Source organism: Paenibacillus sp. FA6, from assembly GCF_051550225.1.
GTDB lineage: Bacteria > Bacillota > Bacilli > Paenibacillales > Paenibacillaceae > Paenibacillus_AQ.
The window spans coordinates 1672468-2133840 of the sequence record NZ_CP188820.1 but is presented as its reverse complement, the minus strand read 5'-3'; the positions used below and the strand labels follow the sequence as shown (position 1 = coordinate 2133840).

The 461373-nt window shown below is 40.5% G+C and carries 431 protein-coding genes, 12 pseudogenes and 1 riboswitch (2 of these 444 cut by a window edge); of the genes and pseudogenes, 151 read left to right on the top strand and 292 right to left on the bottom strand.

From position 1 onward, the window contains the following. Positions 1–389, bottom strand: partial view of a thiamine diphosphokinase gene (locus ACP8HI_RS09925; RefSeq protein WP_438350927.1) — the 5' portion only. Its footprint begins 253 nt before the window's first position; 389 of the gene's 642 nt are visible here — the first part of the coding sequence; the start codon lies at positions 387–389; its stop codon lies off the left edge, out of view. A gap of 179 nt (positions 390–568) precedes the next feature. Between ACP8HI_RS09925 and ACP8HI_RS09920 the strand changes: the two genes are divergently transcribed. Then, positions 569–1033, top strand: a complete 465-nt coding sequence (locus ACP8HI_RS09920; RefSeq protein WP_438350926.1) for a low molecular weight protein-tyrosine-phosphatase — start codon at positions 569–571, stop codon at positions 1031–1033. A gap of 179 nt (positions 1034–1212) precedes the next feature. On the opposite strand, the gene ACP8HI_RS09915 is transcribed toward ACP8HI_RS09920, so the two are convergent. After that, positions 1213–1944, bottom strand: a complete 732-nt coding sequence (locus tag ACP8HI_RS09915) for an alpha/beta hydrolase (protein ID WP_438350925.1) — start codon at positions 1942–1944, stop codon at positions 1213–1215. Between the two features lie 245 nt (positions 1945–2189). On the opposite strand from ACP8HI_RS09915, the gene pdhA reads away from it, so the two are divergent. The 4 genes from pdhA (at position 2190) to lpdA (ending at position 7075) form a co-directional block, all read left to right on the top strand. Beyond that, positions 2190–3257 carry a pyruvate dehydrogenase (acetyl-transferring) E1 component subunit alpha gene (pdhA, locus tag ACP8HI_RS09910; RefSeq protein ID WP_438351768.1) on the top strand — a complete coding sequence of 356 codons (1068 nt, stop codon included), beginning with the start codon at positions 2190–2192 and terminating at the stop codon, positions 3255–3257. Between the two features lie 81 nt (positions 3258–3338). Then, complete coding sequence (locus ACP8HI_RS09905; protein ID WP_438350924.1) at positions 3339–4316, top strand: alpha-ketoacid dehydrogenase subunit beta; 978 nt, start codon at positions 3339–3341, stop codon at positions 4314–4316. Positions 4317–4349: 33 nt separating this feature from the next. Next, a complete protein-coding gene (locus tag ACP8HI_RS09900; protein ID WP_438350923.1) occupies positions 4350–5648 on the top strand; it encodes a dihydrolipoamide acetyltransferase family protein in 1299 nt (432 codons plus the stop codon). A gap of 2 nt (positions 5649–5650) precedes the next feature. Then, on the top strand, positions 5651–7075 hold the full coding sequence (gene lpdA, locus ACP8HI_RS09895; RefSeq protein WP_438350922.1) for a dihydrolipoyl dehydrogenase: 1425 nt from the start codon (positions 5651–5653) through the stop codon (positions 7073–7075). 549 nt (positions 7076–7624) lie between these two features. Here lpdA and ACP8HI_RS09890 read toward each other — a convergent pair. Further along, the gene (locus ACP8HI_RS09890) at positions 7625–8068 is read right to left on the bottom strand and encodes a carboxymuconolactone decarboxylase family protein (protein ID WP_438350921.1); all 444 of its coding nucleotides are present in this window, start codon (positions 8066–8068) and stop codon (positions 7625–7627) included. A 209-nt stretch (positions 8069–8277) separates the two neighbouring features. Continuing rightward, the gene (locus ACP8HI_RS09885; RefSeq protein WP_438350920.1) at positions 8278–8580 is read right to left on the bottom strand and encodes a hypothetical protein; all 303 of its coding nucleotides are present in this window, start codon (positions 8578–8580) and stop codon (positions 8278–8280) included. Between the two features lie 261 nt (positions 8581–8841). Between ACP8HI_RS09885 and ACP8HI_RS09880 the strand changes: the two genes are divergently transcribed. Continuing rightward, positions 8842–8976: a hypothetical protein gene (locus tag ACP8HI_RS09880; RefSeq protein ID WP_438350919.1), complete on the top strand. Its 135-nt coding sequence runs from the start codon at positions 8842–8844 to the stop codon at positions 8974–8976. A 163-nt stretch (positions 8977–9139) separates the two neighbouring features. Here the strand turns inward: ACP8HI_RS09880 and ACP8HI_RS09875 are convergent, their stop codons facing one another. Beyond that, complete coding sequence (locus ACP8HI_RS09875) at positions 9140–9409, bottom strand: DUF2642 domain-containing protein (protein ID WP_438350918.1); 270 nt, start codon at positions 9407–9409, stop codon at positions 9140–9142. 134 nt (positions 9410–9543) lie between these two features. Between ACP8HI_RS09875 and ACP8HI_RS09870 the strand changes: the two genes are divergently transcribed. The 3 genes from ACP8HI_RS09870 to ACP8HI_RS09860 are packed head-to-tail and all read left to right on the top strand — an operon-like array spanning position 9544 to position 10427. Further along, positions 9544–9693: a hypothetical protein gene (locus ACP8HI_RS09870; RefSeq protein ID WP_438350917.1), complete on the top strand. Its 150-nt coding sequence runs from the start codon at positions 9544–9546 to the stop codon at positions 9691–9693. A 45-nt stretch (positions 9694–9738) separates the two neighbouring features. Further along, positions 9739–9954: a hypothetical protein gene (locus ACP8HI_RS09865; protein ID WP_438350916.1), complete on the top strand. Its 216-nt coding sequence runs from the start codon at positions 9739–9741 to the stop codon at positions 9952–9954. After that, positions 9951–10427: an ASCH domain-containing protein gene (locus ACP8HI_RS09860; protein WP_438350915.1), complete on the top strand. Its 477-nt coding sequence runs from the start codon at positions 9951–9953 to the stop codon at positions 10425–10427. The genes ACP8HI_RS09865 and ACP8HI_RS09860 overlap by 4 nt, the downstream gene beginning before the upstream one ends. Position 10428: 1 nt before the next feature. Here the strand turns inward: ACP8HI_RS09860 and ACP8HI_RS09855 are convergent, their stop codons facing one another. Beyond that, positions 10429–10614 carry a hypothetical protein gene (locus ACP8HI_RS09855; RefSeq protein WP_438350914.1) on the bottom strand — a complete coding sequence of 62 codons (186 nt, stop codon included), beginning with the start codon at positions 10612–10614 and terminating at the stop codon, positions 10429–10431. A gap of 117 nt (positions 10615–10731) precedes the next feature. Between ACP8HI_RS09855 and ACP8HI_RS09850 the strand changes: the two genes are divergently transcribed. After that, positions 10732–11013: a hypothetical protein gene (locus ACP8HI_RS09850; protein WP_438350913.1), complete on the top strand. Its 282-nt coding sequence runs from the start codon at positions 10732–10734 to the stop codon at positions 11011–11013. A gap of 329 nt (positions 11014–11342) precedes the next feature. On the opposite strand, the gene ACP8HI_RS09845 is transcribed toward ACP8HI_RS09850, so the two are convergent. Next, positions 11343–11588: a glycine zipper domain-containing protein gene (locus tag ACP8HI_RS09845; protein WP_438350912.1), complete on the bottom strand. Its 246-nt coding sequence runs from the start codon at positions 11586–11588 to the stop codon at positions 11343–11345. A gap of 662 nt (positions 11589–12250) precedes the next feature. Here ACP8HI_RS09845 and thyA point away from each other — a divergent pair. Both thyA and ACP8HI_RS09835 read left to right on the top strand, forming a co-directional pair. After that, positions 12251–13045 carry a thymidylate synthase gene (gene thyA / locus ACP8HI_RS09840; protein ID WP_438350911.1) on the top strand — a complete coding sequence of 265 codons (795 nt, stop codon included), beginning with the start codon at positions 12251–12253 and terminating at the stop codon, positions 13043–13045. A 19-nt stretch (positions 13046–13064) separates the two neighbouring features. Beyond that, a complete protein-coding gene (locus ACP8HI_RS09835; RefSeq protein ID WP_438350910.1) occupies positions 13065–13550 on the top strand; it encodes a dihydrofolate reductase in 486 nt (161 codons plus the stop codon). A 131-nt stretch (positions 13551–13681) separates the two neighbouring features. On the opposite strand, the gene ACP8HI_RS09830 is transcribed toward ACP8HI_RS09835, so the two are convergent. After that, positions 13682–13948, bottom strand: coding sequence for an AbrB/MazE/SpoVT family DNA-binding domain-containing protein (locus tag ACP8HI_RS09830; RefSeq protein ID WP_438350909.1), 267 nt, complete (start codon positions 13946–13948; stop codon positions 13682–13684). A 455-nt stretch (positions 13949–14403) separates the two neighbouring features. On the opposite strand from ACP8HI_RS09830, the gene ACP8HI_RS09825 reads away from it, so the two are divergent. Next, positions 14404–16656 (top strand): DNA topoisomerase 3, encoded by a 2253-nt coding sequence (locus ACP8HI_RS09825; protein WP_438350908.1) that lies wholly within the window; start codon positions 14404–14406, stop codon positions 16654–16656. 20 nt (positions 16657–16676) lie between these two features. Here the strand turns inward: ACP8HI_RS09825 and ACP8HI_RS09820 are convergent, their stop codons facing one another. Continuing rightward, positions 16677–17438 (bottom strand): HAD family hydrolase, encoded by a 762-nt coding sequence (locus ACP8HI_RS09820; protein ID WP_438350907.1) that lies wholly within the window; start codon positions 17436–17438, stop codon positions 16677–16679. A 12-nt stretch (positions 17439–17450) separates the two neighbouring features. Further along, positions 17451–18368: an ArsR/SmtB family transcription factor gene (locus tag ACP8HI_RS09815; protein ID WP_438350906.1), complete on the bottom strand. Its 918-nt coding sequence runs from the start codon at positions 18366–18368 to the stop codon at positions 17451–17453. A 119-nt stretch (positions 18369–18487) separates the two neighbouring features. Here ACP8HI_RS09815 and ACP8HI_RS09810 point away from each other — a divergent pair. The 5 genes and pseudogenes from ACP8HI_RS09810 (at position 18488) to ACP8HI_RS09790 (ending at position 23836) form a co-directional block, all read left to right on the top strand. After that, positions 18488–19595: pseudogene (locus tag ACP8HI_RS09810) on the top strand (MFS transporter). Between the two features lie 86 nt (positions 19596–19681). Continuing rightward, complete coding sequence (locus ACP8HI_RS09805) at positions 19682–20407, top strand: phosphonate ABC transporter ATP-binding protein (RefSeq protein WP_438350905.1); 726 nt, start codon at positions 19682–19684, stop codon at positions 20405–20407. Between the two features lie 128 nt (positions 20408–20535). Further along, positions 20536–21747, top strand: coding sequence for a hypothetical protein (locus tag ACP8HI_RS09800; protein ID WP_438350904.1), 1212 nt, complete (start codon positions 20536–20538; stop codon positions 21745–21747). Next, complete coding sequence (locus ACP8HI_RS09795; RefSeq protein WP_438350903.1) at positions 21744–22442, top strand: response regulator transcription factor; 699 nt, start codon at positions 21744–21746, stop codon at positions 22440–22442. The genes ACP8HI_RS09800 and ACP8HI_RS09795 overlap by 4 nt, the downstream gene beginning before the upstream one ends. Next, positions 22439–23836, top strand: a complete 1398-nt coding sequence (locus tag ACP8HI_RS09790) for a sensor histidine kinase (RefSeq protein WP_438350902.1) — start codon at positions 22439–22441, stop codon at positions 23834–23836. Before ACP8HI_RS09795 ends, ACP8HI_RS09790 begins: the two co-directional genes overlap by 4 nt. A 100-nt stretch (positions 23837–23936) precedes the next feature. Here the strand turns inward: ACP8HI_RS09790 and ACP8HI_RS09785 are convergent, their stop codons facing one another. Then, positions 23937–25157, bottom strand: a complete 1221-nt coding sequence (locus tag ACP8HI_RS09785) for a glucose-1-phosphate adenylyltransferase (RefSeq protein ID WP_438350901.1) — start codon at positions 25155–25157, stop codon at positions 23937–23939. A gap of 186 nt (positions 25158–25343) precedes the next feature. Between ACP8HI_RS09785 and glgB the strand changes: the two genes are divergently transcribed. The 5 genes from glgB to ACP8HI_RS09760 all read left to right on the top strand — a co-directional run bounded on the left by glgB (position 25344) and on the right by ACP8HI_RS09760 (position 32126). Continuing rightward, positions 25344–27263 (top strand): 1,4-alpha-glucan branching protein GlgB, encoded by a 1920-nt coding sequence (gene glgB, locus ACP8HI_RS09780; RefSeq protein ID WP_438350900.1) that lies wholly within the window; start codon positions 25344–25346, stop codon positions 27261–27263. After that, positions 27260–28687 (top strand): glycogen synthase GlgA, encoded by a 1428-nt coding sequence (gene glgA / locus ACP8HI_RS09775; RefSeq protein WP_438350899.1) that lies wholly within the window; start codon positions 27260–27262, stop codon positions 28685–28687. Before glgB ends, glgA begins: the two co-directional genes overlap by 4 nt. Positions 28688–29084: 397 nt before the next feature. Continuing rightward, complete coding sequence (locus ACP8HI_RS09770) at positions 29085–30551, top strand: ABC transporter substrate-binding protein/permease (protein ID WP_438350898.1); 1467 nt, start codon at positions 29085–29087, stop codon at positions 30549–30551. Beyond that, positions 30538–31260: an amino acid ABC transporter ATP-binding protein gene (locus tag ACP8HI_RS09765; RefSeq protein WP_438350897.1), complete on the top strand. Its 723-nt coding sequence runs from the start codon at positions 30538–30540 to the stop codon at positions 31258–31260. Before ACP8HI_RS09770 ends, ACP8HI_RS09765 begins: the two co-directional genes overlap by 14 nt. Positions 31261–31475: 215 nt before the next feature. Then, the gene (locus ACP8HI_RS09760; protein WP_438350896.1) at positions 31476–32126 is read left to right on the top strand and encodes a 3D domain-containing protein; all 651 of its coding nucleotides are present in this window, start codon (positions 31476–31478) and stop codon (positions 32124–32126) included. Positions 32127–32254: 128 nt separating this feature from the next. On the opposite strand, the gene ACP8HI_RS09755 is transcribed toward ACP8HI_RS09760, so the two are convergent. After that, positions 32255–33124 (bottom strand): polysaccharide deacetylase family protein, encoded by an 870-nt coding sequence (locus ACP8HI_RS09755; RefSeq protein ID WP_438350895.1) that lies wholly within the window; start codon positions 33122–33124, stop codon positions 32255–32257. 158 nt (positions 33125–33282) lie between these two features. Between ACP8HI_RS09755 and ACP8HI_RS09750 the strand changes: the two genes are divergently transcribed. From ACP8HI_RS09750 to ACP8HI_RS09715, 8 genes and pseudogenes are all read left to right on the top strand, one after another. After that, entirely contained in the window at positions 33283–33978 is a 696-nt protein-coding gene (locus tag ACP8HI_RS09750) for a dihydroorotate dehydrogenase electron transfer subunit (RefSeq protein ID WP_438350894.1), read from the top strand. Next, positions 33971–34903, top strand: coding sequence for a dihydroorotate dehydrogenase (locus tag ACP8HI_RS09745; RefSeq protein WP_438350893.1), 933 nt, complete (start codon positions 33971–33973; stop codon positions 34901–34903). The genes ACP8HI_RS09750 and ACP8HI_RS09745 overlap by 8 nt, the downstream gene beginning before the upstream one ends. Positions 34904–34945: 42 nt before the next feature. Next, on the top strand, positions 34946–35305 hold the full coding sequence (locus ACP8HI_RS09740) for a hypothetical protein (protein WP_438350892.1): 360 nt from the start codon (positions 34946–34948) through the stop codon (positions 35303–35305). A 38-nt stretch (positions 35306–35343) separates the two neighbouring features. Beyond that, positions 35344–36015 (top strand): PspA/IM30 family protein, encoded by a 672-nt coding sequence (locus tag ACP8HI_RS09735; RefSeq protein WP_438350891.1) that lies wholly within the window; start codon positions 35344–35346, stop codon positions 36013–36015. 160 nt (positions 36016–36175) lie between these two features. Then, positions 36176–36580, top strand: coding sequence for a DUF350 domain-containing protein (locus ACP8HI_RS09730; RefSeq protein WP_438350890.1), 405 nt, complete (start codon positions 36176–36178; stop codon positions 36578–36580). A 32-nt stretch (positions 36581–36612) separates the two neighbouring features. Then, a complete protein-coding gene (locus ACP8HI_RS09725; protein WP_438350889.1) occupies positions 36613–37119 on the top strand; it encodes a DUF4178 domain-containing protein in 507 nt (168 codons plus the stop codon). Between the two features lie 11 nt (positions 37120–37130). Continuing rightward, positions 37131–37901: a DUF4247 domain-containing protein gene (locus tag ACP8HI_RS09720; protein ID WP_438350888.1), complete on the top strand. Its 771-nt coding sequence runs from the start codon at positions 37131–37133 to the stop codon at positions 37899–37901. Positions 37902–38195: 294 nt separating this feature from the next. Continuing rightward, a pseudogene (locus ACP8HI_RS09715) lies at positions 38196–38570 on the top strand (copper amine oxidase N-terminal domain-containing protein); the annotation flags it as partial. Here ACP8HI_RS09715 and xerS read toward each other — a convergent pair. Then, positions 38519–39598 carry a tyrosine recombinase XerS gene (gene xerS / locus ACP8HI_RS09710; protein ID WP_438350887.1) on the bottom strand — a complete coding sequence of 360 codons (1080 nt, stop codon included), beginning with the start codon at positions 39596–39598 and terminating at the stop codon, positions 38519–38521. The pseudogene ACP8HI_RS09715 and the gene xerS overlap by 52 nt on opposite strands. 160 nt (positions 39599–39758) lie before the next feature. Here xerS and ACP8HI_RS09705 point away from each other — a divergent pair, with 160 nt between their 5' ends. The 4 genes from ACP8HI_RS09705 (at position 39759) to ACP8HI_RS09690 (ending at position 47950) form a co-directional block, all read left to right on the top strand. Further along, entirely contained in the window at positions 39759–40244 is a 486-nt protein-coding gene (locus ACP8HI_RS09705) for a GNAT family N-acetyltransferase (RefSeq protein WP_438351767.1), read from the top strand. A 106-nt stretch (positions 40245–40350) separates the two neighbouring features. Further along, positions 40351–40698 (top strand): DUF805 domain-containing protein, encoded by a 348-nt coding sequence (locus ACP8HI_RS09700; RefSeq protein ID WP_438350886.1) that lies wholly within the window; start codon positions 40351–40353, stop codon positions 40696–40698. A 397-nt stretch (positions 40699–41095) separates the two neighbouring features. After that, positions 41096–46813, top strand: a complete 5718-nt coding sequence (locus ACP8HI_RS09695; RefSeq protein WP_438350885.1) for a bacterial Ig-like domain-containing protein — start codon at positions 41096–41098, stop codon at positions 46811–46813. A gap of 363 nt (positions 46814–47176) precedes the next feature. Further along, on the top strand, positions 47177–47950 hold the full coding sequence (locus ACP8HI_RS09690) for a DUF2935 domain-containing protein (protein ID WP_438350884.1): 774 nt from the start codon (positions 47177–47179) through the stop codon (positions 47948–47950). 85 nt (positions 47951–48035) lie between these two features. Here the strand turns inward: ACP8HI_RS09690 and ACP8HI_RS09685 are convergent, their stop codons facing one another. Beyond that, a complete protein-coding gene (locus ACP8HI_RS09685; protein ID WP_438350883.1) occupies positions 48036–48812 on the bottom strand; it encodes an exonuclease domain-containing protein in 777 nt (258 codons plus the stop codon). 379 nt (positions 48813–49191) lie between these two features. Between ACP8HI_RS09685 and rbsK the strand changes: the two genes are divergently transcribed. Genes rbsK through rbsB form a run of 5 tightly spaced genes read left to right on the top strand, consistent with a single transcriptional unit; the run spans position 49192 to position 53873 of the window. Beyond that, positions 49192–50070: a ribokinase gene (gene rbsK, locus ACP8HI_RS09680; RefSeq protein WP_438350882.1), complete on the top strand. Its 879-nt coding sequence runs from the start codon at positions 49192–49194 to the stop codon at positions 50068–50070. 3 nt (positions 50071–50073) lie between these two features. Next, positions 50074–50472, top strand: a complete 399-nt coding sequence (gene rbsD, locus ACP8HI_RS09675; RefSeq protein WP_438350881.1) for a D-ribose pyranase — start codon at positions 50074–50076, stop codon at positions 50470–50472. A 17-nt stretch (positions 50473–50489) separates the two neighbouring features. Next, entirely contained in the window at positions 50490–51971 is a 1482-nt protein-coding gene (locus ACP8HI_RS09670) for a sugar ABC transporter ATP-binding protein (RefSeq protein WP_438350880.1), read from the top strand. Between the two features lie 2 nt (positions 51972–51973). After that, positions 51974–52939, top strand: a complete 966-nt coding sequence (gene rbsC / locus ACP8HI_RS09665) for a ribose ABC transporter permease RbsC (RefSeq protein ID WP_438350879.1) — start codon at positions 51974–51976, stop codon at positions 52937–52939. A 16-nt stretch (positions 52940–52955) separates the two neighbouring features. Beyond that, the gene (rbsB, locus tag ACP8HI_RS09660; protein ID WP_438350878.1) at positions 52956–53873 is read left to right on the top strand and encodes a ribose ABC transporter substrate-binding protein RbsB; all 918 of its coding nucleotides are present in this window, start codon (positions 52956–52958) and stop codon (positions 53871–53873) included. A 134-nt stretch (positions 53874–54007) separates the two neighbouring features. Here rbsB and ACP8HI_RS09655 read toward each other — a convergent pair whose 3' ends face one another. After that, on the bottom strand, positions 54008–54766 hold the full coding sequence (locus ACP8HI_RS09655; RefSeq protein ID WP_438350877.1) for a class I SAM-dependent methyltransferase: 759 nt from the start codon (positions 54764–54766) through the stop codon (positions 54008–54010). 135 nt (positions 54767–54901) lie between these two features. Between ACP8HI_RS09655 and ACP8HI_RS09650 the strand changes: the two genes are divergently transcribed. The 10 genes from ACP8HI_RS09650 (at position 54902) to ACP8HI_RS09605 (ending at position 63569) form a co-directional block, all read left to right on the top strand. After that, complete coding sequence (locus tag ACP8HI_RS09650; RefSeq protein WP_438350876.1) at positions 54902–56509, top strand: ABC transporter substrate-binding protein; 1608 nt, start codon at positions 54902–54904, stop codon at positions 56507–56509. Then, positions 56509–57456: an ABC transporter permease gene (locus tag ACP8HI_RS09645; RefSeq protein ID WP_438350875.1), complete on the top strand. Its 948-nt coding sequence runs from the start codon at positions 56509–56511 to the stop codon at positions 57454–57456. Before ACP8HI_RS09650 ends, ACP8HI_RS09645 begins: the two co-directional genes overlap by 1 nt. An 8-nt stretch (positions 57457–57464) precedes the next feature. Further along, complete coding sequence (locus tag ACP8HI_RS09640) at positions 57465–58265, top strand: ABC transporter permease (RefSeq protein WP_438350874.1); 801 nt, start codon at positions 57465–57467, stop codon at positions 58263–58265. Between the two features lie 19 nt (positions 58266–58284). Further along, a complete protein-coding gene (locus ACP8HI_RS09635) occupies positions 58285–59067 on the top strand; it encodes an ABC transporter ATP-binding protein (RefSeq protein ID WP_438350873.1) in 783 nt (260 codons plus the stop codon). A 19-nt stretch (positions 59068–59086) separates the two neighbouring features. Further along, positions 59087–59854 (top strand): ABC transporter ATP-binding protein, encoded by a 768-nt coding sequence (locus ACP8HI_RS09630; RefSeq protein ID WP_438350872.1) that lies wholly within the window; start codon positions 59087–59089, stop codon positions 59852–59854. A gap of 186 nt (positions 59855–60040) precedes the next feature. Next, a complete protein-coding gene (locus tag ACP8HI_RS09625; protein ID WP_438350871.1) occupies positions 60041–60472 on the top strand; it encodes a GntR family transcriptional regulator in 432 nt (143 codons plus the stop codon). After that, positions 60465–61154 carry an ABC transporter ATP-binding protein gene (locus tag ACP8HI_RS09620; RefSeq protein WP_438350870.1) on the top strand — a complete coding sequence of 230 codons (690 nt, stop codon included), beginning with the start codon at positions 60465–60467 and terminating at the stop codon, positions 61152–61154. The genes ACP8HI_RS09625 and ACP8HI_RS09620 overlap by 8 nt, the downstream gene beginning before the upstream one ends. Beyond that, positions 61151–61978: a hypothetical protein gene (locus ACP8HI_RS09615; protein WP_438350869.1), complete on the top strand. Its 828-nt coding sequence runs from the start codon at positions 61151–61153 to the stop codon at positions 61976–61978. The genes ACP8HI_RS09620 and ACP8HI_RS09615 overlap by 4 nt, the downstream gene beginning before the upstream one ends. Before the next feature lie 11 nt (positions 61979–61989). Beyond that, complete coding sequence (locus tag ACP8HI_RS09610; RefSeq protein ID WP_438350868.1) at positions 61990–63255, top strand: hypothetical protein; 1266 nt, start codon at positions 61990–61992, stop codon at positions 63253–63255. Positions 63256–63320: 65 nt separating this feature from the next. Continuing rightward, complete coding sequence (locus ACP8HI_RS09605; RefSeq protein ID WP_438350867.1) at positions 63321–63569, top strand: hypothetical protein; 249 nt, start codon at positions 63321–63323, stop codon at positions 63567–63569. A 114-nt stretch (positions 63570–63683) separates the two neighbouring features. Here the strand turns inward: ACP8HI_RS09605 and ACP8HI_RS09600 are convergent, their stop codons facing one another. Then, positions 63684–65756 (bottom strand): 5'-nucleotidase C-terminal domain-containing protein, encoded by a 2073-nt coding sequence (locus ACP8HI_RS09600; protein ID WP_438351766.1) that lies wholly within the window; start codon positions 65754–65756, stop codon positions 63684–63686. 309 nt (positions 65757–66065) lie between these two features. On the opposite strand from ACP8HI_RS09600, the gene ACP8HI_RS09595 reads away from it, so the two are divergent. The 3 genes from ACP8HI_RS09595 (at position 66066) to ACP8HI_RS09585 (ending at position 69843) form a co-directional block, all read left to right on the top strand. Beyond that, positions 66066–67517, top strand: a complete 1452-nt coding sequence (locus ACP8HI_RS09595; RefSeq protein WP_438350866.1) for a UDP-N-acetylmuramoyl-L-alanyl-D-glutamate--2,6-diaminopimelate ligase — start codon at positions 66066–66068, stop codon at positions 67515–67517. 507 nt (positions 67518–68024) lie between these two features. Beyond that, positions 68025–68309, top strand: coding sequence for a hypothetical protein (locus tag ACP8HI_RS09590; RefSeq protein WP_438350865.1), 285 nt, complete (start codon positions 68025–68027; stop codon positions 68307–68309). Between the two features lie 4 nt (positions 68310–68313). Then, positions 68314–69843, top strand: a complete 1530-nt coding sequence (locus ACP8HI_RS09585; protein ID WP_438350864.1) for a Ppx/GppA phosphatase family protein — start codon at positions 68314–68316, stop codon at positions 69841–69843. On the opposite strand, the gene ppk1 is transcribed toward ACP8HI_RS09585, so the two are convergent. Next, complete coding sequence (ppk1, locus tag ACP8HI_RS09580; protein ID WP_438350863.1) at positions 69809–71908, bottom strand: polyphosphate kinase 1; 2100 nt, start codon at positions 71906–71908, stop codon at positions 69809–69811. The genes ACP8HI_RS09585 and ppk1 overlap by 35 nt on opposite strands. 361 nt (positions 71909–72269) lie before the next feature. Between ppk1 and ACP8HI_RS09575 the strand changes: the two genes are divergently transcribed. After that, positions 72270–72668 carry a GNAT family N-acetyltransferase gene (locus ACP8HI_RS09575; RefSeq protein ID WP_438350862.1) on the top strand — a complete coding sequence of 133 codons (399 nt, stop codon included), beginning with the start codon at positions 72270–72272 and terminating at the stop codon, positions 72666–72668. Between the two features lie 118 nt (positions 72669–72786). Here ACP8HI_RS09575 and ACP8HI_RS09570 read toward each other — a convergent pair whose 3' ends face one another. Beyond that, entirely contained in the window at positions 72787–74010 is a 1224-nt protein-coding gene (locus ACP8HI_RS09570; protein WP_438350861.1) for an MFS transporter, read from the bottom strand. 212 nt (positions 74011–74222) lie between these two features. On the opposite strand from ACP8HI_RS09570, the gene blaI reads away from it, so the two are divergent. From blaI to ACP8HI_RS09555, 3 genes are all read left to right on the top strand, one after another. Further along, on the top strand, positions 74223–74597 hold the full coding sequence (gene blaI, locus ACP8HI_RS09565; protein WP_438350860.1) for a penicillinase repressor BlaI: 375 nt from the start codon (positions 74223–74225) through the stop codon (positions 74595–74597). 32 nt (positions 74598–74629) lie between these two features. After that, positions 74630–76189, top strand: coding sequence for a M56 family metallopeptidase (locus ACP8HI_RS09560; protein ID WP_438350859.1), 1560 nt, complete (start codon positions 74630–74632; stop codon positions 76187–76189). A 417-nt stretch (positions 76190–76606) separates the two neighbouring features. Further along, a complete protein-coding gene (locus ACP8HI_RS09555; protein WP_438350858.1) occupies positions 76607–77653 on the top strand; it encodes a glycoside hydrolase family 53 protein in 1047 nt (348 codons plus the stop codon). 131 nt (positions 77654–77784) lie between these two features. On the opposite strand, the gene ACP8HI_RS09550 is transcribed toward ACP8HI_RS09555, so the two are convergent. Further along, complete coding sequence (locus ACP8HI_RS09550; protein ID WP_438350857.1) at positions 77785–78738, bottom strand: alpha/beta hydrolase; 954 nt, start codon at positions 78736–78738, stop codon at positions 77785–77787. Positions 78739–79007: 269 nt separating this feature from the next. Between ACP8HI_RS09550 and ACP8HI_RS09545 the strand changes: the two genes are divergently transcribed. From ACP8HI_RS09545 to ACP8HI_RS09510, 8 genes are all read left to right on the top strand, one after another. Further along, the gene (locus ACP8HI_RS09545) at positions 79008–79946 is read left to right on the top strand and encodes a tyrosine-type recombinase/integrase (protein WP_438350856.1); all 939 of its coding nucleotides are present in this window, start codon (positions 79008–79010) and stop codon (positions 79944–79946) included. 149 nt (positions 79947–80095) lie between these two features. After that, positions 80096–81187, top strand: coding sequence for a DUF3900 domain-containing protein (locus tag ACP8HI_RS09540; RefSeq protein ID WP_438350855.1), 1092 nt, complete (start codon positions 80096–80098; stop codon positions 81185–81187). A gap of 66 nt (positions 81188–81253) precedes the next feature. Continuing rightward, positions 81254–81880, top strand: coding sequence for a LysE family translocator (locus tag ACP8HI_RS09535; RefSeq protein WP_438350854.1), 627 nt, complete (start codon positions 81254–81256; stop codon positions 81878–81880). Positions 81881–82039: 159 nt separating this feature from the next. After that, positions 82040–83338 carry a hemolysin family protein gene (locus ACP8HI_RS09530; protein WP_438350853.1) on the top strand — a complete coding sequence of 433 codons (1299 nt, stop codon included), beginning with the start codon at positions 82040–82042 and terminating at the stop codon, positions 83336–83338. A 161-nt stretch (positions 83339–83499) separates the two neighbouring features. After that, entirely contained in the window at positions 83500–84894 is a 1395-nt protein-coding gene (locus ACP8HI_RS09525; protein ID WP_438350852.1) for an amino acid permease, read from the top strand. A 305-nt stretch (positions 84895–85199) separates the two neighbouring features. Beyond that, on the top strand, positions 85200–86483 hold the full coding sequence (locus ACP8HI_RS09520; protein ID WP_438350851.1) for a VPS10 domain-containing protein: 1284 nt from the start codon (positions 85200–85202) through the stop codon (positions 86481–86483). 539 nt (positions 86484–87022) lie between these two features. Beyond that, entirely contained in the window at positions 87023–87448 is a 426-nt protein-coding gene (locus ACP8HI_RS09515) for a DUF2500 domain-containing protein (RefSeq protein ID WP_438351765.1), read from the top strand. A 17-nt stretch (positions 87449–87465) separates the two neighbouring features. Further along, entirely contained in the window at positions 87466–88215 is a 750-nt protein-coding gene (locus tag ACP8HI_RS09510; RefSeq protein ID WP_438350850.1) for an SDR family NAD(P)-dependent oxidoreductase, read from the top strand. Positions 88216–88325: 110 nt separating this feature from the next. On the opposite strand, the gene ACP8HI_RS09505 is transcribed toward ACP8HI_RS09510, so the two are convergent. The 3 genes from ACP8HI_RS09505 to ACP8HI_RS09495 all read right to left on the bottom strand — a co-directional run bounded on the left by ACP8HI_RS09505 (position 88326) and on the right by ACP8HI_RS09495 (position 91618). Continuing rightward, positions 88326–89726 carry an ABC transporter substrate-binding protein gene (locus ACP8HI_RS09505; protein ID WP_438350849.1) on the bottom strand — a complete coding sequence of 467 codons (1401 nt, stop codon included), beginning with the start codon at positions 89724–89726 and terminating at the stop codon, positions 88326–88328. Positions 89727–89846: 120 nt separating this feature from the next. Next, positions 89847–90665: a carbohydrate ABC transporter permease gene (locus ACP8HI_RS09500; protein WP_438351764.1), complete on the bottom strand. Its 819-nt coding sequence runs from the start codon at positions 90663–90665 to the stop codon at positions 89847–89849. Between the two features lie 2 nt (positions 90666–90667). Then, on the bottom strand, positions 90668–91618 hold the full coding sequence (locus ACP8HI_RS09495; RefSeq protein WP_438350848.1) for a carbohydrate ABC transporter permease: 951 nt from the start codon (positions 91616–91618) through the stop codon (positions 90668–90670). Between the two features lie 226 nt (positions 91619–91844). Here ACP8HI_RS09495 and ACP8HI_RS09490 point away from each other — a divergent pair, with 226 nt between their 5' ends. The 4 genes from ACP8HI_RS09490 to ACP8HI_RS09475 all read left to right on the top strand — a co-directional run bounded on the left by ACP8HI_RS09490 (position 91845) and on the right by ACP8HI_RS09475 (position 94942). Next, positions 91845–92216, top strand: coding sequence for a cell wall hydrolase (locus tag ACP8HI_RS09490; RefSeq protein WP_438351763.1), 372 nt, complete (start codon positions 91845–91847; stop codon positions 92214–92216). Between the two features lie 60 nt (positions 92217–92276). Then, the gene (gerQ, locus tag ACP8HI_RS09485) at positions 92277–92726 is read left to right on the top strand and encodes a spore coat protein GerQ (protein ID WP_438351762.1); all 450 of its coding nucleotides are present in this window, start codon (positions 92277–92279) and stop codon (positions 92724–92726) included. A gap of 311 nt (positions 92727–93037) precedes the next feature. Continuing rightward, the gene (locus tag ACP8HI_RS09480) at positions 93038–94357 is read left to right on the top strand and encodes a hemolysin family protein (RefSeq protein ID WP_438350847.1); all 1320 of its coding nucleotides are present in this window, start codon (positions 93038–93040) and stop codon (positions 94355–94357) included. 99 nt (positions 94358–94456) lie between these two features. Further along, a complete protein-coding gene (locus ACP8HI_RS09475) occupies positions 94457–94942 on the top strand; it encodes a hypothetical protein (RefSeq protein ID WP_438350846.1) in 486 nt (161 codons plus the stop codon). A gap of 249 nt (positions 94943–95191) precedes the next feature. Here the strand turns inward: ACP8HI_RS09475 and ACP8HI_RS09470 are convergent, their stop codons facing one another. From ACP8HI_RS09470 to ACP8HI_RS09435, 8 genes are all read right to left on the bottom strand, one after another. Continuing rightward, positions 95192–96679: an ABC transporter substrate-binding protein gene (locus ACP8HI_RS09470; RefSeq protein ID WP_438350845.1), complete on the bottom strand. Its 1488-nt coding sequence runs from the start codon at positions 96677–96679 to the stop codon at positions 95192–95194. A 62-nt stretch (positions 96680–96741) separates the two neighbouring features. Continuing rightward, entirely contained in the window at positions 96742–97503 is a 762-nt protein-coding gene (locus tag ACP8HI_RS09465; RefSeq protein ID WP_438350844.1) for a response regulator transcription factor, read from the bottom strand. After that, positions 97478–99244 carry a sensor histidine kinase gene (locus ACP8HI_RS09460; protein WP_438350843.1) on the bottom strand — a complete coding sequence of 589 codons (1767 nt, stop codon included), beginning with the start codon at positions 99242–99244 and terminating at the stop codon, positions 97478–97480. Before ACP8HI_RS09460 ends, ACP8HI_RS09465 begins: the two co-directional genes overlap by 26 nt. Positions 99245–99385: 141 nt before the next feature. Beyond that, positions 99386–100882: an ABC transporter substrate-binding protein gene (locus tag ACP8HI_RS09455; RefSeq protein ID WP_438350842.1), complete on the bottom strand. Its 1497-nt coding sequence runs from the start codon at positions 100880–100882 to the stop codon at positions 99386–99388. A gap of 86 nt (positions 100883–100968) precedes the next feature. Then, positions 100969–101898, bottom strand: a complete 930-nt coding sequence (locus ACP8HI_RS09450) for a carbohydrate ABC transporter permease (protein ID WP_438350841.1) — start codon at positions 101896–101898, stop codon at positions 100969–100971. 12 nt (positions 101899–101910) lie between these two features. Next, entirely contained in the window at positions 101911–102873 is a 963-nt protein-coding gene (locus tag ACP8HI_RS09445; RefSeq protein ID WP_438350840.1) for an ABC transporter permease, read from the bottom strand. Between the two features lie 333 nt (positions 102874–103206). Next, on the bottom strand, positions 103207–104004 hold the full coding sequence (locus ACP8HI_RS09440) for a DUF4367 domain-containing protein (protein WP_438350839.1): 798 nt from the start codon (positions 104002–104004) through the stop codon (positions 103207–103209). After that, the gene (locus ACP8HI_RS09435) at positions 103985–104572 is read right to left on the bottom strand and encodes an RNA polymerase sigma factor (protein ID WP_438350838.1); all 588 of its coding nucleotides are present in this window, start codon (positions 104570–104572) and stop codon (positions 103985–103987) included. The genes ACP8HI_RS09440 and ACP8HI_RS09435 overlap by 20 nt, the downstream gene beginning before the upstream one ends. 249 nt (positions 104573–104821) lie before the next feature. Between ACP8HI_RS09435 and ACP8HI_RS09430 the strand changes: the two genes are divergently transcribed. Next, positions 104822–105826, top strand: a complete 1005-nt coding sequence (locus tag ACP8HI_RS09430) for an aldose 1-epimerase (RefSeq protein WP_438350837.1) — start codon at positions 104822–104824, stop codon at positions 105824–105826. A gap of 77 nt (positions 105827–105903) precedes the next feature. On the opposite strand, the gene ACP8HI_RS09425 is transcribed toward ACP8HI_RS09430, so the two are convergent. Continuing rightward, on the bottom strand, positions 105904–106389 hold the full coding sequence (locus ACP8HI_RS09425; RefSeq protein WP_438350836.1) for a double zinc ribbon domain-containing protein: 486 nt from the start codon (positions 106387–106389) through the stop codon (positions 105904–105906). Positions 106390–106535: 146 nt separating this feature from the next. Between ACP8HI_RS09425 and ACP8HI_RS09420 the strand changes: the two genes are divergently transcribed. Next, positions 106536–106976: an AlkZ-related protein gene (locus tag ACP8HI_RS09420; RefSeq protein WP_438350835.1), complete on the top strand. Its 441-nt coding sequence runs from the start codon at positions 106536–106538 to the stop codon at positions 106974–106976. A 90-nt stretch (positions 106977–107066) separates the two neighbouring features. After that, entirely contained in the window at positions 107067–108212 is a 1146-nt protein-coding gene (locus ACP8HI_RS09415; protein WP_438350834.1) for a phosphodiester glycosidase family protein, read from the top strand. Between the two features lie 146 nt (positions 108213–108358). Here ACP8HI_RS09415 and ACP8HI_RS09410 read toward each other — a convergent pair whose 3' ends face one another. From ACP8HI_RS09410 to ACP8HI_RS09400, 3 genes are read right to left on the bottom strand one after another with little or no spacing between them, the layout of a single operon-like run. Next, positions 108359–109123, bottom strand: a complete 765-nt coding sequence (locus tag ACP8HI_RS09410; protein WP_438350833.1) for an SDR family NAD(P)-dependent oxidoreductase — start codon at positions 109121–109123, stop codon at positions 108359–108361. A 44-nt stretch (positions 109124–109167) separates the two neighbouring features. Then, a complete protein-coding gene (locus ACP8HI_RS09405; protein WP_438350832.1) occupies positions 109168–110400 on the bottom strand; it encodes an aminopeptidase in 1233 nt (410 codons plus the stop codon). A gap of 29 nt (positions 110401–110429) precedes the next feature. Continuing rightward, entirely contained in the window at positions 110430–111662 is a 1233-nt protein-coding gene (locus ACP8HI_RS09400; RefSeq protein WP_438350831.1) for an aminopeptidase, read from the bottom strand. A gap of 138 nt (positions 111663–111800) precedes the next feature. Between ACP8HI_RS09400 and ACP8HI_RS09395 the strand changes: the two genes are divergently transcribed. The 14 genes and pseudogenes from ACP8HI_RS09395 (at position 111801) to ACP8HI_RS09330 (ending at position 121432) form a co-directional block, all read left to right on the top strand. Further along, positions 111801–112109: a hypothetical protein gene (locus tag ACP8HI_RS09395; RefSeq protein ID WP_438350830.1), complete on the top strand. Its 309-nt coding sequence runs from the start codon at positions 111801–111803 to the stop codon at positions 112107–112109. A 174-nt stretch (positions 112110–112283) separates the two neighbouring features. After that, positions 112284–112628 carry a rhodanese-like domain-containing protein gene (locus tag ACP8HI_RS09390; protein WP_438350829.1) on the top strand — a complete coding sequence of 115 codons (345 nt, stop codon included), beginning with the start codon at positions 112284–112286 and terminating at the stop codon, positions 112626–112628. Between the two features lie 95 nt (positions 112629–112723). Continuing rightward, a complete protein-coding gene (tlp, locus tag ACP8HI_RS09385; RefSeq protein WP_438350828.1) occupies positions 112724–112951 on the top strand; it encodes a small acid-soluble spore protein Tlp in 228 nt (75 codons plus the stop codon). A 110-nt stretch (positions 112952–113061) separates the two neighbouring features. Then, positions 113062–114306 (top strand): DUF445 domain-containing protein, encoded by a 1245-nt coding sequence (locus tag ACP8HI_RS09380; protein ID WP_438350827.1) that lies wholly within the window; start codon positions 113062–113064, stop codon positions 114304–114306. Positions 114307–114356: 50 nt separating this feature from the next. Next, positions 114357–115265, top strand: coding sequence for an aldo/keto reductase (locus ACP8HI_RS09375; RefSeq protein WP_438350826.1), 909 nt, complete (start codon positions 114357–114359; stop codon positions 115263–115265). A gap of 95 nt (positions 115266–115360) precedes the next feature. Continuing rightward, on the top strand, positions 115361–116101 hold the full coding sequence (locus ACP8HI_RS09370) for an AzlC family ABC transporter permease (RefSeq protein WP_438350825.1): 741 nt from the start codon (positions 115361–115363) through the stop codon (positions 116099–116101). After that, on the top strand, positions 116074–116400 hold the full coding sequence (locus ACP8HI_RS09365; RefSeq protein ID WP_438350824.1) for an AzlD domain-containing protein: 327 nt from the start codon (positions 116074–116076) through the stop codon (positions 116398–116400). Before ACP8HI_RS09370 ends, ACP8HI_RS09365 begins: the two co-directional genes overlap by 28 nt. A gap of 254 nt (positions 116401–116654) precedes the next feature. After that, a complete protein-coding gene (locus tag ACP8HI_RS09360; protein ID WP_438350823.1) occupies positions 116655–116807 on the top strand; it encodes a hypothetical protein in 153 nt (50 codons plus the stop codon). A 12-nt stretch (positions 116808–116819) separates the two neighbouring features. Continuing rightward, positions 116820–117554: a carbohydrate binding domain-containing protein gene (locus ACP8HI_RS09355; protein WP_438351761.1), complete on the top strand. Its 735-nt coding sequence runs from the start codon at positions 116820–116822 to the stop codon at positions 117552–117554. A 10-nt stretch (positions 117555–117564) separates the two neighbouring features. Then, positions 117565–118020 (top strand): annotated as a pseudogene (locus tag ACP8HI_RS09350) (alpha-amylase); the annotation flags it as partial. 243 nt (positions 118021–118263) lie between these two features. Next, positions 118264–118938, top strand: coding sequence for a hypothetical protein (locus tag ACP8HI_RS09345; RefSeq protein WP_438350822.1), 675 nt, complete (start codon positions 118264–118266; stop codon positions 118936–118938). A gap of 45 nt (positions 118939–118983) precedes the next feature. Beyond that, positions 118984–119538, top strand: a complete 555-nt coding sequence (locus ACP8HI_RS09340) for a peroxiredoxin family protein (RefSeq protein WP_438350821.1) — start codon at positions 118984–118986, stop codon at positions 119536–119538. Between the two features lie 216 nt (positions 119539–119754). After that, positions 119755–120903, top strand: coding sequence for an SGNH/GDSL hydrolase family protein (locus ACP8HI_RS09335; protein WP_438350820.1), 1149 nt, complete (start codon positions 119755–119757; stop codon positions 120901–120903). Between the two features lie 76 nt (positions 120904–120979). Continuing rightward, positions 120980–121432 carry a putative iron-sulfur cluster-binding metallochaperone gene (locus ACP8HI_RS09330; protein ID WP_438350819.1) on the top strand — a complete coding sequence of 151 codons (453 nt, stop codon included), beginning with the start codon at positions 120980–120982 and terminating at the stop codon, positions 121430–121432. Positions 121433–121631: 199 nt separating this feature from the next. Here ACP8HI_RS09330 and ACP8HI_RS09325 read toward each other — a convergent pair whose 3' ends face one another. Beyond that, positions 121632–121955 (bottom strand): DUF3139 domain-containing protein, encoded by a 324-nt coding sequence (locus ACP8HI_RS09325; RefSeq protein WP_438350818.1) that lies wholly within the window; start codon positions 121953–121955, stop codon positions 121632–121634. Between the two features lie 670 nt (positions 121956–122625). Between ACP8HI_RS09325 and ACP8HI_RS09320 the strand changes: the two genes are divergently transcribed. Continuing rightward, the gene (locus tag ACP8HI_RS09320; protein WP_438350817.1) at positions 122626–123339 is read left to right on the top strand and encodes a class I SAM-dependent methyltransferase; all 714 of its coding nucleotides are present in this window, start codon (positions 122626–122628) and stop codon (positions 123337–123339) included. An 81-nt stretch (positions 123340–123420) separates the two neighbouring features. Here the strand turns inward: ACP8HI_RS09320 and ACP8HI_RS09315 are convergent, their stop codons facing one another. Beyond that, a complete protein-coding gene (locus ACP8HI_RS09315; RefSeq protein WP_438351760.1) occupies positions 123421–124788 on the bottom strand; it encodes an aldehyde dehydrogenase in 1368 nt (455 codons plus the stop codon). A 146-nt stretch (positions 124789–124934) separates the two neighbouring features. Here ACP8HI_RS09315 and ACP8HI_RS09310 point away from each other — a divergent pair, with 146 nt between their 5' ends. Beyond that, on the top strand, positions 124935–125978 hold the full coding sequence (locus ACP8HI_RS09310) for a serine hydrolase domain-containing protein (protein WP_438350816.1): 1044 nt from the start codon (positions 124935–124937) through the stop codon (positions 125976–125978). An 81-nt stretch (positions 125979–126059) separates the two neighbouring features. Here ACP8HI_RS09310 and ACP8HI_RS09305 read toward each other — a convergent pair whose 3' ends face one another. Beyond that, positions 126060–127664 carry a glycoside hydrolase family 43 protein gene (locus ACP8HI_RS09305; protein WP_438350815.1) on the bottom strand — a complete coding sequence of 535 codons (1605 nt, stop codon included), beginning with the start codon at positions 127662–127664 and terminating at the stop codon, positions 126060–126062. Positions 127665–127838: 174 nt separating this feature from the next. On the opposite strand from ACP8HI_RS09305, the gene ACP8HI_RS09300 reads away from it, so the two are divergent. From ACP8HI_RS09300 to ACP8HI_RS09270, 7 genes are all read left to right on the top strand, one after another. Beyond that, positions 127839–128720, top strand: coding sequence for a helix-turn-helix domain-containing protein (locus ACP8HI_RS09300; RefSeq protein WP_438350814.1), 882 nt, complete (start codon positions 127839–127841; stop codon positions 128718–128720). A 176-nt stretch (positions 128721–128896) separates the two neighbouring features. After that, positions 128897–130732, top strand: coding sequence for a UbiD family decarboxylase (locus tag ACP8HI_RS09295; protein WP_438350813.1), 1836 nt, complete (start codon positions 128897–128899; stop codon positions 130730–130732). Positions 130733–130918: 186 nt separating this feature from the next. Next, a complete protein-coding gene (locus tag ACP8HI_RS09290) occupies positions 130919–132277 on the top strand; it encodes an extracellular solute-binding protein (protein WP_438350812.1) in 1359 nt (452 codons plus the stop codon). Positions 132278–132336: 59 nt separating this feature from the next. After that, positions 132337–134166: a cache domain-containing sensor histidine kinase gene (locus ACP8HI_RS09285; protein ID WP_438350811.1), complete on the top strand. Its 1830-nt coding sequence runs from the start codon at positions 132337–132339 to the stop codon at positions 134164–134166. Beyond that, positions 134159–134944 (top strand): response regulator transcription factor, encoded by a 786-nt coding sequence (locus ACP8HI_RS09280; protein WP_438350810.1) that lies wholly within the window; start codon positions 134159–134161, stop codon positions 134942–134944. Before ACP8HI_RS09285 ends, ACP8HI_RS09280 begins: the two co-directional genes overlap by 8 nt. Before the next feature lie 41 nt (positions 134945–134985). Further along, positions 134986–136593, top strand: coding sequence for a glycoside hydrolase family 3 protein (locus ACP8HI_RS09275; RefSeq protein WP_438350809.1), 1608 nt, complete (start codon positions 134986–134988; stop codon positions 136591–136593). A 239-nt stretch (positions 136594–136832) separates the two neighbouring features. After that, complete coding sequence (locus tag ACP8HI_RS09270) at positions 136833–137021, top strand: hypothetical protein (protein ID WP_438350808.1); 189 nt, start codon at positions 136833–136835, stop codon at positions 137019–137021. A 5-nt stretch (positions 137022–137026) separates the two neighbouring features. On the opposite strand, the gene ACP8HI_RS09265 is transcribed toward ACP8HI_RS09270, so the two are convergent. After that, positions 137027–138466, bottom strand: a complete 1440-nt coding sequence (locus ACP8HI_RS09265; protein ID WP_438350807.1) for a PLP-dependent aminotransferase family protein — start codon at positions 138464–138466, stop codon at positions 137027–137029. A 163-nt stretch (positions 138467–138629) separates the two neighbouring features. Between ACP8HI_RS09265 and ACP8HI_RS09260 the strand changes: the two genes are divergently transcribed. The 15 genes from ACP8HI_RS09260 (at position 138630) to ACP8HI_RS09190 (ending at position 157839) form a co-directional block, all read left to right on the top strand. Continuing rightward, positions 138630–141176: a hypothetical protein gene (locus tag ACP8HI_RS09260; protein ID WP_438350806.1), complete on the top strand. Its 2547-nt coding sequence runs from the start codon at positions 138630–138632 to the stop codon at positions 141174–141176. A 39-nt stretch (positions 141177–141215) separates the two neighbouring features. Further along, entirely contained in the window at positions 141216–141935 is a 720-nt protein-coding gene (locus ACP8HI_RS09255; protein ID WP_438350805.1) for an ABC transporter ATP-binding protein, read from the top strand. After that, complete coding sequence (locus tag ACP8HI_RS09250) at positions 141925–143298, top strand: ABC transporter permease (protein ID WP_438350804.1); 1374 nt, start codon at positions 141925–141927, stop codon at positions 143296–143298. Before ACP8HI_RS09255 ends, ACP8HI_RS09250 begins: the two co-directional genes overlap by 11 nt. A 29-nt stretch (positions 143299–143327) precedes the next feature. Further along, positions 143328–144413 (top strand): efflux RND transporter periplasmic adaptor subunit, encoded by a 1086-nt coding sequence (locus ACP8HI_RS09245; protein WP_438350803.1) that lies wholly within the window; start codon positions 143328–143330, stop codon positions 144411–144413. A gap of 177 nt (positions 144414–144590) precedes the next feature. Beyond that, a complete protein-coding gene (locus tag ACP8HI_RS09240; protein WP_438350802.1) occupies positions 144591–145274 on the top strand; it encodes a response regulator transcription factor in 684 nt (227 codons plus the stop codon). A 1-nt stretch (position 145275) separates the two neighbouring features. Then, on the top strand, positions 145276–146295 hold the full coding sequence (locus ACP8HI_RS09235; protein WP_438350801.1) for a sensor histidine kinase: 1020 nt from the start codon (positions 145276–145278) through the stop codon (positions 146293–146295). A gap of 80 nt (positions 146296–146375) precedes the next feature. Continuing rightward, positions 146376–147059 carry an ABC transporter ATP-binding protein gene (locus ACP8HI_RS09230; protein WP_438350800.1) on the top strand — a complete coding sequence of 228 codons (684 nt, stop codon included), beginning with the start codon at positions 146376–146378 and terminating at the stop codon, positions 147057–147059. Continuing rightward, positions 147056–149659, top strand: coding sequence for an ABC transporter permease (locus ACP8HI_RS09225; protein WP_438350799.1), 2604 nt, complete (start codon positions 147056–147058; stop codon positions 149657–149659). The genes ACP8HI_RS09230 and ACP8HI_RS09225 overlap by 4 nt, the downstream gene beginning before the upstream one ends. 203 nt (positions 149660–149862) lie before the next feature. Next, positions 149863–150774: a helix-turn-helix transcriptional regulator gene (locus tag ACP8HI_RS09220; protein ID WP_438350798.1), complete on the top strand. Its 912-nt coding sequence runs from the start codon at positions 149863–149865 to the stop codon at positions 150772–150774. Positions 150775–150895: 121 nt separating this feature from the next. Continuing rightward, positions 150896–152008, top strand: coding sequence for a DNA alkylation repair protein (locus ACP8HI_RS09215; protein WP_438350797.1), 1113 nt, complete (start codon positions 150896–150898; stop codon positions 152006–152008). Positions 152009–152175: 167 nt separating this feature from the next. Beyond that, positions 152176–152850: a response regulator transcription factor gene (locus tag ACP8HI_RS09210; RefSeq protein ID WP_438350796.1), complete on the top strand. Its 675-nt coding sequence runs from the start codon at positions 152176–152178 to the stop codon at positions 152848–152850. Further along, positions 152847–154214, top strand: a complete 1368-nt coding sequence (locus ACP8HI_RS09205; protein ID WP_438350795.1) for a sensor histidine kinase — start codon at positions 152847–152849, stop codon at positions 154212–154214. The genes ACP8HI_RS09210 and ACP8HI_RS09205 overlap by 4 nt, the downstream gene beginning before the upstream one ends. A gap of 209 nt (positions 154215–154423) precedes the next feature. Then, complete coding sequence (locus tag ACP8HI_RS09200) at positions 154424–155404, top strand: alpha/beta fold hydrolase (protein WP_438350794.1); 981 nt, start codon at positions 154424–154426, stop codon at positions 155402–155404. A gap of 199 nt (positions 155405–155603) precedes the next feature. Next, on the top strand, positions 155604–156581 hold the full coding sequence (locus ACP8HI_RS09195; RefSeq protein ID WP_438350793.1) for an alpha/beta fold hydrolase: 978 nt from the start codon (positions 155604–155606) through the stop codon (positions 156579–156581). Positions 156582–156897: 316 nt separating this feature from the next. Beyond that, a complete protein-coding gene (locus ACP8HI_RS09190; RefSeq protein ID WP_438350792.1) occupies positions 156898–157839 on the top strand; it encodes an alpha/beta fold hydrolase in 942 nt (313 codons plus the stop codon). Positions 157840–158458: 619 nt separating this feature from the next. Here ACP8HI_RS09190 and ACP8HI_RS09185 read toward each other — a convergent pair. The 3 genes from ACP8HI_RS09185 to ACP8HI_RS09175 form a co-directional block, all read right to left on the bottom strand. Further along, positions 158459–158593: a hypothetical protein gene (locus ACP8HI_RS09185; protein WP_280175227.1), complete on the bottom strand. Its 135-nt coding sequence runs from the start codon at positions 158591–158593 to the stop codon at positions 158459–158461. Positions 158594–159085: 492 nt separating this feature from the next. Next, positions 159086–160486 (bottom strand): hypothetical protein, encoded by a 1401-nt coding sequence (locus tag ACP8HI_RS09180; protein ID WP_438350791.1) that lies wholly within the window; start codon positions 160484–160486, stop codon positions 159086–159088. Then, complete coding sequence (locus ACP8HI_RS09175) at positions 160449–160949, bottom strand: hypothetical protein (protein ID WP_438350790.1); 501 nt, start codon at positions 160947–160949, stop codon at positions 160449–160451. Before ACP8HI_RS09175 ends, ACP8HI_RS09180 begins: the two co-directional genes overlap by 38 nt. A gap of 484 nt (positions 160950–161433) precedes the next feature. Here ACP8HI_RS09175 and ACP8HI_RS09170 point away from each other — a divergent pair, with 484 nt between their 5' ends. Together ACP8HI_RS09170 and ACP8HI_RS09165 are read left to right on the top strand one after the other, a co-directional pair. Beyond that, positions 161434–162276, top strand: a complete 843-nt coding sequence (locus ACP8HI_RS09170) for a sialate O-acetylesterase (RefSeq protein WP_438350789.1) — start codon at positions 161434–161436, stop codon at positions 162274–162276. Continuing rightward, positions 162273–162836: a PadR family transcriptional regulator gene (locus ACP8HI_RS09165; RefSeq protein WP_438350788.1), complete on the top strand. Its 564-nt coding sequence runs from the start codon at positions 162273–162275 to the stop codon at positions 162834–162836. The genes ACP8HI_RS09170 and ACP8HI_RS09165 overlap by 4 nt, the downstream gene beginning before the upstream one ends. 700 nt (positions 162837–163536) lie before the next feature. On the opposite strand, the gene ACP8HI_RS09160 is transcribed toward ACP8HI_RS09165, so the two are convergent. Further along, complete coding sequence (locus tag ACP8HI_RS09160; RefSeq protein WP_438350787.1) at positions 163537–164460, bottom strand: ketopantoate reductase family protein; 924 nt, start codon at positions 164458–164460, stop codon at positions 163537–163539. Between the two features lie 148 nt (positions 164461–164608). On the opposite strand from ACP8HI_RS09160, the gene ACP8HI_RS09155 reads away from it, so the two are divergent. Then, on the top strand, positions 164609–165160 hold the full coding sequence (locus ACP8HI_RS09155; RefSeq protein ID WP_438350786.1) for a TetR/AcrR family transcriptional regulator: 552 nt from the start codon (positions 164609–164611) through the stop codon (positions 165158–165160). 945 nt (positions 165161–166105) lie between these two features. Here the strand turns inward: ACP8HI_RS09155 and ACP8HI_RS09150 are convergent. The 4 genes from ACP8HI_RS09150 to ppsA all read right to left on the bottom strand — a co-directional run bounded on the left by ACP8HI_RS09150 (position 166106) and on the right by ppsA (position 170354). Then, entirely contained in the window at positions 166106–166504 is a 399-nt protein-coding gene (locus ACP8HI_RS09150) for a VOC family protein (RefSeq protein WP_438350785.1), read from the bottom strand. A 180-nt stretch (positions 166505–166684) separates the two neighbouring features. Further along, the gene (locus tag ACP8HI_RS09145; protein ID WP_438350784.1) at positions 166685–167107 is read right to left on the bottom strand and encodes a VOC family protein; all 423 of its coding nucleotides are present in this window, start codon (positions 167105–167107) and stop codon (positions 166685–166687) included. Between the two features lie 220 nt (positions 167108–167327). Then, on the bottom strand, positions 167328–167432 hold the full coding sequence (locus ACP8HI_RS09140) for a DUF6254 family protein (protein WP_015735743.1): 105 nt from the start codon (positions 167430–167432) through the stop codon (positions 167328–167330). A 264-nt stretch (positions 167433–167696) separates the two neighbouring features. Then, positions 167697–170354 (bottom strand): phosphoenolpyruvate synthase, encoded by a 2658-nt coding sequence (gene ppsA / locus ACP8HI_RS09135; RefSeq protein WP_438350783.1) that lies wholly within the window; start codon positions 170352–170354, stop codon positions 167697–167699. Between the two features lie 107 nt (positions 170355–170461). Here ppsA and ACP8HI_RS09130 point away from each other — a divergent pair, with 107 nt between their 5' ends. Then, a complete protein-coding gene (locus ACP8HI_RS09130; protein ID WP_438350782.1) occupies positions 170462–171670 on the top strand; it encodes a sugar efflux transporter in 1209 nt (402 codons plus the stop codon). A gap of 196 nt (positions 171671–171866) precedes the next feature. Here the strand turns inward: ACP8HI_RS09130 and ACP8HI_RS09125 are convergent, their stop codons facing one another. The 16 genes and pseudogenes from ACP8HI_RS09125 to ACP8HI_RS09050 all read right to left on the bottom strand — a co-directional run bounded on the left by ACP8HI_RS09125 (position 171867) and on the right by ACP8HI_RS09050 (position 187745). After that, positions 171867–172865: an NADP-dependent oxidoreductase gene (locus tag ACP8HI_RS09125; protein ID WP_438350781.1), complete on the bottom strand. Its 999-nt coding sequence runs from the start codon at positions 172863–172865 to the stop codon at positions 171867–171869. Positions 172866–172992: 127 nt separating this feature from the next. Then, positions 172993–174066 (bottom strand): alkene reductase, encoded by a 1074-nt coding sequence (locus ACP8HI_RS09120; RefSeq protein ID WP_438350780.1) that lies wholly within the window; start codon positions 174064–174066, stop codon positions 172993–172995. A 38-nt stretch (positions 174067–174104) separates the two neighbouring features. Then, positions 174105–174803: an SDR family oxidoreductase gene (locus tag ACP8HI_RS09115; protein WP_438350779.1), complete on the bottom strand. Its 699-nt coding sequence runs from the start codon at positions 174801–174803 to the stop codon at positions 174105–174107. 260 nt (positions 174804–175063) lie between these two features. Beyond that, the gene (locus ACP8HI_RS09110) at positions 175064–175642 is read right to left on the bottom strand and encodes a TetR/AcrR family transcriptional regulator (protein ID WP_438350778.1); all 579 of its coding nucleotides are present in this window, start codon (positions 175640–175642) and stop codon (positions 175064–175066) included. A 280-nt stretch (positions 175643–175922) separates the two neighbouring features. Then, positions 175923–176048, bottom strand: a pseudogene (locus ACP8HI_RS09105) (hypothetical protein); the annotation flags it as partial. A 154-nt stretch (positions 176049–176202) separates the two neighbouring features. Continuing rightward, entirely contained in the window at positions 176203–177096 is an 894-nt protein-coding gene (locus tag ACP8HI_RS09100; RefSeq protein ID WP_438350777.1) for a hypothetical protein, read from the bottom strand. Positions 177097–177112: 16 nt separating this feature from the next. Next, a complete protein-coding gene (locus ACP8HI_RS09095) occupies positions 177113–177355 on the bottom strand; it encodes a hypothetical protein (protein WP_438350776.1) in 243 nt (80 codons plus the stop codon). Between the two features lie 904 nt (positions 177356–178259). Beyond that, the gene (gene cysC, locus ACP8HI_RS09090; protein ID WP_438350775.1) at positions 178260–178787 is read right to left on the bottom strand and encodes an adenylyl-sulfate kinase; all 528 of its coding nucleotides are present in this window, start codon (positions 178785–178787) and stop codon (positions 178260–178262) included. A gap of 18 nt (positions 178788–178805) precedes the next feature. Continuing rightward, positions 178806–179660, bottom strand: a complete 855-nt coding sequence (locus ACP8HI_RS09085; protein ID WP_438350774.1) for an STM4011 family radical SAM protein — start codon at positions 179658–179660, stop codon at positions 178806–178808. Continuing rightward, on the bottom strand, positions 179657–181033 hold the full coding sequence (locus ACP8HI_RS09080) for an STM4012 family radical SAM protein (protein WP_438350773.1): 1377 nt from the start codon (positions 181031–181033) through the stop codon (positions 179657–179659). The genes ACP8HI_RS09085 and ACP8HI_RS09080 overlap by 4 nt, the downstream gene beginning before the upstream one ends. A 20-nt stretch (positions 181034–181053) precedes the next feature. Continuing rightward, complete coding sequence (locus ACP8HI_RS09075) at positions 181054–181839, bottom strand: STM4013/SEN3800 family hydrolase (protein ID WP_438350772.1); 786 nt, start codon at positions 181837–181839, stop codon at positions 181054–181056. A gap of 37 nt (positions 181840–181876) precedes the next feature. Further along, positions 181877–183076: an STM4014 family protein gene (locus tag ACP8HI_RS09070; RefSeq protein ID WP_438350771.1), complete on the bottom strand. Its 1200-nt coding sequence runs from the start codon at positions 183074–183076 to the stop codon at positions 181877–181879. A gap of 2 nt (positions 183077–183078) precedes the next feature. Then, positions 183079–183921: an STM4015 family protein gene (locus ACP8HI_RS09065; protein ID WP_438350770.1), complete on the bottom strand. Its 843-nt coding sequence runs from the start codon at positions 183919–183921 to the stop codon at positions 183079–183081. A 163-nt stretch (positions 183922–184084) separates the two neighbouring features. Then, a complete protein-coding gene (locus ACP8HI_RS09060; protein ID WP_438350769.1) occupies positions 184085–185392 on the bottom strand; it encodes an MFS transporter in 1308 nt (435 codons plus the stop codon). 616 nt (positions 185393–186008) lie between these two features. Beyond that, positions 186009–186167, bottom strand: coding sequence for a hypothetical protein (locus ACP8HI_RS09055; RefSeq protein ID WP_438350768.1), 159 nt, complete (start codon positions 186165–186167; stop codon positions 186009–186011). A 189-nt stretch (positions 186168–186356) separates the two neighbouring features. Then, positions 186357–187745, bottom strand: a complete 1389-nt coding sequence (locus ACP8HI_RS09050; RefSeq protein WP_438350767.1) for an RHS repeat domain-containing protein — start codon at positions 187743–187745, stop codon at positions 186357–186359. Between the two features lie 314 nt (positions 187746–188059). Here ACP8HI_RS09050 and ACP8HI_RS09045 point away from each other — a divergent pair, with 314 nt between their 5' ends. Continuing rightward, positions 188060–188326, top strand: a complete 267-nt coding sequence (locus tag ACP8HI_RS09045) for a hypothetical protein (protein WP_438350766.1) — start codon at positions 188060–188062, stop codon at positions 188324–188326. A gap of 122 nt (positions 188327–188448) precedes the next feature. Here ACP8HI_RS09045 and ACP8HI_RS09040 read toward each other — a convergent pair whose 3' ends face one another. From ACP8HI_RS09040 to ACP8HI_RS09015, 6 genes are all read right to left on the bottom strand, one after another. Then, positions 188449–189156: a DNA alkylation repair protein gene (locus ACP8HI_RS09040; protein ID WP_438350765.1), complete on the bottom strand. Its 708-nt coding sequence runs from the start codon at positions 189154–189156 to the stop codon at positions 188449–188451. 136 nt (positions 189157–189292) lie between these two features. Next, complete coding sequence (locus tag ACP8HI_RS09035; protein ID WP_438350764.1) at positions 189293–190465, bottom strand: MFS transporter; 1173 nt, start codon at positions 190463–190465, stop codon at positions 189293–189295. 315 nt (positions 190466–190780) lie between these two features. Then, positions 190781–191566 (bottom strand): ABC transporter permease subunit, encoded by a 786-nt coding sequence (locus ACP8HI_RS09030; protein WP_438350763.1) that lies wholly within the window; start codon positions 191564–191566, stop codon positions 190781–190783. A gap of 15 nt (positions 191567–191581) precedes the next feature. Then, complete coding sequence (locus tag ACP8HI_RS09025; RefSeq protein WP_438350762.1) at positions 191582–192463, bottom strand: ABC transporter ATP-binding protein; 882 nt, start codon at positions 192461–192463, stop codon at positions 191582–191584. Next, on the bottom strand, positions 192444–193394 hold the full coding sequence (locus ACP8HI_RS09020; RefSeq protein ID WP_438350761.1) for an ABC transporter ATP-binding protein: 951 nt from the start codon (positions 193392–193394) through the stop codon (positions 192444–192446). Before ACP8HI_RS09020 ends, ACP8HI_RS09025 begins: the two co-directional genes overlap by 20 nt. A 13-nt stretch (positions 193395–193407) precedes the next feature. Then, positions 193408–194052: a TetR/AcrR family transcriptional regulator gene (locus tag ACP8HI_RS09015; RefSeq protein ID WP_438350760.1), complete on the bottom strand. Its 645-nt coding sequence runs from the start codon at positions 194050–194052 to the stop codon at positions 193408–193410. Between the two features lie 174 nt (positions 194053–194226). Between ACP8HI_RS09015 and ACP8HI_RS09010 the strand changes: the two are divergent. Then, positions 194227–194406, top strand: a pseudogene (locus ACP8HI_RS09010) (helix-turn-helix domain-containing protein); the annotation flags it as partial. 91 nt (positions 194407–194497) lie between these two features. On the opposite strand, the gene ACP8HI_RS09005 reads toward ACP8HI_RS09010, so the two are convergent. After that, the gene (locus ACP8HI_RS09005) at positions 194498–196201 is read right to left on the bottom strand and encodes an ABC transporter substrate-binding protein (protein ID WP_438350759.1); all 1704 of its coding nucleotides are present in this window, start codon (positions 196199–196201) and stop codon (positions 194498–194500) included. Between the two features lie 187 nt (positions 196202–196388). Here ACP8HI_RS09005 and ACP8HI_RS09000 point away from each other — a divergent pair, with 187 nt between their 5' ends. Continuing rightward, a complete protein-coding gene (locus tag ACP8HI_RS09000; protein WP_438350758.1) occupies positions 196389–197249 on the top strand; it encodes a helix-turn-helix domain-containing protein in 861 nt (286 codons plus the stop codon). A gap of 79 nt (positions 197250–197328) precedes the next feature. Here the strand turns inward: ACP8HI_RS09000 and ACP8HI_RS08995 are convergent, their stop codons facing one another. Both ACP8HI_RS08995 and ACP8HI_RS08990 read right to left on the bottom strand, forming a co-directional pair. Further along, complete coding sequence (locus ACP8HI_RS08995; RefSeq protein ID WP_438350757.1) at positions 197329–198852, bottom strand: glycoside hydrolase family 43 protein; 1524 nt, start codon at positions 198850–198852, stop codon at positions 197329–197331. 190 nt (positions 198853–199042) lie between these two features. Then, entirely contained in the window at positions 199043–199951 is a 909-nt protein-coding gene (locus ACP8HI_RS08990; RefSeq protein ID WP_438350756.1) for an ArsR/SmtB family transcription factor, read from the bottom strand. Positions 199952–200125: 174 nt separating this feature from the next. On the opposite strand from ACP8HI_RS08990, the gene ACP8HI_RS08985 reads away from it, so the two are divergent. Next, on the top strand, positions 200126–201622 hold the full coding sequence (locus ACP8HI_RS08985) for a glycoside hydrolase family 43 protein (protein ID WP_438350755.1): 1497 nt from the start codon (positions 200126–200128) through the stop codon (positions 201620–201622). Positions 201623–201787: 165 nt separating this feature from the next. Here the strand turns inward: ACP8HI_RS08985 and ACP8HI_RS08980 are convergent, their stop codons facing one another. The 4 genes from ACP8HI_RS08980 to ACP8HI_RS08965 all read right to left on the bottom strand — a co-directional run bounded on the left by ACP8HI_RS08980 (position 201788) and on the right by ACP8HI_RS08965 (position 206716). Next, positions 201788–204958, bottom strand: a complete 3171-nt coding sequence (locus tag ACP8HI_RS08980; RefSeq protein WP_438350754.1) for an ATP-binding cassette domain-containing protein — start codon at positions 204956–204958, stop codon at positions 201788–201790. Between the two features lie 276 nt (positions 204959–205234). Continuing rightward, positions 205235–205975, bottom strand: coding sequence for a type I methionyl aminopeptidase (gene map / locus ACP8HI_RS08975; protein WP_438350753.1), 741 nt, complete (start codon positions 205973–205975; stop codon positions 205235–205237). 1 nt (position 205976) lies between these two features. Then, a complete protein-coding gene (locus ACP8HI_RS08970) occupies positions 205977–206393 on the bottom strand; it encodes an SRPBCC family protein (protein ID WP_438350752.1) in 417 nt (138 codons plus the stop codon). Beyond that, positions 206390–206716: an ArsR/SmtB family transcription factor gene (locus tag ACP8HI_RS08965; protein WP_438350751.1), complete on the bottom strand. Its 327-nt coding sequence runs from the start codon at positions 206714–206716 to the stop codon at positions 206390–206392. The genes ACP8HI_RS08970 and ACP8HI_RS08965 overlap by 4 nt, the downstream gene beginning before the upstream one ends. Before the next feature lie 150 nt (positions 206717–206866). Here ACP8HI_RS08965 and ACP8HI_RS08960 point away from each other — a divergent pair. Beyond that, positions 206867–206992 (top strand): annotated as a pseudogene (locus tag ACP8HI_RS08960) (Tn3 family transposase); the annotation flags it as partial. A gap of 87 nt (positions 206993–207079) precedes the next feature. On the opposite strand, the gene ACP8HI_RS08955 reads toward ACP8HI_RS08960, so the two are convergent. The 4 genes from ACP8HI_RS08955 to ACP8HI_RS08940 form a co-directional block, all read right to left on the bottom strand. After that, entirely contained in the window at positions 207080–209149 is a 2070-nt protein-coding gene (locus ACP8HI_RS08955; RefSeq protein WP_438350750.1) for an iron ABC transporter permease, read from the bottom strand. Then, positions 209146–210168 carry an ABC transporter substrate-binding protein gene (locus ACP8HI_RS08950; RefSeq protein WP_438350749.1) on the bottom strand — a complete coding sequence of 341 codons (1023 nt, stop codon included), beginning with the start codon at positions 210166–210168 and terminating at the stop codon, positions 209146–209148. Before ACP8HI_RS08950 ends, ACP8HI_RS08955 begins: the two co-directional genes overlap by 4 nt. Positions 210169–210719: 551 nt before the next feature. Continuing rightward, positions 210720–213521 carry a sugar-binding domain-containing protein gene (locus tag ACP8HI_RS08945; protein WP_438350748.1) on the bottom strand — a complete coding sequence of 934 codons (2802 nt, stop codon included), beginning with the start codon at positions 213519–213521 and terminating at the stop codon, positions 210720–210722. 15 nt (positions 213522–213536) lie between these two features. Then, complete coding sequence (locus ACP8HI_RS08940) at positions 213537–213746, bottom strand: hypothetical protein (RefSeq protein WP_438350747.1); 210 nt, start codon at positions 213744–213746, stop codon at positions 213537–213539. A gap of 591 nt (positions 213747–214337) precedes the next feature. Here ACP8HI_RS08940 and ACP8HI_RS08935 point away from each other — a divergent pair. After that, positions 214338–214508, top strand: coding sequence for a hypothetical protein (locus ACP8HI_RS08935; protein ID WP_438350746.1), 171 nt, complete (start codon positions 214338–214340; stop codon positions 214506–214508). 180 nt (positions 214509–214688) lie between these two features. On the opposite strand, the gene ACP8HI_RS08930 is transcribed toward ACP8HI_RS08935, so the two are convergent. From ACP8HI_RS08930 to arsC, 27 genes are all read right to left on the bottom strand, one after another. Beyond that, positions 214689–214985 carry a helix-turn-helix domain-containing protein gene (locus ACP8HI_RS08930; protein WP_438350745.1) on the bottom strand — a complete coding sequence of 99 codons (297 nt, stop codon included), beginning with the start codon at positions 214983–214985 and terminating at the stop codon, positions 214689–214691. Positions 214986–215158: 173 nt separating this feature from the next. Beyond that, positions 215159–215764 (bottom strand): pentapeptide repeat-containing protein, encoded by a 606-nt coding sequence (locus ACP8HI_RS08925; RefSeq protein WP_438350744.1) that lies wholly within the window; start codon positions 215762–215764, stop codon positions 215159–215161. 335 nt (positions 215765–216099) lie between these two features. Next, positions 216100–216687, bottom strand: coding sequence for a sugar O-acetyltransferase (locus ACP8HI_RS08920; protein WP_438351759.1), 588 nt, complete (start codon positions 216685–216687; stop codon positions 216100–216102). 259 nt (positions 216688–216946) lie between these two features. Further along, positions 216947–217498, bottom strand: coding sequence for a CueP family metal-binding protein (locus tag ACP8HI_RS08915; protein WP_438350743.1), 552 nt, complete (start codon positions 217496–217498; stop codon positions 216947–216949). Positions 217499–217569: 71 nt separating this feature from the next. Then, entirely contained in the window at positions 217570–219963 is a 2394-nt protein-coding gene (locus ACP8HI_RS08910) for a polyprenyl synthetase family protein (protein ID WP_438350742.1), read from the bottom strand. Between the two features lie 96 nt (positions 219964–220059). Then, entirely contained in the window at positions 220060–221022 is a 963-nt protein-coding gene (locus ACP8HI_RS08905; protein ID WP_438351758.1) for an NAD(P)H-dependent flavin oxidoreductase, read from the bottom strand. A gap of 15 nt (positions 221023–221037) precedes the next feature. Further along, on the bottom strand, positions 221038–221364 hold the full coding sequence (locus ACP8HI_RS08900) for a CHY zinc finger protein (protein WP_438350741.1): 327 nt from the start codon (positions 221362–221364) through the stop codon (positions 221038–221040). Then, positions 221365–222168: an energy-coupling factor transporter transmembrane component T family protein gene (locus ACP8HI_RS08895; RefSeq protein ID WP_438350740.1), complete on the bottom strand. Its 804-nt coding sequence runs from the start codon at positions 222166–222168 to the stop codon at positions 221365–221367. Next, positions 222168–223016, bottom strand: coding sequence for an ATP-binding cassette domain-containing protein (locus tag ACP8HI_RS08890; protein ID WP_438350739.1), 849 nt, complete (start codon positions 223014–223016; stop codon positions 222168–222170). Before ACP8HI_RS08890 ends, ACP8HI_RS08895 begins: the two co-directional genes overlap by 1 nt. After that, a complete protein-coding gene (locus ACP8HI_RS08885; RefSeq protein ID WP_438350738.1) occupies positions 223001–223801 on the bottom strand; it encodes an energy-coupling factor transporter ATPase in 801 nt (266 codons plus the stop codon). Before ACP8HI_RS08885 ends, ACP8HI_RS08890 begins: the two co-directional genes overlap by 16 nt. After that, complete coding sequence (locus ACP8HI_RS08880) at positions 223802–224626, bottom strand: SDR family NAD(P)-dependent oxidoreductase (protein ID WP_438350737.1); 825 nt, start codon at positions 224624–224626, stop codon at positions 223802–223804. It lies immediately after the preceding gene. Then, entirely contained in the window at positions 224626–224964 is a 339-nt protein-coding gene (locus tag ACP8HI_RS08875; RefSeq protein ID WP_438350736.1) for a MaoC family dehydratase, read from the bottom strand. Before ACP8HI_RS08875 ends, ACP8HI_RS08880 begins: the two co-directional genes overlap by 1 nt. Then, positions 224961–225341, bottom strand: coding sequence for an FAS1-like dehydratase domain-containing protein (locus ACP8HI_RS08870; RefSeq protein WP_438350735.1), 381 nt, complete (start codon positions 225339–225341; stop codon positions 224961–224963). Before ACP8HI_RS08870 ends, ACP8HI_RS08875 begins: the two co-directional genes overlap by 4 nt. Continuing rightward, positions 225338–226489, bottom strand: coding sequence for a thiolase family protein (locus ACP8HI_RS08865; RefSeq protein WP_438350734.1), 1152 nt, complete (start codon positions 226487–226489; stop codon positions 225338–225340). The genes ACP8HI_RS08870 and ACP8HI_RS08865 overlap by 4 nt, the downstream gene beginning before the upstream one ends. Further along, positions 226486–227967 (bottom strand): AMP-binding protein, encoded by a 1482-nt coding sequence (locus ACP8HI_RS08860; protein ID WP_438350733.1) that lies wholly within the window; start codon positions 227965–227967, stop codon positions 226486–226488. The genes ACP8HI_RS08865 and ACP8HI_RS08860 overlap by 4 nt, the downstream gene beginning before the upstream one ends. Positions 227968–227997: 30 nt before the next feature. Beyond that, complete coding sequence (locus tag ACP8HI_RS08855; RefSeq protein ID WP_438350732.1) at positions 227998–228552, bottom strand: biotin transporter BioY; 555 nt, start codon at positions 228550–228552, stop codon at positions 227998–228000. A 260-nt stretch (positions 228553–228812) separates the two neighbouring features. Continuing rightward, entirely contained in the window at positions 228813–229364 is a 552-nt protein-coding gene (locus tag ACP8HI_RS08850) for a GNAT family N-acetyltransferase (protein ID WP_438350731.1), read from the bottom strand. Between the two features lie 325 nt (positions 229365–229689). Next, a complete protein-coding gene (gene metE / locus ACP8HI_RS08845; protein ID WP_438350730.1) occupies positions 229690–231978 on the bottom strand; it encodes a 5-methyltetrahydropteroyltriglutamate--homocysteine S-methyltransferase in 2289 nt (762 codons plus the stop codon). Between the two features lie 804 nt (positions 231979–232782). Then, positions 232783–233418, bottom strand: a complete 636-nt coding sequence (locus tag ACP8HI_RS08840) for a homoserine/threonine efflux transporter (RefSeq protein WP_438350729.1) — start codon at positions 233416–233418, stop codon at positions 232783–232785. Positions 233419–233453: 35 nt separating this feature from the next. Next, positions 233454–234272, bottom strand: coding sequence for an AraC family ligand binding domain-containing protein (locus tag ACP8HI_RS08835; protein WP_438350728.1), 819 nt, complete (start codon positions 234270–234272; stop codon positions 233454–233456). A 166-nt stretch (positions 234273–234438) separates the two neighbouring features. Further along, a complete protein-coding gene (locus tag ACP8HI_RS08830) occupies positions 234439–236505 on the bottom strand; it encodes a serine hydrolase domain-containing protein (protein ID WP_438350727.1) in 2067 nt (688 codons plus the stop codon). A gap of 147 nt (positions 236506–236652) precedes the next feature. Further along, positions 236653–237792 (bottom strand): toxic anion resistance protein, encoded by a 1140-nt coding sequence (locus tag ACP8HI_RS08825; RefSeq protein ID WP_438350726.1) that lies wholly within the window; start codon positions 237790–237792, stop codon positions 236653–236655. Between the two features lie 22 nt (positions 237793–237814). Then, positions 237815–239503 (bottom strand): VWA domain-containing protein, encoded by a 1689-nt coding sequence (locus ACP8HI_RS08820; RefSeq protein WP_438350725.1) that lies wholly within the window; start codon positions 239501–239503, stop codon positions 237815–237817. A gap of 12 nt (positions 239504–239515) precedes the next feature. Continuing rightward, positions 239516–240253: a hypothetical protein gene (locus ACP8HI_RS08815; RefSeq protein WP_438350724.1), complete on the bottom strand. Its 738-nt coding sequence runs from the start codon at positions 240251–240253 to the stop codon at positions 239516–239518. A gap of 240 nt (positions 240254–240493) precedes the next feature. Continuing rightward, positions 240494–242821: a bifunctional glutamate--cysteine ligase GshA/glutathione synthetase GshB gene (gshAB, locus tag ACP8HI_RS08810; RefSeq protein ID WP_438350723.1), complete on the bottom strand. Its 2328-nt coding sequence runs from the start codon at positions 242819–242821 to the stop codon at positions 240494–240496. A 5-nt stretch (positions 242822–242826) separates the two neighbouring features. Further along, on the bottom strand, positions 242827–244185 hold the full coding sequence (locus tag ACP8HI_RS08805) for an MATE family efflux transporter (RefSeq protein ID WP_438350722.1): 1359 nt from the start codon (positions 244183–244185) through the stop codon (positions 242827–242829). A gap of 62 nt (positions 244186–244247) precedes the next feature. Next, the gene (gene arsC / locus ACP8HI_RS08800; RefSeq protein WP_438350721.1) at positions 244248–244670 is read right to left on the bottom strand and encodes an arsenate reductase (thioredoxin); all 423 of its coding nucleotides are present in this window, start codon (positions 244668–244670) and stop codon (positions 244248–244250) included. A 272-nt stretch (positions 244671–244942) separates the two neighbouring features. Here arsC and ACP8HI_RS08795 point away from each other — a divergent pair, with 272 nt between their 5' ends. Continuing rightward, a complete protein-coding gene (locus tag ACP8HI_RS08795) occupies positions 244943–245308 on the top strand; it encodes a hypothetical protein (protein ID WP_438350720.1) in 366 nt (121 codons plus the stop codon). A 45-nt stretch (positions 245309–245353) separates the two neighbouring features. On the opposite strand, the gene ACP8HI_RS08790 is transcribed toward ACP8HI_RS08795, so the two are convergent. The 9 genes and pseudogenes from ACP8HI_RS08790 to ACP8HI_RS08750 form a co-directional block, all read right to left on the bottom strand. Then, a complete protein-coding gene (locus ACP8HI_RS08790) occupies positions 245354–245920 on the bottom strand; it encodes an NADPH-dependent FMN reductase (RefSeq protein WP_438350719.1) in 567 nt (188 codons plus the stop codon). Positions 245921–246036: 116 nt separating this feature from the next. Beyond that, on the bottom strand, positions 246037–247092 hold the full coding sequence (locus tag ACP8HI_RS08785) for an LLM class flavin-dependent oxidoreductase (RefSeq protein WP_438350718.1): 1056 nt from the start codon (positions 247090–247092) through the stop codon (positions 246037–246039). 27 nt (positions 247093–247119) lie between these two features. Further along, the gene (locus ACP8HI_RS08780) at positions 247120–248061 is read right to left on the bottom strand and encodes a ring-cleaving dioxygenase (protein ID WP_438350717.1); all 942 of its coding nucleotides are present in this window, start codon (positions 248059–248061) and stop codon (positions 247120–247122) included. A 53-nt stretch (positions 248062–248114) separates the two neighbouring features. Then, the gene (locus tag ACP8HI_RS08775) at positions 248115–248558 is read right to left on the bottom strand and encodes a MarR family winged helix-turn-helix transcriptional regulator (RefSeq protein WP_438350716.1); all 444 of its coding nucleotides are present in this window, start codon (positions 248556–248558) and stop codon (positions 248115–248117) included. Positions 248559–248694: 136 nt separating this feature from the next. After that, positions 248695–249814: pseudogene (locus tag ACP8HI_RS08770) on the bottom strand (VWA domain-containing protein); the annotation flags it as partial. 34 nt (positions 249815–249848) lie between these two features. After that, entirely contained in the window at positions 249849–250364 is a 516-nt protein-coding gene (locus tag ACP8HI_RS08765) for a hypothetical protein (RefSeq protein WP_438350715.1), read from the bottom strand. A gap of 109 nt (positions 250365–250473) precedes the next feature. Beyond that, complete coding sequence (locus ACP8HI_RS08760; protein ID WP_438350714.1) at positions 250474–251472, bottom strand: phosphotransferase; 999 nt, start codon at positions 251470–251472, stop codon at positions 250474–250476. A gap of 168 nt (positions 251473–251640) precedes the next feature. Beyond that, positions 251641–252201: an AAA family ATPase gene (locus ACP8HI_RS08755; RefSeq protein WP_438350713.1), complete on the bottom strand. Its 561-nt coding sequence runs from the start codon at positions 252199–252201 to the stop codon at positions 251641–251643. 113 nt (positions 252202–252314) lie between these two features. Next, positions 252315–252905: a GNAT family N-acetyltransferase gene (locus ACP8HI_RS08750; protein WP_438350712.1), complete on the bottom strand. Its 591-nt coding sequence runs from the start codon at positions 252903–252905 to the stop codon at positions 252315–252317. A 465-nt stretch (positions 252906–253370) separates the two neighbouring features. Here ACP8HI_RS08750 and ACP8HI_RS08745 point away from each other — a divergent pair, with 465 nt between their 5' ends. Beyond that, on the top strand, positions 253371–254099 hold the full coding sequence (locus tag ACP8HI_RS08745; protein WP_438350711.1) for a CAP domain-containing protein: 729 nt from the start codon (positions 253371–253373) through the stop codon (positions 254097–254099). Between the two features lie 110 nt (positions 254100–254209). Here ACP8HI_RS08745 and ACP8HI_RS08740 read toward each other — a convergent pair whose 3' ends face one another. From ACP8HI_RS08740 to ACP8HI_RS08665, 16 genes are all read right to left on the bottom strand, one after another. Then, on the bottom strand, positions 254210–254347 hold the full coding sequence (locus ACP8HI_RS08740) for a GrpB family protein (protein WP_438350710.1): 138 nt from the start codon (positions 254345–254347) through the stop codon (positions 254210–254212). 198 nt (positions 254348–254545) lie between these two features. Next, a complete protein-coding gene (locus tag ACP8HI_RS08735) occupies positions 254546–254713 on the bottom strand; it encodes a hypothetical protein (protein ID WP_438350709.1) in 168 nt (55 codons plus the stop codon). After that, on the bottom strand, positions 254713–255498 hold the full coding sequence (locus tag ACP8HI_RS08730; protein ID WP_438350708.1) for a phosphotransferase: 786 nt from the start codon (positions 255496–255498) through the stop codon (positions 254713–254715). Before ACP8HI_RS08730 ends, ACP8HI_RS08735 begins: the two co-directional genes overlap by 1 nt. A gap of 206 nt (positions 255499–255704) precedes the next feature. Continuing rightward, positions 255705–256547: a GNAT family N-acetyltransferase gene (locus tag ACP8HI_RS08725; protein WP_438350707.1), complete on the bottom strand. Its 843-nt coding sequence runs from the start codon at positions 256545–256547 to the stop codon at positions 255705–255707. A 225-nt stretch (positions 256548–256772) separates the two neighbouring features. After that, positions 256773–257360, bottom strand: coding sequence for an HAD-IA family hydrolase (locus ACP8HI_RS08720; RefSeq protein ID WP_438350706.1), 588 nt, complete (start codon positions 257358–257360; stop codon positions 256773–256775). Between the two features lie 373 nt (positions 257361–257733). Further along, on the bottom strand, positions 257734–257895 hold the full coding sequence (locus tag ACP8HI_RS08715) for a thioredoxin domain-containing protein (protein ID WP_438350705.1): 162 nt from the start codon (positions 257893–257895) through the stop codon (positions 257734–257736). A 297-nt stretch (positions 257896–258192) separates the two neighbouring features. Then, positions 258193–258738 carry a GNAT family N-acetyltransferase gene (locus ACP8HI_RS08710; protein ID WP_438350704.1) on the bottom strand — a complete coding sequence of 182 codons (546 nt, stop codon included), beginning with the start codon at positions 258736–258738 and terminating at the stop codon, positions 258193–258195. A 63-nt stretch (positions 258739–258801) separates the two neighbouring features. Then, positions 258802–259707, bottom strand: coding sequence for a serine/threonine protein kinase (locus ACP8HI_RS08705; RefSeq protein WP_438350703.1), 906 nt, complete (start codon positions 259705–259707; stop codon positions 258802–258804). 174 nt (positions 259708–259881) lie between these two features. After that, entirely contained in the window at positions 259882–260067 is a 186-nt protein-coding gene (locus ACP8HI_RS08700; protein WP_438352011.1) for a hypothetical protein, read from the bottom strand. Positions 260068–260509: 442 nt separating this feature from the next. Then, entirely contained in the window at positions 260510–261547 is a 1038-nt protein-coding gene (locus ACP8HI_RS08695) for a stalk domain-containing protein (protein ID WP_438350702.1), read from the bottom strand. A 391-nt stretch (positions 261548–261938) separates the two neighbouring features. Next, positions 261939–263429: an extracellular solute-binding protein gene (locus ACP8HI_RS08690; protein ID WP_438350701.1), complete on the bottom strand. Its 1491-nt coding sequence runs from the start codon at positions 263427–263429 to the stop codon at positions 261939–261941. A gap of 122 nt (positions 263430–263551) precedes the next feature. Next, a complete protein-coding gene (locus tag ACP8HI_RS08685; protein WP_438350700.1) occupies positions 263552–264475 on the bottom strand; it encodes a carbohydrate ABC transporter permease in 924 nt (307 codons plus the stop codon). Positions 264476–264493: 18 nt separating this feature from the next. Then, positions 264494–265450, bottom strand: a complete 957-nt coding sequence (locus tag ACP8HI_RS08680) for an ABC transporter permease (protein WP_438350699.1) — start codon at positions 265448–265450, stop codon at positions 264494–264496. 204 nt (positions 265451–265654) lie between these two features. Further along, a complete protein-coding gene (locus ACP8HI_RS08675; RefSeq protein WP_438350698.1) occupies positions 265655–267265 on the bottom strand; it encodes a response regulator transcription factor in 1611 nt (536 codons plus the stop codon). Between the two features lie 19 nt (positions 267266–267284). After that, positions 267285–269105, bottom strand: a complete 1821-nt coding sequence (locus tag ACP8HI_RS08670; protein WP_438350697.1) for a sensor histidine kinase — start codon at positions 269103–269105, stop codon at positions 267285–267287. Then, positions 269098–270681 carry an extracellular solute-binding protein gene (locus tag ACP8HI_RS08665; protein ID WP_438350696.1) on the bottom strand — a complete coding sequence of 528 codons (1584 nt, stop codon included), beginning with the start codon at positions 270679–270681 and terminating at the stop codon, positions 269098–269100. Before ACP8HI_RS08665 ends, ACP8HI_RS08670 begins: the two co-directional genes overlap by 8 nt. A 311-nt stretch (positions 270682–270992) precedes the next feature. Between ACP8HI_RS08665 and ACP8HI_RS08660 the strand changes: the two genes are divergently transcribed. The 11 genes from ACP8HI_RS08660 to ACP8HI_RS08610 all read left to right on the top strand — a co-directional run bounded on the left by ACP8HI_RS08660 (position 270993) and on the right by ACP8HI_RS08610 (position 280422). After that, positions 270993–271811, top strand: a complete 819-nt coding sequence (locus ACP8HI_RS08660) for a sugar phosphate isomerase/epimerase family protein (protein WP_438350695.1) — start codon at positions 270993–270995, stop codon at positions 271809–271811. A gap of 30 nt (positions 271812–271841) precedes the next feature. Continuing rightward, the gene (locus ACP8HI_RS08655) at positions 271842–273416 is read left to right on the top strand and encodes an FAD-dependent oxidoreductase (RefSeq protein WP_438350694.1); all 1575 of its coding nucleotides are present in this window, start codon (positions 271842–271844) and stop codon (positions 273414–273416) included. A 26-nt stretch (positions 273417–273442) separates the two neighbouring features. After that, complete coding sequence (locus ACP8HI_RS08650) at positions 273443–274507, top strand: Gfo/Idh/MocA family protein (protein WP_438350693.1); 1065 nt, start codon at positions 273443–273445, stop codon at positions 274505–274507. A 263-nt stretch (positions 274508–274770) separates the two neighbouring features. After that, positions 274771–275073, top strand: a complete 303-nt coding sequence (locus tag ACP8HI_RS08645) for an urease subunit gamma (protein WP_036651925.1) — start codon at positions 274771–274773, stop codon at positions 275071–275073. 17 nt (positions 275074–275090) lie between these two features. Next, the gene (locus tag ACP8HI_RS08640; protein WP_438350692.1) at positions 275091–275414 is read left to right on the top strand and encodes an urease subunit beta; all 324 of its coding nucleotides are present in this window, start codon (positions 275091–275093) and stop codon (positions 275412–275414) included. Continuing rightward, positions 275411–277123, top strand: coding sequence for an urease subunit alpha (gene ureC, locus ACP8HI_RS08635; protein WP_438350691.1), 1713 nt, complete (start codon positions 275411–275413; stop codon positions 277121–277123). The genes ACP8HI_RS08640 and ureC (ACP8HI_RS08635) overlap by 4 nt, the downstream gene beginning before the upstream one ends. Before the next feature lie 11 nt (positions 277124–277134). Then, complete coding sequence (gene ureE / locus ACP8HI_RS08630; RefSeq protein WP_438350690.1) at positions 277135–277590, top strand: urease accessory protein UreE; 456 nt, start codon at positions 277135–277137, stop codon at positions 277588–277590. Further along, entirely contained in the window at positions 277583–278269 is a 687-nt protein-coding gene (locus tag ACP8HI_RS08625) for an urease accessory protein UreF (protein WP_438350689.1), read from the top strand. The genes ureE (ACP8HI_RS08630) and ACP8HI_RS08625 overlap by 8 nt, the downstream gene beginning before the upstream one ends. A gap of 31 nt (positions 278270–278300) precedes the next feature. Continuing rightward, complete coding sequence (ureG, locus tag ACP8HI_RS08620) at positions 278301–278912, top strand: urease accessory protein UreG (protein ID WP_438350688.1); 612 nt, start codon at positions 278301–278303, stop codon at positions 278910–278912. A 1-nt stretch (position 278913) separates the two neighbouring features. Continuing rightward, positions 278914–279738, top strand: coding sequence for an urease accessory protein UreD (locus ACP8HI_RS08615; RefSeq protein WP_438350687.1), 825 nt, complete (start codon positions 278914–278916; stop codon positions 279736–279738). A 201-nt stretch (positions 279739–279939) separates the two neighbouring features. Continuing rightward, a complete protein-coding gene (locus ACP8HI_RS08610) occupies positions 279940–280422 on the top strand; it encodes a hypothetical protein (RefSeq protein ID WP_438350686.1) in 483 nt (160 codons plus the stop codon). Between the two features lie 82 nt (positions 280423–280504). Here the strand turns inward: ACP8HI_RS08610 and ACP8HI_RS08605 are convergent, their stop codons facing one another. The 14 genes and pseudogenes from ACP8HI_RS08605 to ACP8HI_RS08540 form a co-directional block, all read right to left on the bottom strand. After that, entirely contained in the window at positions 280505–281104 is a 600-nt protein-coding gene (locus ACP8HI_RS08605) for an ABC transporter ATP-binding protein (RefSeq protein WP_438350685.1), read from the bottom strand. Continuing rightward, positions 281094–282017, bottom strand: coding sequence for an ABC transporter ATP-binding protein (locus ACP8HI_RS08600; protein ID WP_438350684.1), 924 nt, complete (start codon positions 282015–282017; stop codon positions 281094–281096). The genes ACP8HI_RS08605 and ACP8HI_RS08600 overlap by 11 nt, the downstream gene beginning before the upstream one ends. A gap of 38 nt (positions 282018–282055) precedes the next feature. Beyond that, on the bottom strand, positions 282056–282898 hold the full coding sequence (locus tag ACP8HI_RS08595; RefSeq protein ID WP_438350683.1) for an ABC transporter permease: 843 nt from the start codon (positions 282896–282898) through the stop codon (positions 282056–282058). Then, positions 282895–283887: an ABC transporter permease gene (locus ACP8HI_RS08590; RefSeq protein WP_438350682.1), complete on the bottom strand. Its 993-nt coding sequence runs from the start codon at positions 283885–283887 to the stop codon at positions 282895–282897. The genes ACP8HI_RS08595 and ACP8HI_RS08590 overlap by 4 nt, the downstream gene beginning before the upstream one ends. 10 nt (positions 283888–283897) lie before the next feature. Continuing rightward, complete coding sequence (locus ACP8HI_RS08585; protein WP_438350681.1) at positions 283898–285520, bottom strand: ABC transporter substrate-binding protein; 1623 nt, start codon at positions 285518–285520, stop codon at positions 283898–283900. 708 nt (positions 285521–286228) lie between these two features. Continuing rightward, on the bottom strand, positions 286229–286969 hold the full coding sequence (locus ACP8HI_RS08580) for a class I SAM-dependent methyltransferase (RefSeq protein ID WP_438350680.1): 741 nt from the start codon (positions 286967–286969) through the stop codon (positions 286229–286231). 167 nt (positions 286970–287136) lie between these two features. Further along, positions 287137–288468: a serine hydrolase domain-containing protein gene (locus ACP8HI_RS08575; protein WP_438350679.1), complete on the bottom strand. Its 1332-nt coding sequence runs from the start codon at positions 288466–288468 to the stop codon at positions 287137–287139. Between the two features lie 341 nt (positions 288469–288809). Further along, positions 288810–288986, bottom strand: coding sequence for a VOC family protein (locus tag ACP8HI_RS08570; RefSeq protein WP_438350678.1), 177 nt, complete (start codon positions 288984–288986; stop codon positions 288810–288812). Between the two features lie 147 nt (positions 288987–289133). Then, entirely contained in the window at positions 289134–289589 is a 456-nt protein-coding gene (locus tag ACP8HI_RS08565) for an NUDIX hydrolase (protein ID WP_438350677.1), read from the bottom strand. A 210-nt stretch (positions 289590–289799) separates the two neighbouring features. Then, positions 289800–290150, bottom strand: a complete 351-nt coding sequence (locus ACP8HI_RS08560; protein ID WP_438350676.1) for a hypothetical protein — start codon at positions 290148–290150, stop codon at positions 289800–289802. Between the two features lie 120 nt (positions 290151–290270). Next, on the bottom strand, positions 290271–290738 hold the full coding sequence (locus tag ACP8HI_RS08555; protein ID WP_438350675.1) for a VOC family protein: 468 nt from the start codon (positions 290736–290738) through the stop codon (positions 290271–290273). 243 nt (positions 290739–290981) lie between these two features. Beyond that, positions 290982–291358: pseudogene (locus ACP8HI_RS08550) on the bottom strand (GNAT family N-acetyltransferase). Positions 291359–291453: 95 nt separating this feature from the next. Further along, a complete protein-coding gene (locus ACP8HI_RS08545) occupies positions 291454–292050 on the bottom strand; it encodes an AAA family ATPase (protein WP_438350674.1) in 597 nt (198 codons plus the stop codon). Between the two features lie 822 nt (positions 292051–292872). After that, entirely contained in the window at positions 292873–292989 is a 117-nt protein-coding gene (locus tag ACP8HI_RS08540; protein ID WP_438350673.1) for a YjcZ family sporulation protein, read from the bottom strand. 286 nt (positions 292990–293275) lie between these two features. Between ACP8HI_RS08540 and ACP8HI_RS08535 the strand changes: the two genes are divergently transcribed. Both ACP8HI_RS08535 and ACP8HI_RS08530 read left to right on the top strand, forming a co-directional pair. Further along, positions 293276–293515, top strand: coding sequence for a glycine zipper domain-containing protein (locus ACP8HI_RS08535; protein WP_438350672.1), 240 nt, complete (start codon positions 293276–293278; stop codon positions 293513–293515). Positions 293516–293779: 264 nt separating this feature from the next. After that, positions 293780–294040: pseudogene (locus tag ACP8HI_RS08530) on the top strand (transposase); the annotation flags it as partial. Between the two features lie 125 nt (positions 294041–294165). Here ACP8HI_RS08530 and ACP8HI_RS08525 read toward each other — a convergent pair. From ACP8HI_RS08525 to ACP8HI_RS08350, 36 genes and pseudogenes are all read right to left on the bottom strand, one after another. After that, complete coding sequence (locus ACP8HI_RS08525; protein ID WP_438350671.1) at positions 294166–294747, bottom strand: NUDIX hydrolase; 582 nt, start codon at positions 294745–294747, stop codon at positions 294166–294168. A gap of 276 nt (positions 294748–295023) precedes the next feature. After that, positions 295024–295494, bottom strand: coding sequence for a hypothetical protein (locus ACP8HI_RS08520; protein ID WP_438350670.1), 471 nt, complete (start codon positions 295492–295494; stop codon positions 295024–295026). Positions 295495–295820: 326 nt separating this feature from the next. Then, positions 295821–295967, bottom strand: a complete 147-nt coding sequence (locus tag ACP8HI_RS08515; RefSeq protein WP_438350669.1) for an NUDIX domain-containing protein — start codon at positions 295965–295967, stop codon at positions 295821–295823. A gap of 834 nt (positions 295968–296801) precedes the next feature. Next, a complete protein-coding gene (locus ACP8HI_RS08510; protein ID WP_438350668.1) occupies positions 296802–298595 on the bottom strand; it encodes a stalk domain-containing protein in 1794 nt (597 codons plus the stop codon). A 228-nt stretch (positions 298596–298823) separates the two neighbouring features. Then, the gene (locus ACP8HI_RS08505; protein ID WP_438350667.1) at positions 298824–299582 is read right to left on the bottom strand and encodes an aminoglycoside N(3)-acetyltransferase; all 759 of its coding nucleotides are present in this window, start codon (positions 299580–299582) and stop codon (positions 298824–298826) included. A gap of 194 nt (positions 299583–299776) precedes the next feature. Beyond that, positions 299777–300238, bottom strand: a complete 462-nt coding sequence (locus ACP8HI_RS08500; RefSeq protein WP_438350666.1) for a GNAT family N-acetyltransferase — start codon at positions 300236–300238, stop codon at positions 299777–299779. Positions 300239–300323: 85 nt separating this feature from the next. Continuing rightward, the gene (locus tag ACP8HI_RS08495) at positions 300324–301112 is read right to left on the bottom strand and encodes a class I SAM-dependent methyltransferase (protein ID WP_438350665.1); all 789 of its coding nucleotides are present in this window, start codon (positions 301110–301112) and stop codon (positions 300324–300326) included. 210 nt (positions 301113–301322) lie between these two features. Beyond that, the gene (locus ACP8HI_RS08490; protein WP_438350664.1) at positions 301323–301700 is read right to left on the bottom strand and encodes a hypothetical protein; all 378 of its coding nucleotides are present in this window, start codon (positions 301698–301700) and stop codon (positions 301323–301325) included. Between the two features lie 409 nt (positions 301701–302109). Next, a complete protein-coding gene (locus ACP8HI_RS08485; protein ID WP_438350663.1) occupies positions 302110–302991 on the bottom strand; it encodes a GNAT family N-acetyltransferase in 882 nt (293 codons plus the stop codon). A 397-nt stretch (positions 302992–303388) separates the two neighbouring features. After that, entirely contained in the window at positions 303389–303790 is a 402-nt protein-coding gene (locus tag ACP8HI_RS08480) for a hypothetical protein (protein WP_438350662.1), read from the bottom strand. Between the two features lie 252 nt (positions 303791–304042). Next, positions 304043–304303, bottom strand: coding sequence for a hypothetical protein (locus tag ACP8HI_RS08475; RefSeq protein ID WP_438350661.1), 261 nt, complete (start codon positions 304301–304303; stop codon positions 304043–304045). Between the two features lie 272 nt (positions 304304–304575). Then, a complete protein-coding gene (locus ACP8HI_RS08470) occupies positions 304576–305577 on the bottom strand; it encodes an NAD-dependent epimerase/dehydratase family protein (protein WP_438350660.1) in 1002 nt (333 codons plus the stop codon). A gap of 23 nt (positions 305578–305600) precedes the next feature. Next, positions 305601–305738, bottom strand: a complete 138-nt coding sequence (locus tag ACP8HI_RS08465) for a hypothetical protein (protein ID WP_438350659.1) — start codon at positions 305736–305738, stop codon at positions 305601–305603. Positions 305739–305965: 227 nt separating this feature from the next. Continuing rightward, entirely contained in the window at positions 305966–306118 is a 153-nt protein-coding gene (locus ACP8HI_RS08460; RefSeq protein ID WP_438350658.1) for a VOC family protein, read from the bottom strand. Positions 306119–306420: 302 nt separating this feature from the next. Then, positions 306421–306849: an NUDIX domain-containing protein gene (locus ACP8HI_RS08455; RefSeq protein WP_438350657.1), complete on the bottom strand. Its 429-nt coding sequence runs from the start codon at positions 306847–306849 to the stop codon at positions 306421–306423. A gap of 319 nt (positions 306850–307168) precedes the next feature. Beyond that, positions 307169–307843, bottom strand: a complete 675-nt coding sequence (locus tag ACP8HI_RS08450; protein WP_438350656.1) for a methyltransferase domain-containing protein — start codon at positions 307841–307843, stop codon at positions 307169–307171. A gap of 396 nt (positions 307844–308239) precedes the next feature. Beyond that, entirely contained in the window at positions 308240–308689 is a 450-nt protein-coding gene (locus ACP8HI_RS08445; protein WP_438350655.1) for a hypothetical protein, read from the bottom strand. Between the two features lie 216 nt (positions 308690–308905). Further along, complete coding sequence (locus tag ACP8HI_RS08440) at positions 308906–309394, bottom strand: hypothetical protein (RefSeq protein ID WP_438350654.1); 489 nt, start codon at positions 309392–309394, stop codon at positions 308906–308908. A gap of 222 nt (positions 309395–309616) precedes the next feature. Then, a complete protein-coding gene (locus ACP8HI_RS08435; RefSeq protein ID WP_438350653.1) occupies positions 309617–310111 on the bottom strand; it encodes a CHAP domain-containing protein in 495 nt (164 codons plus the stop codon). 205 nt (positions 310112–310316) lie between these two features. Further along, entirely contained in the window at positions 310317–310856 is a 540-nt protein-coding gene (locus tag ACP8HI_RS08430; RefSeq protein WP_438350652.1) for a histidine phosphatase family protein, read from the bottom strand. A 171-nt stretch (positions 310857–311027) separates the two neighbouring features. Continuing rightward, complete coding sequence (locus tag ACP8HI_RS08425) at positions 311028–311735, bottom strand: metallophosphoesterase family protein (protein WP_438350651.1); 708 nt, start codon at positions 311733–311735, stop codon at positions 311028–311030. Between the two features lie 237 nt (positions 311736–311972). Further along, positions 311973–312704, bottom strand: coding sequence for a class I SAM-dependent methyltransferase (locus ACP8HI_RS08420; RefSeq protein WP_438350650.1), 732 nt, complete (start codon positions 312702–312704; stop codon positions 311973–311975). 199 nt (positions 312705–312903) lie between these two features. Beyond that, positions 312904–313437 carry an orotate phosphoribosyltransferase gene (gene pyrE / locus ACP8HI_RS08415; RefSeq protein WP_438350649.1) on the bottom strand — a complete coding sequence of 178 codons (534 nt, stop codon included), beginning with the start codon at positions 313435–313437 and terminating at the stop codon, positions 312904–312906. A gap of 286 nt (positions 313438–313723) precedes the next feature. Beyond that, a complete protein-coding gene (locus tag ACP8HI_RS08410) occupies positions 313724–314155 on the bottom strand; it encodes a GNAT family N-acetyltransferase (RefSeq protein WP_438350648.1) in 432 nt (143 codons plus the stop codon). A gap of 275 nt (positions 314156–314430) precedes the next feature. Beyond that, positions 314431–315192: pseudogene (locus ACP8HI_RS08405) on the bottom strand (GNAT family N-acetyltransferase). A 474-nt stretch (positions 315193–315666) separates the two neighbouring features. Next, a complete protein-coding gene (locus ACP8HI_RS08400) occupies positions 315667–316782 on the bottom strand; it encodes an aminopeptidase (RefSeq protein WP_438350647.1) in 1116 nt (371 codons plus the stop codon). Positions 316783–317072: 290 nt separating this feature from the next. Beyond that, positions 317073–317402 carry a DUF3221 domain-containing protein gene (locus tag ACP8HI_RS08395; protein WP_438350646.1) on the bottom strand — a complete coding sequence of 110 codons (330 nt, stop codon included), beginning with the start codon at positions 317400–317402 and terminating at the stop codon, positions 317073–317075. Positions 317403–317619: 217 nt separating this feature from the next. Beyond that, positions 317620–318141 carry a DUF6886 family protein gene (locus ACP8HI_RS08390; RefSeq protein ID WP_438350645.1) on the bottom strand — a complete coding sequence of 174 codons (522 nt, stop codon included), beginning with the start codon at positions 318139–318141 and terminating at the stop codon, positions 317620–317622. 215 nt (positions 318142–318356) lie between these two features. Next, positions 318357–318737: a hypothetical protein gene (locus ACP8HI_RS08385; RefSeq protein WP_438350644.1), complete on the bottom strand. Its 381-nt coding sequence runs from the start codon at positions 318735–318737 to the stop codon at positions 318357–318359. 261 nt (positions 318738–318998) lie between these two features. After that, positions 318999–319580, bottom strand: coding sequence for a DJ-1/PfpI family protein (locus tag ACP8HI_RS08380; protein ID WP_438350643.1), 582 nt, complete (start codon positions 319578–319580; stop codon positions 318999–319001). Positions 319581–319835: 255 nt separating this feature from the next. Next, positions 319836–320279, bottom strand: a complete 444-nt coding sequence (locus ACP8HI_RS08375) for a GNAT family N-acetyltransferase (RefSeq protein WP_438350642.1) — start codon at positions 320277–320279, stop codon at positions 319836–319838. A gap of 238 nt (positions 320280–320517) precedes the next feature. Further along, complete coding sequence (locus ACP8HI_RS08370; protein ID WP_438350641.1) at positions 320518–321060, bottom strand: GNAT family N-acetyltransferase; 543 nt, start codon at positions 321058–321060, stop codon at positions 320518–320520. A gap of 291 nt (positions 321061–321351) precedes the next feature. Continuing rightward, entirely contained in the window at positions 321352–322140 is a 789-nt protein-coding gene (locus tag ACP8HI_RS08365) for a GNAT family N-acetyltransferase (protein ID WP_438350640.1), read from the bottom strand. Positions 322141–322492: 352 nt separating this feature from the next. Beyond that, entirely contained in the window at positions 322493–322897 is a 405-nt protein-coding gene (locus tag ACP8HI_RS08360) for a hypothetical protein (protein ID WP_438350639.1), read from the bottom strand. A gap of 335 nt (positions 322898–323232) precedes the next feature. Continuing rightward, positions 323233–323693 (bottom strand): annotated as a pseudogene (locus ACP8HI_RS08355) (8-oxo-dGTP diphosphatase). Between the two features lie 102 nt (positions 323694–323795). Next, a complete protein-coding gene (locus tag ACP8HI_RS08350; RefSeq protein ID WP_438350638.1) occupies positions 323796–324647 on the bottom strand; it encodes a phosphotransferase in 852 nt (283 codons plus the stop codon). A 407-nt stretch (positions 324648–325054) separates the two neighbouring features. Between ACP8HI_RS08350 and ACP8HI_RS08345 the strand changes: the two genes are divergently transcribed. Next, entirely contained in the window at positions 325055–326263 is a 1209-nt protein-coding gene (locus ACP8HI_RS08345) for an IS110 family transposase (protein WP_438349894.1), read from the top strand. 153 nt (positions 326264–326416) lie between these two features. On the opposite strand, the gene ACP8HI_RS08340 is transcribed toward ACP8HI_RS08345, so the two are convergent. From ACP8HI_RS08340 to ACP8HI_RS08310, 7 genes are all read right to left on the bottom strand, one after another. Further along, the gene (locus ACP8HI_RS08340; protein ID WP_438350637.1) at positions 326417–326842 is read right to left on the bottom strand and encodes an NUDIX hydrolase; all 426 of its coding nucleotides are present in this window, start codon (positions 326840–326842) and stop codon (positions 326417–326419) included. A gap of 297 nt (positions 326843–327139) precedes the next feature. After that, positions 327140–327577, bottom strand: coding sequence for a hypothetical protein (locus tag ACP8HI_RS08335; protein ID WP_438350636.1), 438 nt, complete (start codon positions 327575–327577; stop codon positions 327140–327142). A 317-nt stretch (positions 327578–327894) separates the two neighbouring features. After that, entirely contained in the window at positions 327895–328224 is a 330-nt protein-coding gene (locus tag ACP8HI_RS08330) for a hypothetical protein (RefSeq protein ID WP_438350635.1), read from the bottom strand. Between the two features lie 420 nt (positions 328225–328644). Continuing rightward, entirely contained in the window at positions 328645–329115 is a 471-nt protein-coding gene (locus ACP8HI_RS08325) for an NUDIX hydrolase (protein ID WP_438350634.1), read from the bottom strand. Positions 329116–329357: 242 nt separating this feature from the next. After that, entirely contained in the window at positions 329358–329759 is a 402-nt protein-coding gene (locus ACP8HI_RS08320) for a DUF4279 domain-containing protein (RefSeq protein ID WP_438348010.1), read from the bottom strand. Between the two features lie 526 nt (positions 329760–330285). Next, entirely contained in the window at positions 330286–331842 is a 1557-nt protein-coding gene (locus tag ACP8HI_RS08315) for an ABC-F family ATP-binding cassette domain-containing protein (RefSeq protein ID WP_438350633.1), read from the bottom strand. 93 nt (positions 331843–331935) lie between these two features. Then, a complete protein-coding gene (locus ACP8HI_RS08310) occupies positions 331936–333009 on the bottom strand; it encodes an LLM class flavin-dependent oxidoreductase (RefSeq protein ID WP_438350632.1) in 1074 nt (357 codons plus the stop codon). 159 nt (positions 333010–333168) lie between these two features. Here ACP8HI_RS08310 and ACP8HI_RS08305 point away from each other — a divergent pair, with 159 nt between their 5' ends. Further along, entirely contained in the window at positions 333169–333810 is a 642-nt protein-coding gene (locus ACP8HI_RS08305; protein ID WP_438350631.1) for a hypothetical protein, read from the top strand. Between the two features lie 90 nt (positions 333811–333900). On the opposite strand, the gene ACP8HI_RS08300 is transcribed toward ACP8HI_RS08305, so the two are convergent. From ACP8HI_RS08300 to ACP8HI_RS08235, 14 genes are all read right to left on the bottom strand, one after another. Next, positions 333901–335508: an alkaline phosphatase family protein gene (locus ACP8HI_RS08300; RefSeq protein ID WP_438351757.1), complete on the bottom strand. Its 1608-nt coding sequence runs from the start codon at positions 335506–335508 to the stop codon at positions 333901–333903. Between the two features lie 150 nt (positions 335509–335658). Then, the gene (locus tag ACP8HI_RS08295) at positions 335659–336054 is read right to left on the bottom strand and encodes a CHRD domain-containing protein (protein ID WP_438351756.1); all 396 of its coding nucleotides are present in this window, start codon (positions 336052–336054) and stop codon (positions 335659–335661) included. 260 nt (positions 336055–336314) lie between these two features. Next, a complete protein-coding gene (locus tag ACP8HI_RS08290; RefSeq protein ID WP_438350630.1) occupies positions 336315–336860 on the bottom strand; it encodes a hypothetical protein in 546 nt (181 codons plus the stop codon). Positions 336861–336888: 28 nt separating this feature from the next. Then, positions 336889–337737 carry an alpha/beta fold hydrolase gene (locus ACP8HI_RS08285; protein ID WP_438350629.1) on the bottom strand — a complete coding sequence of 283 codons (849 nt, stop codon included), beginning with the start codon at positions 337735–337737 and terminating at the stop codon, positions 336889–336891. A gap of 222 nt (positions 337738–337959) precedes the next feature. After that, complete coding sequence (locus ACP8HI_RS08280; RefSeq protein ID WP_438350628.1) at positions 337960–339000, bottom strand: phosphotransferase; 1041 nt, start codon at positions 338998–339000, stop codon at positions 337960–337962. 57 nt (positions 339001–339057) lie between these two features. Further along, on the bottom strand, positions 339058–339813 hold the full coding sequence (locus ACP8HI_RS08275) for a class I SAM-dependent methyltransferase (protein WP_438350627.1): 756 nt from the start codon (positions 339811–339813) through the stop codon (positions 339058–339060). Between the two features lie 487 nt (positions 339814–340300). Continuing rightward, positions 340301–340600, bottom strand: coding sequence for a hypothetical protein (locus ACP8HI_RS08270; protein ID WP_438350626.1), 300 nt, complete (start codon positions 340598–340600; stop codon positions 340301–340303). A 499-nt stretch (positions 340601–341099) separates the two neighbouring features. Further along, the gene (locus ACP8HI_RS08265; protein WP_438350625.1) at positions 341100–341762 is read right to left on the bottom strand and encodes a GOLPH3/VPS74 family protein; all 663 of its coding nucleotides are present in this window, start codon (positions 341760–341762) and stop codon (positions 341100–341102) included. A gap of 62 nt (positions 341763–341824) precedes the next feature. Then, positions 341825–342436, bottom strand: coding sequence for an ABC-2 transporter permease (locus ACP8HI_RS08260; protein ID WP_438350624.1), 612 nt, complete (start codon positions 342434–342436; stop codon positions 341825–341827). Continuing rightward, entirely contained in the window at positions 342429–343298 is an 870-nt protein-coding gene (locus tag ACP8HI_RS08255; protein WP_438350623.1) for an ABC transporter ATP-binding protein, read from the bottom strand. The genes ACP8HI_RS08260 and ACP8HI_RS08255 overlap by 8 nt, the downstream gene beginning before the upstream one ends. Before the next feature lie 296 nt (positions 343299–343594). Beyond that, the gene (locus ACP8HI_RS08250) at positions 343595–344470 is read right to left on the bottom strand and encodes an ABC transporter ATP-binding protein (protein WP_438350622.1); all 876 of its coding nucleotides are present in this window, start codon (positions 344468–344470) and stop codon (positions 343595–343597) included. Positions 344471–344475: 5 nt separating this feature from the next. Further along, entirely contained in the window at positions 344476–344847 is a 372-nt protein-coding gene (locus ACP8HI_RS08245; protein WP_438350621.1) for a GntR family transcriptional regulator, read from the bottom strand. Positions 344848–345496: 649 nt separating this feature from the next. Further along, positions 345497–346534 (bottom strand): DUF1835 domain-containing protein, encoded by a 1038-nt coding sequence (locus tag ACP8HI_RS08240; RefSeq protein WP_438350620.1) that lies wholly within the window; start codon positions 346532–346534, stop codon positions 345497–345499. Positions 346535–346623: 89 nt separating this feature from the next. Continuing rightward, positions 346624–346932, bottom strand: a complete 309-nt coding sequence (locus ACP8HI_RS08235) for a hypothetical protein (protein WP_438350619.1) — start codon at positions 346930–346932, stop codon at positions 346624–346626. A gap of 190 nt (positions 346933–347122) precedes the next feature. Here ACP8HI_RS08235 and ACP8HI_RS08230 point away from each other — a divergent pair, with 190 nt between their 5' ends. Beyond that, positions 347123–347959, top strand: a complete 837-nt coding sequence (locus tag ACP8HI_RS08230; protein ID WP_438351755.1) for an aminoglycoside phosphotransferase family protein — start codon at positions 347123–347125, stop codon at positions 347957–347959. Positions 347960–348056: 97 nt separating this feature from the next. Here ACP8HI_RS08230 and ACP8HI_RS08225 read toward each other — a convergent pair whose 3' ends face one another. After that, positions 348057–348593: a GNAT family N-acetyltransferase gene (locus ACP8HI_RS08225; protein WP_438350618.1), complete on the bottom strand. Its 537-nt coding sequence runs from the start codon at positions 348591–348593 to the stop codon at positions 348057–348059. A gap of 76 nt (positions 348594–348669) precedes the next feature. Between ACP8HI_RS08225 and ACP8HI_RS08220 the strand changes: the two genes are divergently transcribed. Beyond that, positions 348670–349245, top strand: coding sequence for a MepB family protein (locus ACP8HI_RS08220; RefSeq protein ID WP_438350617.1), 576 nt, complete (start codon positions 348670–348672; stop codon positions 349243–349245). Positions 349246–349262: 17 nt separating this feature from the next. Here the strand turns inward: ACP8HI_RS08220 and ACP8HI_RS08215 are convergent, their stop codons facing one another. Continuing rightward, positions 349263–349937, bottom strand: coding sequence for a VOC family protein (locus tag ACP8HI_RS08215; RefSeq protein ID WP_438350616.1), 675 nt, complete (start codon positions 349935–349937; stop codon positions 349263–349265). A 128-nt stretch (positions 349938–350065) separates the two neighbouring features. Between ACP8HI_RS08215 and ACP8HI_RS08210 the strand changes: the two genes are divergently transcribed. After that, positions 350066–350935 carry a LysR substrate-binding domain-containing protein gene (locus ACP8HI_RS08210; protein WP_438350615.1) on the top strand — a complete coding sequence of 290 codons (870 nt, stop codon included), beginning with the start codon at positions 350066–350068 and terminating at the stop codon, positions 350933–350935. Here ACP8HI_RS08210 and ACP8HI_RS08205 read toward each other — a convergent pair. After that, entirely contained in the window at positions 350932–352596 is a 1665-nt protein-coding gene (locus ACP8HI_RS08205) for an alpha-keto acid decarboxylase family protein (RefSeq protein WP_438350614.1), read from the bottom strand. The two genes, ACP8HI_RS08210 and ACP8HI_RS08205, sit on opposite strands and share 4 nt — an antisense overlap. 296 nt (positions 352597–352892) lie before the next feature. On the opposite strand from ACP8HI_RS08205, the gene ACP8HI_RS08200 reads away from it, so the two are divergent. Beyond that, positions 352893–353600 carry a MerR family transcriptional regulator gene (locus tag ACP8HI_RS08200; protein WP_438350613.1) on the top strand — a complete coding sequence of 236 codons (708 nt, stop codon included), beginning with the start codon at positions 352893–352895 and terminating at the stop codon, positions 353598–353600. 6 nt (positions 353601–353606) lie between these two features. On the opposite strand, the gene maa is transcribed toward ACP8HI_RS08200, so the two are convergent. From maa to ACP8HI_RS08170, 6 genes are all read right to left on the bottom strand, one after another. Then, entirely contained in the window at positions 353607–354164 is a 558-nt protein-coding gene (maa, locus tag ACP8HI_RS08195) for a maltose O-acetyltransferase (protein WP_438350612.1), read from the bottom strand. 26 nt (positions 354165–354190) lie between these two features. Then, positions 354191–355222 carry an ROK family protein gene (locus ACP8HI_RS08190; RefSeq protein ID WP_438350611.1) on the bottom strand — a complete coding sequence of 344 codons (1032 nt, stop codon included), beginning with the start codon at positions 355220–355222 and terminating at the stop codon, positions 354191–354193. 141 nt (positions 355223–355363) lie between these two features. Further along, entirely contained in the window at positions 355364–356125 is a 762-nt protein-coding gene (locus ACP8HI_RS08185; protein WP_438350610.1) for a class I SAM-dependent methyltransferase, read from the bottom strand. A 51-nt stretch (positions 356126–356176) separates the two neighbouring features. Continuing rightward, positions 356177–356932: a sulfite exporter TauE/SafE family protein gene (locus ACP8HI_RS08180; RefSeq protein ID WP_438350609.1), complete on the bottom strand. Its 756-nt coding sequence runs from the start codon at positions 356930–356932 to the stop codon at positions 356177–356179. 385 nt (positions 356933–357317) lie between these two features. Further along, on the bottom strand, positions 357318–358163 hold the full coding sequence (locus ACP8HI_RS08175) for a hypothetical protein (RefSeq protein ID WP_438350608.1): 846 nt from the start codon (positions 358161–358163) through the stop codon (positions 357318–357320). A gap of 69 nt (positions 358164–358232) precedes the next feature. Continuing rightward, the gene (locus tag ACP8HI_RS08170) at positions 358233–359276 is read right to left on the bottom strand and encodes a flavin-containing monooxygenase (protein ID WP_438350607.1); all 1044 of its coding nucleotides are present in this window, start codon (positions 359274–359276) and stop codon (positions 358233–358235) included. A gap of 231 nt (positions 359277–359507) precedes the next feature. Between ACP8HI_RS08170 and ACP8HI_RS08165 the strand changes: the two genes are divergently transcribed. Next, a complete protein-coding gene (locus tag ACP8HI_RS08165; RefSeq protein ID WP_438350606.1) occupies positions 359508–360374 on the top strand; it encodes a pentapeptide repeat-containing protein in 867 nt (288 codons plus the stop codon). 125 nt (positions 360375–360499) lie between these two features. Then, the gene (locus ACP8HI_RS08160) at positions 360500–361531 is read left to right on the top strand and encodes a phosphotransferase (RefSeq protein WP_438350605.1); all 1032 of its coding nucleotides are present in this window, start codon (positions 360500–360502) and stop codon (positions 361529–361531) included. Positions 361532–361551: 20 nt separating this feature from the next. Here the strand turns inward: ACP8HI_RS08160 and ACP8HI_RS08155 are convergent, their stop codons facing one another. The 13 genes from ACP8HI_RS08155 to ACP8HI_RS08095 form a co-directional block, all read right to left on the bottom strand. Further along, the gene (locus ACP8HI_RS08155) at positions 361552–362682 is read right to left on the bottom strand and encodes a cysteine desulfurase family protein (RefSeq protein WP_438350604.1); all 1131 of its coding nucleotides are present in this window, start codon (positions 362680–362682) and stop codon (positions 361552–361554) included. A 33-nt stretch (positions 362683–362715) separates the two neighbouring features. After that, a complete protein-coding gene (gene mnmH, locus ACP8HI_RS08150; protein WP_438350603.1) occupies positions 362716–363756 on the bottom strand; it encodes a tRNA 2-selenouridine(34) synthase MnmH in 1041 nt (346 codons plus the stop codon). 58 nt (positions 363757–363814) lie between these two features. Beyond that, positions 363815–364873 carry a selenide, water dikinase SelD gene (gene selD, locus ACP8HI_RS08145; protein ID WP_438351754.1) on the bottom strand — a complete coding sequence of 353 codons (1059 nt, stop codon included), beginning with the start codon at positions 364871–364873 and terminating at the stop codon, positions 363815–363817. A 158-nt stretch (positions 364874–365031) separates the two neighbouring features. After that, a complete protein-coding gene (locus ACP8HI_RS08140) occupies positions 365032–366063 on the bottom strand; it encodes an LCP family protein (protein WP_438350602.1) in 1032 nt (343 codons plus the stop codon). A gap of 34 nt (positions 366064–366097) precedes the next feature. Further along, a complete protein-coding gene (locus ACP8HI_RS08135; protein WP_438350601.1) occupies positions 366098–366712 on the bottom strand; it encodes an undecaprenyl-diphosphatase in 615 nt (204 codons plus the stop codon). 218 nt (positions 366713–366930) lie between these two features. Further along, a complete protein-coding gene (locus ACP8HI_RS08130) occupies positions 366931–368049 on the bottom strand; it encodes an FtsW/RodA/SpoVE family cell cycle protein (RefSeq protein WP_438350600.1) in 1119 nt (372 codons plus the stop codon). A gap of 10 nt (positions 368050–368059) precedes the next feature. Beyond that, entirely contained in the window at positions 368060–369190 is a 1131-nt protein-coding gene (gene ftsW, locus ACP8HI_RS08125; RefSeq protein WP_438350599.1) for a putative lipid II flippase FtsW, read from the bottom strand. Between the two features lie 45 nt (positions 369191–369235). Then, the gene (locus ACP8HI_RS08120) at positions 369236–369769 is read right to left on the bottom strand and encodes a hypothetical protein (protein ID WP_438350598.1); all 534 of its coding nucleotides are present in this window, start codon (positions 369767–369769) and stop codon (positions 369236–369238) included. A 107-nt stretch (positions 369770–369876) separates the two neighbouring features. Beyond that, positions 369877–371259 (bottom strand): ATP-binding protein, encoded by a 1383-nt coding sequence (locus tag ACP8HI_RS08115; RefSeq protein WP_438350597.1) that lies wholly within the window; start codon positions 371257–371259, stop codon positions 369877–369879. Between the two features lie 4 nt (positions 371260–371263). Beyond that, positions 371264–371959: a response regulator transcription factor gene (locus ACP8HI_RS08110; RefSeq protein WP_438351753.1), complete on the bottom strand. Its 696-nt coding sequence runs from the start codon at positions 371957–371959 to the stop codon at positions 371264–371266. A gap of 170 nt (positions 371960–372129) precedes the next feature. Further along, positions 372130–372369 carry a DUF896 domain-containing protein gene (locus tag ACP8HI_RS08105; protein WP_438350596.1) on the bottom strand — a complete coding sequence of 80 codons (240 nt, stop codon included), beginning with the start codon at positions 372367–372369 and terminating at the stop codon, positions 372130–372132. A 49-nt stretch (positions 372370–372418) separates the two neighbouring features. After that, complete coding sequence (locus ACP8HI_RS08100; RefSeq protein WP_438350595.1) at positions 372419–373411, bottom strand: LLM class flavin-dependent oxidoreductase; 993 nt, start codon at positions 373409–373411, stop codon at positions 372419–372421. 43 nt (positions 373412–373454) lie between these two features. Beyond that, positions 373455–373937 carry an RrF2 family transcriptional regulator gene (locus tag ACP8HI_RS08095; RefSeq protein ID WP_438350594.1) on the bottom strand — a complete coding sequence of 161 codons (483 nt, stop codon included), beginning with the start codon at positions 373935–373937 and terminating at the stop codon, positions 373455–373457. A gap of 531 nt (positions 373938–374468) precedes the next feature. Here ACP8HI_RS08095 and ACP8HI_RS08090 point away from each other — a divergent pair. Continuing rightward, positions 374469–375745: pseudogene (locus ACP8HI_RS08090) on the top strand (transposase). Positions 375746–375972: 227 nt separating this feature from the next. Here the strand turns inward: ACP8HI_RS08090 and ACP8HI_RS08085 are convergent. The 23 genes from ACP8HI_RS08085 to ACP8HI_RS07975 all read right to left on the bottom strand — a co-directional run bounded on the left by ACP8HI_RS08085 (position 375973) and on the right by ACP8HI_RS07975 (position 405619). Further along, entirely contained in the window at positions 375973–376755 is a 783-nt protein-coding gene (locus ACP8HI_RS08085; RefSeq protein ID WP_438350593.1) for a cardiolipin synthase, read from the bottom strand. A gap of 15 nt (positions 376756–376770) precedes the next feature. Continuing rightward, positions 376771–377466, bottom strand: coding sequence for a 2,3-diphosphoglycerate-dependent phosphoglycerate mutase (gene gpmA, locus ACP8HI_RS08080; protein ID WP_438350592.1), 696 nt, complete (start codon positions 377464–377466; stop codon positions 376771–376773). Positions 377467–377696: 230 nt separating this feature from the next. After that, the gene (gene cysK / locus ACP8HI_RS08075; protein WP_438350591.1) at positions 377697–378641 is read right to left on the bottom strand and encodes a cysteine synthase A; all 945 of its coding nucleotides are present in this window, start codon (positions 378639–378641) and stop codon (positions 377697–377699) included. A gap of 53 nt (positions 378642–378694) precedes the next feature. Then, complete coding sequence (locus ACP8HI_RS08070) at positions 378695–380581, bottom strand: ABC transporter ATP-binding protein (protein ID WP_438351752.1); 1887 nt, start codon at positions 380579–380581, stop codon at positions 378695–378697. Further along, entirely contained in the window at positions 380562–382331 is a 1770-nt protein-coding gene (locus ACP8HI_RS08065; protein ID WP_438350590.1) for an ABC transporter ATP-binding protein, read from the bottom strand. The genes ACP8HI_RS08070 and ACP8HI_RS08065 overlap by 20 nt, the downstream gene beginning before the upstream one ends. Before the next feature lie 113 nt (positions 382332–382444). After that, the gene (locus tag ACP8HI_RS08060) at positions 382445–383413 is read right to left on the bottom strand and encodes an aldo/keto reductase family protein (protein ID WP_438351751.1); all 969 of its coding nucleotides are present in this window, start codon (positions 383411–383413) and stop codon (positions 382445–382447) included. A 50-nt stretch (positions 383414–383463) separates the two neighbouring features. Then, complete coding sequence (locus ACP8HI_RS08055; protein ID WP_438350589.1) at positions 383464–384816, bottom strand: LLM class flavin-dependent oxidoreductase; 1353 nt, start codon at positions 384814–384816, stop codon at positions 383464–383466. Positions 384817–384993: 177 nt separating this feature from the next. Continuing rightward, positions 384994–385746 carry an oxygen-insensitive NADPH nitroreductase gene (nfsA, locus tag ACP8HI_RS08050; RefSeq protein ID WP_438350588.1) on the bottom strand — a complete coding sequence of 251 codons (753 nt, stop codon included), beginning with the start codon at positions 385744–385746 and terminating at the stop codon, positions 384994–384996. Between the two features lie 34 nt (positions 385747–385780). Then, positions 385781–387103 (bottom strand): LLM class flavin-dependent oxidoreductase, encoded by a 1323-nt coding sequence (locus tag ACP8HI_RS08045; RefSeq protein WP_438350587.1) that lies wholly within the window; start codon positions 387101–387103, stop codon positions 385781–385783. Between the two features lie 24 nt (positions 387104–387127). Then, entirely contained in the window at positions 387128–388501 is a 1374-nt protein-coding gene (locus ACP8HI_RS08040) for an ABC transporter substrate-binding protein (RefSeq protein WP_438350586.1), read from the bottom strand. Between the two features lie 33 nt (positions 388502–388534). Then, positions 388535–389854 carry an LLM class flavin-dependent oxidoreductase gene (locus ACP8HI_RS08035; protein WP_438350585.1) on the bottom strand — a complete coding sequence of 440 codons (1320 nt, stop codon included), beginning with the start codon at positions 389852–389854 and terminating at the stop codon, positions 388535–388537. 247 nt (positions 389855–390101) lie between these two features. Further along, positions 390102–391043, bottom strand: a complete 942-nt coding sequence (locus ACP8HI_RS08030; protein ID WP_438350584.1) for a carbohydrate ABC transporter permease — start codon at positions 391041–391043, stop codon at positions 390102–390104. A gap of 52 nt (positions 391044–391095) precedes the next feature. Next, positions 391096–391962, bottom strand: coding sequence for a carbohydrate ABC transporter permease (locus ACP8HI_RS08025; protein WP_438350583.1), 867 nt, complete (start codon positions 391960–391962; stop codon positions 391096–391098). Next, positions 391959–394229: a DUF5696 domain-containing protein gene (locus ACP8HI_RS08020; RefSeq protein ID WP_438350582.1), complete on the bottom strand. Its 2271-nt coding sequence runs from the start codon at positions 394227–394229 to the stop codon at positions 391959–391961. Before ACP8HI_RS08020 ends, ACP8HI_RS08025 begins: the two co-directional genes overlap by 4 nt. Then, positions 394226–396385 carry a YIP1 family protein gene (locus ACP8HI_RS08015; RefSeq protein WP_438350581.1) on the bottom strand — a complete coding sequence of 720 codons (2160 nt, stop codon included), beginning with the start codon at positions 396383–396385 and terminating at the stop codon, positions 394226–394228. Before ACP8HI_RS08015 ends, ACP8HI_RS08020 begins: the two co-directional genes overlap by 4 nt. Before the next feature lie 3 nt (positions 396386–396388). Continuing rightward, positions 396389–397192, bottom strand: a complete 804-nt coding sequence (locus ACP8HI_RS08010) for a carbohydrate ABC transporter permease (RefSeq protein ID WP_438351750.1) — start codon at positions 397190–397192, stop codon at positions 396389–396391. 48 nt (positions 397193–397240) lie between these two features. Further along, a complete protein-coding gene (locus ACP8HI_RS08005) occupies positions 397241–398137 on the bottom strand; it encodes a carbohydrate ABC transporter permease (protein WP_438350580.1) in 897 nt (298 codons plus the stop codon). Beyond that, positions 398127–401093, bottom strand: a complete 2967-nt coding sequence (locus tag ACP8HI_RS08000) for an extracellular solute-binding protein (protein WP_438350579.1) — start codon at positions 401091–401093, stop codon at positions 398127–398129. The genes ACP8HI_RS08005 and ACP8HI_RS08000 overlap by 11 nt, the downstream gene beginning before the upstream one ends. A 30-nt stretch (positions 401094–401123) precedes the next feature. After that, complete coding sequence (locus ACP8HI_RS07995; RefSeq protein WP_438350578.1) at positions 401124–402233, bottom strand: ABC transporter ATP-binding protein; 1110 nt, start codon at positions 402231–402233, stop codon at positions 401124–401126. A gap of 103 nt (positions 402234–402336) precedes the next feature. Continuing rightward, positions 402337–403314, bottom strand: a complete 978-nt coding sequence (locus ACP8HI_RS07990; RefSeq protein WP_438350577.1) for an aldo/keto reductase — start codon at positions 403312–403314, stop codon at positions 402337–402339. Positions 403315–403468: 154 nt separating this feature from the next. After that, entirely contained in the window at positions 403469–403768 is a 300-nt protein-coding gene (locus ACP8HI_RS07985; protein ID WP_438350576.1) for an RNA-binding protein, read from the bottom strand. 19 nt (positions 403769–403787) lie between these two features. Beyond that, positions 403788–403970 carry a YezD family protein gene (locus ACP8HI_RS07980; RefSeq protein ID WP_438350575.1) on the bottom strand — a complete coding sequence of 61 codons (183 nt, stop codon included), beginning with the start codon at positions 403968–403970 and terminating at the stop codon, positions 403788–403790. A gap of 242 nt (positions 403971–404212) precedes the next feature. After that, on the bottom strand, positions 404213–405619 hold the full coding sequence (locus tag ACP8HI_RS07975; protein WP_438351749.1) for a protoporphyrinogen oxidase: 1407 nt from the start codon (positions 405617–405619) through the stop codon (positions 404213–404215). Positions 405620–405806: 187 nt separating this feature from the next. Between ACP8HI_RS07975 and ACP8HI_RS07970 the strand changes: the two genes are divergently transcribed. Beyond that, the gene (locus ACP8HI_RS07970) at positions 405807–406553 is read left to right on the top strand and encodes a class I SAM-dependent methyltransferase (RefSeq protein ID WP_438350574.1); all 747 of its coding nucleotides are present in this window, start codon (positions 405807–405809) and stop codon (positions 406551–406553) included. Positions 406554–406646: 93 nt separating this feature from the next. On the opposite strand, the gene ACP8HI_RS07965 is transcribed toward ACP8HI_RS07970, so the two are convergent. The 22 genes from ACP8HI_RS07965 to ACP8HI_RS07860 form a co-directional block, all read right to left on the bottom strand. After that, entirely contained in the window at positions 406647–407021 is a 375-nt protein-coding gene (locus tag ACP8HI_RS07965) for a DoxX family protein (RefSeq protein ID WP_438350573.1), read from the bottom strand. 142 nt (positions 407022–407163) lie between these two features. Next, entirely contained in the window at positions 407164–407601 is a 438-nt protein-coding gene (locus ACP8HI_RS07960) for an RrF2 family transcriptional regulator (RefSeq protein ID WP_438350572.1), read from the bottom strand. Between the two features lie 283 nt (positions 407602–407884). Continuing rightward, positions 407885–408559, bottom strand: coding sequence for an N-acetylmannosamine-6-phosphate 2-epimerase (locus tag ACP8HI_RS07955; protein WP_438350571.1), 675 nt, complete (start codon positions 408557–408559; stop codon positions 407885–407887). Between the two features lie 60 nt (positions 408560–408619). Next, complete coding sequence (locus ACP8HI_RS07950; protein WP_438350570.1) at positions 408620–410194, bottom strand: FAD-dependent oxidoreductase; 1575 nt, start codon at positions 410192–410194, stop codon at positions 408620–408622. A gap of 15 nt (positions 410195–410209) precedes the next feature. After that, on the bottom strand, positions 410210–412057 hold the full coding sequence (locus tag ACP8HI_RS07945; protein ID WP_438350569.1) for a hypothetical protein: 1848 nt from the start codon (positions 412055–412057) through the stop codon (positions 410210–410212). Between the two features lie 13 nt (positions 412058–412070). Continuing rightward, a complete protein-coding gene (locus ACP8HI_RS07940; protein ID WP_438350568.1) occupies positions 412071–413066 on the bottom strand; it encodes a zinc-dependent alcohol dehydrogenase in 996 nt (331 codons plus the stop codon). 25 nt (positions 413067–413091) lie between these two features. After that, on the bottom strand, positions 413092–415344 hold the full coding sequence (locus ACP8HI_RS07935; RefSeq protein ID WP_438350567.1) for a helix-turn-helix domain-containing protein: 2253 nt from the start codon (positions 415342–415344) through the stop codon (positions 413092–413094). A 65-nt stretch (positions 415345–415409) separates the two neighbouring features. Next, positions 415410–416273, bottom strand: coding sequence for a carbohydrate ABC transporter permease (locus ACP8HI_RS07930; RefSeq protein WP_438350566.1), 864 nt, complete (start codon positions 416271–416273; stop codon positions 415410–415412). Beyond that, positions 416267–417190: an ABC transporter permease gene (locus tag ACP8HI_RS07925; protein ID WP_438351748.1), complete on the bottom strand. Its 924-nt coding sequence runs from the start codon at positions 417188–417190 to the stop codon at positions 416267–416269. Before ACP8HI_RS07925 ends, ACP8HI_RS07930 begins: the two co-directional genes overlap by 7 nt. 127 nt (positions 417191–417317) lie before the next feature. Continuing rightward, positions 417318–418934, bottom strand: a complete 1617-nt coding sequence (locus ACP8HI_RS07920) for an extracellular solute-binding protein (protein ID WP_438350565.1) — start codon at positions 418932–418934, stop codon at positions 417318–417320. A gap of 213 nt (positions 418935–419147) precedes the next feature. After that, positions 419148–420833: a hypothetical protein gene (locus tag ACP8HI_RS07915; RefSeq protein WP_438350564.1), complete on the bottom strand. Its 1686-nt coding sequence runs from the start codon at positions 420831–420833 to the stop codon at positions 419148–419150. Between the two features lie 36 nt (positions 420834–420869). Then, complete coding sequence (locus ACP8HI_RS07910) at positions 420870–421784, bottom strand: Gfo/Idh/MocA family protein (protein ID WP_438350563.1); 915 nt, start codon at positions 421782–421784, stop codon at positions 420870–420872. 53 nt (positions 421785–421837) lie between these two features. Next, positions 421838–423010, bottom strand: coding sequence for a M20 metallopeptidase family protein (locus tag ACP8HI_RS07905; protein ID WP_438350562.1), 1173 nt, complete (start codon positions 423008–423010; stop codon positions 421838–421840). Next, on the bottom strand, positions 423007–423900 hold the full coding sequence (sdaAA, locus tag ACP8HI_RS07900) for an L-serine ammonia-lyase, iron-sulfur-dependent, subunit alpha (protein ID WP_438350561.1): 894 nt from the start codon (positions 423898–423900) through the stop codon (positions 423007–423009). Before sdaAA ends, ACP8HI_RS07905 begins: the two co-directional genes overlap by 4 nt. After that, positions 423869–424585: an L-serine ammonia-lyase, iron-sulfur-dependent subunit beta gene (gene sdaAB, locus ACP8HI_RS07895; protein WP_438350560.1), complete on the bottom strand. Its 717-nt coding sequence runs from the start codon at positions 424583–424585 to the stop codon at positions 423869–423871. Before sdaAB ends, sdaAA begins: the two co-directional genes overlap by 32 nt. A gap of 41 nt (positions 424586–424626) precedes the next feature. Then, positions 424627–425694 carry a dihydrodipicolinate synthase family protein gene (locus tag ACP8HI_RS07890; RefSeq protein WP_438350559.1) on the bottom strand — a complete coding sequence of 356 codons (1068 nt, stop codon included), beginning with the start codon at positions 425692–425694 and terminating at the stop codon, positions 424627–424629. Next, entirely contained in the window at positions 425694–426710 is a 1017-nt protein-coding gene (locus ACP8HI_RS07885) for an NAD-dependent epimerase/dehydratase family protein (protein ID WP_438350558.1), read from the bottom strand. Before ACP8HI_RS07885 ends, ACP8HI_RS07890 begins: the two co-directional genes overlap by 1 nt. 117 nt (positions 426711–426827) lie before the next feature. Beyond that, on the bottom strand, positions 426828–428144 hold the full coding sequence (locus ACP8HI_RS07880) for a hypothetical protein (protein ID WP_438350557.1): 1317 nt from the start codon (positions 428142–428144) through the stop codon (positions 426828–426830). A gap of 31 nt (positions 428145–428175) precedes the next feature. After that, positions 428176–428385 carry a hypothetical protein gene (locus tag ACP8HI_RS07875; RefSeq protein WP_438350556.1) on the bottom strand — a complete coding sequence of 70 codons (210 nt, stop codon included), beginning with the start codon at positions 428383–428385 and terminating at the stop codon, positions 428176–428178. Positions 428386–428620: 235 nt separating this feature from the next. Then, positions 428621–430099 carry a DHA2 family efflux MFS transporter permease subunit gene (locus ACP8HI_RS07870; RefSeq protein WP_438350555.1) on the bottom strand — a complete coding sequence of 493 codons (1479 nt, stop codon included), beginning with the start codon at positions 430097–430099 and terminating at the stop codon, positions 428621–428623. Positions 430100–430186: 87 nt separating this feature from the next. After that, positions 430187–430606 (bottom strand): MarR family winged helix-turn-helix transcriptional regulator, encoded by a 420-nt coding sequence (locus tag ACP8HI_RS07865; protein WP_438350554.1) that lies wholly within the window; start codon positions 430604–430606, stop codon positions 430187–430189. A gap of 137 nt (positions 430607–430743) precedes the next feature. Further along, entirely contained in the window at positions 430744–431646 is a 903-nt protein-coding gene (locus ACP8HI_RS07860; RefSeq protein WP_438350553.1) for an ArsR/SmtB family transcription factor, read from the bottom strand. A gap of 208 nt (positions 431647–431854) precedes the next feature. Between ACP8HI_RS07860 and ACP8HI_RS07855 the strand changes: the two genes are divergently transcribed. Continuing rightward, a complete protein-coding gene (locus ACP8HI_RS07855) occupies positions 431855–433603 on the top strand; it encodes a glycoside hydrolase family 2 protein (protein WP_438350552.1) in 1749 nt (582 codons plus the stop codon). A gap of 111 nt (positions 433604–433714) precedes the next feature. On the opposite strand, the gene ACP8HI_RS07850 is transcribed toward ACP8HI_RS07855, so the two are convergent. Next, on the bottom strand, positions 433715–435166 hold the full coding sequence (locus ACP8HI_RS07850) for a DHA2 family efflux MFS transporter permease subunit (RefSeq protein ID WP_438350551.1): 1452 nt from the start codon (positions 435164–435166) through the stop codon (positions 433715–433717). A gap of 256 nt (positions 435167–435422) precedes the next feature. On the opposite strand from ACP8HI_RS07850, the gene ACP8HI_RS07845 reads away from it, so the two are divergent. Next, the gene (locus tag ACP8HI_RS07845; protein WP_438350550.1) at positions 435423–435869 is read left to right on the top strand and encodes a MarR family winged helix-turn-helix transcriptional regulator; all 447 of its coding nucleotides are present in this window, start codon (positions 435423–435425) and stop codon (positions 435867–435869) included. A gap of 63 nt (positions 435870–435932) precedes the next feature. Here ACP8HI_RS07845 and ACP8HI_RS07840 read toward each other — a convergent pair whose 3' ends face one another. The 13 genes from ACP8HI_RS07840 to ACP8HI_RS07780 form a co-directional block, all read right to left on the bottom strand. Next, the gene (locus ACP8HI_RS07840; protein ID WP_438350549.1) at positions 435933–436616 is read right to left on the bottom strand and encodes a DNA alkylation repair protein; all 684 of its coding nucleotides are present in this window, start codon (positions 436614–436616) and stop codon (positions 435933–435935) included. A 332-nt stretch (positions 436617–436948) separates the two neighbouring features. Continuing rightward, complete coding sequence (locus ACP8HI_RS07835) at positions 436949–437566, bottom strand: DNA-3-methyladenine glycosylase family protein (RefSeq protein WP_438350548.1); 618 nt, start codon at positions 437564–437566, stop codon at positions 436949–436951. A gap of 43 nt (positions 437567–437609) precedes the next feature. After that, positions 437610–438428, bottom strand: a complete 819-nt coding sequence (locus tag ACP8HI_RS07830) for an SPL family radical SAM protein (RefSeq protein WP_438350547.1) — start codon at positions 438426–438428, stop codon at positions 437610–437612. A 54-nt stretch (positions 438429–438482) separates the two neighbouring features. After that, a complete protein-coding gene (locus ACP8HI_RS07825; protein ID WP_438350546.1) occupies positions 438483–439034 on the bottom strand; it encodes a methylated-DNA--[protein]-cysteine S-methyltransferase in 552 nt (183 codons plus the stop codon). After that, positions 439018–439611, bottom strand: a complete 594-nt coding sequence (locus tag ACP8HI_RS07820) for a bifunctional transcriptional activator/DNA repair enzyme AdaA (protein WP_438350545.1) — start codon at positions 439609–439611, stop codon at positions 439018–439020. The genes ACP8HI_RS07825 and ACP8HI_RS07820 overlap by 17 nt, the downstream gene beginning before the upstream one ends. A gap of 228 nt (positions 439612–439839) precedes the next feature. Beyond that, positions 439840–440664 carry an urease accessory protein UreD gene (locus tag ACP8HI_RS07815; protein ID WP_438350544.1) on the bottom strand — a complete coding sequence of 275 codons (825 nt, stop codon included), beginning with the start codon at positions 440662–440664 and terminating at the stop codon, positions 439840–439842. A gap of 1 nt (position 440665) precedes the next feature. Further along, complete coding sequence (gene ureG / locus ACP8HI_RS07810) at positions 440666–441277, bottom strand: urease accessory protein UreG (RefSeq protein ID WP_438350543.1); 612 nt, start codon at positions 441275–441277, stop codon at positions 440666–440668. A 29-nt stretch (positions 441278–441306) separates the two neighbouring features. Beyond that, positions 441307–441993: an urease accessory protein UreF gene (locus ACP8HI_RS07805; RefSeq protein WP_438350542.1), complete on the bottom strand. Its 687-nt coding sequence runs from the start codon at positions 441991–441993 to the stop codon at positions 441307–441309. Continuing rightward, positions 441986–442441, bottom strand: coding sequence for an urease accessory protein UreE (gene ureE, locus ACP8HI_RS07800; RefSeq protein WP_438350541.1), 456 nt, complete (start codon positions 442439–442441; stop codon positions 441986–441988). Before ureE (ACP8HI_RS07800) ends, ACP8HI_RS07805 begins: the two co-directional genes overlap by 8 nt. Before the next feature lie 11 nt (positions 442442–442452). Further along, positions 442453–444165: an urease subunit alpha gene (gene ureC / locus ACP8HI_RS07795; protein ID WP_438350540.1), complete on the bottom strand. Its 1713-nt coding sequence runs from the start codon at positions 444163–444165 to the stop codon at positions 442453–442455. Further along, positions 444162–444485: an urease subunit beta gene (ureB, locus tag ACP8HI_RS07790; protein ID WP_438350539.1), complete on the bottom strand. Its 324-nt coding sequence runs from the start codon at positions 444483–444485 to the stop codon at positions 444162–444164. The genes ureC (ACP8HI_RS07795) and ureB overlap by 4 nt, the downstream gene beginning before the upstream one ends. Before the next feature lie 20 nt (positions 444486–444505). Then, the gene (locus tag ACP8HI_RS07785) at positions 444506–444808 is read right to left on the bottom strand and encodes an urease subunit gamma (RefSeq protein ID WP_438350538.1); all 303 of its coding nucleotides are present in this window, start codon (positions 444806–444808) and stop codon (positions 444506–444508) included. A gap of 83 nt (positions 444809–444891) precedes the next feature. Next, the gene (locus ACP8HI_RS07780) at positions 444892–445107 is read right to left on the bottom strand and encodes a DUF5342 family protein (protein WP_438350537.1); all 216 of its coding nucleotides are present in this window, start codon (positions 445105–445107) and stop codon (positions 444892–444894) included. A gap of 153 nt (positions 445108–445260) precedes the next feature. Between ACP8HI_RS07780 and ACP8HI_RS07775 the strand changes: the two genes are divergently transcribed. Together ACP8HI_RS07775 and ACP8HI_RS07770 are read left to right on the top strand one after the other, a co-directional pair. After that, a complete protein-coding gene (locus ACP8HI_RS07775; RefSeq protein WP_438350536.1) occupies positions 445261–446196 on the top strand; it encodes an urea transporter in 936 nt (311 codons plus the stop codon). A 65-nt stretch (positions 446197–446261) separates the two neighbouring features. After that, entirely contained in the window at positions 446262–447005 is a 744-nt protein-coding gene (locus ACP8HI_RS07770) for a spermidine synthase (RefSeq protein ID WP_438350535.1), read from the top strand. A gap of 136 nt (positions 447006–447141) precedes the next feature. On the opposite strand, the gene ACP8HI_RS07765 is transcribed toward ACP8HI_RS07770, so the two are convergent. Continuing rightward, positions 447142–447690, bottom strand: coding sequence for a superoxide dismutase family protein (locus ACP8HI_RS07765; RefSeq protein ID WP_438350534.1), 549 nt, complete (start codon positions 447688–447690; stop codon positions 447142–447144). A 140-nt stretch (positions 447691–447830) separates the two neighbouring features. Here ACP8HI_RS07765 and ACP8HI_RS07760 point away from each other — a divergent pair, with 140 nt between their 5' ends. Then, a complete protein-coding gene (locus ACP8HI_RS07760; protein WP_438350533.1) occupies positions 447831–448934 on the top strand; it encodes a glycerol dehydrogenase in 1104 nt (367 codons plus the stop codon). 123 nt (positions 448935–449057) lie between these two features. Here the strand turns inward: ACP8HI_RS07760 and ACP8HI_RS07755 are convergent, their stop codons facing one another. From ACP8HI_RS07755 to ACP8HI_RS07745, 3 genes are read right to left on the bottom strand one after another with little or no spacing between them, the layout of a single operon-like run. Beyond that, complete coding sequence (locus ACP8HI_RS07755) at positions 449058–449597, bottom strand: nitroreductase family protein (protein ID WP_438350532.1); 540 nt, start codon at positions 449595–449597, stop codon at positions 449058–449060. A 5-nt stretch (positions 449598–449602) separates the two neighbouring features. Continuing rightward, positions 449603–450685 (bottom strand): AI-2E family transporter, encoded by a 1083-nt coding sequence (locus ACP8HI_RS07750; RefSeq protein ID WP_438350531.1) that lies wholly within the window; start codon positions 450683–450685, stop codon positions 449603–449605. A 23-nt stretch (positions 450686–450708) separates the two neighbouring features. Then, a complete protein-coding gene (locus ACP8HI_RS07745) occupies positions 450709–451548 on the bottom strand; it encodes a DegV family protein (RefSeq protein ID WP_438350530.1) in 840 nt (279 codons plus the stop codon). Positions 451549–451718: 170 nt separating this feature from the next. Here ACP8HI_RS07745 and ACP8HI_RS07740 point away from each other — a divergent pair, with 170 nt between their 5' ends. Next, a complete protein-coding gene (locus ACP8HI_RS07740; RefSeq protein WP_438350529.1) occupies positions 451719–452081 on the top strand; it encodes a DUF423 domain-containing protein in 363 nt (120 codons plus the stop codon). Positions 452082–452159: 78 nt separating this feature from the next. Here the strand turns inward: ACP8HI_RS07740 and ACP8HI_RS07735 are convergent, their stop codons facing one another. The 5 genes from ACP8HI_RS07735 to ACP8HI_RS07715 form a co-directional block, all read right to left on the bottom strand. Next, positions 452160–455357 carry a bifunctional cytochrome P450/NADPH--P450 reductase gene (locus ACP8HI_RS07735; protein ID WP_438350528.1) on the bottom strand — a complete coding sequence of 1066 codons (3198 nt, stop codon included), beginning with the start codon at positions 455355–455357 and terminating at the stop codon, positions 452160–452162. A gap of 268 nt (positions 455358–455625) precedes the next feature. Further along, complete coding sequence (locus ACP8HI_RS07730; RefSeq protein WP_438350527.1) at positions 455626–455880, bottom strand: hypothetical protein; 255 nt, start codon at positions 455878–455880, stop codon at positions 455626–455628. Between the two features lie 33 nt (positions 455881–455913). Continuing rightward, on the bottom strand, positions 455914–457359 hold the full coding sequence (locus ACP8HI_RS07725; protein ID WP_438350526.1) for a CAP domain-containing protein: 1446 nt from the start codon (positions 457357–457359) through the stop codon (positions 455914–455916). A gap of 70 nt (positions 457360–457429) precedes the next feature. Further along, a complete protein-coding gene (thiC, locus tag ACP8HI_RS07720; RefSeq protein ID WP_438351747.1) occupies positions 457430–459187 on the bottom strand; it encodes a phosphomethylpyrimidine synthase ThiC in 1758 nt (585 codons plus the stop codon). 247 nt (positions 459188–459434) lie between these two features. Next, a riboswitch (TPP riboswitch) is annotated at positions 459435–459544 on the bottom strand. A gap of 106 nt (positions 459545–459650) precedes the next feature. After that, positions 459651–461373, bottom strand: partial view of an O-antigen ligase family protein gene (locus tag ACP8HI_RS07715; RefSeq protein WP_438350525.1) — the 3' portion only. Its footprint extends 1064 nt past the window's final position; 1723 of the gene's 2787 nt are visible here — the last part of the coding sequence; its start codon lies beyond the right edge, outside the window; the stop codon is at positions 459651–459653.

The following is a 461373-nucleotide window of genomic DNA, read 5'->3' as shown; positions in this document are numbered from 1 at the left end:
ATAGCGAATGAGATATGATGCTGTAATGCTCTGTTTAACAAGTGAATATTGGCTAGAGTATGATCAAGACGTGTACCTGTACCCCCGACAAGTAAAATACAAGTAGGCTGTTGTTCGAGAGCTAAATCGAAGGCCAATTCAGTGTCCGTAAGATTTTTGTCAAAAGCATCGCAGGAAATCATTGTAACGCTTGATGAAGAAACGATTTCTTTTTCTTGTGGTGTGATGGAGTCGAAATCACCGACAGATAAATGTGGGTGAATATGATTATGTATTAGAAATAATGCGCCTTTATCGGCACCTATAATGAAGTCATCTTCTTGGATCTCTTTCAAGTACTCTGAATAGAGTTGGCCTCCTGAAAAAATAATTACCCGTTTCTGTGTCATATATGTTATTGATCCTCCAGTGTAGTTATCTTCTAAATGAAGTGAGAAACCTAGGAATAAGTATAATTGAGATTGCATGGTTGTACAAATGTTAAGTATTGTTGGTACAATTGAAGTTGTATTGTCAGGTGTTATGCAGCAATGGAAGAAGCAGAATTCAAAAAAAGGATGAGGATTGTATGATTAACGTTCTATTTGTTTGTTTGGGTAACATATGTCGTTCACCAATGGCTGAAGCTGTACTGCGCGATAAAATTAAGATCAATGAATTAGAGGGACAGATTACGGTTGATTCTGCTGGAACAGGGGATTGGCATCTAGGTCATCCTCCACATGAAGGAACTAGGAAACTGTTAGATGAGCGCAGTATTAGTTACGAAGGAATGATCGCAAGACAAGTATTAAGCGAAGACTTTACAAATTTCGACTACATTATATGTATGGATCAATCCAATCTGTCTAATCTTCGGAAAATAAAAGGAGGAGAAGACGCTCAGATTATTAGTTATATGGATTTATTGCCTAATGAAACTTTACGCGAAGTGCCTGATCCATATTTTACAGGGAATTTTGAAGAGGTATATGGGTTAATGGACGCTGGCTGTTCGGTATTACTAGACAAGATAAAGAAAGAAAAGTTATAATTTCACTTATAGAGGAAGTTCGGAAAGTCATTTTTTGAACTTTTATCAAATGGCATGTCACAACATGCCGTTTTTTGAAGAATGGTTGAAAGCGCAATCATTACGGGGTGAAAAATGAATCCTAATTCTCCTACTATAAAGAGAAGGATATTAGGATTCGCAGTTGGGGGAGATAAACCTTATTCTTTTAAAAAATATAAAAGTGCCTCTGGTAGTTCTTTCTGCCAGAAACCCCAAAGATGTCGACCGTCTTTCTCTTCATAATGGACTTGCGCTCCACGGGATTGTAGCAGGTTCTGTGTGTCCTTGTTAAGTTGAACGAAATCATATACACCGGTATCTGTTTGGAACTCATTCTCCTGTAGACCTACAATCATGTAGATGTTCAACCAAGATAAATCTTGTTGAGAAGCAATAATCTCTTGTGACGCTTCATAGTATGCACCGGACAGACTAAGAACTCTTGTGAATAGATGTGGATATTGAAGTGCTATATGAAGAGATACGCTTCCTCCAAGGGAATCACCCGCGATCACGATGTCAGCTGGGTTTGTTCTTACAGGATATTTGCCACTTACATAGGGAATAATTTCTTCAGCGAAGCATTTCATATAGTTGTGAAATCTGTCCCCAAATGGTGCATATTCTGCCGTTCGGACAGATGTATCCACTTCGACACCTACAATAATGAAGGGTTCTGCACCTTCATCGAGAATGAGGCGATTGGCAATCGTGGCAATTCTGCCGAAATTGAAAAATTCTTCCCCATCTTGACAATAAACAACAGGATAGCTAACAAGCTCATTATAACCAGGGGGGAAGTAAATACGGAGGTTACGTGTTTCATTTAAAAATTTACTGGTTATATGATCCTTAATTATGGTTCGTTTCAAATAACGTGAATCTGTCATGAGTGATCACCTTTTCTTAGAGTGTATTTTTGCAATAAGTATAGTAATGAGATAAAATTGTTGAGAGTTGTTTAAGTGAATAAGGTTGAACTGTTATACTAATTATATTGCCCTGTTATACATACAAAAATCAATAATCATGAAATTAACTGGCATTTGCCTTTGACGAACGTATAGAACAGGTGTATAATAATTCTATAACAGGTGCACATGATAAATCAAATTATTTTGTCGAGGTGAAGAAAATGAGTAAGGTTCCTTATGAAGTGTATGCAGAGGAAGTTGAGGCATTATCGGTACTTTCTCCAGATGGTGAAATTGTTAATAAAGATATGATGCCGGATCTTACCGATGATCAATTGAAAGAAATTATGTATCGCATGGTATTTACTCGTACATGGGATGATCGTGCAGTTAATTTAGGACGTCAGGGCCGACTTGGTTTCTACGCTCCTGTATCTGGTCAAGAAGCAACTATGGTTGGTAGTGAGTTCGCTCTTCAGAAAGAAGACTTTATATGTCCAGGATATCGTGACATTCCACAACTAGTGTGGCATGGTCTACCGCTTTATCAAGCATTCCTGTACTCCCGTGGTCACCAACATGGAGGTCAAATTCCAGAAGGTGTTAACGTATTAATGCCACAAATTATTATTGGTGCGCAAATCCTTCACGGAATGGGTATTGCGATGGGATTCAAATTGAAGAAACAAAAACAAGTAGCAATCGCTTATACGGGTGACGGTGGTTCATCTGAAGGTGACTTCTATGAAGGTTTGAACTTTGCAGGTGTCTATAAACTTCCTGTTATTTTCTTTGTACAGAACAATGGTTATGCAATCACTACACCATTCTCTAAACAAACCGCTGCACTTTCAATTGCACATAAAGCAATTGCCGCAGGCATTAGAGGAATTAAAATTGATGGTATGGATATCTTCGCAGTCATAAGTGCTGTTCAACAAGCTGCTGAACGTGGCCGTAATGGAGAAGGCGCAACATTGATCGAAGCAGTAACCTATCGTTTCCGTCCGCATTCTTTGTCTGATGACACTTCTAAATATCGGACTAAAGAAGAGGAAGCTGAATGGAGCTTGAAGGATCCAATTGTACGCTTTGCTAAATACTTGGATAAAAAGGGTCTTTGGAATGAAGAAGACACAGCTCGTGTGAGAGAAGAAGCTAAAGCAAAAGTTAACGAACAGATCAAAAAAGCAGAGCAAGTTGAAAAAATGACGATCTCAGGCTTGATTGACAGTATGTATGAACATACACCGCAACATCTTGAAGAACAAAAAGCCGATTTCGAATAAAAATAGATTTATTTCGTTTTGATGACATTTTAATGAATGACTTTTATTTGACTGTGAATGTTTAAGGAGGATAAAGAAGCGATGGCACAAATGAACATGAAAGAAGCGATTCGCGATGCGATGCGCGTTGAATTAGAACGTGATCCGAATGTACTAATCTTCGGTGAAGACGTAGGGAATGTTGGTGGTGTTTTCCGTGTAACAGAAGGTTTGCAAAAAGAATTCGGAGAAGATCGTGTATTTGATACACCACTCGCTGAATCGGCAATCGGTGGTATGGCGGTTGGACTAGGGATTCAAGGATTCCGTCCTATTGCAGAGATTCAATTCATTGGTTTTATCTTTGAAGCACTAGATCAAATGTTAATTCAAGCTGCTCGTATGCGTTATCGTTCAGGAGGACGTTTCAATTCTCCAATCGTATTCCGCACACCATTTGGTGGTGGCGTAAAAGCAGCTGAACTTCACACAGATTCCTTAGAAGGTTTGATTGCTCAAACTCCGGGTATAAAGGTAGTAGTACCTTCCAATCCTTATGACGCAAAAGGTCTTTTGATTGCTGCAATTCGCGATAATGATCCAGTATTCTTCATGGAGCACTTGAATTTGTATCATGCATTCCGTGCGGAAGTACCAGAAGGTGAGTATACCGTTGAACTAGGCAAGGCTAACATCGTTCGTGAAGGTTCGGATGTAACGATTATTTCTTATGGTATGACAGTTCATACTGCTACCAAAGCAGCTGATGAACTAGAGAAGAGTGGAATTAAAGCTGAAATCATTGATCTTCGTACATTGAGTCCGCTTGATATCGATACGATCATTACATCTATTAAGAAAACAAACCGTGCAATTGTTGTACAAGAAGCTCAAAAGAGCGCGGGTATCGCAGCGGAAGTTATTGCACAAATTAATGAGAAGGCTCTTCTTCACCTTGAAGCTCCAGTTCTTCGTGTAGCGGGTCCAGATACTATTTATCCATTTGCGCAAATCGAAGATTCTTGGCTCCCAACACCGGCCCGTATTATTACTGCAGTAAACAAAGTAATGGAATTCTAAAATGGTTCATGCACAAACAAGGAGGTAAACACATTGGCTAAATTTGAATATCGTTTCCCAGAACTAGGCGAAGGCTTACATGAAGGTGAAATTATTAAAATGCATATTAAACAAGGCGATGTCATTACGGATGATGATATCGTTATGGAAGTACAGAACGACAAAGCGGTCGTTGAAGTTCCGAGTCCAGTGAATGGTACAGTACTTGAAGTGCTAACTAAGGACGGACAAGTATGTCGTGTAGGCGATGTCGTTGCAATTATTGATGCTGTAGGCGATGTTCCTCATCAAGAAGAAGCGCCTGCAGAAGCACACTCTACACAAGAAGCAGATGTTGCGAAAGGTAGTGCGGATACGACTTCTACACCAGCCCCAGCTGCTGATGTAGCTGCTCCAGTCGCTCCTAACAAAGATATCCTTGCTACACCTAGCGTTCGTAAATTGGCTCGTGAGCAAGGGATTGATATCTCTAACGTAACGGGTACGGGTACGAATGGTAAAATTACGAAGGAAGATGTTGAATCCTTCAAGAATGGTGGTCAAGCAACTTCTGTACCGGTAGCTGCTAGCGCATCTGCAGAAGCTGCACCAAAAGCATCCTCAACTACAAGTACTACGGGTAATACTAGTCTTGAAGAAGAACGTGTTCCATTCAAGGGTATCCGTAAGGCAATTGCAAATGCAATGGTTAAATCAGCGTATACCGCTCCACATGTTACTATTATGGACGAAGTAGACGTAACTGATCTGGTTGATTTCCGTACTCGTATGAAACCAATCGCAGAGAAAAAAGGCATCAAAGTTACTTATCTACCATTTATCGTAAAAGCATTGGTTGCCGCAAGTCGTCAATTCCCTGCTCTTAACGCGATGATTGATGAAGAAAGCAATGAGATTGTATACAAGAAATACTACAACATCGGTATTGCAACAGATACACCTACCGGCTTGATCGTTCCAGTTATTAAAGATGCTGATCGTAAAAGCGTTTGGATGATTGCTGAAGCTATTACTGATCTTGCAGTTCGTGGACGCGATGGTAAATTGAGTGCGAGCGAAATGAAGGGTAGCACGATTTCGATTTCCAACATTGGTTCTGCTGGTGGTATGTTCTTTACTCCAATTATTAACTTCCCTGAAGTTGCTATCTTGGGTGTAGGCCGTATTTCTGACAAGCCAGTAATTAAGAACGGTGAAATTGTGGCAGCCAAAGTAATGGCATTGTCCTTAAGCTTCGACCATCGTATTATTGATGGTGCTACTGCACAACATTTCATGAACTATATTAAATCGCTACTCAATAATCCTGAGTCGCTAGTAATGGAGGTTTAATCATGGTAGTAGGAGACGCTTCTCTAGATATCGATTTATTGGTTATAGGTGCAGGTCCTGGTGGTTATGTAGCAGCTATTCGTGCTGCTCAACTAGGCCAAAAAGTTCTAATTGTAGATAAATCAGAAGTCGGCGGTGTATGTCTTAACCGTGGATGTATTCCATCCAAAGCTTTGATTGCTGCAGCTCATCAATATGAGTCTGCACAACATGGTGAAGCATTTGGTGTTATGACTGAGAATGTGAAAGTAGACTTTACCAAAACACAAGAATTCAAAAACAATGTTGTGAAGAAAATGACTGGTGGCGTAGCTGGTCTACTTAAAGGGAATAAAGTGGAAGTATTCAATGGTGAATGTATGTTCATCAATGAGAACGAAGCTCGTGTCTTTAATGATCACGAATCTCCACGTTACCGTTTCAAGAACTGTATTATTGCTACAGGTTCTCGTCCAATTGAACTTAAACCATTTCCTTTCGGTGGACGTATCATGTCTTCGACGGAAGCGTTGGAAATTCCTGAAATTCCAAAGAGCATGATCGTTATCGGTGGTGGATATATTGGTGCTGAACTTGGCCAAATGTTCTCGAAGTTTGGGACTAAGGTTACGATCATTGAAGGATTGGAATCCGTTCTAAACGGCTTCGATTCGGATATGACTAAGCTAGTTGTGAAGAGCATGGAGAAAACAGGTATTGAGATTATTACAAGTGCGAAGGCAGAGAGTGCTGCACAAACAGATAAAGATGTTACAGTCAAATATTCTGTTGGTGGAGAAACGAAGGAAGTTACTGCTGATTACTTGCTTGTAACGGTTGGACGTCGTCCTAATACGGATGGTGAACTTGGTCTTGATCTTGTAGGTATCGAAATGGATGATCGAGGTTTAGTGAAGGTAGATCATCAAGGACGTACGAACTACCCACATATCTTTGCCATCGGTGATATCGTTGCGGGCCCTGCCCTTGCACATAAAGCTTCATATGAAGGTAAAGTAGCTGCTGAAGTTATTGCTGGTCAAACATCTGTAGTAGATTACAAATGTATTCCTGCAGTAGCATTTACAGATCCTGAATGTGCAAGCGTTGGTTATACAGAGAAAGAAGCGAAGGAAAAAGGCTATAAAGTTGTTGTAGCTAAATTCCCATATGCCGGTAACGGTCGTGCAGTGTCTCTGAATAGTACAGATGGATTTGTGAAATTGATTTCTGAAGAAGGTACAGATCTTCTACTAGGATGTCATATTGCAGGTATTGAAGCTTCTAACTTAATTGCTGAACTTGGTTTGGCTATTGAAATGGGTGCTACACTTGAAGATATCGCTTTGACAATTCATGCACATCCAACCTTGGGTGAAATCGTGATGGATGCTGCTGAGTTAGGCCTTGGTTTTCCAATTCACGCGATGGCTCCACGTAAAAAGTAATAGGCATAATTATTATCGGAAGGGAGGAACGTAACTACGTTCCTTCCTTTTTTTATGTTGTTGTACACATTGCGATGTTTGATATGGATAGATGCAACGTTTTGATTGATCTGAGTTTGATGTATTTACGCAAATAAATAGCAAGGAGAGTACAACTATTAAATATTATCAGGAACTAATAAGTTGCGCTACGAATAAAGAACAAGCGCCAATTACCAACAAAACAATAACCATGATAGTAACAAATATTTTACCATTCATTTTTTTCACCTCGGAAACATTATACCAAATATATATACCAAAAGGAGTGATAACGGATGAATCAATGCCCTCATTGAATTGTCTGGGGAAGAGGTGGGGTCATGATACAGTTACAGAGTGTACAATCAACGGATCAACCTAATGGCTAGCGGTTGTATTATAGGCGAATGTATTATTTGTGGGGATTGGGTATTCGAGAGTTAGAAGATTATAAAAGATGGATTAGTGCGAAGAAGACACATAATACATATTAAAAAAAGAACATCAAAAGATGTTCGTTAAGAGCAATTATTTTTCAGTTGCTGTATTACCCATTGCAATAGAAATTCTATTCCAACTGTTGATTTGATTGATGATAAGAACAAGGTCAACATATTGTTTCTCGTCATATTGTTCACGTACTCGTTTATATAGGTCTTCAGGAACTCTTTTGGTAGGGATTAGAGTAATATGCTCAGATAGTTCGAGAGCAACCCTCTCTTCAGGTGTATAAAAAGTACATTCACTCCAAGCGTTTAAACAATAAATTCGTTGTTCGGTTTCACCCATTTTACGAGCATCGGATGTATGCATATCTATGCAGAAGGCACAACCGTTAATTTGAGAGACTCTAATTTTGATAAGTTCTCTTGTGGTTCGACTAATTGTAGACTTTTTGGTGTACATCTCCATATCCATCATGATTTTCATACCATCAGGTGCAACATCATTGTAGGGAACTCTTTGACTCATTAGGCAAGACTCCTTTGGCTTTAATATACCTCTAGTATACCTTTATACGAACGTTTGTACTAATTTTTTTGTTTGACATTCAAATCAAGAGAAATATCACTTGTAAAGGGTAGTTAGTAGCTTCGTAGTTCGAAGAAAAAGCGATATATTCAGATTAAAACAACTCTCCCAGCCAGTAATGTTGGGGAACGGTCAGCTGGGAGATTACATCAACTATTCTGAGTTTCTGGGTCATTAAAAGTTTCTAAGGCTGCATTACCTTGCCCTTGATCGCCTGGATATTCACGTTCCGTTCCTGCATGTAACTCTCGATTTTCGTAATCAAATCGATTAGGAGGTCGCTGATCAATACGCCATGGCGTACTTTTGCCCAACGATTCCGCATTAATGGGTGAACCATATGGTCCGTCTGAGAATTCTTCTGCAACTAAGTCGTTGCGTTGGGATTCTACGGTTGCAAGATCAGTGTACTGTCTTCGTTGTTCATTGATAAAACCATCGTCTTTAGACATAGAGAACCTCCTACAATTTTTCAATAGTATGCCCATTACATTAAGTAATGATGAAATGGAAATGCCTTGGAGAATCTACGGATATTTAATCGGACTAAAAATAGTGTCTGAACATTTAAAGTCTGAAGCTGTTGTTGCGTAGTACGAAGATAAAGCGAAGTATCAAGAGGAGGAATTGGATATGAGAAGCACGCTAGGTGCTTTGAACAACTCGAACGTTTAGGGGACGATGAATTGACTGGTGAAAAGCTAGTAGAGGAAATGAATAGAGCTAAATCCATAACAGGTGTAGCTTCCCAAATCATAGCGAATGGATCATTGGTGCTGGAAGTGAAAAAACTCGTTGATGTCAGAATGAATGCTAATACTGAATTTCCTAAGATGCTGGAGGGCTAAAGACCAAAAAGTGTGCTGATACGAGCAGGAGAATTGAGTGGTATTGAGTGCATCGAAACGGAAGAATTTTAGGTTACGTTATTTTAGCTTATACCCTGTATTGAATATATAAGTATGAGGGTACAAAAAAAGAGCTGATTTCACAGCTCTTCTGATTAGCAATCTATTCAGGCATTATCCAGACAATTTCGCAAATACGTACAAGGAATTTCCTACCTCTAGTTTCTAAAACAACATGGTCTGGTTTGACCTCAACAACACATCCGTTGAGGGCTCCGCGTGTGGTTTCAAGCACAACAGGATTTCCTAGGTGACACTTTAAAGCTTCAACGACATATGGATCGACCGGGTGGACCGTTATAGCGTGGTGCATTTGTGACGGGTGGTGCATTGGGTGGTGCATTTGATGCGTTGGATGTAATGGATAATTCAAAATAAAACCTCCTAATTAATTTATACAGCATCCTATGCAGAAGCCCATGAAATGAATTGGGCTTCTGCCTAAAAGTAAAAAAAATAACCGGAATAACTATTTTGAATATATAAGCACTCAAGGAGTGACAACACATGACAACCAAACCGTTAACCTGGCGTCAAACCGAGGCACTAGCCTTCATAAAGTCATTCATCATTAATAATACGTACCCACCAACTGTCCGGGAGATCGCTGAGCATCTTAATTTAAAGTCGCATTCGACAGCGTTCTGTCTCTTGTAGCAGCTGGTTAGTAAAGGGCATATCAAAAAGGGTGTGGGTCCGAGAATGATTCAGGTCGTTACCAAGCAAGACTCACCTGATTTTTCTGGATGGACAGAGGAACAACTAGAGAAACATATCATTGAGATTTTACAAAAGCATGGGATTGACGCTCAAGCGGAAGTAACGGATATCAAGGATGAGGTCGTTGATAACCGGCGGGCTGGACGAATTGAACTGATCTTCGATGTGATTGTTCCCAAGGAGGAAAATAAAATATGAAAGCTATAACCATCATTCAACCATGGGCGACATTGATAGCACTTGGTGAGAAGAAGTTTGAAACGCGTAGCTGGGCGACTAAGCACAGGGGACCTTTGGCGATCCATGCTGGGAAGAAAGTCGATAAGGATGCTTGGATGAACGAAGTGATTTACATGACTCTGCGAAAGCATGGAATCCTGACCATTAATGATTTACCTACGGGTGCAATCCTAGCAACATGTAACTTATCAGGTTGTTACATGGTTGAAAGGAAGGCATCTGAACAAGAAGATAGGATACCTGTATGGCTCAAGAGTACGACTGCTGAGGGTATAACGTTAGGGTGGGCTGGGAAGTTCCCTGATGAGTACTATTTTGGTGATTACAGTGATGGTCGTTATGCCTGGAAGCTTGCTGATGTAAAACCGCTAGAGGATCCGATCTCAGTTAAAGGTCAGCAAGGACTTTGGAATTGGGAATTACAGACATGAACTATTTTAAATGTGATCTTATAAAGGCAACTACCGCCATAAATAATGCGACATAAGCAGAGTTAAGTTTTAATTTAGCAAGTTTAGTTATATCTGTTTGTAAATCAAAGATGATGATTTTGTAAAGGAAATATAGATAAAAGACCACGCTTAAAAGAAGAACATAATTTATTATCTTTTTAAACATCGTTACTCTCCCTTCTTGGGCGAGATTTGTAAAAGACCCCCAATACCTGGCCGGTCGTGGGGGTAAATTGGTAAATGTTACCTCTCATGAATTATAACATATGAGGAGATGAGGGGAATGGGAGCTGAACAATTATCATTTGATATCCACCGAATAGATGAGGAAGCCACAAAAGATGCTGTTGAAAAATATCTTAAACAAGCTAGAGAATATATAGTTACAGAATACATTCCGGATGAACCAACTATGACGGCAGTATATAGTGACATGCCTCGAGGGGACACAGGTACCACAAGTGATCAGACAGGCAATATTGCCACTCGTAATGTGGATGAACCGGAGCGAAGACGGAAGCATATTGAGCGTGCGGAGAAAGCGATTGGGCAATCTATCGTTTAGCCGGAATGCTTGGACTGGTTATGCTGCAGAACACAAGGAGGAGATGCAGATGGAAAAATCCGCATTGAAAAAGATACAGTTTCGTTCATCCGTAAATGAAACCATCTGGTCTTTGGGAAACAGCGTAACCGCAAGTTATATCCTGTCCCTGTGAGTAAACAAGTGACATTTGACCGTTGGTATTAATGACTGACGGTTCTTTATAGAATAAAGAACATGCGGGTTTAATAATGTATTAATGATAAAAAAGACTCTACCGGTATATAAACTGGTAGAGCCTTTTTTAACGTTTAGGTAAGGATAAAACCTGAATCTTTGCTAGCACCTGTTTATTCTGTTCGGTGTGTATCGTTGTCATTATCGTTATCTTCAACAGCTTTACCCACTTTATTGCCCAATGTTGCGCCTACGATGCCACCTACGATGGTTCCAACAGGACCCAAAGCGGAACCCATGACAGCGCCCACAGCAACACCACCCACGGTTCCAACAGCTTTTCCAGTGTCAACGCCATCATTATTGGTCGTGGTGCGATCAGAACCATCGTTTCGATTACGTGCATTGTTTTTAGTCATCTAATCTCACTCCTCGTTTTTATGAACGCTGCTACTTATGGCGCAGTCTCAAAATATATCTTGCCCTAACCATTCTGAAAGAATTCTTATTTACAAATCCAATTTAATTAGGGGACTTTATCATTTATCAATCCGAAGCTTTCATTTTAAATCCTTCGAGTGAATCCAAAGATGACTTACTGTTACCTATTGGCTTTCGTTGTTGAGTCGGTGGTGTATCAACGCGCGTTCTACGGATAAGTTCCCCCAACATTGCATTGTTAGCTACTAGATATTCCAACATCATCCCAGCATTAAATACGTCCTTACAGAGTTAGAGAAGAAAGGCTACATTAAATGGGAAGATAAAGGGGATATTGACAGCATAATGATTTTGCAAGCCTCGGAACAAGAGAGTATCCGTCATTCGACCACTTCAAGAAATGCACAATACTGGAGTAGTTATTAATGTGACAGCGGATTCGGTTTGTAGTTATAATAGAAGTAAGTATATAATGATAAAGAAAAAGAATAGAAGCATTGTTGATTTTAGTGACGTGATTCCATCTAAAAAAATCACTAGAAAATCACATTATATGCAAACAAGAATGAATGCATTCGTATATAGCTGAATCATAAAAAAAGATTACAGATATAGAATAATAGTGAGGTGCTCATGAACAATGAAAAACTATTTAGAATTGTTACAGGATATATTAGACAATGGTACACCGAAAGAAGATCGGACAGGTACCGGAACGCTATCCGTTTTCGGTCGCCAGCTTCGCTTCGACCTATCTAAGGGATTTCCATTATTGACAACAAAAAGAGTCCATCTTAAGTCGGTCATCCATGAGTTGTTATGGTTTATTAGTGGGGATACGAATACAAAGTATTTGAAAGAAAATGGCGTCTCTATATGGGACGAGTGGGCAGATGAGAATGGTGAATTAGGCCCCGTGTATGGCTCGCAATGGAGAGCTTGGGAATCGGCTAGCGGTGAGAGAATTGATCAACTTGCTAACGTTATTGAAGCGATTAAGAATAACCCTGATTCTCGGCGTCATATTGTCAGTGCGTGGAATGTGGGAGAAATTGATAATATGAAGTTACCTCCATGTCACTTTGTATTCCAATTTTACGTGGCTGGTGGGAAGCTATCCTGTATGCTCACCATGCGTTCTGTAGACACGTTCTTAGGGCTTCCGTTTAATATTGCGAGCTATGCATTACTTACCCATATGGTGGCTCAGCAGTGCGGATTAGAGGTTGGAGAGTTTATTTGGTCTGGTGGCGATGTGCATATCTATTCGAATCATATGGAGCAGGTTGGAACACAGCTACAACGTGAGACCTATGATCTTCCTGTATTAGAAATTAAACGTAAACCAGATTCTATCTTTGATTATTGCTTCGAAGATTTCGAGTTCATTAATTACGAGCATCATCCTGGAATAAAAGCTCCAGTCGCTATATAGAAGGGGTAGGGGAACAGACATGACAGTTACTATGATTTGGGCAATGGGACGAAATGGTGTAGTGGGGAAAGATAACGGAATGCCTTGGCACCTACCACATGATATGGCTTTCTTCAAACGACAAACGATTGGGAAACCAGTTGTCATGGGTAGGAAAACATGGGAATCCTTCGGCGGTAAGCCATTAAAGGATCGGATGAATATCATCATGACACGTGACCCGAAATATACAGCACAAGGAGCTCATGTTGTTCGTACTGTAGAAGAGGTGTTAGACTTGGTACAAGATCAGGAGTTAATGGTCATTGGTGGGTCTCAGATTTATGCAGAATGGATGCCGGTTGCGGATCGACTACTTGTGACAAGAATAGATGCTGACTTTGAAGGTGAAACTGTATTTCCTGAGACAGATTGGTCTGTTTGGACTTTAACTGAGGAAACACGTGGAATTCGAGATGACAAGAATCTCTATGATCATCATTTCTGTACGTATATTCGAAAGTAATATGAAATAGGGCTGTCTCCCCGAGAACCGGAATATGGTCTTGGGGAGCAGCCCTATTGTTATTTATTCGATTCTATTATATTTCCACTGAAAAGGGTGCCGTCTTTGAAAAAAGGATGGCACAGCCGTTTCTATTTGGAGAAATTCTGATTATATACTTCTATCATTTCTTCAAGAGCAGTTTTACTAATCATTTTACCTTTGAAATAAACAAGGTTCTCTGCATCTCCTGTAAAGATACAAGAAGGCTCATATTTCTTTAGTACAATACGATCTCCATCTACATAAATTTCTAACCCGTCTTTAATTTCAATTCCTAGAGTTCTACGTAATTCTATGGGTAAAACAATACGACCTAGTTCATCTACTTTTCTTACTATCCCTGTTGCTTTTAACATATTAATTTCCCCCTTTATAGTAAATCAAAAAATTCGACAAATAAAATTGTTATTCGACTTTTTATGATGTTCTTCATTTGAATTTTATTCCTAATTATAGTCTGTTGTCAACTAAAAAGTAATATAACACCACTTATTTCTTTTTTTATAGAAGTATAAATGGAATAAAGACTAGTTAATTACTATATTCCCAGTATATTAATCGACATTATTCGCTAAAATAATCAAAATCATATACAGGAAAAATGTTGTACGTATTGATAGATTAACACAGGTTACCAAAAACTCGGATTTCATAGATTGAGAAATAACATAGTTTACATAACTTTTATATGATACGATATATTAAAAGTGTGAGTTCAAAAAGTCTTCTTGGTAACCTTCGTGATCAAATGATGACCTTTTGAACAACCTCTAAAATGACATTGAATTAGTATGTAAGGAGTGACAATCTATTGAAGACACTCATTATTGCGGAAAAACCCGATATGGGTCGAAATATAGCTGCCGCAATTGAGCCCAAGGCTAAGAATTATCGATCTTATTTAGAAGGTGAACAATATATTATTACGTGGGCAATCGGTCATTTAATTGGGCTGGCAGAGCCGGATGCATATGATGAAAAATATAAGAGATGGAACATCAAAGATCTCCCCATTATTCCTGATCCATTTATGCTGGTGCCTAATACAAGAACACTTGATCAACTTAAGGTCATTGATGAATTAGCTAAACGTAGCAATTTGCTTATTAACTCATGTGATGCTGGACGAGAAGGTCAGCATATATTCTCACTCATCCAGCGGCACTTGAAATTAACTCAGCCTGTCAAAAGACTCTGGATATCGGATTTAACTCCTGAAACGATCAGAAAAGGATTTGCAGAGTTAAAGGAAGGATCCGAATACGAGAACTTAACCAAAGCAGCAAGGGCACGAAGTGAAGCAGACTGGCTGATTGGGATGAATGGTTCTCGGGCCTTTACAACGAAACATAATGTATTGCTATCGGTAGGGAGGGTGCAGACTCCTGTTCTAGCGCTCATTTACGATAGGCAGAAGCAAATTGAAGCCTTCTCGTCATTAAAGTTCTTTGATTTGGAAGCCCATTTCACGCAAAACGAAGTTACGTACAAAGGAATGTGGCAAGGAGAACGAATGACTGATCAGCCTAAAATGGAGGCCTTGGCAGCTAAAGTTAAGGGACAGCATGGACGAATAGCATCTTATGAAGTGAAAGAAACAAAAGAGCATCCCAATAAATTGTACGATTTGACTCTTCTGCAACGTGAGGCTAACGGGAAATATTCTTTCTCAGCAAAGAAGACATTGGATATTGCGCAGGCACTTTATGAGAAGCACAAAGTGATTTCGTATCCGAGGACGAATTCAAACTACGTGACGGAACAGAATATTCCGGAAATGCATAAAACATTGTCTGTTCTACAAAGCACAGCGTACTCCGATTTGGTAGCGGGAGCAGATCGTAGCTTAGTTCATATAGGTAATAAATCGATTTGTAATCCTTCGAAAGTAGAGGATCATCATGCGATTATGCCTACTCATCGTAAGGCTACCAATCTTAGTCCTGATGAACAGAAGTTATATGATCTCATCGTGCGTCGTTTTCTATCACAATTCTATCCAGCGGCTGAATACAAAGTTCATACCGTTATGACGGAAGTGGAAAGCGAGATGTTCAAAACAACGGTTAAAGAGCTTTTAAGTTTAGGTTGGAAGATCATTATTGCGGACCAAAAGAAAGAAGCTGTTAAGAAGCCGAACGCGAAGGATAAGGATGAAGAGGACGAAGAGGAAAATGAAGTAAATGAACCATTCTCGATTCTACGAAATGATAGTGTTACATGTACAGATGCAATCGTAAAAGAGAAGGATACTCAGCCGCCCAAACACTTTACAGAAGGAACTCTTCTCAAAGCTATGGAAAGTGCGGGTAAGCAGATTGAGAACGAAGAGTTACGTGATGCCATGAAAGACTCTGGTCTAGGAACACCGGCAACTCGAGCAGCTACCATTGAGCGCTTGAAAGGTGTGGGCTATGTAGAGATGCAAGGTAAGAGAATTGAACTCACGCAAAAAGGTCGCATGGTTATCGAATTAATTCGTGGTGCGGGTATTGAACTCCTAACCTCGCCTGAAATGACAGGGCAGTGGGAACGGCGATTGAACGAGATATCACGTGGTACCGCGTCTGATGAGCAATTCATGGGCAATGTGAAGAAATTCGCTACGATGATCGTGGACAAGGTGCGCGTGCAATCTAGGGCGGATAAGACCTCTTTTGAGAGTGGGCCTTCAACACAGAGAGCAGTTACGAAGACTCAAGCAGCTAGTGGGAAATCAGCAGCTCCGAAGAAAAGCAAGGTTGCTGGCAAAGCAAGCTCATCCTCGGATTCTGAATCTGCTTCAGCTGCTCCCCAAATGATTGGCAAGTGTCCGCGACCTGATTGCGGTGGAATGATATTCATGGGGCGTAAAGGGTATGGTTGTTCCCATTATAAAGAAGGTTGTAAATTTGTTATATGGAAAGAGAACTTCGGACGGTTATTAAGTGATACTCAAGTGAAGGCTCTCATTGAGAAAGGTAAGACCGGAAAGCTGAAGATCTCCTTGCAGGATGGTACACCAAGTGAAGGTAGACTTCTTGTTAAAAGCCTAGATACAGGCGAACTTATGATAGAGCAATAGCAAAAAAACAACGGATCCCTTTAATTTAGGGTCCGTTGTTTCATTTCAAGATCTATTTTATGTGCAATGAATTCAGGGACTTCATCAATGGAGGTAGCGGTATACAGGATATGATCAGGAGTTCTATTCAGTTCAACAATATTATATTCCCATTCATTTGAAATTTGAATATAAATGCTACAGATTCCTGCAGTTAATGCGGGCATGACGTCGGTTCTAAGGGAATTCCCAATCATCCAAGTGGATGAACGATCGAATTGCCCACTTCGTAAAATTTGCTCAAGACTGTCTGTATTTTTATGTTCACGAATATAAATTCGTTCATCGAAGTACATTCTCAAGTTCATTTGATCAATCTTCCGCTGTTGAATGGCTGCCTCTCCACCTGTATAGAGATGCAGTTGATGACCGTTGCTCTTAAGCAATTCAAGTGTCTCAACCATTCCTGGATAAGGCTCTACTTCTAGATCGTATACGCTAAGGCCCAGTTGTAAGAGTTGATCTTCCTCATGGGGATGAATTAGACGCTGGAATTTAGAACTAAAGTAACGGTAAGTATTAATGAGTGATTGAGGAAAGTTACCACTTTTAAATCCAACGTTCTGCACCGAAGCGATATCAATCTGAATTTGTTTCTGACGAATTTCAACGGTTGTTAGTTCATAATCACTGAACCAGTCATGTGTTAACTCAAGAAATCGATCGAGAATAAGTCCGAAATATTTGTTGCAATGAATGAGTGTATCATCTAGGTCAAAAAGAATTTGTTGACGCGTGTTCAATAGGTTTCACTCCTAAAGCTGTATATATGATTCTAAGAACATTCGAAGTTCTGCTACGCCATCGGGACGGATACTGAATTTATCATTGTTCCGATCGCTGAGATGAATACGTAGAAACCCGGCCACTCTAAGAATCATGAGATGGTGCATCAGGGTCTCCATCGGTTGATTCAGATCACGATGCATATCAGCAAGCGACTTGGGTTGATCTGCGACAAATCGAAGTAAACGAAGACGATTGTGATCAGCAAGTGCATGGGTCATACGAGTAAGACACATAGGCGGCTCATCTTCATTATCTTCAGGCACATCTACAGGATATTGAATAAGTAGCATATTGGTATAGAAACAAAATGTATTAATTGGACGATTATGAACGGTAGGGAAGAGCACAACGGTTTCTAAATCCTGCATGTCTTCAACTATAAGACCTCCAGAAGCGTATTCAATTAAATTTTCGGGATCCATTTTGGTCAAAAGAGTTTTCTTTTCTAAAGCATCTTCTTCGAGAAGAGGTTTAATCTCGTGTTCAATGGTTTTGAAATAGTGAAGATACCATAGCTTTAACAAAGGTCCATAGTCGTCACGGATACGTCTTGTCTCGTCTAGGGACAGGTTAGGCAGATAAGGAGACGCTATATTGAATAGGGAATCGTCACTGCAATGATGTAAATGTTCAAGAAAAGGATCGACATCATCACCTGTTTGTCTATGAATGATCCAGATATACAACACATCAAAATCAGAGAATGGCCAAGAAGATGCTGGAGCCAATGTGGTGCGTACGCTTGATGAAAGCTGATTATCTACTTGTTGAACCCAATCAGGACCCATATCCATGTTGTCAGTCCACTTTTTCGAAGTATATACCATAAAACTTGCCATAAGTTCGTAGATCGATGATACATCAACATTCACTTTATAGTTCATGTAATTCATACCTTTCCATCATTTCTTACACTTCTTTTATTATGGCTTGTTCTGATCGTTATTGTCCACTATAATGTGGAATAGTCTAAGGGGGCAACAGCGTGTCGATCGATACTAACATGACTAAACTGACGCATCATAATGTAACACGTTCTCATTATCTCATACTCATCGCTGTCATTGTAGTCACTGGAATGACGCAAGGGATGCTTCTTCCTTTATTAGCCATTCTATTGGACCAGATGGGTATCTCAGAAATGATGAACGGTTTGAATTCAGCCGCACTTTACATAGGATCCTTTGCGATGATGATCGTGGCAGAAAAAGTATTAGGGGCTTTAGGCTTCAAGAAGTTAATTGTCAGTGGGCTGGTGCTTGTACTGCTTAGTCTGCTTGTTTTCCCATGGATTCCGAATTTGAAGGTATGAATTGTGGGTTATGATGTTCTCACCTTCGAATCAAAGAGGTAGAAATCTCTCCATCTATGGCATGTCATATGGGCTTGGATTTAGTCTAGGTCCACTTGGAATTCAACTGCTTCCATTTGGGGAGGAAGTCCCTTTTATCATATTGAGTATATGTATATTCCTCGTATTGATATTCGTTCTTGTTAAACTTCCAAATGAGCGCCCTGAGAAAGTTGCAGGAAGCGCGAATGAGAAACACCGTTTTCGACGTAGCTATATGATAGCTTGGTATGCTCTCATTCCAGCATTGCTGTATGGATATATGGAAGCGAGTATGAATAGCAGCTTCCCATTGTACGGGCTACAAATTGGTTATAATGAGAATCAAATTTCTTCATTATTACCGGCGATAGGAATTGGTGGGTTACTACTTCAGCTCCCTTTGGGAATTTGGAGTGATCGTTTCGGACGTAAGAAAATACTAATGTTCTGCGGGATATCAGGCGGTCTTATTTTTTCAATCATACCTATGGTAGGTTATCATTTCTGGTGGAGTATGGTACTTATGATGTTTGCTGGGGGATTGGTCGGTTCTTTCTTCTCATTGGGACTTGCATATGCGGCAGATGTATTACCACGCAAACTGCTCCCGGCAGCCAACGTTGTGGCGTCTTTTCAATTTAATATTGGCAGTGTGGTTGGCCCGAGTATAAGTGGAATTATGATATTCTATCATTGGGAGGAAGGCATGTTTATTGTGCTTGGTCTTTCTTATTTATTGTTTGGATTAGCAGGGTTTCGGTATCGTCCGTCGAAATAGTATTTATGTAGAACGTTTGTTTGCATGGAAATCCAACGTCTTTTCCAATACACTAATAGGAAAGAATTAAGAGGAGTGTCATATTAATGATTACTGTGGAACGTCTGAGTAAATTTATTGGGGTACAAAAAGATGTTGTTCTTCATGATGTGAATATCCAATTCCATAAAGGGGAATTGATTACGATAGTGGGCTCTAGCGGAAGCGGGAAAAGCATGCTACTTCGCTGTCTATCATTAAATATGAAATGGGATCAAGGAACTTTCGATGTAGATGGGGTTGATGTACTAAATCTCGGGATTGTTGGCAAAATGAAATTCAAAAAAGAATGGGCATACTTGGAACAAAGCCCGGAGTTTAATCCTAAACGCACGGCTCTAAAAAATGTGCTCATTGGTCAATCAAATCAGACGCCATGGTGGCGTATGCTGACAGGTATGGTTCGTTCAGATGACTATATGGGTGCAATGGATGTCATTGAGAGTATGGGTCTTTTGGAAAAGGCTCATTTAAAGATGGGGCAATTAAGCGGTGGTGAGCGTCAGCGGGTTGCTATTGCACGCGCTCTTGTGCATGGGGCGAAGGTCATTCTTGCAGACGAGCCCGTCGTCGGTCTGGATCCCAAATCCGTTGAAAGCGTACTTGAACAGTTAAGAACGTTGTGTAAAGAAGAGAGGGTGACGGTATTAACTGTGATTCCTCTTGAACTGGCTGAGAGATATGGAAGTAGAATTATTGGTCTCTCTAAGGGTGGAATAATGTTTGATGTTAAAGGACGTCGTCTCACACAGCAAGAGAAGAACATGATATAAATGAATAAGTGTCAATATAGAAAAGAGTGATATGGGTGTACAAATCAAGCTTAATTCGAGCATGTGCTGCTTGCTTGACCCTTTTTATTCTTGGAGGTTGCAGCATTATAAGTGATCCGGTTTCTCTGATGAAGATACCACAAATTTCTGCAGAGAATGAGTCATTGCGTTCTTTTATTACATCACAACTACCCAAAGGAGCGGAACTAATTCGTGCTCGTAAGAACGATAATACAAGCCTTATTCGTTTCGTTGATTTGAATAATGATGGCAAAAAGGAAGTTGTTGTATTCTATAAGACAAATGACCAGGCAATTCCATTACATGGTTCTATATTTGAGGAGCAGAATGGAACTTGGGTACAACAATTAACGTTTGATGGTGAAGGTAAAGTACTTGAATCATTGGAGTTTTTGGACATGACGAATGATGGGAGTATTGATATTATTGCTGGGTTCTCCAGAGGGGGAGAGGAGCAGCACAATGGACTCGTTATATATAGTTATAATGCTGGCACTCTTGAAAAGGTGCATGACTTCTCATATACCCACTATGTCATCGATGATCTGAATGGAGACGGTCTGAATGACCTTACGATCGTGTCGTTGAAACGAAATGAGTATGCTAGAATGACCGTTTTTCAATATTCTAATGATGATTTTGTTGAGATAGATAAATTGGAAATGGAATCTTTGCTTAACAATTATTACAATGTTGTCGCAGGAATGGTGTCCAAGGACAAGAAAGGAATCATATTAGATGCAGCGAGTGGATCAGGCTCGGGGTACTTTTATTCTGAAGTTATTGTCATGGAAGATAATAAGTTAATTCCTGTTCTCAATATGGATCAGACGTATAAAGATATCCAGATTTACAGCGAAGACGTCAATTCTGATGGTATTATTGATGTCGGTATATTAGAGACGCCCAAAGGATGGGAACACTATAGTTTTGAAGAAATACCTTGGTTCTTCTCTTACTATCAATGGGATGGGAAAGAGGGAATGAGCTTTGTTAGGCAGCAATATCATGATCATAAGAATAGATTTATGCTTAATTTCTTCTCACCAGAATGGCATGATAACATTACGATTGATACCGTATCCAATAAAGATGAGTATTTAAGATTTAAGATGTTGGATACAGATAAGACGGTAGCTGAGATCAAATTCTTCACGAAACAAGAATGGGAAAAGGATCATAGCAGTTGGGAACTATTGGTTCGTGCTAGCGATAAAGTGATTGCATATAAAGGTTATGACATAAATCTCGAGCTTAATAAAAATAAAAAGGTGGAGACGGATGTAGCTCCAATCGAAAGGAAAGGAAGCCAGAAATGAGTAAAGTATTAATTTTGGAAGATGAAGAATCCATTCGTAGTTTTATTGTCATCAATTTAAAGCGCAATGGGTTTGAAGTTGTTGAGGCAGCGGATGGTTTTGAAGCGATTGACAAATTAACAACGATACCAGATATCGATATTGCGCTTCTAGATGTTATGGTTCCTGGGATTGATGGTTTTGAAGTGTGTCGAAGAATTAGAGAGACGAATGAGCGAATTGGGATTATTTTCTTGACAGCCAAAGTACAGGAGCAAGATAAGGTGTACGCATTATCGGTGGGCGCTGACGACCATATCAGTAAACCATTCAGCCCAACGGAGCTTATTGCCCGTATTCAATCTTTATTAAGGCGTGTCAGTGTCCATCGGGAGAATTCAGCAAAGGTTAGTTTTAACTCGGGCCCTTTCTCGTTGGATTTAATTTCGAAACAGTTTAAGAAGAACGGTGTTGTTATTGAACTAACACCAACTGAATTTTCACTGATTCAATTTTTCCTAGAGAAAGAAACCACTCCGCTAAGTCGTGATGTACTGTTAGATCATGTCTGGGGAAGAGAATATATGGGGGATCCGAAGATTGTGGATGTGAACATTCGTCGCTTACGTCAAAAAATCGAAGAAAATCCTTCAGAACCAGAATATCTACAAACGGTATGGGGTCATGGTTATAAATGGAAGGGTCAGATCCAATGAGTAAGAAAGGTATACGCAGACAGATTGTCTTACACTATTTCATTGTAGTGTTCACGGCGCTGCTTCTTGTGGAAGTTATCTTTCTGTTAGCGATAAGAACGTATTATTATGATAGTGTATATAGCCATATATCCAACTCTGCCGAAACATCAGAAAGATACTATCAGATGTTTCGGCTCTATGAGGAAGAAAATATTAATTTACTATCAGACATGCTAGCCAACTTTAAGTTGGACTTTACTGAACTTCAAATTTTGGATACAAAAGGTAAGGTACTCATAAATACAACGGAATTTAATCCAGATACAACGATAACAACTAGTGATATCCCTCAAGCCATTTCAGGAAATACGGGTAGATGGGTAGGACGTCAACTATCTACGAATGAAGATGTCATGTCCGTGTCGAAACTGATACAAATTGGCGGAGAAGATACGTTTATTCTACGGTATACAACATCATTAAAGACTGTGAATGATAAGTTATTGAATGTTACTATGCTTTCGCTTGGGATTGGCATGTCAGTATTAGCTGTCGTACTTGCCTTTAGCTTAGGACTTGCGAATTCGATCGTTAAACCGCTGAATAATATTACTGCGGTATCTGCACAAATGGCCAAGGGGAAGTATAAGGTACGTGTTAAAGGTGATTACAAATATGAGTTGGGTGAATTGGCAAGCACTCTTAATCATATGGCTGAAGAGATTATTAGAAGTAATCAGATCAAAGATGATTTCATCTCATCCATTTCTCACGAGCTAAGAACACCTTTAACGAGCATTAAGGGATGGAGCGAGACTGTAAGTTCGGGTGGGTATGATCCTGAAGAGACTGAGATTGGGATGCAGATTATATCCAAAGAGACGGAACGGTTGATTGGTTTAGTCGAAGAAATATTGGATTTCTCCAAACTTCAGCAAAATGAGATGAAACTTGTCGTTGGCGAAGTAATCCTCAAAGAGTTGCTTCAGGAAATTATGCTAAATTTGTGGACAAAAGCGGAGAAGAAATATATTAAACTTGTTCTAGAATCGGATGAGAACCCGATTGTATTCGCGGATGGTAACCGTCTCAAACAGGTCTTTTTGAACCTTGTTGACAATGCTATTAAATTCTCGGAAGAGAACAGCATTATCCGTATCGTGTTAAATTGCTATCCTGAGCAAGTAGAAGTTGATGTTCAAGATAATGGATTAGGGATTAGTGAGGAGCATCTGAACAGAGTGCGAGATCGTTTCTTCCAAGTGAATCCTTTAAATGGAGGAACCGGCTTGGGGCTTGCAATTTCACAACAACTTGTGGAACAGCATCAAGGAACCATGGAAATCCTCAGTTCTTTAGGAGAGGGAACCATCGTAAGGGTTATGTTACCGCTAGTAGCTGAACCTGTTTAGACTGAATACGAATGAACTAAAGAACAACAATAAGAGCGACATCCTCATAATAGAGGATGTCGCTCTTATTTGTATTTATTGAACTACAATCGTGTTTAGATTACAACATTTCAGCACGAAGAAGCGCAGAGTTCTCATAAGCTTCCTTAAGTAACCGGACTGGTTGTGTTCGTAATGTTGGCAAAGACGGCTTCTGAAATATGATCTCACGGGGTCCAACGACAAATAAATGGTTTGCGGAGCCTTGAATGACAGACCCATCCTTAATGACTGCCCCTTCGCCAATAATCGCATGCTCTATAATAACATTACGACCAATCTTAACATTGGGCATAATGACGCTATTTCTAACTTCTGAATTTTTTCCGATTTCAACCCCACCAAAAACGACTGATTTCTCAGCACTTCCATCTAAAGTGCAAGAGTCAGACATCATGCAGTTTGAAATGTTACCTGATTTATTCTTCTGAGGGCTTATCTTTGTGTTCCACGAACGGCTGTACATAGGCCAGTTGGTCTTATGTAGTTCCCAATCAACATTATCATCCAAGAGATCCATGTGGGCTTCCCAGAGGCTCTCAATCGTGCCTACATCTCTCCAGTATCCATTGAATTTATAAGCATAAAGAGGATCATGTTTGGATAACATGGTTGGAATGATATCTTTCCCAAAGTCGTGGGAAGAAGTGAGGTTAGAAGCATCGTCTATCAACAGTTGCTTTAAGTATTCCCAATTGAAAATGTAAATTCCCATAGATGCCAAATTACTATCAGGTTGCACTGGTTTTTCTTTAAAAGCATTGATCTGCATGTCGCTATCTATGCCTAAAATACCGAACCGACTAGCTTCCTTCAAAGGAACCTCCATAGCAGAAATGGTTACTTTTGCATTCTTACTCTTGTGTTGATGTAACATTTCACCGTAATCCATGTGATAAATATGATCTCCAGAAAGAATGAGTACATGTTCTGGATTGTGACGATCGACATAATCAATGTTCTTGTAAATAGCATCTGCTGTACCTGAATAATCAGTCCCCGTTCTATAAGATGGCAGAAGTGAGACACCACCGCCCTCGTTGTTGTGTAATCCCCAAGGTTCACCAATGCCAATATGATCATGTAATGAGTTTGCCTCGTACTGGGTAAGAACACCAACCGTTTCAATTCCGGAGTTAACGCAGTTACTAAGAGGAAAATCAATAATACGATAATGACCGCCAAATGGCACCGCTGGTTTGGCCATCTCTGATGTAAAAGGTGCTAATCTGCGGCCTTCTCCTCCTGCAAGCAACATAGCAATACATTCTTTTCTAATCAAGTTGTTCCCTCCTAATTGTTGTGCAATGTAGTGACACGTAGAGCTCTTTATTTCCACATGAAAGGAGTATATTGAAAAAATCATGAAATATTACATTGATTATTAATAAATATCATTCATATTTTCAGTCTGGTTGGAATAGGCTACAGGTAGAGATGACTATAATTGAATTAAGAAGGTGATAAGTTGATGGATCAGAACAGTACGTCGGAAGTAATTTCAGCAAAAAATAGTTTCTTATTTCATGAAGGAACTTTCAATCATAGTTACCGTTTCCTTGGGGCACATCCAACAATGGAAAATGGACTTCATGGTGTACGGTTTACCGTATGGGCGCCGCACGCATCTCATGTGGGATTGGCATTAGATATGAATGCATGGGATGGGTTGAATCATTCATTAAATAGAATGCCCAAATCCGGATTATGGAGTCGCTTTTTCTCAGATGTAACCGTTGGAACATTATACAAATATCAAATCACGGGTCCTGAAGGGGAAATTTTTCTCAAGGCAGATCCTTATGCATTTCAAGCAGAAGTTAGACCCGCCACAGCATCCGTAGTGTCTTCATTAGATGGTTACCAGTGGAATGACTCCGCATGGCGTCAACAATCAGGACAACCTTTCCAACAACCCCTTAACATATATGAAGTTCATTTAGGAACTTGGAGACAGAAGGAGGATGGTACGTTATATTCTTACTCCGAATTGGTGAACTTACTCATTCCATATGTAAAAGAAATGGGATATACGCATATTGAATTTATGCCTTTGAGCGAACATCCTTACGATCTGTCATGGGGCTATCAAGGAACTGGATTTTTTGCAGTAAGTAGTCGCTTTGGATCTCCCCATGAATTTATGTTATTAGTTGATGAATGCCATCAAGCAGGGATTGGTGTCATTATGGATTGGGTACCAGCTCATTTCGCTAAAGATGCCCATGGTTTACGAATGTTTGATGGTACGCCATGTTTCGAATATGAAGATTCCTTTAAAGCTGAGAAACTGGGTTGGGGAACATTATCCTTTGATTATGGGAAGCCAGAGGTCATATCATTCCTTATTTCCAATGCCTTATTTTGGCTTGATATGTATCATATTGACGGGCTTCGCGTAGATGCAGTCACGAGTATGATCCGGCTTGATTTCGATAAACAAGTAGAGCAACATCAATTGAATGAGGCTGGTGGAATTGAGAACTTGGAAGCGATCGCTTTCTTGAAGCAGCTGAATACGACTGTCTTTCGTTACCACCCACATGCATTAATGATGGCGGAAGAATCTAGTGCATGGCCAGGAGTCACTTCTCCCGTGGACCTCGAAGGATTAGGATTCAATTACAAGTGGAATATGGGCTGGATGAACGATACGTTGGAATACATAGAACAACCTTACTGGGATAGACCTTCCAAACATCATTTACTGACATTTCCCATTTGTTATGCATATGCAGAGAATTTCGCTTTACCTCTATCACATGATGAAGTTGTTCATGGTAAGAAGTCGCTTTTGAATAAAATGCCTGGAAGCTATGAGGAGAAATTTGCCGGGCTACGCTGTTTGCTTGGATATCAAATGACTCAACCAGGCAAGAAACTACTCTTCATGGGTGGTGAATTTGGACAATTTATAGAATGGAGAGATCAAGAACAATTAGACTGGCTGTTGTTGGCGTATGATAAACATCGTCAAACCCAGACCTATACGAAGGCATTGAACCATTTCTATTTGAATGAAAAGGCACTTTGGGAGCTGGATCATGTGATGGAGGGGCATCAGTGGATTAGTGCAGATGATTCATCACAGAGTGTGCTTTCGTATATACGAAAAGGAAAAAATATGGTAGACGAGCTCATCATTATCATTAACTTCCAACCTATTGTAAGACGGAAATATCGCATAGGTGTTTTGAAAAAAGGTGCATATAAGTGTGTATTTAATAGTGACGAAGTCGAGTTCGGAGGAGAAGGGGAAGGGATTGAACTTTCTGTGAAATCGGAGAATGTCTCTTGGCATCATCAGAAACAGAGTCTTGAGGTTACGATCCCGCCGCTCAGTATGCTTATTTATAAGAGAGAAGTTAGAAGGAGAGATGAATCGTGAAAGTGTTATTCGCTGCAGCTGAAGTTGTACCTTTTATCAAAACAGGAGGATTGGCAGATGTCATTGGCTCTCTACCCAAAGCACTCCATCAAGAGGGGATTGAGGTTGCTGTTATTCTGCCCAAATACCGAGGAATCTCTGAAGAATATCGTGATAGCATGACATATGTGTCTGAAATTGTTGTGCAGATGGGTTGGAGAAATCAGTATTGTGGGATTGAAGTTATTATTCAGGATGGAATTCCAATTTATTTTATCGATAATGAATATTATTTTGGACGAGATGCGGTTTATGGATATATGGATGATGGAGAGCGCTTTGCCTTTTTCAATCGAGCCGTTCTTGAGGTGATTGGTGAGGTCGGCTTTCAAGCAGACGTCTTGCATTGTCACGATTGGCACACAGCGATGATCCCATTGTTACTTCAAGCTCAGTATCGACATGATCCTTTTTATTCACATATGCGAACCGTATTCACCATTCATAATTTACTGTATCAAGGGATATTTCCATACGAGATGTTGGGAGAGCTTCTAGAGCTGGACAATCAGTACTATCTTGGTGTCGAGTATTTCGGACAAGCTAGCTTTATGAAAGCTGGCATTCAATTCTCTGATCATGTGACGACCGTCAGCCCAACGTATGCCAAAGAAATTCAGACCTCTCAATACGGATATGGACTGGAAGGGTTACTAACTTCATTAGGGGATAAATTGACAGGGATCGTAAATGGGATTGACACACAGAGCTATAATCCAGCTAATGATCCAAACATTTACTCCAACTATCAGTTGGACTTTGATCTGAAGAGAGAGAATAAAATCGAACTTCAGAAGGAATTAAATCTGCCAATAGCGCCTAAGGTTCCTCTCATCGTAATGGTTACTCGGCTTGTGGATTCTAAGGGGCTGGAGTTAGTCATAAGGATTCTAGACGAAATGTTGTATTATGATGACGTTCAGCTGGTAGTTATGGGTACGGGAGATCCTTATTACGAACGTTGGTTTAAGGAAGCGGCCCAGAGATATCCACTTAAATGTGCAGCACTAATTACCTTTAATGAGGGATTAGCACGTAAGTGTTATGCCGCTAGTGATCTATTCCTTATGCCATCTAAGTTTGAACCATGTGGAATAAGTCAACTTTTAGCTTTACGGTATGGCAGCATCCCCGTGGTTCGTGAGACAGGAGGTTTGAATGACACCGTTCATGCCTATAACGAGTTCACGGGAGAAGGGAATGGATTTACTTTCAGTGCGTATAATGCGCATGATATGATGCATACGATTCGTCGTGCCGTATCGTTCTATCATAAGCCGGAACCGTGGGGACGAATAATGAAGAATGCATTTCATGGCGATTATAGCTGGAACGTCTCAGCCCGTGAGTATATCACTATTTACGAACAAGTGACGAGTCAATGAGGGTATGACTCGCTGTGAATATCCGGAAGTTTACTTAATCAATACGTTATTCGAATACAGGAGAAATCGCTCTTTCGTTTAGATGATGGTAAGTCATCGCAAATAAACGAAGGGGCGATTTTTTTGATTATGTTCAAAAGGTCATGAGTATGAAGCGGAAAGTTATATAGGGATGAATTACTGGACAACATAAGGAAATATTCACAAGAACCATCGTGATATGGTTATAGACAGTATGGTATTCCTTTTAAAGGATACCTATTTATCATTTTAACGATTTAATGAATGTCATTGCATAATAATACATTTTCACTTATGATTGTTCAGTTGTAAAATACTTTATTATGACGGGTTAACAATCTGTCATATTTATAAATGGTAAGGAGAGAACAGAAAGTTGAAGAAAATTACTCGATTCATCGTGTTTTTACTGAGTGCTGTCATCCTGCTAACTACGGGTTTGCAGACTACAGAAATCGTGAGTGCAGAACAAGAAACTACGAAAATAACCAAAAAGCTGGTTCTCGGAACAAGCGCCGAGTTTCCGCCCTATGAATTTCACAAAACGATAGATGGAAAAGATCAAATCGTTGGGTTCGATATCGAGATTGCGAAGGAAATTGCAAAGGATCTTGAAGCTGAACTTGTCATTGAGGATATGGGCTTTGATAGTCTACTGTCTGCATTACAAAGTGGTAGAGTGGATTTTGTTATTTCGGGCTTAACGCCTACGGAAGAACGTCGTAAAAGTATTGATTTCTCAAATGATTATTATTTGGCACAACAAGTAGTCGTGGTGAGGGCGGAAGATCAAGAGCATTTCCCGACGATGAAAGAACTTGAGAATGAGAAAATTGGTGTACAAAAAGGTTCGATTCAAGAAGAAATTGCAATGGATATTCCTAATGCCCATCTGACTTCATTGGATAAAATTCCAGATTTGGTATTGCAGTTACAAACGAAGCGAATCAACGCCATTATTATTGAAGATACAGTGGCTCAAGGTTACCTTGATTCGGAGATTGTTCTTGCTGATGCTGTGCCAGAAGATGCTGATTCGTTGGCAGCCATTGGAATTCAGAAAGGGAATGTTGAACTACTGAATTCCATCAATGAGACACTTGCTCGATTACAGAGTAATGGTGACATTGATCGAATGGTTAAAGAAGCGAGTATTCTAGCGGCTGATAGGCAAGAATCAGGGAATATATTTAATATTGCTTGGAAATACAGAAGCTATTATGCACAAGGAATCGGATATACGCTCCTGCTGTCGGCATTAGGTGTATTATTTGGATTCATTATTGGTCTGTTCATCTCGTTACTACGTATGACTAATATTGGTTTGTTGAGGTGGTTAGCTTCAGCGTATGTTGAAGTATTACGAGGCACGCCAATGCTTGTACAGCTTATGATTATTCATTACGGTATGGCCTTAACATTTGGTATTAACTTCTCACCACTACAATCCGGAATTATAACGTTATCGATTAACAGTTCAGCTTATCTTGCAGAAATATTTAGAGCAGGTATTCAGGGCGTGGACCGGGGACAAATGGAGGCAGCTCGCTCATTAGGGATGAAACGAAGCACAGCGATGCGTCATATTATATTGCCTCAAGCATTAAAGGCTGTTCTTCCGGCAATTGGTAATGAATTCATTACGATTATTAAAGAATCGTCGATCATCTCGGTTATTGGAATGGCAGATATCATGTATCAGGCCGGAGTCGTTAAGAATATTACTTATCAAGGGCTGAGCCCATTTATTATTGCAGCGGTTATTTATTTCTGTATGACGTTTGCATTGTCCAAGGTACTGAGAGTTGTAGAAAGGAGGTTGAGTGCTAGTGATAACCGTTAAAGATCTTCATAAATCATACGGGGAATTAGACATACTTAAAGGAATTGATATAGAAATATCAAAGGGTGAGGTCGTCGTAGTGATCGGCCCTTCAGGTTCAGGGAAAAGTACATTTCTACGTTGTCTCAACCTGCTTGAGCAGCCCACCTCTGGAGAAATATTATTTCAAGGGAAATCAATAACATCACCTAATCATGACATCAATGCTACGCGTGAGAAAATGGGAATGGTATTTCAGAATTTCAATCTGTTCCCACATAAAACAGTAGGTCAGAACATTATGTTAGCTCCACTTACAGTTCAGAGAAAGTCTGCCAATGAAGCTGAGTTGATCGCGAACAATCTGCTGCAAACTGTTGGGTTATCTGATAAAAAGGATGTCTATCCGAATCAATTGTCGGGAGGACAGAAGCAACGTGTCGCTATTGCTCGCGCATTGGCTATGCAGCCACACGTTATGTTATTCGATGAGCCTACTTCAGCACTAGATCCTGAAATGGTAGGAGAGGTTCTTGAAGTTATGAAGAAATTGGCTGTGCAAGGGATGACGATGGTTATTGTTACTCATGAAATGGGGTTTGCCCGTGAAGTGGGTGATCGTATTCTATTTATAGATGAAGGTCGTATTATGGAGCAGGGTTCACCAGAAGAGGTATTTAATCATCCGAAGAATATCCGTACGAAAGAATTCCTTAGCAAAGTGTTGTGAAAATAATGTGATAAGCGAATTGAAATATAGAGCAACACGGAGGGAATAATGACGAAAAAGTCATTGTTATCTCCGTGTTTTTTTACGTGAAAAGGCGCCGTAATCATGTTAATTAAGTGAGATGGGAAACATTACATATCTAAAGGTTACAAAGTTGTGATATATTAGTTGAGCCGAAACTTTGAGGCTTTAATACAAGGAGGAGCACAAAAACAATGAATATTAAATTTAAATCCATTAAAATGTTTGCAGCAGCAATAGGAATCGCTATGGTGGTACAGAGTACACCGGTTCATGCAGAATCCGTTCACGTAACGAAAGATGGCGATACTTTCTTCAAACTATCCCAACAATATGGTGTGGATCTCAATAAATTGATCAATGCCAATTCTAATACGAATGAAAACAATATCTATGCAGGAATAAATTTAACCATACCAACGGCTAAGAATACAGTATCAGCGGCAACTGTGAATTCAACAGCTTCAATTCTGAATGTTTCAGATAATCAAAAAGTAGTGGAAGCATGGGGTAAAACATTTAACTATAGCAAAACTTTAAATGTCAAAGCATCAGCCTATTCTGCTGCTGCAAGTGAGAATGGTAAATGGGGGGCCGTTGATTATTTCGGAAATCCACTCAAATTGGGCACCATTGCTGTAGACCCAAAGATTATACCAATGGGGACAAAAGTGTTAGTGACTGGACATAGTCATGATGGTCTTCCCAAGGATGCATTTGTTGCAACGGCAACGGACGCAGGCTCGGCTATAAAGGGCAATCGAATAGATATATTCATCCCGGGAAGTCAGCAAAGTGTAAGAGTATTTGGATATCAAGAGATTGAGTTGTATTTCATAAACTAAGTGAAATATGAAATAGAATCGTTAAAGGGTTGTCCTATATGCCAACGATAATGGCATATAGGACAACCCTTCTTTTTGTAAAAGATGTTCTTAAAGGGTGGTTCGCTCGGTTGATGAATACGCCATCGTTATTTAGGGGTAGGAATTTTCTCTACACTTATTTGGAGTAATTCGGGAACGGTTACGAAAGTGTATCCTTTCTTCCTTAGATTCAAAATAATTTCAGGAAGAGCTTCTATCGTTCCTGTTAGATCCGATCCGATTCCCCCGCCAGCATGTTGGAGAATGATGGAACCTGGTCCTACATGGGAAAGAATGTTCTTCTTCACTTCGTCCTTACTAATCCCTTTCCAATCTAGAGAGTCTACATTCCAGTTGATAATCTTATACCCTTGCTTCTTAGCCCATTTCAGCTGCTCTTCCGTAATTTCTCCGTAAGGAGGACGTATGAGCCGTGGTTTATAGTGAATTAAATCGTTAAGAATTTGCTCGGTTGTGTTAATTTGGCTTTGAAAATGTTCCAAGGAGATCTTGGTGAATTGGGGATGATCATAGGAGTGATTACCTATGGCATGCCCCTCACGCTGAATTCTTCTTACGATATCAGGATGATCCTTGGCACGTTTGCCAACGATAAAGAACGTAGCCTTTACATGATGTTTAGCTAGTATATCTAGCACGGCTGGTGTAAATCGAGAATCTGGAACATCATCGAAGGTGAGAGCGATTTTTTTCCCCCTCGGACCTCTAGTCTTCATGGTTTCAGGAAATTTCCGATAAAGCTCAGATAATGTAGCTGAGGATTTCTTTTGTTGTTGCTCTTTTGAATTTTTCGAAGAAGTATGATCATTCTGTGAATGAACTACAGGCTCCGACACTGGGTTTGGTATAATCGGGGTGGAAGATAACGCTGCCTGGACATCATGTGATGAAACGATAGAGAGGCTTCCAGCTAAGACTAGAAAGAACAAAAATCTTAGAATACTTTTTCTGAACATATGTACAACCTCCGAACTATTAGTATGTGTGGAATTCAACTATGTTGTTATGTCCTGAATGTGTTAATATTATTCTTAGAGAAGTTAGTGAAAAAAGTCACTTAATCATACTGTTGTGATTATAAGAATGGATTGTGGTAGATAGGAGGCGTTTTTGGATGGGGAAAGTGATAACAAATGAACAGGTATCTGAACATGTGTATCTGATGAACGTAGAGGGACATTATGAGGGTACGATGGGTCAATTTTATATGTTACGAGCATGGGGGAACTATCCTTTACTCTCCCGACCGATTAGTATATTTAATAGAACAGATGGAGGGATAGAATTCCTGTATCAGGTCGTTGGGGAGGGAACGGCACTACTTGCCGGACTTCGCTCAGGCGATTCGTTATCTCTTGAGGGACCATATGGTAATGGATTTCCCGATGTAAAAGGGAGAGTTGCACTTGTTGGTGGTGGGATTGGAATTGCACCGCTCTACTATTGTGCACAACAGATCCCAAATACGGACATCTATCTCGGTTTCAGCAAAGAGCCATATTTATTGGATCACTTCAATACTGTAGCGGGAAATCTGTATACGAATGTGGGTGGATATATTGTTGAAGACATCGATTTCCATCAATATGATGCGATACTATCCTGTGGGCCGCATGGCATGATGAAGGCTATTCAATCGAAACAACAACAATCGCAATGTTCAGCAGATGTCTATATCTCACTAGAGAACCGAATGGCATGTGGTATTGGGGCATGTCTAGTATGTAGTGTATCGTGTAAAGATGGTCGTAAAAAGGCATGTACAGATGGACCCGTGTTTGCTGCAGAGGAGGTATGTTTACATGATTGATTTATCATGCGAAGTTGCTGGAATTCCTTTTAAAAATCCAGTTGTGATGGCTTCAGGAACATTCGGATTCGGCAGAGAGTACGGTAAGTTATATGATCTTTCTAAGATCGGTGGCATTAGTGGGAAAGGACTCACACTACATCCTAAAGCGGGTAATGAAGGGCTTCGTGTATTTGAGACTCCTTCAGGGATGTTAAATAGTGTAGGGCTGGAGAATCCGGGCGTACCCTATTTCCTAGAGCATGAATGTAGCTATTGGGAGACGCTGGACACCGTCAGAATTGCTAATCTAGGCGGTAATTGTTTAGATGACTATATACAGGGTGCCATTCTGATCCAAGAAGATCACGATAAAAGAAAAGCGCTAGGTCGAGTAGCCGTAGATATGATCGAATTGAATATTTCATGTCCTAATGTAAAAGAAGGCGGAATAGCCTATGGAGTGAAGACATTGGCTGCGCAGGAAGTCGTTCGACAAGTAAGAAGTGCAACAAGCTTACCGTTGACGGTCAAGTTGTCCCCAGGTGCGGAGAATTTGGTGGAAATGGCTTTGATGTGTGAGAACGAAGGCGCGGATGCCCTATCTCTGATTAATACGATTTCAGGGATGAAGATCGATGTGCGTCGTCGTTCAAGTGTTTTTCGTAATGCCTATGCCGGGCTGTCGGGCCCCGCGATTAAACCGATCGCATTACGTATGGTGCACCAAGTAGCACAGCATGTGAATATTCCTATTATGGGGATGGGTGGTATTGTGTCTGCGACGGATATCATTGAGTTTATTATGGCGGGTGCTGCTGTGGTGCAGGTAGGAACGTATAACTTCATGAATTTACGTGCAGGTCAAGATTTGATTGAGGGATTGGAGCAATTCATGCAGGAAGAGAATATTAAGTCTTTGGACGAAATCCGTGGAATCTTATAGAATAGATGATAGATTCATATATCTTTTGAAAGGCGGATGTACATGATTGAGTTCAATCCAGATGACATTCAAATCATTGAAGTTCCAGTGGGTCGGGATATGATGCTGATTATTACAGGTGGAGCTGCTCACATTGGCGCTGTATCAACCGCATATCGAACTCCCGATGGGATTGAGGTACAAACCTCGAATGTACCAGGACATAAAGAGTATACAATTAGTGAGGATCTGGCGCGTAAAGCTGTGGAAGTACTAGATAGGACAGTAACCGTGGCTGCGGGTATACATTATGATCAACTTACGAAAGAGGAGATCCAATCGATTGTGGCCATCGTGAATGAGAGAATGGATAATTATTTGAAAAAAATGAAACGTTCTATGTCCTTACTGCGTACACCTTAATATGAAGAAAAAACATACTCTTGGGAGGAATAAAAATTATGTCCATGTTCAAAAGATTACGTGATGTAACGATGTCCAATATTAACAGCCTTATTGATAAAGCAGAAGACCCTATTAAAATGACAGACCAATATATTAGAGATATGCATGAGGATCTTGAAGATGCTGAAAAAGCTGTAGCTGCACAAATTGCTATCGAGAAGAAATTCAAACAACTCTATGAAGAGCAAGAAGCGCTTTTGAACAAACGTGCTCAACAGGCCCAAGTAGCTGCTCAAGCTCAGAATATTGATCTTGCCCGTCGCGCTTTGGAAGAGAAGAACGCAGCCGAGCTGAAGATGAATGAATACAAAGTGAACTATGATCAGAATAAAGCTTCTGCTGATAATCTTCGTGGGAAACTTGAAGAAATGCGTAAGCAATTGACATTAATGAAGAATAAAAGAGAAACATTAGTAGCACGTTACAATGCTGCCAAAGCACAAACGGAGATTAACAAGGCTATGACAGGCTTCAGTACGGATTCTGCGGCAAGCGGTCTCAAACGTATGGAAGATAAGATGTTACACATGGAAGCGCAGGCTGAAGCAAGTAACGAAATGTCTTCTAGTGAGAAATCTTTGGACGACGAGTTTGCGAGTTTAAATAAAGACCAAGCGGTTGAAGATGAACTAGCAGCACTTATGAAACAATTCGAGAAAAAAGAATAGTAGAGGAAGTTCCGAAAGTCATCTTTTGAACACGAACTAATAAGAAAAAATAGTTATCATATGTAATATGACAGGCGAAGGAGCTGATTTGTAACAATATCTCCTTCGCTTTTATGTGAAAACAATGTGAAATTTATCGCCGAATGGGGTTGAAGTTGCCATGGATTTTGAATATGTATTAAGAGTGTTGGTCTGGACGGGTGTAGGTTCGGTGTTACTGTTCATTCTGCTATATGTGGACTCATTATTTACAAAGTATAAGGATTTCGAAGAAGTTAAAGCGGGAAATATGGCGGTAACGACAAGGATGATACTGAAGCTTGTTGCACAAGGATACATTCTTTCCGTATCTATATCGACCTCAAATGTATTACTAGAAGCGATAGTTGTTTCAATTATATCCTTTATTGTACTGCTCATTCTGGAAAGTGTTGTTCGTATATTACTTAGAGGATGGGCTAAGCTGGACCTTGATCTAGGAACACAACAAGGTAAATTAGGTTATGGTCTATTTGCTGGATCGCTGCATATTGTAGGTGCACTAATCATTACAGCTTGTCTGTAAGTTGAACTAACGTGGATAAGGGGTCGCAGAATATGAGTATATGGAAAAGAGTAGGGAATCTATTTGCTAAACCAGAACCGCCCATTCGAGAGAAGAATGTGTTGGGACTTGCACCAGGTGATATATGCGAAGTATCGCTAGTTACGTACGAAGTGGTGGGAAGAGTCCATAATCGTAGTCGGAACGCGGTTGTACTTACGTTACAAGATGGTCAGGATATCGCTTATTTTCATATTGAGGAACGGGAAAATATACAGTATTCGTTGTATAAGCCGATTGATGGAAGGTTGGACAATCCAAATGAGGTTCCGAGCATCGTGGATTTGGACGACGTAGCCTTTCATTTGGAGGAGGAGTACGACGGGAATGTGCTTGTAACTGGAAAAGCACCATTCATGCAAGGTGGGGAGCAGCATGTGTGGCAGTATCAATCTGACGATAATCAGCTGCTGAGGATTGAATGGCAAAATGGACGATTTATGATGTATGAAGGCGAAAGTGTGATACCGGCAGATGTAAAAATCATTCGGGCAAGCTAGGAGTGGATCAAGTGAAGAAACATTCAGTTCTCTCAATAAAGTGTTTGATCGTTCTTGGTTTATTAGTATCTCTACTGAGTGGTTGTGGTGCGGGTGGTTGGGGTGATTTAGGGACAACAATTAAGTCGTATCCGCTTGAATCCGTGAATAAAGATGGAAAAGCAACATCTTATGTATATCGGGCAGAAGGTCAGACTGTACCTGAGGTTGCTGCTGGACTATCTGAGGAGCGTCAGCCGGATCAGATTTCGGCAGAAGATTCGGAGCGAATGTTCCTTGTTTATAATGATGAATGGTACCATTTACAACAGGATCCAGATAACTCTGAGGATACGCTGATTGAAGTTGACTCAAAGGAATATGTCCAGAAGAATTATGACTCGAGCTTCCTTGAGGGATACATCGCTGCAAGTATTATAGGTAACATGTTCGATTCATTAGGGCGAAGTGGTACTTATCGTGGATATTCTAGTAAAGATGTATACAAACCGAATCAAGGAACCTATTCTAAACCAACGACCAGTGATAAGAAAATGACACCTCCACTCACCGTGGAGAAAAAAGGGCTCATCACGCGACGTGGAAATACTAGCAATTCATCTAGTAGCAAGCGATCTGACGACACTATATTCAACCGAGGTACCACTCCAAGTAAAGGGAGTATTAGTAAAGGAAGCGATAGTGGCAGTGGCTCTAGTATTTTTGGTTCTTCTAAGAAATCGATTAGTAAACCGAAAACAAGAATAGGTTCGGGTAAAATTAGCAGAAGAGGTCGAAGGTAGTTCACATATTTTCTTTGGTAAAGGCGATTTCCCATTCAATTCCGAATGAGAAGTCACCTTTATTTATGTTTTTTTATTTTTAGGTTCAAAACCAAAACTAGCGCTTGAGATCAGAGGGCAAAGCATATGGTTCCGAGGTAGCTTTCCGTAGGAAAGCTTGTAGGCGAACGTATCGCTTCTTTAATGGTAATTCAGTCCAGTTACGAATGCGGCTGCCACAAAAGCTAATGTAATATTAAATGGTCAACAAATGACTTTCAACCCTGATGCTTATGTCGTTATGGCAGAACGAGGGTACCTTTTCGGCAGATTTTTGAGCAATTAGGTGTTGTAGTTTCATATGAAGAAAAAACAGGATCTATCATTGCTACTTCTAAGGAGACGGAAATTCAGTTGACTGTAAATTCATTAAAAGCATCTGTGAATGGAAAAGAGTATACACTTACCCAATCGCCAAGTATAGATGAAAATGGAGTACTATATGTTAATTTTCGTTTAATGAATTTCAATCAAAGAAGGGCGGCTTCCCATTCAATTATGAATGAGAAGCCGTCCTTCTTTATAGCAACCTTCTTTCAAAGGGCATCGCGTGCACTTTTTAATATGGGTACTTATGTTTACTCCACACGTCGTTCAATCGCTTCGGACATCGTTTTATCTGTTAGATGAGCATATACTTCTGTCGTCTCTGTGGAGGCATGCCCCAACTGCTCCTTCGTCTTGTAAATATCATTCTGAAGATAATAATCGGTTGCGAAAGAATGTCGTAGTTTGTGCACCGTCAGGAAGGGCTTGCCGAATCTCGTAGCGTATTTAATGATCATAGCCTGAACAGCACGCTTCGTCATCCGCTTTCCATCTTTTTGACCATTTGGGATAGTGAGGAAAAGGGCCTTTTCTTTCTTGGGTGCATGATAACGAGTTTGCCTTAGACTAAGGTATAATGCCAAATCATCCTGGGCTTGTTCACGGAAATAGACCGGTGTTTTGAATGTTTCGTCATTATGTCCTTTTCGGAATATGTATATTAGTTTATTGTTGAAGTCTAGGTCATCAATATTCAAATTAATGATCTCTGAAACACGAAGTCCTGAGTTCAGAATCAGGCTAGCGATACAAGCATCTCGTTCTTTATTAAGCTCATAGGAGTAGATGGCTTGTTTGTTATCAGCGACATCAATCCCGTATCCCACAAGAATATATGCTATGAATTCCAGCAATTCTTCTTCTTCAAGGATCTTACCTTTTAACTTAGCGGCGGTATCCTTCGGTTTGTGTATGCGTTTGACTTCTACTTTGGCCATAATATTACGCTTTAATAAAGGATAGAAATCCTCATCCTCGGCGATCTGGCTTAAATAATGAAATAATGAACGCAGGGATGATAACTTGCGAGAGATGGTTACTTTGGAATTAGCACCCTCACGACGGGTCGTGAGATAGAGTCTATAACTCACAACATTCTCCATACGTAGCATTTCCAGTTCGGTTAAGCTCACTTTTGAGTTATGGTCGGCTTCTGAGAGTAATTCGCCACGTAACCAGTTAAAGAATGTTTCGTAATCCCGTATGTACTCTAGTAGCGTTGATGGAGAAAGGTCAGGTAATTTATAATCGATGAATTGTTGCACGAACCAAGGCATGCCGAGAACCTTTTCATCGAGCCGTTTGCGATCAATATCTTTTTGTATATTCACGGATGCACCTCCTTGATGGATAGAGTCTAACTGTTATTTTACCATAGGTATGGATAGAAGTCTTAGAGAGGGCATGGGAGAGTACAAGAAAGAGTATAATTGCGAAGTTGCAGGACAAAGTTATATAGTAGGTTCAGATAAGATACGATGGGGTGAAACTATGGAAATGAAGCTAGAAAGGGTTCCGATTGAGCATAAAGACGTTATTCATCATTTAATGCAATTTTATTTATATGATTTCACAGAGTTTTTGGATATTGAGCTTGAGGAGACAGGGAAATTTGAAACGTATCCAGACTTGGATACATTTTGGGAACAGGGAGAAGGGAAATTTGCTATATTGATATCATTTTATAACAAGCCCGCAGGATTCGCTTTGGTGGAACGACTACATCATTCGCTAGAGGCCGATTATTATATGACTGAATTTTTTATTATGAAGAAGTATCGTCGCAGTGGTCTAGGAAGTTGGGCAGCGAAAGAGCTTTTTCAACAATATAAAGGGAAATGGAAAGTCACGCAGCTGAGAAATAATAAGCCAGCACAGAAATTCTGGCAGAAGGTAATCGGTGACTATACCGGAGGGGAATATATCGAGAAGACACTTCCAGATAGCGGAAATGTAAGCCAGTATTTCAAGTTATAAAGATCTAATCTTGGGAATGTTTCACGCCGATATAGAATAAGTAATGGAATTAGGAATTCGTATCGGTTATCGTGATAAGTAATATCCTGATTGGGGGCGATAGTAAATGGAATGGTATTTGAAAGTGTTAAAGAACTACGTAGGATTTGAAGGTAGGGCGAGACGTACGGAATACTGGATGTTTACTCTTTTTAATTATATCGCTCTCATGTTACTTTTAATATTGGAGTTTATTGCGAATCTGAATTCAGTATTAATAGTAATTTACTCTGTTGCGGTAATGTTACCGTCTTTAGCTGTTGCCGTTCGTAGACTACATGACACTGGGAGAAGTGGATGGTGGTATTTAATAACGTTTATTCCCCTAATTGGCGGTATTATACTACTCATATTTATGTGCGAAGATAGTGAAGAAAGTAATCAATATGGACCAAATCCTAAAGTTTTTGATTGAGATTTACCTAGAACCTCTTTCGTTAGTTATAAAATGAAATGGAGATCTCATCAGAGGTCTCTTTTTTTGTTTGTTTTTGTGAACAACGGAAACTATAACAATAGAGAACGTCTACTGTTATTGAAATGATTATTTCACCATATGAAAAATTCACAATAGAAAATTAAAATTGATCTAGATCATATTCACATATGCGTCATCTCGTTGTATCTATTCGAAAAAAGGTAAATCTACATGATTACGAGTGTCATTACAACACTTTTTTTCTCAGAATCCTTAGGGGCACATAGCTTAACCTATCATCTGAGCAAATGATTATGGAATTTATCGTTTGTAAGCGTTTTAATTAATGGGTCAGATGACAATTACTTATGGTAACGAGAGGGGAATTTTGTTAATGGGAAAACGAAAGCGGTTATTAGCATGCTTGATGTCGTTCGTCTTGTTATTACCTGCGATATCTATTCCGGTGGTTGCTTCAGATCCGCCTGCAGGAATGATTGACATTACCAGTGATTGGCAAGGGAGTGTATTTGGCGATGTAGGGGGAGCAGACAAGATTACACCAGCAAACTTTGGGATTACGGAAAATGGAAGCGGGACGGTTACGCTAAAAAGTGCCGATAACAGAGGTAAGATTTCAGAAAGCACGGATGGGATTGCTTATTATTATAAAGACGTCCCTGTTGATGCCGATTTTGAATTAACGGCAAAGGCTACGGTTGATGCTTGGACAGCGAACAACCAAGTCGCTTTTGGTATTATGCTGCGAGATGAAATATTTATGAACGTCCATGGCGGGGTGTATGGAGTAGGAGACTATGTAGCAGTGGGTGCGCTTGATCAAGATATAAAAGGATTCACTAGACTGGGCGGTGCACAAGGGAAACTCACTTTCGATAACCCGATCGAAGCTCCTACCTCAAACAATGTATATGATTTAAGTATTAAGAAATCCGGAAATAACTACACCTTAAAGGTTGGTAACGAAATAAAAGTTTTGGAGAATTATTCGGGAAGTATTCAATATGCAGGGCTTTTTACGGCAAGGAATACAACGGTAACATTTAGTAATGTAAATTTAAACATTGAAACACCAGTGGATGTAGGAGTTTGGGATTTTAGTGCATTTGGAGGGAATACAAGTGCGATTAAAAATCCCGTTCCGACCGTTCATCCAGATGGATCAATCACCTTGTCAGCAGCAAATGGCGGGAAAATTTCCGGTACAGAAGAAGGCATGTCTTTCTATTATAAAGAAATGCCTGCTGACGCCAACTTTGAAATCGTCGCTAAAGCAACGGTAAAAAGCTTTAATGATACAAGTCTTAATAATGAAAACCAAAAATCATTTGGGCTTATGCTTAAAGATCAGATTGGTGTGAATGGAGTTACAACACTTCATACTTCCAATTATGTAGCAGTCGGAGGTTTTGGTGCTAAATCACCAGCTCTTAATGATATGAGAGGATTTTATAAACTAGGTACTCAAACCAAGCTGAGTCCATTTAGTGGAATCAATATGCCAGCACATAATGAAGTTTATGATTTGAGAATCAAAAAAACCGGAAACGCATACGTAGTAACAGTAAACGGAACGAGCGAAAAAATTGTGCTTAACCAAAACCTATCTAACGATAAGATCTATGCGGGTTTATACGTGGCAAGAGAAGCTGAGATTACTTTCAGTAGCTTGGACATCAAAATGGATACTAGAGTACCTTCCGATCTACGTATAGATACCACGTCCATGAAAAAAACCTATTTAGTTGGAGAAGACTTGGATTTAAACGGGATGACCGTAACCGCAGTGTACGCTGGTGGGGCTGAAGAAGTTCTAACAAAGTTAGATTATCTTGATTCAGGATTTGACAGCAGCAATGTTGGAACAAACCAAGTTACTATACATTTTAACGGAGTAACGGAGACGATTGAGCTAGACATTATTGCTTTAGAAGTCACAGATTTAACGATTAAATATTTCCCGGCTAAGACGGATTATTATGTAGGTGACTCGTTTGATCCGGAAGGTTTTGTTGTTGAAGCTAACTATAACAATGGTTATATGTTAAAAGAATTAACGAACGATCTATACACATTCTCCATTTCCGGTATGGAGATCACTCCTGCTCATGTATTTGATAGTCCAGGAACGATAACGATGGCCGTTACATCAACAGAAACGCCGGCGGCATCTACAACTTTTAACATTGAAGTAAAAAGTGCAGCCATTTCTGAATTGCTAATTAAGAAAAAACCAGAAAAAGAGACTTACTTTATTGGAGACGATCTAAATCTGAACGGTTTGATAGTCTATGCTCAATACGATGACAATACGGAAGTTAGACTCATGAAAGGTGAGTATACCGTATCACCACTTGATTCTACGACTGCTGGTTCCAAATCACTTACAATTACGCATAAAGGGAAGACGGCTGTCTTTACTGTTACTGTGAAAGTAAAAGCTCTCGTCGGGATTGAGGTTACGAAATATCCTCAGACTCTTTATTATATCCTAGAAGATTTCGATAGCACAGGATTAGAAATATCCAAAGTGTACGATAATGCGGACAAAGTACTTTTACCAGTAGGGGAATATACCGTTGACTCGACAACTCACTATGACAACACAAAGCCCGGAGTTTACGAGATCCATATTGCTCCAACGGATACGAACCTACAACCAATTGTCATACATGTCACTGTAAGGGAAAAGACGGAAGTCGAGTGGAAATCAATCCGCTTCGGCCAATCTACATCCGATGCCAACAATAAAGTGATGATTAACACGGACACATCGGTTACGGTTGAAGCGATTGCTGGCAGTGCGGGGAAGGTTACGGGGGATCATGATGGAATCTCTTTCTACTATACGGAGATTGATGCCTCTGAAGATAACTTTGTATTATCTGCTGATATTAAAGTCATTGATTATGCGAAGAATCCGCATGATGGTCAAGAATCTTTCGGAATAATGGCTAGAGATGCGATCGGAACAGCTGGTGATTCCAGTGTGTTCGCTTCAAATATAGCAGCCATAGGTGGATTTAGCGGTTCAACAACGAATGCGAACGGTACTCAATTATTCGTCAGAACAGGTGTGACAACACCGGACGGTGCAGGGAGCCAAGGTATTCAAACGAGAATGATAGAAAATGTAAGACCTGCGTCTAGCAATACGTATCCAGCTCAGCCTTATAGGCTAACGCTTGCGAAAACCAATAGTGGCTACACCGGGAAATTAAATAATGGGACAGAAGCGATATTTTTTACCCCAGATATTTTAAACGTGCAAGATTCCAAAATTTATGTTGGATTCTATGCAGCTCGTCTGGCAACGATTGAAGTCAGCAATATTCAATTTACTGTAACTGCAACACAGACCGATCCACCGAGAATTGAACCGCCTCTGCAGGCCGTTACTCCTGGATTTGAGATTGTGTCGCTCGACAAGACATCTGAGACAGATTACGATTTAATGGTCAAATCAAATGTTGATGGGACGATCACGGTAAAAGAGGGACAAAGGGTCATCGCACAGGACCAAGCAATCGAATCGGGACAACTATTTACAATACCCGCTTCGCTTACCGCAAATGGCCAAACAAACTTCAGTATCACATATTTACCTAACGACACCCAGTTATTAACTTCATACGATAAAATAGTGCGCAACTTTACGGTAACAACGAAATCCTATCTTGGAGATATCTATGTATCCCCATCGGGTACAGTAGGTGGTTTAGGTTCGGTAAGTAGTCCTCTTGACTTGGATACAGCGATCCAATTTGTGGCACCTGGTCAGAAGATCATGATGCTTGACGGAAGATACGTACGTAATTCAAGTATCCACATCAAGAAATATAATGATGGTAAGGCAGCAGCGATGAAATCACTCATTGCGGCTCCGGGTGCACAACCGATCATTGATTTCGATAAGAAATCCGAAGGGGTCGTACTTGGAGGCAACTACTGGCATGTGAAAGGCATTGATTTCACACGTACAGCAGGAAATACGAAAGGCTTTACGGTAGGTGGAAGCTATAACATTATTGAAAGTAGTCATTTTTATGAGAATGGTGACACAGGGTTGCAAATTAGCCGTACAGACATCTCGGAAAATGATAGAGCCCATTGGCCTTCCTACAACCTTATTCTAAACAGCACATCACATGACAATCGTGATCCGTCTGACAACAATGCAGATGGATTTGCGGCAAAGCTTACATCGGGTGAAGGCAATATTTTTAGAGGCTGTATTGCACATAACAACATCGATGATGGCTGGGATTTATACACCAAAGCAGGAACAGGCGCGATCGGCGCTGTTATTATTGAAGACAGCATCGCTTATAATAATGGCTTCTTATCGAATGGTACTACAGGTGCTGGCGATAAGAACGGCTTTAAACTTGGAGGAGAAGGGATCCACGTTCCGCATATAATCAGAAACAGCATCGCTATCGGCAATGGTGCTTATGGATTTACTAGCAATAGCAATCCAGGCGTAATCGCGAGAAATAACATCTCATTTAATAATGCTAAAGGAAATATAAGTTTTACTACGTACGCCAATATCCAAACTGATTTTACAATTGACGGCTTTGTTTCCTATCAGAAAGATTTCACGGCTAAAGACATTTACCCATCAGCATTAAGCTCTGATAAGAACTTTATGTTTAATGGTACTGCATCCGTCAATAAATCAGGTGTACAACTTACGGATGCTGACTTTGTAAGTGTGGTACCTGTTATTCCTTACACAAGAGATGTTACTGGCCAAATCATCTTAGGGGACTTCATGAAATGGAGTACGTCACAGCCCAATCCTGACGGAGGATCAGATGGAGACATACCGGATCAAGGTGGTCCCGGAGGCAGTGGACTTGGGGGTATTATCGGTTCTTCTAGTAGCGGTTCGAGCGATAATAAACTAGGTACACTCATTAAAGCTCTAACTACAATAAAGGGAAATACAGTACAAAGTACAATAACTCAGACGCAATTAAACGGCGCATTAGCTCAAGCGAAAGCAGACGTTACTGGTGTGAAGCAAGTGCAAGTAGATATACCTACAGTAGCAGGTGCCCACAGTTATGAGTTGACATTACCTTCGGCGTCCGTATCGACGGCTGGAAAATTGCAGCAGATTGCCGTTTCTACGGAAATAGCCGATGTTGTGTTGGCTGGTAATATGCTAAGCGGTGTTCTCTTGGCAGATTCACGGACAATCACGTTGAAGATGACGAGGGTAGATCCCGCTACAATACCTACGGACGTTCGCAACGCAATTGGCAACCGGCCTGTGATCGAGTTAAGCATCACAACGGCGGATGGTAAAAAAGTGGGATTCAACAATCCGGATGCTCCTGTTAAAGTATCCATTCCATATCAGCCAACTGCAGAGGAACTCAAATTTCCAGAACATATTTCGATCTGGTATCTTGATGCTTCTGGAAAGGCAATTGCTGTGCCAACCGGCAAATATGATGCAGCAACTGGAAAGGTAACATTCATTACGAATCATTTCAGCCAATTTGCCGTCGTACATGTACAGAAGTCGTTCAAGGATCTGGAAAAGGTTGCATGGGCGAAAAGTGAAATTGAAGTGTTGGCTTCCAAAGGTGTGGTCAAGGGAACAACTACGACAACTTTCTCTCCAAGTGAGAATGTTACACGAGCTGACTTTATCATTATGCTTGTAAGGGCTTTGGGTCTCTCGGCATCCATGGACATGGATTCGAACTTCTCTGATGTCAAGCCAACGGCATACTATTACGATGAAGTCGGTATGGCTAAGAAGTTGGGCATTGTAAATGGGAAGGCTGACGGACAGTTCTATCCGTCAGAGAATATATCAAGACAGGATATGTTCATGATCACAGCCAAAGCGCTTCGAGCTGCGGGGGTATGGGGAGCTAGCGAAGCAGCTTTAACTGAATTGAATGCATTCACTGACCGTACTAACATTTCCGCGTATGCGGTGAGTGCGATTGCTGAGTTGGTTAAGACGGGAATAGTTAAAGGTGATGCGAAATTACAACTGAATCCTCTATCCCAATCAACTCGAGCAGAGGCAGCGATCATCATTTACAAAATGTATAACTTGAACTAAATAAATGGAATCAACGTAAAGTGATTCTATCGTTTACCAGTTAAGTAGGAGTTTGATTGAAATATAAGAAAGCATAAGTTTCACTGATACTGCGATAGAGTCCAATCTGAATGTCTGTCGAGTACCACATACAAAGGGAGCACCCTCTCGATCTTCACGAGCTCCGGGATTATCCAGAACAATCAGTATGGGTGCCATCGTGTTCCCTTCACCGTCATGATGAAAGTCTCCTTTCTGTTCAAATAGATTGTGTTATTAGAAGTGAATTATGCAGTTCATCTATATTTTCATCGCATAGGTAACAAATGATCTGCATACTCATAGGGATAGATACTTCAATTTCACGAACGAGGAGGTGGGACTATGCCCTATACTGATCATTATGAAAGGGACATCTATGGAATTATCGGCTTTTGGGTGGAGAACAATTATGATCATGGTCGATTCTTTGACAGGGAAATAAGCCATCATGAAATGGAACTAGCCCGTGCGAACCAGCATATGATTCAACGTTTGGGAACAATATATGAAAAAACAAGATTGAAAACAGAAGATCCTGGAAAGTTAATTCATGAGGCTCAGCATGCGACACATGAATTCCAATGTTTACTCACGCATACGTTGGATAAAGCTTTACGATGTGAAGTCATCATTTCAACGCCACAAGCACTTCTTGATCATATGATTCGTGAAGCAGAAGAGACGGTGTCAGTCTTTAAATTGTTGCAATCGGGTAATCGAGTTTCACCAGCTGACGCAACGATACATGAGAATTACTTTTGGTTGAGGCAAATGGCCGATCATCTTAGCTTCATAAGCCATTATTTAGATACATCGAATTATGAATTACATGATCAAGTCAGAGCCATGACCAAGAAATTTGAAAATCTATTTCTCCAAGCCAATGCACTCAGAACGATGATCCGTCATCCACGTAAAGAGATACTGCCAGTTCTTAACCAATTTAACCTAATGGTCATTAAAGAAACGAAAGCCCTTGAAGCATTCAAATTGGAGCTAGATGATTTAATCAAACAATGTGCTGCAGTGACAACATCACCGCCAGATTTATTAGAACATGTCGCTAGAGAAGCACATCACTTATGGAGGAACCTAGAGGATAAGGTTATATTGTAATATTTATTAATGGATGCAAAAAATCACTAAGGAGCGCTCTCCATAGTGATTTTTTCTATTTGATATGTGTTGTAAAGATCTCTTCCTATTGCGAGGATGCAGCAACAGGCTGCTTTTCTTTCGTTAATTCTGTGATGAAATATTGCTGTAACTCAGTGAACTTTCTTGGATCTTCAAGCGCCACCTTTTCTTTAAGGTAGCGTTCATGGAGATTCTCCCAAGTGAGAGGGATCTTCTGAAGTGTCATCGAACGAATCGCATTCTTCACCATTCTTCGTTCTTTCGCATTGGAGTAAACATCTTTAAATTGTTGTGTATGTGAGAAGTCTAACTTATCGAAAATAGCTCTGAATACCTCTGACGTCATTCTTGCATCGTCTAATGCCCGATGAGCAGAGCCAGACGGAATAATATTAAGATCTAGCAGAGCGCCTTCGACACTAACATCATTTATAACATTCTTATAGCGTGTGAAACCCTTCAATAAATCAAAATAGTCGGCTGCCATCCAGTAGGCATCATCAAGCTTGTGCATCCGCGTATCATATATAATTCTTTTTAAATCTTCGCCACCCCAGGTGAAAAGGAGATATGACTCGCTTTGATTTAACCAGCTAATGAAATCACTAATGACTTTTACGAATCCGGCAGCTTGATCTATATCTTCCTGCGGAATTCCAGTTTTCTTTTTAATAAAAGAGTTTAGCTTTGAGAAATAAACTGGTTTGATTAATGCTGAGAATTCATCCATATGTCGTAAACCCGAGTCCAATCGGACAGCTCCGATCTCGATTACCTCCATAGGTAGGTCGCTTGCAAATTTGCGACCGTTAAATTCAATATCTAAAATAACATAATCCACGATGGTGCCCCCGTTCTTTAACTTGTTCTATTTTATCAGGGACCATTGTTAGTGTCCATGGTTAAATCAGTTAGAATGATGTTTGCATCATTTTAGTATATGCAGTTGTAATTTAAAAGGATATATGATATTTTAATAATGTAATATGTGTAACCGGTTACACAATCTTATTTTTCGCGTTTACTTGATGCTTATAAGATAAGATTCAGCAATAGGGTTACGGGTTAATATTTAAGAACAGCAATGAAATAGCAGATAAAGAGTTTAATGACATTCGCCCACTGACATCTGACATGGGACGTGAAGAAATTGGTTTACTTATTAAGCTAAATGAACAAGATAAGGTTAACTATAAGAAACAAAAGAAAGGTTGATCATTATGGCTAAGATTTGTGTCATTGGAAGTTGTTCAATGGATTTAGTAGTAACTTCATCGAAGCGTCCTAACGCTGGAGAAACCGTTCTAGGAGAAAGCTTCGCAACCGTTCCGGGAGGTAAGGGAGCGAATCAGGCTGTTGCAGCGGCTCGTTTAGGAGCAGAAGTAACAATGATCGGTCGTATCGGAGACGATCATTATGGGGAAGCGATTACGAATAATTTCCAAATTAACAACGTTCATATGGAGCATCTGAAACCGGTTACAGGTATGGAAACAGGAACGGCTCATATCATATTAGCTGAAGGCGATAATAGCATTATCGTAGTGAAAGGCGCTAATGATCAAGTCACTCCGGATTGTATAGAACAAGCATTAGATACTATTCGTAGTTCTGACATGGTGCTTATACAGCAAGAGATACCAGAAGAGACGGTAACTTATGTGAGTGACATTTGCCATAAATTCAATGTTCCGTTATTGCTCAATCCGGCACCTGCACGTCCAATCAGTGAATCCATTATAGAGAATGCTACGTATTTGACTCCAAATGAACATGAATGTACGGTTTTGTTTGCTGGAATGAGTACGGCTGAAGCTTTAAGAAAATATCCGAACAAGCTATTCATTACAGAAGGTAGTCATGGCGTGCGTTATTACGATGGTAATCAAGAAGTCGTTGTTCCCACTTATAAAGTAGAAGTGATAGATACAACTGGCGCAGGAGATACTTTTAATGCCGCATTTGCTGTTGCTCTGGCTGAAGGGAAATCATTACAAGATAGTGTGAGATTTGCTAACCGAGCGGCTTCTTTATCTGTTACCAAATTTGGTGCTCAAGGCGGTATGCCAACACGAGCAGAAGTAGAGGAGAGCCTTTAGATCATGAAGAGACACGGAACATTGAATAGTCATATTTCCAAAATACTTGCCGACTTAGGGCATACGGATACCATTGTTATTGCAGATGTTGGACTTCCTATTCCAGCAGGCGTTGCCAAGATTGATTTGGCGCTTACACTAGGCGTTCCTAGCTTTCAAGATGTTGTTGATATGATCGTAGAGGATATGGTCATTGAAAAGGTGATTGTAGCGGAAGAGTTAGCTACAGCTAATCAAGCAACATCAGATTACTTAAATCACAAATTTATGGAAATACCTATAGAGAAGTATTCACATGAACAATTCAAGCTGCTCACCCAGAAGGCAAAGGTTATTATTCGCACAGGCGAGGCTAAACCTTATGCTAACTGTATTTTACAAGCCGGTGTCTTTTTCGGTTAAAGAGGGGGTCTACGATTATGCACATTACAATGAAAGGTATCCATAAGGCCTTCGGTGCGAACCGTGTACTGACGGGTGTGGATTTCGATCTTCAGGATGGCGAAGTTCATGCCCTCATGGGTGAGAATGGTGCGGGTAAGTCTACTCTTATGAACATTCTGATCGGACTCCATCAGCGCGACCAAGGAACCATTGTTATAGATGGTCAGGAAACGTACTTCGCGAATCCCAAAGAGGCGGAACGAAGTGGAATCGCCTTTATCCATCAAGAGCTGAATGTCTGGTCGGATATGACCGTACTAGACAATTTATTCATAGGGAAGGAACGGACAACGAAATGGGGTCTATTGAATACGAATGAAATGAAGGCTCTAGCAGATGAGCAGTTCCGCAAACTCTCTGTGACGATTCCGTTGAACCGTGATGCGGGGGAATGTTCAGTAGGTGAGAAACAAATGATTGAGATTGCCAAAGCTTTGATGACCCACGCTAAAGTGATCGTGATGGACGAGCCCACTGCTGCATTAACAGAGAGGGAAATACAGAAGCTGTTTGAAGTCATCGCATCACTGAAAAAAGACGGGGTCTCTATCGTCTATATCTCGCATCGGATGGAAGAAATTTTTGCGATATGTGATCGAATCACAGTCATGCGTGATGGCAAAACGGTTGATACGAAGGCTATTCCTGATACCAATTTTGATGAAGTAGTCAAAAAGATGGTTGGTCGAGAATTAACAGACCGTTTCCCTGAGCGTACTTCCAATCCCGGAGAAGTCGTGCTCGAGGTTAAAAATGCTTCGAAGAAGGGGCAATTCAAAGACGTGAATTTCTCGCTACGTTCTGGTGAAATTATTGGATTCTCAGGATTAATGGGTTCGGGACGTACCGAAATGATGAGAACGTTATTCGGATTAGATAGATTAGATCAAGGTGAGATCTGGATTCGGGGAGAAAAGATCACGATCCGAAACCCTGACGATGCAATGAAAGCAGGTATAGGATTTGTTACGGAAGACCGAAAAGACGAAGGATTAGTTCTTGATTTCTCCATTCGAGAGAATATGGTACTTACGAACCTATATAGTTTTGCACCCAAAGGATTGATTAACGAAAAGAAAGAACAAGAATTTGTAGACATTCTCATTCAACGTTTGCAGATCAAAACACAGTCCTCAGCAACACTAGTCCGTAATCTATCTGGAGGAAATCAACAGAAAGTGGTTATCGCGAAATGGATTGGCATTGGTTTAAGTGTCCTCATCTTGGATGAACCTACACGTGGGGTTGATGTTGGAGCTAAACGAGAAATATATCAACTCATGAACGAATTAACGGAACGTGGTGTAGCCATTATTATGGTCTCATCAGAGTTGCCGGAAGTGCTAGGAATGAGTGATAGAATACTGGTCGTTCATGAAGGTGAAATCAGTGGCGAACTTACGAAACAGGAAGCTACGCAAGAGAATATTATGACGCTAGCTACAGGGGGGCAATAGAGATGACCACTAATGATGGAAGTATAAAAAAGGGATTTCAAATCGGACAAATCACACAAAAACTAGGTCCCTTACTAGGACTACTCATCCTGATTATTATCGTAACCGTGTTAAACCCGAGCTTTTTAGAGCCGCTTAATATTCTGAACCTACTTAGACAGGTCGCCATTAATGCGCTGATTGCATTCGGAATGACCTTTGTTATATTGACAGGAGGCATTGATTTATCCGTTGGTTCAATTCTCGCATTATCCAGTGCCCTAATGGCCAACCTGATGCTCTCAGGACTAGATCCGATCTTAGCTATTATCGTTGGTTGTTTGCTAGGTGGCGTGATGGGTATGGTTAACGGACTCATGATTACAAAAGGTAGAATGGCTCCATTTATCGCAACATTAGCGACCATGACTATTTTCCGTGGATTAACGCTTGTATATACGAATGGTAATCCGATTACAGGTCTTGGTGACAGCATGATGTTCCAATTATTTGGCCGTGGTTACTTTCTAGGTATTCCTGTTCCAGCAATCACGATGATTGTCGTATTCGTTGTCTTGTGGGTCGTCTTACACAAAACACCATTTGGTCGCAAAACGTATGCGATTGGTGGTAACGAGAAGGCATCCATTATTTCCGGTATCAAAGTCGATCGCATCAAAATTATGATTTATTCGTTAATTGGGATGTTATCCGCATTAGCAGGTGCGATTCTAACTTCTAGACTGAATTCAGCGCAACCGACAGCAGGTACCTCTTATGAGCTAGATGCCATTGCAGCTGTTGTATTAGGGGGCACGAGCTTAACAGGTGGGCGCGGACGAATTGTAGGTACTCTGATTGGTGCGCTTATTATCGGTATATTGAACAATGGATTAAACTTGCTCGGAGTATCCTCATTCTACCAGATGGTAGTCAAAGGGATTGTCATTGCGATTGCAGTATTATTAGACCGTAAGAAAGCGGCATAAGAGGGGGGATTCTAACATGAAAAAGGGTACATTAATCATTATTTCCATGCTATTAATATTGATGACAGGATGTTCATTGGAACCACCAGAGTGGGCAAAGTCGAACAAGAGTGGCAACTTGGACAATATGAAAATCGGGCTATCGATTTCAACGTTGAATAACCCTTTCTTCGTATCATTAAAAGATGGTGTTATGGCAGAGGCGAATAAGCAAGGATTGAAAGTTATCGTGATCGATGCGCAAAATGATTCTGCTAAACAAAGTAATGACGTAGAGGATTTAATGCAACAAGGTGTGAATGCCCTATTAATCAATCCAGTGGATTCATCTGCGATCTCTACGGTGGTGCAGACAGCCAATAGCTTAGATATTCCTGTGATTGCTCTGGATCGATCTTCTGATAAAGGGGAGATTAAAGCACTTGTGGCTTCGGACAATGTCAAAGGGGGAACCATGGCGGCAGAGTACATCATCGAACAACTCGGTAAAGGTGCCAAGGTGATTGAATTGGAAGGCTCACCAGGAGCATCAGCCACTCGTGAACGTGGGAAAGGATTCCATGAAGTGGCTGATACTCAGCTCGATGTCATTGCGAAGCAGTCTGCTGACTTTGACCGTACCAAGGGCTTAACGGTGATGGAGAACTTATTGCAAGGGAACCGCGGTGTCCAAGCTGTGTTCGCTCACAATGACGAAATGGCACTGGGTGCGATTGAAGCGATTCAAAGTTCAGGTAAAAAGATTCCCGTTATTGGATTTGATGGCAATGAAGATGCTTTGAAATCAATTCAAGCGGGTAAATTAACGGCAACGGTTGCTCAACAACCTGAATTAATCGGGGAACTATCTGTTCAAGCAGCTAAAGATGTTCTAGAGGGCAAGACCGTGGAAAGTTTGATTGCTGCACCACTTAAGTTGGTAGTAAAAGAGTAATAGAGGACACGGTTACAATGATCGTTCCACATTGTTAACACTGCTCTTAGCCATATCTGGCTAGGGCAGTGTTTTTGATATCAACAATTATGAATTTTTACGATATTATACATACCAAGGTAGTGCTGATTTAGCTATTTAACTGCGATAATGGCGAACATTGGACGATGCTGATTCAGAATCTGCTCGGTTTCACTGTGAACCGCTGAGTCAAAGCCCTGCAATACAGTAACAGATTGAAATCCGATGTAGGTCAGCATATCGACATCCCAGGCTGGCCGTTTCACATAACTCAGTGGCAATGTTAAGGCGATTTGATCACCTTCTGAGATTTCCTCCTCTGTTCGATAAGGGACATATCCTGCTGTAATAGCCTCTTTCTGAGCAATGTTGAAGAGTGCTGCTTCCTTCGGATCAGTTAAGAACAAGTTCCAATTCCCGTCGAATATAATCGTTTCTCCATCTTCATTTAGCCATTCATGCCACTTCTGATAGACGCCTACAGGATTCGGTAGAAACCAAGTTACATTGCGGGAAATGATCAGATCGAATGTCTGCAGTGGAGCGAATTCTAAAATATCTGTTTGAATAATGTTGATCGTGCAGTCGTACTTTTCGGCGTTCTTTTGAGCTTTCTGAATCATTTCAGGAGAGGAATCAATAGCTGTTACATGGTGCCCCATACGAGATAACAGAATACCGAAGAAGCAAGGGCCGGTTCCGACGTCGAGTACCTTTAGCTCTTTTTTATCCTTTAGCAGCTTACTTATTATCGCTTCCCATTTACCATAAGACTCATTCATGATTTCATTTTCTACGATCCCATCATAAATATCGGCACCTTTATCCCAATAGGCTTGATGTTCCTTTTGCTGCTCTTTGCTGACAGTCATATTATCTCTCCTTTTATTTAGCTTGTAAAAAATACTTGCTAATAGTAATCTTTACGATTATCATTTAACCTTAGTTAGATGTTTACGTCAAGCTAAATTATGATGGTCACGTACCATACATCAGGAGGAGTATACATGTTTAGGAGATTTAGTATCATTATGATCGTTAGTTTTTGTATTATGATTGTTGGAATAACAGGCTGTACACCTAGTTCTGCCCCCGAAGTAACCGGAAAAGACGAGGCGACAAAGCGAGTCACGGTTGCGATTACCCAAGATCTAAAGGGAGATAAAATCGATGCCACAACGTATAATGGTGCTCGAGCAGTCCAAACCGCCATTTATGATGCTTTAGTCGAATTTGGGGAGGGCGGTAAAATAGAGCCTAGTCTTGCGGAATCATGGGATGTTGCTAAAGATGGGAAGACATATACCTTTCATTTAAGAAAGGACGTGTTATTCTCAGATGGAACGGCATTCAACTCTGCTGCAGTAAAATTCTCATTGGAACGTACTGTAGCTAATGAGGAGACGGCTTCATTGGAAATAGCCCGTAAGTTGGAAAAGATTGAAACGCCAGATGAGTATACCGTTGTACTAACATTCAAAGAAATGGCATCTCAGACCTTACTAGAGCTTAGCCAAGCTCGTCCATTTCGAATCATGAGTCCCAATGCAGTTGTTCCCAACGGTGCAATAGGGGGCGAATTCACGGAGCCAATCGGTACAGGTCCATGGAAGCTCGATAGCTACAAGGAAGGCCAAGACACGGTATTAGTGGCGAATGAGCATTATTGGAAAGAAGCGGTGGCTAACTATTCGCTTGTATTCAAAGTGATTACCGATCCCCAAGCTCGCGTATTAGCGCTTCAGAATGGCGAGATTGATATGGCTGGCGGTGAGGTAGGCAATATTCCTTATGAGAATATCGCATTATTCGAGAATAACGATAAATACACAATCGAGACGAATGCCAGTACGATGTCCTATTTCGTAGTGATTAACCAGAGTAATGAGTTGCTAGCTGATAAGAATATACGACAGGCGATCAACTATGGAACAGATACGAGCAAAATGATGAGTGGAAAAGGTGCTGAAGTATCGGGTTTATTCCAAAGCACCGTCGCTTTTGTTACATCCGACAACCAGCCCTCCTATGAATATAACGTAGATAAAGCGAAGCAATTAATAGAAGCCTCAGGCTATCAATTAAACGCAAGTAGTAAGTTATACGAAAAAGATGGTCAGGTAATCAAGTTCAGACTTGTCATTCAAACAGAAGAATACCCTGAGTGGAAAGAAATGGCCGAAATTTTTCAGGATCAGATGAAGGATATCGGAGTGAAGGTAGATATTCTAAATCAGGAGAGAGCAGCTTATTACGATGCGCTTTGGACGAACAAACAATATGATCTTCTGTTGTATCGCACGTACACGGATGCGCAATTACCCTATCGTTTCTTGAGCTCCTTGTTCTATAACACGCTTGAAACGCCAGCTGTTGCTTATCAAGATGATATATTAACCGCTGAATTGGACCAGATTGCAAATACCATTTCACAATCGGAGCAGCAGGCTATATTTGACCGCGTATTTGATCGCATTCACGAAGAAGCCATGACGGTACCGATTTATTACACGAAGCAAACCTTTATTCATAACAGTAAGATCTCTGATTTTACCTTTGGAAATATTGAAGACAACCCCGTGAAATGGCATCAACTACACATTGGGGATAAGTAATGCTGAGATATATATCTAGTCGCTTAGGTATGCTCATCCTAACGCTTTTTGTGTTAACGGTGTTTGTGTTTATACTTATGCATTTGGCTCCCGGGGACCCAGCAGCGCTGTTGCTGCAGGGACTTGGAGCTGTTCCTGATGCCAATCAGATTGCAAACATGCAACATAAATGGGGACTGGATCAATCGCTTGTCGTTCAATATATGTCGTGGATGCTTGAGCTAGTTCAAGGTAACCTGGGTTATTCTTTTATTTCAAATGCACCTGTAACAGAAGAGATCTTCTCAAGATTAGGGCCTACCCTTCTTCTTATGATTAGCTCTTTTTTGGTAACCTTTGTTCTATCTGTTCCGCTAGGCGTGATGACTGCACTTCGCGAGAAGAGCTTGTTCGATCGAATAACGTACACAGTTACGGTGTTAGGCTTGTCGATTCCAATGTATTGGTTGGCTATCATTTTTATGTTTTGTTTTGGTGTGTTCTGGCCGTTATTTCCGATTATAGGAAGCGGATCGGTACGCCACTATGTTCTTCCTGTAGCGACCATTAGCATCGTGGAAAGCATGTACTTTATCCGAATGATCCGATCCTTTACGCTTGAATATAAACAAGCCTCCTATATCGAAGCGGCAAGGGCTCGCGGGTTGAAAGGGTGGATCCTTTATCCTTCTTACTTATTTCGAGCGATGCTCATTCCCGTAATAACGATTGTCGGAACGAGTTTCCCGAGTTTTTTTGGTGCAACTATTATTATTGAGAATATATTCAGCTTCCCGGGTATTGGTAAATACATGCTAGATATGATCTATAGCCGCGACTTCCCGGTTATACAAGGGTGTGCCTTATTGCTAGCGGCTACGATCTTCATTTTAAATTTTATAACAGATCTTTGCTATTATTTTGCAGACCCTCGCATCCAGATGGAGAAACAGAGGTGGGAGAATTGATCATCTTTATGAAGACAAATAAAATGGTATCGGCCGCGTTGCTATTTATTATTGTATTAATACTAGCGGGCATTTTTGCGCCATGGCTACAGCCGTATGATCCTTTCCAACCGGACTATGATGCCAAGTTGCTAAAGCCTCATTTCCATCACATTTTTGGAACGGATTATTTAGGAAGAGATATTTTCAGCAGGATACTGTCCGGAATTAAACAATCCATTTTTCCTGCATTTGTCGTTTTGGGTATAGTTATGATTATAAGTTTGGCACTTGGCACGCTTAGCGGTTATTATGGACGCCGCCTAGATATGCTGATTATGAGTATAACGGATATTTTTGTTGCGGTACCCAATATTCTGCTTACTATTGTCATTATTGGATTTTTGGGTTTCGGTATGGAAAACGTCTATTTAGCAATTCTGTTATCATGGTGGGCCAAATATGTCCGCATTATACGAGGTCTTGTCCACGATGTGAAGAAAGAGCCATATATCCTCTCAAGTCGAGTAAGCGGTTCTTTTGGTTTAAATACGATTATCCATCATATTGTCCCAAATATGATTCCACAGGTATTAACGCTTGTGATTCTAGATGTGAGTAAGGTCATTCTGACATTATCAGGCTTATCCTTTCTCGGAATCGGTGCGCAACCTCCCTCGCCAGAGTGGGGAGTTATGCTGCTAGATGGGAAAAGTTATTTGCAAATTGCCCCATGGATGGGATTCTTTCCAGGATTCATGATTTTTGTTACAGCATGCGCATTTCAGTTATGCGGAGAGAAATTGCGAAGCCGATATAAGCTGAAATAGGTGAAAGGGGAGGTGGCCAATGACCATTATAGCCGAAGTAAAGGAGTTAACTATTAGGAGCCGCGACAATCAAGATCTAGTATTGAATAGTAATTTCTCCTTACATGCCGGAAAGACACTTTGTTTGATTGGCGAAAGTGGAAGCGGCAAAACATTGACGATTAAAGCGATGCTAGGCATGCTCCCTAATCAACTGAAAATGACGGGAGAGCTTCTTTTTAAAGGAAATAATACGGTTCATTTCAATCCACGTGAGTGGCAAAAGGTGCGCGGTAGCCAGATCGGCGTAATTTCTCAGCATCCCGAACAAGCTCTTCACCCAGCCATACCGATCGGACGACAGCTTTGTGATCTACTTCGAAGTCATATCTCAGTTAGTAAGCTGGAAGCGGAGCGAAAAGTAAGAAGGATGCTGGAAAAGGTCTCTCTTAAAACAGTAGATAAGTTAATGAAACAGTACCCCTTCGAATTGAGCGGAGGTATGAATCAGCGAGTTATGATCGCAATGGCACTCTTGCTGGAACCTGAACTTCTGATTGCAGATGAACCTACAAGCGCACTGGATGTGACTACTCAAGCTGATATTCTAGCCCTGCTCCGGGATTTAACGGCGGAGAGTGGTATGAGCTCGTTATTTATTACACATGATTTACTTATTGCAAGTTACATGGCAGATACCATTGCAGTCATGTATCAAGGTGAAATAATCGAACAAGACAGTAAAATGGCTGTGGTAAAGTATCCCAAACATTCCTATACGAAGGAGCTATGGCAATGTCGCTCTCAATATATATTATCTTAAGGAGACCGTTGAATTAACTATGCTAGAAATAACGAAACTATCGAAAATGATTGGAAAAAGACTCATTCTTGAACGTATTGATCTGACCGTACAGGCAGGTCGTTCATTGGCGATTGTTGGCGAGAGCGGAAGTGGAAAATCAACGCTTGCGAGGCTCATTATGGCGTTGGAGCGTCCGACCTCCGGTCAAATTCTACTTGACGGCATTCCTCCACCTACGACCAAGACATCTGGTTATAGAAGCTGGTATAGGCAAATTCAATTCGTATTTCAGAACACAACGGCTTCGCTTGATCCACGTATGACCATTTCACAAAGCATAGAGGAGCCACTATATCATTTCACGAAGCTGAACAAAAGCGAGAGAAAAGAACTTGTGATAGAATATGCCACGAAAATGGGGTTACCTCTAACGTTATTGAACGCGGTGCCTAGTCATTTGAGTGGAGGGCAGTATCAACGTGCATGTATTGCAAAAGCACTGATCGTAAAGCCTAAGCTTCTTGTATGCGATGAGATTGTCTCTAATCTGGATATTATTCATCAGCATACAATCATTGAGTTACTACAGCAGCTTAAAGTCGAGCAGCAGCTATCGCTTATATTTATTACGCATGATCTCTCGCTCGTTTCTAACTTATGCGAGGATATCTTAGTAATGAAAGATGGCAGAATGGTTGAGCTTTTCGATTCGGATTGTATGCAATCCGGGAGCCATCATGCATACACAGAATCGCTATTGCATGCGGTTGAAATTCTTAGAAAACTGGATAACGCATTAATTTAAAAGTTGAATGACGTGAAGGAACGTTCTCGTTGGGAGGAACTGGGAAATCTATGTTCCTCTCTATTTGCGCACCGCTTAAATAACTAAAGGATAGCTATTGACAACCAACTGTATTACGTGGATAATACATCTAAAGTGTATGAACCACTCAGTACACACACTGAAAAAAGAATGAGAGGTAGCAGCATGAAAACAAATGAAGGCTGGACGGAAGTCGCTTTCAATGGCCGGGACCCGGTGTATTTGCAAGTAGTACGTCATTTCAAAGAACAACTTGCAACCGGTCGGCTGGAAGCTGGGCAGATTATTCCTTCGCGGAGGGAACTAGGAGCAATGCTGAAGATTAACCCTAACACGGCGCAGAAGGCGTACAAGGAAATGGAGGAACAGCAGTTGATTGTAACTGAAGGAAATTCACCAAGCCGAATTACAGGTGATGAACATGTGCTGCGAACGATCCGGTCCGAATTAATTAGTGATGCTGTCGATGCTTTTGTGGCATCTGTCCGCAAAATTGACGTTCCGGTAGAAGAGTTGTTGGATATCGTCAAACAGAAATATGTTGAAGGAACAAGAGTAGTGAATTCAGAACAGACGGGAGGTGACGAGCGTGATTGAAGTTGTTGATATTCAAAAGCGTTATCGTGGTCGCCAAGTACTTAATGGAGTTACCTTTACGGCTGAGAAGGGACAGATTACTTGTCTTATTGGTAACAATGGGGCTGGAAAGTCAACCATTCTGAAAGCAATCATGGGCCTGACACCTCTTAAATCAGGTACGATCCGAATCGCTGGTCAGCCCATGAACCAAAGTATGTATGAGAAGGTGGCATTCATTCCCGATCATTTAACGATGCCACTTGGAATGAAGCTTTCTGAGGCACTTCAGTTCATGGAGGACTTCTATGAGAGCTGGAACACGGATCGAGCCGAAGAGCTTATGAAGTTTTTCGGATTGGATCGGAAAGAGCGAATTGGTAACCTTTCTAAGGGAACAGCAGCTAAATTTAATCTCATGCTTGGTCTTGCACAGGATACAGAATACGTGCTAATGGATGAACCCTTCTCTGGAATTGATATGTTCAGTCGCGGTTTGATTGTGGATGTATTCTCCAGCCACTTAATCGAAGATCGAGGCGTACTTCTGACAACGCATGAGATCGGAGAGATGGAGCATTTGATTGATAAAGCTGTACTGATGGAGGATGGGATCATCGTTAGGGATTTCAATTGTGAAGAAATGCGTAGCGAAGAAGGGAAGTCCGTCGTTGACGTCATGAGGGAGGTGTACCAAGGGTGAACAGATATTTAAAACTCGTACATATGGAGATCAATCGCTTCAAATTCGTATTGGCAGGACTAATGGGTCTAACCGTATTATGTCAATTTGGAGCCATGATCTGGTGGAATATGAATGAACTATCCCGAAGGGAAGCAACGATTTTGCAGTTTGGGAGTTCAGTGATGTTTGCTAGCAATTCTTTTGCGGATATGATCTCTAGTACACAATTGCTCTTTTTCATTCCGATGCTGCTCAGTATTGGGGTGCTAGTTATTTATGTGTTTCTCATTTGGTACCGGGATTGGTTCGGTAGAAATACATTTATATATCGGTTGCTGATGCTACCAACAGCTAGAATCCACATTTATTATGCGAAAATAACGGCAATACTTATGTTCGTATTCGGACTTATTTCCTTTCAACTCGCGTTACTTTCAGTTGAAAAGTTGGTTTTTAATCTTATCGTACCATCGGATATGAGAGAGCCTTCCCACTTCTTGGATACTATTAATGCGAACCAAGCACTGGCGCTGCTTACACCTGGGAACTTCGATCAGTTTCTGATCACTTACGGATTAGGAATGATAGCAGTACTGGCTATTTGTACAGCTATTCTAATCGAAAGAAGCTATCGCCGTGTGGGCATTGTGTATGCCATTCTTTATCTAGCCATTTGTTGTTGGGCTATTCTATTCCCTTTGATCGGTTTGGGACGGAATAATGACCATGGATACCTGTATCCGAACGAAATCTTTATCATCGAGATAGTCGCGTGTGTAGGGGTTATAGCTATGTCGGTATGGCTTGCAAGTCGACTTCTTTCTAAAAAGATAACAGTGTAAGGAGGAGCATAATGAGACGTTATTGGTTATCTATTCTATTAAGTGTGTTTATCGTTGTTGGAATGAGTACGTATTATGTATTCGGTGCTGCAGATCATCTGCCGGAGTATAAGCTTTCGATCGTTGAGGGTGATATTACTGAAGGTGCAAAGATCCAAGTTATAGGCTCTTATATAGGCTCTTATATAGGAGGGAAAGGATCTGGAGTCTTAAGCGTTACTACAGATGGTAGCGATTATCAGAGTAGGCACTCTATTTATCGTAAAGAATTCTCGAATACAGAACGATCAGTGATGACTCAAGCGCCTGATATTCGTCAGATCACCAAAGATCATCGTTCCTTTATGCGAGGCAAAGGTTCCGCTGATAGCCTTTATAAGGATGAGGAATGGATTATTTATGCGGAAGCTTATGCCAATAACACTGATGATGACAAGTCGGGGATTGTACTAAGTATAGAACTTCTTAATCAGACGACGGATAAAGTTAGTCATTATGAAACGTTCGTAAATGAACAAACTTCCTATGCCTATAGCTATGTGATGGATGTGCAGTTGATCGAAGATGAGATTCATATACTGACTTACCAACGTCCAGCACGTATCGAAGGGAAAATGATTGTGGATATGTCTGATTCAGACGAGTATCATAATTATGTTGTGGATATGAACAATGGAGTATTAATGAACAAGGAGATACTGAACTTTGGAATTACTGCTAAAGATAATGTTGAATTGCATCAAAATATAATTACGAATGCTACCTATTCTGCTTCCAGTGATCATACCCTATTTAAAGTCCGCGAGATGAAACGAACAACAATAGATGAAGAACGTTCTCGAGAAGTTGTAGGGAATCATTTCTACTCCTATAAGTATAAGACAGGCAAGCTAACAGATCTGTCCGATATACTGGAGGCAGTAGGAATGGCTGATGACGTATCATATCGTTTAAATGGTAGCAATCTTTCTATTCTGAACTCTGAACCCGATATGATCACAATATCAAATTATAACCTAGACACAGGAAAGATGGAAAATAAAGTAGTCACCTTAACGTCCGAACAACTCGGTGCTGACACATTGGGTAATGGAATACTGAAGAATGACAGAATTTATATTCTGTTCTACAAAAACGATATTCCCATGACTGCCGTAGTGGATGCATCGAATGGAGACATTGTATACAAAGGTGAAGTTGTCTTTGATGGTGCAGCATCAGAAAGTAAGGAGCATATGATGAACGTACAACTTCTAAATATAGGAATTACTGAATAGTAGGTATTATAAATCCATTGAAAAATAGAGTTTTTTGTCATTATTTATAATGTGAGGTAATCAATATGAAATCAACAGATTACTTTAATCAGACGATAGAAGCATTGAGAAGATTGGAAACGTATGGTTATCAATTGGCTTATTATATTTTACAAGATGAGGATCTCGCGATGGATGCAACGAAGATGACATTGCTAGCCTTAGCTCAAGTAGATGAATTCTATAATATGCCGGCTGCTGTCCAACGTGACCTGATGAAAAAAAGTGCTATAAGACAATCGATGGTAATCAAATACGAAAACCTAACTGCATAGTCTAGCAAAACAGGTCTGTTATTTTACCATAGGCTTCGTAATATCCTATCACATAAACAGAGGCTTCCCCTCTCAGCATAATCAACTATGCTGAGAGGGGAAGCCTCGTTCTGTTTATTCAGCTTTTACTGGATTCAGTACAGTTATACGACCTTCGAGCTCAGGTGCAATAGATTTATTCTTTTGCAGATATTCGTAAAATGCATCTCGCAGGTAGCTCTTCGTTTTGGATAAAAGCTTCGTCTCGTCCTTGAGCATCGTGAACAGGTCTCCTCCCCCCGTCAAGAAGTCATTGGCAACGACTTTGTATTTCTTCGTTTTATCGATTGGCTTGCCATCGATCGTGACTTCAACGATACGTGAACCAACCTCCTTCGAAGCGTCAAACGTATACTTAAGCCCGGATACTTGCAGGAATCCACCCGCTGCACTTGGATACCAAGAGACACCGTGCTCTAATGCATCCCAGACCGTCTGGCCGCTTGCTTCAACCATAACGACCGTGTTATCGAACGGCAGTGCGGCGTATATTTCTTCAAGCGTAATATCTCCAGCGTCGATGCTAGCCCGTACTCCACCACCATTCTGTAGAGCGATGTCGGCACCCGTCATCGAGCGTAAGCTGTCTGCAACAGCGTTGCCGAGATTGGATTCTTTGAGACGCAATGTACTACGTTCACCATCTAGTGCAACTGTCGTTTTGCCTACGATTTCTTTCATTTTATCTCCAAGCTGATCGTTGTAATCTTTAATGATGTTCGCGACTACAGGGTCTTCCTCTAAGTTCTCTGTCAAGAATATGTGCGCGAAGTTGAGTCCGACCATTTCTCCATCTAGAATGTTCAGGTTCATTTGATTCAGCACTTCCGCATGCTTGCCGGGAGAAATAAGCCATGTGTCCTCGATAATTTGCGGGAATTCGACCACATCTTGTCCACCGCCGATCTCGACGTCAATGCCTTGTACTTTGGTCGGTAGAACCGGGTTGTCCCCATGCAGATGCGCCAGCGCGATCACGACATCCGTCTGATCTTTAATCGCATCGACCGTCTCTTGTGTCGACTCAAATTCATCCTCGAAGCTGATGCCTTCCACGTTCTTCGGGTGTGTGTAGAAATGACTCTCGTCGTCTGTTACACCGATGATGCCGATTTTGACACCGTCGACTTCTTTAATGATATATGGCTCCAAAAATTCAGGATGCTCGTTCTGATAAAGTGTATTCGCTGACAGGAATGGGAACGTAGCGCGTTCTGCATTGCTCTGCATAACATCAACAGGGAAATCAAAATCGTGGTTGCCAAGCACCATTGCGTCGTAATTCATAGCGTTCATGACGTCGATCGATGATCGACCTTCGAACAGGTTTCCAATGTTCATGTTGTAAGGAGCGTCACCGCCGTCAACTAGCAATGTGTTCGGTTGAATTTCACGTGTATCGTTAATAATTTTGTTCATCCGCGCGAGTCCGCCGATATTACGATTCGCATTCGCTGGCTTATAGGGCTCGAGATGCGAATGAATGTCAGACGTAGCGAACACCGTGATAACTTTGAAGTCCGGGTTGGCTATCAATTTCGCTAAGATAGCAGCAGCTTCTTCACGGGTAACCAGGTCGGTACTAATAGCCTCTTCTTTTGTAGCGATGCCGAGCTCGACGGCTTTATCAGCAGTGTCAACAACTTGATCAGCGCCATAAACCGTGCGAACGATCATATCAACCCATTTCGCCTTGGTTACTGCACTGTTTGGCATGTATTGCCCACCGCTCACCTCGTCGGCACGGACTTTCAATACGCCTTCTATGTAATAGTAGCTCCAGTGACTTGTGATGTCAGTGGCTGACGGTACTGTGAAGGATTCATCGATAACACCAAGGGGATCTTTATAGCGCACTGATTTCTGCACATTAGGGTCCTCTGATGGCTGTGGCTGAATTGTTGGTAGCTTGAACGATTTGACGAGCAACGTTGCTGCTTCTGCTTTGGTCAAATGACGCTGTGGATTGAACTTGCCGTCAATCGGGGTACTCACTATATTTTTGTCATTCAGCATGAGGATCGCTTGACGATAGGGTGAGGTTTGAATATCTTTGAAAATTCCATTTTCTGCGGCAGCATGTGCCGGTAAAGCGATACTCGTTGTGAGCGCCAGACTGACGGCGATACTAATAATTTCCTTCTTCATCATTGTTTACTCCACTCCCTTAATGTATTGGACTATGTACGTACCTTTTGATCATAACTTCGCTATGTTATGTGTGTGTCATGTGTGTGTTAAATCAAGAATGATATTCCTATCGTTCATATACGCTTCAAATGTAACCCCGCCTATTAGCCCTTATTTGTTCGCAATGATGAATGATCTCAATCTTTTATTTCTTTGGCGTTTCGTCCTTGAGACTTCGTCAGTAGTAACTTCCGAAAGGTAAATTATAACTTTTTAGCGAATACAATATATAAGACTAAATTCGTGTAGATATTGGAGGTCGCTTGCTTGAAATTAAAAGAACTTGTTGAGCAGTTAACTATCGTTACAGTTCAGGGTGAGTTGGACATTGAAATAACGGGTATCAACATGAATTCACAGGAAGTGAGGCAGGGTGATATATTCGTATGTATATCAGGCATTCCAGGCCTGCAAGAGGATCGTCACCAATATATTGATAATGCCATAGAAGCGGGAGCAGTAGCTCTAATTGTTGAAAGGGATGTCATCGCCAATGTCCCTACTATAAAAGTGCCCAATGCACGATTTGCGTTGGCAGTGCTGTCTACACATTTCTATGGTTATCCAAGTCATCATCTGAAGTTAATAGGCGTGACAGGGACCAATGGTAAGACAACGACCAGTCACATGCTTGAATCGATCTTGGCTCATGCTAGTTTTCGGACAGGACTGATGGGCAATATCGGGACGAAAATCGGCAACACAATTCGTAAAAGTAACATCAATACACAAGATCCACACAAGCTACAGGCCAATCTATCAAAGATGAAGGAATGTTTGACAGACTATTGTGTGATGGAGGTAACTTCTCAGGGATTACATATGGGTCGAGTGATGGGATGCGATTTTCGAACAGCCGTTTTTACGAATTTGACTGGTGATCATCTCGATTATCATGGAACGATGGACAACTATCTTATGGCAAAAGGGACTCTTTTCGCGAGAATGGGTAATTCTTTCTTACCTGAGCCAGCCAAACACAAATTTGCTATTCTCAACGCGGATGATCCAGCATCCGAAGTATTTCAAAGTCTAACAACAGCACAAGTCATTACATATGGAATGAACCAACCAGCAGACGTGATGGCAGAGGATATTCAATTAACGACAAAAGGAATAAAGTTTAGACTCGTTTCTTTTGCGGGAACGATCACTATCGAATGTAGAATGGTTGGTGCTTTTAATGTCTATAATGCTCTTGCCGCTATTGCAACTGCCCTAGCTGAACAAATCCCGCTTCATGTCATACAACAAGCATTATCTGAATTCATTAATGTTACTGGGAGAATGGAGATGATGGAAGGTGAGCGGGACTTTCTCGTCATTGTAGATTATGCTCATTCACCTGATGCGTTAGAGAACGCTCTGTCTACTTTACGCGAGCTTGGCGATCAGAGAATAATCACCGTGTTTAGTTGTGGAGAAGATGGTGATGATACTAAACATTCTCAGATGCGTGATATAGCTACTAAGCACAGTAATGTTGTCATCGTATCTACGGAACATTCATCAATTGAATCGAATAACACTTATGAGTTGATTGCTGATCAGAAACAAGCACTAACTAGAGCCATTGAACTAGCTACACCGGGAGATATCGTGTTCATTGCTGGGAAGGACCATAAGATAGAAGTCCAACAAATTCTAAAAGACTACAAAGACCATCGTCGTGAAGAAGAAGGGGGCAATGTGTATGCAAGAACTTGTTGGCCATTGTAAAGAATGTAAAAGTGAAATTTACTGCAATGATGGATTTCTTAACGGCATAGTATTGGAAGACAAATCCTTACTATGCTTCGATTGTTCCGATAAGGAGGTCCTTCATTGAAATTAAAACACCCTCATTATGGTTCTATGATTGCTTCAGTGGGTTGCATCATTCTGTGTGTCATTTTATTATTTTGGAATCCATATACAAGAACGCCATCGGGTAATGATACGATTCTTATTATATTTATAATGTTAGTTCTACCTGCAATTATAGGCATCATTTCTTCGTATCTAAGAATTCCTATTTTAATGTATATTGTATTTATATGGTCGTTGCCTTATGGCCTTTATTTATCTGTCGCATCAATACCGAGTGTTTGGAATCTATTTGGTGTAGTCCTCATACTATATCTCGCTTCCGCCATACAGATGAGTCAAAGCAAAGGTCATTAAGACCGATGTCTCCTTCTGATTCCGCGATCTTAAGCCCCTGATAAAAGGGATTGGTCAGATGAAATGAAGAAGCACGAAGTAGCCCAGGTGACGGAATTGTCCAGAAGAAGCGATAGCGTCCGCCTACAAGATTTCCGTAGGAAAGCTACTTCGAAAGCTTATGCTTTGCCCTCTGATTTTAACCGCTATAAGCGGAATCAAATCAAGAAATCAGAGGGCAAAAGCGAACGTAAGGACAATCCGTCATCGCAGCGGTTTCCTACACGAATTTTTACCAAGCACTTATTATGTTATATTATTAACATAGGCATCAATCATTTGTTGTCCAATCAGCAAGAAGAGGTGTGAAGAGATGAGAGATAATCGAAATCGTGTAGGCATCGTAGATATTGGTTCTAACTCCATCCGTCTGGTCATCTATGATACAACGGCCGATGGAGGATACAAGGTTATTAAAGAATGTAAACAATCCGCTCGCTTGAGTGAGAAATTGAATGAACAGGGACGAATTGAAGAGAAAGAGGTGAATACGATTGTTCCTATTCTCAAACAATTCAAACAAGTCTGCACTACATTTGGGGTGGACAGAATCCGTGCAGGTGCAACGGCAGCCATTCGTAATGCTAGCAACTCTAACGAGATTATCGAATACTTATCACAGAAATCCGCTATCGATATTCAACTTATTACTGGAAAAGAAGAAGCCTATTTCGGTTTTCTTGGGGTTATTAATTCTTTTGACATACAGGATGGTTTCGTCATAGATATCGGGGGAGGGAGTACAGAGATTACACTGTTTGAGAACCGGAGTTACCAGACAAGTGTTTCTTTACCTTTCGGTGCGGTTAACACGAATGTCACGTTCGGAGACCATGGGAATTGGAATGAAGAACGGATACAGAATCTTCGTACATACGTGCTTGATAAGCTTCAGGAACATGATTGGTTGCAGTCAAGACCACAATTGCCGCTGTATGGTCTAGGTGGAACGCTACGGTCCCTTGGTAAAATAGATCAGAAGGAGCGTCATTACTCGATGCCGACCTCACATCATTATGCTTTGGAGACGGACACCGTAAATCGATTATATGATACACTTCCAATTATTCCCTTAGAGAAACGTAAAAATGTCAATGGACTATCCAAAAGTCGTGCCGATATCATTGTGTCAGGGCTCATTATTTTCCACACCATCTATCACTATATTCAATCTAAACAATGTCTTATCAGTGGGGAAGGGCTCCGTGAAGGTCTTCTACATGATCTAATAGATCCCGTTAATCCGGTTAAACCGAGTACATTGGAATGCAGCATTAGTAGACTATTATCTTTTGAAACTGAGATATCTCCGGCGCATTTAGAACATCTTCAGAAATTGTCTAATAGTTTGTATGAAACCTTACAGGGGGATGGGGATTCTAAGGAACATAAGAAGCTTCTTTACGCTTCAATCATGTTATATCGTATTGGTGGCCATATCAATTATAATCAATATAATCAGCATACACGTTATTGGATCATGAATTCGACTATTCGAGGGCTCACCCATAGAGAGATCATTCTTTGTGCCTTAATATCCTCCTATAATACAAAAAGCCGGAAACAGAAATTGTCCGCAGATCATAAGGACATTTTGCTGTCTTCCGACGAAGAATGGATTCATAAGTTAGGATCCCTTGTACAACTCTGTATCGCTCTAGATCAAAGTGAAACACAGGCTGTTAAATTCATTTCCACAGAGGTTCGAGATGAAATACTATATCTCACCGTTCATAGTGATGTTGAAACCTATGTTGAACAGGAAGAGATGGATAATGCAATCAAGGTATTTAATGGGGCATGGGATCTTAAGATAAAGGTGGATTTCCCTTCCACTTCTTAACATTCAAAGCCTCAGTCTGGCTCCTAAATGGAGCCTTGTTGTCGTTGGCAAACTCATAATTACCATTGGACTGCAGGAATCTAGCTTTGATATTATCTTCAAGTGATAAATTTAATATTTTGAATACTAGATCTTGAATGTGAGGGTCATACACGGGACACATCAGTTCAATGCGTCTAGTTAAGTTACGAGTCATCCAATCCGCACTAGAGATCCATACCTCTGAGCTACCACCATTTTCGAAATAATATATGCGCGAATGCTCTAGAAAGCGGTCAACGATACTACGCACGGTAATGTTTTCACTTAGACCTGGAACACCTGGACGAAGGCAGCACACGCCTCTTATGATAAGGTCAATCTGAACTCCGGCGGTTGAAGCGTCATATAACTCGTCAATCATGTCTTGATTGGATAAGGAATTCATTTTGGCGATGATTCTTGCGGGTCTGCCGGCAGCAGCGTGTTCCGCTTCCCTACGAATAAGGTCGAAGAGGGTACTGCTCATATTGGTTGGTGCAACTGTAATGGCATCCCAATCATAGTTCGTTGAATAACCAGTCATTTGATTGAACAGCTCTGATGCGTCTAAGCCAATATTGTGATTGGATGTAAACAGGCTTAAATCAGTATATATTTTGGCGGTGCTATCATTGTAATTACCTGTTCCTACGTGAACATAGCGCTGTAACTCATGACCTTCTTGGCGGACGATCAAGGTGATTTTGGCATGTGTCTTGAGACCAATTAATCCATATACGACATGACATCCTGATTTCTCAAGCTTACGAGCCCAGGCAATATTACGTTCCTCATCAAACCTAGCCTTCAATTCCACTACAACAGTCACTTGTTTACCCGACTCTGCCGCAGTTGCTAATGCTTGTATGAGTGGAGAATTCCCACTTACTCGATATAATGTCATCTTAATCGCCATCACATGATCATCTTCAGCAGCTTGGGTAATGAAATCAGTAACAGCCTCAAAAGACTCATAAGGGTGATATACAAGGACATCGCGTTCTCTTAACACCTCGAAGAAATCCTCGTTCTCATCAAATTCCATAGGATATACTGGTTCAATGGAACGGTGACTCAGATGGGAATAACCTTTCAAAGATCCGGCGAAGTCCATCAGAAAATTAAGGTCAAGAGGTCCATCTATTTCAAAAATAGAATCTGTAATTTCAAATTCATCCTGCAACTGACTGAGTGCAAATGGGTGTATCCCTTTTTCAACCTCTAAGCATACTGGCGATCCCCATCTTCTTTTACGTAATTCCTTCTCGATCTCTTCCAAAAGATCTTCAGCACCATCCTCGTTGATGCTTAGATCAGAATTACGAGTAATGCGGAATTCATGAACTGCGATAGGGATATACCCGCTAAACAAGGTGTGAATATGGTGTTTAATTAACTCTTCAATAAATATAAACTGGCGTTTCTTACTATTGGAACGGTGAGGTAGTGGAATACAACGAGCAAGATTATAAGGAATTTGTAAAATAGCAAAATAAGGTTCTTCTTCAATGTCATCTTCTTTCGTAAGGACGACAGATAAGTATACAAATTGGCTATGAACTAAGGGGAAAGGTCTACTCTGATCTACCGCCATAGGAGTAAGAACAGGGAAGATAATATCTTGATAATATTGTTCCATGGCTTGCTTCTGTGCGATATTCAAATCTTCGTAATCCGAGAAATATAACCCTTCTTTATTTAACTGCCTGGAGATATCACGGAATGTGCGATATTGCTCAGTAATGATTTTAGATACTTTTTTTAATAGACGTTTATAGAGCCCAGAAGGGGTGTAACCGGTAAAATCCTTTCTAGAATATCCAGCCCTAATCTGATCTTGAATACCTGCTACGCGAACACTCATGAATTCATCTAAATTGCTAGATACAATAGCAAGAAAGCGAGCTCTCTCGAGGAGAAGGTTATTAGGATCTTGCGCTTCCTGAAGTACGCGCTGATTGAATTCAATCCAACTTAAATCACGGTTCAGATATCCTGATGGTAATGTACGATTTATTGTCGTTTTCTCTTCTGAGTTCATCATGTTCCCACCATACTTTGCTGAATTTTAGTTTGTACTATTTCATTTTACTATTAACTCGCGGGAGAAATGTAAAATCTGTGTAAAATATGAGTTAATATTATGGATAAATGATGTGAAATCACTATAATCTCGTGACTTGTCACCAGAAGTGATGCATGTTTCTCAATAAATTAAATAAATACAATATTTTTTCATACAAATCTAAATCTCTCACTATTTCATATTAGTTTACATAATAAATATTATGTAAACTAATATTTCGTAAATGAAAAAGAATGGACCAAGAAAAAACAATAAAATGGGTCCTTTACAACATTTGGATAAATAGTTATTATGATATAAAAACATAAGAGGTGTACTTATGGTAATAGAATACCAAATTAATACTCCGCTTTGCTCCAAAGATGTTTCGGACGTTTTTATAAGCTCTGGAATTAAACGTCCCGCGGATGACCTTGAACGTATACAAAGAATGATTGAAAATGCTGATATTCATGTTTCTGCTTGGGATGGAGTAAAATTAGTAGGAATTGCAAGAGCGATTAGTGATTTTTCTTATTGTTGTTATTTATCAGATTTAGCGGTAAGTAATGAATATCAAAAGTTGGGTATTGGGACAGAACTTGTTGAACGTTTGCGGCAACACTTAGGAGATGAAGTTTCTTTATTATTACTTTCTGCACCGACTGCAATGGAATTTTATCCACGTATTGGTTTTGAGAAGACAGAGAAAGCATTTGTTATCCCAAGAGTAAAATAACGAATATCTAATCCTTATATTTTTCGAAAAACCGGCTGCGCCATCCTTGAAAAGGGACGTCACAGCCGGTTCTTCGTGTTGTATCAATAATATTTATATTGTTCATCTAACGAGTAAATTATGCGGAAATATCTTTATCTTTAGGTAATAAGATGGCCAAAATTCCGAGTAACGGTAAATAAGAGGAGAGGTTCATGATAAAAGCTATGCTTGTATGATCTGCAATGTTTCCCATTACAGCAGAACCTAGTCCTCCTAAACCGAAAGCCACTCCGAAGAATAATCCGGAAATTAAACCAATCTTACCTGGGACTAATTCTTGTGCATAAACAACGATGATTGAGAATGCTGACGAAAGGATAAAGCCTGCAAATATGCTTACGACAGCTGCCCAGTACAAGGATACATGCGGCATCAGAATGGAGAAGGGCGCTGTACCTAGAATAGAGAGCCAGATGATGTTTTTCCGTCCAAATCTGTCTGACAAGGGACCGCCAAAGAATGTGCCAACGGCTGCAGCCGCAAGGAAAGCGAATAAAAAGTATTGCGCTTGTTGTACCGTGACCCCGTGAGTTTCAATTAAGAAGAATGTGTAATAGGAAGTGATACTAGACATGTACACATGTTTTGAGAACACGAGAAATACTAATACAATAATTGTACCGATGACTTGCGCGCGACTTAGCCCAGTATGATGAGTGACACTTGGAGATGTCTTTTTCTTAATGGGTGCAACGTGTAGCGATTGTTTACTATACCATTGAGCCACTTTGAATTGAATTACAATGGCAGTGAGTGCAGCGATCGTAAACCAGATGACCCCGAATTGGCCGATTTTCACAAATACGAGTGCGGTCATGATGGGCCCAAGAGAACTCCCGATGTTTCCACCAACTTGGAATATAGACTGTGAAAGACCTCGTCTACCTCCGCTAGCTAAGTATGCAACTCTTGAGGATTCTGGGTGAAATACGGCAGAACCTATTCCAACAGAAATGACAGCGAGCAGTACTATAGCGAAAGTTGGAGCTATGGATAGTGTGATGATTCCTATCAAAGTGAAACAAACACCCAATGGAAGTATGTACGGTCGTGGTCGAACATCGGCATACAAGCCAACTAAAGGTTGTAGTAAGGATGCCGTAATATTCATGGCGAATGCGATCAGACCAATCTGACTAAAGGTCAGATTCATGGAATCTTTTAATATTGGAAAAAGAGCGGAAACCGTTGATTGCATCGTGTCATTTAATAAATGGACAATACTGATCGCAAACAGTATAGGATATACAGTCGTTGCAGTTGATGCGCTGGGTGACGTTTGAGTCTTGGATCCTGTCAAAGAGCATACCTCCTATGTATAATGCGAATTTATGAACAACGTGAGCTACGCAAATAGCCACTACATCATTATCAACAATATCGTTTAGTTTGTCACGAAGTATATGAAATAACTCAACCAATAGACAATATTTATTTGACAACGTAGGATTACACATGTAATATACTCAGTGTATTACATGTGTAATCAATTTGAAGTCAGGAGGCAATCCTATGGAAAGTATCCCCAATATTTCCGATGCGGAATGGGAAGTGATGAAAGTTCTTTGGACCAAGACATCATGTACGGCGAATGAAGTTATTGATGATTTAGCAGATCATACAGATTGGAAACCAAAAACAGTAAGAACGCTTTTAAACAGATTAGTCCAAAAACAAGCCATTTCGTATTCACAAGAAAACAGGGTGTATACCTATTTCCCATTAGTATCTGAAGATGAATGTGTGAAGTACGAAACCCAATCTTTTCTGAAGAGAATTTACGGCGGTGCTTTTAAGCCGATGTTAGTTAACTTTCTGAAAGAAGAACAGCTATCTTCGGAAGATATTAAAGAGTTGAGAGACATTCTTGATGACAAGAAAGGTTGAAGATGATGTGGTAAGGAAAGGGGAGGGTGAATGTGAATCGAATAACAGAACACCTTATTAACCTCTTTGATTGGGTTTGGTCTGTCTCGATTATGGCTAGTGTACTTGTAGTGCTGATTGTAGTGATGCAACAGATTCTACAACATCGTTTGAAACCGAGATGGCTTTACTTGATGTGGCTGTTGGTTATTGCACGATTAATTCTGCCATGGGGTCCAGAGAGTGAATTCAGTATTTATAATTGGGTAGGTAATACGGACTCAGTTAACTCAGTTGTACAAGTTAATCTGGAAGGAATCATTTCAAGAGCAAATGTAGCAGAGACTACTGTCCCATCACTTAACCGATACTTTCTTATAATATGGCTGGTCGGAGTATGTTCGCTAGGCATATACACCATTTGGATCAACAGGAAATTTTCGAAAGAGGTAAGAAATGAGACAGTTCCAATAACCGATGTACGTGTGCTTGAGCTATTTAATCAATGCAAAAGAATGATGTCGATCAACAGGACCATTACTCTTGTTGAGTCTTGTAATTTGGCAACACCGACTCTTTTTGGTTTTGTGAAGCCTCAATTGATTATGCCCCATACCGTTTTAAATCGTTTGAACGATGATCAATTGCAGCATGTGTTGCTACATGAACTGGCTCACAGCAAGCGAAATGACATTGGAGTTAATTGGTTTATGCATGTTCTTTTAATAATTCATTGGTTTAATCCGATTCTTTGGTTTGCTTATCGTCGAATGCGGGAAGATCAGGAAATTGCGAGCGATGCACTTGCGCTCAGTTGCCTAGCTCCAGATAAGAACCAGGAATATGGATATACTCTTATAAAATTATTGGAAGGCTTCTCACAACCTATACAAGTTGCAGGAAATGTAAATCTTATAGGAAGCAAAAAACAATTACAAAGGAGAATTACAATGATCAAACAATTTAAATCGAATTCATATCGTTTATCGTTGCTTGGAATGGTGACCTTAGTCTTTATAAGTGGGTGTGCTCTAACCAATCCTAAGGTCAATCAGACAACTACACCATCATCGAGTGTAACAACTTCTGAAGAAAAGGAGGAAGTGATAGTTGCTGAAGAAGCGAATAAGACCGCGCTTGCAACCGAAGGTTCAAAATCGATGTCCTCGGAAGAGAAATCCGAAGTGAACACTACGTTAGGATCAGAACCAACAGTATTGGATAACGATGCGAGTGTGACATCTTCCGCAGAGCCAAAACTAATCGCAACTCCTTCGGAGAGCAAAGGAAAAGCGACACCGGAAGTAATGGAAATGGCTTCGGAGAGCAAAGCGAATACGACATCTTCTGCTGAACCCAAAGTAATCGCAGCGCCATCAGAGAGCAAAGGAAAAGCGACACCTTCTGTAGAACCCGGAGTAATCGCAACGCCATCAGAGAACAAAAGAAAAGCGACACCTACTGTAGAACCCGGAGTAATCGCAACGCCATCAAAGAACAAAAGAAAAGCGACACCTACTGTAGAACCAAAAGTAATAGCAATGCCTTCGGAGAGCAAAGCGGTCGGGGTGCTCTCAACAGAAGCAGAGCCGACGTTATCCGCGGGCGACTAAACTGATATAGCCTAATTGTAATAATAGATATGACAAAAGAGGTTCCCCAGTACATTCTGGTGAACCTCTTTTGTCGTCGTCATATACGATTCTACATAGGGGTATCTTCTTTTTAGGGTATATAATTACGCTGTAAGAAGAATATGATGTTTGGTCTTTATATGTAGAAATATTGCCAATTTACCTCTCTAAAAAACAGCGTATAACTTAAATTATACGCTGTTTCAATTGTGGATCGTTTTATATAAGGGTGATGGGTTCTTGGTAAGTGTAATAGATTTAAAAACTGCATAAATATTGCAAAAATATCCTATAAATACTCAATTGATAAATATATAATGAAAGCGCATACAAGTTTTTGCTTCCTAAAGTGACTTTTCGGTTGGATTTGCTACTATTAAAAAGGAGGACAATGAGATGTTAAAAAAAGTGATTAGCTTCTCGCTCGTGGTCGTACTTAGTTTTTCAGTAGTATTCTCAGTATATTTCTTAAATCCTGAGAAAGTCGAAGCGGCACCATCATTCGCTAAGGGGGCAGATATCAGTTGGGTAGCAGCGATGGAAGCTCAAGGTTACCAATGGAAGGATAAGACAGGGGTTACTCGGGATATTCTGCAAATTCTGAAGCAAGATTATCAAATGAATTCTGTTCGAATTAGAGTATTCGTTAATCCTTCTAACGACTATGGCAATGGTTACATGAATAAGGATAGGGCGGCGGACCTGGCTCTACGTGCTAAGAATGCTGGACTAAGTGTGATGTTGACTTTGCACTACAGTGATTCATGGGCAGACCCTGGCAAGCAGAATAAACCTGCTGCGTGGAGCAATTATACTTTTCAACAGCTGATGGATGCGGTATGGAACCATACAAGTGATGTCATGAATACGATGAAAAGTAAAGGAGTAACACCAGACTGGGTACAGATTGGTAATGAAACTAACAATGGGATGCTATGGAATGATGGGAAGGCATCTCTTAGCATGAAAAATTACGCTTGGCTCGTGAATTCCGGTCATAATGCAGTGAAATCAATTAGTAGTAGCACGCAGACAATAGTCCATCTTGCTAATGGCTATGATAATGACGTTTTCGTATGGAATATCGGTGGTCTCGTAAGCAATGGGGCGAATTTTGACATTATTGGAATGTCCTTGTACCCATCGAATACAGATTGGTCTACTAAGGTTACACAAACGATAAGTAATGCCAATAATATGATAACTAGATATAATAAGCCAATTATGATAACGGAGATAGGTATGGATTATAATCAGCCGGCTGCGGCCAAGAGTTTTATCACTGATATCAAGACGAAGATTCGGAACATCCCTGGAGGAAAGGGACTAGGTGTATTCTATTGGGAACCTCAAGCTACTCCAAGTTACAACGGCGGCTACAGTAAAGGCGCTTGGCAAGCAGATATGAAACCTACTATCGCTTTGGATGGCTTTATAAACTAATGATTAAGATTCATATCATAAGATCATAAGACAACTATTAAACTTCGTAGCGTAGAACTTGCATAATGTAACTCATAATAAACGGACACCGATGAAGTATCGGTGTCCGTTTATTATATGGACTTAAACAATCAGAATCCTTCTTTAATCCACGTTGTCGCTAATTTAATTGCGGCTTTTTTTGCGTTAGTATCTGCGAGAGCATTCAGCATGACGAAATCATGAATAATGCCCTGAAAGCGAACCGCCGTTACGGTGACTCCTGCCTCGCGTAACTTATTGGCATATGCTTCGCCCTCATCGCGCAGCACATCAGCTTCACCTGTAATAATCAGAGCTTCGGGTAGATCCCGTAGCTGTTCGATCGTTGCCCGAAGTGGAGAGGCTGTAATCTGTTCGCGATCGTTAGGGTCGTCAGTGTATTGCTCCCAGAACCATTTCATACCGTCGCGTTGAAGGAAGTAACCTTCAGCGAATTGATGGTAGGAGTCCGTATCAAAGGATGCATCGGTGACAGGATAGAAGAGCAATTGTTTGCTAATCTTCGGACCTCCGCGCTCCTTGCACATTAGCGTAATGGCCGCGGTCATATTTCCACCAACGCTGTCACCAGCTACAATGAATGAATTCAGATCAAAGCCTTGTTCGGAGGCTTCTTCAGCTACCCACTTCACAACGGCATAAACTTCTTCAATTGCGGTCGGATATTTCGATTCAGGAGCCAGGCTATAATTCGGAAAAACAACGGCCGCTTGTGCGCCGACGGATATTTCTCGGATCAGTCTGTCATGGGTATGTTGATTGCCGAACACCCAGCCGGCGCCGTGAATGTACACGATGACAGGCAATATAGCTGGAGCATTTATAGGTCGTATTATTCTTACAGAAACAGGGCCATTGGGACCGCCAGGAACTTCAAGATCGGCTAATAGTACTTTGGGCTTTTCGACGTCCCCCGATTGAACTTTATCTACGGTTGCACGTCCCTTTTCTGGACCAAGATCAGAAAGAAATGGGGGCTTAGCATTATCATCAGCGAATTTCTGTGCAGCGGGCTCAAGGACTATCCTTTTCACTTCGTTCATGATCAATCGTCTCCTTTTTCATATCATACTCAAGTTCACTCTCTTTAATACTTAACCATCTAATAGTACCCTGAAACTAATCATATGGAATTAATGGAAATAAAAGTATTTAAAAAGACTGATAAAGAGTCCGTATGATAACAAGAACCTGAGTACATGGAGGAGGACCCAGATACCGTTTTGGGATTCACTTTTAATAAAAGTCTACTTCCTCCACAGCTATTCTATGGTAGAATAGGTTGTTGTAAAGAAGTGGAGGTGGCGAAGGCGTGAACGATTACAGCGAAGACTACGAAGAAGCGCTGGATGCCTTTCTAATCTGGATGAAAGATGCAGGGTATACAGCTAACACACAGAAATCCTATCTCGGTGATGTGCATGAATTTTTGAATTCCCTCGGTGATAAGTCACTAGAGAGTGTAAAGAAGTTTCATGTTATCTCTTATTTATCATCCGTTCGTGAACGAGGTGTAAGTGATGCGACACGTAATCGTAAGCATGCTTCAGTAACCTGCTTTTTTAAAGCATTGATAGATTTGGAGTTACATCGTGTAAATCCAGCTTTGGATATTAAAAAATCGAAGACGGATAAGAATCGAGCACCGGTATATCTTGATGAATCTGAGATGCTGAGATTCTTCAGTGTAGTAGAAGGGAAGTACCGGAATCGTAATCTTGCGATTTTCTTACTAATGGCCTATATGGGGCTTCGTGTTGGGGAAGTTCATACATTGGATATCGCAGATTTCAACGCTGAACGACGGTTGCTAAGTGTATTTGGAAAAGGGCGTAAGTGGAGAACCATCCCTGTCCCTGAACCAGTCTGCCCTGTGCTAGCGTTGGCGATCGAGGAACGTCTTCTACCCAAACGAAACAAAGAGACAGCGATGTTTATTTCGCAAAAAGGTAGAAGGTTGTCCATTCGCACCATCCAACAAGCCGCATCAGATACGTTCGATCGATTTCAAAATGACATTTTGCCTATGCACCGAATACCGTATTCTAGTCATAAGTTACGCCATTCCTTTGCGACTATGCTTCTACGTAAAGGGGCTGATTTACGTACAGTACAGGAGTTATTAGGACATTCCTCCATTCAGACAACTACGGTTTACACACATATTACTAGTCGTGAGAAAGAGGAAGCCATGTCTAGACTCACATTGGAGCTGCCAGTACTCTCCATGAACGAGCTTATTATTGAATAAGAAATAAATAGTGATTCGCCAACTATCAAGTCTAACCTAGTTAACATAATATTAGTTATGTTAACCGAATGCAGCTGATCAAACAGTCTGTTCCTACATTTATGTATTATTCACTAACAAATAACATTTACTTATAAAAGGAGTTCGACATGCGATTTAGCGTACAACACTTATCTTTCTTTGTCATACAGGTCGAAGGCCGTGATGGTCAGACCGTCAAGAGCTATAAACATTATCAAACGCTGGACGGTCAAGAATACGTAGATAGCGAAATCAGTAAATTCCTCGATGGAGAATTCACTCGAACAGCCAAGCGCAAAGTGGAGAAGAATCCGAGCAGCGAGCAACCACCTACCAAAATCGGTCGTTTTATTGTAGAACCTGGGCACGATCTAGATAGTAATCCGAACTTCAATCTGTTTCTGCGACTTCGCACGACGGATAATAAAGAAGATTATAAAAATGCATGTGATGATCTTATTCGTAGTTATTTGGATACTAGTGCTGTTCGAGGTGGGGCGCTGATTATCGTTCAGGCTGTATTATCGACGCATTTGGATGATCCTTTTATTTTCGTCCTCAAATGTGATTTCGAACAGAAAATCGCGCGGATTTCAGATGAAAAAAGCTTGGTAAGTCAAGTTGAGATGGCTATAAATGCACGAAATATGAAATCAATCCAATATCCATACATGCCTGAAGAAGGTATCGTGGAGGATTGGGAGCTCAAAATTCATCAATCCTCACATGCACGATATTTCGAGGATTTCTTGAAGTTCGTTACTTATGAGCAATCGATTCCAGAGATTGTGAATGAGCATGTTATGGAATTTGTTCAGACTTATGTAGAGAACAAATGGCCTGATGCAAGCCATGAAGAACGTCATCAAGAAGAGCGTGAATTAGAGCTGTGGGCAGCGAGTGACAAGCGTAGTTTGCAAGAGAAATGGGATCCAGAGCAAGTCGTGGAAGCTGCATCCCGAATTGTGGAGATTAAGCCAGAGATAGAGATTAAGTTCAAGCTTGGTGAGACTTTTATAAAAGGCTTGTTAGCCGATTACGGAGATAAAATCCATCTTACGAAGCTAAATGATGGATATGCTGTTATTATTGAAGGAGATGCCTTCACCTTTGATAAAGGTTACTCTCCCGTTGAATTGTTACAGCCAGAAAGTTTCCGATTGGTCGCCGATCGACTGCTACAATCTCGAAATGAGTTAGACGGTGATGACGAAGAATAAGCTTCTTGGTAACCTTTGTGATCAAAATATGTCTTTTCGAACAACCTCTATAAGAAAGGATAAAACATGTTTACATTATCATCTATTATTCTATTTGTTGGTGCATCCATTGTATTAATATTAATCCCAGGACCTGATCTCATCTTTGCCATCACACAGGGGATCACGAATGGAAGGAAAGCAGGGGTCTATACAGCTGTTGGACTAAGTCTTGGCAATGTAGTTCATACATTAGCGGCTGCGCTCGGTCTTTCTCTTATTATTACGCAATCAGCGATGGCATTCAGTATTTTCAAATGGGCAGGTGCTCTATATCTATTCTATCTGGCTTATAAATCTATTAAATATCGAAAGAATCACATCCAATTAAATGTAGATCAACCCAAGGACCAGCGAAGTTTGTTACTTAAAGGGCTTACAATGAATATATTAAATCCAAAAGTGGCTATATTCTTTCTTACATTTCTGCCGCAGTTTGTGCAGTATTCAAATGGACGAGTTCCGCTTCAAATGATCATTCTAGGGCTTATTTTTCTTGTGCTTTCAGGAATCATATTTGCTTTACTTGCCTATTTTGCGGGAACATTTAGTCAACGATTACTTGCTAAACCTAAGTTTAGTGAGGTTGCGAATGTGACAGCTGCCGCCATTTATGTAGGATTAGGACTCAAATTATTGACTACTAAGCTGTGATCTTAATTTAATCAATACTATTAGAAACGACAACTAAGCATAATGGTTGTCGTTTCTTTGATGTTATTCCATCCAATATTTTGTTATAAATCTCTGAATAATGTATAATTATTTCTTGATGCTATTAAAATCATATTTTTATAAGGAGAAGATGTTGTAGTGGAAAGTGATAGGCCGGGGTTAAATTTATTAATGATCGCTATTTTAATTGGATTAACAGCTTTTTTCGTAGCGGTAGAATTTGCAATGGTGCGTCTTCGACCGAGTCGAGTGGACCAAATGGTCAGTGAAGGTAGAAAGAATTCACTAGCTGTAAAAAAAGTGCTAGATAATTTAGATGGGTATTTGTCTGCTTGTCAATTGGGGATTACGATTACCTCACTAGGATTAGGATGGCTGGGAGAACCTACAGTTGAAAGTATTTTACATCCTGTGTTTGTGAAAATGCAATTAAATCAAGGTATTACTGATCTCCTTTCTTTCATAATTGCATTCGTCATGATTACGTACTTACATGTCGTTGTAGGTGAATTGGCACCTAAGACGATTGCTATTCGCAAGACTGAGACCGTAGCCTTATTAACTGCACACCCAATCATTTGGTTTGACAAAGTAATGAGACCCTTTATATGGTCCTTGAACGGATCAGCTAACCAGTTAGTAAAAATGATGGGGATCAAACCTGCATCAGAACATGAAGAAGCGCATTCCGAGGAAGAGCTTCAGATTATAATAAATGAAAGTTACGAGAACGGAAAGATTAACAAGAATGAATACGGCTATGTGAATCGAATATTCGCTTTTGACAATATGCAGGCTAAGGATATCCTTGTGCCGCGTACAGATATGGTGTGCTTATATACAGATAAAACGCAGCAAGAGAATATGGATATCATCACTACTGAACAATATACTCGCTTTCCCGTTGCGCAAGAAAATAAAGATAATATTATTGGTATTATTAATACCAAACAATTCTTTTTAGCTTATAATAGCAATCCTGACATTGAAGTTGCAACTTTAATCCAATCTGTGATGTCTGTTCCAGAAACGACTTCTATCGATGCCTTGTTAAAGAAGATGCAAAGAGAGAGTACTCATATAGCTATCCTTGTAGACGAGTATGGAGGCACTTCTGGAATGGTAACCATTGAAGATATATTAGAACAAATCGTTGGTGAGATTCGTGATGAATTTGACTCTGATGAAGAACAAGAAATTACGAAGATCGATGATAATCATATTATTGCCGATGGCAAAGTATCCTTGGTACTTATCAACAATCTTCTTTCAACTGAATTTGAAACGGAAGAATGGGATTCGATTGGTGGATGGTTATATGGTCATCAGTCTGAATTAGAAGAAGGCGATCTATGGCAGCACGAGAATATAACATTTACTCTGCTAGAGAAAGATAAGCATCGATACTGTAAAGTTGAACTTATGGTTCAAGTATAAATAGGTAAGAACAAAAGAGTAGCCGATAAGGCTGCTCTTTTGTTCTTTTTAGAAATAGATCAAGAGTGTATCGAGATGAATTACTGTTTATTATCATTGACATAGAGCATACTAAATTACAATAATAAACATCGCTATAAGAACCTACAAGGAGAGAAACCATGGATTTATTTCGCAAAAAGTCAGCTTTAAGTTATATAGAAGAAGGAGACGCTAAAGACCAAACAACCAAGTTAAGAAAATCGCTAGGGGCTATGGATTTAACCATTCTGGGTGTTGGAGCTATTGTGGGAACGGGTATCTTCGTGCTTACTGGTGTGGCAGCGGCTGAGCATGCAGGCCCAGGTCTTGTTCTTTCATTTGTAGTAGCGGCTATTGCGTGTGTGCTAGCAGCACTTTGCTATTCCGAATTTGCCTCATCAGTACCTGTATCAGGTAGCGCGTATGCGTATAGTTATACCGCTTTTGGTGAGATGTTTGCGTGGATTCTAGGTTGGGATCTCGCACTCGAGTATGGTGTTGCAGGTGCTGCAGTGGCCAGTGGTTGGTCGGGTTATTTAAAAGGTTTACTGGATGGATTCGGAATCCATCTCCCATTGGCCATTTCCGGATCCTTTAATATGTCCAAAGGGACTTACATAGATTTGCCAGCGGTCCTCATTATTCTTTTAATCTGCTATTTGTTGACTAGAGGGATTAAAGAAACGGCACGCTTCAATACGATTATGGTAGTAATAAAGATTACGGTTATCTTGTTATTTATAGGTGTTGGTATTTTTTATGTGAAACCGTCAAACTGGTCTCCATTTTTACCATTCGGAATGACAGGGGTGTTGAATGGTGCAGCTGCTGTATTTTTTGCATATATAGGATTCGATGCTTTATCTACTGCTGCGGAGGAAGTGAAAAATCCTCAACGAGATTTACCTATTGGGATCATATCGTCCCTCGCCATTTGTACTATTCTTTATATCATCGTATCGTTAGTCATCACTGGAATTGTACCATTCGAACTTCTAAATGTGACAGATCCGGTAGCATTCGCTCTTCGATTTATCAATCAGAATATAGTGGCAGGGCTCATATCATTAGGAGCGATTGCAGGTATGACCACGGTCCTGCTAGTGTTGATATATGGGCAATCCCGATTGATATATGCCATTTCTCGTGATGGAATGTTGCCTAAGCTCCTTTCAAACATTAACGTGAAGACACAAGTTCCCGTCATCGGTACATGGATCACGGGAATTCTCATAGCCATCTTGGCAGGGTTAATTCCATTGGACAAGTTAGCGAGTCTAACGAGTATTGGCACACTGTTCGCATTTGCAGTCGTTTCATTAGGTATTATCGTCATGCGGATCACAAGCCCGGATTTACCTAGGGGATTTCGCGTTCCATGGGTTCCATATATTCCGTTGTTGAGTGCGGGTATCTGTATTTACTTGATGTTCAGTCTAAGTAAAGAGACATGGCAAGGTTTTATTATATGGTTACTGATCGGTTTGGTTATATACTTCTGTTACGGATACAGACATAGTAAGTTGAATAAATAGAATAACCTTTCAAACAAGCAGATTTGTATGAAGATTTGCTTGGTTTTATATTTATAATTTATATTAGTTAACATAATATATATTACGTTAACCATATTATTGTTAATTGCATTAATAATATATGTAATTAATTATGGTGAAGTGGTACCCTTTTTCAATCATTCGACTTTTACTAGTTCAAAAAGACGAAGTACTTCATATATTATGTTATAATATTTACTTAGAATAACGTTGTTACTAATTTATAATCATATTATTTGTAATATATTTATATCAACTAGAAATCGGTATCCACGGAGGCAGGTATGATGAAGTCACGACGACATATAGTTCCAATACTTGTAATTATATTAGGTTTAGTACTTACGGCATGCTCTAAAGATAACGTCGAGTTACCATCTCAGCCACCTGAGGAGCAAGAGGATTTAACTGAACAAGGGCAAACATTGAATGTAGTTGTACCTGAAAAAATGAACGAGACTACTGAAGAAAACGGGAAATATCAAATTCAGACTCGATTGGTGGACTTCAATTTACTTGACGAGAATGCTGGACTAGCATGGGGAGTAACAAAGAAAACTCTCCGGTTATATCGAACTGAGGATAATGGTGTAACCTGGCTTAACATTTCACCAGCAGCAAATATTAAGTTTGATTCTAATCCCAAATATGGAATAGATATGTTCTTCTTAGAAAAGAATAATGGTTGGATTATCCGAAATGGACAAGGTGTAAATGAAACGGTTGTTCTTCGTACGACGAATGGGGGGAATCAATGGAAGATATCCTCTTTACCTAAGTCAGATCATATTAAGGGAATTTCCTTCTCATCTCCCGCACGTGGATGGATTATGACATCATCCGCTACTTCAATGGGAAAAGAGGAGAAATACTTATATAGAACAGATGACGGTGGAGCCACTTGGACAAAGATTATGCAGAATACAGGGACGCTAACCTTGGAAAATGATACGATGGGTTCCATATCTAATACTGGATATTTAAATAATATGACTTTTGTTGATGGTTTGAATGGCTTTGTCACCCTACAGGATAAAGAAGTCTCAGAATTATATATGACAGAAGATGGCGGTAACACATGGAACACAATACCCGATTTCATTGATCTGAATAAAATGAGTGCATGCAGTACACTGTCTCTAGGTAAGCCCCAATTTGTTACACAATCGAAAAGACATGGTTTTATGCCTTTAAGTTGTACTAAGGGTACAGAAACTAAATTTAATGGATATTTTACGATAGATAAAGGACAAAGTTGGGTGTTAGCTCCCTTTCATTTGAATTGGACTTCAGGGTTGAACCAAGGACTGAGCCCTGTATTTGTAAGTAATTCAGAAGGATGGCATCTTCAGGGATCAAATCTGTATCATACGGTAGATCAAGGGAAGAACTGGAAGGCTCTACCGATTAGTCTACTATTGCAAGACTACATGGACAAGTATCCGATCGTAGTAAAAATGGATTTTATCTCTTCAGATGTAGGATGGATTTTATTAGAGAACAGTGATAAAAAGCGTTCGCTACTGTTGCAAACAATGAATGGTGGTGTTAGTTGGAAAGTATTATAATCAGTACTTGCAGAAAACATATACTAACCCTCAGATTTCAATCGCCATAAGCGGTATACAATCAAGAAATCTGAGGGAAACAAAATATTATTTTAATTTTTATGTATAATGTGAAATAAATCACAATCAAATGAGGATTCTTATGATATATTAAGGATGTACAGAAGATAGACAAGACGATGGGAGTGGGAACGATGACAACATTCAATAACACGACAGATGAAACAAGCAAAAACTTACTACAATTCTGCTATACATGTGAAGATGCTCATTTATGTACTACTGAAGAGAAATGCAGAGCATGTTGGGCTGAACAAGCAATCCTAGTGGAACAAGATGCATTAAACGAAACTCAGTTATTTTTACAAATGATGCATGCATAACTAAAATATGATACTCTACAAAGAGATAGGGAATTAATTCCTTATCTCTTTATTTGATTTGAATAAATGATCAATTTCTCGTGGATGTGGCATATACATGTTAAGGAAGAGTGTATTGAAATGAAATCATAGCTGCTCTACATAGGGGGGAGAAGAATAGGGATGAACTCATTCTGGATGTTCGATTTCGTAGGAACAGTCATGCCGATCTTCATCATTGTGTTTGTAGGCATACTGTTATTAAGTATTGGAAATGGTATTGTTCGATGGAATAATAATAATAAACAGCCTTTACTTACCGTTGGATCCTGTATTGTGAGTAAGCGTAACGAAGTGAGCCACCATCAGAACCATCAGAATGATCAAATATCAAGCTTCACTCGTACTTGTTACTATATAACCTTCGAGGTAGATAGTGGAGATCGAATAGAGTTCGTTGTAAATGGGGAAGAATATGGTCTCTGTGCAGAAGGAGATTCAGGGCAATTAACGTTTAAGGGAACTCGCTACATGGGATTTCATCGTAATCCCCGTTTCACCACCCAAGAAGATAGCCGATCTATTCGACGGGGATATGAATAGCTTAATGGAGGATCAACATGTCATTTACCAATAAAGTTGTTGTTATAACAGGTGCTGCCCAAGGCATTGGACAAGGAATAGCTACGATGTTTGCATCCCAAGGTGCATATGTGGTGTTGGGAGACATTGATTCTGACAAAGGTCACGCTACGGCTGCTAGCATCCATGAAATGGGTGGAACAGCCCTTTTTATTCCATGTGATGTGAGGTCAGAAGAAGAGATACAGCATCTTATGGCAACCACTGTTAAGGAATTTGGAAGGATGGATATTCTGATTAATAACGCGGGCGTATCCCGCTTCAAGTCCATTTTTGAATTATCTGTGGATGATTGGGACGATGTATTGAATACGAATGCTCGTAGTTGCTTCTTAGCTACACGTGAAGCCGCTAAGATCATGAAGAGTCAAGGTATCCAAGGTTCAGTGGTGAATATTTCATCCACACGGTCGACTATGTCTGAGCCTAATTCAGAAGCATATGCAGCGTCCAAGGGAGCGATCCTTGCTTTGACTCATGCGCTGGCAGTTTCGCTTGGAACATACGGAATACGAGTGAATAGCATCAGTCCTGGATGGATTGAGACGAATGATTATGATGCTCTTAGCAAAAGAGACCATGAACAGCATCCTGCAGGCCGCGTGGGGATCCCGGAGGACGTTGCTCGAGCCTGTCTTTATCTAACTCATCCAGATAATTCTTTCATTACAGGGACGGACATTGTGCTTGACGGTGGAATGACTCGTAAAATGATCTATGAAGAGTAGTAGCAATAGTTATTAATTAAAAAGGGGCTTGATCGAAACTATACCAGTTTCGATCAAGCCCCTTTTTGAAAGGTATTATGCTACGAATATTTGACTATGAATGGATTAAGTTATTTTTTTACAGTCAGATTATATTCTTGTATCTTACCCGTAATTGATTTGGCAGCGTCATCCAGTGCCTGTTGAGGAGATTTACTATTGTTTAACACTTCTTCTATTGCTGTTTCTGTCAATTGTCTTGCTTCAGGGAATACACCCATCACTGCTCCTTGTGTTGCTAGATTCAGCTTCGTTTGATGAAGTTGATCTACCGCCGTTTGAAATTGAGGATATGCCACTAGATTATCTTTAACTATTTGCTCATCATATGCTTTTTGAGTGATAGGGAAGTAACCTGTGTTTACATGCCAATACGCTTGTATTGCTGGTTCTGCTAAGAATTTAATGAATTCCCAAGCCCCTTGCTGTTCTTCTTGCGATTTATTGTTCATAATCCATAAGCTCGCTCCTCCTACAACTACACCGCCATCAGCAGAAGCTTCTGGTTTAGGTAAGAAACCTGTACCTACTTCGAATTTACCATCTGCTGAACTAACGATTCCACGAAGGGAAGCCGTAGAATCAAGAGTCATAGCAATCTGTCCTGCAGCGAATGCTTTCTTGGTATCATCTGTTTTACGACCAAGATTCATTAGAGTTTGTTCATCTAGCATTTGCTTCCACCAAGTTAGGGTTGCAACACTCGCTTCACTATTCAATAAGGATGATGTAGCAGGTGAGGTTCGTCCGTTTCCATTATCAATAAATTCTACCCCTTGATTCGCTAGTAATTGCTCAATAAACCAACCGTAGATTGCAAAGGAAGCACCTGATCGGCCTTCACTTGTTAATGCTTTGGCAGCCTTTGCTAGCTCCTCATAGGTCTTAGGAGGGTTCTCAGGATCTAATCCCGCTGCTTTGAAGGCATCTTTATTGTAATAAAGAATGGGATTGGATGTATTAAAAGGCATCGAATACAACTGATTGTCGAATGTATAATAACCCAAAATATTAGGCTCAAGTGATGTGATATCGTATTGTTCCTTATCAATAAATGTCTGAACGGGAGTTACTGCTTCGGTGTCGATCATGAATCGACTTCCAATTTCATATACCTGCATTAAAGCAGGGCTACTATTAGAGTCCATCGCAGCTTTCAATTTATTCAAGCTCTCATCATAGGCTCCTTGAAAGACAGCTTCTACCTGAACATCATCTTGTGAGCTATTGAAATCAGATACAAGCTTATCCACAGTTTCTCCAAGTCCACCACTCATGGAATGCCACCATACCACTTTTACAGGCTCCACTTTCTTTATAGTCTCAGCAGACACTTCACTACCGGAGGTAGCCACAGCTGTTTCACTCGCTGCATTATTACTGACCGTCGATCCACAAGCAGTGATCATAAACATCATACAAAACATAATAAATAGTACATTGGACTTGCTACGGAATGCTTTTGAATTCATGGTCTCATGTTCTCTCCCTTATTAAATCTATATTTTATCTAAAATTAGAAATATTCCTGTTAGGAACTCTCTAATGTCGGATCGCAATTTGAAATAATATTAAGGTTAAAGTGCTCACCATTAGCCCTTAAGAGCTCCAGCAGTTATTCCTTTTACAAGTGGCTTTAGACCAAGAATAAGCAATAGGAGAGAAGGAAGTAGAACAAGTACTACCCCTGCTAAGACTAAATTCCAAGAAGTCATCTCCTCGAATTGCAGCATACTGATCCCAATTTGAACGGTACGCATTTCTTTCTTGTTGGTAATAAGAAGTGGCCATAAATAATTGTTCCAGTGATTCAAGAATGTATAGACGCCTAGCGTCGCAATAGCAGGTGTAGATAAGGGTACAACAAGGGAGAGGAAAATACGGATATGTCCACATCCATCGATCCTCGCGGCTTCAAATAATTCGTAGGGTAACTGTAGATAAGCCTGTCTTAGTAGGAATGTCCCAAATGCCGAAGCGAGAAAAGGTAAGATCAAGCCTGGGTAGCTATCAAGTAAATTCCAATTCTTAACCGTCATATAGTTAGGGATCATCGTTACTTCCCAAGGAATCATCATGGTTGCAAGGAATAAGGCAAATAGAAAAGCTTTGCCCGGAAATCGAAGAAAGGCGAAAGCATATGCAGCTGTACTTGCAGTTATAATCTGTCCGAGCATGATTAATGTAGATACTATGAAGCTATTTCCGATAAAACGCATGATCGGAATAGTCTGGATGACTTCTATATAGTTATCCCAACGGAGTTGACTAGGTATCCATCGAGGGGGATATACAGCTGATTCTGCATTTGTCATAAATGATGAGGATAGGGTGTAGAGTAGAGGGAAAAGGATCAGACATGAAACTAATAATAATGTGACAATTAAAAAGCTTCGATTCATGGTGTTCATAATCATTGATAATGCACCTTCTTCTCAAGGAACTTGAATTGGATCAATGTAAGTATAAGAATGATAAAAAACAGAATTAAGGCTTGTGCACTGCCAACTCCAAATCTAAAATTCACAAATGCATCTTGATATATATTGAACACCATGACGTTGGTACTGTTCATTGGACCACCCTTGGTCAGAATGTTGATCTGCCCAAATGACTGAAAGGCACCAATCATGGATACAACTCCTACAAAGAATAAGGAAGGAGTAATCAGTGGCAATGTAAGTTTAAAAAAAGTACGGAATGATCCTGCTCCATCTATCTTAGCGCTATCGTAAATATCTTCCGGGACACTTTGCATACCACTGAGCAATACAATGAATTGAAAACCTAAGTTCATCCATACGGTCATCAATGAAATAGATATTAGCGCCCATTTAGGGTCGGTGAGCCAATGAATTGGTGCGATATTCATCAGAGTGAGGGAGTAGTTCAACACTCCTAGAGTAGGATGATATAGAATCATCCAGATAATAGAGCCAGTACCTACTGAGATCGCCATGGGTAAGGAGAAGATAAAGCGAAATAGAAACATGCCGCGCCCTTTATTTTGCACCAGAGCTGCGAGCAATAGTGCCAAGGCAATACCTGTGGGAATTGTCATTAGAATGAAACTTAAGGTAACGGTAATACTTTTGTAGAAAAGTTCTGAGGTCAATAAATCTGTGAAGTTACGTAGTCCTACATACTGTGCTACACGCCCCCTCGGATCGGTTAGATACATGCTCAAATATACTGATTTAATGAGGGGGTAGAAGAGAAAAATACTAAACAACAATAATGAAGGAGCCAGAAATGTAAATGCCAGCACGCGTTCTAACAAACGATTTGTTCGTAAAGAACGTGTAGAGAACGAATGTAAAAAGGATCGTGATAAGACTTTGGGTAGGATGATTTCTTTTTCCATAAACGTGTGAACCTCACTCTCTGCTATTCAACTACCATCTGATCATAAAGCTTGGATATTCGCGGAATATTAACCAAATGTAAAATTACAAAATGATTTAAAACAGGCACCATCTGGGCTGCTGTACATAAGATAAGGTGAAGTTAGAGAGTTCACACAACAAGGAGGTGTTAGGGTGCCCGCTGTTAAAGCAACTACAGAACATACGAAGCTGTTAGCACGATTAATGAGAGCTGAAGCTGAAGAGGATGGAGAACCAGGCATGCTAATGGTCGGTAATGTAGGCGTAAATCGCGTCTTAGGTGATTGTCTGGATTTCAATGCTATTCGCAACTTGAATGACATGGTTTTTCAAAGTCCAGGTGGATTTGAAGCTACGCAAAAAGGATATTTCTATCAAAGAGCTCGTGAAAAAGATATTCGACTCGCTAAAAGAGCCATTAATGGTGAACGTAGATGGCCTGCAAGTAATGCTCTTTGGTTCTTCAGACCAGAAGGAAACTGCCCAGCTACTTGGTATAATCAGGTGAATACAGGAAGATATAAAGCGCACTGCTTCTTTACTCCGACTTCGGCAGATTGCCCGACAGTCTATTAAATGAAATATGACTGAAAATAAAAATGAAGTTATGATTTGTAAACATAAGGAGGAATTGTGATCATGATGATGCAACCTTTTCAACCGGTATCTTATAATTTTGGAAATGAGCGGGGGCTCTATAATGCTCCTATGGGCCAAGGAATGGGAGTAGGGGGTTCATATATGAAACCACCACAAGTATCAAGTGGAAATCCGATGACACCAACAGGGAACGTTGTACAGACGAATGCGCCTGTTTTTGAACAATCCTATATTGAGAATATCTTACGTGCCAATTTAGGGAAGACAGGAACATTTTATATGACTTATGAGAATAATAAGGAATGGAATGCCAAAATATTCCAAGGAGTTGTGGAGGCAGCAGGTCGTGATCACATCATTATTAGTGAAAAGACTACTGGACGCAGAGTTGTATTGTTAACGATTTACTTAGATTATATTACCTTTGATGAGCCGATTAATTATCAATATCCTGGAGTTATTGGAAATCCAGTACAACCGAGATGATAAAATTGATCTAAATACCCTAAAAGGGGTGCATTTCGTCTGAATTGACGAAGGCACCCCTTTTAGACCGTTAAACCGCTGTTTTCTCATTAAAACACAATGTTTCTGTTAAATACAGTCATACCTTAGTGTTTGACTGTGTATTGTATAACTATATAATTAAATATAAGGATTACTTTTGGATGGAATGGAGATGAGTTACTTGGGGTATTGATGCTGCATGGAGTAGAACTGTTCATTGATTGTCATACCATTTTTAAAAAACGAAGGAGGTGTACCTATTCGTCAGTGAAGGATTACGACGAGTAGGAATGAGATTGGACCCATTACCGAGTGAACTAAATTTATTTATTGTTTTTGCATTAATAGCGTTAAATGGTTTTTTTGTTTCAGCTGAGTATGCCATGGTAAAAGCAAGGAGTAGCCGGATGGATACACTTGTAGCAGACGGACGTAAAGGTGCTATATTAGCAAGAAATATTACGAGTAACCTAGATTCATACTTATTAGCTTGTCAACTAGGAATTACAATATCATCATTAGGTCTTGGATGGATTGGTGCACCAGCGATTGCACGATGGTTACATCCTCTTTTTGGCATATTCGGATATAGTGAAACTGTAGTGTATGGTATTTCATTAACCATATCATTCATTATCATTACGATACTTCATTCTGTCTTAGGTGAAATCGCACCCAAGACGTTTGCTCTGCGGAAAGCAGATACGGTAACATTGCTATCTGCGGCACCGATGACGTTATTTTACAAGGTGATGTCTCCGTTTATATGGATATTGAATGGATTGGCTAATCTAATATTGAGGATTTTACACATTACACCTGACACTGAACTAGATTCCGCTCATACAGAGCAAGAAATACGTATTCTTATGCAGGAAAGTAATAAAAGTGGGCTAATTAACAATACAGAACTCGCACTTGTAGATAATATCTTTGGATTTGCGGAGACGACCGCACGCGAGATCATGATCCCTCGAACGGAAATGATCTGCCTTTATAAACACGTTCCAAGAGAAGAGAACCTTGAAATCGCATATGATGCTATGAGAACACGTTATCCTTTTTGCGAAGGAGACAAAGATAATATTATAGGATTCATTCATATCAAGGACTTAATTAGAGCGAATGATATTGAATACCCATCGATTGTTCGTCCTATCATTACCGTTCCTGAGTCTATCCACATCAGTACATTACTGAAGTTGATGCAACGTGGTAAGTCTCAAATCGCCATATTAATTGATGAGTATGGCGGTACTTCAGGTCTTGTAACCATGGAAGATATTATGGAGGAAATCGTAGGTGAAATTCAGGATGAATTTGATGAAGAACGACCTGTAATTGAGAAAATAAATGATGATGAATTCTCTATTGATGGATTAATGTTGATTGATGAGATTAATGAACGTTTCGAGTTGGATATGGATACTACTGATTATGATACAATTGGTGGCTGGCTTTATTCGCGGCTTGAGACGATTCCACCTCAGAAGGGGCAATCCGTAGAATTTGACGATCATATATATATAGTGGAAGAAACGGATAACAAGCGTATTTCACGAATACTATTGCACAAGATGGAGTTTCAAACTAAGTACGAAGGGGCTTGAGATACTGTCTGAAAAATAATTTGTTAAAACCTGTAACTACTCTCTGGTTATCTGCGTTTATATTATATCCCAGGATAATCCAGAGAGGAAGATTAGCTAATGATAAGTAAAATCTCCAAGAAATGTTTAACCTTAACACTATTAGTCGCATTAATGAGTATGATGTTTGCCATTGAGGTGAGTGCAGATGAATCTAAAGTACCGGGGGCACTTACAACACCTCCACCGCAGGAGGAGGTGTCGTCCTTAGCCTTAAATCCGAGTTTCAAATATCTGTATGATGGACAACTAACCATCTCGGCTCTAGGTAACTTGAAGGCAAGACTCAGAGCAACAACGGTAGCATACGAAATAGTGAACTCTCTAGGAGCTGATGTGTCCATTCAGCGTTGGACAGGTACTGAATGGGTAACCGTTCAGACCACAACACTATCGACCACATCAAGTGACAGTTACGTTGGTATGGCTGATTGGAGCGTAACTGCGGGTTATTATTATCGTGGAATGGGTAACCATTGGATTAAGAAGGGTTCTATTAAAGAAGAATACGTGATTCATACCTCGTCGCTACTTATTACACAATAGAAGAGTGCAACATCAAAGGGTGGTACCAGCGAAGCTGATACCACCCTTTGACTATTTATGAAGACAATTGTCGGAAAAAGGAGATAAAATTGAAAAAGAGTATGACGATATTTGAAGCTGTTTACCCTCATTTTTATCAACCCTCGTTATCTTCTACGAATTCCTTTAAATGGTTCAGCTTGTCGTCATCGAGGCTATAGCCTTACTTATGGTTCTGGCAGGAGTTTGGCGGTACTTCCGTAATGGCACTTACCTCACTTTGGCCAGCCACGTATCCAACTGTTTCTGCACTTCTTCCCGGACCTCATTGATGCCTGCTTGGTTTAGCTCCTCGTTAAACTTGGTGAGGATCGTGTCAACATCGACGGTTCCAGTCATGAGGCTTGAATAGTATTTCTTCCAAACCATCTCGATGTTATCGGTTTGGGCGGTCAGCTTGGATAGATCAGGAGTAAAACCGAGAACGGTGGACTTGATTACTTCAGCGTTGTAATTGCGGAATTGATCCCATTTATCGAGGGGTTCCGGGTTATCACCGCCCATGGTTTTCAGGATAAACCAGTTACCCTGTGTGTATTGTACTCCTGAATAGCTTGCTGATGCATCAGGGATCGGGTCACCATAGCTATCTTTGCTAGGAATTGGGACCGCCTGCCCATATTCATTCAGCGTGTAATGCAGTCCTTCAATACCATAATTAAATAAGTTTCGTATTTCAGGGTCGGTATTGAGTAGATTCAGAAACTGAATACACTCAACGGGATGGTTGGTGTTGGCATTAACAGCCATGATTCCTGCCCGGACTGATTCCGTGGTGACGATGCTCGCGGTTACGGGATTCGATACAACCTTGTAGCCGCGATCCTTACTCCAAGTAGTCTCCGGGAGTGGGCCACTACCGGAGGACTTCCAGAACACTTTAGCACCACGCTTAAGTCCGCCGGGCTCCCGTAGCGCTGCGTCCATGTTAATGAAGCCTTCCTTATAATAACGCCGTAATGTGTCTAATACTTGCCGTGCTTCCTTTGTTTCGAAGATATTTACGACCATCGCGTTAGGGTCTAGCGATTTCACCATCAAGGGAACTTTATGATTCAAAATATATTCGTAGCCATAGAGAGCGAAGAAATTGTGTGAATCCTGATCCAATTCCATGGGTATGTATGCAGGCTCATCCTGTTGAATCATCCGGAGTAACGGTTCTAGCGATTCTAGCGTATTGTACTTGGTAATGTCGATATTGTACTTGTTCACTATTGAAGCAGGGTACATCCAATGATCACGTACGGCCAGCTCTTTATTGGTAGGTACACCATAAATGCTTCCATCATTCATTCGTACCCCTTGCCAAAAGGTTGGGTCAATGGTGTCGTACAAATCCTTACCCAGACTCGTAAGATCGTCATCAAGTCTTAGCCATGAACCGCGCATAGCGGTGGTTGCATAATTGGGTGCAAAAGCAATATCGAAAGGACTTCCTGCGGAAATAAGTGTGTTCAGCCGATCTTCATACTCCTGCCAACCTACCTTGATATAGGTGATAGTCACGCCAATTTTACGAGCCATAATTTCATTGATTTTATCATTTACGAGTTGGAGGTCCTTGTCAGGATCTCCAATTGTATAATAAATCAGATTTACAGTGTCACCATGATATTTAGCGTCGTTGTTTATACTAGGCTGCAGGGAACAACCGGTCGTATACGCTGTGAGTAGTAGTAAAATACTGATTGTCATGAAGATATACCTGTGTCTAGAGCGCTTTAGCATCGATATTCTCCTTTCAGCCGAGTTCGTTATTAACCTTTAACACGCAGATCAGAGGGAGACTTTCCGAAAAAGCTTTGAAAGTGTGTATAGAAATAATTGAGATTGTTGTAGCCGACAGAAAGCGCGATATAAGAAATCTTCTCATCTGAAGATTGAATTCGTTCTTGTGCGAGGATCATTCGGTAAGCCATTAGGTATTCTGAAAATTTCATTTCGGATTCTTTGAGAAATAATTGTCCAAGATAGGTACTGTTCATCTGGAAGCGATCTGCCACTAATTTCAAGGTAATATTCTGGGCATATTCTGTCTTGATCATCAGCAGAATGCGGTTGACCAGCTTGGATAAGCTGTCATAGCTTACACCCAGTACCGGATCCTTGTTCAAACTCTCGCAGCTAATATTACCTATCGTGCCATTAAGATCTTCAACAATAATTTTCTCAATAACTTGCTGTAGCTTTGTTCGTTCTATAGGCTTGAGTAGATAGTCTTTGACGCCACAGCGAATGGCTTCTTGGGCATACTTGAATTCACTATAGCCACTCATAATAATATATTTCGTAGGGATTTGGAGCTCGTTGAGTCTATAGATAGTTTCATATCCAAGATTCTTGCCAACGCAGACATCAAAAATTGCGATATCTGGTAGCAGGTCTACAACCTTGGATAGGGCCACCTCCGTAGATTCGCAGGTATCGATCCGAGTGAAGCCGTATCGTTTCCAGTCCAGAATTCGCTTCATCCCCTCCAAAATCTGAGGTTCGTCATCCATAATCAGCAGCTTGTACATGTTCAATCACCTCTTTTGGAATCCGTATATAAATCTTAACTCCAGCTTCCTCATTATTCTCAATTTCTATAGTAAAGCTGTTCCCATAGAAGAAATGAAGTCGTGTGTATACGTTGCGTAAACCGATACTATTGGATGAAGTATCATCATTGTTGGTCATTGTGTTTCGAACTGCATTTAAATGCTCCGCATGAATACCAAGCCCATTATCTACAAATTCTAATACATAATCGTATTCAGCTTCCCAACCATTAACTACATAAAGGTTAAGCTCATTACTAGCGATAAAGCCATGGATGAAAAAATTCTCAGCCAAAGGCTGCATCCAGAATTTCACGGTGGGGATTGAGAGTAACGTCGGTTCTACATTGACTTGATAATAAAAACGCCCGGGATACTTAAACTCCATAATCACCAAGTACTTCTGCAGCAATTCCAACTCGCTCGCAAGCGATATGATATTTTCCTTTTTGACAATTTCACGATAGAGAGACCCCAAAGTAGCAATTGCGTCAGCGGTCTCCCTGTCCTGATTAACAAGGGCAGTGGAACGGATAACCTCTAACGTGTTGTATAAAAAATGAGGATTAATCTGATGCTGAAGCGCCTTCATCTCCGTTTCTTGCTGCTTCAGCTTAAGCAAATATTCATTACGGATATGCTTATCTAATTGCTGAATCATATCGTCTAATTCTCGGGCGATCATGCCGTATTCATTTCGACGATAACGGGAAGGGCGATGAAGTGTAAAATTGGCTGTTTTCACGCGTCCAATCGATTGAATAATGCGGTGCAGGAAGCGGGCGTCATCCCGCATATTGTACACAATGAGCATAAGTACACTAATCATGGTCGTTAACACGATTAGAAAGATGGTGATGAGCATCCTGGCATGTTCTCGAATCAGCATAAATAAATCAATGAAACTAACGAATTTGAAATTGAACTTGGTGGATGGATAGGTGACAAAAAATATATGCTTAAAAAAACCTTTCGAAATAAACCCATGACTGCGTTCATTCGCCGCCGCCAGAAGGGATAGTTCCTTCAATCCGTCTTGGTCCTGTCCGTTACCGATAATGTATACTTCACCAGAAGCACTGACTGCAGCACCTTGCCCAAATCGATAATTTTGTATAGATTTAAAGATTTGATCACTGTTGATCAAGAAGCGAAGCTCCCCGAATTCCTGTGAGCCCAGTGTTGGATCCGATAGTTTCTTACGATATACGAATCCCTTTAGAATTGTATCCTGAAAAGCATCATCTGTATTTGGAAGACCGAACATGAAGCTCGAAATTCCGTTATCGTTAAAGCTTACGACATTGCCATACTGATTGGTATGTAGACTAATCTGCGTTATTTCACCTTGCGCCCAGCTGTACAGGTAGGTTTTAATATCCTCTGGGAAGGATACCAGCGGTTGTGAGAATTGGCTGTTTTGCAGTCTAAAAGTTAAGTATTCTTCAGTACTACTGCTTAAAAAGCTGCGAACATCATCCATCAGACTAATATTGGAGTAAATACGCTGCATGTAAGCCTGAATTCGGTCGTCATCATACTGCAACTCATTCTCTACACCAGCGAAAGCATTAGCAGCCTCTATACGGGCATCACCAACCCATTGATTCAGCAGCATTGCGCAGGTCAGAATGCCAAGCGTGAGTCCAATGGTCACAACGAAGATAACATAGGCAATAAACTTGTGACGATAAATTTTAATTTGTAAAAAGGAGCTCATAGGACACCTCAATTGCAGTAGATCGTTAAAAGTAAGCGCTTACCACACTATTCTAACATGATTAAGCAAAGCATCATAGATAGTAAGAAAAAAGGCATCCCTTACAGAATGTCTCGATAAGGGATGCTACTGAATTTATACTTACTTGAAGTAATTATTAATTTGTTCTTGAGCAGCTTTCATAATCGTGTCCATACCAGCGGACTTTAATTCAGCTGTAATCTTGGGCACCATTTTCTCCGGATCGGATGCGCCTGTAATTAGTTCATATCTGTATTTATCCCATACAGCTTGGCAATTCGCCACTTCTGTCTGAATACTGCTGACGTCCAATCCGAAGCCGAGTAGAGTGGAAGAGGTCGCTGCATCATTTAGCTTTTTAACCTGTTCCCATTGATCTACTGGAGCACCTTTTGTAACCGCTAGATTAAAGAATGTACCTTGAGAGTAAGCAGCTAACGGCCAAGTATCGGACATACGCTCGATGACCTTTTCACCATCGACATTTTGGTAGTCTACGCCTAACTCACCGAATGCCAGCATATTGCGCAGCTTTGGATCTGTATTGACTAATTCGAGGTACTTCATAGCTTCTTTCTTATATTTCGAATTTGCGGAAATCGCGTTTAGAGACCCTTGAATCGTACTCGTTGTATAAATAGGTCCATAGTTCTGGAACATATCATACTTTTGAACAGCATCATTGATTTGCCAGTTCACTTCTGCTCCTGGGAATGCCTGAGCTGCAAAGAATGGTCTGCCTTTGTCGTTCTCCGTTTTAGTCGGAGCATCGGGATTGATGATGCCATCCTGATACCATTGATGGAAGAGATTCAAACCGGCCATAATATCAGGTTGCTCGAGAACAGAGACAACAGTACGTGATGCATCGTCAGCTTTTACGCCTATTGGAGTGAAGCCTAGTGTTAAATCGTCATAACCGTTAAAGAAACCGTTCAAGCCTTCTCCTTGCGTCATTGGCAATGGGTAGAAGCTCTTACCTTCGCCAGCCTTCATATCGCGCAGAGGCTTATCAAGATCCTGTAGTGTTTTGATATTGTTGATATCAATATTATACTTTTGCACATATTTATCATCTAATACCCAATACTGCGTTAGTGCTGAATCCTTATAGGTAGGAACGGAATAATACTTGCCACCAATTTTTGTACCCTCCCATACCTTTTCTGGAATCAATTTGTATAAGTCAGGAGTTTCACTTTGAACAAGATCAGTAATATCGGCAAAAGCGCCCATAGCCACTTGCTTGCTGTATTTACCGCTGTTCGTAAACATAATGTCGAATGGTTCGCCAGTATTCACAATGGTGTTTATTTTTGTATCCCAGTCACCCCAGCTGGCTACCTTGATGTCAATTTTCACACCAATCTTCTCAGCTGTGTATGCATTCATGGCATCAATACCTTTGCTGAAGGTATCAGGCACTTGGCCACCGATGATCCACCAGACCAAAGTCGGAATATCCTTATTGGTAGTTGCGGTGTCCTTTGGTGTGTCTGTTGTCGTCGTAGATCCATCTGTTGTAGGGGCAGTTTTCGAACCGCCACAGGCTGCGAAGAGAGTTAACATTAGTGTTAGAACACAGAGTGTAGAGATGAACTTCAATGATTTCTTCATTTCATTTCCCCCTTTTTGAAATTATTTCACCGTAATAGTTACACAGTGAACTATCATAAACCAAGCTTGCTTGGCTTATTTCGTTATTATCCTTTGACAGCGCCGATCGTTAGTCCAGATATAAAATACTTCTGGAAGAATGGGTAGGCGAAGGCTACAGGCAGAACAATGAGAATGGCCACAGCCATGCGGGCAGATTCCTTCGGCATCGTTGCGACGAGAATGGCGTAGCTAACGCCCATACTTGCGGCATTCTTGGCGAGTGCATCTACATTGCTCATCAAGCTGTTAAGTAGTGCTTGCAGAGAATATAGGTTCTGGTTGTCGATGTATAGCATCGATTGGAACCAGTCATTCCAGTAAGAGAAGCAGAGAAACAGTCCAATTGTTGCAATTACCGGGAGGGAGATCGGTAGGATGATTGAGAAAAAGATTCGTAGCTGGCTCGCGCCATCAATTTCAGCAGATTCAATCAGCCCATCGGGAATCGTACTTTTGAAAAAAGTTTTACAAATGATAACGTTGAACGAGGAGACAGCCAGTGGTAGAATAAGTGCCCAAACGCTGTCCTTTAGTCCCAATAAATTTGAATTAATGAAGTAGCTGGAAACCAAACCGCCATTGAACACCATTGGGATGAATACTACCCAAGTCAGAAAGCCCTTTAGCTTGTATGTTGGGCGAGAAATGACATAGCCCATGGAGGTGGTAAGAAATACACCGAGCACAGTACCAACCACTGTAACAAGTACGGATACGCCAAGCGCCCGCAGAATCATCGTTCCCTGACTGACAATATAGGTGTAAGCCTCTCCTGACAAAGCAATCGGTAACAGATGATATCCTGTCTCACGTATGGAGGCCTCACTGGAAAATGAAATGGATAGAACAACAACTACAGGTATGACACAGATCAGCGACAAGATGATAAAAATCAGGTTGAAAAAGATGTTCACGATTCCGTTTGTACGGTTAAATTTCTCAAGGCCCGTGTCGTAAACTGTTCTCGTTGCCATCGTATTACCTCCTTACATCATCGCGCTATCAGGATCAATTTTGCGAACAATCCAGTTAGCGATTAGAATAGTTGCACAACCCAGAACGGATTGTAGGAATGCGGCAGCAGATGCCATCCCCACTGTAGCGGTTTTCAGTTGTTTATACACCATGACATCGATAGTGGTAGCTACGTTGAACAGAGAATTGGAATCTCGCGTGACCTGATAGAACAAGCCAAAATCAGTGTAAAATATGCGTCCAACTGACAAAATGAACATCATGACGATAACCAGTTTGAGCATTGGCAATGTAATAAATCTCGTCTGCTGCCAAATGGAAGCACCATCGATAACAGCTGCTTCATAATACGTGCTGTCAAGGCTTGTGATGGTTGCCAGATAAATGACCATACCGTAACCTAATCCTTTCCAGATATTTAAGAAAATAAGGATGTATGGCCAGTATGCCGGCTCCATATACCAGTTAACTGGATCGCTGCCCATATTGACGAGCATTTGATTGACAATCCCTTTATCAAAACTTAGGAACGCCCAGCCTACAGCAGATACGACAACCCAGGATAGGAAATAGGGCAGGAACATCATCGTCTGATAAACTTTACTTGCTTTGCGGCTGTGAAGGAGTCCAATCAAAATAGCGAATAGGACGGGCAGAACAATGCCTAGAATGATAAAAACAATATTGTATCCAACGGTGTTTCGAATAATGATCCATGCATCATTCGATTTGAATAAGAACTCGAAGTTTTTGAAGCCTACCCATGGACTATTAAACACATTACTCAAGAAGCCGCCACTAATTCTGAAATTTTTGAATGCAATAATAATCCCGAACATCGGTAAGAAACTAAACAGGATGTACCAAATCGTTGTCGGCAATGCCAAGAGGGTTAGTTCCGTATCCTGCCTGTGCCAGCGCATCCGTATATGTAAGCGCTTTCCTTTATCTTTGTGTTCGGCTTTAGAGTTCATGTCTGTCACTCCTTCCGGAATTATCTCACTTGTATTGCACTTGTTAACTTCATTGTAAACTAGAAACATTCGATACTTCTAGATAACAAACATGATACTGTAGTCAACAAACGTTAGTTTCGAAAATTCTATTGCTATTGAAGCTAGATTGAAGAAGAGAAGGGTAAGGCGAATCAATTAAAGGTTTATGATCTGAATAATACCCAAGACTTGAAAAAAAGCAGTCCGCTCCTCATTCGAGGACAGACTGCTTTTTCTTTTTTCGCTACACCATTTGCTTCACATTCACGACAAATGCTGTAAAATAGTATGGACTTTTTCAGTGGCACTCATCTACTGTGGAAGGCTCTCCGTCATATCAATAAGTTCTTCTTTGGTTAGATTCCCGTAGATACGTATTGATAATCCATTATATATAAATTGAATATCATTAAACCTACCTGGTGTGTAGAAGACTTCAATATCATTGTTTAGGGTGAGAACTTCGGTATCTACCGAGGCAGAGGAAGTATTTACCTGACGTTCGCTGATGGAATGCAATATAATCCGCATAGTTTCATCATTAGATGATTTATAAGTCATTGTGATTGAATTCGTCTTCTGTCCAGGGGCTAAGTCGGCCAATTCAGAACTTATTAATTGAAAGCGTTCTGGAATCCTTTGCAAATCGGGATAAGGAAAGGATAGCTTACTCTTGGCTTCTTCCAGTGTATACACGAACGATTTATCTTCAGATATAGTATCCAAAACAGCTGTTGGATGATTCGGATCTTCAGGATAATACCCAGGGGGCGAGGATGTTAAGGCACCTTCCTGATCAGGTTGACTGTAGGTCTCAACAATAATACTAATAACACCGTTACCTAAATCTTTGATCGACTGGTACACAGGTGAGATAGCTTGAGTTACAGCTGGCGGGTTAAATATAGTAGCACCTGCTGTGACGGATGCAGCTACGACAGCAGCAAGCTGGAAATGACGCTTTCTTTTTTTCCACTTATCTAATTTATAGATCTCAGCTTGAACTTTCTGCCAGGATTGTTTCTTTGAATCATCGGATGATAGGGAGGAAGAGGATACCGTTTTTTCATAGGCATCATCAAACCATTGGTCAAATTTTCCGTTGTTCATCAATAACACCCCATTCTTTGTGCATCTTTTTCCTTACGCTCTCTCGCGCCCGGAATAGTCGTTGTTTAATGACTTCTTCCCTAATATCGAGTATTTCAGATATTTCTTTATAGGATAAACCTTGTTTCCAACGGTATTCAATGAGTACGCGATACTCTGGTTTCAAAGAATTCACAAGAGATTGAATCGAATCCTTCATCATCTTACTCTCCACATAATGCTCTACAGAGATAGGGGACTGCAATGCTTCATCTATATATGTATAAACACTATCAATATCAACTTGGTTACGGTGTTTTTTATTTTTTCTTAAATAATTAATGGATGAGTTCCGCGACACGACTTTTAACCAGGCCCTCAGTTTTATTTCATTCTCAAAGATCGGTTTCTTCTTAATCACCTGAATAAAAGCATCCTGTATAATATCTTCAGTAGTTGAATGATCTTTAACGATGTAATAAACCAATCCATATACATAATCATAATATTCATAATAAACCTTTTCTTGAAGTTGTTTATTTAATTGACTGAAATCTGTTGAAACCAACAGATCCAAATGGTTTGACATGGTACTTCCCTCCCTAACAACAAACCGTCTAAGGAAATTACGGCATTTATTCTTTCATCTCTTATATTTTACATTATTTACGCTGTATCTGCCTACTATTTTCATGTCATAGTTACTTTTTGGATAACGTATAAGAACATGATATAATAACCATTATTATTAAATATTCATCTATAGCTTATCCTTCTGATGAAAGTAATTATGAAGCATATCCGGAAGTAACGCTACAATAACCTTTAGGAGGAAATAATGAATACTCAACATTCCGCATTTGAAACAAATTTCCAAGGTGAGAAAGCAATATGGTTAACACATGGTCGTTTTGAAGCAGCTATATTACCAGAGATTGGTGGAAACTTGATCCTATTCCGTGATACAGAAAAGGGTTACCGTTTCCTACGTGAGCCAAAAGAAGATGAGATGGAACATTTTAAGGCCAATCCTGGTATTTATGGTATTCCCGTATTGTTCCCACCGAACCGTTTCGAAGATGGTAAATTCCCGTGGGAGGGAAAGGTATATGAGCTTCCAGTCAACGAGCCGGCCACAGGGAATCATCTGCATGGGTATATGCATACCATCCCGTGGGATGTCGTTCATTTCTCATCAGATGCTTATGAAAGTAAGGTAATTATTTCACAAAAAGTAAGTGAAGGACATCTATATAAGAAATATTTCCCTTTCGAATTTACGATTACACTACGTTATACGCTCAGTGATGCAGGGCTTCAGCAACAAGTAACAGTGAAGAATGAAGGTAGCGAACGGATGCCGAATTTACTCGCTTTCCATACGGCAATTAATGCTCCTTTTGTACCCGAGAGTTCAGCTTCCGATTATATTGTGAAGGTAAGTATAGGAGAACGTCAGGAACTCAATGAACGCATGTTACCAACAGGACGTATTCAACCACTAACAGCAGATGAGCAATTGATGAAGAGTGAGGGTGTTAATCCTTATTTGGCAAGCATGGATAATCACTATACATCGAGTCCCCAGAATGGTCGTAATATGATGGAGCTTACAGATACTAGAACAGGAGATAAGCTAATCTATGATGTCGGTACAGCTTATAAGCATTGGATGATTTGGAATAATGTTGCGTGTGGACAATACTTTTGTGCTGAGCCGCAGATGAGCCTTGTGAATGCACCTAATATTGAGGGCAGAGATGCTGAAGAGATCGGTCTTATCGGTCTGGAACCAAACGAAATTTGGGAAGAGACAAGTCGTATATATTTCATTCAAGCATAACAAACAACAACCAGTCAAAAACACAAAAATAAGTGTTAGACTGGTTTTTTTTATTGTACAGTAGTAAATGTAGCGTTTCATCCCATAGTCAAATCATGTCCACAACCCCTACAGAAGCGATCTGAGTATGTAACAGAAGCACCACATTGATTACAATGAATTGAACTAGAGGATTTATGTTTATTCGATGGAACGGTTTTCACCTTCACAGTATGAAACTGCTGTCCGCAAAAAGGGCAATAGGTTGCATCGGCAGGCAACATTTTTCCACAACCACATTCCTTTTGACTCTGAATCTGTTGCATCTTCCGTTGCATATGGGCTATTTCATGTTCAAGCTTCACGATGATTTGTTGATATTTCTGAATATCAGCAATGGGAATCATGCTTTCTTTACGCGCGATACATTGATGGATAATACGTCCAATGACGGTGTAATTCTTATCTATTTCTTTTTCCTTCGATGATATTTGCATTTTCAATGTTGCCGATTCAACCGTGTTCTGAGCCTTTTTTCCCACATCAGAGACACCTTGTTTCATCTTATTGAAGAAGTAGGACATCTTTTTCCTCCTTTAAAGGGGCTATGACTATAGCATCCCCTCAACAAATGGTTCATAGTTCTATTCTATGGTCTATGTTTATCTTGTATGACCTTGGAGACTCCATTAGATTTCCGTCGTATGAATATATAAGGAGATGATTAAATATGAAGTTAGAACTTGAACAAGAAATGATTCATACATACGAAGAAGCCACACAGCTTATCCAGCGTGTTGGTATATTGCCGCTGGCAACAATCATCCCGAGTCATCCCTCACTAGGAAGCGTGACAGATCCGAATCAATGGCATACAAGTTCAGAGTTGGATCCTCGGTTGTGGAGAGCTCGTTTCCCTGGAGATGGTACAGCTGCTTATGGGAAAATACTGAAAAAGAAAGTTGTTCTAGTATCACGTGATTGGTATCCACATGTACTTAAGGTTCATGGGCATATCGATAAGCCTGATACCCGTTATAAAAATGGTTTATTATCCAAAGCAGCATTGGATGTATACCAATGTATTGAGAATAATGAAGGTATTGATACTCGCGAACTTCGAGGACGAGCTGGTATGAAGGCTAAAGAAATGAAGTCGACTCGAGAATAATGTTCCAGTAATTCCTTATAATGAAACTTTTCCCTCTATCTTTGCGTTTACATGAGTAGTAACGTAAATGATAGAGTAGGGGGCAGCAGAATGAAATCGGGAACATTAGCTAGCCAGAAATCCGCTAACAAGCGAAAGATGACTGATAGACGGCGGAAGAAGAATCGATTGTTGCGTATCTTGGTATCTATATTGATGGTAATGCTAGTTGTAGTATCGCTTGCTGGCATATGGCTCTTCTTTACACCCTCTGGTAACAATATGCGTTTTCTTATGGCCGATACATTGATCACAACACAACATCGTCACTGGGCAAAGTATGTGATTGGACAAGAAGAATTAGATAAACGGGTTGCTGGTTATCAGGCACAATTCGATCAAATGGGTACGGAGAAGGACATACATACGATCGCAATAAATACGAATAAAAATTCAAATGAAAATACAGAATCGAAAGAAGAGAACAAGGAAAAGCCTCTGATCGAAATAGAAGGAATATCGGGTAGTGGCTACCGTGGTTACGTACTGACCGTAAATGATCCTACCAAGATTCGTCTTGGAGTTCCTGCTAAAAGCGGTAAGGGAGAAAAGGTATCGAGTATGGTGGAACGAACTGGAGCCATTGCTGGCGTCAATGGAGGGGGATTCGCAGATCCTAATTGGAAAGGTAATGGATTTAAACCTATTGGACTTGTCATTTCCCAAGGACAGTTATATTACGATGGCTTGGGATCGAAACTGACTACCCAAATTGTCGGTCTCGATAAGCAGGGAAAAATGATCGCTGGCAACTACTCGATTGAAGAACTAGCGGATCTTGATATACAAGAGGCGGTAACTTTCCAACCGCGGATTATCGTTAACGGGAAAGGGCAAATCAAGAGCCAGAAGGATGGATGGGGGATTGCGCCACGTACTGCGATGGGACAGAGAGAAGATGGGGCAATTCTATTCGTAGTTATCGACGGGCGACAGACCACAAGCATTGGCGCTAGTCTCTATGATGTCCAGCAAATCATGCTAGACCGTGGTGCCGTAATCGCTGCCAATCTTGACGGGGGTTCGTCAACTGTTCTTGTTAGCAAAGGTGGCGAGATCTTAAATAAGCCCTCATCAGAGTATGGCGAGCGCTACTTACCGACAGCCTTTCTGGTATTTGAGCATCCGGACGAGGTAGACATTCCGAATATTTGGAAAGGCTTGCGTGCACAAGATATTGATGCTGGGAAGAAATAAGGAAGATTTGCAATAAACCGTCAATATAATCAATTTTCATGTTGCTCGACTCCTCGCAATCCTCCAAGAGTACGTTATTGTATCAGAAAATGCGTATTTAAAAAGCTCTCCATGGACGATGCGATATCGTTTATGGAGAGCCGATTTTATATTGCAGGCATCACATTCCCACCACTTACGGGGATATATGCACCTGTGATAAAGCTTGCTAGATCTGAAGCTACGAAAGCTACGACATTGGCAATTTCCTGATCTGTTCCCCGCCGTTTCAACGGAACGGATTTGTTGTAATCCTCACTGATTTCGGTGTTATTGTCTCTATCGTTCTCACTAATGGTCCAACCAGGAGCAATTTGGTTGACGGTAATCTGATGTTCACCAATTTCTTTGGCGAGGACACGGTAAACGCCGTCCATACCTCTTTTACCAGCAACATAGGCAGATTGTCCAGGTGTATTTTGCATAGAACATTCTGTATTGATACCAATGAATCTTCCTGACTTTTGTTCGATCATGGAAGGAACGAATGCTTTGGCTAAATACACACTTTGCATCACGCAAGTATCGTATTGACTCGCATAATCTTCAAGAGGTTGTTCGAGGACCGATTTCCACTCGTACTGTACAACCGCATTGGCAACGACGATATCTACATGACCCAAATGCTCAGCTATACTATTCTTCATCTTGATGATGTCATCAAATTGTGTAACATCGGCACGGACGATCATGGAACGTCTACCCATGGACTCTATTTCTTGATTCAATTCGTTCGCTTTGACCTCATTCCCATGATAATGAATAATGATATTCGCTCCACATTTCGCCAGCGTACGTGCCATAACTCTTCCAAGTTGTCCCGTAGCACCTGTAATCAGAGCTGTTTTCCCGGTTAGATCTACTTGTAACATCGCTAGTATTCTCCTCTCAAAGAGACGATCTATATTTCATTGTATTAAAATGCCCAGTTCCCATCAGCGAAGATTTGTTCTTTCTTCCCATCATCAGTTAAGCCATAAATGTTCATTTGGGCAGAGCCCATCATGAAATCTACGTGGGTAATACTTTGATTCATGCCTTTAGAAGCAAGCTCTTCAGGAGTCATCGTCTTTCCGCCTTCCAGGTTGAATGCATATGAGCTACCGATGGCTAGATGACAAGACGCATTCTCATCAAACAAGGTGGTGTAATATAAAATATTACTTTGTGAAATAGGCGAGTGGAAGGGTACTAAAGCTACCTCACCTAAATAATGTGAACCTTCATCCATATTGACTAAGCGTTCTAGTGTATCGTATCCTTCTTCAGCGCTGAAATCGATAATACGTCCATTCTCAAACGTGATGGAGAAGCGATCAATAATATTCCCTCCGTAGCTGAGTGGTTTGGTGCTGCTAACTTTACCATTTACACCGGTCTTGAGTGGAGCAGTGAACACTTCTTCCGTAGGAATGTTAGCTACGAATGAGATTCCTTGCTCGTTCAGGCTACCTGCCTGTGCCCAAATATGACCTTCAGGTAGTTCAATCGTCAGGTCTGTACCTGGAGCAACAAAATGAAGACTATGATACTTTTTGCTATTGAGCTCATTCGATTTGGCTTGAAGCTTATCGATATGATCATGCCATGCTTGGATAGGATCTGGTTGATCGGCACGAACAGCTGCAAAAATCGCGTTCCACAGCATATTCACTTGATCTTTAGGTGCTGCATCCGGGAATACTTTGGCTGCCCATGAAGGTGAGGGAGCGGCTAGACCATTCCAGCTCATTTTGTCTGCCTGTTGATATTGGCGGTACTTATACATCGCTTGACCGTACGTGCGTTGATGATTAGCAATACGCTCAGGATCAATTCCTTTTAGCAGATCAGGACTTGAAGAAATAACGGTCAGGAATGCTGCGGCATTCTCAGCGAGCTCCACCATCTCACCTGCAAACCATGTTGGAGGTTCAAGAAAGGATTCATCTGAAGCCAATTCATAACGCATCCGAGATACGGCCTCATCGCTATAATTCACCTTAACCAATTTCGCACCCGCTTCATATGCTTTACGAGTAATAAGTCTTACCAATTCGGCAGATTCAATCATGGCGTTAATCACAAGAGTCTGTCCCGGTTGGATATTGACGCCAATGTTCACAGCCAATGTCGCATAATTCTCTAATTTCTGTTCAAAACTTAACATAATGTTATTCCTCCATTTATATTGATATTTTAAATTGCCCAGTTCCCATTACGGAATACTGGTTCTTCACGTCCGTCATCTGTTATTCCGTTGATATCCATCTGTGATGATCCGATCATGAAATCTACATGCGTTACACTTGTGTTCAAGCCGTGTTCGGACAGTTGCTCCTGAGTCATATCCTTGCCACCCTCAAGACAGAAGGCATAAGCACTTCCAATCGCCAGATGATTCGAGGCATTCTCATCAAACAATGTATTATAGTAGAGAATGTTAGATTCCGAGATAGGGGACTGATGGGGTACGAGGGCGACTTCACCTAAGTAGTGAGCTCCTTCATCCATAGATATCAGACGTTCTAATGTTTCTTGACCTTGTTCAGCAGAAACATCTACGATACGTCCATTCTCAAAGGTCACTGAGAAGTTATCAATAATATTGCCACCGTAGCTTAGGGGCTTCGTGCTTCGAACAGTACCGTTTACACCCGTTTTAAGCGGAGCAGTAAATACTTCTTCAGTAGGCATATTAGCGACGAAACGATGACCTTGCTCATTCGTACTATCACCCGCAGCCCAGATATGTCCTTGTGGTAATTCAATCGTAAGATCTGTGCCTGGCGCAGTGTAGTGAAGTTTTTTGTATTTTTTCGCATTAAGGAAGGCGGATTTGGTCGCTAAAGTTTCTAGATGGCCTTGCCAAGCTTCCACAGGTTTCTCTTGGTCTACACGGACGGTATGGAATATCGCTTCCCACAGCTTATGAACTTGTTCTGTCGGGTCGAGGTCAGGGAATACTTTAGCTGCCCATTCATCTGTAGGTACAGCGACTAGACACCAGCTGAATTTATCCGATTGGACGTATTCACGGTATTTAGCTAACGCTTGACCCCTTGTCTTTTGCGCGGTTGCGATCCTATCTTGTGATATTCCCTTTAGAAGATCAGGATTCTCTGCGAGAACGGATAGTACAGCAGCGCCATTCTCCACGAGTTCAATGATTTCACCAGCATACCATGTAGGAGGTTGGCTAAAGGTCTCATCTGCAGCTAATTCATACTGTAGACGAGTAATAACTTCATCACTCCAGTTCACTTTCACTAGCTTGGCTCCGGCATCGTAAGCCTTCTCCACGATCATTCGAACAAATTCAGCTGAAGTAATAGGCGCATTCACAACTAAAGTCTGGCCTTGCTGTATGTTTACTCCAACGCGTACTGCTAAATCTGCGTATTTCATTAATTGTTGTTTGAAATCCGTCATATGTAACCCTCCATATCAAATAGTCTATACATTTTATATTGTACTAAATTGGAATCAATAATGAAAACAGACATGTATTTGAGCTAGACATGGTATACTATATATATATTTATTTGAGATTAAAGGAGATCATTATAGATGAACGTACATATTGAACATGTAGATATGAAACGAAATGAGGATCAACATTTCGTAGGTCACACAGTATTCAGTATAGAAGGCCAAAAGGATGTTTTCGAATTAACCTTCTTTAGTAAAAGAGGTAAAGAGTGGGATTATAGTCTCAACTTTGCCAAGGAACCAGGAAGTGAAGAAGATTTATTCCGACTGGATCAACTCCTTGAGGAAGATGATGATTTGTACAATCAATTGTTAGATGCAGCGATTGATTCTCAAGAATTAGAGGCTTCAGATGAACCAGAGCGTCAGAAAATTGATAAGTATTAACCTTATTGCTTACCTAGCCGTGTATAGACACGGTTTTTTCATATTTTCAAAATAGATGCCATCGATATATAATGATCATCTGTTACAATTTGATTGACAGTTAAATTTCCATCTTTTATAATACCTAAGTGAGGTTATAGTTCGATAAAATGGATCGCGATAGGAGATAAAGAGATGTGGTGGGTCATCGTTGTGATTTTCATTGTGACCGCAGTTGTCATTACTATATGGTGGCCTTCAGAAGAACTACAGGAACTTCCGTGTAGTACTTTACCGCCTAAGAACACATGTTATAAGTTACTCGACATCAGAGATGCACTAGATTTCGAAGCAGGTCATGTGCCAGGTGCTGTTAATATATCGCTGGGTAGACTACCCTATGTTGCTAACAAGGACTTAGAACTTGAACATCCCATCATTATTGTCGGGAAGAAAGATAGGAAAAGTAAGAAAGCTGCTCGTATTCTGAAGAAAAAGGGATTCCATCATATTTATGTCTGTGTAGATGCTTGCTCATGACCGTTGAATAATTCATCCTGAGATGTGGAAAGGCTATAGATTGTGTGAATAGAAAAGTTATTGCACATAATCTATGATAAAGGGGTGTTTCTTCGATGGCTAAGCCAGATGACAGAACTGATAATGTTCAAAGACTTCGGGAGAGTATTCAGAATACGATTGAAAATTCTCGTGAAGCAGAGGATTATTTAAATGAATTTGGGGATGAAATACCCGGAGAAAAAAAAGAAGCAATAAAAGAAAAGAATGAAAGACGTAAAGACAGTATTCAAGGTTTCAAAGCTGAGATAATAGATGAAGCTGAGGATGCACAAAATCGATAGACATTAAGCCGTATAGTTTGAATCGGTGCAGGGGGTCCATGGACTTCCTGCTTTTTATCTTTTATCATGGTATATGAAGTAACACATCAAGAATGGTTAGGAGAATGTTCATGAGAACCAAATACATAGCAAGCTCATCCTTGATCGTGATGGGGATCGGCTTCTTAATTACATTATTTTTGCCACAAAATATAGCAGTTCGTCTGCTACAAGGGGGATTTGAAGCTGGGCTAGTCGGAGGATTTGCCGATTGGTTCGCAGTAACGGCATTATTCCGTCATCCTATGGGGATTCCAATTCCACATACGTCTTTACTTCTCAATAATCGGGATAAAATCGTCAATTCATTAATATCAGCGATGGAGACCGAACTTCTGAATAAGGAAAGTATTAAACTTAAGTTGAGTCAGATGAAAATATCTAAGGTACTTACGTCTAGTGTGTTCAAATTAATTCGTAAACGGAAGATTAGAATGGCTATCATCCATTCAGTGAAATCAACTGTGGAGACACTACCTCTTGATCATGTAGCTACCTTCGTTCAGAACGCACTTGTCGGTTATGTTAGAAACAAACAATTAGAGCCGCTTGTAGCTCAAACCGCTATATCCATTGTGGAGAGTCGGTATGATGAGAAAGTGCTAGATTATGTTTTGGATTATGGCAAGACGTGGGCTAATCAGGCTGAAACGGAAGTGTTACTTGGCAATTTGGTCCATAGTAAGTTACAAGAGATACAGCTAGGTGGGATGAAAGGGTTCGCGGTTCAGGCTTTTCTAGGGTTTATGAGTGAAGAGAAACTAGGTTCACTACTTACAGGGGTGATGATTTCATCGATAGATGATCTTTCCAAGCCTGATAGTTCTTATCGGGAGCGTATCCTACGGGAAATAAGAATGCAGATCACTACGGCTGCTTTGAACCCTGCTGTATCGGATCAGATTCAGTCTTGGCTAGACGCGAAGCTTTCAGATGCAAGTACGCATACATTTATTCTGAACCTTTTGGAAGAGCTAAAAGATCAATTCGTTCTCACAATGGATAGTGAATATAATAATGGGGGTCGTATTATCATAACCTCATTTCGTTGGATCACGACTACGCTTAGTAAGCAAGAACAATTGGTGCAGAAATGGGAGCAGGGTATCTTATCCTTTATTGGTGAGCTTGTGGAACGTAATTACTATCGACTAGGTCTGTTGGTTAAAGATAACCTGGATCAAATGGATAATGAGACGTTGGTACACATGTTAGAGGATAAAGTAGGGAATGACTTACAGTGGATTCGAGTGAATGGTGCTTTATGTGGATTTATTATTGGGGTTTTCCTCGCAGTACTCCATATCTTCGTTTAAGAGGAAGTTCAAAAAGTCATTTTCTAATTATGAAAAGAGGAGGAATTTCAATGAGAAAATCAAAACTAGGATCATCTGATTTGTGGGTAAGTGAAATTGGGTTGGGTTGTATGTCCCTAGGTACGGATGAGAGTTCAGCAATTCCTTTAGTTCATGAAGCATTAGAAATGGGAGTTAACTTCCTAGATACGTCAGATCTGTATGATGGGGGTCGTAACGAAGAAATTGTAGGGAAGGCCATTCAAGGGCGTCGTGATGAAGTGATCGTTGCAACGAAGGTAGGAAATCGCCGTGTTCCTGGTCAAGATGGCTGGGTATGGGATCCCACGAAGGAATATATTATTGCGGCTGTAAAAGAGAGCCTAAAACGTCTTAAGACGGATTATATTGATCTTTATCAGTTACACGGGGGCACATTGGAAGATCCCATTGATGAAACGATTGAAGCTTTTGAACAGCTGAAGCGGGAGGGTCTCATAAGATACTATGGCATATCCTCGATTCGCCCCAATGTAATTAGAGAATATATGTCACATTCAAATATGGTTAGTGTCATGAGTCAATATAGTATTCTAGATCGCCGACCAGAAGAAGAGGTACTATCATTATTAGCTGAGAATGACATGAGTATGATTGTTCGCGGACCTGTAGCCAAGGGTATTTTAACCGAGCGTGGTGACGGGAAGTTGAATAAAGGATATTTAAATCACACCTCAGATGAACTACGCATGATGCATGTAAAGCTTCAATCATTGGTTCTTGAAGATAGAAGTATGGCGCAAATTGCGCTACGCTATGTGTTGTCTGACCCAGCCGTCGCTGTTACGATTCCTGGGGCGAGTTCATTGGATCAATTGCGTCATAACATTGGGGCTAGCGATGTAACTCCACTGACAGAAGAAGAACTAACTCTCATTCGTGAGTTTAGTAAGGCTAATCTTTACACAGAACATAGGTAAAAATAAGAGATGAATTGTAAATGGCAATTGAAGGCTTGCATTTTGGCAGGCCTTTTCCATTTTCATGAATACAGTAAACTAAAGAGGTTGAGTAAATGGAATTAGAAATTCACCCTAGAGTAGGGCAACAGGAAGATCGTTTTTGGCAAGGAGTAAAAGATTGTGTTCCTACGCTACTTGGATACTTAAGCATAGGATTTGCCGCTGGTGTTGTAGGGAATACATCGGGTTTAAGCCTGACTGAAATTGCGTTAATGAGTGCATTGCTCTATGCTGGATCGGGGCAATTTATTGCTGCAGGGATGATTGCGGCGAGTTCACCCATATCTGCTATTATCTTTACTATTTTTTTCATTAATCTTAGACATCTATTACTTAGTGCGGCCATTGCTCCACATTTCAGAGGACAACCATTGAGGAACAATCTGCTAATTGGTGCACAATTGACGGATGAGACCTTTGGTGTAGCTATGAATCAGGTCGCGAAGGGTAAGCCATTAGGATATCGCTGGATGCTAGGGCTTAACATTACCGCCTATTTGAACTGGTTACTTGCAACGGTCGCTGGAGGATTACTTGGCAAATGGATTCCTAATCCTGAGGTATGGGGGCTTGATTTTGCCTTGCCAGCGATGTTTATTGGTTTACTCGTATTACAAATGAATAATAGTAAGAAATTCGCCATTCAAATCATCGTGGCATTAAGTTCTGTACTGATCGTGATCGGGGCTAGTTATCTCATACCTGGAAGTATGGGCATTATCGTGGCTGCTGTACTAAGTGCTACAATAGGAGTTGTGTTTGAACGATGGACATCAGATGGAACATCCTCATAATCATATTGGGATCTGCACTTGTGACATTCATTCCGCGTGTTCTCCCGCTTGCTCTACTTAGTCGTATGAATATACCTAATGGACTTATCCGTTGGTTACAACATATTCCAATTGCAGTCATGGCTGCATTAATTGCACAAGAATTATTCATTTCAGAAGGACGGTTCTCATTATATGATACCCGTCTTGAATGGTTAACCGCGATACCTACATTTGCAGTCGCTATATTTACCCGCAGTTTACTGGGTACCGTTCTGGTTGGTCTTGTTTGTATGATGTTGCTTAGGTGGGCGTTTTAACGATGATCTGACGTGAATATACATATTGAAATCGACTTAACCCTCTATCTTTCTAGTAGAGGGTTTTTCGTTTAGCAAGCAGACATAAGAATTTCATACCGTTACAAATCAACAAAACTTCAACTGTATTTTAACTTGAGTTGATAAGATAAGAATATTGATGAGAGCGCTTGCGCAATAAGGGAGGTAAGTGGTCTTAGAGATATGTTATGTCGTTACCAGTTTTAAACAATCTGTTCAAGGGGGGTTACAAGTTGAAGAAATGGTGTGGATTTATATTATGTTTAGCATTCTTCATTTCAATATTCGGGGGAGCACTCGTCCCGCTTCCACAATCTGTAGCATCTTCTGGAGAGGTTACAACAAGCACAGCAACAGTCTACTACTACACGCCGTATAAAAATTAGAGTACAGTTAATATTCATCACAATGGTAACGGTAGTTGGACAGAATTACCAGGCCTCCGGATGGATAATAGCTGTTCGAATTGGACAAGTACAACAATTGACCTCGGCAGCGCTGCTAATTTTCAGGCTATCTTTAACAATGGTTCCGGAGCCTGGGATAATAATGGGGGTAATAATTACACCATGAGTGAAGGTGTTCATCAGGTTAAGAACGGTAGTTTGGTAACGGGAGCTGGTAATCCTTGTGACGTTGATGAACCGTTACCTACCGAGAACACAGCTACTGTATACTACAAACCGAATACGAGCTGGTCCTTAGTCAATATTCACTATTCTCCAAACGGTGGTGCTTGGACATCGGTGCCAGGAATTGCAATGGATCAATCTTGTTCTGGTTGGAGAAAGAAGGATATTGCGCTAGGGACAGCAAGTGGATTAAACGTAACCTTTAACAATGGATCAGCCTGGGATAATGATAGTGGCAGGAACTATTCATTAGGCACTGGCAATAGCAAGGTAGAGAATGGTGTTATATCCTCAGGTAGCCCCTGCGCTGTAGAAAGTAACGACATTACAGCGCCGAGTGTACCAACTGCTCTTAACTCGACAAATGTAACGAGTTCATCAGCAACGATAGCTTGGACTGCATCCACTGATAACGCAGGAGGAAGTGGTATGGCTGGTTATGATATCTATCGTAACGGAGTCGTTATTAAAACAAGTCATTTAGATGCAACCGGATCTTAGCCCATCAACAACGGCTTACTTCGGTGATCATATCGAAGGAAGTGTGGTTGTGAACGACTTTGGTAAGGTATCGTCTGCTACCGGTACAGTTGCTGACACACTGAATAAACCACTCGTTAAGCATTTGCAACGTCTTAATCAGATCCGACGACAGGTTCCGGCATTACAGAAAGGGCAGTATTCAACCGAAAATATTAGCGGGAATATGGCCTATAAACGTCGCTTTACAGATACTGTTAAAGGTGTCGATAGTTTTGCACTTATTGCGGTTAGCGGGGCGGCAACCTTCAATAGTATTCCAAACGGAACGTATAAAGATGTGATCACTGGTGACGTGAAGAACGTAACCAATGGCACACTGACTGCAAGCATGTCAGGCAAAGGAAACCTACGTGTCTATGTCCTTGATCTTCCAGGGAATCCTGCCCCAGGCAAGATTGGCACGGAAGGGCCTTACTTGAAGTAGCGACGAATGTAAACCCTTCTGATCATAGAAAAAAGCTGTCGAGAAATCTTCGACGGCTTTTTTCTATTTATTAATGGAGTATGACCATATCCCTGTATTCCATTATATTAGGTGCTTCCTTTCGATTCTCGCTCTTATGTATGACCATGTTATACTAGAATTATTGTTTTCATTGATTACAGAATGTGACTTTAAAGAATTACTAACAATGATACGATTCAAATAATAGAAAGGAGTGGGGGGATGAATGTCATACAATTAGGACCATTGATACTGAATTTCGAAATGCTCATATTTATATTGTCTGCATTTACAGGTTATTTGGCATTGAAATACCGTTTGGGTAAGGCTGCAGTTGAGGGGAATATTAGTGATAAATTTGGTAATGCACTCATTCTAGGCTTTGTGACATGGAAATGTAGCATCATTATTTTTGATCCCGTTTCAGTCATTCAATATCCGATGTCTTTGGTTTACTTCAATGGCGGGGACAAGGGGCTATGGTTGGCTGTAATCATTTCGTTATTATACCTATGGATTCGTACACGAAAAGACGGCACCTCCATCATGATGAATTTGGATGTATTGTGCGCAGGCTGGATCGTCGGCAGTAGTATGTATCATCTCTTACTTTTAATAGTAGATCGAGAGAGTTTGCTATTCCATATATTATATGTGGTTGTGAATGTCGTTCTCGGATTATTCTTTTACTCGAAAAAGGAGTCCGTTGGAAGTCCAGTCGTTATTAACCGATTGGTGATCTGGTATAGCCTGGGTATGATCGCAATAACCTTCTTTGAGAAGGGGAGAACGTTGTTTGTGTATGGTTTTACCAAGGAACAATTGATATTTATGATCCTTTTTATCTTATTCTTATTTATGGATAGTGCTTTGGATAAGGGGAAAAGGAAGTTTTAGCTCCATTTCGAAAATTAACAGCTGGATATATTGAGATAGGGGTGCATGATGAGAAGAAATGGGATTGCAATCATAATCGTACTGATTTTGGTCATTTGGGGAATATATGATTACACGAAAAATAATACAGATCAAACAAAAGCCAATAATCTGCAGCAAACTGCAGAGAATATAGGCATAAAAAAAGGAAATAAAGCACCAGATTTTGAATTATTAAATTTAGATGAGCAGCCAGTGAAACTGTCAGATTTCCTAGGTAAAAAGGTGATTTTGAACTTCTGGGCTACTTGGTGCCCACCATGCAGAGTTGAAATGCCACATATGGAGAAAATCTCTAATAACCATGAGGAAGATGTGGTGGTACTATCAGTGAATTTAACACACACAGAAAAAAGTCAAATTGGTGTTGATGAATTTATTGAGAAACTCGGTCTAACTTTTCCTGTTCTACTGGATACAAAGGGCGATGTGGCCAACCAATACCAAATCATAGCTTACCCAACGTCTTATATTATTGATTCACAAGGTATTATTCAGGAAATATTTCAAGGTGCGATAAATGATGATATCATGGAAAAGGAAATATCCAAAATAAACTAGCGTTAAACTATAAGTGCGAGTTCAAAAAGTCGACTTTTCAGCACCAAGAAGATTGGATGAAGCTAGGGAGTGAGGAGCGGAGCGTAGGCAGTACCTACGTGAGCACCGGAAGGACCGGCTGAATTCAATCTTCGATGTCGAATAAACCTCTTGATATACTTCGTGATCAAAAGATGGCTTTTTGAACAACCTCTATTAGAATATTAAGGAGTGTGAATGATGGATCACATGAATCCGAAGGGATATGCATCTGCTACAGTTCAATCTACTGCTTCTAACTTTATTATGAATCGTACAGAGTCATTTACTCATACCTACCGCACTTATATTAAACTAAGAGAAAATGGAGCACAGACTCTTAAATTTTGGCATAGCAACGCTGTTGACTCAACATGGGACGATGGTTCAATTGCTTCTGCTAGTGATTTAGGTAGTATGTGGACAATAGAAGCGGCTTTTGTGGGCGATGGTGGGGAACTGCCGAATGGTGATGTGGTTGAGGGAATGCAAGTACCGCTAACTTTTGAGGGGGGTACTAGCAAAATAGTCCAACCGGGCGAGAAATTTTGGAGTGATGAAGTTCAAATTGAACTTCCAAAAGGACATTATCTGTCCTTTACATGGACGATATCAACTTGTTCATCGGGCACAACAGTACCGTATAACACAGAACAAATGCTAATGACAGCTTATGACGCTCCCGGAAATCTAGCTCAGCAAGAGTCATCTGCTTCTTTTCAGCAATCAGAGAATCTATTGGTATTACCTAGCTTTATAGGTTACAAGAAACATGTGGACAAGCAGCTTATTTTCTTCGGTGATTCTATTACTCAGGGTGTCCGTACTGCAATAGATCAATATGAATACTGGGTGGCCCGTATTGCGGATGATCTCCCCGCATCGATCGGCATTTGGAATATTGGTTCTGGATGGGCGAGAGCCTATGATGCAGCAGATGATGGTTCTTGGCTATATAAGGCACAACAAGGAGATGAGGTCGTGATCGCACTTGGTGTCAATGATCTTGATATAGGTAAACGGAATGCTATACAACTCATGGCTGATTTAACAACGATTATCTCTAAACTTAAAGAACGTAATCCTTCGACACACATTAAATTGTGTACCGTTCCTCCATTTAATTTCACTGGAGAAGCAGAGATAAATTGGCGTCAAGTGAATGAACAGATTCGAGTGAATCCGCCATTTGGGGTAGATCGTGTATTCGATATTGCTAAAGTGTTGTCACTAGAAACACCTAATGATCATTTAGTGAATCCGGAATATATGAGTTCAATCTATGACCCTCATCCTAATGGTGTAGCAGGTAAAGCGGTATCGGAAGCGTTTTTGGAGTGGTATTAATGTGATTAATGTTTAATGACGTTAATTAAATTTATTGATTACATATACTTCGAAACTGTATAAGGAGTGATAAGAAATGGAGAGCTGTTGTCAAACGTCTACTGAGAATAAAGTATCGCTTACTCAATGCCCCGCTTGTCATCAAAAGGGCAAAAGCGTTCAATTGATTACGCTCAAATCATTGCTACAGCCAACAGCGTTAGAAACCATTCATTCTGAATCGTCATACGCATTTTGTTTAAATCCATCTTGTGAAGTGGTCTATTTTAGTAACTTGCAGACCTATGGCAAAGATGCGCTGAAAGTTTCGGTATTTCAGAAAGACGGTTCATTGGATGTGCCTGTTTGCTACTGTTTTGGATGGACGAGAGAACGCTTAATACAAGCAAATCAAGAAAATCAACGTCCAACTGAACATATTCGTGAACAAGTTCAAGCGAATCGCTGTGGTTGTGAGGTAAATAACCCACAGGGAGCCTGTTGTTTGGGTAATGTTACGACGTTCATTCGAAATCTCGACAAGAGTTAGTCTCTTATCAGCTTATTTAGCAACAATACCTACGAAAAGAACTTGTATTTAATTATAATAACGTTAAATTAAAAACCCAGTTGCAGCATAACCTTGCTGTAACTGGGTTTTTATAATAAACACTAGTAGGGCTTTGAGCAGGAGAAAGGATTTGTTGTTTCGTATATTCGTATGGCATAGTGATAGTCCCAAAGAAATATTAGTAATCCTCTTCGTGTTTGTATCGGATATGTCCTACGTCTACACCGTTTAAAGGTGCTCTGCTGTATTGATATATACGGCCATTTTCTTTGCGATAAAAATATCTAGAACGTCGTTCATCGTTAAAAATGACGGTGGTGCTTACGAGAGGCGCCTTACCGACTTGTGTATATATTTTATAGATATCCACCTCTGTATATTCTTTTTCCTCTAATAGATAAGATTTGACCTCTCTATTCATGTTGTTTTTGAATAACTGGAGACCTATGCCAGCTACCATAAGAAAAATAATCATAGTGATCATAACGTCTTTCTTTCCCAAAAGAATACCTCCCAGTCAAGTAGAAACGGCTATGCCGTCCTTTTTCAAAGACGCATCTGTTTCAGCGGAAATATAAGGAATAGAGTATCAAGTGAAACTTATACTTTCTTATATTTTTAAAAATGTGAAAAAACGACTCACCACTGAAATAAGCGCTTGACGATTTAGATAAGATCCGACTGAAGTTGTACTCAACTAAACCATATCGAATATGGTTTAAGCCTGCAACCGTACATCCTTTTTCTGCTTGATCTATCGATTCACTGCAGATTCCTGCGATCATACATCCTTTATCCTGTTAAAGGGACAAACCCTTCTATTTATGATTAAATACCTGCGTGATTGTAGGTATCTTCATGATATCATTGGTTTCGAAAGATAACCCTGCACTTTCGCAGGAATATGACATTCATCTGAACAAGTAGGTAGGATGAGTGTCTTCTTCTGATTCCACGGTCTTAAGCTCCTAATCATAGGGGAGTGGTCAGATGAAGTGGAGAAATACGAAGTAGCGCAGGTGACGGAATTGTCCTGAAGAAGCGGTAGCGTTCGGAAGGACAATCCGTCATCATAGCGACCTTTTACAAAATAAGTATAATGATTTCAGTCCTTTTATTCGATGGGTTTCTTTATTTTTACATTTGCCAATACTTCATAATGAGGTGATGAGATGGATCAAGCGGATTTTGAAGAAGCTCGTAAGGCGGAGGCTATCTACCATAATGAGCTTTACAGTGATCACGAAATCTTCGAATCGGGTACGTGGATGTCCAAGCCCAATCCCATGGTCATGGCGTTGCTGGATCGTTTACTAGAATACAAGGATCAAGTGAATGTTCTGGATCTTGGCTGTGGTGCCGGCCGTAACGCGATTCCGCTTGCAGTACGTCTTAAGGACACGCTAAGTCGAGTAATTGGTATTGATCTATTGGGTGAAGCTGTAGATAAGCTACGTGAGAATGCCGAAAAATATGGCGTACCTGAGGTCATCCAAGTCGAAGAGGGCGATGTCGAGCATACAAGTATAGCAGGTAACTTTTACGATTATATTGTGGCATGTGGCTGCCTAGAGCATGTCAGTTCAGAAGAGGCATTGGTTAAGGTACTAGAACGAATGAAGATAGGTACTGTGATGGGCGGCATTCATTGTATCACGATCAATACGGAGGTATCGGAGGTGGAGCCGGATTCAGGTCGGAAGCGGGAACCGTTAATTGAACTAAATCTATCGAAAAAGAGGGCTACAGCACTTCTTGAGGAAATGTATGCTGACTGGAACATACTTGAGCATAAAACGGTCATTCGTTCGATTGACGAACAAAAATATGATGTACCGACACAATTTCGAAGTCATTGCATATCGTTTGCAGCGCAGAAAGTATAAAGATCGCTAGTTCGTCATAACAATATGTTAAACACGCCGATTGAAAAGATCTAGTCGGCGTGTTTGTTTGCAATGATAAGGTTACTTCAATAATTTTCTTACCCATTTTAGTTTATCACCATAAGGAGGGAAGATGAGCTTGATGTCTAATTTGGTGCTTTTCTTCAGAATGCTTTTAGCGTGGGAGAAGGTATCGAAGCTGTATTTGCCATGATAAGCACCGATCCCAGCATTCCCGACACCTCCAAAAGGAAGATTCGTATTAGCAACATGGGATATTGTATCGTTAACACAGCCACCACCAAAGGAAACTCGGCTCAACACTTCTTTCTCGACAACTCCATGCTCCGTAAATAAATATAAGGATAACGGTTTTGGACGACTATTTATCATATTGATAGCATCATCTAATTCGCGGTACTCCATGATAGGTAAGATTGGACCGAATATTTCATCTTGCATAGCAGCATCTGACCAAGATTCTGTAGTTAGAAGAGTTGGCTCAATATACAGATCTTCCTGAACGGATCTACCTCCAAACACAATATTTCCACGATCCTTATCTAGTATAGAAGTCAAACGATCAAATTGACGGTCATTGACAATTCTTCCATAATCGCTACTTAATTTCGCGTCCTCACCATAGAAATTCGTAATAACTGCTTTCATTTCATTTATCAACGCTTGTTTGATGTCTGCATGCACGAGAACATAATCAGGGGCAATACATGTCTGACCTGTATTCATCAGCTTACCCCAAATAATACGCTTTGCCGCCAACTTAATATTTGCTGTGTGATCCACAATAACCGGACTTTTCCCACCCAGTTCTAACGTTACGGGGATGAGGTTCTTAGCCGCAGCCTGCATGACAATTTTACCAACAGCCACACTTCCTGTGAAAAATATGTAATCAAAAGAGGTATGGATCAGGATAGATGTCGTATCTTTATCACCCTCAATCACCCGAATGTACGACTTATTAAATGTGTCTTCCATCATCTTTTTAATGACAGCAGAGACGGTAGGGGTATTCTCAGATGGCTTCAGTACGACACAATTTCCAGTAGCGATAGCGCCGATCAGTGGTTCAATAAGGAGTTGAAAGGGATAGTTAAACGGCCCAACAATTAATACGGTCCCATAGGGTTCTTTCATAATATAGCTCTTGGACGGGAACTGATGTAGCGGCGTCTTTACTTTCTTGGGTTTCATCCATTTCTTCAAATGCTTCATCGTATGACCAATACTGCTCAAGGCAAAGCCAATTTCCGTTGCATAAGCTTCAAACTCACTCTTCCTCAGATCCTGATATAGCGCGGAAATGATCAGCTTTTCATTGGCTTTAATTGCTTCTTTCAGTTTGCTTAATTGTTGTAGTCGAAATTGAATATCTCGGGTCTGATCACTATGGAAAAACTGATGATGCTCATGCAAATATACCTCCATACGGTCAGTTGTTAGAACCTCCACCTAAAACGCCTCCATATTATATTTACTTATTTACAATTTACATCCATATTTACTTATAGTAAGGTGAATTTAAAAAGGAAGATGAAGAAGTGATGGTATCATTATAGGCGAAAGGAGAACCTATGGAAATCCGTAGAACACAAAAGATTGAAAAAATATTCAATAAAGCCACAAGTTCGAAACAGATCCATGAAGGAGTTTTATTTGTAGAAAACACAGATGGAGATTTCTCATACAGCAGGGGTTACGGTGGTAAGGAATTAGACTCCCCTCTGCTTATGGCGAGCATTACAAAGTTGTTCACAACCACCTGCATTTTCGCTTTACAAGAACAGGGAAAGCTGTCACTTGATGATAAGATCACAAAGTATTTTGACAATACGATGTTAAGTGGGCTTCATGTCTATCGTAGTAAGGAATATTCCTTTGACTTGACTATATCCGATTTGCTGTTTCAGATAAGCGGGTTGCCAGATGTGTTTGAAGAAGGAAATGATAGTGTTAAGAACCGTGCCATTGATGAGGATTTTCACACTCCCTTCGACGAGATGGTGGGGTCGGTAAAGAAGTTAAAGCCTCACTTTTCACCTCGTACCCTGCAGAAATCTTACTATGCTGATATCAATTTTGACATGCTTGGTGAAATCATTGAGAAGGTAACAAATTCAACGTTGGCAGAAGCATATAAGCAATTTATAATTGAACCATTAGAACTGAAAAGAACATATCTACCTGAATGCGAAAATGACTTTGTTCCGAATATCTATTATAGAGATAAAGTAATTTATCGCCCTAAATTTATTATGAGTAGCCGTGCAAGTGGAGGATGTATCACCAGCGCCCGTGAATTGATGATATTTATGAAGGCATTCTTTGGAGGTACGCTGTTTAATAAAGCTATTTTCGATATGCTGCCATTATGTAATAAGCTTCAAGCTTCCATGGGACCTATTTATTATGGTAGCGGATATATGAGGATTCCGTTAAATGGCGTTATCACGCTTTTTACGGGAAAAGGTGAGCTAATGGGACATTCTGGTTCAACAGGTTCGTTTGCTTTTTACTATCCCATCAAAGATTTGTTTTTTGTAGGAGATCTAAACCAGTTGGGAAATGCTTCACTTCCTATTAGACTATCCATAAAACTTGCAGTGATGACGAAATAAATATAGCTCCTCGCCTAAACTTTATATGGACCCAACAAGAAAAGGCTACCGATGATCATCGGTAGCCTTTTCGAACCTGTATTAGTTCTTGTAAGTAAAGTAATCGAAGTCAGCATGAAGGTTCTGGCCCGATGTATCCTGGCACTGCATCCCTACGAAAGCACCCGTAAAGAATCCTCCACCTTGAATATAATCATCCGATAGTTTATATGATTCGAATTGAACAGGAATGGCTGTCCAGTTCATTCCGTCAAAAGAATAATGGTATTGGTACATATTTGTACTCACGTTAACACGTAGATACACGTACTCAACATGATCAGGAATAACAATTTCCTGGCCTTGAAGAGGTTGAGCAAAGGAGAAGTTATCGCATGTCATCAATTCAAGGATTCTTCCTTTGTCTTCATTCCAAGTAATCTGGCAAGATGTCCAGTTCCGAGTATTATAGTAATTTACTAATCCTGCAGATTGTTGGAAAGTAGTAGGGTTGAACGCAACCTTTGTCTCAGCTGTGAAAGTAAAGTCCTGCCAACGTCTAGCTACAAAAGCTTGTGTGAATTTGGAAGTTAATGATTCCTTTCCATATAGACGTAAATGTCCTGGGTTATCTTTCAGAGAGAGGATATGCTCTCCTAATGGAATACGTAAATTTTGAAAGTGTAGATTTAGAACTTCGTCGTCAAAGTCGTCTTTTACTGGGAAATCTCTATCCCATTTCACTTCTGCGATCTTCGGACCTTCAATTTGATCAGAAGGTTGGTTACCTCCTACGACATATGGCCAATCATTGTTCCATTCAAGTCTTTGAATCGCTGTCTCACGGCCTAGTGGACAGAAACCACGAGGATCTAGTAGAGGTTGACCCTCTCTTGGCAATGGTCTTCCTGTTAAATGTACCAAGAACCATTCGTCGGTTTGCGTTTGAACAATCGATGCATGTCCTGCTTTTTGCAGAGCAATACGTGGATGTGCAAAAGAAGAGATCAATGGATTCTCTGGATGTACTTCGTAAGGACCTCTTAAATCCTTCGAACGTGCAATCGTCGCTTGATGCTCATACTTTGTACCACCTTCTGCGGTCAGAAGATAGTAATAACCATTTATTTGGTACAAATGAGGTGCTTCCGTCAGCATGATATCGGTACCTTTAAATATAATCTCTGCCTTACCCACAAGTTTACGCTCAGTAGCACTGTATTCTTGTAAAGCAATACCATAGAAATTATGATGACCGATGCGGTGATCCCAATTCATGTTGACCAAGTATTTCTTTCCGTCTTCATCATGGAATAGGGAGGGATCGAATCCAGAACTATTCAAGTAAATCGGATCTGACCAGTCGCCATCAATGGTATCGCAATTCGCTAAATAATTATGACAATCTTTCCAATGACCCTCGACAACTTTCACATCGGTATAGATAAGCCAGAACTGTCCATCACTATAAGATAATTGTGGTGCCCAGATCCCACCTGAATCCGGATTCCCCATCATATTCAATTGACTCAAACGAGTCAATGGTCTTGAAACTAAACGCCAATTCTTAAGGTCTTTGGAATGATAGATACCAACCCCAGGGAACCATTCGAACGTGGATACCGCAATATAATAATCTTCTCCTACACGACAAATGCTGGGATCGGCATTAAATCCCGTTAAAATCGGATTTTGAATAGTAGTCATAAATTTTCTCCTTTTACCCATCCTAATAACCTCCCACAATATGAGGTTTCGGGTTATAATGACTATATTATATCAATACTGTTACTACGTTCATATATCCATAACAAGCATGAATTTACCCAAATCAATCATAGAAACTTAACGGTAGGAAATACATATATAGGGGGGATCGAAGTGACATACGAGCGAGAACAAAAAGAGTATATGCTACCAGATATGGATTCCACCTTTAAGGTATTTGCCGCGCATTGGCGCACCGTAGAACATAATTGGACATTTCCATGTCATACACATCCGATGTTTGAGGTGAATCTCGTATTATCAGGGACACAAGAGATGATTGTTAATCGAAAGACTTACGTGCAGAAGACTGGTGATCTTCTACTTTTAAATCCGGGAGATATTCATGAGAGCCGGGTGATCGGAGGGGAGGAGATGACGTATTATTGCCTTCATTTTGACGTGGACGAGAGAGCGTTTCGAGAGCTTTTATGTCGAAATACAATATGCTTTCATACGTCAAATAGTGATCTAGCACATGCGATCCGACCTGCACTCGACAAGTTGATTGCATTAACATTAGAGGAGGCTAGCGTGCGCGTGGAAGCTAGGATGAGAGCTTTATCTACTTTATTCGAGCTGTTTGCTGCGGTCAGTGGGCATCTATCCCAACAGGGAAGCGACAGCACATCAGGTTCACGAATGTCGCAAACGGCGTCGAATATAGCCGCGAGATTGGAGCGTACTGTGAATGAAACAGCTGACGGGATCAAGGAGAGAAGTGACACGGAGTCTGTGGCATCCATTGCTAAGGAAATGGGTTATAGCATGTCATCTGTGAACCGGATGTTTAATCATGTTTTCGGTATGTCCCCACGCCAATACTTATCAACGTTAATGTTGAAGAAAGCCAAACTATTACTGATGGAACCAGAACTAACAATAGAATCCATATCCACCAAGTTAGGGTATAAAGATATTGCGCATTTCAGCAGACAGTTCAAACGATGGACGGGAGAATCACCAGGCAAGTTTCGTGACCGTTTCTATAAATAGTTGATCAGCATTCTACAACGAAAAAAGACACTTCTTATATGCTACAATAAGCTCATAAGTGTTGCAGTATATTTGCATAACTATTGGTTTGTTATTTTGTGTTTCAGCAGGCGTTTATAGGATCTTTAATAAAGCTTCAAGCAGAAGCAATGACTATTGAATGGAGCTAAACAATCATGTACCGTAATTTAGAGGATTGCATCATCGATTTAGAGAAGAATGGACATTTAGTCAGGATTAAAGAAGAAGTGGATCCCTACCTTGAAATGGCGGCCATTCATATGAAGGTATATGAGGCTGGCGGTCCTGCATTGTTATTTGAAAATGTAAAAGGTTCGAAGTTTCGGGCGGCATCCAACCTATTTGGCACATTAGAGCGTAGTAAATTTATGTTCCGAGATACTTGGACATCCGTGCAGAACGTTATGGCTCTACGCGATGATCCAATGAAAGCTCTTAAACATCCTTTTAGAAATATTGGAAATGGATTGGCAGCATTAAAAGCCCTTCCTTTGAAGAAATCTGGGAGGAGTCCTGTTACTGCACAAGAAATTCAAATTTCCGACCTTCCCCTCATACAACATTGGCCAATGGATGGAGGAGCTTTCATCACGTTGCCCCAAGTGTATACGGAAGATCCAGAAAAACCAGGGATTATGAATTCCAATCTAGGTATGTATCGCGTACAACTCAATGGTAATGATTATGAATTGAATAAAGACATTGGCATGCATTATCAGATCCACCGAGGTATCGGAATACATCAAGACAAAGCAAACAAACTAGGAATCCCTTTGAAAGTGAGTTGTTTCGTAGGTGGTCCTCCTGCACACACATTGTCAGCGATCATGCCTTTGCCTGAAGGGCTGAGTGAGATGACAGTGGCTGGTCTGCTAGCAGGACGTAATTTTCGCTACAGCTATGTCGATGGCTTCTGTATTAGTAATGATGCTGATTTTGTGATAACTGGAGAAATTCATCCTGGAGAGACGAAGCCGGAGGGTCCGTTTGGTGATCATTTGGGTTACTATAGCCTGACCCATCCTTTTCCTGTTATGAAAGTACATAAAGTGTATGCCAAGCCCAATGCGATATGGCCATTCACCGTTGTGGGTCGTCCGCCACAGGAGGATACTGCATTTGGCGAACTCATTCATGAGTTAACCGGGGATGCGATCAAACAAGAAGTTCCAGGTGTCAAAGAAGTTCACGCGATAGACGCTGCGGGAGTGCACCCATTACTTTTTGCGATTGGGAGTGAACGATATACACCTTACCAGAAAGTTAAACAACCGGCTGAGCTACTCACGATAGCCAATCGTATATTAGGAACAGGTCAATTGAGCTTAGCGAAGTATTTATTTATAACGGCTGAAGAGAATCAACCGTTAGATACGCATCATGAAGTGGATTTTTTGACCTATATTTTGGAACGGATCGATCTGCAGCGAGATATTCACTTTTATACCAACACGACGATCGATACCCTTGATTATTCAGGTACGGGTTTAAATAGTGGCAGTAAAGTAGTCTTCGCAGCTTATGGGGATAAGAAAAGGGATTTGTGTATTGAGGTACCCGACAGCTTGAAAGGAATCCGTGGCTTTGATAATGCACAATTAGTGATGCCGGGGATTGTCGTGATTCAAGGGCCTGCATTTATTGATTATGCTGAAGCACAACAACAGTTACAAGGTTTAACTAATGCTATTCAAGCGCAAGGGCCGATGCCATCTTGTCCGATGATCATTCTGAGTGACGACAGTTCATTCATAAGCGCGTCAATCAAAAATTTCCTGTGGGCAACATTCACACGTAGCAATCCTTCACATGACATTTATGGTGTGAATGGGCATTATGAGAACAAGCATTGGGCTTGTGATAATCTCATCATTGATGCACGGATCAAGCCACATCAAGCACCGCCATTAATACCTGATCCTACTGTAGAGAAGAACATCGAACGTTTATTTGCAAAAGGGGCAAGTTTGGGTGGATTAAAGATTAATTAAACAGGAGGGCATTCTTTGGCCAATGGCTGGAGGATGCCCTCCTTAGTTACAGTCATCCTAAGGTAATGGATAGATCATTAGAGAATAGTATCCCTTGATTAGTAGATTATTGTTCTTTCAAGAAAGGTCTTCGTACTTTAGAATGAAGTGATAGAGGAGTAATAAATTAGGGGAGGGGGGCAAGTAATGAAGACGAAGAAAAGTTTAATGTTATTCATGTCATTTTGTTGTGTAATAACGCTAACTTTATCTGGTTGTGGAAGCGATAACAAGTCTTCAGCAGACGGTAAGACAGAGACTAAACAAGTTGAACCTCTTGAAATGACACTTCGTCATACACAAGTAGGTACGGATAAGCAGAAACGTTTTGCAATTCTCACCGATGTTATTTCAAAGGTTGAAGGCGATGTGGCAGGTCTAAAGTTTAGAATTGACGGAGTAGAGTCGGACGTGAACCGTAAAGAGAAACTTCGCGGTGAAATGGCTGCAGGTAATCCGCCGGATATCTTCGATTTGTTTGGTAGCCCTGATTCCAAAGTTTATGCTAAAGAAGGTAAATTGCTTGATCTTACCCCGATCCTCGAAGAACTCGGGATTAAAGATAAATTTAGCTCCTTGGAACCATTTACGTATGAGGGTAAAATCTATGGACTTCCGATCGGTGGTTCAGGCGAAGGATTCTTCTATAACAAAGGATACTTTAAGGAAAAAGGCTTGGAAATACCTACTACGATGCCTGAATTTGATCAATTACTAGCAACGATCAAAGCAGATGGAAAAGTCCCAATGGCTGGTGCTTCCAAAGGAGGATGGGTTCCTCTGATGCTTGCCAATCACCTGTGGTCCCGTTATGCAGGTACAGATGTAACTTCTAAATTCACTACAGGTGAAGCGAAGTGGAGCGATCCAAATGTCGTTCAAGGGTTTGCTAAGTATAAAGAATGGGTAGACAATGGCTACTTCAAAAAAGGTGAACTCGGATTTGAATATGCTGATTATACAACGCAATTCACAAGTGGTGAGGCCATTCTATTGTATGACGGAACATGGAAATCCTCCGTATTCAAAGTAGGTGAGTCTGGTGAAGGCTTATTTGGTAAAGTGGGCTTCTTCAATCTTCCTCCAGTTGAAAATGGGGTTGGAGACCAAACGTCTCTCATGCGTGACGTGAATAATGGTTATGGCTTCTCATCAAATACAGAGAAAGATCCTCGTAAGATGGAAGCAGTAAAGTCTTTTATCAAAAATTTGTTTAATGAAGAAATGCAACTTCGAGGTTTGGTAGAAGATGGGGTACTACCTGCTATGAAGATTGATGCGGATGTTCTTTCAGCAAGTATAACGGATGATTTAATGATACAAATTGTAGACGTGCTGAATGCATCTGCAACTTCATTCCCTGCATTCGACTCTCTAGTACAAGCCGATGTCACTGGTGAAATCAGTAACATCCAAATTCAGAAGTTGATCGGTCAACAAACCACTCCCGAGCAAATGGGAGCAGAACTACAAAAGGTTCAAGAAGAGGCTAACGCATCTGAATAATGATGAATTGACATCTCCTGTAAAGGGATAAACCTCCTACAGAATGGAAGAATTAGCGTATGAATTTACGTGTCAAACTTTTACTAGCATTTGTGATACTCATTATCGTTCCTTTGTGTATCTTGGGTGTCGTCACCTTTATGGTTACTTCTAACTCAATAGAAGAGAAGTATAGCCGCCAGACTGAATATTCACTTAAAGCGGTCAGTTACAGTATTTCAAGCGTCTTTAAACAGATGGATAATGTGACTGACAGTGGCATTGGTACTTCTGTTTTTCATATGGCATTAAGTGAGAAAGACCCAAGCAAACAGGATTTGAGCGCTACCGAACAATTAGATTTGAATGCAAGTCAGCGTAGCTTCCGGAATTTACTGTATAACCATCCATCCATGAGCTATGCCTTCCTTTATAATTTACATGGGGATAATAGTACCGTTTCTATTTTTACCAAAGAGAATTTCAATGCTATGAAATTTGATGAATTCAAGAAGCAACCTCTATTCCAGGAAGTTATGGATCTAAATGCTGTCCCGAAATGGATTGCACCACATGAGTATCCGGAAATTACGGGACCTGATCCTGTATTTACACAGATTAGACTCATCAAGGAGTTAAGTACGTTTAAGAACATAGGTATCCTTGTTGTGCAAATAAAGAGTTGGGATATTGAATCGATCTTTCGTAATCTGTCCTTAGACCAAACGAGTGGTTCCACGCATTTCATGTTAGTCAATGATGACGGGCTAATTTTATTCGATCCGATGCAGTCGTTAGATGGTCAAAAAGTTCAGTCTCTCATGGACTATCCCGTACAATTTAAAGAAGGCTATCAAAGTTTTAAAGCTTCCTTTAATAGTCACAATAGTATCGTTTCCATGTACCACCTCAAGGAATACCCTTGGAGTATCGTTTCTGTCACTTCTTGGGATTCATTGTCCGAGGAAACGAAGGTTTTCGCCCAATGGTTTATAGGTATCACTTTATTGTGTCTTTTCGGTGCACTCACGTTTAATGTCGTGTTTATGAATCGGATAACGGGTTCTATTGCCATGATTGTCCGGTTTATGCGCAGGGTAGAGGGTGGCGATTTCAAAGTACGTGTTGATGATAAAGGTAATGATGAACTGCATGTTCTTTCCAAAGGTTTTAATGATCTTGTAGATAAAATCAACCTTCTATTTACACAGGTTAAGAAGGAACAGAAACAGAAGAACCAGGCAGAACTACGTGTTCTGCAAGCTCAAATCAAACCTCACTTTCTATTTAATACGCTTGAATCTATCAATGTTCTAGCGATGCAGAATGAGGGAGCCAAAGTCAGTGAAATGGTTTATCGCTTGGGCAACATACTTAGAATCAGCATCGAGAGTAATGAAGTGATTCCTTTAGAGAAAGAAATTGATCATTTGCGAAGCTATTTAGAAATTCAAAAATTCCGCTTCGAGGATATTTTTGATTATGAAATAGATGTTCCCAATGAACTTTTAAAAAGAAGTATACTGAAATTAACGCTTCAACCATTAGTAGAAAACAGCATTCAGCATGGCTTTGAAGGCATTACCTATAAAGGTATCATTCGCATTAGCTGCTGGAGTGAACAAGGGAAAATGATTTTGCAAATTGAGGATAATGGAATTGGGATAGGACCTGAACAGCTTCTTGCCTTTGAATATATGCGATCTGATCAGAATGACGATCATGAAGTGGTAAGTAATCGAAACTCGGTTAATCATGAACGCAGAGGACTCGGTGTGAGAAGTGTTGCAGATCGAATTAGAATTCATTACGGTGATTTTTATGGATTATTTATTTGTTCTTCAAACACGACGGGTACAATCATTCGATGTATTATACCAGATGATGAGTGGGGGGATTTTGATGCTTAAAGTACTGCTAGTGGATGATGAAGCTCCAATTCTGAATAACTTGAAGAAGGTCATTCCTTGGGAAGAGTTAGGTATGGAAGTCATGGGCCTTGCCCGGAGCGGGCAGGAAGCATTGGCTCTCTATGAGCAGCAAATTCCTGATATCGTCTTGAGCGATATTCGTATGCCTGTTATGGATGGTCTATCTTTTATTGCAGAGTTGAGAAGAAGGGGCTGTACGGCAGAGGTACTGCTTCTTACTGGATATCAGGAGTTTGAATATGCAAGACTTGCCATTAAATATAAAGTGCGTGATTATATCTGTAAGCCCATACATTACAAGGAATTGGAAAATACGCTTCGTCTTATTGGTAAGCAACTGATCCGAAGTCGGAAGTTAGATCCGCTCCAATTCGTGGCCACTCAGATGCAGACGCAAGACATAACTGAGCAATCCAAGAAATCTCCGCATCAACTGATGGAAGAAGCCGTTTCTTATATTATGGGTCGGTTGGATAAAGATTTAGGCATTGATGAACTTGCTGGACATTTGGGAATCAGCTGTAGCTATTTCAGCCTACTATTCAAAAACCACTTGGGCATCACATTCGTTGAGTATTTAACGAATCAGCGAATTGAAGCTGCGAAATATTTATTAACACATAGTGATAAAAGTGTTTCTCAGATAGGAATAAGTATCGGTTATCAAGAAAGACGGTATTTCACGAAAGTATTCCAGCGTTCTACGGGCATGACTCCTTCAGAATTTCGTGAACAAGTGAAGGATCTTGTTAGATAATTTAGTTCCACACAATTCAAGATAAAGGTGCGTGACCATGAATGAAAGTGTCAAATCTTACTTTAGAGCAAAAAATCGGTCAAATGTTTATTTGTGGATTTCATGATTTAGTTCCAAACGATCATATTAAACAGCTAATTGAGGAATATCATATTGGTGGTGTTATTTATTTCCGTCGAAATATCGATGAGTTGGAGCAAGTAGCTAAACTATCCTCTTCGCTACAGGTGATCGCTAAGGATAGTCAGAACTTGCCCCTATGGATTTCCATTGATCAAGAAGGCGGAATGGTTACACGTATTGACCATAAGCAAATGAGCCGTGTACCGGGAAATATGGCGTTAGGTGCAACAGCTAATCCGGAATATAGCTACAAAGTATCTACCATTAGTGCTGAGGAAATGATTGCTCTAGGTCTTAATGTGAACTTTGCGCCTTGCCTAGATGTAAATAATAATGCACGGAATCCGGTTATTGGCGTTCGCTCATTCGGTGAGAATGCAGACCATGTCGCTGAGCATGGTGCGGCAGTCATTAAAGCATTTCAAGACAACAATCTTTCGGCAGCAGCTAAACACTTCCCAGGACATGGAGATACGAGCGTCGATTCACATTTGGGGCTATCAGAAGTTGCACATGATAGAAGTCGTCTGGATGCCATTGAACTGAAGCCGTTCGTAAGAGCCATTGAAGAAGGTGTAGATATGATCATGACTGCACATGTTATATTCCCAGCGATTGAATCAAAGCCTATCCCGGCGACATTGTCTCGTGCTGTACTGACTGGCTTACTACGTGAGGAATTGGGATTTGAGGGTATCATCGTTACTGACTGTCTAGAAATGTATGCCATTGCAAAATCATTTGGAATTGCTGAAGGTGCTATTCAAGCGATAGAGGCAGGTGCAGATTGCGTGCTCGTAAGCCATACGTTAAGTGATCAGATTAGTGCGATTGAGGCAGTCACAGCCGCAGTGCTTAGTGGCAGAGTTTCCGAAAGTGTCATTGATACTGCGGTTGAGCGCATATTGAACTTGAAAGGGAAACGCTTGGAAGCTTTAGCAATGGTTGATTCCCCTGCGTTCTGGGATAAAGATAGAAATCCAGAAATTGACGATTTACTGAAAGAAGTAGCTTGCAAGAGTATTACCCTCGTCAAAGACGAAGGTCAGCTTCCATTGAATACAAATGAAGCCGTTCTTGTTATCTGGCCAGAGGTACGACAAGAGACACAAGTGGATGAACCATGGACGGATGTTGCAACGCTAGGACAGACGCTTTCACAGTACATGGGGCACGTAGAGGAAATCCGGATTAGTGCAGAGCCATCACAGGAGGAGATTAACAAAGTCGTTCAAGCAGCGGAGTCTGTCGATCAGGTGGTCATCGTAACGTACACATCTGGAAGTGACTTGCCAGAAGGTCAGCGTCTGATTGCAGAACAATTGATGAAGCAATCGCATGGACACTTGATCGTGGCATCTACACGCAATCCATATGATCTGAATGATATCCCTAATATTCCAGCGTATCTATGTTGCTACGAGAACACACCATACTTTATGGAAGCTCTAGCTAGCATTCTGGTAGGACAGAGTACGGCAGAGGGGACTCTTCCAGTTCGTTTGAATGAGAGTCTTCATGCATAGTAGTAGAGCTTATGTAGAATTGTAATAAAATACAATCCAAGAGGTGGACACTTTGAATAAGTTGTCTACCTTCTGGATTGTTTGCGTTAATAATGACGTGTATCCTTATCCCTACCAATTGGATGGTATCATTTATAACCAATTGGTAGGTTACAGAATCCAAATTACCCTATATGATCAATATCAGATTTACTGTTTATCTAAAGAGAGAACAAGATGGAATCAGGGGGGCTTGAATATTGTTATACATCATTGTTATTTTGGTGGCTGTCATCGGAGGCATAGCAACATTTCTAGTCGGGATGTCTAATGAGAATAAAACATCTAATCCGAATTATGACAAAAGAACAAAAGGAAACATCTCTAAGCTAGTTATTTTTTATATCATCGCAATTCTTATTTTTGTATTCATTTGGATCATGGTTTAGTAGAGTTAAGGATGAACAAGTGAACGAAGAGCATCTGCAAATTTTGCTATGCCAGTTACAATTTCATCCTCTTTCGCTCTTGCAAATGTAAACCTTACATACTCCGAATCAGAACCATAAACGCTTCCTGGTACATAAATGACACCCCTTCGGATGCATTCCTCTAATAATCGGCTTTCATGAACTTCCGGCTTGATCTTGCACCATAAATGCAAGCCACCTTGGGGAATATCAAAGCTAACCATATCACCCAGTTCGTCACGTAGAGACTTAACAATCAGATCTCTTTTATATTGAAGACGCATGCGCAATCGCTCTAAATGAGGTTGGAACAAAGGGGAATTCAGAAACTGGGCAGCCACACGCTGTGGTACAACACTGAGTCCATAATCCATCTGTTGCCTGGCATCGGCCAGTCTTTCAATGACCGAATGCGGAGCAACCATCCAGCCAACTCGAAGACCAGAAGCAGCAATTTTAGAAAAAGAACCGATATACAACACTGAGCCCAGCGTATCCATAGATTTAATGGGTGGTATTGGCGAACCATTATACGCGGTTAGGCTAAACGGATCATCTTCCACAATAGGAAGACCCAGCTCGCTGGTTACGTTTAGAAGCTGAATGCGTCGTTCTGGAGAAAGGACTACCCCTGTAGGATTTTGATGATTAGGATTGATAAACACCATTTTGATTCGGTGCTTTTTATATAAAGTACGTACATCTTCAGGGTTAATCCCTTGAGAATCAACAGGGAGACGAAATAGACGTATACCCGCGGACTGAAACATCGGCAAAGAGTAATAATACGAAGGATCTTCAATGGCGACCGCGTCACCCGGGGCCAGTAAACATTGGGTAATTAAATAAAGTGACTGTTGAGAACCGGATGTAATCAAAATAGATGATTCCGTCGTGGCAATATTGCGATACGTACTCAAATATGTAACTAAAGATTGCCGCAATGGAAGGAATCCTTGTGGATTATCGTAGCCGAGATACTCTGTATAGTAATCCTGACCTATGAGCTGGTTAATTTCAGCTACAGGAGAAATATCAGCACCTAATTCCCCGCTGGCAAAATCCACTAAGGATGGGTTCTGTTCGAGAGCTCCACGGATTCTGCGCAGGAAGGGGAGATTAGGTAAGAAGTGTCCTCCTTCCACATACCTGTGCCAATTGGGCGTATGCTTCGGGGTGAGTCCCCATTTATGTTTGCTCACCCGGGTTCCACTACCGGAGCGGCTTTCAATAATCCCTAGTGCCCGTAGTTCTGCATACGCTAGAATGACCGTACTTCGATTTACGCCTAACTTCTCCGCCAACTTTCGTTCGGAAGGAAGAAGACTGTCCGGTGGAAATTCACCGAATGAAATTCTTTGCTCCAAGTGATCAGCAATTTGCTGGTAGAGAGGCTGCTCACTTAAGCGATCAATATTCCACAATTAATCCACCTACGTTTTCGTTGAGAGTAAAGGTTATTTAACTTAATAAAACACAATGTTTTTATCATAACATGCAATTGGCATATATAGTTACAACTTAGATACTATTCTCTTTACATATACTATTATACTAAACCTAGTAAATTACTTTGGAGGTAAATCAATGAAAAAGCTTAGAAATACATATAGCGTTGTGCTAGTAGGCTCCCTTATCATTTCACAGATGTCCGGATACACGGCATCTGCTGCTTCTGGGGTCTCCGGCTATCCCAGTCCGGCAATTGCGGCTGTGACAGCTAGTCCAATTAGCAACTTGGGCTCGATTCAACTAGGTTCCAAGTTCCAAGCTACACTCGAGGATGTCAATATATGGCCACAAGCGGGGGGAAACATTCTGACCTACACGCTTAACTATACTAACGGAAGTAATAGTAATGCGAATCTGCTCCATTATTTCTCAAGAGTTATAACCCCCGCTGGATCCGTTATTCCAGGCAATCCGATTACCGGAGATGTGCTCAAGAAGAAGGTGGTTCCCAAAGGGAATCTACGCGTAACGTACTATGTCAATATCGGCACGACGAATTCACTCAAAGGCTTGAAAATCCCAATGTATGTCTGGGACGCCAAAGTCAAAGGTTATCTGAGACAGGTGGGTACCTTTAAGTTACCAGCTAATTATTCCCCAACAGTTGCCATTGGTAAGAGTCTAAATACCACGATGAATGATATTCCCGTTACAGCGTACACTGAGTCGTTGCAACTCTATGAATATAGCGGAAAAGTATATGCTAAGGTTGGCGTTAGTCTGACCAATAAAGGTGATAAAGTACTTGGAGATCCAGGATATAAGGTATATCTGGTGTCAGCAGGAGGTACTTCATTTGAATTGGCGTTGGATAGCTCTCAAGTAGACTACAAGATTCAGCCTCAGGAGAAAAAGGTGGTCTACTATATGACAGAGATCCCCGGCTATCTAAATACTAATAATATGAAGCTACAATTTGTTCAAAAGGATGAGACATTGAAGCTTGATCTTCCAAAGTCCTCTTATAACCTGCCCGTGGCAACGACTCCTGATTTAATCGTTGAGAAGGATGTTGTCAAAAAAATCATGATCAACAACAATATGATCGAAACGCAATTGAACAATGCAACAGTATTTAAAGAAGATAATAAGGGCATGTGGTCTTTCCAGCTCCGATTGAAAAATACCGGCAATAAGGCAGTGAAAATGCCTTCTTATGAACTTGCTGTGAAATCCCCGAAAGGGAAGTCCTTTCCAGTCAATGCCAAAGATTTAAACGGAATTATTATAAATCCGTTGGAAGAAAAGATCATCCAGTTCACGGCACAGGTACCGCTTGAGGTGGAGCAAGATAAGTTGCAACTTCAAATGATTGAGACCGTGAGTGCAGACACAATAAGCCCAACAGCTGAAAGTGCGGGAGTCAAAACTAAACTAAATTTGCCTGTTGCTTATTATAATATCCCTTATATTCTTCGTACCAATACTCTCACAGGATTTGAGTACAACGCTACGAATTCATATGGCTCTTTCGCTTATAATCTCCTGTCTCTTCAGCGTTTCCCTTGGATGGAAGATGATATTGTTGTAGCTAAATTACGTATTACTAACACACAATTAGTGACACTTTCCCTCCCTGAATTGAAGGGGGCATTAAAGGTGGATTATGACGACTTGATGTCTTCAACGGAGCTGTTTATGGATAAGCAATCTGTTGTGTTAGCACCGGGCAAATCTGTGGATATTAATGTCCTTGCTAAAGTTCCTTACACAACGGATTTCAATAATATGCAAGTCAGCCTATATTCTACAGTAGATAAGGAGTCCATTCCGTTTCTTACACTGAGCACGAATAGCACAATGGATGCTGTCAACACCATTCAGCGTGGAGGGAACTTTAGGATTACTGATAAAGGCAAGAACGCAACCATTCAGGAGAAAAAGACCGTCGTTTATCAAGGAATTAGCTCAAATATCGTATCTACGGAATTACTCATAAGCAATGAAGAGAGTAGACAAAGCAAGATGGTACGGCTTCAAGCGTATTATAAAACGGCAAATGGCGAGTTTTATGAAGCTACTTCCAATCAACCTGAAGCTGCAGTTAGTCCTGGTGGCAAACAATTAATTACTTTCTGGTCGAAGCTTCCTAAGTCGGTGAAGACCTCTGATCTCTCGCTTTATATGGGTTCTGGCATTACAGGTAACAAGTTAAGTGAACCGGGTCAAGAAGCAACTGGCTTTATCAACATAGCTTCTCTAGCACTTAATTCATATACACCATCGACCAATTTGGCAGAAGTTACTCTCTATCCGTATACCTTATCTATTCAAAGTTCCAACGGTAGGCTTAAAGAAGGTAGTGAAAGTATAAGTATTGATGTGAACTATAATCTGTTCAGAGATGGCAGCTACGATACGGGAACCTTCAACCACAAACTTATGCTCAAAATGACGGACCCTTACGGCCAGTCGCAAGAGAAAGCCCTAGCCCTTGGTACAGATCTAACAGAAGGAAATAATAATACGTTTACTTTGTCCTTCAGTAATGATCGATATAAGTCTCTGAACGGTGGTACTTACAGATTAACGTTATATGATGAATTTCAAGGTGAGCGGATCGAATTGGCTAGCCAAGAATACTCGTTAACTTATGAACAACTACCTGAAATGGAGCAATAGAACTTCATCATATTATAGTAAAAGCGAGGAGCAGTACCCATGTTGCGAGTCGAAAATATTACACACTCATTTAAGAACGGTAATGAATGGACGCCGGTGCTTCATAACATTAACTTTGAAGTGAAGCAGGGAGAGATGGTGGCCCTGCTGGGTAGCTCCGGCTCCGGTAAATCCACGCTACTGAATCTGATGGCTGGCTTAATGAAACCAACAGAAGGCGAAATTCACATTGCCGATCACAATATCGTTAAGATGAGTGAGAACAAGCTTTCTATGTTTCGGAGAAAGCATATAGGGTTTATCTTTCAAGCCTATGAGCTAATCACTAGTCTGACTGTCCGAGAGAATGTGGAATTGCCACTGGTGTTCCAATCTGTTTCTCCGTCCATACGCAAGCAGAAATCTCTCGCATTGCTGGAGAGGGTGGGTATCCCAGACAAAGCTGATCTATTTCCTTCACAATTGTCGGGCGGACAGCAGCAGCGTGTCAGTATCGCACGTTCCCTGATTACAGAGCCGTCCGTCATCTTCGCAGATGAACCTACTGGTAATTTGGATTCAAAGACAGAAGAAGAGATCATTGACATATTGCTTCAATTGAATAAGACAATGAACACTACTTTTATTATTGTAACGCATGAAATGGATGTTGCAGAGCAAATGCAACGCATTTTTGCACTTCGTGACGGTTATTTAGTAAACGAAAAGGGTGCTTCTGTAGAAATGCAAACCCAGGGGGTGACAAGCATTGAGGATTAGTGATATTTCACGCTTGGCTTGGGATCAGGTCAGACGCCGGAAGGTTGTCACAGGTCTGTGCATGGCTGGCATATCCATTGGCTGTGCGGCAATCATTGTTGCCTTAAGCCTTGGTGAATCCGCGCAGAGTTATTCAGAGAAAACAATGAACCAATATTTAAAAATGGACGAAATCACAGTGATGCCCAATAGCGGAATGCCTTCACATGGGGCTAATGGCGGAGGCGGGGCAGGTGAGGGAAACGAAATGCTGGACCCTGGGAAGCTGACCCGTCAGAAGCTAGAAATAATCCAAGGACTGAACCATGTGGAAGCAGCTACTCCTTTTCAAGAAATAGGATATATGCAGATGTACACCATCGATAACAGAAAAGCCTATGTCCAGGTCATCGGAACGGATCTCCGTCTGCTGGAGAAATATGATAAGACCTTTAAGCAAGGGGGAGGATCTCATTTACCCGGAATGGCAGTCCTCAACTATGGTGCCACATTGGGTTTGATCGATGATGAGACCCAAAAGAAGATGAACGATGCATTCGCAAATGATCCCTTCAATTTCGAACTAAGGGAGCAGTATGAACGCCTAAACATGCTGCCATCGGAAATGTATCAGCAACAAATTCAACTACAAATGCAAATGGAGTATTCCACGTTGAATAGCTCACCGCTACGAGTCAATGGCATTCTTAACAAAGCTTCTGGATCAAATGATCAGATGGAAAGCTGGAACAAGATTATCTATGTGTCACTTGAAACCGCTGAGCGGCTGGCCGAAGAATTGAATCTCAACAATGGAGCCTCTGGACAAGCAGGAGTCTATAACTCTGTTATTGTGAAGGTGGATAGCACAGATAATATTGTGCAGCTGGAGCAACTTATACAGAAGCTGACATTAAATACGAGCACCAATTTATATCAACAAGAGATGTTGGCGGAACAATTCGATATGGTCAAAAAAGCAGCTTTGGGTGTTGGGGTATTTATTCTAATCATAGCTTCGATTTCCATCATCGTTGCGATGACCATGTCTACACATCAGCGACGACGCCAGATCGGCATTATGAAGGTGCTGGGAGCTAATATGGGGCAAATCCGGAATATGTTTATTACAGAGGCTGCTTTGCTCGGATTGCTGGGTGGGATTTTGGGTGTACTGATATCCTACCTCATTGTATTTGGCATTAATCAACTCATTGGCACATCAGCAGGACCAGATCCAAGTGCTGGCATTATTATATTTATTCCGATCATGACGCTCCCAGTGGGTATATCTTTTGCTATAATGACGGGAGTATTATCAGGAATTTATCCGGCAATTAGTGCATCCAGAACCGATGCGCTGACGGCAATTAAGCGAGATTAGCAATTTCAAGTTGAGAGGAAGCCGAAGTGATGAAGAGAACCATAAAGTGGATCATAATCGTATTGATCGTTTTAGGGATTGGTTTTACTGTGTTTTTCAAAATGAATAAATCAAATGAGCAGATGGAACCGATGGATATTCCACAAGCCATTCCCTTTGAAGTGATCCAAGAAACGATAACCAATTCCGTACAGGTAAAAGGGAAGTCAAAGTATGAGCAGGAAACGCTCGTATACGCCCCATTTGCTTCCAAGGTAACGGAATGGAAAGTTGAAAATGGAGGTCAGGTAAAAGAAGGGGATGTGCTGTATATACTCGATCAATCGACACTAAAGAATGAAATTGCATTGCAAGAAGCAACGAACCGCAAAGCGAAGCTGGAAGCCGAGCTGAATGAATTCGTAAGCCAACAAGAAAATGAGGATACAGTTCTTGGAGCGACAGAAGCGGAACGTTTAAAAGCACTTGCAGCCCAAGAGACAGGGCGGTTAAGTGATGAGCTGAATAAACTGAACGCCGATATCCAGAAGCAGGAGCTTGCAGAGAAGAAAACCAAGCTGAAAACAGCGGTCTATAAAGCCCCGGCAACCGGTATTTTCCTTTATGACAGCACGAGTGAGCGACCGCAATCTGTTACAGATAACCAATATATTGGTAAAATTGTAGATATGAACAAGCTTGAATTCATTGCACTTGTGGGGGAACAGGATATTTTCCGTATTAAAGAAGGTATGAAGGTTATTGTGAAGCTGACTGCATTGAAAGAATTACAGCTATCTGGAGAGGTAACCAAGGTATCTAAATTTGCTGTGACCGCTGCAGGCGAGAACAACACGAACCAAGTGCCTCAATTTGAAGTAGTCATCTCATTACAGCCCGACGAGCATTTGATTGGCGGGCTCAGTCTGAATGGTGAGATTGAGACCGTCCGCAAAGAGAAGGCCACCGTTGTATCAAGTATTGCAGTTATACACGAGGGAGATATCTCCTATGTTATGTTGGACATGGGCAATGGACAATATGAGCGAAGAGATATTGAGGTTGGAATGGAAACTGCTGACAAGACAGAGATACTCTCGGGACTTAATGTTGGAGATACGGTTGTGCTTCAGTAAGCATTATTACATTAAACTAGGTTCCTTGCCATATTAACTAATCAAAATTACCAAATAAGAAGAATCTGCATTTATTGCGGGTTCTTCTTTGTTCGATAAGTACAAGTCACATGATATGATACAATTAATTAATATCATTAGTTTCGTCGAAGTAAAATAAAGTTAGGATGATTATCAATGAAAATTTTGCTTGTGGAAGACGATAAAACGATCGCTTCTGGACTTGAATATTCGCTACAACAAGATCAATACCTCACGGTTCTTTGCTATGATGTTGCATCTGCCAAAAAGGTGTTAGCAGAACAGTTAGATGAATTCACTTTATGTTTATTTGATTTATCACTTCCGGATGGTAGTGGCTATGAACTCTGTAAAATAGTGAAGGAGCGAAGTGATATTCCGGTCATTTTCCTAACGGCGATTGATGATGAGGTCAATGTTGTCATGGGGCTAGACATGGGAGCAGACGATTATATTACAAAGCCCTTTCGTATTCGAGAACTCCTCTCGCGAATCAAATCAGTCTTGCGGCGATATCATAATCAGACTCAGACGAAATCGATCATTGAAATAGACAATGTCAGAATTAATACTTTGGAAGGAAAGGTGTTCAAGAATGGGAATGAGGTTCCATTGACTGCCTTGGAGTATCGTTTATTACTAATCTTTGCTAATCATATTGGACAAGTTCTTTCAAGAAGTCAGCTACTAGAGCGGATTTGGGATGTAGCAGGGGACTTCGTGAATGACAATACATTAACTGTTTACATAAAAAGATTACGGGAAAAGTTAGAGGACCATCCACAAGATCCAACGATTATTAAAACAGTGCGTGGTTTAGGTTATAAGGTAGGTGATTAGCATGTTACGTAATAGAGAGATTCAAATATTTGTACTAACGATGTGCTCGATTAGTTTAGCGGCAATATGGATTGCAGCTGCTATTATTTCGTTCGTTGCCGCATGGCTCATTTTAATCACGGCAGCTTTACTTATGGGATGTATCTTAGTATTTACTAGATGGAGATATCGTGAAATAGAAAAGCTCTCTGGCTATTTGCGTCAAATTAGTGGTGGGGATTATTCACTTGATGTTCGTGATAATCAGGAAGGTGAGCTTAGTATTCTAAAGAATGATATTTATAAAGTGACGCTAATGCTCTCCGAACAGAGCTCACTTTTACAACAAGATAAAATCCAACTTACCAATGCTATTTCTGATATATCTCATCAGCTCAAAACCCCACTTACCTCCATGACCGTGATGGCAGATTTGTTAAGTAATGCCGAATTGCCTACTGAGAAAAGAAAGGAATTCACTCACAATATTATTATCCAGCTCGAACGGATCGGGTGGCTTGTCTCTTCGTTATTAAAGTTCTCGAAGATTGATGCAGGAACGGCACATTTTAAACACGATCAAATTACAGTGGACAAGCTTTTTCAAAAAGCGTTAGAGCCTGTACTGATTCCTATGGATATTAAGGAACAAACGGTCTCGATAAAGGGTGAATCTACGGTCACATTTCTTGGTGATCTGAATTGGACAGCTGAAGCAGTTATGAATATTCTTAAAAATGCTGTGGAGCACACTTCTGTAGGTGGGGAGATCACCATTTCTTTTTCAGAAAATGCACTATTTACGGAAATTATGATTGCTGATAACGGTAAGGGAATCCCGAGAGGAGATATACCCTATATTTTTCAACGTTTTTATAAAGGAAAGAATGCAAGCGAAGATAGTATCGGTATTGGGCTTGCCCTAGCTCATAGCATTATTACAAGCCAAAATGGAGACATTGATGTGAAGAGCGATGAAGAGAAAGGCACACAGTTTCGTATTAAGTTTTACAAACAAGTTAATCAAATGGCTGTTAAGTGACTAGATAGTCATTTTGCAGTCACTTGATAGTCATCTTAGCTAGTTATACTGATCCCATTAGCATAAATGGAGGTCTTACAATGGATATTTTAAAAATTGAACATCTTTCTAAAACATATGGGAAAGGTGAAACGGCGGTAAAGGCACTTGATGATGTTTCTTTTTCAGTGAAAAAAGGGGAGTTCGTCGCCATTATTGGTCCGTCTGGTTCTGGGAAATCAACGATACTACATATGCTTGGTGGTGTAGATAGACCTACAAGTGGAAAAGTGTTCGTTGATAACACGGATATTTATAACCTGAATGAAACACAGCTAGCGATCTTTAGACGTAGACAAATTGGCTTGATTTATCAGTTTTATAATCTTATTCCGGTCCTAACCGTTGAGGAGAATATCACACTACCCTTATTACTTGATGGGCATAAGGTGGATAAGAAACAGTTTGCTGATATTATAAAGACTTTAAATTTGGAGAATCGCTTAAACCATCTGCCGAATCAGCTCTCTGGTGGACAGCAGCAACGGGTCTCTATTGGCCGAGCGTTGATTAGTAATCCTGCGATAATGTTAGCTGATGAGCCAACCGGTAATCTGGATAGTAAAAATGGTAATGAAATCATTGATTTGTTGAAAATGTTTAATAAAACCTTTAATCAAACGTTGATTATCATTACTCATGATGAACGGATTGCATTGCAAGCAGATCGAGTGATTACCATTGAAGATGGAAGGATTGCCAAGGATGAGGTGATTCGTCCATGAATATTGTTAATAAATTAACAATTCGACATTTAAAGCAAAACAAACGACGAACATTAGTTACAATGATAGGCGTCATTATTTCAGTCGCTATGGTGACGGCTGTTGCAACTCTTGCCGTATCTTTTATGGGATTATTGCAAAAGCAAACGATCGCAAGTGAAGGAGAATGGCATGTCCTTTACAAAGATGTGAACCAAACTCAGCTTGAAGCGATTAAAACCGATGAAGCAACCAAAGCACTAGTCATTTCGAGAGATCGTGGTTATGCGCATTTAGAAGGTAGCCAAAATGAAAACAAGCCGTATTTGTTCATCAAGGAATATAATGTACAAGGCTTCAAACAGTTTCCGATTGAATTGAGTACTGGGCGGCTACCGCTAGCAGCCAATGAAGTGGCTATTTCTGAGGCCATTGCTATGAATGCCAAGGTAGAATACAAGATTGGAGATACATTAACCCTTGATGTTGGTGAACGATTCGTTATTGAAGATGAGGGTAGTGATCGAGTCCTAACACAGACTGATTCATTCCAAATGAACAATGATGGGATTAACGAAGTCTTAAAAAACAATACAACGATAAGTTATACTGTTGTAGGCTTCATCAAACGTCCCACATGGGAACCTACCTGGGCACCAGGGTATACAATCCTCAGTTATGTGGACGAAAGTATGATTGGTGCAGACGATACTGTTCATGCGACGGTTGTATTAAAAAAGGTTAAAAGCTCTTTATTCACTCATGCAGAGGATTTAGCCAAGAAAAACAACATAGAATCCGTTGGTTTCAATCATGATTTATTGCGCTATTATGGTGTGACGAATAACGATGGCATGGGAAGAACGCTTTTCTCATTGTCAGCGATCATTATGGCGGTCATTATTATTGGCTCCGTTTCATTAATATATAATGCGTTCGCTATTTCCGTCTCAGAACGTTCTCGTCATTTAGGTATGCTCTCGAGCGTGGGGGCAACGAATCGACAGAAGAAAAACTCGGTATTTTTTGAGGGAGCGATCATTGGACTGATCAGTATCCCCATTGGAATCATTTGCGGTATCGTGGGAATCGGTATTACCTTTTGGTTCATTAATTCGATAATCCAAGATGCATTAGGGATGACAGAAAGGTTAACGGTGATCGTCACACCATTATCGATATTTGTTGCCTGTGGCGTTTCAATACTGACGATTTTCATTTCAACGTATCTTCCGGCAAGAAAAGCTTCTAAGATTACCGCTATTGATGCGATTCGTCAAACAACCGATGTTAAGCTGACTGGTAAAGCAGTGAAAACGTCCAAGTTCGTTCGCAAGCTATTCGGTATCGAAGCAGAATTGGGCCTGAAAAACTTAAAGAGAAATAAGCGTAGGTATCAAGCGACGGTGTTCTCGCTCGTCATTAGTATTGTGTTGTTCTTAGCAGTATCATTTTTCACCTCTAATTTGCAGAAATCTCTTGATCTCTCACAGGACGGCGTGAATTATGATATTCAAGTATCCATATACAGTGATACAACGGATACAGAAGATAGGATAATGAAATCATTTGTTTCCCTTAAGGATGTAACGGAGTATAGTGTGATGAAAGAAATGAGTGTAACCTCTTGGATTGAAGAATCATCGATCGCAAATGAGTTGCATGATTTGGTGAAGCTTGATGAGAGTATGCTTAAGAATGGGAAATTCCCTTATTATATTAAGATAAATGCACTTAATGAGGAGAGCCTTCGAGCTTATACTCAAGCGATGGGTACAAATTACGAACAGCTCGTAGACCTGGAACAATTATCCGCCATTGTGATTGATAAGACCACTTACGAAGATGAGGAAGCAGGGAAATATGTTGAAACGAAGGCCATATATACGGAAGTTGGTCATAGTATTGATTTAACCTATACAGATAGGGATACAGAAGAAACGAAGAATTTAATCAAGGTGAAGATCGCCGCTTTGACAGATCAACTCCTTATGGGTATTTTTCCAGCAGGAATAGGTGGATTAAATATCATTGTCTCTGAACAAGTTTTTGATCAACTGATGAATGATAAGGTTAAGGATGATATTCAATCAAAGCTCCTACTCAAAAGTACAGATCCAATGAAAACACAACAGGAAATCGAGGAAAAGAAAGAGAGTAATATGTATATTTTTAATATGTATCAAAATAGACAACAAGAAGAACAGATGATCTTGTTAATGTCCGTATTTACTTATGGCTTTATCGTGTTAATTACGTTAATATCGATTGCGAATATTTTCAATACGATCTCGACGAGCATATCCCTTCGCAAACGTGAATTTGCGATGCTGAAATCTGTGGGGATGACACCTAAAGGCTTTAACAAAATGATGAATTATGAAAGTATATTTTATGGAATAAAGTCGTTGCTCTATGGACTTCCGATCAGTATAGCGGTCATGTATTTGATCCACAGAGCATTGATGAATAGCTTTAGCTATCGGTTCACACTTCCATGGACGAGTATCGTGTATGTCATTATTGCTGTATTTGTCATCGTGGGTTCAGCCATGCTATATTCCAGCTCAAAAGTAAAAAGAGAAAATATTATTGATGCATTAAAGCAGGAGAGTATATAACACTCCTTCGAAATAGCAGAAGTTACATCATTCGTGAGACCTCTGCATGAGTATCTAATTCACTCGAAAAAACCAGTCAGAACACTTTAATTTCGTGTTCTGGCTGGTTTTTCGATGTCAATTGCAACTAGTGTAGTGCAGGAACAACTAACTCGGCATAATATTGTTAAGTTATTTATTATATAATACATACGAGGTGTTATATGCAAATAAGTAGGCTTTTTGAGATTGTATATATTTTACTTGATAAAAGAACGACAACTGCTAAAGAACTAGCAGAACATTTTGAAGTGTCTACTAGAACGATCTTTAGAGATATCGACGCGCTGAGCTCAGCAGGAATTCCAGTCTATTCCAGACAAGGTAAAGGTGGCGGTTTATCTCTGCTAGATAATTTTGTTCTCAATAAATCCTTGCTTTCAGAACATGAACAAAATGAGATATTGATTGCATTGCAAAGTCTAACTGCAACAGAATATCCTGACATTAAGATCGTACTTTCAAAACTTAGCAGTATGTTTAACAAAGATAAATCTAACTGGATTGAAGTAGACTTCTCACCTTGGGGTAGTAACATATCTGAAAAGGAAAAATTCAACACTCTAAAAAGCGCCATTATAAATAGTTGGATTATTACTTTTGAGTATTATAACTCTTCTGGGGTAAAGAGCAGTCGAATTGTTGAACCCGCAAAGCTTACTTTCAAGGATAAGTCATGGTACTTGCAAGGATTTTGTTTAACTATCAAGAAATATCGAACATTCAAGATTAATAGAATCATCGGTATCCAAGTAACAGGGGATAATTTCATCCAGAAGTTTACAGATGAGTTAAGCATTGATATCAAAGAAGAACCCAGTATGTTAATCGATATTCAATTGAAGATCTCTTCCGAAGGAGCTTACAGAGTATATGATGAATTTGATGAAAGAGATGTTGTAGGATGCGAAGATGGCTCCTTCATGATTGCGACTTCTATTCCGAAGGGAGATTGGCTGTATCACTATATTTTATCATTTGGCACAGCTATTGAAGTTATAGAGCCTGAAAGTTTGAGGAATATCATTCTAGTAAAGTTAGAAACCATGATAAATAATATAAAACCAAAATCATAACTTGACGTGATGTCGTCAAGTTATGATTGCTATGATATATATATGGTTAACTGGATGGAGATAGAAAGCGATGATACGCGTGCATAGTTGCGCTGTAATTATCATCAGGAGGAGATAAAGAATGGCTGAACCTTTAAAAGATATGTACCACGAAGCATTCCTGCGTCAATTTGGCGAAAAGGTACATGGCGTGTATGAGGCATTTGACACAGAAACATTTATTAACGCTACTATAGATAATAGCTGGGATGGGCTTAAGTTAAAGGAACGCATTCGGAGAATTTCCGAGACACTTGGAAGGTATCTACCCACTCGGTATGAAGAGGCGTTGGACGTATTATATGCAATAGACGAGACATGCATCGGCTTCCCATATCTATTCTTTCCTGATTTCGTGGAAGTGTACGGTCAGGCAGAAGAACATTGGGCGCTATCCATGAATGCTTTGGAACGATTTACTTCAAAGTCGTCTGCAGAATTTGCTGTAAGATCTTTTCTCTTGCGCTCCCCAGATCGAATGATGCGCCAAATGGTAGCTTGGGCAGAGCATCCAAATGAGCATGTCCGGCGTCTTGCAAGCGAAGGATGCCGTCCCCGATTGCCGTGGGGACAGGCTCTTTCCATTTTCAAAGCTGACCCAACTCCTATACTACCAGTGCTCGAGTTACTAAAGGCGGATCCTTCGCTTTATGTTCGTAAGAGCATTGCTAACAACCTAAACGACATTGCCAAAGATCATCCTTTGGTTGTACTCGATACCGCTCGTCGCTGGATCGGCAACCACCCGCATACAGATTGGATCGTCCGGCATGCCTGTCGAACCTTGATACGCAAGGCGAATCCGGAAGTACTCGCGTTGTTCGGTTATGCGAAAGCGAGTGAAGGGGAGTCTCTGGCGACCTTTGCTTCCTTATCAGCAGAACCATCTGTACTGTCGATTGGCGAGACCTGTGAGCTTCGTTACGAACTACATATCCGTGAAGGCGATCCGGTGCGAATTCGTATGGAATACGGGATTGACTTCGTGAAGGCGAGAGGGCAAACCTCACGAAAGCTATTTATGCTTGCAGATAAGATAGTCCCAGGTGGTACGCGCCTGAATGGCACCAGAACGCATCGCTGGGCAGATCTATCAACGCGTCGTCATTATCCAGGAGAGCATCGTATCACAATTACAGTGAATGGTGTTGATGCCGCACACGCAGTGATTCAGCTGTCGGATGGTACCGTCTAGGTCAACCCAAAGTTAGAGGGAAAATTGGTATAGGAAATAACGGGTGGATACACTAGTATTCTTAGGAATCTCCCACTTCAATCTGATCGAAAGGTTGATAAGTGGGAGTATTTCAAAGTATAATGTTTACTTCAATATGGAATGGAAAACAAGGAAAGAGGGAACGAATGCCTACTATACTGGTTGCTGACGATGATGTGAACATTCGCGAACTTGTCTGTTTGTTTCTACGTAATGACGGATTCGAAACAGCCGAAGCGGCGGACGGCAAGGAAGCACTGACCGTGTATGCCTCGATGCATGTCGATCTTGTCGTACTCGATATTATGATGCCGATTATGGATGGTTGGACGTTATGTAAGGAGCTCCGAAGAAGCAATCCTGATCTTCCGTTGCTTATGCTGACTGCAAGAGGCGAAACATGGGAGAAAGTGAAAGGTTTCCAACTTGGGGCTGATGATTATTTGACGAAACCATTCGATCCGTTGGAGTTGACGGCTCGTGTTGGGGCACTACTGAAACGATTCCGGATTGGATCGACACAGACGATCCATTTGGGAAACGTCGTTCTTGATCGGCAGACTTATAAGGTGATGAGAGGGACAGAGTCGCTCACGTTGCCACTCAAGGAGTTTGAATTGCTTTATAAGCTCGCTGGAACACCCGGACAAATCTATACGCGTGAGCAGTTGATCGATCAAATTTGGGGGATCGATTACGCTGGAGATGATCGAACGATAGATGTACATATTAAACGCCTGCGCGAACGATTCGCGACCACGCCCGATTTTCGCATAGAAACGGTGCGTGGGCTGGGGTACCGGCTTGAGGTTTACGAATGATCAAATCCTTATATATACGTGTTGTCCTGACATTTCTAGTCTCCGTCATTGGGGGCACGATCATTTCTTTTTTTGTGTCGACTTGGATATTCGAAGAAAAATTAAACGAAAACGCGCAAATTAACTTACGTAACTTTGGCCAAGACATCGTCCAGATTTACAAGACCCTTTCGTTAAGTGAAGCGGACTCGTTCGTAAGTGAAATGAAGCAACTCGATTCCTATTATATTCGAATTTACGAAGCAACGGGTCAGTTCCAGTCTTACGGAAAACCTAACGGACAAAAACCTGCCACTGTGACGATGGAACAACTAAAGAAAGTATTAGATGGAGGAGTTGTTCAAGATACTCCGAATGGTATTGCTATGGTTCTCTTAGGGTTGCCGTTGAAAACGGAAATGGGAACGAAAGCGATGTTTTTGGAAACGCTCGCTCCCCCTTCTGCATCTTTTGTTATACAGTGGGGATTGATCTTTGCAACCTGTTCGTTGATTGCAGGAAGCTTATTGATTCTAGTTGCCTCTGTATTTCTGGTAAGACCGATCAAAAAGCTGACAAAAGCGACCAAGCGTATAGCATCTGGGGATTTCAACGTCAAGCTGAATATTAAGCAAACGAGTGAGCTGGGTACTTTGGCTCGCAGCTTCGAAGAAATGATGCACGATCTGCAGCAACTTGAGCAGATGCGCAGGGAATTCGTAACGAACGTGTCGCACGAGGTTCAGTCTCCGCTCACCTCGATATCAGGTTATGCTCTAGCACTCAAGCAAGTAAACCTCGCAGATCACGAACGAGGCCGTTATCTTGATATTATCATCGCTGAAGCGAAGCGGATGTCCAAGATGAGCGATAGCCTGCTCAAGCTGAGTTTGCTTGAATCGCAGTCACAGCAACTTCGTTTGGTCACACTCAGCTTAGATGAACAGATCAGACGGGTAATCGTGGCGCTCCAGCCGCAATGGTCTGCCCGCAACATTCGTTTCGAGCTCAATTTGAAGGCCGTTCGCCTAACGGCTGATCATGATCTATTAGGCCAGGTATGGACGAACATAATCGGAAATAGCATCAAATTTTCCATGGATAGCGGCGTTATTAACGTCAGCATCAAACAAGATATCAAAAACGTGACAGTTCGAATATCCGACTCTGGCATTGGTATTTCCTTAGAGGATCAGAAGCGTATATTCGAGCGATTTTTTAAGGCTGATCGTTCCCACAGTCGTAAGTATGGCGGTAGCGGTATGGGACTCGCCATCGTTAAACAGATCGTATTGCTTCATCAAGGCGACATCCAAGTGGAAAGTGAAACTGGCCAAGGAACGACCTTCATTGTCACCTTGCCATTAACTACGCCAACAGATTAGTTAGATTCATGAGGGATCAATCGGATCGACTAACCACATTCTCCATGCTATGGCATTATGTGCAAGCTTCCTTGCATGTGACGCGTAGCATTTTTTTGCTTGTTCATACTTCGTACATATTGTCGTCATAGGGAGTACATATTCGTCGTATAAGCTATGTTTAACGGCTAGTATACAGTAGCCCAATAAACAGATGAGGACAGGAGAAGATGAGAGTGAAAGCAAAAGAAGAGGTAATAAAAAAGAGGATGGGCAAACCGCTTACCATTATACTTAAATCCTTAGGAGTTATAGCGATAGCCATAGTATTTTTTCTAGCCATTGTTTTTATCGTGAATGTGATCTGCAACAAATCGGAGCAAGGTAAAATAGAATCCTATGGTCAGTCTGTAACCGTCGATGGAAAAAATATGAATGTTTTGATTCAAGGGAAAGGCGAAGAAACCGTCGTGCTCCTACCTGGTTTTGGAACAGCAGCACCAGCACTGGATTTTAAGCCGTTAGTAGAAGAGTTATCACCATTTTACAAAGTCGTCGTGATTGAGCCTTTTGGTTATGGATTAAGTGATCTAACCGAAAAGGAACGAAGCACAGAGAATATTGTAAGTGAAATTCATGAAGCTTTACAGAGTCTTCATATTGACCGTTATATTCTAATGGGCCACTCCATTTCAGGCATTTACGGACTAGATTATGTGAATAAATATGAAAACGAAGTGAGTGCATTTGTCGGGCTCGATAGCAGTGTTCCAACGATAAGCGAGAGGAAGATTGAATCTTCAGAAATAGAAACTGTTAAACTACTCAAAAAATCAGGTTTCTCTAGATTGGTCATGAAACTGGGTACTGACCCATTGGCTGCACTGCCATATGATGATAAAACGAAAGATCAAATGAGAATGCTTATGCATAAAAACATGTATAATCCCAACCAATTAAATGAAATTGAAAATGTGTATTCTAATTTTAAAGCAGCTGAAAATTTAACATTCCCGAAAAATCTTCCCGTTATTTTCTTTATACAAGCGAATCACCCAGCAACTGATCGATGGATACCAGAGCATAAAGAGCAAATAAAAGATTCTGTATATGGAAAAGTGATGCTATTGGAAGAAGGACATTATTTATATCGTACCAAAGCAAAAGAAATTGTAGAAAACTTTAGAGGATTTATGCATGAAATAAAATAATTCGCATTATCTCAACGCCGTCCCCGCATTCTTCATGCTATGGCATCATGTGCTAGCTTCCTTGCATGTGACGCCGCAGCATTTTTTTCTTGTTCATATTCCGTTCATATTGACGTCACGGGGAGTACATCTTCGTGGTATAAGCTATGTTTAACGGCTAGTTTAAAGTAGCCTAATAAACAGACGAAGACAGGAGAAGATGAGAGTGAAACCAAAAGAAGAGGTAATAAAAAAGAGGATGGGCAAACCGCTTACCATTATACTTAAATCCTTAGGAGTTATAGCGATAGCCATAGTACTTTTTCTAGCCATTGTTTTTATCGTGAATATGATCTCCAACAAATCGGAGCAAGGAAAAATAGTGTCCTATGGTCAGCACGTAGCGGTAGATGGGAAAAATATGAATGTGTTGATTCAAGGAAACGGCGAAGAAATCGTCGTGCTCCTTCCTGGTTATGGAACAGCTACACCAGCGCTTGATTTTAAGTTGCTCATCGATGAATTATCTCCATTTTACAAAGTTGTCGCGATTGAGCCATTCGGTTATGGATTAAGTGATGAAACTGAAAAAGAGCGAACTACGGAGAATATGGTAAGTGAAGTTCATGAAGCTTTACAGCAGCTTAATATTAACCGATACACGCTAATGGGCCACTCCATTGCAGGTATTTACGGATTAGATTATGTGAACAAATATCCAAACGAGGTGACTGCATTTGTCGGAATCGATAGTAGTGTTCCAACACAACCAGGAATGGATGTTAAATTCCCGTTAAAAACGTTTGCATTTCTCGAAAAATCAGGTCTCATGAGAGTGCTTAAGAAAGTGAGTGGTGACCCTTATGCTGGACTAGCATTTGAGGATCAAACCAAAGAACAAATGAGAATGATTTCGAATAAAAACTCGAATACTGCCACAAGCTTGAATGAAATGGAACATATTTCTTCTAATTTTAAAGGGGCTCAAGATTTAACATTTCCTAAGGATCTACCCCTTATTTTCTTTATACAAGCGAATAATACAGATGTGAAAGGATGGATACCCCTGCATGAAGAGCAAGCCAAAGATTCTGTACTTGGAAAAGTGATGACACTTGAAGGAGGACATTATCTACACCATACGAAATCAAAAGAAATCGTTGATAACTTCAGGGCGTATATGGAAGTTATTAAATAAGAAAAATTGTATCATTCGGATTGTCTAAACGCTGTCACGTATTCTCCATGCTACGGCATTATGTGCAAGCTTCCCTGCATGTGATGCCATAGCATTTTTTTCTTGTTCATACTCAGTTCATATTGTCGTCATAGGGAGTACATCTTTGTCGTATAAGCTTTACTTATCGGATCGTTAAGACAGCCGGAATGAACCGATGAGGATAGGAGAAGATACGAGTGGAACAAAAAGAGGTAATGAAAAGGAGGGGAGGCACGAGTACAGAGTAGAGAACGAGCTTCAATTGTCGCTCCAACCCTTCGTGCCTCGTGCATAAATGATGAAAAAAATGCTTATCTTTATACTTAAATCAATAGGAGTTATAGCTATTGCAATAGGACTTTTTCTAGCCATTGTTTTTATAGTTAATATTATAAGCAACAAATCGGAGGAAGGTAAAATAGAACCCTATGGGCAGTTAGTACCTGTAGATGGGAAAAATATGAATGTTACGATTCAAGGAAAAGGCGAAGAAACAGTCGTGCTACTACCAGGTTATGGAACGGCAGCACCAGCTCTTGATTATAAGCCGCTAGTGGAAGAGCTATCTCCATTTTACAAAGTCGTCGTGATTGAGCCTTTTGGTTATGGATTAAGTGATGTAACAGAAAAAGAACGAAGCATAGAAAATATTGTAAGTGAAACTCATGAAGCTTTACAGAGTCTTCATATTAACCGATATATTCTAATGGCTCACTCCATTTCAGGCATTTACGGACTAGATTATGTGAACAAATATGAAAACGAAGTGAGTGCATTTGTCGGGATCGATAGCAGTGTTCCAACGCAAGGCGGTACGGATGATGTATTTCCAACAGAAACGTATAAACTACTCAAAAAATCAGGTTTCTTCAGATTGCTAATGAAACTAAGTCCTGACCAACTTGTTACACCAACAATTGATGATGAAACAAGAGAACAAATTAGAATTCTTTCTCTTAAAAACATGTTTAATCCCAATATCTTAAGTGAAGGCGAAAATTTTAATCATAATTTTAAAGCAGCTCAAAATTTAACATTCCCAAGTAATCTTCCTGTTATTTTCTTTTTACAAGCGAATGATACAGAAACTGAAGGATGGATACCTCTGCATGAAGAGCAAGTCAAAGATTCTGTACATGGAAAAGTGATGACATTTGAAGGAGGACATTATTTACACCATACCAGATCAAAAGAAATCGTCGAGAATTTCAGGGGATTTATGGAAGGTATTAAATAAGAAAAATTGTATCATTTGGATTGTCTAAACGCTATTCCCATATTCTCCATGCTACGGCTTACATGCAAGCTTCCTTGCATGTAAGCCGTAGCATTTTTTTTGCTTGTTCATATCTCTTTAAAAGAGCTAAAGGGCATAGGCAAGGATAAAGTCGCTTATGATCTTATACGGGAGAAAATAGAATATTTTGAGTATAGGTTGGAAGAGAATATTGAACTGTACATAAATACAAAAACATATTAAACTGCTGGCAGTCTGTATCATAATCGCTGGTTCTGTTATCACTTATGCAATCATCAAAGACATAGGTGCTGAATTGCTTGTTACTAATAAAGCGGAGGTCAAATAAAAGTTTAATGATGAAGAGAATCCAGACAACTGACAAAGGGTTAAACATGAAAATTGATGTGCAATACTATTTACTGTAATACTTATTCACAAAACCCGTATTTTGTACATATGTATATGTATCTTAATTTAGGCCCTTTCTCGGACATATGTGTCCAATGACATTAAAGTGCCCACATTAATGTCATTAATCTGCCTACAATGTGTCTCTTCTCACTTTATCACAGTACAATAAAAAGTTGATCTTCAAAAAATAAATAGATCAACTATTTTATGCAGATTGTAAGTGAATATCTCCAATAATCAATATAAGTTCCCATCGGATGGTATTCTTATTTATCGCATGAACTAATAGTTCCAGACTCTCTACAACCTGTTTTCGTTTGTTCTCCAGAATATCATTCATTACACCCCCGAAATACGAATGAAGTACGGAATTTATATACTCATGGTTTATCAAATGATTAATTAATGATAATCCACAAAAAATAGACTATTTCCTGATGGAAATAGTCTCAGTAGTCATTTGCATAATACTCAGATTAATTTCATTAGTTCAAACTATTGTGATTCTTCATAAACATCTCTTCTGCTACGTCCAAATGAATCCTAAAAAAGTCTAATATGCATAAGCACTGTTAGTAACACGATCTATTCATTAATTTGCTACGTATCCGATCCACCACACAGACTCAGAAACGTCCCTAACTTCTTTGGTTGCTCATTATCGCTGGAAGGGGTATGAGCATGTGAGGGCGTCGTATAGACCACCTGTGGCTTATATAGTTCCTCTACGGTGTCAATTACGGTACGGGACTCCTGCAAGGGGTGAGACTGACCCTTATGTTTATCGAATTGCAGATAAAACGCGTAAGTTTCTAAGATATTTTTCAGCTGCCTATTTGTCTTCTTCATTACCATTCGTAATTGCTAATCTCATTGGTAGATGTGAAATTTCCTCAATATCTCTTTTTTTGTTAAGTACATAAGGGCATTCTAATTCTCGCCAAGTTAATGCATTAACAGAGTGCTTTTCAAGCCTGTTACTTCTCCTTGGAAAAATCACTATTGAATTGTAATCGTAGTCAAAATCAAAGTTTGGCTTTGGTTTAATCTTTTTCTTAGCGTATATATTCGCAATGTTTAACCAATTATCAAAATGATATGTCGCTAGTTCCCAAACTAAATGACTCATATACCATCTTGTTTCCCTATAATCATTATTATTCATATATATTAATAATTCCTTCAGAGCATCCTCTTGATAATATACTGGTAGTTCGAACTGCACTATATTGTTCTTTTTAGCGACGTTTATATTATTTTGAAAAGGGTTAATGTTATAAAAACTCTCTTTCCAAAAGACATATGAGTAAGCATAGGGACATATTTCAGGAAAGGGCTCCCCTTTTCTTTTAAATAATCCAGTGAAACGTTTAATACAGTGTTTGTGGTCCTTCAATACAGTTTTAAACAAGTATGCCTCAAATGATTTCGTTATTTGACAAATTGATTCAAACAACTCCTTGTGTCTCTCATTCGTATCTAGCTTGTTCCATTGATTACTATTTTTCTCTGAATAGTAAACCAGGTTTTTTTGTTTAGTTATGTTCAATAAATGATGTATAACTAATGGATTATTTTCTATAAATGGCTTAAACATTGGTGTGCTTCGAAGTACACTAGCTTCATCTTCATTCATCTCTATCCAGGAACGAACAAAGCTATCCTTTAGGGAAAGATTCTGATGATGATTACTATCATATTTTTTAATATTTGACTCGAGGAGTGATTCACCACACGAGCATAAAAATCCATTTTCATACTTATGCGAAGATAATAAATATGGGATAGGATTTCTGCATTCATTGCATATATACTCCAAATCAATCTGATGTATAGGACATTTATGTAACAACTTAAATTGATGTAGCAGATTGTGATACCCACATTCCAAACATTCTCTACAATAATATACAGTATCTCGGAACAGTAATTCGGGATTAATATTGCTTGGGAACATATGAGTTAGCACTCTTTTATAATGATTTATATGCTGTATTAATGAGAACCCTAGTGCTGTTTCCAAGTTTAAATGGTCGAATCCTTCCAAAGTCCAAAGATTCAGATGTCGTTTACCAACAATCGCTGACTTGTGAACATTTGAATTTTCGTGCCCGTATACTTCTAATAATTGTTTTGAACTCACAAAATTTTCAGCTTTCATTTTTTCCATAATGGACCATGATGATTCGAACTCTTTAAGCTGATTCCCCCTTTCCATCCAATTTAATCTCACTTTCATCCCCTCCTCCATTTATTAAGTTTAATGCATTACGAATTTCAAGGTATTTATCTAGCTTAGCTTTCAGTATTTCAACTTGTCTTAGTCTACCTGCCTTATTTCCATCATCCATTTGTAAACGAATATCTGAAATTTGTTTGTTATAATAATCAACAAAAGTTGAATCTACATAGAAACTTGAACATTTAAAGATAATACAAGGCTGCTCTACTGCTTGGTTAAGGAATTGACAGTGTGTTCTTGGTGACTTTAAACAGTACCCTTGATCCAATCGAACTTCATTAAGGTTTCTCTTTAACCATTCGATTTGGATGTCGTTTTCATAGGCTTGCTCAAGCAAGTTCGATTTAATTACTTGTCCAGTCATAGGATTAAGGCGAATAGCGCCTAGTGTTGCAGATTCTTCCCATTGATTTAACAAGGTATTTTCGTGAATTTTAGCGTACATTACTGCCATTTCTGGAATTACATAGAATACATATAATTAAAGTAACTCCCCTGGAGTGAAAAAAATTGATTATTTATAATTAAGTTTGATTAAAATCATTTCTCTTCTTTATGTAATACGTTTTAGCCGAGGTATGTCCATGACTCAATATTACATCCAGTGTTGCCCCACAATCGCGCCCGATTGTGGAGTTTGATAATTGAATTATTGCCCCTATACTTTGATGTATTTTAATTCATAAATCCATATATTTAATAGCCCTCTTCTCCATGCTTATTATTATAATTAATAAAGTAATTATCTTTATTTTATAAGAAAAATTTGACCCTGTTAGTGCTACTCAATATTTTCTTTCAATAGTTATTAGAACGATGACAGTTCTATATTAGTTCGTTATTAAAAATTTACTAGATATAGCGAGTTGACGATAGTCTAATTAGACTCTATAATATTGAAGTCTAATTAGACCATTGAGTAAAGGAGTTGAAATTAAATGATAAAATCTTTTTTAATGTTAGGGCAATCAAATATGGCAGGTCGTGGATTCTTGCATGAAGTAGATCCTATCTATAATGAAAAAATAAAAATGCTTCGCAACGGTCAGTGGCAAATGATAACAGAGCCGATTAATTATGACCGCCCTGTTGCTGGTGTAAGTCTAACAGCATCTTTTGCAGAAGCATGGTCGAAAGCCAACCCGGATGAAGAAATTGGTTTGATTCCTTGTGCAGAAGGTGGCAGTTCCTTGAACGATTGGCATCCGCAAGGTACCCTTTTTCAACATGCTTTGTCTGAAGCTCGATTTGCCCTTGAAACTAGTGAAATTTGTGGCATACTTTGGCATCAAGGTGAAAGTGATAGCAATAATTCTCTACATGAAACGTATTATGAAAAGTTATCTCTAATCATTGAGACTTTACGAAAAGAATTAAACCTTCAAAATGTCCCATTAATCATTGGTGAGCTTGGTGATTTTCTAGGAAAAACAGGTTTCGGAAAGTACTCTTCAGAGTTCCAAGAAATCAACGAACAATTACGTCGATTTGCTCATGAGCAGCAAAATTGTTATTTTGTATCGGCAGAAGGTCTAACTGCCAATCCGGATGGTATTCATTTTAACGCCGTTTCCCAACGAAAATTCGGTTATCGCTACTTCGAAGCATTTTCGAAAAAGTGTCATATCTTAGAGCCTCTTTCGGATGAAGATCGATCACTAAAAATAAACAATAACTATTCGAAAACTGAACAAATTTATATTCACAGTATGAATTTGGCTCTAGGTAAAATCACATACGCTGAATTTGAAGCACAAATGGCGAAGGTGATGCAACTTTGATTCCCTTACTTATCCTTGGCTTACTTATTCAAAACCCTGGCGCTCATGGATACGAACTATTAAGTTTAATGGAAAAACGACATTATAAATATATCGTTAACTTCACTAAAGGATCATTTTATTACAATTTGCAACAACTTGAAGAAAAAGGTTTGATTGAACAAACACATCAAATACGTCCAAACAATAGTCGTGAAATTCACACCTTTAAAATCACGTCTTTAGGAATGGAAGAATTCGAAAAATTAATGGCCAAATATGGGACTAAATCCGAGTATGTAAACTTACAATTCTATGGGGCATTACTCTTTGCAGAGGAATTTGATAAAAATAAATTATTAGAATTAATCCAATCACAAATTGATCAAACTGAAGCTAGAATTGCTCTTCTCGATGAATACCTAGCTAACACAAAAGAGTTACCTGGTAAAATTGATTATTTTCGTCGCATGAACGAAAATTCTCGTTCTCACCACCTAGTAAACTTAAAATGGTTTAAAGAATTGAAGGCAGCCATAGAAGAAGCTACGTATTCCGCAATATGGCCCTATAACGAATAGTGGAATGGCGCAAGCGCATGTCTTATGGAGTAATACGTACAAACGTTCGATATGTACTCATATTATTCAATATGTTGCATCCGAAATTTCAACGCCCTAATCTTTCGCTATCTCCTTTATATTTGTTATTGTCGGTTGACAAGAATGTGTTCCGCTAAATGACAAGAATCTATTCCGATTTCCAGTATGTGTGTTCTCTTCCTCTCTTTACTCAGAGTACAATAAAAGGCTGATCTTTAACAAGAAAAGATCAACCTTTATTAGCGTTCCAAGTAGGTTCGAATCAATTGTACTCCACAACACGGCATCTGTCGGATGACAGAATATCAGAAAACAAGAAAAGACACTTTGCTAATTAGCTCAAATCATATGCCTATTTAGTTCAGATTTATTAAATTTTCTCGTCGATCATCTCCAATTGCGCTTCTATCGGTTTCTTCAACGTTTTTGAATTAAAAAATCATCAGCTTCTTAAAAATAAGTTTTAGACTGGGTCCAATAAATAAAGCAGCGACAGAACAAGACTTGATAAATAAAGTCTTAGACTGCCGCTGTTGTTGTTCAATTATCGTTTCCCGTTAGTTTAGTCAAGGATGCTACGAAAAAACTATATATTTCGATTTTCATATTCAGATTAATGCCCAATTGAAGGATTTAATGAAAATAAATTAAAAATTACCATAATATTTTAACAAAAAAATTACTGAACATGTATTTCCGATTTGATATCATTTTGACTTAAAAATTTCATTAAATCATTACTTAGCTGTACAATCTCATTGTTAGCATTATTCGCATAATCCGGCAACATCATATCCCTAACCATTTTAGTTCGTAGCCATGTCATAAAGAAAAGATCCAAAAATAAGTTTGGAAATTTAAGCACTATTTTAAGCATTGGTGGATCAATTGAAACGCCAGCTTTTTGTATTGCCCTTAGATACGCTTTTAAAGTGACTGTTATTTTGCGTGCCGTCTTTCTGGTTCTGGCTGTTTTTTTGTCAATTATCTTATTCTCAGAATGCAAAACGCTCAACATGGCAATGTCTGATACGGAATGTGTGATTAGATACGCTTGCATATCCTTTTTAATAACGTAGGGAAGCTTTGCTGTTTTAAATAATTTTGCGAGGTTTTCTATGCGTTCTGTCACTACACCATTAATTTCTCCAAATGCAGTTGCAGCTATAATCTTTGGTAGAAATCGAGCATGCAATACTCCATCTTTAATCTGTCCGCCGAAGCCGGGAAAAGCTGGTAAAAGTCTATCCCCTACGATATCCAGCCACGAAGAAAATCCAATTGAATTACTAGTCATCGTAACTATATTTTTGCTTTGATTATCTTTTAGCGCTAACAACGCTGATTCGGACCGATCATAACGAACAGTAACGAAAATAAAATCGTATACGTCGTCATTTTCGAGCGTATTAATGACATTCACTTGTATCGATCTAACTGTACCTTTTTCTTTATATTGCAGGCCATTTTCTCTTAATGATTTAAATCTATTAGAATGTGCAAACAGGCTAACATCAAACCCTGCTTCAATAAGCTTAATTGCGTACATGCTCCCGATGACACCTGCACCAAAAATTAAAATTCTATCGTGTTTTGCTGACATTAAAACCACCCCTACTTATTAAAATTTCCTTTTGATTATAAGACAACATGTTGTATGATGTTATTGTAAATCTTTATTATTCCTTGATCAACCATCAGTTTTTTATTATTTGTCGGATGATATTCTTATTCGCTAGTAGGAGAGAAACATGAAAAAGCAACCCCAAATAACGGAGAAAACAAGACAAAAGTTTGTAGAAGTTTTTTGTGAGTTATATAGCCAAAAGCCGATTGAGAAAATTTCGGTTCAGGAAATTGCGAATAAGTCAGGATATAACCGCAGCACCTTTTATCAATACTTTACTGACATTTACGAATTGTTAGACTCTGTTGAAAATGACTTATTGAATGACATAAAAAAAGAATTGGCGAATAAAGAGCTATCGATGCATACGGTTCAAGAAACGCTCTATTGTCTGGACAAAAGAGAACATCTCCTGGTTCTTAATGCCCTTTTGGGTGATTATGGAAGTACCCGTTTTTTAAAACGCTTAAAAAAAGAAATCACTTTGGGTCAAATAGAATTAAACGTTCCGCAAAACCATTCCTTAACGCCATACTTAATTGAGTTTTACCTGACAACTTCCCTTTCTTTATTTCGTCTTTGGCTCCAGCGTCAAAAGGATTTATCGTCAGAAGAATTTTTCAAGTTAGTGGAGAACCTATATTCAAGAGGGATTACGCCCTATTCTAAAGAATGAGTCTGTCATTCAAACCAAATCCATATGTTGTATAACAATAAAAAAGCGCGCATAAGCTTGTTTACACAATATACTCCATAAAGACTGACCTAACCTACTCTTAAGGGTCCGCATTCTGTAAATACAGACTTCTGCAAGTTTTTCTTCAGAGAAATTGCCTCTATTTGTGATACGGTTCACCGAGATTGATCTTAAACCTCCTACCCGTTAGCTTAATGAAGCTTCGTCAGTCTAATACTTTATTTTTCAGTCTAGAACTTTATTTTTCAGTCTAGAACTTTATTTTCTCCTTACAAATGGCGTAAATATTGGTTCATATGTTGCTTTCATAATATGCTTTTCCTCCTTTAGTAATTTTTAAATGCTTTCTATAGTAAAAGTCGAAATTCCATCAATGAACACTCTCGCATGATTAATTGCTTTTATTGCTGTTGGGGCAGAAAAAGCAGCATTCATACTTTTTTTGTCCTTGAACCAAGAACGTTACTATTCTCAATATAACCGGCTATAAAGTCTCTTTAGATACTTTGTAAGCATCAGTAAGTAAAATAATGGTCACAATGTAGGTAATTTTATGTCAAAATTTTATAATGTAGGCAGTTTAGTGCATTTTAGCGTGACATTAATTTGCCTACATAAAAATAAAAAAGCCTGATTTATCAGGCTTTTACAGATACTGCTTATGTAGGCACATTAGTGTCCTTGGACATACGGACATATGAACTGGTTTATTTGATGATCAGAATATAGTCCGATTACCGCTATATCTCTTCTCTCAGCGTATAAAAAAGGCTGATCTGCTGTGCGACTTTTTTAGCCGTAACATTCCCTTTTAAAAAGTAAAGCAACCGATCATAATATCCGGTTGCCTTTGTGTCTTGATTGTACTAACGTTCTCCGTTAGTGCAATGATTAGCTTTTATTCAAGCTTAAAGGTTATTCATATTAATTAGGCAGATTTAGTTGCCATGAAACTCCGAAGCGGTCATTTAACCAACCGAATTTTTTACTGAAACCATAATTGCCTAAAGGCATAAGTGCTTGTCCACCTTCATTGAGTTTTTGAAAAAGATTGTTCAATTCTTCTTCAGTATTACAAGAAACATATATCGAGAACGAAGGTGTAAAGGAAAACTGATGTTTTACATTACTGTCAATACACATAAATTCTTGCCCATTTAAGTTAAAAGTTGCCTGCATTACAGTCCCTTCGTCCCCAGATTCATTAGCTCCATATCGAACAATTCCTGTAATTTGAGAATCCTCAATGAGTGATGTGTAATAATTCATCGCTTCTTCTGCCTTGCCATCTTGAAACATTAAGAATGGTATGACCTTTTCCATTATAAATCTACTCCTTTTCATATTTATTTTCTAAAGTATAATTCATTCCTATTAGTATATCCGTTTTTCAACTAAACTGCCCATTAGCGAAAAAGACCTGCCGATCCATTGCTGTCGGCAAGTCTTCTCCTGATGCTTATTGAGCTATTGTTACCCGTTAGTTCAGTAACTTCAGCGAAGTTATTCTGTGATCTCCCACTGTGGATTCCAGACTATTTCCCACAAATGTCCATCGGGGTCTTGAAAATAGCCTGAATATCCACCCCAAAAAGTATCATGCGCCGGGACTGTTATAGTAGCACCAACCTTCTTTGCCTCTGCCATAACCTTATCAACTTCTTCTTTACTGCTTACATTGTGCCCAATAGTAAATTCCGTAGGACTTGGCATGGTTTGATTAAGCTTTGTATCATGGGCGATATCCTTACGGTTCCAAATTGCGAGCCTTAAGCCTGCTTGTAAGTCGAAAAAGGCAACGGCGCCATGCTCAAATTCTGTGCCAACTATACCTTCCGTCGATAGCCCCAGTCCATCGCGATAGAACTGCAAAGACCTTTCCAAATCATCTACGCCCAATGTAATTACCGTAATTCGTGGTTTCATACGAATGCCTCCTGATACAATTTATCATCTGCCTATAATTATGGAACACACACGTCATAATAACAAATAATTCCTACAGAATAATTACTTCAACAAAATTCCGCCATTTTTTATTACGTTAAACTGCCCATTAGATTATTACAAGAACGAAGACAAAGTAAGAAGACTGTCGGTAAACTTCGCCGACAGTCCTTCTCTTCCAAGCAGTATACCCCTCATCCTATTCGCTGGACAATTCCTTGAGCGATTTGATTTTACCATGGGGATGCTGTTCTTGCTTTCGTGACTTCCAGGCAGCTTCTTTCCTTCTCTTCTGGTGAGCCATAACAGATATCCTCCTTTGGAAATTGAGATGTATACCACTTTCTTATTCTGTCATTCCTCGTCTCTGTTCATTCATATAATTAATTTGTTGGATTTTTGGTATTGCTTAGTGTAATCACTGTTCCTCTTTTCAGTCCAAAAGATGCTGGAGGTGCCGTTCGCTTCCACCTGCTTTGGACTTTCGAACTTGAGCCCTTTTATCCATGACAGGTTACATTTAATGCCGTCCATTATGACAGAGGCTCTTACTTGACGTATTCAGCCATTACAATATTTCGATATAGCCTTCTGTTCCATGCACGCGTATTCTTTGCCCATCTTTAATCAGTTTGGTAGCATTCTCCACTCCGACAACTGCTGGTAAGCCATATTCACGCGCGATAACTGCTCCATGGGTCATCAGTCCACCAACTTCGGTGACCAGGCCTTTAATAGATACAAACAATGTTGTCCAACCAGGGTCAGTAAATACGGTGACTAATATATCTCCATCTTCTAGATCAGCATCATCCATGTTTAAGATGACACGTGCGCGTCCCTCTATAACTCCAGAAGAAACAGGTAGACCTACAATAGATCCGGCTGGGAGATTTTCTCGTTTGTACTCACCCGTAATGATTTCACCATCAGACGTGATAACACGTGGTGGAGTTAGTCTTTCATATAATTTGTACTCGTCTTTTCGTTTGCTAATGATCTGTCTGGTCGCAAGCTCTGCTTGCTGCTCGACCAAGCAACCCGGGTAATCTAGTTTATTTGTGCTTACGACTTCGCGAACTTCTTCAAAAGTGAGATAGTATATATCTTCTTTTTCATGAATAACGCCCGCTTGCACAAGTTGTTCGGCTTCTTTTAGTAAAGACTGCTTATAAACGAAGTAGCGATTAACCATGCCGTATTTTGGATATTCTCGATAACCGATGAAATTCCGGATTAGGTCGATCATTTTTTTTGTTTCTTTGGCTTTTTGCTCACCATCCGGTAATTGCTTCAATCGATCTAATAACTCTTGTTCTTTTATAAAAGCTTCCTGTCGCCCTTGCTCAAATTTCCGATTGCTAGCATTAGGCTCAAAGTTTTTGATATTACTAAGAATCATGGGGACAAGTGTAGTTGGTTTTTCGCTCCAACGAGTTTTAGTAATATCGATTTCTCCGCTACATCGCATTCCGTATTTGCTGAGATAATCATAGAAAGCGTCTTGGGTTTCCTGTCCACCATCAAATTTAACCAGTTCTTCCAAAAAGTTATCATCTTTTACATGTTGTAAATAATCAATTACTTCTGGATAGGGACGAATCACATCTGCGACATCCAATAGCGCCAGACCCATTTCCGAAGTAATATTGTTGGGTACAGATTGAGAAAGCGTATCTGCTACGTTTTTTTCACCTAACCACTTGTTCATTTGTTCATTGATCCATAATGAAGCATCCATAGCAGCCATAATCACACCAAGACTTTGTGGGTTAAATAACATCTTCTTTAATTGCTGAATATCTTCAAGAATAAAATCAACTAAATCTGATCCTGATTTCGTTAGGATGTTTTGTTGTAACTCTTCTATCGATGTTTGACTACTCTTAATCAAATCAGTAACGATTGTCGGATCGTTGTCGATTGGTGCTTGTGAACCCGCAGACGATATACCCTTATTGCTTTTACTGGGACTCGGTACTTTTTTATCATTTGGTGACGATTTTATAAAATCTTCTCGCTCTACAATGGTCATGAGTGCGTCTTTGATGAGCGGATCGGATTTTCCCAAGGCATCAATTATCATTGTACTGCTGACAGGTGAAGCAAGCATTTGTGTGACATCAACAAACAACCTCCCACCAGCTTTACGCATGGGTGCAGGAGTCGTTAACAGGTAAAAAGACAATCCCAATGGTTTCATGGGGTCGGTCATCATTTGTTGATGACCGACAGATACATAAACATGATTCTCTTGATCATTCGCTTCAGGGATTGGGTATAATGTAGTGATTGGCCGACTCTGGACAATATAAAATGTATCATCAACCAAACACCATTCGATGTCCTGGGGGGAACCAAAATAAGCTTCGATCTGTCTTCCTATACGTGCCAATTGTAAAATTTGTTGTTCAGGGAGTGTTTGAGCCTTTTGCTGTTCGAGATCGAGCTGCCGGGTCTCTGTTCCGCCTTCTTTAAGTCCATAGATAGCCAATTCTTTGGTTGCTATCCTCTTATCGACGATTACCTCTTCCTGCACTTTATAACAATCGGGAGATACCAAACCGGAGACCAGCGCTTCTCCAAGTCCATAACTGGCATCGATGGATAGCAACTTTCGGTTATTAGTAATCGGATCAGCGGTAAATACAACCCCTGACGCCTGTGGGAAAACCATCCTTTGAACGATAACGGATAAATAAACTTGACTGTGGTCAAATTCATTTTGCATACGGTAGATTACAGCGCGATCCGTAAATAGAGAAGCCCAACATTTGCTGATATGCTGTAGGATGGCATCGACGCCGATGATATTCAAATAGCTGTCTTGTTGACCAGCAAAAGAGGCATGTGGTAAATCTTCAGCAGTCGCACTAGAACGCACTGCATAAGCATGTTCATCACCTAACTGGGAGAGATAGTGAGTAACGGCTTCCACAACATCCGAAGGAATTTCTACTTCCATAATGATCTGCCTGATCTTCCTACTGATCTCACCAATTTGATCTCGATCTTCTACTGTTAGCATTGATAGTCTACCCAACAAAGCATGATACGTTTCGTTTTGTTCGATGGCTTTTTGATATCCGAATGTTGTAACACAAAATCCTTCGGGTACGTGTATTCCTTCTATTTTTGATAATCTCCCTAAATTCAACCCTTTTCCGCCAACGAGCAAAAGCTGCGTATTGTCCAATTCCTGAAAACCGAGAACCAAAGAACTCATTCAATATCGCTCCTAACCTTCAAATATCATATAACATTGCTGTCTTTTTCAAGTATACTATAACAAGATTGACTATCTAAACAAATATAGAGGAGTAACTTCACATCATGATTAAACGGCTCACTGCACTATTTTCGATTCCCTCTTATGGCTTACTCTTTTTATGTATGTTACTGCAGGGAATGGCTATTTCACTCAGCGCACCTTTTTTATCCATTTACTTCACGGAACAGCTTGGAGTATCTATCGGGATGTTTGGTGTTTTTCTATCCGTCACGTTAATTGCGGGGGTATGGATCAGTACGCTAATCGGGAGACGGTCTGACCTCGGCTTGAATCGAAAAAGCATTTACCTTGTCGCCACACTTTGTAATGCGCTAGCTTATAGTGGATACTTACTCATTCAGGATTTTACGATCTTATTTATCTACATGATTGTGTTCACTGGTCTTGGTGCACCAGCGATGGCTCAATTGTTCGCCATTTCTAGAGAAGCAGTGAATAAGAGTAATTTTACTGAGCATGCGTTTGCTAACACCACCTTACGTTCTGCTTTCTCTCTCGGCTTTATTTCAGGTCCTTTAATCGGTACTCTGCTTATCGCTACTATTGGGTTTAAGGGGATCTTCTCGGGTACGATCGTAGTTTTCCTGCTTATTGCTTTACTTGTGTTCCTATTTCTTAAATCAAATACAGCACTGAAAGGAAATGCTAAAGTAAAAGTTAAAAATTTCCGGCTGAGTCAGAACCTTAGTATTCTGATTCCTTGTCTGATTCTAGTGCTCATGTATATCGCTCACTGGACGAGCACCGTCAATACCGCCCTCTTTATTACACACAATCTAGGGGGATCGACAAGCGATGTCGGTCTAATCAGCAGTATTTGTGCTGCGCTGGAAATTCCTTTTATGATTATGCTCGGTCTACTCAGTGCAAAGTACAGTAACCGAGTCTTAATGATGTGGGGGGGCATTCTAGGAGCAGTTTATTTTCTCGTTGTTATTTTCTCAGGTGCGATGTGGCAGATGATTGCAGCCCAAGTTCTGCTCGCCGTTTTTGTTGCCGTTATTACAGCGATTGGCATTAGTTACATCCAGGATCTTCTTCCAAGCATGCCTGGGTATGCATCCACGCTCTACTCTAATTCATCCACGATCGGTAGACTGATTGGCAGTCTTGTTGGCGGGGGATTAGCCAGTATTGTAGGGTACAGGTATTCATTTGTGTTCTGTTTCATACTTATCATTATTTCTGTAATCATGCTTGCGGTAAGCGGACGCCACTCTGTAAATGAACCATCAAAATTAGCGGTTTAATCCGCCTTTTTTTGCTTCATACATAATTTTCTAGCTCGTCCTATTCTAATGTGAAGATAATGGGTTTATGCGTATTAATAGAAGACTGTCGGTAAATTCCGCCGACAGTCCTTCTCTTCTGGTGAGCCATGACAGTTATCCTCCTTATGAAAAATGAGATGTACACCACTTTCTAGTTTATACAGTACACATTGTTTTAAAAGGTCACAATCACTTTTCCCTGGGAGTGACCCGTTGAGACCTTAACTAACGCCTTATTGATGTCATCGAACGTATATGTTGAATCTATAGAGGGCTTAATATTTTCATTTTCAACAAGTTTAGTGATTTCTTGTAATTGACTTCCATTGGCGTGCACGAATAAAAAATGATATTCATTTTGATTCTTACGTGCTAATGAATCTAAGCGAGCACCCACTAAACCAAACAATGCTTTTTTCCACATCGGAAAATGATTGTCAACCGCAAAGCGATAATTAGGTCCAGCTTTCAATGACACCAATTTTCCTTGTGGTTTTAAAATACCCAGTTCAGCTTTAATCTCTTTGGTACCCAAGGTGTCGATCACATAATCGATATCGGATAGTATGTCGGCATAGTTCTCTGCCTTATAATTTATGAATTGATCAGCCCCGATGGACAGTGTACGTGATCTGCCTCTTTCACTGCCACTTGTAATTACATATAACCCCATTGATTTGGCAATGGGGATTGCCATAGCACCGAAGCCGCCGGTTCCTCCAGGAATGAATAGTTTCTTATTCGGCTGGGCATCGAGTACGACGTGTAAGGCTTGATAAGCAGTCAAGGCAGTAAGGGGCACCGCAGCAGCTTCAATGAAAGTTAAATTTTCAGGAATGATAGATAAGGCATCTTCATTCACGGCCGCATATTCTGCAAAAGCACCGATTTTAGCAAGTGGTAACCTCGTATACACAGGGTCACCAACCTTGAAATTCAAAACCTCATCGCCAACAGCTTCAATAACACCAGATAGTTCATTTCCTAAAGTTAATGGCAACTTATAGTCGGCAATCAATCGAACGCTACCATTCAAATTAAGAATGTCGAGTGGGTTTACACCTGCAGCTTTTACTTTTACAAGTACTTCGTGGCTATTGATCTCTGGTATTTTAACATCATTCAGTTCCACTTGGATTATCTTAGAATATTTCTGTATTTGTGCTGCTCTCATGTTTCATCCTCTTCCTTTGTTAATTTTGGGGCAGAACACTATGAATGCAATCATTGAGTATTTGTAGATAAATAATGGCGCACAACTTTTCCGTTGTACGCCATTATTTAGTGTCTCTATTACTACCTTATTGGGATTCTAATTCTACCATTGTGGGATAATCCGTATAACCTTTGCTTCCCAGACCATAGATTGTTGTGGGATCTGCTTCATTCAATGGCGCACCTTTTTGAAGTCGTTCCACTAAATCTGGATTAGCTAATGACCATACACCAACAGGCACCAGATCAGCAAGGCCATTATCAATATCCACGCTGAGATCCTCCAGAGATCGTCCAGCACGATTGACTAACAATGGCTTCGTCCAGATTGAGCGAATGTCTTGGAGCAGTTCTTCGTTTCCAAGATGCATGATATGGAGGTAAGCTAAATCCAATTTAGCTAATTCTTTTACAAGATAACGATAAAGTTCAGGACCTTGTTCACCATCTTGTATCCCACCAAGAGGTGTCCCTGGCGAGATCCGGAAACCTGTTCTTTCTGCTCCAATTTCTTCAACGATGGCTTTCGTTACTTCAATCGCGAAGCGAGTACGATTTTCTATAGATCCCCCATATTCATCCGTCCGTGTATTCGAATTTTCTCCGATAAATTGATTAATCAGATAACCATTTGCTCCATGAATTTCAACGCCATCCGCACCTGCTTTAATAGCCGCAGCAGCTGCTTTTCGGAAGTCGGCAATGGTCGTTTGAATATCCTCTTTACTTAACTCACGCGGAATGGGGATGGCCTGCTTACCTTTAGCGGTAAATATTTCTTCACCTGGCGCGATTGCAGATGGTGCAACAGGTTGACGATGATGTGGTGTATTGTCTGGGTGCGAAATGCGACCGGCATGCATTAATTGGATATATATATATCCACCTGCTTCATGCACTGCATTGGTAACCTTTTTCCATCCTTCAATATGCTTATCCGTATATATTCCAGGTGACAATAAGTACCCTTGACCATCATCAGAAGGTTGTGTACCTTCTGTAATAATGAGTCCCATTGACGCTCGTTGAGCATAGTAAAGGGCTGTTAATTCTCCCGGTGTACCATCTTCATTCGATCTACTACGTGTCATTGGTGCCATTGCTAAACGATGAGGTAATTCCAAATTCCCAATTTTTGTTTTGCTCCATAATTTATCCATTTTTAACACTCCTCTTTAAAATTCGTTAACATTTTGTATTAGGACAGATGTGGATATATCGCAGATACTCCACCGGAAAGAATACTTTGGATATGTCTGCTCGTGTCATCCGCAACAATTTCAAAGCTGTCGGATTCTATACCGTCAATAGCAATTTTTGCGATGTCCGCAGGGTTGGACTTGGGAACTTCTAAGCCAGACGTCATGTCTGTTTCCATAAAGCCCACATGTAATCCAGACACTCGCACATTTTGAGAATACAGATTTATTCGCAGGTCGTTCGTCAATGCCCACTCCGCTGCCTTTGCAGCCGTATAAGCGCCGGCAGTTCCTGAACTAACCCAAGATAATGCAGAAAGAATATTCAGAATCGTGCCGCCGTTGTTATTTGCTAGAATCGGTGCAAAAGTTCGAACCATTGAAAGTGTGCCAAAGAAATGAGTATTAAACTCCAATTGTATTTGGTCAAGATCACCGTCAAGCAAAGAAGCGCCTGTAGACGATCCTGCATTGTTGATTAAAAGTGTAATATCTTTAGCAACCTTAGCGGCTGCAGCTACCTCTTGAGGGTTCGTAATATCAAGCTTCACAGGTATTACACCGGGAATATCAATGGACTCTGGATTTCTTGCCCCAGCATAAACCTTAGCCCCTCTCGATAGAAGTTCAAGCGTCAGATGCCGGCCAAGACCTCTATTCGCACCGGTGACAAATACGATTTGTTCAGAAATTTTCATTTTTAGATTTCTCCTTTTGTTATTTGGTATAGGTACAACAAATTCCTTAAAGTATTGGGCGGAGGGAAATCCAAGCATATGGGAATGATCATTCTAGAATGGTCATAAGAAAGATCCCTTCATGAAGAGGAATTTGTTGTCTCACCATTCTAGAACGATCGTTCTAGAAACCATATAAGGAATATTATCCTCTTAGGGGTAAGCTTCACATCAGAGCTTATACTTACACCTATAAGAACAATCATTCTAAAGATATTCAACTATTTAATTAAAAGTTTGATGGATATGTTGGCTATACGGAGTAGTTTTTCTTTGGCAATGGAGGTTCTTGTCATTACCCTCAATCCAACACATACTGCATGCATATGCTCCGCCAGCTCTGCAACATCGTAAGCTGAGGCGAATTCTCCATTCCGCTGCCCCCACAGAATTATATCCTTAAACATTTGCTCTGATAGTGTAAACGATTCAGTGGATTTGGAATCTACTTCGGCATCGCGCATTGCCAATTCCACCGCCGAATTCACCATTAAACAACCAGAAGGTGAGTCTTCTTCACCATATATCATGAAATTAATAATCAACTGAAGAGCTTCCTCGGCAGTCTCGGAGCGTTTAATTACTCCTGTAAGTTCCGTATTAATTTTAGCACGAAAACGATCCATTGCTTTAAGAAAGAGCATATGTTTGTCGCCAAACGTGTCATACAAGCTTCTACGATGGATCCCCATATGCTCCACCAGATCAGTCAAGGATGTCTTCTCATAACCTTGTTCCCAAAAGAGCTTCATCGCCTTATCCAGTACTATGCTCTCATCGAATTCTTTGCTTCTTGCCATATCATTTCCCTCCTGCCATTGTCAATATAACATATTGAGAACGATCAGTAAAGAATGAATAAATCATAATGCTCATTCAAATTATGATCATATGCAGTGAAACGACCTATAGTTCAAGTAAGTAAGCTCCGCATTCTCTTCTTCACTTTATCTGTCATTATCCCCTTAAATAATGTCAGGGGAACAATACAGGTTCTTGTCCTATATCGTTAAAATAAAAAAAGTCGCTGTTATGTTGAAAGGGTCTTGTGCAGGCTTGAGCGCCTATTCGACTGACTTCAATGCCAAGTAAGCTCAGTAAAATATTCTCCCGGTAAATATACATCGTTACTTCCTTGTCATAAAAGACCAGCACCTTGATTGTAGACAGCTCTCGAATCCGTTCGGACACATTGATATTGGTCATGGGCTCAAGACCGTACAGTTGGCCAGCTTCTCCGTGACTATAGCTTCCTCGTCCGTAAGCGTCCGTCCGTGTCCACTCTTTCGGTCCCGCATTAAGATATCGGTGCTCCAATCATCCATTTACTTGGAGTTCTCCCTCAAGCTGTGAAAATCTTCTATAAACTCAACCTCTGTTGAAGTATAACTGCTAGATCTTCAGCCGTTTCCCAAACAATTGAACGGATATCTTTTATTTGTACAAAAAGCTTATCCGCATCTCTACTGTGCACAGTCCATATCACCGGGATGTTCATACCGAGAGCATATCCCGCTGTAAAATACACTTCAGGGGATTGTCCGGTTAAATCCGCGATAATCAGTTTACTGTCGGCGATAAGCTCTAAGGAATACTTTTCGCGATTATGAGTATTCGTATGTGTAAGCAAGCGCGGTTGATAACCGCATTGCTCGATTTTAGGCAACAGCTTGTCCAGCCAGACTGTGCGCAAATCCTCTTCATCTGAGATGAGAACGAAGCAAGGCTTTAATTTTTTTCTTCCGGCGCTTGCGGAAGCTTCACGCCATCCCTTTTCCGTAAGTTTAAAGGTCATACCTTCCCTGATGAGCAGTTGCTCGTTACTCAGTTTATCAATGATATATACCAGCTCTTGCAGATTGAGAGAATACGTCAGGTTATAACTTCTGGAGAGTGGTTTAATAACAACCGGTTCCCCAGAGCCTTCGGAATGTCTGTACAAATATTGCAGTAGACGGTTTCCCTTATCTTCAATGGTCATAGGAATGTTCGGAGAATTTGTAATGGATTCCAAATCGTCAGCCGATAGGGTGACCTTTTCATCACAATCTGTCAACTCCCGAATATAAGCCGATACTAAATGAAACATGTTACGTTTCTTTTGGTGCGGGAAAGAATGAATAGGTTCGTAGCTGTCTCTCAGTAGGCAATAGAACCCTTCGGGAGAACAGGAACAGCCTATATATCTATCGTAATCGCCTTCCGATTGAATGGAGACAATCTCATCGCAGAACAAACAATGTTTCTTAATCATGACAACTCATCACCTCTTAATCAATTGATATCACTACCTTAACAATATTTTTTTGAAAAGTAGACAAGAAGATATTTCCTTGTGATTCCATTGCTAATGTAAAAGATGTCGGTCCTGTAATGCCAATTACAGTGTGAAAGATGAAAATCAGAATGACTAACATCTTCAACGGTCCATGTAAAAAGACATCTATTAAGACAACCGTCCCAGATATTAGAGCTAATACAACACCAATATAAAGAATATTTTCTTCTTTCAATCGCCCTGATAAAACTTTACAACTTGAGCCCCTAAGATTAAACCTATGCCATTTAAAGAAAATAGCATGAAAAAAACTTGTATAAAACGTAAAAGAATAAATACTGTGATGTTCGGAGCGAATGCACAAGCGAAAGAGGAGAGAGTATACACGATTTTACATATCAATGGTAAACGGGCCAATTGCAGAAAATACTGCAAAAAGTAAAGCGAAAGCAAGTGGATATTTAACAGTATTTCGATAAGATCCTATTGCAGTTTTGTGCTCAATTAAACCTTATACCGGTCTTAATCTGTTGTGAAGTAAATTAAGAACCACTTTACTACCGTTCCATAGAGCCAACACTAACCACCGTATGGTATAAAGCCTGCAACGGCTTTTCGCAGGAATATGACACTCATCTGAACAAGTAGGTAGGAAGAATGTCTTCTTCTGATTCCACAGTCTTAAGCTCCTAATAAGAGGGATTGGATCGGATGAAGTGGAGAAGTACGAAGCAGCGCAGATGACGGAATTGTCCTGAAGAAGCGATAGCGTTCGCCTTTACCCTCTGATTTCAACCGCTATGCGGTATATAATCAAGAAATCGGAGGGGAACAGTGATCGTAAGGACAATCCGTCATCGTAGCGTTCTCCTACACAAGCCTTTGTCAAGCACTAGTTCTGGTTTTGAACCTTTTTAGAATTCCTTCTAATAGTTTTTCTAACTTTTCTTTTTCGCTGGTAGTTAAATGCCCATAAATGACAGTGTTTATTTTTTCTGAGATAGCATTGAAAATTGGTTCCAGTTGAAGCCCTTTATATGTAAGGTGAATTAGAGTTACTCTGATGTCTATGTATTTTCAAGGAGAAATTTTATCTAAGTCTCCCCCTCCTATCTTGTTCACTTAGCGACTTATTCTGTTTATACAGAATAAGTCGCTAAGTAGTCCAATATCTGGCGCACATTCGAATCCATACTGTTCATGTGCGTATGTATCGTGATTTCTGGATGCACCGGCGGCTCATAGACATCAGAAATACCAGTAAATGCTGCGATCTCCCCTTTTATTGCTTTTGCATATAAGCCCTTCACATCTCTGCGTACACACTCCTCCAATGGACAATGCACATACACTTCGACATATGACTCCAGCGCTACTCGTGCATAGTCCCTCATTTCCAAATAAGGCGTAATCATAGAAATGATCGTCGTAACGCCATTGCGGTTCAGCAGCTTACTAATATAGACAGCACGACGAATGTTTTCTAGTCGATCTTCTTTGCTGAATCCAAGCTCTCGTCCTATTTCGCGTCTAAGGTCATCGCCATCCAAACATTCGACCTTAAAGCCACTTTCTCGAAGAGCCGCTGTCAGAGCTAATGCTGTCGTCGTTTTCCCAGAGCTTGGAAGTCCTGTTAACCATATTGCGGTTCCGACCAATGTGCTCAATGCGCTGTTCCCCCTTTACTACATAAATGCGATTCGTTCGAGTAATCGTTCTCCATAAATAGGGTCTAACTGCTGCCCCTCCATATGGATGTAGCCGATATAACAATCACATTGCTTCATACGGCACGGGCGTTCTTTAGAGATTTCTTCCAGCCCATCCCTATACAGATTTCCAATCACTTGGCGATCCTTATAGCAGCGCTTAACGCGCCCGTCTCCCTGGACATAAAACACACTTTGCCCGGCACGACACGGCATCCCCATACTGTCATAATCTTTAGCATTAAGGACAAAATGAGGGTCCATTTGGGTCAAAAACGCTATTTCCTCGTCAGAATAGTAATTTGGTCTATCTTTATAAGCGTTAACCCACATATAAACATCTTTAGGCAATGCCTTCCTTATGGAAGAAATGGAGTCGAACGCACGCTTAACACCAACACAGCCTACACTGAACGGAATTTTTTGGGTATAGAGCTTGCCGCATTGCAGTATAAATCGCTCTTCCTTCGTCTGTCCAGGATGGTAGGTTGCCCAGAAGGCAGCCGTCACTGGATTTAAATCGCGTGTCCAATCGAGCTTAACGGATAAATTAGTTTGTATAGCTACTTTAAGTACATGCGGCATGTGGGACAGCTCAACCAAGGCTTCTCTGTACCAACGATGCGTAAGTCCTTCACCATAAGGATTAAAAAACACGGACAGCTGATGTCCGCTGTCCACTTGATTCCTTACCCAATCGACAAATGTCTGCACCTGCAGTCGATCCTTAGCTAATGTCTCTTGGCTATCCGTGTTCTTGCTGAATGGACAGTAGGGGCAGTCGTAATTGCATGAGCTTAAGCTCCCACGAAAATAAATCGTCGTCTTCATGAGAGCACACAGCTGTCCATGTGAGCCCGTATTTCTGGAGAGATGAACCAATCCCCAATAGCATCGGAGTACATAAGACCTTCTTTCGTCAGCCGCAGCACCTCATGCTCGATAACAGCAAGCTCTGAATGTAGTAGCAAGTTCAACTCAGGATAATCATCGAGAGCTGACGTTGTGAATCGTTCCGCATAGTTGCCTAGTGCCAAGCCTTCCGTATGAAGCAATGATTGTAGTATTAAGCGGCGCTGCTGGTCGTCCTTGCTCAACACAATGCCGTAATCTGCCAGCGTGTAATCGGTTGTGGCTACATAGTCGGCGATAATGCTTGCTGTTGCTGAACGCCCTACGCTGTAACGCGAGGAATAATGGACGGAGTTTGTGTAAGAACGTGCGCCGCAGCCGAGTCCGATCATGCCTTCATCGTGACAGCCATAAGGAAGCAATGGTTTCTCCGAACCCGCTTCCGCTTTAGCAAATCTGCGCATAGAATACTGAGTATACCCATGTTCAAACAAACGTTCCTGCGCTGCGTTATAGAATCTTAATCTCTGATCCTCGCCACTTTGCCTTATCTGCTCTGGCTTTATAATCGTGAGTTCACGTGTGTATAGCGGGTAAATAAATATCTCCTCTGGCTCATAAGACAGCGCCCTATCCAGCGAATACATCCATGACTCAATGGTTTGACCAGGAAGACCGTAAATCAAATCCAAATTAAGGATCGGAAATTGGTATAGCTTGAGCTGTTCCAGAGCTCTCTCGACTTCCTGCGGCTTTTGTGGACGGTAGATAGCTTCCGCTTCCGCTTCTACGAAGCTTTGAATACCCATGCTGATCCGATCCACCTGCCAGCTTTTTAAAATGTCTAGGCGTTCGGAGGTTACTGTTTCAGGAGAGGTCTCTACCGAGATTGAAGCTTGGGTCGGATCCATGCCTATCACATTCTTCGCAATTTGAAACAACCGATCAAGCTGGGCAGGTGCAAGTAAAGTCGGCGTTCCACCTCCGATAGCAAATCTAGCAATCGGCTTATTCTGAATGAACGGAGCCCACTGTTCAGCTTGTCTTTCCAAAGCATCCACATATTCGGCATGTACATCAGCTCTCTTGTCAGGCAACGTGAACAAATTGCAAAAGCCGCAGCGAGCCCCACAAAACGGGATGTGCATATATAAAAAGAATGTGTCTGCCAATTCCTTGTTCCACAGCTCGGAAAGCGGCAGCTTCGTCTCCAATTTTCGATAGGAAGTTTTGTGCGGATAAGAATACAGATAGGATCGGTAAGGATCTGATGCCAGGCTGTTCTTCCAGCTACGCAGAGTATCCGGATTCTGAATGATGTCCAAATAATTAGGGTAGGCCGTATGACTCATAATCATTTCCTCCTTTCATCTTACACAATAAATTCGTGATAAGGCACGTTCCATACGACCTCGTGTGCAAGTCTATGGCCGTTGTAGCCATCTTCACCGAAGGCGGTGCCATGATCAGAGAACGCCATACAAAATACGGGTCTTTCCCGTTCTCTGAATGCCTCAAACAATCGCCCAAGCTCGCCGTCTACATATCGGAGTGCCGCACGCTGCGTCTCTACCGAGTCTTTCTTTGCCCCTGGTACATAATAATGATTCGGTCCATGAATCGCTGAAATATTCATAAACATAAACAGGCGTTCTGCCTTATCCGAATTTTGCAGCAGCTTGATTGCATGGTTTACCTGATGCTCAGTAGAGCGTTGATTCGTCACCCCAAAGGTCATCCTCCAATAGCTTTCCTGAAAATAGCTGGGCAGCACTTTTGCTAGAGGATTTTTTTTCGTAAAAAAGATAACTCCGCCAATACAAATAGTACGGTAGCCCTCTACCTGAAGTCCAGATACGATATCTGTTGAATCGAATTGCCATGTATACGGATGTGTCTTTAATCCCGTATTCTTCGAGTGAAATAATCGAACATGCTCTGATTTGTCTGTTGTAGCCGGAGTCGGAAGAAATCCGCCAAAGAAAGCATGATGCGCCGCATAAGTGAAGCTACCCGGCGTGTGCCGCAATTCCCAATGGCCGCGACCGCACAAATTCGGACAGTTTTCTTCCTCCATTACAGCGACATCATAGCGCAGCGTATCTAGTGTAATCATGAGAATATCATGACTTCCTACAATTTCATTCATGTTAAACATCGTGGTGTTCCCCTTCCATTTAGATAGTCGGAGGGAGTTAGATCATTCTCATCTCCCATTCATAAGGGGTATATCCTTCATAATGACTATCATATAATAAATCTCCGAATGGATTAACATCCAATACATGAGGGCGATTGGAACCGCTGCTCAATAATACATCAATTCCAGCAACGGTAGAACGTGGAAAAACCGATAACGTTTTTTCAGCACATTGTCGCACGGTAGCTTGAAGCTTATCAGGCAGACCAATCTCCTTCAAGCTCAAGCGGTCGCTATCGAGATGCAGATTCGTTATCGGTGTTCTGCTTGCTCTGGCAATGCTATGACAAGCCTTGCCTGCTACGACAAGTTGCCGAATATCGAAAGTGCGATTCTCATAAGAAGCTTTCGGAATCCATTGCTCCACATGAGCGCCATGTCCTAATAACCAGTTGATGATTTGGCGTATCGTACGGTGTTCTTTGTAGTTCACCAGTTTTTTTACGTTATAAAATAACGGAGGTCTGGCTTGGTAGTTCTCCACACCTATTGTAGTTACCGCCGATTCTGCTCCTGTAACGGGGTTTACTTGATACGCAATGACACCGCATGCGCCAGAACCTGCTGCTAGCTTAATAAATAAACGGTATGTTCGTTCGCTAGCCATAGCATCACGCAGCGTATCATAATCTGGAATGGCTTCCGGTGAGGCTAATCTTCTAGGCACTGGTAATCCCGCTGCTGATAATATCTCGTGTGTATACCTTTTATCGAACATTGCCGCTATATCCTCAGGAGCATTCATCCATCGTGGTGTATTCCACAGTTGTATTGCCTCCCTGTCCAGTCTCGACAATAGCCTGCAATATCCGCGAAACCACTGTGAAGGATGATACAGCTTACCCTTAATTTCCTTCATGCTTCGGGCCATCTTTGCCGAAAAAGGCGAAACAGCGTTCTTGTTGTACCTAAGCCAACGGTCGTCTATATCGGGGATTTCCGCATCAGGTGTGCCAAGTGCAATAAGCTCGCGTTCTACTTCAAAATGCTCCCCTGGTGCGTCGATCCGCAGCAAGGGCGGTTCGTCCATTGTTTGTCCCAAAATTTGTGCAATCGAACTCAAAGATACTCTTCCCTGCAGCACATCGATATAATTCAAAACAAGGGCTGGGGGCAACCCCAGCCCAGCTCTTGCCGCTTGCAGTCCAGCTGTTCTTCTGTTATCGGAATTGCCAATGATAATCATCGATTTCATCGTTATTCCGTCAAGGAAGGATAGCGATAATCCTCGTCGTCATCATCCTGCTGATCGCTGATATCTACCTTCAGGCTTGACTGCTTCCAACGAATCATCATCTCATCCGACATATAATGATAGCTTAAATCAAGCAGCTCAAGCTTCTTTACCTTCTCACTTTGGATAAGTGCTTCAGCCCCCTTATCCGTCAACGTTCCCATAGAAAGATCCAACGTATGTAATTGATCAACAATCGGTGCATTAGCTACAGCAATAGCAATTTCATCTTGAATTTCACTATCTTTTAGACCAAGATAGGTAAGCTTAGGGAATTTTCCAGGCTCGATCAGCGAGAGTACATCTTCCAGGCTGGCATCAAATCCATACTCGTCAACCCCTAGATAAAGCTCCAGCTTCTTCAAGTTTTTAAAGCTTCCTTCGCTGATACTAGTAATGATGTCTTTTCCAAGTCCACCGCAAATAATAGTAAGCTCCTCCAGCTTATCATGGTGAGCTGGATCAAGACTAAGCTCTGTGCTTCCTTTAATAGTAAATGATCTAAGCTCGGGATAAGCAGATAGAATCGGTCCAAGGTTGGATTGATTAATCCAAGAGACTTCACATTCTTCAAAGGACATATCGCCAATAAACAAGCTGCGCAGCTGCGGAAAACGGTCTTTCAACCGAACAAGCGCTTCAACAATGTCACTTGAATCATTCTCGTATGCGCCGCCCCAGTCACCGATGATGAGGCTCTCAAGCTGTAAGCTCTCATCCTTGCCGGCAAGCTCCTCTATTAAATCTACTATTTTGATTCCTTTCTCGAATTGATCATAATCGACAGATAGTTTACATTCGGACATAAAAATACCTCCCAAAAACTTTTTTGTTGCTTCCTTCGGAATCACGATCATACCTGTACTCTACTACGTCTAATTGAATAATAATGACTTGTAAAGTATATCATAAAAAAGCCATTTCTCTAATATGAGCAATGGCCTATATTTAGTTACATCCATTTTGAAATTAGTTAAACGGAATATTTTGCGATGCTGTTACATTTCGTTTGCTTAGAGACCATATAACGATTGGAATAAGTAACAGTGCAAGTCCACCCCCAGCAAGTGAAAGGGTTGCATAACTTGAATATGATACAACCATACCGGACAGTGCTCCACCTGAGGCCCCAGCAAGTGCAATTAACACATCGATGGTACCTTGAGTTTTTGCACGAGTTGTTGGATCAGTTGCATCTACAATGATTGCGGTACCGCTGATTAAGCCGAAATTCCAACCGATTCCCAGTAAAGAAAGAGCGACGATGAGTACCAGCATCGAATCTGGAGGAGCAATTGCCGCCACAATACCTGCAAGTAATAGAACTACCCCAGAAGTAATTGACATGGCAGTACGACCAAACTTATCTACTAAAACACCAGTTATAAGTGAGGGTAAATACATCGAACCTATATGGATGCCGATAACTAGTCCGATGTCTCCTAGGCTATGACCATGATGTTTCATATGTATCGGCGTCATTGTCATAATCGCGACCATGACGATTTGAGTCAATACCATTACTGCTGCCCCTACAACCAGTCCTCTGTTATTAATAGGCGTTTTCTTATTGTCGACTGCCGGTGCACGTTGTACGTTATCTTTGGCTAGCTCTCTGGCGACAAGTAATGGATCGGGACGGAGAAAGAATAATAAAACTAACCCCGCCAAGATGAAAGCTAAGGCAGCTAAAAAAAACGGGCCAGTAAGTGCTGGAAAACCAATTGCTGTGGCAAATCGGCCAGTAACTTCAACTGTATTTGGACCCGCAACTGCGCCGAATGTAGTCGAAACCATCGCAATACTAATTGCTTTGGCGCGTTGGTTCGGCATTGCCAAATCTGTTCCTGCATATCGCGATTGTAAGTTCGCTGCCGTCCCTGCTCCATAGATAAGCAACGATACGAACAAAAGCGCTACACTATTCACTTGTGCGGCCGCTATGACGCCGATCGCTCCAAGTCCTCCGGTTATAAAACCTCCGGCAAGTCCCAACCGGCGCCCATGTCGTTGTGACAGTCGTCCTACCAGCAAAGAAGCTACAGCAGAACCAAGCGTAAGCAATGCGGTAGGAATACCTGCATAGCTTTCTGAGCCTAACATATCCTGCGCAAGCAGCGCTCCTACCGTAACCCCGGCTGCAAGTCCTGCACCTCCAAAGATTTGTGAAAGGACAATGATGAGTAAGGATCTTTTATATAGCTTCCGTTGCATATCTGTGGAATCGACGTAAGTACGATTACTACTGTTTGTTGTACTCTGGGGTTCATGCGTCATCGCTTAGAACCACCTTTCTAGTTATTGTTAATATCTTACTATGTAAGTTCTTAGATCATTATAACAGCTTATCTAGATGGTTAAAGTCAATCATTTGTAACTGAATTAAGTATGTGTAAAAAGTTTTAATGGTCGTATACAATTTTGTCAGCAATTATTGTTAGATGGTATGAATTCCGGAGAGTTTAAGCAACGTGATTGTTTAAGCTTGGCTAAAGTATTAGTTTGAATCAGGTCAGGAGGATATTCAATCATCGCATCTAAAATTCGCCGAGTAATTTCTGCCTTGCATTCAATCGGTTGATATGGAAGTATGGGGGATTAATTACAAAAGTGAAATACTTTCCGCTGAAGTTTCGGAGAGTGGATCTTAGTTGAACAAAACACAAAGCTGTCTCTTAGATAACAATGAGGCAGCTTTATGTTTTGCCTCATAGTTTGGATTTGACTTGTGCTCAAGGCATCGCTGTACGACATGTAATTTTACTTTTAATGAAGTAGGACTTCGTTTAGACATTAGAAAAACTCCCATCATGTAGTAGTAGAAGTTTTTGTTTTTTCTACTGTCTACTATGATGGGAGCATATCATGTCACACTCGCATGTAGTATTTAAAATTAACCAATAAGTTGTAATAGGAACCTACCTGAAATCAAAACAGCGATAATAAATAAAAGTAATACAAATTTAATCTTTTGATTTTCAACAAATTTAAGTACCATTCCTACAACTACAAGATAACTAAGAAAATAAACGATTCCTCTGACTCCACTCATGAAGAACATCATCACAATCATGGTTCCACAAATATCAAAGTGAACGATCTTTTACCCACTGTCACTTCCCTTTTTTTGTTATATACCAATACCTTTTTTCGATAGTAATAGGACCGTTTGTAACAACTACCAGATTGCTGATTTGACCCGTGGCTGTACTTGTTCTCCAAATGATATGTCTTTCATCACCTACATCGGAGTGACAATCCATCCGCTGCTCTCAATTCCTGTCTGGATTGCTTCGGAAAATGCAACTCCTCCAGCGTATTCAAGCGTTTTCTTTATAACTTCATTTGAACCTTTAGTTATCAAATTAAATGCATAGCCTGCACTTAAATCCAAACTGGCTTTCCCAAAAATTTGTTGTCCCTTATCTGAAGGACTGTACTTATTAGACTGAGTATAATATTCATATCCAGACTGCATTTCATACAGTACATCTCCATTCCCTTTAATTCTAACTTCATGAATCTTTGTCTTATCAGAACTTTCAACATAAGAAACATATTGATAAGGGGCACTTGCTTGCAATATTCCGCTTACATGTGAATATTGCTTTCTAATTCGCTCTGCTTCTGCATTCGCGGCTTTCATCCCTGCTTTATTATTGGAGTCATTGGCTAACATCCATTTTGCTTTTTGATCATTTATTAGCCCATTCACTCTCCACATTTCTGAATCCACTCCTATTGCTACATGTCCACTTGGATCAATATACTTTAACGGATTATTAAACACATACGAATAAAGATTCAACGTAAGCGGATTATTCCATTCCCCTTCATACGTATCCTCATTCAAAAACCGCCCTACACTAGGATCATAATACCTCGCCCGCAGGTAGTAAAGCCCTGATTCCTCATCGTAGATTTCTCCGGCATACTTAAATGAATTAGTTACACCTTCTGTTTGGTTCGTAATACTACCCCATACATCATAAGCGTATGAGTTGACAACTGTACCGGTAGTATCGACAATTTGCACGACATCGCCATGTCCATTATACAAATAATAATAGTCCTTCGCTGTGGTACGATCCTTCTTAACTAACAAGCGGTCTCCCCGTATATAGGTTGCCTTCTGCCCGTTACTCTTGGATTCAGAGACCACTTCTCCATTTCCATTATAGTTATATTGTGTTTTTACGGTACCCGTCATTTTTTCGTATCTTAATCCATTAGGAAGATAGTTTATTGAAGTTAATATATTATCATTGGTAACCCCGGTTAATGTATTTTCCAGGTCATTGGTATAACTTGTATTTGTAAACTCTGAAAGATTTATAGATGTGTCTGATACACTCTGCCGATTTCCTTGCAGGTCATAGGTATAGCTTGCAATGCCACCTCCGTCAGGACGTGTAATACTGGAAAGTCGATTTAATGCATCATACACATAGTTTGTCGTCTTTCCTGCTCCATTATTTAGAGCTTCAGTCACAGAAGTTATATTTCCGTTGTTATCATAGAGATATGTGTACGAGGAAAGAACTCCTGATCCTTTTTTATTTTGTATTGTCCATAAACGATTTAAACCATCATACGTATACTCTGTTTTCAAAGCTCTTCCGTCAGTCAACGTAGGGTAGGTGATACTTTTTACTTGTCCTGTTGGATAATACTCATAGATAGCATTTACCGTTGCAGCACTATTAAGAGCTGAGTTCCCATCCGTTTGGACTCTATCCAGGCGCTACATGCTGTATTGATAATTAATATATAAACTACCTATCCCGCTATGTGTTAGCGTCAACCTAGTGGCTCTATTCGCTTTATCATAGATGTATGCTGTTGAAGCGGAGTACCCTGTTGCTTGAGAAGAGAGTGTTGTTATTCTCTTCAAGGTTGAGAGACGTCGACCGTTTAATAAACGAAAATCTGGGGTGGAGCAGTATGGGACTAGCCATGGGGGATACCGGAGTAGACGTCAAGGTGAAGAGGATCGGACATCTCGTTAGTGTCGGCATGTTTGAGCAGGGCCTTGATAAGAAATTCACTCATTTCGAGGTGAGTTACTATGGTTATGGAGAGAGTGTAGCTGTCACCTATGATATCGCGGGTAAACAAGGTATGTTTATTGAAATTCCTGAGGAAGTGATATATGGAGAAATGGTATTTTACGGGAATGATGAGTACATATTCGAAACGTACTTCTATTGAGTACAATAAAAGGCTGATCTTTAATAAATAAAAGATCAGCCTTTTTCTAATTAATGAACTTGGCCCATATTTAAATACTGTCGTAGTGAATGAGGTAATGTCACTTGTGGCAAAGCAAACGTTTAACACCTTACATGTTTGCGTTTGAAACCAATTTTCCCTTTATCTACTGCCTTTTGAATATTTTCGGAAGCGAGTAGAAACTTGCTTTTTGTCTTGTCCTGTTGGACTTCTACTGGACCAACTGCCTTTGCGGTCTCGTCCGCCTTATCATGAAGAGGCAAATAGGATACCCCCACTGTGTAAAGATAATTATTCATAGCATATTTTGTTCGTTCGGGAGAATCGTGAATCGTATTTTGTACAATTTCAAGCATATTGGCAAGTTTGCTTTCGGAAAATTCACCATCCGGTCGGCTACCCAAAAGCCAACAGTAACAACTCCAGCCCGCTGACATTTTCAGTTCTTCGCCGCTTGCGATCCATTTATCGGCAACTTCTTGTGCAATATCTGTTTCTGCCAAAGTTATTGCCACTACAAAATCGGAAAGCATATAAAAATAAGCCGAATCTATCCATCGATTAAAATCAGATTCAGTCATTGCTTTTGGGTCTGCAATTACGCCAGCAAAGTACATGGCGTCATAATTCCCCGTGCTGTAAAGCTGCTCAGCCAAAGGTTGGTTTTTTTTAATTTTCTTGGCAATGGGCTTCATTTGGCCTGTAGCCACACCAAAAAGCGGTTCGTGCGCGCCATTGGATACGTATATCTTCTTGGTTCGTTCCTTGCTAAGTCCTTCAAGCTCCTGCATAACTATTTCGAAATTCATTGTTAACACTTCCTTATTTTTTGAAGGATCTCATCCATTTTATCATAACCACATACTCGAGAGCGATAGTGAACTGTATTTGCCATTTTTCCAGCCAATAACAACTAGTTGTATCCTAATGAAGATGAGAGGAATGTTATAGAACCTTACGTCTGTAAGCTACGTTAACCATTTCAGAAGATACCAACATGATACTAAAAAGGATGAGCAGAATAATAGGTATCATAAACATTCCAAATTGGCTTGCAATAATCCCCATAAATAATGGAATTAGTGTTGAACCCGTATAAGCGCTTGCCATTTCAAGCCCAATGACACTTGAAGAAGCTTTTTCGCCAAAACGTTCCGGAGTTGAATGTACAATACTTGGATAGATTGGTGCTCCGCCCAAACCCACAATCAATAGGGCTCCCGCAGAAATCCAATACGGAACTGGCAAAACAAGAATCAAAAGTCCAAAACAACCAACGATTCCACCATATCTTATCAAGTTTTTACTAGATATGTTAGTCGAAAGAAATCCTGATATAATTCGTCCGATGATGATTCCAATAAAGAATAAGGAAGATAATGCTGCTGCTGTGCCTGGAGAAACCCCTTTATTCCCTATAAAGAAGGATGCCATCCATAGACCAGCGGCTGTTTCCGAACCATTGTAACAGAGCATGGTAACCATGGACATCTTAACGCCTGGGATTCGTAAAGCCTCCCTGTTGCTGATCAGTTTCTTTTCGTCGCTTCCTTCTTCCATTCTCCCCTTCTCGAAGATCTTCCATAAGGACAACGACGCCAATAATATCACCGCTATAGTAAGCATAAGTAATCCTACAGTAACGTATCCTGCACGCCAGTTGTTATCTTTGTTCAGCCAAAATGACATTACAATTGGACCCGTAACTGCTCCCACTCCCCAGAAACAATGCAACCAACTCATATGTTTGGCTTTGAAATGCAGAGCTACATAGTTGCTCAATGCAGCATCCACGGAACCTGCACCTAAGCCCAAAGGAATAGCAAGAAGAATTAAAAATATGAAATCTTCTGAAATAGAGAATCCAAACAAAGCAATCGCCGTAGAGAGTATACTGAACAATGTTACCTTTCCCGTGCCGTATCTGTGCAACAATTTGCTAGCAAATAAACTCGATATTACCGTACAGAATGAGACTATTAACGATATGTAACCTGCCATTTCTGTTGTGGCACCAATGTCGTGTTGCATAATGGGCCAAGCGCTGCCTAGCAAAGCGTCTGGCAATCCTAGACCTACAAATGCGAGATAAATAATTAGTAGTAGTAACGTAACCATCTTGGTTCTCTCCTCAACTTATGTAACTTTATTACATTATTTATGTTATCTATTGGAATTCACCTCTGATTCCAACTTCGAATCGAATCACAAATATAATAATATTGATATTTTCTTATTGAATCTTGCTATATTTTGATTGAATACAACAATATTATGATATTCTTGATTGACTCCAATTTGTTGTTGTGTTCCTTCCTACCGCGGCAATGATACCAAGTTCTTGTCCTGAGGAAAGGATAAGAACTTGGTATCTTAAGTATGAGAAGTGTTATGGGTATGATCCTAGGACTACTTGAGCTTTCGTTAATCTTCTTATAGAGGTAAATCCTTTTCCTTAAAGACACGTATGCCAATGACATAAAGTACAATACCTACAACACCAAGGATAATTAATTGGATCAGATAATTGCCATTGTTTATGATTGCATTTGTATCAAATAGTGAATTCAGTGACAGATACTTAAATCCCTCCAGGCTGCTATCGACCTTCCCCATCATTTCAAAGAGAAAGAAAGCAAGTGGTATACCTGCACCAAAAGCCAATGAGTTTTTTGACAAATTGAATATACAAGAAGACAAGAAAGATATACTGCTAGTTGCAAACATTAAGAGAAATAAGCCTACATTTAACATAATGAAATCCGAAATATTAAAATCAATAACACTCTGGAAAATGTGAATAGATGAAACACCAATGATTGTTATGATCGAAAACATGGCCACCAACGATGTGATTAGGTAGAATGCCTGCGTTCCGACTACTACGCTTCTTTTTGTAGGCGTTGATAGCAGATAAGCCATGGAGCCTCTATCCACCTGCGCTGCGATAAGACTGTTAGCGGTCATAATAACAAATATTAATGGTAAAATAACACCATGTATCGAATAAAAAGTTTGAGCGAGCATGCCAAGGAATGAAGTTGATCCTAAAAGACTAGCAAGTGGCGTGTCCATCACCATCTCCGACATGCTAGATAGCGTACTTGGATCGAAAACGGCAATGAGTACGGCACATAAAACACTCATGATTATCGTAAAAATAAGCCACAACTTAACATTGGCTTTCAATGTTTGTTTAAAGATGGTTTTACTAAACATTAGTATTCTCCTCCTTTAGTATAGACTTCTAAAGTATTTTTCAAGTGTATACTTGTCTTCGGTAATAAACTTGATGCTATACCCTTTGAGCACTTTGAGAAGCGTATTGATATGACGATCATGTATCTTTACAACAACTTGATTATTAGTTTCACGTTTATCAGAAAAATCAAATGACTCTAATAAAAAACGTTGGTAATCCTCATGCGAAGTAAACTCCACTTTATAAGTCTTTTCTTCATTATGCTTAACCTCGATGGTTGATTTCACAGCGATCATTTTTCCATCTTTGATAAGAGCAACCTTGTCACAAGTATTTTCGACTTCTTCAAACATATGACTCGACATAAATATCGTTTTGCCTTTCTTCTTTTCTTCGTTTAATATATCAACAAATTCAGCTCTCATCAGAGGGTCAAGTCCCGTTGTTGGTTCATCCAGAATCAAAATATCAGGATCAGCCATTAAGGTAGCGACAATAGCAGTCTTCTGCTTCATTCCCTTTGACATTCTTTTTAAGTTAGCCGTTGGATCAAGTTGTAGTTTCTCTATGATTGTGTTCGCATAGGACATATCTTTGAGTCCTAACAACTCAGCTTGCCGTTTTAGGAATTCCGTTCCAGTTGGAGCATCGGGAAACGCGATCTCACCAGGAGTATAGCCTATCATTTTCTTTATCTCAGCCGAGTCTTTCCAGCAGTCCATTCCGTTTATTGTTACACTTCCGCTTTGCGGTTTTAAGAATCCCATCAAGTGACGAATCACCGTGGTTTTACCTGCTCCGTTCGTGCCGACAAAACCAAACACCTCGCCTTTTTCAATTGAGAGGTTGATGTTAAAAACGCCTCGTCCTTGGCCATAATCTTTTGTCATATTATTAATTTCTATTAATGACATTATTGTTGGTACCTCCCTCTGTATTAGAGTTCCGGTCATAAAACTTCATAAAGTAATCTTCAAGCGTAAACTTGATCTCAGCGAAGAACTTCAAATCAAAGTCTGATATGATGCTTATGCAACTGTTGATGTCTTTATCATTTACTCGTATTTCCGCTTGATTTTTGTGGCTTTTTAGAGAAATAACTTCAATACTATTAAAAAACTGAATTTCTCTACTGAAACGTTCAAACTCTTCTGTGGTAGTGAATTCGAATTCAAAAGATTTACTCTCATTGTGACGTAGTTCATCTGCAATAAAGGTTGAAATGATCCGTCCATCTTTAATAATTGATATTTTGTCACAGGTAGCGTCAATTTCATTGAAAATATGGCTCGATAGTAAAATCGTTTTGCCCTTCTCTTTTTCCTCTTTGATGAATTCAATAAACACATCCTGCATAATAGGATCAAGGCCACTTGTAGGCTCATCTAGAACAAGAACGGCGGGATTATGCATAAAAGCCGTTACAATAGCGAGTTTCCGCTTCATACCAAGCGACATGCGTTTTAAACTACTGGACGGATCAAGCTCAAATTTTGAAATTAAATAATTGGTGTGGGCCATATCATGTATCCCACGCAAATCGGCCATCATTTTAATAAACTGCGTACCCGTCAGTGATTCAGGTAATGCTATTTCGCCTGGCAAATACCCTAAATTCTTTTGAATATCACTGGCGCTCTCCCAGCTATTCAGTCCATTTACGAAGGTGTGCCCCATCTGAGGGCGAGAAAATCCCATGATATGACGAATCGTGGTCGTTTTCCCAGCTCCGTTTGGTCCTAAAAATCCGTAGACTTCACCTTTTTCAACTTGGAAAGAAACATCGAACACTCCCCGATTATGACCATAATCTTTGGTTAAATGCTCAATCTGCAATACTGACATAGTAAGACTCCTTTCAGACTATAGGATTTCTTATTCCATCCATTACAAAACGTACAACATTTTCAATTTCTTCTTCACTTATTGTATAGTCCTCAAACAAAGCAAACCTAGACACAAAGAAACCTCCTAAAACAGTCGCTAATAAAATTAAAACTTGATCTGTAGGCTTATCAATTAACTCCCCACTTTGCTTAAATTCTGTTACCATACGATTAAAAACCGGAGTTATATTTTTGATCAAATGTGGAAATATTTCTTTTTTGAGTTCATCCTTATAAATGACCTCCTTAACAAGAACACGAAATATCTCCTTATTCCCGTCAATAAAATCAATCCTATTCTTAAGGAATGCTCTTAAAAATTGCTCGAACGTCGTCGTATTCTCTGTTAAGATTTCACTAAAAACTTCATTGGCCATAGAGGGCAAAGAATCTTTAACAAACGGAAGAATAATCGAGAGTAAAAGCTTATCTTTTGTTCCGTAATGTTTAAAGATCGTACCTTCTGAGACTTCTGCCATTTTAGCGATCTCGGCCGTTGATGTATTCGCAAAGCCTTTTTCAGCGAACAACTTAATGGCTGTTTCAATAATTTTTCGCTGTTTTACTGTCTTCGTCTTTTGTGCAGCAATAAGCGTGTCAAAAAGATCATGCGTCATTTTACCACTCCTTTTTAAGGGTTAATTCACAAGGTGAGTGATTACTCACTCAAATGTATAACGCAAGATATGGAAAGTCAATTTTACCTGCATTCATCCTCCGATTCGTTCCGGTAAATTGCGGCAGAATATGTTCTATCGAGTGGCAAATACCCCCTCTCAATGTTACTGGTAGAGTCTGCAGATGTAGCTTTCAGAGTAGGATATGAAAGCACATCGCAGTTTAGCCGTGAATATTCCCGAATGTTTGGTTGTCCACCTAAGGCAGATATGAAACGACTAAGAGAGAAATTTGTTCCGCAATTATCTGATGAAGAAACCGTCACGGAATCAAATTTACAAATTTCACGCTAATGTCTATAGAATATGAAATTATAGGAAACATAAGCAGAAAGACCCGAACCTTTGCATGGTCGGGTCTTTCTGCAGAATCTTTAGTTTTTCATTACTGAACGTCCTTGTCAGTGAAGAGCGATACTCTTGCTTTGACCAATTCGGAATATTCGCTTTCCATTTTTTCTGCTCCAGCTTTGTTCAACTCATCAATAAAAGCATCATAAATTCTATCAAAATCAGCCGGTTTGGACATTATTGCTTCTGGAATCCGTTTGCGGATAATATCTTGTGTTTTCTGAAAAATAACTTGATAGTCTCCCTCTGTTGGAACCTGCATATTGTATAATGCTCCCCACTCTTTGACAGGAAATTCATCTTCGCTTGGGAACAAATCTTTCCAGGTTGTCGCGTTATAAGCTGCTAAAGTTTCTTTCTCGACATCAGAGTAACTGGCGATGATTTGTTCCGGGAAGTTGGTTGTATAATAGTTATCCGTGGAATCTTTAACGCCGTCTCCATAGCGCGCTCCAAAGAGGGAGTATAGACCGATACCACTTTCTTTCGTGAAATTGGCCGCATCATTTACTTTTTGGTCAAGAATATCATCAGGTATTACACGATTCCCATTCTCAACATGATATTGCTTGCCTTCAATTCCCCAGTTTCTCAGCACTTGACCTTCTTCGGAGGATAACCAGTCAAGGAACTTGATCGCGCGGATTGGATCTTTAGCAGCGGTTGTAATGCTGATGCCGTACCCGTCAACACCGACGGACTGCAAAGAGTGATCTTTATACTGCTCATTCAATGTCACTGGGAAGTGCCCATAAGTGTACTCGTCTTTACCTTCGGCTTTCAAGGCATTTTCAGCGTCCTGGTATTCCCATTCCACAGAGGAGAGACCCAGTACACGTCCACTAGCAATTTTAGATTTATACTGATCTTCTTTTTGGACAAAAGAATCTTTGTCAAGCAGACCTGTATCATACATATGATTTAACCAGCGGAAGTAATCTTTTTCTTCCGGACGTTTAAAGTGAAGCATAGCTTCATAAGTATCCGGGTTTACATAGTACTCTCCGTCATTTGTTCCACCCGTTGTCACATCGGCCTGATTGGTTACGGTAATCATGATCTTCCAGTCATCGGCGTTTAGTAAAAATGGAATGGTAGGTAATCCATTCGTTGTCGGATGTTTGCTCATATATTCTTTGAGTACGTTTTCAAAATCTTGTACCGTTCTAATTTCTGGATACCCCAATTCTTTTAATACCCGAAGCTGGACCTCAAAACCGTTGGTAACATCAAAGTTCTGTTGATCTACACCAATGTTGGTCGGAATAGAGTAAATTGCTGGATCATCCAAGCTGTATTTCATGCGATTCATATTATTACTCATCACTTTTTTAATATTGGGAGCATGCTTATCGATAAGATCTGTCAGATCAATTATCGCTTCGGCATCAACTAGTTTGTTTAGTTCGCCTTTGCCGTATACCATATCCGGGTAATCGCCGCTAGCCGCCATCAAAGCAATTTTGGTTTGTCCACCGCCGCTACCTACATCATATTCCGCATTTATAGTAACACCAGTTTTTGCAGTAATTTCTTGACCAACATCATCCTGCATATTGTTCCAGCTAGGACTGGCATCAGCGCCAAAGAAAGAAAACGTAATCGGACTTGTATCGTCTGCGCTACTGTCAGACTCGCTACTCACGGAATTCTTTCCCGAACTACTGCAACCTGCCGAAACAAGCATTGCACCCGTTAGAAACAGCATTCCAAATCTTTTGGATAAGCTTTTCTTCATCTCATTTTTCCCCCTTATTTTTAGTGGAATATGACTTTACTACTCCCAATGAAGAGCATCATATTCATTTGATGTTACGCTATTACCTTGTTCATTTTATCTATAAATTTGATGGATAACCTTGATTTTTAGGTCATTAAATAGCATGATATAGACATAATACAATTTTCTTGAAGGTGGGAATTGATTGAGTAATGTATATTTGAACTGGTTTACGAGGGATGAGGATTTCCCCTTTTTCATTCAATATGGAGGGCATGAGGAGGACATTTCTTTTCACAAACATGTAGACTTTTCTGAACTGGTCATTGTGCTTAATGGACATGCAACTCATATCGTCAATAACGAAGAATCATTTATAAAAAAGGGAAATGTTTTTGTCATTAATGGCGGAACTCCACATGCTTATAAGTCCCCATATGAATTCAAAATTTGTAATATTATGTACAAACCTGAAATGCTCAATTCTGCCGGTTCAGATCTACGAACGTTAAATGGTTTTCAGGCTCTTTTTATTTTGGAGCCGTTTTATCGCAGTATTAATCCTTATAAAAGTAAACTTAACATGTCGATCATAAGCCTGGAGTATGTCTCATCCCTCATTTCATACATGATTAAAGAATACGAAGAAAAAGTTCACGGTTATAAAACGATGCTCGCTTCCCGGTTTATGGAGCTTGTCGTTTATTTATCAAGACAATATGACTATCAGGAGAAAGGTGCAGATAGCAGTCTGATGCACCTAGCAAATGCGATTTCTTTCATTGAGGATCACTATCTTGATCAAGTAACACTGGATGAAATCGCGGCCAAATCAGATATATCCGTTAGACATTTAAACCGAATATTCCGAGCATACTATCTGACAACGCCGATTGCTTATCTTCAACGTCTTCGTTTAGAACGGGCCTGCACGTTGTTAAATCAAACTAGTCTTTCAATTACGGAAATCTCATACGAGTGTGGATTTAATGACAGCAATTACTTCACACGTCAATTCAAAAAAACGTATGACATGTCTCCTAAATCCTTTAGAAATAAAAAGTAAATACGTTAATCTCCCACTCCTCATAAAAAAAGCAGCTGGCTCTACTGAGCCGCTGCAGCGATCGCTTTAAATTTGTTGTTTATTGCTCCATTAATTCAACCGGCTCATAATCGAACCAATCAAATAACGCAGGCGTGGATTGTTCCGTTTCAGAGGTTGCATACATGGCGACAAATACCCCAGTAAAACCTCCTGCCATTTCTGTGCTAAGAAAATGAGTTTCTCCCCACCCCATTTCGATCGGTTCAATTTCTGGAGTGCAGATTGAAGCTATAATCTTATCGGGGAGAGCTTGAATTTGAAGTACAATAGGTCCCTCCGGACAATCACGGATTTCTTCTACTTTCAGAGAACCGACAGTTCGCCGAAAGACTATCATTTTACGTCCTTGTATAGACCTTACCGCAAGGTCATAATGGTGTTTTTGGTTCATATATACGGTTAATCCTGCCTCTTCCCCATCATTCAGCGGTTCAAAATCCATCTTCGCTTCCATCTTGCATGTGAAGTGACTAAGACGTCTGCCCACAAAAGCGGGAGAACCAATCTCATTCAAAGACGTTTGTTGCCCATGCAGTACTAGGTATCCTGGTCGTTCCTGCAATGACCAGCTGCTCTGAACCGGGTTTCTTAAAAAAGTCCAATCCAAGCCTAGCTTTGAATCGTCAAAGTTGTCTCTGATCGGCTTCTCAGGCCACTGCACCTCGGGTAGATTCGGTGCCTCCATGACTGTTTCGATATGCGTGTTATTGCCGATTACCGGCCAACCATCAGATGTCCAGCTTACAGGAGCAAGATATACCTCTCTGCCCAAATGATGAGCCATAGGATATGAGACCGGTCTGATTCCCAAGCAGACAGCCCACCAGCTCCCGTCCTGAGTCTCGATCAAATCTGCATGACCTGTTGCATGTATGCTACTTTCCATGCTTCTGTTCGAGAGAATAGGATTATTTGCATAAGATTCATAGGGTCCAAATGGATGTTTGCTTCTTGCGATTGTCTCCATATGTCCATATTCTGTGCCACCTTCAGCGATCATCAAATAATAGTAACCGTTTATTTTGTACACGTGAGGGGCTTCAGGATAAGCGCCGCCACTTCCTTTCCATAACAGGCGGCTCTCTGTCAGCATGCTGCCGGTTTCAATATCGATTTCACACTGATAAATAGCATGACCCTGATCGCCGGTGCGGGAAGACTGAAAGTATACGCGTCCGTCATCATCAAATGTTAGCGATGGATCTATTCCGTCCTGTGCAACAAGTATCGGATTTGACCATGTTTCTGCTGGGTTTTTCGTTTTAACAAAGAAATTCCCGACTCCGCTTACGTTCGTTGTCGCCATATAAAACCAGCCGTTATGATAACGGATTGTCGGTGCGAAGATCCCTCCTGAACTCCATGAGTTAGCTAATGGCAACTGCTCCTCTGTTGTAAGGCAATGACCGATCTGACGCCAGTGGACAAGATCTTTGCTATGAAAAATGGGTACTCCAGGAAAATATTCAAATGTACTTGTGACCAAATAATAATCGTCACCAGCTCGGCAAATGCTGGGGTCCGGATGAAAGCCCGGTATTACGGGATTAGTATACTGCATATAACCGCACTCCTGTCTATTTTATCGTTAGACTACAAAAACATTAGATAAACTCATGTTTAAAACCACATTCATTGTAATTCAAACTAAGATAGTAAACCTTCATTTTCAAGTCTCATAAGTAGCATTATTTAGACATAGGATCGCCTGAGGCGGTTGTCCGTTAAGAGTGCTTTGTATCGGTTATGATTTATTCCTTAATGTATACACGAATTTTAATATCCTGATCATGATTACCGAATCCAGCCCCATAGAGCGTCAATCCACCAACGTTTTCTGAATTCTCGTCAACCGCGAAACGAAGCGACCAGAATTGTTCCTTTAGCTGGATATCCTCAACAGTTACGTCCGACATCCACTCACCATCTATAAATGTTCCCAAGGCATCAATGCGAATTGTCTTCAATAATCCGTATTGATTCACATTTCGATGCCACCATTCCGGCGTATATTTGCCGCGCGCCGCTCTTCCGAAATCTGCTGGGCTTGTCCAGGTTCCAAGCAATACACCGTTAAACGTGAATTGGATATCCGAAGGCCAGTAATCTCGGAGGCCGGGCGCCTCAGAAGCAATTTCCATTGAAATTTCAATAGCATTAGCGGTTTGATTGGGAAGAATATAGTTAGGCGTTTTGTACTCGACATAGCCTCTCCCAAACCACAGGATGGAAGCGTGAACCCGCTCGGGATCGAGAAAATAGCGCGGGTCGTCCCAAATCCCGATTTCCTTCTCACGGGTTCCGAGCCCGCAAGTAGGGTAAACTTCAAAAGCGGTATAATGACCGACTGAAATCGTCTGCTCTGCTAACCTCGCAGTCCGGCTGGCGGTTGGGAGCTCAATTTCGACACTCTTATGTTTAAGGAAACACATTTTGTGCGTACCTCCATTTTTACGTACCCTGCGGCTTCCAATTAGTTCGGCTACCTCTAGCTTTCGGATGTGCATGGTAACGATAGATGGGCTAAGCTCTAACTTTGCCGCAATTTCCTTTACATTCATTTCGTTATCGGCAATGAGGTTCATAATTCTCCATCTAATTTCACTTGCCAACGCTTCGTATAAAGCAATGAATTTTGGTTCATCGTTCGCTTTTATCATAAACATAATCACCTGACTCATAGTTATTGAATTCACATATATATTATTTTAATAAATATAAAGAAAACTATCAACCTAGTTGCATTGAAAGTTTTTGCTCAATAGTGTTTAATTTTCTTAGATTGTAATCACAATGAATTCTTATTTATATAAATTTAAAGAAGAGGTGGACAAATGAACTACAATAACCCAATCATTAAAGGCTTCTACCCCGACCCAAGCGTTTGCAAAGTGGACGACACCTATTATTTGGTCTGCAGTTCCTTTCAGTATTTCCCTGGTGTTCCGATTTTTGAAAGCAAAGATCTGATAAATTGGACTCAAATCGGTCATTGTCTAACTCGAAAAAGCCAGATTCAGTTGGGCACCGTAGACAGTTCCGGAGGTGTATTTGCCCCCACTCTGCGTTATAACAATGGTCGATTCTATATGACGACCACAAATGCCACAATACAACAAAACTTCTATGTCTGGACTGACGATATTTACGGCGAATGGTCTGAACCAATCTACGTCGACCAGGGCGGGATCGATCCGGATATATATTTTGAAGATGGAACAACATATTTCATGAGCAATGGGACAGACGATTACGGAGTTGGCGGTATCATCCAATGCGAAATTGAAATTGAATCTGGCAGGAAGTTAACGCCAAGTCGTTCGGTCTGGCAAGGTACAGGAGGACGTTATTTGGAAAGTCCTCATCTTTACAAAATAAATGGAATATATTACTTGATGGTATCTGAAGGTGGAACGGAGTATGGCCATATGGTCACTTATGCGCGTGGAAATTCACCTTCCGGCCCCTTCGAAGCCTATGCGAATAATCCCGTGCTGACCAATCGTAATTTAGGCGGGTACGAGCTGCAAGGAGTCGGCCACGGCGATCTGACTCAAGACCAGGAAGGTAATTGGTGGATCATTCATCTCGGATTCCGCCAGACCGGAAAGTATCTAACGTTTCATCACTTGGGACGCGAAGTTTTCCTGACTCCAGTTATTTTTGGCGAAGACGACTGGTTTACGGCAGGTCATGAAGGTACCACTCTTATGAGTTTCGAGACAGATCGTATCTCTAGAACAATCATTCAACAAGAGAAAAAAGTCTATACGTTCGAAAACACGGATTGGAATCTGGACTGGTGTTATCTTCGTCATCCGGTTGCAGAACATTATCTGTTGGAATCCGATAAGCTAAAGCTTAAAGGAACCGGAGTAACAATAGATGTTCCGGCATCCCCGACATTTATAGGTATTCGTCAAAAAGATTTCAACGCGGTCATTTCATGCGAGATCAGTCTTACCAGTGGTGAAGCTGGCATTACTCTTTATATGGATGAAAACCACCATTATGATTTAGCCTTGCGTAACCATCAACATGGATACGAAGTCATCGAACGCCTTAATATCGGAGAAATCAAATCAACTGAAAAAGCTATAGATCTGGGCCATTGCAATCATGCTACATTGGTTATTAAAGCCACTCCTACTCTTTATCACTTCTATGTTCAGATTGGAGATACTGAAACGTTACTTGGATCTGCGCAAACGAAATATCTCTCTTCAGAAGTAGCGGGAGGATTTACAGGTGTACTTATTGGTTTATATGCCACTGGAGAAAGCCCTGATTATAATGCAGTGTTTTCACGTTTTAGCTGCGAGTATTATTAATACTCCTATTCGAGCACTCCAGAAGTTTCATTTAATCATTTACCAACAAATCCCACCTCATAATAGCATAAAAACTCATTTGCAATTTAGTATTGCAAATGAGTTTTCTTCACTAACTGACATCTAGCTCTGTATTAAAATATTGTTTGTTTCAATCATTCTAATTTAATTATTTCCCTCAAGGAATTGGTGAATCGCCATCATTTCTTGTTTATTCAACTCACGAATACGCTTGAAAATCGGAATATCTGCAACAGCCTCAAGATTTAAGCTTTCAGCAACAACATCACTTACATTGCCAGTTAGCCATGTTTGCACGTCTATGCCATCAACGATTTCCTTACGACCTTCATCATTGATGCCACTTGCATAACAACTAACACATGGTATCGTTAATTTATATACACCATCATGGAGCCCATCTTCTGATATGACTTTCTTTCCTTTACAGAATGGACATGGATGACTTGCTTTAACCTTATTGATTAGGGTGACAATTTTTTTGTAACCAAACGCTTCATACACATAGGTCAGTTTTTTGTATTTTCCATTGGTGAAATACTTATCAATGATGTTTTCTCTCGTTTCGGTGATATTAGCAAAATCACAGATGGTGATCACATTATTCATGCTGATGGATTCGATACTGCTGCTAATACTGCCCCAGAATGGCAGTGCGTTTTGTAGAACCATTTCATAGTGAGCAAAGCTTGCCAGCTCTAGTTCAAGTATTTTCAGCGCGCCTTGTGTTTCTCTAGGCAATAGAGAAACATCTTCCGTCAGAACCATATCGCCGCCGACAATGGCTTTTATTTTTTCTATTCCCTGTACCTTCCCAACGGTTTTCATCACTTGGTCAATCGGCATTTGAATAATATCGCGAATATCCGTGTCGCCAAATTTTAGCTTTTTATGATGATTTAGCACCGTTCCTTGACAAATTGGACAGGTAATCATTTCTTTGGATTCTTTCATTTGCTCTTTAATAATCGATTTCGATATGAAGATATAACGCCCAAGGATGAGATTAAATCCTTCCCAAGTTCTTGATGCCTTGCCTGCTTTATCATAGAATGACTTTTCCCAATACCCGTATAAATAGGTATGCTTTTCGGCTTCTGTCATCTCGTTATAACTTTTGCTCATATCATGACCGAGCTCATTCTTAATCTCATCAAAGATGAATTCTAATTTTGAAAATTGATAGAACTTTAATACCTCCATCACATCTGGATGCAATTGACCATCCCAGAATGGTACCGTTTTGTCCTGCATAACAACATCATAATCAAATTTTTCAATCACCTGGCGGCCCGAGCAGCATGGACAATGATTGTCTTGGCGATAGAAATCGAAGCTATTCGTATCTTTATTCGTTGGATGTGTCGCCACAATATGGTTGATCAAGCCACCCATTTCATAGAGAAAACTATATTGACTGTACAAGTGCCGCTCCAGATCAATAGCGATGACGGGTACAATGGTTTCGGATTCGTATTCACCATAAATCAGTCGGGCCATGGATGATAAGCTTTTTAAGATGCCACCCTTATAGACGTTTTCTGCATTTTTGAAATAGGAAATTTGATTTTCCTTTAAGTAGTTAATTCCATTTTGTTGATTGAGAGTTGAAGAAATTTGCAACGGAGCCACACTATCCGTACTGTTTTGTTGACGAACATAATCATCATGACTGACAACATCAAGATGCTCCACAGGTGCAAGCTGTCTCTTACCAAAATCAACGATGAAATCAGAGTTTTCTAGCATATACGAATGATGTTCTATCATTATTATGGAGACAGATTCATCCTGCAGAATGACCCTAATGCTATCAATGAATTGATTTAAAATATTTTGTGATAAACCTTTGGATGGTTCGTCAAAAATAAATAGGGTACGTGGGTTTCTTGAGCCCGCAAACAGCTCAGAAACTAAATGGACACATTGAAATTCACCAGTCGATAAAGACTGTGTTTTTCTTTCCAAAGTCAAATAACCAAGTCCAAGTTTGATTAATAAGCTTAAGCGTTTATGAGCGATATCTTCATTTGGCAGTTCACCAATAATATCTTCAATAGAACGCTCGAAAATATCATCAATATCTTCACTATATTTTGTGAGCTTCCTTTTAATATCAAGAAATGTTGCAACGGTTGACCGACTGGTAATTGATTGGTTTCGATCTTGCCCTACTATTACTAGTTTATCTTTAGGATATCGCTTCAGAAAATCGTTGGCCATACATTCATTGACCAGTGTAGATTTACCACATCCAGACTCACCCGTAAACGTTACAAGTCTATTTTGGGGCATCTGAATTTCGGCCATTTGAATATTACGACAGTAAAGATTATGAAATTGATAGTATTCAGTTGGCATTTCCTGATTTCGTTCCCAAGTGATTGGTTGTGGACGTGGTGATTCATCCACAATTTTCCCGCCGTATTTACCACTACCAGGTCCAAAGAACAAGTGCTCGTCCGTGATGTCGAGCACCGTATCAGAATGATCAATCAGCCAAATTTGATTCTTATATCCCAATTGTTTAATCTCCGCTAAAATTTTCAATAGGGTTTGGTGATCAAGACCCACAGAGATTTCATCAATAATAATAACCGTATTTTCACTTGTTGCCATGAACTCTGCCAAGTAAAGCCGTGTTAACTCTCCACCTGACAATGTCCCCATAATACGATTTAATGTTAAGTAACCAATATTCATATTGATTATATTGTTGAGAATATTCTGCTTCGCTTCACTAATATGTAAAACTTCAGCTAATGAAAGAATGGATTCAATACTAAAGTCGTTGATATCGGAAATACTTTGTGCTTGATCAAATAATTCCATTTTATATTGTTCAACTTCTTGATTATATCGCTTCCCCTTACACTTTTTACATTCGACATTTTTAGTCGTTCCGCGACCTTTACAATCAGGACACCAGCCTAATTCATTATTAAATGAAAACACTTCAGGAGAAAGATTATATTTGTCAGCAAGAGTAACACGAATCTCTGTAAACACGCCCGTATGTGTGCCAATGGTTGAACGTGGATTTGAAGAAATAGATGCTCTACCTAGAAAAAGTACAAGTGGCATTTCTTCCATCTGTATAGCACTGAAATTGGTTTCCATAATATTAGGAAATAAATACTGATATTCAGCCTTTGGCAATAAGGAAACGAGACGCTTCTTGGATTCTTCACCAATGGTTTGACAAAAAGTTGTTTTACCCGATCCAGACAACCCAGCAATTCCTAACGATTTATCTACTGGTAGTACTGCATCTAATTTATTAATATTGTTCGCAATTAATTGATTTATTTTCAAAGTGATGTCCTCTCCATTCTCAAAATATAGTATTGCCATGTTAGTAAAACTTCAAATGAATTTGTTATTTAACTCAATCCTTTATTCCATTAAAAATGACGCTTTTCGTGTTCCGGAAAAGCGCCCTTATCATAAAGAAAGAGCACAATTCTTGCTTCGGAATTGCGCCCTATTGTTGCAGAATGGTTTTTTTGTATAAAACGATTAATATTATTACAAAGCCAGAGAAGGGATTACCTCCGTCCGGGCGTTGACAGCTATCCATTTATGCTTGAATTAAAGTGTGACAATAATCGGACCATTTTTAGTAAGGATAATCGTATGTTCCAATTGAGCTACATAGCTTTTTTCTGTAGCATAGGTCCAGCCGTCTTCCTTTTGGAATACTTCTTCTTCAAAGGTTGAGATAAATGGTTCGAATGCGATAACCATGCCTTCCTTTAATAATTCATCATCCGATGTATCATTATAGTTATAAATATGGTCAGGTGCTTCATGTATTGCACGTCCAACGCCATGTCCTGTAAGGTTTTTGATAACAGTTAATCCATGCTGTCTGGCTGTTTGGAATACTACTTTTCCGATCCCACTTTTTTTGGAACCGGGTTTTGCTTTCTTAAGACCTGCTTCAAAAGCCTGTTTAACAACGTCGCATATTTTCGTTAATATTTCTTCTCCTTCGCCTACTACAAACGAGATTCCCGTATCTGCGAAATAACCGTTCTTGGAGCCAGAAACATCTATATTTACTAGATCCCCTTCATGAATAACCCTTTGACCCGGAATACCATGTGCCACTTCTTCATTAACACTAATGCAAGTATAGCCTGGAAAATCATATTCACCTTTTGGAGCTGAAACTGCCCCTGCTTTCTCTAACATCTCTCCAGCTATTTCATCAAGTTCTTTGGTAGTTATGCCAGGAGTTGTTCTTTGTACCAATTCATCTCTAATAGAGGCAACAATTTTTCCGATTTCCTTCAAACCAATAAAATCTTCTTCTGTTTTTGCAATCATTTTACAGTCCTGCTAACACTGTTTCGAGCTGATCGCCCATGTTCGTCCAAGCATATTTAGCTCCCTCGATCGCTCCAGGGCGAGCTTTTGTTGCTTCACTAAATCCAAATTGATCGAGATGTAGATGGACAGCTCCATCTAAGCCTTCTTTCACAGTCCACGTAATAGTAGTACTTTCTCCGGCACTTAACCAAGTATAAGATAATGTATGAGGCTCATCCACTACGAGTACCTCGGAATCTACAATTCCATCCCACCATTCATTTGGCTCAGCTCGGAATTGAAATTTATGTCCTACGACTGGTTTAAAGTCATTTTTCCATATCCATCTCGCAAGAGTATCCGAATCTGTTAAAGCGTTCCATACCTGCTCGATTGAACTTGTAAATTGAAAATCTAATGATACATCTGGTTTCATTGTTTTTCCTCCAATATAAGTTTTAATTTAACCATTCTTTCTTTCCAGAAACCTTCGTAAAAAGATACCCAATCTTGAATTTCTTGGAGCGGAGTGGCATTCAATCGATACCTTGTTTCCCTACCGACCTTTCGAGCGATTACAAGATTGGCATCTTTAAGGATAGCCAAATGCTTAGAAACTGCTGTACGACCCATTTGAAAATGAACCGTTATCTCATATAGTGGTAATTCTTCAACATCTGCCAACATTTGAAGTAATTGTCGTCTTGTTGGATCGGCAACAGCGTCATAAACATCCCTCACCTGACTCTTTTCGTTCAAAATCCCCCCCACCTATTCATTAATATTTCCTGTATGTCACCGATTAAACTTCATAATAACCTAATAAGACACCTTTTGTTGTCTTAACGATTATAGGACACCAAAAGGTGACGTGTCAAGTTCTCTTGCTATCCCATTATCTGGCCCTTTATAGGTTTTTATTCAAGACAAGACAGCTTAGCTACAGCCTTACGTGAGATGGGACGAATAGAAAAAACAATCTTTATTCTTAATTACATTTCAGATGAATCTTTAAGGATAAAAATACAAGAAGGATTTCCTCCCAGTCCGTAAATCAAAAAGTCCTGATGTATCAAAGATATCTTGATCATCAGGACTAAGCTTTCATCTTCGTTAAACGTTCTACCCTTTTCTGACAAGCGTGCGGTACATTAGAAACAGGAAATATGGAGCTCCAATCAGCATAATAATTAGACCTGATGGAATCTCTTTTGGGGCCATTATGGTTCTTCCGACCGTATCCGCAATGACGAGCAGCAATCCGCCAAGCAGTCCTGACAAAATAATGGACCGTCTCGTGTTATGCCCGATCATCATCCGCACCACATGCGGCGCCATGAGCCCTAGAAACCCAATCGTGCCTACGCTTGCAACGGCTCCCGATGCAAGCAAAACACCGAGAATCATCGCAGAAAGCCGCGTTCCCCGGACCGACAAGCCAAAACCAGTGGAACTCTCATCGCCAAACGCCAGCAAATCTAATCTTCGTCCCAAATAGTAAGCAATCGGCACAAGTACAAGCAGAAATATAAACAGGCTATAAAACTGGTCCCAGCCTCGTCCATAGGTCGAACCCGTAAGCCAAATTAAGGAACTGCTGCTATAGAGACTTGCCTTCACAATCATGACCTGTATGCCCGCAGAGCCGATTGCCGATACGGCAATTCCGAGCAGGATGAGAACGGATGGATTCAAGGATCTGCGCCATGCCAGAAAAAACACAATGGCTGCTGCGACAACCCCACCCGCAATGGCCGCAAAGGGAAGAGCAACTATCGTCAATGCGGGCCATGCGACCAGCACGATCATCGCGCCAAGCCCGGCACCAGAGGTCACTCCGATAATGGAGGCGTCAGCCAGCGGATTCCGGACAGCGCTTTGAATTAAGACACCGCTAATGGCAAGCGCGATACCACCTACAGCCGCTACGAGTGTACGCGGAAGCCGTAAATTCAGCAGGACGGAATACGATTGATCTCCCCCGCCAACAAGACTGCCCAGCAAATCACTGACCGGTATTCTCGTTCCCCCAAGCGACAAGCTCACGAGGATGATAACGAGGAGCAGCACGGTCATGAATATCGCAGTCAGAGAAAAACGCATACGCAACGATGCTCCTCCTATACTCATGGATGACTGCCCGGAACCTGAGCCGGATATATTTTTCATCTTGGTGAGTACCAGCCAAATAAGCCAAGGCGCTCCAATAATAGCCATGACCGCACCGACTGGCAACTCTCCCACATTGCTCCGCACCATACGTGCAATCGTATCCGCTGCTGTAATGAGCAGCGCTCCCCACAAGGCGCTTGCTGGAATAAGCAGGCGATGCTTACGGATACCGCTAAGCCGGACAAGATGGGGTGCGACCAGACCGACAAAGCCGATCGGTCCGACGACACTAACCACGACCGCAGCCATTAACACCGATATGCCGAGGCCCACTGCCCGTGTTAACCCCACACGCTGTCCGAGTGAGCGGGCGGTTGATTCATCGAGCTCAAGCGCATCGAATTGTCTGCCTGCGAACACCCCTACCCCAAGCAGTACAAGGATAAAAGGCCAGGCATATCGGACACCGTCCCAGTTCAGCTGAATCAGGGAACCCGAGCCCCATAAAAATAAATTTTGCGTTTCCGTCTTATTGAAAATATGTATACCCGATGTAAACGCTCCAAGCACCATGGAGACAATCATACCTGATAATGCTAGTCTAACAGGCGTAGCTGTCTTGCCTCCGCTTAGGATATAGGCAGCAAGTGCCGCCAGCAGTCCCCCTGCAACTGCCAGCAAAAATGGGAACTGCTGCTGTGTAGCCGGGAATGCAACCATACCAAGGACAACCATAAAGTAAGCACCGGCATTAATCCCGAGTGTATCTGAGGAAGCGAGCGGGTTCTTCGTTATGGTTTGCAATAAAGCGCCGGCCGCAGCAAGGGCTGCCCCAGCTAGAATGCCAATAACCGTACGCGGCATCCGGATATCCCAGAGCAGATTATGCTCCATCACATCTCGGCGGTTCAGTAATCCCTCCAATACGGCTGCTGCTGGGATGTTGGCCTCTCCGAATCCGAGGCTTAGAACGAACAGAACGAAAAGGACGGCAATGCCGCCCCCAAATATTCCAATTACCCGCCAAGTCATTCCGATTGAGGTTTCTTTGCTGCTGTTCTCGTTCATCAAAGTACTCATTTCGTTAATATATTTACGACTTCATCCACGATAACTTTGGAGGAAATCGGACCGCCGAACACCCAGGTCGCGCTGTCTAATCCGAAGGTGCGTTTTTCCTTAACGAAGGTAAGGCCCTTCCAAACGGAATTATCCTTCAGTTCGTTCGAGAAAATATCATCATCCTTTTGGACGATATAGATCAGATTAGTATCCTGAACTGCAGGCAACGCTTCAATCGTCGATGTGCTGAATCCGTACATCTCGAAATTTTCGGGTGTCCAGTCATTCTTCAGGCCAATCCGATCCAACGTTTGTACAGCAAGTGAGTTATTGGTAAAAAGACGCATCGTCGCTGCATTCTGATAGCTGTATGCCTGCGTCAGCACATAATTCAAGCCTTCCTTACCTGCAGCGGCCAGCTTCGCCTTTGCATCCTCATAATGCGCATCCAAATCAGCGAGGACCTTGTCGCCTTCCGCAGTTTTGCCGACAGCCGCTGCTATCGTTTTGAAGGTATCTTCCATCTGCGTGTATTGATCGCCCTGTCCTTCGAGCGGGTACAGACTGAAAATCAGTGTTGGTGCAATACCTTTCAATTGTTCATAAATCGCTTCGTGACCACCGGTATTAGCAATAATCAAATCCGGTTTTAACGCAGCAATCGTCTCCAGATTCGGCTCGTCGCGCGAACCGACATCCGTCACCCCTGCATCCAACGGTGCTTCAGAAGTCACATAGAGCTTATAATTTTCGTTATCGGCATTCCCCGCCGGCTGCACGCCGAGCGCAATAATATCTTCCGTAAATGTCCACTCTAGTACTACAACTTTTTGCGCGGGCTTATCCAGCTTAAGCTCGCCTTTAGCATCTTTCAGTATAATAGGATCGCCTGAAGCTTCACTGCCAGCATTTGCAGCGGTGGCAGTGCCGGTTGCTCCTTCGTCAGTTGCCGGACTATTTGTTTGGTTAGATCCGCATCCCGCTGCAACCAGCGTGAAAACGATAACCATTAGTAAACTCAATAACTTTTTGTACATTGTTATTTCCCCCTGATATTTAGATAATAGTTTTCAATGATAATCACTATCGCCATGTTGATAATGATTATCATTATTAATGATATTAGCTATCTTATATTCCATTTCCCGGAAAGTCAAATTAAAATTAAAATGAGGAGGATATTTTAGCAAGATGCGCTGGGCTAGAGGCTCACCTAGAGAACGTAGTGGCTTGTATCTTGTATGGCGAAATAGAGCGTAAACCGAAGCAAGAAATCCGTACAACTTCTACAACTACATAAGGGGTGTTGGCGCTCCACGAATGACTCAGCATCTGGAAGTGCGCACATGTTACAGTGGAAAGAGCAGAATATGAAAACAGGAAGCCGGTAAACGGCCTCCTGTAAAATTAAACCTATGATTTTAGAAAGTTTCCTCAATGATGCCCTTGTGAACAGGTCGGTGTGTAGCACCGAGCACCTGCGACAGCATTCATTCATCTTCTCTCGCATGTCTAAAATTCCGATCGTTCAAAATAACTGAACTCTCGCTAATGATTTTCTCTTATACTGGTGGCCTGCAGCATTGGATTATTGGATAATCTGAAGAAGCTCTGCTGTGCTCGCTTCGTACTGGGGCTTGAATTCCTTGGATACCATATAACCGGCCAAGCTGGACAGGAACTGCCTGCCTTCCGGCGTTTCGCTTGCTTTGCCGGCGTCCAAGGCGCAAATCAGCAGTTTGCCTGCGCCTACGCGGCATTCAAACAGGAGACCCAGCTTGTGGTTGCGCTCAAAGTTGTCGATCGTCTGCACAATAGGGCTCCATTCCCGGTCGGTTCCGTCCATGATGAGCGACTTCGAATGCTGAACGATACTCCACCAGGGGTAGGTGGAATATTCTTCGCACGGGAAGTCACGGAACACAGGATGGCTGTTGTCGATCAGAAGCCCCATTGTGCCGACGGGTACCGCCCGGTTCATACTCTCGGAAATGGACCTAAACATCGGGTAGCACCAGAAATCCGTACAATAAAAACCTTCGACAGCGTTGTGAAGAGACTCCGGTTTCGGCATAAGTAGCACATTTCCACCTTGCTCCAGCAGCGCAATCGCCTCATCTGAAAGCTCTTCAAATATGCGGATCCCGTCAAGCCCGTCGCCGCTCTTCTCCGGATAAATCCATAGGTTGTAGGTCTTGCGGATATCTGTCCCCGCGATCCGAAGGTTGAGTACGCCTTTGGTCATTCGCCCGACCGCAGGAAGATCAATGATCAGGTGGCAGATATCGATGTAATTCGCCCCTACCGGGACTTCCGCTTCAGCTGATCCGTCCGCCAGCGTTCCACCGTCTGCGGTCAACTCCCAGTGCAGCACAAGGTTATCGGGGGTCCCACTCCGGAACCAGCTCAGCTCGATGCTGGCACTGAAGCGTTCCCCGGAGACATAGTTATATTTCGGAAATCTTGCCATAAGGACGGCATCGCTACAGAAAGTGCGCCATTCCTCCGGCGTTATCAATCCCTTGGAATCCATAAAGGCATCTAGGATGCCGACTAGCGCTGTTCCTTGCCCGCTGAAATCCTGCAGATCCAGCAGTTGGAAGCCGGCAAGTCTCCGAGAGCGGAAGGCGGCCTCCAGTTCCTCTTTGTAGCAGGCTACAGCCAGCTGTCCCGAGCACTCGAAGTATTTGGCAGCTAGGTGGCCCAGCCCTTTACTTTCCAGCCGCTCCCGGAAGATCTTAAAGTTCTCAGCCTTGAGCGGGCCTTTGTATTTTTCAATTTCATCATAATTTGGATAGGTCGCGTATTGCCCAATCTCATGTGAGACAACAGGAATCCGCGGAATCCATTCACCAGAAGCGTCGCTGAGCTGTACGGTCTTGGCTTCAGTGCCGTACTGTATCTGGATCGTGCCTTCAATCTCCGCGACCTCTCCGTTCCGCAGATACGGAGGAACGATCTGGTCGTCATAATCCTTCATCGTGCCCGGCAGATCGGTCTGTATATGACCGAGAGGAGCATCACACATCGCATATGAGCCCCTGAACAGACGGTCCCTGGAAAAGCGTACCCCGCAGAAAAAATCGTCATGCTCCAGAATAGCTGGAACAAACTGATGGTTATTGGAGCCCTGTGTATACAGATGCCTGTCATCGAATCCCTTATAATCTTTCAGAATGGAATCGATCTTGGTTCTACTGCCCCATAGCTCGTTGCCGAGCGACATCATCACGAAGGATGGGTGATTTCCGAATGCTTGCAGAATGGAATATCCCTCGCTTACCAGATAGTCTTGTTCCGCTTGGTTATGGCCCTCGTCGGTCTCTTCCGTAATCGTTCCCCAGAAAGGCAGTTCCGGCTCCATGTAGATACCGAGCATGTCCGCAGCGGTAAAGGCAGCTTCCGGCGGGCAGCAGGTGTGGAAACGGTAATGATTGATGCCGTAGGACTTGGAAACCCCAAGAATTCGCAGCCACTCCTCTACGTCAGTCGGGGCATAACCTGTCAACGGAAAAATAAGGCCGTCATGTTTGCCCCGGAGAAAAGTCTTCTCCCCGTTGATCGTAAATTTGTCCCCGTCCGCCTTGAATTCTCGCAAGCCGAAGAACAGCTCGTGCCGGTCTGCTATTCCGCCTTCTCCATCTATCAGGACGATGTTAATGTTATAGAGATTGGGTGCGGCGTCGCTCCAAAGCAGCGCTTCCGGATCCAACTTGTAGTCGATAGTAAACTCCCCTGATGAGATTGCGAACTCCCGCTCGGCCACCGAATGTGCTGTCAGGCTGTTAATGCTTGAGGCCGAAATTGCCACCGTTCCTTCAGCCGTTCCTTCTAGGTTTGCTGTGATTCGGACCGACCGGGCGGACAGATCCGGATCGAGTCGGATTCCGCTCAAATACGACTCGCCGTAAAACTGAAGCTCGATGCGGCCGGTGATACCGTTCCAGTTGGTCTGAGTATCCGACGAAGTTAAATGTCCGCCTTTGGTCGGATAATCGGTATTGTTGACCAAGACGGTGATCGTCTGACTGCCTGCCCGAAGCTGACCGGTCAATTCGTAAATATGGGGGGTGTTCAAGCTGTTACGGCTGCCAATCTCTTGGCCGTCCAGCCAGACTGTCGTCAGCCGGGTTCGTTCCAGATATAGAAAACATACCTTTCCAGCGAGCTCGTCCGGAATGACTACCTCCTTCGAATACCAGGCCTGCCCTTCGAACATGTATTCATCCGTCAGGGCGCCGACTAAAATATTCTCATTCTTCGGTCCCTTGCGGGAGTGCGAAGTCGTGCCCGGCAATATAATGACATCTGAAAAAGGCAGCTGCCTTCCCTGTTTACCCTCATCCAATTGCAATTTCCATTCGCCTTCTAGGCTGATCTTTGTCTGCAAAAATATCTCTCCTAATCATGGTAATCTCTGAAATCCTACTAGTTCCTCTACTGCTCTTTTAGGATAATGTAGCTCGGCACTGTGAATCCAACCTTCGTTGAGATCTTTAACGAAACGTTCCAGCAGCACATCGTGACTCCCGGTTACCTTCTCCCTGATCATAGCAGTTTCCTGCTCAATCCGGTCTTTTTTTTCAGTGGCCTCCCGGAACAGGGCCAGCTTCACTTCCAGCTCTTCCGTCTCGATTAGCTCAAACGGTCATTGGAGGTAGTATTATGAGGGCTTGGCCCTAAAAGCCTTACGTTTTCCCGGCTACCGCTATTTTTAAAGCTCTAAGAAAAAAGATCAACCAGAAATCTCTGGCTGACCTAATAATACGGAAAGCCACAAAAGCCGCCTCTTCAGTTTTTGTGGATTCCAATACTGTTTATTTATGGAATCTGCATTCCCTACTTATGTAGTCTTTTGTCCATCCTAATTTTCTAGAAGGATCTACTGCTACTGCATACGTTTTTCTCCATGGTAATCCTGCCACAAATCCATGCTTTACATCCGTAACAATCTTGGATACTCCTGGTGTTGAAATCACTTTAATAGCCGATACGACTCCCACCAAACTCTATCCATATTCCATGAAAGATCTTAAATGCCTAATGTAATTCAGTGGAATATGTATAGAGTGGCGACGTTAGAGCGACGAATAATGCTTCGCGCATGAAGGTAGTGAAGGTAAGGCTAGAATAGATGCAAAAAGTACATTTAATTAGCTGGAAAAGTAGGGGAAGAGAGAATTAGTTGTACAAAGGACAGTTAAAAATGGCGATAACGCTGATAAGTAGAATTTCCAGTAATTTAGATGTACTCCATGCAACTAAAGTTAGCTTCAGAGGGAATGGGTTGAATTTAGATGTACTTATTGCACCTAATGGTGAATGCTGGAGGCAGAAGGTGATTATTGCTGTTGGTGTTGCAGCTTATACCTGCTAGCGATACAATGTATCACTGGCATCGGAAACGTAAACTTCTTCACTATATGAACCCTTTCACCAAGTACGCCGAAAGGCTTTTTCTAAAGCGCTATATTATTTTCTGACAATTATCTCTTGAGATGTAGACGAATTCATATTCTTAACGCGAAGATTTGAATTTGTTACATTGCGGGTTTTATTAACTGCAATTCTTCTTGTACTCCTGAACCGATACCCCCATCACCTTTTTAAAACAATTACTGAAATAATAAGGATCCTTTATCCCGACCTTTTCAGCAATCTGATAGGCATTCAAGTCGGTCTCCTTCAGCAGATTCACCGCTTTTTCCATTCTGCACTTAAGTAGATAATCCGTAAAGCTGATAATTGTGTCCTGCTTGAAAATTCGGCTGAAGTAACTCGAATTCATGTGAAATTTATTTGATACGTATGACAACGATATAAAGAACCACTGGTACAGTGATCCTTGTTTCATTAGATATGATTCTGATATCACAGACCTGTCCTTTTCTCTAACTCTTCAGGTGTCAGTTCACCATTAGCTACTCCCAAGTTTTCTTCTAAATACCGTCTCTTTGTGTTTGAGCTATCGTTCCTAAAGGTCAATTTTGCCTACAATAATATTTATAGTAGGCATAGAATTTTTCATTAATCTACCTTGGCTCCATGAGATAGAGAAAACAATACCGTTTGCTCTCTATCCATTCTCATACCTGAAATGGTGAATGTTTTAAAATCTACTCCTTCCATTTTAGCCCCTCTTACATCAGTGCCCTGTAACTTTGCTTTTGCCAATGATGCCATTGTCAGATCAGAATCTCTTAAATCGGCTTTTTCTAAATTGGTTCCTGATAAATCTGCTTCATAAAATTTAATCCCACGTAAGTCCTGCTTAACTAATCTGGTATGTCTTAAATTTGTATATGACCAATCGCCTTGAAAAATTGTGATCCCATCCATATTTGAGCCAGAAAAGTCCGAACCCGTCATTTTGCATATCTCAAATTTCGAAACAAAAAGATTAGCTCCGTTAAAGTTGCAATTCACAAATGCGGATTCTTTATGAATGGAGCCATTGAGCAATGCTCCGCGAAAATCACACTCAATGAAACGGCAGTTGTCGGTGGTAATCTCCTCTAGTGATCCGTTAGAAAATGAGCAACGATTAAATGTACAACTAATTAGATCGCTGTACCTTAAATCTTGTGTGCCAAAGTTTACTTCTGAAAAATTCTGATTACTATGCTGAAACATTAGTTGCCTCCTAGGTATGGTTAGTAAGTTATTATTTTGAAGAGAATCTAGCAACTACTTTCCTACTCTATCCTCGCGAAATCACTTTTTTAATATACCACACGGGTGTCAAGTGCCTGCATGGTCTCGACAAAAAGTCAATCTCTATATTTTAATTAATCCTTTTCTTTTTCATCCAAGTCTACCTCTGTTTGATGTGCTGTAACCTAAAAAACAGATAACGTGTTGACATCCATCCCTCTTAAACTTTTTTATACGTTACAATTCAATACGAGACCTATTGTGTAACATAATTATAAAAAGCGACCCTATGGGCCGCTTTCTCTTATCTTGAATTATTCTCGAGCATACTTATCTCTATCTGATTCCGTAATTTCCCGGAGTACTCTACAGGGATTACCTACTGCAATAACACCAGAAGGAATATCTTTGGTAACAACACTTCCTGCCCCAATAACGGCATCATTTCCAATCGTAATACCTGGAAGAATCGATACACCCCCTCCAATCCATACATTGTTTCCTATAGTTATTGGGTAAGCAATTTCCAATCCTTTATTCCTTTGCTCTCTATCAAGTGGGTGACCGGCAGTATAAAATCCACAATTAGGTGCAATAAAAACATTATCTCCAAACGTTATTTTTGCAGCATCAAGCATGACACTATTATGGTTGCAGTAAAAATTCTCTCCAATTTCAATATTATATCCTTGATCACATACAAACGGCTGTTCAATAAGAAAGTTACTCTTGGTTTTACCAAGTAGCTCTTTTAGGATCTCGTTCCGTTCAACAATTTGGCTAGGACGAAGATGGTTATAATCGAAACATAATTCTTTTGCCCGCATTCGTTCTGCTAAAAGCTCTTTGTCATGATTATTATCATAAAGTAACCCTTTTCTAGCTTTTTCTTTTTCAGTCAATTTCATGGGCTCAAATCTCCTTGATTGTCTATAATTTCACAAACTCTGGGCTATCATTCTATACGACCATAATTATCAAGTTTGTAATGTATGAGTGACTTTTTAGTATATCACTGTGCACCGGAAATATGAACGCTGAGCAATACCTGGCTGTTCCTCAAATTTTCCGAAATATGCGGCCTAAAGCCAGCAAATTCTTTACTTTTTGGTGACCCGCGATCTGGATATAATGTTATTTCAGTCAAAAAAAAGCGCTCACTTAAGCGCTTTTGTCCTCAATCAATTGCATTGTTGTAATGCAAGTATTGTCGTCTTTGAACGTGGAAATCTCGGATTCTGCTGTCTTCCCATCGTGCTCGACCGTTATGCGGTACGTTTTATCACGGGGTAGCCATAAATCGATAAATCCGTTAGATTGGGATTTCATTGTTTGATCCAATATCATGTTGCCTTCCATATCGGCGATGTATACGTCGAACTCTTCTTCTACCATTTCTCCTTGACAGCCCGTCAAGCTGTGGATTGCACAAGGATGGGTTTCCTTAACATACGGTGCGATGGAAATAAAAAACTCATTTTCAGGTAAGTTATAGGTTAACTCCTTGATGTTGCCCTCAGTCACGATAAGTTGCTGCGATGTAATTGAAGCGGATAGGTTTTTTATGTTGCTAGCACTGTATTCATGCACCAATTGTTTAATGTCTTGCGTATCCGTTTCGTTAGACGCTTTCCTGTCGACGCCTCCAGCAAACATATACGCCCCTAGCGCAATGACTACCAATCCAGTAGCCACCAATACTTTCTTTCTCAATTTCTACTCATCCCCTTGTATCTTCCATTTTCATTAGTATAACTATTATAGCTAATCTAGCACAAGTCTAGTTAACTCTCTCGACTAACCATATAATTCAACAAATGTTTCAGAAACGCGATATTTCGGGGCATCTCTTGCAATACTTCCATAGCAAGGCAGTAGTGCTCCCACATTTCTTTCTTGGCACCCTCCTGCCCTAGAATGGATACAAAAGTCGAGTTATTGTTCTCAACATCTTTGCCAGCGGGCTTACCCAGTGTAAGCAGGTCCCCTTCCATATCAAGCAAATCATCTTTAATCTGAAAGGCAATACCTGCATGATAGGCGAATTTCTTCAAAGCCGTGATTTCCGGCGCCTTAACCTCAGCGAGAATAGCAGGCATAATCAGAGAAGCTTCAAATGCAATTCCCGTTTTATAAAAGCACATCATATTCAATTGTTCTAGTGTTAGTGCTTTTCCTTTCGATTGCAAATCCATCTCTTGTCCCATACACATCTCTGCTGTCTTGTCGGCTGAATATTGCATTAAGGCAAGCACGCTTTGGGCATTGAAATGATCAAGTGACGCTTGTTCTTTAATGGCCTTCTGCATTAGAAACAACCCGGTTAATTCTGCAGTGGCTATATTATACACCTGATGTAGGGTTGGGCGCCCTCTACGGGTAGAAGCATTATCCTGGGATGGCAGATCATCGAAGATCAAGGAAGCGGTATGCATATATTCCAATGATCTCAGAAGTGGGGCGATTTCCGAAGGCTGTAATCCATATTCGTTCACACCCATGACCCAGGTCAATATAGGTCGGAGACGCTTCCCATCCCCTTCCAGACTGTAATTCGCAGCATTAGTAAGCGGTTCTTTCATCGGTGAGATCCCATTATCTTTAGGGATCTGCAACATGCTGTTTATCTGCTGGCGGACCGTTTTGATCGTATCGTAAAAGTCTTCTTTTTCTTTACGGTTGTTTTGTAGAGTGATAACCATCTGATCCCGAAGCAATTTATCGAAGAAATCCACATCATCCACTTTTCGAACCATATATTGGACGAGATGATTAAATTCTGGATTTCCAGAAGCAAAGATGTTCATAATTTCATTATACTTTTCAGTACCTAAGCGTTGTTTACAACGTTTAAGTCCATTAATTGCACGTTCCAGTATGACCTCACGGGTCTTGGCATCTGAATGATGCACGTTATGGATCAAATGGGAGATGACCGTCCAGTATAATTCAAAAGGGTTTATTAGATCAGGACGACGATCATGGTATTGCAAATAATAGGTATAAGGTGTTACCACGCCATCTTTCATATCATCAAACATATCCGCGAAATCATCAGCCAACTGATTGTAGATGCCATAATAGAAAGTTCGCTGATCAATATCCTCATCTACAGGAGCACTAATGACGGAACGGACGATCAAGCGGGATGATGATGATTTTAAAATGATGGGGATATACAACTCTTCATTAGAGTAATCCGCATGAGACATATCCTTATTACGGTCCATTTCCTGAGAATGAAAGAACACATAGGACTGCTCGAAGAATGCACTCTGTGTATCGGATCGTTGATGGTTATTAATATATTCAAAGGCTTCCCCTAACTCTGCATGTATATATTGAATCAATTCCATGTTGCTTCCATCCCACTTACCTAATTCCGGCACAGATCCCGTCAGAAGCGCGACACGTATCATATGGGAATATTGTTCTTTCTCTTGTGCGGTCAAGACTTGTGAATCCAGAAGATCGTCAATGAATGGATAGGACAGACCATAGGAATAGCCAAGCCTAATGGCTTCACCAAGTCTTTGAGCACGCTCGGGAGGCGTGATGTTAGCGTCCATCTCTTCAACTACGTGTAACATAACCCCAATAATGATCTTGATCAGCTTACGCTGGGCATGCTCGGCATTCATTTCCTTCGGTATATTGGAGGATACGGTTCTGAGTTTGTTAATGACCCAGATCATGTCAGTTTCTATGCCTTCCTTCTGAGCCATCCGATACAACGCGGCCAGACTCATAACATCCAGTGTATTCCCCTCATTTGTTACTGTGGAATGTATCAAGTGACTTTTGATATCGGCAACTACACGCTGAATCCTGCTCTGTGTATCAGGTGAATCGAGTGCTTTTCCCAGATCCCTCATGTACATATAGGAAACGCTTCGATCCAAGTAATTATCTAATCTTCCTGTATAATTCAGCCACCTTATATATCTATGATAATCCGTAGAATCCGGTTTTCTCTTTCCCTTCGAAAAAATGGATAGCCATGAATGTTGATGAATATGGCTCTTTTTCCACAATTGGATATCTTCAGTCAAAGTAGACACATTAGTCTTTTCTCTGACCTGCTCATACAGTGTTGCAAAATACTGAGCTGCCTTCTGCTCAGCTAGTCGGTACACTGTATCGGCAAGGTCTATCATTTCCTCATTCATACGATACATTACCTCAACTTCTTCTTTTAGTTATTCTCCGTATCATGTTCATATCTTATACGGGAAAGAATCAGTTTGGTTACGAAATCGTTATGAGGGTACTATTTATAAAGCTCCCCATTTTCCGCGGATCATCTCTGCCTCTTTGACCATTCTGTCGATCAAATCGGCGACTGTTGGGATATCATGGATCATGCCGGTCACTTGCCCTGCCCAACCGAAACCTTCTTCTTTAATGTCATCGTGAATCCAACGCTTATTGGCTTCACCACTAATATAACCTTGTAACGCCTCATAGGTTGGTGATACGCGTTCAATTTCGAGAATTTGTTCGATGTAGTCACTTCGCAATACCCTGGCAGGAGAATGGATTGAACGTTTGATCACAGCTGTGTCACACTCAGAACTCTCAATCAAAGCTCTTTTATAAGAAGCAGAGGCGTCGACACATTCCTCCGTGGCGATAAAACGCGTACCCATTTCGATGCCCTCCGCTCCAAGTGCATGGGCAGCCATCCATCCACGGCCATCCCCAATACCACCTGAGGCAACGACGGGAATTTTAACAGCATCGACCACCTGAGGTACAAGCACCATGGTTCCCACATCATCACGTCCTAAGTGTCCACCACCCTCTTGCCCAACTACAATAACAGCAGATGCACCGAGTTGTTCAGCTTTTTGCGCTTGTCTGCGTGAGGAAACGAGCACCAAGGTTTTTATATCCGTGGGCCGCAACATCTCTAGAATTTCCGTAGGATTTCCGCCAGTAATGGTCACAACAGGTACTTGCTCATCGATTGCGATCTGGACCCGATCCTTATAATCAACACCGTGCATGCCAATGGCAAAATTGATACCAAACGGCTTGTTTGATAGGGTACGTGCACGCTGAATTTCTTGGCGCAGGGCATCCGCATTTGAGAGACTCATAGCTGTGATTTGTCCAAGTCCACCTGCATTTGAAACAGCTGCAGCGAGATCTGCATAGGCTAAATAGGCAAGTCCCCCTTGAATAATAGGAACCTTTATTTGCAATAATTCAGTGATACGTGTATTCCACTTCATCATCATCACCTCCTGTTATTCTTCATTAGCAGCATGTTCAAAATAAATAGGATAATGTAAGGCGCATCTCTCATTAAAGCTAGCCCGGCAATGTGGGCAGCTAGCTGTATGCATATACTGTTGAATCGTCAACTCCGTGTGACAACTTCCGCAGAGGATGGCCAATTCGTCAAATTGCTCTTGCGGCCAACGCTCGATGCTGTGATCTGCGTGCTCCTCATGGCATTTGTAGCAAGGATAGTAGCGATTGCAGCATTTAAACTTCATAGCGATAATATCCTTTTCAGTATGATAATGAACACATCGTGTTTCATTGTCCACAACAGCCCCATAAATATCCACCTAAACTCCCCCAATCCTTAATACTAGCAGGGTCACCGTCATTAGAATGACGATTCCCCCTACTTGAGCATCGATTTGCTGAAATTTCAATTGTCTATAGGTAGTTCTCCCTTTACCATCACCATAAGCACGCGCATCAATCGCGTAAGTCAACTGCTCGGCACGCTGAATGATCGTGAAGAGTAAAGGAATGAGAATAGGAATATAAGCGAAAATACGTTTTGGTAACGTTAAAGCCGTAATATCATAACCTCTAGCCTTTTGTGCCAGGAGAATACGATCAAGCTCCTGTAGGATGGTCGGAATAAATCGAATCGCAATGACGATCATTAATGAAAACTGCTCCACTGGCACATGTAATTTGGATAACGGTGCTAATAACTTTTCTAGACCATGGGCTAAGGTTAGCGGTTTTGTAGTTAACGTTAAAATAGAAGCAAGCAAGATGAGTAAAACAATACGCCAGACGTAACGTATCCCGTTCTGCAACCCATCTACTGTCACCTCAATGAATGACCAGGACCAAATGACATTTCCTTTCGTGAATAAGGCATGATATACAAAGGTAAACATCAAAATAAACAAGACAGGCTTCAACCCTCTACCAAATACGTGAAATGGGATTTTGGATAGCAACAAAATGCCAATAACGAAGATGGTTGCGACTGCGTAGCTGATGAACGAATCTAGCATTAGGAAGCTCAATATGATGATAATAATGCTTACAATCTTTATCCGTGGATCTAGACGGTGAAATAAGGAATAGGTCTCCAAATACTGTCCTATTAATACGGTATTAGACATTAGTAGCTCCTTGTGTGCCATATTGGCCACACTTTTTCGAATATATCCTGCTCTCTGCAGCTTGCGACTTCAATTTTCTGACCGGATAATTCCTCCACTAAATGTAAGAGTTGCACCGGTTCTGGCAGTGATAATCCGAGTTTTGCAAGCAATTGCGTCTGTTCCAGAAATAAAGTACTGGTATCAAAATGCCCCATTAGCTGTCCTGCGTGAAGTACCATGACTTCATCCGAGTATTCGGCAACATCATTCATTTGGTGTGATACGAAGAGAATGGTGCGTTTTTCTTGTTGTTGCCATTCTTTTAGTAACCGCAACAAAGCGACACGGCTTACTGGGTCAAGACCTGCTGTGGGTTCGTCCAAAATAAGTAGCTTCGGATCCATCATCAATACTGAGGCGATCGCTACGCGGCGTTTCTGACCCCCGCTTAATTGGAACGGAACCAATGGAAGAATCTCCTCCGACAAACCTACTTGCGGTAAAATGGTTTCTATAGCTTTCGTTATCTGCTGAGGTGAATAACCGTGCAGCTTCGGGGCAAAGGCAAGCTCCTTGTAAACGCTCGTTTCAAATAATTGATGCTCCGGATATTGAAATACGTAGCCTATGCCAGGAACGACCTTTAGTTGTCCTTTGGTATCTCTTTGAATGGGCTGCTGATCAATCGAATAGTCTCCATCGACGGTAGGAATCAGCCCCTTCAGCACTTTGATGAATGTAGACTTGCCAGCACCCGTTTGTCCAATGACGGAAATCCATTTGCCTTCTTGGATTGTGCAACTGACATGCTGCAAAGCCACTCGATTGGCATAGTTGACGCTCACATTGTTTAGTTGATAGACCATTGTAAGCGAATCATCTCCTTCCAATCTGCCGTAAATGGCGTTGATTGATGGAACAGTTTATTTAATCGTACCGCAAAGGGCGGTTCTAATTGATAGTCCGCGACGGGCACGGTTTCAAAAAAGGTTAAAGGATCGCCATCAAATTCCAATCGGCCTTGATGTATGAGTAAAATACGATCTACAGATAGCACTTCCTCCATATGATGGGTGATATGAACCATGGTCATGCCTTGGGAGTGTAGCGCATGCATAATCGAAATCACTTGCTCCCTTCCCTGTGGATCAAGCATGGAGGTAGCTTCGTCAAAAATAATGATCTGAGGGCGCATGGCCACAATCGCCGCAATCGCTACACGTTGCTTCTGCCCGCCGGATAGCTGGTGTGGCATCGATTCTAAGTAATCCTCCATCTGAACAGCTTGTATTGCATGGTCCAATCGGCTTCGTATTTCCTCCCTTGGTACGCGAATATTTTCCAATCCGAATACTACCTCATCCATAACCGTTGTGGTGATGAATTGGTCCTCTGGATTTTGGAATACAAAGCCTATTTGCTCATGGATCTTATCTAGATCTTCAGGTCTTGACGTGTCTAGACTCTTAAATGTCACTTGACCTTCCTTAGGAAGCAGTAATCCATCCATTAACTTGGCAATCGTAGACTTGCCGCATCCATTGGCTCCGACAATCGCCACAAACTCACCTGTTTCAATCGTAAAGCTCATATTCTCTATGACCGGCTGCCCCTTTTTATAATAAAAATGAACGTGATCGAATGTAAGCATTTATGTACTTCCCTTCTGAGACTGCCATGTTGTGAAAAATGCCTCTACGCTATTTTCGGAAAAGGCAGGTGCAGGCTTGTGCCACTTCGTCACCTTTGAACCGTTTACACCAAATATTTCACCCGTTAAATCTGCATCCGATTGTGCCAGTAATGCGACCACGAAGCGAGCAACATCATCTGCTTCACCCACCTTCCAGAAATCTGGAAACGGCTCATTCCGGCTGGCGTACTTTTCCTTGATGTGCTCGATGACAGGTCTAGTCATATCCGTTAAGGCAGCTGGTGAAATGGCATTCACTCGAATACGATTGCGCTTAAGTTCGGCTGCGAGCGTCCATACGATACCGAGTATTCCAGCTTTGGCCGCGCTGTAATTCACCTGACCCATAGAACCCATCAATCCAGCAGTAGAGGTCATTAAAAGAATGTCACCGCCATTCTCAATCATATGAGTTAGTACTCGCTGAATGCTATAAAAGGCACCATTCAAATGAACATCTACCACAGATTTCCACTCTTCATCCGTCATACGTAAACAGGATTGGTCATGCAAATTTCCAGCATTATGGATCAATACATCAATACGGCCATATTTAGCTATGACTGCATCCACCATGGCACTAACCTCGAGCGAATCTGCGACATTCGCACAGTACCCGATCGCCTCACCGCTTGTTCGATGAATCTCTTGCACCACTTCGTTGATTAACACAATCTTCGTACCATTGACAACCACTTGATAACCGGATTGTCCAAGATGAAGGGCGATGCTGCGCCCAATACCCCTAGTCGCTCCTGTAATTACAGCTACTTTATTCATCATTACCTCTCTTTCACTGAAAAAGTGCCCGAAGCAATTACGTCGCCAGATTCAACTGCAACGTTCACATGGATATGGTCGTCACAGACCTCAAAGTCGAAGTTCGCAACAGTATCTACTAAAAGTGGCTTTTGAAATTTCATATGATATGTTGTGATCCATTGCGATGGGTGCTTGGTTAAATACAATGATTGTGCCAACCCCATGATATACATGCCATGCGCGACAGGTCGCTTATATCCAGCTTTTACGGCAGCTTCAACATTCAGATGAATGGCAGCCGTATCTTTAGATGCAATCGCATATTGCTGGATAGCATCAGCTGTAATTTGTTTCTTCATACTTCATCACCTACTGAGATTAATACGGTTTCCGCTGTGACGATGAGAGCGCCGTCGCACGTACATTCAAGGGTATGGGTATAAAAGGTCAGTCGCCCTTGTCTACCTTCCTTTTTCTCTACATTCGTTAAACATAATTCACAATCTAAGTTCATGCCTGCAGTAATCGGGGTCTTGTATGAGAATTGCTGCGAACCGTGAATCAAAGGGGCCTCTATGTGCAACCAAGGAATATCGAATGCTTGCCAGAAAATAATAGGCATTGTCGCAGGTGCGATGAGATCACCATGTATCGTTTGCAAAGGAGCTTCGATACTTGCAGCATAGTCCGTAATCCATTCAGTGGTTATATGAAGCCGATGTTGGACTCTGTTCATTCGATAGCCTCCACTAGGGTAGCTAGACCTATCCCACCACCAATACCTAGTGTAGCAAGACCCCTTTGGTATGGTTTACGCAGCATTTCTGCACATAAGCGTGTCATTAAGATAGCTCCTGACGCACCGTAAGGATGACCAATGGCTAGTGCTCCACCTCCACGATTGACCTTTTCCTGTGGAATCTGAAGCTCCTTCAGTGAAGCCAATACTTGCGAGGCAAACGCCTCATTAAACTCTACTAAATCTAAATCAGCAACCGTAAGCTGCTGACGGTTTAGCACTTTTTGAACAGCTGAAACAGGGCCAATCCCTAAATAATTCGGATCTACACCTACTGCTTGAGCATCCACCACGCGCAAAATAGGCTTTAAATTAAGCTCATGGCATTTTTCGCGGGACATGATGAGTACAAGCGCCGCACCGTCATTGAGAGGACAGGCATTACCAGCTGTTACCGTACCCTGTTCCAGAAAGATTGGTGACAGTTGTTGCAACTTTTCTAGGCTCGTATTGGATCTTGGACATTCATCAGTGGTAACCCACTCACCATTTACTTGAATAGGGACAATCTCTTGCAGAAACCGACCAGTTTGCTGCGAATGAATGGCTTTTTGATGGCTATTTAAGGAGTAACGGTCCTGTTCTTCCCTAGAAATCGCATATTGTTTGGCAACATTCTCCGCAGCAATACCCATATCTGGGTCGCCGTAGGAGCTTGGAGTGAAGTGAGCACGCGTGTATAGCTGCGGTACACCCATGAGTGTTTGTGGCTTGGCCATTTTCCATGGTGCACGGCTCGTGCTTTCAACACCACCTGCTAAATAAACCTCACCCGCTCCACTCTGAATTAAACGTACTGCTATATTGATAGCTTCTAACCCCGAACCGCACTGTCGATCTACGGTGACACCTGGGACCGTGACTGGAAGTCCTGCTTCTAGAGCAGCAACCCGTGCTATATTACCACCCGGTCCTACTACATTGCCAATGATGACATCATCGATTACATCTTTTGGTAATTTCGTTTCTGCTACTATGTGCTGAATAAGCGGTGCTAATAATAACTCCGGCTCAAGAGCGCTTAATATGCCGCCCATCTTGCCAATTGGCGTACGTTTAGCCATGACAATTACAGCCTCTGTCATATCATCACTCTTTTCGTATAGTCCTTCATCGCTTGACGAGCCATTTTCCCGCTACTTGTATAAATGAACTGATCTACAGTGATGAGCTGTTTGGGGGCTTTGTAGCTCGCTAAATGCTGGCGACAGTAATTCTTTATTTCCTCTATAGATAAGCGTTGTTGTCCGCTCCACTTTACGAGTGCCGTCACCTGTTCACCCCAGTAGTCATCTGGCACGCCAAGTACCATCACTTCTTGAATTGCTGGAATCTGCTGTAAGACAGACTCTACTTCCTCAGGAAAAACATTAAGGCCACCGGATACGATCATATTTTTGGAGCGACCGGCCATATATAAGTAGCCATCCTGATCCATATACACAAGGTCTCCAATGATGAGCCATCCGTCTCGAAAGACTTCTGCCGTTTCTTCAGGTAACTGATAATAGCCTTTAAAGATCATGTTACTTCGAATGTAAAGCTGCCCAATACTCCCAAAGGGTACCTCTTGAAAATCTTCATCCCTAATAGATATCTCTACGCCCGAAAAGGGCTTTCCTACCGAATTGGGCTTGTTTTCGGCATAAATGTCCAAATAACTGATATAGCTTGCTTCAGATGAACCGTAAAATTCATATAACTTCGTCCTGCCAAATACTTCCCTGCACCTATTCTTAGACGTCTCTGACCACTTCCCACCTGAGCTAATCAACGCTTGGATTTGCGTCTGATCTGGGATGGCCTGCTGCAATATTGATTCAATCATCGTTGGCACGAGAAAGAGAATGACATCGGGAATCTGTTTACACAACTGTAGAACCTTCCTGGCATTAAATTCTTTTACAATATGAAAGGTTGCACCACTATATAGGCTCTGCATGATAGCGAATAACGACAAGGAGTGAACGAATGGACCTGGGGCCAACATATGTTCCATGTTGTTCAGTTGGAAAGCTTCACTCGTCGCCTCAAAGCTATTCATCCATGACAAATGTGTGCGCATATACCCCTTAGGCATTCCTGTTGTGCCTGAAGTGAAACCGATAAATAATAATTCATTGGTGTCATCCATTTCAGCTTCTGGCTTTAAAGAATCTAACCAGTTGTCATAGGAGCCGATCCCTTCCGCTGAAAAGGTTAGAAGTTGGATTTTTCTGTTCTGTAAGATTAGATTCTTTTCGAACGCAGTCTCTGTAAACATCATCTTCGGCTGACACTGCTGTACAATGGCGTTCACTTCGCTAGTACTCCATTTTGGATCCACAGGAATGGGCACACACCCTGCATAGATGGCTCCGAGAAAAACCTCCACAAATTCGATACGATTCGTAGATAAAATGGCAACCTTGTCGTGGTTGAGACCATTCTGCTTAAAACCTTGAGCAATTTTCTTCATCGTTTGTACCAATGTCAAATAAGTACGGCTCTCATGACCGTCGGATAAAGCGATTTTGTCTGGTTGCTGCATTGCATAGTGTAGTAATGGTTCTACTAGATTCATTGCTCATCACACCTATTCCAATTTCATTAACTATGAGTTCTGCACATTTTCTTCAATCGGACTTACTGCTTTTAATTGTATCGCAATCAAGGCTGCAATAACGGCTTTAATACAATCTCCAGGTAAAAATGCGGTAGCACTCACAAGTCCTGCCCACACAGATGTATGTGTAATGATAGCCATGATTGGCGCACCGATTAAACTAACAAGTACAACACCACCAACAACATTAATGACGATAACTTTCCATGTTTTTAATGTGGACCACACCTTTTCTGTCATATATCCGATACAGAATACGGCCACTGGCCAGCTTAGAATGTATCCAGCAGACGGTCCTACTAATACAGAAAGACCTCCACGTCCCCCAGATAATAAAGGTAAACCTAAAGCGACTAATACGATAAATAAAATCAAGCTAAGCGTACCCGTTTTCTTGCCTAAAAAGCATCCTGCTAGCATGACCCCAAGTGTTTGTACGGTGATGGGTACAGGGATAAAACCTAGTGGAATGGGTGGAATCATGCCTAATACCCCTATTAATGCAGCGAATAAAGCAGCAAATACCATCTCTTTTGTTTTCATTTTGCGACCTCCGTTGTTATGATTGAAATTTGAATTCCTACTAGAGTCGACATCTATGTATTAGCTAAATCATAACTGGATATCACACTATTGTAAACCTAAATTTTAATACAGGTTAACAATAGGCATTACTTTAGGTGCCATGAATATTTGCTCTTGTCTTTTGGTTTGGATAAGAGCTTATATCCTTAATGCAAAAAAAGCCGCAATTTATGCAGCTCTTTCATTTTCTCCGGCCTTTAGCAAACATTCATTTAAAGCTACATTAATATTTTTCGGTTTAATATATTTTCTAACAAGGACCAAGCTTCATAACAGCTTGGTCCAGTGATGAAAGGCTCAAACCCATAGTTTAAATACATATTGATAGCTTGATAACTTGTAGTTTGAGATGTAAGATAGGCTTTTGAATGACGATCGGCCAAAATATTCATAGCTGCACTAAGTAAAGGTTTTGAAAGTTTCTTCCCTTGATATTCAGGAGCAACACCTACCCAATGTATTCTACCTGATATTTCTCCATCGCCATTTAAGCCGCCATACCATCCTGTTGTTGTTCCGATCACTTCTCCATTTTTATTCTCAATGAAAATACACCGCGTGGACATCTCATCAATATAGGGTCCAAATTCTTTATTGAAGTGTTCTAGCGCAGCTTCCTCGTTTTTAAATTCATCTACACTTGCTTCAACCTTAGCCCAATGATGTTCGTCACCTTTTTCAAATAACCTAATTCGAAATCCAGTTGGAAGCGAATACTCAGGAATATCCAACAAATCTTTTCTTACCATTTTAACTGAAATCCTTTTCATTAAAATCATCTCCTTGTTGATCATCAAAAACGGTAATATTTTCTATTTCATTTCTGAATAGCATTCACAGCTCTAACATTTGGTTCAATACTATCCCAACGATTGGTACGAAGCGGGGCTTAAGTAGCTGCTCAGCAAAGGGCTATTCCCCCGTAGATACCAAGGGAATAGCCCTGTAAAGAGGTCTTGCAAACTAACTAACTTACTTCTCGTTAATGGGAATTAATCATATTTTATTAACAAAAGGCGATCTCTTCCCTCTATTCTACAGGGAGAGATCGCCATATTCCATTAAAGGTATACAATCGCATACCCCATATACTAATTATACTTTCAGGGAATGCTTCGCACGTGCAATCTCTGTCGCTTCAACCATGTTGCGTAAGGAATCGACCGTTTCCTCAAATCCACGTGTTTTCAGTCCGCAGTCTGGATTGATCCAGAAAAGCTCCGGATCCAGCACACGTAAGGCACGTTCGATCATACTTGTCATTTCCTCCACTCGCGGAATACGCGGACTATGGATATCATATACACCTAGACCAATACCTAGTTTATACGTATTCAACTCGAAGCTATGAATCAACTCACCATGACTACGAGAAGTTTCAATTGAGATGACATCAGCATCCATCGCTTCAATCGAATCAATCATGTCATGGAACTCACAATAACACATATGCGTGTGAATTTGAGTTGTATCTTGAACCGTACATGTTGTCATGCGGAACGCTTTGACAGCCCATGCTAAGTAGTTCGCTTGCTCCTCTTCCTTCAGTGGCAGCCCTTCACGAACCGCAGGCTCATCCACTTGAATCATTCCGATACCGGCATTCTCTAACGCTTCTACTTCTTGTCTAAGTGCATAGGCCAATTGGTAGGCGATTTGTTCACGGCTAATATCATCACGAACGAAAGACCAGTTCATGATCGTAATAGGCCCAGTAAGCATTCCCTTAACAGGGCGATCTGTCTTCGACTGAGCATACTTCGTTTCTTCCACAGTCATTGCCTTCTCAAATGCTACATCACCAAAAATAATAGGTGGTTTCACACAACGAGAACCGTAAGATTGTACCCATCCGAACTGTGTGAATGCGAAGCCGGCAAGCTTCTCACCGAAGAATTCAACCATATCTGTACGTTCAAATTCACCATGGACAAGAACATCCAATCCGATCTCTTCCTGCAGCTTGATCCAAATATCGATCTGATCTTGGATAAAACCAACATACTTCTCGTTATTCCATTCACCCTTACGCCATGATTGACGGGCTTTACGTACTTCAGCCGATTGCGGGAAGCTTCCGATCGTCGTTGTTGGGAACAATGGTAATTGCCATTTCTTCTGCTGTGCAACATGACGCTCTGCAAAAGGAAGATGACGTTCAGGATGCTTCGAGCTAATCGTAGCAACCGCGCTCTGAATATCATTACGATTACGCTCGCCGGATTGTTTAAGTGCCTGTAGGTCAAGTTCACATTGTGCCAATTCGTCTGCAATATTAGCTTTACCTGAAGTCACTGCTTTCGCTAGAAGAACAAGTTCATCTAACTTCTCATCAGCGAATGCGAGGGCACCTTTAAGCTCAGTTGATAGCTTCTTCTCACTAGCCACCGTAACAGGAACATGAAGTAGGCTACATGATGACTGTACGATAAGTTGGTCAGCTGTTACGAGTCCAGATAGTTGTTCCAATAATGTTAATTTCTCTTGAAGTGACGCTTTCCAAATACTACGGCCATCGATCACGCCCGCTCCTAGAATCTTGTCTGCTGGGAAGCCAAATTCCTTAATGGATGACAAGTTACCTGACAATCCATGTACGAAATCAAGACCCAATCCTTGGATTGGCAACTGGATGATATCATTATAGTTCTCTACTGATTCGAAATAAGTTTGCAACATGATGTTCAAGTTAGGCACAGACTTGGCAATAGTCTCATAGATTGTCTTCAATCTTTGAAGATCCTCTGCGCTTAATTTCTGAACAAGAATCGGCTCATCTATTTGTACCCATTGCACCCCTTCATTCGCAAGTTCCTGAAGTATTTGCACATACAGTGGTAGCAAACGATCTAGCCATACATCTGTTTCTGCTACATTATATCCTTTGGATAGTTTCAAGAATGTTAATGGTCCTACGATAACTGGTTTTCCTTCGATTCCGAGCTTTTCCTTAGCTTCACGATAAGCTATAAGAGGTTTATTCTCCGTAAGTACTGGTGTAGCATCATCCAACTCAGGAACGATATAATGGTAATTCGTGTTGAACCACTTCGTCATCTCACTTGCTGTCGCTTCCTTCGTTCCACGGGCGATACCATAATATACAGACAATGGAACAACACCACCAGCATAAGGAAAACGCTTCGGAACAATCCCGAACATAGTAGCTGTATCCAGAATATGGTCATAATAACTAAAATCATTTACTGCAATGATGTCAATGCCCTTCTCCTGTTGTTTACGTAAATGATTCAAACGAATCTCTTGTAATTTACTATGAAACTCTGTTTCTTCAATTTTGCCAGACCAGAATGCTTCTAGCGCTTTCTTCCATTCACGATCTGCACCAATACGCGGATATCCCAATACACTACTCTTTACCATTCTATATCTCTCCTATGCAAATTACTTGTTAATAGAAAGATACCATGTATTAGCTGGTATAGTGTAACCGTATTAAACTATATCTAGTTATAGCTTTTAGCTATATCAGCATTTTTGTTGAAATATCACACCAAGCTAAGACTAGTCTTGAAGCTTATTTATAGTAACGATCTCTAATCAGAAAAAAAGCTGCTCGGATTAATCGAGACCACTGAAAAAGTCCACACATTGGTGCAGGATACTGCTACGATAACGTCTTCGCTGGAATACCTCTGCGGGTGTATTTATCCTTGAACATTTGACAGGGCAAAAGAATAGAGAGATACTGTTCGCCGGTCAAGCCGTTTACCGCAATAGATGAAATACCTGTCATGACAACAATACAGCTGTGACGTTTCGTTGGTGATCGTGCTCTTGTTTCGCTTTTAATAGAAAGATCGATACATATAGAAGCGCCAGAATAAAAACGATGAGGATGATACTTTTTTGAGAAACTAAGGTGTCTTTGTTGTTTTTTAGCATTGAAGTACTGAGGTACTATAAACGATAAATATAAGTAGAATCAATGTTATTAATATACAACGAAAGAAATCCTTGAGGCAGGACTAACGAGAAACTATGATGCAATAAACGTTTACGGACACAACGATCTCGATATCGAATTATTTATTGATGCTGCAGGCGCACCTGTTCTATTTGATCAAGTTATGAACAAACTTAAGCCTCATGCAAGAATTTCTATTAAACTCTCCCATTTTTTTCTTTCCCCATTCAAACCATTAAACCTATTAATATTTAATGTGATTAAACTAATGTTTTCACTCCAAACCCTATTAACATTACGCCAGTAGATTTTTGAAAGACTTTTTGAAATTTAGGTTTTTTCAGCCATTGTTTCACATGATCTAATAGATACACCACGATCAAAAACCATCCCACGGCTATTACAGTTAGGATTAATCCTAATACAATCAACTGTTGATTTGTATTTCCATTAAGATCAATAAATTGAGGCATGAACGTAATGTAGACTAAGATGGTCTTAGGGTTAAGAATATTACTGAGTACTCCTTGTAGATAGGATTCCTTACAATGGTTGTCCGATGCCTTTTCATTAGAGCCCTGACTATCTTCTGCTTGAACATCCTCTAACGAAAGTGTGCTTTTACTAAAAAATGCCCTTATACCTAAGTAGAACAAGTAGGCAGCTCCCAAATACTTGATTGTATTGAATAGCATTACCGACTGGCTAATAACTACTGACAAACCGAGAACGACAATAAAAGTCCAGAAAGTAAGACCTGTCGCCATCCCAAGAATCGTATAACGTCCAGCTTTTGCTCCATGCATAAGCGTGTTTTTCATAATAAGAACCGTATCTGTACCAGGTAGCATAGACATCATAAGGGCCATCAGCATAAATGCAATTAAGTTATTCATTCTATTCCTCCTCATAAATATCTATCGGCTATCGATTAAGTATTGAGGTAAATTCTCATATATTGTTTTGGTGTTAACCCAATCTGTCTTTTAAAGAATTTAGTCAAATGACTTTGATCGCTAAATCCAGTTAAAAAAGACACTTCAATGGGTTTAACACCTTGTTCCAAAAGCCTTTTTGCATGATTGACTCGAATAGTTTCCAAGTAACTGTATGGAGAGAGTCCCTTTTGTTTCGTGAAAGATCTTAGTAAGTGATACTTGCTCCATCCTGTAAGGACACTTAAATCATTAAGCGTAATCGTTTTTATGTAATTTTCTTCTAAATAGCTACACACTGTTGTGATTTCAAGAGGGGATTCTGATGCTGGTGGAAGAATTGTAAGGTCAGAATGTGTCAGAATGAGTTCTTCCATAAAGTATAAGAATAACTCTTCTTTCTTGAACCCACTTTCATCTTGCGAAATCATTAAATGTAGTTCTTTTAAATTGGCAATAAGATCGCTTTGGTATACAACGCTTGGTTTGAAGCATGGGATGTTGTTGTTACCATTAATCTCTAAAACAAGCTTTTTCATGACCTCTGATGAAACATTGATGCATCGATAATCTAGTGTTTTGCCGTCTATCTGCTCGCAACTGTGAGTATCATAAGGGTTGAACAAAAGTAAATCCCCAGGATTAATAATGTATTCTTCACCTTTGCAGACTAAATAACGCTGGCCTTCTTCAATAAATCCAATCACATAATATTCATGGAAGTGAGCAGGAAACTTTTGCATGATTCCTTTAAATCGATATGCTTCTATATTTAAATCAGAATCCAGATAAATCGTTCGAATTTCATTTAGCATATAGCAATCCTCCTAATCTTGATGATTATTATAGAGTAACTTTTATTAATAAACTTTTCTAGTATGATATTGCTCTTGAGATTAAATAAAGAAAGAACACCGGTAATATTGAGCAAGCTCAAAATAACCGTGTTCTTTCTTTAAACTAACCATTGTTAGAATGACACTACTTCTCCAGCGTAATTCCGAATGAAGAACCAGCCTTGGCAGCAAATACAATCGTTCCGTTCTCAGGGAGCACAACTTCATTAATACCGCTGATTACGGTGTAGTTCACGCATGTTCCATTTCCATCGTATACCGCATAAGCTCCTTGTTCAGGCATCGATACTATCATCTTCTTACCAGCAACTTCTTGGGATACACTATACCATCTGGCGTTACCATCCGTTTGGACAGTAACCTTAGAATGCCTCCCTTTATAGAGAGGTGTTACTTTATCCTCACTGACATACAAACTTCCAGCCGACTCAAAATATTCGATACCTTCTTTCGTATAAAAACGAAATTCAGCCGTATCCCGGCTTCCCGTACCAGGTACTTGATGTTGGCTCACTGCAGTATTCGGTCCAGTAATTTTCTTATCCCCGAGATAATCCTTTAATTCTGCGGTACGGGAAATCTTGAGGGCTGAATTAAGCATGTAAACAAGAGAACTATACTTCTCACTCACAGGGTAATATGTTTTGCCTTCTCTTTTTGCCCATACATCTTCCGTCTCTTTAGACAGGGCCTGAGTTTCCAGCTTTTCGGCTACATACTGAGATATTGCCAATTGTCCCAACCCCGGAACGGTTGCATATTCTCTGTTCCACAGGTAAGTGCGTCCATTTTCGGTTACAATACTGACCTTTGAACTTCCTTCTTGGTTAACAAATGACCCTTCCGATGTATATACATATTTCTGCTCTGGATACTCGGGGACACTCGGCACTGATAATGATAGCTCTCCATCCTTTATAGCAACTTTAATTTGTTGACCGGTAGCACCATAATAGCCCGAGTACTTTGTGATGCTGCTTGGCATGTCAGCCTTAACAGGCGTGCCGAATGATTTCTCCGGTTTAATGTCTGTGATTGTACCCTTCTCTTTCAACGCCTGAAGAAGAAGTTCGTGCGCCAGAAGCTCGTTTGTCGAACTGCTTCCGCCTGAGGATAGCACTGCAGCAGCCATGTTCTGCTCAGGAAGCACCACGAGAGAAGCATGATACAAAATTGTGTCTCCGCCCTTACTGAGACCCTTTATTTTATAATCGCTGAACGGAAATAATCTTACACTATCCCAACCAAGCCCGTAGTCAATTATATTATCCGCTTCTTTGGGCCAGATTCCCTTGTTATACTCCTTTTGCTCCATTGCTAGTACCGCGCTGTTCGAGAGAATACCTTTTTCGCGTCCCATAAATATTTGCGAAAACTGTACCATGTCCTCTGCTGTAGAATAGATTCCGCCAGTTCCAATCACGTTGACAGTTTCATTTGGAAGCTGCTTTGGATATGTTGGATAATAAAGACCAGGAAGTTTGCTTAAATCTAATTCGTCTTGCGATGTCTTCGTATGCTTCATTTCTAACGGTTCGATAATATATTTATGAATGAATGCGGTAAATTTCATACCACTGACTCTTTCTACAAGAATCTCAGCCAGTGTAAATCCATCGTTGCAATATACTGAGAATGCCCCCGGAGCAGCTTTCAAACGCTGTGTAGACAATTGCTCTAGCAGGTTATCATGCGCATACGTGTCATTATCATTGAACAGAAATGAACTACCCAGGCTCGACCCTTGAAGTCCAGAAGAATGGTTCAGTAGCATACGTGGCGTAATTTGCTTATAACGTTCATCTATCATTTCGAAATCAGCTAAGTACTCCACTAAAGGGGTATCTAGATTTATTTTCCCTTCATCTACCAATTTCATGACGGCAACTGTCGTAAACATTTTACTCGTTGATCCGATACCATACATGGTTTCTGTGGTCAAAGGGATTTTCCCTTCTATATCGTTTAATCCCTTCTGTCCTGATACTGTAATCTTGCCGTTGTCGATCAGTGCATACTGTACGCTGGTTGTACCGTATTGTTCGGTAAGCAGCGCCGCTTTCTCAGAAGCGGTAATCGCCAGTGCCTGATTTGAAGTTGCAACATTCTGGTTAGACGCTAGTGCGGCAGTCGGGACAAGCGGTGTTAGTGCAATAGCAGCACTCAGAATCCATAGCAGCCTTTTTTTCATTAAAAAACCTCCTTAGTTTTCAAACTATCATATATTACGGTTCAATAGATAAAACGGTTCAAATTTCCATATAAAATATCTCAGATACTATTTAAATAAGCCCGCGAGTTACGCGGACTTATTGATAAACTTATGTTTACTCAAATCTTACAATCCCAACTTATGACCTTTCTCCAGACGCAGAATCTGCTTCTCACCGCTATCAGCCAATTCTCGGAACTGATTGATCGTTTCACGCATTTTAGGCAGGGCTTCTTGCTTGTAAGTGCTGATAGAATCCAGAGCCGACAATACATCAGTAAATGCTTCTTTCATGGTGTCTACCGATATACTAGCTTCAAGGGATTGCTTCTGGATCTCAACGCCTTGATTCTTCAACATTCTAGACGTGCCAGCGATCAGATCATTCGTCGTTTGGTTTAAGAGTTCAATCTTTTTCAAGACAATCTTCTGATTATAGAGAGCACTTGCTACAGTTACGGAAATCTTCAACGCCGAAATCGTAACATTTTTGGCTCTGTCTACCCCGCGAATCAATTCTTTGTTGTTCCTGATGACCACTTCGATTGCCATAATCCCTTGTTGGTTGACTACCAACATCTGCTGCAAGTCCATCACCCGCTGACGCAGTGGGAACAGTACTTCTTCGGTGATGAAACGGACCTTCTCAGGATCTTCATTACGCAGTTTCGCTGCTTCAATTTGCGACTCGATGGATTCGTCCATCAATACGCCAAGTTGAATTTCCTTTTGAAGTTTTTTGGTCAATTCCCGGAGCGTCTGTTGTTCAATCTCTAGTGTCGTGTTGTCGTTCTTGAGGGTCGATTTCCCCTTGTCTAAAGAGATAACAATATCCGCAATGACAACATCGGCTTTTTGATACTTGAGAAAGTAAGCACGCAGCGGATTGAATAGCTTGCCGAGGAACCCGCTTTTAGCAAAGTCTATTGCGCTCGGATCCAAGTCCTTCAGTTGAGTATGCAGCTCTGATAGACCTTTGGCTACTTGACCACCCTCATCACCAGTTTTTGAGAGATTCCCTACTGAAACCTGAAGCAAAGTATTTTTATCTGAGGATGATTTCATTGTATTGATACCGAATGTGTCAATGGATTGCAGTATTTCTTTCCGTTTCTCAAGAGACTCGAAATCTAGTGCCATGATCGTTGCGACATTAGCTTCAGCTACCTCTTTAAGCTTTGCTATTTCCTCGGGAACGGGCTTAACCTGCTCTTCGATAGCAACTTGGATCTCTTCTTGACTTGGTATTTCCATTGTGAATGACATTTTGACCCTCCCCTGGTTTTAGTTACATTTGAACGTTAAACAAGTTACCAATCTTGTAGACAACATCATCTGTATCTGCATTAATACTTGCGGCCTCATTGATTTTCGAAATACTTTGTAAGGCCTCTATATTGGCATTATATCCGATCGTATAAATTGGAATCTTATAGGTCTCAATTAATCCCTTAATGTCCTTGAGCGAATGACCCTCATTTGTCTCGCCATCACTTAAGAGAAAGATGATAGGCTTCACATTGGGATTAAGAGCTAATTCATCTTGAAGCAATTTCAAAGCTACAATGATACCGTCAAAAGTAGCCGTACCTCCACTAGCTTGAAGGCTGTTCACGGTACCGACAAACATGGACTGTTGGTTCGTGTCGTACTTCCCAATAGGGAGATTAATGGTTACACCACTTGAATAAGATACAAGGCCGATACTGTTATCTTTTCCTAAATACTTTTGACCCTTCATTAGGGACTCTTTCAAGCGATTCAAAGGTTCACCTGCCATACTACCGGAAACATCGGTTACGAACACAGCCGTAATCGGTTTACTTCCGTCTTTCTTTTCTTTCCATAACTTCTGCGCAGATGATAGTAGACTACCATCGACTACTGCAAGTTCTGATTTGTAGTCATCGAGATTATTGAAGCCATTTTCTTTGGCCAACTTCTGATATTGTGCTTGCTCGACGAATTCAGCAAATTTATGAATGATATCTAACTTATCTTTGGGTACATCACCTAATGCATATAACGGACTGTCATGTCTTACACCAAAAGGAGTGAAAACATAACCACTTTTTAGGTCTGAGGCATTTATATAGGTTTGATACTCTAAAACAAATCCGTCAAGCATACCGGACTTTGCCGCATCACGCATTTGTATCGTTGTAGATGCAATGAAAGGCACATTGACTTGAAATTTTTCAAAACCCTGAACAGCTTTCTCCCCTAAAATATCAGTACTATCAAACGTATTAAGGGCTGTTACAAGAAAGTTTAAACCCGTGGAGCTAGCGAACGGATCCGTGTATCCCATAGAGAACTCATTATTCGATATCGCCTCGGTAATGGTTTTGACATTCACCGACCCATACGTATCTATTAAGGCATCGTATTTCGCCTTGGCAATGACTATACCAGGAACGTTTCCAACGAGACGCTCAGAAACAAGTTCAGTCTTAACACCACTCGCCTTGACCATTTCACCCCAGAATTCGTTAGAAGGTGTGAAAGCGTCAGGTACATATTTGCCGGATTTGATGTAATCTGTAGCTGTACCGGAAGCAATATTTCGTATCTTAACAGAGGCAGGTTTCCCGTTTATGGAAATATTAGCTTTATTGAACTCTGTCGCTACCCCAGTCAACCATCCATCAACACCCGTGCCTCCCTTCTCAGGAGAAGAGAAAATTTCTACATAATAATCACTCGTGTTATCTACGGTTATGGGGAACTTCGAGATATCCGGTAACGACTCCCCAACATCAGCGGGATTAAGATCAATCTGCCCCTTTACTGGCGTTTCCGTAGTTACTGAGATGTTGGAGTATAGCTTACTTAATCGCTTACCTGCATCTTCCGAAGATACTTCAGTTTTTGTTTTCCCTAAATTAGAGGTCAAATTTACCCCTACATACACAATGCCGAATACTAATATCACTAGAATACCTGATAATAGGAAAAATTTACTTTTCTTTGTCATTCTTTACACCTCTCACTGTTTATAATATTTGGTTTGCTTAATCAACATGTCTATTTCTTGCATGCAAGGCATATTTTCAATATCCCCTGGCTCAAAACTATCTAAGCGGGATATTTCTAACAGCAACTTATCTAGCTTCAGCAAGATTTCCTCGTTAGTACCTAGAGAACTTTTCATGAAAGACAGATATTCGTTATACACGTTTGTCTTTTCTTGAAGAAGCTCCTGAGAAAACTGTGTTGATTTCTGATTCATAACCCTCTCGAACTCCGACTCGTCAAATACATTGAGCCTATTCAGGATACTTCTGACATTAAGATAAAATAGCTTTTCTACCTCCTGAGTTACGGAAGCAAACTTTTTATAACTTAACTCCGTTGGTTCAAACCTCTGATTTAGAACATTTAATAAGGTATCCTTCTTCTTTGTCATTCGTTCCAACTGCTCTAAGGCAAGCACGATATCATTCGCCAGCGTTTTTACATGTCGGTAGTGTGTCAAAGCCTCCACGTAGTCCTCATGTGTTTTGATTTGTTGTACAGGTAAAGCAACGGGCTGCTTAAACAATAAGTTATAACTCCAGTAAAGCACCACTAGTGCACTTACGAACAGCAATGTTACTCCAAATGCTGTTGCGAGAGCGCTTCCTCCGATCTCTATCCCTAAAAACCCGGGTGAGAGCACTAGGATATTCAGAATCACCACACCGACAATTATTCCTAGTAGTTTTATGTATTTTGTATTAGTCAATTGTTGTACCTCCTCTACCCCCATTAGGAACACGTAGATGTTAAATATGCGACACCCATAATATCCATCATCTTTATCCCATCTACTGACACTGTGACAGGGAAATTGTACCACAAGTTACGATTTCGTGACAATAATCTATTAAGACATCACCTTCGAGAACTTGTAAAACAAATGAAAGACCCCGCAGCAAGCTACAGGGTCTTTCATTACGCTCTTATTATTGAAGAAACGAATGATTCATCCAAACAATAAATCAAGAATTTTCTCGTCCGCTTTTCGATTTTCCCCTTTATAAGGGTAGCAGTGAATGTGAATGGCTGGATTAAAATTGATTTCAATAATGCTGTAATTGGCATCCGTTGCCTCTTCACTAATATCATGAATCATCATGTCCACACCACAGATCGTTGCCCCTGCAGCTTTAGCAGATTGAATGGCCAGTGTTTTATAGCTATCAGGAATATCATCGGTAAAATCAATACTGTCACCACCTGTACTAATATTCGAATTCTCACGTAGATAGATGATCTCACCTAATTGAGGTATATCACCCCAGCTTTTCGATTGATTTCTCAAAAACATCTCTTCTGCATCACCAATCTGAATTCTTTCAAGGGGTGTCTTGTATCCCTTACCTCTGAGCGGATCTTTGTTCTTCTCATGAACTAACTGCTCAATCGTGTGAACCCCATCTCCGACTACATTGGCCGGAACGCGATGCAATATCCCCACAACTTCATCCCCCATGACAAGGAAACGATATTCTTTACCAGTAATGAACTCTTCCAGCAGGACCGTCTGATCATGTTCAAATGCCATTTCGAATGCTTTTTGATAATCATCTTTCGTAAAATGACCATTAAAGATCGTAATCCCCAACCCGAAGTTTGTTGATTTGGGTTTAATCACAATGGCATTGTCACGATATATTTCATATGCTACCATAGCTTCTTCAAGATTCCGAAATGCTTCGCCAGTTGGAACTTGAATTCCGTGTTGCTTGAGAACTCTTTTCGTAACTACTTTATTTTCCATAATTAATACAGTGCTATAAGAATCTAATGATGTTTTCGTAGCTTGCTTAACATATTCTTGGTGATCGCCTTGTGTAAGTAATACGAAATGTTCATCTCGGTCAATCAATTGAAATTTAATGCCACGTTTAACCGCTGCCTTCAGAAGTAACTGTGTGGATAGTTCAAGGTCCTCATATCCTACGAATCGGTATCCATTATTAAGACTCTCCTGTGCAAATTGTTTAGCTTTATCCAAGTGATACGTCAGATAGGATGATTGTTGAATTTCTGACTTTACAATAGAAGCAAAGCTCATATTTGTTTGAACAATCTTTTGCTTCTCTCCATTCAATATGTGTAAGAACTCCTTATCATCAGGCAGCAAGAGTTGTACCATTTCTTGCATCTCATGGATACAAGTTAATGCCATCTCCTCCATCGTCATACAACTATCTTCATGATCGTGTAAATATCCCTTTATACCTTCCATGATAAGTTGATCATGATTCAAGTCTGCCCTCTTTTGATCTTCTACACCGAAGGGTTCATCATTCTTCAACAGCATGTAAACAATAAACAAATGAATAAATTGCATTGTTTCTTTACTGATCCCAATTTTATGAAGTGGATTCAAATCCAGGAAACGAAGCTCCAAATAAGCGATTCCATCTTGCATTAGTTCCTGTAATGGATCTTCACCTTTTGCTGTTTTCACTCTAACGGGGCTGTAGAATTCTTTTACACTTAATAATTCCTCGGATCGAATCAACTCATTCAGATCACGAACATAGTCATTCATCGAATGATAGGACACATATAAAGGTTGTTCATTGCGATAACCGCATTCGCTATTACGAAGTGAATTCATGTTCGGGAAATAATAGCTTTTCTCGTCATCGGATTTCCCTCGGGCAACGCATTTCTCAATATATGTCTTATCGAAGACAGGACTTGCTCCGGTTAAATAGATGAGCAACCATCGATACCTCAATAAATTACGGGTTATTTTTAAATAAGTGGCATCTTTGAAATCTTTGAAGTCTTCATGGTGAGCTATTAGTTGATGTAGCTTTCGTAGAAATCTATCATTGAAGGAGAAGTTATAATGAATACCACTCAATAATTGTCTTTTGCGACCATACTTATCTGCTAATTGATTTCTATAGTTGTCTTCTATCGGATCGTTCATCTTTGCAATTGGAATATCTTTATCATTGGGTAAAACAGGCGGATTGCTACTCGGCCATAAATATTCCTCGTTCAATTCTATCGAAACAATATCTTGCAGTGCTTCCATGAAACGATATGTCTCATCAATCGAGTTGAAAGTTGGAGTAATCATTTCGATTTGACTCTCTGAGAAATCCGTTTGAATATATGGATTTTCCATTTTATTCCCAAAAGATTTCGGATGCGGTGTCACCGCAAGTTTCCCATCTCGATCGACCCTAATATTTTCTTTTTCCAGACCAAATTGACCTCGTAGAAGATCTATATTTAACTTTTTATCGACCAGAAGCTGTATGAGTTCACGATTTAACAAAGCCATTATAACTACCACCCTTTATTTAAATGTTTCACTTGTGGACCAATCATTCTGCGCAACGATCCCCTAAACCAGAAGACCAGAATGACTCCCTTGAAGACACTACTCAGAGCAATCGCCAGCCACACACCGTTTAGGCCAAATGGTTCGGATAATATCAAGGCCAATGGTATCCTGAGCGCGGTAAATGTAATACTGAATATCGGTGGGATATGTGTTTTACCCATTCCATTAAAAGCACCGACGGTCATCAGTTCCATGCACATGAACATTTGTGAAAAACCGAGGATACGCATGTAATCAGTACCTAACTCTACAATGGCCACATCAGACAGAAACAGTGAAAAGAGTTGCTGTGGGAATGTGATGAATACAAGTGATATGATAATACCAAAAATTGAGGTTAACACCAGAGCATGATGATAGCCCTGTTTAATGCGATCTAATCGGTGCGCTCCATAATTTTGGCCAAAGAAAGCAGCGATCGCTCCTTGGAGCCCCCCGATTGTCATGTAAGAAATAGATTCAATTTGAATCCCAACTTTCTGAACTGCAATAGCATCAGCTCCAAAGCGTATGATAATCTTGGCAATGATGATCGATATGATCGTAAATGTGACACGCTGGATTGTAATCGGAAGCCCCATGCGGATAACTTCTTTCATTTGACGACTATCCCATCGGGACGATCTAGAGATCAATTCTGAATTTCTTGTCTTTATTATAAATAAACTTGTCACTAATATATTGGCGGCTAATGTTGCAATGGCTGCCCCTGCAACTCCCCAACCTTCAAATCTGCCCACACCAAAGATTAAGAATGGATCGAGGACGATATTAAAAATAAGACCAATCGAGAAGATTTGAAACGGCTGCTTACTATTACCCATTGCGTTCAAAATGGTAACAAAAAACGTATTTGTAATAGAAAATATCGCTCCAATAATTGAAATCATTAAAAATTGTTTCGCCATCAGCTCAACTTCTTCACTCCCAAGATCAAAGAACGCAATGAGTTGATTCTTGGTCAACATGACAAAACCCATATAGAGAAGTCCCAATAAGATAGACATCATAAATCCGTTCTTAATATACGTTCTAGCCTTATCTTTCTGACCGGATCCCATACAATGTGAAACTTTGATCCCAGTACCGATCGTTATCATCGTGGATAAAGCAATAGCTAAATTAATGAAGAAGCTTGCCGTGCCAATCGCTGCTACAGGACCACTTCCTAGCCTTCCAACCCATAGCATATCGACAAGCCCATATGTAGTTGATATGAAATTTGTTGCAATAATTGGAAGCGTTAATTTCATTAATGTAGGCATAATTGGACCTTGGGTCAAATCATTTGTGCCCTTCATATTTAGTAACACCCTCTTGATCTAATTTAAAAACCGACCACTAAGGTCGGCTCACAACATTTTTATATGCCTTCACTTAAGAACTTTTCAATTCTTGACTTGATAGAGTCCCTTACAGCTCGGAATTGAACGATAATTTCTTCTTCTGTTCCCGTTGCTTTTGCTGGATCATCAAATCCCCAATGCCATTTCACAACATTTGGATTCATAACCACTGGACAATGCTCATCTGCATGCCCACAAAGCGTAATCACATAGTCAGCACGATTCAGAATCTCAGGATCGATTACATCGGATGTATGTTTTGTAATATCAATACCTACTTCATTCATCACTTGAATCGCTCTTGGATTTAATCCATGGGCTTCTAACCCAGCACTCTTCACTTCATATTTATCTCCACCGAGCATTTTCATAAATCCATCAGCAATCTGACTTCGACAAGAGTTTCCTGTGCAAAGAAAATAAATGAATGGTTTATTCATCTGTTATCTCTCCCTTCTATTTTCTAAAATTATTATATAACCATCCACTTATATAATCAAGTGATTATATGTTTGACGTCATCCACTCTGAACAAATTGACACTATAACTACTAATATTCCAGATTCAAATGTTATGTGAAAATACTACTTTTTACTGTAACCATTGTACATGTTAAAGTGTTATATATAATGAATGGTTACATTATATACCGTAACGCGGTTGAAATCCGAGAGTAAAGGCAACGCTACTTCGATATTGGGAGGAGAGATTATGATTAGAATTTTTAACCCTTTTTTGTTAATACTAATTTTTGTGTTTATCATCGGATGTAATAACAAAGAACAAACTACAAGCACTTCGAATTCCTGGGCCTTTAATTTTATTAAGTGGAATAACATCTTCTACAAAGAAACTGACAAGTGGATTGAAAAAGTTGATATTAAAATAGGTAGTGTAGAAACGCTAGTTACTGATGTAGTTGGTAAACATGATGGAACATACTCAAACAAATTTAAGGTGGGTACAGAAATTTATTCCATTGTAGGGATAGATACGGATCAAGCTATCGCAGTCGAAATATCCGAAGGTATTTTTTTTATGTTAATTGAATCGTCTTTGAATAAGGAGGAGATATAAGGATTTTTCTATTTAAATCTCCTCCATCCAATATCCAATCTTCATTTAGAAATCATATTCCGCATCTTTCGCTTGACGAATGTTTGAATATGCATCAACTAGTTGCACGGTGTCTTCTACTAAACGCTCCATACGGAAAAGAACATCGTCGTTGATTATTTCTTTTCTGAGGAAATCTTTCTCTTCGATAAATACATATGTTGGCACGATATGCGCCTTCATATAGGATAGAATTGGTTTCAACTGCTGCTCCGCCATTAAATAATGCTTCGCTGTTCCAGCTGTAACAACCATACTCACCACTCTATCTAGGAAAGCATTGACGGGTAATAAATCGAAAATATTTTTTAACGTCGCTGGAATAGAGGCTTGGAATGTGGGTGTACCGATAATAATGGCATCTGCCTCCATGATCGCCTCCGTTACCACCTTGGTGTCCCCTTCGTATTCCCAATAGTTTCGTCCATCACTAAACACCATTTCATACTCTGCTAGGTCTAGTAACGTAACTTCTGCATCCGGATATTTTTCACGTGCCATTTTGAGTGTATAATCCATCGCTGTTCTTGTTTTGGACCCTACTTTTGAGCCTGCAATTCCTACAATCTTCACCCTAATCACCCCTTATTTCTTAAAATATAAGAAAGTATAAGTTTCACTTAATACTCTTTTCCTTATATTTCCGCTGAAACGGGTGCCGTCCTTGAAAAAAGACGCCGAAGCCGTTTCTACTTGGCTGTATGTTTCTTAATCGCAGGCATAATTTCCGTTGCAATCAGCTCAATATTTTTCGCAATCTTATCGAATGGTACGCCACCGAAATCAATTTGCGCCATAAAGCGCTGTTGACCAAATAATTCGTATTGGTAGAGCATCTTTTCGATAATTTGTTGCGGACTACCAATCATTAACGCATCTCGATAATCTGTCGATTGTGCGAATTGTTGCTTAGGATAGCCACTGCCACGTAATGCCTGCATACCAGAATTAGCATGTGGATAGTATTCACGAAGTGCATCCTGTGAAGTGGCCGCTGTATAAAATAAACTCGTGGTTGCAATGGGTAGCGTTGCTGGGTCAAAACCACTACTCTTTGCTGCTTCACGATACGCATCCGCCGAGACCTTAAAGTTAATAGCAGGACCGCCAAGCGTTGTCAGCATCATCGGTATACCTGCATATCCAGCCTTAATTGCACTAGCAGGCGGACCACCTACTGCACGCCAAATGGGCATATGACCATTTTGAGGTTGCGGAAGTATCGATGCATTTTTTAGCGGTGCACGGAATTGTCCTTCCCAAGTTACCTTATCCTCGTTATTTAACTTCATCAGAAGCTCCAATTTCTCTTCAAACAATTCCTCATAATCATGTACATCATAACCAAGTAAGCTATATGCCCCTATCCGTGAACCTCTCCCAGCGACAATTTCAGCTCGCCCTTGTGAGATCAAATCTATTGTTGCGAAATCTTCATACACACGAACAGGATCGGATGTACTTAACACCGTTGCCGAGCTAGCAATTTTAATGTTTTTGGTAGCCTGCGCGATCGCTCCTAGAATGACCGTATGCGCCTGTGTTGTAAAATGTGTCTGATGACTTTCACCAACAGCAAATACATCAAGTCCTGCCTCATCTGCTAACTTACTTGCCTCAATTAATTCGCGAATACGTTGTTCAGGGCTAATCATCGAGCCTGTATGTGGGTTCGGCAAATGATCTCCTATCGAATATAAACCAAATTCAAGCCCTTTATTTATATCAATACGATATTTTTCCATGTGAATTGCTCCTCTTAAGTCAAATTATCAATCAAGTGGTACGAGCTTTGCTTCTATTGCTGCACGTTGCCCTTCTAGAAATGGTGGCAAATCTAATTCCTTACCAAGCGCTTCGATCGTTGAATCTACGGTGAATCCAGGACCATCTGTTGCAATTTCAAATAAAACACCGTTTGATTCACGGAAATATAAGCTTTGGAAGTAAAAACGATCCACGATCCCTGATGAGTGAAAGCCACGTTCTTTAACAACTTGATCCCAATAGCGTAACTCCTCTTCGTTCTTAACACGGATTGCTAAATGATGAATGCTTCCTCTGCCGGGCTTCTCACTAGGTCCTTCCTCCTGTTTGACGACAATCTCACCTAATGACTGTCCAGCAACAGACTGATAAATCCCTTCATTATCGGAGCGGGATGCCTCTACATAACCAAACATGCCCATTAATGTTTTGGCCAGACGATCTAAGTGACGCACCGTTATTTCGACTGTACCCATTCCCAGAATACGATGCTGTTGCTCGACAATGGACTCTTCCCACATGGACCAATTGTCAGGAACCTTTTCGTCGTTATTATTTAATAGAATCATTCGTAATCCTTCGGCATCTTCAAAATGTAGAGCATCTCGGCCAGCATAACTTGTAATTTCACCATGCTTTACATCTAAAACTTCAAAACGATTTTTCCAAAATACCAGACTTTCAAATGATGGAACAAGCAAGCCAATTTGTGTGATGGCATTGGTACCACGAACCGTTCTTCCTACCATGGGCATTTCAAAAAACGAAAGCTCAGTTCCCGCACTACCCGTTAAATCCCCATAAAATAAATGATACATACTAGGATCATCTTGGTTGACTGTCTTTTTCACTCTACGTAGTCCTAATATATTAAGATAAAATTCATTGTTCATTTTAGCGTTTTTTGTAATCATAGAAATATGATGATGTCCAGTAATGGTATACATAGTAGTTCCTCCTCGTTTTAACTTGATTAGTCAAATGATATAGTAAAAAAAAATTACTCAGGCGGCAATTCTTTCTTTTGGCTATGTTTGTGTACCCGTGTCATTAATGTGTATAGTATCTTTTGTTCTTCTTCATTTAATGCATCATCAAAAAATGATGTTTGAAATGCCAATTGTTCCGGCATGGCTTGGTCCAAAATAGCTTCTGCTTTCTCTGTGAGACTGATCGTTTTCGTTTTCCAATCTTGCTTACGTACAATATAGCGTTCTTTTTCAAGACGTACGAGCATACGCGAAATACCACCTTGTGTAACCGTCACTTTCTCCGCTAACTCCATTTGCGTGAGTGGCTGATAAATGCGAATTTGCATAAGTACATCAAACTGGGCTGTCGTTAAATCAAATCGTTTCAGAAAGTCATTCGACATCTGGTTACTTTGGTTCGTAAAACGCATTAAACGTAACCAGATTAATGAGCCTATCGTATTATTACGCATGTCGTTTTCCTCCCCATCGCTAACCTTAATATCACTTTACTACGCAATTGATAAAAAAGCAAGTTAATTCAACCATGATTTTATATTCTGCAGTAGTCAAAAAAGACACGAACCTTCTTTAGGTCGTGTCCAGATGTTAGACTTTATTGTTTGTTCCGACCCGTTTCGCCAATTCGAATAGGTCATGGCCTTTTAGTGCCCCGGCAACTAATTCAGGAAGCAAGGCAGGTGTACATGCGAAGCAAGGGGTTCCATCACGAGATAGAAGCTTGGCAATGTGCTCATTGTAGAATGGCTGACCTTGATCGGATAATGCGAGCAAGCACATCGTTTGCACACCTGCTTCTCGCATTTCACGCATACGACGAATCAATCCGGCTTGATTGCCTCCTTCATATAGATCAGAAACAATAATAAATAACGTCTTCTTCGGCTCCTCGATAAACTGCTCACAGTAGGCAACCAATTTATGAATATCAGTGCCGCCACCAAGCTGTATACCGAAGAGCATATCGACAGGATCATTCGTACATTGCTCCGGACTTCCGTATCGAACACAACGACACGGAAGTCGTTAATGATGGGATACTGGCGAAGATCGATCCGATCACAGAAGCCCATATGACCGAATCAGCCATCGAGCCGCTCTGGTCAATATCAAGGATGACCGTCCATTCTTTATTTCTCTGCGCACGATCGAAGAAATAAAATTTCTCCGGAATGATTTGACGACGCCCCGTATAATAATGTTTTAAATTACGTTGTATCGTTCGCGTCCAATCAATTCCCCTCACAGACGGCAATGGAGAATGCTGCCTTCGATTCGAAGCACCTGTTACCGCACGACTAATGTCTTGCTCTAGCCGTTTCACCAGATCATCGACTACTTCCTGCACGAGCATTCGTGCTGTGTCTTTCGTTTTCTCAGGAATTTTTCCTTTCAAAGATAAAAGCGTTCCAATAAGCTGAATATCCGGCTTTACTTTGGCCAAAATTTCAGGCTCAAACAAAAGCTGCTTCCAACCCTTTCTTTCCATCGCATCGTTTTGAATGATCGAAACGACGTCATCCGGAAAAAAAGTGCGGACATCTCCAAGCCACTTCGCTAAACGAGGTGCTGAGCTCCCCAGCCCAGCTCCCCTCGCCGGATTGGCTGCACTACCACCTTTGCCATCCATGATTTCGCTTGTGTCATCATAAATCGCAGCTAGCGCCAGATCCATAATCAGTTCTTCTTCAGTTAAGCCAATGCTTCCATATTAAGCAGTCTTGAATAAGCACACTAAGCGATCAATCTTGACTGGGTCGCTTAGTGTAATTATAATTCATTGATCTTACTAGCTCCTTAATGATATAACTCATCAGCCAAATAAAGATGGATAAGCTTACATACAAAAAATATGTGTTCCAATTAAAAAATTGGTTGTTAATATGAATTGAAAATCCTGTCGTAATACTATTAATATATTGCCAATCAACATTACCCAAATTATCGGCATTTACTTCTGCCAAGAAGTCTCGATATTTCCGGTAACTTATCGTTTGATAATAACCCCCAACTATAAAATGAATCACAATCAATACAAATGTGGTTGTTAAAATCTTACCACTGAATTTTTTATTCTTTAATAAATTGATCCATTGTATTATCAAAACAATAAATAATAAGAACAAAGGTATTAGTAATAGGATAGCTGGATTGCCATTACCTGAACTACGTCCTGGAGTTGTCGTCATTGAATTTCCGAACATAATTAGTAAAGAAATAGAAACTAAATTTACCAAAAGAAATACCTTGGTTTTCAAAACACCACTCCTCGAGTTACTTACATAACAACTATGCAGTTGTTTCAGATAATGTTTGGCATTCCTTCTTAACGATCAAGGGCAAATGCCCGCAGTAGGAATGCTGTGTTTATCGGTTGCTAATGCCTTCCTGTAAAACTTTCAAATTCTTGAAATATATTAATTTTTCATCAATGAAATCGTCATCATAATCAATACTTCCATTTATATGAGGATCTTTAAGACATAATCCCATCAACCATAATTGTCTTATTCCAACAAATACAGGTATAACCCGTAGATCATTGTCTGATAATGGTCTAATAGATTTATAACCTTTCATAAAGGCATTCCATATCTCTTCTAATTTTTCATTGTCATGACCCAACCGAATTTCTCTAGCCAATCGAAACTCTGCAATATCATAAGCACGCCAACCATATCCGCATAAATCAAAATCATAATGTGTCATTGATAAATCATCTTTAAAACTAACATTGGTATTTCCATGAAGGTCGCCGTGACATATCCCCCAATCTAATCCATGCTGCTCCTCTATTATCTTTTCTAGTTGATTTGCTGCATTTTCAAGTATTTTAAAATCTTCTTTACGGTGCTGCATAGCAGATTCTATTGTCAAAAGTGATTGCTTTATTAAATAATCGAGATTTATGTCTGGTCTTAAATAATTACTTTGAAAGTTATCGCCTTTCAAATGAATATCGGCAACAGCTCTTCCAAATATATTGCTGATTTCATTATCATCAATTGCCTTTTCGGATCCCTCAGCAAAGGTGAAAAGAACACCAAATCTATTCCCTTCAGGAGCACGAATAACTTGGATTAATTCCCCTTCCGCATCGGGGATCGGAAGTGAAACTGAAATGCCTTGCTCACTTAAATATTGCAAAAGATCAATTTCAAAACCAACTTCTGAATAATTCTTTCTCCAATCTCCTCGGTATACTCTGAAAATATACTTTTGCTCAGATGCCGTAACTAGGTATGTATCATTCATTCCACGTAAGTAATAAGTAGTCTTGATTATATCTGTGATTTCGTATTTCTTAATCAGATATTCTGTTAGAGCATTGTCTGATAGAGTTGAATATGTTACAGGGAAATACATTATAACGTTCACTTCCTTTGTTTGTAGTTTTTTTTGTATTGTAGTAGTTTCCTATCACGTTCTGGTATTCACAATGCCCTACAAGCCTTAAGCGATCGTAGCGACTGACCAGAACGCGGTTGGGTGTGCCGCCTGAATACACTTCTCCGATAAATCTGACTTCATAGACTATAATTGAAATGCCTCCTTGATGATCTCTGCAACTACTTCTGGACTCATTTCTGTATTATTGATTTTAATATAGTTTTCCTTATTGATTTCTCCTTTATTAGAGTTTAATCTATATTTTTCCATTGTGCTTCTTAAATCCTGTTCAGAACGCTCTATATTTCTTTTTGTTGGTTTATGATTTAATCTGTGTGGGCTTTTGTTGCGCTCAAGTCTTTCTTCTAAATTCGCTTCTAGTTCAACAAAATAAACAACTCCACCTTTTGATTCAAAAATATTACAAATTTTATCAACATAATCCCAGTCAGCTTTCATGTCAAGGGCCCATACATAAGTGAAAATTAACCCATCCAGATTACTCTTGGATACTTCTTCGAATATCTCCTGGCGAAATAAATTAACCAATCTTTTTCCTGCTTCAGTGCCATAGCTAAAAAAGGGTGTCACTAATTCAATAGTCATATGATTATGAAAAAGTTTCAAATCCGTTATTTTCTCCAGCTCATGCCCAACTGTCATTTTACCAACTGCCTGTGGTCCAAAAATTATAATGAATTTCATAAGTCCTCCCTTTTAATTTTATGGATACATCTTTCATATTTCGCCTGATTCCACTTCGTAGAAGATCTGCCTCGGTGATCAAGGAGCGGCAGCGACGATGCAGAAAAACATTATTATCCGATGGAACTGCCTTCATTGAACTTACCTACAAAATCGCTCTTTAGTATTGAATAAAGCCTTTGGTCCATGAATGTTCCCTTGATCTTTAATTGTTCTCGTAATATTCCTTCTAGTTTCATACCGAGCTTCTCCATCACCCGAGCAGAACCTGCATTTTTGTAATTACATCTTCCTTCTATTCGGTTTAATTCGAGTTTCTCGAATCCATAACTAACTACTTCCTTAGTCGCTTCCGAAATAATGTCTTTGTTCCAGTACTGACTAGCCAGAGCAAAACCAATTTCCGCTCTGCTATGCATCACATCCCAATTCATTAAGCCGGTTCTTCCAATCAATTTATTACTTGGTTTATATATAATCCCCCAACGAAATGCCTGCTTGGAATCGTATTTATCCATCACTTTTTGTAAGTAATCTTTTGTATCTTCAATTGTCTCATGTTTATTCCATAGAGTGCTAACTGACACAATCGGATCCGAAGCAAATTCATAATAATCATCTAGGTCATTCATACTTAATTTTCTTAGTATTAATCGCTCCGTTTCAAAAACTGGCGACTCAGAGAATAATATATCTATTTTCATGATATTCATCCTTCCTCAATCATCTTTAATAATTGCTCCGTCCCGTAATATATGTACATTAGATGGTTTTACTTTTCTTACTATTGAATGCGTATGTTGCCGCACTAACGCATACTTTGGTAAGCAAGAGAAACACCTTGTTCTGATATATGAGGCTTTCCCAACTATGTACACTTAAGAATTTAGGGAAATTATACCATGTTCGCATACTACTTACCATGCATTTTTGCTGTCCATATCTGAAATTCATTCACTAATTAATTGTCGAATAATGTTTAGAATATTACTTCCCCAATCTATTCATAAGCGATCCCTTCCCCCCCCCCATTTTGATCTTATAGGTCCGAGACAGAAGACAATCCAACCTGATAAAGGTGTGGGATACCTTTAATGAATAAGTAGAGGGCATGCAGGAAACCCTAAATCCGGTAACTTCATTAATTAACGAACCGAGGAGGTTGGCTTATGGTAAAGTTTATCGTATTAGCAGTATTATTATTGGTAACAGGCTGTTCGACCAATAACAATATGACGCAAAAGCAAGTGACTCCTAAGCAAACACGAATTACAACTCATGCTCATACTGCTGCGCCAAACTCTGTCATAACACAGGCATCATCAACAGCTACGCCTGGGACAGAGAGATCATCTATTAGAACAAAAGAAGCACAAAATGGAATTACTTCGGATTGGTTAGATCTGATTCAAACACCGGGTCGTAATCCAGCAAACCAAGCACAGACTGGAAATCCTGAAAAAAAGGAACCGACAGGTTCAACAGGACAAGCACAGGATGGTACAAAGGATACTAATGATAATAAGGAGTCCTCCCCATTCGGGCAGCAGGTTCTGGATCTAGTAAATCAAGAAAGGTCCAAAGCAGGATTAAGTTCCCTAAGTATGAGTGAAGAATTGTCAAATATGGCTATGGTCAAGGCACAGGACATGTACAACAACAATTACTTTGATCATAATTCTCCAACACATGGATCCCCTTTCGATATGATGAAGGAATTCGGGATTACATACAATTCCGCTGGAGAAAACATCGCAAAAGGGCAAACCACCCCTACCCAGGTTATGAAGGATTGGATGAATAGCCCAGGCCACAAAGCAAATATACTGAATAATAGTTATACCCAAATTGGCATTGCTTATTATAACAATGCCTGGGTCCAGGAATTTAAAGGATAACGCCATTCATCCCCCCGACAATAATGCATCAAAAAAACCGCGATTCATGCGAGTTTTTTTGATGCTTATTTAGGCGGTGAGTCATATGCCAATTTATATGAACCTGATTCTCAATACCGTAACGATTTAACCGCTACTTGAATATCAATAATGGGTTTTGCATCAAGTACTTCAACAGACGTTGGACCGATATGATCTATTCGAGTAACTATCTCTCCTAGAGATTCTTCAATCGAATGTGTCGCCATGAACTACTCACAATATACTTTATTATTACTTCCCTCCGTTTTTTCCTTTATCTTCAGCTTATATATATATCTTCTTCTGTTTGTATAGCGATATATTCAGAGGTTTTCACTTTTTTTATCTTGAATAGCTTTGTTCCAACAGGATATTTATTTGAAAAGCAATTTCCATAGGTCCCTTCAATTCGTCATCTTCTTTCCCTATGGGTTTTCTTCTTTGGCGGTTTCGTCTAACGTTGCGTATTTCTTACGTCCAAACGGCTTAAGTTGTCGGATTGAACAAGCGAAGCGATCAATCTTAACCGGGTGGCTCTGCCACTTGGCCCCTGATTCCACTTCTTCGAATAGAGAAAAGACGTCGATCCACACTATTTCTTTAATCTTATTTGTAATTTTTCTTTAATCTCTTGCCTATATTCGCCTTGCATTTCATCAATTCGTGCTGCTAAAGTTGGTATCATCCATCGTTCAAGGAATCCGTCATTCGTATTGGTAAGCTTAATATACTCGGTTAAATATTCCTTGTTAAAAAACTCTCGTAATTCTCTATGAATTAACCAACTTGGAGCATTAGCCGGCAGCGAATGTGATTGTATCATCATTGAAGTTCTAGTAACATCAGCTTCTTGGTTTCCTACTAATAGATTCAACCAATCAATTATTATTGGACCATTAGGTGAAATAATAATGTTATCTGGATGAAAATCATAATGACATATCGTATTTCCATCAGGTAGTGAATTCAACATATCTATAATAATTTGCTTCTCATCATTTGATATCTCTTGAGAATTATTAACTTTATTGGTTATTTCCGGTTTGAGATTTGGAAGCATCTTATTCTCAACGTTATGAATCTCATATTGAAGATTTGCCATTAGCTCTGCATTATAAGAAATGCTCCGTTCAGTCGGTTCGATATGCCACAACATCGTGGGACCATCAATTCTCTCATACACGATACCAATCTTGCCTTCACATTCTACTAGTCCAGAATAATTAGGTGATCTCAACTTTAAGTTATTTATTAATTCTGCGTTTTTCGCTTCATTCAGCGCAGAACTTTGATCATTAAATATCTTTATTGCTTCAGTCTTTCCCCATCGATAAACTCTTGCAGTGTTGCCAATACCAAGTAATTCGCCGATTTTCATATTTTGCTCCTCTCTTCGAGCAACAGAACGTTGCGCATTCCTGACGTCGATTCCTCCTAAACAGTTCTTATCTCAAGGGCGTCGATGTGTCTGCCTGAATCTGCTTCCTTGAAATTCTTCTGGCAGATCGAGCGGCGACAGCCGCGAAGCTGGAACAAAGTGTTATATGCTGTTGGGCCATCTTCAAATATCGTACAACAGAACTATTACATTAGGTTATACCAGAATATCTTATAGTTAAAACAAAGAGACATTCCAACACTCTTCGCCAACCGAATCGAGCCCGTGTTTTCAGGAGAACAATCCCAGTAAGGGTTTATCCCATTGAGTTTACATTCTTCTACAAATGCCCTAGCTACTGATGCACCATAATTTCTTCTTCTATATCCTTCTAACGTTTCTATATCAATGGCATGTGTTTGATCAGCAACAAATGCAGAAATACACAAACTCACTACGTCATTGTTATGGCTAGCAATATACCCAAAACCATGTTGTGCGAAATCATCTATGGTATCCCAGAAATGAGAAATCTTATCCTCTAAAAACGATTGGTTTCCAAATCTTCTAGACTTCAATAGTTCCCTATCTATTCTTTGAATAGTTATATTCTCATCTTGGAATTCACTTGATTCCATATCCCCCTTAAGTTTAAACACATGTTGTATATCATTCGAAATATTACGCTTATTAAATATCGCTTGGATCGTCTCAGCCCAACTTTCATTTTCTCCGCTAATTTCAACCCAATTTATATTTAGTTTCTTTAGTTTGGGTTCTATATAATTTGTCATGTATGCTTCCAACCCATTCAGAAAATGTTTGTTCTGAGAATCTCCAACAACTTGAAAACCTGCCTGACCACGAGTCCAGATTAAAGCTGCTGTAATCTCTGTTGGATGATCTACATAGACCCAACCAGGGTTAATTCCATTTATCACCGCTCTTACCTCAATATTATTACACTGATCAGTGATATGCCTTACCTTATAAAATTCTTGTTTGTTTAACTCTGTTATCATATTTACACCTCCAAATTGACTATACATTCACTGTTGTATCTGTTGCCCAATTGCAAATAACGTTGCGTATTTCTGACGTCCAATCGGCTTAAGGACCGAAGGTCCGGGTGGCTTCGCCATTTAGCTGATTGGTTGTGTCGCTTGATATCACTTCTCCGAAAAACCACTCTAGACGACCAAGGAGCGAATGCGACGATGCTGAAGAACATTGTTATACGAAGGAACCTCTACTTTGAACATCCTGCAATGTCTTTAATCACTACTTAATATTCCTTTTACTTTTTCTATCCATGTTCCATTCTTATCTGCTAGGAGTGTACTCCAAAATAAATCTTGTGCAGGTTTGAAGTTTTTATCCTGATCATCTACAAACAAAACTTGTTGTGTAACTTCTAGTTTTGTTTGTACCATCTCATATATTTGAGGATTGGGTTTACACACTCCAACGGAACTTGAGATTGTTATGCTCTTTACATATTTCTTTATTGGAACTAACAGAGGCTCTAACCATTCTTTACGATGATTACTAAGCAGGTGAATATCAGCTACTTTACTCCAGGTAGGTATATAATTAATTGCAGGAAGGTAACTAAGATGTTTCAACATGATTGATTGTGCAGTGTGTATTTCTGTTGCTGGGCATTGTTTATTTAGCCAATTCCAAAACTCTTTTTCACTTATCTTGCCTGTCCAGAGGTTTTCACGCATTTCTTGTTTGAATTGTGATCTTAAGGTTTCATAAGGGACAGATGTTAATTCAGCGATTTCATGCCAAAATGTTGGGGAAAGGTTTGTTATTATTACACCCGCTACATCAAGAATTAATTGATGTTTGACCATGGAAGATCTCCCCCTGTTCTTTATTTTTCATAGGTTCTTACGTATAACGTTTGGCAGAGCGGCTTAAGTGACTAAAGGAAACGGGTCGATAGACTTAGCCGGTTGAATGTATCACCTGAATCCGCTACTTTGATATTCTTCTTGGTTATCAAGGGTGAATCCCAGCAGTATGAATGCTCTGTTAGACGAAGCTATGGTGAAATAATCACAATCTTCTCCTTGATGTTAGTACCATAATTCAAGTGTATATCTAAGACATGACTAGATTATATATATAAAAGTAGTTAATTCCTAAGATCATATTTCTAAGTACTTATTAATAAAAGCATGCAATGCTTCTTTTGTCTGAAAACCATTCAATTTGTCGATGGGTTTACCATTTAAAACTTACAATATTTATTTGATCTTCTTTATCTAGTTCTTCGATCACAGGTTTAAGTATTTTACACACACTGCACTGAGGTCCCCAAAAATAAACTAAATTCAGACTATTACCAATATCTTCTTTAAAGCTTTGACCTGTTGAATATATCACACATACCCCTCCATACTATCTAAAAATATATAGTTCGATACGTATTATTCCATTTTATGTTGTTATAACATCTTGATCCATTCCTCATAAACAGTACTCTTCAGTAGTTTCGTCTAACGTTTGACAATCCTGACGTTCAAGCGGTTTAAGTGACAAAGGGAACGGATCGTCAGACTTAGTCGCTTGAATGTGTCACTTGAATTAACTTCTCCGAAATCCCTCTCGGCGACCAAAGAGCGAACGCGACGAAGCAAGAATGTATTGTTAGACGAAGTGACCTTTGCCATTGAATTACATTTAGACGTTCTTATAATCCTTCTTCAAGTTTGAAAAGATTACAGCATCAACAAACCTTTGCTTCTCATAAAAATATTCCATTAATAATCCCTCTTCATTGAATCCTGATTTCTCTAATAGCTTTCTTGAATTGACATTGTCACGATGTATTACTGCTTCTATTCGGTTTAATTCAAGTTCATCAAATCCATATTTGATTACAGCACCTATCACTTCGGTCATTATTCCCTTATGCCAGTATTCAGGTGTTAATTCATATCCGATTTCAGCCTTAAAATGCTTCTTTGAACATTTATGAAATCCACAACTTCCGATAATTCGATCTTCAGTTTTAAGAGTTATTCCCCATCTGTATCCTTGTAAGTTTATATATCTCTCATTCCAAATCTTTATTAGGTCTTCTGCTTGTTTCAGTTCTGAGAAACTATCTAAATCGTAGAACTCTGTTACTTCATCATTTGAAAAATAGTCATATAAATCAACTGCATCTTCTAGACGCAATTGTCGGAGAATCAACCTTTCGGTTTCAAGTACTGGAAAAGTCATTGGTCCATTCCTCTCTTTAAGGTCATTTCGTCTAACGTACCCATATTACCGACGTCCAAACGGCTAAAGGACCATAGGTCCGGGTGGCTCTGCCACGTAAACTCTTGCCTTTTTCCATTCCATATAAAATTCTAAAACAGATGAATAACGTTTTTCTCTCTCATTTTCAACTGCACGAAGTGCGACATTATATAATTGGTCTCCAGCATCCCATAAAGAAAATGAACGATCAAGTTCTCCACCAAATAATCCAAATGCAATTGCTCCCATGTTGAATACATTTGTGCGTTCATCAATAGCTGCATGTAATTGATATTCTTCTGGTGACTTCGAACGTGAGGAACCCCAAAAGTTCTGACCAATATCATTAAATGTTGGTCGCTTTCTATAAAAATCAATATCACATATTTTTGTTGTATTGTCTTTAAAATTATAAAGAATACTTCCATCATAAAAATCAATTGCAACATATCCTTTTGATTCTATAAGCTGATGAAATGCTAAGATAATTTCAAATGATTCTAATCGTCTTTGAAGTGGCAAACTCTTATAACGATAAAATGGAGAATCGGGATGATTATATTTATTCCATCCTGCGAACGACCAATGAGAGTGTAGACATTCTCCATCAAACCATTCAAAAATTGCTACATAACCAGATTTAACTTCAAAGTGACCTATTAATTCAATTAGACCAGGATGATGAAGTTCCTTATAAAGTGGAATTGCTTGTATAAGGCGTTCAATTGCCTTTTTTGGATCTCCATTATACTCCTTTGTAGGTGCACCAGCGTATTTAACGAATTTCTTCTTTCCATCACATTCTACACCAAAACAAATATTACCAGAATCTTGTTCGCTGAAAACAGTAAAGACGTTTCCAAGATTTCTTAACCATTGAAAATCATGATAACGCTTCAGCTGAAACTTTACTTCATCAATTGATATTGTTATTGTTTTTTCTTTCATTAAATCCTCCAGATTTATATTTTATTGTTTCAGTCAATACAGAGGTTTCGTCTAACGTTAATGTATTCCTGACGTTCAAGCGGCTTAAGGTAAGAGTATTGCTGCTACTTTTCTATTTTACCATGACTGTATGTACAAACCATTTCCATTTTCTCATACCCATAACGATCTCAATCATCTCCTATTGTTCTTGCAGTAGATGAAGTAAGCCATACATAAACCCAACGTTGTTTTATCGGCTCCAACGGGTCCCATAATACCGATAAATTCACCTGCTTGGATCTCAAGTTTAATATCTTGTAATGCTGCAAACACATTTCTAGATTGTAAGATGATTTCCATGATGATTCCGATATTCATTGGGAAAGGGACGTCAACATGTCACAAGAGGCTCACTATTTCTCATTAAGAGTAAGTGTTTGGGTGAAATTTTGATACACTGGCTTCCAAAATAGTTATAGATCGTCACTTGCGAAACTTTAGCCATCTTGGAAATATTGGCGAAAAGATCGATTGGTTGAGATACATCTCCGTCATCGGATTGGTATCGTTCGGCCTAGCCATTGTTCTATTTCGCAAACGTGACCTGCCATTATAGTATCCGTACATTCCGTACAAACGCAAAAACTCCAAGCCCACAAGTGGCTTGGAGTTTTTATTTCTCATGGCATCGACGGACGTGCACATTCAACCTTTAAACCTGATGTCGTCAATTGTGGGAAGCAGTACACCAACAGATCCAACGACTCCAACTTCGCCTAAAAAAACCAAACGAGTGTGGATGTACTCATTAGTGCCTTATCTAAAATAGCCTGCGAGCCGTCACAAAACGTTTCATCCATGTGGCATCTAACGTTTCATAATGAACTCCAAGTTCCTTTGAATACGTATGTAATATCCGATTATTCCCCACATAGATCGCAACGTGGCCAATGTCGAGCCCGCGTGCACTGAAGAACAACAAGTCCCCTTTACGCAGTTCGTTAATCCCAACTTTCTTGCCCTCTTTGGCTTGGTTATAGGATACACGTGGAAGATCGATCGACAGCTTGTCCTTAAACAGGCGACTGACAAAAGAAGAACAGTCAAATGTAAGGGTCTGATCCGTTGAAGCGCCGAATTCATATGGTCTTTTCAGGAACTTCTCTCCATAAGCGATCAGCTCATCCGCTTGTCGATCAACAAGTGACGCGCTAGTATAATCGCTATATTTGGGCTTCGCCGATATGTATCCAGTCTTGTTGTCACGAGTTCGCACTTCTAACCACAAAGCACTAACTTCCTGAATAACATGAATCTTCTCGCCTGCGGGCAGCATTTCTCGGATGATGGAATCATTTGTGGAATCCGGCTGACTTCGCAGATTGACCCCATAAAGAATCTTCGTATCGAATTCGATTGTAGAGGAGAAGATACGGACCGTCCGCGTATTAGCGTCCCACTTCACAGTGCTACCTAGAGCATCACTTACAAAGCGAAGCGGCATCATCGTATAACCGCCACTAATTTGGCCAGGAACGGTCAGCCTTAGCGGTTGACCATTTTTATAGGCTGTCCGCTCCCCAATGTGGTAGGTTAGCACCATATCTCCCTTGGTTGCCTTCACTGTGTTGGTTTCGCTATTCCAGGAAATCTTGGCTCCCTGATCTTCAAATACCTTGCGCATCGGCACGAGCACCGTATCGTTTATGAGCAACGGTTGGACTTCAAATTGAAGCTTACGGTCATCCAGATAGATGGCCGTAACCGGCGTCTGAGGTGTCGTTTTCGCATGAACTGGGGCTGAATAGAGCATAGATGTAAGTATTAGAAGTAGCATTGCGCCCTTCTTTTTCGTCATGTTGTCATCACCTCGTTGGTTGATAAGTTCATGTATTGGTACGACAACAAGGTTGATTAGTTTTGTTTCAATTATTGGTTATTATGTAAATAAGCAAGATAAAGTTACACCTGACCTTGATTCCTCAAGCAGAGACCTTCGCATTGTGAAGTCGGTGACTTCGTCTCTGGGATGTGAATAGTAAGAAATAACCCAACGTTACGAGGATACAGATAACGACGTCAACAGCGTGAAGAATCATTTAACGTATGAATGGCTCCGAATTCACGAGCCGATAAGTTGGAAAAAAAGCTGTTGTCGAATAGCGACAACAGCTTTCTTACATTATACCTTTCGTATAGCTTCAAACGTTATGATCTAACCTGCATTCAATGGTTCTCCGATAAGCTTATTATTTTGTCGTTGCATACCATTCATTGGCAGCACGCACCATATCAGTACCACCCTCAGCATGCCATTGAGCCAGAAACTGCTCATAGGAGGCCAGCGGCTCCGATCCAGCAATAAACTTCAATACGTTATCATCTAGCAGCTTGTTTAGTTTCAGCGTGTTTTTGGACACCGCCTCGATAGGTGGCGCCAATGACATAGGGTCCACTATAATGATTCCTTCCGAATTTTTCTGAAACTCCTCATAATAGGCTTGAAGCACAGGATCTTTACGTACACGTGCTTGCCAATACGTAGGATATTTCTCTTCATCAACACCCGTCATGAAGGCACTAGCATTATTCAGTTCATCATTGAATTTGGGCAATATAGGATAATACTTCCCATCCTTCACCTCATGATGTATCCCTTCTGTACCGATCGCCATCCCTTTGAACGTCTCTAGCTCCAACTTTGCGTTCAATAGCTTCATGGCATCCTCTTTGTGCTTGGAGGCTTTAGGAATCGCGATGAACCAGGTCGTATTAGCCACCGCGCCAATAGTCGCTTTACCATCCTTACCTCTTAAGTAAGGAATGACAGATACTTTCGCATCGGGGAAATTTTTGCTGAGTGCACTAATCGTACTGCCCGCATTCCACCATGCTAATTTGTAGATTGCAGCTTTGCCACTAGAGAATTTCTCGATCGCTTTGGGTGCTGTATTGATAGGCATTTCTGTATCCAGTAAACCCTCACTATACAGTTTGATCATATATTCCAGAAACGCCTTCATCTCCGGCTGCTCAGCTTTGTGTACAAGCTTTCCGTCTACTTCCTTCCAATCCGTAAGCACCCCGAAGGCAGCAGCAATATCCCCATAGATGGAATCTCTACTACCTGTAAGCGGGATAATGCCTTTCTTCTCCTTGATTATCTTGAGAACGGAATAAAGCTCATCAGGATTAGTAGGTATCTTGAGCCCAAGTTCATCCAACCAATCTTGTCTGACAACCAGTTCCTCCCCTATACTGACACCTGCTCCTGTCTCCGGTAACGCGTAGACCTTCCCGTCAATCGTTGCGCTGCCCCATGAATCGGGCTTGATCGCCTGATTGATATTGTCCCCATGCGCTTTAAGCAGTTCGTCGATCGGTTCAAGGGCACCCGCTGTGGCGAGGTTGTAGAACTGTGCCGCATTAAGCTTCATCAGATCAAAGCTTTCTTTGTTGGCAACCAGCAAGTTCAGTTTTTCATCAGCATTTTCAGCGGGTAGCATCTCATATTTGATTTCATACCCAGTTTTTTCTTGAATATATTTGCTCGTGAATTCTTTGTTCGGGTCGAACAGACCGTACTGCATAATCATGCGGAGAGCTGGTTTGGTACCTTCATCCTGGCTTTCATTGCCTCCTTGATTATTTGAGCCTGTATTCGCAGTCCCGCTGCTACAGCCACCAACGGCTAAGCTTAATCCCAGAGCAAGGGCAATGCGCGCTATTTTCTTCATCATGCTCGACCTCCTAGAATGAATAGATTGAATTACAAACGGATTCAAGAAAAAAATAATAAGAGCGGACTTACCTCACAATTACGAAAAAATTGAGAGCATCACCATCCTTTAAGCTATCTGAATCAACCCTTGACTGACCCCACCAGAACACCTTTTACGAAATACTTCTGTAGAAAAGGATAGACACACAGTATGGGAATCGTGGCCAGCAGAATAGAAGACGCCTGAATAGATTGGGGAGTCGTATTCAGTGCAGCGTCCACATTATCCTTGAGAAATTCTCCACCTGAAGCCACAAATAACTCCTTCAGATACAGCTGCAACGGCTTCAATCCCGGATCCGTAATGTAGATCATTGAGGCAAAGTAATCATTCCAGAAGGCTACAGCAAAGAATAATGCAATAGTAGCAAGCACTGGCATCGACAGCGGTAAGACGATTGAGATCAAGATCCGGATGTTACCGGCTCCGTCCAGCTTAGCTGATTCCTCCAGCGAATCAGGCAGTCCTTCAAAATAGTTTTTGAGAATTAGCATATTAAATACATTCACCATACCGGGCAGAAACAATACCGGGAGCGTGTTGACCAGATTCAAGTTGCTCATCAGCAAATAGGTAGGAATTAACCCTCCGCTGAACAACATAGTGAAGATAAACATCAGAAGCAGCCCTTTTCTCCCCCTGAGCCTGACCTTCGATAACGGATAAGCTGTCATCGTTGTCAGCAGAAGACTAAGCAACGTTCCGATAAAGGTCAAAAGGATAGATATCTTCAATGAATTAAGAAACATCGCATCCTGCAGCACATATCCGTAGGTACCAAACTGGAATCCTACAGGCAGCAATCCCACCCTACCCGATATTACGGCCTCTTCGCTGCTGAAGGACTTGGCAATCAGATTGATGAAGGGAAACAGCGTAGTGATCCCCATCAAGGTAAAAAAAGTATAGTTAAAGACGGTGTATACCTTTTCTCCCACTGAACTTTTAAACTCTCCTTTAGTGCCCGCTGCCCACTTCTGTTTAACTGCTAGATGAATACTCATGTGAATTCCTCCTTCCTATTACCAGATTCCACGTTGCAGATATTTTCTACTCAAGGCATTACCCGTGATGACGAGCGTGAATGAAATAACAGCTTCAAACATGCCAACTGCCGTTGTGAAGCTGTAATCCTGATTACCAAGCCCCATCCGATATACGTAGGTGCCTATAACATCTGAAACTTTATACACGACTGGATTGTACATCACGAGAATTTGCTCGGTACCAGCCTCCAGAATGCTTCCCAACCGTAGAATGAACATCAGGATAATAATTGGTGCGATCCCCGGTAGCGTGATATGCCATAACTGCTTCAACCTGCCAGCTCCATCGATTTTGGATGCCTCAAAGAGCGCAGGGTCAATGGTCGTAAAGGCCGCCAGATAGACTATAGTGCTCCATCCGGTCTCCTTCCACCCTGCTGAAGTAATTAGAACACTGCGGAAGACGCTGTTATCGAGGAAAAATGAGACCGACTCTAGATTCATAGCAATCAAGAACTTGTTTACAAGTCCGTCATTCGTTGATAGAAGATCGATGAATAGTCCGCTAACAATAACCCATGATAAGAAATGCGGGAGATAGATGACCGTCTGAATCGTTCGTTTAAAGAGCATGTGCCGCATTTCATTTAACATTAATGCGATGATGATAGGCAATGGGAACAAAATAGCTATTTTCAGAAAACTGATGATGACTGTATTCATGAAGACAAGCGCAAAATCAGGCGAGGTAAATAATTTCGCAAAATGCTTACCACCTACCCAAGGACTATCTGCAAAACCAGTAAAAATATTAAAATCCTTAAAAGCAATAATAATGCCGTACATGGGCGTGTACTTAAACAGCAGGATAAACAAAATGCCAGGAACTAGTAGTAAATATAAATCCCATTCCCGCCATATATCCGACCAAAGCTGCTTCATATAGCTTTGGCGGGGATTGGATGGTGGCAGCTTATTCATCGCAGGCTTCATATCGTTCCCCCTCTAAAAGTAGTAGTGTCATATTTATTACTTAAAATATTAGACTCAAATCATATCGATGAGTAGGTGAGTGTCATTACTATTTCTGGTATTTTGATGTTTAGTTTCTGAGATATGAACTGTCGCTGAGTGTCAGAAAGCAAAAAAAACCTGAAGCTCTCTATTGAAGAGTAGCTCAGGTTGAGAGTTATGCGATTATGGCTTGCATTCACCAGGGTTCACACCCCAATATTTTCGAAATACTTTGGTGAAATAACTGACATCACGGTAACCAACCATGCGAGCAGCGTCATATACCTTTAAGCCCTCCAGTAATATCGTTTTGGCCCGTTCCATCTTACGATCCAACACATAAGCGGAGAAGGCGACCCCCATCTCCTGCTTGAACAGCCGACTCAAATAAGACGAATTGACATATAAGCGGTCTGCAACAGTGTGAAGCGTTATCTCCTGATCCATCTCCAAATCCAATATCGTCAGAATCTCTTTGACCACCTGGTTGCTGGTCGTTCGCCGCTGGTTCTGCATGAAGGTGGTAATATGCTTGACCGTTCGCATCAGCCATGACCAAGTTTGCACCTGAGTATTGAGCAGTTTCACATTCTGAAAATAAATAATGTCCTCCTCAACTACATTCTTGACCATCCAGCCTTGTTTCTGAATGATTCGAATAAATAGACTACTCAGATACAGCACCACTTCATGAACTTCATCTGCCGATTCGGACTGCTTAACCCCTTCCTCCCACAATCCAGACAACGCCTCCAGCGCCTTCTCCTCATCTGCGGTTTCCAGAGCGATCTCAAGCATCTTCTCCAATCTTTGCTGGGCAAATAAATGTTGCTGACTTTGCTTAGGTACCTCCCGATAAGGAATGGCAATGTCAGGCCCGTATACCATCCGCTCTTGCAGCGCTCTGTAAGCTTGCACGTATAGCCGACCCATTTCCTCCAGGTTCCCTGTGGAAGAGCAGATCCCGGCACTTGCTGTAAGCTTGAGCACCAACTTCGTCTGGGACAAGAGCTTGACCACTAGCGAATTGATGAAGAGCATCGATTCCTTAGGAGGCTGTCCTGCCTCCATGATGAATACAAGCATTAGCTGTTGATTGGCATCCGTACTAACCCAACAGGAGGGGTGGAATAATAATTCTTTAGCCATGCATTGCATCGTGAATTGCAACAGTAGCATGTCTTGGGAGCTGAATCGGTTGTCGTTATCCGGAATCGGATCAAGACCCACAACGGCTACTGCGATCTGGTCATCCTCTTTTAGATCGATGTAGAGATCTTTACTAATTTTCAATACTTCCCAGTTGTTAAACTTCTCATTGACCCAATGTTGAAAAAAGTTATTCTGCAGATTAGGTAGATGATCCTTCCATTTCTGCTCCAATGCCGCCTTGCTCTGCCACTGCTCCAGTTCTTTTCTAAGCTGCTGTCTAGCTTCAAGGACCGCCTCCACAATCTCTTCTTCACCTGCCGGCTTGAGCAAATATCGAAAAACCCCATGCTCCATCGCATCCTGCGCAAAGGTGAAATTATCGTGCCCGCTCAATATAATCATCTTCATAAAAGACTTCATTTCCTGCTGTTCATGGAGCTTACGAACGAGGGTTAGTCCATCCATCTCCGGCATCTGCACATCAATAATCATGATATCAGGCTTCTTGTGCTCTATCAGTTGCAACGCCTCCAGCCCGTTGGATGCTAATCCTATCAACTCAATCCCATGATCCTCCCATGGTATGTTATGTCCCAGTGCATTACGCAAACGCGGTTCATCCTCAACGATCATCAAATTCATTTCGGTTTTCCCCTTTCCGTTAGCTCGTGATATGGCCTAGCTGATGCTGCAAGTTCTCCCTGCAATGATCAAGAGGTATGGACAGCGTGACCATGGTCCCTTCTCCCTGTACACTGCTGATTGTCATATCCGACTGCTTGCCATAATACAGTCTCATTCTGGTATACACATTGCGCAGACCGAACAAATCCTTGACGATTTCCTCATCCTGAGAGAGGGAGGGAAAGCTACGCATCCCCATCTGTTTCAATTCATTCTGGATATAATGAAGCCTCTCCCCCTCCATCCCTAGCCCATTATCCTTTACGCGGATATGAACCATTTGATTGTTGTCGATCCAACTCGAGATGCTCAGTAGACCGCCACTGATCCGTCCCTCCATGCCGTGTAATATAGCATTTTCTACCAGAGGTTGAAGCATCAGCTTTAGTATGAGAACCGGTTTACTCTCTTCCGTAATCTGATATTCCACCATGAAATTGTCAAGGAAACGCAGCTGCTGTATCCGAATGTAGTAATGCAGATGGGCAAGACTTTCCTGGATGGGAAATACTTCCTCGCCCTTATTCAAGCTCAAGCGGAAAAACTTTGATAAGTTCATCACCATCTCGCTGATTTCCTCAGCATCGTAATTTTTAGCCATCCAGTAGATGGAATCTAGTGTATTATACAAAAAGTGTGGGTTAATCTGAGATTGCAAAAATTTAAGCTCCGTGGTGGTCATTCGCAGCTGCTGCTCATAATGATCCTCGATCAGATGCTTCTGATACATGGCCATCTGGTTGAATGAATCAATCAGAAATCCAAATTCATCCTTCCGTTTATTCTCCAGCCTAGTATTCAATTTACCGTTGCTGAGCTGCTTCATTCCGCGGGAAAGCTTGTGTACGGGTGATGCTATTCCGCTGTAGACTACCCATGAGGTACCAACAGCCAGCAGTATGCTAATAGCAATAATCGTATAGGTAAACATGCGCAACTGATCGGTCTCCTCGTACAGTTCTTTCTTCGGCTGGACCAGGGTAAGTCTCCAGAGTGAGTACTCCGAGTCAATTGTGACCGCCATTTCATTATCAGATATAGGCTGCTCCTCCGTATTACCTCTTGGATCTGTTCCCACCACTACCTCGCCCCTCTCATTAAGCAACGTTATCCGAGTGCTTGCTGATGGGAGCAGAGTCTTGATTACGCTCAGCAACTTATTCTTATTAAAGGTCATAATCAATAGATTGGATTGGCGGTCTGTATTGTATAAATCCATAGCACGCGCCAGGGATAAACTATCCGTATTCAGCATGGTACCAAGCGTTGTCCCCCCGGCAACCTGTGTATCAGCCAGCATATAGCGTAGCCCTGTCCCGTTGGCTCGGGAGGCCTCAACTAGCCATTCCTGTTGCGGTTCTGAGGTAATCCGACGTCCTCCAAAATCGGTGGATATGAGCATATGGGTGGATTGGTGATAGACAGAAATTTGGGACAGAAATCGATTGACGGAATTCAAATTCGATAACTGCTTGAGAATAAGGGAGAAATCGACGATAGCTTCCGGTGGCAGGTTCGAACCATTCTTATTCAACAGATCAATGATACTGGGATCCGCAGCAATCACTGTCGAGATTTCCTCCACGTTCTGAAGTGCCAAATCAATATAATCCATCGTTGAGGATAGTGCCACCTGCGTCCGCTCGACCGCTAGTTCATAGAGAATATCCCGAGATTTCTCAATCGCAAACAAACTGACGACAACCAGCGGGAGAAGTATGAGCAGGAAATAGCCAGTAAGCCGAATCTGAATATTTTTGGAGAAGCGTTCTGAAATCCAGCGCAGTAGCTTACTCATATGAACCCCCTCCACCATCCTTATGCTTGCTGTACCACTCGTTCACCTCTTTAGTTATTTCATCTCCTCCCTGCTGCTTCCACTCCTCCACATATTGGTCAAAGGCATCCAAAGGCTCGATTCCCATAATGATTTTGGTCAGCACATTCTGCAGGTCGCTCAGCTGTTTGTCATATTGACTCATGGCAGGCGTGGGAACACCGTAAAACTCATTTATTATGAGATTCTCTCCAATCGTCTGCAGGTTATCAAATAGATGAAAATCACCCAGCGAGTTCAGCCGCTCCTTAAACAACACAGGGTCCGGTACGTCCACTAAAGATTGATAAATGCCTCTGTACAGGTGCTTGTCATGCATATCGAAATCTGTTACCATGCGCCCATTCTTCATCGTCCAGATTTCATTCTCGAAGCCCAACTTCAAGTTCTTATAATCAGCAGCTATGAAATCCAACATTTTGATAACCCGTTCCGGATACTGCGTTCCAACAGGTATCACGTTATAACCACGTATAACATCCACGTTTTTCACACCCTTTTCACCATTGGGACCTGTAGGATACGCTAGAGAAATCCATTCCGCGTTTGGATCTTTCTTCCGATTCGCAGCAATAGGACCACGGGTGTCAAACCAGGTTGCTGAGAACAGCCCCACCTTTCCGTTCTCAACCTTCTCATACAGATTGTTATGCAGATTCAGTGGGAATTCACGATCGAGCAGATGCTCCTGATATAATCGGGCCAAGTAAGTAAGCGCCTTCTTTGTTTCCGGCATGATGCTCCCGTTTATCAACCGTCCATCCCTCTCGAACCAGGTATCCAACTGTGTTCCGAAAGCACCGAAAAATGGAGCAGAACGACCCATGTTCGTCATCAGGATAAGCCCCAAGGTATCATCTTTTCCGTTACCGTCAGGATCATCCAAGGTAAAAGCCTTGATGACTTCGTAATATTCTTCCAGTGTAACTGGGGGCTTCAAACCCAATCGATCCAGCCAATCCTTACGGGCGTACATAATTTCATTGCCAACGACCTCATTCAAGCTGGGGATGGCATAGACTTTGCCGTTATATCGCACTCTGTCCCACACCTCATCTGGAATTTTCTCCATGAGATGCGGACCGAATTGACTAATCAGATCGTCTAGAGGAATAAAAGCTTTCTGCTTCGTATACTGGTCAAACCATACAGGGTCATACGTATGAAGCAAATCAGGCAAATTACCAGACGTCATGATGACATCCAGCTTCTCCTCATACACTTCCGGAGACGGTGTGTTCACCTTAATTTCTAATCCGTTCATGTTCTCAATATAATTCAGATAGGGATTGTCGTTCTCATCCATCCCCGAAGGAAAGGTCATTCCGAGGTTATTTATTACAATGGATATCTCAGGCCTGTCCGATGTAATACTGTTATTCACTTCCCTATGGCTAGATAACTCGCAGCCTGTACACAAATAGAATAAGGTGGCTGTGAGAATGGAAGACAATAAGATTTTCCACTGCATTGGCTTGATTCCAGGTCTCCTTACTCCTGTAGCCGAGTTACTAGTTCGAACCTTATTTTTTTGCATATTCTTCTCTCCTTCCAAATGGTGAGCTGCAAACAGCCGATCTGAATACCTCGCTTTCTTAAACACGATAATTCGACGTAAGGAATCTATCCCCTTCTTCCATTCAATAACATCAATCCTATGAGGTCGTTCTAGCCGGTCCTTAACGGATGAATGATATCAAAATGTAAGACCAGTCTTTCATAATAGCGCATCATTTTACCATAAATGGTCATCCCTCTACCCTACCCTTACCTCCTGGCAGCTTCTACAATGAGGATAGTTAAAAAGATCCTAATCATGATTTGAATCTGAAATGGAGGAATGACAGCATGGAATTATCATTGAGCATGTGGAGCGTTCATCGAACAGTAAGGGAGAAGGACTGGACCGTTATGAATTTCCTATCCTTCTGTACAGAGGAAGAAATTAAACATGTGGAGCTGTTAGACGTGTTCTGGAAAGATGTGGAGCTGGAACTCCCACAAGTGATAAGTTACATCCAAGAACATAAAATAACGGTTGTAAGCTACGCCGTCGCCAATGATTTTGTGAACGAATCGGCCCAAGAGCGTTCAGCCGCCTTGACTCGAATCACCGAGGCTTACCCGATTGCCAAGGCACTCGGCACCACGATCATTCGAGTATTTTCCGGTGATCTGAGTGGAAACATCACCTATGAGATGGCGTTGAATTGGATTGTGGACGGGTTATCAGAGGCTGCCAGGCAAGCAGAGCCTTGCGGCATCTTGCTTGGTTTAGAGAATCATGGCAAGCTTGCCGGCAGCGGTGTGCAGATACAGACCATCATCGACCGTATCGGTTCTGCCAATCTTCGTTCTACCTTCGATACTGGCAACTTTCTCTTGGTTGATGAGCACCCGACACAAGCTCTGGCAGTACTGCTTCCTGTTATCGGTCATGTCCATCTCAAGGATTTCTATCTTGAACCGAATGGACGGTATAAGTCCCTTTCTGGAAAGGCGTACGAAGGAATTGCATTGGGTAGTGGCGATGTGGAGATCAAGAAAATAGTAGACCGCTTACTTGAATATGGTTATCAGGGGGCTTATGTCCTCGAATATGAAGGCGTGGGCAGTGAGGCTCAAGGGATACGCGATAGCTTCACGTATTTCAACTCCATTAAATAATCAAAAGAAAACTATAAGGAGATTTGCGGGATGAAACGAGAACTGCACGCAGATATTATCATTCTCGGAGGAGGTACTGGTGGCGCTGCGGCTGCATTAGCAGCGGTAAAATCGGGGAAAATCGTTATCATGACGGAAGAGACCCTATGGATTGGTGGTCAATTGACGAGTCAGGCCGTGCCACCTGATGAACATCCCTGGATCGAGTCATTTGGCTGCACTGCTAGCTACAGGCAATTCCGTGAGGGAGTGCGTCAATATTATCGGCAGCATTTCCCTCTAACCCATGAAGCAAGGGCCATCTCTCATCTGAATCCTGGAAGCGGTATCGTCAGTCGTATCTCTCATGAGCCACGAACAGCTTTAGCCGTCCTGCATGGCATGCTAGCTCCCTATATTCACAGTGGCCAGTTGCAGATTTTGCATCGTCATGTGATTAAGAAAGCGGAGACTGTAGGCGATCAGATCAGCTCAGTTACAGTGAAGTGCTTGGATACAGATGAGCAACAGATCCTGCTCGCTCCCTTCTATATCGATGCCACGGAGTGCGGTGATTTGCTTCCCTTGGCTGGAATCGAGTATGTGACAGGGGCGGAATCGACCTCCCAGACCGGCGAGCCTCATGCGTTAGAGGGTCCTGCCCAACCTATGAACATGCAGGGTTTCACCTACTGCTTTGCCATGGATTACCTTGGTGGCGAAGATCACACGATTACCAAACCGGAGAATTATGAATTTTGGCGGAATTATAAGCCTGACTTCTGGCCGGACCAGTTGCTCAGTCTAAGTGGAATAAAGCCTTCTACTATGGAACCAACTCAATATGAGCTATTTGCGGATACCGACAAATTCTCCTTGTATCTATACCGTCAAATAGTGGATCATCAGCACTTTCGTCCAGGTACGTTCCCAAGCTCCATATCGTTAGTGAATTGGCCGCAAAATGATTATTGGCTCGGTTCTATCATTGATGTCAGTGAAGAAGAGCGGGCATCTCATCTGTATCAGGCCAAGCAACTCAGCCTTTCCCTGCTGTACTGGTTGCAGACCGCGGCACCACGACCGGACGGCAGAGAGGGCTATCCCGGATTGCGACTGCGACCCGACGTAGTAGGTACAACCGATGGCATGGCAATGTATCCCTATATCCGTGAATCTAGGAGAATTCAGGCTGAATTTACGGTTCTTGAACAGCATGTGGCCACTGCCTGCCGCATCGATGGCCATGCCGAAACCTTCCACGATTCTGTTGGTATTGGCTGTTACCGCATTGATCTTCACCCAAGTACGGGCGGGCAATCCTACATTGATATCTCTTCTCTTCCCTTCCAAATCCCACTTGGTAGCCTAATACCCAAACGGATGAGCAATGTACTCGCGGCAGCCAAGAACATTGGTGTGACCCATATTACCAATGGCTGCTACAGGTTGCATCCGGTGGAATGGAACATTGGAGAGGCAGCAGGTTATTGTGCCAGCTATTGCCTCGACCGTGGTATCACACCAAGTGATGTTCGCAGTAGCGAGACAGAACTCGTCAGCTTTCAGAACAGATTGATTCAAGAAGGCATCGAACTCTCATGGCCTTCCATTCACGCCGTCTAAACAATTACATTTATGAGGTGATAACGATGAGTAAAAGTATACGAATAGGAGTTATTGGTGCCGGGAGCATCTCGGAGCTGCATCTACAATCCTATCATAATCATCCTGAGGCTATCCTGCATGCCGTCTGTGATCTACAGGTTGAACGTGCTCAGGCCAAAGCCGAGAAATACAATATTCCTCACGTCTATTCCGACTATAACGATCTGCTACTGAATCCCGAGATTGATGCTATCAGTATCTGTACTTGGAATAATTCGCATGCGGAGATTAGTATCGCTGCCCTGCAAGCGGGCAAACATGTATTGGTGGAAAAACCGCTCTGTAAAAACGTGGAGGAGGCGCTTGCCGTGGAGGAAGCAGTTCATGCTTCTGGCAAGACGCTCCAGGTCGGATTCGTCCGCAGATACGCATCAAATACACGCATCGTCAAAGCCTTCATTGAAGGCGGCGATATCGGTCCCATCTACTATGCCAAGGCCTCTTGCATTCGAAAATTGGGCAATCCGGGAGGCTGGTTCTCGGACGTCGAGCGTTCCGGTGGCGGTCCTCTGATTGATGTTGGCGTGCATGTCATTGATCTATGCTGGTACCTCATGGGTCGGCCCAAAGTAGCATCCATTAGCGGTAATACGTACAAGAAGCTCGGAAACCGTTCTAATGTCCAAAACCTGAAGTTCTACAAAGCGACAGATTACAACGCGGAGCACAATACCGTGGAGGACATGGCCAATGCGCTCATCCGGTTTGATAACGGAGCTTCCCTCCTAGTAGACGTCAGCTTCACCCTTCATGCCAAGCAGGATGAATTAACGGTCAAGCTGTATGGGGAGCAAGGCGGCGTGGAACTGGAGCCTGAACTGACGATCATCACAGAGAAGCATGACACCATTCTCAATAGCACGCCTCAGATTAATGACCTATCCTTTGACTTTACAGCAGGATTCCAGGATGAGATCAATTATTTCATTGAAGTCTGCCAGGGCACAAAGACTACGCTTAGTCCCGTGGAGGACGGTGTGGAAATGATGAAGATTTTATGTGGGATTTACGAGTCGAGCAAGCTAGGCAAAGAGATCCACTTCTCTTAGACAATTTTAAAATCCATTCAAAAAGGGATGCCATCATTGGCATCCCTTTTTGAATAGTTCACCTTCTAATCTTCACTTTGGATTTCATTTATGCTATGATAGCCTAGTTGAGGTTTTATTACTGTACTTTATGGGGAAAGTTTAATTAACGGGCTTTAAGCGAAATTATATAAATAATCTTTATATTTTTCAAATCAAGGACCCTCCTTTCTCTTTCGAATGGAGGGTCCTTGTCGTTTCTATTTTTATAGGGGGATTTAACTATGCATTTATTGCCGCGAGAAATCGACAAGCTTATGATCGTAGTCGCAGCCGATCTAGCTAGGCGCCGGAAAGATAGGGGCTTAAAATTAAATCATCCCGAAGCTGTCGCTCTTATCACTTATGAAATAATAGAAGGTGCGCGCGACGGGAAAAGAGTTGCCGAATTGATGGAGTACGGAGCCTCCATTCTGACTCGAGATGATGTCATGGAAGGGATACCCGAAATGATTGATGATATTCAAGTGGAAGCCACCTTTCCAGACGGAACAAAATTAGTGACCGTTCATAGCCCAATACGCTAACTAGAAAGGAGCCTTATATGATACCGGGAGAATATATTTTAAAAGACGAAGACATTATTTGTAACGAGGGACGCGAAATATTTACAATTTCCGTCACTAACACAGGGGATCGCCCCATTCAAGTCGGATCACATTTTCATTTTTATGAAGTAAATGAAGCGCTTCAATTCAATCGAAAAGAAGCTTACGGCAAACGGCTCAATGTCCCTGCTGGTGCTGCCGTTCGTTTTGAACCCGGAGACGGGAAGGAAATACAGCTTATTAACTTTTCAGGAGAACGCCGTGTTTACGGGTTCAATAATAAAGTCGATGGAAAATTAGAAAGCGAGGTTTCCGTATGAGTTTTAGAATGTCCCGAAAGCAGTATGCTGATATGTATGGTCCAACGACAGGTGATTCGATTCGCCTTGCCGATACAGATTTGTTTATTCAAATTGAGAAAGACTACACTTCTTATGGTGAAGAAGTTGTCTTTGGCGGAGGCAAAGTGATCCGAGACGGCATGGGTCAGCACCCTCTTGCAACCCGTAAAGATGGTGTAGCGGATACCGTCATAACCAATGTCATTATTTTAGATTACACAGGAATTTGCAAAGCGGATCTCGCGATTCGAGATGGTAAAATTTTTGGAATTGGTAAAAGTGGAAACCCTCTCATTACAGATAATGTCGATATTATCATCGGTACTTCCACGGAAATCATCTCTGGAGAAGGTTTAATTGTAACCGCAGGTGCCATCGATACCCATGTACATTTCATTAACCCTAAACAAGTAGAAATCGCATTATCGTCGGGTACAACGACATTAATCGGCGGTGGTACAGGCCCTGCTGCAGGATCGAAAGCTACGACGGTTACCCCGGGTGAATGGAACATACACCGAATGCTTGAAGCCGCTGAAGGCCTACCCATTAATATTGGATTTACAGGTAAAGGACATGCTGCATCCATCGAACCATTAGCCGAGCAAGTCCGAGCTGGAGTGATCGGTTTAAAAGTCCATGAAGACTGGGGCGCTACCGGTTCATCCCTAGATTACGCTCTGCAAGTAGCAGATGAGTACGACATTCAAGTAGCCCTTCACGCAGATACTTTAAATGAAAGTGGCTTTATGGAAAATACGATGGCTGCTATAAAAGATCGAGTTATTCACATGTATCATACGGAAGGCGCAGGCGGTGGCCATGCACCTGATTTAATCAAATCAGCTGGTTACATGAACATTCTACCTTCTTCAACGAACCCTACTCTACCCTATACGATTAATACGATCGACGAACACCTCGATATGGTCATGGTTTGCCATAATTTAAATCCTTCTGTACCCGAAGATATCGCTTTTGCAGACTCTAGAATTAGAAAAGAAACGATCGCAGCTGAAGATATCCTTCACGATATGGGTGTATTTAGTATGGTAAGCTCGGATTCCCAAGCCATGGGCCGTGTAGGCGAAGTCGTTCTGCGCACATGGCAAGTAGCTGACAAAATGAAAAAACAACGTGGGCTCCTAGAAGGAGATAGCCAATATGCAGATAATAACCGAGCGAAGCGCTATATCGCCAAATACACTATAAACCCAGCCATCACACATGGCATTTCAGAACATGTAGGTTCTATAGAAGTTGGAAAAATGGCCGATTTAGTTTTATGGAACCCAAAGTTTTTCGGCGTAAAACCAGAAATGGTGCTTAAAAATGGTCTTGCCGTTATTGGGTTAATGGGAGATGGTAATGCCTCGATCCCAACACCACAGCCATATATTTATCGTCCTATGTATGCTCAATTCGGCAAAGCGCTAGCAAGCAGTTCCGTAACCTTCATATCGCAAGCAGCTTATGATGCTGGGGTACACCACAAACTTGGACTCGAAAAAATAATCCTGCCTGTTGTTGGAATTCGTACACTAACGAAGAAAAGTATGAAGTTAAATTCAGAAACACCTGATATTACAGTTGATCCACAAACTTATGAAGTAAAAGTAAATGGTGAATTGCTGACATGTGATCCGGTCGATATCGTACCGATGGGTCAGCGATATTTCCTATTCTGAGGTGAAAGAAAATGATCATTGAAAAAATTATAACCAACCTAGAAAAAATGGATACGAGTGAAATTGAAAAACGCCATATTGAAAAAGTGTACTTAGAAAGCGCGCATTTAATGAAGCGCATCCAACGAGTAACAACAGATCATGGCAACGAACTTGGTATACGCTTAAGTGATCCTCGTGATCTCGTAGCAGGTGATGTATTATTCATGGACGATCACAACATGATCGTCATTGATGTCATGTCAGATGATCTTCTGATCATCCAACCAAGAAGCATCAAAGAAATGGGAACCATCGCTCACCAGCTTGGTAATCGCCATCTTCCAGCGCAATTTGAAGACAATGATATGTTGGTTCAATATGACTATTTAGTTGAAGAATTACTTCAACAGCTTGGAATCCCTTTTAAAAGAGAGGATCGAAAAGTTAAACAGGCATTCCGTCATATAGGCCACAGTCATGAATAACAATCTCCTCTCTTTATTTCAGCTATGCGACTCTAACTTTCCTATAGGATCCTTCAGCCATTCTTTTGGCTTGGAGAGTTATATCCAGGAAGATAAAGTTCATAATCAGGAGACATTTCTTGGTTGGTTGAAAGTGTATTTACATGAGCAGCTCGTCTATTCAGATGGGCTCGCCTCACGTCTCGTGTATGAAGCTCTAATAGACGAGAATATACAGGAGACTTGGCGACTGGATCACCTATTAACGGTCCAGAACTTACCGAGGGAAACACGAGAAGGAACTCAAATGATTGGGGATCGGATGCTTAAATTGACAGAGTCCCTATACGGTCTACCCATACTCTCTCAATATAGAGAACAAGTGAAAAGTAAGAAAGCTTTTGGCCACCCTGCTGTTGTTTTTTCGATGGTAGCTCATGGGCTTAATGTAAGTAAACAAGATACGATCCTCTACTATTTGTACTCTGCTATTTCCAGTCAAGTCCAAAATGCAGTACGCGCCATTCCTCTTGGACAAACGGCAGGTCAAACCATTACTCATCAGTCTATACCCGAATTAACCCAAGCTGTAGATAGAATCATGGAACTTGCGAATGATGATTTCGGAATGGTGTCTCCAGGTATTGAACTATCTCAAATGAAACACGAACGTGTTCATTTACGAATATTTATGTCTTAATTTTCAGAAATTTTATAAAGGAAGTGTTTACATGAATCCCATCAGAATCGGTGTTGGAGGACCTGTTGGCGCAGGTAAAACGATGCTTGTAGAAAAATTGACTCGCCATCTTGAGAATGAAATAAAAATGGCAGTTGTTACAAACGATATTTACACGAAAGAAGACGCGAAATTTTTAGTTCAAAACGGGGTTCTTCCTGAGGATCGGATCATCGGTGTAGAAACAGGTGGTTGTCCTCACACGGCCATCCGTGAAGATGCTTCCATGAACTTTGCTGCCATTGATCAATTGATTGAGCGTCACCCTGATGTTGAACTTATTTTTGTTGAAAGTGGTGGCGACAATCTTGCAGCTACGTTCAGCCCTGAGCTTGTTGACTTCTCCATTTATATTATTGATGTTGCGCAAGGGGAGAAAATCCCTCGTAAAGGTGGACAAGGTATGATTAAATCTGACTTGTTCATCATTAATAAAACCGACCTTGCTCCATATGTTGGTGCCAGCCTCGAAGTCATGGCGGAGGACACAAAAATATTCCGTGGTGACAAACCTTTCTTCTTCACAAACTTGAAAAATGAATCCGGCCTGCCTGAAGTCATGAACTGGCTTAGGCAGCATGTTTTATTAAAAGGTTTAGAGTAATATGACAGATTGGACTGGATCTTTATCTTTAGACTTAGTAGAACGACTAGGGAAAACCGTTGCAAAACGCGTGTACTTTCAAGGTGCATTCAAAGTGATGCGGCCGATATACGCTGACGATTCGGGACAGGTCTGCTATTACCTCCTTAATCCTGGTGGCGGTTATTTAGATGGCGATCGATACAAAATGGAAATCTCAGCGGATGTAGGATCTAAAGTTACTTTAACTACACAATCGGCGACAAAAGTATATAAAACACCAAAAAGTTATGCGTATCAAGAAGCCGAAATCAACTTGAAAAAAGGTAGCTATTTGGAATACCTTCCCGATCCGTTGATTGCTTATGAAAATGCTCACTATAAGCAGAAAAATATCGTTCATATGGAGCGTGGAGCAACGTTCCTGTATACAGATATTATCACGCCTGGCTGGTCTCCGAGTGGAGAAAAATTCAGTTACGATACCATTCAGTTAGTGACAGAAATTTACTGGGACGGTAAACTTGGCGTATTTGACCACATCAAGTTAGTACCGAAGCAGCAGAATATATCTGGCCTCGGATTCATGGAAGGCTATACACATCTAGGCTCTATGATTGCAGTTAGTGAACAAATGGATAATGCACTCCTCGATGCGTTGTATGAAACGATTCAATCTGAAGAATCAGATTTCTCATTTGGGATTTCAAATTTAGCGATACCCGGATTTAGCCTACGAATCCAAGCGAACGCTACCCAAACCATCGAGCGAATCTTAAACCAATGTCATACAATCATCAGCGAAAAGTGGAATAATCGTCCTCCAAGCTCTTTACGTAAATATTAATACAACGTTCATATTGTCCTATTATGCAAAGAAAGACCGAATTCCCACCTGTTATGACCATATAATTGGACAATCCGAAATAAAAACCTATATAATAGGCAATTAATAGATGACTCCATTATTGTACTGATTTTGTAAATCAGGATGGTACGATAACAGGAAAATTGGTTAAATATAAACTTTCATAAGAGGAGATACAATATGACTGAAGATAAGAATGCTGAACCTTTACTTGAGGATTTCGAGGTTGAAACATTGTTTGAGAATCGTGTGCATGAACGACTTGCGTTCACTTTTAAAGTCGACGGTGAGGAATTCAAGGGACATTTTCATAATGATGAGATTCTGTGGCTTAACCCTCACCCGAAACAAATGATTGGTGTGAGTAAAGTAGATAAAATTGAATCTACCATACACTCATTAATGAGGCATTATGGAATTTCGAAAGAAATTCAAGGCCTTAAAATAAAACCAATGTTTGAAGACACTGCACATGAGCGTCAGCAATTCTCTCTGCAAGTGCAGGGAGAGGAATACAAAGGGTTTGTTCACAAGGGAGACATCCAATGGTTCCATCCTCAACCTCAGCAAAAGCTTGAAGTCGATCTTGTACAAGTCATGGAATCCGAAATCCATGAAAAATTAGCGCTACATGAACTAAATAATAAAGACGATCAAGAGTAGAATTTAGTATTATAGCAATAGAGTAACTCTCAGAAAAAACAAAGAAGGCCGTTCGAGGATTCATTCTCGGAGGGCCTTCTTGTTATCCACTAAAGTCAATTATACGATGACAAAGCCTTTGCATAAGCTTCACCTCATGCGTGACAACGATGATCCCCATTTCTCTCTTCTTAGCAATTTCAGTGACAGCATGCCAGATTTGAGCTTGTGTGATTGCATCAAGCATGGTTGTCATTTCATCTGCAATTAGAAATCGAGTATTGGATCCCAATGCCCGGGCAACACAAATTCGTTGCAGCTCTCCCCCAGATAGTTCGTGGGGCCAGCGTGTTAACCATTCTTGTTCAATCCCTAGTAATGCTAACAATTCTTCATCAGGATGATATCCTTCATTAAGTATTTTATGCATTTTCCACCTTGCATTAATCGCTTTTTCCGGATGCTGAAGGACCATTTGGACAGGATGATACCCTTTCTTAGGGAACGGGATACCATTATAAGTCACTGTTCCCTCAATAGGCGTCTCATAACTCGCTAGAATTCGACAAAAGGTTGTTTTCCCTCGTCCACTTGGGCCGGTAATACCCACAACTTCTCCTGGTTCTACCGATAAATTAATGCCACGAAATAACCAAGGTCCATCCTCATATCGAAATCCGATATTCTTTGCTTCAAGTTGCATGTATACACCTCACCATTCCATCCCTCAGATTCCGCATTTCAGGTTGTGCTTGAAGGCATTCAGGTGTGGCCATGCCACAACGTGGTGCGAACAAGCAGCCAGGTGGCAATGAGCTCGGATGAGGTTGAGAACCTGGAATAGGGATAAAATCATTCTGGGGCAATGCTCGCCACAAAGCCTTACTATATGGATGCCTTATGGCTTCACCCTGACCTATGAAATCCTCCACCCTTGCGATCTCAACGGTCGTTCCTGCATAAAATACAGCAATTTTATCTGCAATTTGTAGCGCCGATTCAATATCATGCGTGATCAACATGACTGCACAACCCAGGTTTGCGAACTCTCTAAAATGATCTAGCGCTTCCTTGATGACAACGGGATCAAGTCCTGGCGTTGGCTCATCCGCAATAATGAGCTTCGCTCCACTTACCATAGCCGTCGAGAGTAGTGTCCTTCTCGCCATACCTCCAGAGAGTTGAAATGGATACATGTGTTCAACCTCTTGTTTCAGGTGGAGGCGTTCAAAAACAGCTCGTTGTGCCTCCACAGCATCCCCTTTTTTCACAGACGTACGGACTTGACTACCAACGCGCATCAGTGGATCTAGAAAGTTTACGGATTGAGGGACAAGTGCAATTTCCTTCCCTCTCACAGCCTTTTGCCGAGCAGGAGTAAGCTCTTCCCCCTCAAATTTAATCACACCACTTACACTTGCGTTGCTTGGGAGTATTCCTAGAATAGCATGCGCAAGTAAACTTTTCCCCGATCCACTTGCACCCACAACGGCAAGAATCTCACCTGCTTCAAGGGTTACATTTAAACTAGATATCACCTTATGATTAATCTGTTTAAGTCCAGCTGTATATTGTTTAAATGATATGGATAAATTTTCAACTTCAAGAATAGACATTCGTTAACTCCTCTTCCAATTAAAGGAAGTACCTCACCTTACTCACGATTCCCATTAGGATCCATGAGCGATCCGAGATTTTCTCCAATCTGATCAAACATTCTCACGATAATTAGCAAACAAAGTCCTGGGAAGAAAGCTAGCCACCACATACCTGAAGATAAGTATTTCATCGATTCGGATAAAATAATTCCGATTGCAGGCTCATGTGGAGACAGCCCTAAACCTATAAACGTAACTGCCGCCTCATGCAAAATAACATGGGGAAACAGTAGCATAAATCCAATTAGAAATTGCGGTGCGATATGCGGAAGAATATGATGCACAGCAATCCAACGCCTGGGTTTCCCCATCTTCTGAGAAACCTGAACAAATTCAGCAGATCGAATTTGCATCACTTCTGCCCGAATGAGTCTAGCAAGCGCTGGCCAATGGGTTAAAGTTAATCCTATGACGATCCCTTTAAAACCTCCCCCTAATGTAAAAGCAATTAAAATCAGGGTTACTAGATGGGGGACGCTCAGAAACAAATCAATAAGCCATGAAATAAGACGATCCGCCGTTTTTCCCATCGTTGCAGCCGCCATCCCTAGGATCAGAGCAATGGACGCACTTCCAATAGCTCCAATTAATCCGACGCCTATACTTAAAGTAAGCCCCATGACCGTGCGTGTGAACATATCTCGTCCTAACCAATCCGTACCAAAGAGGTTGTCTATGGACGGTGGAGAATTTCGATTCGTAAGATTCGTTACAATTCTACCCTCATCAAGAAATAAACCACCTAATATGACAATGACAATAACAACAACGGAGATTAGCAATTTCATAAGTGCCCATTGCTTTCGATTCAGAGGGAATTTCTTTAGGATTGGTGTCATACCTTCCTCACCTCCCTCGTTCTCGGATCTAATACACGATAGCTAATATCAGCAAGTAAATTCCCTACAAACACAAACATTGTAGTAAAGATTACGATTCCTAATAAAAGAGGAACATCCCCTCTTAGTCCTGCATCAACCGTAGCCTGTCCTAGACCAGGGTACGAAAAAATTTGCTCAGCCAATATCGCTCCACCAAACAATTCACTGAATGCTGCAAACTGCAACGTAATTGCTGGCAATGCAACATTGCGTAATCCATGTCTCCAAAACAACACAAATCCTTGCTCCCCTCTTGCTCTAGCGAATAAAACATAGTCACTGGCAAGAACATCAATCATTTTTTGACGTGTATGGAGAGCCACATTGGCAACGCCAACAATACTAAGTGTCAGGGCGGGCAGAATAAGATGCTGAATTCGATCCATGAGCGTAACATCTTCGGCCAAGACGCCAGCTGGAACCCCCATTCCAACAGGGAACCACCGTAGCCACACAGCAAAAACAATGAGAATAAGGAGCCCCATCCAGAAGGTAGGCATGGAAGCTAACGTGAAGCAGTACCATTTGATAATACGATCTACCCAGGTCCCTTTTTTCATGGCTGCTACAACACCCATCACAAAGCCAATCACACCTGATAGTAGCCAAGCGGATAACATGAGTACCAGAGAATTCAAGAATCGCTCACCAATAACATCAATGACCGGGCGGCGATAGATCATGGAGGTTCCTAAATCACCGGACAGGACAGCAGAACCCCAATGAATGAACTGCACCATGATGGGCTTATCTACTCCCCAATATTCAGCGATTTTGGCCCGTTGCTCTGGACCTACCTTCAACATATCCGCACCGATGTAGGCTTGAATTGGATCAATCGGAGAGTTTTTCACTAACAAAAAGGATATGAAACAGATGGCAACTAATAAAGTAGCCATCCGGAATCCTTTCCACAATATAAATAATCCAAGTTTGCTATCTATCAATTTACGCACATTATTTCGCCCATTTCCATTCCACGATATTATCTGTTGCAGGCCAACCATGCCCATGAACGTGGATTCTTTGATCTCCGATATCAAGTCCATCTTTCACGAAATACAAATGATTAATATTGACTAACCAAGCCCATGCTGCATCACCTTTTGCGCTGAGACCTGTTACCCCATCCCATTGGGCTTTTTTCCAAAATTCAATGGCGTCTGCTTCAGTCGTAGCATGAAGGGCTTTTTCAAAATATTCATCCACCGTCTTATTCGAATAAAAACCTGTGTTATAGTACTCAATCCCAGCCGTCTCCGTACTATATATATTATATATTTCATGAGGATCATGGCTTCCCCAACCTAAAAGAACGGGATTTGAATGCATTTTCTTAGAAAGAATGTCCCAGCTTCCACCTTCTATTTTGATATTTATTCCTAACGGTTTCATCATATCAGCAACAGAAATGGCAAGGGATTGTCTTATCGCATCATTCGCTAAATAATACAGGGTGAACTCCGCCTTCAAGGTGCCTTTCTCAACGATTCCATCCCCATCGTTATCCTTCCAACCAGCTTCCTCTAATAGCTTCCTTGCACCTTCCAAATCACCATCTTTAATGACGGTCTCTGGATTCCACCAAGGAAGACCATCTACAGAAGTATAAGCTTTCGTTCCCTGTCCTTCTAAAATACCATCGACAAGTGCTTGTCGGTCTACGGCCATATTAATGGCATGACGAATCGCTGGATCTGCTGTTACATCGTTACCCTTAGGTAAGCCATCTTTCGTAACACTTCCTGATTTCACAAATGGAAATGCTATTCCTCTGTTATCCACGGTTTGAATAGATTCTAACCTCATACCAGATACTTTCAAGTTACTAAATGCAGCTGGTATATAGGCAAGGTCAACGGTTCCTGCTTGTGCCGCAGCAAACGATGCATCCTCGTTTAAGAAAAGAAAAGTTATCTTTTTGAAATACGACTGTTTATCATAATATTCCGGATTCGCTTTTATAATCAGCTGTTGGCCCTTGTCCCATTGTACGAGTTGATAAGGTCCCGAACCTATTGGATTTTCAGCGTAATCTTTACCATATGCATGTTTAGGGACTATACCCGTTCCTATAATTGTATTAACAAAGGTGGATTGGGGTTCTTTTAACGTAAATCTGACGGTGTACTCATCCACGGCTTCTACTTTACTCATACTGTTAAGATCTACAACCGACCCATTGTTAGTAGCTGTTTCAAATGTAAAGACAACATCCGCTGCCGTTAATGGTTGCCCATCCGAAAACTTCACATCATCACGGAGTTTCACTGTCCAAACCATGCCTTCTTTATTTACTTCATAACTTGTTGCAAGATCATTTACAATGTTAAGCTTGTCATCTCTTTTTAAAAGAGTACTTTGGAACAGTGGTGAGCCATAACGCCCCCAGCCTGTTGTTGGGTCAAAACCTGTTTCTGGTTCAGAACCTATAGCTAACACCAGCTCGTCCTTTTTCTCTTGACTACCCGGGCTATTCCCAACATCAGACGGACCCAGTTTGGATGAATTACAACCTACTAACATAAAAGTGGATATTAAAGCAACGAATGCGATAATTCCAATAAACTTCTTTCTCATCTGTCTCACCTCATCATCAAAATCCCACTCAAAAAAACCTTATTTACTAAAGTAAGGAATAAATTGGAAGGTTTGTAACAACCTAAACAAACTCGATTCTCACAAAAAAAAGTTATTCCATTCATCAATTTACATATAACAAGGATGTCCTTAAAGTCTCTCTGAAGGAGTTGTTATAGGAGATATTACAAATTGCGCCTACATAGAAGGTAGAGCATTTCACGGAGTGAAATGGGCGGAAGAAATAGAACAATACATAAATATAAGGTAGCATAGAGCGATATTCCTTAACCTATCTTAATAGCTTATCTAGTAATTGGCAACTTTTATCCTAGCGTATGGCTCTTCTTGTGTATACAATACCTTTTATAGTGCACGATAATGATAAGTTTGATCTGGTAAATGAAAAAGTGTGTATCATTCAGAAACTTATGTAAAGCAGAAAATAAAAAAACTATTTTTTCAAATATTGAGTATATTTCAACGTTCTTAACATGCTCTGACAACGTTGCGTATTTCTGACGCCCAGTCGGCTTAAGGACTGTAGGTTCGGGTCGTCAGACTCAGCCGATTGAATGTATCGCCTGAATAATGTTCTTGGAAATCCTTCTAAGCGATCAAGGACGAATGCCCGCAGTAGGAATGCGTTGTTTATCGGATGTCAGTGCCTTCCATGAAAAACAAAAATGCATTTCCGATACTTGAACATTATTTATCCGCAAGTATAGTAAATTCCCAAGGAATATTTTCATTATTCCATCCACGATGTTCTTCAAATTTCTTCAATTTAAAACCTGCTGATAGGACAGAATTAATAATCTCACTCAATGTATATAATCGAATGGAGACATCAGGAAAGTCCAGCTGTTCCTGTTCATCAAAGAAACCTTTGTATGCCACGTCTCCGCTTCTTAATTCCGCATCAAAATAGTCAACTTCTCCTTGGCTAATAATACATTTTCTTAAGGGATGGAAGTCACTAAGAATCATTTCCCCTCCATCTTTCAATAATCCATATAGAATAGACATAAACTTATTAATATCATCAAAATAATGTAATATCCCTCCTTCTAAATATAGAATATCGAAATATCCTCCGTACTTCTCCAGATCAATGTTATAGATATCAGTAACGATATACTCAATTAAGGTATTCGCACTTTCAGCTAATTCTAAGGCATATTTTTTATTTTCCTCGGAAATATCAAATACGGTCACATCTGCTCCTAATAGAGCTAACGGAACCGCTTTCCTTCCATTTGATCCGCAAAGATTAGCAACTTTTTTTCCTTCAACATGCTCGAAATAATGTTGATGCTTTTTAAGATTTGCTATTGGATTTTCTAATATTTGAATTGCTTTCTCCTTAGGTGAACCATCTCTTTTATGCCAAAATTCATATGCTCGATATTCCCATGCCTTTTTATTTTTTTCACTTTGTTCATTCAATTTGATTTCCCCCTGGATGTCAGCGCCTTCTTCGAAATACTAGCGTCATCATTTACTTAACTTTCGTACTATGTTAGTTCAAATCATGGTTCATTTAAGCTAACATGTCACCGTTTGTAGAACGACCCTCACTTTTCGGATCTGAATGTTGGTTTTTTAAAGAATGACTACGCTTTTTCCTGGAGCTCCTGCAACCTGCTAGAAATTGACTCGTTGTCAGGAAATATTGCGGCTGCACAGGTCAGAATGCGGAAAGCGTCCTCTTTGTGGCCATTCCACATTAATGCTTCGGTGATGCGCATAAATTCAAAATCCACTAGATAATGCTTGTCTTGTTCCATTCTATTGATGCGATGATACTCTTCCATCGCCTTCTCCACTCCATTAGATACGGCTAAGTCTGCAACTATGTGTGCCATTGATCGCTTTATTTCGTGAATGTTCGAACCAAGCAATAGATCAAGTATTGGATAGGTTACGCTACCCAGCCAGACGTAGTCACAATTGGTCATCACAGAAATAGCGATTTTTTCATCGGGAAGTAGAATTAGATCACTTAGAAAACCGGTATCCCATCCGGAATGTGAGACGATCCTGGAACCCTTATATTCTCCCAAAAACCAGCCCAGACCGATCTGCGCATTTTCTTGTCCGTATCCAGTAGCTGCATGAGGCTTCCACATTTCATCATAGCTGCCGGACTGCAAGCAATTATATCCATCCTTTGCAATTCCCTGGGTAAGATGCATTAGCATATATTGGCACATGTCTTCAACATTGGTATATAGAGTGGAACTGGGTCCATGCGCCCTGTTGTAAGGAAAAACATCACTGATATAGCCACCATATCCATCGGAAGTCCTGAGCACATGAGGTGCGGCAAGATGAGCTTCCACCTCCTGTTTCAAAAAGGAACTGGACTGCATTCCTGCCGGTTCAAGAATATGCTTTTTCATATACTGCTCGAAGCTCATTCCGCTAACCTTTGCTATTAAGTCTCCCAAAATCTCGTATGCTATATTACTATAAGAAAAATTAATACCAGGCTCGCTCAGAAGCTTGTGACGACGGATACTTTTTACGTATCTTTCAAGACTTTGCTCGTCGTATTCGGGCCGGTCCCATGCATAATCTTCTTCATCCGGCATGCCAGAAGTATGGTTCAACAGCTGCCTTATAGTAATATGTTGATACCGCTCGTCCTCCATCTTAAAGTAAGAAATATATTTTGTGATCTGTGAATCCAGATCTACTTTTCCATGCTCAACCAATTGCATAATGGCCGTTACAACGAATGTTTTTGAGACGGAGGCTTGGTGAAACAAAGTGCTACGACCAACAGGTTCACCAGTCGATAAATTGGCTGTTCCATATTCACCAGCAAATAAAATTTGGTTGTCCTTCACTATCCCGACGGCTAATGCCGGAAACTGTCCATTTTCAACAAATTCGGTTAACATTACGTGCAACGGACTCTCAGTCTTCTGATATTTGTACATTTTGTCCTCCCTAATATCTAGCATCAGCATTCCATATGTTCACTATATCATTTCCTATATTAACATAAAGTGGATAAGTTAATTTATTGCGCTGATTTCCTATTACGTTTGGCATTCCTGACGTTCAAGCTGCTTAATTGACCAAAGGGAACGGGTCGTCAGACTTAGCCGGTTGGATATATCTGACGACCCGATCTCCGAAAACCCTCTTGGCGACCAAAGATCTTCGGCGACGATGTAGGATTGTTATGTTGGTATTCTCAGTTCATACCCGACTGGCTCGGGGATGGACTTTATGTGATGTCTGTGCCTTCTTCGGGTTTCTATTCAAACATCTCTTATTACCAATGTACTTGTAACTTATTTCCGCTAGGATCAAAGAAGTGAAAATAGTAATGACCATCATCTTCTTTTCTTATTCGCAATTTCAGTCCCAAACATGTTGTATACCAATTTACTGAATCCTCTAGATTGGTTACTGGTATTCTGAAATAGTGAATCTCACCGATAAACGTCATATACACTTTCTCCCCTCATTTTGTTTGATTTTTAGGGTTTCAAAAAATATTTGCACCGGTTACACATAACGTTTGTGTGTTCACGAACCCGAGAGGCTTAAGACAGCTTGCTGTCGGGGGGCATCTTCGATTTACTTCAAAATGTTTTCATGATCTTACTTCATTTAAAAACCTTGTTATTACAGGTAGGTCTGGAGGACTTATTTGGTTTGGTATCTTGTTCAAATCAAAAAATTGTATATCTTGTACTTCATCTCCATCGCCTTTAATTGTTCCACTGTAGTCTTTACATATATAAGCTGCAACTACGTTATATACCTCATCTCCATGTGGATACTGATAATAAAGTTCCGGTCCTGAAAATATATCAAGTAATTCTAATCCTCTAGCCTTTAATCCTACCTCTTCAAAAAGTTCCCGTCTTGCAACTTCTTTCATTTCTTCCCCAGGCTCCATTGAACCTCCCGGTAATCCCCATAAACCATTATCAGTTCTTTGTTGTAATAATAATCGACCTTCTCCATCTATAAGAATGACACATGCTCCTGCCATAATTATAGGTCGGGTACCTACTAACTCTCTTAATTGTCTTATGTAATTCAATATTTTCACGCCCCTTTTGGTCTTGACTTGTCTTAAATGGTTTTATTAATACCTCACGTTCAAGCAGCTTAAGGACCGTAGGCCCGGGTCGTCAGACGTAGCTGGTTGAATGTATCGCCTGACTAATCTCATTGAAAATTCTTCTAAGCAATCAAGGGCGAATACCCGCAGTAGGAATGCTGTGTTATCTGCTGTTCCTCACTTCTTCGGCTAAACCATCAAAATATCTTTCATTAACCAATCATTATAATTCCCATCTTTTGAAACGAACCATACGTTTCTAAAATTGCTCGGTTTGTATATCAGTTCCTTATCTCTTAATAGGTCACTCATACCAAAAATAGGGGAAGCATTTCTAATCACTAATGATGTTGGATACGTACTTTCATACTTCAATATCTTTGTTTCTTTTTGTTTTAGTAAACTATTTAATGCATTCATCAGATCACCAAATCTTTCTATTCCATGCATCTTATTATCAGATCTACCTAGTAACATTCTAGCTTCTTCAGGATCATAAAATAAGTGTGCTACTTCAAGTCCGAGTAATTCACCTTCCAAGCTTTTCAAGACGAAATCTGGACTTTCTCTTCATTAGCTTCTGGCGGACCGAGGGGCGTATGCCCCGATGCGTGAACATATTGTTATATGATGTCAGCGCCTTCTTCGAAACACCTTCAACTATATATTCTCTTCATTCTTTAGTCGCATTGCACCCAATACAAGACTATAACCATCGATATCTTGAATATGAGCATTTTTAAACTCCCACTTACCATGTGCTCCAGTAAATGGCTCAATGGCAATTATTCCACCCTTACTACGTACTTCTTCTACGTATTGATCTAAATTTTCCCATGAGATGTGGATAAATGAATCCCATCCATGGTTAGGTCCTTCCCATTCTGTCGGATAATTGGGGCGCTTTTGCGAGATTACATTGGGTCTTACATCATCTTGTGAAGTTGCTTGCTGTAAAATAAACAACATCTCGTCTCTTTCAGCATGCCCCCAGTCATCTACCTTACAACCAAGTACATCTCGATAATATTCTTGAGATTTCTTTAAATCTGAAACAAGTCTTACTTGAATTGTACGTCCCAGCTTTACTTCTGTTTTATTGTTTACAGCCTTTTGGTTAATTTCCACAATAAATTGCTCCTCTCAAAATATAAATTCATGATTTATGTAGTTTTCCTTGATGGTTTGCGCTGATTTCCTATAACGTTTGGCATTCTTGACGTTCAAACGAAGGGAACGGGTCGTCAGACTTAGCCGGTTGGATGCGTCGTCTGAATCCACTTCTCAGAAAGTTCCCCTTGGCGACCAAGGAGCGGTAGCGACGATGCTGAAAAACATTGTTATACGATGCCAAGGACTTCTTCGATTAAACTATATTGTTTCATACTCACTTCGAAGGATACTCATACAAATTATGTCCCAGTATTTCCCGTTCTTATATAGTTTTTTTCGTAGTCTTCCTTCTTCTATTCTTCTATTCTTCTATTCTTCTAATCAATCTTATGTAAATCGATTTGACCAATATATTCTTTAGTGTCTTTTTTAGCAATGATGAATCCTTTACTTGCAGAATTACCCTCTACCATCATATTCAAATACGATTCTGTTTCATAAGTTGAATGCGGGTACAGAAATAAATCTGATAAATAGTTTGTTATCTCTGGGTCATTTACCCATTCCCTCATATAAGATAAATCATTCAATTGATATTCACGTAGTACAATTCTTTCTCCAATTATATGAGGCATGTAATAATCGTCCTTTCTTGGTTTTATTAGATTTCGTCGGTTTCATATAACTCCTTCGCATCTTCGTTGAATAATCTAGTGCCTTCTCTATACTCTTAATTTATCAAGCGGATCTGTTTTATTTGTGTTTTTATCTTGTCATATTTCTTTCTAAAGGTCCCTCTGTTGTCAGGCAACAGATTAATATTCGATAAAGATGCTATTTGTATTACAACATCCTCAATAGTCAGTTTATTTGTATCAATATATTGCTCGAATATGCTATTGGAAAGCCCTTCGACGCATCTATCAATTTGTTGCTCAGCCCACGAGTTCTTTCTTTCACCTCTACTTCTTAATCTCTTTTGTAAGACTTCTTTCGTTGCACATAATACAAAATGATTTATAGAAATTCTGTCACTTCTTAATCTACCTACGATTTTTTCAAAATACTGAGGATTCACTATGGTCATGGGTACTATAATCGTTCCTTCATAATGATTGTTTATGTGCTTTAACATAGTGTAATTAATCTCACTCCACATTGGATAATCTTGAAAATCATTCTTTTTAACTTCCTTAGGAATATTCTTTCGGATAAAAAAACCAACATTTTCAGGATCATAAATAAATGAATCGGAAATTCTTCTTTGTAATTCATACGCAGTTTGGGTCTTTCCAGATCCAAACGCACCATTGACCCATATAATCACATAATTCACCTCACGTGGTTCCAAGTATTGTTCATGCAATGATTTCAGCTAACGTTTGGATCTTCGCGACGTCCATTTCCCTTAGATAGCTCTTAAGGTATTACGTATATTAATTCGTTTCAAAAACGCTAAATCCTTTATCTATGCGGTTTTCGGATTCTCAGGAGAGTTGTGAAGAGTTCTCGAGTTGTTATGTTTTGTGGGCAAGTTGTGGGCATGTACCTATTAAATAAAAAAAACACCCCGCCGACCAATTAAGGTTAGCGGGGTGTTTTACCGATGCTTTCGGATCCTCTTGTCGGTGCTTCCAACGTGTAACACCATTATAATTCATTTGGGATAAGATGTAGGAATGGTATTCACTAATTAATTTCCTTGTTTTCTGCTTTCATGTCTAATTCCAACTGTTCAACACGAGCGAGATCAGTTTTGTTCCGTTCCACAATTTTATCGACATTCTCATCAAAACAGTTAATATGTACTAAATAGTTACTTATCAGGAGGGTTTAAATCGAAGTAAACGAAGCACTACATATAGCTGCAGAACGTAATCAGAGGGTTACATTAAAGCTTCGTAGTAGCGAGAAGATAACCGGGATGGCAGAGGTATCTACAGACCCCGAACGCACGAATGTCCGAACGTCGGACGGTCCATTGTGGGTGCCATATACAGATGTTAATCATGTGTCGCGAGTGATAAATATGTTTAAAAAATAAGACCACTTTGGCGAAATGCCTTAGTGGTCTTTCGTATAGCAGGGATCTATCAAAAAATAAATAAAGTCCCTGCCAAAAGGGGTTATTACAAGAATAAATATTAGTTTATATACAGAACGCTTTGGTGATTATAACAAGCAAAATGAACAATACTAATATCGCCCCTACACCAAAACCACCAACACCACCAATTCCGCCAACTCCATCAACTCCATAACCCATAGTAATTCCTCCTTTTCAATTGGATACACCTTACTATATGTGAGAATATAATAAGAAGATTGGGTTTAATGGAGAGGAAGTGTTAGACCTTGAATCATCACAGGTTTATATACCGGTAGAGCCCCTTTTATTATTAAATGGGAGTAATTTTGAGGTTTGAAATAGATAAAGTCCCCTAATTAAACTGGATTTGTAATTAAGAATTCTTTCAGACTGGTTAGGGCAAGATATATTTTGGGACTGCGCTATTAGTAGTTGCGTTCATAAAAAAGAGGAGTGAGATTAGATGACTAAAAACAATGAAGGTAATCGAAATGATGATTCTGATCGCACCATGACCAATAATGATGACGTTGACACTGGAAACGCTGTAGGAATCGTGGGTGGTGGTGCTGTGGGTGCTGTTATGGGTTCCGCTTTGGGTCCTGTTGGAACCATTGTAGGTGGAATTGTTGGCGCAACGTTGGGCAATAAAGTGGGTAAAGCTGTTGAAGATAACGACAACGACACACACCGAACAGAATGAACAAGTGCTAGCAAAGATTCAGGTTTTATCCTTACCTAAACGTTAAAAAATGCTCTACCAGTTTATACCGGTAGAGCATTTTTTATGTTGTTGAAGGGGTGTCTTTTTAATAGAGGCTAAGCCTTAAGGGGGGTTATATTGAGGTTAGACCTTGATACAACTCTGTTAACTTATTATATAGAAAACAAATAAGACCACTTTGGCGTTATGCCTCTGTGGTCTCTATTTTTCAGTATCGTGTCCAGTCTATTGACAGAAGTCCAGCTCTTAGAGGCAGATCATGAGGAGATCATTTCGTTACTTCATTCCAATCGTAAAGGTCGGGCTTGGAATGAATCTAAACTACAACAACTGCTTACCATTGCTAACCATAGTCTTCCTGATCTCTTGGTAACCATGAAGTCGATGGCTGCCTACCACCTACTACAAACGATTCCAGGGGTGGGACCATTAACAGCTGCCATGCTGATCGCTGAAATTGGAGATATAAAAAAGTTTACGTCCGTTAAACAGCTAACAGCTTTTGCCTATAAAAATATAATTAGTGATAGAGTTGACTTTGATTAGCTGGTTTATACGAAGGAACCGACTTCGTCGAATTACTTAATCAAACCTTTGATGTTATTAAATAATAATTCGTAATATTTATTTTAATTTGGTGTTAAATCATGTCCTTGTATCTTTCTTCTTTCATGTATCTGTTGATCTAATTCATCTATTACAACTCCATCAACCCAGAAGAAATCAACATCTCCAGATAATAACCTTTTGAAATCTTTAATATTCGCGAAGAATAGTCCGGATATCTCATCTTTCTGAAAGTTATACTCTTCTAATGGTTTATTATTCTCATGTATAAATACATGATTAAACTCTCTATCAATTAATTCATTCGATATTACATTCTCCTGCGCTACCATCCCGCAATAGAATAATTCACTAAGTGATGCTGAAATCCCTAGTTCTTCTTCCAACTCACGAACTCCATCTTCTATAGTTTCACCAGATTGAAGATGCCCAGCACATGATATATCCAGTAACCCAGGAAATGTATCTTTGTCTTTATGTCGCAACTGTAGGAGCACACTCCCTCCTTCACTGACTGAATTATTGATAACCCAGCAATGAAACGTTTGATGCCATAGTCCTCTGGAATGTACATTCTCTCTTGTTTCTACTCCTATCTTAATCATCTCATAATCGAAGATATCGAATTGTTCAATCTGTGACATTAATTTTTCCTCCATTAGAAGTAGCATTTGATGTTTAATATCACTGTCGGTTCTTTCGTATAACGTTTCAGCATTACCGACGTCCAATCGGCTTAAGGACCGTAGGTCCGGGTGGCTCTGCAACTTAGCTGGTTGGATGTGTCACTTGAATCACCTTCTAAGAATCTTCTTCCTGGTGACCAAGGGAGCGTAGCGACTGCTGTGGTAATGCAATGTTATATGATGCCATCGTCTTCTTCGTTGAGCCTACAATATTGTTTTGATTTCTTATATCATTTAAATATTGTCATTATTAATTTGATGGTATGTGATTAGGCTAATCGGAATATGTCCAATTGCTAATATCAAACTACTAAGAAATAATAAAGATGAATGCAAAACTATCGAAGCACTAATAAAATATAGGATTGGTGTAATAGCTAAGGGTACCGGAATTCCAATCATTGGTGAGAAAAGTAATTTATATTCCCTATCCCTTCTAAAATATCGTATCCATCCAATATAATATAGCAGTAGAAAAATGAACATTCCAAGTAATGATAGAACTTCATATTGTTTATCATTGTGTATTGATGAAAAAATGGGTAGAACGAATACCCCAAGCCTCCCAATTCCTTCAGCTATTTTTAAAATCAGACTTTCTTTAACCTCAATATTAGCAGGCGAATTTCTAGGTGGTATTCCGAAGAAAAATAGATTAGGTAATAACACAGCAATCGGAATGATAATACTAATAAAATGAAACAATTCAATCACTCCTTACTTAGAATTTACAGTTTGAATAATAATTCTTTGCTTTCTTGCTTTGTACTGTATTTACAATGGTGTCATATAACGTTGTCGTATTCGCGACGCCCAATCCCCTTAGATAGCTCTTATCTTAGGGGATTGGATGTATCTTCCTTCTTCGACTGTACAACAGTTCTTTTCTTTTTAAATTTAAGGTCTTCTATAATTTCCTTATGTGTTGGCAATATATCAATCGGTACTAATTCTATATCAAAAAATCTAGTTTCTATTGACTCTTCACTCTCTGTTATAGTTCCGTAAAAATCATTACAACTAAACATAATTTATACTAATACAACTTCATCCCCATTAGAATAGGCCACCTCATACCCCGGGCCCGAGTATACTGAAAATAGCTCCACTGAATTCAATTTTAAGCCTGTTTCCTCAAACACTTCTCTCTTAGCTGTTTCTTCAACTGTTTCACCCATTTCCATATATCCTCCTGGGAAACCCCAAAGACCATTATCTGACCGCCTCTGAAACTACCATTATGACCTTAGTTTTACCAACAAATGATCTTAAATATTGGATATATTCTTTATCCATTAATAATCTCCTCAAGTTTCATTCTTTTTAGAGTTTTGTGTTTAACATGGTTTTACAATAAAGTAGATATTTCAGGTAACGTTTGGCATGCCTGACGTTCAAGCAGCTTAAATGACCATCGTCAGACTTAGCTGGTTGAATGTATCGCCTGAATCCACTTTTTAGAAATACTTTTTAGAGATCCAGGGCGAGTACCCGCAGTAGGAATGTAGTGTTACCTGATGTATCTGACTCTTCTGAATTCACTTTCAAATTCCTTGTGTCATTTAATTTTATTTAATGTCTTTCATGTCTTTCATGTTCTTAACGTATTTAATCTCACTTAGTTTTGTTTTAATTTTCATTATGTATTTCTATCTCTTCTTCGAAATGCCAGTATGATGTTTTATAAACTAGTTTTCTTTAGATCTTTCGCTTCTATTCTTTTACCTTTTGTTCATTATTCCTTCAATCATCATAAGACAATCAAAGTCAATAGACTCTGTTGTAGATGTCATCCTTGCAGGGAAGTTATCCTTTTCAAAGAATATTATCCGCTACGAGACGATTGATGAAATTCACCATTATGTCGAGCATATCTTACTGTCGATCACCCATGAAATCGGGCAAAGAAATGAGCATTTCCCAGTAAAAAGAAGCCTCTCTGACATTTGACTGTCACTGAGGCTTTAAGGCTTTAAGTCTTTAAGTCTTTAAGTCTTTTCTGGCGTACGTACTTATTTCAAATTATAGATGCCGCTCTCGTACGTCAACGTGTACGCTACGCCATCCTCTTTCACGATCATAGCCCGAATATTTCCTGTTACAAGGCGTGTAGAGCTACCATCCGGATTTATGCGATACAAACCCGGTTCGTAGCCATCAAGCGTGTAATACGTCCCTGAACTTCCAACGTAGTAAGTGCTAACAGAATGTTTAGAACGTTTTGTATTCCGACCGGATGCAATCTGGTACTCATATAACACACCCGCTTCATATGCATTGGATTTTACATTCACCGTATAGTAGAAACTGCCCTGATGCAGACGCACGTTCAATACTTTTTGGTCTACGACCGTCTTCACATCACCTTGAACGGGGTCCAACATTTTTAATGCACCTGAAGCAGCATCGATATAATAGATTTTATCTTCGATCAACCAGAACTGCTTCGTCGCATCCGTCAGCTTCGTCTGGCTTTGATCTTTCAGATTTATTTTATACACCGCAGCCATGTCCTTCGGATCACTATCCTGGTATCCGATCGTATACAGATAATCATCCTTCATATAGAACGACGACTGGCTATAGTTATAACTTGTGCTTTCTTCCGTGATCTCACGATAGACGCCATACGTGTAATCGGGTTGACCGATCGCCGTGGCTTGACCTGTCTTGATGTCGATCATCTCAATATTGCGGGTACTTCCTGACATAAAGTTAAAATCCTCTACGTATAAAGATGTCTCATATTTCTCAAACGTAATGAAATTTTTCCCGTTTGCTAACTCTCTTAACACACCATTCTCTACGGTATAGATCGTCTCGCCGCCCATGGTCAAATCCCCTGTATGCAAAATGACGTACCATTGCTTATCGATGTAACGAACATCGCCGAGCCATCCTTCTCGACTATCCCAAGGCCCGATGGGGGCTATTTTGCTAATGAGGTTCTTTGCCAAATCATAGGCATATAACGTGCCTTCACCTTTCTCTAACGATATAAAAATAAGCTGATCGTCAACCACTTTCGCATACGATAAGATCGGCTTGCCTGGCAATGAAATCTGCGTCTCCTTGCTTTCCCCTTCCATGCGTAGGAATAGTGTATACGTCGTGTCCATTTCACCATACGCTGTGCGCACGAAGTACAATTTGATCCCCGATTTAGCCAATAAATCGATCGACTTATTCGGATAAGAAATCGGCTTGCGCGGGTCTTCCAATTCAGCTAGAATACGCCCTTTTATCGCGGTTGTCTGCGGATGTTGCAGATTAATCGCTTCCTGACTGATCACGATTAGTCCATCCAACCAATCAATATGTGCATCGAGTGCCTCGGCTGCGCTTCGGAGTGGCAATACGATCTGTCCATTCACCCGTTGCGGTGCAACGTCCATTACTTTAGGTTTATTGTTCACCAACATCGTTTTATTGTTTACAGTAAATTGAATTATTTTATGTAACTTATCATTTTTGAGTAATACTTCATTCGGTTTTTGAGCATTCCAAATGGCTTCCCATTGGGTGCCATCACCTTCGACCTCTGAAGCCAAATAACTCATCAAACGAATCGGTACCATGATACGAGAATTGCGTTTTACGATATGTTGATCTTCATACACATCTCTTTTGACCCCTTTAATAAACGCTTTCCCTTGATAGGGATAAGGAACGATAACCGCTTCATCGAACGCTTCAACCAATGACTTTTTAATTACAGTATCTCCAGCGAATGCTAATGTCCCATTAAAATGAAAGGCTAGCACGACCGCCACAATAAACAGCACAATTCTATTTTTCTTACGCATCCTAAATACATCCTCTCCCACTGAGTAGTGATTAATTACTTTAAGTTCGATTTAGCTTAACTCGTAGATGTTACATTATTAACATCAATTTTCGGGTTTTCACTCTACAGTTATAGACGTTCTAATTCCATAATAGTTTCTTACAAACCAAGGCCGAAAGATCGCAGCGTAGATACGTTGTTATCAGTAAGACTTGCCTTCTATGAAATTGCTCTCAATGTTTTCAAACTATCTTCTGTTCTCATTCATCCACTCTAAGGCGAAATCAACCATTTCTTTCTGTGGTATTAAATACCTGACCGCTTCCCCTATCAAGCCCTCTTTTACCAGAGTAGTCTTGGATTTGAACTCATCAAAAATCATGTTAAAATCGTCAGATTCATTATTGATATCATCATAAGTAGTCCATTGCTCTTTTCCATCTACACTCATTTTCACTTCCCAAACTTTAGGCTTAATATAAGAGTTTTTCTGGCTATACTCAGCCAAATGTAATGAAGTATTACTTTTCGTAGAAGCTCCAAGCAATAGAATATATCCTTCTAAATCATAGATTTTCCCCAAAGGAGAATCCTCGCCTAACGCATATTCTAGTCTATGATTCTCCGTTATACTCTTAGCATCTTTCCCCCACGCAGCAAATGACATATGAGGATGTGAACTTCTTAACACTCCATTTTGTTTTCGAAATGTTTCAGGAATGAATCCCATATACGAAGTTGGTGTTATGTCAGGGTAATATATTGGCATATTTTCTTTTATTATTTTTATTTCCTCTAAGGTTAAGTCATCTTTCTTTTCCGTCGGAGCACACAAATGTTCAGATTGAGTCGGCATAATGATATTTCCATTCATCCCGACCGCCTCTTCCAATGCTAATATAACAGTAACAGGCCCCCCTACAACTTTTCCTAAAGATTTCAGAGAGGAGTGAACGATCAAAGTCATTCCCTCTTTTACGCCAAGTAGTTTTAAATCATCAATCATTGTCTTTCTGATGACGTTGCGCATTCCTGACGTCCAAGCGGCTTAAGGTAACGAAGTTGCCGAGTCGTCAGACTTAGCCGGTTGGAAGTGTCGCCTGATTTACTTCTCCGAATATCCTCTTGGTGACCGATGAGCGTTAGCGACGACGCAGGAATTAATGTTAGCTGATGCCACTAGCACAAGATCTTTATAGTTTATTTTAACTTTAGTTTATATATAATCTCTCCATCTTGGTTCTCTTTATCTTGATTAACAAATCCTAATTTCTCGTAAAGCTTTCTAGCATGATCGTTACTTTTTTCGATTGTTAGAGAGATTACTTCGCATTGTCTGTGTATGTCCTGAATGAATTCTAATATTCTTTTAAGAGATTGTGTTCCTAATCTCATCCCTTGATATTCCTTGTCTATTTGAAAGCCACCGACCCAATAATTTTCTGTACTATTAGGTGTATAGGAAAGATAGAAAAATCCAAATGTTTTATCACCCTGGCACAATATATATGGATCGAAAGCCTCATCCCACGGTTTAATGTAAGCATATGCAAGAGATTCGATGACAGTTGGTACAAGATTCACTTGATTCTCCAGTAAAGATATCGAGAGCGCTTCTTCCCAATTATTTTTATCGATTGGTTCTATGCGGATTAGATTCATTTTTAATATTCCTTTCGTTTTTCCATCACTATTTCGTTAATTTCAGCTGACCGATGCGTGAATGCGGTGTTTATCTGTTGGACTCTCACTTCTTCGAATTCACCCCAACCAATAAATAACTTAACGGTAAATGAATTTCTTCTGACTCTAAATGACCCGAAACGCATGAGATATCTTTTGATAACTCTTCAAACCATTCAATATTAATTCCTTGTTTAATAAGCCCTTGAATTATATTCGACATAGTATGTGGAAACCAATATTTTGTTTTTGATTTATAGTCTACTTCGCCTACATAATCCAAGCTAGTATTATCAATGACTGGTGTATCTTTAAAATATGAATATTTTATTTCTTTAACATTCTCATCGAAGATATCTATTATCGGATGCATTTCGTATATGAACACTATTCCGTTCTCTCTCAAAAGATTATAGACCTTTTGGAAAAACAACTCTAAATCTGGCATCCATCCTAAAGTACCCACTGATATGTATACAATATCAAACTGCCTTTCAAAATGGCTGGGTATTTCATATATATCTGTTCTTACAAATGTTACTGGAATATTAACATTTTCGGATAACTGATTAGCCTCTTCGATAGCCTCATCTGAAATATCAAATCCAACACAATATTCTGCTCCAAGTTTTTTCAGTGATATTGTTTCAACACCATTGTTGCAACATATCTGAGCAACATTTTTTCCTAAAATTCCATACTCCTTCAATTTATTAATTGCGATATCATCTATTCCGTAATATTTGGGGTTTTTAAAATTGCTAATAATTGAATTACCTCTTGCTTGTTGATGTAAAGGTGTCACTTCATTCCAAGCTTCTCTGTTTGATTCTGTATAATATTTAATATCCATTATAGTCACTCCCAAATATGTTTTTAGAAAGCCATTCAGATAACGTTTGGCATTCCTGACGTTCAAGCGGCTTAATTCACCAAGGGGAACGGGTCGTCAGACTTAGCCGGTTGGATGTGTCACCTGAATATACTTCCTGGAAATTCTTCTTAGCAATCAAGGGCGAATGCCCGCAGTAGGAATGTGGTGTTATATGATGTCCTTGACTCCTTAGAATTGCCACCATAGTTCGCCCTTTCCTTTATCTCTCTTACCATTAAATAATATGTTTCCATTCTTTTCAGATTTAATATCAAATGTTATGTCATAAATTTTTCTGAATTTTTCTTTATTCTTAATTTGGCTCTCAAATGAATCAATAAATTCTCCAACTATTTTTTTAGCCTCTTCATTATTCATAGTATCTTTGGTCATTATTCTGAATTTTATATATTCATTTGATTGTGAACTACTAACAGCTGTAACTCCTTTTTTAACCATTAATTTCTCAGCATATAACTCAGCTTTTGTAACTTCATCATAATCTATATCGTTATAACTACAAGAAGTTAAAACCACGGTGAGTATACAAATCAACAAAATCCTCATTATTAACACCCTCATTTATTTGTAATATCTGACAAGGATTTCATATAACGTTTGGCATTCCTGACGTTCAAGCGGCTTAATTCACCAAGGGGAACGGATCGTCAGACTTAGCCGGTTGGATGTGCCGCCTGAATCCGCTTCTTCGATATCCCTCTGGCGATCAAGTAGCGTCAGCGGCGACGCAGCAATGTACTGTTATGAGATGTAGACACCTTCCCTGAGTCATCAACCAATTTACCCTATTCAATATTAAATTATCGTTACACATATGCGTAAGAATTGACGATGCTTCCTCGGATGTCTTTGGCAACTCACCATATAATAAAACAGTGTCCTATAAATGACACAAATATATTTAAGCAGTACTAAATATACAAAGTATGAACAACCTTAATCCATGATTGAAATATCAGATGTTATGCCAATAGAAAGTATAATGTGAATGCTGTTGAAAGCCTAATGACTTATAAAAAGAATTGTCAGAAATAACATATGCTTTTTCAGCACCTAAGGAACGGCCTCTTTTCAAGGCTTCTAAAACCACTGCTTTTCCAAGTCCCTTATGCCGATACTCCGGAATCGTACATACAGGTTCAACATAAACATAATCAGTTTTCTGACTATACCATAAGCCGCAGTATGCAACATATTCCCCATCTGCATTTTCAGCAACAATATGTAGGAATGAATTCAAATTTCTTGCTGACAACATTTTTTTTTGCTTACGAATAGTGATTTCATCAACAGGCACTGGACCTTCGTGGTCAAATGCTTTCCATAGTAATTTCTGATGCTTATATAAATCATTTTTTATATCAATATTTTTTACTATTATGCCTTCAGGAGTTATAGAATCAAGGCTAACATTCTCTAGTGTAAGTTCAAGTATATTTTCAGTCAGATCATTCTCCATAAATTTCTTACTTCGCAATAACTCTAGAGTGTGAGTATCCTTGTCATTCACTGCAATCCCAAGGCCATTTTCATTACTGAAAGTCGTAGTGGCATATTCTAATATATCTTTTTCTAATTCTCCAAACCCTTGTTTAGTTGCAAAAAATGCTTCGCCGAAATAGTGGTCATAAGTTGCTATACCTACTAACTCGTCATTACAATACCATAAGCCAATCTTATCCATTAAGTCTCTATTAAATTGAGGATGAAAAAACATCCACTCCCACCTTGCCCAATTCCAATTTATATGTATACGATCATCATTTGATAATTCAATCAAAAATTCACAAACTTTATCATAATAAGAATTATCGAAATTTCTAAAAATAATTTTCATTTCAATCCCCCATAAAATACAAATAATTTTTTACGGCACAATAAAATAATGATGCGCCTCAAAAGCCTTAAATAAATTATACTCCTCTTTCTAATATTTAGGTGGTAAAGATCAATTATGAAGGGCTTTTCTCCGTTAGCTAGAGTAGATACTATTTTGATAAAGTCTTTTATGTCTTGCGGTTATTTCTTATAACGTTGCGCATTCTTGACGTTCAAGCGGCTTAAGTGACCGAAGGGCACGGGTCGTTAGGCTTAGCCAGTTAGATGTGTCGCCTGATTCCGCTTCTCCGAAATTCCTCTTGGTGACCTAGAGCGTATGCGACGACGTAGGAATATTATGTTATAAGATGTCCCTGCCTTCAAAGATCAGATCACAAATTCGTGAATCACTTTGTTTATTCATTCAATGTTTCAATTACATTTATTTCATATTTCTTTGCTAATACCCATCCGCTTAATCCATACGAAGAAGAAATTACACAGTACTTATATTGTTCTATCATCAACTTTTCTTCTAATTCATTGATTGTTTTATATTCCATAGGCCAACAATAGTTCTTTTGTTTTTCAAGGATTTCTTTATTTTCTTCTATAAAATGATGGATTTCATAGTTATCTATATCGAAAATAATACTACCTGGTAATTGGGTTTCAAATAAATGAGCAAGAACATCATAAAAGATAATATTTGTATTTTCAATTTTGTTGGAATTTTGATACTCGGTATGTATTACTATTTTGTTTTGCTTTAAATTAATCTCATATGAGAGTATTTCATTATCATGAACTATTGACATTTTCCGGATCAGTCCTTTCTTAAATTTTATCGCGGGGATTTCTTATAACGTTTGGCATTCCTGACGTTCAATCGGCTTAAGGACCGTAGGTCCGGGTCGTCAGACTTAGCCGGTTGAATGTGTCGCCTGAATAAGCTTCTTCGATATTCCTCTTGGCGACCCAAGGAGTGCAGCGACGAAGCAGAAATGTATTGCTAGACGTAGTTCATGACATCATAGGCTACTTACTATGTTGTTGTAGTTATATTATAATTAAATAATCCTTTTACTTATCTTACGGTATATATAAACGATAGGGAACCAAAACATTACTCCATGACCCGCCCCGATAATTGCCATAATTAACGGCACAAATAATATTGATATTAATCCAGCTTTGTATCCCTGAATTTCTTTATCTCCTATATTAAATGTAAAATCACTTGAACTTAATGAGTATAAATACATTCCTAATCCTAGAATTAATCCTAGAATTCCATAAACTATTATCGATTTCTTGACTATGGATCTCATTTTTTCCCCTTCCTTGTTCAGGTTGAAAATAGGTATTATATATAATTTTAGTAAGAACTTGCATTTTCTTATTTATATTTTTATGATTGATGGATATCGTCTGACGTTCAATCGGCTTAAGGACCATAGGTCCGGGTCGTCAGACTTAGCTGGTTGAATGTGTCACCTGAATTAACTTCTACGTATCTTCCTCCTAGTAACCAAGGGCACGTAGCGACCGCTGTGATAATGCAATGTTATCGGATGTCGGATGTCGGGGTCTTCCTTGAAATTCACAGAGAGTTTTTCAAAAACTCATCTTCGATTTCATAATCAAATTTAGGAAAATCTTTAGGATGTAGTTCTTCAGGTGGGTTATTAAGTTCCCATGTAATTGTTCTTTCTAATCCCTCCTCTAATGTAATATGCTCATTGAAATCTAATTCTTGTCTGATCTTTGATGTATCCAACGCCCAGTCTTGATGAAGATTTAATGTTTCATAAATAAGTTCTCTGGGAAGCCGTTCTCTGGGGATTGACAATATCTTTCCGTGCCAATTCATTATTCTTGTTATATTGTTTAGCCATTCATACTCTGTTTGTGTATTTTCTTCACCGATATTATAGATACCATACTTAGCTCTTTTATCACTTGCAGCTACAGTTATAGCATGTGCGATATTCTCAACATACCCATGTGAAGCTCTCCAGTTTGCGAAGAGTTCATCTAGAATGATTGCATTACGATTATCAGATACACGTTTTACATATTTATAAAGTCTATGAGATGGATCTCCAGGACCATAGACCATAGGTAATCTTAAAATGGTACCTGCTAAACGAGGACTATTCATAATGATTTCCTCTACTAGTATCTTCTCATAGTCACCTCCGTACGGATGTAACTTCGATCGTAAAAGTGAATTCTCCTTAAGAGGAGTGGGTGTAAATCCTTCTTCTAATCCAATTAAGATGCCATAGGCATAATATACATCCATACTACTAAGGACGATAATACGTTCTGCAATCCCTTCAAATGTACTCATTGCCATTTCAGCATCTTGTTTTGTGTAAGCTCCCATATGTATAACAACTTCCGGTGCAAATTCAATGAATTCTTGTCTATAACTATTAAGGAATTGTCTGTCACCTGTAATAAAGGTTACTGTATCCTGTGAAATAAGCCTATTGTTAGTACCTCTATTAAAAATAGCTACTTCATGACCTAATTCAATAAGTTCCTCTACAACATATGGTCCAATAAATCCAGTTCCTCCGATTATCAAAATCTTCATTGAATTCACCGCCTTTATGGTTTTTAATGATCTGCCCCGATTTCTGATAACGTTCGCACATTTCTGTCGTTCAAGCGGCTGATTCCACTTCTTGTCATCCCTCTTGGCGACCAAGGAGCGTAAGCGACGATGCTGAAATGTAATGTTATCTGATGGATCAATCTCCTTGAATAACTTACAATTTTTTTTAGTCCAATTGTATTACACTGATAGCGTTTCCATTAATATCAATGAAGTCGAATCTTATTGGTTCACTCGTCTTTATTGCTGATACTTTTACTTTTTTCTCTTTAAGTTTGATTCTAATTTCTTCAACGTCTCTAACAACAAAATTAAATGGGGTATAGCCTTTCTGTGGTTCATAATTTTTTACTTCTACTATATGAAATCAACAATTTGGTGCTATGGCTAGACCTGCCATCCTCTTATTTTTCCAACGAAGCGGAAACCCAAAAATATCAGTGTACCATTTCAATGACTCCTCAAGGTTTTTCACTGGCAAAAAAACAGCATCGATTCTTTCAATAAACTTTTCACTCATTAGTTATTCTCCTCATCCAAGGTTATAAGATTAATAAATCATTTATGGTCTAATCCTTTGCTGATCTTTCAGATAACGTTCGCGCATTACCGAAGTCCAAACGGCTTAAGGACCGTAGGTCCGGGTGGCTCAGCCACTTAGCTGGTTGGATGTGTCACCTGAATGAAACTTCCTCTTGGTGACCAAGGGAGCGTAGGACCGCTGTGGTAATGTTATGTTATCCGATGCTGCTTTCTTCTCCGAGTTACTTACTATCTTTATTTTTTCTTGCATCTTGAAAATGCATCTTAGAATTTATCTTATTAATTTCTATCTTTAAATATCATCTTGATCATTGGTGTAACTTCTATTTCCTCTAGTTCCTTTAATTCTATCCACCTTGCACCTAATGAATCTTCCTGATCTCCATCTGTTTTCAATTCATAATTATGATTAATTATTTCTACATCGTAGATTATTCCTATATGATGCAACTCTTCTAATTGATTTTCCTGATACGGATAGATCATTTTATAAGATTCCGCCGTTCTTATTCTTCCCTTGATCTCACCTATTCCCGTTTCTTCTTTCATTTCCCTTCTCAAAGTCTCATATGGCTCTTCTCCGAATTCTATTGTTCCACCAGGCAAATCCCACTTTCCTGTATGTGGACCTCTAGCTTTCTTAATTAAGAGTATTTTATTGTCATGTATTAGTACTCCGTAAACTCCTAGATGGGTATACTTCTCCATGAAAATCCCCCAATCTGTATCTATATTGATCTTTTAAAAGCTCTTTCAGATAACGTTGCGCATACCTGACGTTCAAGCGGCTTAAGTGACCAATGGGAACGGGTCGTTAGACTTAGCCGATTGAATGTGTCGTCTGAACCTGCTTCCTTGAAATCCCTCTTGGCGGCCAAGGAGCGAACGCGACGATGTAGGAATGCATTGTTATATGATGTCAGCATCTTCTTTGAAATATCCCTCAAATCTAGTTCTCTTTAACTATCGTGTTCCGTTAGTTCATAGGCTGCTAACATTATGCTAGCAGCCTACTAGGGATATCTTATTATTTCCTACCTACAACCAATCCTAAAGACAACCAACGTCCTTCATCTTGTAGTATAAAGTCCTTTTCTCCATCATAATAGCGAAAGTTATCAATCATCCACTGGTAACTATCCTCAAAATAATAGTTTTCTTCTATTGTCAGTCCATATTGTTCAAACAAGTTGGAGTTCCATTTAACACTCCGAAGCCACTTCTTGTAACTTTCAAAAATTTCATACTGTTCCAATTCAATTGGTATAGGATTCTGAGTACACATAGGTTCCCCTATACCTATATAACCTTCTTTTCGTGTGACTCGAATAATCTCTTTCAATGCCAATTCTCTTTCTTCAATCATAAAAAAGGAACCTATTGAGAGAACAGCATCAAATGATTCGTCTGCAAATGGCATGCATTTCGCATTAATATTAAGTGGAAGAACCTGATTTTCTACACCTTGTTCTGATGAATATTCTTGTATATCTTTTAAGCTTTCCCAAGGTTCTAGAGTGATTACCGACACTCCCCAAAATTTAGCCAATGTCGCTGCTACTTGACCAGTTCCAGCCCCGACCTCCAATACACGCATTCCAGCAGTTATATTTAATGCATTTACTAAAGGTAATGCCATTTCATAAGAACCTGCACCTAATGGTTTTGGGTTTTCAATTTCTAAAAACGGATTATTTTTCAATATGATACCCCTCTCACTATTGAGGGGGAAGCACGCAGTTTATAGGGCTATTAATGCGTTATCCCCTTTAAAAACATGCCCAATAAAAATGTTATATGTACTTTTCATTGTCATCGCCACCTTTTCCATAATTTTATAATACTATAACATTGAAAGTCCCTCATACGAAAGGTGTATAAATTATATAATAATTCTTGATCTCCATTAATTCCGTTGCTGAAGAACATCTACGTAGATAGAAGTTTCTATAACGTTTGCGCATCTGCGACGCGACCCGGCCTTAGATAGCTCTTATCTTAGGCCGGGTCGTGTGTTGTCTGACTTACCTCTATGTTAAACACCTGACGAATGCCCCGCAGCGCAGATGCTTTGTTATGTGAAGTGCCACTGAGTTGCTTACGAATAGATTGTTTCTCCTGTTGGGAGCACCCTTATGTATTCTTCATTCATATCCATTTCTGGTGTTAAAATAACTACCTTTTTTGTGAACTTTGAGACCTCCTTCATGAACTCAATTACTTTATGTACTTCTTCAAGACTTACAATTGCCTTTGGCGTTATATCAAATTCGATATAGTCAGTTTCAAGGAAGTAACCAAATATTGATACACCATTATATATAATCTGAATGGACATTGAGTAGTCTTTTTTAAGGTTTTTAATGCTATCAATACTTAGTCTTTCATTTACTTCCTCCCCATCTTTAATAAGAATAAACTCAAATTTAGGACTCGAGTCGAAAAAATTAAACAGCAGATCCCAATCAAATAAATGGGATTGAAGTATATAAATATCTCGAAAGCTTCCATCTTGATAAAAGTATTTGGATATTATTTCGTCGTTCATATTCGCATCCTTTCTCCTCGCATTTCACATAACGTATGCGTATTCCTGAATCCGAAAGGCTTAAAGGAGCGAGAGCGACTGGGTGGCTTTGCCACTTAGCCTTGCAGGGTTGTCTGCCCTGTTTCACTTCTTCGATATGCCTCGGGCAGACCAAGGTGCGACGCGACGCAGCAGGAAAACAGTGTTATATGATATGGGGGGCTTCATGAAATACCTTCAGGAATTGTTTACTCTGTCTTGTCCGAAATAGAAGCCTTTAAGTTGTTCATCAAAAAAAATTTTTAAGTTTTCTTGGTAAATCGAATACTTCACTTGCGTACTCTTTATATCGGTTCTTGTAATGAATATACTTTCAAGGTCGTATTGAATTCGGATTTCTTTTTTTGACTTTAATCGAAATACTATTCCTGCACTAATATTAGATGGTATATGATTCAACTCTTTAATTGATGAAGTAGGTACAGCATTGATCCAATCAGCAATATTCCTTATTTGTTCTTCTGTCAATTCAACTTCAATAAACTTAATATTCGGGATCGTTTCATGTGAATAGACTACCTTCGACATTTGTGTACTGGAAATTTTCTCTGTAGATATCTTTTTGTTCAGGTTTGAGTTGTTCGTCAGTCCACTTCCGTTATATTGAAAAATAAAAAATACTACTCCAACTAATAAGATGACGATTATCATTGTTCTCTTGCTCATTAATTTGTTATTAATATCTCTTCCCCCATTTCACATAACGTTTGGCATTCCTGACGTTCAAGCGGCTTAAGGACCGTAGGTCCGGGTCGTCAGACTTATCCGGTTGAATGTGTCGCCTGATTCCGCTTCTCCGAAATTCCTCTTGGTGACCTAGAGCGTATGCGACGACGTAGGAATGTTATGTGATGTTATCGCCTTCTATGAATACTCTTTCAAAATCTATTAATACGTATCGTCAATTCTTATATATCCATTTATTTGTTCTCTAGTCCTTTGAAATATTCCTGATTTATTATAATAATTCCCTTCTGCTGTTATTATTTTATCCTGTTCTATTCTTACTACCACTCCGATATGATCGTTTAGTCCATTTCCTAAAATGTTATCAAATATTATAAGATCCCCTTGATCTGGAATGAACGACTGATCACTTATATGATGATAAAAACTATATAATTGTCCCCATTCTAACCAAGCTTCTACCCATGCAAAATTACGTGAAACCGGCTCTGGATATCGTACTGGTAACTTCACGCCTGCCTCAGTACAACAATGATATACAAATGCAGCACACCAATCGAAACCAATATTCGGGTTATCTCTTGGAAAACATCTAAGAATTGGTTCTAAATCTGGACCGTATTTATCTTTATTTCCTATCAATGGTCTTGAAGCTAATTCTTCTGCTATTTTAGCTATAATTTGTCTTCTACTCACCGTTTATTCCTCCTTGGTTTTAACATTAGCGATAATTTCACATAACGTTTGGGTATTCGCGACGTCCAACCCCCTTAGATAGCTCTTATCTTAGGGGATTGGATGTGTCTGCCTGAATCTTCTCCTCGAAAATCTTTCTGGCAGATCAAGGGCCGATTGGCCCGCAGTGCGAATATTGTGTTAGGTGATGTTTCCTCTTCCTGAGTTACCTCCAAATCCGCTCTATAGATGATTTATTATCTTGTATTTCTAATTTATATATATCTGGGTTAGATAGGGTCTTCCAATCTTCAAACCCGAATTCCTTATTATAATGTCTAATTATTAAAGACATCAATGCTCCATGAGTCACTATCAAAATTGTCCCTTCAGGTCTTGCAATCATATCTTGGATCACTTTCATTCCTCTTTTTACCGCTTCATTTGAAGACTCTCCGCCTTCAAACTTCAAATCGTAATCTGAATAAGTTCTTTCAAGAAGTTCCATCCAATTCTCTAATAGTGTTGTGCTCAGAATTCGTTCTTGTAATCGATATTCAATATATATATTTTGTTTTATTAACACACTTAATGGTTTTATAGTGTTAATTGTTCTAATGAATGGACTTGAAATGATATATTCTATATTCTCATTCTGAAAAAAGTCAGCCAAATCCTCAGCTTGTTGATTTCCTTCTTCTGTTAGAACTGCTTGAGGGTCTTGACCAACGGCCTTACAATGTCTCACAAGATATATTCGCTTCATGAATCCTCCTCGATAAATAATCTTTCAGGAAATTTCACCTAACGATGCGGTTAGGTGGTGCAGGTGTGTCCGCTGAATCCACTCCTCCGAAATGCCTCGGTGGACCAAGGGCCGAATGGACCGATGCGTGAATATAGTGTTAGGTGATGTCCACTGCCCCCTTAAATCATGTCAAAATCTCTTTATATTTTCTGAAATATAGGTCTTGTCTTGAAAAATCAAACAATTTAATTGCATACCATATGCGCATCCTCCATCAATTCCTATTTTGTCATCATTGAACCAAATATCCGGTGTTCCATGGATATCTATTGTCCTCGTATGTCCAAATACGATTCGTTTGTTTAGATTGAAATTGGATCCAATGAATTCATCCTTAATATACATAAAGTCATGATCAGGCTGGTTCTTCCAATCCTTATAATTGGGATTCAATCCCGCATGTACATAAATGTGTTCATTGTCTTCGTGATATAAAGGTAATTGACCTAAAAAATCAATGTGATGACCAAACCGCGTCTTAATTGTTTCTCTCGCCTGATCCAAGATCTCATTAGAAATTTCGTTGTCTATATTACAATAACTTTGGAGGGTTTGAATTCCCCCATGTTCTATGAACTTTGATCTAACTAAAAAACTATCATTGTTTATCAAATCTACTAAACGTTGATCATGATTCCCTCGCAAGGCAATTACGTTATGTCTCTTAACCAGTTCAATTATTCTATCAACTACTTCTTTGCTGTTAGGTCCTCTATCCACATAATCGCCAAGCAAAATTAACTGATCATATTCCGAGTTGTATTTAATATGATGCAATATCTGATTCAATTGATCGATACAGCCATGTATATCACTAATCATAATTGTTCTCTTCATAGAATCTCCTATCGTACTAATGATATTAGATCTTGGGGGATTTCACCTAACGTTTTCGTGTTCACGACGTCCATTCCCCTTAGATAGCTCTTATCTTAGAGGAATGGATGTGTCCGACTGATTATCTTCCATGCAACTGAAATACTTCTAACACATTCACTCTTTAAAACTTCGGTCGGACCAAGAGCTTTATCCCGCGGCGTGAAAACTTTGTTAGATGATGTTACATTGATTTACCTACATAATTCTTTTTGCCTTAATTAATATAAAAGATGGTCTCTTTCTTTCGTTTATTAATTTGGGCATCTTCTCAAGACCTTCTGGAATTGATTCAGGTTCAACAATTTCTTGAACAACTAGCCCATTTTGTATCAATACATTAAGTAAAGTTGAAAGTTTTCTGTGGTATTTTATTACTCCATCTATCCCCCAAAACTGTGTTCTGAGTCCTTCTTCTCCATAATTATCAATAGGCCAATGAAGTATATTGTTATCGGAATCTTTAATCCATCCTTCTTTACTCTTATTTGACAATACAATGGGATGCTCTGTAGAAAACACCAAGTAACCATTTGGTTTAATCCATTTTGCAATCCTACTAATTAATAAATTATAATCCTCAATATAATGAAAGGCTAATGAACTGACTACCAAATCAAATTCATTATTATTGAAATCAATTTCTTCCATCGAACTATGGAGATAATGAATTTGAGAACGTTTTCTTGCCATATCTAACATCTTCTCTGAAATATCTACACCTGTAACATGAGTTGCTCCGTTATCGATAATGTAATTTGCCTGTTCTCCAAAGCCGCATCCCAGATCTAGTACTTGTAAATCCTTAAGGACTGGAAATAATTTTCTTATTGCAGGCTGTTCAATAAAGTCATTGTATGTGATTCTCGTTTCTCTTAAGTTCTTATACATTTTAAAGAACTCTGGGTTGTCATAAAGGTTCTGCATCATGTTTTACCTCCACAATTATCTTCGTAGTTTCCTCTAACGTTGCGCATTCTTGACGTTCCAAGCGGCTTAAGTGACCCAAGGGAACGGGTCGTCAGACTTAGCCGTTTGAATGTGTCGCCTGAATTCACTTCTTTAAAATCCCTCTCGGCGACCGTGGAGTAAAAACGACGATGTAGGAATGTTATGTTAGATGATGTCACTACCTTCTTGATTTACCGGCGTCTATTAACTCTTCCATCTTGAATAGTGAATGTACCTTTAGTCCGATCTCTTCTAGCATTCTTCTTCCTTCTGGATTTCGTTCAATCACACATATCACATCTTCTACTATTGCTCCCGCTGCTCGTAAGTCATTCGTACTTAATATTACTTGTCCACCCGTAGTTACTACATCTTCAATAATACATATTCTCTTGCCTTCTATGCTTGTCCCCTCCGCTAGTTTACATGTTCCATATTCCTTTGCTCTCTTTCTTACAAACGCAGCAGGAATATTTGATTTTAGCGAAAGTGCAGTAGCTATTGGAATTCCTCCCATTTCGAGCCCAGCTAGAACTTCTATCCCATTAGGTATTAATGGAACTAATTCCTCGGCTACTTTAGCTAATACTATCGGATTGGATTCAAATAGATACTTATCAAAATATTCATTAGAAACTTGACCTGATCTTAGAGTAAACGTCCCCGTTAAATGTGCTATTTCGTAGATCTCTCTTGCTAAATTATTTATCATATTGATCTCCTCTAGTGTACTTTAATTATAGTAGTGTAGTGATTTCATCTAACGTTTTGCATTCCTGACGTTCGAGTCGCTTAAGGGCCGTAGGTCCGGGTCGTCAGACTTAGCTGGTTGAATGTATCCCTGAATAAACCCCTTGGAAATCCTTCTTAGCGATCAGGGGCGAATACCCGTAATAGGAATGCTGTGTTTATCCGATGTTAACGACCCCTTTAATTCACAAAAAAATGTTTCTTCGCCTTTCTAAGGTCGTATAATATATTCTGTTAATATTTTCGGCTTATAATTTCTTTTGAAGTAATACTTCTTCCTGTCTATAATATCTTGATCTTTCATATGTCTTTATAGCAATCTCATTTTTTTTGCCTGTTAGAACCTTTACATTGGTAACACCTCGTGCTCTAAGTTCTTCCTCTAAAAAAGTAATTAATAAAGTTCCCAATCCTCTTCCCCGAGCAACTTCTGTAATATACAATTCTGTAATTTCCCCTTGGAGACCACGATAACAAAATGATTTAAAATATTGGGCACAAGCAAATCCAACTGGCATATCGTCAATGACAGCCAAAGCAATCAGTTCATTAGTTAAAGTAAGATTATCTTTTACTTCATCTATGGACATTCCTACTCCATTAAAAGCATAATTGAGCATAACAAGATCGGCTGTATCATTTGTGTTCACCCATCGGATATGAATATTCATTTCTTTCATAGCATGACCTCCAATAATACTAGAGTTACAGATCTACTAAGTCTTTAATGGATTTATTTTCGTTAATTTCGGATAACATTCCGTGTTCACGACGTCCATTCCTCTAAGCTGTTAGAGTCATGCGACCAGCACGATCTCGGCCGGCCGCGATGCAGTTGGGTGAATCGATGTGTCCTGGCATCAACTTCTCCGACTTTTCTACCGGGACCGAGGCAGCTTGTCCGCCGATGCGTGAACACATTGTTTATATGATGCCGACGACTTCTTCGAAAGACCTACGTATGGTACCAATACATTGGATGTTCATCTATCTTCTCAAAACATAATTTTACTGCTAAATTATTCGATTCAATATTATCTGAATGACAACACCAATTAGGTGTTATTTTCCTGCTAAGACATTCTCTAATAAAAGCAAGCCCAAGTTTAGTCGCAAGTCCTTGCCTCTTATAGCTTTCGATCGTAATAATATCGATCTCCGCATAGCTCCCACCTATATATGGTGAGGTACAAACACTAATCAAAACATTGTTTCTCTTCAAAAAATGTCCAACCCCAAATTCACAAAAATGATGGTTAGTTTCCCAAACCATCTTGTAATATGGGTAGAATTTCTCGCGATAATCATTTGATATCTCTTCGTCCAAGATAATATATTCGTATCCATTATCAAATTCTAACGCTATATCTGCAAAATCTTCTATAAATCTATTTTGATTAAATTGATAGTAAGATCGCTGTATTTTCCTAGAAGAATCAATATGATACTTATTGAATTCCAAATCCCATTACTTGGAAAATAATCCCAATGCGAAAAAACCATTATGATTAGACTTTTCATTCATATATCGCGCAACAGATTCATTGAAGTGATCATCATCTTCTTGCCCTGCTAAGCAATAAAACCCTCCAGAACTTGTGATAAACGTTGTTGTAGGCTGTTGCATGTCATTGACAAATATCCTTCCTTTTTGAATTTGTTCAATAACTGAGAGTGTATATACAGCTCGATTTTGAATGTCATCTAGCAGCGGCATTACCGCTGTAAACTGTTCTTTATTTAATTCATACATATTTCACCTTCTAAATATAGTATTCTTACTTTCGTCGGTTTCATATAACTACCCTCATTCCTGACGTTCAAACGGCTTAAGTGACAAAAGGGAACGGGTCGTGAGACTTAGCCGGTTGGATGTGTCGCCTGAGTCTGCTTCATTGATATTCCCCTTGGCGACCGAGGAGTGTCAGCGACGATGCTTGAATACATTTTTAGACGAGGTTATTGATTCTTTGAATTGCTAACATATCCTTTAGTCCTTCTTGAGTAATTCTTCGTTCCATAGTGAAATAAATACGGATGCCTTCACTAAATATCTAATTTTGCGAAGATAGGCCAAAGTTTTCCATTTTTTTAAATGTAGCCCGAAAAGGAGAAAATGGATTGTATGGAACTTTCTATACTTTCGGAACGGTCTTCTGGTTAAAAATGTATAAATATTAAGTCGATATCATCACTTTAAGTTTTCAGGGTTTAATCCTTTTAAAATATCAAGAATAAACATTCCATCTTTGCGGATTAATATATCATCAAACCATATCTCTCCTCCGCCGTATTCAGGCCTTTGGATATTAACAATATCCCAGTGAAGCTCGGACCAATTCTCATTTCCAGGTGAACTAACTGGAACACATCCAGGTGTAAAGTGAAAGCTTCCCCATATTTTTTCATCAAATAAAGTATCTTTCATTACATTCTCAATATATGGATTAAGACCAATTCCAAATTCACCAAAATACCTCGAGCCTTGATCCGTATTCAGTAATTTATTAATTCTTTCTGAATCATTTCCGGTAGCATGTATAATTTTACCGTCCTTAATTTCAAAACGAATGTTCTCGTAAGTAAAGCCCTCTTTTAAAGAAGGTGTATTATACGAGATAACTCCGTTGACGGAATCTTTAACTGGCATTGTATAAACTTCTCCATCTGGAATGTTCATAATTCCTGCGTCTTTAATAGAGGGCATGCCTTTAATCGAAAATGTTAAATCTGTTCCTACTCCCAAAATTCTTACTTTATCTGTTTGATCCATTAACTCAACTAGATTATCCATAGCTATATCCATTTTTGAATAGTCCAGATTACATACATTAAAATATAAATCCTCAAAATCCTCCGTTGACATGTTCGCCAGCTGTGCCATGGCATGATTGGGATAACGAAGAATACACCATTTCGTATGGTTGTAACGTCTGCCATTGATCTGTTGAGAGTAATACTTTCTATACAACCCCATTTTCTCAGGAGAAACACCACTTAATTCACTCATATTCTCCCCAGCTCTAATAAGTATGTAGGCTTGCATATCGTTTACTCTATTAAGGTCGTAAGATGCCATTGCTATTAATTGTTCCTCAGTACAACCGATTAATATCTCTCTTAATATCTCATGATTATTTATTAATAGAAATGGGACTCCACCAACGAGATAAGCCTGTCTTACCAATTCTTTGGCCAAGGGGATTTCCAAACCATCAACCTCAATTAATACTTTTTCCCCTCGTTGTAGCTTCACCGAATATTGAATAAGATTTTTAGCAAGTTGTTCAATTCTTGGGTCTTTCATAGTTAGTCTCCTTCAGTACTTCATTATATTTGTTGTTCATATCATTGCTGATAGCATTTGGATACTTGTAGATGTTTATCAAACAATAATTTCATCTAACGTTCCCGCATTACCGACGTCCAAACGGCTTAAGTGACCGTAGGTCCGGGTGGCTTTGCCACTTAGCTGGTTGGATGTGTCGCCTGACTCCACTTCTATGAAATCCCTCTTCGCGACCAAGGAGCGTTAGCGACGATGCTGAAAAACATTGTTATGTGATGCCTATTCCCTCGTTGAAACACCTCCAAATATTATTCCTTTACTATCTTTATTTCTTTGGCATCTGCTTGTGAGGGGTATGATTCGTCGATTCCACCCTTAATTTTGTAATGTATTTTTTGACCAGGCTTTAAATTTCTTGTATTGGTTCTTAACCATATTGCTTCTCCGACATACTCACCCATAATATCCTTCCAAGTCTTGTTCATATATTTCTTGTCAACCACTAAAATACGATTTTCTGTTACTTCTATAATAAATCCTCCACCTTCATTTGGATACCGGTTTATTGCAGACCCTTCCTTGGAACTGCAACCAGCAAGTAACATCACCATCATAGCCAATACCATAATTCTCTTCATTGCGTCACTCCCTTGAGAATTTACATAGCATAGGTTTCACATAACGTTCGCACATTCCTGACGTTAAAGCAGCTTAAGTGACCAAAGGGAACGGGTCGTCAGACTTAGCTGGTTGAATGTATCGCATGAATAAACCCCTTGGAAATCCTTCTTGGCGATCAAGCGCGAATGCCCGCAGTAGAAATGCTGTGTTATACGTAGTTTCTTCTTCTTCGTATTATCTAATCGTTCTTATTGCATTATCAAATTTATGTATTCCAAAATCGTTTATTGAAGATTTCAATAACTCATCTCGAATCGTGTTTATATTTGGTGTAAATCTTACTTCGACATTCATACTCATTAGTCTTTCTAATCCATTATTAATTATTGTCTTACCAATTGGTTCTACTTCCTCATAAGAAATATGGTAGCCTGCTGTTTCATCGAACAGTGAAAAGGTATCGTTTGGCATTTCATATCTAATTAAAGGTGTATTCAATATTTTCTTATACCAACTTGTCTCCACTGTTACGACCACATCAGCATTCGTCGTTCCAAAGAATCTTATTTGATCTTGTTCCGTTATATTAACACTCCTCGTATATACAATGCGTGGGCAGCTTCGAGGGAAGAAAAAAGTGAATTGATGTTCGTCATCAATAGCCCAAACAACTGGCGGCATATCTTTTCTATTTTCTTTAACTCTTGGCTTGAAGATAGATATTTTCTCTTCTTCGCTAAAATGATATAACTTCATTGAGTTCCCCCCATTCATACTGAACTAAGCAATTGCGTATAACGTTTTGCATTCCTGATGTTCGAGCAGCTTAAGTGACCAAAGGGAACGGGTCGTCAGACTTAGCTGGTTGAATGTATCTCCTGAATTCACTTCTCTAATATCCCTCTTGGCGATCAAGGGCGAAAGCCCGCAGTAGGAATGTTCTGTTATATGATGCACCCTCTCCCCTGGATCTACTTACGGATTTTATTTATTTCTTCTACAAGTATTGTATATCTTTCTGAACGTAATAATAATTCGTTATACATAAACATGTATTGAAAAGTAAATTTCGGATCTAAATCCTCCTTCTTATATCTTTTCAAAGTGTTTAAATAATCAATGAAAAAGTCCAATTGCTTTTCTGTTCTCTTATTAATATTTGCTTTCACTAAATAGTCAGATAACTTATTCAGTTTATCTGTAATGTAACTAAAAATCGGATTAATCACTTCAGTTTGAATATTAATATTTTCACTACCCGATTGTACTAATCTCCACTTTTCATCAAAACATTCTTTATTGTGATTAAGTAATACAAATATTGGTCTTAGTAAGTCTACTTCCTGTTCCATCTTCTTAATTTTCCTATTAATCAAAAAAGATATTATCTTAATCATCCTTTCAAATAGAATTTAAAATATCTTTTTTGATTTGGGGAGTTTCATATAACGTTCGCAAATTCCTGACGTTCAATCGTCTTAAGTACCATAGGTCCGAGTCGTCAGACTTAGCTGGTTGAACGTATCGCTTGAATAAACCCCTTGGAAATCCTTCTTAGCGATTAAGGGCTAGGAATGCTCTGTTAGATGAAGCACCTGTCATCTTTGCGATACCTACACTTCAATAATCCCTTGTACTTCATATGGATAGTCAATTTGTTTCTTTATGATTTCAACTGCATCCTTGTTTACAAAAAGCTCAACTATATATAATGCGAGGTCAATTGATGCCGATACTCCCCCGGCTGTTATTAGGTTACCATCTCTTACAATTCTAGTTTTAATAACTTCTTTGCAATAGGGTTCTAGTAATTTATAAGCATTTGGATGGGTTGTTGATTTCTTATTCTTTAAAAACCCCGCAGCTCCCAGTAAAAGTGAACCTGTACAAACAGAAACTATGTAATTAACATTCTCAGCTTGTCGTAACCATGAAATAAATTCCTCATCAAATCTAAGCTCTCTTGTTCCCATTCCTCCGGGGACAAATAATAAGTCATATTCTGATAGATCTGGCTTGATCTTGTTTACTTTAATTGTTAATCCTAATTCATCGGATATTTCTTCTGAAAGACCACAAATATCCCAGGTTGTTCCTTTTGTTTCTTCAAACAAATTCAAGCGATAGATAACATCATAAAATCCAATAAAGTCTAAAAACGTAACCCCGTTAAAGAGAACAATACCAATCTTCAAATGAATAACCTCCCATATTTAATCGCACTTACAGGTATTTCATCTAACGTTGCGTGTTTCTGACGTCCAAGCGGCTTAAGGACCGTAGGTCCGGGTGGCTCTGCCACTTAGCCGGTTGGATGTGTCACCTGCATTAGCCTCTCTGAAATTCCTTCTAAGCGATCAAGGGCGAATTCCGCAGTAGGAATGTAGTGTTATCGGATGGATACGTCCTCTTTGATATACTTCGAAATGCTTGTGGACATTATTAATCTATCACTTCAACTTCTTCTTCAAAAAAAATTGTCTTATTCCATCTGGGTATTCATCATTAACTCCAAAGATCTCATAACCCATATTTTTATAAAATTCCGGAGATTGATATGAAAAAGTACAAGTATGAGCAAATGTACATCCGAGTTCTTTCCCCAGTCTTTCAGCTTCAGTTATCATGACTTTTCCATATCCTTTATGTCTATATTCATCAGCTATCCAAAAAACATCAAGATACAAGCCATATAACCAAGTTTCACAAAATAAACCTCCCATAGCTTTTCCTGATTCATCTTTCAAATATAAATTTATATCCTTGCCAGGTTTTTTTAGGAATTCATTGGTTGCACGAACATTATATTGATATAAATTATTACAAACCTCTTCATAATCAGTATCATTCGAATCTAATGTGATCTTAATATTCTCTAAAATGATATCGGACATATTAGTCTCCCTCATCAAACATAAGTGATTTTATTAATAATTTCCTTTCGTATCTTTCCAATAACGTTTGGTATTCCTGACGTTCAAGCAGCTTAAATGACCGAACGTCAGACTTAGCTGGTTGTATGTGTCGCTTGAATCTGCTTCTTGAAATCCTACTTGGTGACCAAGGAGCGACAGCGACGACGTAGGAATGTAATGTTATAAGATGTCTCCGCCTTCGAAGCTAAACTATGGTTTATATTTTTCTTTTCTTTAACGTATTTATTAGTGACTCTTCCCAATTTTTACGATTCAAATAATAATATATCAATTTCTCTCTAAGCTCGGACTCTCTTTTGAAACCAAGTCTATTCATCAGTACATTAGACCTTTCATTCTCGGGTTCAACAGTTGCATCAATCACTTCTAGTTTCACCACAGTAAATCCATATTCAATAACAGCTGCCATCACTTCACTCATTAATCCTTTTCCCCAGTAGGGTCTCGATAAATCAAAGCCAACCTCTGCTGTAAGATCTACTTCTCTAATAAAATGAAAACCGCATGTACCAACTAATTCATTATCTTCTTTACTAAACAGACCCCAACGACAACCCGAATCTTCTAGATGATATTTAATAATTTCTTCAGCTTCTTTAATGTTTTTACATGGTTCAATATCCATAAATTTTGTAACATTATCATCTGAAAAATGTCTAAATACTTTTTCAGTATCACCAAGTGTTAAAATTCTAAGGTGTAATCTGTCTGTCTCTATAGCTCTATACTCAAATTTCATTGTGTCACCCTAGCCTCTCAAATTCATTGTTTTACCACTAAAGCAGTTCTAACACTAAGTAGTTTAGTATTTGCTCTAATACTTTTTGTTTTTACGGAGACTTCTTATAACGTTGCGTATTTCTGACGTCCAAGCGGCTTAATGACCGAAGGTTCGGGTGGCTTTGCCACTTAGCCGATTGGATGTGTCACCTGACTTCACTTCTTCGAAAATCCCTCTTGGCGACCAAGGAGCGTCAGCGACGATGCTGAAAAACTTTGTTATATGATGCCGACGACTTCTTCGAAATACCTACGTATGGTACCAATACATTGGATATTCATCTATCTTCTCAAAACCTAATTTTACTGCTAAATTATTCGATTCAATATTATCTGAATCACAACACCAATTAGGTGTTAATTGCCTTCTAAGACATTCTCTAATAAAGGCAACCCCAAGTTTAGTCGCAAGTCCTTGCCTTTTATAGCCTTCAATTGTAATAATATCGATTTCCGCATAGTTTCCGCCAATATATGGCGAAGTACAGACGCTAATCAAATCATTGTTTCTTTTCAAAAAGTGTCCAACTCCAAATTCACAGAAATGATGGGTGGTGTCCCACACCATCTTGTAATATGGATAGAATTTCTCGCGATAGTCATTTGAAATCTCTTCGTTCAAGATAATATATTCAAATCCATCATCAAATTTCAAAGCTACATCTGTAAACTCTTCGTTAAATCTATCTTGATTAAATCGGTAGTAAGATCGTTGTATTTTCTTAGAGGTATCAATAGAATACTTATTTAATTCCAAATTCCATTTTTCAGAAAATAATCCCAATGCGAAGAAACCATTATGATTGGACTTTTGATTCATATAACGCACAACAAATTTATTGAAGTTATCATCGTCTTCTTGTCCTGCTAAGCAATAAAATCCACCGGAACTTGTAATGAACGTTGCTGTCGGATTTAGCATGTCATTGACAAATATCCTACCTCTTTGTATTTGTTCAATAACTGAGAGTGTATACACAGCTCGATTTTGAATATCATCTAGCAGCGGCAATGCCAATGTAAACTGTTCTTTACTCAATTCGTGCATATTTCACCTTCTAAAATAGCATTTTAATTTCGTTGGTTTCATATAACGTATCCGCATTCCTGACGTTCAAGCGGCTTAAGAACCGTAGGTTCGGGTGGCTTGGCCACTTAGCCGGTTGGATGTGTCGCCTGATTCTACTTCTCAGAAATCGCTCTTGGCGACCAAAAAGCGCATGCGACGATGCATGATTGTTTTGTTATCTGATGGATTGGACCCACTTCATTGATTAGAGACATGGACGTCGGCCCACATTCTTGTAGTTCTTATCGATAATTTACAGTCTATTTATTTCTTTATCTTTATAGATCTATAATACTTATATATACTTTAAAATCGGTTATATCTACCAACCCTGAATATCGATACTGTAGGGTTGCTCAAGTATATAAATCGTTCCTGCCTGAATCCCAATCCCAACTAAAATTATTAATATTGCAAATAAAACATGGGAAAATCCAACTTCTTTGAAGAACTTATTAATAATAACAAATATCAATGCGTAAATTAGTAAAGAAAAAAATGAAATAAGTCCGCTAAATAAACCTCCTAAAAATTGTACCTTATAATGTTCTGGATAGGTAATTAAAAAAAATCTATTTACAGCGTACGAAATCGTTACAGATAAAATGAACTCGAAAGTTATTAGAATTAACTTTTGGATTCCCCCTAATTTTTTGGGCATTATGGATTGGGTGATTAGAAAAATCATAATCACAAACATTAATATTAAAATAGCAACAAAATCCATCACACTAATCTCCATTCTTGTCCATGAGATAGACCTAAACTTATTCTATTTAATCTGTTTTGACCTTATTCTACAAGTTTCTTTTGAAAGAATTATTCAACCTCAAGCAACAGGATGTTGCGGATGAAATACTTTTTAGTCCAAAGGCCGATCTTTCAGATAACGTTCGCGCATTACCGACGTTGATTTCCCTTAGATAGCTCTTATCTTAGGGAAATCAATGTGTCGCCTGAATCCTCATCCTCGATACGCCCCTTGCGATCAAGGGGCGAACGCCTCGCAGTAGGAATGTCATGTTAGCTGATGTAGTTGCCATCTTCGACATAACTGTAAAATCAGGTTTCTCTTATATGTACTTCTTTCTCCCCGTCTTCCCAAACTACATGAATTTCAAATGTCCCATCTTTGAAAAAGTAGGGAAGCCTTCTTCTGATAGATTGTTGCATTGGCAAATGTTCTAAATCTGAGATCTTAACCCATTCCGGTTTACCTTCTTTGGAATCCAGCAATAATTCTCCTGAAAACTCATTTGTTAAGTAATTTAAAATAATGTATCTATCATTAGCTTCTTCATTTACATACTCATAAATCCCTTTAAACTTAAGGTTCTTAACGCTAAGTCCAGTTTCTTCCTTTACTTCTCTTATCGCACCTTCATAGGACTTTCAGGAAATTCCAATTTACCTCCTGGAGCAATGTATCCCTTAAATTTATCATGGGTTCTATTAAGCATTAAAACCTTATCCCCATCTTGCACCATACATAAAGTCCACATCTTATAATTTATGTCTTTCATAAGTAGTTCACCTCATCGATATATCTTCATTGAAAAATACTGCAACTATTTCAGCTAACGTTTCCGTGTTCACGATGTCGCCTCTTCCTGAGATACTTAAGCTTATTTTTTTGCATTCAGGTTTCTTCTTATTTCTTGAATTAATAGGTTCTTTTCACTATCTGAAATTGCATCAGCTGATAATTTCCGCGCTGCAACAGGTGTGATCCAAGGAAGAACTTCATCATAGGTAATACCAGTTAATTTAGTATATTCATCCATAAAAATATTAATTATAGGCTCTCTTATTGAATCAAAGAATTCCGAAATACTATTTGGGAGATACGATGGTAATATCGCATATGTTATCATAATAATATATTCAGCTAAGTCTGCTTCAGGATTCCCTATTGAAGCATTCATCCAATCAATAATTACAGCCTTGCCATCGTTTTTAATTAGAATATTCCCTGGATTTGGATCCCCATGACATAATAATTGTTTGGAAGGTAAGGTATCTAGGATGGAGATAACTGCCTCTTTCTCCGCTAATGATAAATATCCAACATTACGTATTGAGTGCTCTATATTATTTCTTTGAGATGATGGTAAACTGACATCAGATTTATTATGTATTTCATTTAGTATACGAGCAGTTATACAGATGTCCTCTCCATTAGTATCTGTTGTGCTTGTATTGGGAGTTAGTACTTGTTTCAAAAATCGCTCCATTATTGTTTCTCCATAAATCCTTTCAAAAACAATACCAGGTCGACCATCAATCTCCAACAACTCATATGGTCGAGCTACAGGAAGCCTATTATCCCATGCAATAAGATTATTATGAAATTCTCTTCGCATAGCCTCATAGTCTGTATTATGCTTTGCTAATTTTATTATTTTTCCGCTGTCCTCCCACTCAAAAACTTCGGAGCAACCACCTTCACCAATCTTACTTCCAAGTAATATACTCATACTTGATACCTCCCTTTCTTTTGGCGATTTCAGATAACGTTGTTGTATTCACGACGTCCATTCCCCTTAGATAGCTCTTATCTTAGGGGAATGGATGTGTCCGCAGTTTATGCTTCTTGAATTTGCTACTGCGGACCAAGGGGCGAATGCCCCAAAGCGTGAATACTATGTTGGTATTCTCAGTTCATACCCGACTGGCTCGGGGATGAACTTTTTCTTTATACTGGAGGAAACACTGGGCTGAAAAACGCATGCTTTGTTGGGACATAGATCCCGTCGCATAAAGTGTTTTACGCCCTCGCCTTTTGTTCATACCCCGATTCAGCTGGTTGGGCCTTTGAGCCCGTATCACCGTGCCAACCTGTGGAGATCAAAAGTGCTGGCCCCAGTGAAACTAAGGAGGTTATATGAATACACCTGTTCTAAGTATCGATGTTGCTAAAGGTAAGAGTGTTGCTGCTGCTTTTCTTTCTTACCATGACTGTATGTACAAACCATTTCCATTCTCTCATACTCATGACGACCTCAATCATCTCCTATCGATCTTGCTGCAGATGAAGGAAGCCACAGGCCATGAACCCAACGTTGTTCTAGAAGCTACTGGAAATTATTCCAAACCCCTTGTATCTTTCTTTACTTCACATGGCTATTCTGTCATTGTTCTCAATCCATTACTTACTCATCAGCTGAAGCAAAAGGCGGTACGGAAGGTCAAGACCGACCCGATCGATGCCATACGTATTGCTCATGTCTTCTACCTCCAATCTCCTGAACCTCAAGTAGAACTAAGCGATTCTGTTCAACAGCTTCGTGTCATTTGTCGACAATACCAGCATTGGACAGGCCTCTATGGCGAGACACAGCTTCATTTCCGTGCCGTTCTTGATCTTATCTTTCCGGGGTATGACAAGGCCTTTCACAAAGTCTGTAACCGTACTTCTCTTGAACTGTTATCTCGTTATCCAACTCCCAAAGAACTCTTAGAGGCAGATCATGAGGAGGTCATTGAGTTACTCCTCTCCAATCGCAGAGGTCGGGATTGGAATGAATCGAAACTAGTACAACTGCTTGCCATTGCTAACAACAGTCTTCCTGATCTCCATGCCATTCAGGCCCAGAAGATTGTTCTTATGCACTATATTCAACTGCTAAAGACCTATCAGGACTGTATGAAAGATCTCTTGGTAACCATGCAGTCGATGGCTGAGTCTATAGAAACCTACCACCTTCTACGAACGATTCCAGGAGTGGGTCCGTTAACTGCTGCCATGTTCATCGCTGAAATTGGAGATATTAAAAGGTTCCCGTCCGTTAAACAGCTAACAGCTTTTGCCGGGCTAGACTCAGCTGTTCACGAATCAGGAACCTTCAAATCCAAGAAGAATCGAATATCTAAACGGGGCTCTTCTTACCTTCGAACGGCTCTTTATCAGGCTACCGTTGCCGCCATTTCCAAGCAAATTCATGGCCCAAGAAATTCGATTCTCTTCCAATTCTATCAGCAAAAACGGACAGAAGGCAAACCGGCAAAAGTCGCAATTGTCGCTACTTCTCACAAGCTTTTACGCATTGTTTTTGGAATGTGGAAGTCTGGTCAGGCATTTAACTGTGGTTAAGACTGAAATTAGTAATTAAATTCCAGAAAAACTTACTCTTGTGGGTAGGTTTATTTAAGTATGTCTATCTTATTCCTATGAAAATATTATTAATGATAGGGTTGACTTTGATTAGCTGGTTTAGATGATGCCTGCGGCCTCTTGAGATACCTTTTAAATATTCTTCTTATCAATAAACTCAACACAAAAAGGGTGCATTTCAGGTTTTAAACAATACTCTATTCTTTGTCTAAAGTCCTTCCATTCAACTTTGTTTAGTCCATCTTCAATCGGGAAGAATCCTGACTCCAAGCTTTCTAATGATTGAGTCAATTCTCCACCTATTGGCTTCGCTAGAAATAGAGTGTTACAAATTGAATTTCCTACGTTCTGAAATATTCCGCAGAATTTGATAATTTCTATATCTATTCCCGATTCTTCTTTTGTTTCTCTTATAGCTGCTTGACTCAAGGATTCTCCTTCTTCTACTTGACCACCAGGCATCTCCCATCCTCTTCTTGGCCCTTTAATAAGTAATATTTCATTCTTTTCATTTATTACAATTGCTGCTGCAGAGACGATATGTTTTGGTGGGGTCATTTTAATGCTCCTTTTAATGAGTATTATATTTTTTAGATCTTGAGGTTTTTTTATTTGTTTTCGTAGATTTCATCTAACGTTTGGCATTCCTGACGTTCAAGCAGCTTAAGTGACCACCGGGAACGGGTCGTCAGACTTAGCTGGTTGAATGTGTCGCCTGAATAAGCTTCACCGAAATCCCCCTTGGCGATCAAGGGCGAATGCCCACAGTAGGAATGCGGTGTTATAAGATGTCAGCGCCTTCTTCGAAATACATACTCAATTCCACTATCGCTCCCGTTTGTTTAAGCACATCTTTCACAATTCTGCTTTTATCTTTCCTATTATAAAACCAACCGTAAACACCAACAACATCGAAAGATATGAAATAATAGTTATGGTTGTACCATGAATTACATCCGTAAACAGTAATGACAATTTAGTACCAGACCAAATAAATGGTAGCATATAATATTGACTAATAAGTGCTAAAAACATATTTCTGCTTTCATCATCTAAAAGTACAAATTGCCATAAATATAATAAAAATGAAAGTAACCAAATACTATTACCTATAAAGAAACTCTTCACTGTGTTGGCGCTTAAACAAGAAAACTTCATTCCTATCCAGAACCAAAAGACCGCAAAGACAAGTTGGCTCAAAAGTGGGGGTATTATTAGCATAAAGGTGTTGGATACTAATCCATATATAAGTGGAACTAGTATCCATATAGGCATTTTTTTATTTTCTGTCACTTTGTCATCTCCCTATCTTTTTATTTCACTAACCTGCCCATCAGTATAAATCTACAAAGAATGAATGGCTTTTGATTTTTCTGTTTTTGCGCTGATTTCTTATAACGTTACCGTATTCACGACGTCCTACCACCTAAAGCCCGAAGGGCGGCCGCCACGCGGTTAGGTGGTGGGATGTGTCCGGCTGAATCTGCTTCCTCGATACTGAAAATCCACCCCGAATCCACTTCTAACTTCTGCCGGAACAAGGGCCGAATGGCCCGATGCGTGAATATATGGTTATAAGATGTCGGCGACTTCTTGAATTACTACCAAACTCATCTTCTTTCAAACCATGCTTTATCAATAAATTTTTCCCATTCAATAATTAATTTCTTGTACTTTATGATCCAGTAGCCAAAATCAGAATTATTTTTCAGTGAAGTTGATCCATCAAATCTATGAATACAATAACTATCTATCGTCTGTAATTCTTCATTCTTGAGCACTTCAAAATCAACCAATAATTCAGCAATTTCAAGTTCAATCTTCTGCGCATCTTCTTCTACAATAATTCTATTCTTACCTTTAATACCTGAAGTATCATATAAAATCGATTCTAAGATCTCAAAATCAACAAAGGTAAATAGAGCCTGATCTGTATACATTGCTTTGCCTGTATTATTAAGAGGATGTTCTGACTCTACATCTATGTGCTCAAAGATTATTAATAAATTCTGCCCTACGGTTGAAACTTCTTCTACAATGCAATCGTGTAATGAAATAAGGTTTAATGTATCTTCTGAAATGAATTTAATGAGAAGCCCCCCTCTCTTTAGATTTGAATCTGATTGGTCTTCGCCGATTTCTTATAACGTTTCCGCATTACCGACGTCCAAGCTGCTTAAGGACCGTAGGTCCGGGTGGCACTGCCACTTAGCTGGTTGGATGTGCCACCAGAATTAACTTCTTCGGAACTTCCTCCTGGTGACCAAGGGAGCGTAGCGACCGCTGTGGTAATGCATTGTTATACGACGGTCTCTCTTCTATGAGATGCTTTCAAATCATGTATTAAATATATTTTCTTACTAAGTAGTTCTTATATGTTTAATAATACTCATTTCCTCAATGTTTTTGTTTGATAGTAATTCTAACAATCCATCCGGCACAAGCTTTTCAGTTGGATTATTGATAAAATCTATTATGGGTTTCCATACTGCCTTGTATTTAACTTCTCCTTCTATTCCATCAATTTCATGTTTGTTATACAAATTTGCATCAGTTAATTCTGCTTCATATATAAAATCAATTTCATGGCCGATTTGATCCATGTACTTAAAAATGTTCTCAATCACAAATATTAATTTTGGTGCTGTTATTTCTGCATTAATTTCTTCTCTTACTTCTCTTATTACAGTTTCTTTAGTATTTTCTCCGTACTCCACCGTACCGCCAACAGGTCTATAAAATGTCTTCATTACATCTTTATCAAATGTTTCTTCAACTAAAATCTGATCGCCTCTTCGAATTAGACATAAAGAAACTGTTCTTATTTTCATTTAAGCTCTCCTTAACTTATGAGATAAAGCCAAAAACAAAAATGCATTTAGAGACTGTCGTATAACGTTTGTGCATTCCTGACGTTGATTTCCCTTAGATAGCTCTTATCTTAGGGAAATCAATGTGTCGCCTGAATTCTCTTCCTCGAAATGCCTCCGGCGACCAAGGGGCGAATGCCCCTCAGTTGGAATGTGATGTTAGGTGATGTCCTGCTCTTCTGCGAATTTTCTAACGTCATTTCTTAGCTATAAATGCATAGATCAATATCAATTTCTGCCCCAAGATCATGAAGAAATTTTATGATTTCTTTGTTTAAATATATTGCTGGTTTTACATTATTCTCAATATTAATAACAACATCAAATTTACATTCTAGTTTATTCTGTCTAATTAATTTTACTATTTCGTCTTCTTGATTCTTAATAAGTTCCTTAATCTCATCTATTTGATCATTTATATCTAATGATTCTTCATACTCTGTGGCAAGTTCCCAACACGTTTCCTTACGAAATAAATTTCCTCTAATATTATCGCCCTTGAACCAAGTTCTAGTTGGAGTAATTAATAGAGTATCAGTTATTATTCCTGGATCAAACTCATCTCCGAATATACTAAATTCGACTTTTATATTTGTTTTATCCATCTTTGAGTTCTCCTTAAATAATATGTCTTTAGCAGGATTTCACCTAACTACTAATCTACGAACTCGTTTATCCCTCTTGTACAGCTGTATATACGAGTTCGCTTATCCATCCTCCACAGGATGATAGACGAAGCTATTCATGATTACCCCAAATTATACCATCTAATTGGCTTTGAAAGCAGTAAATATCTTTCAGATTGATACTGTTGTGGATTTCGGTTGTTTTAGAGTGTGTGTGTAATGTAACTAGCTTAGATATTCATAAAACAAATACAAGCCCATGGATGCGTAACGTATTCGTTAGCATTCCATAGGCTTGTTCATCAAGTAGAAACGGCTTCGTCATCCTTTGTCAAGGAATTTATGCTTGCGATGCTTGCGATACTTCGTATCGCTTTGAGGCACCCGTTTCAGCGGAAATATAAGAATTAGAGTATCAAGAATCAATTTCATAATTACGCAACTCGATTTAGCTGCACCGGCGATTATGAAATTGATTCAAGTGAAACTTATACTTTCTTATATTTTAAAATACTTTCGTAGTCCAAGATTCGCAATTCCATATATCTGTTGCGACGTCTTGGTAAAACTCGGGTTCGTGAGAAATCAGTAGTATACTACCTTTGTACGCTTTCAGTGCACGCTTAAGTTCTTCTTTCGCATCCACATCCAGGTGGTTCGTCGGCTCATCTAGTACGAGTATATTCGACTCACGATTAATGAGCTTGCATAGACGCACTTTTGCTTTTTCTCCACCGCTCAGAACAGTGATCTTGCTCTCAATATGTTTTGTGGTTAGTCCGCATTTCGCAAGCGCAGCACGCACTTCGTATTGTGAAAGTGAAGGGAAGGTCTCCCATATTTCCTCGATACATGTATTATAGTTGCCTTCCTTCATCTCTTGCTCGAAATAGCCAATCTCTTGGTTATACCCAAGCTCTATTGAACCAGACAATGCAGGGATTTCACCTAGAATACTGCGTAATAAAGTCGTTTTTCCGATTCCATTCGCACCGACAAGTGCTATTTTCTGTCCACGCTCCATCAGCAAATCCAGCGGTCGAGATAACGGACTATCATAACCAATGACAAGTCCTTTTGCTTCAAATATAGCTTTCCCGGCCGTTTTTCCATCTTTGAAGTTAAATTGTGGCTTTGGCTTGTCCTTTGAAAGTTCGATGACATCCATCTTGTCGAGCTTCTTTTGTCTAGACATCGCCATATTACGAGTAGCTACACTAGCTTTATTGCGAGCAACGAAGTCTTTCAGTTCTGAAATCTCTTGCTGTTGCCGAGTATAAGCGGATTCAAGCTGCTGTTTCCGCATCTCATACACTTGTTGGAATTGATCATAATCACCAACATAACGGGTCAGCTTAAGATTCTCCATATGGTAGATTAAGTTAATAACGCTGTTCAGGAACGGCATATCATGTGAGATCAGAATAAAAGCATTCTCATACTCTTGTAGATAGCGTCTCAGCCATTCAATATGCTGCTCATCCAGATAGTTCGTCGGCTCATCGAGGAGCAGAATATCTGGCTTTTCTAGTAATAGCTTGGCAAGCAATATTTTCGTACGTTGACCACCGCTAAGGTCATTCACATCGCGATCCAGTCCAATGTCTGTGATTCCCAAACCTCGTGCCGTCTCCTGTACCTTCGCATCGATCATATAGAAATCTTGACTTGTTAAAGTATCTTGGATTGTACCTACTTCTTCAAGCAGCTTCTCTAGCTCTTCTGGTGTAACATCGCCCATTCTGCCATACATATCGTTCATCTCTTGCTCAAGATCGAATAAGTATTGGAATGCACCTCGTAATACATCTTGAATCGTTAACCCTTTGGTCAGATCAGCATGCTGATCGAGGTAGCCGACCCTCACTCTTTTGGACCATTCTACCTTACCTTCATCAGGTTGTAACTTATCTGTAACAATGTTCATAAAAGTGGATTTACCTTCGCCATTCGCGCCGATTAATCCGATGTGCTCGCCTTTAAGCAGGCGGAATGATACATCCTTGAAGATTGCACGATCTCCAAAGCCATGACTTAATCCTTCAACATTTAATATGCTCATGAATAGACACCTTTTTCATATATTTTTCTCGTTATATTATAATCATGATTAAGATAAAACTCAATGGAGAAGTAAATATTCATCCTATTAATATCAGCGGCTTGTTTCCCTCCGCACAACTGGAGCAACCTCGGTTGCCAATAATTCTATGCTCTTAGCAACTTTAGCGAAAGGAATACCTCCAATATCAAGTTGCATCATAAAGCGTTGATGTCCAAATAACTCATATTGGTGTAGGATTTTCTCGATAATTTGTTGTGGACTACCCACAAATAATGCCGTATCAGGACTGGCCATTTGCTCGAACTCAGCACGAGACATTTTTAACACAGCTTTACCAAGTTGATGGTCAACATGTTTGCGATAATTTGAATAATAAGGATAGTACTCCTGTTTGGCTTGCTGGGTAGTCGTAGATATGTAGCCATGCCCTGTAATACCCACCTTAAGATTCAATAGATCGTGACCACTTTCGATTCCCGCTGAACGATAAGTATCAACAAGCGGTTTAAAGCGGATAGGGTCGCCACCAAGGATGGCCAAAGCCATACCAGTTCCCATTCTTCCTGCTCGTTCAGCGCTTTCAAGTGTACCACCCACACCAATCCAGATCGGTATTTGCGCTTGGAGTGGTCGAGGTGCGATTTCAACTTCACTTAGTGTAGATCGGAATTGACCCTGCCAAGATATTGTCTCATGATTATTTAATTGTTGAAATAACTCAAAGTTCTCATTAAATAGCTCATTGTAGTCATTTAAACTATACCCGAAAAGCGGAAAGGATTCCAAGAAAGCCCCACGACCAGCGATAATTTCTGCTCGTCCATTCGATAGCAAATCCAACGTTGCAAATTCCTCGAACAATCGTACAGGATCTACCGTGCTTAACACGGTTGTAGCACTAGTTAGTCTGATTCTCTTCGTTATTTGAGCAATAGCAGCTAAGACCACTGAAGTCGCGGACACTGCATAATCTAACCGATGATGTTCACCGATTCCCAAGACATCTAGCCCTGCCTCATCAGCTAGCTTGGAAGCTTCCAGAATCTCTTGAAGTCGTTGTTGGGTACTAATGGTTTTACCACTTAGTGGATCGGGTACGATATCTCCTAGAGTGTAAATCCCAATTTCAATACCTGTATGTTTCTTTCGTGTGATTCCGTCCATCGCAGCTTTCCTCCAATTATAATAACTTCTCGTTATATTCTAATTGTAACATGCTCCTCATGATGGTCTACATAGAATATATGATTCATATACATAGACAAGCTGATATACATATTCTGAATGGCTGAAAACTTTCCGAAAGGATGTGATTGTCCCCATATGACTCACCTATTACCGCTGAAAGTAGAATATCTTCTTATGTTTGGGATAGCCCTATTCTGGACTATCGCCTATATTCTCATTATTTATAAAGGGTTTAAGGATCAATCCTGCGGAATGCCTCTAGCCGCTATTTGTGCAAACATTACTTGGGAGTTTCTATTAACCTTTATTATGCCGTTTCATCCGATTCAGCAAATCATAACTTTGGTGTGGTTTCTATTAGACTGCATTATTCTGCTCCAATTTCTCTACTATTCTAAAAGAACCTATCCAAAACGTACGCTTCATATTTCTGTCTTCTCATTAATGGTCATAGCTTTTCTGTTGCAGTATGGAATGGCAGTTGAATTTCATGATACAATGGGACTTTATTCGGCCTTTGGCATCAATCTACTGATGTCCATCTTTTTCATAAAAATGCTGTTGACCAAAGATCTACAAGGCCAATCCCTATCTATCGCTTACTTCAAAATGATAGGCACCTTATGCGCTTCGATCCTCTGCTATTCTTTCTACCCGCAATCACTTTTATTAACGATGATGTATATTCTAATCTTTATACTGGACGTTGTGTACACAATACTGATCTATAATAAATCAATCACAATTGTTCACAAGTCGGCTATCTACATAGAATGAACTACAGACGAGAAGTGTAAACTTTAATTCAATCTATCTATAGATAGCCACTTATTCCTTTTTTCTAAAATACTCAAAAAAAGAAATCATTCATTGCTCCTTTGTTAGAAGCTTAAGCAGAAATGATTTTAAATCAATGATCCGCAAATATTGCGGCTTTTGATCAGTTCCACTCACGATAAGTGGAACCAGGGATTCCATTTGGCCAAGAGCTCCATGACCTCCGCCACCTTTGTGCGTTGGTGAGCTTCTGTCTGCTAATTCATAACCAGCCTTTGCCGTGACTACCAAAAACTCTCCAGCATGAGAATGTAAAGCTCCTGATAACCGTTGCAGTGCATCCGGATATTGACCATAGATCAATGTATGACGCTGAGCGTTTATTTTCAAATCCAACACCTCCACATCTTGTTCGACCGCCCATCTTTGTTGATAAGGATCGATCAACTTTCCATTGGCTTTAAATCTGAGCTCTTTGGAGGTTTCACCTTGAATTGCGTAAATCCACCCCTTTTCTTTCCATGAAATGATATCGATGCGTGGATCAGCTTTTAATAAATAGGCAATGTCTCTAAGCTTGTCCGCTTTAAGATGATAGACATAAGCCATGGTTTCATTTACGGCAAGCACGGTTTCTGTTTCGTCCGTTACTGATTCACCCTGACGCAACACTTTATAGTCTTTTAAAATGGAAGGCAAATCAACAACCGGGTTATCTTCGGCAGACAATATTGGGGTCATTCCACTATCTCCAACGATAACAAAAATCGCTTTGTTCAAAGCTTCTTCTGGTGAACCAAAGCTTTGCAATAAAGATTGAAGCTGTCTATCTACTTCCTTTACTCCATTAAGCTCTGAAGGGCCATTCTTATGAATCTTTTGATCTAAATCAGGTAGATAAATATATAAAAAATCGGGTAATTTATTTTCCTTTATTAAATAACTGGCGGTTTCAATGGAATATTGGTTATTCAATCCCATCCGATGGGTTAACCCATCAGGCAGTTTTTCAATCCCTTTAAGTGGATCAGACAATGCACCCAACGCTAAATAATCCGGTCCTTTTACAGGAATTGATGGTGGTAAAGATGTTGGACCTTGAATCCAGGGGGGAATGGATAACGTATGATCAACGGTGCCCCGATAAATCAAACCGTTTATACTGCCGGATTTCTTCCCAATTCGGGCTAAGTCTTCGTAAATGGTAGGTAGTTGCCGATTTAAGTGGCTACCGTTCAAGTTAACTAACGCATCAACTAATACCGGGTCAACTCCATGTTTGATAATCTCCATCGGTCCAGTTCCATAATTAATGAGCTTCTTTTCTTTCGTCGAATACCATGTCAAACCAGGCACACGATGACCATCCGGATATGCTCCTGTAACCAGAGAACTATCAATCGTCACAGACATGGTAGGAAAAGAACTGACTACATCCTTATAATATTGGCCATGTTCGATCAAAAATTGTATGGTGGGAAGTTCATTTTGTGCTCTGCCTTTATCAATGGCTTGAGCCATTAATGAATCGACCACCAATAGGATAACTTTCTTTGTATTCAAACTGTCTATGGATTTTACTCGGACTAAATCTTGTTCTTTCTGTGCTAAATTCGATTTTTGGCATCCAGAAGCTACAATCAATATAAAGATCAGCAGCAGAAACAGACTCATTTTTTTCGCATGAATAAAGATCACCAACCTATCTATCAATATGCTTATTATGTATATGCTGTTCCATAAGCCAACTTTTATACATGCCCATGCTCCCTGCTTGCTGATTACTCTATTCAGCATAGGCAGGGACTCGGCTCAGTTTGTGTTCTTTATTGTGTCGATATCTTTCAATTACGTGCTGATTTGTCCTCGAATTTCACCATCTGGATGCTCTACGTTATGCACGTTAACATAAGTGTTCCCAGCTCTGATCTCACGGATTAAATCAGTGAGAGTTTTGCCTTGTAGAGGACCGACCAGATCACGGCTGTTCAGAACACCTCTCACAACACCTCGTCTAACTGAAATGCCAAATTTACTCGGACCGAACAAAAAAGCGACAACAGGGCCGTTTCGCCCCCTCCGTCCAAGATGGATATGAGCTTGAGTAACTTGGGAGATATTATTGATGACAAGGTGGAATCTTAGTTGAGTAGCATTAGCATTAAGCCGAAAAACCGCATTTCCTGTAGCAATAGTTCTGACAGGTGGTACCTGGTTCCGTCCAGATAAGAAAGCTCTAAAGATTCTGATAAGTCTTCACTCCCCTCTTTTTACGATACTCTAATGTATTCGAAAAGGAGAAGAATCGATTGTTTATTAGCCTATCCGGCAACAATAAATACATCAAGTTCAACTCCAATCACATCTTATAAAATCCCGCTCCAACAACCGTAAAAGCAATGTGAGAATGGTCTTTAAATGTAGTAAACTGCGCAACAAAAAGACACAGCGGCAGCCTGGACGTAACAATAAGTCCTAGACTGCCGCTGTGTTTTATATAACTATCATTTCCATACAGACATATACTTCTTTCGATATTTGCTATCTTCTTCTGACTCGATCAATTCCATTGCTATTTGCTTGATAGTTTCATCTTGTAATTTATCGTACAAATTTTTAAGTCCTTGAATCATATCGAATCGAATCAAAGTATAATGTTTCTCATTGGCACCGTTGTGATAGCGATCGATGATATGATTGACAACCAACTCTTTCTGCTCTTGTCCAGCTAAGCCGACTTTCCAAATCGATTGCAAGGTATGTCTAGCTGTAACAAACTTCGGATCCTTAGTCACTTCCCATAAACCTGCAAAGTCGTTGAGCATTCGTTGCTCAGGATCGCTGATCGCTAGATTGGAAAGAAATTGAGCAGCCCTGGCTCTTCGGTGATTATCGGCATCCGTTAACCATCCCTTTAATCGATCCCAAACTTCATAAGCCCAGTCCACTTCTACTTGTGTAGCTTTTATAATATGATTGAATGCTTCAAATTGAGCATCCTTATCCTCAACTTCCAAGTTTTCAAAATAAGATTGGGTTATACTGTCCATTTATTTCACCTTCTATCTATATTGACTTTCAAAGTGTATGGTCCGAAATAGCCTTAATAATATGATCCCAATCATCGAAGTGAACTTCGTGCCCCGTTCCTTCAAGGGTTAGTAACAATGCATGCGGAATTTCTTTGGCCAGAGCTAGACCATGTTCATATGGAAGCACAGTATCTTCTGTGCCGTGGATAACCAACGCAGGTACCTTGATTCCTGTTAACGTCCCCTCATAGGAAGCATCACCTTTAAGAAGCGCATGATTGAACATGCTGAGTAGATTATTAGCTCGTTTGATTTCTTGTCTCACCTGTTCATAAGCTCTCTTCTCGTCGAATACATGCTTCGAACCACAGAGCAAGCTTGACCCTGCGACCAAGTAATTTGCAACCGATTCTTCATCTGACCAATTCAATGTGCCCCCATTAGCATGGTAAGCGAGTATCTTCTCATCCATTGGAGGCAAATCACGATCGTTGTCGTCAGATCCGAAAATACTGGACATCATCAGAGTAATCGTTAGAACCCGTTCAGGATGCCTCGATACTATGATTTGTGCGATCATACCGCCTAATGACATTCCAACAATATGTGCTTGGTTAATACCGTATGCATCGAGTACCCCAACAGCATCATCTACCATATCTACCACCGTATATTGAGATTTCCCTGGTTCATAGGCAATCGAACGTCCGACATCTCGGTTATCATATCGAATAACATATCGTCCTGTGTCAGCTAATCGTTGACAGAATTCTTCATGCCAATAAACCATCGAACACATCGCGCCCATAATCAGTAAGACCGCTGGATTCTCGGGATTCCCGAAACTTTCCGTGCATATATCAATTCCGTTAATTTTATTGATCTTTTCACTCATAGTTAATTCCTCGCTTCATTCGAATTTGGTTAAATGTAAAAAAGCACACACAAATAAAACCCATCACATTTCTAAAAAATGGATGGACATCATTGAACTGTACCTCACATTAACGTAAACGAATGAATTTGATAATCACGATAAGCACTCTCCTATGAATAATTGAATACGGGTTTCAACCCATTTCCCATTATAACATATATACGACAGCCAAGTTTTACATCACTTCTTCACAAACTCTACATCAATTACTGATAACCATTCTATACAAACAGGAATGAAATTAGCATAGTTATGAATAGCTTGTATTGTTTTGATTACTTCGCTCGTTCCAAGTTCTTGTTCCGTATCATCCGTACATTCCAGTCTAAGAGAGCGTCTAATATTATAGGCTAACCATGCTAGTTTCCCACTAAAACCATAGTTCAGCACATCATCCAAGTGATCTGAAAACTCTCCGCCATGATTCCTATAGGAACGAATTAGAGTACTGAAAGCATCTTTACTTACATTACCCTCTTCAAATCCTGACCAATTCAATGCCACATCAATCAGTTCTTGTGTTGGATTGGTAGTTCCTGCTGCTTCCCAGTCAATAATAATGGGGAGATGATTCTCGTCCCATAATACATTCTTTTGATCTAAATCCCTATGGCTGATAACACTATTGTTCATCAATGATTCCCCAGAGGAATTAGCTAGACCCTCCCAATGGTAGAACTTATCCAGGTTATCTAATAGCAAGGATGACCACTCCAAGCCATCATGTTTTCCTTTGTGGGCATAATCATTCCAATCTACTGATAATGTATCCAATTTTTCATCTTGCTTATCCATCATAAGTTGAGAAAAATCGATTTTGTGTATCTTTGCAAGGATTTCCCCCATCATTTTGCAGCACTCAATATCAATACTCCCAGAGGGTAATGTCTTTCCTTGAACCCATGGGAACAACAAATAATATTGACCATCCACTTCATGCATAGAGCTTCCATTTGATACCATTGCCGGAAGTGCATTTATGCCATTTTCGTACGCCATGTTTGCAACCTTTTCAGAAAAAATATAATTGTTCATGGCTGTTTTACGTTGCATAATTTGCGGGTTTAAAGCTTTCACTGCATACTGATCCTTGTCTGTTTTCAACAGATACATTCTATGAAGGAATCCGCCAAATACTTGTTCTGGTTCAGTTGTTAACTGCCCTAGATTGAATTTTGCACATAGCTCTCCGAAATTTAATCTATAATTCAAGTTATCCATAGTTATATGCTCCTCTCGGTAAGAATTCTTCTGATTTTTCTTTTAGCCTTATCCAGTTTAATCTCTCCTCTTTTTTGAAATGATCATAAATCGTTTTGAATTTGTCTTAATTCCTTTTTCAGTTTGATTATTTGCTATAAATTGTTGGAGTATTTCAAAATCATCATTACACTTCCCAAAGTTCGGAATAATCGGTGTGTGTTTCAGCAAGAATACTAAATCTTCATATGTTTCAAAATATTCTGTTGCATCATATTCAAAAGACTGGATATCAGTAAACCCAGCTACGTTCAATTCCTCAATATATCTATTTTTTAATGTTCCATCCAGATTGGTATGCTGTCCTCTTCCAAATGCTTGTGTCATATTCAGCTTATCATTTTCACTTACTTGTTGAGTAACGAATATCCCGTCTGGCACTAACACTTTTGCTACTTCTTTAGCATGAAATGGTGCGTGTCTACACGATACCACATTAAAAAAGTTCTGAGGAAAATCGAGTTTCTCAGCATCCATTTGTAAAAATCGTACATTTGTTTTATTGGAACTTTCTAAATGTTGATTTGCAGTTTGGATCATTCCTGATGAGAGATCAATGCCCACTAAAAGTGAAGCAGTATGAGCTATGGATAATAAAAATTCCCCTCCACCTGTACCAATATCGAGCAATTGATCAGGCTGTTTACATCTTTGGGTTACTTCATTATAGAATTCCCACTGAACTCCTTCAGCTGTAACCTTTACTTTACTGAAATCCCAACCGTTCAATGGTCCGACTTCATCGTAGAATTTCATATAATCAAATTTGCTCATATCTCATATCCACCTTTCAAATCGTTACAATGAAACAGTAAAAACCAGGATCGATAGAGACCATAGGTCCCTGTGTCCTGGCTTACAAAAAAGATGTGCCCGACACTTTATCTGAAGTAATTCTTCTCGTAGGTTAAATGGACAGACTTCCCCCTTAACAGCTGGTACGCGTTTTACCCAGCCCGTGAACTAGTTACTTCGAACAAAGTGGAGAACCATCCCATTTCACCTCAATTGAAAGTTTCATTTACTATAATGGATATTTGGGTGAAGATACAAGTAAAACTCTTATAATTCTCAGAACAATAGTAAACAAATTTAAATTCCCTAAACATTTCTAGGTCATTTCTCTATAGGCTATATCGATTGTCCCCCAACTCTACGCCGGTACAAGAAGTTAGGCGAATCACGCTTTCTTCAGTAGGTACTTGTTGTGAACGATTGATCGTATTGCCAACAAACGATAGCTCACCCGTATGCCGAGCGTCTAGGGTGATCGCTTCTTCAAGAAGGAATTCGTTACCTTCAATTCGGAGATGACGAACATGGTCTGTTTACAGTGAAAGACAAATAAAGCCCCTTTACCATCCAACGTGATGTTGCGCATACCGCGGAACAGTAGCCCGATCGTTTTCGTAATATCCGGATTTTCTATTTCACTCGCAGTATTCGTAATAAAACAAGGTGCTCGAATCGCTTCATCCATATAAAAATCATAGCGTCCTGGAGCACATTCAATCAAGGTCAGGCACTGTAACGAAGCAGCCGCCTTAATCGCACGCTGCATTGCTTTCTAAGTATCTTTGCCTGTAATAGGGACAGCCCCATAATCTGCGAGGCGAATGACTGTAGGAACTGAGATGGAACCTTTGTTTGTCTACATACATAACACCTTTCTTATCTATCAATCTCAATTCTGTTTGCAAATCCCTTGGATGATCGCTCATGGTATATTAACAAACTCATTCCGAACCTCGTCCTGCAATGTCAAAGAAAATGATCCAGACGAGTTCGTCACCTCTGAAGCAACATACCCTACGTAACCCGTATTCGTAACTTTAACGTCCAAATCAATTGTCCCATTGCCCTTTCATAACCTTCAACTGGAATTCTTTAAAATTGCCAAAGAATTGAGGAAATCTTTTTAGAAAAATAAAACCCAACTGAATATGACAGTTGGGCGTATAAATATTTAAATATTCTATTCAATTCTATTACTTGAAAACATTAGAAACAGTAAGTCTTTATTAAGTTGTTTTATTTGTTTTTCAGTCTGTCTTGTTTCTTTAAGAATTTGAAAAATAGGCAGATGTAGCAAAAATACTCACATTGATGGAATCAATTGTTGCTTTGACAGCATTAGAAATAGGTAAGTCTTTATTAAGTTGCTTTATCTGTTTCTCAGCCTCCCTTGCTTCTTTACTATCAGGGAAAACGATACGTAGCAAGCTGCTAGCATAAATTAATGACATTAACACAACAGTCCGTTCTTCTTCGACTAAAGATTTCTGTTTTTTATTTTTTTGAATAACTATATGAAAGCTTTTATGTGCTTCTTTAACAAAATGATCTGGATTGAATTTGTAAAAATAAGCAGGAACAGCTCCCAATATTTGTTTCTTTTCCATTGTTATGACACCATCATCATCCAATTTAGCAGCAATTTTATATTGAATATTTTTGTGAGAAGTTCGTAAAGTAGAAATCCACTGTTTTGGTGTTTTTAAAGGTTTGGCTTTTATGATGTCTAATGTTTCTTTAAGCAATGTGTCTTCTGTACTCGAATCAACAACCTCAATTTTAGAATTACGTAACTCAATATGTCCATTAAGTGCCAGTTCTGCCAACAAAGCGCCGTTTAAACTATAGGACAATGCTGACCCTGCACGGCCATATGGTCGACTAGTTTTTGGATCAACGGATAATAAAAAAAGTTGTTCTGCTAACAATAGCATGTAATTACTCCTTTCAAGGATATTTATTAAATGTGATGTGAGTTGTTAAATTAAATTTAGAACACCTTCCGCTGATAAATAAATTGACTGACCATCCAGGAAATCAGATAGAGACTAATAGAGATAGCGGCGCCACTAAGGTAAAGGGTTGTTGTCGACAAGCTTGTAAGAAAATCTGTAATTGTTGTGAGATGTTCTGCTAGGAATCGGAAAATGGGTGGCAGAACAACTGCAAAGAATATCAACCCAATTAAAATTGCCATACCTATATAACCAGGTTTTAATATATAAAATAACGGAAAGGCAAAAGCAACAAAGATGAAGAATAGTCCTACAGCGATGGCTATATCCCTTATCGTATAGTCATAATTAAATACATATAGAATGATACCAGCTATACCTATTGATAAAATCATATATGCAATGGCACCGATGTATTTTGCGTCAACAATCTCTTTTCTCGTATATGGCAATGAATTAAGAAAGATATTAGATTCTACCTGTTCATCATAAATATATCCATTCATCGGTATATACGTGCTGACCAACAGAAAAACAAAGGCTGGGTTCATATGATGGGCAAAAATCGCAAAGAACATAATAAACGGAATAAAAAGTAGTATTTGTGTCTTTTGTATAACGAAATCTTTTTTTATCAAGTTAAACATATTGCTGACTAGCTCCTTTCGCGTAAAACATAATATCCTCCAAGGTGGCTTCTTCCATAACCACTTGATCTCCTAATGATCTCCTTACTTCCTCTGCATTATTTGTTAGTGCTTGAAATTCAGTCGAAGAACGTTCAATGCTTATAAAACTTTTTACTGTGTCGTGATTGAGTAAATTGACCTTTCCTTTGACTAACGCATAACGCTCCTGCACATCCCTTATCGAATCGTTGAAAAGAATCTTTCCTTTTTGAATGAAAATAATATTGTCTGCAATCCGCTCTAAATCACTGGTTATATGAGTGGAGAAGAAGATAGTCCGCCTGCCATCTGCCATCATCTCTTTTAAAATATCCAACAGTTCTCTTCGAAAAACAGGGTCTAAACCAGCTGTCGGCTCATCCATCATAATAAATTCAGCTTCATGAGATAAAGCCATGGCCAAAGAGGTTTTCATCTGCATCCCTTTGGAAAAGGTTTTAATCGACTTGTTTAACGGGAGTTCAAATTTCTTTAAATAATCATAAAATTTCCTGTCGCTCCAATTTTTATAGGCAGGGGCAATGATTTTACGAATATCTTTTAAATTTAGACCTTCATAAAAGACATTACTATCATAGACAAATCCTATGCGCTCCTTGATTTCCTTCTCATGGTTGGCATAATCCTTTCCAAATACCTTTATTTCGCCCGTATCTGCTTGTAAAAGATTCATCATTAACTTCATCGTGGTCGATTTTCCTGCCCCGTTAGCCCCGACAAACCCTGTTATTTGGCCTTGTTTTACTTGCAAATTGATATTCTCTAAGGAGAAATCTTTAAAACGTTTGCTTACAGCTTTGAATTCTACTATATTTTCCATTTTTCTCACTCCTAAAATAAATTCCAAATAAAATTTGTCGTTTTAGATTTATGTCTTGAAAAAATCGATATGTTTTAACCTAATTTATTTTGTAACTAGAACCCCTTCCTTTTCTAAACATATATAATCAATATCACACATAGTATATACATTACATATACAATATACACTCTATTTACAATATGTACAATACTTAATTTTCCTTTTCTCAGTTTCAACAAAAAAAGACCTTAATATTTCATTAAGATCTTTAAAGCCTAATACTTTTTCCGTACGTATTATTTCTTTTTATAGTTTTAATCATTTAGTCCGTGCCTGTGTGCAGCTTTCATATAAAACATGATTTCGTCTAAAGAAGCTTTCTCTATCACAATATGATTGTCAAAGACTGTTTGTACTTTTGCTACATCTTTTGTTAAAGCTTGAAACACACCTTGAGAACGTTCTATGTTAATGAAATGTGCTTCCGTATCCCGATCAAGCAAATCGGTACTGCCTTTCACCAAGGCATACTGTTCCTGCAACTCATCCGAACGTCGATTAAAAAGAATTTCCCCTTTATCAACTAATACAATATAATCGGCAAAACGATCCAAATCGCTTGTAGTATGCGTTGAAAAAAATATACTCCTGTCCTCATTTACCATAACTTCTTGAAAAATGTCCAATAATTCTCTACGGAACGTTGGATCTAATCCTGCTGTTGGCTCATCCATAATAATTAATTCTGCATTATGAGATAAGGCAATTGCTATAGAAGCCTTCATTTGCATCCCTTTAGAAAAATTTTTAATAGATTTATTTAAAGGTAGCTCAAATTGATTAACATATTCATTAAATTGCTTATTATCCCATTGTTTATAAGCTGGAGCAACGATTTTACTAATATCCTTTAAGTTCAGGGATCCGTAAAATATATTGCTGTCGTAAACAAAGCCTATACGGTCTTTTATTTCTTTTTCATGACTGGCATAATCCAGTCCAAATATGCTTACCTTCCCCTTATCTGGCTGTAAAAGATTCATCATTAACTTGATCATGGTTGACTTACCAGATCCGTTTGAACCAATAAATCCTGTTGTGTACCCTTGTTTTATCTCTAAATCAATATTATCTATAGAGAATGCCTTAAATTCTTTGGAAACGTCATGAAACTCTATCACATTTTCCATTCCTATCACTCCTCGTACAACAACTTTAACAAACCTTGTAATTCTTCATAAGATAACCCAATTTCCTTACTATTAGAGATAACTGCACTTAATTGCTCTTCAATCACTCTCAGCCTTTTCTCTCGAATAACATCTAAATTTTGCTCCGCTACAAATGAACCTTTCCCAACAATTAAGTAGATGAATCCCGACTTTTCCAATTCTTCATATGCCCGTTTAGTAGTGATAACACTAATTCTTAAATCTTTGGCCAATTGCCTTATAGAAGGCAAAGCAGCTCCTTCTGTCAGCTCACCTGACAATATTTTCGTTTGAATTTGTTTTAAAATCTGCTCATAAATAGGGTCTTTTGAACTATTAGAAATAATGATTTGCATGCAGATACCTCCTTTTCATCGTTATGTATATCTATTGTACACAGCATGGAAAACTTTGAATAATCTAGTCAAAATAAATTAATAGGACAGAGATAACATTTTGTAGAATAAATATAATTGCAAACTAAAAAAGAGTTCTTAACCAATTCCTTTAAGTGACACTAATATATGTCTTGACACAAACGTAATTTAGTTGAACAATCCATCTTTATCTTTCTCGCAAACAACTTAACTCATATATCATCCAAGTATTTCTCTTTACATATTATATATATAATACATAATCACTATATACACTAGTTAAGCATTATTATCTTTATATTTCAAGCGTTTTAACAAGTGGGTTTGACATAAATCCAGGTTGTTATTTAGATTCATTGGTGTTACCGAAACAGTTCATGGAAAAAGTGATGATATAATCGAAATAAATTCTTTCCATTAGTGTAGCGTGCCTGTGCAGCATTGAATAAATATTTGGAAAGTTTTAGTGATGAAAGTATTGAAACTACGGATCCACAAATTCAAGCTCAATCCATTACTGAGTCTTTTCTGGGGGGCAATGGAATTTAGACGCATGATGCTGAAATCCTGATTGTTCTTTTCTATTGCGGTTATGGCACTCTTCTTAAAATTCCAATATCATATGATCTCACTGAATCCGAACTGAATACTGATGCATTGTGCCTGGAAGCCCTTTGAATATCAGAATACCATCACTAATTAAAGTCCAAATCCTATACTCAATAAATGAGTCCCCGACAAGCTGAAGTGCATTCTTTAATACTTCGGACACTACACTACCCGTCTTGACAAACCCATCCCCACTCTCTTCTTCTTGGAGTTTAGTTACCTCTGCTAAGATGATGCCGTCCAGTTCATCCTCCTCCTTGCCCTTGATCTCTCCATCCTGCCATAAGCGCAACATATGCCCCTGATTCGATATTTCCACCCATTCTGATTCAAGGCACCGCCTCCGGTCAGCGTCCAAAGGCATAACGTCATTACATCCTTTTACAATCTCTGTATACAACTCTTTTTCAATTAAGCTCTGTATATAGGGTGTCAACTTCTCTTGCATGTGTGCCGAAATTCGCCCGTAAGCCTCCGATACATTCACAACCCTAATCGGCTGCTTCCGTTCCTTCAGAAGATATAGTGCAAAACGTAGACCCGTCTGATCATGGGCGTTATCACCGCACCAAATAGTGACGGACTTATCTTCCGGAATTGTTGCAAGCACTTCTATCATGCGCTCTATTTGATGATCGTGGTTAATAACCCCATATAATCTATAATCAGGAATCCGCTCCATCATCCAATGCAACCTGTTTTGCTGTCCTTCCTCCTTATCCAAATGCATAATGGGGCCGATAGAGAACAGGTCCCTAAACGCCAGAACTTTATTCTCTTGTCGTTTACCTATCTCGCTAAGTGTTACTTTCAATGAACCGGCATTGGACTGACTGAACACAATATGAACGCCACTTTGAAGTTTTCCAGCGTCCATCCGACGTTTGCGTGCTTCTTCCAGACGATTGTCCCACAATTTCATTATCCCGTCTGCAAGCTTCTTCTCCTCCCCTTCTCCATTAGAGGAGGTAAGTGCCGTCATATTCAATACATCATTAAGAATTCCCCTCATTTCCCATTCCTGAAACTCTTCCATTCGGTCTATGTACTTGTCCATTAATCCCCCTCCTTCTGTAGGAAAACTACACCTTTTTCATTCCTAAACTATCACGGCTTACTTAGTAATATAAGTATTCTCCATCATTGTCACTCTTCCAGCACATCTGCGCCTAATTCGCCTGCCACTTCAACCACCATGGGGATGACTGCTTTATTGGTGCCAGATACGTATATATCTCCATCATAATGCCTGAATGGGATCTGAGTATCGTTATAGCTCCACATGAAGAAATCTCCATCAATGGACATGCTAGTAGCGCCTATCACCGTAAATACGGATGAATAAGAAAAATCAGGTTTGGACGTGAAATACTGTTTGCACTCCTCCAAAGATATGGTTTGCGCCGAAGCACCATTCTCCTGAAATGCTCTTGTAATTCGATAACGTTGACTCATTAAGATACCTCCAATATATTAGCTGCCCCAGAGGCAACCTGTATTCACTTCATAGATTACATCGAAAAGTATATCATTTCCCTATTTCAAATTACAGCCATGTGGTTCTACTCATTCACAATGAAAACCTTCTGCCAGTGTGATAAAGTATAGCAAGCGTGATTAATATTTATATTTCCGGAGGTTCATGATGATTGATATTAATAAAGAATTAGTAAGTCGACTTATACAAGCTCAATTTCCTCAATGGTCATATTTACCGATTGTTCCTGTAAAGAACTCGGGTCATGACAATAGAACCTTTCATTTAGGTGATGAAATGAGCGTCAGGTTACCAAGTAAAGAATGTTATGTTCCACAAGTAGAAAAAGAAATGTTTTGGTTACCGAAGCTAAACTTCCATCTATCTTTGCCCATATCAACTCCATTAGTACAAGGAGTGCCAGCTGAAGGGTACCCCTGGCCTTGGACTGTTAATAAATGGATCGAGGGCGAAACAGTAAGCTATGATAATGTGGGTGATCTACATCAATTTGCTATTGATTTAGCGCGTTTTCTAAAAGAACTTCAGGCTATAGATTCTACTGGTGGACCTTTCTCCGGAGCACATAATTTTCATCGGGGTGGCTCATTATCCGTATACAATGAAGAAACGAAGGCTGCCCTAAGGAATCTAAATTCATTGGTAGAATCAGATCTATTTCATGATATTTGGGAGACAGCGTTACAGTCCGAATGGACAAAGAAGCCCGTTTGGGTTCATGGGGATGTTGCACCTGGAAATCTGTTGGTGAATGGCGGGAAACTTTGTGCTGTCATTGACTTTGGAATACTAGGTATCGGAGATCCTGCCTGTGATTTGGCGATGGCATGGACTTTTTTTGACGATGAAAGCAGAAAGTCGTTATTCACCGAAATGGAATGTGATGAAGGAACTTGGAATCGGGCGCGTGGTTGGGCATTGTGGAAGGCTCTTATTACATATGATAAACACACACTCAATATCATTGTGAAAGAGTATCAATAATCGAAACTTACTTTCTTATATTTCGAAAAACCCTCCTAAGTAACCTATTAAATCTAGGTTTTCACGAAATAGGAGGGTTTAATCTCTTAATAGGAACTTATTCAGAGAAGACGCTTGGATATTCAACAACTCCTGAAACATGTGCGAGTGTATTCTCTTTCAACTCTAATGCCATAAATGCTTCTTCTGGTACTTCAAAAGGTGCCTTTATTCCCCATAAAGATGCCTTTTTAAAGCCGAATTTCGGATAATATTCTGCATGCCCCAGTACAACAATAGATTGATATCCAAGTTCTTTTGCTCTTCGTAATGCTTCGAGAATCAACATCTTTCCTATACCTTTATTTTGGTAGTTTGGTAAGACTGCAACAGGAGCAAGAGCAAGTGATTCTACGCTTTGATTATCATTAACAATTTTTATTTTAGATACAAGAATATGTCCAACGATTTCTTCAGTATCATTACTAATGGCTACTACAGATAGTTCAGGGATAAATTCATCGGCTTTTCTAATACGAGACACCAATTCATGTTCTTTTTGATCGCTAAACTCCATATTAGCAAATGCACTCTTTACGACTTGTTCTGTCAGTTTATAATCTTCGAATACTTCTTGTCTAATACTTATACTCATAAGTAACATCTCCTAAATTTAATATAGCTTGTGTTACCCGTATTTTATCACATACTCACATGGAGGATTTGAATAGATGGATGAAAAAAATAGAACCTTCTCAGAAGTACGCCCTAACGATCACAATGGTTGGGCACCCTCTGACTCAATCCATAGTGATCTACTTGCTACCAAGAATCTTGTATATAACCCGTGTAGGTTGGATTGCTCCCGCCCACTCCCAGAAACACACAATGCTGAATATGGGGCGCATCTATTTAATTTGAATGCTCTCACCATTAGATTTCGTGTCGCAAAAATCACTCCTACAAAGATCGGGCAATTTGTGACTTTATGGGAGAGAATTGGGGATGGACCGATCCAACCCTATGACGCATCAGATCCAGTCGATTTCTTCGTTATTAGTACACGTAAAGGTAATCACTTTGGTCAGTTTATATTTCCAAGATCTGTTCTATGTGATCGAGATATCTTATCCAATGAAGGTAATGGCGGTAAAAGGGCAATACGCGTTTACCCACCTTGGGACAAGCCTACAAGTCGTCAGGCTCAAAAAACTCAAACATGGCAATTGGAATACTTCCTAGATATACCTGTGAATACACCAACAGACTTTGTTCGTGCTCAAATGCTTTACAGTCCTAAATCATGACCTAAACGGCATGCCGATCAGCTCGATCTTATTTCATACAGATTGTTTTGAAGCGAAATTCTCATGGAATCCGTACCTTCAATGGTGACCCTAGTGTTGAATACAGCTGGAGTTCGTCCGTCAGGAAACCAAGGACGGTGCTTGTCCACCACAATCAAAGCTCCTTCCGCATCACCTATCGGTGCGAATTGCCGTCCGTCCCCGCCCCACTGGCTAAGTTGGAACGTTTCGATGAGCTTGTTCGCGGTCTCCGGAACATTGTCGACAGGAAGGCCAATCTCACTGATGCGAAGTATCTGCTTCGATTCGAATGCTTCGTCAGTCGCATTGTTGAGTGTATGGTGGGCAATAAATTCGATTAAGTTGCCGTCTGGATCGTAGAAGTAAAGTGCCGTTGCGTTCCAACTCTCGAATGAAAATTCATCCTGTCCATCCTTGGAGAATAACGGGATTCCTCGTTCACTCACCCATTGCTTCGCTTCGCTGAACTTATTAGTCGGAATCGCAAATGCAATATGATAATATGGTTTTTCCTTAGGGTCCGCTTCACAGAAACCGAGAATTGTACTCCCGACCTGAAACGATAACTGAGACGGTTGATCCACTACAATGTCTAGCCCCAACAGAGATCCGTAAAACACTTTTAACGTTTCGAATTGATGCGTACTTAATATGACTTCTGTTAATTTCATTTAAATGACCTCCCTGATTGTTCTTTCCTAACTCTTGCACTCATTATAGATTTGCACCTATAATAGTTCAATACTATTTATTCTATATAAACAATAGTATGGCGCTATAGTAAAAGGAGACTTTTTATATGGAAATCAGACAATTACGATATTTTCTTATGTTATGTAATGAATTACATTTTTCTGAAGCTGCAAATAAATTAGGAATTTCACAACCAACATTAAGTCAGCAAATACGAGTGGTAGAAGACGAGTTAGGAGTACCTCTGTTCGATCGAATTGGGAAAAAGACAGTTAAGACCGAAGCAGGAGAACTCCTAGAAAGCTATGCTTTACAGATTATCCAACAATTAGAAAACGCTAAAAATGCTATAGCTGATCTTGCAAATTTGGACTCCGGTCACCTACGTGTAGCGGTATTACCATCGGATCTGGATTATCGATTAACATCCTTACTCATCGATTTCCACAAGGATTTACCTAATACGAAAGTTCAAGTGATTCCATCGATCGATATTTTGAATAAAGTGTTGGACAATGAAGTCGATATTGGCGTTGGTTTAGCCATTCAAGCCGATCCCCGACTGAATCACATCCCCTTTTTCACTGAAACATATAGTCTTTATATAAATGAAGAACATGACTTAGCAATGCAGGATATCATTTCACCTGAAGATTTGACTATGATTCCTCTAGTTATGTACCCTAAGGGCTTTTACGGTCGTGATTTAATTGATGATTGGTGCAAGAAGCAAGAAATAACTATCCATACCATCATGGAGACGGGCTCTGCTACTTCCTTGCTTCAATTGGTCAAAGAAGCCGTTGGAGCTACCATTCAACCAAGTCAATTGATTGAAAGTCTAAACTTCCCAGGTATCCGAGCCATTCCAATCAAGGATTCTCCGATCAGAGAATTAGAGATATTTTATCGTAATGATAAATATTTGAGTCGAGCTGCAAAAACATTTATGAAAAGGTTGGAAGTGTCTTTTTAACGACGCTGCTTCTCTTGTTGCTCCATATACTTACGCATATTATGCATATATTCCGGTGCATCCATGGGATCGCTGGCGATCATTTCAATGATACATAACTTGTTATTACATTCTGTTTCTGCACGTGTGATTGCAGTATCCAGCTCCTCATTAGTTCGGATGGTTACCGTAAATGCATCGCCCCCGAAAGCCTCTGCTAGCTTCGTGTAAGACCAGTTAGGTACCTGATTATACTGCTGATCTTCAGTCTTCACATTCAAATACTTCTCGATCGTATACCCGTAGTTGTTTAATATAAAGATAATCGGTTTGCAGTGGTAATACAGCATAGAACTGATCTCCTGAACAGTAAGTTGCAAAGAACCATCCCCTGTAAAGAGTAATACTCGCCTAATAGGTGCCGCTATACAGGCACCGTAGGTCGATGGCGTTGCATAACCAATAGACTGCCATCCGCCTTGAGCGATATACGTCACATCTTGCGGAAGTTTCACCTGTGCCATCCCGTAATAAAATGTACCCGATTCTGCGACCACGATATCACCTGCTTTCAGCATTTGCTGAAAACGGGGATAATAGGCTGCTGCTGAGATCAAGTCATCAGGCTTAGCTGTCATCGTATCATAAGGGAACTGCCCTTTTATCACCTTATTTTGCTGCCTGTATCCTATACTCTGCAGGGCGAGCAGCATATCCGTCGCTTGGACATTTGGATACTCCGCTTCGCCGATCTTCACCATATTCGGCTGGATCTCCACCATCTGTAGAGGATTCAGCTTAGCCGTAAAATTAGCCATATTCGTGTCAGCCCACACCAATCCCACTGCAATAACACAATCCGCGCTCTCTACTGTGCTGCGTACTGCTGAACTGCCAAACAAGCCTCCATACATTCCGATGAACATAGGATGGCTTTCGTCGAAAGCGCCTTTCCCAAATAGAGTGGAGGCCACCGGCACATTCATTGACTCTGCCAGCTTGCGTACATATTCTTGCAGACCAAAACGGATAGTTAGGACATCTGCCAGAAGAACCGTGTTCTGAGCTTGACCCAGCATTTGACGTACGTGATCTACTGCTGCTTGTAGCGTTTTCTGATTCGATTTAGCTTGTGGAGAATTAGCTTCATTGTGAGTCAGGACCGGTTTCATGACCAAGTCATCGGCCACTACCAAATAAACAGGCTTCTTCTTCTGCTTCGCAATACGAATTGCGTTTGGAATCTCAATCCCAGCATTTTCAGGCGTAAGAACAACGGTATACGCTGTAATGGACTCATATACTTTGCGAAACACATCATAATTCCCATCCATCAATGTATGATGCATAAGCTTGTGTTTCTTCTGATCCATGTCTGGTGGAGAACCAACGATATGAATAATGGGTATATTTTCACTGTTAGCCCCAGCTATCGCGTTACAGGCACTCATTTCCCCTACACCAAACGTCGTAATGAGCGCCGATATTCCCTTAATTCTAGCGTAACCATCTGCAGCATATCCTGAGTTCAGTTCGTTCCGTCCATTTATGAAATGAATGCCGGTGTATCTCTCAAGACTATCAAGTAAAGTGAAATTATAATCACCAGGCACGCCAAAGATTTCTGTAATTCCCTCTTGCTTTAGGCAATCGAACAAGTATATTCCTATCGATTTATCCATCCAAGCTCACTCCTTATCCGATTCCTTGGGTATGTTCTCTATAACATTACCCTTTCACGGAAAGGTTATTCTTTTACTGAGCAGTAGATATGTTTTCAGTTATTTTCCCCTGCTCCTTGAATTCGAATGATTTGTTTCATTAATTTTACAGCATTCGTGTAAATGATAAGGTTTTTTGTGAATCCCCGTGGGTGAGAAGCAAAAAGTCTATCATATTACTTTAATCTTTTTATTTAATGTTTGTTTAACACAAGCCTGTTTGGTATAGTGGAAATCTACTTAAGGGGGAACTGGAAATGGAATATTACAAGCCGATTGAGATTGCTAGAGAGCTTGGCATTAGTACAAGTGCTTTGCGACATTATGAATCGTGGGGAGTCGTTCCAACGCCTGCTCGTGCTACGAATGGTTATCGCCTGTATACAGATCTGCACTTAGCTTACTTTCGCTGCCTCCGAGCAATGTTTCCTGGATTTGGTGTCGCGATCACTTGTGACGTACTTCGCCACATTCAGAACGGTGATATGGACATCGCCTTCTGGCTTATCAACAAAGAACAATCCAATCTACAACAGGAAAAAGTTGTTGCCGACCAGACGCTTGAGTTGCTTCAACATACTGGAATGCCACTCTTTCCAAATAAAAAGATGAACAACGATATGACCATCGGTGAAGTCGCTCAGATAACAGATGTACAAGAGTCAGCCATTCGACATTGGGAAAAAGAAGGATTACTATCACCAGGACGAAATCCTGAGAATGGATACCGCATCTTCACTCCCCTACATATACGACAAATTTTACTCATTCGCACATTGCGTAGAACTGTTTATTTTTTAGAGAATATGAAGGAAATTGTTCAGGCTGTAGAACATCAGAGCATCCAACAAGCCAAAAAAGTTACTGAAGAAGCGCTGTTAAGTATCCATCAGCGTAATCGTCAGCAACTTTATGGCGTTCATCAATTGGTCGAGCTATGCAAAGTGGTCGAGTTAAATCGTTAATAACGTTTAATCAATCTGTTTGATGACCCTCGCTGGGTTCCCACCTACTACAACGTTATCTGGGACATCTTTTGTAACGACGGCGCCGGAAGCAATCACGACATTATTACCTATTGTAACTCCAGGGTTGATGACGGCTCTCCCGCCAATCCAGACATTGTGACCGATCGTTACCGGTTTCCCGTATTCTACACCCGATATTCTCTCTTGCGCATTCAATGGATGAGTTGCCGTATAAATATGTACACCTGGCGCAATGAAACAATTGTCGCCTATCCGAATTTCACAGACATCCAGGAGCACACAATCAAAATTAGCATAGAAGTTCTCACCGACATAAATGTTGTAGCCATAGTCACAACGCAGTGTCGGTTCGATGTATAGACTTTCCCCCGTGGAACCGAACAATTCTTTAAGCAATTCAGTTCTATGGTCACTATCCGTTTCAAGTGTTTGATTGTATAATCTGACGAGTCTGCGAGCATTTAGCCTATCATTCACTAATACCACATCGCCTGCATTATATAGTTCACCATTCAGCATTTTCTCTTTTTCTGTTTTCATTTCTCAACAACTCCTATTGTTTCATACTATATTCTTGTTCCAGTGATCATAAGGTCTAGTGCGAGACGCTGTAATCCATATAAATAATCTTGCTTCCAATCACTTATCACAAGTTCTGGCAGATGTTCTTTGGGGATATATGTTGCGCTATTGGTTGCTATTTGGTTGATCATTGTTTGGTTTACTTCATCGTTACAAAAAATAACCGTGTGTGGGTTTATGATGGCTGTAAACGAAGCTACCAACCGACTAACAGCATCAACCTCTTCTTCCCTATGAAGGTTTGCTGTTTCTGTTCCGCTACCACTGTTTAAAGCTTGTAGGAAATTCTTATCATCATATTGAGGGACGAATGAAACTTCTCCTGAGAAGAACGTGCTTCCTCTGACCACTTCCTTATTGATCATAATGCCTGCACCAGGACCATTCTGACCAAAATACAAGTAGACCAGAGTTACATTGTCTTTATTGCGTCTATTATCGTTGTATCCAAGTACAGCAGCATTCATATCATTCTCTACCACGACAGCTATAGATAATCGATCTTCGAAGTAGCCCTTCATATCAAAATGATGATACTGTTCGTAATTGGGTATATAAATAATTCGACCATGATTGACTGAACCAGGTACACCGATTGCTATGGAATGAATCTTCGGAAACCGATCCATGATGTGTTCAATATGTTTTGTTAAGCTTTGAACATCATCCATAAGGAAACTCGAAGTATTCCCTTGTTCTTTCACTTCCCCGAAGCAATTAAATACCGTATAGTTCGTTTCTTCTTTTTCCAAAAAAATAGCCAACCCCAGCATATACTCCGGATTGTACGCATATCGTTTCGCTCTTCTTCCTCCACTGGAATCATCAAGGCCAACTATAATGAGCTCCCCATCCTTCTCCATTTGCGTTAGAAACTTCGTAATTGTTGGAAAGCTTATTCCTAATTTGTGACTCAGTTCAACTTTCGTTGCACTTCCGAGTTCTAGAAGAGCTGCGCGTATACTACGTACAATAACTTTCTTCATCTCTTTAGGAGTTGTAAGTAACTCATTCACAATGATCACCACCTCATAGAGCAATACTTATTAAACATGTTTAATAAGTTACAGTAATAATAGCATAGTTTATAAGCAATGAAAATGAAGCTTTATTGCTTATAAACTATGCTGCACAAATAGCGACAACAGCTTTTCACATCATACCTTTCGTACAGCTTCAAAAGTCACAATCTGACCAGCAGTCGACGGTTGCCTCTCGTATACATAATCAGCAGAACATGTTATTTGAGAGAAACCTACACTTTCTAAAATAAGTTTAAATTCTTCGACTCCATACCAACGCAATGCAAAACGTTGCAACTCACTCTCGATCAGCTTTCCTTGGCGCCATTTCTCATATTTCAAATAGGATACTGTATATTGATTAAGCCAATCCATCTCAATTGATTTGCTCTCCATCGTAATCCCATCCCCATTAGGTAGAGAAAAAGTTGAAGTAGAAATTTCTCCTGCTTTCCAAGCATGGGGCAATACAAGATCAACAATCAATCGTCCACCTGGAACAAGGTGTTCATAGAAGCATTTCAATGCTTGTAGAGAGTCTTCTCTTTTTTCGATCAAACAAAAAGAACCCGTAGGAATAATAATCGCTTCATACTTAAAGGGCAATGAAAAATCCTGTAATTTATCTTCATATAAATTAGGGGTTAACCCTCTCTCGTCACAACGTTTACGACAAGAATCCAACATTTCAGGAGAATAATCAATTCCATCAACGGTATATCCAGCTTCAAGAAGTGGAATTATAAAACGCCCTGAGCCAACTGCTGCTTCAAGAATACGTCCCTGACAAGTTTTTAACCGTTCTTGATAATATTCAATATCACCGTCTAAAGAATACCCCACCGGTTTTGTGAAATCATAGACTTCCGTACAAAGCGCACTGTAATAACTAAACATATTTTTCACTCCATTTTTTATGATTGGTTGTTTTTATGGGTACTAACATGATCAGCTTGTACCTCGCGGAAATAACAATAGAATACCAAGTGAGATAATAATAATAAATAAGTAACGTTCGAATTTTGCAGCAGGAATTCGCTTGTTCAAAAAAACACCGAGTGCCGTAGCTATGAGAATAGCCGGCAGTGAATACGCATAAAAAATGAATGATTCAAACGTCCATAACCCTCCGAGTGCATGCCCTGCAACAACGAGAACGCCGGATATCAGAAAATGAGCTTGTAATGTTCCCCGAAAACGATCTGGGTTCCATCTTCGTAAGGTACCGTAGACAACGACCGGCACACCATTGAAATTATAAGCACTGCCAAGCACCCCTGAGGCAAATCCGAACGGCAATACCCAGCCCCGATGATTAAGTAACGGACGTTCGATTGCCCGAGAAAGAGCCTTCTTAATCAAGGAGTAACATCCAAAAACAATCAGAAAAATGCCGAGTCCAGACGTAATCACGATTGCAGGAGCAACATGAAGCAGAACAAGTCCAGCAGGAATTCCGATTACGGTGGAAATTGCTAATCGGATCAGAACAGGGCGTTCAACATGACGCCATCCGCTGAACACGGTTAGTAAAGCAACGGTTAGTCCAGCTAAGCCAATGAGAGATACCGAAGTTTGCAGGGGGATCGGTAATAGTGCAAGCAAAGGCATGCTTACTATCGCCTCCCCGAAGCCAAACATCGATCTCATCAAGGCGCCAACAAAAACCGCAACGACCACCAACACGATAAGTGTGATACTCATTGCACCTCCCCCTCAAAGAAATCAGTTAGCTGTTTTAATAACTTTGTATCGAAATGATAATAACGCAAAAAAACCCTCCTCTTTATTCTATTTATAGAATAGCATATGGAAGGTTGGTATAAAACAAAGATTTTAACGCGCCCAACACGCTATACAGATGATTTAATCCTTGCAATCAAGGAGATATACACAAATATCAAACAAATTCGTTAGAGTTCAATTTAAAGGTCGTGGAAAGATTCTTAATCCAAACAATTTCCGAGCACTTTACAGATATACCCTTATTGGGTCCACTCCATATTACTACTGTTTTCTTTCGCATTGCTAATTACCCTCCTGTCACCCATAACAGAATTCCACTCGTTCGTTAAAGGACAATTCGACGTCAAAAGATTTCAGTTACTATCGTGCTTTTATCGATGTTTTCTAAACTATAGCTTTGCATTTCCCACTTGTTTTCTTCGAAATAATAATTGGATTCCAATACAGCAAGGGAATTCAGTTGCAAGTCTCCAAACCAGATTAATCTTTTCGTCGTTAAAGTATTGTTGTGCACATCAATGGATGATATTGGATCGACATTTACGGGATTCGATTGATTTAGTACATTTGAATTCAAATGTTTCAACTGTTCTGCACCTAATTGTACAGTCCATCTTCGGTTATCCTGCGTAGAGATCACAATGAAATCTTTGCTAGATGAACGGAACGTTACTGTATAATCTGAATTTATCTCTTCTGATAATGGCGCTTCAGTATACTGCCCTTTGTTTTCCACATATACATGCAGAGCATGAACTCCTAAACCTCCATTAACATGTTCATCCGTCTCCACAACAATATCTGAGTTCCCGTCTCCCGTTATATCCTGCACATGGATTTGAACTGGATTCATAATATGATAGCCTTTAACAACAAACTTTTGGACCAGTTTTCCGTTAGAGTCCCATATGCCTACATATCCTGCATAATCTTGCTCAGGTATAAGAGGTAGATTAATAAGTGCGATTGTCGCTTCCTTCATGGAACCAAACAGATCTGCGTTCTTCCTTATTTTAATCTGAGCACCTTCTTCAATGGTTAATCCATCTACTACATGGAATTTCTCTAGAGAATTGTTAGAATTGACGGATAAGAATGGACTGGCTACGAACATGATTAATGCTACAACTATCGCAATTAGACCTACAGCCAAAATAGGATAACGTTTCAATATCTTCTTTTTCTTCATTAACTGTTTCTCCACGAGTGCCATCCCTTCTATGTTCGAACTTCCACTTAAAAGTGGAGTTTATTAAATCTATCTCCCAATAATATACGGAATTAGATATCTTGCATCACGTCCAACACCACATATCAAGGCTGACCCACGTTGATACTGCCAAGGCAGACCAATAAAATAGAGACCTTTAATCGGACTTACCCCTCTTTCATGAACCGGTTTCCCATTGGATGAAGTGGCACCTTCTATAAGAATCCAATCATAAGAAGGAATAAAACCGGTTGACCATACAATACTTTCGAATGAATGGACACTATTATCTTCAAATAAAACTTCATTCCCATCGACACTAACTACCCTAGGCTTCATATTAATTGTACGATCAGCTATTAATGTCTTTAATTTATAACCAAAGATAGGGTCACTTTGCTTTCTAAACCAACTCCCCTTTATTGTATCGACTCCAGAATACAATAATCCGAAAAGATCTAACCAGTAAAATATATTTTTCCCTAAAAAATGAAGTGGCAGAAACTTAAATGAACGACTTACAGCTAAGGTTACATTTCTTTCGTGTGCTAATTCAACCGCAATTTGCGCTCCAGAATTACCACCTCCCACTACTAATACCGAACCTTTCAGAATTTGCTTAGGGGAAAGATATGAGGAAGAGTGAATTTGAAACGACCTTTCCCCCTTATTCACTATTACTGGTGGAACAAAAGGTTTTTGAAAAGCACCTGATGCAATCACAACTTGTTCTGCTTCAATTATTTCTTGATTTGTTTCTACCTCAAACGTTTCACCGTTCTTTTTTATATTTATAACGTTGGTATTGAGCATCACAGGTAAATCAAAATGAGTCGCATATTGCTCTAAATAATCGGCCATTTCATCTTTTGTCGGAAATCCATCTAATGAACCATTCATCTGTAATTCTGGTAGGGAACTGTACCTTCGGGAGGTAAATAATTTTAATGAATCGTATCGATGTCTCCATGAATCTCCAATTTTCACATTAGAATCTAATAGAATAAATGAAAGTCCTTGTTGCTTTAAATGATACCCCATAGCAATTCCCGCTTGCCCTGCTCCTACTATAACCACATCATAGTACTCCATTTATTTTGCCCCCTAGATTTAGCATCTAACACTTACATTCAAACATCCATTTGAATGTAAGTATATAAAAATGCATCCAAACAAGCAATAGGTTTGGATGCACTTTTCTCTTTTCTCTTGGCGGTTAATACTTTCATAGGCCCACGCATTGACAGAGAAAATATTCAGTAATACTATATAAGAATCGAATAAAATTCCATTTTTTATATTATAGTAAAGGAGGGTCACCCATTGTCTGAGAATCACGAACATTCAGAATCTTCCTCTGACAGGAGTCGCTCTAGTCTGCGATCTGAATGCGAGAACTGCTTCGGCTTGTGCTGTGCCGCACTGCCATTTGCAGCTTCAGTAGACTTCGCGATCGACAAAGACGCTGGACAGCCCTGCATTAATCTGCAATCAAACTTCCGCTGTGGCGTTCACATAAACCTTAGGCAGTTGGGATTTCGAGGTTGCACTGTTTATGAGTGCTTCGGAGCGGGACAAAAGGTTTCCCACAACACCTTCAGCGGACACGACTGGCGGCAAGCACCAGAATCCGCCAAGCAAATGTTCAAAGTGTTCCCGATCATGCGGCAACTCCATGAACTGCTCTGGTATTTGACCGAAGCGCTGACGTTGCAACCGGCTCATTCCATCCAAGATGCGCTTAGCTCCGCGCTCGATGAGACGGAACGCCTTACCCATCTCAGCCCCGATGATCTCATGGAGCTAGACGTGGTAGCGCATCGGGCAGATGTCAATGCGCTACTCATGCGGACCAGTGAACTCGTGCGCTCTGATAAGAATGATCTGCCTGGACGTAAGAAGTTCCAAGGTCGAGGTTCCGACCTCATTGGGGCCAAACTAAAAGGTACTGACCTAAGAGGGGCTAGCTTAAGAGGCGCCTACCTTATTGCCGCTGACCTCAGAAACGCCGACCTAAGAGAGGCTGATCTTATTGGGGCTGATTTCCGAGATGCTGACCTCAGGGGTGCCGACCTTACTACCAGTATCTTTCTCACCCAATCCCAGCTCAATGCTGCGAAGGGCAATAACGACACCAAATTACCACCTTCGCTCACTCGTCCGACGCACTGGTCCACGATTGGGGTCTAGGATAGCTGCCGGCATTGACTACATACGACGCAATATACTAGATTCGACCAACACTCCTGATAAGAGTGCGTAAAATATGCTATCATGAGTAAACTCATAGTAGATAGATTGGTAGGTAGATTAATTTGGAACATAATATGAGCATCATTGCTCAAGGTTTAGCCGAAGTACTTCAACGCGGAAAGGTATGTCATTTAGAGAACGGTTCTATGACAGATGCGGAACGTGGGTGGTCTGGTGCAGAGGTACGTCGTATAGAGGTTACTTACGACAATGGCAAAAAGGAGAGCGTGATATTTAAAGAAGCTGCTCTAAAAGAACGCATGACCATGAAAACGTTAACCGACCAGGGCCATCGGAACACGCCCGCCGCTTTTTCACTAGATATAGAAACAGATGAGCCTAAATGGATGGCGATAGAAGATTTGGGAAGTATTAAATCTCCTCCGCTTGGCGTAGATTGGTCGCCAAAGGTTGCGGAGGCACTAGCCAGAATCCATGCCCGTAATATGCATAGAGGTTCGGAGATGCTGTGGCTCCCCCATGCTGACCGTCATTATTGGGAAGATTATTTAGTTAAGCAAGTGTCGGTGGACCATTTTGAAACGCTTATGGAGCAAAATCCCGAATTCCGCAGGGAATTTGGCGCGTATTTGCCATCGTTGCGTGATAAAGCCAACGCTTTTGCACATGATATGGCGGCTTTGTACGATGAGAAGGAAAGCCTGACTCTCACGCATGGAGATTTGCAGTCGGTAGATGGTTCCCACATCCATTATTATAATGGAAAACCATATTTTATTGATTTCGGATGGTGCTATTATGCACCTTTTTATATTGACCTCGCCAGTTATTGTAACCTTGAGGATGCCAAACTTTATTACAACGAATTAATTGCAAACGGTATATCACTTAGCTATGATGATTTTTATGAAAGATTGAGGGCAGCATTTCGTTACTCTGGGTTGATATACCTATGTCCCAGTATTATACAATGGTCTCACGGGTCCACAGAACTAACAGGTAAACGTCTGCTTCATATGTTGAAGATTGTACTTACAGGCGAATTTCCTGAGCGTAGGATTGATTACTCTAGTGAGCTTTTCGCAAAGCTACTTGAGGAACATAAGAACGGTACACTTCATAAGCTCAATTAGAACGAAGAAGGCTACTGATCTCAATGAGAACGGTAGCCTTCTTTTATATTTTTCTTCAATTCATTAATAACAACATCAACTTCAGCCATCGTCGTATATCTACCCAGACTGAATCGAATCGCACCCTGTCCAATTTCATCTGAAACCTTCATGGCTTTTAGTACTGGCGAGATCGATGTTTCTCCAGAATGACAAGCAGAACCAGTAGATGCGGCCACATTTTCAAGGGATGCTATCACTTCGTGACCAACTGTCCCTAGGAAACTGATATTGAGCGTGTTGGGCAATCGCTTGTGCGGATGACCATTTAACGTGATCTTATCTCCAAAAGTATCCTGTAGTCTTCTATAGAAATAGTCTGTCACTTGCTTAACTTGATTTCTAGTAGCTGGGTCTGAAGCGAGCTCGCATGCTTTTCCTAATCCAATCATATAGGCTGTATTTTCCGTTCCGGCACGTCTCCCATTCTCATGTCCGGCGCCATGAATCAAAGGTTCAATGTTAATTCCATCTCGAATATACAATGCACCAATGCCTTTCGGAGCATATAATTTATGTCCCGCAATGGTTAAGAAGTCCACTCCTAAATCATCCACATCCAAAGGTACCTTTCCTGCAGACTGTGAAGCGTCTGTATGGAACAGTACATCATATTCACGACACAAATCGGATATTTCTCTGATCGGTTGGATCGTTCCAGTCTCGTTATTAGAATGCATGACGGATACTAGAATCGTCTGGTCCGTAAGCTGCTGTCTAACGTCGTCTACGTTAACCATCCCATACTGATCAACAGGTAAATAAGTGATTTTATAACCCATCTGTTCTAGAAACTGACAAGGTTGTATAACTGCCGGATGCTCAACTGCGGATATGATGATGTGATTACCCTTTTCCCTGTAGGTATGAGCCACACCTTTAATCACTGTGTTATTCGATTCACTTCCTCCGCCAGTAAAAAGTACCTCCGTCGGTTCACAATGAAGAAAATCAGCAACCTGCATCCTTGCTTGTTCGATCTTTAATTTCACTTGCTTCCCTAATATATGGCTACTTGAAGGGTTTCCAAAATGACCATAAATATATGGAATCATAGCATCTGCGACTTCTTTATCGACAGGTGTTGTAGCATTATAGTCTAAATAGATCATGTCTTCGCCCCCCTTTAGAGGTTGTTCAAAAAGTTATCTTTCGTTCATTTTTTCTAAATAAGAGATAACCGCAGCCTCGGCTTCATCCACATTATTTACTGAGAAGGTGATTCTGTCGATTTCCTCGGAATGATTGGACGAATGGTCGTATCTAGGATCATAATAATGCTCCAGTAGTAGCGCCACAGCCTCACCGAACATATTAGCGTGCAAGTTCCGTTCGATCTCCGCTGCAACCGGAACGTGGATACGAGATTTGATACCCAGAAACGCTGTAATATATTGCTCTTTGAATTGTTCTGGTCTGTAATCCTCAAGAATTTGCTGAACTCTAGATTGCATCGGCATCTCTATCCAAATCTGTGTTCCGATATCTTTCTGCTGAGCCATGAACTGCGGCAGAGCGATCTTTCCAATCCTTTTACTCTCCGCTTCAAACAGAACATAAGGGGATTTCTCTAGTGCAATCAACTCCTCGAATAAAAGACTATCGAAGGTTTTCTGATTATTCGCATGAAGTCCGATCTGTCCGAATATCGAACCGCGATGACCTGCCATTCCCTCTAAATCTAATACCGGATGACCTAGACCCTTCAGGCGGTGCAACAGATTTGTTTTACCCGTACCCGTATTCCCATGAATAGCATAAGACTTCAACTTGAAGTCGTAGTTCTCCAGTCCGTCTAATACCCATTTACGGTAAGCTTTGAAGCCACCGATCAGCCGGTAAACGTGAATATCCATTAAAGAAAGCACCGTTGCCGTCGTTCGGCTTCGCATGCCTCCCCTCCAACAGAATACGGCCTTATCCCCTTGAATCGCTCCAAACTCTTTAATGAAGGCAGGCAGCTTAGCCGAGATAATCTCCAAACCGCGTTCCTTCGCAGCATGAACACTTACCTGTTTGTACAGTGTACCTATTTCAGCCCGCTCCTGATCATCGAAGAAAGGGATATTCAGACTGTCAGGCAATGTTGAGTCTTTATATTCAGAAGGAGAGCGGACATCAATGGTTGTCATCTGCTTCTTATTCTTTAGCGCTCTTAACTCTTCTAGCGTAATGTCTTGAAACATCAGTCTCTCACCTCGTATATCTAACAGTCATCCATAGCGTTTGATTAGTTTCCGATTCTTATTGTGCAGCTATAACCGCAATCTGACCCGGGTGATCATTCGTTACTTCTCCGATTAATGCAGCTTCAACACCCGCATCCACAAGCTCTTTAAGTAATTGTTCGCTTTGTTCAGGTGCGATGGCAATCAATAATCCGCCTGATGTCACTGCATCACATAATATGTAGCGGCTAAGCTGGTCCATCTCTTCTGGATAAAGAATGGAGCCTTCTAAATAAGCATAGTTGTTCTTTGTCCCCCCTGGAACAAAGCCTTTCTCAGCAAGCTCTCTTACTCTAGGCAACATAGGTACATCGTTTTCACGGATAATTAGCCCCATCCCGCTTCCTTTCGCCATTTCTGAGGCATGTCCCAATAATCCGAAGCCAGTAACATCCGTACAAGCATGTACTTCATACGGCGCCATAATTTCAGCAGCAGTCTTATTAAGCGTAGACATGACAGAAGTAAGGCGTGCTGTTTCTTCCAAGGATAACTGATCTTTCTTTATAGAAGTAGTTAAGATGCCAACACCGATTGGTTTCGTCAAAATCAGCTTGTCACCGGCGCGCGCAGCCGCGTTCGTCCTTACTTTATCTGGATGCACAAGTCCTGTAACTGCTAAACCAAACTTCGGCTCTTTATCGTCAATGGAATGACCACCTACAAGCGTAGCTCCTGCTTCCTGCACTTTGTCCGCTGCTCCACGCAAAATATCTGCAAGGATGCTTTTGTCCAGAACAGAAATAGGAAATGCTACAATATTAAGAACTGTAAGTGGCTTTCCACCCATGGCGTAAATATCACTCAAAGCATTGGCCGCTGCAATTTGACCAAATGAATAGGGATCATCTACAATCGGTGTGAAAAAATCGACCGTTTGCACTAATGCGAGTTCATCACTTAAACGATATACTCCCGCATCGTCACTTGTATCTAGTCCAACTAGCAAATCGGGATTTGGGACGGTAGGTGGCAGACTGCGAAGTACTTCCATCAGATCTGCAGGACCTATTTTACAACCGCAACCCCCTTTAGTAGATAATGAGGTCAACTTTATAGTTTCAGCTTGAGACATCATGACTCAGCTCCTTTAGTATTAAATGAACAACATTTTTAATTTTACACGATGTAACTAGCATTGTACAAAATATATACATACTTCATTAGCGTCTTATACTGCTTGGATTACTTTTCTTAAACTAAAAAGGAGCCTTAAGGCTCCTTTTTAGTTTATTAATCCCATACCCCAACAGCTTCCAAGTTGAGCGGACTTTCTGAACTGACACCAGCCTCATCACGCAGAGCAGACAACGCATGTTGCAAATCCTCTTTGTCCACGTAAACATAGGGGCTTTCCCAACGGGACCCCAATTGTAATGAACGAATATGATCCGGTTTGATTTTCGGGAAGTTGAAGACCCATTGTTGAAGATCGGATTCAGGAATATCTGACTTCACATTGTCACCGATGATGTCCAATACATTTCCCCATTGGGAAACCCCTTGGAAAGTCCCCAATTTATCAATAATCTGCTTGATCACTTGCTGCTGGCGATCGTTGCGTTCGAAATCGGAAGACTCCCGGGTTCCTTGATTCGATTTGCGATACCGTACGTAGTCAAGCACTTGTTTACCAGTAAGAGTCTGTAAGCCTTTTTTTAATTTGATTTGAGTCCCGTCTGTGGAATCGTTATATTTCATATCCATATCGACATCCATTTGTAGCCCGCCAAGCGCATCAACCATCTGCCGTAACGCGTCAAAATTCACCACAACCATATGATCAATCGGAAGATCTAGCAAATCGCAGAAAAAACGCTTTGTATTCGGAATAACTTCTGACTTATCCTTTATATAATAGTAGGCATAATAATAATTGGCTTTGCGGGAAGGCAATGATTTAGGTTTTAGTAGCAAATCACGCGGCAGGGACAAGAGACTCGCAGAATGGGTTTGCGGATTAAAACTGATTAGCATAAGAACATCCGTATTCATCAACCCGCCACCACCTTCCCGACTATCTGTACCCGCAAGAAGAATTATCATAGGTTTGATCGATTCCTTATTTACATTACTGGATGGTTTATCAGCTAGATCGTTAGCAGGCTGAAGGCTTTCTGAAGCCGCAATACGTTGAATCGCAGCATCCGCTTTATAATATATATACCCAGCATAGATTCCAGCTCCAAGTATGAGCGATAATATGACAAGGTACATGATCATCAGAACTTTACGTATTGTTATTCTTTTGCGTTTAACAGACATGATTTCCTCCACTCAATCCGATTAATATTCCATTTCAGAAATTAGATGACTGACCCTTTTTATAACGGATTCCCATCTTTTTCTCGACTTTTTCATACAGATGGATGCTAGCGTTCAAACATCTATGTGCTACAGACCATCGCTTAAACATCTGATAACATATGACCGCGCTGATGGCACCTATGAATGCCCCCGCAATGACATCGCCAGGATAATGAACACCATTCCAAATGCGCGAGAATGCAATTAAACTTGCCAATACAAGCCAAATGGATCCCTCCTTTTTACGAAATAACCATATGCCTGTTGCAATGACAAAAGCCCCAATCGAATGATCACTTGGAAATGAAGCATTTGCGGAATGTTCAATCAACTGGTTAACCGTATGATGGACAAAAGGTCTGTCCCTATAGAAAAAGTGAGAAAGGATACTCCCCAGTCCAAATCCAATACAAGCTGCAAACAGCGTTGTTATGACCATCTTCCTATTCTTATGAATGAGAGTAAACCAATACACAATAACACCCAAGTAAAATAGGTATTCAGCTTTTTCCGATAAAAATCTCATCAATGGATTTAATGCAGATAGAGTTACTGCTCCTTGATTAATAAATTGAAATACGAGTTCATCTATTTGCGATATGCCCAATTGCACAGCCTTCTTTCTATTTCTATATTTATTCTAATATTGCGAGTTCAAAAAGTCAGATTTTCAGCACCAAGAAGATTGGATGAAGCAAGGGAGTGAGGAGCGGAGCGTAGGCAGTACCTACGTGAGCACCGGAAGGACCGGCTGAATTCAATATTTGATGTCGAATACGCCCCCCGCAATACTTCGTGATCAAAAGATGACTTTTTGAACTTCCTCTAATAGATCTCATCTTTATGAATGTTGACACTTAACACCAAGCCCATCGCAATCATATTGCTAAGTAATGAGCTTCCTCCATAACTTATGAAGGGTAAGGAAATACCCGTCAGGGGTACCAAACCGATATGCATGCCAATATTAACGATAATTTGAAAGACTAACATTCCGATAAGCCCGATAACAAGATATGATCCTGCAAGTTCCCTACTTTCCATGACGATATGAACCATACGATACACGAGTAGGAAATATAGCAGCAACAGCAACGAAGAACCGATAAAACCATATTTCTCGCCTATAACCACAAAGATCGAATCGGAATATGCATAAGGAACGAACCCTCTACCTACTAAAGATCCTTCACTTCCAGTCAATCCTCCCGAACCTATCGCATACATCGCGTTTTTAACATGCCATGATTTATCTGGATCGCTAGTTGGGTCAAGAAAACTCTGAATTCTTGATATTTGATGTGGCTCTACAATCTTAGATAACAATTCGAAGTTGGCATAGTAGAGCCATAATATGCTACCAATCGTTATGATCATCATACTGATGAACAGAATCATATATAATGAACGGATGTTACCAATCCACAACATACTAAGTAGCACGCCCACAAAGACGAGAGAAGTTCCTAAATCTGGTTGCTGCATGATTAAGATGATTGGAATCATGAAAATGATACAAATGGGTAATAGATCTTGAAAAAGACGGAGTTTCTCTCCCGCTCGCTTACCCAATAAATGAGCAATGAGCAGTATGGTAAATATTTTAACCAATTCAGAGGGTTGAAGCTGAAAGTGCCCAATCGCTAGCCAACGAACCGCACCGTTAATGTTCTCTCCGGTAACCTTAACAAGAACTAGCATCCCTATGCCGATTCCATAGAAAAGGTAGGACAGCTTCCCTATCAAAATTGTATAATCTAGCAAAGAGAGAACCAACATCGGAATGAAAAATGCACCGAATAGATATAAATTACTAATATGAAGACCTTCTAAATGGGTATCCATTGTGGCTCCATAAATAGCAATGGTACCCATGGCAACAAGACAGAACATAATAAACAGCGTTAACTTATCCAGTTTCGCGATTTTGCGGATGTTAATCATATGACAACCTCTATTTTGTAGAATTTCCATACTTTTCTTGACGTTTTTTATTGTTATCTCGTGAAATACTGAGTAGAATTCCAGTACTCGCTAAACACAGAATGAGCGAAGATCCCCCATAACTAATAAAGGGCAGCGGCACTCCCGTAATGGGCAGGCTGCCAGTTACAGCTCCAATATTCAACAAGAATTGAATAAATATCATCATAACGATGCCCATCCCTAGCATGACTCCGAATGGATCACTACTCCTTATTGCTGCAATAAAGCCTCTCCAAATAAAAAGGAAAAATACGATCATGAGCAGTAATGTGCCCACGAACCCGAATTCCTCGCCAATGACAGCAAAGATAAAATCGGTATGTGCTTCCGGTAAATAAAATAGCTTCTGTACACTTTGACCGATTCCTGTCCCTGTAAGGCCTCCATGCCCTAATGCATAGAGCGACTGAATGAGTTGATACCCGGAGTCTTCTGGACTATCAAGTGGATTTAGAAAAGAGCTGATTCGTTGGAGTCGATAGCTCTTACTAAGCGCAAGATAAACAAAAATAGGGATCATCACCAAACTAAGGATCAGAAAATGGCGCAGATCAACACCACCAATAAAAAGGATCGTTACTGCAATAAAGAACAAGATTAATACAGTACCGAAATCTGGTTGTTTCATGACAAGCAGCAGAATGATGCCGATCATCATCATAATAGGGAGTAAGCCTCTCTGGAAATTTCGGATGTGATCTCCTTTTCTACTGACTAATGCCGATAAATATACGATGATGGATAACTTGGTAAACTCAGCTGGCTGCAAATTAACACCACCCAGAACAAACCACCGTCTCGCGCCATTTATGTTCGTTCCCCCTATTAAGACGAGAACAAGTGCCAGTATTGAGCACAGGAGCAAGGTCGGCGCCGTTTTCTTCCACCATGAAAAAGGAATACCCATAAAAATAAACATCACAAATAATCCGATGAGCGCAAATACGCCTTGCTTCATGACGTAGTGCCACGGACTATTGTGTTTAATCATGCCCATCGGAGAGCTTGCGCTAAAAATCATAACCAAGCCAAAACCAACAAGCAATATAGTTAAAAAAAGAAGTAAAAAATCAGGGCGCCCTCTAATTTTACCGTTCAAATCAAGGAACACCTCCATTGCTCTCACTACAATCCAAGTGAATGATTACTCAAGTTCGAACTTGCCCTGATAATCTTTCTTGGATAACAGCTCCAACATATCTTCACTTAACCCATAAATATCCAGTCCATTTCCTGCCGCACCCAATGACCAACCAAGTATGAGTTCGGATCGCCCATCATCATTGATATCTTGAAATCCAGCATACTCCAAGCCATAACCAAATCCCTTGACTTCCGAGATCATTCGCCACTCCTCAAGATGCTGCTTAAACAGCGCCGCTTTTAACATTTTACCTGTCGCATTATTTTCTTCATATACAACGACAGCTTCATTGATACCGTCTCCATCCATATCTCCGAATGAGATGTCATTGCCCTCTTCTCCTTGCTTGGGGGTTAACAATTGGACTTCGTCGGGCAGTAATTTAATGAGTTCATGACTCATTTCGTATCGCTGAATGCTCGCTTCCGATAATGGCGGCTTAATCATGTCTATAGGTGTTGCGGGAATCCCACATCCTCCGACCAAGATTAACATAGTCAACATGATAACTATTCTAATTAGTTTGTTGAGCATTCTGAGTACCTTCCCCTCGCTTCTCAAGGTTACTTACTATTCTAACTCTGGATGGGAACGAAGTGGTTATGAAATAGTTAAATTTGAACTTCTTTTTGAACTTCCCCTTATAGTGGTAGATAGATATGGACTATCGTTCCCTTGCCTACCTTACTCGTTATTCGTAATTCACCATGATGTAGCTTAATGATCTGATCGGATATGGACAGACCCAATCCGCTGCCAGAAGCATGTTGATCACCTTTGTAGAATTTGTGCAGGACATTCTCTAGATCTTCCTCAACGATTCCTGAGCCTGTGTCCTCAACAGTAATAACAACTTGTCCCAGAGCTGTGTGTGCCTGAACAAGGATTCGACCAGAGGAGTCTGTAAATTTGAGTGAATTATCAATTAGATTAATGAATACTTGCTTTAAACGATTCTCATCTGCTTGAATAGTGGGTATTGTTTCGTCTACTTGCATTTCGAGTGAGATCCCTTGTCGCGCAGCTCTTGGGGCAAGTTGTCTGCCAATATGATGAAGTAATTCCGATAGATGGACAGGTGCGTATTGTAAGACAATTCTTCCGTTATCCAATTTAGAGAAATCTAACAGTTCATCCACCATACGTGTTAACCTGTCACTTTCAGATTCAATAATCTCAAGACCTTCGTGAAAAAGATGTTTATTGGCGCCCCCATTCGATTTCAACGTAATCACCCAGCCTTTAATCGACGTTAGTGGCGTACGCAGTTCATGAGATACGGAAGAAATGAAATCATTTTTAAGCTGCTCGCTCTTTAATATTCTACTTGCCATCATATTTAACGTATCTGCCAAGGAACCCAACTCATCTTGGTAGCGCTTATGTACTTTTATGCTAAAGTCCCCTTCTGTCATCCGGTCTGCTGCCAGTTTAAGGTCCTTAATTGATCTCGTAATGGTCCAGGACAGCAATAGACCAAGAACGGTAACAATCACAATAACAAGCATACCGACACAGATCAGAACAACTGTAATTTGATTAACCGTATTTAGTGTTTCAGTCAAGGATGTGACGAACCTGACTGCCCCCACGGTAATATCATTGGCTTGTAAGGGAAAAGATACCGCTAATATAGCCTCTTGGGTTGAAGGGTCCTTCCCTTTCCAAATAGCAGGTTGTCCCTCAATAGCCGCTTGCACATCTACATACTTGATCATGATGTTGTCACCTTGAAGTCCATTAGAGTCCTGCAGAAGTCGACCCGCTGGATTAATAATCTGCACTTGCGCATCGGAATTGTGTGCAAACCCTTTCAATAATCGATCCGATTGTTTCTCTAGATCCTCATCGGCGAAATATTGCTGATAAAAAGAAGCGGATAGCTCCGCTTGATTCATCAGGATTCGTTCAACATTATGAAGGTAATAAAATCTCACGGAAACGATGAGAAAGATCTCAAGAATGAGAACAGTCAGGAAAATGACGACAACATAACTTCCCACTAATCTTTTCTGAATACCCATATCTTCAACCGTCCTTCCTGAAGCGGTATCCGAGTCCCCATACCGTCTCGATCCAATGTGGCTTGGAGCCATCATCTTCAATCTTCTCTCTTAACTTTCGCACATGGACATCAACCGTTTTAGGATCTCCAATATAATCCTCTCCCCATACGAGGTTCAATAATTCATTCCTGGATAGTGCTGTATCGGGATGTTCTAGAAAGGTTCTAATCATTTGGAATTCCTTCGGCGTTAATTCAATCACGACGTCATGTTTGAACACCTTATTCGCATTCAAATCTATCCGAATTGGACCGGATTGCAGTACAAGTCTTTGCGGTTTGAAGGAAATCTCTGTACGCCGCAATATCGCTTTAATTCGTGCTATAAGCTCTAACGGATTAAATGGTTTGACAATATAATCGTCAGCACCAATTTCAAGTCCCTTAATTTTATCCAGATCTTGTCCGCGTGCAGTTAAAAAAACGATGATGATCGCAGGGTCCATCTCTCTTAGCTTCCTGCAGATTTCAAATCCATCGGCATCCGGCAACATAATGTCTAGAACAACAACGTCGGGTCGATTCGTTGTGAAGCTCTGTAACGCCACTCCCCCACATGCAGCCTCACTCACCACAAATCCGTTATTGATTAGATTTATCGATATAAAACGTCTGATATTATTATCATCTTCAACAATAAGTACTTGATTTCGATTCATAGTATCCACGATTCTCACCCCCATATCTGTATTCCTAGCAAGTGAAATGCAAAAAAAGGTTCTCCCTGTAAAGAGAGAGCCTTGAGTTCAGAACCATAAACGATGGCATTTATCACATGTGGGGATATTACTCTAAATTGATCCGCTTGTCAAAAAAGGGTAGGTTCGTGTCATATATATTTATTTTTATCCACTGATTTTTCTTTCTCTATACGAACTTTATCCGGTGTAACATCATTTCCCAGTGGATCGAGCACAGTCAATCCTGAAATGGTATTGAGAACTTGTCCTCGAATTTCACGTAAGTAGTCTTCACGCAATCCTTGTTGCTCAACTCGCTCACTAAGAGTCAGACCTTCTCCACGCTGTTTTCTTGCTAATTCATTAATTCGATCTAAACTTTTAATCATCTTAGTCCCTCATTCCTTTATATGATTTTCTCTATTTCTTTATCGAGACTTACAACAGTTCACGCGCCAATAAACGATAAACTTCCAATCGTTTCTCTTGTGAATGTGGAATGCTGCATATCATGGCCTCATCAAATCCATACTGCTCTTGTTCTTCTTGTAACCTCGTTGCTATTTCTTTCACTGATCCCACAAGATGCAGTTTTCGACTTTCTTTCATTTGCATGCGATCCATTTCGGTCAACTGATACTTCTGAGCTTCCTCTGGGGTTAATAATTGTTTGATTTGGCCCTTCATCATCATTAAGCGAAAAAGATCCTGCGGTAGCGCTTCGAACTCCGCTTCTTCTTTCGTTTCAGCGGTTGTCACCATGTAAGTCACATTAATTTCAGGTTTATCCATAAATGCTGAAGGTTGAAAGTTATTTTTGTAGGTATCTAGAATCTCTTTGGTCATAGCACCATTGAAGAACTGTGCAAAAGAATACCCAACGCCCATCTCCGCTGCTTTCAGCGCACTACTGCCGCTCGAACCCAACAGCCAAGCCTCTGGCAGAACAATTTGGGACGGTATCGCGATCGTTTTATTGTATAAGTCATCTTGTGGTACTTCGTCATTGATCAACTTCAATGTAGTATCAAATTTAGTATACATGTTGTTCAACATGAGTTGACGTCCTTCAGATAAACTGTACATAGCGTTGGTATCCCCACCTGGAGCTCGACCCACACCGAAATCAATCCGACCAGGGGAAAAGGCGCTGAGTGTTTTGAACACTTCGGCAAGTTTCAATGGGGAATAATGCATCATCATAACTCCCCCAGTACCGATACGGATATTTCTGGTTTTAGCGGCCAAATGAGCTGCTGTCACTTCAGGCGCGGAGCTTGCAAACGAATTTGCACCATGGTGTTCTGCCATCCACATACGAGCGTATCCTAACTCATCTGCCAATATAGCCAGTTCTTCCGCCTTTTTCAATGCGCCCTCTGCCGTGTTCCCGATGGTTATAGGTGCTTGATCCAATACACTTAATTTCATATATTTAACTTCCCTTCCTTATCAAATCTACTTCCTATCCCTTTTACAAAACCATTTTTTCGTTAACCCATGATTGTAAAGATTCCATCTTTGATTTAAAGCGGTCCTTGTGATTATCATCGAACATCGATGCAACCGTTTCCCTTTTCAGTACAGATTTCCAAGAAGATTCAGCTTCTTCCATTAATTCAGTTAACAAGCAACATTGATCCTCTGCTTGTAGCTCAAGCATATCGTTAAAAATACCACTAGCAGAATAAAGCGTCTGCTGTCCTTCAATAGCAATATATATATCGTATATCCGAATTTCTTCAGGTTTTTTCTTTAATTTGAACCCTCCCTTTACTCCAGGGACAGAAGTAATTAGATCCGCACTGACTAACTTTCTTAACAGTTTTTGAAAATAGGTTGCTGAAGCTCCCAATTGTTGACTAATCGCCTCTCCAGGTAATACTGCTTTATCTGGCAGCATATTCAATAAAATAATGGCATATACAGACTGTTCAACGCCTGTTTTCATATGCATGTATATCACCTCTATTACCTTTTGTAATGTGCGGATTATCAACGTCTGCTCCTAACGCGGACAATGCTTATCCCCTTTGTGAAATACTATATTAGTTTCTTTCAAAAGTAAACTAAATATAAAAAGACAGCATATCACTACACTGGTACCCATAGACTGGACAATTGAAAAAAAGGTGTTCAAGCTATGAGGCCACTGAAAAAGTCCCTACTAATTTGAGACCTATACACCTAAGGAATCAGTTGTAACTACGAGGAATATTTGGACTTCCGGCCGCTGTTGTCTCCATATTTCTTGAATTGTACCGCTGTTAGCAGATGAAATCCGGAGACAAAGGCGGTCGCTATCGCTCCTACAGTTCCAAATTCCCCCTTCGCTACGCTCCTCTAATGTTTTTTAGATTCAAATTATACAGGCGTCTTTTAGAAGGCCTTGAGAACTCCATTTCAGGACACCCTTCCTCGATCTTTTCGAGGAAGAGTGTCCTGTTTTGCTGTATAATAATTGTATTAATTCTAGGTGGTGACTCGGATGATTCCAAACCAACAATCCCTCAACCTCAGTCCATTTATGGCTATTTACGATATCGTCGTACCTAAAGATAATATGCTACGACAAATAAATGACCTCGTAGATTTTTCCTTTGTGCATGAAGAATTACAGAATAACTATTGCCTCGATAATGGTCTTAACGCCGTGCCTCTGATTCGTATGTTTAAATATTTATTACTCAAGTCGATCTTCGACCTATTCGAGGTGGATGTCGTGGAACGATCTAAATATGACATGTCCTTTAAATATTTCTTAGATATGGCGCCAGAAGATGGCGTCATCAATCCGAGCTCTTTAACGAAGTTTCGTAACTTCGATTGAAAGATGTAAACTTGCTCGACATACTTATTCAAAAAACAGTGGGAATCGCATTGGAAAAAGAAATCATAAAAAGCAGCGCGATTATTGTGGACGCTACACATTCCAAAGCACGTTACAATCAGAAATCTCCCAAAGAAATTTTAATGCAAAAGTCCAAACTGCTACGAAAATCCGTTTATCAAATCGATGAAAAAATGAAAGATAAATTCCCATCAAAAATAACAACTAACGAATTAGAAGATGAACTGAAGTATTGCCGAAAGGTCATTCATATCGTGGAAAAAGAAGAATCAATTCGCGAATATCCCAAGGTAAAAGAAAAGCTAAACTATTTAAAAGAGATTGTAGAAGATCATCAAGAGCAGCTTCAACTCTCAAATGATCCAGATGCACGTGTGGGTCATAAAACAGCCGATTCCTCTTTCTTTGACTATAAAACATATCTTGCTATGAATGAAGAACGTATAATTACAGTAGCGGTGATTACGACGGGTGAAAAAAATGATGGAAAACAACTTCAAACACTGATTGAAAAAAGCCGTGAAACGGGTATGAAGATTGACACCGTCAATGGAGATACTGCCCATTCTGAGAAAGATAATATCCAATATGCCAACCACAACGAATTACAATTAGTGTAAAAATTAAATCCTAATATTACACACGGAATTCGTAAAAAAGAAGATGAATTTGAGTTTAATAAAGATGCAGGTATAGAACATAAAGAACAAGAGGTATTTCAGAATAGCGATGATTCCAAAGAGAAATCAAAAGAGCGTTATAAAATCGATGCAAAAAATAGTGAACTTAAACACAGACACGGGTATGATGTGGCGTCCTCCTCGGGTCTAATTAGCATGCAAATGCAAGGTGCCATGGCAATATTTTCTGTTAATCTCAAGCGAATCATTACACTCATGAAAGAATCAAAGTAAAAGAATAAAGAGAATGGCGATATTCCGTTCAAATTCGAACGGAATATCGCCTTTTTAATTTAAAACATATCTTCAACAAATTAAAAACGTAAGTTTTTTAGTGGCCTCGTTCAATACAGGAATCACCTATTGTTAACTGCCTAATCATTCTTAACCGCTCTTTTTTTAGTGTCCTTGAGGTGGGGTCCAGATTATTACTTACTGCACCTGTTTTTGGTTTATAAAATTTATTTCTCAGTGGTTATTTCATTAATTAATTGATCAAGACTAGTTCCACTTATACTGTCAACAATGTAACCTTCCGTCTCATTAACAATGTTTACATTTTTTTTGTCTGTTTTAAAAGACTTTGTACTTGTTGCGCTATTTCCAATTAGATTGGATTGCAATGTTGCAGTATCATTTTTATCGAGCTTGATTGAAAAAGGTTCAATTGCTCCATAGTAGTTGCCAAAATCAGAATCCACATTCAAAAATAGAATGTATTTACTGCCTATATCAGGTTCTATGTAAAGGAAATCCTTATTATCAAAGTTGTATTCTTTTGATGATGTTGCTTCTTTAACAACTAAACCTTCATTATTAATGATCTCATTATTCTCTTCGTAAACCATGCGTGTTGAATATTTATGATTTACTAAGATACTTGTATCTTTAAGATCACCTTTCAAAATTTCATTAACTTCGAAATTATACAAATGTCCTTCCATATAACTATCTTTAGCTTCTAACTCAACATTGTTTGGATCTCTTAACATATTCCATTTTGAATCAAAATTCTTGTACTCACCAATAACAACGAATTGAGCTTCTCTTGTCATTTCCCCTAAGTTGCTAGCCACCGGAAAATCGTAATGGGTGATTATGGTTTCGTCATTTTTTGTTATTGCAGCAGTGGTCGGCGTTCCAGTGGGACTTTTTGTGGATTTATTGTCAATAGTCTGATAAATAATTGAGGCAAAAACAATGGCAGGAAGGGCAATCGATATAATTAAAGTTTTCTTTTTCATTTTTTTAAACTCCTTTCACATAATTTTAATAACCAATTGCTGAAATGCCGTTTTTATCATCAGTCTGAGGTGTGTCACGAGTGGTATTCCCGTTGGAATATTTAAATCTGCTATACCGTCTGAGGGGATGTTATCGAGGTATTGAACAAGTCCTCGAATGGTATTTCCATGAGCAGATATAATAATTTTTTGGTTAGAGAGTATCGAAGATTTAATGACTTGTTGCCAGTAATTTAGTACTCTTTTCTCTGTGTCCTCCAAGTTTTCAGTTAAGGGAATTTGCCCGTCTATCTCTTTGTATCGTGGGTCAAGTCCATCGTATCTCGTATCACTAAGTCCAAGTGCAGGTGGTCTTACATCGACCGACCTTCTCCAAAGATGAACTTGCTCTTCACCATATTTTATAGCTGTTTCAGCTTTATTCAATCCTTGGAGTGCACCATAGTGCCTCTCATTCAACATCCATGACTTATGTACTGGAATCCACATCAAATTCATTTGATCAAGTATGATCCATAAAGTTCTTATGGCTCGTTTAAGAACAGAAGTATAAGCCACATCGAATGAGTAACCATTATCTCTCAATATTTCTCCAGCTCTTCTTGCTTCAACAAGACCATTTTCCGATAAATCAACATCGGTCCAACCCGTAAATCTATTTTCCAGATTCCATTCACTTTGACCATGACGAACGAGCACAATTTTTCGCATTTAAACACTCCTTTATTCGATTTTTCATTCGCAAACCTCTTAATGATTCGAAATTCAGGTTGTATATATGATTAATACTGAATCTGATCTAACTCATTGTAAAAAAAAGTCTTCTTCTAAAGATAATAACATATGGAGCTAGTATAACGTAGTGGACACAATAGATCATATATACCAAAAAGCAGGTCAAGGTAGTTTACCCCGGACCTGCTTTTTGGTTGAACATATTCTTAGAGCTGTTGCTCCTCCTGGTATAGCACCGTTGACAGGTAGCGCTCTCCGTTGCTCGGAATAATCACGACGATACGCTTGCCCACACCTAACCTACTGGCGAGTTGCAAAGCGGCATATATGGCTGCCCCAGAGGAAATTCCACCCAGTATACCCTCTTCCCTCGCTACGCGTCTAGCTGTTTCGAACGCCTGCTCATTGCTTATTTGAATAATCTCATCATAAATATCCGTATTCAAAATGGAAGGAACGAATCCTGCTCCAATCCCTTGAATCTTATGCGGTCCTGATGATCCACCCGATAGCACCGGTGAAGCTTCTGGCTCAACTGCAGAAATGTGAATATTAGGAAACCTTTGGCGTAATACTTCTCCCGCTCCAGTAATCGTTCCACCCGTTCCAATTCCCGCTACGAAACCATCCAGCTCACCACCTAACGATTCAATGGCCGCTACAATTTCAGGGCCTGTCGTTTCACGATGAATTTTCACGTTTGCCGGATTATCGAATTGCAGAGCAGGGAAATATTCTGGGTGCTTGATGGAGAGCTCATTTGCTACCCGAATAGCTCCGTTCATCCCTTCCGATCCAGGCGTCAATACAAGTTCAGCCCCGTATGCGCGAAGCAGGTTGCGACGCTCAAGACTCATCGATTCCGGCATAACCAGAATGGCTTTATATCCTCTAGCAGCTGCGACAAGCGCTATACCAATTCCTGTATTGCCACTCGTAGCTTCAAGAATCGTGTCGCCCTTCTTCAGCTTTCCTTCACGCTCCGCCTCTTCAATAATACTGATTGCGATACGATCTTTCACGCTACTACCGGGATTGAAGAACTCCAACTTCAAATAAATGTCCGCACTTCCTTCAGGTACCACATGGTTTAATCGAACTAGAGGTGTTCGACCAATTAAATCCGTAATATTATTTACTACAAGCGTCATTTCCTTCTACCTCCCATATATTATTTCCCCTTCAACAAATTCTGGGGCCGTCACTACCTTATATCGATTGCCAAATGTCCTATAGAATGTTGATAGAGCTCTTCATAATGGCCTTTTTGATCCAGTAGCTCCTGATGATTGCCCTGCTCGACAATTTCTCCTTGACTCATGACAATGATCCGATCTGCCTGCATGATGGTGGACAATCGATGTGCAATAACAATCGTCGTTCTGTCTTTCGAAACAATTTGTAGTGCATTCTGAATTAATTGCTCCGTTTGTGAATCCAAATTCGCACTAGCCTCATCCAAAATGAGAATTTTCGGTTTAAATACAATGATACGAGCAAAGGAGATCAACTGTCTTTCACCAGCAGACAAGCTGCTACCGCGCTCAGAAAGCTTCGTCTCATATCCGTTACTCATTTTTCTGATAATGGTGTCTGCTCCGACGAATTCACAAGCGTGTATAACCTCCTCTGTGGTAATGGTATCGTCGAACATTCGCACATTATCTATAATGCTTCCTGAGTAAAGATAAGGCTCTTGCTGCACCAAGCCCACTAATCGATGTAAAGTTGCCTGTGGAATATGTCTCACATCCGTCTCATCAATCCGAACGTTACCTTCATTCACATCATAGAAGCGGCACAATAAGCTAATCAGTGAGCTTTTTCCAGCCCCCGTCGTCCCAACAACACCAAGGAGTTCACCAGCTTGAATATGCAAATCCAGATTGCGGATGATAGGATTACCTTCTTCGTACGAGAATGAGATATGATCGAAATCAATTTTTCCCTTCACATGCTCAGAAATTAAATGGTTTAACTCACTGTTACCGCTACCGGCTTCTTTCTGATAGTCTATGGGTTGCTTCTCAGTTCTCAATGTTTCACTATCCGTAATTTCCGGATTGATGGCGAAGATAGACCAAATACGACTGATGGCAACGGTAGCTGATTGGAGCGTGTTCCACTGCTGTGTAATCGTATTGATAGGCTGGAAAAACTGACGAATATACGTAATAAATGCATATAGAACACCAAATTCAAGATTGTGCCCTAACACAGCATTACCGCCAATCCATGTCACTAACGCAATGGACAGATTACTCAAAATATCAAAGGTACGACCAAAGACGACATTCGTTCTTATTTCACGAATATTTGTACGGAAGTAGGATTCATTCCGTTCATCGAATTGCTTCAGTTGCTCCTTCTCCTGATGAAACACCTGTACCAAATTCATCCCCGATAAGTTCTCTGCTACAAATGCCACCATACGAGACAATCTCGTTCTAGCAAGTTGATACGTCTTACGCATAAACGGGCGAAAAGCCATGGCAATTAAGAAAATAATCGGTAGTAAAATTAAACAATAAAGTGCCAGTGTTGTATCCAGTTGGAACATCAATATGATAATGAACAGTAGCGTCAGGCCATCTCGGAACAAGCTCAATAACACTTGATTGAAAAACTGATTGAGCGCCTCCGTATCGCTCGATACGTGAGTAATCAAACTGCCGCTAGACATACGGTCGAAATACCCCATAGATTGCTTTAAAATATGTCCGAATAGCTGCTTGCGGATCTTGGCTACAATACTCTGACCGATATGCTGAAGCAAATTGCTTTGCAAATACGTAAATAGAAAACTTGACAAGGTTAATCCCAAATAAAATGCACCTATCTTTAGAAGTCCTGCGAAATCATTTTTGCCTGCCAATAAATTATCATCTATAGCGATCTTCATTAAATACGGTTGCAGCAATTCCGAGGATATCGCAATTAATGTACAGATGAAGACACCAATAAATTTCCAGAGATGCGGTTTCACATATCCGGATAATGCACGAAAGGCTGAAACATACTGTGGCTTCTGCTCTGGCATATTAGGATCAGCCTTCTGATCCTGTTGCCAGTTATGAATTGCCTGCTGCATCCGCATGTTGATGTTGACTCCCCTCCTCCTGAATAGAATGAAGTGTTGCATAGAGTCCATTCTGTGCGAGCAACTCCTGATGAGTACCGCGTTGCACAATAACGCCTTCATCTAACACAATAATTTCGTCTGCATGCTTAATCGCACTAAGGCGGTGTGCAATGATAATTGTTGTTTTTCCAATTCTCTCTTTCTGTATTGATTCAATAATATCTGTCTCGGTTACAGCATCCACTGCGCTGACACTATCATCAAGTATCATGATCGGCGCTTCCTTAATGAGTCCGCGAGCTAAGCTCGTTCGCTGCCGTTGACCACCTGATAACGTTAATCCGCGTTCACCAAGCCTTGTTTCAAATTGATACGGAAGATCAATAATATTATCGTAAATTTGAGCTTGTTGCGCAGCAGTCACTACTGCCTTGAATTCTGCATCTCGTTTGTAAAAAGATATATTTTCCCTGATTGTCGTACTGAACAAGAACCCATCCTGAGGAACGTAACCAATCTGCCCTCGCAGGCTTTCAAGCGTCATCTCTCGGATATCCGTATCGCCATAAAAAATAGTTCCTGGCGGTGGATCATAGGTACGTAGCAATAACTTCATTAGCGTAGTCTTACCACTACCTGTACGTCCGACAATACCTAGCGTCGTTCCGGGATGAATGTCCAATTGGATATCCACTAGCACTTTATTAGATGATTCTCCATACGAGAATGATAGGTTTCTTATGGATATACCTGCACTATTCATATCGATCGATCTTGCATTCTCTATTTCTTCAATATCCGATTTCTTAGAAAGTAGATCATTTAACCGCTCGACCGAAGCACGTGAACGCTGAATCGTATTAATGACATTACCGATCTGCTGCAAAGGATTCATAAGCATCCGAATATAAAGCGTCAACGCTATAAAATTCCCGAATGTAATTTCATTCTTAATGGTTAAGTAGCCGCCGAAAGCAAGTGCAATAATTAATGAGAAGGCACCTAATGAAGGAATTATTGCTTGAAAGAATGAGGATACGCGCACTAAACGTAATTGGTGGTGGCGAATTTGATCAACCGTTTCACCGAATCGATGATTCATAATATCCTCTACTGCAAATTTTTTTGTTACGCGAATGCCGCCAAACTGCTCTTCCGCCGTTTCTGTCATTGTTCCAAGTGCTTCCTGTACCTTATATGATCGCTGCCTTATGATTGGACCTAGACTAGTAACGATCCATGGAATAATGAGGAGTGGAATGATAGAAGCCAGAATTAAATAGTACGGAATACCGCTTAATAGCATCATTGTTACTGCCGAAATCAATAAAATGATCGCATTCGCTGATGCATTTACCCCCATCGCTATCGCTTCTCTCACGGAAGTCACATCATTCATAAAGTAACTCAGCAGCTTGCCAACACCGTTCGACGAATAAAAATTCTCACTTAATTGTGTGAAATGCTTAAATAATCGGCCTCTAGCCATGAACTCGAATTTTCTACCCACATACATCACTAAGTACATGGCTAAGCCATTAAATAGAACATGACCTACACCAATGTAGAGAAGCTGTAAACTGTACTTTTCAATCAATTCAATCGTCAACCCGCCTATACTTAACTTGTCAGTAAATTCTCCTAGAACCTTCGGGTAATTAACATTAATGACATTTGAGCACAGATGGAAAAAAATAGACAATAGATATACATACCACGTCTTTCTGAAAAAGTCTGACAGTATTCGCTGTGATTTCAATAAAACGATCACTTCCTAATCTTGAAGTTTATTCTTCATACCAAAATCCAGTAAATAGTCGTTCTTTTACTGGATCCTAGTTATATTTTCAAGCAGAATGTTATTGCCCCGCTCTAGGAAGAACGCCCAGATAAAATAGGCTCATTATCAATGATCGAAGCAATATATTGTAGCGTAGGCTCATTCAACACAACATCGGATGCAGCTGCATTCTCTACAACCTGCTCTGGACGACTTGCGCCGATTAAAGCACTAGAGACATTAGGTTGGCGCAGGATCCAGGCTAATGCTAGCTGACTAACTGTAATATCAAGTTCTTGTGCAATATCCGTAAGCTGTCTAACCTTCTCCAACTTATCGGCAGTAATATGTTTACGGAAGTTCTCATGAAGAGCTGCACGCGATTCATCTGGAACCTGGTCAACGGAAGTGTATTTACCCGTTAGAAGTCCTTGAGCAAGAGGAGAGAAAACAACCTGTCCGAAGCCCTTCGTCGTACCTAAAGGAATGATTTCTTTCTCAATATAGCGTTCAAACAAATTATAGATGGGTTGATTAACTACGATTCGATCTAACAAAGACTTATCTGCAATGGCGAAGGCTTCGGTAATTTGTGCTGCAGACCATTCGCTCACGCCTACATAAAGTACCTTTCCTTGGCGTACTAAATCATCGAATGCGCGCAAGGTTTCCTCAAGGGGAGTCTGCGGATCAAAACGGTGACTGTAATACACATCCACATAATCGACACCCAAGCGTTTCAAACTGGCATTGGCTTGCTCAATAACATGTTTTCTAGATAATCCGCGATCGTTAGGTCCGTCACCAATTCGCCCATGTACCTTCGTAGCCAACACATAGGATTCACGAGGATAAGCTCGCAATGTCTCACCGACTACTCTCTCTGCCTCGCCTTTCGCGTAAACATTAGCTGTATCAAAGAAATTAATACCAAGATCATATGCTGCTTGTATCGATTTAACTGCATTCTCACGTTCAACATAACCACCGTAGGTTAACCAACTTCCTAGACTGATTTCACTTACTTTCAGGCCGCTAGCTCCTAAATTACGATATTGTATAGACATATTAACTTCCTCCTTCGATTTATAAGTATTCAATGATTTGACAACTATACTTGCTCGACTTGCCTACCCAATGCCCATATTGCCTTATTGATATTATCAGGGCGTGCCAAACCAAGATTTTCACGAAGCGTAGTTCCCTCATATGAGGTACGGAATAGACCTCGGTTTTGCAATTCAGGGATAACCTTATCTACAAACGTTTCAAAGCCGCTGAAATAAATATGAGGCAAAATGTTAAAGCCGTCTGCTCCTCTCTCCTTGAACCATTTCTCTATAAAGTCGGCTGTCTGTATGACAGAGCCTGTGAACGATACATGTCCATGACCTGCAGCACTTCGAGCAAGAAATTGACGAATCGTCATATTGTCTCTTCGCGCGGCATCAACTACAACTTCTTGTCTACTTGTTATGCCGGTCGTGATCGATCCGTATGGCTTTACTTTGTCAACTGGCACGAGGTCATCGAGCGAATACTCCGATAAATCAACCTCAAAATAGTTGGATAATCGCTGCAGAGATTGCTTCGGATTAAGCAGTGCATTAAATTCATCCTCAATATCTCGTGCTTCAGCCTCCGTATCTGCGACAATTGGACTAAGCCCAGGCATAATAAGCATTTGCTCTGGCGTCCTGGCATATTTCTTCAACCGTGCCTTAACATCTGTGTAAAACTCCTGTGCAGCTCCGAGCGTTTGCTGCGCTGTGAATATCACCTCCGCTGCTTTCGCAGCTAATTCCTTTCCTCTATCCGACGATCCGGCTTGAACGAGCACTGGATGACCTTGGGGTGGACGTGGAATGTTCAGCGGCCCTTTGACTGAATGATATTTCCCTTGAAAGTTTATTTCGTACACTTTGCTCGTATCAATCGCGACTTCGTTCTTCCTATCGTAAATAAGCGCATCCTCTTCCCAGCTGTCCCATAATTGCTTTACAACCTCTACGAACTCATCACCCATTTCGTAGCGCTGTGCTACATCAGGATGCACGGACTTGTTGAAGTTGCTAGCGTCTGTTTGCGAATGACCCGTAACAATATTCCATGCAGCCCGTCCCTTGCTTATGTGGTCAAGCGAAGCGAATTTGCGTGCAACGTGATAAGGATCATTGTAGGTTGTGCTGACTGTCGCAATGAGACCCACATGCTTCGTTAATGCCGCTAAACCAGACAACAGAGTAAACGGTTCTAGTCTTCTTCCGAGACCTGAATAGTTATCTGCCATGAATAACGAATCCAACAGACCTCGCTCTGCTATTCTGGCGATTGTCGCATAATACTCTAGATCAAGATCTTCTTTCGGATTCGATTCGGGATGTTTCCATGCACCGGAATGATGACCAGCCCCTCTTAAGAAAACATTCAAGTGCACCTTCCTGTCCAGCGGCTCTTCACTCATTTCCCACACCTCAATTCATCGTTTTAACAAAAAAAAAGGAGACTTAGCCTATTTGGCTAAATCTCCGGTTGTCCGGTCAATCTATTCTTACTATATACAGTTGAATACTATGTTTTAATTTTATTACGATACATCTTTATTGTCAATAGTATAAATCTATAAGCTTCTTGAGTAAATTCACTTCAATTCGAACCCTTGACCAAGCAAGTAACCGTGTAAATGATCGCGAAGACGCTCTTGATTGAATCTTTTTAGCATTTCTTTTGACCATATTGTATCTTGATCCCCGCCCTTTCCACCAGCCCTACGAGTCGCATAATATTCATGAGTAATTGCATCATACTCCTCAATATCTCCGAGCTGACCTTCTTCATGGTATACCTCTTTATGGTAAACCGCCGTTAGCGGCAATCTTGGACGAATATCAGGCTCTTGATCGGGAACCCCTATACATAGACCAAAGACTGGATATACAAGAGGTGGCAACTCCAATAGTTCGGATACTTCCTTTGGATTAAGGCGAATACCTCCGATATATACGATACCGTATCCAAGCGATTCAGCCGCGATTACTGCGTTTTGAGCAGCCAATGTAGCGTCAATGGTGCCTAGTAGAAATAATTCTACATTTTGATGCATCTTTGTATCTTCATGGAGCTCAATTGCAACTTTAATTCTGTTTAAATCCGCACACCATACGAGGAAAACACTACTTTCAATGATATGTTTCTGATTCCCAGCAAGCTCCGCAAGAAGCTTCTTCCTCTCAGGATCCCTAATGGCTACTACACTGTAGGCTTGAATGTTCGACGAAGTAGAAGCAGCCTGCGCGGAGAGTAGAATTTGTTCCAATTCATTATCCGAAATAGGATCCGGTTTGTACTTACGAATCGAACGATGATTCTTCAATAATTGAATAGTTTCATTCATTTCTAATATTCCTCCCATTCTATGTCTAAACGTTCTACAGAGTCGAACTCAGTTGATAGCGAGTATTAGCTGGTCTTGCAAGTCCAAGGTTCTCTCTTAGCGTGGTACCTTCGTATTCGGTACGGAATAAGCCACGATTCTGCAATTCAGGAATGACCTTGTCAACGAATATGTTCAATCCGCTAGGATATATTTGTGGCATTACATTAAATCCATCAGCTGCTCCATTCAGGAACCATTTCTCAATCACATCTGCCAGCCCAAGCGGTGTCCCCGTAAACGTAAAGTGGCCTCTAGCACCAGCCAAACGATTAATTAATTGACGTAGGGACAAGTTTTCCTTACGAATCAAATCTAATATAAGTTGATGTCTGCTTTTATTTCCGTTGACCTCTTCCGTTTCACGCACGCCTTCAAGAGTTAATGGTTGATCCAACGGATACTCCGACAAATCAATGCCTAAACGTTCAGACAAACTCTTAACTGCGCCGTCTTTGTTAACCAGTTCGAATAATTGATTCTCGATTTCTTTAGCCTCTGCTTCCGTTCCAGCAATAATCGGGCTAATTCCAGGTAATATTTTCAGTTGATCGGCTGTACGTCCATATTTGACAAGACGTGATTTCACATTCGTGTAAAAAGCCTGTGCATCCTCAAAGTTCTGATGCGCTGTAAAAATAACTTCAGCAGATTTCGCAGCAAATTCCTTACCACTCTCCGATGAACCAGCCTGAACCAATACCGGATATCCTTGCGGTGGTCGTGCAATGTTAAGTGGACCTTTCACAGCGTAATATTTGCCCTTAAAATCGATTTCATGTACTTTTCCTTTGACGGTGCGAATACCCGCTACCTTGTCATTAATAATCGCATCATCTTCCCAGCTATCCCATAATTGCTTTACAACATCTACAAATTCATCGGCTTCTTCATATCGCAACGAGTGCTCGGGATGCTCCTCTCTGCTGAAATTCAATGCAGCCGATCCACCCCCGGTTACAATATTCCAGCCGGCTCTCCCCCTGCTAATATGATCCAACGAAGCGAACTTGCGCGCTACATGGAAGGGCTCATTATAAGTAGTGCCGACCGTGGCAATCAGTCCGATATGCTTCGTTCTGCTCGCAAGTGCTGCCAGTTCAGTAAATGGCTCCAATTTGTTGGATCGCCCTGCATACCCATCGGCTAGAAAAACGGAATCTAACAACCCACGCTCAGCAGTCTGTACGATTTCAAGTACATGCTGAAAATCAAGATTCCGTTCCGGCTGCGCTTCCGGAAGCCTCCAGGAAGCCTCATGATGACCTGTTCCGAACAAAAATGCATTAAGATTCAACTTACGTTGCTGGCTACTCATTTCTTATCCCCCTTGTTTCATTCATTATTGTCCTATCGTCGTTTTTAATGTTTCAACATCCTTATTGATTGCTTCCGTTGCTTTACGTATCGCCGAGTTCACGTCAAGCCCATGAATGGCAATATCCTCTGCTGCTTCTGTAAGTCTTATCGTTATTTCCGACTCATATGGATGCTGATAATGCTCTTGAATCGGTTCACCGATAAATACATTTTGAACCGTTTTTCCTTGCAACACTGGAATTTCTGCACCGTATTCTTTCTCAAGCTCCGGATTAATAACAGACGGAACTCTACCATTTCTAGCGATAATCCGTTGTCCTTCATCCGATAATATCTCAGCAATAACCTGGAAAGCCTCATCCTGATGAGGGCTTTGACTATTGATAGAAATAGAATGAATTTGTGCCTCTCTTGTTTTGCCAAGCTGATCATCGAAATTCGGAACCGGTGCAATATCCCAGTTGAATTCAACACCCTGCTGCCGTAGCTCTTCCAATGGACCAACCATATTCGCCAGCCAAGAAACACGCATTGCGATGTTCTGATCTTTCATGAAATGATCACGTGTCCAATTCCAAGTTCCATCGGTAGTTACATACCCTGGAATATCCACGATTTCCTTGTATAGCTCAAATATTCGCAACCATTCTGGGGTGTCAAGTGCTGCCTGACCCGTTTCCCGATCCACATACGGCGAGCCAAGTGATTTATTTAAACCTGTTAAATTATCTACAACAAGACCGATATAATTAACGCCATTTTCCGTTCTAGTTAGTTGCTTTCCAATTTCGATCGCTTGATCCCATGTCAATTGCTCTGCTGTCGGATAGGGAACACCGAATTTATCGAAAATATCCTTATTGTAGTACAGAACGTGCTGATTAATATTGAAAGGAAGCGCAAGTACGGCATCGCCCTGTCCTTTCGTAATTTCCTTAATATAGTCATAACCAATCGGCTTAAGACGGCTTTCATCCAATTTATGTTTTTTGATTAGTTCTCTTAAATCCTGATAAACTCCCGTACGAATGACTCGCTGCGTCACAGCTCCGAATATAATATCTGGAACATGCGTAGACAGCACTTCTTCCGGAGTCGTTGTCGCCGCAGGCGTAATCCGTTCAATCGTCACATTCGGGTACTTAGTATGAATCGGACCCGCAATCATGACTTCGAATTCTACATCCGTGAAAGTAGCTCCCACGCTGTAAAAGGTTAAGTTAAGAGGCTCATCGCCGAGTTTTTTGAAATGGGCAACTTCCGCAGTTTCATTAACCTTATTAGAACCATTTATATTTACTGTCGTCTGACTTTCTGGAACTGTTTTACTGTTTCCACAAGCTACTAGCGCTATAATAAGCAAACTGATACTAATGGTGTACATCATTTTTTTCATGTCGATCCCTCTCATCCCTTTAGTAAATGATATTTATACTTTCAACGAGCGAAAACGTGTGTTCTCAGGGCGTTGTAACCCTAAGCTATCACGCAGCGTTCTCCCCTCATACTCGGTACGGAACAAGCCGCGATTTTGCAATTCGGGAATCACTTTATCCACGAAGATCTCAAGACCTGAAGGGAACAACTGCGGCAATACATTGAATCCATCCGCTGCATGATTCTTAAACCATTTCTCGATAAAGTCAGCGGTCTGTAGGACCGATCCAGTGAAGGTAACGTGGCCATGCCCCCCATTGCTGCGGTAGAGGAGCTGGCGAATGGTGAAGTTCTCTCGTCGTGCAGCATCTATAACAACTTCTTGACGACTACGAATACCATTGAACTCCTCCGAAGCCTTCGCCTGATCTAGCGGTACTAGAGCATCGAGCGGATAATCAGATAGATCAACATTGAATCGCTCCGACAGACTTCGAAGAGCTTCCTTCGTGTCTACTAACGAATGCAATTCTTCCTCGATGTCTCTTGCCTCCGCTTCCGTATCCGCAACGATTGGAGCAAGGCCTGGCAGTATAACGAGTTCATCATGTGTTCTTCCATACTTAGCCAGTCTTGATTTCACATCGCTGTAAAATTCACGACCTGCATCAAAAGTTTGCTGCGCGGTAAAGATGACTTCAGCGGTCTTCGCAGCCAATTCCTTGCCTCTCTCGGAGGAGCCCGCCTGTACCAGTACGGGGTAGCCTTGGGGCGGACGTGGTATATTCAATGGACCTTTGACGGCGTATGTCTTACCCTTAAAGTTAATCTCGTAAACCTTATTCGGATCAACCAATTTGCCAGCCTGCTTATCGAATATAAGCGCATCGTCCTCCCAGCTGTCCCACAGCTGCTTCACGACCTCGACGAATTCCTCACCCGTTTCATAGCGCTCTGCATGCTCAGGGTGTTCATTCCTGCTGAAGTTATGGGCAGCTGATCCTGCGCCCGTTACAATATTCCATCCAGCTCTACCTCCGCTAATATGATCCAAGGAGGCGAATTGTCTAGCCACATGGAATGGCTCATTATATACCGTTCCTACCGTAGCGATTAATCCGATATGCTCCGTCACTGACGCTAGCGCCGATAGGAGGGTGAACGGCTCAAATTTACTTTGACCTCCTGCATAGCCGTCTGCAAGGAAAATGGAGTCAAGCTTACCGCGTTCTGCGATTGTAGCTAGATTTGTCAAAAAATCAATATCTAACTCATGCTCGGGGCTAGACGAAGGATGACGCCAAGAACCTGCATGGTGCCCTGTTGCCCGCAGAAATACATTTAAATGTAACTTGCGATCATTTATAGTCATTTTTAGTTTCCCCTTTTCTATTGCTTCATTTTTTAGAACCATACATCTCTCTTAACTCAGATGTCAGAAATAACTCCTCTTACGCCCCTCTCTTTTGAATTAGTATTTTGGTTACAAAAAAATAACCGGAGATGCCTCAAAGGCAGTCTCCGGTTATCCGGTCGATTAATCCATAGTATTCTGATGTGTTTATTTAAAAACTTAGAGTGATGTAAATTTAACACCACTACTTTAGTTTGTCAACAACTTATTCCACCAGTCCAGTCCGTTCCACACCTTCTATAAACCAACGCTGAGCGAACAAATAGATGACCAGTAGCGGCATAATAATGAGGAAGGATGCTGCCATTTTTATCGCTTCCGCATATACCGTTAATTGACCTGCACCTTCTGCCAGCTTCATTTCACCCGCCATCCTCGCTAACGTAATGGATAATGGAACATTCTCAGCCGTAAACATATATAACGATGGGAAGTAGAAATCATTCCAATTCCATACGAATGAGAATAGAACAACGACAATGGTCGCCGATCTCGAAAGTGGAAACATCACGCGGAAGAACAACCGAAAAACACCTGCCCCATCTATTCTGGCCGCTTCATCCAGTTCCTTTGGCAACGTGGAATAGAATGATCGATATATGATTACAAACATAGCACCCTTTAGTCCATGTCCAAATAACGCAGGTACAACCATGGGCAAAAAGGTGTTCAACCAGCCAAACTCTTTGAACAGCATGATTGACGGCAATATTGTGATTTGTGGAGGCATAATAAACGTAAATAACAGTAAGGCTCCCCATAGTTTTTTCAGAGGGAAATCAAGACGAGCAAAGGCATATCCGGCAATTGCGCAAGAAAACACCTGTAGCACTGCTACCGAAGCGGCAAGCGATATACTGATCGCAAAGCTTTTTCCATATTTCAGCATTTCTGCTGCTTCTTTGAGATGTCCAAGGAATATCGTTTTCGGCACCCAAATGACAGACGGATCTAGTATGTTCTTAGCATCCTTAACCATCGTAGTTACCATGTAGAGAATGGGTTTAAGGTAAATAAAGGCTACGTTGATCAAAATGATATATATAATCACTTTAAAAAGAATGCCTTTGTCGATTTCGCTACCGATTACTCGATGTTTAAGCAAATCCAATCCTTTACGCAACGTATCATCGGAATATAGCTTCACCGGTAGGTGTCCCCTTTTTATTAGTTTCACTATGATCTCACCTCTCTCCTATTTATCGTTTTCCTGAAAATGACTTGTTCACCCTGCTGTACAGAAATAAGGTGAGCAGCACGACGGTTAGAATAATCGAAAAATAAATCCAAGCCAATGCACTGGAGCTACCGTAATTGCTAGTGTTGACTCGACTCACGATTGGATTCGATGGGAATGTGAATAAATCGACAACGGTGTACATCAAGTTCAAGAAGACATATGGAATCAGACCTGGCAGGGTTATTCTCCAAAAGGTATTCCAGGGTCCTGAGCCATCGATACGTGATGCCTCATAGACCGCTGCCGGTAGTGTTTGTCGACCTGCTAAGAAGATCAGAATTTGCACACCTGAATACCACAGTACGAGTACAAATGATCCCATAACATTCTGGATCGGTGATATCCAAGAACCCGGAACGTACTCTCGCAAATAAGAATCAATTCTAAGCGATTCCATGATACTCAGCGATCCCTCACCCTGAGCGATAAATTCCTGCACAATTTGACCCGAGGAAAAAATAACAGGAAGAAAGAATATCACTCTAAACAATGTTCGTCCTGGAAACTTCATGTTAAGCAAGATCGCGATGAGTAGGGAAAACACCAGAATGATAGGTATCATCATCGCTGACTCTTGTAGAAAAGGAAATAGCTCTTCATAGAGCAGACTCCCGTTCGCAACGAGTATTTCCCGGTAATGCTGAAAGCCAATAAATGTGTAATTGACTTTGTCCACTGTAATTCTCACCTGATGAAAGCTCATATATAGCGAATAGAATAAGGGGAATGCCACGAATGTTACAAATCCGAATACCCAAGGCGCTATAAATAAAGAGCCTTCAAGTTTGCGGATCGTGGTAGACTCTAGCTTACGTTTTAGTTTCACTTCGCTGTTCCCCCTTTAATGACGACAAAGTCCTTCGCAGGAACAACAAGTCCATCCTTACTGTAGTCAGTCAAATTGTAATTCACGATAATGCGATATTGATCACCATAAACCGTTTCTTTCACATTGGGCGCTAAAGTATGATGACCTGTAATAAACTGATCCTGCACAGCTGCTAAAGCTTCGTTCACTCTCGTATATTCATGAGTCAGCTGGTCAATCCAAACCTTATAGTTCAGGCTGTAGTACCATAATGAATAAGCGTTCTTGAAGTCAGCAGCTGCATCACCCGTGAATACATAAGTTGGGTATGCCCCATACTCAATATTTCGTAAAAATTCATTGTCGAATTCATTCCGTAAGTTTGAATATTCCAATGTGTAAGTGCGAAGTCCATGCAGGACAATTTGTGCAAAAGGAATCTCTTCGGAAATAAATACATCATATGAATAATCGCCAGTCAATCGATGAACATGATCAACTTGGTCAAGCGCATAGAAGTTAACATTATTAGCTGTAACAGATCCGAGCGTATCGATTGTTTGCTTGAATATGCTTCGTTGCACATCCACGATATCAACACGGCTTGATACATAACGGCTGTTGAAATCGGTATTCACCTGCTGACCAATCCCATCCTCGAAATAGATACCGTCTGCCCCAAGTTTCTTGTAACTGTCCAAATCCGAGGTAACTACCTTTTCGTAAAACTTTGGACTTACAAATGAACTTGCTTCTTGATCGGAATCCTTTACATCTTCTAGAACCGTACCAGCCAAATTACGCAGCCCATCACGTCTCCACCAGAAATGATCATCGCCATTATTATTCAACGTATAATTTGCTGTCAAATAGACGGGTATATCCAAGGAATGAGCAAACGATATGAAATCTTTCATCCCACTGGTTCCACCAATCCGTCTATCTACAGGGAAATATCCGCCATGCGTGCTATAGCCATCCTGCTGCCAGCCTATAAAATTAACGGACAAACGCTTCATGCCAAGCTTGTAAATGTCGTTTACGAGGGTAGTTGCTTCATCCGTCGTCGTTCCTTTTAAGTAAGAATCAAGAAATAATCCCTTCTCAATATCTCCTCCTACAATATCAATATAAAGCGGTACATCCTCTTTAGTCGCTTCTAGTGGTTTCACGCCTTGTACATCGATCAAGTATCTTCGATAGGCTGCAGCCATACCAACGTAATCACTCTCTTCTGGTGCAAGCGGATAGTAACGTGTAGCTCGCTTATCTGTAACGAATTTACCTCCACTATAGGTATAGAAGCCTTCTCCCGTACTCTTACTCACGCTTTGGAAGAAACGCTTGCGATATTGCCATTCAGTTGTTACCCAGTTGGACGCTCCGACCGCACCCGATGGGGCTGCATAAATATTGGCGAATGGCTCCCCTTCGGCCACCACAGCCAGAAATGCCTGATCACCTGACTTCAACCCAAATACCGGCATTGAAATTCGCTGTCTATCTGTATTCTCGTTATAAAAGGATAGATCATTGCCATATACGCTTTCGTTATAGGTTAATTGCTGCATGATTCTTTCAGAATCAAAACGTATCAGCGCACCTAAACCATCTGGTAGCATAATATAGCCATCTTGCCCAACCGAAGGTTGCGCACCGAACAAAGGATAGAGCTTAACATTGAGTAAGCTTAATTTCCCCTCGATAATGCCGGAGTCAACGATTCTCGTCTCAACATAATCATCCTTCAGACTTACTTCAATTGGGATTTTAAATTGTACCTTCGGTAAGACGAACGTTACAGTAAAGCCATTCTCGGTTGTCTTAAAGTTTTCTAGATAGCCCTTATCTTCGATTAGGCTGGTCGTAATGGATAATGATTTGTAGTTCTCCACATTCACATATTCAACCATTACTGGGGAGGACAAGTTATTCTTCCAAACAGTAGGGACAGTTTCCTTATCCCAATACTGCGGATCAGGATAAGAACGCCATACTTTACCAGTCGATTTATTAATGACCTGAAAGTGTGCTGTTGTGCTGTCGATGAGCAACTTCAATGATTCTGTTTCAGCTACCTGCTTGAAACGCTCCTCAACGGGTAATCCCTGTTCCACAGGGATTACCCCAACTGAATCGAACAATATCTCTGCATCGACCGCTAAGTCAGTGTCCTCGCTCGATGGATTCCAAACCCATATGAGCATCCATACTAACCCGACCAGCACAATTGTAATACAAACGAGCTTTGTAATTAATCTGTATTTGAATTTAACACTGGTCATCGTATGATCACCTCCTGATACAAGGAATAAATAAAGTTAATGAGTTCTGCACTTAAGCTAATAAATATGAAGATTAAAATAACCATAATGATAAGAGTAATAACGGATAAGAGGATGTTAAAGAGTGCCTCAATAAACGTATAGTTGTGTATCCCTTGAACCATCCATACGAACAGTAGCCCCGTCCATAACACGACAGACCATTCCAAAAAGTTAAAAATAGCTAACTCATTAAGTGTCATGACATTCGATAAGAGAGTCAATGGTAATCCTATAAGAATAATGGGGATTAGGGCATAGGAACTACCATACAACACATCTCTAAACCTTCCCTCTCCGCGAAGAAGGGAGCTTATCAAATAGTTAGAGATAACCCATCCGAACCATATCGCGCTAAACTGTACCACAATCGGCCATATATCCACACCTACAAAAACCGCGGGATTAAATACAAAGCTGATACCTGCCTCCATGAAGCCGAACGATGTAAGTGCAACGATAAGTATAATCAAGCTACTCCATAAACCTGCCTTATTCTCATATCTAATGGCGTAAAACCCATCAACTGGATGTTTGATTACATAACCAGCATGCTTTAATTGCAGCAACAATTTATTATTCACCTGAAAATGATTCTTCCATCGTTTCTGTAAACCTAGTCGCTTGGTGATCTGATTCCCAAATAAATAGAGTAGTCCGATAATGAGTGCAATGTTCATAATCAGGCCAAAGTTCCTCTGAAACCATTCCAACCGATTTTGCCAGAACGATTCTGAATATCCTCCAACTACACCTGATTGATAAAATAGTTGTTCAGCACTCTCATAATCTTCATGCTTGTATGCCGCCTTAGCTAGCCCAATCAAAGCGGGCGTATACTGAGCATTCAAGCGATGTACCTCTTGCCATAAAGGTTCACTTTCCTCATAGCGTCCCTCTTGAGTTAATTGATTCGCTTTATGTACCAACTCGCCAAACTCTGATAAACGCAGCACTTGAATTAGATTATTAACACTGTCGAGCACGAGAAGGTCGCCTTTGGAATTATTTGCAATCGCGGCAGGCGTTTTCACTACTCCTGATTTAGAAGTCGCATTAATGATGTCTCCGCCCCAAAAGAATAGCAAATTTCCATTTCTATCATACTGGCTAATCATATTGATCACCGTATCGGTAACCGTAATGTTGCCAGCTACATCGACTGTAATATCGCTTAATTGAGGACTTGGTGCATCGTGTCTACGTTCAAGTACTTCACCATAGGACCTATCCGCTTGCAAGGATGCAAATTCACCTTTACCTATTAATTGATTCAAGCCGGCAATGTTCAGTTTTTTAATTTGATCGGTCTCTATTTCTTTTGTAACGGTATAGATAAACCCGTCCTTGTCTATTGCGGAATTAGCAATAGCTCCAGGAAGCTTACTAAGCTCTCTTTGATACATCTCTCTCGTGTAAACAAAACGCTTGAAAGCATCAAATAAAGAGAATGCAACCCTATTGGAGCCAAAGAAGCTCTGAAACTCTCCGTCTGGATTAAGTTGAAGTAAGCCTTGGTAAGCACCAAGCGTCGTTACATAAATAAATCCGCGCTTATCCACGATGAGATTAACTGGATCGTATTTGAATGCTTCCGGTAAAAAGCTCGAAACGGGACGCCCGAACTCCTTCAGCAGTTTCCCTTCGTCATCCAGTCTAACGACCCGATTATTCCCTGTATCGGCGACATATATTTCACCCAGCTTATCGATGAACAGACCGCTAGGACCTTTAAGTGGACTTTCGTTTACTGTCATTTCACGAATGAACCGACCGTCTTGATCAAGATGAACAATTCGGTTATTGCCTGTATCAGCTATATAAATGTGATCCTTCTCATCCACAAATATATCTTTAGGCCGGTTAAGTGTTAGTACTGGCGCTTCCTTAGAGTTCGCCGATTCCTCTCCCAATATGGTTTGGTCCCTGCCGATTATACCGGCCGGAATATACGCCGCCTGAGTTTTCACCAATTGCCCGAATCCGTCCTTGTAATACGTTTCATACGGAAGTTGTGAGGCTGAAGCCTGCAAGCCGGGCCACGATATGTAAACCACAGCAATTAGAATGATAAATACCGGATGAATGCGCAGCCTCCTGTTCTTCAATCGTTTCACCCCCTATTTAATACCGGAATGTGCCATCGTAGAAATGACCTTCCCTTGCAAAATGACGAAGAAAATTAAATTAGGAATAAGCATGATAAGTGCCGCTACCGCAGCTGCACCTTGCCGCGCTACATTATTGGCAAGATTACTTGTCAATGTGGACAAGAAGAACGGGAAGTTCTTCATTTCGTCATCCTGCATAAATAACGAAGAGGTTTCTAGATTCCCCCATGAGTTTTGGAAGGCAAGAATGGCAACCGTCGCAATGGCTGGCATACACATTGGAATGACGATCCGAAAGAAAACGACGATTTCTTTTGCTCCATCTATTCGTGACGCTTCGATCAATGCGTCAGGTATTTGATCAATGAATTGCTTCAATAGAAAGACACCTACAGGTAGTGCAAGCACGGGGAGCAAATGTCCCCAATACGTATTCATTATGCCTAAATTGCTGACGACCAAATAACGAGGAATCTGAATAACCTCAGGCGTGAACATAAGCATTAATATAATGGTCGAAAAAATAAATTTACGTCCCGGAAAGGGATGCTTCGATAATGGATAGGCGCATAATGCACTCACGATTGTAACGCCAACGACACTCAGAACTGAAATAAAAAAACTATTGAATAAATACCGAGATACCGGAACAATTGAATTAGAAGATACCCATAGCAGTTCAACAAAGTTTTGAATATTCGGCTCACGAACAAAAAAGGTTGGAGGATATACAAACAACTCGTGATATGGCTTAAATGCATGATTAAATATATATATAATTGGAAAAATCATAATGATCGACAACAAAACCATGAATACATGAAACAGAATCTTTGATGTCAGGGCCGATTTTTTCACAAGTTATTCCTCCTTCGAACCGAACAATCCCCAACTTAGCTTGTTCGCAAAATACATGATTAATAGAAGAAACACGGATACTGCTGCTGCATAACCCATTTCGAATCGGATAAATCCATAATCATTAATATGATTAACGATCAAATGCCCCGCATATTCCGGTGTTGGGTTCTGGCCAGATAACTCTACACCAATCGATCCGGTCTTAAAGGTTGTGACGATAGCCATAACGGCTCCGAATAGCATTTGTGGTTTCATAGAAGGAATCGTAATAAACCAAAGTTCCTGCAGACTATTTCTGATCCCATCAATTCTACCGGCTTCATAGAGTACCGTATCAACATTTAAAATACCGGCTAGCATCGCTAGAAATCCTACGCCCATACTAGACCATAACGTCACTGCAATCATGGAATTCATTAATAGCTCGGGGCTGGTTATCCATAGCATCGGAACGTCAATGATTCCTAAATTCAACAGCACACTATTCAAATATCCAATTCGATCTCCAGTAAGCATCGGTAGCCAAATAATCGTCATGGCAATACCGATCGTAAGCGATGGTGTATACATGGCTAAAGCAATCCATTTACGAAAACCGCCACGAAGCCTCGAAATCAGCCAAGCGAGTAGAAATGCCGCTACATAGCCACCAGGTCCAACAATAATTGCGAATTTGAACGTATTCGGCAAAGCATGCTTCAGAAATAGCAGATCCTGCGCAATTAAGTATTGAAAGTTACTCCAACCGATAAAGCGCGGTGGCTCGACTGCATTATAATACGTGAAACTTAAACCAACTGCTGCTAAGATTGGAGTGACAATAAAAGCTATAAAACATAATAAAAAAGGCGCAATGAACAAATACGAAATTCGGAAAGACCATATTTTACTCCACATAGCGGTCAATTCCTTCCCACGGAGTATCTACAGCCTGGATGTCTAATGTTTTCAATCTATTGCCCACTGAATCAATAAACCCGAATTCTTCTTGCTTTCTATGCAACTCTCGATTAATATCCCTTACGGTTTGCTCAAGCGAGGACATATAATTAGTTGTTCCTACGACAGACCGAACCCAAGCATTATTCGTCTCTCGTTCCAGAAAATATCCGCCAGGCACGTTAGGAATATCCTTATACCACTTCCACTGATTCAGAATGACATTGGCATCCTCCTTTTTCCACGGAAGTTGCATGAAGGCTTCAACATTGGACGTATTCCAGCGGAAAGCTACACCGTTGACCGCTTCTAAATCCGATCCATATTGCTCCTGCACTTCGGTCGAAAGCCACCATTTCAAAAATTGCCAAGCTTCATCCTTCTTCTCCGACTTTTCAAAAATCACACCTGTCCGTTGTCCCCCTCCTGCCCAGCGGCTAATCGTACCGTCGACTTGCTTCGTCCCAGGAATAAGGGCAATACCCCAACGGCCATTTAATTCTGGCGCTGCTGCGGAGAGCTGTACATACATGTTGTAATCCGAAATGCCAATAGGCATTGTTCCTTTGCGGAAATGCTGATAAAAGCTCGGAACCTCTCGTTCTATCGCGTACGTATTAAACAAGTCGGTCCATTGCTTAAAGGCTTGATATGCCTCAGGCGTATCCAATCCTGAATTCACACCATCAGCTTCATAGAACTCAACACCATTTTGATAAAAGAAATGAGTAAACTCTTTAGGATTTACGTAAAAGTTCATGAAGTTTTGCTGCAGTGTCGGTAGCAAATCATACACATCATCCCATGTTTCCGGAATGTCTAGTCCCAGTCGCTGCAAAATATCCTTTCTATAATATAGAACCTGGAACGATTGTGTCTCCGGCACACCGTAGTAACCGCCATTATAATGAAGCGGAAGCCAAGAACCTGGACTAAACCTAGGGTACAGTTCTTCAAAATCATCAAATTGCGATAAATCCACTGTACTGCCACGTATGGCATAATCAACAGGCAAATCCTGCGTCAGCCCAAGGGCAACATCAGGCTGAACCCCTGCAGCATTAGACATAAGCAACAATTCAGGGTTTGGTAGCAGATTCACCTTCACTTCAATGCCCGTTTCTGGCGTAAAGGATTCATCCGCTAGCTGTTGCAATTGATCGACATAATCTCTGCCTCGTTGAACCCAAATATTTAATTTAGTTGTATCAAGCTCGCTCAAATTATCTCTCGTATCGAAGGAGTAGGAAAAGTTTTGTAGACTTCCCTTTACATTATTAAAGAAGGCCGACTCCATACGAGGTGTTTTTGCATTCTTTGGAATAATGTAAATCTCGTCAAGCTGTAAGGACTGCTTCACCAGCGAATCGATAAAAGTACCGAGTTTCTCCCTCATCGACGAAATCTCATCAATATGGTATGGAATCTCTTCCGGCTTCTCATTCAGCTCTCTAATATCCTTGGCTGATGTAACGAGGCCTTGACTTATGGAATCCTTATTTCCGTTCACCTTCACAAGCTGCGACGATAGGGCCTCCATAGCATCGGCAGCTAGCAATAGCCTGTCTGTTAATCCAGGTGAATCCTGCTCCATGTTCCAAGTGCGGTTCCGATCCAACACCGTCTTCGTCGATCCTGTCGTTGTTCCTGTTAACGTACGCAAGTCCCAATCAATGGAATCGAGATGTGCGTTCAGAGCCTCAATATCCACAATGATCGATTTGACGGGTGAATGGGTAACGGCCAGTGATAATGAATGCTTTCCCTCTTCAAGATAGAAGAGATAAGGGCTTTCGTCATCTGCACCAATCACCCTACCCTTCCAACCTGTCGAATATGGGAAACTGTAAGCCAATAGCTCCTTGAACGGTACTACTCCATCAATTCGGATCGTACGAAAGGATGTCTTCTGAGCTATCGTGTTTTGCAAGGCTCGAAATGCAATTTTATACATTCCCGTCTCCGGCACCTCAACAGTCCAAGTAATCTCTTGGTTCTGTTCAATCCAGCGGAGTCCACCTACGGTGTTGTATAGAGTTCTACCTTTATAACGAGGAACGGTACGTGAATTTTTATCAGAATACAGCTTGATCGCAGTATCGTTTTTGGAAGTAAAATCTTCAGCTTGCAGGGTTAAGGTTTCACCCTCAGTGACATGAACATTGTCGTAGCTAGCAGCCAACTCCTCGTAGGTAGCTATCGCTTCACTCGGAACGATTTGAATGGATTCAAGCGCTATTGGTCCATAACCTTCCAATCGAATCGTATGTGTACCTTCCTCGAAATGCCATTGTAACGGCTGTGAATAAGCTCCTCCGGAATCAATGAACGGATCTTGGCTCCACTCTGATACGTCAAGCGACCTTGGTCGAATTTCGTCACCATCCGAATTAGTTAATATAGGACGAACATCCTCCCATGAGCGATATAAAGATACGGAAGATGCTTCATGATACGGTCTATTACCATCTATCGTAACCCCGAACTGAATGGCGCCCTTCCCTCCAATACCTTTTAGCGCATGGTAGGATACTTGAATCTCGTACAATGCATCATTGGGAACGTCGATTTGATATTCCACCCAACTCAGACCGGTGGTATTCCAAATGAGCACATTTGATTTCCCTTCATAGTCTCCAGTTACTATCCCCTCGTCACCTGAACCTTTTGAGGGTTTCCCTGCATCAACGGTGACGGAGGCTGTTGCGTTTGGTAGATCCTGCTCCTTCCAGCCCGCCAGCACTTCTCCGAAATAAGGATCAATCTCGTAATTAAATGATGAATGAAGTTCAGGCACTACCTTCGTCTCAGAGGTTTCGCCTGATGCCAATTGGATTGCTGCTCTAGAAGAGAGTAACAAAACCACCAACAGTATGCCTCCGCTAAATCTAATCCATATCCTTGTTTTTTTCATAGCTAGAGCCTCCTCCCTCATAAGCATCCTTTACTCTGCGAAACGTTCTCCAGTATCTCTATGGAAAAAGTGTGCCTTAGACATATCAAGCTCCACTTTCACTTTTTCATTTTCATTCAAGCGAACGAGTGGGTCGACACGTGCAATCAGCATCTTTTCCTGTCCGATATCTAGGTAAAGAAAGCGATCCGCGCCCATAAGCTCATTGTAATGATAGGTTCCGGTAATAACCGTTTCCGAGAACAAGCTTTCGAGATTAACACCTTCAGGTCGAATGCCCATAATAATCTTTTTATTGACTTGGTTATGTTTTCGTAATACTTCCTCTACTGTCTCATGTACTTTAAGCTTGAAACGATTCGTCTGGAACTCCAAATCACCTTGCGGATTTTCCTGGATAAGTCCATTAATAAAATTGATTTGTGGGGAGCCTATAAAGCTAGCCACGAACGTATTAGCTGGTTTCGAATAAATGAGCTCAGGCGTGTCACACTGTTGTATGATTCCATCTCGCATGACGACAATGCGATCTGCCATCGTCATAGCCTCAACCTGGTCATGAGTAACAAATATGAAGGTTGTACCCAGCTTTTGGTGTAACTTTTTAATTTCCATTCGCATCGTTGCCCGAAGCTTAGCGTCGAGATTGGAGAGCGGCTCATCCATTAGGAAAAGCTTCGGATCACGTACAATAGCTCTGCCTAGCGCTACCCGTTGTCTTTGTCCGCCTGACAGATCCTTCGGTTTACGATTTAGGAAGCTTTCTATTTCAAGAATACGACTCGCATTCTTAACCGCTAAATCAATTTCATGCTTCGGCATTTTGCGCATTCTAAGACCAAAGGCAATATTTTCATACACGCTCATGTTTGGATATAAGGCATAGTTTTGGAATACCATGGAAATATCGCGATCCTTCGGAGCAAGCTTATTCACTAATTGGTCTCCAATATAGATTTCACCCTCGGTAATGTCCTCAAGCCCGGCAATCATTCTGAGAGTTGTCGACTTTCCGCAACCAGAGGGACCTACGAACACAACGAATTCTTTGTCGTGTATTTCCATATTGAAATCCTTCACTACCTCATGCTTATCTTTGCCATACCTTTTGTATAAGTGATTGATTCGTATTCCAGCCATACATTTTCCTCCCGACATAACCTAACTATTTCTAAAATAAAAGGAGGATATCAACTAGGATCTGATATCCTCGATAACTACGCAGAATGGTTAAATTTATTGCTTAGTGAAGCACGGTCTCGATTGGACGCTGTAGATTATTCGTAATTTCATCTACCTTTGTCAATTCCACTTCGTTCAATCGTTCATGCCAGCTTTTAGCTGCCTCTGTAATATGATCTGGCTTTGAAGCACCCAAAATCGCTGATGTAATACCAGGACGGCTAAGCACCCATGATAACGCATATTGGGCAGAAGTAAGTCCGCGTTGTTCTGCTAATGGTCTAATCGCGTCAGCCAGCTCAATTGCATTTTTCTGAAGGAGGTCCTCCAACCTTTTCTCTCCTGCTGCAAGACGTGAACCAATAGGCGGAATCTCACCGACTTTATACTTGCCAGACAATATCCCACGTCCTAGCGGACTGTAGACGATAACTCCAACTTCCTCCGATTGTACAAATGGAATAATCTCCTTCTCGATATTGCGGGTTATAATACTGTATTCCGGCTGCAAGCTTTCAAAGCGATGTAAGCTATGTACTGCGCTTATACCATGGGCCTTAGCAAGCTGCCATGCAGCAAAATTAGAAGCACCGATATATCTTACCTTACCTTGGCGAATTAGATCATCGAGCGCACGTAATGTTTCCTCAAGCGGCGTATCCGGATCAAAACGGTGTACCTGATACAAATCGATATAATCCGTTTTTAAACGTTTCAAGCTATTCTCTACGGCACGAATAATATGGTAGCGGCTTTGTCCTGCGTCATTCACCCCATCTCCCACACGTCCATGAACCTTCGTAGCTAGAACGATATCATTTCTTCTCTCTTTCAAGAGATTTCCGAGAATACGCTCCGAATCGCCAGGCTGGTCTTTTCCGTACACGTCTGCCGTATCAAACAGGTTGATCCCATGATCAAGTGCCAAATCAATAATATTGGCTGATGCATCCTCATCAATCCAACGTCCAAAGGCCATGGTACCAAGACTTACTTCTGAAACCTTCAAGCCCGTTCTCCCTAATTTACGATATTGCATGTTTATTTCCTCCTAGATATCTTGGTTTTTTGTACAAAAAAACCGGAGACAAAGTTCAAAAAAATTGTCTCCGGTTATCCGGTGGATAAATACAAGTAATATGATGTGAATACTAATTTAATGATCATAATGTTCCCATACCTTTATGTCAATACTATTTAACTATCTGTGTTACTACATCGCATTGCGATACATAACTACTCAATAAGGTCATTAAATTTCCTTTTCCAAAAGATAAATACTTGTAATGTTCGTTCACATGCACAATTGACGTACATTCCAGAAACTCAATAATCACCATACGTCTTTGTTGTATTTCAGGATAGCCATTATCGTGAAACCATTGATCCATCGTATTATAAATACCTCGATTTAAGCGATACCTCTTTAGACAGTGATGATAGAAAGCAAGATCAGGCCATTGATAGATATAAAAATCTTGTTCATTTATCATAATATTCCTTCAACGAGTATCATTTGCGCTTATTGGCTATCGAGGTGGATTTATCCACGTCGAAACGCTTGCGTTCCGTTCGATCAATTTGGACGATTTGACTGTCATGAATTGTGATTTGAATAACACCATACTCTACACCAATGACCTGCTCTCTGATACGCTTCAACCATTCTTCCGTAACTATTATCGATTGACTCATGTTCAGCATCCTCTCAATATCAATTATTGTCCAACAGTCTTCGATGAACTACTCCCTCTCTTTTGTTGAAATAAAATAAGACGCACGACACCCGAATTGTAAACTCGGTTGGCGTACGCCTCTAGTTAACTAGCGAGCGCTACATCTTATCTGACTTAATATCATACTAAAACGATTGGAATACATTAAATTTAGCACAATGAACATTTATCGTCAATACCCCGCACGAGAAATTAATGATGCTAATCGTTCTTAGAGTTTGTCCTAACCTTCTCAAGGATAAGCCCCGCTGTCTTCTCCCCGTTTGCAATACAATCCGGAATACCTACACCGTAGTATGAACATCCAGCGAGGATGACATTAGGATAGCTATCAGCCATCTTTTTCTCAAGAGACTCTACAATCTGATGATGACGAATGTGGTAATTCGGCATCACATTATGCCATTTCATCACATCGTAGGTTATAGGTTGCCCCGTAATACCAAGGCTGTTCTGAATGTCTTGCAGAGCCACCTGCTGCAGTTCTTCCTCTGAAAGCTTGATCAGCGTATCATAATGAGGGCCTGAACTCTTGTAAAAGAGTCTAACGAGTAATCGCTGATGTTCTGATGTATGCTCCCACTTGCGGCTTGTCCAAGTACAGGCATGACATTTCACATCATCGCTGTTGGCTGTGATAAATCCTGTGCCATCTGCTGGAAGTTGACTGTCAGGGATATCGAATCCTAGATAGACACTGATTAGAGAACTGCTCAATAACTGATTGAAATCTTCATTCAGTTGCTCATCTTGAAGCAGAGCTTGTGCTGTAGAATGCATTGTTCCTAGTACAACCATGTCGGCATCCAAGATACGACCATCAGCAAGAGTTACACGATACTGATCTCCGTTCTTCTCAACCCGTTCCGCTTGAATACCCTTGATAATCTCAGTATCAGATAAATGCTGCTCCATAGAGTCAATCAATGTAGATACTCCATCCTTGAAAGACATGAACTTCTTATCGCCATTTCCTTGGAAAGTCGCCTTATTGGCTGATAGACCTTGAATAATACTTCCATATTCATTCTTATAATCGATTAAATAAGGAAGCGTTGATGCAATCGTTAGATCTTCCAATTTTCCAGAGTAGACTCCTGAGAGGACCGGCGATATTTGCTTCTCCACAAGTTCTTTACCTAAGAAAGCTTCTAGAAATTCACCAACAGAGTCATCCTTCGTGAACGTGTCATTCGGAGTGTACAAATCTTTCAGAGCTTCGACCTTTCCTTCGGCTGAGATCAGTTCTGTCTTGGCAAGTGACTCGATACTTAGCGGTATTCCAAAGACACAATCCCTCGGAATTTGTTTCAGCTTACCTTCGGTATAGATATAAGATGTCCCTGTTGCGTTATATACAACCTCATCCTGAAGACCCAGCTCTTCAATCAGAGGAGCGACATTCGTCTTGCGAGTTACAATGGAATCAGCACCCGACTCCATTATGAATTCTCCCTCATGCAATGTTCTGATCTTTCCGCCTAGTCTGTCATTGGATTCAACCAGTACAATGTTCACGTCCAAGTTGTTATTTTGTATAGATTTCTGTAAATAGTAAGCGGTGGATAAGCCTGTCACTCCCCCACCAATCACGACGACTGTTTTCAATGCGATGACACCTGCTTCCATAGTTAGTAGCTGTTTCAATACAATTGATTACATTATAACATAGGGACTTCACGTTTGTTTCGTGCCAAGCACTGACTCGAAAACCCAAGAGAGTAGACTAATATCTATACCATTAGTATAGTGAATAAAGAAATATACAGAGATGAATATAGGAGATGCATACCTAATGAAACAAAACAAATATGATGATCCAAATTTCTTTTCTTCATATAAGCAAATGGCTCGTTCAACCAAAGGACTTGAAGGTGCGGGAGAATGGCATGTATTAAAAGCATTAATGCCAGAGTTAAGGAATAAAATTGTACTGGATTTAGGATGTGGTTTCGGCTGGCATTGTCTATTTGCTCGGGAACAACATGCAAGTTCAGTGATTGGAGTAGATATATCTGAAAAAATGCTTCAACAGGCACGCGAAAAAACAGATGATCCTGCCATTTCATATGTACAAATGCCCATTGAAGACATCGAATTTTCAAATTCACAATTCGATGTCGTGATCAGTTCATTAGCTTTTCACTATATCGAATCATTTGAGGTCATTTGCAAAAAGGTGCATGATTATCTGAAGCCAGGAGGTTCCTTCATTTTTTCAGTGGAACATCCTATATTTACCTCTCGAAATGAACAAGATTGGCATGTTGATAATCAAGGAAATCGCCTCCATTGGCCCGTCGATCATTATCAATCCGAAGGATTACGAGAAACTTCATTCTTAGGCGAAGATGTTACGAAATATCATCGGACAATCTCTACTTATATGAATGACTTAATTGGGGCTGGATTTGTAATAAAAGCCGTTAAGGAACCTATGCCTTCAGATGAACTGTTGAATAGTGATCCACTGATGCAAGATGAGAATCGAAGACCTATGTTCTTAATTATTTCTGCAGAGAAGGAAAGTTCCTCGAACTAACAGGGATCATATTAAATCTTGAAATGAACATCTAATAGACCAAGCGTTATATCACTTGGTCTATTAGATGTTCATTTACTTTTTTCTAACGAATTAGTTAAATCCAGGAAAATTGCTAAGGTCGGATAAGCGAATGAAGAATACTACAAAAGATAAAACGCCGAAAAGTATGATTGGAAACGTTTGTTTCAGCGAATCCTTAACACGAACGTGAGTCAAGATTCCTCCAATAGATGTCACGCCAAGCAACAACGCACCTGCAGCTGTCCAACTTGGATCCCAGTAGCCAATGATCAGTGCAACCGCTCCGATCAATTCAACAAGACCTGTTACAACTCGGAACCACTGAGGTAGTCCCCAATGATTAAAGCCATCGACATGCATCTTGGACCCCGTTATTTTACCAAAAGCGGCCATCAGAAATATAAGTGCCAGTAAACCTTGCAAAATGAATGTTACAATATCCACTTTGAATCTCTCCTTTGTCGCTATATATGCAACTGAACAAGGCACATATTAGCTTAAAATAAAAGCGCAGTCTGAACTGCAACTTCTTTAAGCACATCATAATTGATTACTAGGCGTTTGACTAGTACCTTGCAGTAATTATTTAAATCATGAAAAATTCGACACGATTCATGACGTCCGCAATAGTAAATTTACGTAAGTAATCAATCGTTTGTTGTTCAGCTTCAATGAGGATCTTCTCTAATTCCACATCCAGCTGTTCAGCTGCTACTCCACAATCAACGTCAACTTCAGGCTCCACTTGCTCTGCACTAACAGCGGAGTAAATTTCACCTAACGTAATCTGATCTGCAGGTTTCCGTAAGGAATAGCCACCCTCTCTTCCACCCTTGGACTCAACGATATCTGCGACCGCTAATGCTTGCATCACTCTACGCATAAAGGTTGCGTGCGAATCAACCTGATCTGCGATCATGGCACTCGATAAAATGCTACCGCTTTTAGCTAACCAAACGATCGAGTGAACGGCTATTTTAAAACGAGGAGGCCCAATGTTTACTCCACGATTTGCTGTACTCATACAATACCACTCCTTTAGAACAGTTATGCTGTTTCTTGATCTCTATTACTTCCGTCTTTTAATGCAACTATATCAAGCACATTATATAGTAAAATAAATTTATGTTCAAGTGGGCTTCATCCCCAACCCAGTATTAAATAAAACTAGAGATGAATCAATACATCTCTAGTTTTATAATGACGCAATAATGGTAGTATAGCTGCTCCAATAGCCTCCACATTCACATCGTTCTCTGCATAGACGGGAACACGTGTAACCTCTGCGATTTCATCAACACCTTACCTTACTTCGCATCCTGTAGAGCTGATACATATTGCGCCGTAATTAACTGCGGGCGCGTGATAGCAGATCCAACCACAACGAAATGCGCTCCAGATTGTAAGGCTTCTCCAGCTTCTTCTGGTGTGCTAATCCCACCTTCTGCAACTGTCGGTACGGTAAGGACCTGTGAAAGTCGACTTACGAGCTCTAGATTCGGAAGCCTAGTTAGACTATAAGGGGTGTACCCAGATAATGTAGTGGAAATGTAATCCGCGCCCCATTCCGCAGCCATCAATCCTTCTTCATAGGTTGATATATCTGCCATAACTGGGATGCCCATATTTTTAAGAACAGCAATCGTCTGCTGCAGATCCACTCCATCTGGACGAGCACGATTTGTCGCATCAATTGCAACAATACTCGCCCCGGCTTCATAAACAGCAACGGCATCTTCCACTGTAGGCGTAATGTATACATCAAAACCGTCGTAATCTTTTTTCCATAAACCTATAATTGGCAGATCTACCTCACTTCGGATCGCAGCGATATCTTCCGGACTATTGGCCCTAATTCCTATCGCTCCGCCTTCCTTAGCTGCTCTAGCCATGGCTACCATATGTTGACAACCGTGTAAAGGCTCATGAGATAATGCTTGGCAAGATACAACAAGACCATTCTTAGCGATTAGACTATTCATAGATGACTATCCCTTCTTTCTTATAGTAACTGTTCAAAAAATGACTTTTTGAACTTCCTCTTATACGGCATGAGTCTGTGGCCATTCTAATTCGATACCTTTAGCTACCAAATAATTTTGAAACTCCTTTAGCTTCACCTGGTCGTTACGTACATCCCTCGGGGTAAGCTGTTGATCCACACAATAGGCGGCCAAATAGCCAGCAGCTTCTCCAATATTCCATTCCACGGGATGAAGACGATAACAGCCGTTCGTGATATGGGTTGTGCCAATATTTTTGCAAGCTGCAAGTAAATTATTCATTCGAATCGGAATCAAGCTACCCATTGGAATCTGAAAGGGCATACTGGATACGTCAACATAGGTACGTAACGCTGTACTCGGGTGAAGATCGATTCGATAACAGCCAATACCAACCGAATCCTCATAGCGCTCTGGTTTTCCATCTGGACGACAACTTGGGCTAATATGTTGCTCCAATACGGTGAACTCCGCCTTGATTCGGCGTGATTCTCTTATATACGGTTTTTTCGCCAAACCATCCAAGGTACCCGTCACATCTGATCTCAATCGAATACCGGGGTATCCCACTTTACCGTCCGGACGAGGTGCTTCCGTCTGCATCCAATACAACAAGGACAAACTTAACTGACGGGCGTTCTCCAAATGTTTAGCACGTTCTTCCGCAGGTACGTCGATAATTGGGCCTAGCCAATAATCATTTTGCGGCCAATTCACGACCGTGATGTCACTGTCAAAGGCACCTTCAGCGAATTGTGTATGATCGATCAACCTTCTATATTTCCACAACGAGAAGGATTTACCATCTGGAAAAAAGCTATAGCGCACAGGTTCCAACGTGTGAGGAACGAGCCCCATCCAACTGAGTTGCTTATCCGGCCAGAAATCCGCTTGATACTCCCTCCAGAAATCATACTGATCAGGCTTCTGGATCGTGAAGTCCTCTCCTTCTATATGATCAATAGCGAAACACCAAGTGATCGCCTGCATATCGGAAGGATCAGCGGGCCCTTGCAACGCACTCGGTTCTCCTGTCTGTGAGATAGATTCAGAGCCCGTAACATATTCCACCTTCGCTAGAGGTAACAGATCGCCTTCTTCCGTCGCATCTAGGAAATAATCCCCTGTTAGAACAATGAATTCACCTGTATCTACATTACGTAGCGTAACCGCACGTATTTGATCACCTTCGGTATCTGCACTCTCAGGTAGATACTTCTCGAGTAACGTAAGACTTCCGTTATGAACGTATGGAGCGATCATGTCACGCAGAACCGCGAGTGCCGCTCTTGGTTCATGAGAGATGCTGCTAACGAGTGCGTTTCCGGGATTGAAATGAGCCTTTGACCTTGCAGCTGGAAGTACAGGGAAATGCTGCTTGTAATATTCCCTTACCCTATGTCGGAACTCTCGGTAGCTAGCTGTACAGCCGAACTGTTCTATCCAAGGATGTTCATCAGGTGGAACAGCCTGACTTGTTAATTGTCCGCCAATCCAATCTGTCTCTTCCGTCAATATGACGTGTTTCCCCGCCTTTGCTGCGGCTAACGCAGCTGCAACGCCTCCTGTACTTCCCCCAATCACGACAATATCTGCATGTAGATGTCTCGTCATTAAATAATCCCCTTCCTATTCAAATATAGATTCATTTAATAGGCCTAATAATAAGCCGGATGTCGTTATCGCATTCGTCCATCCACTTTCCATGCAATACGGCCCCCAACCAGTGTCTCCGTTATTCCCGAAATATTCACCGTTTCGAAGATCGTATGCCCTCATCCAACCTCCGCTATATCGACTTTCTTGACTGATCATTTGGATCCGACACATATAGTCCGATAGAGAATCATAGAGTTCACGGTGAACGTTGTCACCATTAGATTTCCATAGCTCCCATACATTCATAAGCAGAAAATTATTCGTATATAATTGATCGGCAATGCCCTCTCCATTATGGATGAATACGCCCGCATCCTCTTTACCGAAACGTTCGGGATCCGGGTTATCCGTTTCCTCGATACCCCCAAGCGGGCTTTGGCAAGAAAGTAAATAATCGACAATCCGTTCAATACCTTGATCGATCTCACCTGAATCGTCATATCGGCTGAGAAATCCTAATGGAAGTAGAAATCGACTAAGTCCTGATGTTCGGCTATACATAAATTCGAGTTCGTCCCACTGCTTCAGTAGATATAACGAGCCTTTCATGGCCACATCCAAAAATTCCTTCCGCTGGGTAACCAGATAAGTCTGAATAAATGCCGCATGAGTAATACTCTGGAAGTGCGGATTTTTATTTTCTGGAAGCTTCTTAGCTCCTTCACGACCAAATTCAATCAATTGTTCACGTTTCAGTACTTCCGGTCGCAAACCATCTTTATTTTGAGTTGCCAAAAGAGCTTCTGCTAATGGAAGTGCATGTTCTAGATATGATTCATTGTTTGTTTGTCGATACAAATACAACAAGACAAAACAAACCCATGCGTTATCATCCGTGAACATCTGATCTGGGTACTCGCCTGGATTGTCATACCACTTAAAGAATCCATACGAAGGAGATTCCAATTCCAAGTCCTGATAGCCATGATCGAATAAATACTGGAGCATTCGATCAGATGACTCCAAATAATTGTCATCTTGTTGCCATTTCCCGTATAGATACAGCATCAGCGCTGTGTGCGCATGACAATCCGGTCTTAGATCCTTAGATAGCTTCGTTGTGATCGAATGAATATTCTCGTAAACTCCTTCGCCTCCATCGAGAGCAGGAAGGATCCCAGAATTCAGGAACCAACTTATATTATTAACAACAGCCTCCCGAGGGATAGTGGATCCAGAAGTCTCGATCACCTTCGACCAAATAACAAAAGGTATGCCTGTTTTTTGACTTAAAGTCAATATGACATTTTCCCAAAGAGAGTAAGGTCTTAGCGTTTCAGGCTTCTCATTAGAGAATAGGGAAAAAGCCGCGTAGGCTACCCTACCGGCTCCAATCTCATGGAAATGTAATCCCGGATAGACGGAGGCTTGTTCATCCAAGCTTATATGCGTATCTTGAAATAAGCCGAAATCCAAGATCGCTTCGGTATTTATTGGAAACCCATGAGCAACTGCACCAGACCATTCCAACAATGCGCCCTTGGTGAGTTGTTCACCTTCCAGGCTTACGCGAAGCTTCTCCACCGTACGTCGTGTCTTAGCGAAATCTTGCTTCCAGCCCAGTAGACGCGAGCTAGAGAAATCGAAGGCTTCAATAAGTTCTGTGTATAACACGCCACCCCGATTAACATATTCCCATAAGTTCACTAGTGTATGTGTAGAGAGAGTCGTTTCTTCATCGATGAGATTAGATCCAATAATAAGAATGGCATCCCATTGATTCATTTCGCACTGTTCAAGCTCCGTCATTGAGAATATCTTTGCATTCGTTGCAGGTGAGTATGACATCGAATGCACTGTAAATACAGCAATTTTCAAATTTGACCGCTCCCTAGTATTTAATGAGTGTTGCTATCGTTGTCGTAGGTTTCTCGTAATTGGCATAGGCTTCTGCCGCACGCTCTAGTGGATATATATCTGTAATAAGTGGTTTGACAGAAATACGCCCTTCCGCTAACAGTCGAATATATTCTCCAATATTTCTACCTTCCGTCCAACGCACGTAACCAATTGGATAATCATGATTCTCTTGCTCGTACCCCTTATCATACCTACCTGGACCACCCGCACGAGAGATAAGCATTTGGGCTTCCTTTCCAAACATAAGCCCTCTGGAATACTCCATGGTGATGTCTCCCACGATGACTATTTTCCCACGAAGCCTAATCCATTCTAGTGCCGGATTAATCAACTGTTCGCCTGGCCCGCTTGCACAGAGAATAACGGCATCAGCACCAACACCGCCGGTCACTTCGTCCAGTCGTTCTGCTAACTGTGACGCCTCATCATACATATGAGTCAGCCCTTGTTTCCTTAACATGGCAGTACGCTCACTATTCAGATCTGTACCCGACGTTCTGTACGCCGAAGCATTCGAAATCTGGGCTATAATATTCCCTAGTATGCCTAGACCTACGATGATCGCAGATTCCCCAAATTTAAGATCGGCAACCCGTAGCGCATGAATCGCAATAGCACCCAAACCCGCGAATGCAGCCTCTTCAGGCGATACGTGGTCAGGGACGACAGCAGTCAAATTGGTTGGGACAGCTAACCACTCCGCGTGATGGACATATGGAACACCATAACAAGCCACGCGTTGACCAAGCAGTAGTTCATCAACACCTTCGCCCACTTCTTCTACAATTCCAACTGCGCTGTACCCAATGGTGACCGCTTTTTCAGAAGCCTTTCTAACATAACTCATTTCTGTACCTGGACTGATTGCCGAATATTCTGTGCGAATAAGTACATGTCCAGATGGAAGTTGCGGTTTATCCTTTTCCGCTATAATAATTTTCCCTGATTGTGTTGTGATGTATCGCATTAATAATTCCTCCCAACAATTTTAATTATCGCTCTGTGTTTCTATACACGCTTGGAGATACGCCTAGATATTTCTTAAAGGTGGTCGTGAAGGTGGAGGCGTTTAGATAACCTATCTTTTCTCCAATTTCAGCGATCGTGAGATTCGTATCTTTCAATAACTCTCTGGCGTGTGACAGTCTTACTTTATTGACATATTCGACATAATTAACGCCAAACGTCTTTTTGAAATAACTCGAGAAATACTTCGGAGAAGTTCCCATCACTTCAGCTATGTAATCTAAATACATATTCTCCATGTAATGAATTTCAATATATTGAGAAATAAACACAGGATTTAATTTACTCGTTTGCTCTTGTTTACTTTGGGTCGCAAAGTGTCTCACTACTTCTACTAAGGCAGTCTCTACATCCTGATAATTTTGAGCATGATCAACCTTTCGATAGAAATCGCTCTCCAGCTCATATAGCTCATGGAGTGTATTCCCAGAACCACCGACATATTTCAGCAGGTAGAAAAAAATAGTTTTGGCAATATGAACGAACTGATGATGATGAATATTACGATCGATATTTTCCTTCATGATTTCTTTAATAATTTGAATGCATTCCGTATCTTTCCCACTTAGTACGTAATTGGATAGCTTCTCCATATCCTCGAAAGGTAAATGGATACTCCATACGTAACGTATTTCTTCAGCATCCATCACTTTAACTTTATCGTTCACATTTCGGTAAATCGATCCGTTAATGATATCTCGATGAGCACGTCTGAAATTCTTGATCTCAGAGGTATACATCTTGCTCACGCAAGTCCATAACGTATAACCCATAAATTCTTCTTTCTCAGCACGCATAATAAAAGAATTTAAGCGCTTCATTAACTGATCCCTCTGTCTCGGATCATTTTCTCCGATGACTACAATAAACTGAGCGTTAGCAACATAAAACACATGTCCCTCAATCAACTCTCGCTTCATGCTACTTTGTAGGTTTTCTGCAATCATTTCTACAGGTAAGGAAAAGCCATAATCACGTTCTTTTTCGCTAACTTGAATCATCGCCATAATAAAATGCTTATCTCGAAAGAAATCAAGATCATATTTTTGTAGTAAAATATCGTGTTCCTTGAAGTGTGTATACTCATCTAAAGATTGCAAGAATACCCCTCTACGTAATTCTGCTTCGGCGTACGAAAGCTGATCTTTATACGACTCATTCTCCGATTGGATCTTCATAACACCGCTATAAATTTTACGGAAATCATTTCCCTTACTGGTTCCACCACCGAGCAAGCGAAGAATATTCTTCACAGGTCGATTTAAATAGATACTTAGAAAAAAGGATAATATGATAGCGGAAATAATAGCTGATAGCATAATCAAAGAGTTGGCTTCTGCTACTGAATCCAAATTCTGAAATTGATATGGAACCTTATCAATATAAATATAATCATTATATTCAGACTTATGGAAATTGTATTCATAATCCCCCCGAGTTAAAGAAGCTTCTTGAGTGGAATTGAAGTAGACATCGTTCAATACTTCAACAAGATCCCAATTCGGTTCCGTACTAAGGATAACATTCTTATTTTGGTCTAGTACGATAAGAGAAGCACCAGGTATCATTGACTTTTGATTCGCGTGGCTCATTAATGCTGCCACGTCGACGATGATCATCACATTTTTTTTGGACATTTGGAACTTGTTTCCACCTATCGCGACTAACAGTTTCTTACTCCTGGGTTTCTTCGAATCTCCCGATTGAGTCAGATAGTTTTCCGCAGGAAACACTTTTAAACTATGCTTGGTAAGTGAATATGTCCTCCAATAATTGGCGTTGTATATCTCATGTTTATACTTGTTCTCGAACAATAAATCAAAACTACTAGTCCCCTTAGACGTGATAGCCAAGTTCGTATCTTCGTAAAATACGATGACTTCTTCAATGAAATCGATCGACGAAACAAGCCCAGAAATATTATCTACTAGCGTGTACACCTTACTCATATCCATACGACCGTCCGCGGATGCTCCCAAATTGTTAAAAGGTTGCATGTTATCGATCGTTGTAATGATATTATTGATAGTGGTGAAATCATTATCAAACGATTGAACAACGGACTTCACTACTAAAGCATTGTTCTCGCTGACCTTCTCATAAATGCCAGAAATAGAGTTGCGATAGACGAAATAAGTGGATACAAACATAATAGAAATGACAAACAGTAACGAGAAAAAAATTTGCAATACACCTAAGTTCGTAATTAGTCGTTTCATAAGTTAGTCATCTCCTGCTGCTCATAATGCGTATCCACATATTCTACGTCTAACTACTCAACTCCTCAACCTTTCTCTGATCCCAACATAACCCCTTTAGCGAAATACTTCTGCGCAAACGGATAAATCATCAACACGGGTATCATAGCCAGAACAATGGTAGCGTTCTTCTTCGCTTGCGGAGCCAGCGCTGCTGCATCGACAAGACCAGAACCGTTGCCATCACTGAATATCAACATACCTCTTAATACGACCTGTAATGGATACATCGTTTGGTCGTTCAAATAAATCATCGGAATGAAGAAACTGTTCCAGTGTCCAATGAAGTAGAATAGTCCAATGGATGCCAAAGCTGGTTTGGAAAGCGGGATAACAATATTGAATAAGATTCTGAGTTCGGATGCACCGTCAATAACCGCTGCTTCTCGAATCTGATCAGACATGTTCTCGTAAAAACTCTTCAGAATAATGAGTTCAAATGTCCAAATCGCATTAGGGAGTACCAATGCCCATACAGAATCAATTAGACCGAGCTGTTGTACAATTAGAAAGTTCGGAATGATACCTGGTTGTAGGAACATAGTAATGACAATGGCGAACATCCAGAACTTACGACCAAAAAAGTTAGGTCGGGACAATGGATAGGCAGCTATTGAAGTGAAAAACAAGTTAATAACAGTACCTAATGCCGTATAATAGATCGTGTTAAAATAGGCTCTCGGAATTTTTTTATCCATTAGAACGTCTTTATAAGCATCGAGGTTGATCCCCTTTGGCCATAGAAACACTTTACCCTGTATAACGCTAGCCGTATCGCTCAAAGATACTGCAGTAATATAAATAATAGGGTAAATGGTTGCAATGGCTACACAAATGAGTATTACGGTGTTAAATATTCCGAATAAGGATAATTTACGTTCTCCTACCATAGTCCTTTACCCCCAAGCTTTTTACTAATTTGGTTAGCTGATAATAGCATTACCATAGCGACCAATGCTTCGAACAATCCAACTGCGGCCCCATAGCTGAAATTCGATTCAAGTAAACCTTTTCGATATACGAATGTAGAGAAAACATCGGCTACATCGTAGGTCATCGAGTTATAAAGTAGTAATACCTTTTCATAACCTATACGCATCATAGATCCTGTTTTCAGGATGAACATAATAAGAATCGTCGGTAGAAGACCTGGAAGCGTAATATGCCACATCATACGGAACCTACTAGCTCCATCCACTCTGGCTGCCTCATATAATGTCGGGCTAATTCCAGCGATTGCTGCTAGGAATATGATTGCTTCATAACCTGTATTTGTCCATATTTCGGAAATTATATAAATGGGTCTGAACCAATTGGAATCAATTAGGAAGTATTTACTCTCAAATCCAAGTAAAGTAATAGCTTGATTGATCAATCCATTGTTTGGTGAGAGGAAATCAATGATCATACTACTGATAATAACAACAGATAAGAAAGTCGGAAGATAACTGGCCGTTTGTATTGCTTTCTTTAATCTGAGCATTCTTACTTCATTAAGTAAAACTGCTAATATGATCGGGAATGGAAAACTGAATATCAATGAAAAGAAACCAAGAGAAAGTGTGTTTTTAAATAATTTCCAAAAATCAGGACTCTCGAAAAATTTAATAAAATGCTTTAGTCCTACCCATTCACTTGCCATAATACCTGCGAATACATTGTAATCTTTAAAGGCAATAATCAAACCGTACAATGGACCATAGCGAAAGACTGCATAAAAAATAATACATGGGATAAAAAGAAGTAAAAGTTGTCTATCACGAATAATGTGTTTTATTATTCCTTTGAAATAGGATTGAATAGTAATTCTCTCTTTTTTTTGACTTACTTCTACAATAGGGTTTTGCACGAGTCTTTTCCTCCTATCTATAATGAATGGCACCCGGACTACAATCGTCCGAGTGCCGCCACAACTATATTATTGTGACTTTTGTTTACTGTGCTGCATCAAAGCGTTTTTGAGCATCATTGAAGATTTTAGCGAGTTCGGATGCGCCTAGTTTATCAGCGCTAGCCTTCCAAGCTTCCCACTGGGCATCCCCATAAGACTTATCTAATACATATTTGGTATTGAATTCTTCAGCTGCTTTTTGAAGTGTCGTTTGCATTTCGGCAATTGTAGACGTTTCTTCATCTGTAAAGTTCAGTACTGGATCTACAGGTTCGAATTTATTAGCTGAAACCATCATGTCTTGAGCTTCTTGTTCTTTTTCAGTGTAGTTATAGTAAACACTTCTTCTGTCTGGAGCAAGGTATGCACCTTCAAGCCATAAACCGTATTTATCTTCTAATACTCCAATATCAACCAATGGAAGATCAGTCAATTCTGGATACACTGGTTTGCCGTCCGCATCGAAATTGAAAGTCTCTCCCTCAACACCCAATGTCATTAGAGCAGCACCAGATGGACTAGTCAGATAATCAAGCAATTTCAATGCTGCTTCTTTGTTATCTTTGTTTGCTACTGCGATCCCAAAGTTCGTATCGATCTTCGGTAATGTTCTAATGTTGCCCGTTGGTCCTACAGGATTTCCGTAACGCAAGTTATATTCAGGATTTACAGAACTGATTTGGTTATAGAACAAATCTAAGCGGCCAATCCAATCGTAAGTAACGAAAGATTTATCCGTTGTCATCTTAACCGTCCATGAATCTGATGTGTCTGTAATAAATTCAGGATCAATTAATCCTTCGCTATACAGTTTCTTGATGAAATCTAACATTTCTTTATTCTCTGGTTGTGTAGAAGCGAATTTCCAATCCTTTGAGTTCTCATCAAAATAGATTGGGTAGTTCGTTCCACCAATTCCCCATCCATAAGCTAAGTCTTTAAAGATGTTCACAGTATTTTTTGAAGCAAAAGGATAAGATTTAGGATAAACTTCTTTCAACTTCTTAAGTGCTTGATAGAAGCTTTCTGTATCTGTCCACTCAGGGATATTGTTTTTCTCGAAAATATCTTTTCTATACATGAAACCATGGTTTACATCACGGTTCATGTTATAGATAGGCCAAGTGTACATTTTTCCTTCTTCATCACCGTATGATTTAGTAACCCAATCATTTTCTTCTACATACAATCTTTTAAAGTTAGGTAGTTGATCCACGTAATCATTAATAGCAACTACTGCATTTTGTTGACCCATCTTCTTTAGTTCAGAAGCTTTCAGACCGCTGAAAATGTCTGGAAGTTTACCGGAGGCAACCGTTACTCTTAACTTGTCTTGGAAGTTCGACGAAGAATGAGTTTGGAAATCAACAGTAATCCCTGTACGCTTTTCAATTTCTTTAGCAATCATTTTGTCATTCACTGGATTCTCAGTTGCGATCATCCATGTTACCGTTGTTGGCTTATCTACTAATGGAAGCGTCAAGCCTCCCGTATCACCGTAATCTGGAGCTGCTACGGTTTCTTCTACTGGTGGTGGAGTAGTAGTATTGGCTGGTGTATTGTTCGTGCCAGCGCTCTTATTGTTGCCCCCTCCACAAGCAGCTAATACGGAAATCATTAGTGCTAAAACGAGTGTCATACTAAGCATTTTTCTTGACATTTTATTTCCTCCCCTTTTGTTGTTATCAGCTATTCGCCTGACAATTCATATTGTATGGATGATAATGATTTACGTAAATAAAGCGTTTTCATTTTAGTTGTAATATCACATCTGTTGATATCTAAATTTCAACAAAATTCAATGGTACCAACGGTTTAACTAGTGTGGGATTTGCTAAAGTGGAGGGAATTAATGAATAGTTCATAGAAATTACTAAACATTTCTATCCAACTTCCCTTTCCATTCCTCAGCCAATTCACCTGAAACCATCAGGAGATGGGTGAAGTATTTCTTAAAGGCAAATTCCTCTTTAAATTTTAAGGATTCCATATCAGAAACAACCGATTGTAAATAGATATTTAACTCTTCAAGAATCGGTATAATGGATTCAGACTCATCCAACCTAGCTACATGAACATCAACTACTCTCGATGGAAATAGAGGAATGTTGAAATAAGAAATTCGTGAAAGTATCTCTCCTACTTTTTCCATAGTCTGTCTGATATAGGCACGTTCTTCTTCCGGGGTATAACACCAATAATCTTCCATAATGGTTGTTAATGGATCTCCCCAAGCAGATCTTGCGAAAACATAACTATTATATCCTTGCGCCCATTTCCACGAGTAAGTATCGCCAGCTTGCGGATAAGGGACGACTAGATTTACGATGGATTTGATCCCTAATGATCGATATTGAGTCAGATCATGATATATTCTCTCAGGCATGCTAGGAAAAAGATGGCTTAACATATAATGATCACTGTAATATTCGAAAATGGCTAGGTCTTTATTACTCTTCTTCGTTCCTTCTACCCAGCTCTCTAACATTTGATATGCCCGCTGTTCTTCTTTACGTTTACACTCAGGGAAACCTTGACTATAGTCCCTTCCCCAATAGGCGAATAACGTATCCACTTCTGAAGAAGTTTCCATACCTTCCTGCAGCTCAAGCATATCCCAAGAAAGACCTGCATTATAAGCAATATGTTCCGCTTTCACTTCAGATTCAGCATTAGTGAAGGCCTCTTGCAAACGTTCCGTGAACCGTAAATATAAAGCGATGAATGGATCCTTCTTCATTTGAATTTGATCATCGGAAACTGCCGTATCCTCAGGCCATAACGAAATTCTTGTGAGCATAGGTATCGTTTGGCAATAAGTTAATATATCAGAGATTACAATTTGCTGCCAACTCTCATCTTCATAGTTCAGTTGCTTATACCCGGCAAATGCGGGTGCAGAACCGTCATGATTCATCCCAATTGCATGCAATCCCTCGGTGAAGAACTTCATGCTGTGACCTCCGAGAGTTAAACTTATTCCTCTTTTTTGCAACTCTGGTTGTAGCGCATGCCTTAAATGCTGCCATAATGGAAAAGTTAAGAATAACTCGTTGATCTTATTCTTAGCTAGCCAATCCACTACATCAATTAAATAGTCTTCATCTTTCAGATTCTCATATACAAATCCTCTACGTTCAAATACAGGCTGATCAATGTTAACTTCCACGCCTTGAGACGCCAATCTTGGAACGAAAACGGAGGATTCTCCTGGATAAATCCATTCCATTTGCCAATGTTTCTTACAATACTCATAAACTGCGTATAAAGTGGATCGTTCGCTTTTCCCTGTCAGTATCCATTGATGCCCCTTGCGAATAATGGAATAGGTATCGTGATCATAAGCACTGTAACCTAGCGTTGTCCATGGCCACACACTTACAGATTCATCTAAAGATAATTGATTCTCGCAATCCTTCCATGTACCGATCACCCATTGTTCTGCTTTCTCATCCATCTCATCATGACTGTTCGCACTCTGAGATGCTGCAATTTCACATAATTCTTCGTAGGCGAAATCAAGTACAGAGTGATCTCTTAGTTTGATTATGTTATACATTTAGCTGTCACCTCGGCTATTTTCAGTCATCATCAACTATGATTGTTCATTCAAGCTGACGATACTCTGTTGTTCCTTACTTTCTTCCGCTGCTTCCAGAAAACGAATGATTTCAACCGTTTCCGACCATTCAATCGGAGAATCCCCCGTTTGAAAAAAGGTCATAACCTGCTCTAATAAGCTTGCATAGAATGGTTTGGTTCCTTCTTGGATATCTACAACAGATGTTCCCTCTTCTCTGTGGATACTTGCACCAAAGTTGCTATCCCCATTACGATTGCATCGAACAGTTCCAACACGTCCGTCTTTCCAGTGACCGGTTATTAGGTCGTATTGTTCATGACTGCTGACGCTTACATGATCACATCCGGGTCCCATTATTGCATATAACATTTCGACGGAATGGATGCCATACCAGAAATAATAGGATTGTGTCGGCTCCACATTCAACGGACCGTATACTTCCGCTCCGGTAATGTTAGATTGATCCTTACGTTCTAAATCACGTGTCAATTGTTCCGCATATCGTAAAGAAGAACAACTCATGATTGGAATCTGCGATTTCTCAGCGATATTCATGATCTCAAGAGCAGCCTTAGAAGTTAACGCAAGCGGCTTGTCGATAAATATGGGCTTCCCGTAAGAGATAATTCGTCGAAATTGCTCAAGATGAATTCTGCCATCGGCAGATTCCAATAATATGACATCACAACTCGCGGCAACCTCTTCCGGTGTTTCCATTCTGCGAACACTATACTTCTTGCTTAACGTCTCCATAAATCCTTCCACGCGGGAAATACTTAGCGGGAAATCGGGAGACCCTCCAGGGAATGCAGCTACAACCTTTCCCCCAGGAATATGATACATATCGTTAACGTCATTCAATAATTGAGTGAAGGCAACGACATGAGATGTATCTGTGCCTACGATACCAATCTTTAGTTCCTTCATTTCACCACACACCTATCCCTTTACTTTTAGAGGAGTGTAAACTTCAGTTCATTCTATCTTGATAAATCAGATAATCGCTGAGTTGCAATTTCTGCTAGTAATGAAGCTCCCAATGGAATACAGTCTTCATTAAGAGTGAATTTGGGATGATGCAGTCCGAAAGCCTGTTCTGCGTTATCGATAGGTCCTGATCCAAGCCAGAAGAAACAACCTGAAATTTGACGTAAATAAATTGAGAAATCTTCTCCGGCCATCGTAGGCTTCGCCGTAATTCGGCGTTCTTCACCGATCATACGATCAATGATAGAATCCACATGTCGCACATTCGCCTCATGGTTTACTAATACCGGTACTTGATGGATATATTTCACAACGCCTTGGCATCGATAAGCATCGGCAATTTGTTTGACGATCCGCTCGACCCGCTCGGGCATAAATTGTTGAACCAACGGGTCGAAGGTGCGAATTGTTCCGGTCATCACAGCATTCTTGGGAATAACGTTGTTAGCGTCACCAGATACAATACTTCCGATCGTTATTACTACTGGATCAAATGGTGACACTTCCCTGCTGACGATACTTTGGAGCGCCATGACGATTGCTGATGCGCACACAACAGGGTCGATGCTCTGATCAGGCATCGCTCCGTGTCCCCCTTTTCCTTCCAAGCTGATCTCAATTCTATCGACAGAACCCATCAACGATCCATAGCGTGTAGCAGTCATACCAGCAGATAATGTCGGGAGATTATGCAACCCATAAATCTCATCCACTCCATTCAAGACACCTTCAGCAATCATTGCTTTGGCACCGGCATTTACTTCCTCAGCAGCTTGAAAGATGAACCTCACAGATCCCTTCAATTTCTGATCTACAAGTAGCTTTGCAGCGCCTACCAATATCGCCGTATGAGCATCATGTCCACATGCATGCATAATACCAGGACGGGTCGAGGAATAGGATAGATCGGTTTCTTCCTGAATTGGAAGTGCATCCATATCAGCGCGTAGCGCTATTACTGGACCTGGACATTCTCCTTGTAATTCAGCTACTATACCATGCCCTCCGACTCCCATTCGGTACGGAATACCTAATTGCTCAAGTTGCTGTGCAACCTTGGCCGCTGTCTCCGATTCTTGTAAACTAAGTTCAGGGAAACGATGTAACGTTCTTCGAAAGGCAATCAACTCTGGCGCTAGTCTACTACCCGAATCAAGGAAGCTCATGACGGCTTTACGCCACCCTTCCCATAGAGTTCCTTCATAATTTTGCGACCTGTAGGCGTCTGAGCTAAGCCGCCTTTCGCAGTTTCCCTATGCTTCGCAGGCATGTTCGTCCCCACCTCTAACATGACGCTAATGACTTCATCGGATGGAATAACACTTCGAATTCCAGCAAGCGCCATATCCGAAGCTGTTAATGCTGTCACTGCTCCGAAGCCATTCCTTACGATACATGGTATTTCCACCAACCCAGCTACCGGGTCGCAAATGAGACCTAACGAATTTTTAAGTGCAAGCCCAACGGAGTGTACAGCTTGCTCTGGTGTTCCGCCACGAAGTTCGGTTAATGCTCCAGCAGCCATTCCTATCGCTGATCCTATCTCGGCTTGACATCCACCTTCTGCTCCCGAGACGAAAGAATTGTTAGCAATAACATAACCTATGGCACCAGCAGTGAATAACCCATTCACTAACATCTCGTCTTCCCATCCGAATCTTTCCTGTGAACTAACGAATACACCTGGAATAATTCCACAGGAGCCTGCTGTCGGTGTCGCGATGATTCGACCCATTGAAGCGTTAACCTCTGACACAGCTAACGCATAAGCTAAAGCTGTACATGCTTCCGTACCTAAAGCAGATACATTATTTCGAAAATAAGTTTGTACACGCTGTGCATCGCCACCCGTAAGACCGCTACGTGATTTCGTATTTTCTTCTAATCCTTTGCGTACAGCTTCTTTCATGATCTGATAGTATTCAGCCATTTGGGCTATTACGTACGATTCGCTTTTCCCCGATTCCTGAGCTTGCTCCATAATCATCAGTTGACCGATCGACAATGACTCTAACTCACATAATTCAATCAGTTGTGCCAGATTCGAGAATCTCATATTCCGCCTCCTTACTGGTAAGATCAATGACACAAACTTGAGTAACATTCGCTAAGGAACTTATTTGAGCAATCACTTCTGGATGTATCGCTTCATCGCTCTCAATCACGGTCAACACATCTCCGCTCCTCGATTTGCGATCCACCTCCATAAATCCGATATTTGTATTCGAAACTTTGAGTATATCTGTCATCTCGGCAATCATGCCGGGCTTATCGTCGTGAAAAATTAATAAAGTGGGGTATATCGCCGTAAACTTCACATCGAAATGGTTGACGCTTACAATTTCGACATTGCCACCACCGATCGAACAGCCCATTACCCGCGTTATCTGATCCCCGCATTGTAGGATCAACATCGCCGTATTCGGATGAACACCCGGTTTCGGCTTTTCCCCAGTGTGAAAATTCACGACTAAACCGGATTCCTCGGCTAGCGTAATGGCATCTTTAATTCTATAATCATCCGTATCGTAATCTAACAGCCCCGCTACAATTGCCAGATCTGTGCCATGACCACGATACGTATCGGCGAATGATCCGTAGAAATGGATATCCGCTTTCTCAGGCAAGCTTCCTGCAATTTGCCGTGCAGTTCTTCCTAGTCGAACAGCGCCTGCGGTATGGGAACTGGAAGGTCCGATCATGCTCGGACCGATAATAGAGAACACATCTTTAAACCTCACGATTGTACCTCCTATTCATATTCCCGGAATGTACATTAATTTTATGAAAGCCAATCCTTAAGATGTGTAGCAACAAATTCATCATCATGAAGATGTGGATATTGGTCGTAGACACGATCGATTTCCTCTGATTGCCCCGGTGATAACGTCTCATTAGGATTTAGGCACCAAGTACCTTTCAACAGACCTTGTCTGCGGAGTACCTCATGAATTCCAGGAATACAGCCTTCGAACTGATGTGCAGGGTCAAAGAATGCAGCATTCGAATCTGTCACTTGGATGTTCAGGGTTAACCATTCCCGTGGAATTTCAGCGTTATCGCGAATATCTTTAATATCTTCGAGTTGCTTCACTGCTTTGTTTGTCCATACCGCCCAGTGACCAAGTAAACCTCCAACTATGCTCTTTTCCACAGTCACTCCGTCTACATTAAACCGGAATGTCGTGAGCAGATCATTCACGATGTTATCGTCATTACCAGTGTATAGGGCAATTTCATCTCGTCTACTGGAGTGACAAACGGCACGTGCGACGTCGATTGACTGATACCTATTGAATGGAGCCATCTTAATGGCTACAACATTCGGAATTTCTGAGAACTGTAGCCAGAAATCATAGGTAAAGATTCTGCCGCCTACGGATGGTTGCATATAGAATCCGATGACTGGCATCAATGCTGCAACTTCTTCCGTGCGTTTGAGAATTTCTTGTTCACTCCAACCGTTAAGTCCTCCCATACTAAGAAGCGCTGCATCATATCCAAGGTCAAGTGCGATGCGTGTTTCTGCTAATGCTTGCTTAGTAGGACCACATATTCCCGCCACTTTAATAAACGGACGCTCAAGCTTGGCTTTGTCAATTTCTTCGGCCGCCATTCTCAGAACGGGTTCAAAGAGATTATACTGCTCATCGCGAATTTCGAATTGTGTTGAATGGACGCCAATAGCAATTCCTCCAGCGCCCGATGCCATGTAATAACGGGTTAAAGCCCGCTGATGGCGTTCGTCCAGCTTGCGGTTCTCATCCAATGCTAAGGGATGCGCAGGAATAACAAGACCGTCATGAAGCGCTTGCATTAACTCAGGTGATAAAGTTGATTTCGTTATCATTAGAATTTCCCCTTCCGTTCTTGGAAATGAGTCGGTTTGTTCCAAGTCGCTCCACCAAGCTGTACCCATTCAGACATCCAATCCATAATTTGAAGTAAAGGTACCGTTGGATAGCCAAATAACTGATGTGAACGTGATGCATTATTTAATAGTGCTGTTGCTGACTCTGTACCTTCAAATATGACATCTTTACCAAGACGTTTCCCAAATTCTGTTGCAGCCCAGCGAATGGACATCGTTTCAGGTCCCGTAATATTTACAATCGTTGGAGGACTGGTACATTCTGTTAAGCAACGTAGTGCCATTGAGTTAGCATCCCCTTGCCAAATCACGTTAGCATAGCCTGTTGATAGATCAATCGAACGACCCTCATTAATGGCTTTAGCCAGTTCCAAAAGTACGCCATAACGCATATCATTGGCATAATTCAAGCGATACATGGCCATAGGAGTTCCATTCTTATGCGAATGATATTCGAAGATTCGTTCCCGACCAAGACAGGATTGCGCATACTCTCCAATCGGTTCCGGCGCCACAGTCTCATCTGAACCTCCACTACTAACAGGAGAGAATGGATAGATGTTTCCTGAAGAAAAGACAACGATACGAGAATCTTTGTACTTTTCTGCAACTCTTCCTGGTAAATAGGTATTCATCGCCCAAGTAAAATGCTCTTTTCCAGTCGTACCAAATTTATTACCCGCCATATAGATCACATTCTCCGCGTTCGGCAGAGCATTCAATTCATCATCGTTTAGAAGATCACAGGATATCGTCTCAACACCCGCTTCCTCCAACTCACGTCTTGCTTCCTCATTGGAGAAGCGTGAGACACCTATGACACGCTTGGAAAGACCACCCTCACGGATAGCATTTACTGCCAATCTTGCTAAACTAGGCCCCATCTTGCCCCCTACCCCTAGTAAGACAATATCCCCATCGACCTTCGATAGATCTTTAATCAATGCTTCTGATGGTTCGGCTAATTTGGCCTCTAAATCCGCAACTGTTTTCATACTTTCATTCTCCTCCTTGTATGTTTATATCTATAGCATACTGAATATACCGATATAAAGACAGGTCTTTAAATTGTCCTTAAATGGCGGGAGAAAGAAGCTATTAACGGCCTTGGCTCAGAGTGATTTATCAGTCAAAAAAGAGAATCGAAATATTTGTCTGGGTCTGCCCTTCGGCATCTTCTCCAAACCAGCGATCTCAACCAAACCATTGTCAATCCAAAGCAATAGTAACCGATGTGCACTTCTCACTGTCACTTCTAGTAGAGCGGCCAGATCGTGAACTTTATATTCACATTTACCGAAACGAGCCATTTGACTCAAAAGCTTGCTAAGGTAGGCACTCGTCATTCCAGCATCCTCTGCTCTTTTGACGAGCTCTGCATTCATAGGCGATAGAACAGTCTGAACAGGATCAGCCATCTCTAACGGTCCAATTAGTGTCTGGTCTTCTCTAACGATAAAACAAGTATTGCCTCCGGCTTCCTTAGATTTACGTAGCGCTACTCTGGCATTCATACCTGCTACATTCGCCGAGATTCCGAATCCAATCCCCATACTTAGAGATATTCCGAATGATTTATTCGCATCCTTGGCGAGAGGAATCGTCTTATAGCCCCCTGTTTCCCTCTCAAAGATCCCACGTGTTGTAAAAAAGAGATACTCATCTCCACCCAATGACGTCAAATAACCATCTAACGATTCCACATATCCCAGCACTGTCCGATGGATGTCCAGCTTCAACTTCTGTACCTCATGCTCACTATTTCGTTTCATGACCAGTTTACCGAAGTCATCGACATTAATCATCCCGACAACAATCTGTGATTCCTTTCCACGTCGTGATTCCGAAGATAGTAACGCACGCTCCAGAGATACAATAATATCCTGTTCGGACGGTACCAACCACTCATTCGACACTTGTAGATTCGTTAGTTGTTGGGCTACTTGCTCCACCCCGGTTAAGGCGATGGAGCAAGTTCCTGATTCAGCTTGTTTTTGATGAAAAGCGACGAGACTATCAGGTGAAGAATACGCAGGACCATCATAAACAACCACTTTTGTCCCATCTAGCTCGAGATCATGTAATGTTCGAATAACGATTGTCCTTGTAAGGGTATCAACGGATATCCCCCCCTCCAGTTTACCCGATTGCATAGAATGAAATAGCGCCTTGTACAAACCCGCTCCTGTAAGAGGAACATAGTGTACTGGAACCGATAAGGGCACAATCTCTTTCACCTTCCGATGTGAGAGTGGTCCAGATAGAAGGAGTAGTTCTACATCCTTACTAAGCTGCTCAGCAATATGTACCGTCTCTTCCTCATCATTCACGATTCGTATAACCGGAACGAAAGTCGGAAAAGATTGAATCACACTAGCTATTTTTTCAACAACCGTTCGCGTTCCGATAATTCCAATTTTAATCTGCATGACAATATCATTCCTTTGCAAGCAAGTAAGTTTAATTCGGTTTTTTGGGGTCTACTCGAACGGGTCTTTCTACCCAATTTTTGCGATCCATTCGTCGTACACTATTTAATGGTTCTTTAGAAAATCCATCACTATCTTCAAGTGACACCGGTTCTACCGGTTTCGCCAGCACTTTACTTTTATCTACTCTCGACGCTCCACCATTATGTTTCCCTTTGTTCCACACTCTATCTTTACTCATCTAGACACTCCATTTCTAAGGTTGAATATTTCATCAATAACACACTTTACTTTCAAATACCAATTCATTGTAAGAACAAGAAAACTGCCATCCGCTTACTATTGTATACCCGTCTCTATGAATTACACAAATGGCATATTTAGATTCCCCTTTTACGTTCAGAGGTTTGTGCCTACAATATAGATTTGTCATGGCTCACATTCCAACAGATGATGTTATGGAAAATAAATTAGTACTAGACAATTTCAACGGTCTTCATTTTTTTCTTCTTCTTATCAAGCGCAACCGCCAATACAATCATACTTATTAGCCCGACAGCTGCAAAGATAGTTGCTGTTACGAATGATGTATTAATGCCATGGAGTAATCCGTTTGCTGAAATTCCGATCAACTGTTCCGATGTAGGATTAACTTGGCCAGTTATCGCTATTTCTTTCGTTATAAACAGATTTGTTTGAGTTGTCATGATTGTGGTCATAACGGCAGTTCCTATAGCGCCAGCAATCGATTGGAGCGTATTCTGCATAGCCGTACCATGACCTTGTAATTCAGGTCGTAATGAATTTAATCCAGCTGTCATCAGTGGCATCGTTAGAAAAGTTACTCCAAAGGAACGCACCATATAGATAACACTCATCAATACAATCCCTGTCGTATACGTTAGATTAGTATATAATGCGGTTGATATAACAAGTAAACTCACACCCATAATTCCAATCCATTTCATTCCGTGACGATCATATAGTTTCCCTGCAATGGGTGACATGATGGCCATGACAATACTACCTGGTAAGAGAAACAACCCTGATTCTAATGCAGTCATGCCCCGACTGCTTTGCAGATAGATTGGCAATAAAATCATTGCTGAGTAAATGACACCATTTACGAAAAAGCTTATGATAATTGATAAAGTATATTCTAATGATTTGAATATTCTTAAATCAATCATGGGTGTTTCCGTCGTGAGTTGACGGTAGACAAATAATGTAAGTGAGATCACACCTATCAATAAAGCACTCATGACGGGAATGCTTCCCCAACCTAGTTTACCTGCTACACCAAAACCATATAAAATTCCGCCAAATCCAAATGTGGAGGTAATGACACTTACAATATCCAGCTTCGCTGGTCTCGGCTCAGAAACATTTTTCAGTATAAAAAATGAAGATATTAATGCAATGAGTGAAAATGGCAAAACAGCAAAAAAAACATATCTCCATGATAATTGTGTAATCAATAGCCCTGATAACGTAGGGCCTACTGCTGGTGCAAACATAATAGCTACTCCAACAATCCCCATTGCAGCCCCGCGCTTCTCCTTTGGAAAGAGTCGGAAAACGACATTAATCAATAAAGGCATCACGATACCTGCCCCGATCGCTTGGACTACTCGGCCTAGCAAAAGTATCACAAAGGTTGGTGCTACTCCACAAATTACCGTTCCCAATGAAAAAGTAATCATCGATGTGAAAAATAACTGACGTGTAGAAAAACGATCCATTAGAAATGCTGTAATGGGAATGAACACGCCACTTACGAGCATATAAAGCGTAATTAACCATTGTGCTGTTGAAGTTGGAACATCAAACTCCTTCGATAATGTCGGTAGCGCCACGTTGAGCACCGTTTGATTTAAAACTGCTGCAATGGCACCAATTAAAAGTACCGTTAAGATGGGTCCAGTTCTATGTTTGTTCTCTAGCTGAATTGACATGATAGTCTCCTTATTCTTCTTTAAGTTAATGTTTACTAGATTTGTTGCTCTTTAGATTAGCATGCTAATCAATAGGTCATTCAGAAATCATTCATTCAAGTTATCAATCAATTGTTGTAGTAGACGTCTTAACAATAATTTCTCCTCTGGGTATACGCCATTCAACAATTTCTCTTGATGTCTGAACCATATTTCCTCTAGAGGTTGTTCAAGTGCCCTACCTTTCTCTGTTAGGTATACACGGCTAATACGAGCATCATTTGCATCCTGTATTCTAGTAACTAGACCGTATTCTTCTAATTTTTTTAACATATTACTCAATGTTGGTGGCTCACAACCCATTCTCGCACTCAACTGGGACTGAGCAATACCATCTTCCTGCCATAATTGATATAAGGCATGTTCCTGTCCAACGTGGATATGTAGATTTCCGAGTGCATCGGAATAACTTTTTCTCGACTTAGCACCTAACTTACTTAATAATATGCGAATATCTTCGTTTACCATCTTCTTTACTCCTTCCAAAACTAATTACTTAGCTTGCTAATGATATCTCCATACTAATAGAAACTCCTCCGCCTGTCTAGCTAGGGGAGGAGTTATACCATTTTATTGTATCACGTTAGACTTTTAGAAGTAATGAATCAATAATACATATTGACTTCTATTTCCTGGTCGTAATTACCAAATCCCTTACCAAACAACGTTACTCCACCGCAATTATTTGCCGTTGTCAGCGATGCTATCCGTAGCGTCACCTCCTTGCTAAATTCGATACCGAGCATTCGTGTCGTCACGTCCGATATCCTAACACCATCCATGTAAGTGCCCTCTTCCATTACGGCCACCGTCTTGAGCAGACCATGCTGCGTACCGTGATACCACCAGTCTGGCGTAAATATGCCTTGTTTACTGCCGAAATCTCCCGGTGACGTCCACATTCCTACTTCGACTCCATTGATGAAGAAACTAATATCAGAAGGCCAATGTTCGTTGAATCCCGGCGCTTCCGAGCATATCTCGAGTGATATCTCCAGCCGTTTAAGCACCTGATTGCTCAGCAGGAAATTCGGAATACGGTACTCGACCCACCCGCTACCGAACCACAGATGCTTCGCTTGCACATGCTCGGGATCGGCAAAATAGCGCGGATCATCGACCATGCCGATCATTTTCAACTCGGAGGCAAGACCGCATGTCGGATTCACCTCGGAGGCGGCATATTGACCGACTGGCATCGAGACGGTGTAGCTTTTCTTAGGCTGTGGCTTACCCGATTTGAATTGAAGGTTAATGGATTCGAGCTTAAGCGAACACAACTTCTGCATCCCCCGCTTGCCGACAGCACTCTCGCACGCGATAATACCCACACGCTCCATCTTCTGAATATGCTTCGTAATAATGGCGGAAGAAACGTCAATCGCCTCGGCCAGCTCCCCGATATTCATCGGTCTGTCATTCAATAACTCAATAATTCTGATTCGAGTTCCTGACGATAAACATTCCAGAAACGGCAGGTTACCGCTGTTCACTTCTATGGTTTGCATGATGCCGATCCTCCTTTTAATCTAAGCCATTCCAATCATTATATAACCAATAAGTTAACCAATCAACTAAATCATATGATTCCAGGATAATCTTCAATAATAAAGAATATAACATATTGACAGATGAAGGAAATAGCACTATTATGATCGTGTATCATACTTATTTGTTATTTAATTAACTTTTAGATTAACTAAATGGAGGGTTCTTATGCCAGCAAACAAGTTACCGCGTCCCGAATATCCAAGACCTCAGTTTGTTCGTGAACAGTGGCTGAATTTGAACGGAGAATGGCAGTTTGAGATCGATCATGGGCGTAGTGGAAAGGCTCGCGGTTTACAGATGGATGACATCCGGTTGAACCAGTCGATTGTTGTACCTTTCTGTCCCGAGAGCAGATTATCCGGCATCGGCAACACTGACTTTATGGATGCCGTCTGGTACAAGCGTAGCTTCACAACGCCTGAAGTATGGTCCGGCAGTACAACTCTGCTTCATTTCGGGGCTGTCGATTACAAAACAGAGGTCTGGATTAATGGGCAGTTTGTTGGATCGCACCGCGGAGGCTACTCGTCGTTCATGTTTGATATTACAAATGCCTTGAAACAAGGTGACAATACGATTACGGTTTATGCTCAGGACGACGTTAGGTCCGGTCTCCAACCACGCGGCAAACAATCTGCTGCTTATCATTCCCATGGCTGCGATTATACGCGGACAACCGGCATTTGGCAGACAGTATGGCTCGAATCCGTACCTGATACTTATATCTCTTCCTTCCGTATAACGCCGGACCCTGAGAATGCCTGCATCCATTTGGAGGCGAAATTAAGCGGTGCAGTGAAAGGACTTCAACTTGCATGTGATGCTTCCTTTGATAACAAGCCAGCTGGCGCGGCATCCGTGAACATCGGTGGCTCGTCGGCGAAGTTGACGCTACCTTTATCAGATATTCATCTGTGGCAAGCAGGTTCACCCAACCTATATGATTTGAATTTAAAAATTGTCAGCGACGATACGATCATTGATTCAGCTGTCTCCTATTTCGGTCTTCGTACAATCCAGCTCGACGGAATGGCTTTCCGAATTAACGGCAAATCGGTCTTTCAGCGACTCGTCCTCGACCAAGGCTTCTATCCGGAGGGCATCTATACCGCTCCAACCGATGATGATTTGAAACGCGACATTGAAATATCGATGGGGCTTGGCTTTAATGGCGCACGACTCCACGAAAAGATGTTCGAGCCCCGTTTCCTGTATTGGGCCGATAAGCTCGGATACCTTGTATGGGGCGAGCATGCCAACTGGGGACTGGATATATCTACTGCGCAAGGGCTCATGCAATTCCTCCCAGAGTGGATTGAAGGCGTTGAGCGCGACTTTAACCACCCAAGCCTGATCGGCTGGTGCCCGTTCAATGAAACATGGGATTCTGACAACGGCGCACGTCAGGATAACGAAGTACTACGAATCGTGTACGAAACGACCAAAGCGATCGATCCGACCCGTCCTGTGATCGATACGAGCGGAAATTTCCACGTTGTGACCGATATATACGATGTGCACGACTACGATCAGAATCCGGAATCATTCCGGGCTCGGTATGCGCCTATGGCTGATGGTGGCGAAATGTTCAACACATTCCCCGACCGCCAAACGTATGATGGTCAGCCTTATTTCGTCAGCGAATACGGCGGCATCTGGTGGAATCCTGGCCAGCAGGACCAGAACTCGTGGGGCTACGGAGACCGCCCGAAGAGCATTGAAGAATTCATCGCTCGCTATGATGGTCTCACCACAACATTGCTCGATAACCCGAGTATGTTCGGCTTCTGCTACACACAGCTGTATGATGTAGAGCAGGAAGTTAACGGCTTATATACCTACGACAGAAAATCTAAACTCGATCCAGAGATCATCCGCGCGATTAATACGAAAAAGGCAGCCATCGAGGATTAGGAACGTTCACGATAGAAGCCAGAGAAAGAGTATCACTGCTCTTTCTCCGGCTTCTTTATCCTTATTCATTAGACTGCTACCAGAAAAGTCTAGTTTTTAAACAATATTTTGTCATCTCACATCTTTTTTCTTGAGGAAAAAAGTCATCATAAATATGATAACAGCCAATATAGAAGTCACAAGAAAAGCATCTTGCATTCCAAGAATGCTTGCCTCTTTCATCGCTACAGATTCTGACAACCCATTTGATAATTCAGGTAAATAACGTTTCGTTTGTGTTGACATAATGGTTGTCAGTAACGCTGTACCAATTGAACCAGAAACCATTCGAACTGTATTGGCAGCAGCTGCACCGTGTCTACTTAGGGACATTGGAAGTTGATTTAATCCATGTGTCATGACGGTCATCATGATTAACGAGATTCCTAACATAAAAATAGAGTACAGAACGGTTACATATAACAAACTAGAATCTAAACTCAAAGTCGTATATAGCCAAGACGTCACGACAAGTAGAGACATTCCAATGAAAGTTAATGGGCGTATGCCATAACGGTCTAAAATGATCCCAGCTATAGGTGACATGATCCCCATAATAATGGCACCAGGTAGTAGAATTAAACCCGTGCGAAATGTCGTATGTCCTAAAATATTTTGAATATAGACAGGGGTTAAAAGCTCCACACTATACATAGCAAGTGCAACAAATGCAATAATGGCAATGGTGATCGAAAACTGTTTATTTTTAAACACGGCTAAGTTAAGCATAGGTTGTTCAGCCACCGACTCACGCCATATGAATAAGCTTATAAAAACAACACCTACGATGATTGTTATGATCACTTGTGCTGCATCCCAACCTACACTTCCTGCCATCGAGAATCCGTATAATAACGATCCTAATCCGATTGTCGAGGTAATGACACCTAGGAAATCAAATCTTGGATTACTTTTTTCTGTAACGTTCCGTAGGAAGAAGTAGGCTAGAATGATGTTTGTAACCCCTATTGGAATGACAATGTAAAATAAAACTCTCCAAGAATAGTGCTGTAGAACCCAGCCAGATAAGGTCGGACCAATGGCAGGGGCGAATGTCATGGCAATACCAACCATGCCCATCGCTTTCCCTCTTTTCTCAGGAGGAAATAAACTAAAAATGACTGTTTGTACAAGTGGCATCATCACGCCAGCTGCAGCTGCTTGAAGTAATCGTCCTGTTAGCAAAAAAGAAAAGCTAGGTGCTGCAGCGCTTACTATCGTACCGATTGTAAAAAGTCCAATGGCACTTATAAATAGTTGTCTGGTAGAGAATTTCCCTATGAGATAGGCCGTGATAGGAATGACTATACCATTCACCATAATAAATCCTGTACTTAACCACTGAACGGTACTCACTTCTAAATTAAAAACCTTACTCAATTCTGGAATGGCGACATTCAATAGAGTTTGATTTAATAGAGCTGAGAATGATCCAAGAATTAAAATGGCTAACATTATAAATCTTGCCTTACTACTCATATTAAGAGGGTTCACTTTATGTCTAATCGTCTCTATGATCATCATCTCTCTATCCTAATTATTTCGAATCAATATGTTTGACCCCGTCATTCAATATGACATATAATTGCTAAGACAACCAATATAAATCATATTTAATAGCATATAAATTAGTTATATATGAATATGGTTGTCTATGCAACTAATAATACACTATGACTCTTCATGAATCAATCCTTCTACTTGTTTGTTTAAACGAGGAAATATAGCTTACAATGAGAATAATAGAATTAGGATGTTAACCTCTGAAAGGGGACTACAAATGGATATAACTAAATCAGAGTCAATTGGCCGTTGGATTTCATTGCTACATCGATACGGAAATGTTTATATGAATGAACAATTAAAAGAATACCAACTAGGTGCAGGTCAATATCAATTCCTTGCAGTGTTATATGAACATGAAGGTATATCTCAGGACGAAATAGCTCAGCTATTAAAGATGGACAAGGGTACCACCGCTAGAGCAATTGCAAAATTAGAGAAAGAAGGATATGTAGAAAGGAAAACGTTCAGTGTTGATAAACGAATAAAGAAATTGTATCTGACAGATAAAGCGCACGCCTTCAAATCAAAACTTACGTCCATTTTGTCAGGATGGAGCAGTATTACAACGAAGGATTTATCTGTGGATGAACAAGCATATGCTTTGAAACTCCTTAATAAAATGTCTTTAAATGCTGAAGATTATCTGGATACTCCGAAATAACTTAAGGCTCGGATTAATTTAGAAAAAGAAAAACCGATTTCTACAGTGGTGTAGAAAATCGGTTTATTTACGTTTCATACTACGAATCATCTGTTTAGTTTCTTGATCCACCCGTAGAGACTCTGTAATCTTTTGTAGAGCTTTATTATATGTGAAGTTATCGAGTGTATTGTTTTTTAAGTAGGCCATCGTTGGTTCAGGCAACTTCACATAACATATGGAAATCGCCCATGCCACAGCCATTTTCACATAATAACCTTCATGTTTCGCCTCATCCAACTGTTGCAACACGCGGATAATATACTCTTCTCCGATATAGTAATCAAGAAGCATCACTACACCAAAGCGTATCTCGTACTCTTCGTTAGATGATAGATACGATTGTAGAAACTCCCATACTTTTTCCTTATTCGTTTTCGTGAACTTAAGTCCTGCACAGAAACTATCACATACTGACCAATTATCAATTTTAGGGACAAAAACTGCGACATATGACAGTCTTTCTACTATATCCATTTCTACATAGCCGATTACCATGCCTTGCAACATCTTTTCCTCGAAGTACTCATTTTCGGCATGTTCCAGATAAGTACGCCAATCTCCTTTAGCTATTTTTGCGGCCAACTTACGAAGCTCCGGAATACGCACACCCATCACATTACTGATATTTGGAATAAGCGCTGCAGAGAATTTCTGATATTTCTCTTCAGCTAGTTCTAATAATTGTACCCTAATCGTTGTTTCCATTTCATAACTCCTTGTCCCCATTAATCTGGTTCAAAACCAAAACTAGCGCTTGACAAAAGCTTGTGTATGAGACCACTACGATGACGGATTGTCCTTACGATCGCTGTTGCCCTCCGATTTCTTGATTCTATACCGCGTAGCGGTTGAAACCCGAGGGCAGCATATGCTTTCGAAGTAGCTTTCCTATGGAAAGCCTGTAGGCGAGCGCTATCGCTTCTTCAGAACAATTCCGTCATCTTCGCTGCTTTGTACTTCTCCATTTCATCCAATCCAATCTCTCTTATTAGGAGCTTAAGACCACGGAATCAGAAAGAGACATTGGTCCTACCTAATTATTCAAATGAAATAGCCCACAAGTATATAGAGGCAATTGACCCTAGTGGAGAATATCTGAGGCGGCATTCATCGAACTGCTCTTTTGTAATTGAATTAAGGCCATATAACTTCATCAAACCGCGACGTATGGCTATATCGCCCCAACTGACTACGTCTCGACGTTCCATTGAATTGATGAGCATCATTTCGGCTGTCCATTGGCCAACCCCATTTAAAGTCATCAGTTTTTTGATGACCTCATTATCTGTTAATTCGTGTAGATCATCCAAAATAAATTCGCCTTGTACAATGTTGTGAGCGATAGTATGAATATAGACCGCCTTCTTCATCGTTATCCCACACCCTTGAATATCATCAGCGGTCTGCATGGCGATATTATGCGGAGAGATCTCTCCAAATCGATCCTGCATTCTATTCCAGATGGTATGGACTGCCTTTACAGATATAAGCTGCCCCACAATCGCATACACAAGCGCTGTGAATAAATCAGGAATAATGACACGCTCTACCTTCCCGAGTCGCGATATCGCTTCACCAAGGGTTGGATCTACGCTCTTCAAGTAATCTATTTCTTCTGATCCAAAGTCAAAACACTTTATTTCCACGGTTTCCAAGGACCTATCCTCCATTATGCAACTATAAATATAATTTAAAAATTCAGGGTTCAAACCCTTTTTGACTAATGAATATCTGTTCTTCAGGAAAAACACGCTTGAAACGATCATACACAATTTTATAAGCAGAAGGATGATACCATTCTTCCATTCCCAATGTCTTATATAAAGAATCTATTTTTAAATTTCGAGTCCGCTTGCCACCGCTGCCATCTCCCATGAAATAATCATCTATGCAAATCCGATTGACGAGAGGCAAGAGCTTGTCGGCGAAATCTCCACTACTCGGTAATATCGGAGCGATCGCTACTTGTGTTGGTACGCCTGCGTCTTTTAATAATCGTAGTGTCTCTAATCTAGCTTGGATCGGAGGTGCATAGGGCGAGAAATATTTACGAATATCCTCGCGGTCTGTTTCTACAGTCATACTTACGCGGACTCGATCTTTCAGGAGTAGCAATAAGTCGATATCCCTACGAATGAGAGCACTTCGAGTCTGTACGAGTAGGAATTCAGGCGGATCTTCCACCATGACCTCAAGAAGGGATCGGGTTACCCTTTCATGATGTTCAATGGGCTGATAAGGATCCGTACTAGACGACATAAATATAGATACGTTTCCTTTGGTCTTGGCTCTCTTAAGCTCTTTACGGAATATTTCAGCCGCACCTTGTTTGATATCTACCCAATTTCCCCACTCACCCTCTCGAAATGTAGATACCGGCATTTGACGCACATAGCAGTATGAGCAACCAAATGTGCAACCTGTATAAGGGTTTAAAGAATGACTATATCCGGACAGAAATCCTGTCCCTTTATTAAGTAGCGTCTTCGGTTGTTTGAATAGATACTCTGTTTTCATATGTTAGTCTCATTTACTTCTTTGCAGAATATTTCGGTTTGTTCTGTAAGTTGCTTAGGCATGTCGGTTCGTGCTCCCTTCGAGCGTAACGCAACCACGTTCAAGCTGTAGTAACTTGGTTTTCATATCTAATCCACCACGATAACCGGTAAGTGATCCGTCTTTTCCAACGACACGATGACAAGGAATGGTGACCAACACTGGATTTGCTCCGATTGCCGTACCTACCGCACGTACAGCGGATGGCTTTTGAATAATATTTGCTATATCTGAGTAGGTTTGAGTCTGCCCATAAGGAATTTCACAAAGTGCTTTCCATACGGCTAGTTGAAATGGCGTACCACGGAAATCAAAGGGGACAGTAAAGCTTTGAAGGTTGCCCTCGAAATACTCGATGAGTTCTGCTGCATATACACGTAACTTCTCATCGTTCTGAATCAAGTCGCTACCAGGAAATTTCTTTTTCGCCCAAGAAGCTAGTTCTTCAAAAGGTTTATCTTGCGAACCAACATAACATAAACCTATCTTTGTTGCTGCAATATATATATTCCAATCCTTATGAGTTAAGAGTGTCCAATAAATGGTTAGATTAGATTCGTCCTTCATGATGCTCTACCTCCGAATGGTTGTTATTGACTTGACGATAATTTAAAGGCGTGAATCCTGTCACTTTTTTGAATAAAGTAATGAAATAAGGGGTGTTATTCATACCAATGCGCTGCCCCACTTCTGCAATAGCTTTGTTTGTCTGAACCAAGTACTCCTTAGCTTTATCAATTCTAATATTCTGAATATATTCTACTGGTGTAATCTCTTTAATACGTTTAAAAGTGCGATGCAAATGATACGGACTTCCATGACAAATCTCTGCTAGGATCTCAAGTGTTAAAGGTTCTGCGTAATTTGTATCGATATAATCGGTAACGATCGCCACCCATTCATGATCAGGTAAACGTTGTCCCGTAGGTTTACACCGTTTGCACGGGCGGAAATGTCCTACTAGCGCTTGATCGGCAGTTTGAAAAATTAGGATATTTTCTTTATTGGGAGGTCTCGATTTACAGGATGGACGACAAAAGATTCCAGTAGTCTTAACGGCGTAAAAAAACTGACCATCATAAGACTTGTCATTGCTAATAACGGCATTCCATTGTTCCTCGGATAACTGATTCTTTTGATCCACCAAATGCTTCACCTCCGCTGTCTTAATTATAACCACATCGATGAACGTATGTACGTATTTTAGAGTATAATAGCAAGATAACGAAATAAACAAGCAGAAACGGCAATGCCGTCTCTGCCGAAATATAAGATATAGAGTATCAAGTGAAACCTATGCTTCCTTATATTTAAATAAAAAACGCCTAGCGGCGTCCTTGGTAAAAAAGTTGCTATGGAGGAGTTGTCTGAACTAATATTTTCTTAAAAAAACATAATCCTTACCTAGCCATTCTTGACGAAGGATCGTTTGACATTCCGTAAATACCCTTTCTATTTTTTGCGTAGATGTTCCAAATACTCGTAAAATAAAACCAGGAACCGAAAGCTGCGAAATACCGATTCTACATCCATCTATATTTTCCTTGATTCTTAGATATAACTCATCAATAAACGGAATATCGGCTTGTTCATGGATCGCAATCATCGAGCCTAAATGGGTGAAACCTTCCATGTAGCCAATGTCTTGTATTTGTTGAGAACCTGGTGCTAACCGAACATGATCAAAAACGACAAGTCGGTTATTCATATAAATTTCAGTTTTCAACTGCAAGAGTCGATAACTAAAAGCGACACCATCGGGAGACCAACCGGGCGTAATAATATCTGTACAAATCAATGTCGCCCCTGGTTCCATGCGAATGATATTCGTTTGTTTATACTCCGCATCCCGATAAGCAATAAGAGGATCTGGTATATATTCGAGAACACTCCCTGCTTTTAATAAAATATCTGTCTCTTGAATAACCGCTTGGTTCGGCGTTTTATATATCTTTGTAGCGGATTGCGTCGTTAAAAGTAAATCAGCTTTCTCCTCCAACACAATTTCCATCTTATAACGGTCACCGTCTAAATAACCGCCACCTGGATTCATGATGTAGTAACAAGCCTGCCCAGTATCATCATGATATGTTGGACGTGTCACTTTAAAGGCACCTTCATAATAGACATCTTTCGCGACTGTCCGACCTCTTTTATTTTCAGTTACCAATCGTAAAGTTCCCGTACAATTGTTCATATTAGGCCAATCCTGTTAAAAATGCATTCTTCTTAATCCAATCAATAATCTGATCAAGGCCGGTATGATCCTTCAAATTTGTGAAGAAAAAAGGCTTTTCCCCGCGGAAAATTTTTGAATCTGATTCCATAACTTTAAGATTTGCTCCTACATAGGGTGCCAAATCAGTTTTGTTGATAATAAATAAATCCGATTTGATCATTCCTTGACCTCCCTTACGCGGAATTTTCTCCCCCTGTGCAACATCGATAATATATATGGAGAAATCGACTAGTTCAGGGCTGAATGTTGCTGATAGATTATCGCCACCGCTTTCCACGAATATAAGTTCTACATCAGGATGTCGCTTTATTAATTCTTTGATCGCCGATGTATTCATGGAAACGTCCTCCCTAATCGCCGTATGGGGACAACCTCCTGTCTCCACTCCGATAATTCGGTCAGCGGGTAGCACACCGTTTGTGATTAGAAATTTTGCATCTTCTTTTGTATATATATCATTCGTTACGACCGCCATTCGGATCTCATCATTCATAAAGCGGGTCAATTTCTCGATCAACAACGTTTTTCCAGCACCCACTGGACCGCCAACTCCAATTTTGATTGGTTCCAATGTCCACACCTCCTTTTCAAAGTACACTCTTAAGACATAAAAATCCGAATATGTAATCGTTCATGATTCATTTGTGCCATTTCGAGACCCGGTGCAACCGCACCAAAGTCATCTTCAGATAAATTCTCAATTCCCCTCACCACATCATATAATAACGGTTGAAAATCACGTAAAATTTGTTGCCCCGCCGTCTGACCTAAAGGAATACCCCGCACCACATTTTGAACAAGACTTGAAATCGAAGAGTACAAATAATATAAAATCATAGTTGACTTTGAAACAGCCAGGTAATGAGCAATGATGGCAAATACAATCGCCGAGTGACCAAATGCATTTTTCTTGTCGATCTCTTGCTGATATGTAGAAAGAAGTGGAGCATCATACAATGACTTCACCATATCTACCATGCATTCACCCATTCGATAGGTGCCTTCTCTCGTTTCACGCGGCAAAATCTGAACGATTAATTTCCGATCAAGCTCCCATACCGTATCGATATCCTTTTTCTCAAGTGCTTCATAAGCCAAGCGGCAGGCAAGTCCATCCGTGTACAATAACTGTTCGCTCAAATAGACTTTTAGCCACTTGGCAAATGTTTCTTTATTCGTTATCTTGTCTTCCTGAATGTAAGTCTCCAATCCAAAGGAGTGACTAAACGCCCCCGTGGGGAAATTGGAATCACATAGTTGAAATAACGCCAATTCCTGTTTATCCATGGCTATGTCCGATATGACGAAATGCCTGATTCACTTTTCTATTCTCACGCGTATAAGGAATCTGAAGGTCCTGCAACAATTCCTCGACCAAGTAATCATACTGAACAAGCATCTCATGATCTTCAAATTGAGCAGGAAGATGGCGATTTCCCAGTTGATGGGCAATGGTTCCCATTTCTTTGAAGTCTCGAGGGCTAATCAGCAACAAATCATCCGCTATGACATCTATTACAATCAGACTTTCATCATCCATATATAAAACATCACCCGCAATCAGGTCGCGCGCTTCTTTTAAATGAATACCCATTTCTCTGCCATGGTCCGTTTTAACCCGTTGAATTCGTTTAACTAAATGAGCACTTTCAAGGTATACCTTCTCAACATGGCGTTTCTCTATCTCTTCGGATTTCATTTCTGTTATGTTGCTTATCACTGTTTCAATAACCATGTTTTCTCACCTCAAAATAAAAAATATCGTTGCGTCATCGGCAGCGTTTCAGATGGTTCACAAGTAATGACTTCTCCGTCTACTTTTACTTCATAAGTCTGCGGGTCAACCGTTATTTCGGGTGTTTCCGAATTTAATTTCATATCTTTTTTTGTTAGTTTACGGATACTATGAACCGGCAATATCATCTTTTGTAACCCCAGTTTGTCATGAACTTTGTCATCAAATGCGGCTTGAGATACAAATGTGATCGAACTCTTCGATAGTGCTTTACCATAAGCAGCGTACATTGGTCGATAGAGAATAGGCTGTGGTGTTGGTATAGAAGCATTGGCATCTCCCATCAAACTATTCACGATAAATCCATTTTTAAGAATCATCTCCGGTTTTACACCGAAAAATGCCGGGTTCCAGAGAACTAAGTCCGCAATTTTACCTTCTTCAACGGAGCCGATATATTCGGATACTCCATGAGTAATCGCTGGATTGATCGTATATTTAGCAACATAACGTTTCGCCCGGTTATTATCACCAATGCCATGATCCCCTTTTAATTTCCCTCTTTGTTTTTTCATTTTATCGGCCACTTGCCATGTACGCAGGATCACCTCACCTACACGACCCATCGCTTGCGCATCTGAGCTAGTCATGCTGAACACCCCCATATCTTGTAAGATATCTTCAGCTGCAATCGTCTCTTTACGAATACGTGAATCTGCAAAAGCAATATCTTCTGGAACCGCCGGATTTAAATGATGACAAACCATCAACATATCAAGATGCTCATCCAACGTATTCACTGTATAAGGAAGTGTAGGGTTCGTAGATGCGGGAAGCACGTTTAAATAGCTGGCAGCTTTGATCATGTCGGGTGCATGTCCACCACCTGCTCCTTCTGTATGATACGTATGGATAACTCGATCTTTAATCGCCTTCATCGTATGTTCCAAAAAGCCACATTCATTTAATGTATCTGCATGAAGTGCGACTTGAACATCATATTGGTCAGCTACCTGTAATGAATAGTCGATGGATGATGCTGTAGCCCCCCAATCTTCATGAACCTTTAATCCAATGGCACCTGCCCGTACTTGTTCTGCCAATGGTTCTATGGCTGCGGCATGTCCTTTCCCTGTAAAGCCAACATTAATCGGCAACCCTTCTGCGGCTTCAAGCATACGGTGAATATTCCATTCCCCAGCGGTGCAAGTTGTAGCTCTCGACCCAGCTGTTGGACCTGCTCCCCCTCCAATTAATGTGGTCAATCCGGAGGTAAGTGCCGTTTCTACTTGAGCAGGATTTATAAAGTGAACATGGGTATCAATTCCACCAGCGGTAACAATCATGCCCTCACCAGCAATGATATCGGTAGAGGCACCGATAACGATATTCACACCATGCATCGTTAATGGATTCCCACTTTTTCCTATTTTAGATATTTTCCCGTCGCGAATACCAATATCCGCCTTATAGATTCCGGTATAATCAAGAATGACCACGTTCGTGATCACAACATCAGGAATATCATTGCCGCGAGTGACTAATGGATGCTGACCCATTCCATCACGTGCTACTTTTCCACCTCCAAAGACCAATTCATCTCCATAAGTGGTGTAATCCTTCTCGATTTCAATAAATAAATCGGTATCCGCTAGGCGAATAGCATCACCGGTTGTCGGTCCATACATTTGAGCATATTGTTTGCGTGACATATAGAAACTCAAGCTTCACACCCTCTTTCTACCGAACCATCCGTAAGGTTGTTAAAACCATAAACTTGGCGTTCTCCAGCAAAACAAATCAATTCTACTTCTTTTTCATCCCCCGGTTCAAAGCGTACCGCTGCCCCTGCAGGAATACTCAATCTTTGACCAAACGCTGCATCACGATCAAATTTGAGAGCTTCATTTGCCTCGAATAAATGAAAATGAGATCCTACTTGTATTGGGCGATCTCCGGTGTTGAGTATTGAAATTCTTTTGGTCTTTCTGCCAACATTACAAAGAATCTCTTCATCTCTTAAAATCAATTCTCCAGGTTGCACTGATGAACTCCTCTTTTCTACTAACGAATTGGACTATGAACGGTCACCAGTTTTGTTCCATCTGGAAAAGTGGCTTCAACTTGGATATCGTCTATGATTTCCGAGATACCTTCCATGACATCTTCGATTGTCAAAATTTTTGTGCCATATTGCATTAGCTCTGCAACGGTTCTCCCATCGCGAGCACCTTCCAATATTTCATATGTAATAAGAGCAACCGATTCAGGGTAATTCAACTTTAATCCCCTGTCTTTCCTTCTCTTTGCGAGGTCTGCGGCTACAACAATCATCAGCTTTTCTTGCTCTCTTGGCTGCAAATACATCTTTGATCCCTCCTCAATATCTTAAATTTGCCCATATAGTGAAATTAGTAAACATTCGATAGAGAGCGAAGTATCCATCTTATTTAAAAAGAGTGATCTTGCATTCTTCTATGGATTTCAGCCTCGACTAGTACGATAAGCTGTTCTTCAAGGATGTGTTGGGGTTGTGGATTAAACCAAGAAATTTCCCCTTCATGATAAAGACCATTATAATCACTTCCTTCAAGGTATACAGAAAATTGATGGCGCTCATGAATTTGATCCTCAAATAAAGGTTTCACTTCAAAATGTTGAAACATATAACAACCTCCCTCATTTATGCTTTCAATATAATTATGACCCGATCTACATAACGCTAACCGTCAAATGTATAACCTCTGAAGGTTAAAGCATAATACATTAGAAATCTGTTCCAACATCCATTGGATTAAACAGAAGGAGTTATCAAACTCATGAGTAAAAATAGTGGCTTTTCACCTTTAATTCCATCATCTCTTAAAGGAATCTCTCAAGTGATATTGATAGAAAATGCTGTTACAGGATTATTCGTACTTGTTGCTATAACACTTTCATCCTATCTGTTAGGTATAGTTACTTTGGCATCAGCCTTAATAGGGACTTGGATTGCCCGTGTTTGTGGTGCAAATGAAACAACTGTGAAGCAAGGACTATTCAGTTTTAATTCTGTGTTAACTGGGATCGCATTAACTCTAAATCTGAATGGCAGCAACCGCTGGATCCTCGCCCTGGCAGGTGCAGCTGTTACCGTTCTCGTTACAGCTGCTTTGATGTATGTTATGAGAAACTCGGGGCTACCCGTACTGACCTTCCCTTACATCATCCTTACATGGTTCATATTGCTTGCTCCCTATAAATTGGAGAATATGAAGTTAAATCCCGATCTCGTACCGCAGAATCTGTCGGCTTGGAAGCTAAGTGAAACGGATGTAGTCGACTGGAAATATGGGTTAATTCGTGGAATTGGGCAAGTGTATTTCCTAGACAACGTTTGGTGTGGAATTCTAATTCTATTTGCGATATTTTGGGCGAGCAGGAGACTCGGACTCTATGCTATCCTAGGGAATTTCATTGCTTGGTTAACAGCTTATGGGTTAGGAGCAGAAGTTGAGCTCCTTAATATGGGGCTTTATGGATACAATGCTGTATTAACTATTTTTGCTGTCGAATACTACTGTGGTATCAATCATCGCTCAACATTATTAATGGGAATTTTCGGCGCCATGATCTCAGTACCGATAACAGCAAGCGTAGGCACATTCCTTTCGCCTTATGGTCTCCCATCCTTGACGATGCCTTTTCTTCTCAGCACATGGCTTATTCTCAGCGCAAGGAAAATATTAACGAAACTCACAGTCAAAAACTTCTGAGTCCATGTTGGATAAGAATTATGATATATTTGTATTCATACATACACTTAAAGGAGATCGATGATTTGCAGTTACTATTTCAACAATTGACCGACAATCATGAAGTAACAGTTTATGATACTAGCGAATTATATGGTGAGAAAGGGAATTTCCGAGTCCTTCAATTCTCAAATAATGCTATTCAAGGTGCACTGGATTTAGATCATCCGGAGCGTGTGATGTTTGAATATCCGAGGGCTATCATACATCTTATGGAGTTCAATGACCCATCATTCAAAGACGTATTCCTCATCGGCCACGGTATCGGGACGATTGCAAGCTATTGTTCAGAGAAACGTTTTAAGGTAGCTGAACTGGATCCGACAGTAGTAGAGCTTAGCAAAAGATACTTTGGATACAATAAGGATAATGTACTCATCGGAGATGGACGCTATATGGTTGAACATGAAGAATCAGATAGCTTTGACTATATTGTTGTGGATGCCTTTACTGATAAGGGAACTCCTCAACAATTCATATCTAAGGAGTTCTTCAGAATTACGACAGACAAACTCCATTCCCATGGAGCTATCATCCTGAATCTAATGGGAAGAGCGGATAATGATAACCTCATAAATGCTATCCATTCGACACTTAGAGAAGAGTTTAACTATTCCCAAGCCTTTGCCTTACCAGCAGATGGTATGACGGACATACAGAATATTATTATTGTTGGTAGCCAAGAACCTATTCAATTTCAAGCGCGTAATATGGCGGGTTTCCATGAGATCAACCTCGAGAAGGGGCATATTATTTGGGATAAAGTATAATACAAGCAGAAACGGCTGTAAGAGTATCAAGTGATACTTACAATTTCTTATATTTCAAATGAATCAAAAGGTAGCCCCGCAGACATCTTCTCATCTGCGGGGCTACCTTTTTGCTATCTTCTATAGCCAAATAACATTATTCTTGAATGGCAGCGCAAGCTATCCGATTACCGGAATTACCGGATGGGTCCGTCACATAATCATCCGCCTTCTCATGGATCACGATCGCTGATCCGCCAGGCTTCAGCAAGGAGTTGGATACGCCTTTTATAAGCGTGACCGTTTTGCTCTCCAAATCAGCGGTTACGGTTCCATCTTCTTTGACTTTAATATTCAGCAGATCGCCAGCATGAAATCCCTTCGGATTGTTAAATCCATGTTGCTTAAGTTCAGGGTTCAAATGTGCACCTGCTGATTTAAAGTCAGGCACTTCGCATTTCCCTATTTCATGAAAATGCACGCCATGTTCGCCTGGTGTAAGATTCTTCGCTTCGATATGTAGCTGTACGCTGTCAGCTTGTTGTGTTATTACAGCAGATCCTATCTTCTCGCCCTTTGTATTTATGATATTCGTTTTTACCTGTGTCACTTTCTCATTGGCGAATGCTGCCGGGATCACAAAGGTAGCGACCACTAATAGAATACTAAGCACGCTAAGATGGACAAACACCATATTTCTTTTCATTTCTTTTTTCGACCTCCTGTAGTTGGTATGGCTTCTCTATTTAGGGTAACCTATTTCCACCAAAAGAAAACATGAATCAATATAAGAGAATTGTAGCAACTTAAGTCGACAGACAAAAAATCAATATGGAGGCTCTTTCAATGACTGAACTCGTTAAATCCATTACTTCACCCAGTAAATTCATCTCTGGACGCCATCTGCTCTCCAAGATGAATGATTACATCAAAAATTATGGTGATCACGCTTATATCATTTGTGATGAATTCATTCTAGATCGCGCCACAAAAGAAGCTGGATCATCGATAGAATCAGCTGGAGGTAAAGTGAAATTCGAGAAGTTTAACTACGAATGCACGAAAGAAGAAATTGAACACCACCGTGAGTTAGCTCGCACGTCAGGTTGTAACATCATTGTAGGAATTGGTGGCGGTAAAACTTTGGACACAGCCAAAGCAACTGCCTATTATGAGAAGCTACCTGTCGTTATCTTCCCTACTATTGCATCTACTGATGCGCCGTGTACTGCCCTAGCTGTTATCTATAAAAAAGATGGTTCGTTTGACGAATATTTATTCTTACCAAAAAACCCGGATATCGTCCTTGCTGACATTGAAATATTGGCAGCAGCACCATCACGCTTCTTTGCCGCTGGAATTGGTGATGCTCTTGCAACCTATTTCGAAGCACGCGCTTGCTACCAATCCAATGGGGATAACCTAGCTTTAATGAAACCTTCTGCAACCGGCCTTGGTCTAGCTCGCTTGTGTTATGATACTTTGCTAGATAATGCGGTCAATGCCAAAAAAGCCGTTGATCATAAGGTGGTAACCAAAGCGGTTGAAAATACGATTGATGCAACGATATATCTAAGTGGTGTTGGAGCAGAATCAGGTGGACTTGCAGCTGCTCATGCTATTCATAACGGTATGACTGCCGTTCATTCCCTTCATAAAGCCCAACACGGTGAGAAGGTCACATTTGGACTACTGGTGCAACTCGTACTTGAAAATGCTCCGAAAGAAGAATTGGAGACGGTAATTAAGCTTATTAAAGATGTTCAACTACCATTAACCTTGGAGGATCTTGGTGTTAATAAATTTGTGGAAGCCGAGTGGCGCCAAGTGGCTGAATTATCTTGTGCAGCTAATGACACGATGATCAATATGCCGTTCCCTGTATCGCCAGATGATGTGTATAATGCCATTGTTGCGGCTAATGCCATCGCAGAGTCGTATAAAGACTAACAAATTGCAGAGTCAACAATCATCCTAAATTGAATTCAAAATAAACCTTCAGGATTTCCTGAAGGTTTATTATTCATATCCCATTGAGTACATTTTAGACTATAAGTGCGCTCAATCTTATATTCAGTTCGTTGTATTAGCAATATACTTTTCCAAATGTAATACTGAATCAACTAGATACATTTCTTTCGGGGCAGGATCTATATCTGGATAACCTAAGCCAATTATAGCAACTACACGGAGATGCTCAGGGATCTCTAACAAATGACGGACATAGTCCTCACGTTTAATAGATTCTTCATGATCCTCCGAATGATAAATAGCACCCCAAGCAGCTCCCAAGTCCGATGATACCGAAGCTAACCACAGATAACCTCCTGCGATCGAAGCATCTTGCAACCAGTATTTGCTTACGTCTGGATTCCCAATGATTACGACAGCCGCAGTAGCTTGCTCAAGCCATTTTACATATGGTGTTGCTGTACTCAATTGTGTAAGTGTATCTTTGTTGGTCAATAGAACGAATTCTCTAGAAGGTAGGTTGTTACCCGTTGGAGACAAATAAAGGGCTTGTGTAAGCTTCTCCAACAAATCCTGTGGTATGGGAGTATTCTTAAATCGTGTAATTTCTCTCCGTTTATTAATGGCGGTAAGAACGTCCATCAATACTACACCCCTTCCCAAGCTTTCTTAAAGAACCTCGAATACACTTTAGATATCACAATTTTTATAACTACATACATTGGAATAATAACAATGACACCTACGATTCCAAATAAATCAGCACCTGCTAATACGAGTATGATTGTCGTCAATGGATGAATGTCAAGTTGTTTGCCGAAAATATAAGGTGCAACAATATTGTCCTGAATTTGCTGCGCTACCAAAATGACAATAAGCGACCATATGGCTACAGCAGGTGATTGCACCAATCCGATAATGACGATAGGTACAGAGGACAGTATCGCTCCTACAAATGGGATGAAATTCAAAATCACCGCGATGACCGTCAGTAAAAGTGCATAAGGTAGACCAATAATGAGAAATCCGATGTACATTAGAACACCAAGAGCTACATTTACAGTGACTCTTCCTACGATAAATCCGCTTAACGCATGGTCGATCTCACCCATGACTTCATTACCATCTTCCCGAAATCGTAAAGGTAAGAAGCTAACCATTTTCTTTCCGAACTTCTCACCTTCTTTCAGCATATAGAACAGAAAGATTGGAAATGTGAATAGGATAATAGCGAAATTCGAGAAGAACGAGAACATACCTGTAACGTAATTGGTTAAGACTGTAAACCCCTTGTTAAGATAGTCTGTTACTTGTGACATGAGGTCGGCATTCTCTGGAATAATGACAGCTAGGATACCATTCTGTTCAAGTTTTCCTAGTTGATAACCTAAAGCATTAAATAGGCTTGGTGCGTTAACTACTAAGTTCGTCAATTGAGTAACCAATGATGGCCATACACCAATTATAAATCCTACAACGCAAATGGCGATGACAACATATATGATCAGAATCGCTAAAGGACGAATAATTTTCTTACGTTCCATTAGATCTACCAAGGGGCGAAGCAAATAATAAAAGAAGCCTGCCATTAAAAAAGGTACAATAATCATCATACTAAATAATGATAGTATGGGTTGGAATATGAAATCGACAAGTGAAGCCAAATAAATAATAAGCAGTATTAAGATTATTCCGATACATAATTTAATGAGTTTATTCAATTTCGTCAAATGGTCTCCTCCAAATTAATCTACTAAAATGCTAACCCAATCCCGCCTTCACCTGCATATGTACCCATTATTGGACCCATATTCGAAAATAATACTTCTTTGAAAGGATATTTCTCAAGAATCCGTTCTTTAATTTCAAGTGCCCGACTCTCACAATTACTGTGAACGATGGCTAAAACTGCATTCTCATAATCATGCTGCTTCTCATCTAATCGTGATAACAGACTCGTAATTGCTTTTTGAATACCACGTGTCTTTTCCACTACTTCCACAGTACCCTCTTCGCTGATTTTGAGTAAAAGCTTGATATTAAGCATCGAAGCGACTGCACCGGACAATCGATTTAGCCGTCCCCCTTTGATGACGTTCTCTAAGGTCTCCAAAGTAAAGTAGACTTTTAAATCCTTTATTTGATGAACAACCTTCTCTTTTAATTCGTATAAACTTGTACAAGATTCAGACCATTTCGCTGCCAATCCAACAACAAGTGACAAACCACCCGAGAAGGTCTTAGAGTCTATAACCTCAATGCCATTACTATGCCCTTCTTCAACATACATTTCTTTAGCAATCATCGCAGCCTGATAAGTACTACTGATGTTAGAGGACATGCAAATGACCAAAATATCCGTTCCCTCATCCACTTCTTTGAACTTTTCGAGAAAATCTTGCGGACTAGGACTAGCCGTAGTCGGTAATTCCCGGGATTCTCTCATTTTAGCGTAAAAAGTTTCAGCATTCATATCTCCAGGCATACTCTCATTCTGAAAATGAACTGATAAATTGACGATGGAAATATTAAATTTCTTAATATAATCTAGGGGTAAGTCAGAACCGCTGTCTGTAATAATCTTGATCGGCATAACAACCATTACGCTCCTTATGATTTCATTTATAATTTCTTATCATTCACATGTGTTACATGGTCCAATCCTATTATATCTTTGACATCAGAGAGAATCAATTTAACTATTCAATTTATATTAATGTTATGCTACAGATAACATAATGAATGGGTAAAGGAGTCGTTTGTATGAGTACATTACTATTACTCGGCAGTATATTGATGTTTTTGGCGGTAGCATTAGGAGCTTTTGGTGCACATGCATTAAAGAAGAAATTATCCCCGGATACAATGAAGGTCTACGAAACAGGTATACAATATCATATCGCTCACGCACTTGGGTTATTGTTACTTGGTCTACTGGCAGACAGTTCATCTAACTCTTCTCTTATTGTCATGGCAGGATGGTTCCTTTTCGCTGGAGTTATTTTATTCTCTGGAAGTTTGTACGCCTTAAGTCTCAGCGGAATAAAAAAATTAGGGGCGATTACACCACTTGGTGGTGTAGCCTTCTTGATTGGCTGGGTCATGGTTATCATAACTTTAGTCTAAGAACAAGAAAAGCCGCACTCGAAGGTGTGGCTTTTTATCACGAGATTAACTAGAATCTCCCTTATACTCCCCAACGTATCAAATTCGCGCCCACACATCTTTGGCGTAACGACCCTCTTTTTGGAGCTGATTCAACCATTCTTTCGCTTCTTCTTCATTTTTCCCATTTAATAACTGATACGCATTTTCTAATGAACTCTCTACATCCGGAGCCATTTTACTACCATCCCCGCATACATACAACATTCCTCCACGGTTTAGAATGTCAATCATTGCAGTTTCATTCTGCTTCAGCAAGTCTTGTACATACGTTTTAGGTATTCCTTCCGTACGAGAAAAAGCTGTATGAAGTGTAACTACTCCTTCTTTCTCATATTGCTCCAGCTCTTCACGATAAATATAATCGCAATGGTTCCTACAGCCGAAATAGAGATGCGCTTCTCCCAGTATCTTTCCTTCTTGCATTAGTATTCGACGTGTCTGAAGGAAACCACGGAATGGGGCTACTCCCGTTCCTGGACCTACCATAATGATAGGTGTTTCAGGATCTTCAGGAAGTCGAAATCCGGAATCTGGTGTTCGTACGAACATAATGATATCTTCTCCCGGATGACGTTCAGCCAAGTAATTCGATGCTACCCCATAGTATTCACCGAGACCACTCCAAGCAGAATCTTTAACAACACCTACAGTAATAGCTGCAATATCCGGGTTGACACGTGGAGAGCTCGAAATAGAATAGTACCTAGGTTTAAGTGGCGGCAACAGTTCTAAGAATCGCGCAAACGGTATTTCGCAGGCTTCGTACTTCTCAAGAAGATCCAGCATAGTTATGCGTTTCAATAATATCTCGTCTTTATAAGCCGTTTCTTCTGTCATTGCTTCTAATTCACGTTTATGCGGAGGACAAGTTGTGTAAGCTGCAAGCTCTCGCAGTTGCGCTCTTGACGCTGGATCCTGTACTTCAACACTATGGCTTAACAACTCATATAGACTAACAGGACGATCTAATGGAAGATGAGCCGCGCTACGTCCACTGGCAGTCAGGATTAGTTGGTCACTCTTGTTCAATCCGAATCGTAGTAGGATTCGATTGACGTTGATACTGCTATTGCTTGGTAGAACCCCAAGGTGATCCCCCTCCTGATAGCCAACCCCTTCCGGCATGACCACCTCGATATGTCGTGTTTGACGCTCGCTGTCTGAGGATTGAAGCTCATGATTATCTACCACAGTAGCGTGAACAGCATCGTAAGATTGGGCTAGAGGGGCACCAGCAATACCACTGACGAACTGAACGTCAAGTGAATTTCGTTCTTTCTCCACCTTATGATCGAATTTCAAATCAAATGCTTCCATCAAGTCTACCCACATATGTTCCCGCCATTGTTCTAGATGCATCTCAAAGTCTCCGCTGGCATCACCCTCTCCCCGTTCAGAGAGCCTTGTAGCCCCCTTAAGAGACAGTTGCTCATCTATGAATCTGGGCACATCCTGATAGGTACTTGCCCATGTGCGATCCCCACAACCAAATACGGCATAATTCACGCCTTGAAGTGCACCTTCTTCCATCTGCTCCAACCATTGTACGAATTCACGCGCATTGCTAGAAGGCTTTCCATTATAAGAAGCAGCCACGATCAACACAGCACCTTCTGTTGGTAATTTACCAATACGGGAGTTCAGTGAAGCTACTTCACATTGTACGCTGTGTAATCGTGCGATATCTGCTAACTCACGTGCAATACTTTCTGCGGTACCTAAATTTGAACCATATAGAACTAATAAGGGGTGATTATTAACCCCAATGATGGAGGGACGCTGTGTTTGATCCGTCTTTTTATCCGTTGAAGTTGCAACAGCATTAGATGGCGTCATGTTTATAGAGGGCTTAACCGCTAGTTGTTCTCGCTTTCGGACATGGATTTTGAAATCATCCGGTTTCAGAGTCAATGTTTCCTTTACTTTGAGCTGATAGTCCGTATAATCTATTAGTTCAAAATGCTTAAGTACCATACCAAGTACTAAAACAGCTTCGTGTAATGCAAACTGTTGCCCAATACATGCACGCTGCCCGTTACCGAACGGTTTATAGGCATTAATCGGCACTTTACTCTGATCCTCAAATCGTTCTGGACGGAACTCCTCTACATCATCCCCCCAAGCTTTTGTATCACGATGAAGTTTAGGGATCAGAACATTAACACTGTCCCCCTTCTTCATGGGATATTTACCTCCCAGCAAGGTATCTTCCTTAGCGAAGAGAGAAAAAGCCGGAGCCGTTGGCCAAAGACGTAATGATTCATTCAAAATCATTCGTATGTATTTCAGGTCAAGCACCTGCTTATAGGTTGGTGTTGGATCTGTTAAAATATGATCTACCTCATCATAAGCCTGTTCTAACTTCTCCGGATTCTTTAATAGATAGTAGATGGCGAAAGAAAGTAAACCGCTGGTTGTCTCATGACCGGCAATCAAGAACGTAATCATCTGATATCGAATATTCTCATCATCCAACCGCTCACCTGTCTCAGGGTCTTTACTAGTTAACATGCGAGATAGTAAGTCCTCAGCTTCCTGCTCCCCACTCGATTTTCGTTCTGAAATAATCTTATCCACTAAGGAAAACAGTGATTCTATATCCTTCTTGTACTGGCGCTTCGTCATGATCTTCAGCTTATCCTGAATCTCAAATCGTGTAAGCTGGGCCATTGCCTCATCTAGCGCCCGTACCATACTTACGATAAACGGATGCGGTTGATCACGATAGAAGCTGTTAAACCGATAATTGAATCCGCACAAACCTATGGTATCTAGTGTAAGACGGGTCATATCTTCTGGGACATTGACACTCTCATCGGGATTTAGCCGCATCCACTTCTGAACAAGTTGTACAGCGATATCAACCATCATACCGTGGTAACCCTGCATGGCTCTCTGACTGAAGCTTGGGATCAGGATATTATGAGCCTTTTGCCAATTGGGTTCATCTGTCTCACTAGTGAACAACCCATCTCCAGTGAAAGCACGAACTTTCTGTAAAGGTGCCCACACACGTTTATCAAAACGAGACTCATCACACACCTCAGCCACTAATTCCTCGCTTGATATGTAAACATTGCTCTTTCCTCCAGGTAAAACATTTCTAAAAATGGGGCCGAACTCATATGAAAGTTTGAGTAATGACTGAATTGGCTGTTCAATGTTTAAGAGCGGAAGATTACCTAGCGGACCATATGTTTTCGGTTGGGGGATTTGGGATTCCATATTATCCATATTATCATTCTCCGATTCCTATCAATTTTGTGAAATAGGTATGTTTTAAACAAGGCATATGATTGCCCTTATCTATATACTCATTTTCAAGTATGTCAATAACATAGGATTAGCATATGGGAACAAGGCTATACATCCTCACATCTTCATTCACCAATTATACTTTCTGTACGGTCAAGAAATAAACCAATGATAGCCGATAGGCTGTCATTGGTTTATGAAGTAATGGATGAAATGCAACTGTAACCATCTATTTCTATATCTCTAATTAAACAAGCGTACTCCACCAAGGGATCATTTCATAAACACATAACCCATCGTGTTCTCCAATAACTTTCATATCCTTCGCTTCTTCTGCCGTATAGCTTTGCACTTTTTCAGTTGATTCAACGTGGTATGTTTTCCTCGATAAGTTTGATACACAAATAAAACAATCTTCGTAGCTTTGAGCATCCACCACCAGCAAATTGGCTGGGATCCCGGTTACAATAACTACTGCATTTTGGGCCCGTTCTTCTGTCAAGATGATATTCCCCTTCTGTACCTATTTATAATATCATAGCGGTGTAAAGAAATTCTGTGTGTAATAAATATTATAATCACTCGAACTAATACCGAATGCAACACCTACACCCAACGTTTCAAAAGAAGACTTAAGTATGTTGCTTCGGTGTCCTGAAGAATTCAACCAACCAGAGTACGCATATATCGCGTTCTTATATCCTGCTGAAATATTCTCTCCGTATGCGCGGTATTTTCCCGCTCCACTTGCCGCAAGGCGATCTCCAGTCGATTTCCCATCTGGACTGTCATGGCTGAAATAGTTCCGTAACGCCATGTCTTGGCTGTGTTTTCTGGCTGCATTCGCCGCAGTGTTATTCCATTCTAGAGCATTCAGCCCTTTTCGTATACGTACAACATTCGTTAGATCAAATATCTGCCTTTCAAATGCCGTAAGAACTTCACCAGTTGAAGAGCGCTTGTCTTGCGCAGAGGAATTCATCTTAGTTGTATTTACTAGTAAACTCTCAGACTTCCCATTTCCCAACGTGTCCATAAATAAGGTGACTTCATAGTTAGTAGCTTCATAACTCTTCCATCGACCTTTTGAGTCAACACTAACTGTATCTCCCCATAACTTCTTCGCTTCTGCTTCCAAGTTATTTAGGCCCATCTTAGTATCTATAGACCAGCCATCTGCATTGGAATAAAGCGCAATGACCTTCCCATCTTGAACGCCTATCTGAGCATACTTCGAATAATCCTGATTATAGATGTACCAGATCATATTTGTTTCTGTGGCATCTTTTCGCTTGGGTTGGCCCAGCTTTGTAATCACTCTGGTCTCAGTATCTCCGAGGCTAATGCCATTCAAACTGAGACCAGTACTCTGAATCTCTGAATCCTTCAACGTCGGGTGAACCTGTTTCAGCCTGTAAATGAACGTCTGCGCTTCTGCCCTTGACAGGACATCATTTGGGGCGAAACTTTCCAGCGAACTTCCTCCTTGCTTCCCTTGAGCAATGCCCTTATCTAGTAGAAGCTGGATAGATTTCTTCTGGGAGAGGGGTTGCCCCATAACGGCTGCAAACAACTCAGCGACTTGTCCCCGTTTCATGTTCTGATTAACCTCTCCAGATATCGGCCATTCGAGTCCTTTGGCTACGTCATAATACGGTTCATACCATGAAGTATGCGGAACTGAATCCCTGATTGCCACCTGTGGATATGCCCGTAGGACCATGACTAGAAATTCTGTTTCCGTAACGATTTGAGAAGGACGGAATGTCCCATCATCATACCCATTACTAATTCCATTGCTTTGTGACCATTTCACCATTTCGTAAGCCCAATGCGATTCTGGGACATCCACATAGGTGAGCGATTCGGCCTTAATGGCTGTACCTGTTCCTACGATCCCCAAGATGACAAGTAAGGATAGATAAACTATCCATTTCAGCTGCTTTACCCGTCTTTTTATTCCAAACCTAGTTTCTGTCATCCTATCCCTCCTCTTCTACAGTAACCTGCCTATTCTTATGTCGGAATAAGAGTGAATAATCTGAATAGTCTCATTTATAAATGACGCTTCCACCCTCTTTAAATTCGTTCGCTTTATTCAACAGACCATTTCTTATGGAATCCTGTTCCTCTTGTTCCTTCTGTCTAGTTGAATCCCGAATATCATGAGAAATCCGCATGCTACAGAACTTGGGTCCACACATGGAACAGAAATGTGCCGTCTTAGCTCCTTCCGCAGGTAGCGTCTCATCATGATACTCCAGCGCTCTCTCAGGATCGAGCGACAGGTGGAACTGATCACGCCAACGGAATTCGAACCGGGCTTTGGACAGTGCATTATCACGGTCCTGTGCTCCCTTATGCCCTTTAGCTAAATCAGCGGCATGGGCAGCTATTTTATAAGTTATAACCCCTTCCCGCACATCATTCTTGTTCGGTAATCCTAAATGTTCTTTAGGAGTAACATAGCAAAGCATGGCCGTACCAAACCAACCGATCATCGCTGCTCCTATCGCTGAAGTGATATGATCATATCCTGGTGCAATATCCGTCGTAAGAGGGCCCAATGTATAAAAGGGCGCTTCGTTACAGATTTCAAGTTGCTTATCCATATTCTCCTTGATTAAATGCATCGGTACATGTCCTGGGCCCTCAACCATCACCTGAACATCATGTTTCCAGGCAATCTTCGTCAATTCACCCAACGTTTCCAGTTCTGCAAATTGCGCTTCATCATTCGCATCGGCGATAGAACCTGGACGTAAACCATCTCCTAAGGAGAAGGAAACGTCATACATTTTCATGATTTCACAGATATCTTCGAAATGCGTATAGAGAAAGTTCTCTTGGTGATGAGCAAGACACCACGCTGCCATAATGGAGCCACCACGTGATACAATTCCAGTCATTCGATTGGCAGTCAGTGGGATGTATCGAAGCAAGACTCCTGCATGGATAGTGAAATAATCCACACCCTGCTCTGCCTGCTCAATGAGTGTATCTCGATACACTTCCCATGTTAAATCCTCTGCTTTGCCCTTTACCTTCTCTAAAGCTTGATAGATGGGTACAGTACCTATTGGAACGGGGGAATTACGAATAATCCATTCTCTCGTTGTATGAATATTGTTGCCGGTAGATAAATCCATAATATTATCCGCACCCCAACGTGTAGCCCATCTCATCTTCTCAACCTCTTCATCTATGGAGGATGACACAGCTGAGTTTCCAATATTGGCATTAATCTTCACTAAGAAATTCCGTCCAATAATCATAGGTTCACTTTCAGGATGATTAATGTTCGCAGGAATGATTGCACGACCGAGAGCTACTTCATCTCTGACAAATTCCGGTGTTACGTTTTCTCGAATCGCAATATATTCCATCTCTGCTGTAATCACGCCTTTACGAGCATAATGCATTTGGCTTACATTTCTTCCTTTTCTAGCTCGTAAGGGATCCCTCTGCAAAGCTGGAAACACCTCTTCTCGTGAGGCTTCTTTCACATTACCGTTATCTTCTGGCTTGATTGTTCGCCCTACATAAGATTCAGAATCTCCACGTTCTTTAATCCACGATAAACGATTGGGATGCAATCCAACACGAATATCGGTATGCACTTCGCTGTCGGTATAAGAACCACTAGTATCATAGACCCGAACAGGTGCATTCTCCTCTATTCCAGATATACCCGAAGTGTTGCTAAGTGTAATTTCGCGCATTGGAACGCGAATGTCTGGACGAGACCCCGTTACATACACTTTTTTACTTCCTGGAAAAGCTGATAGATTAACAGATTCTTTCTTCATTTCGCTTGTCATTTCATTTCCTCCTATAAGTAAGATGATTTGATCAAGCGGAGCAAATTCTATTCAACAAATAGAAACGGATAAGCCGTCCCTTTTCAAGGAGCTTATGTTTCCGATACCAGCGATACTTCGTATCGCCTTAAGGTCTCCGTCTCTACCGAAATATAAGAAATAGAGTATCAAGTGATACTTATACTCCCTTATATTTAGAAAAAGACTGCCTCTGAGAAAGAGGCAGTCTTAAATAGACAAATAGAACTCCATTTCCTCCGCTGGCATTACCCAGATCAGGTTTGACGGTCGATAGTTGATCACTATCCTCTCAGCCTGGCATACCAAGCTCCCGTTACGATGTAATTGTTAGTTAAAGTATAACGAAGTAACCAGATAAAGCAATAGTAATTCCCAAATAACTATCTATATCCTTACAAAAGCGGAGTTACCTCCCAAATCATCACTGTTGTTAAAATTCAAGCTGTAAATCTGCGATTTCATCAATCTGTGCGGATTCCGTAGGATCAGCCGCAATCAGAAGGTCATAAACGACCTGATCTGGGACACTGTTATTCTTCTTTAGTGCAGCCAAATACCAACGAGCAATTTCACGGTTAGTTGCATTGGTATAATCTTCGCTCAAACCAATCTGTAGCGTAGCTATAGCTGCTTCCAATTTTTCAGACATAAATTGTATTTTTCCTGTATTCAGTGCTACAGCCGGAGCAACCGTAAGCGACCTTCCTTGCAGTTCTTGAGAAGACAGAGTCTTCAAATATTCCAAATCCGCCAGTACATGCCTGTAGGCCTCAAGCCCGATATTGAAATTCGCTTGCTTGTTAACACTGTCTTGCTGTGTGTGAGCCACCTGCCCCAGATCATAAGAGCGACTGATGAGAGCGCTGTACCACTCCATCTCCCAGAGGTCTTCGCTGTTTATGATATCTGTGTAATTCTCATTGAAACCAAGCTTTAGGGTAACCGCGGCCACCACAGGCTCTCCTAACATCAGCTGTATTTTACCCGTATTCAGAGCGATGGTCGGAGTGATGGAGAACGGACGTCCCTGCATCTGCTCCGGAGGGAGTGTCTTCAAATACTCCACACCGACCACAACCTGTTCGTATGTCTCGAGCCCTGTCTTGAAATACTCCTGTTTCAGAACATCATCCTTGAGGGTATGTGCCTGGTCTCCCATCGCAAGTGAGCGTCTAATCAATATATCATACCATTCAATATCCCAGATGAACTTATTGGCATTGTCACGGTAGACCGCGTGAGCAAGGTCGCTTTGCCCTTTAAGATCGTAGTAAGCTGCTAACTGCGTCAGTAATTGCTTGTTGTAAGGCTCGTCCTTGAGGGCGCGTGTCAGCACATGAAAGGACTCTTCAAGGAACTGCTCGTCTTGAGTCTGGTTAAACACCTGCTGATTAATCGAGGATAGGTACATCGCCGACTCCGGGTGGCTCGGACGCTTATCCAAAGCTTTAACCAACGGTACCTTCAGCTCTTCGTAGGACTCACTGATACCAAACAGGTTCTTGGCTTTCACAGCGGCATTACTCGACCCGATATAGCCGATCAAGATGAACACCAGAGAGACAGTGCCGATTCCTACTACAGAGAAATATCCAAGGCGTAGCCACGTCTTATTCCAGTTCCAACTCAGTGGCTTACTATCCATGACCACCGTCATCCCAGCCAGACCGATAAAGACAAGTATTCCCATGAAGGCATAGCTCATATTGAAGTCCAGTAAGCTATGAACCAGAATCGACAAGGCTATAATCAGATAAAAGAATCCATTATCGAAATCATCCTTATCTCTTTTTACATATCCACGAATATATTTATAAAAAATAAAAAGGATAAAACTCATAAACACGATAAATCCTAGAATCCCTACTTCAATCAAGTATTGTAAGAAGAAGTTATGTACCTGCCGGCTAGTATATGGGTTGTTCTGATATTGCTCATACAGTGAGGCCCAACCTCCTCCTCCGGCACCAAGGATCGGATAATCTTTAACGACTTTTAATGCATCCTTATAAAAAGTAATCCGCTCCAACACGCTATGCTGTTGGAAGTTAATGTTCTCCAGACGTGTTCCCATGTTCGCAGGCAATATGTTTCTCATGCTTGTTCCGATAAACAGGAAAGCTATCACGCCGACCAGCGCTACCGAGCCAAGT

Bases quoted from the DNA above. Each gene is read 5' to 3' on its own strand.
- ACP8HI_RS09920 (WP_438350926.1), top strand. From the start codon at position 569: ATGATTAACGTTCTATTTGTTTGTTTGGGTAACATATGTCGTTCACCA.
- ACP8HI_RS09915 (WP_438350925.1), bottom strand. From the start codon at position 1,944: ATGACAGATTCACGTTATTTGAAACGAACCATAATTAAGGATCATATA.
- pdhA (WP_438351768.1), top strand. From the start codon at position 2,190: ATGAGTAAGGTTCCTTATGAAGTGTATGCAGAGGAAGTTGAGGCATTA.
- ACP8HI_RS09905 (WP_438350924.1), top strand. From the start codon at position 3,339: ATGGCACAAATGAACATGAAAGAAGCGATTCGCGATGCGATGCGCGTT.
- lpdA (WP_438350922.1), top strand. From the start codon at position 5,651: ATGGTAGTAGGAGACGCTTCTCTAGATATCGATTTATTGGTTATAGGT.
- ACP8HI_RS09890 (WP_438350921.1), bottom strand. From the start codon at position 8,068: ATGAGTCAAAGAGTTCCCTACAATGATGTTGCACCTGATGGTATGAAA.
- ACP8HI_RS09885 (WP_438350920.1), bottom strand. From the start codon at position 8,580: ATGTCTAAAGACGATGGTTTTATCAATGAACAACGAAGACAGTACACT.
- ACP8HI_RS09880 (WP_438350919.1), top strand. From the start codon at position 8,842: ATGAATAGAGCTAAATCCATAACAGGTGTAGCTTCCCAAATCATAGCG.
- ACP8HI_RS09870 (WP_438350917.1), top strand. From the start codon at position 9,544: ATGACAACCAAACCGTTAACCTGGCGTCAAACCGAGGCACTAGCCTTC.
- ACP8HI_RS09865 (WP_438350916.1), top strand. From the start codon at position 9,739: ATGATTCAGGTCGTTACCAAGCAAGACTCACCTGATTTTTCTGGATGG.
- ACP8HI_RS09860 (WP_438350915.1), top strand. From the start codon at position 9,951: ATGAAAGCTATAACCATCATTCAACCATGGGCGACATTGATAGCACTT.
- ACP8HI_RS09855 (WP_438350914.1), bottom strand. From the start codon at position 10,614: ATGTTTAAAAAGATAATAAATTATGTTCTTCTTTTAAGCGTGGTCTTT.
- ACP8HI_RS09850 (WP_438350913.1), top strand. From the start codon at position 10,732: ATGGGAGCTGAACAATTATCATTTGATATCCACCGAATAGATGAGGAA.
- ACP8HI_RS09845 (WP_438350912.1), bottom strand. From the start codon at position 11,588: ATGACTAAAAACAATGCACGTAATCGAAACGATGGTTCTGATCGCACC.
- thyA (WP_438350911.1), top strand. From the start codon at position 12,251: ATGAAAAACTATTTAGAATTGTTACAGGATATATTAGACAATGGTACA.
- ACP8HI_RS09835 (WP_438350910.1), top strand. From the start codon at position 13,065: ATGACAGTTACTATGATTTGGGCAATGGGACGAAATGGTGTAGTGGGG.
- ACP8HI_RS09830 (WP_438350909.1), bottom strand. From the start codon at position 13,948: ATGTTAAAAGCAACAGGGATAGTAAGAAAAGTAGATGAACTAGGTCGT.
- ACP8HI_RS09815 (WP_438350906.1), bottom strand. From the start codon at position 18,368: ATGAACTATAAAGTGAATGTTGATGTATCATCGATCTACGAACTTATG.
- ACP8HI_RS09805 (WP_438350905.1), top strand. From the start codon at position 19,682: ATGATTACTGTGGAACGTCTGAGTAAATTTATTGGGGTACAAAAAGAT.
- ACP8HI_RS09800 (WP_438350904.1), top strand. From the start codon at position 20,536: ATGAAGATACCACAAATTTCTGCAGAGAATGAGTCATTGCGTTCTTTT.
- ACP8HI_RS09795 (WP_438350903.1), top strand. From the start codon at position 21,744: ATGAGTAAAGTATTAATTTTGGAAGATGAAGAATCCATTCGTAGTTTT.
- ACP8HI_RS09790 (WP_438350902.1), top strand. From the start codon at position 22,439: ATGAGTAAGAAAGGTATACGCAGACAGATTGTCTTACACTATTTCATT.
- ACP8HI_RS09760 (WP_438350896.1), top strand. From the start codon at position 31,476: ATGAATATTAAATTTAAATCCATTAAAATGTTTGCAGCAGCAATAGGA.
- ACP8HI_RS09755 (WP_438350895.1), bottom strand. From the start codon at position 33,124: ATGTTCAGAAAAAGTATTCTAAGATTTTTGTTCTTTCTAGTCTTAGCT.
- ACP8HI_RS09750 (WP_438350894.1), top strand. From the start codon at position 33,283: ATGGGGAAAGTGATAACAAATGAACAGGTATCTGAACATGTGTATCTG.
- ACP8HI_RS09745 (WP_438350893.1), top strand. From the start codon at position 33,971: ATGATTGATTTATCATGCGAAGTTGCTGGAATTCCTTTTAAAAATCCA.
- ACP8HI_RS09740 (WP_438350892.1), top strand. From the start codon at position 34,946: ATGATTGAGTTCAATCCAGATGACATTCAAATCATTGAAGTTCCAGTG.
- ACP8HI_RS09735 (WP_438350891.1), top strand. From the start codon at position 35,344: ATGTCCATGTTCAAAAGATTACGTGATGTAACGATGTCCAATATTAAC.
- ACP8HI_RS09730 (WP_438350890.1), top strand. From the start codon at position 36,176: ATGGATTTTGAATATGTATTAAGAGTGTTGGTCTGGACGGGTGTAGGT.
- ACP8HI_RS09725 (WP_438350889.1), top strand. From the start codon at position 36,613: ATGAGTATATGGAAAAGAGTAGGGAATCTATTTGCTAAACCAGAACCG.
- ACP8HI_RS09705 (WP_438351767.1), top strand. From the start codon at position 39,759: ATGGAAATGAAGCTAGAAAGGGTTCCGATTGAGCATAAAGACGTTATT.
- ACP8HI_RS09700 (WP_438350886.1), top strand. From the start codon at position 40,351: ATGGAATGGTATTTGAAAGTGTTAAAGAACTACGTAGGATTTGAAGGT.
- ACP8HI_RS09695 (WP_438350885.1), top strand. From the start codon at position 41,096: ATGGGAAAACGAAAGCGGTTATTAGCATGCTTGATGTCGTTCGTCTTG.
- ACP8HI_RS09690 (WP_438350884.1), top strand. From the start codon at position 47,177: ATGCCCTATACTGATCATTATGAAAGGGACATCTATGGAATTATCGGC.
- rbsK (WP_438350882.1), top strand. From the start codon at position 49,192: ATGGCTAAGATTTGTGTCATTGGAAGTTGTTCAATGGATTTAGTAGTA.
- rbsD (WP_438350881.1), top strand. From the start codon at position 50,074: ATGAAGAGACACGGAACATTGAATAGTCATATTTCCAAAATACTTGCC.
- ACP8HI_RS09670 (WP_438350880.1), top strand. From the start codon at position 50,490: ATGCACATTACAATGAAAGGTATCCATAAGGCCTTCGGTGCGAACCGT.
- rbsC (WP_438350879.1), top strand. From the start codon at position 51,974: ATGACCACTAATGATGGAAGTATAAAAAAGGGATTTCAAATCGGACAA.
- rbsB (WP_438350878.1), top strand. From the start codon at position 52,956: ATGAAAAAGGGTACATTAATCATTATTTCCATGCTATTAATATTGATG.
- ACP8HI_RS09655 (WP_438350877.1), bottom strand. From the start codon at position 54,766: ATGACTGTCAGCAAAGAGCAGCAAAAGGAACATCAAGCCTATTGGGAT.
- ACP8HI_RS09650 (WP_438350876.1), top strand. From the start codon at position 54,902: ATGTTTAGGAGATTTAGTATCATTATGATCGTTAGTTTTTGTATTATG.
- ACP8HI_RS09645 (WP_438350875.1), top strand. From the start codon at position 56,509: ATGCTGAGATATATATCTAGTCGCTTAGGTATGCTCATCCTAACGCTT.
- ACP8HI_RS09640 (WP_438350874.1), top strand. From the start codon at position 57,465: ATGAAGACAAATAAAATGGTATCGGCCGCGTTGCTATTTATTATTGTA.
- ACP8HI_RS09635 (WP_438350873.1), top strand. From the start codon at position 58,285: ATGACCATTATAGCCGAAGTAAAGGAGTTAACTATTAGGAGCCGCGAC.
- ACP8HI_RS09630 (WP_438350872.1), top strand. From the start codon at position 59,087: ATGCTAGAAATAACGAAACTATCGAAAATGATTGGAAAAAGACTCATT.
- ACP8HI_RS09625 (WP_438350871.1), top strand. From the start codon at position 60,041: ATGAAAACAAATGAAGGCTGGACGGAAGTCGCTTTCAATGGCCGGGAC.
- ACP8HI_RS09610 (WP_438350868.1), top strand. From the start codon at position 61,990: ATGAGACGTTATTGGTTATCTATTCTATTAAGTGTGTTTATCGTTGTT.
- ACP8HI_RS09605 (WP_438350867.1), top strand. From the start codon at position 63,321: ATGAAATCAACAGATTACTTTAATCAGACGATAGAAGCATTGAGAAGA.
- ACP8HI_RS09600 (WP_438351766.1), bottom strand. From the start codon at position 65,756: ATGAAGAAGGAAATTATTAGTATCGCCGTCAGTCTGGCGCTCACAACG.
- ACP8HI_RS09590 (WP_438350865.1), top strand. From the start codon at position 68,025: ATGAAGAAGCACGAAGTAGCCCAGGTGACGGAATTGTCCAGAAGAAGC.
- ACP8HI_RS09585 (WP_438350864.1), top strand. From the start codon at position 68,314: ATGAGAGATAATCGAAATCGTGTAGGCATCGTAGATATTGGTTCTAAC.
- ppk1 (WP_438350863.1), bottom strand. From the start codon at position 71,908: ATGATGAACTCAGAAGAGAAAACGACAATAAATCGTACATTACCATCA.
- ACP8HI_RS09575 (WP_438350862.1), top strand. From the start codon at position 72,270: ATGGTAATAGAATACCAAATTAATACTCCGCTTTGCTCCAAAGATGTT.
- blaI (WP_438350860.1), top strand. From the start codon at position 74,223: ATGGAAAGTATCCCCAATATTTCCGATGCGGAATGGGAAGTGATGAAA.
- ACP8HI_RS09555 (WP_438350858.1), top strand. From the start codon at position 76,607: ATGTTAAAAAAAGTGATTAGCTTCTCGCTCGTGGTCGTACTTAGTTTT.
- ACP8HI_RS09550 (WP_438350857.1), bottom strand. From the start codon at position 78,738: ATGAACGAAGTGAAAAGGATAGTCCTTGAGCCCGCTGCACAGAAATTC.
- ACP8HI_RS09540 (WP_438350855.1), top strand. From the start codon at position 80,096: ATGCGATTTAGCGTACAACACTTATCTTTCTTTGTCATACAGGTCGAA.
- ACP8HI_RS09535 (WP_438350854.1), top strand. From the start codon at position 81,254: ATGTTTACATTATCATCTATTATTCTATTTGTTGGTGCATCCATTGTA.
- ACP8HI_RS09525 (WP_438350852.1), top strand. From the start codon at position 83,500: ATGGATTTATTTCGCAAAAAGTCAGCTTTAAGTTATATAGAAGAAGGA.
- ACP8HI_RS09520 (WP_438350851.1), top strand. From the start codon at position 85,200: ATGATGAAGTCACGACGACATATAGTTCCAATACTTGTAATTATATTA.
- ACP8HI_RS09510 (WP_438350850.1), top strand. From the start codon at position 87,466: ATGTCATTTACCAATAAAGTTGTTGTTATAACAGGTGCTGCCCAAGGC.
- ACP8HI_RS09505 (WP_438350849.1), bottom strand. From the start codon at position 89,726: ATGAATTCAAAAGCATTCCGTAGCAAGTCCAATGTACTATTTATTATG.
- ACP8HI_RS09500 (WP_438351764.1), bottom strand. From the start codon at position 90,665: ATGAACACCATGAATCGAAGCTTTTTAATTGTCACATTATTATTAGTT.
- ACP8HI_RS09495 (WP_438350848.1), bottom strand. From the start codon at position 91,618: ATGGAAAAAGAAATCATCCTACCCAAAGTCTTATCACGATCCTTTTTA.
- ACP8HI_RS09490 (WP_438351763.1), top strand. From the start codon at position 91,845: ATGAGAGCTGAAGCTGAAGAGGATGGAGAACCAGGCATGCTAATGGTC.
- ACP8HI_RS09480 (WP_438350847.1), top strand. From the start codon at position 93,038: ATGAGATTGGACCCATTACCGAGTGAACTAAATTTATTTATTGTTTTT.
- ACP8HI_RS09475 (WP_438350846.1), top strand. From the start codon at position 94,457: ATGATAAGTAAAATCTCCAAGAAATGTTTAACCTTAACACTATTAGTC.
- ACP8HI_RS09470 (WP_438350845.1), bottom strand. From the start codon at position 96,679: ATGACAATCAGTATTTTACTACTACTCACAGCGTATACGACCGGTTGT.
- ACP8HI_RS09465 (WP_438350844.1), bottom strand. From the start codon at position 97,503: ATGTACAAGCTGCTGATTATGGATGACGAACCTCAGATTTTGGAGGGG.
- ACP8HI_RS09460 (WP_438350843.1), bottom strand. From the start codon at position 99,244: ATGAGCTCCTTTTTACAAATTAAAATTTATCGTCACAAGTTTATTGCC.
- ACP8HI_RS09455 (WP_438350842.1), bottom strand. From the start codon at position 100,882: ATGAAGAAATCATTGAAGTTCATCTCTACACTCTGTGTTCTAACACTA.
- ACP8HI_RS09450 (WP_438350841.1), bottom strand. From the start codon at position 101,898: ATGGCAACGAGAACAGTTTACGACACGGGCCTTGAGAAATTTAACCGT.
- ACP8HI_RS09445 (WP_438350840.1), bottom strand. From the start codon at position 102,873: ATGAACTCTAAAGCCGAACACAAAGATAAAGGAAAGCGCTTACATATA.
- ACP8HI_RS09440 (WP_438350839.1), bottom strand. From the start codon at position 104,004: ATGAACAACGGAAAATTTGACCAATGGTTTGATGATGCCTATGAAAAA.
- ACP8HI_RS09435 (WP_438350838.1), bottom strand. From the start codon at position 104,572: ATGTCAAACCATTTGGATCTGTTGGTTTCAACAGATTTCAGTCAATTA.
- ACP8HI_RS09430 (WP_438350837.1), top strand. From the start codon at position 104,822: ATGAATACTCAACATTCCGCATTTGAAACAAATTTCCAAGGTGAGAAA.
- ACP8HI_RS09425 (WP_438350836.1), bottom strand. From the start codon at position 106,389: ATGTCCTACTTCTTCAATAAGATGAAACAAGGTGTCTCTGATGTGGGA.
- ACP8HI_RS09420 (WP_438350835.1), top strand. From the start codon at position 106,536: ATGAAGTTAGAACTTGAACAAGAAATGATTCATACATACGAAGAAGCC.
- ACP8HI_RS09415 (WP_438350834.1), top strand. From the start codon at position 107,067: ATGAAATCGGGAACATTAGCTAGCCAGAAATCCGCTAACAAGCGAAAG.
- ACP8HI_RS09410 (WP_438350833.1), bottom strand. From the start codon at position 109,123: ATGTTACAAGTAGATCTAACCGGGAAAACAGCTCTGATTACAGGTGCT.
- ACP8HI_RS09405 (WP_438350832.1), bottom strand. From the start codon at position 110,400: ATGTTAAGTTTTGAACAGAAATTAGAGAATTATGCGACATTGGCTGTG.
- ACP8HI_RS09400 (WP_438350831.1), bottom strand. From the start codon at position 111,662: ATGACGGATTTCAAACAACAATTAATGAAATACGCAGATTTAGCAGTA.
- ACP8HI_RS09395 (WP_438350830.1), top strand. From the start codon at position 111,801: ATGAACGTACATATTGAACATGTAGATATGAAACGAAATGAGGATCAA.
- ACP8HI_RS09390 (WP_438350829.1), top strand. From the start codon at position 112,284: ATGTGGTGGGTCATCGTTGTGATTTTCATTGTGACCGCAGTTGTCATT.
- tlp (WP_438350828.1), top strand. From the start codon at position 112,724: ATGGCTAAGCCAGATGACAGAACTGATAATGTTCAAAGACTTCGGGAG.
- ACP8HI_RS09380 (WP_438350827.1), top strand. From the start codon at position 113,062: ATGAGAACCAAATACATAGCAAGCTCATCCTTGATCGTGATGGGGATC.
- ACP8HI_RS09375 (WP_438350826.1), top strand. From the start codon at position 114,357: ATGAGAAAATCAAAACTAGGATCATCTGATTTGTGGGTAAGTGAAATT.
- ACP8HI_RS09370 (WP_438350825.1), top strand. From the start codon at position 115,361: ATGGAATTAGAAATTCACCCTAGAGTAGGGCAACAGGAAGATCGTTTT.
- ACP8HI_RS09365 (WP_438350824.1), top strand. From the start codon at position 116,074: ATGGACATCAGATGGAACATCCTCATAATCATATTGGGATCTGCACTT.
- ACP8HI_RS09345 (WP_438350822.1), top strand. From the start codon at position 118,264: ATGAATGTCATACAATTAGGACCATTGATACTGAATTTCGAAATGCTC.
- ACP8HI_RS09340 (WP_438350821.1), top strand. From the start codon at position 118,984: ATGATGAGAAGAAATGGGATTGCAATCATAATCGTACTGATTTTGGTC.
- ACP8HI_RS09335 (WP_438350820.1), top strand. From the start codon at position 119,755: ATGATGGATCACATGAATCCGAAGGGATATGCATCTGCTACAGTTCAA.
- ACP8HI_RS09330 (WP_438350819.1), top strand. From the start codon at position 120,980: ATGGAGAGCTGTTGTCAAACGTCTACTGAGAATAAAGTATCGCTTACT.
- ACP8HI_RS09320 (WP_438350817.1), top strand. From the start codon at position 122,626: ATGGATCAAGCGGATTTTGAAGAAGCTCGTAAGGCGGAGGCTATCTAC.
- ACP8HI_RS09315 (WP_438351760.1), bottom strand. From the start codon at position 124,788: ATGGAGGTATATTTGCATGAGCATCATCAGTTTTTCCATAGTGATCAG.
- ACP8HI_RS09310 (WP_438350816.1), top strand. From the start codon at position 124,935: ATGGAAATCCGTAGAACACAAAAGATTGAAAAAATATTCAATAAAGCC.
- ACP8HI_RS09305 (WP_438350815.1), bottom strand. From the start codon at position 127,664: ATGACTACTATTCAAAATCCGATTTTAACGGGATTTAATGCCGATCCC.
- ACP8HI_RS09295 (WP_438350813.1), top strand. From the start codon at position 128,897: ATGTACCGTAATTTAGAGGATTGCATCATCGATTTAGAGAAGAATGGA.
- ACP8HI_RS09290 (WP_438350812.1), top strand. From the start codon at position 130,919: ATGAAGACGAAGAAAAGTTTAATGTTATTCATGTCATTTTGTTGTGTA.
- ACP8HI_RS09285 (WP_438350811.1), top strand. From the start codon at position 132,337: ATGAATTTACGTGTCAAACTTTTACTAGCATTTGTGATACTCATTATC.
- ACP8HI_RS09280 (WP_438350810.1), top strand. From the start codon at position 134,159: ATGCTTAAAGTACTGCTAGTGGATGATGAAGCTCCAATTCTGAATAAC.
- ACP8HI_RS09275 (WP_438350809.1), top strand. From the start codon at position 134,986: ATGAAAGTGTCAAATCTTACTTTAGAGCAAAAAATCGGTCAAATGTTT.
- ACP8HI_RS09260 (WP_438350806.1), top strand. From the start codon at position 138,630: ATGAAAAAGCTTAGAAATACATATAGCGTTGTGCTAGTAGGCTCCCTT.
- ACP8HI_RS09255 (WP_438350805.1), top strand. From the start codon at position 141,216: ATGTTGCGAGTCGAAAATATTACACACTCATTTAAGAACGGTAATGAA.
- ACP8HI_RS09245 (WP_438350803.1), top strand. From the start codon at position 143,328: ATGAAGAGAACCATAAAGTGGATCATAATCGTATTGATCGTTTTAGGG.
- ACP8HI_RS09240 (WP_438350802.1), top strand. From the start codon at position 144,591: ATGAAAATTTTGCTTGTGGAAGACGATAAAACGATCGCTTCTGGACTT.
- ACP8HI_RS09235 (WP_438350801.1), top strand. From the start codon at position 145,276: ATGTTACGTAATAGAGAGATTCAAATATTTGTACTAACGATGTGCTCG.
- ACP8HI_RS09230 (WP_438350800.1), top strand. From the start codon at position 146,376: ATGGATATTTTAAAAATTGAACATCTTTCTAAAACATATGGGAAAGGT.
- ACP8HI_RS09225 (WP_438350799.1), top strand. From the start codon at position 147,056: ATGAATATTGTTAATAAATTAACAATTCGACATTTAAAGCAAAACAAA.
- ACP8HI_RS09220 (WP_438350798.1), top strand. From the start codon at position 149,863: ATGCAAATAAGTAGGCTTTTTGAGATTGTATATATTTTACTTGATAAA.
- ACP8HI_RS09215 (WP_438350797.1), top strand. From the start codon at position 150,896: ATGGCTGAACCTTTAAAAGATATGTACCACGAAGCATTCCTGCGTCAA.
- ACP8HI_RS09210 (WP_438350796.1), top strand. From the start codon at position 152,176: ATGCCTACTATACTGGTTGCTGACGATGATGTGAACATTCGCGAACTT.
- ACP8HI_RS09205 (WP_438350795.1), top strand. From the start codon at position 152,847: ATGATCAAATCCTTATATATACGTGTTGTCCTGACATTTCTAGTCTCC.
- ACP8HI_RS09200 (WP_438350794.1), top strand. From the start codon at position 154,424: ATGAGAGTGAAAGCAAAAGAAGAGGTAATAAAAAAGAGGATGGGCAAA.
- ACP8HI_RS09195 (WP_438350793.1), top strand. From the start codon at position 155,604: ATGAGAGTGAAACCAAAAGAAGAGGTAATAAAAAAGAGGATGGGCAAA.
- ACP8HI_RS09190 (WP_438350792.1), top strand. From the start codon at position 156,898: ATGATGAAAAAAATGCTTATCTTTATACTTAAATCAATAGGAGTTATA.
- ACP8HI_RS09185 (WP_280175227.1), bottom strand. From the start codon at position 158,593: ATGAATGATATTCTGGAGAACAAACGAAAACAGGTTGTAGAGAGTCTG.
- ACP8HI_RS09175 (WP_438350790.1), bottom strand. From the start codon at position 160,949: ATGGCAGTAATGTACGCTAAAATTCACGAAAATACCTTGTTAAATCAA.
- ACP8HI_RS09170 (WP_438350789.1), top strand. From the start codon at position 161,434: ATGATAAAATCTTTTTTAATGTTAGGGCAATCAAATATGGCAGGTCGT.
- ACP8HI_RS09160 (WP_438350787.1), bottom strand. From the start codon at position 164,460: ATGTCAGCAAAACACGATAGAATTTTAATTTTTGGTGCAGGTGTCATC.
- ACP8HI_RS09155 (WP_438350786.1), top strand. From the start codon at position 164,609: ATGAAAAAGCAACCCCAAATAACGGAGAAAACAAGACAAAAGTTTGTA.
- ACP8HI_RS09150 (WP_438350785.1), bottom strand. From the start codon at position 166,504: ATGGAAAAGGTCATACCATTCTTAATGTTTCAAGATGGCAAGGCAGAA.
- ACP8HI_RS09145 (WP_438350784.1), bottom strand. From the start codon at position 167,107: ATGAAACCACGAATTACGGTAATTACATTGGGCGTAGATGATTTGGAA.
- ACP8HI_RS09140 (WP_015735743.1), bottom strand. From the start codon at position 167,432: ATGGCTCACCAGAAGAGAAGGAAAGAAGCTGCCTGGAAGTCACGAAAG.
- ppsA (WP_438350783.1), bottom strand. From the start codon at position 170,354: ATGAGTTCTTTGGTTCTCGGTTTTCAGGAATTGGACAATACGCAGCTT.
- ACP8HI_RS09130 (WP_438350782.1), top strand. From the start codon at position 170,462: ATGATTAAACGGCTCACTGCACTATTTTCGATTCCCTCTTATGGCTTA.
- ACP8HI_RS09125 (WP_438350781.1), bottom strand. From the start codon at position 172,865: ATGAGAGCAGCACAAATACAGAAATATTCTAAGATAATCCAAGTGGAA.
- ACP8HI_RS09120 (WP_438350780.1), bottom strand. From the start codon at position 174,066: ATGGATAAATTATGGAGCAAAACAAAAATTGGGAATTTGGAATTACCT.
- ACP8HI_RS09115 (WP_438350779.1), bottom strand. From the start codon at position 174,803: ATGAAAATTTCTGAACAAATCGTATTTGTCACCGGTGCGAATAGAGGT.
- ACP8HI_RS09110 (WP_438350778.1), bottom strand. From the start codon at position 175,642: ATGGCAAGAAGCAAAGAATTCGATGAGAGCATAGTACTGGATAAGGCG.
- ACP8HI_RS09100 (WP_438350777.1), bottom strand. From the start codon at position 177,096: ATGATTAAGAAACATTGTTTGTTCTGCGATGAGATTGTCTCCATTCAA.
- ACP8HI_RS09085 (WP_438350774.1), bottom strand. From the start codon at position 179,660: ATGAAGACGACGATTTATTTTCGTGGGAGCTTAAGCTCATGCAATTAC.
- ACP8HI_RS09080 (WP_438350773.1), bottom strand. From the start codon at position 181,033: ATGAGTCATACGGCCTACCCTAATTATTTGGACATCATTCAGAATCCG.
- ACP8HI_RS09075 (WP_438350772.1), bottom strand. From the start codon at position 181,839: ATGTTTAACATGAATGAAATTGTAGGAAGTCATGATATTCTCATGATT.
- ACP8HI_RS09070 (WP_438350771.1), bottom strand. From the start codon at position 183,076: ATGAAATCGATGATTATCATTGGCAATTCCGATAACAGAAGAACAGCT.
- ACP8HI_RS09065 (WP_438350770.1), bottom strand. From the start codon at position 183,921: ATGTCCGAATGTAAACTATCTGTCGATTATGATCAATTCGAGAAAGGA.
- ACP8HI_RS09060 (WP_438350769.1), bottom strand. From the start codon at position 185,392: ATGACGCATGAACCCCAGAGTACAACAAACAGTAGTAATCGTACTTAC.
- ACP8HI_RS09055 (WP_438350768.1), bottom strand. From the start codon at position 186,167: ATGAGTGGAGTCAGAGGAATCGTTTATTTTCTTAGTTATCTTGTAGTT.
- ACP8HI_RS09045 (WP_438350766.1), top strand. From the start codon at position 188,060: ATGGGACTAGCCATGGGGGATACCGGAGTAGACGTCAAGGTGAAGAGG.
- ACP8HI_RS09040 (WP_438350765.1), bottom strand. From the start codon at position 189,156: ATGAATTTCGAAATAGTTATGCAGGAGCTTGAAGGACTTAGCAAGGAA.
- ACP8HI_RS09035 (WP_438350764.1), bottom strand. From the start codon at position 190,465: ATGGTTACGTTACTACTACTAATTATTTATCTCGCATTTGTAGGTCTA.
- ACP8HI_RS09030 (WP_438350763.1), bottom strand. From the start codon at position 191,566: ATGTTTAGTAAAACCATCTTTAAACAAACATTGAAAGCCAATGTTAAG.
- ACP8HI_RS09025 (WP_438350762.1), bottom strand. From the start codon at position 192,463: ATGTCATTAATAGAAATTAATAATATGACAAAAGATTATGGCCAAGGA.
- ACP8HI_RS09020 (WP_438350761.1), bottom strand. From the start codon at position 193,394: ATGTCAGTATTGCAGATTGAGCATTTAACCAAAGATTATGGTCATAAT.
- ACP8HI_RS09015 (WP_438350760.1), bottom strand. From the start codon at position 194,052: ATGACGCATGATCTTTTTGACACGCTTATTGCTGCACAAAAGACGAAG.
- ACP8HI_RS09005 (WP_438350759.1), bottom strand. From the start codon at position 196,201: ATGAAGAAAAGCTTATCCAAAAGATTTGGAATGCTGTTTCTAACGGGT.
- ACP8HI_RS08995 (WP_438350757.1), bottom strand. From the start codon at position 198,852: ATGCAGTATACTAATCCCGTAATACCGGGCTTTCATCCGGACCCCAGC.
- ACP8HI_RS08990 (WP_438350756.1), bottom strand. From the start codon at position 199,951: ATGATAAAAGCGAACGATGAACCAAAATTCATTGCTTTATACGAAGCG.
- ACP8HI_RS08985 (WP_438350755.1), top strand. From the start codon at position 200,126: ATGAACTACAATAACCCAATCATTAAAGGCTTCTACCCCGACCCAAGC.
- map (WP_438350753.1), bottom strand. From the start codon at position 205,975: ATGATTGCAAAAACAGAAGAAGATTTTATTGGTTTGAAGGAAATCGGA.
- ACP8HI_RS08970 (WP_438350752.1), bottom strand. From the start codon at position 206,393: ATGAAACCAGATGTATCATTAGATTTTCAATTTACAAGTTCAATCGAG.
- ACP8HI_RS08955 (WP_438350750.1), bottom strand. From the start codon at position 209,149: ATGAGTACTTTGATGAACGAGAACAGCAGCAAAGAAACCTCAATCGGA.
- ACP8HI_RS08950 (WP_438350749.1), bottom strand. From the start codon at position 210,168: ATGTACAAAAAGTTATTGAGTTTACTAATGGTTATCGTTTTCACGCTG.
- ACP8HI_RS08935 (WP_438350746.1), top strand. From the start codon at position 214,338: ATGGCGATAACGCTGATAAGTAGAATTTCCAGTAATTTAGATGTACTC.
- ACP8HI_RS08930 (WP_438350745.1), bottom strand. From the start codon at position 214,985: ATGAAACAAGGATCACTGTACCAGTGGTTCTTTATATCGTTGTCATAC.
- ACP8HI_RS08925 (WP_438350744.1), bottom strand. From the start codon at position 215,764: ATGTTTCAGCATAGTAATCAGAATTTTTCAGAAGTAAACTTTGGCACA.
- ACP8HI_RS08910 (WP_438350742.1), bottom strand. From the start codon at position 219,963: ATGTATCGTATGAATGAGGAAATGATAGACCTTGCCGATACAGTGTAC.
- ACP8HI_RS08905 (WP_438351758.1), bottom strand. From the start codon at position 221,022: ATGAAGTGGAATACACGTATCACTGAATTATTGCAAATAAAGGTTCCT.
- ACP8HI_RS08895 (WP_438350740.1), bottom strand. From the start codon at position 222,168: ATGTCTAATACCGTATTAATAGGACAGTATTTGGAGACCTATTCCTTA.
- ACP8HI_RS08890 (WP_438350739.1), bottom strand. From the start codon at position 223,016: ATGGTCTATCAACTAAACAATGTGAGCGTCAACTATGCCAATCGAGTG.
- ACP8HI_RS08885 (WP_438350738.1), bottom strand. From the start codon at position 223,801: ATGCTTACATTCGATCACGTTCATTTTTATTATAAAAAGGGGCAGCCG.
- ACP8HI_RS08880 (WP_438350737.1), bottom strand. From the start codon at position 224,626: ATGATGAATAAAGTAGCTGTAATTACAGGAGCGACTAGGGGTATTGGG.
- ACP8HI_RS08875 (WP_438350736.1), bottom strand. From the start codon at position 224,964: ATGAAGAAACAAATTACAGCTGATGCTATCCAGCAATATGCGATTGCA.
- ACP8HI_RS08870 (WP_438350735.1), bottom strand. From the start codon at position 225,341: ATGAACAGAGTCCAACATCGGCTTCATATAACCACTGAATGGATTACG.
- ACP8HI_RS08865 (WP_438350734.1), bottom strand. From the start codon at position 226,489: ATGACAGAGGCTGTAATTGTCATGGCTAAACGTACGCCAATTGGCAAG.
- ACP8HI_RS08860 (WP_438350733.1), bottom strand. From the start codon at position 227,967: ATGAATCTAGTAGAACCATTACTACACTATGCAATGCAGCAACCAGAC.
- ACP8HI_RS08855 (WP_438350732.1), bottom strand. From the start codon at position 228,552: ATGAAAACAAAAGAGATGGTATTTGCTGCTTTATTCGCTGCATTAATA.
- ACP8HI_RS08850 (WP_438350731.1), bottom strand. From the start codon at position 229,364: ATGAAAAGGATTTCAGTTAAAATGGTAAGAAAAGATTTGTTGGATATT.
- metE (WP_438350730.1), bottom strand. From the start codon at position 231,978: ATGGTAAAGAGTAGTGTATTGGGATATCCGCGTATTGGTGCAGATCGT.
- ACP8HI_RS08840 (WP_438350729.1), bottom strand. From the start codon at position 233,418: ATGAATAACTTAATTGCATTTATGCTGATGGCCCTTATGATGTCTATG.
- ACP8HI_RS08835 (WP_438350728.1), bottom strand. From the start codon at position 234,272: ATGCTAAATGAAATTCGAACGATTTATCTGGATTCTGATTTAAATATA.
- ACP8HI_RS08830 (WP_438350727.1), bottom strand. From the start codon at position 236,505: ATGAAAAAAAGGCTGCTATGGATTCTGAGTGCTGCTATTGCACTAACA.
- ACP8HI_RS08825 (WP_438350726.1), bottom strand. From the start codon at position 237,792: ATGTCATTCACAATGGAAATACCAAGTCAAGAAGAGATCCAAGTTGCT.
- ACP8HI_RS08820 (WP_438350725.1), bottom strand. From the start codon at position 239,503: ATGACAAAGAAAAGTAAATTTTTCCTATTATCAGGTATTCTAGTGATA.
- gshAB (WP_438350723.1), bottom strand. From the start codon at position 242,821: ATGGCTTTGTTAAATCGTGAACTCATACAGCTTCTGGTCGATAAAAAG.
- ACP8HI_RS08805 (WP_438350722.1), bottom strand. From the start codon at position 244,185: ATGAAGGGCACAAATGATTTGACCCAAGGTCCAATTATGCCTACATTA.
- arsC (WP_438350721.1), bottom strand. From the start codon at position 244,670: ATGAATAAACCATTCATTTATTTTCTTTGCACAGGAAACTCTTGTCGA.
- ACP8HI_RS08795 (WP_438350720.1), top strand. From the start codon at position 244,943: ATGATTAGAATTTTTAACCCTTTTTTGTTAATACTAATTTTTGTGTTT.
- ACP8HI_RS08785 (WP_438350718.1), bottom strand. From the start codon at position 247,092: ATGGAAAAATATCGTATTGATATAAATAAAGGGCTTGAATTTGGTTTA.
- ACP8HI_RS08780 (WP_438350717.1), bottom strand. From the start codon at position 248,061: ATGTATACCATTACTGGACATCATCATATTTCTATGATTACAAAAAAC.
- ACP8HI_RS08775 (WP_438350716.1), bottom strand. From the start codon at position 248,558: ATGCGTAATAATACGATAGGCTCATTAATCTGGTTACGTTTAATGCGT.
- ACP8HI_RS08760 (WP_438350714.1), bottom strand. From the start codon at position 251,472: ATGTATTTCCCTGTAACATATTCAACTCTATCAGACAATGCTCTAACA.
- ACP8HI_RS08755 (WP_438350713.1), bottom strand. From the start codon at position 252,201: ATGAAATTCATTATAATTTTTGGACCACAGGCAGTTGGTAAAATGACA.
- ACP8HI_RS08750 (WP_438350712.1), bottom strand. From the start codon at position 252,905: ATGAAAATAGATATATTATTCTCTGAGTCGCCAGTTTTTGAAACGGAG.
- ACP8HI_RS08745 (WP_438350711.1), top strand. From the start codon at position 253,371: ATGGTAAAGTTTATCGTATTAGCAGTATTATTATTGGTAACAGGCTGT.
- ACP8HI_RS08740 (WP_438350710.1), bottom strand. From the start codon at position 254,347: ATGGCGACACATTCGATTGAAGAATCTCTAGGAGAGATAGTTACTCGA.
- ACP8HI_RS08730 (WP_438350708.1), bottom strand. From the start codon at position 255,498: ATGAAAATCGGCGAATTACTTGGTATTGGCAACACTGCAAGAGTTTAT.
- ACP8HI_RS08725 (WP_438350707.1), bottom strand. From the start codon at position 256,547: ATGTATAGTCAATTTGGAGGTGTAAATATGATAACAGAGTTAAACAAA.
- ACP8HI_RS08720 (WP_438350706.1), bottom strand. From the start codon at position 257,360: ATGGTCAAACATCAATTAATTCTTGATGTAGCGGGTGTAATAATAACA.
- ACP8HI_RS08710 (WP_438350704.1), bottom strand. From the start codon at position 258,738: ATGACTTTTCCAGTACTTGAAACCGAAAGGTTGATTCTCCGACAATTG.
- ACP8HI_RS08705 (WP_438350703.1), bottom strand. From the start codon at position 259,707: ATGAAAGAAAAAACAATAACAATATCAATTGATGAAGTAAAGTTTCAG.
- ACP8HI_RS08700 (WP_438352011.1), bottom strand. From the start codon at position 260,067: ATGAATATCGGAATCATCATGGAAATCATCTTACAATCTAGAAATGTG.
- ACP8HI_RS08695 (WP_438350702.1), bottom strand. From the start codon at position 261,547: ATGACGAAAAAGAAGGGCGCAATGCTACTTCTAATACTTACATCTATG.
- ACP8HI_RS08690 (WP_438350701.1), bottom strand. From the start codon at position 263,429: ATGATGAAGAAAATAGCGCGCATTGCCCTTGCTCTGGGATTAAGCTTA.
- ACP8HI_RS08685 (WP_438350700.1), bottom strand. From the start codon at position 264,475: ATGAGTATTCATCTAGCAGTTAAACAGAAGTGGGCAGCGGGCACTAAA.
- ACP8HI_RS08680 (WP_438350699.1), bottom strand. From the start codon at position 265,450: ATGAAGCCTGCGATGAATAAGCTGCCACCATCCAATCCCCGCCAAAGC.
- ACP8HI_RS08675 (WP_438350698.1), bottom strand. From the start codon at position 267,265: ATGAATTTGATGATCGTTGAGGATGAACCGCGTTTGCGTAATGCACTG.
- ACP8HI_RS08670 (WP_438350697.1), bottom strand. From the start codon at position 269,105: ATGAGTAAGCTACTGCGCTGGATTTCAGAACGCTTCTCCAAAAATATT.
- ACP8HI_RS08665 (WP_438350696.1), bottom strand. From the start codon at position 270,681: ATGCAAAAAAATAAGGTTCGAACTAGTAACTCGGCTACAGGAGTAAGG.
- ACP8HI_RS08660 (WP_438350695.1), top strand. From the start codon at position 270,993: ATGGAATTATCATTGAGCATGTGGAGCGTTCATCGAACAGTAAGGGAG.
- ACP8HI_RS08655 (WP_438350694.1), top strand. From the start codon at position 271,842: ATGAAACGAGAACTGCACGCAGATATTATCATTCTCGGAGGAGGTACT.
- ACP8HI_RS08650 (WP_438350693.1), top strand. From the start codon at position 273,443: ATGAGTAAAAGTATACGAATAGGAGTTATTGGTGCCGGGAGCATCTCG.
- ACP8HI_RS08645 (WP_036651925.1), top strand. From the start codon at position 274,771: ATGCATTTATTGCCGCGAGAAATCGACAAGCTTATGATCGTAGTCGCA.
- ACP8HI_RS08640 (WP_438350692.1), top strand. From the start codon at position 275,091: ATGATACCGGGAGAATATATTTTAAAAGACGAAGACATTATTTGTAAC.
- ureC (WP_438350691.1), top strand. From the start codon at position 275,411: ATGAGTTTTAGAATGTCCCGAAAGCAGTATGCTGATATGTATGGTCCA.
- ureE (WP_438350690.1), top strand. From the start codon at position 277,135: ATGATCATTGAAAAAATTATAACCAACCTAGAAAAAATGGATACGAGT.
- ACP8HI_RS08625 (WP_438350689.1), top strand. From the start codon at position 277,583: ATGAATAACAATCTCCTCTCTTTATTTCAGCTATGCGACTCTAACTTT.
- ureG (WP_438350688.1), top strand. From the start codon at position 278,301: ATGAATCCCATCAGAATCGGTGTTGGAGGACCTGTTGGCGCAGGTAAA.
- ACP8HI_RS08615 (WP_438350687.1), top strand. From the start codon at position 278,914: ATGACAGATTGGACTGGATCTTTATCTTTAGACTTAGTAGAACGACTA.
- ACP8HI_RS08610 (WP_438350686.1), top strand. From the start codon at position 279,940: ATGACTGAAGATAAGAATGCTGAACCTTTACTTGAGGATTTCGAGGTT.
- ACP8HI_RS08605 (WP_438350685.1), bottom strand. From the start codon at position 281,104: ATGCAACTTGAAGCAAAGAATATCGGATTTCGATATGAGGATGGACCT.
- ACP8HI_RS08600 (WP_438350684.1), bottom strand. From the start codon at position 282,017: ATGTCTATTCTTGAAGTTGAAAATTTATCCATATCATTTAAACAATAT.
- ACP8HI_RS08595 (WP_438350683.1), bottom strand. From the start codon at position 282,898: ATGACACCAATCCTAAAGAAATTCCCTCTGAATCGAAAGCAATGGGCA.
- ACP8HI_RS08585 (WP_438350681.1), bottom strand. From the start codon at position 285,520: ATGAGAAAGAAGTTTATTGGAATTATCGCATTCGTTGCTTTAATATCC.
- ACP8HI_RS08575 (WP_438350679.1), bottom strand. From the start codon at position 288,468: ATGTACAAATATCAGAAGACTGAGAGTCCGTTGCACGTAATGTTAACC.
- ACP8HI_RS08570 (WP_438350678.1), bottom strand. From the start codon at position 288,986: ATGACGTTTATCGGTGAGATTCACTATTTCAGAATACCAGTAACCAAT.
- ACP8HI_RS08540 (WP_438350673.1), bottom strand. From the start codon at position 292,989: ATGGGTTATGGAGTTGATGGAGTTGGCGGAATTGGTGGTGTTGGTGGT.
- ACP8HI_RS08535 (WP_438350672.1), top strand. From the start codon at position 293,276: ATGACTAAAAACAATGAAGGTAATCGAAATGATGATTCTGATCGCACC.
- ACP8HI_RS08525 (WP_438350671.1), bottom strand. From the start codon at position 294,747: ATGTCACAGATTGAACAATTCGATATCTTCGATTATGAGATGATTAAG.
- ACP8HI_RS08515 (WP_438350669.1), bottom strand. From the start codon at position 295,967: ATGGGTGAAACAGTTGAAGAAACAGCTAAGAGAGAAGTGTTTGAGGAA.
- ACP8HI_RS08510 (WP_438350668.1), bottom strand. From the start codon at position 298,595: ATGCGTAAGAAAAATAGAATTGTGCTGTTTATTGTGGCGGTCGTGCTA.
- ACP8HI_RS08505 (WP_438350667.1), bottom strand. From the start codon at position 299,582: ATGATTGATGATTTAAAACTACTTGGCGTAAAAGAGGGAATGACTTTG.
- ACP8HI_RS08500 (WP_438350666.1), bottom strand. From the start codon at position 300,238: ATGAATCTAATCCGCATAGAACCAATCGATAAAAATAATTGGGAAGAA.
- ACP8HI_RS08495 (WP_438350665.1), bottom strand. From the start codon at position 301,112: ATGGATATTAAATATTATACAGAATCAAACAGAGAAGCTTGGAATGAA.
- ACP8HI_RS08490 (WP_438350664.1), bottom strand. From the start codon at position 301,700: ATGAGGATTTTGTTGATTTGTATACTCACCGTGGTTTTAACTTCTTGT.
- ACP8HI_RS08485 (WP_438350663.1), bottom strand. From the start codon at position 302,991: ATGAAAATTATTTTTAGAAATTTCGATAATTCTTATTATGATAAAGTT.
- ACP8HI_RS08480 (WP_438350662.1), bottom strand. From the start codon at position 303,790: ATGTCAATAGTTCATGATAATGAAATACTCTCATATGAGATTAATTTA.
- ACP8HI_RS08475 (WP_438350661.1), bottom strand. From the start codon at position 304,303: ATGAGATCCATAGTCAAGAAATCGATAATAGTTTATGGAATTCTAGGA.
- ACP8HI_RS08470 (WP_438350660.1), bottom strand. From the start codon at position 305,577: ATGAAGATTTTGATAATCGGAGGAACTGGATTTATTGGACCATATGTT.
- ACP8HI_RS08460 (WP_438350658.1), bottom strand. From the start codon at position 306,118: ATGAGTGAAAAGTTTATTGAAAGAATCGATGCTGTTTTTTTGCCAGTG.
- ACP8HI_RS08455 (WP_438350657.1), bottom strand. From the start codon at position 306,849: ATGGAGAAGTATACCCATCTAGGAGTTTACGGAGTACTAATACATGAC.
- ACP8HI_RS08445 (WP_438350655.1), bottom strand. From the start codon at position 308,689: ATGAACGACGAAATAATATCCAAATACTTTTATCAAGATGGAAGCTTT.
- ACP8HI_RS08440 (WP_438350654.1), bottom strand. From the start codon at position 309,394: ATGAGCAAGAGAACAATGATAATCGTCATCTTATTAGTTGGAGTAGTA.
- ACP8HI_RS08430 (WP_438350652.1), bottom strand. From the start codon at position 310,856: ATGAAGCGAATATATCTTGTGAGACATTGTAAGGCCGTTGGTCAAGAC.
- ACP8HI_RS08425 (WP_438350651.1), bottom strand. From the start codon at position 311,735: ATGAAGAGAACAATTATGATTAGTGATATACATGGCTGTATCGATCAA.
- ACP8HI_RS08420 (WP_438350650.1), bottom strand. From the start codon at position 312,704: ATGATGCAGAACCTTTATGACAACCCAGAGTTCTTTAAAATGTATAAG.
- pyrE (WP_438350649.1), bottom strand. From the start codon at position 313,437: ATGATAAATAATTTAGCAAGAGAGATCTACGAAATAGCACATTTAACG.
- ACP8HI_RS08410 (WP_438350648.1), bottom strand. From the start codon at position 314,155: ATGAAAGAAATGAATATTCATATCCGATGGGTGAACACAAATGATACA.
- ACP8HI_RS08400 (WP_438350647.1), bottom strand. From the start codon at position 316,782: ATGAAAGACCCAAGAATTGAACAACTTGCTAAAAATCTTATTCAATAT.
- ACP8HI_RS08395 (WP_438350646.1), bottom strand. From the start codon at position 317,402: ATGAAGAGAATTATGGTATTGGCTATGATGGTGATGTTACTTGCTGGT.
- ACP8HI_RS08390 (WP_438350645.1), bottom strand. From the start codon at position 318,141: ATGAAGTTATATCATTTTAGCGAAGAAGAGAAAATATCTATCTTCAAG.
- ACP8HI_RS08385 (WP_438350644.1), bottom strand. From the start codon at position 318,737: ATGGAACAGGAAGTAGACTTACTAAGACCAATATTTGTATTACTTAAT.
- ACP8HI_RS08375 (WP_438350642.1), bottom strand. From the start codon at position 320,279: ATGTCCGATATCATTTTAGAGAATATTAAGATCACATTAGATTCGAAT.
- ACP8HI_RS08370 (WP_438350641.1), bottom strand. From the start codon at position 321,060: ATGAAATTTGAGTATAGAGCTATAGAGACAGACAGATTACACCTTAGA.
- ACP8HI_RS08360 (WP_438350639.1), bottom strand. From the start codon at position 322,897: ATGGATTTTGTTGCTATTTTAATATTAATGTTTGTGATTATGATTTTT.
- ACP8HI_RS08350 (WP_438350638.1), bottom strand. From the start codon at position 324,647: ATGAGTATATTACTTGGAAGTAAGATTGGTGAAGGTGGTTGCTCCGAA.
- ACP8HI_RS08345 (WP_438349894.1), top strand. From the start codon at position 325,055: ATGAATACACCTGTTCTAAGTATCGATGTTGCTAAAGGTAAGAGTGTT.
- ACP8HI_RS08340 (WP_438350637.1), bottom strand. From the start codon at position 326,842: ATGACCCCACCAAAACATATCGTCTCTGCAGCAGCAATTGTAATAAAT.
- ACP8HI_RS08330 (WP_438350635.1), bottom strand. From the start codon at position 328,224: ATGTATACAGATCAGGCTCTATTTACCTTTGTTGATTTTGAGATCTTA.
- ACP8HI_RS08325 (WP_438350634.1), bottom strand. From the start codon at position 329,115: ATGAAAATAAGAACAGTTTCTTTATGTCTAATTCGAAGAGGCGATCAG.
- ACP8HI_RS08320 (WP_438348010.1), bottom strand. From the start codon at position 329,759: ATGGATAAAACAAATATAAAAGTCGAATTTAGTATATTCGGAGATGAG.
- ACP8HI_RS08315 (WP_438350633.1), bottom strand. From the start codon at position 331,842: ATGAGCATATTAAATGTTGAAGGATTAAGTCATGGCTTTGGAGATCGT.
- ACP8HI_RS08310 (WP_438350632.1), bottom strand. From the start codon at position 333,009: ATGGACGGAATCACACGAAAGAAACATACAGGTATTGAAATTGGGATT.
- ACP8HI_RS08305 (WP_438350631.1), top strand. From the start codon at position 333,169: ATGACTCACCTATTACCGCTGAAAGTAGAATATCTTCTTATGTTTGGG.
- ACP8HI_RS08290 (WP_438350630.1), bottom strand. From the start codon at position 336,860: ATGGACAGTATAACCCAATCTTATTTTGAAAACTTGGAAGTTGAGGAT.
- ACP8HI_RS08285 (WP_438350629.1), bottom strand. From the start codon at position 337,737: ATGAGTGAAAAGATCAATAAAATTAACGGAATTGATATATGCACGGAA.
- ACP8HI_RS08280 (WP_438350628.1), bottom strand. From the start codon at position 339,000: ATGGATAACTTGAATTATAGATTAAATTTCGGAGAGCTATGTGCAAAA.
- ACP8HI_RS08275 (WP_438350627.1), bottom strand. From the start codon at position 339,813: ATGAGCAAATTTGATTATATGAAATTCTACGATGAAGTCGGACCATTG.
- ACP8HI_RS08270 (WP_438350626.1), bottom strand. From the start codon at position 340,600: ATGCAGCGTGCGATTAAGGCGGCTGCTTCGTTACAGTGCCTGACCTTG.
- ACP8HI_RS08260 (WP_438350624.1), bottom strand. From the start codon at position 342,436: ATGTTTAACTTGATAAAAAAAGATTTCGTTATACAAAAGACACAAATA.
- ACP8HI_RS08255 (WP_438350623.1), bottom strand. From the start codon at position 343,298: ATGGAAAATATAGTAGAATTCAAAGCTGTAAGCAAACGTTTTAAAGAT.
- ACP8HI_RS08250 (WP_438350622.1), bottom strand. From the start codon at position 344,470: ATGGAAAATGTGATAGAGTTTCATGACGTTTCCAAAGAATTTAAGGCA.
- ACP8HI_RS08245 (WP_438350621.1), bottom strand. From the start codon at position 344,847: ATGCAAATCATTATTTCTAATAGTTCAAAAGACCCTATTTATGAGCAG.
- ACP8HI_RS08240 (WP_438350620.1), bottom strand. From the start codon at position 346,534: ATGGACAAGTACATAGACCGAATGGAAGAGTTTCAGGAATGGGAAATG.
- ACP8HI_RS08235 (WP_438350619.1), bottom strand. From the start codon at position 346,932: ATGAGTCAACGTTATCGAATTACAAGAGCATTTCAGGAGAATGGTGCT.
- ACP8HI_RS08230 (WP_438351755.1), top strand. From the start codon at position 347,123: ATGATTGATATTAATAAAGAATTAGTAAGTCGACTTATACAAGCTCAA.
- ACP8HI_RS08225 (WP_438350618.1), bottom strand. From the start codon at position 348,593: ATGAGTATAAGTATTAGACAAGAAGTATTCGAAGATTATAAACTGACA.
- ACP8HI_RS08220 (WP_438350617.1), top strand. From the start codon at position 348,670: ATGGATGAAAAAAATAGAACCTTCTCAGAAGTACGCCCTAACGATCAC.
- ACP8HI_RS08215 (WP_438350616.1), bottom strand. From the start codon at position 349,937: ATGAAATTAACAGAAGTCATATTAAGTACGCATCAATTCGAAACGTTA.
- ACP8HI_RS08210 (WP_438350615.1), top strand. From the start codon at position 350,066: ATGGAAATCAGACAATTACGATATTTTCTTATGTTATGTAATGAATTA.
- ACP8HI_RS08205 (WP_438350614.1), bottom strand. From the start codon at position 352,596: ATGGATAAATCGATAGGAATATACTTGTTCGATTGCCTAAAGCAAGAG.
- ACP8HI_RS08200 (WP_438350613.1), top strand. From the start codon at position 352,893: ATGGAATATTACAAGCCGATTGAGATTGCTAGAGAGCTTGGCATTAGT.
- maa (WP_438350612.1), bottom strand. From the start codon at position 354,164: ATGAAAACAGAAAAAGAGAAAATGCTGAATGGTGAACTATATAATGCA.
- ACP8HI_RS08185 (WP_438350610.1), bottom strand. From the start codon at position 356,125: ATGTTTAGTTATTACAGTGCGCTTTGTACGGAAGTCTATGATTTCACA.
- ACP8HI_RS08180 (WP_438350609.1), bottom strand. From the start codon at position 356,932: ATGAGTATCACACTTATCGTGTTGGTGGTCGTTGCGGTTTTTGTTGGC.
- ACP8HI_RS08175 (WP_438350608.1), bottom strand. From the start codon at position 358,163: ATGAAGAAAAAGAAGATATTGAAACGTTATCCTATTTTGGCTGTAGGT.
- ACP8HI_RS08170 (WP_438350607.1), bottom strand. From the start codon at position 359,276: ATGGAGTACTATGATGTGGTTATAGTAGGAGCAGGGCAAGCGGGAATT.
- ACP8HI_RS08155 (WP_438350604.1), bottom strand. From the start codon at position 362,682: ATGATCTATTTAGACTATAATGCTACAACACCTGTCGATAAAGAAGTC.
- mnmH (WP_438350603.1), bottom strand. From the start codon at position 363,756: ATGTTTCAAGACATTACGCTAGAAGAGTTAAGAGCGCTAAAGAATAAG.
- selD (WP_438351754.1), bottom strand. From the start codon at position 364,873: ATGTCTCAAGCTGAAACTATAAAGTTGACCTCATTATCTACTAAAGGG.
- ACP8HI_RS08140 (WP_438350602.1), bottom strand. From the start codon at position 366,063: ATGTCTGTTAAACGCAAAAGAATAACAATACGTAAAGTTCTGATGATC.
- ACP8HI_RS08130 (WP_438350600.1), bottom strand. From the start codon at position 368,049: ATGATTAACATCCGCAAAATCGCGAAACTGGATAAGTTAACGCTGTTT.
- ACP8HI_RS08120 (WP_438350598.1), bottom strand. From the start codon at position 369,769: ATGCTCAACAAACTAATTAGAATAGTTATCATGTTGACTATGTTAATC.
- ACP8HI_RS08115 (WP_438350597.1), bottom strand. From the start codon at position 371,259: ATGGGTATTCAGAAAAGATTAGTGGGAAGTTATGTTGTCGTCATTTTC.
- ACP8HI_RS08110 (WP_438351753.1), bottom strand. From the start codon at position 371,959: ATGAATCGAAATCAAGTACTTATTGTTGAAGATGATAATAATATCAGA.
- ACP8HI_RS08105 (WP_438350596.1), bottom strand. From the start codon at position 372,369: ATGATTAAAAGTTTAGATCGAATTAATGAATTAGCAAGAAAACAGCGT.
- ACP8HI_RS08100 (WP_438350595.1), bottom strand. From the start codon at position 373,411: ATGAAATTAAGTGTATTGGATCAAGCACCTATAACCATCGGGAACACG.
- ACP8HI_RS08095 (WP_438350594.1), bottom strand. From the start codon at position 373,937: ATGCATATGAAAACAGGCGTTGAACAGTCTGTATATGCCATTATTTTA.
- ACP8HI_RS08085 (WP_438350593.1), bottom strand. From the start codon at position 376,755: ATGAAAAAGAAAACTTTAATTATATCGATTGCCCTTCCTGCCATTGTT.
- gpmA (WP_438350592.1), bottom strand. From the start codon at position 377,466: ATGCGAAAAATTGTGCTCGTTCGTCATGGTCAAAGTGAATGGAATCTG.
- cysK (WP_438350591.1), bottom strand. From the start codon at position 378,641: ATGACGCTTGTAGTAAATAATATTACGGATTTAATTGGTCGAACACCT.
- ACP8HI_RS08070 (WP_438351752.1), bottom strand. From the start codon at position 380,581: ATGCAGCAGGCAATTCATAACTGGCAACAGGATCAGAAGGCTGATCCT.
- ACP8HI_RS08055 (WP_438350589.1), bottom strand. From the start codon at position 384,816: ATGAGTGAAGAGCCGCTGGACAGGAAGGTGCACTTGAATGTTTTCTTA.
- nfsA (WP_438350588.1), bottom strand. From the start codon at position 385,746: ATGAATGAAACTATTCAATTATTGAAGAATCATCGTTCGATTCGTAAG.
- ACP8HI_RS08045 (WP_438350587.1), bottom strand. From the start codon at position 387,103: ATGAGTAGCCAGCAACGTAAGTTGAATCTTAATGCATTTTTGTTCGGA.
- ACP8HI_RS08040 (WP_438350586.1), bottom strand. From the start codon at position 388,501: ATGAAAAAAATGATGTACACCATTAGTATCAGTTTGCTTATTATAGCG.
- ACP8HI_RS08035 (WP_438350585.1), bottom strand. From the start codon at position 389,854: ATGACTATAAATGATCGCAAGTTACATTTAAATGTATTTCTGCGGGCA.
- ACP8HI_RS08020 (WP_438350582.1), bottom strand. From the start codon at position 394,229: ATGACCAGTGTTAAATTCAAATACAGATTAATTACAAAGCTCGTTTGT.
- ACP8HI_RS08010 (WP_438351750.1), bottom strand. From the start codon at position 397,192: ATGGTTTTGTTGTCGATCATTATGATTTTTCCAATTATATATATATTT.
- ACP8HI_RS08005 (WP_438350580.1), bottom strand. From the start codon at position 398,137: ATGTGGAGTAAAATATGGTCTTTCCGAATTTCGTATTTGTTCATTGCG.
- ACP8HI_RS08000 (WP_438350579.1), bottom strand. From the start codon at position 401,093: ATGAAAAAAACAAGGATATGGATTAGATTTAGCGGAGGCATACTGTTG.
- ACP8HI_RS07995 (WP_438350578.1), bottom strand. From the start codon at position 402,233: ATGGCTGGAATACGAATCAATCACTTATACAAAAGGTATGGCAAAGAT.
- ACP8HI_RS07990 (WP_438350577.1), bottom strand. From the start codon at position 403,314: ATGCAATATCGTAAATTAGGGAGAACGGGCTTGAAGGTTTCAGAAGTA.
- ACP8HI_RS07985 (WP_438350576.1), bottom strand. From the start codon at position 403,768: ATGATAAATGAACAAGATTTTTATATCTATCAATGGCCTGATCTTGCT.
- ACP8HI_RS07980 (WP_438350575.1), bottom strand. From the start codon at position 403,970: ATGAGTCAATCGATAATAGTTACGGAAGAATGGTTGAAGCGTATCAGA.
- ACP8HI_RS07970 (WP_438350574.1), top strand. From the start codon at position 405,807: ATGAAACAAAACAAATATGATGATCCAAATTTCTTTTCTTCATATAAG.
- ACP8HI_RS07960 (WP_438350572.1), bottom strand. From the start codon at position 407,601: ATGAGTACAGCAAATCGTGGAGTAAACATTGGGCCTCCTCGTTTTAAA.
- ACP8HI_RS07955 (WP_438350571.1), bottom strand. From the start codon at position 408,559: ATGAATAGTCTAATCGCTAAGAATGGTCTTGTTGTATCTTGCCAAGCA.
- ACP8HI_RS07950 (WP_438350570.1), bottom strand. From the start codon at position 410,194: ATGACGAGACATCTACATGCAGATATTGTCGTGATTGGGGGAAGTACA.
- ACP8HI_RS07940 (WP_438350568.1), bottom strand. From the start codon at position 413,066: ATGCGATACATCACAACACAATCAGGGAAAATTATTATAGCGGAAAAG.
- ACP8HI_RS07935 (WP_438350567.1), bottom strand. From the start codon at position 415,344: ATGAAACGACTAATTACGAACTTAGGTGTATTGCAAATTTTTTTCTCG.
- ACP8HI_RS07930 (WP_438350566.1), bottom strand. From the start codon at position 416,273: ATGGTAGGAGAACGTAAATTATCCTTATTCGGAATATTTAACACCGTA.
- ACP8HI_RS07920 (WP_438350565.1), bottom strand. From the start codon at position 418,934: ATGTCAAGAAAAATGCTTAGTATGACACTCGTTTTAGCACTAATGATT.
- ACP8HI_RS07915 (WP_438350564.1), bottom strand. From the start codon at position 420,833: ATGTATAACATAATCAAACTAAGAGATCACTCTGTACTTGATTTCGCC.
- ACP8HI_RS07910 (WP_438350563.1), bottom strand. From the start codon at position 421,784: ATGAAGGAACTAAAGATTGGTATCGTAGGCACAGATACATCTCATGTC.
- ACP8HI_RS07905 (WP_438350562.1), bottom strand. From the start codon at position 423,010: ATGAGCTTCCTTGATTCGGGTAGTAGACTAGCGCCAGAGTTGATTGCC.
- sdaAA (WP_438350561.1), bottom strand. From the start codon at position 423,900: ATGAGATTCTCGAATCTGGCACAACTGATTGAATTATGTGAGTTAGAG.
- ACP8HI_RS07890 (WP_438350559.1), bottom strand. From the start codon at position 425,694: ATGATAACGAAATCAACTTTATCACCTGAGTTAATGCAAGCGCTTCAT.
- ACP8HI_RS07885 (WP_438350558.1), bottom strand. From the start codon at position 426,710: ATGAAAACAGTTGCGGATTTAGAGGCCAAATTAGCCGAACCATCAGAA.
- ACP8HI_RS07880 (WP_438350557.1), bottom strand. From the start codon at position 428,144: ATGCAGATTAAAATTGGAATTATCGGAACGCGAACGGTTGTTGAAAAA.
- ACP8HI_RS07875 (WP_438350556.1), bottom strand. From the start codon at position 428,385: ATGAGTAAAGATAGAGTGTGGAACAAAGGGAAACATAATGGTGGAGCG.
- ACP8HI_RS07870 (WP_438350555.1), bottom strand. From the start codon at position 430,099: ATGTCAATTCAGCTAGAGAACAAACATAGAACTGGACCCATCTTAACG.
- ACP8HI_RS07865 (WP_438350554.1), bottom strand. From the start codon at position 430,606: ATGGTAAACGAAGATATTCGCATATTATTAAGTAAGTTAGGTGCTAAG.
- ACP8HI_RS07860 (WP_438350553.1), bottom strand. From the start codon at position 431,646: ATGCAAACCATAGAAGTGAACAGCGGTAACCTGCCGTTTCTGGAATGT.
- ACP8HI_RS07855 (WP_438350552.1), top strand. From the start codon at position 431,855: ATGCCAGCAAACAAGTTACCGCGTCCCGAATATCCAAGACCTCAGTTT.
- ACP8HI_RS07850 (WP_438350551.1), bottom strand. From the start codon at position 435,166: ATGATGATCATAGAGACGATTAGACATAAAGTGAACCCTCTTAATATG.
- ACP8HI_RS07845 (WP_438350550.1), top strand. From the start codon at position 435,423: ATGGATATAACTAAATCAGAGTCAATTGGCCGTTGGATTTCATTGCTA.
- ACP8HI_RS07840 (WP_438350549.1), bottom strand. From the start codon at position 436,616: ATGGAAACAACGATTAGGGTACAATTATTAGAACTAGCTGAAGAGAAA.
- ACP8HI_RS07830 (WP_438350547.1), bottom strand. From the start codon at position 438,428: ATGAAAACAGAGTATCTATTCAAACAACCGAAGACGCTACTTAATAAA.
- ACP8HI_RS07825 (WP_438350546.1), bottom strand. From the start codon at position 439,034: ATGAAGGACGAATCTAATCTAACCATTTATTGGACACTCTTAACTCAT.
- ACP8HI_RS07815 (WP_438350544.1), bottom strand. From the start codon at position 440,664: ATGAACAATTGTACGGGAACTTTACGATTGGTAACTGAAAATAAAAGA.
- ACP8HI_RS07805 (WP_438350542.1), bottom strand. From the start codon at position 441,993: ATGGATAAACAGGAATTGGCGTTATTTCAACTATGTGATTCCAATTTC.
- ureE (WP_438350541.1), bottom strand. From the start codon at position 442,441: ATGGTTATTGAAACAGTGATAAGCAACATAACAGAAATGAAATCCGAA.
- ACP8HI_RS07785 (WP_438350538.1), bottom strand. From the start codon at position 444,808: ATGTATTTGCAGCCAAGAGAGCAAGAAAAGCTGATGATTGTTGTAGCC.
- ACP8HI_RS07780 (WP_438350537.1), bottom strand. From the start codon at position 445,107: ATGTTTCAACATTTTGAAGTGAAACCTTTATTTGAGGATCAAATTCAT.
- ACP8HI_RS07775 (WP_438350536.1), top strand. From the start codon at position 445,261: ATGAGTAAAAATAGTGGCTTTTCACCTTTAATTCCATCATCTCTTAAA.
- ACP8HI_RS07765 (WP_438350534.1), bottom strand. From the start codon at position 447,690: ATGAAAAGAAATATGGTGTTTGTCCATCTTAGCGTGCTTAGTATTCTA.
- ACP8HI_RS07760 (WP_438350533.1), top strand. From the start codon at position 447,831: ATGACTGAACTCGTTAAATCCATTACTTCACCCAGTAAATTCATCTCT.
- ACP8HI_RS07755 (WP_438350532.1), bottom strand. From the start codon at position 449,597: ATGGACGTTCTTACCGCCATTAATAAACGGAGAGAAATTACACGATTT.
- ACP8HI_RS07745 (WP_438350530.1), bottom strand. From the start codon at position 451,548: ATGCCGATCAAGATTATTACAGACAGCGGTTCTGACTTACCCCTAGAT.
- ACP8HI_RS07740 (WP_438350529.1), top strand. From the start codon at position 451,719: ATGAGTACATTACTATTACTCGGCAGTATATTGATGTTTTTGGCGGTA.
- ACP8HI_RS07735 (WP_438350528.1), bottom strand. From the start codon at position 455,357: ATGGATAATATGGAATCCCAAATCCCCCAACCGAAAACATATGGTCCG.
- ACP8HI_RS07725 (WP_438350526.1), bottom strand. From the start codon at position 457,359: ATGACAGAAACTAGGTTTGGAATAAAAAGACGGGTAAAGCAGCTGAAA.
- thiC (WP_438351747.1), bottom strand. From the start codon at position 459,187: ATGAAGAAAGAATCTGTTAATCTATCAGCTTTTCCAGGAAGTAAAAAA.